General features: G+C 60.2%; 335 protein-coding genes, 1 tRNA gene, 1 other RNA gene and 15 pseudogenes (1 of these 352 running past the window's edge). 189 read left to right on the forward strand and 163 right to left on the reverse strand.

Features of this window, described 5'->3' with window-relative positions:
• Both pyk and C5L13_RS10550 read left to right on the forward strand, forming a co-directional pair.
• Window positions 1-1,251: the 3' portion of a pyruvate kinase gene (pyk, locus tag C5L13_RS10545; protein WP_105383259.1), read on the forward strand. Its footprint begins 189 nt before the window's first position; 1,251 of the gene's 1,440 nt are visible here — the last part of the coding sequence; its start codon lies off the left edge, out of view; its stop codon occupies window positions 1,249-1,251.
• Between the two features lie 265 nt (window positions 1,252-1,516).
• On the forward strand, window positions 1,517-1,963 hold the full coding sequence (locus tag C5L13_RS10550; protein WP_105383260.1) for a hypothetical protein: 447 nt from the start codon (window positions 1,517-1,519) through the stop codon (window positions 1,961-1,963).
• 102 nt (window positions 1,964-2,065) lie between these two features.
• On the opposite strand, the gene C5L13_RS10555 is transcribed toward C5L13_RS10550, so the two are convergent.
• The 7 genes from C5L13_RS10555 to C5L13_RS10585 all read right to left on the reverse strand — a co-directional run bounded on the left by C5L13_RS10555 (window position 2,066) and on the right by C5L13_RS10585 (window position 6,612).
• Complete coding sequence (locus C5L13_RS10555) at window positions 2,066-2,752, reverse strand: universal stress protein (protein ID WP_105383261.1); 687 nt, start codon at window positions 2,750-2,752, stop codon at window positions 2,066-2,068.
• A 74-nt stretch (window positions 2,753-2,826) separates the two neighbouring features.
• Window positions 2,827-3,867, reverse strand: a complete 1,041-nt coding sequence (locus tag C5L13_RS10560; protein WP_105383262.1) for an alpha/beta fold hydrolase — start codon at window positions 3,865-3,867, stop codon at window positions 2,827-2,829.
• A gap of 14 nt (window positions 3,868-3,881) precedes the next feature.
• Window positions 3,882-4,481: a tetratricopeptide repeat protein gene (locus C5L13_RS10565; RefSeq protein ID WP_105383263.1), complete on the reverse strand. Its 600-nt coding sequence runs from the start codon at window positions 4,479-4,481 to the stop codon at window positions 3,882-3,884.
• 99 nt (window positions 4,482-4,580) lie between these two features.
• Window positions 4,581-4,706, reverse strand: a complete 126-nt coding sequence (ykgO, locus tag C5L13_RS10570; RefSeq protein ID WP_006726873.1) for a type B 50S ribosomal protein L36 — start codon at window positions 4,704-4,706, stop codon at window positions 4,581-4,583.
• A gap of 126 nt (window positions 4,707-4,832) precedes the next feature.
• Complete coding sequence (locus tag C5L13_RS10575) at window positions 4,833-5,903, reverse strand: 5-(carboxyamino)imidazole ribonucleotide synthase (RefSeq protein WP_105383264.1); 1,071 nt, start codon at window positions 5,901-5,903, stop codon at window positions 4,833-4,835.
• Window positions 5,900-6,397, reverse strand: coding sequence for a 5-(carboxyamino)imidazole ribonucleotide mutase (gene purE, locus C5L13_RS10580; protein WP_105374512.1), 498 nt, complete (start codon window positions 6,395-6,397; stop codon window positions 5,900-5,902). Before purE ends, C5L13_RS10575 begins: the two co-directional genes overlap by 4 nt.
• Window positions 6,398-6,408: 11 nt before the next feature.
• Window positions 6,409-6,612 (reverse strand): YdcH family protein, encoded by a 204-nt coding sequence (locus C5L13_RS10585; RefSeq protein ID WP_105374511.1) that lies wholly within the window; start codon window positions 6,610-6,612, stop codon window positions 6,409-6,411.
• Window positions 6,613-6,847: 235 nt separating this feature from the next.
• On the opposite strand from C5L13_RS10585, the gene C5L13_RS10590 reads away from it, so the two are divergent.
• Window positions 6,848-7,024 (forward strand): YdcH family protein, encoded by a 177-nt coding sequence (locus C5L13_RS10590; protein ID WP_105383555.1) that lies wholly within the window; start codon window positions 6,848-6,850, stop codon window positions 7,022-7,024.
• A 118-nt stretch (window positions 7,025-7,142) separates the two neighbouring features.
• On the opposite strand, the gene C5L13_RS10595 is transcribed toward C5L13_RS10590, so the two are convergent.
• Both C5L13_RS10595 and C5L13_RS10600 read right to left on the reverse strand, forming a co-directional pair.
• A complete protein-coding gene (locus tag C5L13_RS10595) occupies window positions 7,143-7,403 on the reverse strand; it encodes an ArsR/SmtB family transcription factor (protein ID WP_105374509.1) in 261 nt (86 codons plus the stop codon).
• A 94-nt stretch (window positions 7,404-7,497) separates the two neighbouring features.
• Window positions 7,498-8,268, reverse strand: a complete 771-nt coding sequence (locus C5L13_RS10600) for a sulfite exporter TauE/SafE family protein (RefSeq protein WP_105383265.1) — start codon at window positions 8,266-8,268, stop codon at window positions 7,498-7,500.
• A 114-nt stretch (window positions 8,269-8,382) separates the two neighbouring features.
• Here C5L13_RS10600 and C5L13_RS10605 point away from each other — a divergent pair, with 114 nt between their 5' ends.
• Window positions 8,383-9,036 carry a thiamine phosphate synthase gene (locus C5L13_RS10605; RefSeq protein ID WP_105383266.1) on the forward strand — a complete coding sequence of 218 codons (654 nt, stop codon included), beginning with the start codon at window positions 8,383-8,385 and terminating at the stop codon, window positions 9,034-9,036.
• A gap of 9 nt (window positions 9,037-9,045) precedes the next feature.
• Window positions 9,046-10,176, forward strand: a complete 1,131-nt coding sequence (locus C5L13_RS10610; RefSeq protein ID WP_170117245.1) for a tetratricopeptide repeat protein — start codon at window positions 9,046-9,048, stop codon at window positions 10,174-10,176.
• Window positions 10,177-10,345: 169 nt separating this feature from the next.
• Here C5L13_RS10610 and C5L13_RS10615 read toward each other — a convergent pair whose 3' ends face one another.
• On the reverse strand, window positions 10,346-10,702 hold the full coding sequence (locus C5L13_RS10615; RefSeq protein ID WP_170117246.1) for an antibiotic biosynthesis monooxygenase: 357 nt from the start codon (window positions 10,700-10,702) through the stop codon (window positions 10,346-10,348).
• Window positions 10,703-10,828: 126 nt separating this feature from the next.
• Here C5L13_RS10615 and C5L13_RS10620 point away from each other — a divergent pair, with 126 nt between their 5' ends.
• From C5L13_RS10620 to C5L13_RS10640, 5 genes are all read left to right on the forward strand, one after another.
• Window positions 10,829-11,716, forward strand: a complete 888-nt coding sequence (locus tag C5L13_RS10620) for a LysR family transcriptional regulator (RefSeq protein ID WP_105383268.1) — start codon at window positions 10,829-10,831, stop codon at window positions 11,714-11,716.
• Between the two features lie 210 nt (window positions 11,717-11,926).
• Window positions 11,927-12,727: an inositol monophosphatase family protein gene (locus tag C5L13_RS10625; protein ID WP_105383269.1), complete on the forward strand. Its 801-nt coding sequence runs from the start codon at window positions 11,927-11,929 to the stop codon at window positions 12,725-12,727.
• Window positions 12,728-12,967: 240 nt separating this feature from the next.
• Window positions 12,968-14,011: a flagellar motor protein MotA gene (locus C5L13_RS10630; RefSeq protein WP_105383270.1), complete on the forward strand. Its 1,044-nt coding sequence runs from the start codon at window positions 12,968-12,970 to the stop codon at window positions 14,009-14,011.
• 3 nt (window positions 14,012-14,014) lie between these two features.
• The gene (locus C5L13_RS10635; protein ID WP_105383271.1) at window positions 14,015-15,046 is read left to right on the forward strand and encodes a peptidoglycan -binding protein; all 1,032 of its coding nucleotides are present in this window, start codon (window positions 14,015-14,017) and stop codon (window positions 15,044-15,046) included.
• A gap of 2 nt (window positions 15,047-15,048) precedes the next feature.
• The gene (locus C5L13_RS10640; protein ID WP_105383272.1) at window positions 15,049-15,267 is read left to right on the forward strand and encodes a hypothetical protein; all 219 of its coding nucleotides are present in this window, start codon (window positions 15,049-15,051) and stop codon (window positions 15,265-15,267) included.
• Between the two features lie 53 nt (window positions 15,268-15,320).
• On the opposite strand, the gene C5L13_RS10645 is transcribed toward C5L13_RS10640, so the two are convergent.
• Together C5L13_RS10645 and C5L13_RS10650 are read right to left on the reverse strand one after the other, a co-directional pair.
• Window positions 15,321-15,575: a DUF982 domain-containing protein gene (locus C5L13_RS10645; RefSeq protein ID WP_105383273.1), complete on the reverse strand. Its 255-nt coding sequence runs from the start codon at window positions 15,573-15,575 to the stop codon at window positions 15,321-15,323.
• Window positions 15,576-15,597: 22 nt separating this feature from the next.
• Window positions 15,598-17,490: an ABC transporter transmembrane domain-containing protein gene (locus C5L13_RS10650; protein WP_342588167.1), complete on the reverse strand. Its 1,893-nt coding sequence runs from the start codon at window positions 17,488-17,490 to the stop codon at window positions 15,598-15,600.
• Window positions 17,491-17,593: 103 nt separating this feature from the next.
• On the opposite strand from C5L13_RS10650, the gene rpmE reads away from it, so the two are divergent.
• From rpmE to C5L13_RS10665, 3 genes are all read left to right on the forward strand, one after another.
• Window positions 17,594-17,815, forward strand: coding sequence for a 50S ribosomal protein L31 (gene rpmE, locus C5L13_RS10655; protein WP_105374499.1), 222 nt, complete (start codon window positions 17,594-17,596; stop codon window positions 17,813-17,815).
• A 156-nt stretch (window positions 17,816-17,971) separates the two neighbouring features.
• Window positions 17,972-18,226, forward strand: a complete 255-nt coding sequence (locus C5L13_RS10660; RefSeq protein ID WP_105383275.1) for a type II toxin-antitoxin system prevent-host-death family antitoxin — start codon at window positions 17,972-17,974, stop codon at window positions 18,224-18,226.
• A gap of 9 nt (window positions 18,227-18,235) precedes the next feature.
• Window positions 18,236-18,661: a hypothetical protein gene (locus C5L13_RS10665; RefSeq protein WP_105383276.1), complete on the forward strand. Its 426-nt coding sequence runs from the start codon at window positions 18,236-18,238 to the stop codon at window positions 18,659-18,661.
• Between the two features lie 64 nt (window positions 18,662-18,725).
• On the opposite strand, the gene rcdA is transcribed toward C5L13_RS10665, so the two are convergent.
• The 3 genes from rcdA to C5L13_RS10680 all read right to left on the reverse strand — a co-directional run bounded on the left by rcdA (window position 18,726) and on the right by C5L13_RS10680 (window position 21,160).
• Window positions 18,726-19,238 (reverse strand): protease adaptor protein RcdA, encoded by a 513-nt coding sequence (gene rcdA / locus C5L13_RS10670; protein WP_105383277.1) that lies wholly within the window; start codon window positions 19,236-19,238, stop codon window positions 18,726-18,728.
• 453 nt (window positions 19,239-19,691) lie between these two features.
• The gene (locus tag C5L13_RS10675) at window positions 19,692-19,883 is read right to left on the reverse strand and encodes a DUF1192 domain-containing protein (RefSeq protein ID WP_105383278.1); all 192 of its coding nucleotides are present in this window, start codon (window positions 19,881-19,883) and stop codon (window positions 19,692-19,694) included.
• The gene (locus C5L13_RS10680) at window positions 19,880-21,160 is read right to left on the reverse strand and encodes an MFS transporter (protein WP_105383279.1); all 1,281 of its coding nucleotides are present in this window, start codon (window positions 21,158-21,160) and stop codon (window positions 19,880-19,882) included. The genes C5L13_RS10675 and C5L13_RS10680 overlap by 4 nt, the downstream gene beginning before the upstream one ends.
• A gap of 195 nt (window positions 21,161-21,355) precedes the next feature.
• Between C5L13_RS10680 and C5L13_RS28950 the strand changes: the two genes are divergently transcribed.
• A complete protein-coding gene (locus C5L13_RS28950) occupies window positions 21,356-21,517 on the forward strand; it encodes a hypothetical protein (RefSeq protein ID WP_170117247.1) in 162 nt (53 codons plus the stop codon).
• Here C5L13_RS28950 and C5L13_RS10690 read toward each other — a convergent pair whose 3' ends face one another.
• From C5L13_RS10690 to tkt, 10 genes are all read right to left on the reverse strand, one after another.
• Window positions 21,518-22,435, reverse strand: coding sequence for a PhzF family phenazine biosynthesis protein (locus C5L13_RS10690; protein ID WP_105383281.1), 918 nt, complete (start codon window positions 22,433-22,435; stop codon window positions 21,518-21,520). It abuts the gene before it with no gap.
• Window positions 22,436-22,539: 104 nt separating this feature from the next.
• Window positions 22,540-22,986, reverse strand: coding sequence for a hypothetical protein (locus C5L13_RS10695; protein WP_105383282.1), 447 nt, complete (start codon window positions 22,984-22,986; stop codon window positions 22,540-22,542).
• Between the two features lie 207 nt (window positions 22,987-23,193).
• Window positions 23,194-24,084 (reverse strand): fructose bisphosphate aldolase, encoded by an 891-nt coding sequence (locus C5L13_RS10700; RefSeq protein ID WP_105383283.1) that lies wholly within the window; start codon window positions 24,082-24,084, stop codon window positions 23,194-23,196.
• 220 nt (window positions 24,085-24,304) lie between these two features.
• The gene (locus tag C5L13_RS10705; protein ID WP_105383557.1) at window positions 24,305-25,507 is read right to left on the reverse strand and encodes a phosphoglycerate kinase; all 1,203 of its coding nucleotides are present in this window, start codon (window positions 25,505-25,507) and stop codon (window positions 24,305-24,307) included.
• Window positions 25,508-25,634: 127 nt separating this feature from the next.
• The gene (locus tag C5L13_RS10710; RefSeq protein WP_105383284.1) at window positions 25,635-27,458 is read right to left on the reverse strand and encodes a potassium/proton antiporter; all 1,824 of its coding nucleotides are present in this window, start codon (window positions 27,456-27,458) and stop codon (window positions 25,635-25,637) included.
• 915 nt (window positions 27,459-28,373) lie between these two features.
• On the reverse strand, window positions 28,374-29,318 hold the full coding sequence (locus tag C5L13_RS10715) for a hypothetical protein (RefSeq protein ID WP_245571233.1): 945 nt from the start codon (window positions 29,316-29,318) through the stop codon (window positions 28,374-28,376).
• A 19-nt stretch (window positions 29,319-29,337) separates the two neighbouring features.
• Complete coding sequence (locus C5L13_RS10720) at window positions 29,338-29,691, reverse strand: hypothetical protein (RefSeq protein ID WP_105383286.1); 354 nt, start codon at window positions 29,689-29,691, stop codon at window positions 29,338-29,340.
• Window positions 29,691-30,464, reverse strand: a complete 774-nt coding sequence (locus C5L13_RS10725) for a dCTP deaminase domain-containing protein (protein ID WP_105383287.1) — start codon at window positions 30,462-30,464, stop codon at window positions 29,691-29,693. The genes C5L13_RS10720 and C5L13_RS10725 overlap by 1 nt, the downstream gene beginning before the upstream one ends.
• A 550-nt stretch (window positions 30,465-31,014) precedes the next feature.
• Complete coding sequence (gap, locus tag C5L13_RS10730) at window positions 31,015-32,025, reverse strand: type I glyceraldehyde-3-phosphate dehydrogenase (RefSeq protein ID WP_105383288.1); 1,011 nt, start codon at window positions 32,023-32,025, stop codon at window positions 31,015-31,017.
• A gap of 63 nt (window positions 32,026-32,088) precedes the next feature.
• Window positions 32,089-34,071, reverse strand: a complete 1,983-nt coding sequence (tkt, locus tag C5L13_RS10735; RefSeq protein ID WP_105383289.1) for a transketolase — start codon at window positions 34,069-34,071, stop codon at window positions 32,089-32,091.
• Between the two features lie 320 nt (window positions 34,072-34,391).
• Here tkt and C5L13_RS10740 point away from each other — a divergent pair, with 320 nt between their 5' ends.
• The 6 genes from C5L13_RS10740 to C5L13_RS10765 all read left to right on the forward strand — a co-directional run bounded on the left by C5L13_RS10740 (window position 34,392) and on the right by C5L13_RS10765 (window position 38,310).
• The gene (locus tag C5L13_RS10740; protein ID WP_105383290.1) at window positions 34,392-34,664 is read left to right on the forward strand and encodes a DUF4164 domain-containing protein; all 273 of its coding nucleotides are present in this window, start codon (window positions 34,392-34,394) and stop codon (window positions 34,662-34,664) included.
• A gap of 23 nt (window positions 34,665-34,687) precedes the next feature.
• Window positions 34,688-35,065, forward strand: a complete 378-nt coding sequence (locus C5L13_RS10745; protein ID WP_105383291.1) for a cell division protein ZapA — start codon at window positions 34,688-34,690, stop codon at window positions 35,063-35,065.
• Between the two features lie 62 nt (window positions 35,066-35,127).
• Window positions 35,128-35,286: non-coding RNA, 6S RNA (gene ssrS, locus C5L13_RS10750), on the forward strand.
• Between the two features lie 311 nt (window positions 35,287-35,597).
• The gene (locus C5L13_RS10755; RefSeq protein WP_105383292.1) at window positions 35,598-36,884 is read left to right on the forward strand and encodes a hemolysin family protein; all 1,287 of its coding nucleotides are present in this window, start codon (window positions 35,598-35,600) and stop codon (window positions 36,882-36,884) included.
• On the forward strand, window positions 36,884-37,459 hold the full coding sequence (locus C5L13_RS10760; RefSeq protein ID WP_105383293.1) for a 5-formyltetrahydrofolate cyclo-ligase: 576 nt from the start codon (window positions 36,884-36,886) through the stop codon (window positions 37,457-37,459). Before C5L13_RS10755 ends, C5L13_RS10760 begins: the two co-directional genes overlap by 1 nt.
• Before the next feature lie 26 nt (window positions 37,460-37,485).
• Window positions 37,486-38,310 (forward strand): TIGR00282 family metallophosphoesterase, encoded by an 825-nt coding sequence (locus tag C5L13_RS10765; RefSeq protein ID WP_105383294.1) that lies wholly within the window; start codon window positions 37,486-37,488, stop codon window positions 38,308-38,310.
• Between the two features lie 39 nt (window positions 38,311-38,349).
• On the opposite strand, the gene C5L13_RS10770 is transcribed toward C5L13_RS10765, so the two are convergent.
• Together C5L13_RS10770 and C5L13_RS10775 are read right to left on the reverse strand one after the other, a co-directional pair.
• Complete coding sequence (locus C5L13_RS10770; protein WP_105383295.1) at window positions 38,350-39,276, reverse strand: manganese catalase family protein; 927 nt, start codon at window positions 39,274-39,276, stop codon at window positions 38,350-38,352.
• A 120-nt stretch (window positions 39,277-39,396) separates the two neighbouring features.
• Complete coding sequence (locus C5L13_RS10775) at window positions 39,397-40,128, reverse strand: dienelactone hydrolase family protein (RefSeq protein WP_105383296.1); 732 nt, start codon at window positions 40,126-40,128, stop codon at window positions 39,397-39,399.
• Window positions 40,129-40,328: 200 nt separating this feature from the next.
• Between C5L13_RS10775 and C5L13_RS10780 the strand changes: the two genes are divergently transcribed.
• The gene (locus C5L13_RS10780) at window positions 40,329-41,177 is read left to right on the forward strand and encodes an MBL fold metallo-hydrolase (protein WP_105383297.1); all 849 of its coding nucleotides are present in this window, start codon (window positions 40,329-40,331) and stop codon (window positions 41,175-41,177) included.
• A 24-nt stretch (window positions 41,178-41,201) separates the two neighbouring features.
• On the opposite strand, the gene C5L13_RS10785 is transcribed toward C5L13_RS10780, so the two are convergent.
• Complete coding sequence (locus C5L13_RS10785; RefSeq protein WP_105383298.1) at window positions 41,202-41,714, reverse strand: pyridoxamine 5'-phosphate oxidase family protein; 513 nt, start codon at window positions 41,712-41,714, stop codon at window positions 41,202-41,204.
• A gap of 169 nt (window positions 41,715-41,883) precedes the next feature.
• On the opposite strand from C5L13_RS10785, the gene C5L13_RS10790 reads away from it, so the two are divergent.
• The gene (locus tag C5L13_RS10790) at window positions 41,884-42,630 is read left to right on the forward strand and encodes a YebC/PmpR family DNA-binding transcriptional regulator (RefSeq protein WP_105383299.1); all 747 of its coding nucleotides are present in this window, start codon (window positions 41,884-41,886) and stop codon (window positions 42,628-42,630) included.
• A 55-nt stretch (window positions 42,631-42,685) separates the two neighbouring features.
• Here the strand turns inward: C5L13_RS10790 and C5L13_RS10795 are convergent, their stop codons facing one another.
• The gene (locus C5L13_RS10795; protein WP_105383300.1) at window positions 42,686-43,687 is read right to left on the reverse strand and encodes an LLM class flavin-dependent oxidoreductase; all 1,002 of its coding nucleotides are present in this window, start codon (window positions 43,685-43,687) and stop codon (window positions 42,686-42,688) included.
• Between the two features lie 129 nt (window positions 43,688-43,816).
• The gene (locus C5L13_RS10800; protein WP_105383301.1) at window positions 43,817-44,677 is read right to left on the reverse strand and encodes a methyl-accepting chemotaxis protein; all 861 of its coding nucleotides are present in this window, start codon (window positions 44,675-44,677) and stop codon (window positions 43,817-43,819) included.
• 195 nt (window positions 44,678-44,872) lie between these two features.
• On the opposite strand from C5L13_RS10800, the gene ruvC reads away from it, so the two are divergent.
• The 11 genes from ruvC (at window position 44,873) to C5L13_RS10850 (ending at window position 50,522) form a co-directional block, all read left to right on the forward strand.
• Window positions 44,873-45,382 (forward strand): crossover junction endodeoxyribonuclease RuvC, encoded by a 510-nt coding sequence (gene ruvC, locus C5L13_RS10805; RefSeq protein ID WP_105383302.1) that lies wholly within the window; start codon window positions 44,873-44,875, stop codon window positions 45,380-45,382.
• Between the two features lie 56 nt (window positions 45,383-45,438).
• Complete coding sequence (locus tag C5L13_RS10810; protein WP_105383303.1) at window positions 45,439-45,699, forward strand: AbrB/MazE/SpoVT family DNA-binding domain-containing protein; 261 nt, start codon at window positions 45,439-45,441, stop codon at window positions 45,697-45,699.
• Window positions 45,677-46,096: a type II toxin-antitoxin system VapC family toxin gene (locus C5L13_RS10815; RefSeq protein ID WP_105383304.1), complete on the forward strand. Its 420-nt coding sequence runs from the start codon at window positions 45,677-45,679 to the stop codon at window positions 46,094-46,096. The genes C5L13_RS10810 and C5L13_RS10815 overlap by 23 nt, the downstream gene beginning before the upstream one ends.
• Window positions 46,097-46,108: 12 nt before the next feature.
• Window positions 46,109-46,726 (forward strand): Holliday junction branch migration protein RuvA, encoded by a 618-nt coding sequence (gene ruvA / locus C5L13_RS10820; protein WP_105383305.1) that lies wholly within the window; start codon window positions 46,109-46,111, stop codon window positions 46,724-46,726.
• Window positions 46,727-46,799: 73 nt separating this feature from the next.
• Window positions 46,800-47,084 (forward strand): AbrB/MazE/SpoVT family DNA-binding domain-containing protein, encoded by a 285-nt coding sequence (locus C5L13_RS10825; RefSeq protein ID WP_105383306.1) that lies wholly within the window; start codon window positions 46,800-46,802, stop codon window positions 47,082-47,084.
• Window positions 47,081-47,485: a PIN domain-containing protein gene (locus C5L13_RS10830; RefSeq protein ID WP_105383307.1), complete on the forward strand. Its 405-nt coding sequence runs from the start codon at window positions 47,081-47,083 to the stop codon at window positions 47,483-47,485. The genes C5L13_RS10825 and C5L13_RS10830 overlap by 4 nt, the downstream gene beginning before the upstream one ends.
• Complete coding sequence (ruvB, locus tag C5L13_RS10835; RefSeq protein WP_105383308.1) at window positions 47,482-48,522, forward strand: Holliday junction branch migration DNA helicase RuvB; 1,041 nt, start codon at window positions 47,482-47,484, stop codon at window positions 48,520-48,522. Before C5L13_RS10830 ends, ruvB begins: the two co-directional genes overlap by 4 nt.
• Window positions 48,523-49,419: a metallophosphoesterase gene (locus C5L13_RS10840; RefSeq protein ID WP_105383309.1), complete on the forward strand. Its 897-nt coding sequence runs from the start codon at window positions 48,523-48,525 to the stop codon at window positions 49,417-49,419.
• Window positions 49,420-49,424: 5 nt separating this feature from the next.
• Entirely contained in the window at window positions 49,425-49,940 is a 516-nt protein-coding gene (locus C5L13_RS10845; protein WP_105383310.1) for an NUDIX hydrolase, read from the forward strand.
• Between the two features lie 56 nt (window positions 49,941-49,996).
• Window positions 49,997-50,143 carry a hypothetical protein gene (locus C5L13_RS28730; RefSeq protein WP_158693432.1) on the forward strand — a complete coding sequence of 49 codons (147 nt, stop codon included), beginning with the start codon at window positions 49,997-49,999 and terminating at the stop codon, window positions 50,141-50,143.
• On the forward strand, window positions 50,136-50,522 hold the full coding sequence (locus C5L13_RS10850) for a hypothetical protein (protein WP_105383311.1): 387 nt from the start codon (window positions 50,136-50,138) through the stop codon (window positions 50,520-50,522). Before C5L13_RS28730 ends, C5L13_RS10850 begins: the two co-directional genes overlap by 8 nt.
• Here the strand turns inward: C5L13_RS10850 and C5L13_RS10855 are convergent.
• Genes C5L13_RS10855 through C5L13_RS10865 form a run of 3 tightly spaced genes read right to left on the reverse strand, consistent with a single transcriptional unit; the run spans window position 50,485 to window position 53,439 of the window.
• Entirely contained in the window at window positions 50,485-51,372 is an 888-nt protein-coding gene (locus tag C5L13_RS10855) for an NAD-dependent epimerase/dehydratase family protein (RefSeq protein ID WP_105383312.1), read from the reverse strand. The two genes, C5L13_RS10850 and C5L13_RS10855, sit on opposite strands and share 38 nt — an antisense overlap.
• Complete coding sequence (locus C5L13_RS10860; protein ID WP_105383313.1) at window positions 51,369-52,181, reverse strand: glycosyltransferase; 813 nt, start codon at window positions 52,179-52,181, stop codon at window positions 51,369-51,371. Before C5L13_RS10860 ends, C5L13_RS10855 begins: the two co-directional genes overlap by 4 nt.
• Before the next feature lie 37 nt (window positions 52,182-52,218).
• Entirely contained in the window at window positions 52,219-53,439 is a 1,221-nt protein-coding gene (locus C5L13_RS10865) for an NAD-dependent epimerase/dehydratase family protein (RefSeq protein ID WP_105383314.1), read from the reverse strand.
• A gap of 135 nt (window positions 53,440-53,574) precedes the next feature.
• On the opposite strand from C5L13_RS10865, the gene ybgC reads away from it, so the two are divergent.
• Window positions 53,575-54,030: a tol-pal system-associated acyl-CoA thioesterase gene (ybgC, locus tag C5L13_RS10870; protein ID WP_105383315.1), complete on the forward strand. Its 456-nt coding sequence runs from the start codon at window positions 53,575-53,577 to the stop codon at window positions 54,028-54,030.
• Window positions 54,031-54,056: 26 nt separating this feature from the next.
• On the opposite strand, the gene C5L13_RS10875 is transcribed toward ybgC, so the two are convergent.
• On the reverse strand, window positions 54,057-54,731 hold the full coding sequence (locus C5L13_RS10875) for a lysozyme inhibitor LprI family protein (RefSeq protein ID WP_158693433.1): 675 nt from the start codon (window positions 54,729-54,731) through the stop codon (window positions 54,057-54,059).
• Window positions 54,732-55,090: 359 nt separating this feature from the next.
• Here C5L13_RS10875 and tolQ point away from each other — a divergent pair, with 359 nt between their 5' ends.
• The 9 genes from tolQ (at window position 55,091) to glmM (ending at window position 65,855) form a co-directional block, all read left to right on the forward strand.
• Window positions 55,091-55,810, forward strand: coding sequence for a protein TolQ (tolQ, locus tag C5L13_RS10880; RefSeq protein WP_105383317.1), 720 nt, complete (start codon window positions 55,091-55,093; stop codon window positions 55,808-55,810).
• Window positions 55,811-55,837: 27 nt separating this feature from the next.
• Entirely contained in the window at window positions 55,838-56,293 is a 456-nt protein-coding gene (tolR, locus tag C5L13_RS10885) for a protein TolR (protein ID WP_105374783.1), read from the forward strand.
• Between the two features lie 10 nt (window positions 56,294-56,303).
• Window positions 56,304-57,473: an energy transducer TonB gene (locus C5L13_RS10890; RefSeq protein WP_105383318.1), complete on the forward strand. Its 1,170-nt coding sequence runs from the start codon at window positions 56,304-56,306 to the stop codon at window positions 57,471-57,473.
• A gap of 14 nt (window positions 57,474-57,487) precedes the next feature.
• The gene (gene tolB, locus C5L13_RS10895; RefSeq protein WP_105383319.1) at window positions 57,488-58,795 is read left to right on the forward strand and encodes a Tol-Pal system beta propeller repeat protein TolB; all 1,308 of its coding nucleotides are present in this window, start codon (window positions 57,488-57,490) and stop codon (window positions 58,793-58,795) included.
• 175 nt (window positions 58,796-58,970) lie between these two features.
• Entirely contained in the window at window positions 58,971-59,504 is a 534-nt protein-coding gene (pal, locus tag C5L13_RS10900; protein WP_105383320.1) for a peptidoglycan-associated lipoprotein Pal, read from the forward strand.
• A 176-nt stretch (window positions 59,505-59,680) separates the two neighbouring features.
• Window positions 59,681-60,724 carry a tol-pal system protein YbgF gene (gene ybgF, locus C5L13_RS10905; protein ID WP_105383321.1) on the forward strand — a complete coding sequence of 348 codons (1,044 nt, stop codon included), beginning with the start codon at window positions 59,681-59,683 and terminating at the stop codon, window positions 60,722-60,724.
• An 11-nt stretch (window positions 60,725-60,735) separates the two neighbouring features.
• Window positions 60,736-62,121, forward strand: coding sequence for a tRNA lysidine(34) synthetase TilS (gene tilS, locus C5L13_RS10910; RefSeq protein WP_158693434.1), 1,386 nt, complete (start codon window positions 60,736-60,738; stop codon window positions 62,119-62,121).
• A gap of 104 nt (window positions 62,122-62,225) precedes the next feature.
• Window positions 62,226-64,160 (forward strand): ATP-dependent zinc metalloprotease FtsH, encoded by a 1,935-nt coding sequence (ftsH, locus tag C5L13_RS10915; protein WP_105383323.1) that lies wholly within the window; start codon window positions 62,226-62,228, stop codon window positions 64,158-64,160.
• Between the two features lie 342 nt (window positions 64,161-64,502).
• Window positions 64,503-65,855: a phosphoglucosamine mutase gene (gene glmM, locus C5L13_RS10920; RefSeq protein ID WP_105383324.1), complete on the forward strand. Its 1,353-nt coding sequence runs from the start codon at window positions 64,503-64,505 to the stop codon at window positions 65,853-65,855.
• A gap of 66 nt (window positions 65,856-65,921) precedes the next feature.
• Here the strand turns inward: glmM and C5L13_RS28955 are convergent, their stop codons facing one another.
• Window positions 65,922-66,080: a hypothetical protein gene (locus tag C5L13_RS28955; RefSeq protein WP_170117248.1), complete on the reverse strand. Its 159-nt coding sequence runs from the start codon at window positions 66,078-66,080 to the stop codon at window positions 65,922-65,924.
• Window positions 66,081-66,251: 171 nt separating this feature from the next.
• Between C5L13_RS28955 and C5L13_RS10925 the strand changes: the two genes are divergently transcribed.
• Window positions 66,252-66,665, forward strand: a complete 414-nt coding sequence (locus C5L13_RS10925; protein ID WP_105383325.1) for a cyclodeaminase/cyclohydrolase family protein — start codon at window positions 66,252-66,254, stop codon at window positions 66,663-66,665.
• Window positions 66,666-66,845: 180 nt separating this feature from the next.
• Here the strand turns inward: C5L13_RS10925 and C5L13_RS10930 are convergent.
• Window positions 66,846-68,420, reverse strand: a pseudogene (locus C5L13_RS10930) (HAMP domain-containing methyl-accepting chemotaxis protein); the annotation flags it as partial.
• 353 nt (window positions 68,421-68,773) lie between these two features.
• Here C5L13_RS10930 and C5L13_RS10935 point away from each other — a divergent pair.
• The 5 genes from C5L13_RS10935 to C5L13_RS10955 all read left to right on the forward strand — a co-directional run bounded on the left by C5L13_RS10935 (window position 68,774) and on the right by C5L13_RS10955 (window position 75,242).
• On the forward strand, window positions 68,774-69,598 hold the full coding sequence (locus C5L13_RS10935; RefSeq protein WP_105383326.1) for an outer membrane protein: 825 nt from the start codon (window positions 68,774-68,776) through the stop codon (window positions 69,596-69,598).
• 149 nt (window positions 69,599-69,747) lie between these two features.
• Window positions 69,748-70,941 (forward strand): GNAT family N-acetyltransferase, encoded by a 1,194-nt coding sequence (locus tag C5L13_RS10940; protein WP_158693435.1) that lies wholly within the window; start codon window positions 69,748-69,750, stop codon window positions 70,939-70,941.
• A 150-nt stretch (window positions 70,942-71,091) separates the two neighbouring features.
• Complete coding sequence (locus tag C5L13_RS10945; protein ID WP_105383328.1) at window positions 71,092-72,270, forward strand: phosphoserine transaminase; 1,179 nt, start codon at window positions 71,092-71,094, stop codon at window positions 72,268-72,270.
• Between the two features lie 81 nt (window positions 72,271-72,351).
• Window positions 72,352-73,947, forward strand: a complete 1,596-nt coding sequence (gene serA, locus C5L13_RS10950) for a phosphoglycerate dehydrogenase (protein ID WP_105383329.1) — start codon at window positions 72,352-72,354, stop codon at window positions 73,945-73,947.
• Window positions 73,948-74,210: 263 nt separating this feature from the next.
• Window positions 74,211-75,242, forward strand: coding sequence for a Tim44 domain-containing protein (locus C5L13_RS10955; protein WP_105383330.1), 1,032 nt, complete (start codon window positions 74,211-74,213; stop codon window positions 75,240-75,242).
• Here the strand turns inward: C5L13_RS10955 and C5L13_RS10960 are convergent.
• Entirely contained in the window at window positions 75,239-75,658 is a 420-nt protein-coding gene (locus tag C5L13_RS10960; RefSeq protein WP_105383331.1) for a DUF1810 domain-containing protein, read from the reverse strand. The genes C5L13_RS10955 and C5L13_RS10960 overlap by 4 nt on opposite strands.
• 114 nt (window positions 75,659-75,772) lie before the next feature.
• On the opposite strand from C5L13_RS10960, the gene C5L13_RS10965 reads away from it, so the two are divergent.
• From C5L13_RS10965 to C5L13_RS10980, 4 genes are all read left to right on the forward strand, one after another.
• Complete coding sequence (locus C5L13_RS10965) at window positions 75,773-76,894, forward strand: mechanosensitive ion channel family protein (protein ID WP_105383332.1); 1,122 nt, start codon at window positions 75,773-75,775, stop codon at window positions 76,892-76,894.
• Window positions 76,895-77,266: 372 nt separating this feature from the next.
• Entirely contained in the window at window positions 77,267-77,497 is a 231-nt protein-coding gene (locus C5L13_RS10970) for a hypothetical protein (RefSeq protein WP_105383333.1), read from the forward strand.
• A 208-nt stretch (window positions 77,498-77,705) separates the two neighbouring features.
• On the forward strand, window positions 77,706-78,902 hold the full coding sequence (mnmA, locus tag C5L13_RS10975; RefSeq protein ID WP_105383334.1) for a tRNA 2-thiouridine(34) synthase MnmA: 1,197 nt from the start codon (window positions 77,706-77,708) through the stop codon (window positions 78,900-78,902).
• A 135-nt stretch (window positions 78,903-79,037) separates the two neighbouring features.
• Window positions 79,038-79,114, forward strand: a tRNA-Met gene (locus C5L13_RS10980).
• A 4-nt stretch (window positions 79,115-79,118) separates the two neighbouring features.
• Here the strand turns inward: C5L13_RS10980 and C5L13_RS10985 are convergent.
• Window positions 79,119-80,477: an amidase gene (locus C5L13_RS10985; RefSeq protein WP_105383335.1), complete on the reverse strand. Its 1,359-nt coding sequence runs from the start codon at window positions 80,475-80,477 to the stop codon at window positions 79,119-79,121.
• A gap of 164 nt (window positions 80,478-80,641) precedes the next feature.
• Here C5L13_RS10985 and C5L13_RS10990 point away from each other — a divergent pair, with 164 nt between their 5' ends.
• On the forward strand, window positions 80,642-80,929 hold the full coding sequence (locus tag C5L13_RS10990) for a membrane lipoprotein lipid attachment site-containing protein (RefSeq protein ID WP_105383336.1): 288 nt from the start codon (window positions 80,642-80,644) through the stop codon (window positions 80,927-80,929).
• 6 nt (window positions 80,930-80,935) lie between these two features.
• Here the strand turns inward: C5L13_RS10990 and C5L13_RS10995 are convergent, their stop codons facing one another.
• Window positions 80,936-81,790 (reverse strand): glycerophosphodiester phosphodiesterase, encoded by an 855-nt coding sequence (locus C5L13_RS10995; RefSeq protein WP_105383337.1) that lies wholly within the window; start codon window positions 81,788-81,790, stop codon window positions 80,936-80,938.
• A gap of 232 nt (window positions 81,791-82,022) precedes the next feature.
• Here C5L13_RS10995 and C5L13_RS11000 point away from each other — a divergent pair, with 232 nt between their 5' ends.
• From C5L13_RS11000 to C5L13_RS11010, 3 genes are all read left to right on the forward strand, one after another.
• Window positions 82,023-82,445, forward strand: coding sequence for a DUF983 domain-containing protein (locus C5L13_RS11000; protein WP_105383338.1), 423 nt, complete (start codon window positions 82,023-82,025; stop codon window positions 82,443-82,445).
• A gap of 96 nt (window positions 82,446-82,541) precedes the next feature.
• Complete coding sequence (locus tag C5L13_RS11005; RefSeq protein WP_105383339.1) at window positions 82,542-82,790, forward strand: hypothetical protein; 249 nt, start codon at window positions 82,542-82,544, stop codon at window positions 82,788-82,790.
• A gap of 132 nt (window positions 82,791-82,922) precedes the next feature.
• Window positions 82,923-83,780 (forward strand): SDR family oxidoreductase, encoded by an 858-nt coding sequence (locus C5L13_RS11010; protein ID WP_105383340.1) that lies wholly within the window; start codon window positions 82,923-82,925, stop codon window positions 83,778-83,780.
• A gap of 58 nt (window positions 83,781-83,838) precedes the next feature.
• On the opposite strand, the gene C5L13_RS11015 is transcribed toward C5L13_RS11010, so the two are convergent.
• The 4 genes from C5L13_RS11015 to treZ all read right to left on the reverse strand — a co-directional run bounded on the left by C5L13_RS11015 (window position 83,839) and on the right by treZ (window position 90,235).
• Window positions 83,839-84,123 (reverse strand): hypothetical protein, encoded by a 285-nt coding sequence (locus tag C5L13_RS11015; protein ID WP_105383341.1) that lies wholly within the window; start codon window positions 84,121-84,123, stop codon window positions 83,839-83,841.
• Complete coding sequence (locus C5L13_RS11020; RefSeq protein ID WP_105383342.1) at window positions 84,120-85,457, reverse strand: NAD(P)/FAD-dependent oxidoreductase; 1,338 nt, start codon at window positions 85,455-85,457, stop codon at window positions 84,120-84,122. The genes C5L13_RS11015 and C5L13_RS11020 overlap by 4 nt, the downstream gene beginning before the upstream one ends.
• A gap of 426 nt (window positions 85,458-85,883) precedes the next feature.
• Window positions 85,884-88,427 carry a malto-oligosyltrehalose synthase gene (gene treY, locus C5L13_RS11025; RefSeq protein WP_105383343.1) on the reverse strand — a complete coding sequence of 848 codons (2,544 nt, stop codon included), beginning with the start codon at window positions 88,425-88,427 and terminating at the stop codon, window positions 85,884-85,886.
• Window positions 88,424-90,235: a malto-oligosyltrehalose trehalohydrolase gene (gene treZ, locus C5L13_RS11030; RefSeq protein ID WP_105383344.1), complete on the reverse strand. Its 1,812-nt coding sequence runs from the start codon at window positions 90,233-90,235 to the stop codon at window positions 88,424-88,426. The genes treY and treZ overlap by 4 nt, the downstream gene beginning before the upstream one ends.
• 187 nt (window positions 90,236-90,422) lie before the next feature.
• Between treZ and C5L13_RS11035 the strand changes: the two genes are divergently transcribed.
• From C5L13_RS11035 to lpdA, 6 genes are all read left to right on the forward strand, one after another.
• On the forward strand, window positions 90,423-91,553 hold the full coding sequence (locus tag C5L13_RS11035; RefSeq protein WP_105383345.1) for an acyl-CoA dehydrogenase family protein: 1,131 nt from the start codon (window positions 90,423-90,425) through the stop codon (window positions 91,551-91,553).
• A 12-nt stretch (window positions 91,554-91,565) separates the two neighbouring features.
• The gene (locus C5L13_RS11040) at window positions 91,566-92,333 is read left to right on the forward strand and encodes an SDR family NAD(P)-dependent oxidoreductase (protein ID WP_105383346.1); all 768 of its coding nucleotides are present in this window, start codon (window positions 91,566-91,568) and stop codon (window positions 92,331-92,333) included.
• Between the two features lie 35 nt (window positions 92,334-92,368).
• On the forward strand, window positions 92,369-93,619 hold the full coding sequence (locus C5L13_RS11045) for a 3-methyl-2-oxobutanoate dehydrogenase (2-methylpropanoyl-transferring) subunit alpha (RefSeq protein WP_205836832.1): 1,251 nt from the start codon (window positions 92,369-92,371) through the stop codon (window positions 93,617-93,619).
• 203 nt (window positions 93,620-93,822) lie between these two features.
• Entirely contained in the window at window positions 93,823-94,836 is a 1,014-nt protein-coding gene (locus tag C5L13_RS11050) for an alpha-ketoacid dehydrogenase subunit beta (RefSeq protein ID WP_105383347.1), read from the forward strand.
• 1 nt (window position 94,837) lies between these two features.
• Window positions 94,838-96,139, forward strand: a complete 1,302-nt coding sequence (locus C5L13_RS11055) for a dihydrolipoamide acetyltransferase family protein (protein WP_105383348.1) — start codon at window positions 94,838-94,840, stop codon at window positions 96,137-96,139.
• 115 nt (window positions 96,140-96,254) lie between these two features.
• Complete coding sequence (lpdA, locus tag C5L13_RS11060) at window positions 96,255-97,652, forward strand: dihydrolipoyl dehydrogenase (RefSeq protein ID WP_105383349.1); 1,398 nt, start codon at window positions 96,255-96,257, stop codon at window positions 97,650-97,652.
• Between the two features lie 7 nt (window positions 97,653-97,659).
• Here lpdA and C5L13_RS11065 read toward each other — a convergent pair whose 3' ends face one another.
• From C5L13_RS11065 to C5L13_RS11075, 3 genes are all read right to left on the reverse strand, one after another.
• Window positions 97,660-98,346, reverse strand: a complete 687-nt coding sequence (locus tag C5L13_RS11065) for a metallophosphoesterase family protein (RefSeq protein WP_105383559.1) — start codon at window positions 98,344-98,346, stop codon at window positions 97,660-97,662.
• 77 nt (window positions 98,347-98,423) lie between these two features.
• Window positions 98,424-99,218, reverse strand: coding sequence for a nucleotidyltransferase family protein (locus C5L13_RS11070; protein ID WP_245571234.1), 795 nt, complete (start codon window positions 99,216-99,218; stop codon window positions 98,424-98,426).
• Window positions 99,219-99,378: 160 nt separating this feature from the next.
• A complete protein-coding gene (locus C5L13_RS11075) occupies window positions 99,379-99,636 on the reverse strand; it encodes a hypothetical protein (RefSeq protein WP_105383351.1) in 258 nt (85 codons plus the stop codon).
• A gap of 145 nt (window positions 99,637-99,781) precedes the next feature.
• Here C5L13_RS11075 and C5L13_RS11080 point away from each other — a divergent pair, with 145 nt between their 5' ends.
• A complete protein-coding gene (locus C5L13_RS11080; RefSeq protein WP_105383352.1) occupies window positions 99,782-99,970 on the forward strand; it encodes a DUF3008 family protein in 189 nt (62 codons plus the stop codon).
• 90 nt (window positions 99,971-100,060) lie between these two features.
• Window positions 100,061-100,291 (forward strand): hypothetical protein, encoded by a 231-nt coding sequence (locus C5L13_RS11085; protein ID WP_105373036.1) that lies wholly within the window; start codon window positions 100,061-100,063, stop codon window positions 100,289-100,291.
• A 173-nt stretch (window positions 100,292-100,464) separates the two neighbouring features.
• Here the strand turns inward: C5L13_RS11085 and hutX are convergent, their stop codons facing one another.
• Both hutX and C5L13_RS11095 read right to left on the reverse strand, forming a co-directional pair.
• Window positions 100,465-100,989, reverse strand: a complete 525-nt coding sequence (hutX, locus tag C5L13_RS11090; RefSeq protein WP_105383353.1) for a heme utilization cystosolic carrier protein HutX — start codon at window positions 100,987-100,989, stop codon at window positions 100,465-100,467.
• 9 nt (window positions 100,990-100,998) lie between these two features.
• Window positions 100,999-101,343, reverse strand: coding sequence for an antibiotic biosynthesis monooxygenase family protein (locus tag C5L13_RS11095; protein WP_105383354.1), 345 nt, complete (start codon window positions 101,341-101,343; stop codon window positions 100,999-101,001).
• A 163-nt stretch (window positions 101,344-101,506) separates the two neighbouring features.
• Here C5L13_RS11095 and C5L13_RS11100 point away from each other — a divergent pair, with 163 nt between their 5' ends.
• Genes C5L13_RS11100 through C5L13_RS11110 form a run of 3 tightly spaced genes read left to right on the forward strand, consistent with a single transcriptional unit; the run spans window position 101,507 to window position 104,258 of the window.
• Window positions 101,507-102,391 (forward strand): heme/hemin ABC transporter substrate-binding protein, encoded by an 885-nt coding sequence (locus C5L13_RS11100; protein ID WP_105383355.1) that lies wholly within the window; start codon window positions 101,507-101,509, stop codon window positions 102,389-102,391.
• Window positions 102,391-103,479: a FecCD family ABC transporter permease gene (locus tag C5L13_RS11105; protein WP_105383356.1), complete on the forward strand. Its 1,089-nt coding sequence runs from the start codon at window positions 102,391-102,393 to the stop codon at window positions 103,477-103,479. Before C5L13_RS11100 ends, C5L13_RS11105 begins: the two co-directional genes overlap by 1 nt.
• Window positions 103,476-104,258, forward strand: coding sequence for a heme ABC transporter ATP-binding protein (locus C5L13_RS11110; RefSeq protein WP_105383357.1), 783 nt, complete (start codon window positions 103,476-103,478; stop codon window positions 104,256-104,258). The genes C5L13_RS11105 and C5L13_RS11110 overlap by 4 nt, the downstream gene beginning before the upstream one ends.
• A 1-nt stretch (window position 104,259) precedes the next feature.
• Here C5L13_RS11110 and C5L13_RS11115 read toward each other — a convergent pair whose 3' ends face one another.
• Window positions 104,260-104,616, reverse strand: a complete 357-nt coding sequence (locus tag C5L13_RS11115) for a YbaN family protein (protein WP_105383358.1) — start codon at window positions 104,614-104,616, stop codon at window positions 104,260-104,262.
• 137 nt (window positions 104,617-104,753) lie between these two features.
• On the opposite strand from C5L13_RS11115, the gene galE reads away from it, so the two are divergent.
• The 4 genes from galE to C5L13_RS11135 all read left to right on the forward strand — a co-directional run bounded on the left by galE (window position 104,754) and on the right by C5L13_RS11135 (window position 108,157).
• Window positions 104,754-105,743: a UDP-glucose 4-epimerase GalE gene (gene galE / locus C5L13_RS11120; protein WP_105383560.1), complete on the forward strand. Its 990-nt coding sequence runs from the start codon at window positions 104,754-104,756 to the stop codon at window positions 105,741-105,743.
• Between the two features lie 10 nt (window positions 105,744-105,753).
• Window positions 105,754-106,461 (forward strand): uracil-DNA glycosylase, encoded by a 708-nt coding sequence (gene ung, locus C5L13_RS11125; RefSeq protein WP_105383359.1) that lies wholly within the window; start codon window positions 105,754-105,756, stop codon window positions 106,459-106,461.
• A gap of 126 nt (window positions 106,462-106,587) precedes the next feature.
• Window positions 106,588-107,517 carry a VOC family protein gene (locus tag C5L13_RS11130; RefSeq protein WP_105383360.1) on the forward strand — a complete coding sequence of 310 codons (930 nt, stop codon included), beginning with the start codon at window positions 106,588-106,590 and terminating at the stop codon, window positions 107,515-107,517.
• A gap of 25 nt (window positions 107,518-107,542) precedes the next feature.
• Window positions 107,543-108,157 (forward strand): alpha/beta hydrolase, encoded by a 615-nt coding sequence (locus tag C5L13_RS11135; RefSeq protein WP_105383361.1) that lies wholly within the window; start codon window positions 107,543-107,545, stop codon window positions 108,155-108,157.
• A 74-nt stretch (window positions 108,158-108,231) separates the two neighbouring features.
• On the opposite strand, the gene C5L13_RS11140 is transcribed toward C5L13_RS11135, so the two are convergent.
• On the reverse strand, window positions 108,232-109,140 hold the full coding sequence (locus C5L13_RS11140) for a DUF4344 domain-containing metallopeptidase (protein ID WP_105383362.1): 909 nt from the start codon (window positions 109,138-109,140) through the stop codon (window positions 108,232-108,234).
• 241 nt (window positions 109,141-109,381) lie between these two features.
• On the opposite strand from C5L13_RS11140, the gene C5L13_RS11145 reads away from it, so the two are divergent.
• Window positions 109,382-110,809 (forward strand): aldehyde dehydrogenase family protein, encoded by a 1,428-nt coding sequence (locus tag C5L13_RS11145; RefSeq protein WP_105383363.1) that lies wholly within the window; start codon window positions 109,382-109,384, stop codon window positions 110,807-110,809.
• A 45-nt stretch (window positions 110,810-110,854) separates the two neighbouring features.
• Here the strand turns inward: C5L13_RS11145 and C5L13_RS11150 are convergent, their stop codons facing one another.
• The gene (locus C5L13_RS11150; RefSeq protein WP_158693436.1) at window positions 110,855-111,895 is read right to left on the reverse strand and encodes a phytanoyl-CoA dioxygenase family protein; all 1,041 of its coding nucleotides are present in this window, start codon (window positions 111,893-111,895) and stop codon (window positions 110,855-110,857) included.
• A 169-nt stretch (window positions 111,896-112,064) separates the two neighbouring features.
• On the opposite strand from C5L13_RS11150, the gene C5L13_RS11155 reads away from it, so the two are divergent.
• Window positions 112,065-112,454: a RidA family protein gene (locus tag C5L13_RS11155; protein ID WP_105383365.1), complete on the forward strand. Its 390-nt coding sequence runs from the start codon at window positions 112,065-112,067 to the stop codon at window positions 112,452-112,454.
• Here C5L13_RS11155 and C5L13_RS11160 read toward each other — a convergent pair.
• Window positions 112,451-113,026 (reverse strand): transglycosylase SLT domain-containing protein, encoded by a 576-nt coding sequence (locus C5L13_RS11160; protein WP_105383366.1) that lies wholly within the window; start codon window positions 113,024-113,026, stop codon window positions 112,451-112,453. The genes C5L13_RS11155 and C5L13_RS11160 overlap by 4 nt on opposite strands.
• Before the next feature lie 54 nt (window positions 113,027-113,080).
• Window positions 113,081-114,274 carry a low temperature requirement protein A gene (locus tag C5L13_RS11165; protein ID WP_105383367.1) on the reverse strand — a complete coding sequence of 398 codons (1,194 nt, stop codon included), beginning with the start codon at window positions 114,272-114,274 and terminating at the stop codon, window positions 113,081-113,083.
• Between the two features lie 277 nt (window positions 114,275-114,551).
• Here C5L13_RS11165 and C5L13_RS11170 point away from each other — a divergent pair, with 277 nt between their 5' ends.
• Window positions 114,552-115,835, forward strand: a complete 1,284-nt coding sequence (locus C5L13_RS11170) for a DUF3422 domain-containing protein (protein WP_105383368.1) — start codon at window positions 114,552-114,554, stop codon at window positions 115,833-115,835.
• On the opposite strand, the gene C5L13_RS11175 is transcribed toward C5L13_RS11170, so the two are convergent.
• The 6 genes from C5L13_RS11175 to C5L13_RS11200 form a co-directional block, all read right to left on the reverse strand.
• Window positions 115,832-116,413, reverse strand: a complete 582-nt coding sequence (locus tag C5L13_RS11175; RefSeq protein ID WP_105383369.1) for an NAD(P)H-dependent oxidoreductase — start codon at window positions 116,411-116,413, stop codon at window positions 115,832-115,834. The genes C5L13_RS11170 and C5L13_RS11175 overlap by 4 nt on opposite strands.
• Window positions 116,413-117,819 carry an FAD-binding oxidoreductase gene (locus tag C5L13_RS11180; protein WP_105383370.1) on the reverse strand — a complete coding sequence of 469 codons (1,407 nt, stop codon included), beginning with the start codon at window positions 117,817-117,819 and terminating at the stop codon, window positions 116,413-116,415. Before C5L13_RS11180 ends, C5L13_RS11175 begins: the two co-directional genes overlap by 1 nt.
• A gap of 1 nt (window position 117,820) precedes the next feature.
• The gene (locus tag C5L13_RS11185; RefSeq protein WP_105383371.1) at window positions 117,821-119,134 is read right to left on the reverse strand and encodes a cytosine deaminase; all 1,314 of its coding nucleotides are present in this window, start codon (window positions 119,132-119,134) and stop codon (window positions 117,821-117,823) included.
• Complete coding sequence (locus C5L13_RS11190; protein WP_105383372.1) at window positions 119,134-119,970, reverse strand: ABC transporter permease; 837 nt, start codon at window positions 119,968-119,970, stop codon at window positions 119,134-119,136. Before C5L13_RS11190 ends, C5L13_RS11185 begins: the two co-directional genes overlap by 1 nt.
• Entirely contained in the window at window positions 119,970-120,794 is an 825-nt protein-coding gene (locus tag C5L13_RS11195; RefSeq protein WP_105383373.1) for an ABC transporter ATP-binding protein, read from the reverse strand. The genes C5L13_RS11190 and C5L13_RS11195 overlap by 1 nt, the downstream gene beginning before the upstream one ends.
• A 248-nt stretch (window positions 120,795-121,042) precedes the next feature.
• Window positions 121,043-122,059: an ABC transporter substrate-binding protein gene (locus C5L13_RS11200; protein ID WP_105383374.1), complete on the reverse strand. Its 1,017-nt coding sequence runs from the start codon at window positions 122,057-122,059 to the stop codon at window positions 121,043-121,045.
• A 187-nt stretch (window positions 122,060-122,246) separates the two neighbouring features.
• Here C5L13_RS11200 and C5L13_RS11205 point away from each other — a divergent pair, with 187 nt between their 5' ends.
• A complete protein-coding gene (locus tag C5L13_RS11205) occupies window positions 122,247-123,224 on the forward strand; it encodes a LysR family transcriptional regulator (protein WP_105383561.1) in 978 nt (325 codons plus the stop codon).
• Here the strand turns inward: C5L13_RS11205 and C5L13_RS11210 are convergent.
• On the reverse strand, window positions 123,212-124,009 hold the full coding sequence (locus C5L13_RS11210) for a creatininase family protein (protein ID WP_105383375.1): 798 nt from the start codon (window positions 124,007-124,009) through the stop codon (window positions 123,212-123,214). The genes C5L13_RS11205 and C5L13_RS11210 overlap by 13 nt on opposite strands.
• Before the next feature lie 252 nt (window positions 124,010-124,261).
• Between C5L13_RS11210 and C5L13_RS11215 the strand changes: the two genes are divergently transcribed.
• Both C5L13_RS11215 and C5L13_RS11220 read left to right on the forward strand, forming a co-directional pair.
• Window positions 124,262-124,810: a transglutaminase-like cysteine peptidase gene (locus C5L13_RS11215; RefSeq protein ID WP_105383376.1), complete on the forward strand. Its 549-nt coding sequence runs from the start codon at window positions 124,262-124,264 to the stop codon at window positions 124,808-124,810.
• A gap of 357 nt (window positions 124,811-125,167) precedes the next feature.
• Window positions 125,168-127,351: a methyl-accepting chemotaxis protein gene (locus tag C5L13_RS11220; RefSeq protein WP_245571216.1), complete on the forward strand. Its 2,184-nt coding sequence runs from the start codon at window positions 125,168-125,170 to the stop codon at window positions 127,349-127,351.
• Window positions 127,352-127,469: 118 nt separating this feature from the next.
• On the opposite strand, the gene C5L13_RS11225 is transcribed toward C5L13_RS11220, so the two are convergent.
• Window positions 127,470-128,360, reverse strand: a complete 891-nt coding sequence (locus C5L13_RS11225) for a DMT family transporter (protein WP_105383377.1) — start codon at window positions 128,358-128,360, stop codon at window positions 127,470-127,472.
• Window positions 128,361-128,644: 284 nt separating this feature from the next.
• Between C5L13_RS11225 and C5L13_RS11230 the strand changes: the two genes are divergently transcribed.
• A complete protein-coding gene (locus tag C5L13_RS11230; RefSeq protein ID WP_105383378.1) occupies window positions 128,645-129,943 on the forward strand; it encodes an adenylosuccinate synthase in 1,299 nt (432 codons plus the stop codon).
• A 59-nt stretch (window positions 129,944-130,002) separates the two neighbouring features.
• Window positions 130,003-132,543, forward strand: a complete 2,541-nt coding sequence (locus C5L13_RS11235) for a hypothetical protein (RefSeq protein ID WP_105383379.1) — start codon at window positions 130,003-130,005, stop codon at window positions 132,541-132,543.
• A 58-nt stretch (window positions 132,544-132,601) separates the two neighbouring features.
• On the opposite strand, the gene C5L13_RS11240 is transcribed toward C5L13_RS11235, so the two are convergent.
• From C5L13_RS11240 to C5L13_RS11265, 7 genes are all read right to left on the reverse strand, one after another.
• Entirely contained in the window at window positions 132,602-133,000 is a 399-nt protein-coding gene (locus C5L13_RS11240) for an ACT domain-containing protein (protein WP_105383380.1), read from the reverse strand.
• A gap of 91 nt (window positions 133,001-133,091) precedes the next feature.
• A complete protein-coding gene (rpoH, locus tag C5L13_RS11245; protein ID WP_105383381.1) occupies window positions 133,092-133,994 on the reverse strand; it encodes an RNA polymerase sigma factor RpoH in 903 nt (300 codons plus the stop codon).
• 207 nt (window positions 133,995-134,201) lie between these two features.
• On the reverse strand, window positions 134,202-134,987 hold the full coding sequence (locus C5L13_RS11250; protein WP_105383382.1) for a class I SAM-dependent methyltransferase: 786 nt from the start codon (window positions 134,985-134,987) through the stop codon (window positions 134,202-134,204).
• 226 nt (window positions 134,988-135,213) lie between these two features.
• A complete protein-coding gene (locus tag C5L13_RS29255) occupies window positions 135,214-135,525 on the reverse strand; it encodes a DUF1127 domain-containing protein (protein WP_245571217.1) in 312 nt (103 codons plus the stop codon).
• 78 nt (window positions 135,526-135,603) lie between these two features.
• A complete protein-coding gene (locus C5L13_RS28960) occupies window positions 135,604-135,765 on the reverse strand; it encodes a hypothetical protein (RefSeq protein ID WP_165924114.1) in 162 nt (53 codons plus the stop codon).
• A 97-nt stretch (window positions 135,766-135,862) separates the two neighbouring features.
• On the reverse strand, window positions 135,863-136,696 hold the full coding sequence (locus C5L13_RS11260) for a helix-turn-helix domain-containing protein (RefSeq protein ID WP_105383383.1): 834 nt from the start codon (window positions 136,694-136,696) through the stop codon (window positions 135,863-135,865).
• A gap of 87 nt (window positions 136,697-136,783) precedes the next feature.
• A complete protein-coding gene (locus C5L13_RS11265) occupies window positions 136,784-137,491 on the reverse strand; it encodes a helix-turn-helix transcriptional regulator (RefSeq protein WP_105383384.1) in 708 nt (235 codons plus the stop codon).
• A 107-nt stretch (window positions 137,492-137,598) separates the two neighbouring features.
• On the opposite strand from C5L13_RS11265, the gene C5L13_RS11270 reads away from it, so the two are divergent.
• Entirely contained in the window at window positions 137,599-138,480 is an 882-nt protein-coding gene (locus C5L13_RS11270; protein WP_105383385.1) for a DMT family transporter, read from the forward strand.
• A 6-nt stretch (window positions 138,481-138,486) separates the two neighbouring features.
• On the opposite strand, the gene C5L13_RS11275 is transcribed toward C5L13_RS11270, so the two are convergent.
• Complete coding sequence (locus C5L13_RS11275; protein WP_105383386.1) at window positions 138,487-139,512, reverse strand: RluA family pseudouridine synthase; 1,026 nt, start codon at window positions 139,510-139,512, stop codon at window positions 138,487-138,489.
• Window positions 139,513-139,551: 39 nt separating this feature from the next.
• On the opposite strand from C5L13_RS11275, the gene C5L13_RS11280 reads away from it, so the two are divergent.
• Both C5L13_RS11280 and C5L13_RS11285 read left to right on the forward strand, forming a co-directional pair.
• A complete protein-coding gene (locus C5L13_RS11280; RefSeq protein ID WP_105383387.1) occupies window positions 139,552-139,938 on the forward strand; it encodes a hypothetical protein in 387 nt (128 codons plus the stop codon).
• On the forward strand, window positions 139,938-140,759 hold the full coding sequence (locus C5L13_RS11285; protein WP_105383388.1) for a TrmH family RNA methyltransferase: 822 nt from the start codon (window positions 139,938-139,940) through the stop codon (window positions 140,757-140,759). The genes C5L13_RS11280 and C5L13_RS11285 overlap by 1 nt, the downstream gene beginning before the upstream one ends.
• Before the next feature lie 15 nt (window positions 140,760-140,774).
• On the opposite strand, the gene C5L13_RS11290 is transcribed toward C5L13_RS11285, so the two are convergent.
• Window positions 140,775-141,986 (reverse strand): coiled-coil domain-containing protein, encoded by a 1,212-nt coding sequence (locus tag C5L13_RS11290; RefSeq protein ID WP_105383389.1) that lies wholly within the window; start codon window positions 141,984-141,986, stop codon window positions 140,775-140,777.
• 155 nt (window positions 141,987-142,141) lie between these two features.
• The gene (locus tag C5L13_RS11295) at window positions 142,142-142,732 is read right to left on the reverse strand and encodes a DUF1134 domain-containing protein (RefSeq protein ID WP_105383564.1); all 591 of its coding nucleotides are present in this window, start codon (window positions 142,730-142,732) and stop codon (window positions 142,142-142,144) included.
• 195 nt (window positions 142,733-142,927) lie between these two features.
• Here C5L13_RS11295 and chpT point away from each other — a divergent pair, with 195 nt between their 5' ends.
• Both chpT and C5L13_RS11305 read left to right on the forward strand, forming a co-directional pair.
• Window positions 142,928-143,575, forward strand: a complete 648-nt coding sequence (gene chpT / locus C5L13_RS11300) for a histidine phosphotransferase ChpT (protein WP_105383390.1) — start codon at window positions 142,928-142,930, stop codon at window positions 143,573-143,575.
• A 106-nt stretch (window positions 143,576-143,681) separates the two neighbouring features.
• Window positions 143,682-144,044 (forward strand): response regulator, encoded by a 363-nt coding sequence (locus C5L13_RS11305; protein ID WP_105383391.1) that lies wholly within the window; start codon window positions 143,682-143,684, stop codon window positions 144,042-144,044.
• 126 nt (window positions 144,045-144,170) lie between these two features.
• On the opposite strand, the gene ctrA is transcribed toward C5L13_RS11305, so the two are convergent.
• Window positions 144,171-144,872: a response regulator transcription factor CtrA gene (gene ctrA, locus C5L13_RS11310; protein WP_105383392.1), complete on the reverse strand. Its 702-nt coding sequence runs from the start codon at window positions 144,870-144,872 to the stop codon at window positions 144,171-144,173.
• A gap of 425 nt (window positions 144,873-145,297) precedes the next feature.
• Here ctrA and C5L13_RS11315 point away from each other — a divergent pair, with 425 nt between their 5' ends.
• A complete protein-coding gene (locus C5L13_RS11315) occupies window positions 145,298-145,648 on the forward strand; it encodes a flagellar export protein FliJ (protein WP_105372996.1) in 351 nt (116 codons plus the stop codon).
• 101 nt (window positions 145,649-145,749) lie between these two features.
• Here C5L13_RS11315 and C5L13_RS11320 read toward each other — a convergent pair whose 3' ends face one another.
• On the reverse strand, window positions 145,750-146,028 hold the full coding sequence (locus C5L13_RS11320; RefSeq protein ID WP_105383393.1) for a GNAT family N-acetyltransferase: 279 nt from the start codon (window positions 146,026-146,028) through the stop codon (window positions 145,750-145,752).
• Between the two features lie 108 nt (window positions 146,029-146,136).
• On the opposite strand from C5L13_RS11320, the gene C5L13_RS11325 reads away from it, so the two are divergent.
• Window positions 146,137-146,604, forward strand: coding sequence for a paraquat-inducible protein A (locus C5L13_RS11325; protein WP_105383394.1), 468 nt, complete (start codon window positions 146,137-146,139; stop codon window positions 146,602-146,604).
• Between the two features lie 62 nt (window positions 146,605-146,666).
• Here C5L13_RS11325 and sciP read toward each other — a convergent pair whose 3' ends face one another.
• The 3 genes from sciP to C5L13_RS11340 form a co-directional block, all read right to left on the reverse strand.
• The gene (sciP, locus tag C5L13_RS11330) at window positions 146,667-146,942 is read right to left on the reverse strand and encodes a CtrA inhibitor SciP (protein WP_062455190.1); all 276 of its coding nucleotides are present in this window, start codon (window positions 146,940-146,942) and stop codon (window positions 146,667-146,669) included.
• A 208-nt stretch (window positions 146,943-147,150) separates the two neighbouring features.
• Entirely contained in the window at window positions 147,151-147,891 is a 741-nt protein-coding gene (locus C5L13_RS11335; protein ID WP_105383395.1) for a sugar transferase, read from the reverse strand.
• Between the two features lie 122 nt (window positions 147,892-148,013).
• Window positions 148,014-149,042 (reverse strand): DUF2793 domain-containing protein, encoded by a 1,029-nt coding sequence (locus tag C5L13_RS11340; RefSeq protein WP_105383565.1) that lies wholly within the window; start codon window positions 149,040-149,042, stop codon window positions 148,014-148,016.
• A gap of 250 nt (window positions 149,043-149,292) precedes the next feature.
• Between C5L13_RS11340 and C5L13_RS11345 the strand changes: the two genes are divergently transcribed.
• The 11 genes from C5L13_RS11345 (at window position 149,293) to C5L13_RS11400 (ending at window position 160,936) form a co-directional block, all read left to right on the forward strand.
• Complete coding sequence (locus C5L13_RS11345) at window positions 149,293-150,543, forward strand: sarcosine oxidase subunit beta family protein (protein ID WP_105383566.1); 1,251 nt, start codon at window positions 149,293-149,295, stop codon at window positions 150,541-150,543.
• Between the two features lie 8 nt (window positions 150,544-150,551).
• A complete protein-coding gene (locus C5L13_RS11350) occupies window positions 150,552-150,833 on the forward strand; it encodes a sarcosine oxidase subunit delta (protein WP_105383396.1) in 282 nt (93 codons plus the stop codon).
• Window positions 150,830-153,787, forward strand: a complete 2,958-nt coding sequence (locus C5L13_RS11355; RefSeq protein WP_105383397.1) for a sarcosine oxidase subunit alpha family protein — start codon at window positions 150,830-150,832, stop codon at window positions 153,785-153,787. The genes C5L13_RS11350 and C5L13_RS11355 overlap by 4 nt, the downstream gene beginning before the upstream one ends.
• A 9-nt stretch (window positions 153,788-153,796) precedes the next feature.
• A complete protein-coding gene (locus tag C5L13_RS11360; protein ID WP_105383398.1) occupies window positions 153,797-154,345 on the forward strand; it encodes a sarcosine oxidase subunit gamma in 549 nt (182 codons plus the stop codon).
• Window positions 154,346-154,640: 295 nt separating this feature from the next.
• The gene (locus C5L13_RS11365) at window positions 154,641-155,543 is read left to right on the forward strand and encodes a branched-chain amino acid ABC transporter permease (RefSeq protein WP_105383399.1); all 903 of its coding nucleotides are present in this window, start codon (window positions 154,641-154,643) and stop codon (window positions 155,541-155,543) included.
• A gap of 1 nt (window position 155,544) precedes the next feature.
• The gene (gene livM, locus C5L13_RS11370; protein ID WP_105383400.1) at window positions 155,545-156,933 is read left to right on the forward strand and encodes a high-affinity branched-chain amino acid ABC transporter permease LivM; all 1,389 of its coding nucleotides are present in this window, start codon (window positions 155,545-155,547) and stop codon (window positions 156,931-156,933) included.
• The gene (locus C5L13_RS11375) at window positions 156,933-157,802 is read left to right on the forward strand and encodes an ABC transporter ATP-binding protein (RefSeq protein ID WP_105383401.1); all 870 of its coding nucleotides are present in this window, start codon (window positions 156,933-156,935) and stop codon (window positions 157,800-157,802) included. The genes livM and C5L13_RS11375 overlap by 1 nt, the downstream gene beginning before the upstream one ends.
• Window positions 157,802-158,530, forward strand: a complete 729-nt coding sequence (locus C5L13_RS11380) for an ABC transporter ATP-binding protein (RefSeq protein ID WP_105383402.1) — start codon at window positions 157,802-157,804, stop codon at window positions 158,528-158,530. The genes C5L13_RS11375 and C5L13_RS11380 overlap by 1 nt, the downstream gene beginning before the upstream one ends.
• A 39-nt stretch (window positions 158,531-158,569) precedes the next feature.
• Window positions 158,570-158,923: a DUF6867 family protein gene (locus C5L13_RS11385; RefSeq protein WP_105383403.1), complete on the forward strand. Its 354-nt coding sequence runs from the start codon at window positions 158,570-158,572 to the stop codon at window positions 158,921-158,923.
• Between the two features lie 139 nt (window positions 158,924-159,062).
• Window positions 159,063-160,190 carry a branched-chain amino acid ABC transporter substrate-binding protein gene (locus C5L13_RS11390; protein ID WP_105383404.1) on the forward strand — a complete coding sequence of 376 codons (1,128 nt, stop codon included), beginning with the start codon at window positions 159,063-159,065 and terminating at the stop codon, window positions 160,188-160,190.
• A 452-nt stretch (window positions 160,191-160,642) separates the two neighbouring features.
• Window positions 160,643-160,936: a hypothetical protein gene (locus C5L13_RS11400; protein WP_105383406.1), complete on the forward strand. Its 294-nt coding sequence runs from the start codon at window positions 160,643-160,645 to the stop codon at window positions 160,934-160,936.
• A 77-nt stretch (window positions 160,937-161,013) separates the two neighbouring features.
• Here C5L13_RS11400 and C5L13_RS11405 read toward each other — a convergent pair whose 3' ends face one another.
• Entirely contained in the window at window positions 161,014-161,949 is a 936-nt protein-coding gene (locus C5L13_RS11405; RefSeq protein ID WP_105383407.1) for a response regulator transcription factor, read from the reverse strand.
• The gene (locus C5L13_RS11410) at window positions 161,942-165,328 is read right to left on the reverse strand and encodes a hybrid sensor histidine kinase/response regulator (RefSeq protein ID WP_105383408.1); all 3,387 of its coding nucleotides are present in this window, start codon (window positions 165,326-165,328) and stop codon (window positions 161,942-161,944) included. The genes C5L13_RS11405 and C5L13_RS11410 overlap by 8 nt, the downstream gene beginning before the upstream one ends.
• 334 nt (window positions 165,329-165,662) lie before the next feature.
• Between C5L13_RS11410 and C5L13_RS11415 the strand changes: the two genes are divergently transcribed.
• A complete protein-coding gene (locus C5L13_RS11415) occupies window positions 165,663-166,490 on the forward strand; it encodes an aspartyl/asparaginyl beta-hydroxylase domain-containing protein (RefSeq protein WP_245571218.1) in 828 nt (275 codons plus the stop codon).
• 55 nt (window positions 166,491-166,545) lie between these two features.
• Here C5L13_RS11415 and C5L13_RS11420 read toward each other — a convergent pair whose 3' ends face one another.
• Both C5L13_RS11420 and C5L13_RS11425 read right to left on the reverse strand, forming a co-directional pair.
• Window positions 166,546-167,142, reverse strand: a complete 597-nt coding sequence (locus C5L13_RS11420) for a LysE family translocator (protein ID WP_105383409.1) — start codon at window positions 167,140-167,142, stop codon at window positions 166,546-166,548.
• Between the two features lie 69 nt (window positions 167,143-167,211).
• Window positions 167,212-167,655 carry a DUF488 domain-containing protein gene (locus C5L13_RS11425; RefSeq protein ID WP_105383410.1) on the reverse strand — a complete coding sequence of 148 codons (444 nt, stop codon included), beginning with the start codon at window positions 167,653-167,655 and terminating at the stop codon, window positions 167,212-167,214.
• A gap of 89 nt (window positions 167,656-167,744) precedes the next feature.
• On the opposite strand from C5L13_RS11425, the gene C5L13_RS11430 reads away from it, so the two are divergent.
• On the forward strand, window positions 167,745-168,707 hold the full coding sequence (locus C5L13_RS11430; protein ID WP_105383568.1) for a GlxA family transcriptional regulator: 963 nt from the start codon (window positions 167,745-167,747) through the stop codon (window positions 168,705-168,707).
• A gap of 7 nt (window positions 168,708-168,714) precedes the next feature.
• Here the strand turns inward: C5L13_RS11430 and C5L13_RS11435 are convergent, their stop codons facing one another.
• From C5L13_RS11435 to C5L13_RS11450, 4 genes are all read right to left on the reverse strand, one after another.
• Complete coding sequence (locus tag C5L13_RS11435; RefSeq protein WP_105383411.1) at window positions 168,715-170,376, reverse strand: alpha-amylase family protein; 1,662 nt, start codon at window positions 170,374-170,376, stop codon at window positions 168,715-168,717.
• A gap of 134 nt (window positions 170,377-170,510) precedes the next feature.
• A complete protein-coding gene (locus C5L13_RS11440; protein ID WP_105383412.1) occupies window positions 170,511-171,167 on the reverse strand; it encodes a phytochelatin synthase family protein in 657 nt (218 codons plus the stop codon).
• Window positions 171,168-171,276: 109 nt separating this feature from the next.
• Complete coding sequence (locus C5L13_RS11445) at window positions 171,277-171,585, reverse strand: putative quinol monooxygenase (RefSeq protein ID WP_105383413.1); 309 nt, start codon at window positions 171,583-171,585, stop codon at window positions 171,277-171,279.
• 166 nt (window positions 171,586-171,751) lie between these two features.
• A complete protein-coding gene (locus C5L13_RS11450) occupies window positions 171,752-172,234 on the reverse strand; it encodes an ABC transporter permease family protein (RefSeq protein ID WP_105383414.1) in 483 nt (160 codons plus the stop codon).
• A 283-nt stretch (window positions 172,235-172,517) separates the two neighbouring features.
• Between C5L13_RS11450 and urtA the strand changes: the two genes are divergently transcribed.
• The 16 genes from urtA to ureG all read left to right on the forward strand — a co-directional run bounded on the left by urtA (window position 172,518) and on the right by ureG (window position 186,061).
• On the forward strand, window positions 172,518-173,807 hold the full coding sequence (urtA, locus tag C5L13_RS11455; RefSeq protein WP_105383415.1) for an urea ABC transporter substrate-binding protein: 1,290 nt from the start codon (window positions 172,518-172,520) through the stop codon (window positions 173,805-173,807).
• Window positions 173,808-173,976: 169 nt separating this feature from the next.
• A complete protein-coding gene (gene urtB, locus C5L13_RS11460; RefSeq protein ID WP_105383416.1) occupies window positions 173,977-175,590 on the forward strand; it encodes an urea ABC transporter permease subunit UrtB in 1,614 nt (537 codons plus the stop codon).
• Window positions 175,587-176,756, forward strand: a complete 1,170-nt coding sequence (gene urtC, locus C5L13_RS11465; RefSeq protein WP_105383417.1) for an urea ABC transporter permease subunit UrtC — start codon at window positions 175,587-175,589, stop codon at window positions 176,754-176,756. Before urtB ends, urtC begins: the two co-directional genes overlap by 4 nt.
• 15 nt (window positions 176,757-176,771) lie before the next feature.
• Window positions 176,772-177,533 carry an urea ABC transporter ATP-binding protein UrtD gene (urtD, locus tag C5L13_RS11470; RefSeq protein ID WP_105383569.1) on the forward strand — a complete coding sequence of 254 codons (762 nt, stop codon included), beginning with the start codon at window positions 176,772-176,774 and terminating at the stop codon, window positions 177,531-177,533.
• A gap of 68 nt (window positions 177,534-177,601) precedes the next feature.
• A complete protein-coding gene (gene urtE, locus C5L13_RS11475) occupies window positions 177,602-178,297 on the forward strand; it encodes an urea ABC transporter ATP-binding subunit UrtE (protein ID WP_105383418.1) in 696 nt (231 codons plus the stop codon).
• A gap of 176 nt (window positions 178,298-178,473) precedes the next feature.
• Window positions 178,474-179,667 carry an alpha/beta hydrolase family esterase gene (locus C5L13_RS11480; RefSeq protein WP_105383419.1) on the forward strand — a complete coding sequence of 398 codons (1,194 nt, stop codon included), beginning with the start codon at window positions 178,474-178,476 and terminating at the stop codon, window positions 179,665-179,667.
• On the forward strand, window positions 179,604-180,449 hold the full coding sequence (locus C5L13_RS11485; protein WP_105383420.1) for an urease accessory protein UreD: 846 nt from the start codon (window positions 179,604-179,606) through the stop codon (window positions 180,447-180,449). The genes C5L13_RS11480 and C5L13_RS11485 overlap by 64 nt, the downstream gene beginning before the upstream one ends.
• A 19-nt stretch (window positions 180,450-180,468) precedes the next feature.
• A complete protein-coding gene (locus C5L13_RS11490) occupies window positions 180,469-180,771 on the forward strand; it encodes an urease subunit gamma (RefSeq protein ID WP_105383421.1) in 303 nt (100 codons plus the stop codon).
• A gap of 11 nt (window positions 180,772-180,782) precedes the next feature.
• A complete protein-coding gene (locus tag C5L13_RS11495; protein ID WP_105383422.1) occupies window positions 180,783-181,034 on the forward strand; it encodes a DUF1272 domain-containing protein in 252 nt (83 codons plus the stop codon).
• 11 nt (window positions 181,035-181,045) lie between these two features.
• Window positions 181,046-181,351, forward strand: a complete 306-nt coding sequence (locus C5L13_RS11500; RefSeq protein ID WP_105383423.1) for an urease subunit beta — start codon at window positions 181,046-181,048, stop codon at window positions 181,349-181,351.
• A complete protein-coding gene (locus tag C5L13_RS11505; RefSeq protein ID WP_245571219.1) occupies window positions 181,348-181,755 on the forward strand; it encodes a lysozyme inhibitor LprI family protein in 408 nt (135 codons plus the stop codon). The genes C5L13_RS11500 and C5L13_RS11505 overlap by 4 nt, the downstream gene beginning before the upstream one ends.
• Before the next feature lie 61 nt (window positions 181,756-181,816).
• A complete protein-coding gene (gene ureC, locus C5L13_RS11510) occupies window positions 181,817-183,526 on the forward strand; it encodes an urease subunit alpha (RefSeq protein ID WP_105383424.1) in 1,710 nt (569 codons plus the stop codon).
• Between the two features lie 25 nt (window positions 183,527-183,551).
• The gene (locus C5L13_RS11515) at window positions 183,552-184,223 is read left to right on the forward strand and encodes a TIGR02117 family protein (RefSeq protein WP_105383425.1); all 672 of its coding nucleotides are present in this window, start codon (window positions 183,552-183,554) and stop codon (window positions 184,221-184,223) included.
• Between the two features lie 12 nt (window positions 184,224-184,235).
• Window positions 184,236-184,730: an urease accessory protein UreE gene (gene ureE, locus C5L13_RS11520; protein ID WP_105383426.1), complete on the forward strand. Its 495-nt coding sequence runs from the start codon at window positions 184,236-184,238 to the stop codon at window positions 184,728-184,730.
• A 6-nt stretch (window positions 184,731-184,736) separates the two neighbouring features.
• Window positions 184,737-185,408, forward strand: coding sequence for an urease accessory protein UreF (locus C5L13_RS11525; protein ID WP_105383427.1), 672 nt, complete (start codon window positions 184,737-184,739; stop codon window positions 185,406-185,408).
• 41 nt (window positions 185,409-185,449) lie between these two features.
• Entirely contained in the window at window positions 185,450-186,061 is a 612-nt protein-coding gene (gene ureG, locus C5L13_RS11530; RefSeq protein WP_105383428.1) for an urease accessory protein UreG, read from the forward strand.
• 125 nt (window positions 186,062-186,186) lie between these two features.
• Here ureG and C5L13_RS11535 read toward each other — a convergent pair whose 3' ends face one another.
• From C5L13_RS11535 to C5L13_RS11570, 7 genes are all read right to left on the reverse strand, one after another.
• On the reverse strand, window positions 186,187-186,894 hold the full coding sequence (locus tag C5L13_RS11535; RefSeq protein WP_170117255.1) for a Crp/Fnr family transcriptional regulator: 708 nt from the start codon (window positions 186,892-186,894) through the stop codon (window positions 186,187-186,189).
• A 171-nt stretch (window positions 186,895-187,065) separates the two neighbouring features.
• Window positions 187,066-190,404, reverse strand: a complete 3,339-nt coding sequence (locus tag C5L13_RS11540; protein ID WP_105383430.1) for an efflux RND transporter permease subunit — start codon at window positions 190,402-190,404, stop codon at window positions 187,066-187,068.
• A gap of 14 nt (window positions 190,405-190,418) precedes the next feature.
• Window positions 190,419-191,612 (reverse strand): efflux RND transporter periplasmic adaptor subunit, encoded by a 1,194-nt coding sequence (locus tag C5L13_RS11545; RefSeq protein ID WP_105383431.1) that lies wholly within the window; start codon window positions 191,610-191,612, stop codon window positions 190,419-190,421.
• Between the two features lie 296 nt (window positions 191,613-191,908).
• A complete protein-coding gene (locus C5L13_RS11550) occupies window positions 191,909-192,874 on the reverse strand; it encodes an ABC transporter substrate-binding protein (protein WP_105383432.1) in 966 nt (321 codons plus the stop codon).
• A 54-nt stretch (window positions 192,875-192,928) separates the two neighbouring features.
• Window positions 192,929-194,056, reverse strand: a complete 1,128-nt coding sequence (locus C5L13_RS11555) for an ABC transporter permease (RefSeq protein ID WP_105383433.1) — start codon at window positions 194,054-194,056, stop codon at window positions 192,929-192,931.
• A complete protein-coding gene (locus tag C5L13_RS11560; protein WP_105383434.1) occupies window positions 194,053-194,937 on the reverse strand; it encodes an ABC transporter permease in 885 nt (294 codons plus the stop codon). The genes C5L13_RS11555 and C5L13_RS11560 overlap by 4 nt, the downstream gene beginning before the upstream one ends.
• Before the next feature lie 237 nt (window positions 194,938-195,174).
• A complete protein-coding gene (locus tag C5L13_RS11570) occupies window positions 195,175-195,966 on the reverse strand; it encodes an ABC transporter ATP-binding protein (RefSeq protein WP_105383435.1) in 792 nt (263 codons plus the stop codon).
• A 127-nt stretch (window positions 195,967-196,093) separates the two neighbouring features.
• Between C5L13_RS11570 and C5L13_RS11575 the strand changes: the two genes are divergently transcribed.
• Entirely contained in the window at window positions 196,094-196,507 is a 414-nt protein-coding gene (locus C5L13_RS11575) for a cupin domain-containing protein (protein WP_105383436.1), read from the forward strand.
• A 296-nt stretch (window positions 196,508-196,803) separates the two neighbouring features.
• Here C5L13_RS11575 and hydA read toward each other — a convergent pair whose 3' ends face one another.
• Genes hydA through C5L13_RS11595 form a run of 4 tightly spaced genes read right to left on the reverse strand, consistent with a single transcriptional unit; the run spans window position 196,804 to window position 200,130 of the window.
• A complete protein-coding gene (gene hydA / locus C5L13_RS11580; RefSeq protein WP_105383437.1) occupies window positions 196,804-198,258 on the reverse strand; it encodes a dihydropyrimidinase in 1,455 nt (484 codons plus the stop codon).
• On the reverse strand, window positions 198,255-198,632 hold the full coding sequence (locus C5L13_RS11585) for a type II toxin-antitoxin system PemK/MazF family toxin (protein ID WP_105383438.1): 378 nt from the start codon (window positions 198,630-198,632) through the stop codon (window positions 198,255-198,257). The genes hydA and C5L13_RS11585 overlap by 4 nt, the downstream gene beginning before the upstream one ends.
• The gene (locus tag C5L13_RS11590; protein ID WP_105383571.1) at window positions 198,629-198,841 is read right to left on the reverse strand and encodes an antitoxin MazE-like protein; all 213 of its coding nucleotides are present in this window, start codon (window positions 198,839-198,841) and stop codon (window positions 198,629-198,631) included. Before C5L13_RS11590 ends, C5L13_RS11585 begins: the two co-directional genes overlap by 4 nt.
• Before the next feature lie 35 nt (window positions 198,842-198,876).
• Entirely contained in the window at window positions 198,877-200,130 is a 1,254-nt protein-coding gene (locus C5L13_RS11595; protein WP_105383572.1) for a Zn-dependent hydrolase, read from the reverse strand.
• Window positions 200,131-200,369: 239 nt separating this feature from the next.
• Here C5L13_RS11595 and C5L13_RS11600 point away from each other — a divergent pair, with 239 nt between their 5' ends.
• Window positions 200,370-201,014, forward strand: coding sequence for a TetR family transcriptional regulator C-terminal domain-containing protein (locus tag C5L13_RS11600; protein ID WP_105383439.1), 645 nt, complete (start codon window positions 200,370-200,372; stop codon window positions 201,012-201,014).
• A gap of 75 nt (window positions 201,015-201,089) precedes the next feature.
• Here C5L13_RS11600 and C5L13_RS11605 read toward each other — a convergent pair whose 3' ends face one another.
• Window positions 201,090-202,130 (reverse strand): glutamine synthetase beta-grasp domain-containing protein, encoded by a 1,041-nt coding sequence (locus C5L13_RS11605; RefSeq protein ID WP_105383440.1) that lies wholly within the window; start codon window positions 202,128-202,130, stop codon window positions 201,090-201,092.
• Window positions 202,131-202,575: 445 nt separating this feature from the next.
• Here C5L13_RS11605 and C5L13_RS11610 point away from each other — a divergent pair, with 445 nt between their 5' ends.
• Entirely contained in the window at window positions 202,576-202,770 is a 195-nt protein-coding gene (locus C5L13_RS11610) for a DUF2735 domain-containing protein (RefSeq protein ID WP_105383441.1), read from the forward strand.
• Window positions 202,771-202,827: 57 nt separating this feature from the next.
• Here the strand turns inward: C5L13_RS11610 and C5L13_RS11615 are convergent, their stop codons facing one another.
• The gene (locus tag C5L13_RS11615; protein WP_105383442.1) at window positions 202,828-203,865 is read right to left on the reverse strand and encodes a YeiH family protein; all 1,038 of its coding nucleotides are present in this window, start codon (window positions 203,863-203,865) and stop codon (window positions 202,828-202,830) included.
• A gap of 113 nt (window positions 203,866-203,978) precedes the next feature.
• On the opposite strand from C5L13_RS11615, the gene C5L13_RS11620 reads away from it, so the two are divergent.
• The 4 genes from C5L13_RS11620 to C5L13_RS11635 all read left to right on the forward strand — a co-directional run bounded on the left by C5L13_RS11620 (window position 203,979) and on the right by C5L13_RS11635 (window position 205,984).
• Entirely contained in the window at window positions 203,979-204,878 is a 900-nt protein-coding gene (locus tag C5L13_RS11620; RefSeq protein ID WP_105383573.1) for a LysR family transcriptional regulator, read from the forward strand.
• Between the two features lie 87 nt (window positions 204,879-204,965).
• Complete coding sequence (locus tag C5L13_RS11625; protein WP_105383443.1) at window positions 204,966-205,145, forward strand: hypothetical protein; 180 nt, start codon at window positions 204,966-204,968, stop codon at window positions 205,143-205,145.
• 73 nt (window positions 205,146-205,218) lie between these two features.
• A complete protein-coding gene (locus tag C5L13_RS11630) occupies window positions 205,219-205,608 on the forward strand; it encodes a group II truncated hemoglobin (protein WP_105383444.1) in 390 nt (129 codons plus the stop codon).
• A 4-nt stretch (window positions 205,609-205,612) separates the two neighbouring features.
• Window positions 205,613-205,984, forward strand: coding sequence for a DUF423 domain-containing protein (locus C5L13_RS11635; RefSeq protein WP_105383445.1), 372 nt, complete (start codon window positions 205,613-205,615; stop codon window positions 205,982-205,984).
• On the opposite strand, the gene C5L13_RS11640 is transcribed toward C5L13_RS11635, so the two are convergent.
• Entirely contained in the window at window positions 205,981-206,202 is a 222-nt protein-coding gene (locus tag C5L13_RS11640; protein WP_105383446.1) for a hypothetical protein, read from the reverse strand. The genes C5L13_RS11635 and C5L13_RS11640 overlap by 4 nt on opposite strands.
• Window positions 206,183-206,593 (reverse strand): DUF2325 domain-containing protein, encoded by a 411-nt coding sequence (locus tag C5L13_RS11645; protein WP_105383447.1) that lies wholly within the window; start codon window positions 206,591-206,593, stop codon window positions 206,183-206,185. Before C5L13_RS11645 ends, C5L13_RS11640 begins: the two co-directional genes overlap by 20 nt.
• Window positions 206,594-206,822: 229 nt before the next feature.
• Here C5L13_RS11645 and C5L13_RS11650 point away from each other — a divergent pair, with 229 nt between their 5' ends.
• On the forward strand, window positions 206,823-208,184 hold the full coding sequence (locus tag C5L13_RS11650) for an NAD(P)-dependent oxidoreductase (RefSeq protein WP_105383448.1): 1,362 nt from the start codon (window positions 206,823-206,825) through the stop codon (window positions 208,182-208,184).
• A gap of 13 nt (window positions 208,185-208,197) precedes the next feature.
• Window positions 208,198-209,511 carry an NAD-dependent dihydropyrimidine dehydrogenase subunit PreA gene (gene preA, locus C5L13_RS11655; protein ID WP_105383449.1) on the forward strand — a complete coding sequence of 438 codons (1,314 nt, stop codon included), beginning with the start codon at window positions 208,198-208,200 and terminating at the stop codon, window positions 209,509-209,511.
• A 56-nt stretch (window positions 209,512-209,567) separates the two neighbouring features.
• Here preA and C5L13_RS28965 read toward each other — a convergent pair whose 3' ends face one another.
• Together C5L13_RS28965 and C5L13_RS11660 are read right to left on the reverse strand one after the other, a co-directional pair.
• A complete protein-coding gene (locus tag C5L13_RS28965) occupies window positions 209,568-209,738 on the reverse strand; it encodes a hypothetical protein (RefSeq protein ID WP_170117249.1) in 171 nt (56 codons plus the stop codon).
• Complete coding sequence (locus tag C5L13_RS11660) at window positions 209,735-210,247, reverse strand: low affinity iron permease family protein (protein ID WP_105383450.1); 513 nt, start codon at window positions 210,245-210,247, stop codon at window positions 209,735-209,737. Before C5L13_RS11660 ends, C5L13_RS28965 begins: the two co-directional genes overlap by 4 nt.
• Window positions 210,248-210,514: 267 nt before the next feature.
• Between C5L13_RS11660 and C5L13_RS11665 the strand changes: the two genes are divergently transcribed.
• Window positions 210,515-212,398 carry a diguanylate cyclase gene (locus C5L13_RS11665; protein ID WP_158693437.1) on the forward strand — a complete coding sequence of 628 codons (1,884 nt, stop codon included), beginning with the start codon at window positions 210,515-210,517 and terminating at the stop codon, window positions 212,396-212,398.
• A 293-nt stretch (window positions 212,399-212,691) separates the two neighbouring features.
• Window positions 212,692-213,675 (forward strand): sensor histidine kinase, encoded by a 984-nt coding sequence (locus tag C5L13_RS11670; RefSeq protein ID WP_158693438.1) that lies wholly within the window; start codon window positions 212,692-212,694, stop codon window positions 213,673-213,675.
• A 170-nt stretch (window positions 213,676-213,845) separates the two neighbouring features.
• Here the strand turns inward: C5L13_RS11670 and C5L13_RS11675 are convergent, their stop codons facing one another.
• From C5L13_RS11675 to C5L13_RS11685, 3 genes are read right to left on the reverse strand one after another with little or no spacing between them, the layout of a single operon-like run.
• Window positions 213,846-214,655 (reverse strand): galactosyl transferase, encoded by an 810-nt coding sequence (locus tag C5L13_RS11675; RefSeq protein WP_105383453.1) that lies wholly within the window; start codon window positions 214,653-214,655, stop codon window positions 213,846-213,848.
• A gap of 31 nt (window positions 214,656-214,686) precedes the next feature.
• Entirely contained in the window at window positions 214,687-215,685 is a 999-nt protein-coding gene (locus C5L13_RS11680) for a polysaccharide pyruvyl transferase family protein (protein WP_105383454.1), read from the reverse strand.
• 41 nt (window positions 215,686-215,726) lie between these two features.
• Window positions 215,727-217,208 (reverse strand): lipopolysaccharide biosynthesis protein, encoded by a 1,482-nt coding sequence (locus tag C5L13_RS11685; RefSeq protein ID WP_105383574.1) that lies wholly within the window; start codon window positions 217,206-217,208, stop codon window positions 215,727-215,729.
• Window positions 217,209-217,700: 492 nt separating this feature from the next.
• Here C5L13_RS11685 and C5L13_RS11690 point away from each other — a divergent pair, with 492 nt between their 5' ends.
• Genes C5L13_RS11690 through C5L13_RS11700 form a run of 3 tightly spaced genes read left to right on the forward strand, consistent with a single transcriptional unit; the run spans window position 217,701 to window position 218,717 of the window.
• Window positions 217,701-218,024, forward strand: coding sequence for a hypothetical protein (locus C5L13_RS11690; protein WP_245571221.1), 324 nt, complete (start codon window positions 217,701-217,703; stop codon window positions 218,022-218,024).
• Window positions 218,025-218,082: 58 nt separating this feature from the next.
• Complete coding sequence (locus C5L13_RS29550; RefSeq protein ID WP_342588168.1) at window positions 218,083-218,442, forward strand: AAA family ATPase; 360 nt, start codon at window positions 218,083-218,085, stop codon at window positions 218,440-218,442.
• The gene (locus C5L13_RS11700; protein WP_407070422.1) at window positions 218,343-218,717 is read left to right on the forward strand and encodes a winged helix-turn-helix transcriptional regulator; all 375 of its coding nucleotides are present in this window, start codon (window positions 218,343-218,345) and stop codon (window positions 218,715-218,717) included. Before C5L13_RS29550 ends, C5L13_RS11700 begins: the two co-directional genes overlap by 100 nt.
• A 35-nt stretch (window positions 218,718-218,752) precedes the next feature.
• Here C5L13_RS11700 and C5L13_RS11705 read toward each other — a convergent pair whose 3' ends face one another.
• Window positions 218,753-220,168 carry an MATE family efflux transporter gene (locus C5L13_RS11705; RefSeq protein WP_105383457.1) on the reverse strand — a complete coding sequence of 472 codons (1,416 nt, stop codon included), beginning with the start codon at window positions 220,166-220,168 and terminating at the stop codon, window positions 218,753-218,755.
• Between the two features lie 227 nt (window positions 220,169-220,395).
• Here C5L13_RS11705 and C5L13_RS11710 point away from each other — a divergent pair, with 227 nt between their 5' ends.
• Entirely contained in the window at window positions 220,396-220,899 is a 504-nt protein-coding gene (locus C5L13_RS11710) for a MarR family winged helix-turn-helix transcriptional regulator (RefSeq protein ID WP_105383458.1), read from the forward strand.
• Window positions 220,900-221,286: 387 nt separating this feature from the next.
• Here the strand turns inward: C5L13_RS11710 and fabF are convergent, their stop codons facing one another.
• Both fabF and C5L13_RS11725 read right to left on the reverse strand, forming a co-directional pair.
• Window positions 221,287-222,552: a beta-ketoacyl-ACP synthase II gene (gene fabF / locus C5L13_RS11720; protein WP_105383459.1), complete on the reverse strand. Its 1,266-nt coding sequence runs from the start codon at window positions 222,550-222,552 to the stop codon at window positions 221,287-221,289.
• Between the two features lie 165 nt (window positions 222,553-222,717).
• Window positions 222,718-223,326: a TetR/AcrR family transcriptional regulator gene (locus tag C5L13_RS11725; protein ID WP_105383460.1), complete on the reverse strand. Its 609-nt coding sequence runs from the start codon at window positions 223,324-223,326 to the stop codon at window positions 222,718-222,720.
• 98 nt (window positions 223,327-223,424) lie between these two features.
• Between C5L13_RS11725 and C5L13_RS11730 the strand changes: the two genes are divergently transcribed.
• The 5 genes from C5L13_RS11730 (at window position 223,425) to C5L13_RS11750 (ending at window position 230,970) form a co-directional block, all read left to right on the forward strand.
• Entirely contained in the window at window positions 223,425-224,540 is a 1,116-nt protein-coding gene (locus tag C5L13_RS11730; protein WP_105383461.1) for an efflux RND transporter periplasmic adaptor subunit, read from the forward strand.
• On the forward strand, window positions 224,537-227,647 hold the full coding sequence (locus C5L13_RS11735; protein WP_105383462.1) for an efflux RND transporter permease subunit: 3,111 nt from the start codon (window positions 224,537-224,539) through the stop codon (window positions 227,645-227,647). Before C5L13_RS11730 ends, C5L13_RS11735 begins: the two co-directional genes overlap by 4 nt.
• Before the next feature lie 78 nt (window positions 227,648-227,725).
• Window positions 227,726-228,409, forward strand: coding sequence for a TetR/AcrR family transcriptional regulator (locus C5L13_RS11740; protein WP_342588169.1), 684 nt, complete (start codon window positions 227,726-227,728; stop codon window positions 228,407-228,409).
• A 103-nt stretch (window positions 228,410-228,512) separates the two neighbouring features.
• Window positions 228,513-229,334: an oxidoreductase gene (locus tag C5L13_RS11745; RefSeq protein ID WP_105383463.1), complete on the forward strand. Its 822-nt coding sequence runs from the start codon at window positions 228,513-228,515 to the stop codon at window positions 229,332-229,334.
• Window positions 229,335-229,707: 373 nt separating this feature from the next.
• Window positions 229,708-230,970 (forward strand): tyrosine-type recombinase/integrase, encoded by a 1,263-nt coding sequence (locus tag C5L13_RS11750; protein WP_245571223.1) that lies wholly within the window; start codon window positions 229,708-229,710, stop codon window positions 230,968-230,970.
• On the opposite strand, the gene C5L13_RS11755 is transcribed toward C5L13_RS11750, so the two are convergent.
• Together C5L13_RS11755 and C5L13_RS11760 are read right to left on the reverse strand one after the other, a co-directional pair.
• Window positions 230,967-231,218, reverse strand: a complete 252-nt coding sequence (locus C5L13_RS11755; RefSeq protein ID WP_105383465.1) for a hypothetical protein — start codon at window positions 231,216-231,218, stop codon at window positions 230,967-230,969. The two genes, C5L13_RS11750 and C5L13_RS11755, sit on opposite strands and share 4 nt — an antisense overlap.
• 550 nt (window positions 231,219-231,768) lie before the next feature.
• Window positions 231,769-231,969: a cold-shock protein gene (locus C5L13_RS11760; RefSeq protein ID WP_105383466.1), complete on the reverse strand. Its 201-nt coding sequence runs from the start codon at window positions 231,967-231,969 to the stop codon at window positions 231,769-231,771.
• Window positions 231,970-232,174: 205 nt separating this feature from the next.
• On the opposite strand from C5L13_RS11760, the gene C5L13_RS11765 reads away from it, so the two are divergent.
• The 4 genes from C5L13_RS11765 (at window position 232,175) to C5L13_RS29605 (ending at window position 235,377) form a co-directional block, all read left to right on the forward strand.
• Complete coding sequence (locus C5L13_RS11765) at window positions 232,175-232,414, forward strand: DUF2934 domain-containing protein (RefSeq protein ID WP_245571224.1); 240 nt, start codon at window positions 232,175-232,177, stop codon at window positions 232,412-232,414.
• A gap of 74 nt (window positions 232,415-232,488) precedes the next feature.
• On the forward strand, window positions 232,489-232,968 hold the full coding sequence (locus C5L13_RS11770) for an NUDIX hydrolase (protein ID WP_105383576.1): 480 nt from the start codon (window positions 232,489-232,491) through the stop codon (window positions 232,966-232,968).
• On the forward strand, window positions 232,965-233,966 hold the full coding sequence (locus tag C5L13_RS11775; RefSeq protein ID WP_105383468.1) for an extracellular catalytic domain type 1 short-chain-length polyhydroxyalkanoate depolymerase: 1,002 nt from the start codon (window positions 232,965-232,967) through the stop codon (window positions 233,964-233,966). Before C5L13_RS11770 ends, C5L13_RS11775 begins: the two co-directional genes overlap by 4 nt.
• A 1,279-nt stretch (window positions 233,967-235,245) precedes the next feature.
• On the forward strand, window positions 235,246-235,377 hold the full coding sequence (locus C5L13_RS29605; protein ID WP_105383577.1) for a DUF982 domain-containing protein: 132 nt from the start codon (window positions 235,246-235,248) through the stop codon (window positions 235,375-235,377).
• Window positions 235,378-236,043: 666 nt separating this feature from the next.
• On the opposite strand, the pseudogene C5L13_RS11795 reads toward C5L13_RS29605, so the two are convergent.
• Window positions 236,044-236,323, reverse strand: a pseudogene (locus C5L13_RS11795) (HU family DNA-binding protein).
• Between the two features lie 414 nt (window positions 236,324-236,737).
• Here C5L13_RS11795 and C5L13_RS11800 point away from each other — a divergent pair.
• From C5L13_RS11800 to C5L13_RS11810, 3 genes are read left to right on the forward strand one after another with little or no spacing between them, the layout of a single operon-like run.
• Complete coding sequence (locus tag C5L13_RS11800) at window positions 236,738-237,394, forward strand: ABC transporter ATP-binding protein (protein ID WP_105383471.1); 657 nt, start codon at window positions 236,738-236,740, stop codon at window positions 237,392-237,394.
• Window positions 237,394-239,805, forward strand: a complete 2,412-nt coding sequence (locus C5L13_RS11805) for an ABC transporter permease (protein WP_105383472.1) — start codon at window positions 237,394-237,396, stop codon at window positions 239,803-239,805. Before C5L13_RS11800 ends, C5L13_RS11805 begins: the two co-directional genes overlap by 1 nt.
• The gene (locus C5L13_RS11810) at window positions 239,795-240,868 is read left to right on the forward strand and encodes a lipocalin-like domain-containing protein (RefSeq protein WP_105383473.1); all 1,074 of its coding nucleotides are present in this window, start codon (window positions 239,795-239,797) and stop codon (window positions 240,866-240,868) included. The genes C5L13_RS11805 and C5L13_RS11810 overlap by 11 nt, the downstream gene beginning before the upstream one ends.
• 142 nt (window positions 240,869-241,010) lie before the next feature.
• Here C5L13_RS11810 and C5L13_RS11815 read toward each other — a convergent pair whose 3' ends face one another.
• Window positions 241,011-241,964 carry a LysR family transcriptional regulator gene (locus C5L13_RS11815; protein ID WP_105383474.1) on the reverse strand — a complete coding sequence of 318 codons (954 nt, stop codon included), beginning with the start codon at window positions 241,962-241,964 and terminating at the stop codon, window positions 241,011-241,013.
• A 93-nt stretch (window positions 241,965-242,057) separates the two neighbouring features.
• Here C5L13_RS11815 and C5L13_RS11820 point away from each other — a divergent pair, with 93 nt between their 5' ends.
• Window positions 242,058-243,017, forward strand: coding sequence for an MBL fold metallo-hydrolase (locus C5L13_RS11820; protein ID WP_105383475.1), 960 nt, complete (start codon window positions 242,058-242,060; stop codon window positions 243,015-243,017).
• Between the two features lie 291 nt (window positions 243,018-243,308).
• Here the strand turns inward: C5L13_RS11820 and C5L13_RS29260 are convergent.
• The 4 genes and pseudogenes from C5L13_RS29260 to C5L13_RS11840 all read right to left on the reverse strand — a co-directional run.
• Window positions 243,309-243,559, reverse strand: a pseudogene (locus tag C5L13_RS29260) (LysR substrate-binding domain-containing protein); the annotation flags it as partial.
• Window positions 243,560-243,996: 437 nt separating this feature from the next.
• Window positions 243,997-244,170 (reverse strand): hypothetical protein, encoded by a 174-nt coding sequence (locus C5L13_RS28970; RefSeq protein ID WP_170117250.1) that lies wholly within the window; start codon window positions 244,168-244,170, stop codon window positions 243,997-243,999.
• 27 nt (window positions 244,171-244,197) lie between these two features.
• Window positions 244,198-244,464: a DUF1488 family protein gene (locus C5L13_RS11835; protein WP_105383477.1), complete on the reverse strand. Its 267-nt coding sequence runs from the start codon at window positions 244,462-244,464 to the stop codon at window positions 244,198-244,200.
• A complete protein-coding gene (locus C5L13_RS11840) occupies window positions 244,464-244,751 on the reverse strand; it encodes a hypothetical protein (protein WP_105383478.1) in 288 nt (95 codons plus the stop codon). The genes C5L13_RS11835 and C5L13_RS11840 overlap by 1 nt, the downstream gene beginning before the upstream one ends.
• Before the next feature lie 575 nt (window positions 244,752-245,326).
• Here C5L13_RS11840 and C5L13_RS11845 point away from each other — a divergent pair.
• Genes C5L13_RS11845 through C5L13_RS11855 form a run of 3 tightly spaced genes read left to right on the forward strand, consistent with a single transcriptional unit; the run spans window position 245,327 to window position 249,896 of the window.
• Complete coding sequence (locus C5L13_RS11845) at window positions 245,327-246,286, forward strand: class I mannose-6-phosphate isomerase (RefSeq protein ID WP_105383479.1); 960 nt, start codon at window positions 245,327-245,329, stop codon at window positions 246,284-246,286.
• On the forward strand, window positions 246,283-248,568 hold the full coding sequence (locus tag C5L13_RS11850) for a glycosyltransferase family 4 protein (RefSeq protein WP_105383480.1): 2,286 nt from the start codon (window positions 246,283-246,285) through the stop codon (window positions 248,566-248,568). The genes C5L13_RS11845 and C5L13_RS11850 overlap by 4 nt, the downstream gene beginning before the upstream one ends.
• 29 nt (window positions 248,569-248,597) lie before the next feature.
• On the forward strand, window positions 248,598-249,896 hold the full coding sequence (locus C5L13_RS11855; protein WP_105383481.1) for a glycoside hydrolase family 130 protein: 1,299 nt from the start codon (window positions 248,598-248,600) through the stop codon (window positions 249,894-249,896).
• Window positions 249,897-250,049: 153 nt separating this feature from the next.
• Here C5L13_RS11855 and C5L13_RS28975 read toward each other — a convergent pair whose 3' ends face one another.
• The 4 genes from C5L13_RS28975 to C5L13_RS11870 all read right to left on the reverse strand — a co-directional run bounded on the left by C5L13_RS28975 (window position 250,050) and on the right by C5L13_RS11870 (window position 252,755).
• Window positions 250,050-250,217, reverse strand: coding sequence for a hypothetical protein (locus tag C5L13_RS28975; protein WP_170117251.1), 168 nt, complete (start codon window positions 250,215-250,217; stop codon window positions 250,050-250,052).
• A 74-nt stretch (window positions 250,218-250,291) separates the two neighbouring features.
• Window positions 250,292-250,684 (reverse strand): hypothetical protein, encoded by a 393-nt coding sequence (locus C5L13_RS11860; protein ID WP_105383482.1) that lies wholly within the window; start codon window positions 250,682-250,684, stop codon window positions 250,292-250,294.
• Between the two features lie 75 nt (window positions 250,685-250,759).
• On the reverse strand, window positions 250,760-252,388 hold the full coding sequence (groL, locus tag C5L13_RS11865; RefSeq protein WP_105383483.1) for a chaperonin GroEL: 1,629 nt from the start codon (window positions 252,386-252,388) through the stop codon (window positions 250,760-250,762).
• Between the two features lie 49 nt (window positions 252,389-252,437).
• Window positions 252,438-252,755 (reverse strand): co-chaperone GroES, encoded by a 318-nt coding sequence (locus C5L13_RS11870; protein WP_105383484.1) that lies wholly within the window; start codon window positions 252,753-252,755, stop codon window positions 252,438-252,440.
• An 813-nt stretch (window positions 252,756-253,568) separates the two neighbouring features.
• On the opposite strand from C5L13_RS11870, the gene C5L13_RS11875 reads away from it, so the two are divergent.
• Entirely contained in the window at window positions 253,569-253,766 is a 198-nt protein-coding gene (locus C5L13_RS11875) for a hypothetical protein (protein WP_105383485.1), read from the forward strand.
• A 349-nt stretch (window positions 253,767-254,115) separates the two neighbouring features.
• On the opposite strand, the gene C5L13_RS29265 is transcribed toward C5L13_RS11875, so the two are convergent.
• Together C5L13_RS29265 and C5L13_RS11885 are read right to left on the reverse strand one after the other, a co-directional pair.
• Window positions 254,116-254,388, reverse strand: coding sequence for a hypothetical protein (locus tag C5L13_RS29265; RefSeq protein WP_245571225.1), 273 nt, complete (start codon window positions 254,386-254,388; stop codon window positions 254,116-254,118).
• Window positions 254,389-254,479: 91 nt separating this feature from the next.
• A complete protein-coding gene (locus C5L13_RS11885) occupies window positions 254,480-254,806 on the reverse strand; it encodes a hypothetical protein (RefSeq protein WP_105383486.1) in 327 nt (108 codons plus the stop codon).
• Between the two features lie 564 nt (window positions 254,807-255,370).
• Between C5L13_RS11885 and C5L13_RS11890 the strand changes: the two are divergent.
• Window positions 255,371-256,594, forward strand: a pseudogene (locus C5L13_RS11890) (ATP-binding protein).
• A 438-nt stretch (window positions 256,595-257,032) separates the two neighbouring features.
• On the opposite strand, the gene C5L13_RS11895 reads toward C5L13_RS11890, so the two are convergent.
• From C5L13_RS11895 to C5L13_RS11910, 4 genes are all read right to left on the reverse strand, one after another.
• Window positions 257,033-257,773: an SDR family NAD(P)-dependent oxidoreductase gene (locus tag C5L13_RS11895; protein WP_105383579.1), complete on the reverse strand. Its 741-nt coding sequence runs from the start codon at window positions 257,771-257,773 to the stop codon at window positions 257,033-257,035.
• A gap of 359 nt (window positions 257,774-258,132) precedes the next feature.
• Complete coding sequence (locus C5L13_RS11900) at window positions 258,133-259,386, reverse strand: DUF5996 family protein (protein ID WP_105383487.1); 1,254 nt, start codon at window positions 259,384-259,386, stop codon at window positions 258,133-258,135.
• A 99-nt stretch (window positions 259,387-259,485) separates the two neighbouring features.
• A complete protein-coding gene (locus C5L13_RS11905) occupies window positions 259,486-260,421 on the reverse strand; it encodes a pirin family protein (protein WP_105383488.1) in 936 nt (311 codons plus the stop codon).
• A 174-nt stretch (window positions 260,422-260,595) separates the two neighbouring features.
• Window positions 260,596-261,489 carry a LysR family transcriptional regulator gene (locus C5L13_RS11910; RefSeq protein WP_105383489.1) on the reverse strand — a complete coding sequence of 298 codons (894 nt, stop codon included), beginning with the start codon at window positions 261,487-261,489 and terminating at the stop codon, window positions 260,596-260,598.
• Window positions 261,490-261,643: 154 nt separating this feature from the next.
• On the opposite strand from C5L13_RS11910, the gene C5L13_RS11915 reads away from it, so the two are divergent.
• Window positions 261,644-262,288, forward strand: coding sequence for a hydrolase (locus tag C5L13_RS11915; protein ID WP_105383490.1), 645 nt, complete (start codon window positions 261,644-261,646; stop codon window positions 262,286-262,288).
• 135 nt (window positions 262,289-262,423) lie between these two features.
• On the opposite strand, the gene C5L13_RS11920 is transcribed toward C5L13_RS11915, so the two are convergent.
• From C5L13_RS11920 to C5L13_RS11950, 7 genes are all read right to left on the reverse strand, one after another.
• A complete protein-coding gene (locus C5L13_RS11920) occupies window positions 262,424-262,753 on the reverse strand; it encodes a cupredoxin domain-containing protein (RefSeq protein WP_105383491.1) in 330 nt (109 codons plus the stop codon).
• Entirely contained in the window at window positions 262,750-263,271 is a 522-nt protein-coding gene (locus tag C5L13_RS11925) for a DUF4142 domain-containing protein (RefSeq protein ID WP_105383492.1), read from the reverse strand. Before C5L13_RS11925 ends, C5L13_RS11920 begins: the two co-directional genes overlap by 4 nt.
• 53 nt (window positions 263,272-263,324) lie before the next feature.
• A complete protein-coding gene (locus tag C5L13_RS11930) occupies window positions 263,325-264,044 on the reverse strand; it encodes an RNA polymerase sigma factor (protein WP_105383493.1) in 720 nt (239 codons plus the stop codon).
• 111 nt (window positions 264,045-264,155) lie between these two features.
• On the reverse strand, window positions 264,156-264,752 hold the full coding sequence (locus C5L13_RS11935; protein ID WP_342588170.1) for a PTS sugar transporter subunit IIA: 597 nt from the start codon (window positions 264,750-264,752) through the stop codon (window positions 264,156-264,158).
• Window positions 264,753-264,927: 175 nt separating this feature from the next.
• Window positions 264,928-265,500 (reverse strand): NADPH-dependent FMN reductase, encoded by a 573-nt coding sequence (locus C5L13_RS11940; protein ID WP_105383495.1) that lies wholly within the window; start codon window positions 265,498-265,500, stop codon window positions 264,928-264,930.
• A gap of 132 nt (window positions 265,501-265,632) precedes the next feature.
• A complete protein-coding gene (locus tag C5L13_RS11945; RefSeq protein WP_105383580.1) occupies window positions 265,633-266,934 on the reverse strand; it encodes a PQQ-dependent sugar dehydrogenase in 1,302 nt (433 codons plus the stop codon).
• Between the two features lie 4 nt (window positions 266,935-266,938).
• Window positions 266,939-267,364, reverse strand: coding sequence for a DUF2231 domain-containing protein (locus C5L13_RS11950; RefSeq protein WP_105383496.1), 426 nt, complete (start codon window positions 267,362-267,364; stop codon window positions 266,939-266,941).
• A gap of 233 nt (window positions 267,365-267,597) precedes the next feature.
• On the opposite strand from C5L13_RS11950, the gene C5L13_RS11955 reads away from it, so the two are divergent.
• Together C5L13_RS11955 and C5L13_RS11960 are read left to right on the forward strand one after the other, a co-directional pair.
• The gene (locus tag C5L13_RS11955) at window positions 267,598-267,903 is read left to right on the forward strand and encodes a helix-turn-helix domain-containing protein (protein ID WP_105383497.1); all 306 of its coding nucleotides are present in this window, start codon (window positions 267,598-267,600) and stop codon (window positions 267,901-267,903) included.
• Window positions 267,904-268,533: 630 nt separating this feature from the next.
• Window positions 268,534-269,433, forward strand: coding sequence for a universal stress protein (locus C5L13_RS11960; protein ID WP_105383498.1), 900 nt, complete (start codon window positions 268,534-268,536; stop codon window positions 269,431-269,433).
• 106 nt (window positions 269,434-269,539) lie between these two features.
• Here the strand turns inward: C5L13_RS11960 and mnhG are convergent, their stop codons facing one another.
• The 6 genes from mnhG to C5L13_RS11990 are packed head-to-tail and all read right to left on the reverse strand — an operon-like array spanning window position 269,540 to window position 275,503.
• The gene (gene mnhG, locus C5L13_RS11965) at window positions 269,540-269,899 is read right to left on the reverse strand and encodes a monovalent cation/H(+) antiporter subunit G (protein ID WP_170117257.1); all 360 of its coding nucleotides are present in this window, start codon (window positions 269,897-269,899) and stop codon (window positions 269,540-269,542) included.
• On the reverse strand, window positions 269,899-270,180 hold the full coding sequence (locus tag C5L13_RS11970; RefSeq protein WP_105383500.1) for a K+/H+ antiporter subunit F: 282 nt from the start codon (window positions 270,178-270,180) through the stop codon (window positions 269,899-269,901). Before C5L13_RS11970 ends, mnhG begins: the two co-directional genes overlap by 1 nt.
• On the reverse strand, window positions 270,177-270,653 hold the full coding sequence (locus tag C5L13_RS11975) for a Na+/H+ antiporter subunit E (RefSeq protein WP_105383501.1): 477 nt from the start codon (window positions 270,651-270,653) through the stop codon (window positions 270,177-270,179). The genes C5L13_RS11970 and C5L13_RS11975 overlap by 4 nt, the downstream gene beginning before the upstream one ends.
• A 1-nt stretch (window position 270,654) precedes the next feature.
• Entirely contained in the window at window positions 270,655-272,277 is a 1,623-nt protein-coding gene (locus tag C5L13_RS11980; protein ID WP_105383502.1) for a monovalent cation/H+ antiporter subunit D, read from the reverse strand.
• A complete protein-coding gene (locus tag C5L13_RS11985) occupies window positions 272,274-272,612 on the reverse strand; it encodes a Na+/H+ antiporter subunit C (protein WP_105383503.1) in 339 nt (112 codons plus the stop codon). Before C5L13_RS11985 ends, C5L13_RS11980 begins: the two co-directional genes overlap by 4 nt.
• Window positions 272,612-275,503 carry a monovalent cation/H+ antiporter subunit A gene (locus tag C5L13_RS11990; protein WP_105383504.1) on the reverse strand — a complete coding sequence of 964 codons (2,892 nt, stop codon included), beginning with the start codon at window positions 275,501-275,503 and terminating at the stop codon, window positions 272,612-272,614. Before C5L13_RS11990 ends, C5L13_RS11985 begins: the two co-directional genes overlap by 1 nt.
• Window positions 275,504-275,655: 152 nt before the next feature.
• On the opposite strand from C5L13_RS11990, the gene C5L13_RS11995 reads away from it, so the two are divergent.
• On the forward strand, window positions 275,656-275,922 hold the full coding sequence (locus C5L13_RS11995; protein ID WP_105383505.1) for a helix-turn-helix domain-containing protein: 267 nt from the start codon (window positions 275,656-275,658) through the stop codon (window positions 275,920-275,922).
• 476 nt (window positions 275,923-276,398) lie between these two features.
• Here the strand turns inward: C5L13_RS11995 and C5L13_RS12000 are convergent, their stop codons facing one another.
• Together C5L13_RS12000 and rnk are read right to left on the reverse strand one after the other, a co-directional pair.
• A complete protein-coding gene (locus tag C5L13_RS12000) occupies window positions 276,399-276,797 on the reverse strand; it encodes a helix-turn-helix transcriptional regulator (protein WP_342588171.1) in 399 nt (132 codons plus the stop codon).
• A gap of 458 nt (window positions 276,798-277,255) precedes the next feature.
• Window positions 277,256-277,675, reverse strand: coding sequence for a nucleoside diphosphate kinase regulator (gene rnk / locus C5L13_RS12005; RefSeq protein WP_407070419.1), 420 nt, complete (start codon window positions 277,673-277,675; stop codon window positions 277,256-277,258).
• 704 nt (window positions 277,676-278,379) lie between these two features.
• On the opposite strand from rnk, the gene C5L13_RS12010 reads away from it, so the two are divergent.
• The 4 genes from C5L13_RS12010 (at window position 278,380) to C5L13_RS12030 (ending at window position 281,029) form a co-directional block, all read left to right on the forward strand.
• Entirely contained in the window at window positions 278,380-278,802 is a 423-nt protein-coding gene (locus C5L13_RS12010) for a GreA/GreB family elongation factor (RefSeq protein WP_105383507.1), read from the forward strand.
• 174 nt (window positions 278,803-278,976) lie between these two features.
• Window positions 278,977-279,495 carry a hypothetical protein gene (locus C5L13_RS12015; RefSeq protein ID WP_105383508.1) on the forward strand — a complete coding sequence of 173 codons (519 nt, stop codon included), beginning with the start codon at window positions 278,977-278,979 and terminating at the stop codon, window positions 279,493-279,495.
• A gap of 339 nt (window positions 279,496-279,834) precedes the next feature.
• Entirely contained in the window at window positions 279,835-280,356 is a 522-nt protein-coding gene (locus tag C5L13_RS12025; protein WP_105383510.1) for a transcription elongation factor GreAB, read from the forward strand.
• Between the two features lie 160 nt (window positions 280,357-280,516).
• A complete protein-coding gene (locus C5L13_RS12030) occupies window positions 280,517-281,029 on the forward strand; it encodes a ferritin-like domain-containing protein (RefSeq protein ID WP_105383511.1) in 513 nt (170 codons plus the stop codon).
• Window positions 281,030-281,084: 55 nt separating this feature from the next.
• On the opposite strand, the pseudogene C5L13_RS12035 reads toward C5L13_RS12030, so the two are convergent.
• A pseudogene (locus C5L13_RS12035) lies at window positions 281,085-281,416 on the reverse strand (nucleotidyltransferase domain-containing protein); the annotation flags it as partial.
• Window positions 281,417-281,589: 173 nt separating this feature from the next.
• Between C5L13_RS12035 and C5L13_RS12040 the strand changes: the two are divergent.
• Window positions 281,590-281,743: pseudogene (locus C5L13_RS12040) on the forward strand (GMC oxidoreductase); the annotation flags it as partial.
• Between the two features lie 154 nt (window positions 281,744-281,897).
• Here the strand turns inward: C5L13_RS12040 and C5L13_RS12045 are convergent.
• The 5 genes and pseudogenes from C5L13_RS12045 to C5L13_RS12065 all read right to left on the reverse strand — a co-directional run.
• Window positions 281,898-282,929, reverse strand: coding sequence for an ABC transporter permease (locus C5L13_RS12045; protein ID WP_105383512.1), 1,032 nt, complete (start codon window positions 282,927-282,929; stop codon window positions 281,898-281,900).
• A 10-nt stretch (window positions 282,930-282,939) separates the two neighbouring features.
• Entirely contained in the window at window positions 282,940-284,454 is a 1,515-nt protein-coding gene (locus C5L13_RS12050; RefSeq protein ID WP_105383513.1) for a sugar ABC transporter ATP-binding protein, read from the reverse strand.
• Between the two features lie 125 nt (window positions 284,455-284,579).
• Window positions 284,580-285,497 (reverse strand): sugar-binding protein, encoded by a 918-nt coding sequence (locus tag C5L13_RS12055; RefSeq protein ID WP_105383582.1) that lies wholly within the window; start codon window positions 285,495-285,497, stop codon window positions 284,580-284,582.
• A gap of 763 nt (window positions 285,498-286,260) precedes the next feature.
• Window positions 286,261-287,334 (reverse strand): LacI family DNA-binding transcriptional regulator, encoded by a 1,074-nt coding sequence (locus tag C5L13_RS12060; RefSeq protein WP_245571226.1) that lies wholly within the window; start codon window positions 287,332-287,334, stop codon window positions 286,261-286,263.
• A 193-nt stretch (window positions 287,335-287,527) separates the two neighbouring features.
• Window positions 287,528-287,659: pseudogene (locus C5L13_RS12065) on the reverse strand (BCCT family transporter); the annotation flags it as partial.
• Window positions 287,660-288,458: 799 nt separating this feature from the next.
• On the opposite strand from C5L13_RS12065, the gene C5L13_RS12070 reads away from it, so the two are divergent.
• The 3 genes from C5L13_RS12070 (at window position 288,459) to C5L13_RS28735 (ending at window position 291,598) form a co-directional block, all read left to right on the forward strand.
• On the forward strand, window positions 288,459-290,282 hold the full coding sequence (locus C5L13_RS12070) for a HAMP domain-containing methyl-accepting chemotaxis protein (protein ID WP_105383515.1): 1,824 nt from the start codon (window positions 288,459-288,461) through the stop codon (window positions 290,280-290,282).
• A 743-nt stretch (window positions 290,283-291,025) separates the two neighbouring features.
• Window positions 291,026-291,301, forward strand: coding sequence for a DUF6894 family protein (locus C5L13_RS12080; protein WP_105383517.1), 276 nt, complete (start codon window positions 291,026-291,028; stop codon window positions 291,299-291,301).
• Between the two features lie 132 nt (window positions 291,302-291,433).
• Window positions 291,434-291,598 (forward strand): hypothetical protein, encoded by a 165-nt coding sequence (locus C5L13_RS28735; protein ID WP_158693439.1) that lies wholly within the window; start codon window positions 291,434-291,436, stop codon window positions 291,596-291,598.
• Window positions 291,599-291,873: 275 nt separating this feature from the next.
• Here the strand turns inward: C5L13_RS28735 and C5L13_RS12090 are convergent, their stop codons facing one another.
• On the reverse strand, window positions 291,874-292,917 hold the full coding sequence (locus C5L13_RS12090; protein ID WP_105383519.1) for a saccharopine dehydrogenase family protein: 1,044 nt from the start codon (window positions 292,915-292,917) through the stop codon (window positions 291,874-291,876).
• A 101-nt stretch (window positions 292,918-293,018) separates the two neighbouring features.
• On the opposite strand from C5L13_RS12090, the gene C5L13_RS12095 reads away from it, so the two are divergent.
• The gene (locus C5L13_RS12095; RefSeq protein ID WP_105383520.1) at window positions 293,019-293,615 is read left to right on the forward strand and encodes a TetR/AcrR family transcriptional regulator; all 597 of its coding nucleotides are present in this window, start codon (window positions 293,019-293,021) and stop codon (window positions 293,613-293,615) included.
• A 462-nt stretch (window positions 293,616-294,077) separates the two neighbouring features.
• Here the strand turns inward: C5L13_RS12095 and aztD are convergent, their stop codons facing one another.
• Both aztD and C5L13_RS12105 read right to left on the reverse strand, forming a co-directional pair.
• The gene (aztD, locus tag C5L13_RS12100) at window positions 294,078-295,313 is read right to left on the reverse strand and encodes a zinc metallochaperone AztD (RefSeq protein WP_105383583.1); all 1,236 of its coding nucleotides are present in this window, start codon (window positions 295,311-295,313) and stop codon (window positions 294,078-294,080) included.
• Between the two features lie 51 nt (window positions 295,314-295,364).
• Window positions 295,365-296,291: pseudogene (locus tag C5L13_RS12105) on the reverse strand (CobW family GTP-binding protein); the annotation flags it as partial.
• Window positions 296,292-297,106: 815 nt separating this feature from the next.
• Here C5L13_RS12105 and C5L13_RS12110 point away from each other — a divergent pair.
• Window positions 297,107-297,636, forward strand: a pseudogene (locus tag C5L13_RS12110) (DUF4142 domain-containing protein).
• 165 nt (window positions 297,637-297,801) lie between these two features.
• Here C5L13_RS12110 and C5L13_RS12115 read toward each other — a convergent pair.
• Together C5L13_RS12115 and C5L13_RS12120 are read right to left on the reverse strand one after the other, a co-directional pair.
• Window positions 297,802-299,895 carry an ATP-binding protein gene (locus C5L13_RS12115; RefSeq protein WP_105383521.1) on the reverse strand — a complete coding sequence of 698 codons (2,094 nt, stop codon included), beginning with the start codon at window positions 299,893-299,895 and terminating at the stop codon, window positions 297,802-297,804.
• Window positions 299,892-300,632 carry a response regulator gene (locus C5L13_RS12120; protein WP_105383522.1) on the reverse strand — a complete coding sequence of 247 codons (741 nt, stop codon included), beginning with the start codon at window positions 300,630-300,632 and terminating at the stop codon, window positions 299,892-299,894. Before C5L13_RS12120 ends, C5L13_RS12115 begins: the two co-directional genes overlap by 4 nt.
• A gap of 251 nt (window positions 300,633-300,883) precedes the next feature.
• On the opposite strand from C5L13_RS12120, the gene C5L13_RS12130 reads away from it, so the two are divergent.
• The 6 genes from C5L13_RS12130 to C5L13_RS12155 all read left to right on the forward strand — a co-directional run bounded on the left by C5L13_RS12130 (window position 300,884) and on the right by C5L13_RS12155 (window position 308,098).
• Window positions 300,884-301,876: an ABC transporter substrate-binding protein gene (locus C5L13_RS12130; protein ID WP_105383524.1), complete on the forward strand. Its 993-nt coding sequence runs from the start codon at window positions 300,884-300,886 to the stop codon at window positions 301,874-301,876.
• Window positions 301,877-301,992: 116 nt separating this feature from the next.
• On the forward strand, window positions 301,993-303,018 hold the full coding sequence (locus C5L13_RS12135; RefSeq protein ID WP_105383525.1) for an ABC transporter substrate-binding protein: 1,026 nt from the start codon (window positions 301,993-301,995) through the stop codon (window positions 303,016-303,018).
• Between the two features lie 67 nt (window positions 303,019-303,085).
• Complete coding sequence (locus tag C5L13_RS12140; protein WP_105383526.1) at window positions 303,086-305,308, forward strand: ABC transporter permease; 2,223 nt, start codon at window positions 303,086-303,088, stop codon at window positions 305,306-305,308.
• Window positions 305,305-306,366, forward strand: coding sequence for an ABC transporter ATP-binding protein (locus C5L13_RS12145; RefSeq protein WP_105383527.1), 1,062 nt, complete (start codon window positions 305,305-305,307; stop codon window positions 306,364-306,366). Before C5L13_RS12140 ends, C5L13_RS12145 begins: the two co-directional genes overlap by 4 nt.
• A gap of 121 nt (window positions 306,367-306,487) precedes the next feature.
• Window positions 306,488-307,129: an HAD family hydrolase gene (locus C5L13_RS12150; protein ID WP_105383528.1), complete on the forward strand. Its 642-nt coding sequence runs from the start codon at window positions 306,488-306,490 to the stop codon at window positions 307,127-307,129.
• 171 nt (window positions 307,130-307,300) lie between these two features.
• A complete protein-coding gene (locus C5L13_RS12155) occupies window positions 307,301-308,098 on the forward strand; it encodes an inositol monophosphatase family protein (RefSeq protein ID WP_105383529.1) in 798 nt (265 codons plus the stop codon).
• A gap of 318 nt (window positions 308,099-308,416) precedes the next feature.
• Here the strand turns inward: C5L13_RS12155 and C5L13_RS12160 are convergent, their stop codons facing one another.
• Together C5L13_RS12160 and C5L13_RS12165 are read right to left on the reverse strand one after the other, a co-directional pair.
• Window positions 308,417-309,040 carry a hypothetical protein gene (locus C5L13_RS12160; protein ID WP_105383530.1) on the reverse strand — a complete coding sequence of 208 codons (624 nt, stop codon included), beginning with the start codon at window positions 309,038-309,040 and terminating at the stop codon, window positions 308,417-308,419.
• 3 nt (window positions 309,041-309,043) lie between these two features.
• Window positions 309,044-310,204, reverse strand: coding sequence for a gluconeogenesis factor YvcK family protein (locus C5L13_RS12165; RefSeq protein ID WP_245571227.1), 1,161 nt, complete (start codon window positions 310,202-310,204; stop codon window positions 309,044-309,046).
• 43 nt (window positions 310,205-310,247) lie between these two features.
• On the opposite strand from C5L13_RS12165, the gene C5L13_RS29475 reads away from it, so the two are divergent.
• Window positions 310,248-310,382: a hypothetical protein gene (locus C5L13_RS29475; RefSeq protein WP_280952612.1), complete on the forward strand. Its 135-nt coding sequence runs from the start codon at window positions 310,248-310,250 to the stop codon at window positions 310,380-310,382.
• A gap of 217 nt (window positions 310,383-310,599) precedes the next feature.
• On the opposite strand, the pseudogene C5L13_RS12170 reads toward C5L13_RS29475, so the two are convergent.
• A pseudogene (locus C5L13_RS12170) lies at window positions 310,600-310,857 on the reverse strand (inorganic phosphate transporter); the annotation flags it as partial.
• Between C5L13_RS12170 and C5L13_RS12175 the strand changes: the two are divergent.
• The 3 genes and pseudogenes from C5L13_RS12175 to C5L13_RS12180 form a co-directional block, all read left to right on the forward strand.
• Window positions 310,858-311,286: pseudogene (locus tag C5L13_RS12175) on the forward strand (TRAP transporter large permease subunit); the annotation flags it as partial.
• Window positions 311,287-311,942: 656 nt separating this feature from the next.
• Window positions 311,943-312,212: a DUF6719 family protein gene (locus tag C5L13_RS29610; RefSeq protein ID WP_407070420.1), complete on the forward strand. Its 270-nt coding sequence runs from the start codon at window positions 311,943-311,945 to the stop codon at window positions 312,210-312,212.
• 400 nt (window positions 312,213-312,612) lie between these two features.
• Window positions 312,613-313,428, forward strand: a complete 816-nt coding sequence (locus C5L13_RS12180; protein WP_245571229.1) for a Crp/Fnr family transcriptional regulator — start codon at window positions 312,613-312,615, stop codon at window positions 313,426-313,428.
• 17 nt (window positions 313,429-313,445) lie between these two features.
• On the opposite strand, the gene C5L13_RS12185 is transcribed toward C5L13_RS12180, so the two are convergent.
• The 4 genes from C5L13_RS12185 to C5L13_RS12200 form a co-directional block, all read right to left on the reverse strand.
• A complete protein-coding gene (locus C5L13_RS12185) occupies window positions 313,446-313,676 on the reverse strand; it encodes a DUF6894 family protein (RefSeq protein ID WP_105383531.1) in 231 nt (76 codons plus the stop codon).
• A 169-nt stretch (window positions 313,677-313,845) separates the two neighbouring features.
• Window positions 313,846-314,346: a sigma-70 family RNA polymerase sigma factor gene (locus C5L13_RS12190; protein WP_105383532.1), complete on the reverse strand. Its 501-nt coding sequence runs from the start codon at window positions 314,344-314,346 to the stop codon at window positions 313,846-313,848.
• The gene (locus C5L13_RS12195; RefSeq protein WP_105383533.1) at window positions 314,304-314,615 is read right to left on the reverse strand and encodes a hypothetical protein; all 312 of its coding nucleotides are present in this window, start codon (window positions 314,613-314,615) and stop codon (window positions 314,304-314,306) included. Before C5L13_RS12195 ends, C5L13_RS12190 begins: the two co-directional genes overlap by 43 nt.
• A gap of 72 nt (window positions 314,616-314,687) precedes the next feature.
• On the reverse strand, window positions 314,688-315,038 hold the full coding sequence (locus C5L13_RS12200) for a hypothetical protein (protein ID WP_105383534.1): 351 nt from the start codon (window positions 315,036-315,038) through the stop codon (window positions 314,688-314,690).
• 727 nt (window positions 315,039-315,765) lie between these two features.
• Between C5L13_RS12200 and C5L13_RS28985 the strand changes: the two genes are divergently transcribed.
• The 4 genes from C5L13_RS28985 (at window position 315,766) to C5L13_RS12215 (ending at window position 318,623) form a co-directional block, all read left to right on the forward strand.
• Window positions 315,766-315,933 carry a hypothetical protein gene (locus tag C5L13_RS28985; protein WP_170117253.1) on the forward strand — a complete coding sequence of 56 codons (168 nt, stop codon included), beginning with the start codon at window positions 315,766-315,768 and terminating at the stop codon, window positions 315,931-315,933.
• Window positions 315,934-316,392: 459 nt separating this feature from the next.
• Entirely contained in the window at window positions 316,393-316,542 is a 150-nt protein-coding gene (locus C5L13_RS28740; protein ID WP_158693440.1) for a hypothetical protein, read from the forward strand.
• A gap of 1,047 nt (window positions 316,543-317,589) precedes the next feature.
• Complete coding sequence (locus C5L13_RS12210; protein ID WP_105383536.1) at window positions 317,590-318,063, forward strand: Hsp20 family protein; 474 nt, start codon at window positions 317,590-317,592, stop codon at window positions 318,061-318,063.
• Between the two features lie 263 nt (window positions 318,064-318,326).
• Window positions 318,327-318,623 carry a DUF982 domain-containing protein gene (locus C5L13_RS12215; protein WP_105383537.1) on the forward strand — a complete coding sequence of 99 codons (297 nt, stop codon included), beginning with the start codon at window positions 318,327-318,329 and terminating at the stop codon, window positions 318,621-318,623.
• A 317-nt stretch (window positions 318,624-318,940) separates the two neighbouring features.
• Here C5L13_RS12215 and C5L13_RS12225 read toward each other — a convergent pair whose 3' ends face one another.
• Window positions 318,941-319,285: a response regulator gene (locus tag C5L13_RS12225; RefSeq protein ID WP_245571231.1), complete on the reverse strand. Its 345-nt coding sequence runs from the start codon at window positions 319,283-319,285 to the stop codon at window positions 318,941-318,943.
• A gap of 104 nt (window positions 319,286-319,389) precedes the next feature.
• The gene (locus tag C5L13_RS12230) at window positions 319,390-320,808 is read right to left on the reverse strand and encodes a sensor histidine kinase (protein ID WP_105383540.1); all 1,419 of its coding nucleotides are present in this window, start codon (window positions 320,806-320,808) and stop codon (window positions 319,390-319,392) included.
• A 292-nt stretch (window positions 320,809-321,100) separates the two neighbouring features.
• On the opposite strand from C5L13_RS12230, the gene C5L13_RS12235 reads away from it, so the two are divergent.
• The 5 genes and pseudogenes from C5L13_RS12235 to C5L13_RS12260 form a co-directional block, all read left to right on the forward strand.
• Window positions 321,101-321,460, forward strand: coding sequence for a response regulator (locus C5L13_RS12235; RefSeq protein ID WP_105383586.1), 360 nt, complete (start codon window positions 321,101-321,103; stop codon window positions 321,458-321,460).
• An 83-nt stretch (window positions 321,461-321,543) separates the two neighbouring features.
• Window positions 321,544-322,617, forward strand: coding sequence for a sensor histidine kinase (locus C5L13_RS12240; protein WP_105383541.1), 1,074 nt, complete (start codon window positions 321,544-321,546; stop codon window positions 322,615-322,617).
• Window positions 322,618-322,840: 223 nt separating this feature from the next.
• Complete coding sequence (locus C5L13_RS12245; protein WP_105383542.1) at window positions 322,841-323,095, forward strand: type II toxin-antitoxin system Phd/YefM family antitoxin; 255 nt, start codon at window positions 322,841-322,843, stop codon at window positions 323,093-323,095.
• Window positions 323,092-323,514 (forward strand): type II toxin-antitoxin system VapC family toxin, encoded by a 423-nt coding sequence (locus C5L13_RS12250; protein ID WP_105383543.1) that lies wholly within the window; start codon window positions 323,092-323,094, stop codon window positions 323,512-323,514. Before C5L13_RS12245 ends, C5L13_RS12250 begins: the two co-directional genes overlap by 4 nt.
• A gap of 452 nt (window positions 323,515-323,966) precedes the next feature.
• A pseudogene (locus C5L13_RS12260) lies at window positions 323,967-324,498 on the forward strand (hypothetical protein); the annotation flags it as partial.
• Window positions 324,499-324,589: 91 nt separating this feature from the next.
• On the opposite strand, the gene C5L13_RS12265 reads toward C5L13_RS12260, so the two are convergent.
• The gene (locus C5L13_RS12265) at window positions 324,590-325,480 is read right to left on the reverse strand and encodes a LysR family transcriptional regulator (protein WP_105383545.1); all 891 of its coding nucleotides are present in this window, start codon (window positions 325,478-325,480) and stop codon (window positions 324,590-324,592) included.
• Window positions 325,481-325,584: 104 nt separating this feature from the next.
• Here C5L13_RS12265 and C5L13_RS12270 point away from each other — a divergent pair, with 104 nt between their 5' ends.
• The 4 genes and pseudogenes from C5L13_RS12270 to C5L13_RS29270 all read left to right on the forward strand — a co-directional run bounded on the left by C5L13_RS12270 (window position 325,585) and on the right by C5L13_RS29270 (window position 327,361).
• Complete coding sequence (locus C5L13_RS12270) at window positions 325,585-326,454, forward strand: SDR family oxidoreductase (protein ID WP_105383546.1); 870 nt, start codon at window positions 325,585-325,587, stop codon at window positions 326,452-326,454.
• Window positions 326,455-326,489: 35 nt separating this feature from the next.
• Window positions 326,490-326,858 (forward strand): annotated as a pseudogene (locus C5L13_RS12275) (AtaL-like protein); the annotation flags it as partial.
• Between the two features lie 20 nt (window positions 326,859-326,878).
• A pseudogene (locus tag C5L13_RS29615) lies at window positions 326,879-327,127 on the forward strand (glycosyltransferase family 61 protein); the annotation flags it as partial.
• Window positions 327,128-327,202: 75 nt separating this feature from the next.
• Window positions 327,203-327,361, forward strand: coding sequence for a hypothetical protein (locus C5L13_RS29270; protein WP_245571232.1), 159 nt, complete (start codon window positions 327,203-327,205; stop codon window positions 327,359-327,361).
• A gap of 422 nt (window positions 327,362-327,783) precedes the next feature.
• On the opposite strand, the gene C5L13_RS12285 is transcribed toward C5L13_RS29270, so the two are convergent.
• Window positions 327,784-329,358, reverse strand: a complete 1,575-nt coding sequence (locus C5L13_RS12285) for a sensor histidine kinase (RefSeq protein WP_105383547.1) — start codon at window positions 329,356-329,358, stop codon at window positions 327,784-327,786.
• A gap of 162 nt (window positions 329,359-329,520) precedes the next feature.
• Between C5L13_RS12285 and C5L13_RS12290 the strand changes: the two genes are divergently transcribed.
• The 3 genes and pseudogenes from C5L13_RS12290 (at window position 329,521) to C5L13_RS12295 (ending at window position 332,821) form a co-directional block, all read left to right on the forward strand.
• On the forward strand, window positions 329,521-330,021 hold the full coding sequence (locus C5L13_RS12290; RefSeq protein WP_105383548.1) for a YciE/YciF ferroxidase family protein: 501 nt from the start codon (window positions 329,521-329,523) through the stop codon (window positions 330,019-330,021).
• Window positions 330,022-330,186: 165 nt separating this feature from the next.
• Window positions 330,187-330,379: pseudogene (locus C5L13_RS29555) on the forward strand (L-lactate permease); the annotation flags it as partial.
• A gap of 357 nt (window positions 330,380-330,736) precedes the next feature.
• Window positions 330,737-332,821 carry an ATP-binding protein gene (locus C5L13_RS12295; RefSeq protein ID WP_105383549.1) on the forward strand — a complete coding sequence of 695 codons (2,085 nt, stop codon included), beginning with the start codon at window positions 330,737-330,739 and terminating at the stop codon, window positions 332,819-332,821.
• Between the two features lie 324 nt (window positions 332,822-333,145).
• Here the strand turns inward: C5L13_RS12295 and C5L13_RS12300 are convergent, their stop codons facing one another.
• Window positions 333,146-333,886: a hypothetical protein gene (locus C5L13_RS12300; protein WP_105383550.1), complete on the reverse strand. Its 741-nt coding sequence runs from the start codon at window positions 333,884-333,886 to the stop codon at window positions 333,146-333,148.
• Between the last annotated feature and the right edge of the window lie 596 nt (window positions 333,887-334,482).

A 334,482-nucleotide genomic window follows, 5' to 3' on the forward strand; every position in this document is an offset into this window, starting at 1 on the left:
ATCGGCATTCTCTGCGACCTGCAGGGCCCGAAGCTCCGGGTGGGCAAGTTCGCGGCCGGCAAGGTGACGCTCAAGGTCGGCCAGACCTTCACGCTCGACAATCGCGAGGAGCCGGGTGACGAAAACCGTGTTTTCCTGCCGCATCCGGAAATCCTCGAAGCCGTGAAGCCCGGTCACCGTCTCCTGATCGACGACGGCAAGCTGGCTCTGAGGGCGGAAAAGGCGGACGGCAAGAGCATCGTCTGCACCGTGATCGCCGGCACAAGCATTTCCGACAAGAAGGGGGTCAGCCTGCCCGACACGCTGCTCGGCGTCGGCGCACTGACCGACAAGGACCGGGTCGATCTCGACGCAGCGCTTGCGACCGGTGAGGTCGACTGGGTGGCGCTCTCGTTCGTGCAACGTCCCGACGACCTTGCCGAAGTGCGCAAGATCGCCCGCGGCCGTGTCGGCGTCATGTCGAAGATCGAGAAGCCGCAGGCCATCGAGCGCATAGACGAGATCATCGAGCTCTCCGACGCCCTGATGGTCGCCCGCGGCGATCTCGGCGTGGAAATGCCGATCGAATCGGTGCCGGGCATCCAGAAGCAGCTGACCCGCGCTTGTCGGCGTGCCGGCAAGCCGGTCGTCGTGGCGACCCAGATGCTGGAATCAATGATTTCCTCGCCGGTGCCGACCCGCGCGGAGGTCTCGGACGTGTCGATCGCCGTGTTCGAAGGCGCCGATGCGGTCATGCTGTCTGCTGAATCGGCGTCGGGCCAGTATCCGGTGGAAGCCGTCTCCATGATGGCATCGATCGCCACGACCGTCGAACAGGACCCGCTTTATCCGAGCATCATCTATTCGCAGCGCGCCACACCGGAGGCGACCGGCGCCGACGCCATATCGCTGGCGGCCCGCCAGATCGCAGAAACCTTGCGTCTTTCGGCGATCGTCACTTACACGTCATCGGGAACGACAGGCCTGCGCGCCTCGCGCGAGCGGCCGCAGGTGCCGATCATCGCACTGTCTCCGATCATCCAGACGGCACGCCGGCTTTCCATCTGCTGGGGCACGCATTGCGTCGTCACCCACGACGCGACCGATCTCGACGACATGGTCAATCGCGCCTGCCGCATCGTTGTGTCGGAAGGCTTCGGCAAGCCGGGCGACCGGGTCATCATTTCGGCTGGTGTTCCGCTCGGCACGCCCGGCGCGACCAACATGCTGCGGATCGCCTATATCGGCTCGGACGGCCAGACCGGTATCTGAGGCCGCAGCTCCCGGACGAATGAAGGCCGCCGGAGCGATCCGGCGCCCGACTGAGATGGTGAATCAAAGCAGATATTGAGGCCGAGCCGCTTGCAAATCAGACGTTGCAAGCGGCTTTCTGGCCAGAAATATCCTGCACACTCAGAAGCCGAAGAATGCCATTTGCGACGCCGCAAACTCGGTCGCAAAATCATCGCTTTAAGTTGGACTTTTGCGATTATCAGCGCTCGGAGGATCATTGGTGCGAATATTATACCAAGGCGAGATGTTCGCTGACTACTTCCAGCTATATCTGCGCGATGAGGCTCATTCCGAATTGCCGGATGATTACACCGATGAGAGCCTTGCGCGCCGCCTCATGGCCGGACCCAACGGGATCATCGTCCATACCGCGCGCAATATGACCGTACCCGTGCGTGTCGAATGGCATGACCAGCGCCCTGTCTCCGATCTCGAGACCTTTCAACATATAGTCGAGGCAGGATTCAGTTGCCTTACGGGTCAACTCGTGCTCGCCGGCATGACTGACGACGAAACTACGTCACCTCGCCTTGCTGCGAAAGCAGGCCCCTTGGGGGTGCGCGTAAGCTTATCGGGTCTCGACACTTTGAGCGAAGACGGGCTTGACGGGGAGGATCAGTATCTTGTGCAGCTTTGGCCGGAATCGGAGCCTTTAGCTATACGCGTGCTGAAAGCATGGCAGGCAACATAGAGCTGTCGTAAATTTCTGATCTCGCACGTCGTAAAGGTTCGCATTGAATGCGGTATGGTCAGATTGTGATGCTGATCGTCGGCATGGCGGAGACGGTGCTGGTCAGCGCGTTGACGGAGGCGTCAAGGCTTTGGGTGCCGGAAACGGTGGCGGCGCTGTTTTCTTCGCGCAGCTTGCGGGCGGCTTCTTCCAGCAGCGCCTTGATCTGGCGCGCGACGCTGCTGAATTCCATCGCCGTCTTGATGTCGTCCGGGGATAGCCTGGCGTGTCTCGCGGCGTTTCGCCCATCTCGTCGAGATAGGCCTGCTCGGCGCGGGAGACGGATCTCGGATCCTGCACCGACTCACCGCCGGACGAGGATTGCTGGTTCCGATCCAGGACGGGATCGGCTGTCTCTGCTCCGGACGGAGTACTGGCGGGAACGGATGACGTGAACCCGCTGCCGCCGGTCAAAGCCTCGGTGAATTCGCGGGCAGCGCCCGCAACGATCACGCCGAGTTGGGCCGCCTGCCTGGCAATCACCTCAGGGTCGAGACCCCAGCGACGCATGAATTCGAGCTGCTGCTTGGCATCCTCGAGCTTTCGTTTGGCGCGGGCCTTTGCCTGTTCTTCCGCCTCCTCCGTCGCCTTCGTCAGCGACGTCAGGCCATGGACGAGCGGATCGTAGAACTCTTCCTTGCGGCTGGCTGGGTCGGACGATGCCTTCCCTGCGGCCTCTTTCGAGGTCGGCGCGTCATCCGGCTTCGCAGGCCGCGTCGGATAGTCTCTGCCAAAGCTGCCGATCTCCATCGCACCTCTCCGATTCCGTCTGGCCGGAGGTTGGGACGGGCACCTTGCTTCGGGCTGGCGTCGACAAGCCGGGCTCACGTCTTCTCGATCGAGAGATCCATTTCCAACGGCGCTTCCTGGACTTGAGGCGCGATGCGCGCTTCCGCCAGGTGGGCGGCAGCCTGCAGGTCGCGCGGGAAGCCTGCGAGCTTCTCGATCGCGGCGAGGGCGACATCCGTCGCCACGTAGTCGGGCTTGTGGCCGAGATGGCGGATCCAGACGAGTTCCGAACCCTTGATGTCGCGCGCCAAGCCACGCGAGTGGATCTCCTCCGCAACGATCGCGTCCGTGTCGCCGGTGATGATGACCGTCGGCGCAACGATTTCGCCGTAACGTTGCGAGATGCGTGTCACATAGGCGTTCAGATTGGCGACATCGATTGCATTGCTGCGGAAGTTTCGAGGCCGCAGGACAAGGGCCGGCGCGCCGTCGTCGAGGTAGGTCTCCGGCCGGGGATTGGGATAGAACACCGACCGGGTCGCGGTTTCCATCAATGCCAGTCCCGCCGGTAGCGCCAGGAGATGGCTGAACAAACGACCGAGAACGGGTCTCGCGGTGAGTTTGTAATACCAGTCGATGCTGCCCGGCCAGGGATGGGTTGCCGGCGCCAGCAAAAGCAGGCCGGCGGTCTTTTCGGGATGGAACAGCGCAAAGCTTGCGGCAATCGCCCCGCCGAACGAATGGCCGGCGATGATCGCGCTCTGGATGCCGCGCTTTTCCATCAGCCTGGCGATCGCGTCCGCCTGGCCGTCGGGAAAGTCGTTTTCCGAGCCGCCACGTTCGGAATAACCATGTCCGGGACGGTCGACGAAGAGCATCTCCGCCCGGCCTTCCAGGGCTTTTCCAAAGGCGATTTCCTGATCGCGGAGATTGCCGCTGGCGCCATGGATGAAGACGACGGCCGGCAGATCGGCGCTGGGTGGCCGGGGTACATGCAGCGAATTCATACGAAAGCCGCCGACGTCGATCAGTTCGCCGGTGTTCGGGAATTCGGCCTCGATCGCTTTCGCCTTCCAGGCGGTGAAACCGAAAGCGGAAGCGACGATGCCGATGAGAGCGAGGAGCGGGATCAGCATGGGGGAAGGGGGACTCAGGTCCGGTTGCCGGCGATCTTTTCGGAAAGCTTCGTCACCGCTTCCTGCGCCTCTCGATCTGCCGGGTAGATGGCGAGATAGTCTTCCCATGCCTTCAGGGCCAGTTCGTCCTTGTCGGCTTCCATGAGAATACCGGCCATGCCGGCGAGGGCTCCGAAATGACGGGGCTCGCGCTTCAGCACCTCGGCGATGTCGGCCATCGCCTTGCGGGCGTTGCCCATGGTGTAGTGCAGGGTGGCGCGCCTGTTCCAGACTTCCGGATAGGCCGGGTCGAGCAGTGTCACCTGGTCCAGGAAATCGAGGGCCGCGGCGTTGCGCTTCTCCTTGATCGCAGTTGCCGACCACTGCATCAGCAGGTTGACCGTGGCACTGCCCGAATCGCTCATGTCCGAGGCGATCTGGCTCGCGATCCCGCGTGCCTTATCCGGGTCGCGTTCGCGCCTCAGCGCATCAAAGAGAGGGTCGAGGGGATTGGCCGGTTTTGCCGCCGAGGCGGGCACAGTCGGCGGCGTGGTTGGCGCAGGCGTCTGCGCAATCGCAGACGAGGCGATGAGGGCCGAGGCCAGAATCAGGGGCTTCAAACGAAAATAGCGCATGCGGATAAGGTAATCCGCATGCGCCGAAGGTCAAACCCGATTTGTCGGTCTGTCGACAATTTGATCGGCCGGCATGGCGCCAAAGCCGAAAAAATCGTATCAGCCCTGACGAGCCTTGAAGCGCGGGTTCTGCTTGTTGATGATGTAAATGCGGCCCTTGCGGCGAACCAGACGGTTATCGCGGTGACGAGCCTTCAGCGCCTTGAGCGAGTTCTTGATCTTCATTGTACTGATCCAGCAGTCTGTGGGCCGTTAAGCCGCTTGTCCTTATCAATCAAAAGCGCGCCGCCTTTTTCTTGGAGGGGCACGCTCTCAAGTTGGCCGTGCAGATAACCCGAGCCTTAACTCATGTCAACCTTGTGACGGCGATTTAAGCGCCGTTACATGGCCCATTTTGCGGCCTGGACGCGATTCCGTCTTGCCGTAGAGGTGCACGAACACGTCCTTTTTCGCCAGCCAGGCGGGGAGGTCGAGAATGTCGTCGCCGATCAGGTTGGTCATCACGCAGTCCGAATGGCGGTGCGGATTGCCGAGGGGCAGGCCGGCAACGGCGCGGATATGCTGCTCGAACTGTGAGACAATGCAGGCCACTTCCGTCCAGTGGCCGGAATTGTGGACGCGCGGCGCGACCTCGTTGGCGATCAGCGTGCCATCGGGCAGAACAAAGAACTCCATGCCGATGACGCCGACGTAATCAAGCGCGGCGAGCAGCTTTTCGGCCGATTCGCGAGCGATCTTCGCTGTGGCTTCAGATATCCGGGCGGGTAGGGTGGAGGTGTGCAGGATGCCGTTGCGGTGGACGTTCTCCGCCGGATCGTAGCACGCCACGCTGCCGTCGCCGGAGCGGGCGGCGATGATCGACACTTCGCGCTCGAAGGGAACGAAGCTTTCGAGAATCAGCGGCACGCCTCCCAGCGCCTCAAAAGCTCCGGTCGGGACGTCTTCAGGCGAACGGAAGACGCGCTGGCCCTTGCCGTCATAACCGAGGCGGCGGGTCTTCAGCACGCCCTTGCCGCCGAAATCCGCCAAGGCCGTTTCGAGATCCGCCTGACTGTCGACGGCATGGAACCTGGCGGTTTCGATACCGCAGCCATTGAGGAAGCGTTTTTCTGTGAGGCGGTCCTGTGCGACTTCGAGCGCCTTTGCCGGCGGATGCACGGGCACGGAGCGCTGGAGTGCCTCGGCGGCCGAAACCGGCACGTTTTCGAACTCGTATGTCACGACGTCGCAACGGCTGGCGAGCTCGGCCAGCGCAGCGGGGTCGTCGTAAGCCGCGGTGATCTGAGCATTCGCGACCTGGGCGGCGGGACAATCTTCCTGCGGCTCCAGAATGATGGTGCAGAAGTTCAGCCGGGCTGCGGCCATGGCAAGCATGCGGCCGAGCTGTCCGCCGCCGATGATGCCGATCGTGCGGTCGGTCATGGAGCCTCGTCTATCGGGTAGTCTGCGACGGCGGTCGACTGGCGGGCGCGCCATTCGTCCAGCCGGTCGGCAATGTCGGCGTCGTTGAGGGCAAGGACGGCGGCGGCGAGCAGCGCGGCGTTGATGGCGCCGGCCCTGCCGATCGCAAGCGTCCCGACCGGGATGCCGGCCGGCATCTGGACGATCGACAGCAGGCTGTCCTGGCCGGAAAGAGCCTTCGATTGCACCGGCACGCCGAAGACAGGCAGCGGCGTCATCGCGGCCGTCATGCCGGGCAGATGGGCGGCGCCGCCGGCGCCGGCGATGATGACCTGGAACCCTTCCGCGCGGGCGCCCTTGGCGAATGCCATCATCCGTTCGGGCGTGCGGTGCGCGGAAATGATGCGCGCCTCGTAGCCGATGTCCAGCGCGTCCAGGGTGTCGGCGGCATTTTTCATGGTTTCCCAGTCGGACTGGCTGCCCATGATGATGGCGACAGCAGGTCTTTCAGCCATGTCGGAAGCCCTCAAGCGATGATGTCGGGAATGATCTGATCTTCGAGCTGGCTCATCTTGTCCTTCAGCGCCAGCTTCTTCTTCTTCATGCGCTGGATCCTCAGCGCATCGCAGCCGACCTCGATCATGGCGTTGATGGCTGCGTCATAATCCTCGTGCTCCTGACGAAGTTTTGCGAGCGCCAGCCGGATATCCGCCTGTTCCTGATCAGCCATATTACGGTCCCCATTCTCCATGCCCGGCTATTCTTGAGCGGTTGCCGGCAATGTCCGCAAGCCTCTACCATCAAACCACGTTAACTGGAAGTTAGCCGATGCCACGAATTTGCCCACGAGAAACCACGATTTCTCCTTCGACAAACCAGACTGATCGTGTCACACTTCCGTCGCAAACCTGAAGCCTCGGCAGAAGGGAATGTCGGGGCAGGTGACCAAGGAAGGAACATGCCACATGACCGTCCAGGCTCATATCGCATCGCTTGAAAAGAAGCACGGTGCTCTCGAAGAGGAACTCCAGTCCATTCTGGCATCTCCCTCTGCAGACGACCGGGAAATTGCCGAACTCAAGCGCCGCAAGCTGCGTCTCAAAGACGAGATGCAGCGCCTTAAGGCCTCTACGCGTCACTAATTCTCTAAAGGAGAAAACCCGCCGCAGCCTCAGGTTCATCATCAGTACGAGGCAATACTAAAAGCGGCACCAAACCCAATCCAGAAATATGAAATGAAGTTCTGGTCGTGGTACGAGATCACGACCAGAACTGATCGAGCCAAAGGTTGAGCCTGTCGAAGCCCTTGCTGTTGACGGCATAAATCCGTCGCGTGCCTTCCGCGGTTACCGTCACAAGATTACTTTCAAGCAAAGCTTTCAGATGCTGCGACACCGCCGGCCGGCTTATCGGCAGGCCCTGGGCGAGTTCGTTGACGGTTCTCGGCGAACGCCGCAATTCCTCCAGCAGATAACGCCGGTTGGGATCAGCTATGGCTGCGAAGGGATCAACTGTCGTCATGGCGCAAACTTACGGTAATCCCGCGGTAACGGCAAGATTTATTGTGCGCTGCAGCAAGGTCGGCAGTTTTATTTCCGCTATCCGGGAATGCTCTTCAGAGCGACAGCCCGTCCCAGAGCAGCTTCAGCCCTGCGAGAAAGGCGAGGCCGTAGGTCATGGGGTAGAAGAGTTCGGCCTTCAGATGCTTGACGATCGTCGCACCCAATACGGTCGCTATCAGCGCCACCGGCAGGAGCGTCGCCGAGATCGTCAGGTTCTCCCGATCCAGAGCGCCGAGGAAAAAATAGGGAATCACCTTCACCGCGTTGACGATCGCGAAAAACCGGATGCTGGCACCGGTATAGGATTTGGGGTCCAGCCGCATCGGCAGGACATAGATCTGAAACGGCGGACCGCCCGCATGGGCGACGAAGCTTGCGTAGCCGGAAAGTGCTCCCCAGAAGGTGGCGGCCCCAGAGCGATGCGGAAGGGGGGCGGCTGGTTCTTTTGAACGCGGGCCGTAGACCTGCCAGAAATACCGGGCGGTAAAAAGAATGGTGGCGATGGCGATCACGAGGCGCAATGCGTGGTCTGAAACATAGGCCGACGTCGCCCAGCCGAGCGCAATGCCGACGATGCCGCCCGGCAGGATCATCAGAAGCGTCTTCCGGTCGTCGTGATTGCGCCAGGACCACAGCGCGACGATATCCATGAGGATCAGGATCGGCAGGAAGATCGCCGCCGCCTTGACCGGATCGACGGCCATGGACATGAGAGGCACGCCCATCAGGCCGATCGCACCACCGATTCCCCCTTTCGAAAGGCCGACGAGCAAAACGGCGGGCACCGCAAAGGTGAAAAAGGTCAGGCTGAGGGTGTCGGGCATGAAGCTTTCGGAGGAGGAGAGGCGGTTGATCCTTCAATCGGTCCGGTCTATCGAATTTGCAGACAGAAAACGAGTGCGGATTTCACTGAGCGGAATCCGCGAACAGGATTTGAGATGACCCAACCGGAAGACCGCTGCCGCCTCGTGCTGATCGTGCCTGACAGCGATGACGCCGCTGGACAGGCGCACCAGCTTGAAGACGCGCTTGCGGGAGGGGATGTCGCCTCGGTGATCATTCCTCAATACGGTCTTGACGATCAGGCCTTCCAGAAGCGCGCCGAGCTTATGGTGCCGATCGTTCAGGCCGCGGGAGCGGCGGCGCTGATTGCCGGCGACAGCCGCGTGGCGGGTCGCGTCAAGGCGGACGGATTGCATATGAACGGCCCATTGGCGGAGCTCGATGAAGCGATCGAGAAGTTCGTACCCAAGATGATCGTCGGTACGGGCGGGGCTGCCGACCGCCACCTGGCGCTCGAAATCGGCGAGCGTCGTCCCGATTATATCTTTTTCGGCAAGCTCGACGGCGACATCAAGCCGGAGGCGCATCCGAAGAACCTCGCTCTTGCCGAGTGGTGGGCCTCCATGGTCGAGATACCCTGCATCGTCATGGGCGGCAGCGATTCTTCGTCCGCCCTTGCGGTTGCCGAGACCGGCGCGGAGTTCGTGGCGCTGCGTTTGGCGGTCTTTTCGTCCGAAAAGACGGCAAAAGCGGTTGTCGCCGAGGTCAACGCAATCCTGGACGAAAAAGCGCCACGGTTTGAGGCTTGATGCTCCGCCATGGCGTCGAACCGATTTTTCCGCGTGATTCTGACTGGGCTGCTTGCGAGCGTCGTCGCATCGGCGGCGCTGACCGATTTGGCTCTGGCGCAGGATACGAGGGCCGTGACCCGGCCGATCGATCCCGGCACCCAGCAGATGAAGAAGGATCGGGTGGAGACACAGCCGGTCCCGGATGCATCGAAAGACTCGGAGCCCGAGGGCCAGGCCGACAGCATCGTTCCCTCCGGCGGCGTCGAACTCTACCAGCGCATGGGGGCGATCCTGCCACCCGCGCCGCCCGAAAAGTCCTATGCCGGTCCGATCGATGAGGCATACGGCGCCTATCAACGCGGCCTTTATGCGACCGCGCTCGACAGGGCGCTGACGCGGGCGGGAGCCGGCGATGCGGCGGCGCAGACGCTCGTCGCGGAAATGATGACCAAGGGCTTTGGCCTGAAGCGCGACGCCAAGACTGCGGCATTCTGGTACAAAAAGGCGGCGGAAGGCGGCGATCCGGCCGCCATGTTCCAATACGCGCTGCTCCTCATGAGCGGACGCGATGTTCCTCGCGACAAGAAACAGGCCGACGACTTCATGCGCAAGGCCGCCGAGGCCGGAAATTCCTCGGCGCAGTTCAATTGGGCGCAGATCCTCGTTTCCGACAGCCCCGGTGAAAAAGGCCTGCATCTGGCGCTGCCGTTCTACGAGAAGGCAGCGGCACAGGGGGTGGCGGACGCCCAATATGCCGTCGCGCAGCTTTATGTGGCGCTCAAGGACGTGCCGGAGCAGAAGAAGGCGAGGGCCCGTCAATGGATGGAGCGCGCCGCAAAGGCCGGTTTCGACACCGCCCAGCTCGACATGGGGATCTGGCTGGTGAATGGCGTGGCCGGCGAGCGCGACTACGAAAAAGGCTTCGAGTGGCTGCGGATCGCCGCCCATCGCGGCAATGTCGCGGCTCAGAACAAGCTGGCGCATCTCTACATCAACGCGCTCGGCACACGACCCAATCCCGTCGAAGCCGCAAAATGGTACGTCCTTTCGCGCCGGGCCGGAATGCAGGATCCGGAACTCGAAGATTTCTATCTCGGGATCAATGAAGAGACGCAGAAGCAGGCGATAGAAGCCGCCAACAGGTTCAGGCGAGGGTGAGGAGCGGTTCGGCAGGGCAGCCTTAGTCGAGCAACGGTCGTGGGGATCGGCGGTCGCAGTCGCGCTGGGAGCGCCTTGAGTCGAGATCTTGACGAAGCCCGCAGGTGCAAGCCCGATCAACACCGACAGAGGAAGACATTCCCCTGTCGGTTGCCGTCAGTGATATCGGTCAAACCGCCGTTGCGCGTCGCGGCAGAACCAGATCGCCGACCGTGTAGGTATGGAATTCGCTTTTAGAGACCGCGTCGAGCCGGCGGAACTTCTCGACAAATGCCGGGTCTGCGAAGAATTCGTCGACATTTCCAGCACCCTGGATCGCTTCGACGTTTACGACCGTCTGACCGTCGGTGCTCTTCGCCAGGCTGCTCCATAAAAATCCTTCCTTCCGTTCGGCGACGTAGTGCACGACGTCTTGAATGATCTCGAATGCTTCCTCTTGTTTTCCCGGATGGACGTGGATGACGTTGACAATAAAGGTTGTTGGAGCGGGAGAGCCCGCGAAGGCGGCAATGAGTTTCGTTTCCATGAGTGTCTCCATCTAAAGCTCGGACCGTTGCGGCCGCAGCGACATCTGGATATCGGGATCAAAATAGCGGATAAACGGGCCGCTATTCGCGACACATCGGTCAAAAATTCCTCAATAGGATGATCTTTGGACAAGCTCGGAACACTCGGCATTTTCATTCAGGTGGCGGAGGTTGGGAGCTTTGTGGCGGCTGGCCATCGCCTGGGCCTCTCGGGTTCGGCTGTCGGCAAGGCGATCGCCCGGCTCGAGGACGAGCTGTGCGTTCGGTTGTTCAATCGCTCCACCCGCAGCATGGCTCTCACGGAAGAGGGTAGGTTCTTCCTCGAGGCGTGCTGGCGCATCCAATCGGAATACGAGTCAGCTCAATCAAGGCTGTCGAATTCGCAGGCGATTCCGCGCGGACAGCTTCGTGTGAGTCTTCCGCTGGCCGGCATGCTCCTGATGCCAACAATATCGGCATTCATGTGGACATATCCGGAAATCAATCTCGACCTCGACTTTTCCGATCGCCTGGTGGACGTCATTGAAGAAGGATTTGATGCGGTCATCCGCACAGGCGACGTGAGGGACACCCGGCTGATGAGCCGAAAGCTCGGTACGTTCAGGCACAGGATCGTTGCCGCGCCGGACTACCTGATCGCCCATGGCCACCCGAAAGTACCGGAAGACCTTCTCCAGCATCGTTGCCTTCACCATCGCTTCGCCAATTCGGGGAAGCTCGAACCGTGGCCACTGGTTCGCAAGGAACACGAGACCAAACTCGACCTGCCTGTGACGACGGTGGCGAGCACCTTGGAGCCTCTCATATACCTTGCAGAGCGATCCTTTGGGATTGCGTGTCTTCCTGCATTTGCCGTGGCCTCCGAGGTCGCGCAAGGCAAACTGGTTTCGCTGCTTGAGGATCATCTGGCGGACAGCGGGACGTTTCGCGTCCTCTGGCCGACGAACAGATACCTTTCTCCCAAGGTTCGAGCCTTTGTCGACTACATGGCCTCGAATCTCTTCGCGGGATGATTGCGTGGCATGCGTTCCTGCCGCTGTTGAGCGTCAGGTTTCCGCGCATACTTGCTGCCAGTCCACGGGTGCGGCTCGGTCGAAATGCGGCTTCGAGCCCGCATGACTTGAATTTCCCCCCGTTTTGTGGTCTTGAAGCCGCCCATCAAGAAAAACTGAAAAATATCGTCCCGCAGATGCAATCCGGGACTGCGTCCAAGGATTTCCCGCATGGCCCGCTCCGCCCTTCTCAACGTCATGGTTCAGGCTGCCCTCAAGGCAGGCAAGTCGCTCTCCAGAGATTTCGGCGAAGTGCAGAACCTGCAGGTTTCGGTAAAGGGGCCGAGCGACTTCGTGTCTCAGGCCGACCTCAAGGCGGAAAAGATCGTGCGCGACGAGCTGATGAAGGCGCGTCCCACCTACGGCTTCCTCGGTGAGGAAAGCGAAGAGGTGACGGGCACGGACGGCGCCCATCGCTGGATCGTCGATCCCCTCGACGGCACTACAAACTTTCTGCACGGCATTCCGCAATTTGCCGTCTCGATCGCGCTCGAACGCAATGGCGAAGTCGTTGCAGGCGTCATCTTCAATCCGGCGACCGACGAGCTGTTCACTGCCGAAAAGGGCGGCGGCGCCTTCATGAACGACCGCCGCATCCGGGTCGCCGCCCGCCGCGTGCTTTCCGACTGCGTGATCGGCTGCGGCGTGCCGCATCTTGGCCGCGGCAACCACGGAAAGTTCCTCATCGAACTTCGCCATGTCATGGGAGAAGTCGCAGGCGTCCGCCGCATGGGTGCCGCCGCGCTCGACCTTGCCTATGTCGCGGCCGGTCGTCTCGACGGCTTCTGGGAAACCGACCTTTCCGCCTGGGACATGGCGGCCGGCATCGTGCTGATCCGCGAGGCAGGCGGTTTTACCAGCGATATGAAGGGCACCACCGATATCTTCGGCAGCGGCAACATCGTCGCCGGCAACGAACTCATCCAGAAGGCGCTGCTCGAAGTCGCCAACCGGCCCGTGCCGACCCGCTGAACGTAACCCGGAGCCAGCCTGCCGGCGCTGCGGACAGTCGATAGCTGACTGTTTTTCCGCAGCCTCCGCACTTCAATTCGTCGCAATTTTGAACTACAGCATATCGCGTGAAAGAGGGATTCACGCGATATGCTGTAGACTCTTGTTTTACGCATGTCCTTGTCCCGAAACCGCTTTGCACTTGTGGGGGACATGCCGTAGCCTCCGACGCGCAAGAGTATCGGAGGCTGAAGGCGTATCATGGCGAATGCGAAAGTGGACGATCTGGACGAGTCTGAAGCGCGCGGCGGCTACCCCTACAAACTTTCAAATCCGGCGTCATTCCTGTGGACGATGCTGATCTTCCTGATCATCGTCGGGTTCGTCGCATCCATTCTCTATCGCCAGGCCGCGCATGCCTTCCAGACCAATCCGGGCCTCAACGGGTTGATTCTCGGCGTCCTGCTGATCGGCATCATTCTCGTCTTCAACCAGGTGATCGGCCTGATGCCGGAAGTGCGCTGGTTCAATTCCTTCCGCGCCGCCGGCAGCGCCGACAAGGTCGGCCGCGAGCCGAAGCTGCTTGCGCCGATGCGAACCCTGATCGGCGGCCGCCGCAAGATGGCGCTGTCGACCACCGCCTTTCGCTCGATCCTCGATTCGATCGGCACCCGCCTCGACGAATCACGCGACACTTCCCGCTACCTCATCGGTCTGCTGGTTTTCCTCGGTCTGCTCGGCACCTTCTGGGGGCTCATCGAGACGATCGGCTCGATCAGCAATGTCATCGGCGCGCTGGACCCCAATTCAGGCGATTCGAATGACGTGCTTGCAGCCATCAAGAGCGGTCTCGCTCAGCCGCTCGCCGGCATGGGCACGGCATTTTCCTCCTCGCTGCTCGGCCTCTCTGGCTCGCTGATCCTCGGCTTCCTCGACCTGCAGGCGGGCCGCGCCCAGAACCGTTTCTATACCGAACTTGAAAACTGGCTCTCTTCGGTGACCGACCTGGGTTCCGATCTGCCTGTGGTGGCGGAGGCCATCGCTCACGGTTCCTCCGACGAAATCCGGGCATTGACCGAACAGCTCAAGGCTCTCGCCGCCGCCCAATCCAGGACACCGGACGGTCCCCATGCCGACCGGTCGCTTTCCGCGATGGCCAATCTTGCCGAAGGCATCCAGGGGCTCGTCAAGAACATGCGCAACGAACAGCAGATGCTGCGCGACTGGATCGAAGCCCAGCAAGAGGAAGCCAAGGCGCTCCGCCGCACGCTCGACCGGCTTTACGACAAGGTCGGGGGGAAGTAGCCGATGGCGCTCGCGAAGAACCGCCGCCGGGATCGGTCCGTCGACTTCTGGCCTGGCTTCGTGGACGCTCTTTCCACGCTGCTCCTTGCCATCATGTTCCTGCTGACCGTCTTCGTACTGGCGCAGTTCCTTTTGAGCCGCGAGATCACCGGCCGCGATGAGGTGCTGAACCGTCTGAACAGTCAGATCGCCGAGCTGACCGAACTCCTGGCGCTCGAAAAGGGCAACAGCCAGGATTTCGAGGACCAGCTTGCAAGCCTGCAATCCTCGCTTTCGGCTTCGGAAAGCGAACGGTCGCGGCTGCAGCAATTGCTGAGTCAGGGCGCCGGCAGCAGCGCAGCGGCCAATGCGCGCGTCGGCGAACTGACCAGCCAACTCAACCAGGAACAGCAGCTGAGCGCCCGCGCGGCGAGCCAGGTAGAGCTTCTGAACCAGCAGATCGCAGCGCTGCGCGCCCAGATCGCCGCCATCGAACAGGCGCTGCAGGCCTCGGAAGCGAAGGATTCGTCGTCCCAGGCGCAGATCGCCGATCTCGGCCGGCGCCTGAACGTGGCGCTGGCGCAGCGGGTGCAGGAACTGAACCGCTACCGCTCGGATTTCTTCGGACGGCTTCGCGAAATCCTCTCCGATCGCGAGAACATCCGCATCGTCGGCGACCGCTTCGTTTTCCAGTCCGAAGTCCTCTTCCCGGTGGGCGGCAGCGACCTCGACGATGCCGGCCGCGCCGAGATGGACAAGCTCGCCACGGCGCTTCTCGATCTCGCCAAGGAAATTCCGGCGGAGATCAACTGGGTGCTGCGGGTGGACGGCCATACGGATAATTCGCCGCTTTCCGGCATCGGCCGGTATCGCGACAACTGGGAGCTTTCTTCCGCCCGCGCTACCTCGGTGGTGAAATATCTCATTTCCAAAGGCGTGCCGTCGAACCGCCTGGTGGCTGCGGGCTTCGGCGAATTCCAGCCGATCGCGCAGGGCGACACGCCCGACGTCAAGTCCCAGAACCGCCGCATCGAGCTGAAGCTCACCGAGCGATAGCGATGGCTGAAGACAAGCGGGATATGAACGCCCTGGCAAAGGCCGTCGCCGAAAGCCCGAAGCGCGACAACAGCGCCTATCACAAGGCGATGGCGGAGGCTCGCGAAGCCTTCGCGAAGGCAGAAATCGAGTTGGGCGGTCCGGTCGAGGTGCGCACGAAGAGCAAGATGAAGCGCAACGGCGATTATGTCGTGAAATGGACCTTCACCCGCGTGACGTGAGCGGATGGCGCGCTGTCACCAGACAGCGGATCTCCAGGCGGCGGCCATCTGGTTCAGCCCCGGATGAAGACACCCGCTTCCTTGGCGGCTTCCACAAAAGCATGCCTTGCGTCTTCGGGTTTACGTTTGCCGGCATCCACCGCGGCGCAGACAGCGAGGGCTCGATCCAGCGCCGTGCCATCTTCCATGGGCCAGTCTTCGATCATCGCCCAGGCAGCCGCCTGCGTGGTTTCGATGACGGTTTCAACGGGCGGCTCTCCGATCGACACGACGACCGGGTTTTTCCAGAGAGAGTTGGTGGTTGTCATTATCGTCCTCTGAGCGCCGGCATCAGAGCGCCGTCGCGCTCTGTCTTTCGATATCGTGGAACTGCAACCGGGCGAGCTTGGCATAGAGCCCGCCTTGGGCAACCAGGCTCTGGTGCGTGCCTTCCTCGACGACGCGGCCATTTTCCATGACCAGGATGCGGTCGGCTTTCAGCACGGTCGCCAGCCGATGGGCGATGACGAGTGTCGTGCGGTTCTGCATCAACCCGTCGAGCGCTTTCTGTACCAGCGTTTCGCTTTCCGCATCGAGCGCCGAGGTTGCTTCGTCGAGTAGCAGGACGGGTGCGTCCTTGAGGATGGCTCGGGCAATGGCGATGCGCTGTCTTTGACCGCCGGAAAGCGTGATGCCGCGCTCGCCGGCGAGCGTATCGTAGCCCTGGTCGAGCCTCGAAATGAATTCGTCCGCCTGGGCGGCGATGGCCGCGGCGCGGACAGCCTCCCTGCTTGCATCCGGTGCGCCAAAGGCAATGTTGTCGTGGATAGAGGCTGCAAAGATCGTCACGTCCTGCGGCACGATCGCAAGCCGGGATCTGAGATCCGCCAGCCTCGCCAGCCTCAGATCGACGCCGTCTAGCTTCACGGTTCCGCTGGAGGGATCATAAAATCGCATCAGCAGCGAGAAGATCGTGCTCTTGCCGGCTCCCGAGGGACCGACGATCGCGACCGTTTCGCCAGGCCTGACGTGGAACGACAGGGAATTGAGCGTGATGGCGCTGACGCGGGCGGGATAGGCGAAAGATACCGCGTCGAATGCCACGTCGCCGCGCGACGGCGAGGGGAGAGCGACAGGGGTTTTCGGGTCGCGGATGTCAGGGACCTCGTGCAGCAATTCGGTGAGCCGTTCGGCCGCCCCGCCGGCGGCGGAAAGCTCGCCCCAGACTTCGGAAAGCTGCCCGAGCGAACTCGCCGCGATGACTGAATAGAGGACGAACTGGCCGAGCGTCCCGGCGGTCATCGTGCCGGAGAGAACGCTCTGGGCGCCGTACCAAAGGACGCCGACGACACTGCCGAAGACGAGCAGGATGCCGAAGCCGGTGAGCAGCGCGCGCGCCTTGATGGCGGTCCGGGCCGCATGATAGGCGCTTTCTACGGCTTTGCCGTAGCGGTTCGCCGCCGTCGCTTCGCTTCCGAAGGCCTGCACGGTGCGGGTCGCGCCGATCGTCTCGGCGGCAAAGGCCGAGGTTTCGGCAAGCGTATCCTGGGCGGCGCGGGAACGGCGTCTGACCGAGCGGCCGAAGCCGACCAGCGGGAAGACGATGAGCGGGATTGCACCGAGCACCAGGGCGGAAAGCCTGGGGCTCGTATAGATCATCATCGCCATCGCGCCGAGACAGAGGATGGTGTTGCGAAGCGCCTGCGAGGCGGCGGAACCGAAGGCGGACTTGATCTGAGTCGTATCAGCGGTCAGGCGCGAGACGATCTCGCCGGACTGATTGACGTCGTAGAAGGCGGGGGACAGGCGGGTGATATGCGAGAAGACCTCGCGGCGAAGATCTGCCACCACCCGTTCGCCGATGGTGATGACGTAGTAGTAGCGCATGGCGCTCGCAATCGCGAGAAGGGCGGCCAGCGCCATCAGCATGCCGAAATAGTTGTTGATGAAGCTGCCGTCGGAAAAGGCAAAGCCGTGGTCGACCATGCGCCTTACGGCGAGCGGCAGTGCCAGCGTCGTCGCGGCGGCGAGGACAAGGAAGAACGTTGCTGCCGCGACCATCGGCCGGTAACGTGCCAGATAGGGAACGAGCCTTGCGAGCGGTCTGAGTGCCTTGCCTCTCTGAGGGCTTTCGCTGGGCTGGTTTTCGCGGGCTTCGGCCAATTTTTCCCTCGGATGTCGGGGCGCTTTTCGAAATGCGCGGGTACTTGTGCTTCGGGCGACCTTCCTGTATAGGCTCCGCATCGAATTGGGAAGCCGTGACCGGACCGGTCTGCGGCTTCATTTATTAAAGAGGGTTCTCGCTCGCAATTGCGACATATGGACCTCGCAGAGCAGGATTATCGACATGAAGGCTGACATTCATCCCGCATACCACATGATCAAGGTTGTCATGACCGATGGCACCGAGTACGAAACCCGCTCGACCTGGGGTTCGGAAGGTGCGACCATGAACCTTGAAATCGACCCCAAGTCGCACCCGGCCTGGACGGGCGGCAACCAGCAGCTCATGGACCGCGGCGGCCGCGTTTCCAAGTTCAACAAGCGCTTCGGCGGCCTCGGCCTCTAAGCTGCTTTTCGAGCGATCCGATAAGAAGCCTGGCGAAAGCCGGGCTTTTTTGTTTTGGGGCGGGAGGCGAGATCGGAAATACCAGTAAGCGTCCAAAGTTGCCCTCCTGCAGATTATACGTATAATTCGGGTAAACCACTAATCAGGATGGTTCGAATGCCAAGGGTCGGCTCCCTGGAGTTCCAGCGCAACTTCGGTGAATATCAGCATCAGGCGCAGCGTGAGCCTGTCGAAATAACCCGACATGGGCGGCGAGAATTCGTCTTGATGTCGGCCGATCAGTACGACTGGCTGAAGGCGGCAGCGCAGCGGTCGCATCGCACCGCCGATGCGCCGGACATTGTCATCGATGCGGTGGAGCAGGCCGAGATGTCTGCCGAGCATGCGGCGCTGGACGAACTCCTGAAGTGAGGGTGCAAAGTGGCGCTTCCCGATCCGAAGCCGGGTCTCGTCATCCGCTATGACTATGTGTGGACCCATGAGGCAACCGCCGGACAGAATCAGGGCAAGGATCGCCCCACATGCCTTGTAGCTGCCACTGACAAAACCGCCCGTCCTCGCTACGTGGTGCTACTGCCTATCACGCATACGCCGCCCTCCGGCGACACCGTCGGAATAGAGATTCCCCTGAAAGTGAAACAAGCGATCGGTCTGGACGACGAACCGAGTTGGGTCATTGTCTCGGAGCATAATGTCGACGAATGGCCGAATGCAGGGCTGTCACCAGTGCCGGGCAAGCCTGGCGAATTCAGCTACGGCTTCATTCCGCCGACCCTGTTTGCCAAGGTCAGGGGGACGTTTCTGGATCTGGCAAAGGCCAAAAAGAGCACATCGGTCCGTCGATAATCACAAAGAAAGAGGGCCGGACAATGTCCCGGCCTTAACTTCCATAAATCTCGGGAGAGCGTGTTCAGTTGCCGAAAGCGGTGCGCAGCAGATTGAGCTGGGCGCGAACGCTGTTTTCGTTGTCCGGGAGGACTGCGGCGTCGGATGCGCGGTAGATCTCGCGGTCGAGAAGCGCAATGCGGTTCTGCAGCCGCAGCGACCGTTCCACCAGATCGCGAAAACCTTCCGGCAGGTCGAGCCAGCCGGGAGCGTTACGATCGACGTTGAAGCCGTCGAGGCGCACCTTGCTCTTTTCCGACATGACCTGGTCGCGGCTCATTTCACCGTTGTTGACGGCGCGCTGCAGGAGCAGCCAGGAAGCCATCTGCATCAGGCGGGTGGTGAGCCGCATGGACTCGGCGGCGTAGAGGACCGATGCCATGCGCGGCAGGACCTTGGACGCAGCCCGGCCCGTACCGTCGAGGTAGCTTGCGGTCTCCTCGACCAACGCCATGCCTTCCGTGTAGAGCGCCTTGAACTGCGACGACGTTGCGGCGCGGCCGGCGAAACTGACGGTGTTCAATCCCTGTTCGGACATCGAATTCATCCTGCTAACGCAATCACACTCAGGCAATGGCAACGGCGGATAAAAGTTCCCCTGCCGTTCTGTCTGCTTGAAGATCGTACTTATAATGGAAATCCGCAAGCCGTTTCTTAAGGAAAGGTTAATACCCACAGGAAGTGGTAAACGCAGGCCCGGTTCCTGAAATGGGACGTATTTCGGCCGGCGAATACAGCATTTCGGGGAGGAAGGCTACGGCTTTTTGTGCCGGCGCTCGCGGTGTAGACCAGCGAGGAAGGATCGGCAGGAAAAAGAAGAGCCGCGGAAAGGCGGCTCTCAAGGTAAAACAGGGAGAAATCAGACCATTCGCCGAACGGTGAAACTGTCTGAGTCCGGGAGGCCCGGACGGTCTTCATATTCGTCGTTAATGATTAATATCCCGTTAAAAGGACGCTGGAAATACTTTCCGTCTTTGAGATATATTTGGTTTCATGACCGGAAAAGACCATCGGCGGCACGGCGTCCAGCCGCCTTGCTCTCCTTCTCGGCCTCCAGGCGGGTAATCTCCTGCCGCAACAGGCCGATGCGTGAGTCGAGCTCGTCGACGGAGAGCATCGAAAGGTCGGCGCCGATCTCATGCGCCGTCGGCTTCTTCTGGCGATCGTCATCGAGAAAGCTCATGGTGCCTCCTTCTTGAGGTTGCTGTCTGCGCCGGTCTCCGCCTGGGCACGCGGATCAAGCGACAGGCTTTCCGGTGTGGCAAGCGGCGCCGTCGAGGCAGCGGCGGTTGTATAGGCCTCGCGGTCGCCGCTCGGCACAGCGGCACGCTGGCGGCTGCGGACGATCGCATAGGCGGTCACCAGAATATGCGCTCCGGCCGTCACCGCAAAGAGGGCATGTGGGCCTGCCCAGCTCATCACGGGGCCTCCAAGCGTCGGGCCGATGATCGTGCCGATGCCGAAGAGCAGCAACAGCCCGCCCGATACCTTCACGAAGTCTTCGGGCGCGGCGAAGTCGTTCGCATGGGCGACGGCGATCGGATAAAGCGCGTTGGCCGCTGCACCATAGATCGCCACCAGCACGACGATGCCGTAGACATCGGTCGGACGGATGACGGCAATTGCCAGGCCGGCGAGCGCCGCCGCAGCCGAAAGACCTGCCAGCACGTAGCGGCGGTCCATGTTGTCGGAGAGGCGGCCCGCAGGGAACTGCATGATCGCACCGGCAAAGATGGTGATGCTGACCATGGCGGCCACCGCGCCGTTATCCAGCCCGGCCCGGGTGCCGAAGACGGCGCCGAGCGTACCGTAGGCGCCGTTCGCAATGCCGATCAGAAGAATGCCGACACAGGCGATCGGTGAAGTCCGGAAAAGGCCCGGAAGATCCAGCCGTGCCCGTTTCAGGGGCTGCGGGGAGGCGGCCTTCGAGAGCGTCGTCGGCAAGGCGGCCACGCAGTAGAGGATGCCGCAGACCATGAAGAGCGCCTGTGTCGACACGTCGCCGAACGGCACCATCAGCTGTCCGCCCACCACGCCGAAGAGCGTGATGGAGATGTAGAAGGAAAAGATCGTGCCGCGGCTTTCGGTGGTCGCGCGTTCGTTCAGCCAGCTTTCGATGATCATCGAGGTGCCGGCGGTCGAGAAGCCGGTGATGGCCCGCAGGACCAGCCAGGTGTTCTGGTCGACGAGAAGGCCGGTCAGCAGCACGTTCAGGCAGATCAGCGAAAGGAACCCGGAAAAGGCACGCACATGGCCGATGCGGCGCACGACGTTCGGTGCGACGAAACAGCCGATGACGAAGCCGGAAGCCCAGGTGGTGCCGAGCAGGCCGAGCACCTCGTTCGAATAACCTTCCGCAGAGCCCCGCACCGGCAGGAGAAGGCCCTGAAGACCGTTGCCGAGAAAGAGGAAAAGCGTACCAAAAAGGAGGGCGAGGACTGGGAGGAGATTTCGTCTCATCGTGGTACTGTCAGCTCTTTTCGCGAATGCGATCGATAATGGAATCGGGGGCGTGCAAGCATGGTTGCGCGCCGATGAACCGGGCGTTAACGAAGGCGGAAGCGGATTTGCGGATGCCCCCGAATCTGTTCACGGGTATCTGTGGTGGAGCGCAAAAATGTCCAGCCTATGGCGGCGGCGGAAACGAAGGCAGGAATGACAAAGGCGATTGCCGTCCTGCTGATTCTCACCATGTTGATCCAGATCATCAAGCCGCTCGGGCTGCCCGGGCTCAGGCGCCGGGGCGATTTCTGGAAGCTCGCCATCATCGCCTTCGCCGCCTGGGCGGCGGCGCTGCTGCTGCGCGATTTTACCTGATCAGCAGTCGATCGAGCCGCGCATGACGGACACGCAGCGCCCGGTGACGCGAACATCGGTGACAGTGCCGGCGGTCTTCACCACATCGAGTTCAATCAGGCTGCGGCGACCCATTTCGACACCCTGCTCAATCGTGATGTGCGTTTCGGCCTCGGAGCCGGGCGCGCGGGTGACAAGGAAGGCGGAAAGGGCTGCAGAGGCGCTGCCGGTCGCCGGATCTTCCGTGATGTCGTCGAGCGGGGCAAACATGCGCGCCCGGAGATGCCATGGATCCTCGGCGCTGCGGACATAGAGGAAGAGCGAGAAATCGCCCGTCGATCTCGGATGCCTGGCGGCGGCTTCGTGAAATGCCGAAACGTTCGGGCGGGCGGCGGCAAGCGCCTCGAGATTTTCGAGTTCGGCGATGGCGAAGGGCAGGCCCACCGAAGCGACAACCGGCGCGTGGCTCGATGTGCGGATACTGTCAGCGTCAATCGAAGCGCAGTCGGCGATCAGTTCCGGAGCGATCTCTTCGGCGATCTCTAACGGTTGCGGCGCACGGATCGTGGCCCCGGTCACGGCATCGGCCTCCCGGAGAAGGGTGATCTCAACCAGCCCGGCGATTTCCTCGAAGCGAAGCGTATCGCCGACCGGTTTGCCGAAGACGTCTTTCTGGCGGCCGAGCACGAAGGCGGTGCCGACATTCGGGTGGCCTGCAAACGGGATTTCCATCGTCGGCGTGAAGATGCGGACACGGGCGCTGTTTTGAGGATTTTCCGGCGGCAGCACGAAGGTGCTCTCCGCATAACCGAACTCGGTGGCGATCTGCTGCATCTGCCGGTCGGTCAACCCGCGCGCGTCGGGAACGACGGCAAGCGGATTGCCGACAAAACGCTTTTCGGTGAAGACATCGACGGTAACAAAATCGGCGGTCGGCATGGCGCTCTCATCTGCAGCAGGGACGTGCCGATCTAAATCCTTCCCGATGCTCCGATCCAGCCAATGTTTTTGATCCTTGTATCAGCAAATGCAATGCGGCCCGCCTAGGCAAGGCCATGTTCCCTCATCGCCTTGTCTTCGTCGCCGGTGACGTAGGCGAAAATCCTGGCATCACCATCCGCGACGGTGACGAAGTAGAAATTGGTGAAGCAGATGCGGCCGTTTTCGCCTGCCTTGTTGACGTAGACGAATTCCCAGCCCACCTCCGCCAGGGCGTGCAGATCATTGAGCGGCGTGACACGCAGACCGGTCAGCAGCATCTCTTTGCCACCCACCTCGCGGTAGTGCGCAAACCCTTGGGGAATAACCTCGCGGAACTTCTCGTCATTGGCTCCGCCCATCACACCCTGCGGGGCTGAACCGACGAAATAAGGGGCGAAGAAAGCCGCCACCCTGCCGACATCCACCGAGGCCGGATCCGCGAGAGCCTCGTTGCTGATCCTGCCGTAGTCGTTGAAAAGGTCACGTACCTTTGCTTCCAGTTCCGTCATGGCTCGATCTCCTGCCCGCAAGAAACGTGGTGGCGGCGGTTCGGTTCATCAAGACTTGCTGGCGCATATGCAAAACAAAAGACCGCTCCGTTGCCGGAGCGGCCCCTTTCCTCCCTTGAAAAGGCGCGTCCTTACGCTGCCTTTTCCAGATCCTTCTTCCAGCCTCCCCTGGCGGCGAGACTTCGATCATCAGGATCGCATCAGGACTTATTGAACGCTTGCGGTGTAGATCTGATCGATGGTTTTGGCCAGACTCGTGTCGAATTCCGCGTCACTCATGGTAACACGCAGGTTTTCCGCCAGGGCGCGCGAGAAACTCGCGATCATGCCATGGTTATGGCTGAGCTTCTCGCAGGCATCCGCGGTGCTGTAGCCGCCGGAAAGGGCGACGACGCGAACGACCGACTTGTGGGCGATCAGAGGGGCGTAGAAATCGTCGACCGTCGGGATCGTCAATTTGAGCATGACGGTTTCGCCCGCGGGAAGCTTGTCGAGCTGCTGCGCGATCTCGTCTCGAAGAATGACTTCAGCCTGTTCCTTCGTCGGGCTCTTGATGGAAACTTCCGGCTCGATGATGGGCATGAGGCCCTGGCCGATGATCTGGCGCGCCACCTCGAACTGCTGTTGCACGACGGCAGCAATCCCGGCCTTGTCGGCATGGCCGATCACCGAGCGCATCTTGGTTCCGAAAATTCCCTTTTCGCGGCCGCGGATCAGGAGGGCGTCCAGATCGGGCATCGGCTTCATCGTCTGAACGCCGTTTTCCTCGGCGTTGAGGCCCTTGTCGACTTTGAGAAAGGGCACGACGCCACGTTTTTCCCAGAGATAGGACGGAACAGCCTGACCATCGACGTCGCCGTCCATGGTCCGCTCGAACAGGATAGCGCCGATGACCTTGTCGCCCGAAAAGGCTGGCGCGCTCATGATGCGGACGCGCATGGCATGTATCAGGCGGAACATCTCCTCGTCACCCTGATAGTCGGACTCGGAGACGCCATAAAGACGCAACGCTCCAGGTGTTGAACCACCGCTTTGGTCCAGCGCCGCGATAAATCCGGGCGCAGAACTCATCTTGTTCAACATCTTCGCGTCCACCATACTACACTCCTGTCCCTAAAGTTGGCGCTAAAGCGCTCATATCTCTCTAAGCTGCCATCCGCGGATAACAGAAGTTTTTTTAAAGTGAAATCCTAGCCTAACATATTGAAACGATTGAAATGGTTTCAATCGTTTAAAATATCTAAATTTTTTTAAACCGGTTAACTTTGGAGCGCGCCGCCCTATATCGGCGCGCTTCCTGCTTTTCATAATGCGCCAATCAGGCTGTTCTGGAAAGGACGGAAACGCCCGGTAGTTCCTTGCCTTCCATCCATTCCAGGAAAGCGCCGCCTGCGGTCGAGACATACGAGAAGTCGTCCGCCGCGCCGGCATGATTGAGCGCTGCCACGGTATCGCCGCCACCGGCGACCGAGGTCAGCCTGCCGGCCCTGGTCTCTGCGGCGGCGTGTTGCGCGGCGGAGACGGTGGCCTTGTCGAAGGGTTCGATCTCGAAAGCGCCGAGCGGACCGTTCCAGACGAGTGTCGAGGCTTTGGAAATCCAGTAGTTGACGGCCGCCACCGACTTCGGCCCGACGTCGAGCACCATCGCATCCGCAGGGATCGCTTCGATATCCACGACCTCGTTGGCCGCACCCGCCTTGAACTCGCGCGCAACGACGCCGTCGACAGGAAGGACGATCGCGCAATTAGCCGCCTCGGCTGTCTTCATGATTTCCCTGGCCGTCTCGGCAAGATCATGTTCGCACAGAGATTTGCCGACATTGATGCCCTTGGCGGCGATAAAGGTGTTGGCCATGCCGCCCCCGATGACCAGCGCATCGACCTTCTTCACGAGGTTCTGAAGGAGGTCGATCTTGGTGGAGACTTTTGCGCCGCCGACGATCGCGACCACCGGGCGGGCGGGATTGCCGAGGCCCTTTTCCAGCGCCTCGAGCTCTTCCTGCATCGTGCGGCCGGCATAGGCGGGGAGGTGATGGGCGAGGCCTTCGGTCGAGGCATGCGCGCGGTGGGCGGCGGAGAAGGCGTCGTTGACGAAGATGTCGCCGTTCTTGGCCAGCGCTTCGGTGAAGCCGGGGTCGTTCTTTTCCTCGCCCTTGTGGAAGCGGGTGTTTTCGAGAAGCAGGATGTCGCCGTTCGCCATCTTGGCAACGGCCTGTTCGGCTTCCGGGCCGATGCTATCGGCGGCGAAGAGGATCTTCTTGCCGAGGACGGCATTGACGGCCGAAACGATCAACGACAGCGACATCTCGGCGACCGGCTCACCCTTCGGGCGGCCGAAATGGGCGAGCAGGATGACTTTGGCACCCTTGCCGGAAAGTTCCAGGATTGTCGGTGCGACGCGTTCGATCCGGGTCGCATCGGTTACCTTGCCATCGGCGACGGGCACGTTGAGGTCGACGCGCACGAGCACGCGCTTGCCTGCGATATCGGAAAGGTCGTCGAGAGTTTTAAAGGCCGGCATGAGCTGATCCATCTGCTTGGGAAAGTCGCAGCGGACCATACTATGCTTGACTGGTGACGCAAGCGGTTGATCGGCCGGACGCGCATTCCGCGCATCCCGGCCCCGGCCATCGTGCGGCGGCTCGAGCCTAGCCCTTTTTCTCCGGCACCGGCCTGCCGCGGTATTTGCGCAGCAGATCGCGGATCCGGTGGGCGATCTCGCGCATGTTGATGAAGATCGGCAGGTTGGTCGCAGGCTCGACCGGCTCAAGCGAAATCCCGATGCTTTTGACATGCTCGTGTTCATCGAGGTCGCGGACGATCAGCACGATGGAGCCGAAGCGGATGCGGTCGGCGTAATCCGCCCGGCCGCCGAGGCGTGTGGTGACGAGGTCGCCGACGGTCATGTTCTGCTCGTTGGCGGAGAGCAGGCCCGGGCCATAGGCGGCATCGAGTTCCTTGGCCGGGCGCGCCGGCGAGATCGCGAAGGCGCCGAAGAATTCCGCATCGTCCTCGTCGACCGGTACCTGGCTCGCAAAGATGCGGTCGAGCAGTTTCGAATAGGCTGGCGAGATGAAGAGATAGACCTGATCGCCTTCCCTCAGGCGGCCCGCATATTGATAACGCATGCTGCGGCCGTCGCGGATGACGAGCGAAGGCATCGCCCAGCGGGGAATGCGCTCGCCGCCGAGGATAGGGCTGTCCTTCATGACGCGATAGGAGATCAGTTCGTGATGGGCCGTGCCCGGCAGGTCGAGCTCGATCTTGTCGATGGCGCCCATGCGGGGCGGAATGATGAGGCCGAGCTTCTGGGCGACGGGCTTGATCGTCCAGCCCTGCAGCAGCAGAGACACCAGCACGATGATGAATGTGGTGTTGAAGAAGACCGTGCCGTTCTCGACGCCGCTCAGGATCGGCATGATGGCGAGGAGGATCGAAACGGCGCCGCGCAGGCCGACCCAGGCGACGAAGCCGGTCTCCTGCTGGGTGAAGTCGTAAGGAAGCAGGCTCAGCCAGACGGCGATCGGCCGGGCAATGAAAATCAGGAAAAGGGCAAGGCCGATTGCCGGCAGCAGGATCGCCGGAAATTGCGACGGCGTGGCGAGCAGGCCGAGCACCAGGAACATGATGATCTGCGCAAGCCAGGTCAGCCCCTCGTTGAAGCGGACGATCTGCGGCTTGGCGAACATCTTCCGGTTGCCCGAATAGATGCCGGCGACGTAGACCGCCAGAAAGCCGCTGCCGCCCATGGCGCCGGTAAAGGCGAAGACGAGGAGCGCGAGCGTCAGCACGAAGATCGGCGCAAGGCCGCGATCGGAGGTGAAGCGGTTCAGAACCCAGACGATCATCATGCCGCCGAGCAGGCCGAAGAGCACGCCAAGCCCCATTTCCTCGATGAACAGCAGCAGGAAATGCGCGTTCAGCCCGGAAAAGCCCTGGCCGGTGGCGACCAGTTCCGCCAGCGCCACCGTCAGGAAGATCGCCATCGGATCGTTGGTGCCGGATTCCACTTCCAGCGTCGAGCGCACCTTGTCGCGGATGTTGATGCCGCTGACGCGCAGCAGGAAAAAGACGGCGGCTGCGTCGGTCGAGGCGACGATCGCCCCGAGCAGCAGGCCTTCGAGCCACGTGAAGCCGAGGAGCGGGACCGCGGCGATCGCGACGATCCCGGATGTCAGCACGACGCCTGCCGAGGCGAGCGTCAAGGCCGGCGCCGCAGCGATGCGGAATGAGTGGACGGGCGTCATGAAGCCGGAATCGAAGAGCACGATCGCAAGGGCGAGCGATCCCAGCATGAAGGTGAAGGAGTAGTTTTCGAAATTGATGCCGAGCCCATCCACCCCGGCGAGCAGACCGATCGACAGAAACACAAGCAGAAGCGGTGCGCCGAAGCGGAAGGCGAGAAGGCTCGAGAGGGCGGCCACCAGCACCAGAACCGTGCCGACCAGCAGGATGATGTAGAACGCCTCCACCTATACGGTCCCTTCCTTTGCACCTCGCCCGTCACACGATCCTCGCCCGCAGTCCCGGAACCGGAACTGTGCCGCGCCGCGATGCGGCCCTGCAGAATGAGGCAGATCCCGGCCGAAGGCCAGGCGAATCGATAGAACGTATTGAATAGGCGGGAACAATTCCGGCAAGAGAAGGGCAGGGACGGAAAAAAGACGGACTCGTGCCTCGGTGCCGATGGCTTTTCACTTTTCTACCCGGCGACTCGTCCCAAAACCGTTTGGGGACGCTGGAGTGTCGGAGAGCCCACACGAATGCGGAACCTCATTGGAATTGTATAGTGTGGCTCCGCATTCGCGTGGCCTTCGGCGTCTTTTCGGGACTTCCGGTCCCTACAGGTGATCACCTCGCCTCGCTGCGTGGCTTCGTTCGCGATTTCCTTTCGGGAAACCCTGCCACTTGGACGGCTCAACCGAACCCGGCCCGGCGGCCAGGGGGAGGCTTGATAGGAGAGCCCGTCTTGCGACGGACGCTCCATGGCTTTCACCTCTTCCACCGTTCCCGCACGTTACGGTTCCGATGAAAGCGCCGGCTTCCGCCTGCCCGCGAACGTCTCGCGAAACACTCCGGCGACGGAAGCGGGGAGATTTTAGGCATGGGTGGAGGGGGCGGGGAAAGGTGAGGATGAAAAAATCTGGTGGCGCTTCGGCCGAAGCAGAAATAGAGATGCGATTTTCTGCGGGGGAACTTTGCGCCTCCATCCCGGCCAAAGCCCGCATCCTTGCCATCGGCCAGAAGCGGACTTGTGGTGGATCGGCGAGACGGCAACTTGCGTGCCAGGTTCTGCACTTCCGGTCGATGCGGCGAGCGCCCAATCTGACCTAGCAGGCTTCGTCTTGAACGAAGCGCTGCAGCGCGTTAGCGGTTCGAGGCTTCGCCTAACGCGGTGTCCACTGCCCACATGTGAGGTGAGCTTCGCCTCTAGAGTAATAATGACACTTGTTGTGACTTAAACAACCGCGTTCGGTTTCCCGCAGGAATTTGGGGTTGGCAATAATATCTCGGCAAAAGCCGGGATGCATATTAGGAGGCAGATCGTTCCAGCCGTTCATCTGGACACGACCCGAGAAGATGAACTTTCTATTCGGGTTTCTGATAGCAACTTCTCGGCTCTCTGAAATCCTTGCTTCAATAAATTCCGGCCTGGCGGGATAGATCAACCGCTTATCCACATTGTAAAAACCTGAAGACAAATCTACGAAACTAAACGGAAGAGTCGCAATCTCGTCTTGAAAACCGACGGTTCCAATTTTGTCGAAGTCATTATCTCCAGTTTTTAAGGACATGCGTATGGAACTCTCCACTCCTTCCATATTCAACCACTCCGCGAGCAATTTTAGCTCATTGATAACATGATCAGCTAGAGGATTTATGCGACGGTCGATCAGAAGGCTGAGGAGATACCCATGAGCAGCATGAAGTTGGATATGACGAAATCCATGTTTGACTGCCATCGCAGCACCTGCACGGAAAGACTCAATAACTTTTTCTATGCCCTGCAGACCCATGCTTGCAGTTAGCTCTCGCCCTTCTGCGATTACTGTGTTGGGCGCTAACGTCACAAACTTCCTAGAGCCGGTGTATCCTGCCCAAGTTGTCGCAAGTTGAATGCCGGGACTTGCTCCGCCGTCACTGATCCCCTTTGCAAGCTCAGCCCAAATAGAATCCCCAGTGATCATAGGCGTCGATGCGTTGCTCCCATGTCCGTTGGGTACAACAACGTTGCCAACTATTGAGCAATATAGCTCAGGAGAACTTCGGCTTTCGTAAAATTCCAAAAATCGGTGATCAGGGCGCCCGTCAGTTACGAAACCAGTATTCACTGCAGCAAAAAAAATAAGCCTACTGTTCAAGGTATTGGTACCGCTCTCGGTTAATCTTCATCTTCCGAACAATCTCGTTCTCTAAATCTCCATTAAGGACTGAGATCAAGCGGAAGACATAGATCGACACGTCCGCAAGCTCAGACCGAAGTTGCGGCGTCGCATCGTCAAGGCTTGGCCCCTTGTAGCCAGGAGTTGAAACTGCAAGGCCCACCTTCTTCAAGCCGTCAGCAAATTCACCGACCTCACTAATTAGACCTACTAGGTCCCGCATGAGCTGATCGTGCCGCTCTATGTCGCCAGCGAATTTGACAGGGAAGCCGCGACGTTCGTCAGCGTCGATCTGGGATTTAATAAGTTCGGAAAGTTGCATCACTTGTTCCTTCTGAAGATACTAATAAAGATCGTTACGAGCCCTATGAGCCCACTCGCCAACAGATTTCCCACGATGCCCCAAAACTGATCAAGGACCTTTCCCTCTACAAGGAAAATGAAAATGGCATTCATTGCTATCGCAAGGAAAACTGCTGCCAAAGTTAAGATTATGGTTAGCTCTAGGCGTTCGATCGCCGTACGTGTTGCTGACGGTAGAAGAGCCAAGGCCTCTTGTTTCTCAGAGTTCACGCGTTTGTCGCCGCTAACGTCAGCGTAATCTTTTTGAAGGTGAGCTTTTATGGGCCAAATGCCAGCTTGAAATCCATGCTGACCCTTATAGGGGCGCTCTGCATCTCCGGAGAGTTGCGTAAAATCTGCCTTTGCTATCGGCTCCCCTTGCGGAAGAAGAATGTATTTGTCGCTGATGTTTTGGGTCACGATTCCTAGGTTGCCGGCAAAGCCGGGGTCTGCGTAGGTGGAAACGGGACTTAGACCAATGCTGAACAACGCACCCTTACTGACAACTCGAACCAGCAGATTTTGAGGAACCGTAAGCTCCTCTGCAGTGATCAGGACCACTCGGTGACCAGGCTTGATTAGCACTTGCTCGCCCTTCGCCAGCTCAAAGCGTTTCCCACCCTCGCTTAGGTCGTAATAGACGCTGCCCATCCGCAATTCGTAGCATGCCCCTGCAATGCCTTTGGCGTCGAAATTGGTGATAAGTCGGCTATTCTTAATTGCATTGAAGATGTCTCGGTCGTTAAGTGTCATTTCCCCAACCTGTAGTTCGGATGTCTATATTCGGTTGCATATTACCGTTTATAACTAGGAAGTAGTGTAGAAAGGAGCTGGAGAAGATCGTATACAATGAAAGTTGCCGCAGCGAATGCACTGACGGGTCGTCGGTTCGCTCCCTTCGACGAGCTTACGTCATTGTAACCGACGATGGCCTGGCTACGGCCGCCTTGCGTCATTAGGGGGCGGACGTTTCGGAGCTGGCCTTCTGCGAAAGAACGGCTGAGATCGGGTCGCGGAGCGGTCCGTTGAGGAGCCATTGCTAGACGGCAACCAACTGATCATCGACGCCAAAAGCGGACTGTCAAGAAGCGGCCCCAAATCGGTCACCGCTCTACGCACAGCGAATGTCTCCTATTGGCGCAAAGCTGCCATGAGTGCTTCACGGCTGGTAGCGTTTGTTCTCGACGTGCTTCTATCGAAGCCAGCACCGTCCTTCCGGCATCCCCGCAAACAAAAACCCCCTCCCTTGCGGGAGGAGGTCCATATCCTGCCGATGCCGCCTAAAGGGCAGCCTCTCTAGTCCTCAGATCAGCTTCGCGAATGCCACCGCCGTGTCCGACATGCGGTTCGAGAAGCCCCATTCGTTGTCGTACCAGGAGAGGATGCGGACGAAGTTGCCTTCGAGCACCTTGGTCTGGTCGATCGCGAAGATCGAGGAATGGCTGTCGTGGTTGAAGTCGCGCGAAACGAGCGGTTCTTCGGTATAGCCGAGAATGCCCTTCAGGGCGCCGTTGGAGGCGGCCTTGATCGCCTCGTTGATTTCGGCGACCGAGGTTGCCTTCTTGGCGACGAACTTGAAGTCGACGACCGAGACGTTCGGGGTCGGAACGCGGATCGAGGTGCCGTCGAGCTTGCCCTTGAGGTGCGGCAGGACGAGGCCGACGGCCTTGGCGGCGCCCGTCGAGGTCGGGATCATCGACAGTGCGGCGGCACGGGCGCGGTAAAGATCCTTGTGCATCGTGTCGAGCGTCGGCTGGTCGCCGGTATAGGAGTGGATCGTGGTCATGAAGCCATGATCGATGCCGACCACGTCGTCGAGGACCTTGACCACCGGAACCAGGCAGTTCGTGGTGCAGGACGCATTGGAGATGACCAGGTGTTCCCGGGTCAGCTGGTCATGGTTGACGCCGAAGACGACCGTCAGGTCGGAGTTTTCGCCCGGAGCCGAGATGATGACGCGCTTGGCGCCGGCAGTCAGGTGCAGGGCGGCCTTGTCGCGGGCGGTGAAGATGCCCGTGCATTCGAGCGCGATATCGACGCCGAGTTCCTTGTGCGGCAGGGTTGCCGGATCCTTGACGGCGGTGACCTTGATCGGCTTGCCGCCGCCGACCGTGATCGTGTCACCCTCAACCTTCACGTCGGCGGGAAACTTGCCGTGGATCGAATCGTAACGCAGCAGGTGGGCGTTGGTCTCAACCGGGCCGAGATCGTTGATGGCCACGACTTCGATGTCGGTACGGCCCGATTCCACGATGGCGCGCAGAACGTTGCGGCCGATGCGGCCGAACCCGTTGATGGCAACCTTGACAGTCATTTTACATACTCCCGCTTTTGGCTTGTCTTCGCTTTTGGCTTGTCTTCGAATGAATGGTTTGGCTCAGGCGAGCTCTTTCTCGGCCGCAACGACAACCGCTTCCGCGGTGATGCCGAAGTGCTTGTAGAGATCCTTGGCCGGGCCGGAAGCACCGAACGACTTCATGCCGATAAAGGTACCCTTCGGACCGATGAAATGGTCCCAACCTTCGCGCACCGCCGCCTCGACGGCGATCTTGACCGGCGAATTGCCGATGATCGCCCGCTGATAGTCTTCCGACTGGTCGAGGAAGAGTTCGACGCAGGGCACGGAAACGACACGGGTGGAGATGCCCCTGCCGTCCAGGAGAGCCTGTGCCTTGAGGGCGATTTCCACTTCCGAACCGGACGCGAAGATCGTCACCTTGGCATCGGCAGACGAGACGAGTTCGTAAGCGCCCTGGGCGCAGAGGTTCTTCTCTTCGTAGACCTTGCGGGCCGGGGCGAGGTTCTGGCGGGTGAGCGCGAGGCCCGACGGGCGGTGCTTTTCCTTGAGCGCCAGCTGCCAGCACTCGGCCGTCTCGGTTTCGTCGGCCGGGCGGAAGAGGAGGAGGTTCGGAATGGCGCGCAGGGCGGCCAGATGTTCGACCGGCTGGTGGGTCGGTCCGTCTTCGCCGACGCCGATCGAGTCATGCGTCCAGACATGCACGACGCGGATGCCCATCAGTGCCGCGAGGCGGACGGAGGGGCGGCAATAATCGGAAAAGATCAGGAAGCCGCCCGAATAGGGGATCAGGCCGCCGTGCAGGGCAATGCCGTTCATTGCTGCGGCGGTCGCATGTTCGCGGATACCCCAGTGCATGTAGCGGCCGGAGAAGTCGGCGGGCGTGATCGCCTTCATCTGGCTCGTCTTGGTGTTGTTCGACGGCGTCAGGTCGGCAGAGCCGCCGAGCGTTTCCGGAACCAGACCGTTGATGATTTCGAGCGCATCCTCGGAGGCCTTGCGGGTCGCGACCGTCGGGTTGTTTTCGGCGATCTTCTTCTTGAAGGCGTCGATGGCGCTGTCGAAATTGCCAGGCAGGTCACCGGCGAAACGGCGGACGAACTCAGCCTTCTTTTCAGACTGGGTCTGGGCAAGGCGGTCTTCCCATTCCTTGCGCGTCTTGGTGGAGCGGAGGCCCGCAAGCCGCCATGCATCGAGCACGTCGGCGGGTACGACAAAGGCTTCGGCTTCCCAATCCAGCGCCTTGCGGGTGGCGGCGATTTCTTCGGCGCCGAGCGGGGAGCCGTGAACCTTGTGGGTGCCGGCCTTGTTCGGCGCGCCGAAGCCGATGATGGTCTTGGCGGCGATGAAGGTCGGGCGGTCGGACTTCTGTGCGGCTTCGATCGCGGATGCGATCTGGTCGGTGTCGTGGCCGTCGATTTCGATCGTGTTCCAGTGAGCCGCCTTGAAGCGCATGACCTGGTCGGTGGAATCCGACAGGCTGACCGGTCCGTCGATCGTGATGTTGTTGTTGTCCCAGAAGAGAACGAGCTTGTTGAGCTTCAGGTGGCCGGCCAGCGCGATCGCTTCCTGGCTGATGCCTTCCATCAGGCAGCCGTCGCCGCAGAGCGCATAGGTGAAGTGGCTCTGCAGGTCGGAGCCGAATTCCAGCTCGAGCTTCTTTTCGGCGATTGCCATGCCGACGGCATTGCCGATGCCCTGGCCGAGCGGGCCGGTGGTCGTTTCGATGCCTGAGGCATGGCCGTATTCCGGATGGCCGGCGGTCTTCGAGCCGAGCTGGCGGAACTGCTTGATGTCCTCGATCGTCATGTCCTCGTAACCCGTCAGGTAGAGGAGCGCGTAGAGAAGCATCGAGCCATGGCCGGCGGACAGCACGAAACGGTCGCGATCCGGCCACAACGGGTTCTTCGGATCAAATTTGAGATAGCGGGTAAAGAGCACGGTCGCGATGTCGGCAGCGCCCATCGGCAGGCCGGGATGGCCGGAATTGGCCTTCTCCACAGCATCCATGGCAAGGAATCGGATCGCATTCGCCATCCGGTTATGTTTGTCGCGAGAAATCATGGCTTATCCGCTTTTTACGGGTGTCGATCACGGCCCCGGTATGGACCGTCTGAGAGCGGGTGATCCTTAGCAGGTGCAACGCGCAAGTCAACAAAAGCGGGGCCTGAACTGAGGCGGAATGGGCAAGTTTCCCCGATGCGGCCTCTGCATCGCACTGTCGCAACTTTGACCAAGGGCTCCATCGGCGATCCACAGTTAGGACATGTTCGGCGCGCTTGGATTGATTGACCGGCTCGCGGACGGTGAATAGTCTGCTGAGCTTGTTGGAGAGGTGAACTGTTTCGATTCGGTCCACCTTGCGTATCGACGGAAGGCGTTTCATGCCGGGGGAAAAAACGATCGAAACGGTGATTTCGGAGCTCAAGGCTGCCATCGGCGGCCTGGAGAGCGCCGTCGATGCCCGCATCGAGCGCCAGCGGGAGGCCCAGGACGTCGAAGGCGAAGTTCGCCGCGTCCATGCGGATCGCGCGCGTCTGGCCCAGGAGCTCGACCAGTCGCAATTTCGAGCCAACCGCCTTGAAGAGGTCAATCGCGAAGTCTCCCGGCGTCTGGTGACGGCGATGGAAACCATCCGCGCCGTTCTGGATCGCTGACGCCAGAGAACAGAGGGAAGCCCATGGCCCAGGTAACGGTAACGATCGACGGCAAGGCCTATCGGATGGCCTGCGAAGAGGGGCAGGAAGACCACCTGACCGATCTCGCCGAGCGCTTCGACCGCTATGTCGGGCATCTCAAGAGCCAGTTCGGCGAAATCGGCGATCTCAGGATCACCGTCATGGCCGGAATCATGATCATGGACGAATTGTCCGAGACCTCCCGCCGTATCGCCGCCCTCGAAACGGAGGTCGCGTCGCTCAAGACGAACAGTGACGGCGTTCTGGAAAACCAGCGGCAAAACGAACAGGTCGTCGTCTCGGCGCTCGGCGAGCTCGCCATGCGGCTCGAAGGTCTTACCGCCAAGCTGAACGGGCGAGCACCGGCCGCAGTCAATTGAGATTCGGCAAAAAGCGCTACGACGCCACTGGCGCGGAATGAAGTCAGCCCTTATATTGCGGCTGCGATCTGCGCCTCTCGACAGGAACCACAATCCCTGGGGCCATACTCGATCCAAAGGGAGCTGTCCCTGACCAGGCCCGTGGGCTTGGACACACGGCGCCCACCTACGTTTGTAGGCGCCCAGGATCGTAAATCTCCATCGGCTGCCGCGGATCGCACTCTCTCCGCCTCAAGGCTCTCTCCTCGGTTTTTCGGGCTCCTGCCGAGCTGATTTCGGCTTGGGCCGGAGCGGTAAGCCGGCGCCGATCCTGCTGATTTTGTTCCAGCCATTGCAAAGGGCCGAACCGGACCCTATGATTTCCCGGTGCAAGCGAAGGTGCATAGCTCCGAGAACCGGGCTCCGGTTTTCCGATCTGTGCGCGAAACTTTGCCAATGCGGCGCTCCGGCGCCATCATTCTGGTGAGGCCGTTTTTCGAAGCGGCTTTTTTGTTTCGCGTACAGGAATAGTGTCCTAGCTGAAGAGCCCCGTTTGTTAACCGAAATCCTCATCGTCATTGCACTCACCGTTCTCAACGGTGTTCTGGCAATGTCGGAACTTGCCGTCGTTTCCTCCCGCCCGGTGCGCCTCAGGGTCATGGCCGAAGCGGGTAACCGGGGAGCGGCGAAGGCGATCGAGCTTGCCGAAGATCCGGGCCGTTTTCTTTCCACCGTCCAGATCGGCATCACCCTGGTCGGCGTCCTTTCCGGCGCCTTTTCCGGCGCCACGCTCGGCGCACGCTTCACCGTGTGGCTGCAAACCCAGGGACTGTCAGCAAATCTGGCCGGCTGGCTGGGCGTGGGTACCGTAGTCGTCGCCATCACCTATCTCTCGCTGATCGTCGGTGAGCTGGTGCCGAAGCAGATCGCGTTGCGTTCCCCGGAAACCGTTGCCGCACGCGCCGCGCCGGCCATGATGCTGCTTTCGAAGATCGGCGCGCCGCTCGTCTGGTTTCTCGACGTATCCGGCCGCCTGTTGCTGAGCCTGCTCGGCCAGAGGGGTGAATCCAGCGACCGCGTGACCGACGAGGAAATCCGCACCGTGCTCGCGGAAGCCCAGAGCGCCGGCGTGATCGAGACGGAGGAATCCGCCATGATCTCCGGCGTCATGCGGCTTGCGGACCGCACCGCCCGCGGTCTCATGACCCCGCGCCGCGAGGTCGAAGTGATCGATATCGAGGATGACCTCAACGAGATCCGCGCCCAGCTCCGTGCCACCCCCCGCTCACGTCTGCCGGTGCGCAACGGCAGTTCCGACGAAATTCTCGGCGTCCTCTTCGTCAAGGATCTCTACGCGTTCATGGCCGGAGACAAACAGTTCGACGTGAACGCGATCATGCGCGACGCCCCGGTCGTCTCCGACCTCACGGGAGCGCTCGACGTCATCCAGGCGTTGAGGCGGGCGCCCGCGCATATGGCGCTCGTCTATGACGAGTATGGCCATTTCGAAGGCATCATCACCTCCGGCGACATTCTTGAAGCGATCACCGGCGTCTTCCAGGAGGACGAGAAGGAGGAACCACCGATCGTGGTGCGCGACGACGGCTCGTTCCTGATTGCCGGCTGGATGCCGGTCGACGAATTCGCCGATCAGATGGGCCTGCCCATCGGCGACGATCCCGGCTACGAGACCGTTGCCGGTTTTGTGCTCGACGAGTTGAAGCATCTGCCGGAACTGGGCGAAAGCTTCACCACGCATGGCTGGATCTTCGAAGTGATAGATCTTGACGGCCGCCGCATCGACAAGCTGCTCGTCCGCCGGGCGCTGGAAAAGGCGTGATGTCGGGCGGCCGAATGAAAGCGCTGCTGCGCGGCGAACGGCTGGCGGCCCGGGATGCCGTGCCGCCGGAGGAACGCATCGAAAAGAGCCTTTCGATTGCCTCCCACGGAGCGGCCGCCATTTTTCCCGAGCCAGGCGCCATGGTATCCGGGTTTCTACCCATCCGGTCAGAGGTCGATCTCCGGCCCCTGATGGCGCTTTTGAGGGATCGCGGCGCCCGGCTGTGCGTGCCGGTCATCCTCGACAAACAGACGATCGTGTTCCGCGAACTCGTCAAGGGCGCCGAGTTGGTCGCCGGAACGTTCGGCACTTTCGGGCCGGGCCCGGAGGCAGAGGTGCTCGATCCCGACATCATGCTGGTGCCGCTCTCCGCGTTCGACGCGGTTGGCCACCGGATCGGCTACGGCGGCGGCTATTACGACCGGGCAATCCACCGGCTGCAGCAAAAAGGTCTGGACCCGAAGCTGATCGGCGTTGCCTTGGACTGCCAGGAAGTGGCATCTGTTCCCGCTGAACCTCACGATATCAGACTTCACGCGATCCTGACGGAAAGCGGCTACCGGCCTTTCGAATAGTCAGGCCAGACAGAGATTGGACAAGAATGCGCCTTTTGTTTCTCGGTGACATGGTGGGCAAGACCGGCCGTACGGCGGTCTGGGAAAAGCTGCCCGGCCTCGTCTCCGACCTGAAGCTCGATTTCGTCATCGTCAACGGCGAAAATGCCGCCGGCGGTTTCGGCATCACCGAAGATATCTTCCTCGAGACGATCAATGCCGGCGCCGACGTGGTGACGACCGGCAACCATGTCTGGGACCAGAAGGACGCGGTCGGTTTCGCGGGCCGGCACGACCAGTTTCTCCGGCCCGCCAACTATCCGGCCGGCACGCCGGGCAGGGGCTCCGGCCTCTATTACGGCCGGAACGGTGCGCGGGTGCTGGTCGCCAACATCATGGGCCGCGTCTTCATGCATCCGGAACTGGACGACCCGTTCAAGAGCGCCGAGGTCATCCTTGCGGCCTGCCCATTGAAGGAACAGGCGGATGCGATCGTCTTCGATTTCCATGCGGAGGCGACCAGCGAAAAACAGTGCTTCGGGCATTTCGTCGATGGCCGCGCCAGCCTCGTGGTCGGCACGCATACGCATGTGCCAACGGCCGACTGCCAGATCCTGAACGGTGGCACGGGCTACATGTCGGATGCCGGCATGTGCGGCGATTACGACTCCTCGCTTGGCATGGACAAGGAGGAACCGCTCAACCGCTTCATCTCGAAGATGCCGAAAGGCCGGTTCGAGGCGGCGACCGGGCCTGCCACCATCTGTGGCCTCGGCATCGAGATTTCCGATTCCACCGGTCTTGCCGAAAAGATCGCGCCGCTCCGGATCGGCCCGAGGCTGGCCGAAACCATTCCGCCGTTCTGGAATTGAGAAATTGGCTGGAAGCACAATGCTTCCAGCCAGACTTCTCTAGCGGGATTTCTGGTAGAGTTTCTGGGCGATCTCGAACATTTCCTCCGGAGCATAGTCGGGAGTGAAGGCCGAAGGCACGCCGACAAGCTGCTGGATCTTTCCTCCTTCAGGCATCCCATCAATCACTTCGAGTTCGCCTGGCGGGTCGGTGGGCAAGGTCACTTCGCCGTTCCCCCATATGCCGGCCATTTCCTTGTAGTCGTTGGGGCTGAAAGTGTAGAGGCGGCGATGCGAGCCCTCGTCGAGATATTTCTGGCTCTCCGGAATTTTGCTCAGCGGAATATTCGGTGTGGGCAGAAATTTTTCGATCTCGACACCCGTGATCTTCTTCAGCGCAAGCGCGTAGGCGTGTGCATGAACAGATCCTCGCACCAGAAGATAACCGCAGACCTCCCGACCGGTCGGATCAGAAAGCGTCTCGTAGACGCGGAGCTTGTGGAGACGCGCGCCGCATTCCAGATGGAAGTTGTGCAGCAGGTCCAAAACGACGTTGCCGGTCGTCGTGATGAAGTCGTTGTTCCAAGAAACGCCGTTGCTGTTGACCGGCATCGCGCCGCCGCCTCCGGAGAGAAAAGCCGCAGCCAGGCGGATATCCTTCATATCCTCAAAGGGGGCTCCGGAGATATCTCCGCCGTCACCGGCATCGCCATCCGGGATGTCGGGGCCGTTGTTCAACATCGCTACGCCGTTGCTTACGAGCTCGACGTGACCGAGTTCCTCGGCCGTTATGGCCGCGACGAGGCTGTAAAAGGGCCGGAGCTTTTCCTTGGAACGGAAATTGAAGCTTTGGAACATATAGTTCCCGAGCGTTGACATCTCGCCGTACTTGCCTCCCAGCAGCTCCTGCAGGGCTGCGGCTGCATTGGGATCGGCGCGCTTGGGTGCCGGGAGTGCGGCTTGCAGTTGGTCTACTCGCATAAACATCGGGACGTTCCTCTGATTGAAGTCCGACCCCAACAATGCTGACAACCTAAAGTTCCGCCTGGAGATCCGGCGGAACTGTGCTTTCGGCAAAACGCGAGATCCTGCCGGCGTCTTTGCGGCCTAAAGTGCTTCTTCAAACAGTGTCAGCAGGCGCTTGAAGTGCCGCTCGGAGCCTGCCTGGTCATAAACGCTGTGATCCGGCACGGTCCAGCCGTGTGCCATGCCGACGTAATTTTCGATCGCATGATCGACACCGCCGATGCGGAGCGCTTCGGCCAGACGAGCCGATTGTTCCGGTGGGAAACTGTTGTCGACACCCGCCACGCCCACATAGACGCGCGCCTTGATCTTGTCGGCGAGCCGATGCGGGCTGTCTTCCGCGTCGCTTGCGAGATTGCCGCCGTGGAAGCTCGCGGCGGCCTTGATGCGGTCGGGATAGCGGGCGGCGGCGGTGAGCGCGCGGGCGCCCCCCATGCAGTAGCCGACCGCGCCGATCGCCCCCGTCGCGCCTTCCCGGGTGAGCGTGTCGATAAAGGTCTCGCTATCCCGGGCGGTCAGTTCCTGGGGGATAGCCTGCATCATCGACCGGATCTTCGTCTTGGACTCCTCCTCGCTGAAGGCGGTCTTCGGGTTGAACGGACCATAGGAGCCCGACCGATAATAGAGATCGGGCACGAGCACCGCGTAGCCCGCATCGGCAATCCGCTGCCCCATATCGTAGAGGGCCTCGCGCGGCCCGAAGGCATCCATATAGAGGATGACGCCCTTGTCGGTCCGGGTGCCGCTGTCGGCCCTGATGACGGTGGCCTTGGCGATGCCATCGGCGGTCCTGATCTCAATGCCATGCTTCATGAGAGGCTCCTTTCAACAGGTTGCAGTTCAGCCGCCGGGCGAGCTGCATCGGGGCAGTCCAGCTTGTCATTAATCAATTCCGGGGGCTTCACCAATGACAGAATTGTGAGGGGGTGCGGGACAGTTCGATCTGGACCGGCCTTGAGCATTGCCGCATCTTTCGCGCGGGAATGAGCAGGAACGCAGTTCTTGGGAGTGGCATGATGCTACGGGCTCTCGCATTCGGTCTGGCCGGTTTCTTCCTTTCGGCCCTAGCCGCGCCGGCGCAGGATGGCGGACTACCCGTCAGCCAGTGCCAGGCGATAGCTCAGAAACTCCCTGGCGTCATGTTCGCGAGCTTCAAACCGCCGGGCCCGCAATTCGCCCAGGCGCAGAAGAACCTTGCCCTTGCGGAAAGGGAGGAGGTGAATATCACCTTCGTCGGCCATTCCACCTATTTCATCGAAACTCCTGAAGGCATAGGCATCGCGACGGATTATAGCGGCGTCTATCAGCCGTCGCGGCTACCGGATGTGGTAACGATGAACAAGGCGCATTCCACTCACTACTCGCTCCAGCCGGACCCGAAGATCCCGCATGTCCTGCATGGCTGGAGCGACGTTCCGGGCGAGAAGGCCGAGCATCGGCTGATGGTGGGAGATGCCTATATCCGCAATGTCGTTTCGGACATCCGCTCCTGGGGAGGCGGCGTCGAGGAAAACGCCAATTCGATCTTCATCTTTGAAATCTCCGGCCTCTGCATCGGTCATCTCGGCCATCTGCATTTCGAACTCACCGAGGCGCAATATACCGAGATCGGCAGACTGGATATCCTGATGGTGCCGGTGGACGGCGGTCTGACCATGGGGGCGGACAGCATGAGCCGTGTCGTGCAGCGGCTGCGCTCGTCGCTGATCCTGCCGATGCATCGGTGGGGGCCGCCGCTCGACAATTTCCTCGCCATGTTCGATGGCCGCTTCGACATCGCCTATGCCAAGGAGCAGACCATCAAGGTTTCGATGCGCAGCCTGCCGAAAAAGCCGACCATCCTGGTGCCGCAGGGGCTTTGAGCCCCTGCCTGTGCATCCAGTCTGCTAGTGGAACTGCGGGAAGGCGAGATGCTGCTTGACGCCGACCTCCGGCGTCTTCTCGTCCTGGAGATTGGCCTTGGCGATCTCCCAGCCGAATTTCAGCGAACTGTCGGTGGACGCCCAGATTTCTGCATCCTCGACCCGCAGGGCCAGCATGGTCAGCATCGGATCGTCCTTGCCGTTCTCATACCAGGCCGCAGTCACGGCGCTCCAGTACTCATCGATCTTGGCGGGGTCCTTGCGGATTTCCAGGGGGCCGGTGAGGCAGGCGTGGTAATCGTGATCCTTGCCGACGACGCAGAAATGCGCCTTGGAGCCTGCGCGGATCGCCCGCGCCAGATGCGTGTCGGTCTTGGTGAAGAACCAGATCGTGTTGGTCTTTCGGTCGACATTCGGCGCCATCGGCTGGAAATGCATGTGGGAGCCTTCGATACCGAGCATGCCGGCATGGATATTGCTGATCTCGTCCCAGAGCTGACGTTCCGGCGCTTCGCGGGCTTCAGTAAGGCTAGCCATCGAGTGTCTCCTTGTTGTTTGCCAAGGTGACAAAACGACAAGCTTTTGCCTTTGTTCCGGCATTCCGCTCCTCGAAAAGCCTCCCGATCCACCGCAAAATGCCTTGAACGGCCAAGGCTTCGAAATTATAAGGCGCCATTCCAAACAAGCTAAAAGTGTCAGGGGTGCCATGGCTGGCCATTCACAGTTCAAAAACATCATGCACCGCAAGGGCAAGCAGGACTCGATCCGCTCGAAGATGTTCTCCAAGCTTGCCCGCGAAATCACGGTTGCGGCCAAGGCAGGTCTGCCCGACCCGGCGATGAATGCGGCGTTGCGTCTGGCGATCCAGAACGCCAAGGCGCAATCGATGCCGAAGGACAATATCGACCGCGCCATCAAGAAGGCGTCCGGTGCGGATGCGGAAAACTACGATTCCGTCCGCTACGAGGGTTACGGTCCCGGCGGTACGGCGGTCATAGTCGAGGCGCTGACCGACAACCGCAACCGCACGGCCTCCAACGTCCGCTCGATCTTCACCAAGGCCGGCGGCGCGCTCGGCGAAACCGGCTCGGTTTCCTTCTCCTTCGACCATGTGGGCGAGATCACCTACAAGGCGAGTGTCGGCGACGCTGACAAGGTGATGGAAGCGGCGATCGAAGCCGGCGCCGACGACGTGACCTCCGACGAGGACGGCCACACGATCATCTGCGCCTTCGAAAGCCTCGGCGAAGTGTCGAAGGCGCTGGAAGCCACGCTCGGCGAGGCCGAGACCGTCAAGGCGATCTGGAAGCCGCAGAACACGATCGAAGTCGACCAGGAAAAGGCGGAATCGCTCCTGAAGCTGATCGACAACCTGGACGACGACGACGACGTGCAGAACGTCTATTCGAATTTCGAGGTTTCCGACGAGGTCATGGCCAAGCTCTCGGCTTGAGATTCCTCCTGACGATATTTGGAAGCGGGCCGGCTCGACCGGCCCGTTCTGTTTTTCAGGCTTTCACCTTCTCCATCATCGGCAGGCTCGCGAACAGCTCAACCGAGCGGAGCCGCGCGTCGACGTCGTGGATCGGCATGGAGATGATCAGCTCGTCCGCCTGGGTTTCTTTGAGGAAGTCCTTGAGTTTTGCTTCGATGGTCGGCACCGAACCGACGGCGGCATAGCGCAGTGTGTGCTCGACACTCATCTTCTCCATGGGGGTCCAGAAGCCCTCCATGCTGTCGACCGGCTTTGGAAAGCGGGTGCGGACGTTCTTGCGCAGGTTTACGAACTGCTGCTGCGAGGATGTGAAGAGCCGCTCAGCCTCGTCGTCCGTTTCCGCCGCCACCCCCATGACGCCGACCATCACATAGGGTTTTTCGTGCTCGATCGAGGGCTGGAACCGCTCGCGATAGATGGCAATCGCATCCAGCAGCATGTCCGGCGCGAAATGGGAGGCAAAGGCATAGGGCAGGCCGAGGGCGGCGGCGAGATGGGCGCTGTAGAGGCTTGAACCCAGCAGCCAGATCGGGACATGCGCATCCATGCCGGGGACGGCCAGCAATGCCTGGTCCTTCTCGGGCGCGCCAAACAGCCGCTGCAGTTCGAGGATGTCGTGCGGAAAGTTCTCGGCGCCGGCGTCGAGATTGCGGCGAAGGGCGCTTGCAGTGCGCATGTCGGTACCCGGCGCCCGGCCGAGGCCGAGATCGACGCGACCGGGGAGCAGGGCCTCCAGCGTTCCGAACTGTTCGGCGATGACGAGCGGCGAGTGGTTGGGCAGCATGATGCCCCCCGAGCCGACACGGATCGTTTTGGTTGCCGCGCCGACATGCGAAATCACCAGAGAGGTGGCGGCGCTTGCAATGCCCGGCATGCCGTGATGCTCGGCAAGCCAGACCCGCTTGTAGCCTTGCTCCTCCGCTTTGATCGCCAGGCGGCGAGACTGATCGAGCGCGTCGCGCACGGAATAACCGTCACCAATCGGTGAAAGATCGAGAATGGAAAAGGGAATCATCTGCACGTCCTGGGAGGCGGGATAAGCGACAAGATATTCGACTTATCTAGGCAGCCCGGTGCAGGAATACGACCCCCGGCAATCGAAAACGAAAGCAAGAAAAAGGGCCGCGTCGGCGGCCCCCGGGAATCACGACTTGACGAGCCTCAGATGAAGGCCTCGCGGACCAGGGCCGTGCGGGCCTGAACCATGCGGATCGGGATCGTGCGGCGGCTCGACGATGACCGTGACCCGGGCAAAGCGGCTCGCCTTCTGATCGATCTCGGCAATCTGCCGGTCGACGCGGTCAAGCGTCAGGGTTGTCATGTCCGCCTTCAGGCTCACGCTGCGCCGAGACTTTGCGATCTCGTTCAGGTCGTCGTAGATCGAGGATCCGGTTTCAACCTGCCCTTGCGCCGTCTCCGACAGCGTGCCGAGATGGTCGGTCAGGGCGTCCAGATAAAGACAAAGAGCGTCCAGTTCCCGGCCGACCTGCTGCGTCGCCGAAGACAGCGCTTCATGGCGCTCGGTGGCTATCTGGCCGGCTTGGTCTTCGCCCATTTCAGCGATGAGCTTCAGTGCGGTTTCGACTGCTTCCCTGGGTCTGCCAATGTCGAGCTGGGCATTCTGGGCGATTGCCGCTGCGTGTTGGGCGCGAGTCTTCTGTTCACGAAGACGCTGGGTCAGGGTGCCGACGGCTGCGACCGTCTTGGACAGCTGGTGGGCGTGTTCCGTATCGGTTTCGGCGGCCTGCTTGGCCGCCCTTCGCAGCGTATCGGACTCCTCACGCAGAAGGCGGGCATTGCCGACGACCGAATCCATGGTGCCGTTGAGGGCATTCAGGCCGCGATTGAAATCCCGGCGCATTCCTTCCCATTGAGCGGGGAAAAGGGTGTCCAGCGTTGTGCTCAGGTCCCCGGCGGCAAACCGTCTCAGGCCGCTGTCCAACGCGTTGACGACGACGCGCATCTGCTGCAATTCCAATTCATTCCGATCTCGATCCCGTATCATTCGGGCGGCTCCTTATGCTTCGGCCCCCCTTTCTGACTAAGCAACGCGGTGAAAGAAAGTCGGTTGCCCAATTTGGGGCGGTTCTGCCCAAAAGCTTTTCGATATGGTTAACGACGATGGGGGTATCGAGCGCGAGCACCGTCGGACCCGTTGGCCCACATGGCGCCTTCTGCGGCAAGGCGGTAGTGTGGTTGAATGACACAAGCGATTCGCATCATCGGCATCGATCCGGGCCTTCGCCGCACCGGCTGGGGCATTATCGAGACTCTGGGAAACAGCCTGCGTTTCGTCGCTTCCGGCACCGTCACTTCGGACGGGGATATGGACCTTGCCTCCCGCCTCTGCCAACTCCATGATGGTCTGGCTGAAGTGGTGCATGCCTACAAGCCGGATGAGGCCGCCGTCGAGCAGACCTTCGTCAACAAGGATGCGGTGGCGACGCTGAAACTCGGGCAGGCGAGGGGTGTCGTCATGCTGGTGCCGGCACGGGCCGGTTTGCCGGTCGCCGAATATGCGCCGAACGCGGTCAAGAAATCCGTCATCGGTGTTGGACATGGCGAAAAGCAGCAGATCCACATGATGCTGAAGATCCTGATGCCCAAGGCCGAATTCAAGGGCAACGACGCCGCCGACGCGCTGGCGATCGCCATCTGCCATGCCCATAACCGCGGCGGTCACCGCATGCGCGCCGCTCTTGCCGGTTAAGTTTGTTCTTGACTTGTTCCCGTCTGCCCCATAAGTAATACCTGAGAGGTATTACCATGCGCGTTACCGAAAAAGGCCAGGTCACAATCCCCAAGAATGTCCGAGACCGGCTGAATATCGGCCCGGGTTCGGAGGTGGATTTCGTCATGTCCGACGAGGGTGTGATGTTGGTGAAGACGGGGGCCGGCCGCGACGAGTTCGAAAGCTTTGAGGAATGGGCAAAAAGCGTCGAAGGCAAGCTTGATACCGGCGGAATGACCACCGACGAATATATGGAATGGCTTCGGGGACCGCGTGATGACCTCGACCGTCGTTGACACGAACATACTGATCGACGTGCTCGGCCCGGCTACACCTTTAAGGATATGGTCGCTCTCCGCCCTTAAGCGCTGCCTTGATGAAGGGGATCTCATCCTCTGCCCGATCATATGGTCCGAGCTTTCAGCCTCGCCGCTGACCGAGCTGGAAATCAATCTGGCCTTCGGCTGGCTCGATCTGAAGCGGGAGCCGCTTTCCTATGAAGCCGCCTATCAGGCGGGGAAGGCTCATTTCGCCTATCGCAAGGCGGGTGGGCTGCGGGAGCGTACGCTTCCCGACTTTCTGATCGGCGCCCATGCGGCCGTTCGATCGCACCGCTTGCTGACACGCGACCCCGCCCGCTACCGCGCCTATTTCCCCGGGCTCGACATCATCTCTCCCGAAACCCATCCCTGACGGACTTCTTTCATGATCGGCAAGCTCAAAGGCACCATCGACGAAATCGGCGACGACTACGTGCTCGTCGATGTGCATGGTGTCTGTTATGAAGTCTTCTGTTCCTCGCGCGTGTTGTCGAAGATGGGATCGGTGGGCGAGGCAATCGTGCTGTTCATAGAGACCTATGTTCGCGAGGACCAGTTCAAGCTGTTCGGCTTTCTGACGGCGCTGGAGCGGGAGTGGTTCAACCTCCTGCAGAGCGTGCAGGGTGTCGGCGCCAAGGTGGCGCTTGCCGTTCTGTCGGTCTTGACGCCTTCCGAGCTCGCCAACGCGATCGCGCTGCAGGACAAGACCTCCGTTTCGCGCGCGCCGGGTGTAGGCCCCAAGGTGGCGATGCGCATCGTTACGGAGTTGAAGAACAAGGCTCCCGCCTTTGCCGGGGAGGCTTCCGCCACTATCGGGCTCAAGCAGGAGATCGGCGAGGGCGTGGCTTCCGCCCCGGTTGCCGACGCGGTTTCGGCGCTCACCAATCTCGGTTATTCGCGGGATCAGGCCGCGAATGCGGTCGCCGCGGCTCTCAAGAACGGCGGCGAAGGGGCCGACAGCGCCAAGCTCATCCGGCTGGGACTGAAGGAACTGGCGCGATGATCGGCGGTTTGTGGAGATTTCGGAAATCTGCTATATTTTCTGCCAAATCTAATTTTGTTGGAGAATTTCAGAAATGCGGTGGGAAGTGACGCTTTCGCCAAAAGGGCAGGTGACGATCCCGAAAGAGATGCGCGAGGCTTTGAACCTTCAACCCGGCGATCAGCTGATCTACTCGGTGGTGGACGGCGACGTGGTGTTGACGCCCAAAAACGTCAACTTCAATGATCTCGCCGGTTTGTTGGGCAAGCCTCCCAAAGGAAGCGCCACGTTGGACGAAATCGATGAGACGGTTTTGAGGGCCGGTGGCGCAAATGCGGTCGATACCGAAGATGACGGCAAAGAGGAAGCCGCAGAATGACGGTTTTCGGACTTGATACCAACGTCGTCCTTCGGCTTTTCGTGGATGACGATCCGAGGCAGCGAGCGGCAGCTCTCAAGTTCGGGGAAGGGCTTGGGCGCGATTATTTCGCCTTCATCACTCTCTTCGGATTACTGGAGCTTGATTGGGCGCTTCGCTCGCAATACGGGTTCAACAGGAAACACGTCGCGCTTGCCATAGACAGGCTGCTTCATACGCGGGGCCTGGTCGTCGAGAACCATACGCTTGTCGTGAAGGCACTGAGGCTTGTCGAAAAGAGCAATGCGGACCTTGCGGATGCCATGATTGCCAGTCGTTCTCTGGAAGAGGGCTGCCAGTCCACAAAGACTTTTGACGTGAAAGCAACCCGTAAGATCCCCGGAATGGAACTTCTCGCATGAGTGAACCTGCCCGCCTGATAACGCCGGAGAAGCGGGGCGAAGACCTGGATACGACGCTGCGTCCGCAGTCGCTGGACGAGTTCACCGGCCAGGCGGAGGCGCGCGCCAACCTGAAGGTGTTCATCGAGGCGGCCAAGAACCGCGGTGAGGCGCTCGATCACGTTCTCTTTGTCGGACCTCCCGGTCTCGGCAAGACGACGCTCGCCCAGATCATGGCGAAAGAGCTCGGTGTGAACTTCCGCTCCACATCGGGACCGGTCATCGCCAAGGCAGGTGACCTTGCGGCTCTGCTGACCAATCTCGAAGACCGCGACGTGCTCTTCATCGACGAAATCCATCGACTGAACCCGGCGGTCGAGGAAATCCTCTATCCGGCCATGGAAGACTTCCAGCTCGACCTGATCATCGGCGAAGGACCGGCCGCACGCTCGGTAAAGATCGACCTGTCGAAATTCACGCTGGTTGCCGCCACCACCCGTCTCGGCCTCCTGACGACGCCGCTCCGCGACCGCTTCGGCATTCCGGTGCGGCTCGCCTTCTATACGGTCGAGGAACTGGAACTGATCGTCAGGCGCGGCGCCCGGCTGATGAGCCTGCCGATGACCGATGACGGCGCCCGGGAGATCGCCCGACGTGCCCGCGGTACGCCACGCATCGCCGGCCGGCTGCTTCGCCGCGTGCGCGATTTCGCGGAAGTGGCGAAGGCCGAGGCCGTGACCAGGGAGATCGCCGACGAGGCGCTGACGCGTCTTCTGGTCGACAATATGGGGCTGGACCAGCTCGACAAGCGCTACCTGAACATGATCGCGGTGAATTTCGGCGGCGGCCCGGTCGGCATCGAGACGATCGCTGCGGGACTTTTCGAGCCCCGCGACGCGATCGAGGACATCATCGAGCCCTATATGATCCAGCAGGGTTTTATCCAGCGCACGCCCCGCGGCCGCGTTTTGACCGCAACCGCGTGGAAACATCTGGGGCTCCAGCCGCCGAAGGATCTCGAAGCGGCGCAGTTCAGGATGAATCTCGAGGATGATTGAGTGATCACCCGCCGCGGGCTCTTCAAGACGCTTGGCACCAGCCTCGCAGCTACGGTGGCGCTTGCCGGCTATGCGGTGGCGGAACCGTTGTTCCGCCTGAGGATTGCCCGCTATGCGCTCACGCCGCCCGGATGGACGCCCGGCCTGAAACTGCGGGTCGTTGCCCTGGCGGATTTCCACGCGTGCCAGCCGTGGATGACTGCCGACCGGATCGCCTCGATCTGCCGGCAGGCGAATGCGCTTCAGCCGGACGTGATCCTGTTGCTTGGTGATTATGTCTCTGGCATGCGCCTCGTGCTGGATCAGGTGAAACCCGAGCTGTGGGCCAAGGCGCTATCGACCTTGCAGGCGCCGCTCGGGGTCCATGCCGTGCTTGGCAACCACGACTGGTGGGAGGATCCGGAAGTCCAGGCGAATGGCGACGGCATTCCCTTCGCTCGGCGGGCGTTGGAAGAAGCAGGTATTCCCGTCTACAGCAATCGCTCGGTGCGGCTCGAAAAAGACGGCAAAGCTTTCTGGCTGGCGGGCCTCGAGGATCAGATCGGCATTCTGCCGAACCGGAAGATCGGCCGCTGGGGACATGGCAAGCATGATCTTGCCGCCACGCTCGCGCAGGTGAGCGACGATGCGCCGGTCATCCTCATGGCGCACGAGCCGGATATTTTCCCGAAAGTGCCCGATCGCGTTACGCTCACCCTTTGCGGTCACACCCATGGGGGTCAGGTGCGGTTGTTCGGCTACGCGCCGGTCGTGCCGTCGCGGTTTGGCGATCGTTATGTTTACGGCCATGTGCAGGAAGGCCGCCGCAACATCATTATCTCCGGCGGGCTTGGCTGTTCCGGACTGCCGATCCGTTTCGGCGCCCCGCCGGAAATCGTCGCCATCGAGCTGGGGTAACCCGCATGGCGGAGCGAACCCTCATCCGCATCAAGACCGATGCCAGCCAGGCTTTCCAGATGCGCATCGCCGGGCTCGGCTTTCGCGACGGGCATGTGCTGGTGCATCGGGCGGTGCACGAAGCCTTCTGGACATTTCCCGGCGGCCGGGCGGAGATCGGCGAGACCTCGCAGGAGACCCTGAAGCGCGAGATGATCGAGGAACTCGGCGTCGAGGTGAGGGTCGGCCGCCTGCTCTGGTCGGTCGAGAACTTCTTCCACTACGAAGATCGCGACTGGCATGAATTCGGGCTCTATTACCTGATGGATCTGCCGGCGCAGTTTCCGTTCCACCCGACCGACATCGTTCATCGGGTCGCTGACGGACATGAGCTGGAATTCAAATGGGTGCCGGCGACCACGGCAGCACTCAGGGCGCTCGACATACCGCCCTATTTCATTGCCGAAGAGATCGAGACACTGCCGGAAAGCCCGCGCCATCTTGTCTGGCGCGACGGCGATCTCGACAATATCCGGTCCTGACCCTTGGAACATCTTTGCACGACACTCCGTTCTCCTGCGCAAGAAGGGAGAACGCCATGGAGAACATCCGGACCGGAAACGGACTCGAATGGAATGACGGCCGCGCCAGGGTCGATAAGAGAGAACCTGTCTTCTTCATTGAGGGGGAGGCCGGCGGTCACTTTGTGAGAAACCAGCCGGAGCTAAAGAAGAGCCATGGCTGAGCAGCATATCGACCATACGCCGCCTGCCGAAGTGGCTGCGGCCGCACAAAAGGGGCTGGAGTTGCGGGCAAAGTTCCGCCGCGGCGGAACGACAGTCGGCATCGCCCGAGCCCGGGACCTGAAGAACCGCAGAGCGCTTTCCGACAAGACGGTGAAAAAGATGGTGAGCTATTTCCATCGTCACAAGGTGGACAAGCGGGCGGAGAATTTCGGAAACGACGAGAGCCCGTCGACCGGTTATATCGCCTGGTTGCTCTGGGGCGGCGATGCGGGCCAGAGATGGGCCGAAGAGCACAAGAAGGCGATCGAAAACGCCAAGGAGAACGCAAAGATGCGGCGTTTCACCCGATCGCACCAGGAGAATGTGCAAAATCCCTGACGGTTTGCCGCAGGAGCTCGATGCCGCCCGGCTTCCAGCCCAGTGCCTGTATCTTCGTGGTCGACATGGCGTTCACCGCGCTACGGTCGGCCGGCGCTGGTAGCGGATGCGGACAGTGGGACAGGCAGCCGAGGATTTCGCGCGTATCGGTCAGCACGTCGGAAACGTTGAAGACCTGGCCGTCGATGATGCCTGCCTCGGTTTCCAGCATCAGGCGAACCGCGGTGGCCACATCGCCGCCGTGAACCTCCGTCCCAGCACGAGCCGCGACGGGGCGGCCGGCGAGATAATCCGCCATCAGCGCGTCCCATTTGTTCGGCTGCAGATTGCCGTATACGCCCGTCAGCCGGAGGCTGGCGGTGGTCAAGCCCGGTTGCGATAACGCTGCGAGCGCCCGTTCGCCGTCGAGCTTCATTTCACCATAGAGACTGTCGGGCCGCAGCACGAGGCTTTCAGTGATCTCCGTGCCGGATGGCAGGCCGTCATAAACGGCACGGCTGGAGAGAAAGACCGCCCGCCGCGTTCCGGCTCGCCGCGCCGTTTCGAAAAGCTTGACGCTGCCGTCGAGGTTCAGCCGGCGGAAGCGGGCGGGGTCGTCACCTTCTCCGCCGCGATACTTCCCCGGAATATGATCAAACGCCGCGTGGACGAAGAAATAGGCGTCATCGAAGGCTTCGATCTGGTCGGCGTCAGGCTCCAAAGAAAGCGGCACGAAGCCGACCGGCCTTGAGAAAACGCCCGGCGCGGGTGGCATACGGCCGCCGACAATCACCTTGTATCCGGCGCAAAGCAGTCCCTCGACGATATAGCGGCCTACCAGGCCCGTCCCACCCGAGACCAGGACTTTCATGCCCGTTCTCCGGGCTTCGGCCACAAGCCGAGATCCGGCAGGTCGCGGTCTTCATAAAAGGCGTGCCAGAGGTCGATCAGTGGTCGCAACCGGTCGGCTTTCGGGTGATCCTTCTCCCAAGGCTTTTCATATTGATAGTGGAGCACGGCGATACTCTCCCAATCCCACAGCGCCGGCATGTTGAACCACACATATTGCAGCGTGTTCATGAAGACCGGCAGGCCGTGCCAGTCGGGGAAAAATGCCTCCAAGAACGTCTGGTCGGTGCGGCGCCAGAAGGCGTCCGGCTGGTCGAGCGCGGCCAGCATTTTGACAAATGTCTCCGTCGAAGGCTTTGCGACGAAGACGCCGGAGTTCAGTCGGTGGAAGTCGGCGAGGCTCTCGTAGACATTCGGAGCAGCGGAAAATTCCGGATAGGCGAACAGTTTGTCGATGGGTTTCAGCACCAATGCGTCCGCATCGATGAAGACCACCTTGTCATATTCGACGAGCTGCCAGAGCCGGAGCTTGCAGAAATTGTCGAGCGGCGTGTGGAAGTCCGGCTTGCGGCCCTTGGTGAAAGGGGCTGTTCCGTGCAGCCTGTTTCTGCCGTGCTGCTCGTTAAAGGCGTCCGAGAGCGGCAGGTGATCGGTTTGGATAAGACGGCAGCCGAGAGTTTCGAGCGGCGCAAGCGCGTCCTGCGAAACACCGTCGGTGTGCAGCACGGCGATGTCCGCCACCGTGCCCGTCCGCCGGATCGAGCGGGCGAGCGCCACGGCGCCCATGGCGTAATCGGCATTGGTTACAAGCGTGACGAAAGCGTTATTCATAGGTTTCGCGCTCTTCACACCCTCGGCATTTTCAACATCACGAGACCGATTTCAGCCGCTTGCCTTCCGGGTCGTGCTCGACCTTGATCGCGATATCCTTGGTCCAGGCGGAAACGGCCGGAACGCGAGTCCTGTCAACACGATAGGCGTATTTCTTCGCAACATCGACGATCTCGCCCAACAGCCCTTCGCCGAGCGTCGTCGGCTCGAGCCCGAGGCCCAGGAATTTCTCGTTCTTGACGATCAGGTCGTTTTCCGGCGCTTCCTTGCGCGGGTTCGGCAGCCAGGCGATCTTCGAACCGGTCATTTTCGCGATCATTTCCGCCAGATCACGGACCCTATGGGTCTCCGTCATCTGGTTGAATATCTCGACGCGGCTACCGCGGACAGGCGGGTTCTTCAGTGCAATTTCGATGCAGCGGACCGAATCCTGAATGTGGATGAAGGCGCGCGTCTGGCCGCCGGTACCGTGGACGGTGAGGGGATAACCGATCGCCGCCTGGATGAGAAAACGATTCAAGACAGTCCCGTAATCCCCGTCATAATCGAATCTATTGATCAATTGGGTGTGGCGGCGGGTCTGCTCGGTATGGGTGCCCCAGACGATACCCTGATGCAGGTCGGTGATCCTGAGGCCGTCGTTCTTCGCGTAGAACTGGAAGAGGAGTTGATCCAGGCACTTGGTCATGTGGTAGATCGAGCCGGGATTGGCGGGGTAGAGGATTTCCTGTGAGACCGCCCGCCCGTCCGCCGTCTCGATGCCGACCGGGAGATATCCTTCCGGGATCGCGGCGCCGACCGTCGAATAGCCGTAGACGCCCATGGTGCCGAGATGCACCAGATGCGCATCGAGGTCGAGTTCGACCAGCGCATTCAGAAGATTATGGGTGGCGTTGACGTTGTTGTTGACGGTGTAGTTCTTGTGGCGGTCGCTCTTCATCGAATAGGGCGCGGCGCGCTGCTCGGCGAAATGGACGATGGCGTCCGGCCGATGTTTTCCCAGCCATCCCTTCAGAAGTTCGTAGTCCCTGGCGAGATCGATCAGATGGAAGTGGATGCGCCGGCCGGTTTCGGCATGCCAGATGCGGGTGCGCTCCTGGATGGAATCCATCGGGGTCAGCGACTGGACGCCGAGTTCGGTATCGATCCAGCGGCGGGAGAGGTTGTCGAGGATATGGATCTCGTGACCGGCATCGGACAGGTGGAGCGATGTCGGCCAGCCGACGAAACCGTCGCCGCCCAGGACTGCTATCTTCATGATGGAGTCTCCGCTGGTTTTTGGAACATTTCCTGATAGGGAGGAAGTGTGACAGGACTTAGTTCGGTCCCTAGAAACTGGAACGGTGTCCCACGCTCATCCAGTGGTGGAACAGGAATTTTCCAAGGCAAGCTTATGCAGGAACACAATTTTTTGTTATCGGGCGAATTGATCGAAGGTGGCCATCGGCTTCTCCAGCGCGTCTATTACGAGGACACCGACTTTTCCGGTCTCGTCTATCATGCCCGCTACCTGCACTTCCTGGAGCGCGGCCGCACCGACTATCTGCGCTGCCTCGGCTGCGAGCAGAGCGCGCTTCTCTCTGCCGATGAAGAGGGCCTCGTCTTTGTCGTCCACCGGATGGAGATCGACTTCAAGCAACCGGCCCGCATGGATGATATCCTGACCATCCAGACGGTGACGGAAAAGGCGGGCGGCGCCAAGATGGTGCTCAACCAGGAGATCAGACGCGGCGAGACGCTGCTGATCGCCGCCAAGGTCGTGATCGCCGTCATCAACAAGCACGGACGTCCGCGCCGGCTGCCGGAAGCGATCGCGGAGAAGTTTCTGGGGCATCCGGTCGGCCAATAAAGATCGGGCTGGTCCCGAAATGGCGCCTATCGCCCGCCGCACATATGCTGCGAATCGCCCATCGCCCAACTCTGGCCGGTGCGGGTGTTGGTGGTGAAATATCCCCGGCCGCGATCGTCACCCGGCGGGCAGCGATGCGGTAGGGAGATCAGGCACATCGTCACCCCGTCGCCGGGCTTCGAGGCAATCAGCGCCTCCTCGCGACCATAGGAAACCTGATAACCGTCATTGGCGAATTCGATACCGGTCCCGCTATCGTAGTCCTCGGGCAGCGGCGGGTCGTTGTCGCCGATACGGGGATGGACGGAGGTGACCTTGGTTTCGACGCACTGGCCGATCTTTGCCGGCAATGTGGGAGAGGCCTTCGCTCGTCCGCCCGCAATCGTGTTGGCGGTGATGTCTTGCGGAAGATCCTCCAGGTCACCGAGCGTCTCGATGACGGCGACATAGGTTGCGAGGACGCAGGCGCGATTCGCGCCGCAGGTTTTTCTGTCGGCGAGAAAGTCGCGTGACGTCTCAAGCGTCAGGTCCGGGTCACGTTCTTTCGCCTTGGCGTGGATCTCGGCGAGCCGCGTATCGAGCGATGAGAGGAGCGGATCCTTGCAGACGGTCCGCTCGTCGGGCGCAAGGCCGCCCTTGTTGCATGCGAAAGAAGCGGGGTGGACCGATGTCGCCATCAGTACGAACAAGATTATCGTCAATGCGCGCCACATGCTGTGCCTGCCGCTCCGGTTTCAAAGTTTCGCGGCACCACAAGTACAAAAATCCGATTTGTTTTCCATCAGATTTCAGGTGCGCTGCAAGTGAATTCCCAAGGAGACCGCGGTCGCGACTGTAACGCATTCTTAACGATAATGATGTCTTACTGGCTTGTGAGGAATTTGTGCAACGCACGCCTTCCTTTGACCAAAATTGAAAGCGAGAAGCCAAGCTGGAAACTCAGGGTATCTTGGGGTTAAGGCAGGCGCACCCGGCGATCAACGACATTCTCGCGAGAGCGCGCTTTTGAACCCGCCCGGTCCTTACAAGCCGGGCGTTTGGATTCGGGGATAGTAGGTAGATGGAACACGAAGTTTTGGCGGCAGCGGCGAGCGACGTCAGCCTCTGGTCGCTGTTCATGCAGGCCGGTCTGGTCGTCAAGCTGGTCATGATCGGTCTGATCGGTGCGTCGGTCTGGACCTGGGCGATCGTCATCGACAAATACGTGAGCTTTGGCAAGGCCAAGCGCCAGTTCGATCAGTTCGAACAGGTCTTCTGGTCCGGCCAGTCGCTCGAAGAACTTTATCGTACACTTTCGGAGCGTCAGAACAACGGGCTTGCCGCCATCTTCGTCGCCGCCATGCGGGAATGGAAGAAGAGCTTCGAGCGCGGCGCGCGCTCGCCGATCGGTCTGCAGATGCGTATCGACCGGGCTATGGACGTGACCATGGCGCGGGAAGCTGAAACCTATGAAGCCCGTCTCGGCTCGCTGGCGACGATCGGTTCGGCCGGTCCGTTCATCGGCCTCTTCGGTACGGTCGTCGGCATCATGACGTCGTTCCAGGCGATCGCCGGTTCGAAGTCCACCAATCTTGCGGTCGTGGCGCCCGGTATCGCCGAGGCACTGCTTGCTACCGCGATCGGCCTCGTCGCCGCTATCCCGGCGGTCATCGCCTACAACAAGTTCACCGCCGATGCCGGCAAGCTCTCTGCTCGCATGGAAGGTTTCGCCGACGAGTTCTCGGCCATCCTGTCGCGCCAGATCGACGAGAAGCTGCAGCCGCGTCAGGCGGCGCAGTAAACGGTTGAAGCCAAGGAGTAATCTCTCATGGGTATGTCGGCCGGAGGAGCAAAGGCATCGGGTGGCGGGCGTCGCAGGCGCGGCGGCCGTCGCGGCGGCGCCATCAGCGAAATCAACGTAACGCCGCTTGTCGACGTCATGCTCGTGCTGCTCATCATCTTCATGGTGGCGGCGCCGATGATGACGGTCGGCGTGCCGATCGACCTGCCTGAAACGCAGGCAAAGGCCATGAATGCGGATACCCAGCCGATCACCGTATCGGTCAATCCGCAAGGCGAAATCTACCTGCAGGAAACGCCGATCGCCATCGACGAGATCGTGCCGAAGCTGCAGGCAATCGCCACCACCGGATATAACGAGCGCATCTATGTGCGCGGCGATACCACCGCCGCTTACGGCGTCGTCATGAAGGTGATGGCCCGCATTTCTGCAGCAGGCTACAAGAACCTCGGTCTTGTGACCCTGCAGGAACAGGAGAAGTGATCGCGGCGCCATGAAGGGTAGTCTCGGCACATCGCTGATCCTGCATACGCTGGTGCTCGGTGCTGCACTGGTGTCGCTGAGCGCGCCCGCCTCCTTCGAGGTGGCCGACGTCGAAGCTTTGCCGGTCGACATCATCCCGGTCGAATCCATCACCCAGATGCAGCAGGGCGACAAGAAGGCGCCCATGTCTGAAAAGCCTTCTCCCAAGGAAACCAAGAATCAGAAGGTCGTGGAAAACGCCGAGAATGCCGGCGAGAACGACCTTGACCTGAAGACGCCTCCGACGCCGGCCAAGAAGCCGACGCCGACCGAGGCCGCCGCAGCGCCGAAGCCGGTCGAACGGCCGATGCCGACACCGACGCCCGAGCAGAACGACGTCAAGGACATCGTTCCGGAAGAGACCGCGCCGAAGCCGACCGAGATGGCCGCGCTGCCGCAGCCGAAGCCGGAGATCGCGCCGACACCGCCAAAGCCCGAGCCGACGCCTCCGCCGAAACCCGAACCGACGCCGGCACCCGCCGAAGCGAAATCGGAGGACATCCCGCTTCCGGATGCCGTGCCGCTGCCGGCCGCCAAGCCGAAGCCGGAGCCGCCGAAAGAAGAGGCCAAGCCCGTCGAGAAGCCGGTTGAAAAGCCCGTCGAGAAGAAGCCGGAAACGGCAAAGCCGACGGAAACCGCCAAGGCTGCCGAGAAGCCGACGGACAAGAAGGAAGGCAAGAAGCAGGAGACCGCCAAGTCTTCGTCTTCGAAAGCGAGCGACTTCAACGCCGACGAGATCGCTTCGCTGCTCAACAAGCAGGAAGCATCCGGCGGCGGCGCCAAGCGCTCATCCTCGCCGGCATCGACAGGAAGCACCAAGCCGTCGACCGGCGCCAAACTCAGCCAGAGTGAAATGGACGCGCTGCGCGGCCAGATCCAGAAGAACTGGTCGGTCATCGCCGGTATCGAGGGTGCCGACGGCGTTCTCATCCGCGTCACCATGAAGCTCGATCAGACGGGCGAAATCGTCGGGGAACCGGAGGTGGAAGCCTCTGGCGGCTCGGACAACGCACGCCGCACGCTTCAGGCGAGCGCTCTCCGGGCAGTTCGCAGGTCCGCTCCGTTCAAGAACCTGCCCGCCGACAAATACGACGCCTGGAGCGAAGTTGTCGTCAACTTCGATCCGAGCGAATTGCTTTGAAAGGCTTTAGTATCATGATGAAACGTTCTTTCATCCGCCTCGTGCTTGCGCTTGCCGGCATGGCCATGATGTTCGCCGCGCCCGCACAGGCTCGTGTGGAGATCAACATCAACAAGGGCAATGTCGAGCCGCTGCCGATTGCGGTGACGGACTTCCTGTCGAACAACGAACTGGGGCCGCAGATTTCCCAGGTCATTGCAGCCGACCTTCAGCGTTCCGGCCTTTTTGCGCCGATCAACAAGAGCGCTTTCATCGAGAAGATTTCCGATCCGAACCGCTCGCCGCGTTTCGAAGACTGGAAAGTCATCAACGCCCAGGCGCTGGTGACCGGCCGTATCACCCGCGAAGGGGACGGACGTCTGCGCGCCGAGTTCCGCCTCTGGGACACGTTTGCCGGCCAGCAGATGACCGGCCAGCAATTCTTCACCCAGCCGGAGAACTGGCGCCGCGTCGCACACATCATCGCCGATGCGATCTACAAGCAGATCACCGGCGAGAACGGTTATTTCGACACCCGCGTCGTCTTCGTCTCTGAAAGCGGACCGAAGAACGCCCGCCAGCGCCAGCTTGCGATCATGGACCAGGACGGCTTCAACGTCCGCATGCTCACCAATTCGAAGGACATCGTGCTGACGCCGCGCTTCTCGCCGAGCCGTCAGGAAATCACCTACATGTCCTTCGAAGGTAACCAGCCGCGCGTCTATCTGCTGCAGCTGGAGACGGGGCAGCGCGAGGTCGTGGGCAATTTCCCCGGCATGACCTTCTCTCCGCGCTTCTCTCCTGATGGCCAGAAGGTGATCATGAGCCTTCAGCAGGAAGGCAATTCCAACATCTACACGATGGACCTGCGGTCTCGTACCACGACGCGGCTGACCTCTACCCAGGCGATCGACACGTCGCCGTCCTATGCGCCCGATGGTGCGCGGATCGCCTTCGAGAGTGACCGCGGCGGAAGGCCGCAGATCTATGTCATGAATTCCGACGGCTCCGGCCAGACGCGCGTTTCCTTCGGCGACGGTTCCTATTCGACGCCGGTCTGGTCGCCGCGCGGAGATCTGATCGCCTTCACGAAGCAGTCGGGCGGCAAGTTCTCGATCGGCGTCATGAAGCCTGACGGGTCGGGCGAACGCATCCTGACGAGCGGCTTCCATAACGAAGGGCCGACCTGGGCGCCGAACGGACGTGTGCTGATGTTCTTCCGCCAGAATGCCGGTGCCGGCGGCCCGCAGCTCTATTCGATCGACCTGACCGGTTACAACGAACAGCAGGTCAAGACCCCGTCCTACGCATCCGACCCTGCTTGGTCACCGCTTCTCGAATAGCGGCAGTTAACAGGAAAGAGGCGGCTTTCCGCCTCTTTCCCGCCCTATTCTGTTGAGAAAGGGCCAATTAAGGGACACCGGAATATTTCGTTAACCATAAGTGTTTCATCATGGTTAACCGAGCCCGGTTAGAGTCTGGCAACTCTGATAATTAGTGATCAAGGAGAGACCGGCCATGAGCCGCATTGAAATTTCGGCGATGAGCCGCATGCAGACCCTCGCTCGCAACCCCGCCGTCATCGCTCTGACGCTCGCGCTTGCTCTTGCCGGCTGCGCCAACAAGAAGAACCTGCCGAACAGCGCCGGCGAGCTCGGCCTTGGCGGAGCTGGCGCGGCAACGCCCGGTTCGAGCCAGGATTTCACCGTCAATGTCGGCGACCGCATCTTCTTCGACACCGACTCGACCTCGATCCGTGCCGACGCCCAGCAGACCCTCGACCGTCAGGCCCAGTGGCTGCAGCGTTATCCGAACTACGCGATCACCGTCGAAGGCCATGCCGACGAACGCGGCACCCGCGAATACAACCTTGCCCTCGGCGCACGTCGTGCTGCCGCCACCAAGGAATATCTCGCCTCCCGCGGCGTACCGGCGAATCGCATGAAGACGATCTCCTTCGGCAAGGAACGCCCGGTCGCCGTCTGCGACGACATCTCCTGCTGGTCGCAAAACCGTCGTGCAGTGACGGTTCTCGGCGGCGCCGGTATGTGATCTGAGCCACAGCTCAAGAATAAAAGGCGGTCTTCGGGCCGCCTTTTTGTTTTTTCCATAGTTTGGCCCTGATTTCCGGGATTTTTGACTGCGGGCTTGGTTGCTTTTTGGCGGCAGTTGGAAAAATCTCCCCCTCGCGCCAAATCGGCGCACACTAAAGAGCAGGACGAACACTCATGAAGAAACTTGTCTTGGCAGCGATGCTGGGGCTTATGGCAACAAGCGGTTCGGCTGGCGCCTTCTCGCTGCCGAAACTCTTCCAGGGCAGCAGTCAGTCTGCTGCAGAACAGCCGCGAGCGGATAATCCGCCGGTTGTTCTTGCACAGGCCAATGAAGCGGTCCGTATTCAGCAACTCCAGGAAGAAGTCCGGCAACTGAACGGCCGGATCGAGGAAATGAGTTTTCAGCTGCTGCAGATGCAGGAGCAACTGCGCAAGACGCAGGAAGACAACGAGTTCCGTTTCCAGGACCTGGAAAAGAAGAAGAGAAGCGAAGCTGATACCACGGCCGGGGGACCGGCCGTGGCGTCCAATCGTGCTCCGCCGACACAAGCCGCTCCCGCTCCTCCCGCTCAATCCTCGGATGACGTGGCCCGCATCATCGGATCGCCTTCCGACGGCGATATCGGCCAGCAGCAGGGGGGCGACGGTCGGACGGCGCCGCCGCCCACGACGCTCGGCTCCATCGACTTTGACCAGAACGGCAATCCACGCGCTGCGACCCGCAACGACCGCAGCAATGCGGCAGGGCTTCCGGGCGTCGATCCCGGCCCCGCGCCGCCCGGCAAAACCGCCACCCCAGGCAGGGCCGACCCGCAGCAGACCGCATCGCTCGGCAACGAGAACGATGCCTATCAGATCGCCTACAATCACGTGCTGTCCGGCGACTACACGCTCGCGGAAAAGGAATTTTCGGCCTATATCCAGGCTTATCCCAAGGGTGGGCGCATCGCCGATGCGAATTTCTGGCTCGGCGAGGCCCAGTATTCGCAGGAAAAATACAACGAAGCGGCAAAGACGTTCCTGAATGCCCACCAGAGCTACGGGAAGTCGGCGAAGGCGCCTGAAATGCTGCTGAAGCTCGGCATGTCGCTCGCCGCCCTCGACAACACCGAAACCGCCTGTGCAACGCTGCGCGAAGTGCCGAAGCGCTATCCGAGCGCATCCAAGGCGGTGCTCGCCAAGGTCGGCAGCGAACAGAAGCGGCTGCGCTGCAGCTGACGGCGCCCTCCGTGGCTGCCGCAGCCCTCATCCTGTCGCCGGACGACGCGGTCCAACGCCTTTATCGCGACCTTGTCCGACCGGCTCGGCTTCTCGTCGCCGTTTCCGGCGGCAGCGATTCGACCGGCCTCCTCGTCAGCCTTTCGAAAGCAGCCCGGGAAGATGCCGGCATTTCCCTTTTTGCCGCGACCGTCGACCACGCCCTCCGGCCCGAATCTGCCGATGAGGCAAAGGCGGTGGCGGCCCTTTGTGCGGATCTCGGAATCCCGCATCTCAGTCGGCGCTGGGAGGGCGCCAAACCCGCTACCGGAATTTCGGCCGCCGCGCGTGAGGCGCGTTACCGCCTCTTGACGGAGGTCGCGGATGAGGTGAACGCCACTGCCATCCTCACCGGTCACACGCTCGACGACCAGGCCGAGACGGTGGCGATGCGGGCTTCCCGCAGCGAGGCCGAGCACAGGCCGGGCCTTGCCGGCATGGCGGAAGCGGTGCTTCTCGATCGACGGCGCTGGCTCATTCGTCCCTTCCTCAGGACCCGCCGGGCCGACATTCGCGCATGGCTTGCGTCGCAGGGTCAGGGGTGGATCGAAGATCCCAGCAATCTCGATTCCCATTACGAGCGGGTGAGGGTACGCGGAAAGCTGACGGGGCAGGGATCTCTCGATCCGGGCCAATGGTTGCGGGCGGTGGAGCGGCGAACCAGCTTGTCGGATGCCGCCGCCATCTTCCTGCGCGACCATGTGACGATCCGGCATGGGGTGCTTGCCCGGCTCGCGACGGAAGGCTTGAAGGCCGGGGCGGCTTCGCGCCGACACGCGCTCTCCGTGCTCGCCGCGGTGTTGGGGGGCAGAACACACGCACTCGGCGCCGACAGCCTGGAGCGGGTCATTGCCTTTGTCGAGAGCGGGCAGCCGGGGCGGGCGACGGCCGGCAGGGTCATCTTCGATCTTCGCCGGGACGGACTTTATCTCGTTCGCGAAAACCGCGGCATGCTGCCGCTGCATATTGCGCCGGGTGAGAGTGATACGTGGGACGGGCGCTACCGAATCGGCAACCGAAGCCCTGGCGAGATCATTGTCGGCCCGACCGCACCGGACCGGGAGGAGGCATGTGCCTTGTTTCCCGACGTGCCGCCTGCCATCGCCATGCGGGCCGTCTCGGTGATGCCGCATATCGAAGCGGGCGTGCCTTTCCCCCTCGTCGAAAGAAACGGGGGGATCGCAGCCAGTTTGTCCGAAAAGACATCTGCAGGTGGCATAGATGTCGAGCCGGTGCTTGCACCCTTTGACCGTTTTTTGCCGCAGTTTGATCTTAATCTCGCGAGTGAAATTGCGGTTTTGCTCGGATGCGACGTTTTTCCCCTGCTGCCAGTTAAGGATTCTGCGCGGAAAAGCTAGGTGGCGGCTCCAGTTCGCCTTGGCAAGGACTTCCCGCAACCCTATGTTATGCGGCAAGCAAGGCGGCCGCCTTAGAAGTGGGCCGTCACAGTCCGGGGAGTTCAATGAACCCAAACATTCGCAATATCGCCCTCTGGGTCATCATAGCCCTCCTGCTGGTCGCATTGTTCAGCATGTTCCAGACGGCACCGACACAAACCAACTCGCGTGAGGTTCCCTATTCGCAGTTTCTGCGGGATGTGGATTCGGGGCGAGTGCGGGATGTCGTCGTTACGGGAAACCGGGTGATGGGCACCTACACGGAAAGCGGCTCGGGGTTTCAGACCTATTCGCCAGTCATCGATGATTCGTTGATGGAGAAGCTGCAGGCCAAGAACGTCACCATCGTGGCCCGCCCGGAAACGGACGGGTCTTCCGGTTTCTTGAGCTATATCGGCACGCTTTTGCCGATGCTTCTGATTCTGGGCGTCTGGCTGTTCTTCATGCGGCAGATGCAGGGCGGCTCGCGCGGAGCGATGGGCTTTGGCAAGTCCAAGGCCAAGCTCCTGACAGAGGCGCATGGGCGCGTGACCTTTGAAGACGTCGCCGGCGTGGACGAAGCCAAGCAGGATCTCGAGGAAATCGTCGAATTCCTGCGCGATCCGCAGAAATTCCAGCGGCTTGGCGGCCGTATTCCCCGCGGTGTGCTGCTGGTCGGTCCGCCCGGTACCGGTAAGACACTGCTCGCCCGCGCCATTGCAGGCGAAGCAAACGTGCCCTTCTTCACCATTTCCGGTTCGGATTTCGTCGAAATGTTCGTCGGCGTCGGTGCAAGCCGCGTCCGTGACATGTTCGAACAGGCCAAGAAGAACGCGCCCTGCATTATCTTCATCGACGAAATCGATGCGGTCGGTCGTCATCGCGGCGCCGGCCTGGGCGGCGGCAATGACGAGCGCGAGCAGACGCTCAACCAGTTGCTCGTCGAGATGGACGGCTTCGAAGCCAACGAAGGCATCATCCTGATCGCTGCGACCAACCGCCCGGACGTGCTTGACCCGGCACTCCTGCGTCCCGGCCGCTTCGACCGTCAGGTCGTCGTGCCGAACCCGGACATCATCGGCCGCGAGCGCATTTTGAAGGTGCATGCCCGCAACGTACCGCTTGCTCCGAATGTAGACCTCAAGGTTCTTGCCCGCGGTACGCCCGGTTTCTCCGGTGCCGACCTCATGAACCTCGTCAACGAAGCAGCCCTGATGGCGGCGCGCCGCAACAAGCGCCTCGTCACCATGAGCGAGTTCGAAGACGCCAAGGACAAGATCATGATGGGCGCAGAGCGCCGATCCTCGGCCATGACCGAGGCGGAGAAGAAGCTCACCGCTTATCACGAGGCTGGCCACGCGATCACCGCACTCAACGTGCCGGTCGCGGATCCGCTCCACAAGGCGACGATCATTCCGCGCGGCCGTGCGCTCGGCATGGTTATGCAGCTTCCGGAGGGCGACCGCTACTCGATGAGCTACAAGTGGATGGTGTCGCGTCTGGTCATCATGATGGGCGGACGCGTTGCCGAGGAGCTGACCTTCGGCAAGGAGAACATCACCTCCGGCGCGTCCTCAGACATCGAACAGGCGACTAAGCTTGCTCGCGCGATGGTCACGCAGTGGGGCTTCTCCGATGTGCTCGGTCAGGTCGCCTATGGCGAAAACCAGCAGGAGGTCTTCCTCGGCCATTCCGTCTCGCAGACGAGAAACGTATCGGAATCGACCGCGCAGAAGATCGATACGGAAGTTCGCCGCCTGATCGACGAGGCCTATACGGAGGCACGCCGAATCCTGACGGAAAAGCACGACGAGTTCGTGACGCTCGCGGAAGGTCTCCTCGAATACGAGACGATGTCCGGCGAGGAGATCAAGGCGCTGCTCAAGGGGCACAAACCTTCGCGTGATCTTGGTGACGATGCGCCGCCGGCTCGTGGCTCGGCGGTACCCGCCACCGGCTCCAAGAAGGATGAGCCGAAGGGTGGAGAGCCGGAAAGCGGGCTTGAACCTCAGCCCCATTGAATGCAAAGTCTTCGGACAGAAGAAGCCGCTGTGGGTAGCTCCGCAGCGGCTTTTGTTTTGCCGGCGATGCGGCGAATAACCCCTTAGTAACGGGATATATGCGATTTTGACGCTAATTTATGTGCTTGCGCCCGGGAACTGTGGCATGAGCCAATTGATGAAGGCCGGGCTGGCCCTCAACAGACCCCGAGGGCGGGATCCCGCTACAGCGATGCGCATCATTTCCGACGCGCAAAGGATGCTGTAAGATTTTGGATTTGCGCATAGTCCCTTCCTCTAGATCGAGTTTGAAGGGCCGTGCGGCAGACCGCGCCACGCAAGGCGCGACGACAAGGAGCTTATATGACACGCCGCTATTTTGGCACTGATGGCATTCGCGGGCAGTCCAACATCTTTCCGATGACGCCGGATCTGGCGATGCGCGTCGGTATTGCTGTCGGCACGATCTTTCGCAACGGCAACCACCGCCACCGCGTGGTGATCGGCAAGGATACGCGTCTTTCCGGCTACATGCTGGAAAACGCGCTGGTGGCGGGTTTTACCGCTGCCGGTCTGGACGTCTTCCTGCTCGGCCCGATCCCGACGCCGGCAGTCGCCATGCTTACCCGTTCGCTGCGTGCCGATGTGGGTGTCATGATTTCCGCCTCGCACAATCCTTACCAGGACAACGGGATCAAGCTGTTCGGCCCGGATGGCTACAAGCTTTCCGACGAGCTGGAGATACGTATCGAGGACCTGCTTGACAGCGACCTGCACGCCCAGCTTGCCAAATCCGCGGATATCGGCCGGGCCAAGCGCGTCGAGGGTGATATCTACCGCTATATCGAACATGCCAAACGCACGCTGCCCCGCGACGTCACGCTGCATGGGCTGAGAGTGGCGATCGATTGCGCCAACGGCGCGGCCTACAAGGTGGCTCCGCTCGCACTCTGGGAACTCGGGGCCGAGGTGGTCACGATCGGTAACGAGCCGAACGGCACGAACATCAACCTCGACTGCGGTTCAACGAGCCCGGAGGCGCTTCAGAAGAAGGTGCATGAGGTGCGCGCCGATATCGGCATCGCACTCGACGGCGACGCCGACCGGGTCATCATCGTCGACGAGTGCGGCGAGATCGTCGACGGCGACCAGCTTATGGCGGTGATCGGCGAAAGCTGGGCGGAGGAGGAGAAGCTTAGGGGAGGCGGCATCGTCGCAACCGTCATGTCCAATCTCGGTCTCGAGCGCTTCCTAAAGGGCAAGGGCCTCGAGCTTGCCCGCACCAAGGTCGGCGACCGCTACGTGGTCGAGCATATGCGCCACAACGATTTCAACGTGGGCGGCGAGCAATCCGGCCACATCGTCCTGTCGGACTTCGGCACCACCGGCGACGGGCTTGTTGCCGCTCTTCAAATTCTCGCGCGTGTAAAACGTCTCGGCCGGCCGGTGAGCGAGGTCTGCCGCCGGTTCGAGCCCGTGCCGCAGCTTCTGAAAAATGTCCGCTTCCAGGGCGGCAAGCCGCTGGAGGATATCATCGTGCGTCAGGCCATCGCCGATGCCGAAGCCGAGCTTGCCTCAAAGGGCCGCCTGGTCATCCGTCCTTCCGGAACCGAACCGCTGATCCGCGTGATGGCGGAAGGCGACGACCGGGCGCAGATCGAACGGGTCGTGGAAGGTCTCGTCGGCGTCATCGCCAACGCCCGCACCGTCGCCTGAGGTTCACAGTTCCGCTTGAAAAGCCGGCAGCGATGCCGGCTTTTTTGTTTCGCTGAATGGGTTGTTTCAGGGACGCGCCTGGCCCGTCAGCGAGAAATAGGCGAAGGCTGCGATGAAGAACGCGGCAACCCCGAGGCCGATAAGCACGCGCTTCAGCCATGGCGGCGTCTGCCGCGGCGGCTTCGGTTTGGGCGGGCGCTGGAACTTGATGATATTGTCGGACATGCCTGCGTACTTAGAGCATCCGGTATCAATTTGCACCTACTTCTCTCTGTCCAGGTGAGGACAGACGACTCCTTTTTCCGTGCGTGCGAACCGCCGGAATTTCTGCTGGCGGAAGCGGAACAGGGTCAGCGGAAAGGCGTTGAAAGCGGGCGCAACACGGACGCACGACCCATGGAAATGTTCAACCAGCGCCTTTCGGCTATCCTCCAGGTAATGGGCAGACGCTCTCCGCCGCTCGGCGGTGGAGCCGCCTCGCTCTTATCGGGTTTGATCGGCCTGTCGCTCATACGCATGGCCGCGGAAATAACCCGGCCTGAGAGTAATGCCGCCATCTCCCGTGCCGTCAGTCGACTGGACGAGCTTGCGCGTCTCCTCAAGGAATCGGCAAAGGCGGATGTCGACGTCTTCAATGAATACGTAGCCGCGCTGAAGCTGCCTCGTGATGAGCCGGAGGAGATGTCGAAGCGCGAGGAAGTATTGGCGGAAGCAGGCCTCCGCGCGGCGGAGACGCCCCTTTCATCTGCCTTCCTATTGGCCAAGGCCCCTAGAAGCGGCAGCCGATATCTCCGGGGAAATCAGGCATGACGTGCTGAGCGATCTTTACGCGGGAGCGGCACTTCTGAACGGTGCCTTTCTGGGCGCTCTTGCCACGGCGGACCTAAATCTGAAAGCCGACCGCCTTGCCGATGCCCGCGAAGATCTGATCGTCGAGCGCGAGGCAGTGCTGAGCCAACGCAATGCGGCTATGGAAAGAATAACAAGAAAAGCGGCGGAAGATGGTCCGACGAGCGCCACGCCGCTGCGTACATGGTCGTTCGAGGTATGAATCAGTTCCTTGATCTCCTTGGCGGCCTTGGCCGAGCGCTGGGCAAGTTCGCGCACTTCCTGCGCAACCACGGCAAAACCTTTGCCGGCTTCGCCGGCGCGCGCTGCCTCCACACCGGCGTTCAACGCAAGAAGGTTGGTTTGGAAGGCGATTTCGTCGATGACGCCGATGATGTTGCCGATCTCGACCGCAGACGAATCGATCTTGCCCATGGCGTCTACCGCATCGCGGACAACCCGCCCGGAATGCTCCGCGTTTTCCTTGGTCTTGCGCACGAGGTTGCCGGCCTCCTGTGCGCGGCTGCTGGAATCGGCGACCGTCGTGGTGATCTCTTCAAGAGCCGCAGCCGTCTCTTCGACCGACGCCGCCTGCTGCTCCGTGCGCTTGGCAAGGTCATCGGATGCCGAGCGGATTTCCTGAGCGCCGGCAGCGATCGCACTCGCGTTTTCTGCAACCTTCTGCATGGCTTCCCGGAGCCGAACGACTGCTCCGTTGAAGTCGATCCGCAATGGGTCGAGCGAGGGGATGAATGGCGCCTCAATCTGGCGGGTCAGGTCGCCGCTCGCAAGCGACTGGAGAGCGTCGGCAAGCTGTTGGACGGCGTGGTCCGTTTGCTTTGAAAGCGAGCTTCGCTCGGCGGCATCCTGTTCAAGCCTCTCACGCTCTTCCACGGCGCGCCTCGTCTCGATATCCGCATCGCGTTCCGCGCGGGCCGATATGGCACTCCGCAACGCTGCCACGGCACGTGCCAGCAAGCCGATTTCATCGCCGCGAGCCTCGAGCCGCTGGTCGCCTTGGAACTTGCCGTCAGCCATGGCCTTCAACGACTCCTGAAGCTCGGAAAGCGGTCCTGTAATCGATCGGGCGGTAAATACGGCTGCAACGATCGAAAGAACCGTGGCTATACCCAAGGCGACCAACGCCAGGCTTTCAAAGCCGCCGACCGCGTCGCGGACCTCGCCGCCGATAGACTTGCTCGATGCTTCCTGAAAGTCGATGAATTTGTTGATGGCTCCGAGCCAGGCGACGAAAAGTGGCCGGGCCTGCTCCAGCAGGATCTTGCGCGCACCCTCGCCATCTCCCTTTTCCTGCAGAGAAATGATCTGGGCGACCAGCGGATTGGTCTTTGCCTGAATAGCGGCGATCTCGGACAGGATAGTCTTTTCCTGCTCCGTCGCGCCTGCGGGCGAGGCGACCATTTCCGCCATCTTCTTTTCGTTTTCGGCGTAGGAGGCTGCCAGCTTCTCGATTAGCGCCTCCGCCTCCTTGCGTTCTGCCGGCGATGTGACGAGCGTCACATCTCTGATCGCGATCGCCCGGTCATGCACGCTGCCGCGATAATTGATCGCATAGCGCTGCTTGACGCTGTTGATATCATTGATCGTGCCAAGGTTTCTGTCGATCGTTTCGACCTGTAGGATCGAATACAAGGTCAGGCAGATCATCATGAGGAGAATGAAGCCAAACCCGACCGCCAGACGGGGGGCAATGCCGAATGCTTTCAACTTGATCATCGCGGGTGTTTCCTTGGCATGGCGCCTTTGCGCCGGGGCTCGTGTCTCGTTTCGACTATTCTTCGAAGGTGGTCTCAACTGCCCTTCAAGACTATGCGATAGTTAGCACTTCAGTGTTTAGTACCTGTTAATCATTAAATCTGCGTAAAGTATAAACAGCGGGGCCAATTGCGGGGCTGCCGACGGGCGCCGTCGTCATAAGCATCTGTCGCAATACCGCGTGTTATGGGAAATGCGCGGTAAACGGGCATGGTTAAGTGAGACTTAACCTTTCTCCTCCATTATCGATCGCAATCAACCCGTTGGCTGCGCGCTTGCCTGCCACACGCGATATGAGCTTTGGAGATGAAGCCATGAAGAAAACCCTGGCCAGTATGTTTGCGCTGGTGCTGACGGTGAGCGCAGCCCAATCGGCAGATGTTTATCAACCGCAGCCCGAACCGATCCTCGACGCGCCGGAAGTCGCCGTCCAGGAGGCGAGCGGCTGGTATCTGCGTGGCGATGTAGGCTACTCCTTCAACGACATGCGCGGTGCGGAATATTTCCAGGGCTCCAATAGCACGCTGGTGGATTTCGACAGGGCGTCGCTCAAGGACAGCTTCCTGCTCGGCGGCGGTGTCGGTTACCAGATCAACAACTACCTGCGTACGGACGTCACCTTCGACTATCTGAGTTCGGCCGACTTCCGGGGCTCGACGACGGGTCTTTGCGGTGGCGTGACCTGTACCTCGAGCGACAAGTCCTACATGCATGCCTACTCGCTGATGGCGAACGTCTATGTCGACTTGGGCACCTACGGCTACTTCACGCCCTATGTCGGCGGCGGTATCGGGGGCACCTATGTCAAGTGGGGCAAGCTGCGCAACACCATCTGCGACGATCCGGCGGCGCCGGGCTGCTACACCACCGACCACGAAGGCAAGAAGAGCTGGCGCTTTAGCTATGCCCTTATGGCCGGCGCTTCCATCGACATCACCTGCAACCTCAAGGCGGACGTCGGCTATCGCTACCGCCATATCGTCGGCGGCGACATGTTCGGCTACAACCTCGGCGGTGGCCCCGGCCAGGACAAGGGCTTCGACATGCACGAAGCGCGTGTCGGTGCTCGCTACGTTTTCAGCGGCTGCGACACTCCGGTCGCCTACGAGCCGCCGCCGGAGCCGATCGTCTACAAGTAGGTTACCGACGTATTCAAGCGAAAGCCGCCTTCGAGGCGGCTTTCTGCATTCATGGCTAAAGTTTTCCGGATTAACGATATATCCGCTTTCGATTTCAAAATTCGCGGCTGAGTTGCTATCAAGCGCCCAATGTGACGATGGGTTTGCTCATGGTGCCGGCATTCAAGATCTCCGTCTTCGACAAGCTCGATGATCTTTCGCTTGATTGGCCGCGTGATGCGACTGCCGAAGGCGCACATTTTCACGTATTCCAGACCGTCACCTTCCTGAAGGCATGGCTTGCCAGCTTCGGCCGCTCCGGGCAGCGCAGCCTGCATTTCGTCGAGGTGCGGGAAGAGGGCGGTCGTCCGCTGCTCTTCGTCCCGCTTTGCATCGCCCGTCGCAAAGGAGCGAGAGTTCTCGAATTCATCGATGCGGACGCGGCCGACTACAATGCGCCGATACTTTTCGGGACGTCGATCTCCTGGACTAGGGAGCTTGCGGAGCGCCTTTGGCGCGAAATCGCCCGCCAGTTGCCACCGTTCGATGTCCTCATGTTCAGCAAGATGCCGGCGGATATCGACGGTCTTGCCAATCCCTTGAGCCTCATCGGCGACCAGCCGAACGAGATTTCCTGTCACGCCAACGATCTGCGGCGGCCCTGGGCGGAGATAGAGGCGGCGTTCCCGCAGCGAAAGACGCTCGCCCGCAAGATGCGTAACCTGGAGAAAATCGCGCCGCTCGAATTCCGGATCGCCACCGATAGCGAGGAACGCCGGGAGGCGACCGCCGCATTCCTGCGCCAGAAGCAGTGGCGTTTCGAACAGACCCGCGTGCCGGGATTCGATGTCGATGTGGACAAGCACGATTTCTTTCGCAAGGGCACCGATATCTTCGCGCGGGAGCAGATGCTGAAACTCTTCTCCCTCAGATCCGGCGATACGATTATCGCGACGATCTGGGGGCTGACGGCCGGCAGGCGATACTATGCAATCATGCTGTCCTTCGAGGCAGGGGAATGGGCAAAATTCTCTCCCGGCAGCGCGCTCTATTACCGCACGCTAGAATGGCTTCACGCCAACGGTTACGAGTGGCTGGATCTCGGTATCGGCGACGAGACCTGGAAGATCGAAAGCTGCGAGACGACGTTTCCCCTGACGGCCAAACAGGCAGCCATCACGTTCCAGGGGCAGATCTATCTGATGCGGCAGGGCCTCGTTGCGGCTCTTCGTTCGACGGCACTGTGGCAGTCGCTCCGGCCGCTCAAATGGGTGATCCGGCGCCGGCTGCGGCAGGCCATGATGACGATATCAGGGTATGGAGCCGTGTCGGAACTTCTTTTGCCAATGATGGCAATCGCTTGAGCGAAAAAGCGCCGTAAAGCACGTCGGGTCTGCGGCAAAAATTTGTCTTTGCGCGACGCAATCCTCTTGACTGTAAAGGCAGAGAAGAATACCCACGGCGGCGGGACACCTCTCCCCAACGAGAGGCCATCTATCTGGAAGGATAGCACAATGGCGGATACCGCAAAGCCGGACGTACGTCCGAACAATACCCATTTTTCTTCTGGCCCTTGCTCGAAGCGCCCCGGTTGGACGCTCGAAGCGCTTTCCGATGCCCCGCTTGGTCGCTCGCACCGGGCCAAGGTCGGCAAGGCAAAGCTGAAGCAGGCCATCGACCTCACCCGTGAAATTCTAAATGTGCCGGCGGATTACCGCATCGGCATCGTGCCGGCCTCCGATACCGGCGCTGTCGAAATGGCGCTCTGGTCGCTGCTCGGCGAGCGCGGTGTCGACATGCTGTCCTGGGAAAGCTTCGGTGCCGGCTGGGTCACCGATGTCGTCAAGCAGCTGAAGCTCAAGGACGTGCGCAAGATCGAAGCGGGCTACGGCCTGCTTCCAGACCTTTCCACGGTCGATTTCGACCGCGACGTGGTCTTTACCTGGAACGGCACGACGTCTGGCGTTCGCGTTCCGAACGCTGATTTCATTCCGGCCGACCGCAAGGGCCTGACGATCTGCGACGCCACCTCCGCGGCGTTTGCGCAGGATATGGACTTTGCCAAACTCGACGTCGTCACCTTCTCCTGGCAGAAGGTTCTGGGCGGCGAAGGCGGCCACGGCATGCTCATCCTCAGCCCCCGCGCCGTCGAACGCCTGCAGAGCTACGTTCCTGCCTGGCCGCTGCCGAAAATCTTCCGCCTGACCTCGGGCGGCAAGCTGATCGAAGGCATCTTCGTCGGCGAGACGATCAACACGCCGTCGATGCTCTGCGTCGAGGACTATATCGATGCGCTCAACTGGGCGAAGTCGGTCGGTGGCCTGAAGGCGCTGATGGCGCGTGCCGATGCGAACGCCAAGGTGATCTTCGATTTCGTCGCCGCCAATGACTGGATCGAGAACCTCGCCGTCGATCCGGCGACGCGGTCCAATACCTCGGTCTGCCTGAAGATCGTCGATCCGGCCGTGACTGCGCTCGACGCCGATGCCCAGGCCGCTTTCGCCAAGGGGGTCGTCTCGATCCTTGAGAAGGAAGGTGTTGCGCTGGATATCGGTGCCTATCGCGATGCACCGTCTGGTCTTCGCATCTGGGCCGGTGCCACGATCGACGAAGCCGACATGAAGGGTCTGATGCCCTGGCTTTCCTACGCCTTCAATACCCAGAAGGCCGCGCTCGCCAAGGCTGCCGCCTGATCGCCGCATACCGGCTCCGCTCCAGGAGCGGGGCCTTTTCCAGAATCCAAGACAGAACCCCTTTTTAGGAGCCCGTGACCAATGGCACCTCGCGTTCTCGTATCCGACGAACTCTCGGAAACCGCCGTCCAGATCTTCCGTGATCGCGGCGTCGAAGTCGATTTCCAGCCGAAACTCGGCAAGGACAAGGAAAAGCTCGCCGAGATCATCGGCAATTATGACGGCCTTGCCATCCGTTCCGCCACCAAGGCAACGGAAAAGCTGATCGCTGCCGCGACCAATCTCAAGGTCATCGGCCGCGCCGGCATCGGTGTCGACAATGTCGATATCCCGGCAGCCTCGCGCCGCGGCATCATCGTGATGAATACGCCCTTCGGCAACTCGATCACCACGGCCGAGCATGCCATCGCGCTGATGTTTGCGGTCGCCCGCCAGCTTCCGCAGGCCGATGCCTCGACCCAGGCCGGCAAGTGGGAAAAGTCGAAGTTCATGGGCGTCGAGATCACCGGCAAGGTGCTCGGCGTCATCGGCGCCGGCAATATCGGCGGTATCGTCTGCAAGAAGGCCATCGGTCTCGGCATGCACGTCCTCGCCTACGACCCCTTCCTCTCGGTAGAGCGCGCCCAGGAAATGGGCGTCGAGAAGGTGGAACTGGACGATCTTCTAGCGCGCGCCGATTTTATCACGCTGCATGTGCCGATGACCGACAAGACCCGCGGCATCCTCGGCAAGGAGAACCTCGCCAAGACCAAGCCCGGCGTTCGCATCATCAACTGCGCACGCGGCGGACTGGTCGATGAGGCCGCACTTGCCGAAGCGATCAAGTCCGGCCATGTCGCCGGCGCCGGCTTCGACGTGTTCGAAGTCGAGCCTGCGACCGAGAGCCCGCTCTTTGGCCTCGAAAACGTCGTCTGCACGCCGCATCTCGGCGCGTCCACGACGGAAGCCCAGGAAAACGTTGCGCTGCAGGTCGCCGAGCAGATGTCGGACTATCTCGTCAAGGGCGCCGTCTCGAACGCCATCAACATGCCGTCGATCACGGCGGAGGAGGCTCCGATCCTGAAGCCCTTCATCCGTCTCGCAGATGTGCTGGGTGCTTTCGTCGGCCAGGTCACTGAGAGCCCGATCAAGGAAATCGAGATCCTCTATGACGGCGTGACCGCCGGCATGAACACCAAGGCGCTGACCAGCGCACTGCTCGCCGGCCTCATCCGCAACCAGGTCGCCGACGTCAACATGGTTTCGGCACCGATCATGATCAAGGAAAAGGGGATCATCCTTTCCGAGGTCAAGCGCGACAAGACGGGCGTCTATGACGGCTTCATCAAGCTGACCGTCACCACCGAAAACCAGACCCGCTCGGTTGCCGGCACGGTGTTCTCTGACGGCAAGCCGCGCTTCATCCAGATCAAGGGCATCAACATGGACGCCGATGTCGGCGCCAACATGATCTACATCGCCAACACCGACGTTCCCGGCATGATCGGCTTCATGGGCACGACGCTCGGCAATGCGGGCGTCAACATCGCCAACTTCCAGCTCGGCCGTGACAAACAGGGCGGCGATGCGATCGCGCTGCTCTATGTCGACGGCCCGGTTGCGGCGGATGTGCTCGCCAAGCTGACCGCCAATCCGGCGATCCGCCAGGCTAAGCCGCTGGTGTTTAACGTCGACTGACCTCAGTCCTTTGCCTGAGATCGGTTCTCAAGGAATAGAGGCCCGGCCCGAGAAATCGGTCGGGCCTTTTCTTTTTCTACGCTCCCGGAACCGCGATCATTCGCATCAAACCTTCTCAAGGTTGTAATTTTGGAACTTGGCTCCCCTATTGAAGTTGGTTATCTACTTCGACGGGAAAAATTGGTGGTGCCACTAAAATCGGATACTGCCCATCGCTATATAGACCGGGAATGCCGTAACCCTGCGGCCATGAGGAGAAAATGATGTTATCCAAGCTTCGGCGTTTCCAGAAACTGTTCGCGATCCTTGCGGTCGGCATGGCGGTTTCGCTGACCGCCGTCGATATGGCCGAGGCGCGCCGCGCCGGCGGTGGCGGGTTCGGCAGCCGCGGCACGCGCACCTACTCGGCGCCCGCGACGACCAACACGGCCCCCGCTGCGCCGACCGGCATCAACCGCTCGATGACCCCCAACACGCAGCAGAACGCCACGACCCCGCAGAGCGGCTTCGGCCAGCAGGCAGCACAGCAGCCGCGCCGCGGCCTGTTCGGCGGCATGGCCGGCGGCCTGCTCGGCGGTCTCGCCCTCGGCGGCCTCCTGGGCATGATGATGGGCACGGGCTTCGGCGGCATGGCCGGCTTCTTCGGCATGTTGCTGCAGATCGCGCTGATCGCCGGTCTCGCCATGCTGGCCTTCCGTTTCTTCGGTCGCCGTCAGCAGCAACCTGCAGGCCCGGCCGGTAATTACGGCCAACAGCGCAATGCCTATGAGCCACCGCAGCAGAACAACGCGTCGGGCTTCCAGATTCCGAAGATCGGGTCTCTTGGCGGCGGTGCCGCCGCCGGCGGCTATGCTGCAGCTCCGCGTCAGGCAGGTCCTGAGACCGACGAGATCGGCATCACCAACCGCGACCTCGACCAGTTCGAGAAGCTGCTGACGCAAGTGCAGTCCGCCTACGCCGCCGAGGATTACGCCAAGCTGCGCAACCTCACGACGCCGGAGGCGATGTCCTATCTTGCAGAAGAGCTCGGTGAGAATGCCACCAACGGGCTGAAGAACGAGGTGCAGGATGTCAAGCTGCTGCAGGGCGACCTTGCCGAAGCCTGGCGCGAGAACGGCCAGGACTATGCGACTGTCGCGATGCGCTATTCCAGCGTCGACTTCATGCGGGATCGCAATACCGGCGCAGTTGCCGAGGGCGACCCCGGCAAGGTGACCGAGACTGTCGAAGTCTGGACCTTCGTGCGCAAGCCCGCCAACGACTGGAAACTTTCCGCGATCCAGGCTGCCGCTTAACGCTGCAGAAGCGCGAGCGTCTTGTCATCGCGCTGACCATGATAGAACTGTGCAAGGGCTCGCTCGAAAGGCGAGCCCTTTTTGCTGACCGTGTCGAACAGCGTCATCGAGCTTTTGAACTTCATGTCGTCAGGGGAGCCGAGGATGGCATGCGCGGAAAGGTCCTTGTGAAGCAGCATCGCCTCGGTGCATTCGATCAGCCGCGCACCGAGCAGCGGGTGATCGAGATAGGCCGCAGCCTCCGCCTTCGAACCGATCGCGAAACGTTGTGACATGATCGAGAAGCCAAGGCCCGCGACCTGGGGGAATATGTACCACATCCAATGGGAGCGTTTCTGGCCATGCCGCAGTTCGTCCAGCACCTGAGCATAGACGGGCGCCTGCGCATCGACGAAGCGCATGAGATCGAACTGCATTCATCTTCTCCGCCCGGTTTCGTGGTTTATCCACCCAACGCCATGAAGAGCCTTAAACGTGATATTTTTGGGGCCGGCCTTTCCTGTGCTGCATTGCACACTAGGTGAGGGCGCATGGAACGCTTCATTCAGGAATTCCGGAATGACACGGCATGGCTGCCGAACGGGTTCGTCAGCATCGGTGTACTCGCCGTCGCCTTTCTGTTTGGTCTCGCCATTCAACGTTTCGGCTTCCGCTTCCTGACGCGCCTGGTCGAGAGCAAGGATCTTTTCTGGCGGTCACTGGTGGCCCGCACGCGGCGGCCGATGCGGCTTGCGATCCTGACCTGGACACTGTCCTTCGGTGCGGCGGTCGCCCCCTTGAGCGCTGATCAATCAACCTTCCTGCGGCACGTTCTGTTGCTCTGCTTCATCACCGTCGTCGGATGGATGGCAAAGATCGCCCTGCATGTCTGGATGATCGTCTACCTTCGCCGCTTCAAGCTCGATGCCGAAGACAATCTGCTGGCCCGCGCGCATGTCACCCAATCGCGGATCGCCGAGCGTATTGCCGGCTCGATGATCGTGGCAATCACCATCGCAGCCATGCTGATGACCTTTCCGACCGTGCAGCAATACGGTGTCAGCCTGCTCGCCTCGGCGGGCGTCGCCGGTATCGTGCTTGGTCTTGCGCTGCAGCCGGTGCTGAAGAACATTCTTGCCGGCATCCAGCTCGCTATCACCCAGCCGATCCGCATAGACGACGCGCTGATCGTCGAAGGCGAGTGGGGAAATGTCGAGGAGATCACGTCGACCTACGTGGTCATCAAGCTCTGGGACTGGCGGCGGATGATCCTGCCGCTCAGCTACTTCATCGAGCGGCCGTTCCAGAACTGGACGCGCGAGGGGGCGGCCCTGATTGGTACCGTGATGATCTATCTCGATTATTCGGTTCCCGTTTCGGCCATTCGCCGCAAGGCGGAGGAAATCGCGGCAGCGTCAAACCTGTGGGACAGGGGGGTGGTGGCGGTACAGATCACGGATTTCAGGGAAAACGTCATGGAGATCCGCATTCTCATTTCGGCCTCCAATGCACCGAAGACTTTTGACCTCCGCTGCGAGATGCGGGAGAAGATGATCGACTTCATCCAGAAGGAATATCCCGCAAGTCTGCCGCGTGTCCGGGCGGAAACGCTTGCCAATTCAAACGGCGCTATTGCCGGCGAGGCCATGCGGCAGCCGTCGCTGCAGTCCTGAGTTGTCCAATAAAATACCTTAGGTCGCTGGATTACTTAAATTTTTTAGTTAATTCGAAATGAAGCATGTGCCAATAATTTGATTCGTTACAGATGGCTCCCCAAGAGAGCCCGAACTTGAGACGCAGCCATGGAACAGGTCGAGAATCTAATGCCGCTTATTCTCTTCTTTTGCGTGATCTATGGCTTTTTCCGCTGGGTCGTCCACGACATGAATCGTTCTTCCGATCGGTAACAGGAGGCGGCATACTTCCAGCGCCCGCAGCTTGCAAAAGTGTCCTGCATTGCTGCACTGCGTTAACCTTTATTTTAGCATTATCTTGCGTAGCGCGTGTGGTGTGCGATGCTCTCCTGAGGATGGGAGACCAGGTACATGACCGAAAGACATCCCACGCAAGATGAACTTTATGATCCGCTGGCCATCAACCGCTTCAAGGTTGAGGCAGCGATGCTCGAGCTTATAGATCAGCTGCAGCGGCAAGGGCTTGATAAGTTGGAGATTGCGCTGGCGCTTGCCGATGCTGCCGAAGATTATGTTATGCGTCTTGCGAGCAAGACACCCGACGATCTGGAAGACGATATCCGGCCGCACGGATACCAATAAGAAGAAACCTCCCGGTCCTCTCGGCTCGACCAGGGGGTAAGGCCGAGATCAATGGCCCGTTTCCCTTGATGCCCATACTCCTTGCGCCGGAGCGCAATCCTTTCTATATCCCCAAGAATTGCCTGACGCGCGGCCGATCCCGCGCCGGGCCGGATATTCCGCCCTTTGGCTTTGGCATCGGCGGCTTGAGAGACCGAGAGAGTTACCCGTGAATACGCTGGATTTTGACAAGAGGCCGGAAGACACACGCGTTGTCGTTGCCATGTCGGGCGGCGTGGATTCCTCCGTCGTCGCCGGGCTGCTCAAACGCCAGGGCTATGATGTGCTCGGCATCACGCTGCAACTTTACGATCATGGCGCGGCGGTGCACCGGGCCGGCTCCTGCTGCGCCGGCCAGGATATCGACGATGCGCGACGCGTTTCCGAAACGCTCGGCATTCCGCACTACGTGCTCGATTACGAAAAGCGGTTCCGGGAAACGGTGATCAATCCATTTGCGGAAGCCTATGCCATGGGCGAAACGCCGATACCCTGCGTCGCCTGCAATCAGACGGTCAAATTCGCCGATCTCCTGGCGACAGCCAGGGAGCTCGGCGCGGATGCGCTGGCCACCGGCCATTACATCCGCTCGCGGCACAATCCGACGCCCGACAATCCGAACCGGCGTGCGCTGTTCCGTCCGGTCGACAGCGATCGCGACCAGAGCTGGTTCCTGTTTGCAACCACCCAGGAGCAGATCGACTATCTGCGCTTCCCGCTCGGCGGCATGTCGAAGGCGGAGGTGAGGGCACTTGCCGAAGACATGGGGCTCGTCGTCGCCAAGAAGGCGGACAGCCAGGATATCTGTTTCGTGCCCCAGGGCAGGTATGCCGACATCATCAGCAAGGTGAAGCCGAATGCCGCGCTGGCAGGCGAGATCGTCCATATCGACGGACGCGTACTCGGCCGACACGAAGGCATCGTGCATTATACGATCGGCCAGCGCAAAGGCCTCGGGGTGGCGACGGGCGAACCGCTGTATGTCGTCTATCTCGATGCCCGCTCCCGGCGCGTGATCGTCGGGCCGAAGGAAGCGCTCGACACGCACCGCGTCTACCTGCGTGACGTCAACTGGATCGGCGACAATTCGCTCGAAGCCGACGCCAGGGATGGTTTTGCCTGCTTCGCCAAGGTTCGCTCGACGCGCCCGCCGACGCCGGCCGTGGTCCATTGCGATGACCGAGGCGTCTATGTCGACCTCGCCGTCGGAGAGGCGGGCGTGGCGCCCGGCCAGGCCTGCGTGCTCTATTCGGCCGAAGGGCCTGATGCGCGGGTTTATGGCGGCGGCTTCATCGATCGCTCGGAGCGTGCCGCGGATGCGGAAGCCTCGCTGAAGGCGTTGCTTTCGGCGCCTGTGGCGGCCTGATCGGGCAACTTTCGGCGGCGCGGAAAATAGCCGCCTGATTTGCCAAAAGGCTGCTTGACACTTTGGTGACGGGGGTCTTATAAGCCGCACGACCGAAGCGGACCGGGCTCTTGCAGAGCTTTCCGCAGACCCTGTGGCGGGGTAGCTCAGTTGGTGAGAGCGCAGGATTCATAACCCTGAGGTCGGCGGTTCAATTCCGCCCCCCGCTACCACTTCCTATCCCCTGATGATTTCCTCGTATGCCATGGCCGCCTGAAGCAGGGCGTCGTCGCGATTGGCATTGGCCGAGAGCAGGAAGCCGACCGGCATGTCGGCATCACCAGTCCCGCAGGGGATTGAAACGCCGCACCAGTCGAGGAAGTTGCCGAGCATGGTATTGCGCAGCGTCTTGCCGTTCGCGGCGAAGAAGGCCTCATCGTCCGCGAGATCGGCGATCTTCGGCGCCACATGGGCGACCGAAGGCATTGCGATGAAACGGTTGCCAATCAGCGCTTCCGTCTCGGCGATCAGCCGCGTTCGGGTCTCCAGGGTGGCGAGATAGTCGGGCAGGGTTATCTTTTCGCCGAGCCTGGCACGGACCACGACCCGCTGGTCCATATCGGCGGCTTCCGGCCCTGCCAATCTTTCCTGATGAAGCCCGAAAGCCTCCGCGGTGACCAGGGCACCTCGCGTGGACATCAGCCGCAGGATTTCCCCAAAGGCCGGGACGGCGATACGGGTCACGGTGCAGCCTGCCTTCTCCAGCCGCTGGATTGCCGCTTCAAAGGCCGCGGCCACACCCGGCTCGGCACCGTCGAAGACAATATTGATAGGAACGACGATATCGAGCGGCACTGCCGGCTGTCTCGCGATCTGCGAGGCGGCAAGTCCGCGCATCGCCGCGTCTATCCAGACAGCATCCTGCACCGTGCGGCAGAGGGGCCCAAGCGAATCGAGGCTTTTCGCCAGCGGATAGACGCCGTCCATGAGGTGGCGGCCGCGGGTCGCCTTGTAGCCGACCACGCCGTTCAGGGCGGAGGGAATACGAATAGAGCCGCCGGTATCGGTGCCCATCGCGACCGGCACGAGACCCGCAGCCACCGCAACGCCCGCGCCGGACGAAGAACCACCCGGAACCCGCGGCGCATCCTTGCTGCGCGGATTATGCGGCGTGCCGTAATGCGGATTGATGCCGATGCCGGAAAAGGCGAACTCGCTCATGTTGGTGCGGCCAATCGCGATCATGCCAGCACGCTTGAGGAGATCGACCACGGCAGCATCCTTGGTGGCCGCTTCGGCTGCCTTCAGCACCTTGGAGCCGGCGGTCGTCGGCAGGCCCTCGATGTCGAACAGATCCTTCCAGGCGATCGGGATGCCGTCGAGGAGGCCGAGCGAACGGCCCTCCTTGAGGCGCTTAGAGGACGCTTTGGCTTCGGCCAGAGCACGGTCCTTGAGAACTGTGACAAAAACCGCCTTATCGGAATAGGCTTCTATACCGGCGAGGACCGTTTTGGTCACCTCGACCGGGTCGACGGCGCCCGTCTGTATAAGTGCGGACAGTTCGGCGATCGACATCGCTCCAAAGGACTTCGTCACGGCAACTATTCCCCTCTTTCCACTCCTGGCGGTTCACAGGTTTAGCGGATATTTTCGCGATGGACAGGAGATTTGTTGCGCCGCAACGGCGCAAGGGAACTTCAGGTGGCTAAATGCAGTTCAGCGAGTCCCCGCTTGAGCGGGAACAGTCGGAGGATCTTCCCATGAAGAACATCATAGCCATTGCCGGTCTTGCCGTTGTGCTGGCCGGCTGCAGCACGGCAACGGGCAGTCTCAATACCGGTGCCGGGATCGAGCCCATTCCCGGCAGCATCACCTATGGCGGCCAGCCGCGCACCCGGTTGACAAAGGCTCCTGTCGGCAGCGTGGTGCCGCATACGTTCCGCAATTCCTTCGGTCAGCGGGTGGACGAGGAATATATCATCCAGCCGGACCGCAGCCTAAAACTGGTCAGCCGCCGGGTCTATCGCGGGCCGTTCTGGGATGATTGACGGAGATCAACCGGCGATCTTTGCCCAGGCGCGCTCGGTGGCAGGCGCCTCATCGGTCGTGATCTGGTCCGGTTTCAAAGCCATCAGCGCGCTGAAGGCTTGAGCCTCTGTCTCATCGAATCCTTGATCCGGGTTCTTGAGGTTGAAGGTCCAGGCATCGACCAGTTTGCCGGCGTCATGGCAGAGCGCGATCAGGTCAAGACCGTCGCCTGCCGCCTGCAGCACGAGTTCCCAGGCGAGATAAACGGTGTCCGGCTCGGTCGGTCCGACGAGATCGGAGCGAAGGTCCGCTTCGACCGCCTTAAGGCCCTGATGCCGGTAGATTTCGACGAGCTTGTCGGTGGGATCGATGCCGCGCTTGAGGTTCGGCAGCCTTTCCTTCACCGCAATGATGAGGTCGAGATCGGCGCCGCTGACGATGATCGAGGAGCCGGCACCGGCAAAATGGCGGGCGAGATGGTCGAGGCCTGCGCTGCCGATCACCGCGAGTTCGTCCTTCATGTCGAATTGCAGCAGCGCATCCGGGTGGGCGGTTTCGAGCATCGCCGCCAGATTCTCGCTGAGGATCGGGGGATTGCCGCCGTCTATCATCCGCAGACATCTGATCTCCTGCGCAGAAGCTTCGCGCACGAGTCCGCGCCCGTCCGTCTCACCCTCCAGTTCCCTGTCATGCAGCACGACGAAGCCGCCGTCGGCGCGGACCCTGAGGTCTAGTTCGGTCGAGGCGCCCAGCCGGAACCCATCCGCCATGACACCGGCGGAAAACAGCGGATCGCTCATGCTGCGGCGCAGACGATGCCATTTGAGGCGGGTGAAATGGCCGCGATAGGCGATGCTCAGGCCTGAATATTCGGATGTCATGCTGATCCGCAAAGGTGAGAGGACGACTCGAGAGAGCCAAGATATGCTCTACGCGTCCCCTGCCATAGATCGATGACAGAATTCTGAACAATGTCCGCGATCGAGGGATACCGCGCGAGTGCCGCCACGGGCGGCAGATTGACGCGCGACAGGGGAACATGTTGCGAGGAGGATAGGTTTGGCAGTAATCCCCGCAGAATATTGTCGACATACCTCACGAAAGGCAGATGTCATGGCTTATGAAGGGAACTGGGCGCCTCTTTCCCCGTACAGCACCGGGATACGCGGCCGCTGCCCGCGCTGTGGCCAGGGGCATCTCTTCAACGGCTTTCTGACGTTGAAGCCGAGCTGCGAGGTCTGCGGCCTCGACTACTCTTTCGCCGATCCTGCCGATGGTCCGGCATTCTTCGTCATCTGCTTCGCCTGCGTGCCGAGCGTGGCGCTGGCGGTGTGGATCGAGATCATGTTCCAGCCGGCGTTCTGGGTGCATCTGCTGATCTCGCTGCCGGTACTGGTGCTCACCTGCGTGTTGCCGCTCAGGCCGCTCAAGGGCTGGCTGGTCAACAGCCAGTATTTCTACAAGGCGGAGCAGGGGAGGATCGACAGAGGCTCGAGCGGAACGGAGGCAGACGATCGACAAAAGGGCAGCAGCTGACCTCAGGCTGCGGCCAGGGTTCTGAATGGGCCGATCGAATTCTGGAACAATTTTCTCCTGAAGCCATTCGAGAGGTTACTATTCAAGGAGACCGCCATGACTGACACCGCCGAAATCGAAATGGAAGTTCACCGGCGATCACTGGCCGTCGAAGGGGCCATGCTCGTTCTGATCGACGGTCTCGCTGCGCGCGGCACGATCTCTGCTGACGAGGCGGAGGACATGTTGCGGATATTGTCGAAGAGTTCCGATTTCTCTGCCGCCCGCGCCTCGAGCTCGCTCAGGATCGTCAATCAGCTGAAGCGTTTGCGCCGGGGAGACGGCGCGGCAACCCCCGGAGCCTGAGGCGTGAATTGCAGGAAGGTGCGTTTCGGCGCGCCTTTTTCTTTTTCGGCAATGCCTTGCTCTAAAGTGGAACATCCCGCTGTGAGGCTAGTTGGAAGATAAAACTTTCCAACGAAAAACACGGAGCCTTCCATGCCCCAGTATCCCACACCGCCTTTTCCCGAGCAGCAGCAGCCAATGCCCGGCTTTACCGGCCGCATGGATCCGGTGCCGGATCATGGTGAGCTGTCTTATCGCGGTTCGGGACGGTTGGCAGGCAAGAAGGCCGTCATCACCGGCGGCGACAGCGGCATAGGCCGGGCCGTCGCCATCGCCTTTGCGCGCGAAGGAGCCGATCTGCTGATCTCGTATCTCGATGAGGACGAGGACGCGAAGGACACCAAGCGACTGGTGGAAGAGGCGGGCCGCAAGGCCGTGCTCGTGCCCGGAGACATCCAGACCTCGGCCCATTGCCGTGCCATTATCGACAAGGCCGTCGGCGAACTCGGCGGCATCGACATCCTCGTCAACAATGCGGCACATCAGGCGACCTTTTCCTCGATTGAGGACATTTCCGACGAGGAGTGGGAGTTGACGTTCAAGGTCAACATCCATGCCATGTTCTATCTTACCAAGGCGGCCGTCCCGCATATGAAGCCGGGCAGCTCGATCATCAACACGGCGTCCATCAATTCAGACAGCCCGAACCCCACGCTGCTCGCCTACGCGACCACCAAGGGTGCGATCCAGAATTTCACCGCCGGTCTGGCCCAGCTTTTGGCCGAGAAGGGTATCCGGGCCAATGCGGTTGCGCCCGGTCCGATCTGGACGCCGCTCATTCCGTCGACGATGACGGAAGACAAGGTGAAGGAATTCGGCAAGCAGGTTCCGATGAAACGTCCGGGGCAGCCGGCGGAACTTGCGACCACCTATGTGATGCTGGCGGACCCGCTCTCCAGCTACGTCTCCGGCAGCACGATCGCGGTCACCGGCGGCAAGCCGATGATCTAACCTGCTCTCCTCCCCTCGAGAACAACGGCGGCATGCGCGCATGCCGCCGTTCCGCTTTTCAGGTCCTTCGCCCGATTTCCCTGGCCAGGTCATCAAAACAGAAGGCCTTGCCTTCTTCATGCGCTTCGTTCGCCAGAAGCAGAAGGCGGATCGGAAAGGCGACCGCCTTCTGGTGGGAGCTCGAAACGTTGAGCGGCTTGTCGTCGGCCAAAACCGCCCGCTCCGTCGCTTGGAGGACATCTTGCAGTTCGGCGTTCGACACGATCCCCTTGTCGACGAGAAGCCGGTTGACAGCGGCAAGTGCGAGATAGAGGCCTTCGAGTTGCGGGTTTGCTGTGTTCATGTCTCTGTCCTTTGCGTGGAAGACGGGACGAAGGAGGCTGCATTTTCATCGATCAGTCGGGCTCCGCGCTGGCGGGTCAGGTAGCGCCAGATCCACTGGATGCTGACGAGCAACCGCTTTTCGAAATTGACCAGCAGATAAACGTGCACCAGCGCCCATAGCAGCCAGGCAAACCAGCCCTTGAGCGTCCATCTGCCGAAATCGAAGATCGCCGAATTTCGTCCGACGACGGCCGTATTGCCGCGGTTGCGGAAGCGGAACGGGTCGGCAGGTTTGCCCTCAAGCAACCCGGTCCTGATCGCCTTGCCGAGATATTCTCCCTGCTGCTTGGCGACCTGGGCGAGTGCGGGCAGCGGCTTGCCGTCCTCGGCAAGCCCGAGGGCGGTGTCGCCGATAGCATAGACATCCGGAAAACCGGTGACGGAAAGATCAGGGCCGACGGGAATGCGTCCGCCCGCCTTGCCCTCGATGCCAAGCCATCTGCCGGCGGGAGATGCCTTGACGCCTGCTCCCCAGATGACGCAGCCGGTGCGGATGCGCATGGAGCCCGCCACCACCTCGTCCTTGCTGATCGCCTCCACCGTTACGCCGGTCATCACCTCTACGCCCATCTTCTCCAGCGCTTGCCGCGCGTAAGCGGTAAGGTTGTCCGGAAAGGCCGCCAGTATCTTGGGTCCGGCCTCTACGAGGATGACCCTCATGTGGTCGGGCTCCAGTTTGCGAAAATCACGTGTGATCATGAAGCGCCCGAGTTCCGCAATCGCGCCCGCCATCTCGACACCGGTTGGCCCGCCGCCGATGATGACGCTTGTCAGCAGCGCCTTTTTCTCTTCCGGATCCTGCGAGAGTTCCGCCTTCTCGAAAGCCAGCAGCAGACGCTGGCGGATAAGCCGTGCTTCGTGGATCGTCTTTAGTCCCGGGGCCCAGGCCCGCCAGTCTTCGTGGCCGAAATAGTTGTATTCCGACCCGGTGGCGATCACCAGCTGGTCATAGGGAACCGAGGAGCCGTAATCGAGATTCACGCGTTTGGCGGCGGTATCGACGCCGACGACCTCCGCCAGCATGACCTTGATATTGCGGTAGCGTCCCAGGGTGCGGCGGATCGGTTCTGAAATGTCCGCCGGCGATAGGGCGGCGGTGGCGACCTGGTAAAGCAGCGGCTGGAACAGGTTGTGGTTGCGTCGATCGATGACGGTGACATCGACTTCCGTATTGCCGAGTTCACGGGCTGCCGCGAGGCCGCCGAAACCGGCCCCGACGATGACGACCCTGGGCGCCGTGCGAGACGGGCTCGCGCCATCCCTATTCTCGTTTCCGGAGCTCTTCTCGTCCATTTCCCCACCCGTTGGGCGGAGCTGGCAGCCCCGCGCGACGCTCGTTCAACACCCGGAGCAGGCGTTTGTTCCAAGCCTGAATACCGGAACCTTTTTACGCCCGCGCCGTTCAAATCCACAACAACAAAAGGAGAATGCCATGAACAGCATCGTTTGGTTGGTCGGCGCCGTGGTGATTGTGATCGCGGTTTTGAACCTCGTCGGATTTGCTTGATTTGACTTGATTAATTCGATCTGGAGGCTTCGCCTCCGAGCAGCAACCTGAACAGGAGATCGTCATGAACAGCATTGTTTGGCTCGTTGGAGCCGTCGTCATCGTTCTTGCCATCTTGTCCTTTATCGGTATCGGCTGAGAGGCAAGGATCGAGGGAAAATGAATGGAGGCGCCAGGTCCCACGGGGGCCGGTGCCTGTTTTGTTGGTGACGTCATTCCGCCAGCAGAAGGCCGAACGGATGTTCGGCGAAAGCCCAGTTGACCGCGATCCGTGCCTTCGGATCGATCCTCTTGCCGCTGCAGATATCGCGATAGCGACGGTTGGCCAGCCTTTCCGGAAGGGCGATTTCCGTCTCTGCCCATCGCTCGGAACCAGGATCCGTCAAATCCGTATGAAGCGCATTGAAAACGAGCCTCGGGGCGATCACCACGAGCGCATCGTCGGCCTCGGCGCGGGCGAAGGCGAGAATGTTCTCCGCCCGCTTGCCGGTCACGTCAAGCGGCAGATATTCGCCCTTGCGAAACAGCGTCGGGGCTTCCTGGCGAAGATGCAGGAGGGCCGCGATGATATGCTGTTTCAGCTTTCCGCTCTGCCATTCCTCCTCTTCGTCCGAGGCGAGCGTACCCTTTTCCGAGAGCCGTTCCTGCAGGGACTTGAAATCCGGTTCCCGCCGGTTGTCCGGATCCACCAGGCTAAGGTCCAGCCCCTCGCTGCCCTGGTAGATGTCGGGCACTCCGGGAGCGGTGAGTTTGACAATCGTCTGAGTGATGCCGTTCACCAAGCCCGCCCGAATGAAAGGGCGAAGCGTATGGGCGAAGTCGGTCAGGAAAGCCTGGTTGTCGGGCGACAGCAGCCTGCGGGCATAGGCGATCACGGCATCTTCATAGGCCTGATTGGTATGGCCCCAGTTGGTCCGAAGCTTTGCTTCGCGCAGCGCCTTTTCGACATAGCCGACGAAACGCTTCTCCAGCATTTCCAGGCCTTGGCGATCTTCCGGGTGCAGGTCCACCGGCCAGGCGCCGGCAAGCGCCTGATAGAGCATCCATTCGACGGCGGGTTCGGGCGCTGGGCCGTCGTGTAGTGCACCGACAGCCGCCTTGTTCGCGTCGCGCCAGCGGCCAACCGCTTCTGCCCACAATTCCGGCGCCTCAATAAGAGTGTAGAGGCGGGCACGAGCGTCCTCCCCGCGCTTGGTATCATGAGTGGAGGAACCGGAGAGGGCATCCGGCTGCCGCTCGAGGCGGGTCTGCATCTGCTGATGGAACCGGTCGAGCGAAAAGACGCGGGGGAGCGGTTCGCTGCCGACCTCGTTCAGCGCCAGAAGCATATGGTGGCGGAAGAAGAGCGTATCTTCCACAGACTTCGCCATCAGCGGACCGGTCAACTGCTGGAACCGGGTCCGAAAGAGGGAGGCCGGACCGGCGGCCGATTGTTCTACGTCGCCGATCAGGATGCGCTCGAGGAAGGAGAGCGCCTCGCTGTCGGGCGCTGTCGGGTTGTTGCGTACCTTGTCGAGAACTTCGGAGAGCCGCTGCCGGCCTTCCGGCGGCATTCCCTCGCGGGTGCCGTAGGTACGATAGACGGGGAAGGCGACCAATAGTTCGCGCAGCGCGGCTTTGACCGAGGCTTCAGAAAGCGACGGCTCCCGGTCCCCTGCCTGGCTGATCTGCATGGCGAGCTTCAAGAGGCTGGCCACTTCACCCGCAAAGTTGTTGTCCGCCATCAGGAGCTTGGCGGCGCGCAGTTCGGCCTCCATGTCGGCAGGTTTGCCGGTCACTCTCTGATAGGCACCGTGCAGGATATCGAGCTTGCCGGCATCGACCAGCACATCGCTGACGGCCGCGATGAACTCGTAGCCGGTCGTGCCGGAAATCGGCCAATCGGCCGGGATGTGTTCGCCTTCGCCGAGGATCTTTTCGACGACGATGTAGCAGTCGGGGCCGGTTTCGTGGCGCAGCCGTTCGAGATATCCCTTGGGATCGGCAAGCCCGTCGACGTGATCGATGCGCAGGCCGTCGACCTTGCCGCTGTGGACGAGTTCGAGGATCAGCCGGTGGGTGTCGTCGAAGACCCTGCCGTCCTCCACACGGACGCCGGCAAGGCCGGTGATTTCGAAGAAGCGCCGGTAGGAAAGGTCGTTCGCCGCGTTTCGCCAGGACATCAGCCGATAGGGCTGCTCGTCATGCAGTCTGGCGATTTCGCCCTTGTCGGTGATCGACAGGGTTTTCGCTTCCCGGCCGTGGTAGCTTGCCGGATCCAGGGGGTAGAAGGTCTCGAAATAGGCGAATGCCGGCTTGCCCGTCTGCGGGTCGGATTTCACCGAGATCTCGCCGGCTTCCAGCACCTTCTCGAAGGTGTCGCCAAGGAAGGGCAGCGTCAGGCGACGGCTCCAATCGATATCGAAATGGCCGGCGTAGCGGCTTTTTTCGCCGTTCTCCACCACGTCCCGCCACCAGGGATTTTCCAGCGAAGCGGCCATATGGTTCGGCACGATATCGAGGAGAAGACCGAGGCCTTCCGCTTTGAGCGCCCTGACCATCCTTTCGAAACCCTCACGGCCGCCGATCGACGGGTCGATGTCGTTGGCATCGGTGACGTCATAGCCATGCGTCGATCCGGTCGTCGCGGTGAAGATCGGCGACGCATAAAGATGGCTTACCCCAAGGCGCTTCAGATAGGGCACCAGTGCTGCGGCACGGTCGAAGGTCATGCCGTTGCGGAACTGGATGCGATAGGTTGCAAGCGGTACGTTCATCCAGCCTCTCCCGCGGGTTCGACGCTGACCAGCACCGAGTTTGGCGGCAGGCGCTTTCCCGCTTCGGGCCAGGCGAAGATCGCCTTGCCCGGCTGTTCCGGCAGGTCTTGAGCCTTTTCGCCGATGTTGAGAGCCAAAGAGAGGGTGCCTTTCGGGAAGCTCCAGGAAACGGCGAGAAAGCCCTTGTCCGTCTTGACCACCTTGCCGCTGCGGCCGCCTGCCGATCCAAGCAGCGGCACGATATGACGCCTGCGAAGCTCCAGCAGTTCCTTCGTCAGCGCCAGCCAGTTGCGGCCGTCGCCCATTTCAAGCTTCTTCCAGTCCAGCTTGCAGACGTCGAAGGTCTTTTCGGCATTGGGATCGGGCACCGTATCGCCCTCATGGCCGGCATGGCCCTCGAATTCCCTGCGTCGGCCTTCGCGCACGATCTTCGCCAGATCGCCGTGGAAGTCCGTGAAGAACAGGAACGGATTGGTCTCGCCATATTCCTCGCCCATGAAAAGAAGCGGGATATGGGGCGAAAGCAGCAGCGTCGCGAGCAGTACCTTCGTTCTGTCGGGACGGGCGAGCGAAATCAGCCTTTCGCCATGTGCCCGGTTGCCCACCTGGTCATGGTTCTGGATGAAGTCCACGAAAGCGACAGGTGGCTGGTCGATGCTTTTGACGCCGCGCTTCCTGCCGTTCTGCGGCGAGACTTCGCCCTGATAGGCAAAACCTTCCGTGAGCACCCGGGCGACCAGCTTTTCCGGGTCTTTGGCGAAATCCTTGTAATAGGCATGGGTCTCGCCGGTCGCAAAGACATGGGCGGCGTTGTGAAAATCGTCGTTCCATTCGCCGGTGAAGAGCGGCGCATTGCCGTCCTCGTCACGCGGATGTAGGAAAATGACGTTGCGCGAATCCTCCGTCGTCAGATGGATCGGCCGCTCACCGATCTCGGCACGGATGCGTTCGGCGACTTCGATAAGGACATGCTTTTCCGACGGGTCCTCGATCTGGTCGATTGCGTCGAAGCGCAGGCCGTCGAGGTTGAATTCCTCCAGCCAATACAGGGCGTTTTCCACGATGTACCGGCGCGCTGGCTCGACGTCATAGGCGATTGCCGCGCCCCAGGGCGTCTTTTTTTCCTCATGGAAGAAAGGCGGGGCAAGCAGTGGCAGATAGTTTCCTTCAGGCCCGAAGTGATTGAGGACGATGTCCAGCACGACCGAAAGGCCATGACCGTGCGCCGCATCGATGAAGGCCTTGAAATCCTCCGGCGGGCCATAGGCCGCGTGCGGCGCATAGAGCAGTGCACCGTCATAACCCCAGCCGCGGTTGCCGCCGAAATGGGCAACCGGCATGACCTCGACCATGGTGACGCCAAGCTCGACCAGATAGGGCAGTTTTTCGATCGCGGAGCGAAAGGTGCCTTCCTTGGTGAAGGTGCCGATATGGAGTTCGTAGACCACCGTCTCCTCCCAGGGGCGGCCCTTCCAGTCGGTGTTCTGCCAGGCGTAACTGGTCGGATCGATGACCAGCGAGGCGCCGTTGACATCGTCCTTCTGACCGCGTGACGCCGGATCGGGGACCGTCGTGCCGTCGGCGAGGACATAGCTATATTCCACACCCGGCGCGACGCCCGTTGCAAGCAGTTCAAACCAGCCGTCATCGGTGCGGGTCATTTCGGTATCGTCGTCATCCAGCCGAAGCGCCACAGTCTCCTGGCCCGGCGCCCAGAGGCGGAAACGTACCTCGCCGGCGGCGACATATTCGGCCCCCCAAGTCTTAGGGAAAGCCCGGAATTCGGCAGCGGCATTGACGTCCGGCATTATTGATCAGCCCCTCATTGAAAGAGACCGCCAAACGGTCGAAGGGCTCGCAAGTTCCATCTTCCTACCGTCGCGCAATAAAATTGCTGAAATGAGCAACAAATAACAAGTTCGCGGGAGTGGCCCGCTGGCAATTCCGGCTCTAGATTAAAGGAAATGCAGACGGTTTCGAGGAGGAGATCTTTGCATGCTGACCGATGAGGAGGAGCTCATCCGTTCGACGGCCGCGGAGTTTTCCCGCGAGGTGCTGAAGCCCGGTGCGGCGGCGCGCGAGAAAGCGCACGCGATCGAGCCCGAGGTGCTGCAGCAGCTTGGCGAACTGGGTTTTCTTGGCATGCGCACGAGCGAGGAGTGGGGCGGCGTCGGCTGTTCCTACGTCGCCTATGCGAGCGCCCTGATGGAAATCGCCGCCGGCGACGGGGCGGTCTCGACGCTCGTCAGCGTCCACAATTCGCCCGTCTGTTCGTTGCTCGACGCCCATGCCTCCGGCGAGCAGAAGGACAAGTTCCTGCGGCCGCTCGCGGAGGGCCGGCATATCGGCGCTTTCGCACTGACGGAAGCCGACACCGGTTCCGACGCGGCGGCAATCCGAACCCGGGCGACGAAGGACGGCAGCGACTACATTATCAACGGCTCGAAGATGTTCATCACGTCCGGCAAGATCGCCGGCACCGTCATCATCTTCGCCGTCACAGACCCTTCCGCCGGCAAACGCGGCATTTCGGCTTTCGTCACGTCCACGGATGTCCCGGGCTTCTCGATTTCCAAGGTCGAGGACAAGCTCGGCCAGAAGGCCTCCGACACGGCGGCGCTGATGTTCGACAACCTGCGCATTCCCGAGAGCCAGCGGATCGGTGCGGAAGGGGCCGGGCTCAAGATTGCGCTCTCCGGCCTGGAAGCTGGACGCATCGGCATCGCCGCCCAATGCGTCGGCATGGCCCAAGCGGCCTTCGACGTGGCGCTCACCTATGCCAAGGAGCGAAAGACCTTCGGAAAGCTGCTGCTCGAGCATCAGGCGATCGCCTTCCGCCTTGCGGAAGCAAGGACCCAGATAGAAGCGGCACGTCAGCTCGTGCTGCATGCGGCGCGGCTGAAGGATCGCGGCGAACCCTGTCTGGACGAGGCCTGCATGGCGAAGCTCTTCGCTTCTGAAATGGCCGAGAAGGTATGCTCCGAGGCGATCCAGACGCTCGGGGGCTATGGCTATATCTCGGATTTCCCGGTTGAGCGCATCTATCGCGATGTCCGCGTCTGCCAGATCTACGAAGGCACGTCCGACATCCAGAAGATCATCATCGCCCGCGGTCTGGCGAACTGAGGAGAGGTGAGGATGCGGATCGAAGGCAGCAATTTTCTGGTAACCGGTGCGGCCTCGGGCCTCGGACTTGCGACAGCTAAAATGCTCGTCGAAGCAGGCGGTTGCGTCGCTTTGCTCGATCTCGATGAGACGAGCGGCCAGGCGAGGGCGAGCGAGCTTGGCAGGGGCACGATCTTCGTCAAAACCGACGTGCGCAGCGGCGAAGCTGTCGAAAACGCGGTGGCGGAAGCAGAGGCAGCGAATGGGCCGATCCGTGGTGCCGTCTGCTGTGCCGGCGTGGCGCCTTCGGAAAAGGTGCTGGGCAGGGAGCGCGTGCATGCGCTGGAGAACTTTACCCGTGCTCTGGAGATAAATACGATCGGCACGTTCAACGTGATCCGGCTGGCGGCGCAGGCGATCGCGAAGACCCCACCGAACGAGGAGGGCGAGCGCGGCGTGCTGGTCGCCACCGCTTCGGTCGCGGCTTATGACGGGCAGATCGGGCAGGCGGCCTATTCCGCCTCCAAGGCGGCGGTCGCCGGCATGACGCTGCCGATTGCCCGTGAGCTTGCCCGCGACGGCATCCGCATGATGACGATCGCGCCCGGCATATTCGAAACGCCGATGATGGCGGGCTTTTCCGATGAGGTCCGCGCCTCGCTCGGCAAATCGGTGCCGTTTCCGCCGCGGCTCGGCAGACCTTCGGAATATGCGCGGCTGGTGCGCGACATCATCGAAAATCCGATGCTCAACGGCGAAGTCATCCGTCTCGACGGAGCGCTTCGCATGGCGCCGCGCTGAACGGATAACAGTCGATTCTTTGGGAGGAGAAGCGAATGACGGATGACATGAAGTTCGGCCTGCCGGGCAAGTTAAGCCTCCATGTGCCGGAGCCGGAGGTGCGGCCGGGAGGCAAGCCGGATTTCTCCAACGTGACCATTCCGAAGGCGGGCTCCGTGCGTCGGCCGGAGGTGGACGTCGATCCCGAAACGATCCGTGATCTCGCCTTTTCCATCATCCGTGTCCTGAACCGGGAAGGCGAGGCCGTCGGCCCCTGGGCCGGAACGCTGACCAATGAGGAGTTGATGGAGGGGCTGAAGCACATGATGCTGCTCCGCACCTTTGACAGCCGGATGCTGATGGCCCAGCGGCAGGGCAAGACGTCCTTCTACATGCAGCATCTGGGCGAAGAGGCGGTCTCCTGCGCCTTTCGCCGGGCGCTGCAGCCGGGCGACATGAATTTCCCGACCTATCGCCAGGCAGGCCTTTTGATCGCCGGCGGCTATCCGATGGTCGAGATGATGAACCAGATCTATTCCAACGACGCCGATCCCCTGAAGGGCCGGCAGTTGCCGATCATGTATTCGGCAAAGGACTACGGATTCTTCACGATCTCAGGCAATCTTGCCACCCAATATGTACAGGCGGTCGGCTGGGCGATGGCGTCCGCCATCAAGAACGATACGAAGATCGCAGCCGGCTGGATCGGCGACGGTTCGACGGCGGAATCGGATTTCCATTCCGCGCTGGTCTTCGCTTCCACCTATCGGGCGCCGGTCATCCTCAACGTTGTCAACAATCAATGGGCGATTTCGACGTTCCAGGGCGTGGCTCGCGGCGGTTCCGGCACCTTTGCGGCTCGGGGCCTCGGTTACGGCCTGCCATCGCTGCGCGTCGACGGCAATGATTACCTTGCCGTGCATGCGGTCGCCAAATGGGCGGCGGAGAGGGCGCGCCGAAACATTGGTCCGACGTTGATCGAATATGTCACCTATCGTGTCGGTGCGCATTCCACCTCCGACGATCCCTCCGCCTATCGTCCCAAGGAGGAGTCGGAGGCCTGGCCGCTCGGCGATCCGGTCATCCGGCTGAAGAACCATCTGATCCGTGTCGGCGCCTGGAGCGAGGAGCGGCACAAGCAGATGGAAGCGGAAATCCGCGACACGGTCGTTGCGGCGCAGAAGGAAGCCGAGCGTCACGGCACGCTGCATTCCGGCGGCCGGCCTTCGATGCGCGATATGTTCGAGGGCGTCTATGCGGAAATGCCACCGCATCTGAAGCGGCAGCGCCAGCAGGCGGGGGTGTGATTCATGAGACTTATCGTTCTTGAAAGACCCCTCCCCAACCCCTCCCCACAGGGGGGAGGGGCTAACTTGGCCGCTCACTCCGTAGATTGGGATCGAGGCGTCGCCGCGAGTCTTCTCCCCCCTTGTGGGGGAGATGGCCGGCAGGTCAGAAGGGGTCTTGCCTCCTCCGATCTGGGTGCCCACTTCTCCGCGGAGGCCCGCCCATGGCTCGGATGACGATGATCGAGGCAATCCGCAGCGCCATCGACGTGTCGATGGAGCGCGACGACAATGTGGTCGTGTTCGGCGAGGATGTCGGCTACTTCGGGGGCGTTTTTCGGTGCACGCAGGGGCTCCAGCAGAAGTACGGCAAGACACGCTGTTTCGATGCGCCGATCAATGAATCCGGCATCGTCGGCACGGCGATCGGCATGGCGGCCTACGGGTTGAAACCCTGCATCGAGATCCAGTTCGCGGATTACATGTATCCGGCCTACGACCAGCTCACCCAGGAGGCGGCGCGGCTGCGCTACCGCTCCAACGGCGAATTCACCTGCGGAATGGTGGTGCGGATGCCGACCGGCGGCGGCATATTCGGCGGCCAAACCCACAGCCAGAGCCCGGAGGCCTTATTTACCCATGTCTGCGGCCTGCAGGTGGTGGTGCCCTCCAATCCCTATGATGCCAAGGGCCTGCTGATCTCCTCCATCGAGAATCCGGATCCGGTGATCTTTCTGGAGCCAAAGCGTCTCTACAACGGCCCGTTCGACGGCCATCACGATCGGCCGGTGACCTCGTGGGCGGGCCATCCGCTGGGCGAGGTGCCGGCGGAACACTATTCCGTGCCGCTCGGCAAGGCGGTCGTCCGGCGGAAGGGCTCGGCGGTTACCATCCTCGCCTACGGCACCATGGTGCATGTGGCGGAAGCAACGGCGGAAGAGACCGGCATCGATGCGGAGATCATCGATTTGCGTACGCTGATGCCGCTCGATCTCGAAACCATCGTGGAATCGGTGAAGAAGACCGGCCGCTGCATGGTGGTGCATGAGGCGACGCTGACCTCCGGTTTCGGCGGGGAACTGGCGGCGCTGGTGCAGGAGCATTGTTTCTACCACCTCGAAGCGCCGGTCGTGCGCGTCGCCGGCTGGGATACGCCTTATCCGCATGCGCAGGAGTGGGACTATTTCCCGGGGCCGGCCCGCGTCGGCCAGGCGCTGCGCGAAATGATGGAGGCCTGAGATGGGCGAGCGCATCATAAAATTGCCGGATGTCGGCGAAGGGGTGGCGGAAGCCGAGCTTGTGGAATGGCATGTCAATGTTGGCGACCTGGTGCGTGAGGATATGGTGCTCGCCGCCGTGATGACCGGCAAGGCGACCGTCGAGATTCCGTCTCCCGTCGAAGGCGAGGTGACCTGGCGGCACGGCGAGGTGGGAGATGTGATCGCCACGGGAACCGTTATCCTCAAGATCAGGACAGCCGGCGAAGAGGGCGAGGAGGAACCGGAGGCGGAGATCCCCGCAACCCAGCCCGAGCCGCTTTCGATGGAGCCGAAACAGGAGCCAGCGGCGGAAAAGCCCAAGCCGGCTCTGCAGATTGCCCCGCTCGAACGGGTTGCAGTCGGGGCGCCGAAGACGGCAGCCGCCGCTCACGGGGCTCCGCGCGCCGAAGGCGAGAAGCCGCTTGGATCTCCTGCCGTCCGTCTGCGCGCGAGGGAGGCAGGTATCGATCTGCGTCAGGTCTCGGGAACCGGTCCGGCAGGGCGCATCACCCATGAGGATCTCGACACCTATCTCAGCCGCGAGAGCGGTCCGGGCATCGCTGCCGGCCTGCATCCGAACAAGAGCGTCCAGGAAATCAAGGTCGTCGGCCTGCGCCGCCGCATCGCGGAGAAGATGGCGCTCGCAAAATCCCGCATTCCCCACATCACCTATGTGGAGGAAGTGGACATGACGGCGCTCGAAGAACTGCGCGCCCGCATGAATGCAAGCCTGAAACCAGGCAAACCGAAGCTCACCATTTTGCCGTTCCTGATGCGGGCCATAGTGAAGGCAGTCGCCGAGCAACCGGGGATCAACGCCCATTTCGACGATGAGGCCGGCTTCATCCGCCAGTTCGGCGGCGTGCATATCGGAATTGCGGCACAGACCCCAGCCGGGCTTGTGGTGCCGGTCGTCAAGCATGCCGAGGCACGCGACATCTTCGACTGCGCCCGCGAGATGGCACGGTTGAGCGATGCGGCGAGGAACGGTACGGCGCAGCGGGAGGAGCTGACGGGCTCGACCATCACGATCAGTTCGCTCGGCGCCATGGGCGGCATCGTCTCGACGCCGGTCATCAACCATCCGGAAGTGGCGATCGTCGGCGTCAACAAGCTCGCCATCCGCCCACATTGGGACGGGACGCAATTCGTGCCGCGCAAGATGATGAACCTGTCTTCCAGTTTCGATCATCGAGTGGTCGACGGCTGGGATGCGGCAACCTTCGTGCAGCGGCTGAAGGCGCTTCTGGAAACGCCAGCGCTGATATTCGTCAGCGAATAGGCCCGAAAATCGGTTCCGATTTTCGGAAAGCACTATTCGCAGATTCTAGCTTTAGAGCGTCCTTTGTGCATCTGGAGGATGCACGGCGCTCTATGAGTGAGGTGAGAAAAGAACAATGAAGGAAATCACCTGCAAGCTTCTCGTCATCGGTGCCGGTCCGGGTGGCTATGTCTCAGCCATTCGGGCCGGCCAACTGGGGATCGATACCGTCATCGTCGAGATGGCGAAGCCGGGCGGCACCTGCCTCAATATAGGCTGCATCCCTTCCAAGGCGCTGATCCACGCGGCCGACGATTTTCATAGGACAGCGGCCATGGCCGCAGGCAGGAATGCCATGGGCATCAGGGCAGAGAATCTCGCCATCGACTTCGGAAGGACAATGGCCTGGAAGGACGGCATCACCGGCCGGCTGACCATGGGTGTTGCCGGGCTTCTAAAAAAGGCGGGCGTGAAGATGGTCGTCGGCCGGGCGAGGTTTCGCGACGGCAAGACGGTGGAGGTGGAGACCGAGACCGGCCAGCAGGTGATCCGTGCCGAAAACGTGGTTATCGCAACAGGCTCGGCACCGGTCGAGCTGCCGATGCTGCCGTTCGGCGGCAAGATCATCTCTTCGACCGGCGCCCTATCGTTGGCGCAGGTGCCTGAAAGGCTCGCCGTGGTGGGCGCCGGTTATATCGGCCTCGAACTCGGCATCGCCTTCGCCAAGCTAGGCTCGAAGGTGACGATCGTCGAAGCGCTCGACCGCATCCTGCCGCTTTACGACACCCAGCTTACCCAACCGGTTGCGAAGCGGCTGTCGGCGCTGGGTGTCGAGGTATTGCTGGGCACCAAGGTGAAGGGCATGTCCTCGAACGGCGAAACCCTGCTCGCCGACGCGGCCGACGGCGAGGAAAGACGGGTCGCCGCCGACAAGGTGCTCGTGACGGTGGGCCGCAAGCCGGTGACCGAGGGCTGGGGACGCGAGGAACTGGAACTCGACATGGACGGCAGGTACCTCAGGATAGACGACCAGTGTCGCACCTCCATGCGCGGGATTTACGCGATCGGCGACGTGACGGGCGAGCCTATGTTGGCGCATCGGGCCATGGCCCAGGGCGAGATGGTGGCGGAAATCGTTTCGGGCAAGCGACGGAGCTGGGACAGGCGTGCCATCCCCGCGGTCTGCTTTACCGATCCGGAAATCGTCTCGGTGGGGCTGTCGCCGGATGAGGCCAGGGCGGCGGGCCGCGAGGTGAAGATCGGCCAGTTTCCCTTTTCAGCCAACGGCCGGGCGATGACGCTGTCGTCGGAGGAAGGCTTCGTACGCGTGGTGGCGCGTGCCGACAATCATCTGGTGCTCGGCATCCAGGGGGTGGGTGCCGGGATTTCCGAGCTGTCTGCCGCTTTTTCCATCGCGGTCGAAATGGGCGCGCGACTGGAAGATATTGCCGGCACCATCCATGCGCATCCTACCCAGTCGGAGGCGTTTGCCGAGGCGGCATTGAAGACGCTGGGGCATGCGCTGCATGTATGAGCATGCCTCACAACTCCAGCAACGCGTACGGTTTCCCCGTCGGCTTCTCGATGTGTGATGCGACGTTATAGACCGGGGCACCACCTGGCGTCTTGCCTTCATAAGTGCCGCGATGCGCGTGGCCGTGGACGACGGCTTTGACCGGGAAGCGGTCGATGGTTTCTGCAAGACGTGAAGAGCCGAGGAAAGGATAGATTTCCTCCGGTTCTCCCGCGACGGTCTCCCGGATCGGCGCATAATGGAGAATGACCATGGCCCGCTCGGAACGCACTTGGCGGAGAGCGTTTTCGAGCCGCATCGTCTCTTCCACGCTTTCAGAGACCATGGCCTTGATTGCGGGTTCTCCGAAAGACCCGAGCATATGCCGGCCGAACCCGCCGGCAAAGCCCTTCACGCCTGCAAAACCGACGCCGTTGATCTCGACCGCCTGCCCCTCCAGAAGATGGACGCCGGCATCTTTCAGGATATGCGTGATTTCTTCCACGCAGCCGCATTCATAGTCGTGATTGCCGAGCACGCCGACGATTGGAATCGAGCAGGAACGCAGGTCGGCGGCAAGGATTTCCGCCTCCTTGACCTTGCCGAGATCGGTCAGGTCGCCGGTCAGGACGAGGATATCGGCGGCCTGGGAAATCTCGGTGAAAAGTTCCTTGTAGGAGACAGTACTGTTCTCCCGTACATGCAAGTCGCCCATGGCGGCGATTTTTGCCTTGCCGTTCGCCTTTTTCGCATCCGTTGTCGCGGTGTCGTTTTTGGCGTTGGTGGTCTTTGTCACGCTGGTCCTCCTTGGGCCATTTCCTCTTTCACGCCTTCACGCAATTCGCCTTCGCCGCCCACGTCCGCGAAACCCCATTCCTTTACGTCGATCTCGAAATCCACCCGGCTGAACATGCGGCCACGGCAGATCTTCATCTGCGGCAGCGGCAGTTCCCGCTGAGCCTTCAGCCGGTCGAGCAGCTCGTCGAGCAGCCAGTCCGGCACCTTGTCCCGCTCGGTCGGGTAGATCCAGCGGAAGTTCAGGAGGTGGATAAGCAACACTTCCCAATGGACTTCCATGTGGTTCAGAAGCCGCTGCCAGTCGATCTGATCGTGCGCCCGCAGGATGACGTGGACGATATCCCCGCCATCATATCTGTGGCGGAGCTGCACGAAACATTTCGACCAGACGAGCTCGGTCGGTGCGATGATGCGGACCTTATGGCCGTTCATCTCGATCTGCCGGGCGTTCTCGAACCAGGTGTCGCCGATCGGCATGGTGCCGTTCGAACCGGCGAAGATCACGTCGAAAAAGTGCCGCCCTTTCTTGACCTTGCCGAGCCAGCGATCGTCTTCCACCTCGATCTCGTAGCCCTTTTCCTTGAAATGGGCGAGGATGCGGGCGTAGTCACCCGCCCGGCAGAAAATATCGAGATCCTTGGTCGGGCGCGAAATGCCGGTATAGGCGCTGACCGCGAAAGTGCCGGCCAGAAGGAACGGGATGTGGCAATTGACCAGATCCTCCAGAGCCTCGGCGACAAAGGATTCCGAATCGGCATCCGCCAGGGTCGGCGAAGCTTTCACTTCCATGTCCGGCTCGTTCTTCAGCGCGTCCTTTCCCGATCTCGGGGCCAGGGTCAGCGCGGCATTGGCTTCGGCATTCATCAAAGCTCTCCCAATCTCGGCTCGCGCAGGGGAACACTCAGGTATGCCTGTAGGTTCCGCCTCGACCCTTTCCGGATCAGGAAGGTCAGCGTTCCGGGTTGTCGGCGTTCGCCATCGGGCTGGCCCGGCCATCCGGCTGGTCGGTGTCCTCGCGCTGGTCGCGGTCTTCAAGATCGGCTTCGACCAGATAGGTATCGCCGCCGCCAAGCCTCGATGCTTCCTTGATCGCTTCCTGATTGCTCATATCCATCTGTGCGTCGAGCGCGTCGTCCGCTCTTTCCCGTCCATCCTGTTCGAAACGGGAGGGATCGCCGTCGGTTGGGGTCTTGCGGTTGTCGTTCATGATTATCCCTTTCTGAGATCTTGCACCGCAGATGCGCGGCAGCTCATCAGGACAACCCGTCAATGGACCACATGTTCCGCCCCGAAATCTGGAACCAAAGCGGTGCCGGCATGTTGTTTTCCAGAGTGAAACCGAGGAGGCAGACATGCCTGCAAAATCGAAAGCACAACAGAAGGCCGCCGGTGCGGCGCTTGCCGCCAAGCGTGGCGACATCAAGAAAAGCGAACTCAAGGGCGCTTCGAAGAGCATGGAGAAATCCATGAGCGAAAAAGAACTCGACAAGATGGCTTCCACGAAGCGCAAGGGAAAGCCGGAGCACGTCGCACACCATTGAGGTTCGCCCTCAGGACTTCCAGTTGATATCGGAACTTCCCGCAAAGGCGGACGTTTTCGCAGCGCTCGTCTTTTCGTGAGGAGGAAGACCATGCCGCCTGAAGAACTGGATGCAACATTGACCGCTCTGCCGCTTCGGATCGGGGTCTATGTCCCCGATGATCTCATGGAGGACTGGTTCGCGCCGGGCACCGGCATGAAGCCGGTGAGCGAGCAGGCCCTGAAGGCCGCCGAAGCGTATGGCCGGCGGTTCGAATGCGAATTCAAGTATTATCCCGAAAGGATGGAGGGGGTTTTCTGGAAATGGGTACCGGCGCTCTGAGCCGGCTCAGGGTGGCTCGCCGCGCCATCCAACGTCGCTTTTCCTCGGCGCGTGCGAGGCAAGCGAGCGGTCCGCCAGTAGCGCGGCGGCCCATCCTGCAATGACAATCACCGCGGCCGGTTCCGCGGGATTGACGACCGGAGCGAATTCTTTTTCCGCCCCGATCGCTAAGGTTATATCGCTGCGTAGCGGTCCCGCAGCGCCTCGAATTTTTGAAGCTGTTCGGTGATCAGTTCCCGGTTCTCGTCGCGGCGGACGAAGACCTTGAACATGGCCGAACCGTCCTGGTTCATGAACCAGACCGAGCACGAGCGACGGCCGTGGAAGGCACGGTCGACGAAGGTCACCGACGCGCAATTGTCCTTCTTGATGTGACCGCCGATCGGGCTGTCGCCGTGAATGTTGAACCAGCCATGGCCCTCGGAACCGACGGGCAGGCTTCCCTCCGCCTCCAATACGATATCGTCGGTATGGACGATGAAGAGGACTTCTCCCCAGCCGGTCATTTCGGACCAGACGTCGAGAAAATGCTCCTTGCCGGCGATGATGGCGGGACCTATCGGGAGGATTTCCAGGATTTCGGCGGGAGTGACCTCCGCGTTCGCCGCGATCGCCTCGACGACGCCATCGGGCTTTTCGGCAAGGGCGGCGATAGCTCGGTCGCGGCGGTCCGTCTTGATTTCAGAAACGGCGTTCATCTGCTGACCTCAGGCTGCGTCGGCGCGAACGCCGTTGCGGTCTTCATGAATGATGACCTCGAAGCCTTCGAAATGCGGTCCGGAAAGGTATTCGACCTTGCCCCGGTTCTCGCCGGCCTTGGCGTGCGCCGCACGGAACTGTTCCGACTTCGTCCATTCCTGAAAATGCTCGAAGCTCTCCCACACGGTGTGGGACGCATAGAGGGTGTGATCCTCGGCCTTCGGGCCTTTCAGCATGTGGAATTCGATATAACCAGGCAGTTCCGCGAGACGTCCCTGGCGGCTGCGCCAGACGGTCTCGAAAGCCTCTTCATAACCCGACACGACGCGGAAGCGGTTCATCGCGATATACATTAATCGTCCCTCACAAAAAGTTTCATTTTCGGCTCAAGATATCTGCGGCCGGCGCTCTTGAAAAGCCGAAAAAACTTGCGTAGTCAACTCAAGTTATTGCCGTAGGGTATGCGGACAAGAGGCATATTGCGCCTCGGCTTGGGCAAGAAAGGGGCAGAATATCATGGGATCTTCCTTCACCTTCGGCAGGCTGTTCGCAGCCGTTGTTTTCGGTGCGACGCTCGCTACGGGAAGCGCGATGGCGGCCGACAAAGGCAATCCCGAAGCCAAGCGCATTGTCTCGATCGGCGGCACGATCACGGAGATCCTCTACGCACTCGGCGCGCAGGACCGCATCGTGGCGCGGGATTCCACCAGCTTCTATCCCGATGCGGCAAACGCCAAGCCGGATGTCGGCTATATGCGACAACTTTCGGCGGAAGGCATTCTCGGCCAGAAGCCGGACCTGATCCTGATGGAAGAGGGGTCCGGGCCGCCGCCGGTGCTGGAAATCCTGAAAGCCAGCGAAGTGCCGATGGTCGTGGTTGCCACGCCGCCGAAGGCCGACAAGATCGGCCAGAAGATCCGCGATGTGGGGGCTGCCGTCGGGCTTGCGGAAAAGGCGGAGACGCTCGCCGTCAAAACTGAACAGGATCTCAAGGCGCTCGCCGAAGACGTCGCGAAAATCCCGGGGGCTAAGAAGAAGGTTCTCTTCGTACTGTCGCTTTCCAACAATCGCGTGATGGCAGGTGGAGCGGATACGGAGGCCGGCGCGGTGATCGAGATGGCCGGCGGTATCAATGCTGCGCCGACGATCAACGGCTACAAGCCGCTCGCGGACGAGGCCGTGATCGGCGCTCAGCCGGATGTCATCCTCTCCATGGCGCGCGGCAGCCACCACCTGACGCCCGAACAGGTCTTCGCCATTCCGTCCATGCAGACGACGCCCGCTGCCGCCAACAAGGCGCTGATCTCCATGGACGGCCTTCTGCTGCTGGGCTTCGGACCGCGCACACCCGAGGCCGTCCGGTCGCTCGCCGAGCAGATCTATCCCGGAGCGATCAACTGATGACGAAGTCGCTGGCGATGCCTCTCGGCGCGGCCCCGGATGGCGACCGGACCCAGCAGGGCGTCCTGGTCCTGATCCTGCTCGGGGCGATGCTTGTCGTCGCCTGCGTGATTTCCCTCGGCGTGGGGCCGACCGGCGTCGGCCTGCGCGACCTTTGGATTTACGCTACGGGCAATGGCGACAGCCTTTCGACGCAGGAAAGGGTGATCCTCGAAGCGGTGCGACTGCCGCGCACGGCGCTTGGGCTTCTTGTCGGGGCGGGGCTTGCGGTCTCCGGCGCGATGATGCAGGGCCTTTTCCGCAACCCTCTTGCCGATCCCGGCATCGTCGGCGTCACCTCCGGGGCAGGCCTTGCGGCCGTCGCGGCAATCGTGCTGGGCAATACGGTACTGGCGCCGGTCTCCATGCTGCTCGGGAACCAATTCCTGCCGCTGATGGCCTTCTTCGGCGGGCTCTTCAACACCTTGATGCTCTATCTCATCGCCACCCGCGACGGCCGGACCTCCACGACGACGCTGGTCCTTTCGGGCATTGCGATCGGCGCGCTTTCTGCCGCCATTATGGGCCTCATGATCGTCATGGCGGACGACCGGCAGCTTCGCGACATCACCTTCTGGAGCCTCGGCTCGCTCGGCGGCGCCACCTTCGGGCGGGTATTCTCCATCCTCCCGTTCACCGCCGCCGTACTCGTGATCATTCCCTTCGTGGCGCGTGGGCTTGATGCCCTTGTCCTTGGGGACGCCGCCGCCTTCCATATGGGCATTCCGGTGCAACGGCTGAAGCGGATCATCATCGTCGCGGTCGCTGCTGCCTGCGGCTCGACCGTGGCGGTCGCCGGCTCGATCGGTTTCGTCGGCATCGTCGTGCCGCATCTCCTGCGGCTGACCATGGGGCCATCACACCGTTTCCTGCTGCCGGGTTCGGCGATCGGGGGCGGAGCATTGCTTCTGATTGCAGACAGCGTTGCGCGAACCGTTGCCGCACCGGCGGAATTGCCGATCGGCGTGATCACGGCGCTCTTCGGCGCTCCGGTCTTTCTCTTCCTGCTGCTCGGCAAGAACGGCCTCCATATGCGGGACATGCCATGATCTCCGCCGAACATATCACCGTGGCGCGGTCCGGCCGCAAGCTGCTCGACAATGTCGCGATCGATCTAAGGCCGGGCCGGTTCACGGTCGTCATCGGGCCGAACGGTGCAGGCAAATCGACGCTGATGAAGGTGCTTTCCGGCGAGATGAAGCCAGATACAGGTTTCGTCTCCTATTACGGAACCGGCATAGATCTCTGCCAGCCGGCCGATCTGGCAAAACGCCGGGCCGTCCTGCCGCAGGCGACACAGCTCGCCTTTCCCTTTACCGCGCTGGAGATCGTCCGCATGGGGGCGGTGGCGCAAGGCACACTCAACCCGACGGAACAGGCGCGCCAGGCCCTTTCCCGGGTGGGATTGCGCGGTTTCGAAAGTCGGCCCTATCCGTCGCTGTCGGGCGGCGAGCAGCAGCGCGTCCAGTTCGCCCGCGCTCTCGCCCAGGTGCCGCAACCGGTTGCGGACGGCGTGCCGCGGGCGCTTTTCCTCGACGAGCCGACCGCGAGCCTCGATCTCGGCCATCAGATTTCCGTGCTGGAAATCGCCCGCGATTTTGCCTCTGCCGGCGGCATCGTGCTCGCTATCCTGCACGACCTCAACCTGGCGGCCGAATTCGCCGATCAACTGGTGGTCCTGAACCATGGCCGGGTTGTCGCTGAAGGTCCGTGCCAGGAAACGGTCAATGACGGGATTATTGCGAGCGTCTACGGGATCGCGGGCGCTGTCGGACGCTTGCCGGCTGCCGCTATTCCCTACGTCCTGCCGCAATCGCGGCATCGTTGACCTACGCGTTCGGACGGGTGACCACGAAGATCGCCGGCGCGATCATCAGTGCCGCAACCAGAGCCGCCCGAGAGTAAGGCGGTGAGGTGCCGAACCAGAAGATCGCGTAGCTGGCGCTCATCATCACCACCGCGGCGATCTTGGCTTTGCGTGGAATGGCGCCCCTTTCCCGCCAGTCCCTGAGGGGCGGCCCGAATTTCGGATGGTCGAGCATCCACGCTTCAAGCCGCGGCGACGAGCGAGCGAAACAGGCGACCGCTAGCAACAGGAAGGGGGTCGTGGGCAGGACCGGCAGGAACGCGCCAATCACTCCGAGCGCGACGAACAGCCAACCGAGACTAAGAAACAGGAGACGCATGAAGAGCCTTTAAAAATCCTGAGTAGGATAGATAAGTTCAAAGCTCGCGTCATCCAATATCGCAGGTCGGGTTCACCCTTCCCATTTGGGCAGCGCCCGTTATAGTGCCGCCGACTTCAACAACCGAGAGGGACATGATGTCGAAGAAGAAGGTGCTCGTCGTCGGTGGAGCCGGCTATATCGGTTCGCATACGTGTCTGGTGCTGGCGGAACGGGGGTACGAGCCGATCGTCTTCGACAACCTCTCCAACGGCCATGCGGAATTCGTGCGCTGGGGTACCCTCGAAGAGGGTGATATCCGCGATCGCGCACGGCTGGACGAGGTTTTCGCCAAGCACAAGCCGGATGCCGTCCTGCATTTTGCGGCGCTGATCGAAGTGGGTGAATCGGTCAAGAATCCCGTCGGCTTCTACGATAACAACGTCATCGGTGCATTGACCCTGATGTCTGCCGCCATGGATGCCGGTGTCGGAGCCTTCGTTTTCTCCTCCACCTGCGCCACCTACGGTCTTCCGGACCGGGTGCCGATGGACGAGACGCACAAGCAGGCGCCGATCAACCCCTATGGCCGCACCAAGTTCATCATCGAACAGGCGCTCAAGGACTATGGTCAGTACAAGGGCCTGAAATCGGTGATGCTGCGCTATTTCAACGCAGCCGGCGCCGATTTCGAAGGCCGCATCGGCGAATGGCACACGCCGGAGACGCATGCCATTCCGCTGGCGATCGAGGCCGCACTCGGCCGCCGCCAGGGTTTCAAGGTCTTCGGCGACGACTACGACACCCGCGACGGCACCTGCGTGCGGGACTATATCCACGTGCTCGATCTGGCGGATGCGCATGTACGGGCGGTCGACTACCTGCTGGCTGGCGGCGACACCGTTGAGCTGAACCTCGGCACCGGCACCGGAACGACCGTCAAGGAATTGCTGGCCGCGATTTCCGAGGTTTCCGGCAAACCTTTCCCCGTGGAATATGTCGGGCGTCGCGAAGGCGATTCCACATCGCTGGTCGCCAATAACGACAAGGCGCGGGCGGTGCTCGGCTGGGAGCCGAAATTCAGCCTGAACGACATCATCCGCTCCGCCTGGGACTGGCATTCGCGCTCGAACCATCTGGTCGTTTGAGGACGGGGTCATGGCGGAGGGCGAAGTCAGGCTCGAGGAAAGCTGGAAGCGGGCGCTCGGACCGGAGTTTTCCAATCCGTACATGAGCGAGCTGAGGCGCTTTCTCCTTTCCGAGAAGGAGTCCGGCAAGCGCATCTTTCCGAAAGGCGGCGAATATTTCCGCGCGCTCGACCTCACGCCGCTCGATCGGGTGAAGGTCGTTATTCTTGGGCAGGATCCCTATCACGGGCATGGACAGGCGCACGGACTGTGTTTCAGCGTCCGCCCCGGCGTCCGCATTCCTCCTTCGCTCGTCAACATCTACAAGGAAATCCAGACCGATCTCGGCATTCCTCCGGTCGGCCACGGCTTTCTCGAGCATTGGGCGAACCAGGGCGTGCTGCTTTTGAACAGCGTTTTGACTGTGGAAGAGGGCAGGGCGGCCGCGCATCAGGGCCGTGGCTGGGAGCGCTTTACCGACGCCGTCATCCGCGCCGTCAACGAGGAGTGCGACGGCGTGGTCTTCATGCTCTGGGGCTCCTATGCGCAGAAGAAGGCGGCATTCGTCGATACAAGGAAACATCTCGTTCTGAAGGCGCCACATCCGTCGCCGCTTTCGGCTCATAACGGCTTTTTCGGCTGCCGTCATTTTTCGAAAGCCAATGATTTCCTCGCGTCGCGCGGCAAGCAGCCAATCGACTGGCAATTGCCATCGGCCGCGCCTCCTGTGAACAATTAATCATTTGTCGTCTTCGAATAGTGAACAATGCGTTCTGACGCGTTCATCTATCCAACCGGCGTTCGATGAACCAAATATTGCCCCAGAACAACGGGCCGCCAGGGCGGTCCCAGAAAGGGGTTTAAAATGCTCGACCAGATCAAGGGCCTCCACCACGTCACATCGATGGCTGCGAGCGCCAGCACCAACAACAAGTTCTTCACGGACACCCTCGGCCTGCGCCGGGTCAAGAAGACCGTCAATTTCGACGCGCCTGATGTCTACCATCTCTATTATGGCGACGAAGTCGGTACCCCCGGCTCTGTCATGACCTACTTCCCGTTCCCGCATATCGCCCGCGGCCGTCCCGGCACCGGCGAAGTGGGTACGACGCTCTTCTCCGTCCCGCAGGGCTCGTTCGGTTACTGGACGGATCGGCTGACGAAGGCAGGCGCCGAAGGGATCAAGACGGACAATGCCTTCGGTGACAACCGACTGCATTTCGCCGGTCCCGATGGTGACGGGTTTGCGCTTGTCGAAGTCAAGGACGATCCGCGCGCTCCCTGGACCGGCAACGGCGTCGGTGAGGCGGAGGCAATCCGCGGCTTCCATTCGGCTTCGATGCGTCTGCGTGACGACGGTGCCACCGCCGAACTCCTGAAGTTCATGGGTTACAGCCAAATCGACGCCAGGGACGGCGTGACCCGCTTCGGAGTCCCGGGCGGTAATGGTGCCGACTTCATCGACGTCGAAACCATGCCGAACATCAGCGGGGCACGGCTTGGCGCCGGTTCGGTCCATCACATCGCCTTTGCGGTCGAAAACCGCGAAAAGCAGCTCGAAGTACGCAAGGCGCTGATGGATACCGGCTATCAGGTCACGCCGGTCATCGACCGCGATTACTTCTGGGCGATCTATTTCCGCACGCCGGGTGGCGTGCTGTTCGAAATCGCCACCAATGAACCGGGTTTCGACCGGGACGAGGACACGGCACATCTCGGTGAAGCGCTGAAGCTGCCTGCGCAGCATGCGCATCTGAGAAGCGCGCTGGAACAACATCTGGAGCCGCTGGTCTAGCAGGTTCCGGGTAAGGAGAAACAAGATGAGTTATGACAGCTATGTGCACCGGGCGAGGCCCGGTGCGCCGGGATCGCCGATCCTGTTCGTCTTCCATGGCACCGGTGGTGACGAAAACCAGTTCTTCGATTTCGGCGGGCGGCTTCTGCCCAACGCCACGGTGATCTCGCCGCGTGGCGACATTTCCGAACATGGCGCGGCGCGCTTCTTCCGGCGCAAGGCGGAAGGCGTCTACGATTGCGAGGATCTGGCCCGGGCGACCGAGCGGATGGGTGAGTTCGTGGCTGCCAACCGCGACCGATACGAGTCATCCACCGTCTTGGGGCTCGGGTTCTCGAATGGCGCGAATATTCTCGCCAACATCATGATCGAGAAACCCGGCCTGTTCGATGCGGGTGTGCTGATGCATCCTTTGATCCCGTTCCAGCCGAAGGACAGGAAGATCAAGGAGACGGCGCATGTGCTGATCACCGCGGGCCAGAACGATCCGATCTGCCCCGTGCCGCAAAGCGTCGAGCTTGCCGACTATTTCAAGCGGCAGGGCGATGAGGTGACGCTCCAGTGGCATGTCGGCGGCCATGAGATCCGGCCGAACGAGATCGAAGCGGCCAAGAAGTTCTTCGCTCCATACGGAGCCTGAACGCTGAAAAAAAGATTGCCCGGTCTGCAGCCCGCGATGGCGCAAACCGGGCACTCGTATTGCCTCCCGAGACCCTACTGACGAGCGGTGGCCTTGCCGAACACAAACTTCAGCCCAGGCTTTGTCTCTTCCTGTTTTTCTTCTTCGCCGCTCTCGGCATTTTCCTTGAAATACCTGGCGATCGCCTGCGCATGCCACTGCATCAGCTCGTAGCAGTAGGTCACTTCGCGGTTGCCCGCCGACCAATAGGCGTTGGGTTCTCCGCATTCGGCTGCCGTCAGCTTGATGCCGTCATCGAGTTTGTAGAGGCCGGAGACGAGTTCCTGCAGGATCTCGAGAACCTGGGCTTCCTTCACCAGGTCCGCATAGTCCTTGAGGTCGTTGTTCTTCGCGGGCTTGTAGGTGATCGTGAATTTGCTCTTCTGGTCATCGCTCCGCACGTGCGGCTTCAATACGCCGAACCAGCTTGCATGAGCCTTCTGGTATTCATTGACGCATTCTTGCCGACGGCCGGCCGGCAGCTCGAGATCGTCTGCGGATTCGGTGAATTTCTCGGCATCCTTACCGACCATCAGACAGACCATGTTGAAGGCGCGCTGGCGGTCGAGGCCGTGCGCGTCCCAGAGAATCTGTTCGTGCTCCGCCGCTTCGCTCGCTTCGGCGGACAATGTCCATCCGTCGACGGAATCGATCAAAGCTGTCGTGAAGACGTCCGCACCCGCTTCCAGAAGCAGAAGGGTGGAGAGCGTATCCACCGCGTCCTCCTCGCGGCCAAGGACCGGCAGGTCGAATTCGGAGACCAGCATGTGTCCGGCCTCGTGGAAGAGGAAGAACAGCGCGTTGCCGAAGGCGAACTCGACCGTGTCGCCGATCTGCTCATCCGTCAGGCCCTTGAGGTCGTCCTCCAGGGTTTCAGCACCCACATTCGGCGCCGACAGAGCCAGGAGGCCTGCCAAGGCAATTTGAAGAAGACTGCGTCGCATAGGCCCTCGTTATATTGCTGAAAGTTGTCTCGATCTGTAACAGCTATGGTTTAAGTCTCGATGAATTCGTATTGTTGTCGAAGTATTACCGGCTTGACGAAAAGTATCAGCTACGGCCTGAAACCCGCTTGATCGGGTTGGGGAGGCGCAGGCAGCGGCCGATGTCGCTTTGCGGGCTTGCGGGTCAAAAAATCATCGCCGATAGTGGCTCACCATATCCGTTTTGATCCGGAGAGCTTCCATGAGCAACCACCTGAAATTCTTCATCGACGGGATCTGGGTGACGCCGGAAATTCCTGTTGCGCTGGATGTCGTCGATCCCTCCACGGAAGAGGCCTATACGCGGATCGCTTTGGGCTCGAAGGCGGACGTGGACAAGGCGGTCGCTGCTGCCAAGGCGGCGTTTCCCGCTTTTTCGCAATGGTCGAAGGCAGAGCGGCTGGCGCTCCTGAAGCGCATCCTGGCCGAATACGAAAAGCGATATGAAGATATCGCGCGGGCGGTCTCCCAGGAGATGGGGGCGCCGCTCGCCTTTGCCCACGATGCGCAGGCTGCGGCCGGCAAGGGGCATCTCGCGGCCACGATCGAGGCACTCGAAAACTACGAATTCACCGCGGCGCGCGGCTCGACCATGATCGTCAGGGAGCCGATCGGCGTCTGCGCGCTGATCACACCGTGGAACTGGCCGCTCAACCAGATCACCTGCAAGGTCGGCCCGGCCATCGCCGCCGGCTGCACCATGGTGCTGAAACCTTCCGAGATCGCGCCGATCAGCGGCATCATCTTCGCCGAGGTGATGGAAGCCGCAGGCACGCCGAAGGGCGTGTTCAACCTCGTCAACGGCACCGGGCCTGATGTCGGTCAGGTCATGGCCGGCCATCCTGATGTCGATATGGTTTCCTTCACCGGTTCGACGCGGGCCGGCATCATCGTCGCCAAGACCGCCGCCGACACGGTGAAGCGCGTGGCGCAGGAACTCGGCGGCAAGTCGCCCAATATCATCCTTCCCGATGCGGAGTTCGAAAAGGCCGTTGCGGACGGCGTTACCGCCTGTTTCGGCAATTCGGGCCAGTCCTGCGATGCGCCGACGCGGATGCTGGTACCCACTGAGCGTCATGACCAGGCGCTGCAGATCGCCAAGGTCGCGGCGGAAAAGCTGAAGACCGGCGATCCGCGTGCCGATGGGATCGATCTCGGCCCCGTCGTCAGCCAGACGCAATACGACAAGATCCAGCGGCTGATCGAGGCAGGAATCAAGGAAGGCGCAACACTCGTTACCGGCGGGCCGGGTCGGCCGGAGGGCCTCAACCGCGGCTACTATATCCGCCCGACCGTGTTCGGTCATGTCACCAATGACATGACGATCGCCCGCGAAGAAATCTTCGGGCCGGTTCTGTCGATCCTTCCCTACGAAAGCGAAGACCAGGCGGTCGAGATCGCCAACGATACGCCTTACGGGCTGGCGGCCTATGTCCAGTCCGGAGATATCGGGCATGCCCGCAAGGTGGCGGCGCGGCTGCGGGCCGGTTCGGTCTTCGTCAACTATCCGGATTGGGATCTGTCCGCGCCCTTCGGCGGCTACAAGCAGTCCGGCAACGGCCGCGAATATGCCGACTGGGGCATCCACGACTTTCTGGAGGTCAAGGGCATCGTCGGCTACGGCGTTTAGCTTGGCAGAGCGTCCGCAGACGGGCCGTTTGCGGTGCGGGGCCGATCAAATATGGGGTTCGGAATAGGCGGTGCAGGCTCCGACATCCCTCCAGGTCGGAACCCTGCCGTCGCGCTTGGCTTTTCTGTCGGATAGCGCCAGATGGATATCCAGCCGGCGGTCGCGGAGGCCGGGAACCAGCGCGGTCGCCGAGAGCGGCAGAGGCGCGAAGGGATTGCCGCGGTGATAGGCATGCAATTCCACCCGAACCGTATGCCGATGGCTGACAGCGCGTGAATGGAAAGCGTACGTATCGGCCACGACTAGGGTATTTGCGGACACCACGACCTTCCGTGGCGTAAAATCGCCCAACGTCGATAATTCTTCGGGAGTGACGCGGAACGACCCCTCGGCATGGTGAGTGCGGCCGTCTGCACTCGCCATGAGGCTCTGCCGGTATTCCCATTCCAGTCGCTTTTCGGTCAGCTTGTGACTGCCGGGGACGAAGACGAAAGGTCCGTCGTCCGGTCCGACGTCATCGAGAAAAAGCCAGGCCTTGGAGCTCGAATGGAAGGTATCCGCATGCAGGGCGGTTTGGGGGTCCGCCTCCTGGATTGCGGGTTCTGCGATCACGGTCTGGATGAAATACACCGGATCCCCCCCGATGCCTCCGACATAGCGGACGAGGCCTGCAATCGAGGGATCTTGGCTGAACCGCGCCAGATCCGGCAGTTTCTCCAGCGCATTCGGGTTGATGGGGGTCATCCGCGTAACGGTCTGTCCCTGACGCATTTCGCGAGCCGGCAAGGGTTGGTTCTTGAGGTAGTCGCGTATCCGCTGGAATACGTCCGCCGGCAGGGCATTTTCGCGGACCACAAATCCGTCCCGCTGGAATGCTTCCCGTTCTGCCGCACTCACGGAGATGCCGAGCAGGCGCCGGCGATAGGCTGCCATATTCGCCGCAAGGCGGACGCGCTCGCGATGGAGGCCCAGTTCGTTGAGACGCGGATTGCCGATCACCGGATTCTTGCGGAAGGACTTTTCGCTTCCGAAGACGCGAAGAGCAAAGCCTGGATAACGCCACCATTGATCGATAGTTCGCGGCATGAACCTACTCCCCATTTTTCGGTCAGAAGATAGAAGCAGAAACCACGGCGAAGCAAGAGGGGCTGGAGACGGTCGACACGATCACGTATCGACGCCTTGAACACACGCCCGAATGCCAGTCTACTGGCGCCGATTCCACACATGTCTGAAACAGAAAGAGGTTGTTGCCATGAAGCGTGTTTTCAACCCGCCGGTCGTCCGCAAGCCTTTCGGCGCCTATAATCACGGCCTGCTGGTGCCGCCCGGCGCAAGCCTGCTCGTCACCTCAGGTCAGCTCGGAATCTCGCCTGATGACAAGATCCCGCCTGATGTCACGCGGCAGGCCGACCTCTGCTTCCAGGCGATCGGCGCAATCCTCGAAGAGGCGGGCATGACCTATGCGGACGTCATCCGCATATCGGGCTTCGTTACCAGCCGCGAGGATTTCCCCGCCTATATGGTAGTGCGCGACCGCTACACGCTCGACCCAAAGCCTGTCTCGACGCTGATCGTCGTCGGCGGCTTTACCCGCGCGGAGTTCCTGGTCGAAGTGGAAGTGACGGCCGCGAAGGTGTTTTAATAGCCGCAGCGCCTCAGCTGGGCTTCGTATTTCGCGGCCATGCCGGCGGATTTCTGCGCCGCCTGCCGCGTGCCTGAGGAGAACTGGCCGCGTTCGTAACCCGCCTGGCCGGAATAGTAGGCGAGATAGAGATTGTAGCTGTCGTTCAACTGAATGCCGTTCTTCACATGGCTCTGGTTGTGGTACCAGCCGACGAAATGAACGGCGTCGGTGAAGTCCGAGCGGCTGGCGCTCCAGCGGCCGGTATCCTTCTTGTAGCTCAGCCAAGTGCCGTCGAGCGCCTGCGCATAGCCGTAGGCAGAGGAGGGGCGCGTCCATGGGATGAAGCCGAGCAGCTTCGTGCGCGGCGGACGGGCATTGGCCTTGAAGCCTGATTCCACGTAGATCGTCGCCATCAGGATCGGCACGGGCACGCCGAATTCCCGTTCCGCCTTTTTGGCGTCGCGCGCCCAGTTGTTGAAGAGCCCATCGCGCTGCTCGAAGATTGCGCAGGCATCGGTGATCCGGCTCGGCGCGGAGGCACAGGCAGTCAGGGTTAGCGCCATGAGGGCGATGAAAAACGCAATACGCATCGCTTAATCACTCGGTTCTGAGAGATTAATAACCGGTAAAATTTAAGGAAAAGTTTAGTGAGCCACGGATGGTGCGGGCACCGAGCGGGTGGCGAGCCAGTTGCGGACGATCACGCCGAGCGCTGCGGTTGCCGCGATCCCTTCGAGACCGAACCCGACTGCCGGTGCGGCCAAGCCGAGCAGACCGAAAACGAGGAGGGCATAACGCCCGGCACCGGCGCAGGCAAAGCGGTCGCGCACGAACCAGAGGCTTGCGAAATAGATCGCCACCGGAATTGCCACGGCATAGTCGCCGACGATAAGCGGAAGCTCGGAATGGTGGGTGATGATGTCGACCAGCACGGCAAAGCCGGCGCCGACCGCCGCGCCGGACATGAAAATGAAGAAATGCCCATACCCCCATTGCAGTGCGCGGGTGAGTTTGTGGCTGCCGAGATGTTCCTGCCGGGCGAAATAGGCCCACCAGAGCGCGAAAACGATGACCAGCGCCGAAAGCGCGGTGTGCACCAGCATGAGGTTGAATTCGCCCGCGAACTGGCGGAGCGCGATGGAGCCGGCAAGCAGGGTCTCGCCGAGCACGATGATGTTCAGCAGTCCATAACGTTCCATGATGTGATGGCGGTGCCAGGGCGTGTTCTTGGTGAGCGGTTCTGCAATGGCGGGAACCGCGAGTTCGAGCAGGGCGCCCAGGACCCAGAGGGCGTAACCGAAGCCGGTCGACAGCAGCTGCGTCGCCAGGAAGATCAGCCAGTAGATCTGCACGAGGAAGATACCCACGGCATAAGCGACGTTCGTCCTGCGGCGGGCGGGATCATGGTAGGCGGCGCGCAGCCAGAGCAACACCATGGCGAGACGCATGACGACATAGCCCAGAACGACCATGGTAAGATCCGGCGACGCTGAGAAAAGGATCTGGATGCCGGCCGCCATGGTCAGCGATCCGCCCATCAGGATCATCGTCAGGAGTCGGTAGACGACGTCGTCATTGTCGTAGGCCGACGAAAACCAGGTGAAATTCATCCAGGCCCACCAGATGCAGAAAAATGCGATCAGATAGATAACGATACCTTGGCTTGCGTGGTTTTCGGCGATGGCGTGGTGCAGCCCGGCGGCGGCGGACGCAATGGCGATGACCGACACCAGATCGAAAAGCAGTTCCAGGGGCGTCGCGGCGCGGTGATGTTCGTCGGGGTCGCGCGGGAGAAGAGGGCGCAGGATGGTATCTTTCAAGGAATATGCGTTGCTCATCTTGCCCCCTCAACCGAAGAATCCCGATTTCTGTTTTCTGAAGGCAGATCCCTCCGATGGCAAGGAAGAACCTCCCGCCGACAAGATGAATCGAAGGCCGGGGTCACCTTGCAAGGGATACGGAATTTCATGACAGCGATTCATGAGCCTGAGAGGCGGATGATATCCATCCAGCACAATCCGCTTTCTTTGTCTTGCTGCGTCAAACAGTCGCTTCGTGCTAGGGCGGGCATTTGATAAGAGCTAATTTAGCCAGTGGCGCCCATCGGGAGAGTGCATGACGAAACGCAGCTTTTCGTTTCCAGCCGCCGACATCCGTGCGCGTGCGCTCGGCGAGGTCCATTCGCGTCCCTATACGCTCGTCTCGCTGCCCCGGGTGATCTTCCAGCTTGCCTTTCTGACGGAAGCAAATTTTGCTGCCGACCAGGCGATCCTGGCGGAAATGTCGCTGGGGCAGGGGGTGGCGCCGCCAGCCGCAGACAGCAGCCATCACACGATGAACTGGGGCAATGGGACGCTGCGCTGGGAGAAGCACACCGAATTTTCAACCTATTTCTGGGATGCGCCGGCCCCGGCCCTGTTTGGCGGCGAGATTCCGATCAACCCGTTTGGCGCGAGCTTCAAGGCTCCGGGTCCGTTCATCTCGGGCGTCAGGATTGAAATCCGACCCGCAAACGACGACCTGAGCCAGGTCATTTCCAGTTTCGATCCGACCAGCCTCTGTCGGAGCATAGTCGCCGACGGCCAGGCGACGGTCGTGACCGATTTCCGCCAGGATGGCGACGGGCTCACCAAATTTCTTATCCTCGACAACGGAATGACCGATGGCGGGCGTGGCGCTCTGGTGCAGCGTATCCTCGACATCGAGACCTATCGAACACTGGCGATGATGGGCTTGCCGCTTGCGCTGACGCTGTCGCCCGAAATCCGCCGGATCGAAAACGGCTTTACGACCGTGACCCAGCACATGAAGCAACGCGCCCGTCAGGAAGCGGACGCTATGCTGACGGAGATCACACACCTGGCGGCCGAGCTCGAAGCCAATGCGGCGCTCAGCCTCTATCGGTTCGGAGCGAGCCGCGCTTATTACAATATCGTTCTCGAACGCGTCGCGATGCTGGCTGAAAAACCGCTGTCGGGGAACGAGTCCCTCGGTTCGTTCCTGCAGCGGCGTCTTGCTCCGGCAATGCGGACCTGCCAGTCGGTCGAAGAGCGGCAGGCAAACCTGTCGCGCAAGCTGGCACGCGCAACCGCGCTTTTGAGAAGCTGGATCGACGTCGATCTGCAGAAGTTCAATACCAAGCTTCTCGATTCGATGAACCAGCGCGCCCATCTGCAGCTTCGCCTGCAGCAGACGGTCGAAGGCCTCTCGGTCGCCGCCATTTCCTACTACGTGATCGGGCTCGTGGGCTACCTCGCGAAATTCGCCCACAATATCGGGGTCGAGGTGGCCCCGGAGACGCTGACGGGTGCCGCCGTTCCGGTCGTGGTGATCGCGGTCTGGCTGCTGGTGAGGCGTATCCGCAAAAGCCACAAGGACGACGTCCGGCCGACCCCTTAAAATCGCTCCATCTCGCGCTTCACCTTGGCGAGGAATGCGGCTCGGGTTTCCGCCGTGCAGTTGTTCATGTCGTAGTGAGCGAGGAAAGTCACCCGGCGTGCCGGATTGGTGGTGACCCGAAGCACGCGAGTGGCGATCTTTTTCGGCGGATTACCCGCCATGAAGGCCCGCCAGCGGGTGGCGCCGTAGGTCAAGACCACGCCGACCTTGCGAATATTGGTGAGCTTGCGGGTGAGCACGCCGTCCGCTAGGTCGAAAGTCACGCCCGGCAGCCAGACGCGGTCGAAATAGCCCTTCAGGATGGCAGGCCAGCCGAAGTTCCAGATCGGAGTGACGATCACCAGCGCTTCTGCGGCCTGCAACCGTTCCACATAGGAACGTACCGGCTCGATATTGCCCGGCACGTCGTGATAGCCGATCCGCTCTTCGCGCGAGAGGATCGGATTGAAGTTCTCGGCATAGAGATTGCAGTCGTCCACATCGTGTCCGGCCCTCTGAAGGCTTTCGCGCGTCGCGGCATGCAAGGCTGCGCCATAGCTCGATTCGACGGGATGGGAGTGAAGAAGCAGGATCTTCATCAGCCCTCCGCGACGGCAAGGCCGGGGAAGAGGTAGTTCTTGCCCGCCGAGAAATCGAAGTCGGGGTTTTCCCAGGCGATCATCTTGCCGGGGTTCAGGAGGCCCTTCGGATCGGTCTCCTTCTTGAAGGCGAGCTGCACCACGTCCGTCTGCTTCATGCCGCCTTCCTCGAGCGTGTAGCGATGCGGGTTGAAGATCGGGCAGCCGTTGTCCTGGTGGATCTTGATGATCTCTTCCAGCCGCTCGCGGGTCGTGTAGCGCACGAGCGGCAGGCCGGAGCACTGCATGCGGCCGTCGAACTTGATGAATTCCAGATGCCCCGGCACTTCGTCGCCAAAGATCTTCACCATTTTCTCGACCTTGGCAACATGGTCGGGCCCCGGATACTGGACCTGCAGATAGGTGAAGTTCGGATCGACCTTCAGCGCGCGCAGCGTCGTGTGGTTCCAGGCAAGCTCGTAGGCATGCGGGATGCCTTTCATGCTCTCGACCTTGTCGGAGCGGAAAAGGATTTCGCCCTTCTGGCGTTCGGTGAAGGCGGTGAAGGCATCCATGGAATGCGGTGCCACCATCAGCACGCAGATCGACTGGCCGCGATGCCGGATGAAGGGCTTGTGGCGCGGAAAGAAGTCGTAGGGAATCGGTGCTGCGATCGGGGCGATTTCCTTCACAAGGATGCCGTTCTTGTGGGCGATCTGGTCGCCGAACCGGACCGCATCCATGAAGTCGTCATAACCGACCAGCACGTCCACCCAGTCATAGGCCGGGGCAAGCGGCATTTCGACCTCGACGATGATGCCGTTGGTGCCGTAGGCATGGGTGACCTTCTGGAGATCCCAGGCGGTGAGGTCGAGGACGCGCGGCTCGGCTTCCATGGTGACGACGCGCAACCTCAGAATATTGCCGAGATCGCGCAGGCCGCCCCAGTGGATCGAGCCGACGCCGCCTGAGCCGCCGGCGATGAAACCGCCGATCGTCGCGGTCTGGGCGGTGGAGGGGTGGAAGCGCAGTTCCTGGCCGGAATGAGCCTTGGTCTGGCGGTCGAGCTCGGCGATCACGATGCCGGGCTCTGCGATAACGCGGCCCGGATGGATCTCTTTCACCTTGTTCATGTTGATGAGGTTCAAGACGATGCCGCCGGAGAGCGGCATGGCCTGGCCGTAATTGCCGGTGCCGGCACCGCGCGGGGTGATCGGCACGCCATGCGCATAGGCGACCTTCAAGGCGCGGATCACCTCTTCTTCACTCTTCGGCGAGACGACGAGATCGGCGGTGACGGTGTCGAGCTCCTCTTTCAGGATCGGCGAATACCAGTAGAAATCGCGGCTCTTCTGGCGCACCAGCGCCGGATTGTCCTCCACCGCGATGCCTTCGAGCTCTTTCTTGATCTGTGCGTAGTCTGCCATCTTATCTTTCCAGAAGCGGGTCCAGGTCACGGTAGTCCGGCAGGCGACGGTCGATGCCCATGCCATTCCGCATCACGATGCGGTCGGCCTGCGGACGGGAAAGGAATTCACTCCAGCGCCTTGCGCTGAAGAGCACGAGATCGGCGGGAGCGCCTTCGGCGATCACGCCGATATCCGGCCGGCCGAGGATTTCCGCTGGCGTCGAGGTGACGACGTGGGCGGATGTGTCGAGCGGATGGTCGAGATGCAGGATGCGCACCGCCTCACGGAACACTTCGACCGGATCCATGTCGCCATAGGCGTAGAAGGGATCGCGGGTGTTGTCGGAGGAGACGGCCGTTCTCACACCGGCGGCAGCGAGTTCGTGGAAAAGCGTGGCGCCGCGCCAGCGGGGCGTGCGGCCCGCGTGGCGGTCCTGCAGATACATGTTGCACATCGGCAGCGAAACGACCGAGATGCCGGCCTCGGCGACCTTGTCGATGACGCGCTTGGCAGTCTCGTCGTCCTGACGCGCCAGCGAACAGCAATGGCCGACGGTGACCGCGCCCTCGAAGCGGTTGCGATGTTTGGCGTCGGCGATCGCTTCCAGCGTCAGAACCTGCTTGTCTTCCGTCTCGTCCACATGCAGATCGATATCGAGGCGGTTGTCGCTGGCGGCTCGGAACAGCCGGTCGAGGATGTATTCGAAGTCGGGGAGAATGCGTGTCGCGCCGCCAAGCAGCCCGCCATAACGCTTCGTCGTCGCGACGATGCCGTTGAAAACCGCCTCGTCGGACACGCATTCCAGCGGCAGGAGAGCGACTGCCTGCAACGCGATCCTGTCCTTCCACTCCTCGCGAAGTTCCGCAAACAGCGGGAAGGAAATATCCGGCTGCGGGGGGATCGAATCGAGATGAGTACGGATCAGCTTCGTGCCATAGGCATAGGCGCTTTTCAGCGAAAACTCGAAGCGCGCGCGGATATCCTCGGCCGACCAGTTGGCGATGCGGTCTTCGCGCACATTCATCAGCGCGCCTTCGAACGTGCCGTCCGGGTTCGGCCTGCGGTCCCAGAAATGGCCCTTGTCGAGATGGGTATGCATGTCGACAAAGCAGGGCCAAACCATGCCGCCGCGCATGTCCACCGTCACAAGATCGGCGGGTGCGGTGGCGGCCGGAAGGATCCTTTCGATCTTGCCTTCGGAGACGATCAGGTCCGCTGCGATCAGGCCTTCCTTCGCCGGCGCGGCAAAACCTTTGACGAGCACCGCCGGCAGGGTGGCGTTGACGAGTGCAAAACGGCGGGCATCGGGAAGCGTCGTGAATTGGGCCGGCATCAGTTTTCTCTCTTGAGGCTGCTTTCATGCCAGCGGTGCAGGAAGGCCCAGGCGATGAAGGAGGTGATCATGAAGATCACCACGCCCAGCACCGACAACAGGATCAGCGCCGCAAAAAGACGCGGGATGTTGAGCCGATATTGGGACTCCAGCAGGCGGAAGGCGAGGCCGGAACCGGCACCCGCAGAGCCCGCCGCAAATTCCGCCACGACGGCTGCAATCAGCGCCAGTCCGCCGCCGATCCTCAGACCCGTCATGAAATAGGGGAGCGAGGAGGGAAGCTTGAGATAGAGCAGCGTCTGCCAGCGCGACGCGCCGTAGAGATCGAAGAGGTTGAGCAGGTTGTGGTCGACGCTCTTCAGTCCCTGCACCATGTTCGACAGGATCGGGAAGAAGGCCACAAGGAAGGCGCAGATCAGAAGTGCGACCTGGGTCGTCGGCGCGTAGATCAGGATCAGTGGCGCGATGGCCACGATCGGCGTCACCTGCAGGATGACCGTGATCGGATAGAAAGCCGTCTCGATCCATTTCGACTGCACGAGGAAGATGGCGATGCCGACGCCGCCGATCAGCGCCAGCGCCAGCGCCTGCAGGGTGATCTGTGTCGTGACCCACAGCGCAGGCCAGAGCGTTCCCCAGTCGTTGTAGAGAGAGTTCGCCACCGCCAGCGGCCCCGGCAGGATGTATTGCGGTATGCCGTTGACGGTGATGATGACCTGCCAGAGCAGGATCAGGCCGACCACCACGCAAATCGGGATCAGCGTGCGCAGCAGCGTCTCGCGATTGCGGGTAAAAAGGCTCGGCTTCGCAGACATGAGGATCGGGTCGGTCGCCATCAGTGTTCCTCCCCGCCGATCGCTTCCAGGAGCATATTGGAGACCTTTTCGCAGGCTTGCCGGTATTCTTCCGACGTGCGGTAATGCGCGTCGCGCGACATGCTGGTCACCAGCGGAAAGTCCGCATGGACCCGGCCCGGCCGCGCCTTCATCACCACGATGCGGTTGGAAAGATAGGCCGATTCGAAGACGGAATGGGTGACGAAGATCACCGTGATGCCGGTCTCGCGCCAGAGCCTCAACACATCGTCATTGAGCTTCTGGCGGGTGATTTCGTCCAATGCCGCGAAGGGCTCGTCCATCAAGAGCAGCTTCGGCTTGGTGACCAGCGCGCGGGCGATCGAGACGCGCATCTTCATGCCGCCGGAAAGCTCGCGGGGATAGGCGTCGGCGAAATCCTGAAGACCGACGGTCGCAAGCGTCTTCATGATCTCGTCGCCGGCAGCGGCTTTCGAAAAGCCGCGCAGCTTCAGCGGCAGGTGGACATTGCCGAACACCGTCTGCCACGGCATCAGCGTCGGTTCCTGGAAGACGAAGGAAATGTCGCCTTCCGGCAGGCCTTTGGAATTGATGCGGGAACTCGGCCAGTCGATGGTGCCGGACGAGACGTCGCCGAGCCCGGCGATGATCCTGAGCGCCGTCGACTTGCCGCAGCCGGACGGGCCGAGCAGGCTGACGAACTCGCCGCCTTCGACGCTCAGCGACATATCGGAAAGTGCCAGCGTTCCGCTCGAGAACATCTTCGAGACGTTGCGCATGACGACCAGCGGGCGTTTGCGCATGTCTCCGGGAGCAGGCATCAATGGGGCTTGGGACGTGATCATGCTTCACTCGATCAGAAGGGCGGCATTTGCCGCTTCACCCTTCCCTGGAGGGGGAGGCTATCGTGTATGGGTGCCCGGCGGTGCGTCAGGTTAAAGTCCCTCCCCTTGTGGGGAGGGGTTGGGGAGGGATCTTTTGCACCGGAAGACCCCTCCCGCCTGCCGGCCACCTACCGGGGACGGGTCGCTTGCCCCGTCCCGTCCTCCGGACACCCACAAGGGGGAGGGTTAAGTTTGCCGCTCCGTCTACTCTACTTCTTCAGCGCCATGCCGACGCCCTTGCAGACGAACTTTGTCGAATAGGCCTTCTTGTAGTCGAGATCGGCGGGCTGGACGCCGATCGCCACCATCGAGTCGAAGAACTTCTTGTAGCGTTCGTCGGTAATGCAGCCGATGCCCTTCGTCTCGGCATCGCCGGAGACCACGATCCCGTATTCCTTCATCTTGGCGATGGAATAGGTGATCTGGCCATCCGTCATTTCCGGATTGTCCTTCTTGATCAGATCGTTGGCGGCTTTGTTGTTGCCGTAGAGATAGTTGTACCATCCCTCGATCGAGGCATCCACGAAACGCTGCACGACCTCGGGCTTCTTGTCGAGCATCGGCTGCGTCGTGGTGATCATCGTCGAATAGGGGCCATAACCGGCGTCGGCGATGAGGAATACCTTGGGCGCCCAGCCGGCCTGTTTCTCGATCTCATAGGGCTCGGAGGTCAGATAGCCCTGCTGTGCAGACTTCTTGTCGGCGATGAAGGGAGCCGGGTTGAAGGTATAGGGCTTGAACTGGTCGTCGCGGAAACCCTTGAAGTTCTTCTTCATCCACTCGAAGTAGGTGACGTAACCTTCCTTGCCCATGAAGATCGTGTCGAGCTTGGCGAGGTCCTCGAACTTGTCGACGCCAGCGTCCGGATGGGCGAGCAGAACCTGCGGGTCCTTCTGGAAGATCGAGGCGACGCTGATCAGCGGAATGCCCTGCTTGACGGCATCCATGTCGCCAAGCGGGCCGCCCATGTAAAAATCGACCTTGCCCGCAATCAGAAGCGCGCGGTTGGCGGCGTTCGGACCGCCCTGTACGATCTTCACTTTTAGGCCATGCTTCTCGTAAGTGCCATCGGCGACGGCCTGATAGAAGCCTCCATGCTCTGCCTGGGCCAGCCAGTTGGTGCCATAGGATACTTCATCGAGCGCCGCTGCCGGGGCTGCTGCGAGCAGCGTCGCAGAGAGGCCAAGCGCCGCCAGAAAACTCTTCATTGTCAATGCATTGGACATGTTGTCTCGTTCCCCTGTTAAACCCTGCGGCATCGTGAGAGCATTTCTTTTACAGCATTTGTACGGTTGCCTTGCTCTTTGAAAAGCATCAAAATTCGTCCACATTGATGCCTTTCCGGCATCGGTTGAAAAATGATCTGCCAAATTGTGCGGCATGATCAAAAATGATGCAATGATGGTGGTGCAAATGCTGCATTCGCGAAAGCTGCTCTATATCGACGAGATTGCCCGCTGCGGATCGATCCGCAAGGCCGCAACCCGCCTAAACGTCGCGTCATCGGCCATCAACCGGCAGATCCTGGCGTTGGAAGAGGAGCTGGGGGTGCCGATTTTCGAGCGCATGCCGCGCGGCCTGAAACTCACCGCTGCCGGAGAATTGTGCATCGAGCACATCCGTGAGGTGTTGAAGACCTATGAGCGGATGGAATCGCGCATCCGGGGCCTCAAGATGCCGCAGGCCGGCAAAGTGGCGCTGGTGGCAACGGTCGGACTTGCGGCGGGGCCGCTGCCGGACATCATTGCGCGTTTCGTCGCCCAGCATCCGCGTGTGCGCATACACTTGAGGAACGACGGCCCTTCGAACACCATTCAGCCGGTGGTAAACGGCGAGGTCGACATCGGCATCGGTTTCAATATCCCCGCGACACCCGGCATCCGGACGCTCGCCAATTTCGACATTCCGATCGGTGTCGTCATGCCGCCGGGACACAGGCTGGCGGGCGAGGGCGCAGTCGATCTGGCCGACGTGGTGCAGGAACCGCTGGTGCTTTCGCAGCAGGGCACGAGCCTGCGCAACGTCATCAATCTGGCGCTTTCGCCGTTCTCAATGCCGGTCGAGCCGATCGTTGAAACCAATGCCTCCGAGATGCTGAAGCAACTCGTCAAGGCGGGCACCGGATTGACGCTCCTCAATCCGCTCGACGTGCTTCAGGAATGCCGGCGGGGCGAACTGGTTTTCCGGCCGCTCGCCAATCCGCATGCACGTCATCAGCCGATGAAGCTCTTCGCCCGCTCCCGCGCCACGCTCGATACCGCAACCAGCCTGTTTGTCGAGTTTCTGCTGTCGGAGCTTTCGGGCCTCGTGGGCGAACTGCAGGCGAAGGGGCACGTGCCGCCCCAGCCCCAGGCGAGGGATGCTCAGCGGGACCAGGATCAGCGCGAGTAAAGATTGTCGAGCGAATAAGCTTCGAAGTCGCGCAGCATCCCGATGAAGCCCGCGACCTGATGGCGGCAGATCAATGCGCCCTTTTCCGCCGTGCCCTTCGATGCATCGCCTACCACGCCGTTCGGATTCAGGTCATGGGCCAGCCAGGCGAGCGCGTGGGGTGGCGTCGGCTGGATGAATTTTGACTGGGACTTCATCCATTCCGCCTTGGAAACGAAATTCTGAGCCTTGTCCATCCGCACCAGGTCCGGGCGGAAATGCAGCATCAGCGAGGTTTCCACTTCGCCGCCATGAATGCCGAATTTCTGTTCATGCTCGCTGATCAGGGCTTCCGGGTTGCCGAAGCGGCCCCACTGCGTTCCGATTACCGCCATCTGGTAGCGGACGCGCAATTCGCGGCCGACAATGCTCATGATATCGACATTGCCGCCATGGGAATTGACGATGACCAGCTTCCTCACGCCGGCTTCCGCCACCTTGGCACCGATTGCCGTCCACATCGGAATGAGCAGTTCCGCGCCGAAGGAGAGGGTGCCAGGGCCATAAACGTGTTCGTTCGCCTTGCCGATTTCCTGGGTCGGCAGGACGAGGAAGTCGAGTTCCTCCGGCCGCTGCGCCTTCAGTTCGGCAAGCATGCCGTTGGCGATCACCACGTCGGTGGCGATCGGAAGATGCGGGCCATGCTGCTCCGTCGATGCTATCGGCAGGATGGCGATGGTTTTTTCGGGCGAGAGTTGCGCGAAATCGAGCGTGTTGAGTTCGTTCCAGTAAAACGGCTTGCCCATGCTGCCCCTGCCTTTCTCGATGTTGAGACAGGGTTAGGAGATCGGGCACGTCTCGAAAAGCATCAATTTCCGTCCGGCGTGTTGCCTTTTTGCGCGCAGGTTAGGAGGTGGGCTGTGCCATGGCGGGAAAAAAGCGGATTTCAATAAAATTGCATCTTTCTGCTTAAGCGCGCCGAAAACCCTGCCGCGTATGGTTGTGCCATCAAGAGACAAGACGGCGAACAAGCCGATCGACAAACAGGGTGCAGCACAATGATCAAGAAGCTCATTATTTCCGCGGTCGTTCTGACGGCCCTCATTGCCGGCAAGGAAGCCAATGCCGCCGGCGCCGGCGGTTTTGCCAGGGCGCTGTCTTCCGCGCCTGCCGTTCAAGTCCAGGTCGCCGAAAACAGGGCGATCGAAAGCCAGAAGCCAATCGAGGACGAAGTGTTGACGCTGACCTTCGAAAAGCGCAGCGAACTGCTGCGGGTCAACTCCGCGGTCAACGGCACGGTCACCGATCTCGACAGCTATTTCGACAGCGTTGCCGGCGGCCCGGTGCTCGAACCGAGCAGCTGCTTCGATTGCGCCGACCTCAAGCGTCAGCACCTGATTTCGCTCGGCTGGTCGCCGAAGGCCATGCGGATTGCCTATGCCGTCGGCTCCGAGGGTCGCGTGGAACGCGTATTGGCGATTTCGACCGACCGCGGCGACGTGATCCTCGGCAACGACAGCCCGATGATCGACCTTTCGGGCAGCCAGGCCGCGCAGCCTGCCATGCAGCGCCAACCGCTCCCCGCCGTTTCTCACTACGACATCTGATCTCGGCGGAACCGGCCACCCGACTGCCCCGTCCTTTTCCATTGCCCGTCTCCCTCTATGCGGAGGCGGGTTTTTCCATTCGGCGATGGCATGCCGCAAGCTCCGGAAACGGTTTTACTACCTTCGGGAGCGCCTTGTATTTAATTCAATATTTAAAGTTTTATGCGAGGCTGGCTCATCTTTCCCATCCAAGTCCGGAAAGCCGTCGGCTGGTCCAGCATTTCTCCGAAATTGCTGATGCACGAGCAAACCCCAGCGGGCGGATATTTCAATTAAGGAGTGATGCAGGTGCGAATTTCAATCAAGCATACCTTGATACTGGCCTTTGTTGTTTTAAGCCTGGGCATATTGGGTCTCATGAGCAGAATGCTCTCTCAGGAGATCGACCGATACCAGAATTCCACCCGGCTCTCGGAACTGGCACAGCTCGACGAAGCGCTTTTCGACGCGCTGATCGGGTTGCGCGGCGAGCGCGGCGGCATATCCTCGGCCATCAAGCTGGAGCCTGCCGAGGTCGGATCCAGCCGCAAGAACATGGATACCGGTCGGGAGTCCATGGATAAAGCCTTCTCTGCGGTGAAGACCCTGACCGCGGAAATCGAACCGGCGGCCCTTCGCAATGCAATCTCTCCCGTACTCAACGCCTACACGCAGTGGGCGGGTTATCGGGCGAATGTCGACACGGCGCTTACGCAGGCCGTCAAGGACCGCGATCCCGCCCTCGGCAAAGCCGTGCTCGGACTTGCCGATACGATGCTGGCCGATCTCGAAAAGGCCGCCAATCAGGTCGAGGCCACCATCAATGCGCGCGGGCCGGGAATGATCATGTTCACCCAGCTGCGCTCCCTTGCCTGGACGGCTCGCACGCAGCTCGGCGGCGCCAACTCCACCTTCGTCAGTGCGCTCATCGCCAAGCAGCCGCTCCCGGCGGAAAAGCTTACGGAAATCGCCGTTCAGGATGCCCGCGTGGCAACCGCTTGGGATGTGATCACCCAGCTTTCCAGCGCGGAGACCACTCCGGAGAAGATCAAGACGCTCTATCGGACCGCGCAAACGACCTATTTCGGCGGACCTTATGCCGAGCAGCGCAATGGCGCCCTCAAGGCGTTTCAAGCCGGCAACGCCTTTGATATGGCGGTCGACGACTGGCGCAAGCCCGCCGCGCCCGCGCAAGCCTCGATCGCAGATATCGCTTCGGCCTCGCTTGACGAGATGACGAGGCTGACGGCGGAGGAGGTTGCTTCCGCGACGCGGTCCATCACCATCTATAGTGTCGCAACCGTCCTCGCTTTTGGGCTTTCCCTTCTCGGCATCTATACGGTCATCGTGCGGATCGCCAATCCGATCGGCCGCTTGACGGGCGTGATGCGCACACTCGCCGGCGGCGATCTTTCCGTCGAAATTCCCGGCGCTGCCCGCACGGACGAGATCGGCGACATGGCGCGTGCGGTGGAAATCTTCCGCGAGGCGGCGCAGCAGAACCGTCAGCTCGAAGCGGATGCCGAACACTCCCGCAAGGCTGCCGAGGCCGAACGCATCGAATTCCAACGCAGAGCCGAGGCCGAAGCCGAGGAGCGGCTGACCCAGGCCACCTCCGAACTCGCCTATGGCCTGCAGCGCCTTGCTGCCGGCGATCTGCTCTGCGAGATCGACAGGGAATTCTCCGAGCAATTCGAATCGCTCCGCCATGACTTCAACAGTTCCGTCCGCCAGTTGCGGACTGCGCTCGAAGGCGTGAACCGGACCGCTCAAAGCGTTCGCAGCGGCAGCGACGAAATCTCGACCGCTTCCGACCAGCTTTCGAAGCGGACGGAACAGCAGGCGGCCTCGCTGGAGGAGACGGCGGCTGCGCTGGAAGAAGTCACCACCAATGTGAAGCAGACCTCCGAAAGGGCGAGCGAAGCACGGGAAATCGTCCGCGATGCGAGCTCCCGCGCGCAAAGCTCCAGCACGGTCGTTTCCAACGCCGTCAACGCGATGCAGAAGATCGAGATGGCATCGAACCAGATCAGCCAGATCATCGGCGTCATCGACGAGATCGCCTTCCAGACCAACCTGCTTGCCCTCAATGCAGGCGTGGAAGCCGCTCGCGCAGGCGAGGCGGGTAAGGGATTTGCGGTGGTTGCCCAGGAAGTCCGCGAACTGGCGCAGCGCTCGGCCCAGGCCGCCAAGGAGATCAAGACGCTGATCGGTAATTCCGAAGCAGCCGTCAACCAGGGTGTCGTTCTCGTCAACGATACCGGCAACGGCCTCAGGGAGATTGCCCAGCTTGTCGCGGCGGTCAACCAGCATATGGAGGCTATTGCTATCGCCGCGAGCGAACAGGCATCCGGTCTCTCGGAAATCAATACGTCCGTGAACCACATGGACCAGATGACCCAGCAGAATGCCGCCATGGTCGAGGAAATGAATGCAGCCGGCGCTTCTCTGGCGCAGGAAAGCAGCCGCCTTTCCGAACTGCTGGCGCGCTTCGAAGTGAGCGGGAAGAACGTGCGCGATCAGCGGTCGTTCGCCCCCTCAAGGCTGGCGATGGCCGGCTGAGGACGTAGCTCCGATCGGTGATCCCGCCATACGCCTTCGATAGCGGGATTTCATCGGTCCCGATTTCCGAACCGCCGGCTCTTTTGCAAAGGGCCGGCGGTTTCATTTTTAGCAGGATTTATCGGTCCAGATGGGGTTTTCCCCATTCGGCGATCGCGATGCCGCCGAGCGCCAGCGCCAGTGCGACGATATGGAAGGCCTGCAGGGCTTCCCCGAGAATGGCGACCGAGAGCAGCGTCCCGAAGACCGGAACGAGATTGATGAACAGGCCCGCGCGATTGGCGCCGATCTTCTGAACGCCGACGATATAGAGAACCTGCGCGATCAGCGAGGCGAAGATACCGGTATAGAGCACGATCACCCAGCCCCGGGTATCGGGCCAGATCAGCCGGTCGTTGGAGTATTCCCAGAATACGAGTGGCGTCGTGAAGATGAGCGCGAAGAGGGCGGGGAACGCCATCAGGGTGCGCCAATTGACTTGCGGCCGCCATCTGAGCGCAACGGTGTAGATCGCATAGGCCATGACCGCGATCATCATGATCGCGTCGCCGAAATTGACGGTAAGGGTCACGAGAGTGCCGAGATCTCCGTGGACGGCAGTAATCACGCCCCCTATCAGGGTGAGGGTGAAGCCGAGGATCTGTGCCCAGGAAACCTTCATGCGGAACAGCAGGAAGTTGATGACGAAGATCAGCATCGGGATGACCGCCTGCTCGACCGTCACGTTGATCGCCGTCGTGTAGTTGACCGCGGTATAGAGCGCGGCGTTGAAAACGACATAGCCTACGACGCCCAGGAAGACGAGAATCGGCAGGTTCTTCTTGACGATCGGCCAGTCCTTCACGAGCTGCGGCACCGAGATCGCGAAAATGATTGCGACGGCGGCGAACCAGCGACAGAAGGTCAGCATCATCGGACTGACATGGCCGACGGCGAGCTTGCCCGCCACCGCATTGCCGCCCCAGCACAAGGTGGCGATGACGAGGGAAAGATAGGCCTTTTTATGCAAAACAATTCTCCGGCTCCGGCCACAGGGCGCCGGTATCAACAGTCGGGGCGGGGAATAACGCGCCGCTCGGGCATTTGTCACGTAAAAACCGTGGCTGCGTCACAAACAGGTCGCTTTCCTTCGGCCAAGGCATTATAGATGCGCGCGTTTGCACTGTTCTCGGATAATTGCGCCCGGGAACGGAGCCTAAATCTAAGTGGTGCATCGACCCGTAGGTCAAAAACGATCTACGGTGGGTGCGCGTATGGTCGCGTGGGGCTTTGCCCGCAGCACAGGAAGCAGAGATGACGAACGTAGTCGTGGTTGGTTCGCAATGGGGTGACGAGGGCAAGGGCAAGATTGTCGACTGGCTTTCCGAACGCGCCGATATCGTCGTGCGCTTCCAGGGCGGTCACAATGCCGGCCATACGCTCGTCATCGATGGCGTCAGTTACAAGCTCTCGCTCCTACCTTCCGGGATCGTGCGCGGCGGCAAGATTTCGGTGATCGGCAACGGCGTCGTTCTCGACCCGCATGCGCTGGTCGCCGAGATCGACAAGCTTGCCGGGCAGGGCGTGAAGGTCACGCCGGAAAATCTCCGCATCGCCGACAATGCGACGCTCATTCTTTCCGTGCACCGCGAACTCGATGGCCTGCGCGAGGATGCCGCTTCCAATAGCGGCACCAAGATCGGCACTACCCGCCGCGGCATCGGCCCTGCCTATGAGGACAAGGTCGGCCGCCGCGCGATCCGCGTCATGGACCTCGCCGACATGGAGACGCTGCCGGGCAAAGTCGACCGCATTCTCACCCACCACAACGCGCTTCGCCGCGGCCTGGGGGAAAAGGAGGTCTCGCACGAGGCGATCATGCAGGAACTCACCTCGGTCGCCGAGCGTGTGCTGCCTTTCCGTGAAACGGTCTGGGAACTGCTCGACAAGGAACGCCGCAAGGGTGCCCGTATCCTTTTCGAGGGTGCTCAAGGATCGCTGCTCGATATCGATCACGGCACTTATCCCTTCGTGACCTCGTCGAATACCGTCGCCGGCCAGGCTTCGGCTGGCTCCGGCATGGGGCCGGGTGCGCTCGGCTACATCCTCGGCATCACCAAGGCCTATACGACGCGTGTCGGCGAAGGCCCGTTCCCGACCGAGCTCAAGGATGAGATCGGTCAATTTCTTGGGGAAAAAGGCCATGAATTTGGAACGGTTACGGGCCGCAAACGCCGCTGCGGCTGGTTCGATGCCGCGCTCGTGCGCCAGTCGGTCGCGACCAACGGCATCACCGGAATTGCGCTGACGAAGCTCGACGTGCTCGACGGCCTGGACGAATTGAAGATCTGCGTCGGCTACAAGCTGGACGGCGTTCAGATCGATCATCTCCCGGCAAGCCAAGGCGCGCAGGCTCGCGTCGAGCCGGTTTACGTCACGCTGGAAGGCTGGAAGGAATCGACCGTCGGCGCCCGTAAATGGGCGGACCTCCCGGCCCAAGCCATCAAGTATGTCCGCCAAGTGGAGGAATTGATCGGCGCCCCCGTCGCGCTACTTTCCACCAGTCCTGAGCGGGAGGACACCATACTTGTGACCGACCCGTTTGAAGATTAAAGTCAAAAATTGGTTACCATTCGGCTGATCTTCGGATTGGCGATCATGAGAAAGTGCTGATGGCTGATTTTGTTGCGGTTATCCGCCGCGCTGTTGATGGACTGGCGAGCAATACGCCGGAGATGCGCGCGAAGGTGTATGATAAGGCTCGTGGCGCCGTGCAGCGGCAGCTCGAGAACATGAAGCCGCGTCCACCGGAAGACATGCTGCGCCGGCAGATGGAGAAGCTCGAGGCGGCGATCGTCGACGTCGAGAGCGAGCATGCCGAAGCGCTGGCGCCGGTCGTCGACGACGCAGCGACGGAGCATCCAACCGAAGAAGCCATTTCCGAATCGGCCGCCGCCGAGCCGGCGGCCGAGATCGCCGAAGAGCCTGCTGCGCAGATTGCCGAGCATCCCGACGTGGAGCCGGCGTCTGCCGAACAATCTGCGCAAGAGCCGCAGGTCGCCGCCGAAGAGGCTCGCGAACCTGAGATTGCATCGGCGCCGGCCGAATATGAATCGGCTCCGGTTTTCCGCGAAGACGACTATCAGGCACCCGAAGCGGTTATCGCCGAAGAGGAGCGCGCTCCGGCCGAGACAGAACAGCAGGTGGTGGAGGAGGCGGCGCCGGTTGCCGAGCAGCCTGCCTACCATGAAGAACAGGAGATCGCGGCTGCTCCGGCTGACGAGCCGCAGGCCGTTCACCAGTACGGCGATTGGCGCGACGACATGCCACCGGAAGGGGCTCCCTCGGCTCCGACGGTTTTCGACTATGACGAGCCGGCGACGGAGACCGTACAGCCCGCCGTCTGGCCTGACGAGCCGCCTCCGCTGGAGGCTGTGCCCTTGTCGGAACCGGTGCCCGCAGAGCCCGTCGCGGCAGATGCGGCCGAGGACGATTTTCCGTATCCGACGCGGGGCGAGGAGGATCAGCGCCTCAACGAGCCCGAACTTGTGCAGGAATGGGTCGGCGAGCGGCATCCTCTGGAAACGGAGCAGGTGGCGGAAGAACCCCTGAAGGCCGAAGAAGAAACCCTGAAGGCGGAAGAAGATTGGGGATGGGCGCCATCCCAACCGGAGCCAGCTGCAAGTGCTGCCCCGAATGTCGCTGCCGTATGGAACGAAGTTCCCGAACTCGTGTTGGCCGACCCTGCCGGTCACGAAGTGACGGGGACACCGGTCGAGGCGCATTTCGACACGGAAACCCATGTCTCGGCTGATACGGTCAGGATGCCGTCAGTCTCCGACCTGCCTTTGCCTGAGGCGGCGGTTGCAGCGGCAGCCAAGGACCCGATCGCAGACTATCTCGAGCCGCAGCCGAAGGCGGCAGAGAAAGCCCCGGAGAGCGATCCCTGGGCCGATCTGGAAGAACTGATCGGCTTCAACAAGGATGCTCCGCTCCCGGGCGGCACGTCGCGCAGCAGCACCTTGCACAGCGAGGCGGATGCAGACGATCTGATGCCGGCGCCGGCGCGGCCCTACCGGGTGACCCCGGTGCGCAAACGCAACTATGCGGGCATCATCCTTGCGATCATCGGTCTCGCTCTCGTCGGCGCCGGCGGTTACGCAATCTGGCTGAACCGCGATTCGCTGAACGACATGGTGGACGGCCTGTTCCAGTCGGGCGTGCCGACGACGCAGACCGCCGAGCAGGCGCCTGCTCCCGCACCTGCGACCCCGGCGCCGAGCCAGACACCTGCGACGCCGCCCCCGGCGGCGCAGAACAATGCCCCAGCCCGGACCGCTCCCACGACACCCGCTCCCGCGGACGGATCCTCCACCGCGACGAAATTCACACAGCGTCTGATGGCCGATGGCAGCGAGGTCGACGAGGGGCCGGGCGGCACGGGCGGCCTTGCGCAGAATGCGGAGGGTCAATCGGTCGCTCAACTCAACGCGCCGCCGGCCGCACAGGCAGCAATGCCAGATGCCGCAGCACCGGCAGGTACTGCACCTGCAGCACCCGCCCCGGGAGCCGCCCCAACAGAGACCCCGCAGGCAACGCCGAACCAGGGTGCCACCGCACCTGCGGCCAATCCGTCCGATGCTCCAGCGCTCGCCGGGGAAAAGATGTTCCTCTACGAGGAGCGGATCGGCCAGACGGCGCCGACGGCGATCGAAGGTGCGGTCTCGTGGTCACTGCAGCGCGAGCCGGGGGTAAACGGTCGTCCGGAGCCGGTCATCCAGGGGCGGATCAACATCCCAGGCCGCGGCCTGACTGCGCTCGTCACCGTCAAACGCAATGCGGATCCGTCGCTGCCGGCCAGCCATCTCGTGGAGATCGTCTTCGCGGTGCCGCCGGATTTTGAAGGCGGCGCGATCGACAGCGTGCAGCGCATCGCCATGAAGCAGACGGAACAGGATCGCGGCAATGCACTGATCGCGGTGCCGGCGAAGATCACCGACGACTTCCACATGATCGCGCTCAACGATTTCCCGGATGCCCGCACCACCAATCTGGAGCTTTTGCGCAGCCGCAACTGGATCGACATTCCCGTCGCCTATCGTAACGGCCGCCGGGCGCTTTTCACTCTCCAGAAGGGGCCGGAAGGCGAGCGGATCTTCGCCGAAGCGATCCGGGAATGGGCCACACTCGGGGCGCCCGCGACCGGGCAGTAAGAGATTTCGGCTCACAACGAAAAAGGTCCGGCGAAGAAGCCGGGCCTTTTTTTGATTGCTACTCAGCCTTCACTTGGGCCAAGGAGTGGCCGGCCAGGCGAAGGACTTCGTGCGCGCGCATTCTGTCCTCCGATTTGATCAGCAGGTGGTCGCCGTCAAAGGTGGACACGACGAAGATACCAATGCCGTTTTCCGATAGCGGGCGGATCACCGAAAGCACGATACCGGTCTCACCGAAGGCAAATGGACCCACGAACTTATAGGAGATCCAGCCACTGTCCCGCTTGACTTTGGCAGGCGCGCGCTCCTCCAGGCAAACAATCGAAAGCTCGTCTTCGGTGCGGCTAATGCTCACGAAACCTTCGCCGTCCGCCCAGGCAGGAATTGCATCCCCGGATGCAAGGCGGCAGATTGCGTAGCTGCCGACAAGTTCCTTGAGGGGGATCGTGAGCGCCATCTTTGATATCTCCTGTGGCTCCGCGCGGAATGCCAGATACAGAAAAGGGCCGCGTCGGCAGCCCTTTTCCTAAGCTATCATCAGGTCGGAGTTAAGCGTCGACCACGCGCAGAGCGTTTGCCTGGGCAAGCGCTTCCTTCTGGACGGCCTCCTGCACCTTCTCGAAGGCGCGCACCTCGATCTGGCGCACGCGTTCGCGGCTGATGTCGAACTCGGACGACAGCTCTTCCAGTGTCACCGGCTCGTCGGCGAGGCGGCGAGCTTCGAAGATGCGGCGTTCGCGTTCGTTCAATACACTCAAGGCCTTGGAGAGCATCCGGCGGCGCGTATCGAGTTCGTCCTGCTCGATCAGCACTTCTTCCTGGCTGTCGCGGTCATCCACCAGCCAATCCTGCCATTGCCCCGCTTCGCCTTCGCTGGCGCGGATCGGCGCATTCAGCGAGGCGTCGCCGGACAGGCGGCGGTTCATGGAAACCACTTCCTCCTCGGACACATTCAGCTTGGTGGCGATTTCGGCCACCTGGTCCGGCTTCAGATCACCTTCGTCGATCGCCTGGATCCGCCCCTTGAGCCGGCGCAGGTTGAAGAAAAGGCGTTTCTGGTTGGCGGTGGTGCCCATCTTCACGAGCGACCAGGAGCGCAGGATATATTCCTGGATCGAAGCCTTGATCCACCACATGGCGTAGGTTGCCAGGCGGAAGCCGCGTTCCGGATCGAACTTCTTGACGGCCTGCATGAGGCCGACATTGCCCTCGGAAACGACTTCGCCGATCGGCAGGCCATAACCGCGATAGCCCATGGCAATCTTTGCGACGAGGCGCAGGTGGCTCGTCACGAGCTTGTGGGCCGCAGTACGGTCGCCATGTTCGGCGTAGCGTTTCGCAAGCATGTATTCCTGCTGGGGCTCCAGCATGGGAAACTTGCGGATTTCATCGAGATAACGGTTGAGACCGGCTTCGCCGGCGGTAATTGAAGGCAGAGTATTGCGGGCCATAAAGCACCCCTTTCCGATCGTTGTCGGCTCCCTCTTACGTGTGGCAATCTTACGTGCGCTAATGCATGCTGAAGGCGAGCCAAAGTCGTGCGGATCATTTCCGACCCCGCACCGACCCAAGTAACAAATAAGTACGGCGGAACCGTGGTTCAAGTCGTCACGGCGGCGTTATATCATTACAATATGGTAATGTCGCGCGGGGTCTTCTCAGCGGTATACGCGTTCGGAAAACTTCCGCATTCCGGAGCGTATCATCAGTTCATACACCATCCGCCGGCTCATGGGATTGTGCAGTCTTGCCACCTTCGAGCCGAGGAATTCCGTCTCCACATGGCGGAAGGCGAGCAGGTCCGACGCCTCGGTGATCGCATTGTAGTAGAAGTCGTGGAACTGGCTGCGGCACACATAGGTCTTGTATTTGGTCATGCAGAAGGTCGAGAACGCGCTCTTCTGTTGCCGCAGGAAGTCGGCGACGCCGACCGTCACCTCCGGCCAGGCCGGATTGAACGTGTCGTCGAAGGCAATGACGCCGTGGTCGGCGAGCGTATCCATCGCAAGCGTGCTGTCGGCGGCGACGTGGTCGAGCATGTGGCCGCCATCGATGCTGAAGAAACGCGGCCGGCCGATTTTGGCGATGATTTCTTCCGCCTGCAACCCGGTGCTGTCCCCCTTGATGATCAGGTCCTCGTCGACCGGGATGCCGAGCCGCCGCCCGTTTTCGATGAAGCGGCGGTATTGCGTGGCCGAGCCGTCCGCTGCCTGGCCGATGTCGAAAAGATCGATCCCGAGAACCTTGTCGCCCTCGTCGCTGATCTTCTTCAGCAGAAAATAGGAACGCCCGTAAAACACGCCGATTTCAGCGATCCCTCCCTCCATCCCTTGCTGCTTCTGGGCCTGCAAAAGCGAGAGGAAGACCAGCGCATCCGGCGGGTCGATATATCCCTCGACTGTCTGAAGGTCGTGGAAAATGAACTTCCGGAGGCTTGAGTTCATGTCTTACGCGTTCCTCGGCTTGTAGTTATCGAACCGGCATATGAGTTCGCGTGATGAACAACCTCGCGCCAAGGTTGAACTTCGTCCGGCGATATTTTGCATTGCAACAAGTAAGGTAAATGGAGGCAAAAATTTGACGACGATCTAACCCATTTGATCTATGCGAAATGCTCGTTTCCAGCCGAAACTATATTCGGAGATGTTTTGATCCAATTTTTCTCCCTCCTCACGGACCTTTTCGCTCCAGTCGATGCGAGTGGCCACGGCAATATCGGCTATAGTCGCCATAGGCCTGGCTTCTCGAAAGGCCGACGTCCTTCAGCTGATCATCTGTCAACTCCAGAAGCGCCATCCGGTTTCGGTGCTCACGAAACTTTCTGACGACCAGCAGGATTAGCCGCAGAAGCATCAGCCCGATTCGACGGGTCAGGACGTTGCCCGTGTCTTCCGCAGGTTCGTCATCGTCACGATGCAGCCGAAAGACAAAGTCGCATCGCTCCGGCATGCGGTCGAAGACCGCCCGTTTCTCGTTTTTCATTGTGGTGTCTCCTCCATTTGCCTGCCGGTCTTCGGCAGGATGCGAGGCGGCCTGTTCGTCCGCCTCGCGGTCGACCGGCTATTTGGCGCCGGCCTGCGCGGTACGCGCTGCCGCTTCGGCCTCACGCAGGGCCTCGGCACATTCCTCGCAGCAGACTTCGACCGTCTTGCCGCCGATCTTCACGGCAATTCGGGTTGAATCGAGTTCGCAATCGCAGGCGGCGCAGGTATTCTCTTTCATGGTGTCATCTCCCGATGTTTGCTGTTTACCGGAGAATGAAACCATGTCGGCCGGGTGGCCGCTGTCAGAATCTTTAGCGACTTTCGGAAGGCACGCTCTAACGCAGTCCTGCAAAGCGCTGGAATTCGGCCGGCGTGCGGCCGTAGGCCTGACGGAAGGTGGACGAGAAATGACTGTGGCTCGAGAAGCCCAGTTCCAGCCCGAGCTGGGTCAAGTCGTCATAGCTGCCGAGCAGATCGAGCGCACGGGCAAGCCGGAGGCGAAGCTGGTAACGATAGAGCGGCGTACCCTCGACCTGCTGGAAGACCTGGGTCAGATAAACGGGTGAGACGCCGGCTTCCCTGGCTATCTCGGCAAGCGTCCAGCGGCGGGTAAGATCTGCGGAAAGGGCGAGCTTGGCGCGATCCACGAGCTTCTGCCGGCCGGCGCTTGCGGTCGCCGCACGTGCGGTTCGCTCACCCACTGCCCGGCGCACCAGCGTCAGGCCCAGCGTTTCCGCCTCCAGCGTCTCGGCGGTGCCGCGAAGCAGGCTGTGGCGCAGCAGCGCCACGAGCGCCTGGGCGCGGGCGTCGGTCCTGAGGCGCTGCCTGTTGAAGACGAAGCGGGAGCCTTTCGGATTCCGGTGCTCCTTTGGCACCAGCTCCTCCAGCAGCGGTTCTGGAACGTCCATGCTGAGGCAGGCATCGCCGCCTTCGACGGGATGGCTGATCTGGTAGCCCTCGTCGCGGTTGAAGAAAAGCACCTGATTGGCTTCCGCGACCGTGTCGTCGCGACCGACATGGCGCATGAACACGCCACGGTAGGGGAAGACGAGGCTCGTCGCATGCGAGCATTCCTCGCCGCTGCGGTGCCGGCACTCGCCATTGCAGATGACGTCACGCACCGCGATCAGGTCGGTGTCGAGCAGCTTTTTGACGGCGAACTGGCTCATGGGCCTCTCATCTGTTGCGGGGCAATATACGCCTCGCCGGCCGCGACAGCCACCCGTTTCAGGAGACCTGCGGAGGCTGCTGCGGTCTCACGGCGAGTTTTCTCCATCCTCGTAGTAAAAGAGATCATGCGAGCTGCGCCACATCCTGCGCAACGCCGCACTTTGCCCCCTGAACTCGGCGTCGAGTGTTTCGCAATTGGCGATGCGATCGTGGCGGAAGTGGCGAAAATCCTGGCGCAATTCGCAAAATCCGGCGAGCAGGACGCCGTCGATATAGTAGACGATGGCAAGAGGGCAGACGATCCGCTGCGTCTCATGGCCCGTCGCGTCGCGATAATGGAAGCTTAGCTTTCGTTCTTCACGGATGGCACGGCGCAGCAGCCGCATATCGACCGTGGGATCCGGTATCGCGTGCCAGGAGGAGACCAGAAGATGGGTCTCGCCGATCGGCGGCTGGGAAGATGGCAGGACGTCGCTGATCTTGGCCATGGCGGTGGTGCCCGCTTCTTCCAGGCTGCGATCGCCGGTCCGCCCGATGAGCGACAGGCCGACGATTATCGCTTCCATTTCCTCCGGAGTGAACATCAGGGGAGGGAGGTCGAAGCCGCTGCGCATTACATAACCTATGCCGGCCGCACCCTCGATCGGCACACGCGTCGCCTGCAGCGCTGCAATGTCCCGGTAGACCGTCCGTTTTGTCACCTCCAGGCGGGAGGCAATCGCTTCGGCCGTCAGCGGCGAGCGGGATGCGCGCAACATCTGGATGATCTCGAACATGCGGCTCGAACGCGCCATCATTGCTCTCCGGTGTAATCCCGGTCGATTGAACACTGCTGACAGGCTGCTGTCAGCACCAATCTGATAGTTCCTGCTTCGATCGCGCGCAGCCTTCGGGACAGCCAATGAAATTCTCGCCATATGTCGCCGGCCTCACCATCGTTCTCTTTTCCACCGTCGCCCTCAGCACGGCGGGACTGATGGCGCGACTGGTATCGCTGGACAGTGCGACGATCCTCGTCTGGCGCGGTCTTGCGGGCGGAGCGGCCCTTTTCCTCTTCTTCCTGATCACCTCGCGGAGGCGCAAGCTTCACGAACTTGCTCGTCTGGGCTGGCCTGGGGTGGCGATTTCCGTTATCTCCGCGGTCGGCATGGTTCTCTTCATCGCGGCGCTGCTGCAGACAAGCGTTGCGCATGTCTCGATCATTTTCGCGACATGCCCGTTCGTCTCGGCCGGCCTCGGTTTCCTCCTTCTCGGCGAACGGCCGGGACGGAGCGCGCTGGCGGCCAATGTGGTGGCCGTGGGCGGGGTTGCCGTGATGGTTGGTACCGGAGAGGCCGGCAGCCTTTTTGGGGATCTCCTGGCTCTGGGAATGACGGTTTGCGTGGCCTTGATGACCGTGCTGATGCGCCGCTATCCCGACCAGCCGGTTCTTCCCTCCGCCGGGCTCGCAGCCTTCCTCAGTGCCCTTGCGGCGTTGCCATTTGCCTCACCCCTTTCAGCCTCGCTGGAGGATGTCGCGATCGTTGCCTTCTTCGGCATTTTGGGTTTCGCGCTGGGTATCGGCCTGCTGCTCCATGGCGCGCGTCTTTTGCCACCCGTCGAGACGGCGCTTATCGGTGCGTTGGATGCGCCGCTCGCACCTCTCTGGGTCTGGCTGTTTCTCGGTGAGAGCCTGGACGAGGCAACCGTGATCGGAGGCAGCGTCGTCATGGCCGCTGTCCTCTTCCACGTGCTTTGGGATCTGCGCCGGCGACATGCGGTTGCCGAAGCCAACGTTTATTAGCTGGGGTTAGGTGCGGAGAGCCTCGACCAGTTCTTGCAGATCCTCCGGCATGGGCGCCTCGAATTCCATCACCTCGCCGGTGCGGGGATGTTCGAACACGAGCAGATAAGCGTGCAAGGCCTGGCGCGGAAAACGGTTGACGACGTTTTTGGTGGTCTCCGGCAGAAGGTTCGCCTTGGTCCTGAACCCCGCCGAATAATCCGGATCGCCGATCAGCGGGTTGCCGACATGCGCCATGTGAACGCGGATCTGATGGGTGCGGCCGGTTTCCAGCCGGCATTCGATCAGGGACGCAAGCGCCGTGGCGTCCGGCTTTTCGTGGAAGCGCTCGATCACCTCGTAGTGGGTGACGGCTTCGCGGGCGTCGTCGCTGTCCTCGCGCTTCACGGCCCGCTTGGTGCGATCGGCACCAGAGCGGCCGAGCGGAGCGTCAATCGTGCCCCGCAGCGTGCCGGGGCGGCCCCAGACGACGGCCTGATAGGCCCGCTCCAGAGGCCCCGAGCGGCCATGGTCGGCGAACTGGTCGGCGAGATGGCGGTGGGCAATGTCGTTCTTGGCGACCACCATCACCCCGCTGGTATCCTTGTCGAGGCGATGGACGATGCCGGGGCGGCGGACGCCGCCGATGCCGGAGAGGCTGTCGCCGCAGTGATGGATCAGCGCATTGACGAGGGTGCCGGTCCAGTTGCCGGCGCCGGGATGCACGACGAGACCGGCGGGCTTGGCGATGACGATCAGATCGTCATCCTCGTAGAGCACTTCGAGCGGAATGTCCTCGCCCTTGGGTTCGGGATCTTCGGGCTCCGGAAGCGTGATTTCCACGGTGTCTCCCATGGTGATCTTCTTCTTAGGTTCGGTCACCGGTTTGCCGTTCAGAAGCACGGCGCCCTGTTCGATCAGCGCCTTGATCCGGCTTCGTGAAAACTCGCCTTCCAGGACGGCGGTCAACCAGGCGTCCAGCCGCCCTTCAGCCTCATCTCCGGCAGTGAGGACTTTCCTCGGGCGCTCTATCTCGTTAAAGGGATCGTTCATTTCATCTTTCCGGTAGCAATCCGACGCAAAGGATCCCCCATGCCCCAACCCGATATCGAGGAAAAGGAAGAGCCGCTTGATCCGGCAATGGAGAGAATCCGCCGGAAGATGGTGCTTCTGCAACTCGTTTCGGGCGGGATCTTGTTCGTCTGCTTTATGGCCGTCCTTGCAGCGGTTGTCTACAAGGTAGCGCAGCGGCCGGATACGCCCGAGCCGGCAACCTCGGCAGGCGGCTTTGCCGTACCCGCAGGCCAGCCGCTTGCTGCGACGGCCGCGCTGCCGGCGGGCTTCGACATTCAGTCGGTATCGCTGTCCGGCGGCCAGATCCTGTTCTACGGCCTTCTTGCCGGTGACCGGAAGATATTCATCTTCGATCTCGCCGCCGGCCGTATCGTTGCTGATGTGGCGGTCGGTATTCCCCGATAATGACGCCCATCCGAATCGGCCATGCGGACGACCCGCGGATCGCCGAATTCCGGTTTATCCGCGACCGCGACCTGACGGGACGGGAAGGGCGGTTCATTGCCGAGGGCACGGTAGTGCTGAGGATGCTCGCTGCCGCCCACCGCAAGGCCGGAGCGTTCGTTGCCGAGAAGATCCTGCTGCTCGAAAACCGCGTGGCGGGGCTTGCCGATATTCTTTCCGCTTTTCCCGAGGACGTTCCGGTCTATGTCGCCTCCGGGGCGGTGCTGGATGAGATTGCCGGCTTCCACATGCATCGCGGCGTGCTGGCGCTCGGCAGGCGGCGGCGCGAAATCACCCTCGCCGAATTGATGACCGCCCTGCCGGAAAAGGCGCTGGTGGTCGCGGCATTCGGCATTTCCAACCACGATAACATCGGCTCCATCTTCCGGAATGCCGCCGCTTTCGGTGCGGATGCGGTGCTCCTCGATGAAAGCTGCTGCGATCCGCTCTACCGCAAGGCACTCAGGGTCTCCGTCGGCTCCGTGCTCTCGGTGCCCTATGCCCGCAGCGGCACCATGCCCGACATCCTGACGGCCCTCATGGAGAACGGCTGCGACGTGTGGGGGCTTTCGCCGGCTGGCGCCGTGGAAATGCGCGAGGTTCCCGCTTCAGACCGCATGGCGCTGATTACCGGCACGGAAGGCGAGGGCCTGCCTGTGGACGTGCTCTCCCGCATCCATACCGCAAGGATTGCCCAGGCGCCGGGCCTCGACAGTCTGAACGCGGCGACGGCGACCGGCATCGCGCTCTACGAGATCGCCATGGCTCAAGGCCGGCTATAGGTGTTTTGGCCGCGGCTACTCGGCGGCGTCCCTGGCGGCGGCCAGTTTCTTCTTCGATTTTGCAGCCAGGCTCTCCCTGTTGCCATTGGTGGACTTGCCGGAGAGGATCTTGTGGATGGGCGAGGAGGAGCCCTCGCTCAGGGCCGTCAGCGCCACCATATCGGCGGCGATCGACGCAAGCTCTTCGCGAATGGCTTGATCGCTGCCGCCCTTGTCGCTCTGCAGACGTTCAGACAGGGCCGTGGCGTGGTTGCGCACATCGTCGGCCATGTCCGCGATCAGCGGGTTTGCATCCGCCTCCTGCGCGACCAGGGACTGGCCCGGTATCGGCGCGTGGGGGAGTTCGCGCAGAATGACGTCCTGCGCCGTTATCTTCTTCTTGGGCGTGGGCGCTTTCATCTCTGACCCGGCCAAGGCTGCATCGCGAAGCGCCCGGCTCGCGCCGCGCGCCTCCGCATTCACGGCTTTCAGTTTTTCCCGCAGGCGGCTGATTTCGGCCAGCCGCCGTTCCAGTGCATTTTCCTTGTCGGCGCGGTCGGCAATTTCGCGTGCCAATTTTTCCTCCAGCCGCTGGACACGATGCTCTTCCTGGCCCAGCCGGTTTTCGGCGTCCTTGGCCCGGGCCGTCTGGGCATTGAGATCGTTGCGTAGCGTATCCCGTTCCTCTCGCAATGCCGTGATCCGGAATTTGAGGTTCTCCACCTCCGTATCCCGGGTCGACAGGTCGATGCGGAAATTGTCGGCTTCGGCGATTTTCAGCAACTGGCGCTGCTGAAGATTGTCGATTTCCAGATCCTTGGCAGCGATTTTCTCTTCTGCCGCCTCCAGTACCGCCTTCAATTGCTGGATATAGCTGTCTTCCCGGCGAAGACGGGAACGCGCCTCGGCGGCCTCGACGTCCATGTTTTCGATCTGGACGCGCAGTTCTATCGCCTCGCCCTGCAGACGTTTCACCTCTTCGGAAAAGGTGTCGTTTCGAAGTTGCAGAGAAATCGCCTTCTCCCGTTCATGCACCAGCTCCTGCTGGGTGCGAGCGTTTTCGGCCGCATAGACCGCGCGTGCCATGTCGCGCTGGGCGCGCACTTCCTGCGGGCTGATCGGCAATGTCGCCTTGATGCGGTTTTCCGTATAGCGCACGATCCGACCATGGATCGCCGGCGCGACGAGCATTGCGAGAAGTGCGGCGCTCAGAAAACCCAAGCCGAACAGGAGAGCAAATTCGATCACGACGAGGCCGTTTCGCAGGCTGGACGGGAATGAGGATGTTTAAGCATGCGCGGATGCAACCGGCAAGCACCCTCGGGACGATTGCCCGGTCGATTGATCGCTCTGGTCAATTCCATGAAGGCCCCTCCGATATCCAGAGGGGAGAATGCCCGGGCTCAGAATGGGTTCCAGGTGGGCGCGCGGGTAAGCTTCAAATATCCGACATTGATGCCGAGACGAGCGCCAAGCCCGGTGCGGATCGGCACCAGGATCACGTTGTTGTTGCGCAGAACGGTCATGCCGACGCCCGCGACCACGAAGGCTGATCCGGAAACGCCGCCGAAGCGAGCGTAGAGCGCGTCCACCGAGGGGAGGTCGTAGACGAGCATCATTGCGCGCGTACCCTGTCCGCCATAGTCGATGCCGAGCGAAGGGCCCTGCCAGAAGGCCGGGTGCTGGCCGGCATTCTTCGTGTAGAGTTCGCCTTCTCCGTAGGTCAGGCCGGCGATGAAGGCGCCCGAACCTTCCTGGCCCAGGATATAACCATTCGGGAGGCCGTATTTCTGGAAGGCGTTTTCGACCACTTTTGCGAGGCCGCCGCTGGCGGAGCCGAAGAAGCCATGACCGGCGTCGACGATCTCCTGCGCCGTATACTGGTTCGAACCCTGCTGGGCGGACGCCGCGCCGGCTGAGAAGAGTACGGCTGCGGTCATCGCAAACAGCGTCGCGGCAAACTTTGCGAAGGCGGAGGATGTGCGGATGCGCATAGTCAGATCCATCGATTGTATCGTCCGGGAACGGGCCTTTTACATCATGCTTAAGGCCCGGCTATTTTGGAGGCATGGTCTTAATAATCGGTTTACCAAATATGGTGTCATTATGGCCGCCATCATCGCACCATCTCCGCGCAACCTTGGCGTGGCAGAGCAACCTCGGCGCAGATCGCAAATCAGGAGACTCCCATGCCGAAGAATCCGAATCTCACCCTCAGTGGGCCAGATCTTGCGGCGCTCCTGTGCAGCCGCGTTTGTCACGACGTCATCTCGCCGGTAGGCGCCATCAACAACGGTCTCGAATTGCTGGACGAGGGCGCCGGCGATAGCGACGCGCTCGATCTCATCCGCACCTCGGCCGTCAATGCGTCCGTCCGTCTCAAGTTCGCCCGCCTGGCCTTCGGCGCCTCCGGTTCCGTGGGAGCTTCGATCGATACGGGCGAGGCGGAGAAGGCGGCAAAGGATTTCGCCATCGCGGAAAAGAAGACCGAGGTCTCCTGGAATGGTCCGAGAGCGATCATTGCCAAGAACAAGGTCAAGCTGCTCCTCAACCTTTTCCTCGTCGCCTATGCAGGCATTCCGCGCGGCGGTTCGGTGGACGTCACGCTGGAAAACCCGGAATACGACGCCAAGTTCATCATCACGATAAAGGGCCGCATGATGCGCGTGCCGGCAAAGTTCGTGGAGATCGCCAACGGTACGCTGGAAGAGCCGGTGGACGCCCATACGGTCCAGCCCTACTACACGGTCCTGCTTGCCGAAGAATGCGGCATGGATCTGAAGCATGTGGTGTCGGAAGACAAGATCGTCTTCATCGCCGAAACCGTGGCAGCCTGAAACGATACCTGGAAAATCATTGTTCCAGGTAACCATTCGTTAGCGCCGTGTTCGTAATGATAGTTGCTTACAGCCACAGCGCGGCTGCAGCATCAAGGGAAGCACGATGCAGCGTTTGATGATTGCTGATGGGTCGGACGTCGTCCGCAAGGTTGGCATACGGATTCTTTCGGAATTGGGTTTTCTCGTCGCCGAGGCCGGCAGCGCCCGTGAAGCCATCACGCGCTGCCAAACCGAATTGCCGAATTTCCTGATCGTCGACGCGACACTAGACGATGCGCTGGGTTTGATTGCCACCGTCAGGGCGATGCCGAACGGAAAGAGCGTGCGCATCTTCTACTGCGTCATCGAAGCGGATCTGAAGAGGATGATGGCCGGCAAGCGTGCCGGCGCGGACGACTTCCTCCTGAAGCCCTTCGATCGCAAGATACTGACGTCGGTCTTCTCCGGCTTCGCTCAGGCCGCCTGATCCCCCAACCTGCCTTACACCGGTCGTCCCACCTTTTTGCGGGCGATTCTATTCGTTCATGCCGCGGGCAACAAAAAGCCCGCCGGACGGGCCGGCGGGCTTTTTAAAAAGGGGAAGGTCAGTCTATCAGGCGGTTTCGGCGTATTCGTTGCTATCAGGCTCGCGCAGCACATAGCCGCGGCCCCAGACGGTTTCGATGTAGTTGGCGCCGCCGGCGGCATTGGCGAGCTTCTTGCGCAGCTTGCAGATGAAGACGTCGATGATCTTCAGTTCCGGCTCGTCCATGCCGCCGTAAAGGTGGTTCAGGAACATTTCCTTGGTGAGGGTGGTACCCTTGCGGAGCGAAAGCAGCTCCAGCATCTGGTATTCCTTACCCGTCAGGTGGACACGCTGGCCGCCGACTTCGACGGTCTTGGCGTCGAGGTTCACGATCAGTTCGCCGGTGACGATGATCGACTGGGCGTGGCCCTTCGAGCGGCGGACGATGGCGTGGATGCGAGCGACCAGTTCGTCCTTGTGGAACGGCTTGGTCATGTAGTCGTCGGCGCCGAAGCCCAGCCCGCGGACCTTGTCCTCGATGCCGGCCATGCCGGACAGGATCAGGATCGGGGTCTTGACCTTGGAAAGCCTCAAAGTGCGGAGCACTTCGTAACCCGACATGTCGGGGAGGTTCAGGTCGAGAAGGATGATGTCGTAGTCGTAGAGCTTGCCGAGATCGACACCCTCTTCACCGAGATCGGTGGTGTATACATTGAAGCTTTCTGATTTAAGCATCAGCTCGATGCTCTGGGCAGTCGCGCTGTCATCTTCGATGAGTAGAACCCGCATATTTTTCCCCTTTACCGCCGCGTAAGGTACCTGATTGCCCCCTTACTCGTTACGGATCCAGACTGAGCCTGATTTGGAAGCTGCCACTAAATGGTTAACAAATTATGATTCCCTATGGCAAGGTACATCAATTCGTTAAGCAAAATTAGTAGCAGCCTGTTTTCCCTTACGGATTGGCCATCACCAAAGTTGAATCAGCGGATGAGGAAATTCCGCTAAGTGATTCATACGACTCTCACATCGTCGCGGCCAAATCAGGCCTTGGCATTTACCGACCCTTAAACGATCGGGATTATCATTAATGATGCCCGTAAACGAAAGGTTAACGCGGCGGCGAATTTATTAACGCCGCGGAAATTTTTTGGTCCGGAGTGTAACAGAGCGGATACACGGGCCTGGGTCTCGCTATCCACGGAGTATTGCGTATGAAGTCGCGTGACAGTCTGGTTCGCCTGAAAGGATTTCAGGTCAACGAAAAACGTCGCCAGCTGCAGCAGTTGCAGATGATGATGGCCGAATTCGAGCGGATGTCTAAAGAGCTCGAGCATCAGATCACAGTCGAGGAGAAAAAATCCGGGATCGCCGACCCGAATCACTTCGCCTATCCAACCTTCGCGAAGGCCGCCCGCCAGCGGGCAGACAATCTTCAGGTTTCGATTCGCGAGTTGAAGGTCCAGCAGGAGGCTGCCGAACTGGCGCTCGAGGAGGCGGAAGCCGAACTCGCCAAGGCCTCGGCGCTTGAAGAGCGTGACGGCGGGATGCGCGCCCGGGCCTGATCAGCCGGGCGTCCCATTGCGGAACTTAATACGGGGCGGCGCCTTGGCGCCTGCGCCCCATTTCCGTTTGTGAGTGTCTTGTGAAACAGCCCCGCGGGGACCTATCGCAGGATGTCCTGCCAATCCGGGTGGCGCTCCACCTGGCTCTTGAAAAACGGGCAGAGCGGAATGATTTTCCATCCGCCCTTGCGTGCCTCTTCAACGGCATGCAGCGCCAGGGCTTGGCCGACGCCCTTGCCTCGCAATTCGTCGGGTACACCGGTGTGATCGATGATGATCAGTTCGGGAGAGGCACGGGAATAGCTCATTTCGGCGTAGTGACCCTCGAGTTCGGCGATGTAACGTCCGCCTGACCGTGCTTCCTCATGTGCGATATTCATGCTGGACTCCGTTTTTTCCTGCTAGTGCATGATGTAATACGGAGGAGATGAGAGGGAAACAGCGGTTCGCGTCCCAAAGGGGAGACGCACCGTCAACCGGAGCATGGGATGATTTGGCTGCGGTTGCTTCTTCTTGTCCTGGCGGCGAGCTTTCTGGCGCTCGGCCTTTTCCTGCCGATCATCCGTTTCGACAAGCTCTACTTCTTCAGCGAAGCACCTTCGCTGATCGACCTGGTGACGGCGCTTTTTCGGGAAGGGGATATCGCTCTTTTTCTGGTGGTCGGTTTGTTTTCGATCGTTTTCCCGATCGTCAAGCTGATCGGCCTTGCGGTTCAGCTTTCGGGCCGGGCGGGGGAGGCCGGGCTTTTCCGCCGCGCGATGCCGCATCTCTCCAAGTGGTCTATGATGGATGTGATGCTGGTGGCGATCGTCGTGTTCGCGGCGAAAAGCAGTGGTGTGGCAACGGCGGTTTCTCAACCCGGCCTTTGGTTCTACGCGGCTTCCGCCGTCATTGCCGGGCTGCTGCCCTCGATGGCAGGAACCGGCAAAAATAGCGCCCCGCATCGCACAAACTGAAAAGTGCCGTTGCATCTCTTGCAGCGGCACCCTGTTTTTCGGCGCGGAAAAGCGAATTCGCGCTAGTGGCGGTATTGCTGGATGCGTGTCGTCCGCAGGCCGGCCAAGCCGTGATCATTGATGGAAGCCTGCCAGGACAAAAATTCCTCGACAGTCAGGGTGTAACGTTCGCAGGCTTCTTCCAAGCTCAACAGGCCACCGCGAACTGCCGCGACAACCTCAGCCTTGCGGCGGATCACCCAGCGGCGCGTATTGGCCGGCGGAAGGTCCGCAATCGTAAGGGGGCTGCCATCGGGGCCGATGACATATTTCACTCGGGGACGGATCATTTCGGTCATTGGACTCTCTACACAACACAAGACCACGTCGGAGAGCCTAGCGCCCCAGTTTTAACATTTGACTAAACAACCCAGCGCATTTGTTCCTAGACGCCAAAAGGTCATCCTGACGTGCATTTGCCGGCTCGGTTGGATCTGCCGGATTGCCGAAAAGGAACGGATACCGTGTGCTTCATCGATCCCTTTGCGGGCGAAAAAGCAAATAAAATCAAAATCCTTTGCCGCCGCGGATCTCGGCGAGGATGGTGCCGAAGATGATGCGCAGGTCGAGCAGCAGCGAAAAATTATCGATGTAATGAAGATCGCAGGCGATGCGGGCGCGGGCTTTTCCCGAGCGGTCCGTGGGTCCGCGAAGGCCGCGCATCTGTGCCAAACCGGTCATGCCGGGCTTGACCAGATGACGGCGGTGGTAGGCCGGAACCAGTTCCTCGTAGGGAATGCCGGCCGCCAACATGCCGACTGCGTGGCAGCGTGGACCGACCAGCGACATATCGCCTTTCAGGACGTTGAGGAGCTGCGGCAGCTCATCGATATTGGTCTTGCGGATGACCGCGCCGATCCGGGTGATGCGGGGATCGTCCCTGACCGTCTGGGCAACGCCCGTCGCGTCGCCGAGATCGGTGCGCATCGAACGGAACTTGTAGACGTTGATCCTGCGCCGGTCCTTGCCCCAGCGGACCTGGGTGAAAAGCGCCGGACCCGGGCTGTCAAGCCGGATCAGGAGCGCCACCACCAGCATGAGCGGCAGAAGCGTGATGAGGGCTGTCAGCGAGACGGCAATGTCGAGCCCGCGCTTGACTGCCAATTGGGATCGCAGGCCGGCATTCTGTCCATCAGGGGGCGAGGAAAGCGCAATGTCCGCCGCCCGCCGCCCCACATCGCGGTCATTCACCGCCACGTAGGCAGTCTCCTCATGCAGATCAGAAACGCTCAACCCCGTCACCCGCATACTAAACCCCTGCAGCCCCCTGCCGGTTACTGATGTTCCCTAATATTACACCTTCCTGCGCGAGTCATCAGCCAAGTTAAGATCTGGTTAATGATGAATAGAATCTTTACCGCATTGCGGTATTAAAGCATTATCAAAAATAACTCAGTTTTTCCGGGTCCGAGCTCAAGTTGTGCCGTCCCGGCATGCCCGAGAGTGATATAATCGCCTGCCGAGAGGAAAAAAATTCCACAGGCAGACTGCATTTGTGCTCCGCCGGCCACACCAGCAATGAAAATAAGCGTCTGCGAACCGTTGAGCATCAGACTGGTCGTATGGCCTGACGATGTCAGCACGGCGATGTTAACTGAGAGCAGGTAAAGGCCTGCGGCAGGCACCTGGACACGATTGCCGCCGCCGGATGTTGACGCGCCGAGTGCCATGCCGCCCTGGGCCAGCGCCAAAGTCGTAAATCCGCTCTGTTGCCCGGCAGAGGGAGAGAAGCTGGTGCCGGTACGGTGGGCACGGGCAGCAGGCTGGTTTGGCCGCGCGACGTGCCCGGCGGCCGAAATGACGAGGCCGGTATTCCAGGTGATGCCGTCGCTGACCTTCACCGAGAAACCGTCATTGCCGGCAAGACCCATTTCGGCGCGGCCGACCCAATTGGTCTGGAAGAGCAGAGAGGCGGTATCGGCCGCCGCCGCCTTGTTGATCTTGATCTGATGGCCGGAGCCCGCGTGGTTGAACAGGCTTGCCGGGGAGGAGATGGCGAGCCGGTTCGTATTGTCCGGGACCGCGCCGACGCCGAGTTGCTCCAGACTGCCGCTTGTCGGCAGGGGAATGTCCTGCCAATTGGTGTCGGTGAAGACCTTCAGCCTCGAGATCGATGCGAACCATGCACGCCATCCGGTTTTCGGTTGGGAGAAAGCCCAGTAACCATCCTGCCAGGATGCGATCTGCGTCTGCCTGCCGATCCAGGCGCCGGTTGGTGCGGCGGCGACAAGATAGCAGTCCCCTTCTGTCGGGGAACCGGGCGGCACCGCCTGTTCCGCGGCGATCGTCAGATGCACAAGCGCGTCCAGTTTCAGCAGCGCTTCATTGTGGGTGACGTGTTTCTGCGCCTGCGAAGGCAGGATGAAGGGCATTTCCAGGTTCGCGGTCGTATCGGCCATGGTCTTCTCCGTTTTTCGGTCGGAACGGAGTCTAAGCCTTGGAGGAAGGCCGGGGAGGCGGATTGGCGCAAGGTCTTGATAAGGCTCGATCTCGATTGCGGGTTTTGCCCGCCGGACGCGCGGCCGTGCCTGAAAAGCAACGGTCGCCGTGCCGATCGGTATCATTGATATGCAACTCTCGAATGTCCCCGTTGCGCTTGTTCCTTCTCACGAATATGCGAATGTTGGGCCGCAATCGACGGGACGACTCATGCGTTATTCGGCATTATCGATCTTGAAGCAGGCGCTTTCGGGCAACCGGCTGTGGCAGCCGGCCTGGCGGGAGCCGCAGCCGAAACCGCATTATGACGTGATCATCGTCGGCGGCGGCGGGCACGGCCTTTCGACCGCCTACAATCTCGCCAAGGAATTCGGCATCACCAATGTCGCCGTCATCGAGAAGGGCTATATCGGCTCGGGGAATGTCGGGCGCAACACGACGATCATCCGCTCGAATTATCTGCTCGAAGGCAACAACCCGTTCTACGAATTCTCGCTGAAGCTCTGGGAAGGGCTGGAACGGGATTTCAACTACAATGCGATGGTCTCGCAACGCGGCATCGTCAACCTTTTCCATTCCGACGGGCAGCGCGACGACTATGCCCGTCGCGGCAACGGCATGCGCATGCACGGCGTCGATGCGGAACTGCTCGATCGGGAGCAGGTGCGCAAGATGATGCCCTATCTCAACTTCGATCACGCGCGCTTTCCGATCCTCGGCGGCCTCTACCAGAAGCGCGCCGGCACGGTGCGGCATGACGCCGTCGCGTGGGGTTATGCGCGCGGTGCCGACCAGAGGGGCGTCGATATCATCCAGCACTGCGAGGTGACCGGCATCCGCCGCGAAAACGGCCTCGTCGTCGGCGTTGAAACAACGAAAGGCTTTATCGGCTGCAACAGGTTGGCGCTGGCGGCGGCCGGCAACACGACGACGGTCGGGCGCATGGCCGATCTCGATCTGCCGATCGAGACCCATGTGCTGCAGGCCTTCGTGTCGGAGGGGCTGAAGCCGGTGATCGATCACGTCATCACCTATGGCGCCGGACACTTCTATATATCGCAGTCGGACAAGGGCGGGCTGGTCTTCGGTGCCGAGATCGATTTTTACTCCTCCTATGCGCAGCGCGGCAACCTGCAGACCGTCGAGCACACGATGGAGGAGGGGGTGTCGCTGATCCCCGGTCTGTCGCGCGCCAAGGTGCTCCGCAGCTGGGGCGGCGTGATGGACATGTCGATGGACGGTTCGCCGATCATCGACCGTACGCCTATCGACAATCTCTACCTCAACTGCGGTTGGTGTTACGGCGGCTTCAAGGCGACGCCGGCCTCCGGTTTCTGTTTCGCACACCTGATTGCCAAGAACGAGACCCACCATGTCTCGCGCTTCATGCGGCTCGACCGGTTCGAGCGTGGCTATATGATCGACGAGGCCGGCAAAGGCCCGCAACCGAACCTTCACTGAGACATCCCATGGCAAGCCTGATCACCTGCCCGCATTGCGGCACCAGACCCAAGGAAGAATTTTCGATCCGGGGTGCGGCCGCGCCAAAGCGCCCGTCGCCGGCGGCAAAAGACGAGGTCTGGCACCGCTATGTCTATATCCGCGACAATCCGAAGGGCCGCATTCTGGAATACTGGCACCATGTGGCCGGCTGCCGGAGATGGCTGGTGGTCGATCGCGACAACTTCACCCATGAGGTTTTCGGCGTGATGGATGCGAGTGATTTCGAGCGGGCGAGGGTCGTGGAATGACCTCCTACCGTCTCGGTTTGGGTGGTGAGATCAACCGCGCCCAATCGCTCTCCTTCACGTTCGATGGCCGAGCCTTCAAGGGCTTGGAGGGCGATACGCTGGCCTCCGCGCTGCTTGCGAACGATCAGATGCTGATGGCCCGCAGTTTCAAGTACCATCGTCCGCGCGGGGTGGTCACGGCGGGATCGGCTGAGCCCAATGCATTGATGACCATCGGGACCGGTGTTCGCAGCGAGCCCAATGTCCGCGCCACCGTCGCGGAACTCTACAACGGCCTCGTCGCGACAAGCCAGAACCGCTGGCCGTCGCTGAAACACGATGTCGCGTCGATCAACGATTGCTTGTCGCCGTTTCTCGGTGCCGGCTTCTACTACAAGACCTTCATGTGGCCGGCGCTCTTTTGGGAAAAGCTCTACGAGCCGCTGATCCGCCGCGCCGCCGGGCTCGGCAGGATCGTGATGCAGGCGGATCCGGACCGCTACGAAAAAAGCTGGGCGCATTGCGATCTGCTCGTGATCGGGGCAGGGCCTGCCGGACTGATGGCGGCACTTGCCGCCGGCCGTGCCGGTGCGCGCGTCATCCTGGCGGACGAGGGGTTCAGGTTCGGCGGATCGCTGCTGTCGGAAAACGCCGTGATCGGCGGGATGCGAGCACCGGATTTCGCCGCGGGCGTTGTCGAGGAGCTGGCCACGCTGCCGAATGTCACGCTGATGCCGCGGACGACGGTTTTCGGCTGGTATGACGACATGGTGTTCGGCGCCGTGGAGCGGGTGCAGAAACACCTGGCCTCGCCCTCGCCGGATTTGCCCGCCGAGCGGCTCTGGCGCATTGTGGCGAAGCGCGCGATCCTTGCGTCGGGCGCCGAGGAGCGACCGCTGGTCTTCGGCGGCAACGACAAGCCCGGCGTGATGACGGCCGGCGCCGTTCGAACTTATCTCAACCGGTATGGGGTTGCCGTGGGCGGCAAGGTGGCTGTCTTCACCAACGGCGGTTCGGGCTATCGCACAGCCGCCGACCTTGTCGGAAGCGGCGTGGATGTTACCGCCATCATCGATACTCGGGCGCAATCCTCAGACCCTGTGCCTCAGAGCGTGCGCGTCATCCGCGGCGGATCGGTGATCGCGACCAGCGGCAGGCACCGGATCGACGGGCTGATCTTCGAACGCTCCGGCTTTGAGGAAGTGATCGGTTGCGATGCGCTGGCGATGTCGGGGGGCTGGTCGCCGATCGTGCATCTGATGTGCCAGCGGGGTGCCAAGCCCGTCTGGTCGGAGGATAGGCAGGCATTTCTGGCGCCGGATGTCGGAGCCGCCTTTGTGGCTGCCGGATCCGCTTCCGGCCATTCGTCGCTCGGCGATTGCCTCAAGGACGGCGCGGCCAAGGCGCATGCCGCACTCGAAGCATTGGGCAGGCTGGTCGGGCATCTTGACGTGCCTGAGGTCGAGGGTGAATACGATTCCTCCTTTGCGCCGCTCTGGTATGTTCCGGGCGCGAAGGACAAGGCCTTCGTGGATTTCCAGAACGACGTGCATGTCGCTGATCTCGGGCTGGCCCAGCGCGAAGGCTTCGGCCATATCGAGCACACAAAGCGCTATACGACCGCCGGCATGGCGACCGACCAGGGCAAGCTCGGCAATGTCAACACGGCCGGCATCGTCGCCGGCATGCGCGGCGTGTCGCCTGCCGAGATCGGCACCACCACCTTCCGGCCTTTCTATGCGCCGGTTTCCTTCGGCGCCCTGGCCGGCACCGCCCGTGCCGAACACGCGGCCCCCGTCCGCACGTCGCCGCTGCATGGCTGGGCGAAGAAAAATGGCGCCACATTCGTGGAATCCGGTCTCTGGGACCGCTCCGCCTGGTTTACGCGAGAAGGCGAAAAGACCTGGCGCGAGAGCGTCGACCGCGAGGTGCTGAACGTCCGGGAAAATGCCGGCCTCTGCGATATCTCTACGCTCGGCAAGATCGAGATTTTCGGGAGAGGTGCTGCCGAGTTCCTTGACCGCGTCTATTCGAACAGCTTCCTGAAGTTGCCGGTCGGCAAGGCGCGCTATGGTCTGATGCTGCGCGAAGACGGCGTGGTTTTCGACGACGGCACCACCAGCCGGCTTTCCGATCATCACCATGTCATGACCACCACGACTGCCTATGCGGCCGAGGTCCTTTCCCATCTCGAATTTGCCGCGCAGACCTTCTGGCCGGAACTCGATGTGCGCTTCGTTTCCTCCACCAATCAGTGGGCGCAGATGTCGGTCGCGGGCCCCAAGGCGCGCATCGTCATGAGCCGTATCGTCCAGGACGATATTTCCGATGCCGCTTTTCCTTTCCTCGCGGCCGGCGAGGTGACGCTGCGTGGCGGTTTGCGGGCGCGGCTGTTCCGCATCTCCTTCTCGGGTGAACTGGCGTATGAGCTGGCCGTGCCAGCGGGCTACGGCGAGGCAGTTGCCGACGCCATCATGGAAGCCGGTCGCGAAGAAGGCGTCTGTGCCTATGGCGTCGAGGCAATGAACGTGCTGCGGATCGAGAAGGGGCATGTCACGCACGCTGAGCTCGAAGGCCGCACGACCGCCGACGATGTCGGGCTCGGGCGGCTGATGGCGATGCAGAAGCCGGATTTTATCGGCAAGCGCCTTTCCACCCGTTTCGGGCTGACGGCAGCCGACCGGCTGCAGCTCGTCGGGCTGAAGCCGGTGGAGGCGGAGAAGGAGATCAAAGCAGGGGCGCATCTCTTGAAGGAGCAGGCAAAACCCTCGCTCGCCAACGATCAGGGTTTCGTCTCTTCCGCCTGCTTTTCTCCGACGCTCGGCCATTTCGTCGCGCTCGCCATGCTGAAATCCGGCCGGGAGCGGTTCGGCGAGCGGATCATGGTCTGGGACGGACTGCGAGGCGCCGAGGTTCTGGCGGAAGTCTGTCCGCCGGTCTTCATCGATCCGCAAAACGCCAAACTGCATCTCTGAGGGCCGCCGATGCCGATCAACCTTCTCCACCGGCACGTGCTCGAAGACCATATCTCCGGTTTCGAGACCAACGCCAACCCGAACCATCTGAGCGTCATTCGCCGGCCAGTGATTTTCTCCGTGCTTGCCCATGCCGGGTACGAGGCGGCCGTAGCTGAAGCCTTGCGCAAGGCGGACGATATCGCATCGCGCTACTGCAATCCCTCCGAATTTCTGGCCGTCTCACAGACGGCGGGGGCGGGCAGCGTGGCCGAATTTCTGACAGCTATTCCCGGAGCGTCGTTCGTCGACCAGAGCGACGGATTTGTCCTGATGGCGATTTCCGGGCCGAGCGTCCGATCGATCCTTTCCAAATGCCTGGCCGTGGATCTGCATCCGGATACATTCGGCGAGGGACATTCAGCGGCGATGATGTGCTGCCATGTGGCGGCGAACGTCGCCCGCACCGGTCCCAACGCCTTCGAGCTGCTCGTCCCGCGCTCCTTTGCCGGCTCGGTATTCGACGAACTTATGGAGGCAGGCAGGGCGCATGCGCTGACGCGGGGCTTCGCAGACTGAAACCCCTGACCGGAAGAAGCGAATTCCGACCTTAAGGTTAATGCTGTCGCGACGTTAAATTGCTGAAAATGCCGTTGCGTGGCTAATTTTTTGACAGAACCTGCCGGTTTTTTGGAATTTTTGATCTTTGCTTCGCCAGATTGTTGAGAAGTGCCGCGTTTTTGGCCGATTGACGGCTTTTTGTCTTCACATTTCATGCGAAACCGGTATGGAATGCGGTCAAGAACGTAAGAACCCGCAAGGGGCGTAATACAAGAGATGCGGCCGTCCGAAGATCGCATCCGGGGGAAAGTATATGGAGTATTTTATCCAGCAGCTCATAAACGGGCTGACTCTTGGATCTATCTATGGCCTTGTGGCAATCGGCTATACGATGGTTTATGGCATCATCGGCATGATCAACTTCGCCCATGGCGACATTTTCATGCTCGGTGGCTTTGCTGCCCTCATCGTCTTCCTGATCCTCACTTCCTTCTTCGCCGGCATTCCGGTGGCGTTGCTTCTGCTGCTGATGCTCGTCGTCGGCATGCTGATGACGGGGTTGTGGAACTGGACGATCGAGCGGGTCGCCTACCGGCCGCTGCGCGGTTCGTTCCGGCTTGCGCCGCTGATCACGGCGATCGGCATGTCGATCGTTCTGTCGAACTTCATCCAGGTGACGCAGGGGCCGCGCAATAAGCCGATCCCGCCGCTGGTGACCGACGTTTTCCAGATCGGCGGTATCACGATCTCGCTGAAGCAGATCCTCATCGTCATCATCACGGCGGTGCTGCTGTTCGCCTTCTGGTACATCGTCAACAAGACCCCGCTCGGGCGAGCGCAACGGGCGACCGAACAGGACCGCAAGATGGCGGCGCTACTCGGCGTCGACGTCGACCGGACGATCTCGATCACCTTCATCATGGGTGCGGCGCTCGCGGCCGTCGCCGGTGCCATGTACCTGATGTATTATGGTGTCGCCTCGTTCAACGACGGCTTCATCCCGGGCGTCAAGGCGTTCACCGCGGCAGTTCTCGGCGGTATCGGGTCATTGCCCGGCGCGGTTCTCGGCGGGCTGCTGATCGGCCTCATCGAATCGCTGTGGTCGGCCTATTTCTCCATCGCCTACAAAGATGTCGCCACGTTTGCGATCCTCGCTTTCGTGCTGATCTTCAAGCCGACCGGCATTCTCGGCCGGCCGGAAGTGGAGAAGGTGTAACATGACAGCTTCCACCGAAACCGGTCATCCGAACGTGCTTGCCAAGGCCGTGCGGGAAGGCGTGTTCGCGGGCGTCGTCGCCTTCCTCATGTTCCTGCTGTTCGTCGGCATCGAGACCTATCAGGACATCAATAATGCGCTGGTATGGCGTACGCGCTGGGGGCTTCTGGCCATCTTCGTGCTGGTCGCCGCGGTCAGCCGTTTCCTCAGCGTCGGCTTCATCAAGCCGCATATCGATCGGCGCAAGCTCGCCAAGGCGAAGAGCGGCGTTCTCGAAATCTCCGAGCAGAAGAGCTTCTTCCACCGGCATTTCCTGAAGATCGCGCTGGTCTTTCTGCTGGTCTATCCCTTCCTGTCGCTGCTGATCGTCGGCAAGCAGGGATCGCTGAAATATGTCGACAACTTCGGCATCCAGATCCTCATCTACGTGATGCTCGCCTGGGGCCTGAATATCGTCGTCGGCCTCGCCGGCCTGCTCGATCTCGGGTATGTCGCCTTCTATGCGGTCGGCGCCTATTCCTACGCGCTGCTATCCTCCTATTTCGGCTTTTCCTTCTGGCTGCTGCTACCGATGTCGGGCATTCTGGCCGCGCTGTGGGGCATCATCCTCGGGTTCCCGGTGCTGCGGTTGAGGGGCGACTATCTCGCCATCGTGACGCTCGCCTTCGGGGAAATCATTCGCCTGGTGCTGATCAACTGGACGGATGTGACCAAGGGAACCTTCGGTATCTCGGGCATTGCCAAGGCGTCGTTCTTCGGCATCTGGTCCTTCGATGCCGGCACGACGAACAATTTCGTCAAGGCGTGGGGCCTGTCGGCATCCTCGGTCTACTACAAGGTCTTCCTGTTCTATGTGATCCTGGCGCTCTGCATGCTGACCGCCTATGTCACCATCCGGCTTCGGCGCATGCCGATCGGCCGGGCCTGGGAGGCGTTGCGTGAGGACGAGATCGCCTGCCGCTCGCTCGGCATCAATACCGTCACCACCAAGCTGACCGCCTTTGCGACCGGCGCGATGTTCGGCGGCTTCGCAGGCTCGTTCTTCGCCACCCGCCAGGGCTTCGTGTCGCCGGAAAGCTTCGTCTTCCTGGAATCGGCCGTCATTCTGGCGATCGTCGTTCTCGGCGGCATGGGTTCGCTCACCGGTATCGCGATCGCCGCGGTGGTGATGGTGGGCGGCACCGAGGTGTTGCGCGAAATGTCCTTCCTCAAGGTCGTGTTCGGGCCTGACTTTACGCCTGAACTCTATCGCATGCTGCTGTTCGGCCTGGCGATGATCATCGTCATGCTGTTCAAGCCGCGCGGCTTCGTCGGATCGCGAGAACCGACCGCCTTCCTCAAGGAGCGCAGAGCCGTCTCAGGAAGCTTTACCAAGGAGGGTCACGGCTGATGGCTCTCGGAACGACGACGACTATGACGAACGATACGATCCTCAAGGTTGAGCACCTGTCGATGAAGTTCGGCGGCCTGATGGCCATCAACGATCTGTCGCTGGAGGCACGGCGCGGCGAGATCACCGCGCTGATCGGCCCCAACGGCGCCGGCAAGACCACGGTGTTCAACTGCATCACCGGCTTCTACAAGCCGACCATGGGCATGCTGACGCTGCAGCGCAAGGACGGCAAGGAGTACCTGCTGGAACGCCTGCGCGACTTCGAGATCACCAAGCTGGCCGGCGTTGCCCGTACCTTCCAGAACATTCGACTGTTCTCTGGTCTGACGGTTCTCGAAAACCTGCTCGTCGCGCAGCACAACGCGCTGATGAAGGCGTCGGGCTATACGATCCTCGGTCTGCTCGGCCTACCGGCTTATCGAAAGGCCGTCGACGCCTCGATCGAGAAGGCGAAATACTGGCTCGACAAGGCCGATCTGACCGATCGCGCCGATGACCCCGCCGGGGATCTCCCCTACGGCGCCCAGCGGCGCCTGGAAATCGCGCGCGCGATGTGCACCAATCCGGAACTGCTGTGCCTCGACGAACCGGCGGCCGGCCTCAACCCCCGCGAATCGGCAGCCCTCAACGCGCTGCTGCATATGATCCGGGGCGAGGGCGTGTCGATCCTGCTGATCGAGCACGACATGTCGGTGGTCATGGAGATTTCCGACCACGTGGTGGTGCTCGAATACGGCCAGAAGATCTCCGACGGTTCGCCGGACCATGTGAAGAACGACCCACGAGTGATCGCCGCTTATCTCGGCGTCGAGGATGACGAGGTGGAAGAAGTGATTGCGGAAGAACTCGATGGGGGCACGCGCTGATGGCGGCTGAGTCCCTTCTGAAAGTCCAGGCTGTCGAAACCTATTACGGCAATATCCGCGCGCTTGCAGGCGTCGATGTCGACGTCAACAAGGGCGAGATCGTCAGCCTGATCGGCGCCAACGGCGCCGGCAAATCGACGCTGATGATGACGATCTGCGGTAGCCCGCAGGCTCGCAGCGGACAGGTCATCTTCGACGGCGAGGATATTACCCGCCTGCCGACGCACCTGATCGCGCGCCGCCGCATCGCCCAGTCTCCAGAGGGCCGGCGCATCTTTCCGCGCATGACCGTCTACGAGAACCTCCAGATGGGGGCCGGCCTCGACAACCTCAAATATTTCAACGAGGACGTCGAGAAGATCTTCACGCTCTTCCCGCGCCTCAAGGAACGCCAGATGCAGCGTGGCGGTACGCTTTCGGGCGGCGAACAGCAGATGTTGTCGATCGGACGTGCGCTGATGGCACGGCCGAAGCTGCTCCTGCTCGACGAGCCGTCGCTCGGCCTGGCGCCGCTGATCGTCAAGGGCATTTTCGAGGCGATCAAGAAGCTGAACCAGGAGGAGGGACTGACCGTCTTCCTCGTCGAGCAGAACGCGTTCGCGGCGCTCAAACTCTCCGACCGTGCCTATGTGATGGTCAACGGCAAGGTGACGATGAGCGGTTCCGGCAAGGAGCTTCTCGCCAATCCGGAAGTGCGCGCCGCTTATCTCGAAGGTGGACGGCATTGATCGCAAGGGTTGTGATTTCGACGGCCGGAGGAATTTAAGATGCAGGGACTGTTTTTCGAAAGCGATACCGGAGTGCGGTACCTCTTGCGTTTCCTCGTGCTGGTCATCGGCTTCTGGACCGCCTGGAGGGCGGGGAAGGCTGCGGCCGAGGGCTGGAACAACTATCTGACGGTGTTGGTCTATACGCTACTGCTCGGCGTGGTGATGCGTTTTCTGCATTTCGCGCTGTTCCAGGGGCCGTTTATCAGCGCCTTCTACTACATCCTCGACGTGGTCATCCTGCTGGTCTTTTCGAGTGCCGGATTTCGCATTCGCCGGACGCGACAGATGGTGCAGAATTACTATTGGCTCTACGAGCCGACTTCGGCTTTCTCCTGGAAGAAGAAAGATTGACAGCCGCACTTTTCTGTCCTCAGATTAGTTCGGGTTGAAGCAATAAGTAACCTAGAGTGGAACAATTCCGGCGCAGTGATGGTGGGTATTGCGCCCGGTTTCGAAAAACCAGCTCACCTAAAAAATTGGGAGTAACTCGATGAAGAAGTCTCTTCTTTCTGCGGTTGCGCTGACGGCCATGGTCGCCTTCAGCGGTAGCGCATGGGCCGACATCATTATTGGCGTCGGCGGTCCGCTCACGGGCCCGAACGCCGCCTTCGGTGCGCAGCTCCAGAAGGGTGCCGAACAGGCAGCAGCCGACATCAATGCGGCCGGCGGCATCAAGGGCGAAAAGATCAAGATCGTCCTCGGCGACGACGTGTCGGACCCGAAGCAGGGCATTTCGGTTGCCAACAAGTTTGCTTCTGACGGCGTGAAGTACGTGGTCGGCCACTTCAACTCGGGTGTATCCATCCCGGCTTCCAAGGAAGTCTATGCCGAAAACGGCATGCTGGAAATCACCCCGGCTGCAACCAACCCGGTCTTCACCGAGCGTGGCCTGTGGAACGTCTTCCGTACCTGCGGCCGTGACGACCAGCAGGGCGGCGTTGCCGGCGCTTACCTCGCCGACAAATTCAAGACTGCCAAGATCGCCATCATCGACGACAAGACGCCTTACGGCCAGGGCCTTGCCGAAGAAACCAAGAAGGCGATGAACGCCAAGGGCGTCAAGGAAGTCGTCCGCGAAGGCGTCAATGTCGGCGACAAGGACTTCTCGGCCCTCATCTCCAAGATGAAGGAAGCCGGCGTTTCGATCATCTACTGGGGCGGCCTCCACACCGAAGCCGGCCTGATCATCCGCCAGGCCAAGGACCAGGGCCTGAAGGCAACGCTCGTTTCGGGTGACGGTATCGTCTCGAACGAACTCGCCTCCATCGCCGGCGACGCCGTCGAAGGCACGCTGAACACCTTCGGCCCGGATCCGACGCTGCGCCCGGAAAACAAGGACCTGGTTGCCAAGTTCAAGGCTGCCGGCTTCAATCCGGAAGCCTACACGCTGTACTCCTACGCTGCCGTTCAGGTCATCGCTGAAGGCATCAAGGCGACCGGTTCGGCCGACGACGCTGAAGCCGTTGCCAAGACGCTGCACGAAAAGGGTCCGTTCAAGACCGTTCTCGGCGATATGGCCTTCGACGCCAAGGGCGACCCGAAGCTTCCCGGCTACGTCATGTATGAGTGGAAGAAGGGTCCGGACGGCAAGTACAGCTACTTCCCGCAGGGCAGCTAGCTGTTATCGGCCAAGCCGTATTATAGAAGGAGCCCGGCCAAAAGCCGGGCTTCTTTGCGTTTTGGAGCACTTATAGGCGGCACGCCGGGGTTCCACTAAACCGACAGGTGAGTTCCGGACTTGGAAATCTCCATTATTTGATCTAGGGTCAGGACCTGTCAAATTCATCCAATCTGTCGGCTGCATGGAATTGGATGGAAGGACACAAGTGCAAGGCTTTTACGCCTTCTAGAGCATTTAAGCCTTGTCGAGCATTGTTTCTGATCAGGTGGCCCATGCAGCCTAACCCGAGGGCGAGACGGGTTTCGTGCCGGGACTGCGTCTGGAAAATTTGAAGATGTGGGAGCATTTCCGGCATCTTCCCCCTAGCCAGGCACAAAATCCGTCTCGCAGATTGGATGAATTTAACAGGTCCCGACCCCAGGTAGTCCAAGTCCAGGAGAGGTAATGTTATGGATCTAAGTGCCATTATTGCCCAGATCATCGGCGGTGCCGTTGGCGGGACCGCAGGTGGGAAAATTCTGAAGGATGCCGATCTCGGTCAGATCGGAAATATGATAACCGGCGCGGTCGGAGGAGTTGGCGGTGGTTCAATCCTAGGCTCGCTTCTTGGAGGCGGCGGCGCGGCGGCCGGAGGCGTTGATTTTGCAGCGCTCGCCGGTCAACTCGTCGGCGGCGGTATTTCCGGGCTTGTTGTTCAGATCGTCGTAGGTCTGGTCATTAACAAGTTTTTTAAAAAAGCCTGACTGCAGCAAAGCGTCTGTCGCCGCCATGCAAAGGAGCTTGCTTGTGGCTCGAAACGGTTCGCCGGATCGTTTCTCGGCTACGTTGACCGTTCCTCACCATGCAGTGCATGTGCCGCCTTGACCGCCGCCGACGCACGGTTCTCGACACCGAGCTTCACATAGATCTGTTCCAGATGCTTGTTCACGGTGCGGGACGAAAGACCGAGAATATCGCCGATATCCCGGTTCGACTTGCCCTTGGCGATCCACAGCAGCACTTCCGATTCCCGCTGGGTCAACGGGAAGTGCCGGCGCAGCACCTCGTCGTCGGGGCGCTTGTTGGTGGCTGTCAGACGGAAGAGATGTTCGTCGGCGCCGATCGCGCCTAGGAAGGAGAAGTGCAGGCTCGCCTGGCTATCCTCGGTCAATGAAAAGGCGGCCTCCCGCGCAAAGCCCGGCCTGTCGCGCTCGGCCATCCAGGCGCTGATCCGCTGGGCGACGATGTCGAGCCCGTCGTCGCTGCCGGTCGCGGCATTGATCAGCCGCGTCGCCTGCGGCGTCGACCAGTGGATCGCGCCATTGGCCTTGACGGCGAGCAGGTGCCGGCCGGCGGCATCGAGCGCCACGCGGGCGCTCTGGGCTGAACGGGCATTGGAGAGATGCACGCGAATACGGGCGCGCAGCTCGTCGATGTTGATCGGCTTCGTCAGATAATCCACGCCGCCGGAATCGAGCGCATTGACCACATGCTCGGTCTCCGTCAGCCCGGTCATGAAAATGACGGGCACCTGCGCCACCGCGCCGTTGATCTTGAGCCTGCGGCAGGTCTCGAAACCGTCCATGCCCGGCATCACCGCATCGAGCAGGATGAGGTCCGGCGTAATGCGCTCGACAATGTTCAGCGCTGCCTGACCGGATGTGGCGATCAGCACCGAGAAGCCCGACTTTTCCAGCGCCTCCGTGAGGAAGCCGAGCGCTTCGGGGCTGTCGTCCACCAGAAGAACGATGTCGCGCGGCAGGGCAGTCTCAGCCATCACTCGTCCTTTCTGGCTCGATACGGGTCAGGAAATTCATGTAGCCGGCAAGATCGAAGGCCTGCACATAGGTACCGAGTTCTTCCGTGAAGGGCTTGTGTTCCTCCTGTTTGGCGAGATCGGCGAGCTTTGCTTCGATACCGCGGACGTAGCCGATTTCGCCCAGCCGCAAAAGGTCCTCGACGTGGCTCGTCCCCGGACTTTTGATCGGCTTCCTGGGGCTCACGGGAACAGCAACCGGAGCATCGCTCTCATAGACCCAGACGAGGCCGAGATGGGCGGCGAGCTTGTCTGCGAGGCGGCGGATATCGACGGGCTTGGCAATCGCGTCATTGTGGCCTTCGTCGCCGGAGCTTGCGCCGGAACTGTCGCCGATATTGGCCGAGAGCATGACGATCGGAGTCGTCTGGCCGATCTCGCGGAGCCGCCCGACGAGCTGCCAGCCGCTCATGCCCGGCATGGAGATGTCGACCAGGAAGAGGTCGGGCGTCACGCCCTCGATCAGCGTCAGGCAATCCGGCCCGCTATTGGCCGTCAGCACCACGAAATCCATCGGCACGAGCAGTTCGCGCATCAGGTCGCGATGGTCCTCGTTGTCGTCGACGACCATGATGGTGCGTCGCGGGCCGGTATAGGAAACGATCTTCTTTTCGGCGGCGGGCGCCGTGTTGGGCCGCTCGACCGCCGACAGCATCAGCCGCACCTTGAAGATCGATCCTTCCCCCTTGGTGCTGGCGACGGCGATCTCGCCGCCCAACGTGTTGGTGAGGAGCTGGGTGATGGTGAGGCCGAGGCCGAGCCCCGGCATGGGGCGGATGCTTTCGGCCTCGCCGCGCTGGAAGGGCTCGTAGATGCGGGAGAGATCCTTTTCGGCAATGCCGCGGCCGGTATCGGAAACGGTAAAGGTCGCGACCTGGCTGCGGTAGGCGACCTCGAATCTCACCTTGCCTTCGTCGGTGAACTTGATCGCATTGGAAAGCAGGTTGACGAGGATCTGCCTCAGCCGCTTTTCGTCGGTGCGCACATATTGCGGCAGGGACCGCGCGCGCTCGTGCTCGAATTCCAGGCCCTTGGCCTGTGCCTGCAGCCCGAACATCTCGACGATCTGATCCAGAAAATCCTGGATATTGATCTCGTTGGAATAGACCTGCAGCCGGCCGGCCTCGATCTTGGATATATCCAGAAGGCCATCGATCAGGCCGGAAAGATGGTCGGCGGAGCGCTTGATGACCTTGATCGCCGATTGCCGGGGCGGGGGGATGGTTTCGTCCCGCTCGAGGATCTGGGCATACCCCAGCACGGCGTTGAGCGGCGTGCGCAATTCGTGGGAGAGGCCGACGACATAGCGGCTCTTGGCGCGGTTGGCGGCCTCGGCCGTTTCCTTTGCGTCCTGCAGTGCCGCGTCCGTCTTCTTGTGGGCGGCGATTTCCTTCAGGAGCAGCGTATTCTGGCGGGAGGACTCCTCCTCGGCCACCACCCGGCTGTCATGGGCGAGCACGTAGAACCAGGAGACGATGCCGGCAATGATGGCGAAAACGAAGAAGACGATCATCACCGTTCCATAGATGACTTCGGCATTGGCGGGTGCGGCCCGGCCCACCTGATGGGCGATCATCCCGAGAAGCGCACCGATCGCGGAGACCGACAAAACCGCTGTCGTCGCATAACGCCCGAGGCGGGTGGTGAGACGGGCGATGACGCTTTCCGGCAGGACCGTGCGGGCGACGGTGCCGACCTGGGTATTGAGCCGGGCGCGCGGCTTGCACATGTCGTGGCAGCGGCTGTCGAGCGAACAGCAGAGCGAGCAGATCGGTGCCGCATAGGCCGGACACCAGGCCATGTCCTCGTGCTCGAACGGATGCTCGCATATGGAGCAGGTGATCGAGCCCAGGGTTTTCCAGCTCTGGCGCGGTTTTCTCGCGAGGTAGAATTTGCCGCGGGTGGCGAAGGCGATTGCCGGAGAGATGACGAATGCGATGAGCGTTACATAGGTGGCGAGGGAGGCCATCAACGCGCCGAACAGGCCGAAATGGGCGGCCAGCGCCACGCCGGCGGAACCGAACATCGCGCCGAGGCCGACGGGATTGACGTCATAGAGATGGGCGCGCTTGAACTCGATGCCGGGAGGTGCCAGGCCAAGCGGCTTGTTGATGAAGAGATCCGCCGAAATGGTGCAGAGCCAGGCCATGGCGATGATCGAGAAGACGCCGAGGGTGGCTTCCAGCAACCGGTAGATGCCGAGCTCCATCAGCAGCAACGCGATCAGCACGTTGAAGACAAGCCAGACGACGCGGCCCGGATGGCTGTGGGTCAGCCGCGAGAAGAAGTTCGACCACGCAAGCGAGCCCGCATAGGCGTTCATCACGTTGATCTTGAGCTGCGAGACAACCACGAAGGCCGCCATCAGAAGCAGCGCCGCCGTTTCGTTCGGGATCATGTAACCGAAGGCCGCGAGATACATATGCGCGGGATCGGCAGCCTCGCTGATCGGCACGCCCGTCGAGAGCGTCAGGACGGCCAGGAAGGAACCCGCCAGAAGTTTAGGCACCCCGACGACCACCCAGCCGGAGCCGGCAAGAAATACAGCGAGCCGATGGCGCCATTTTCGCACGCCTTCCGAGGGCAGGAAGCGGAGGAAGTCGACCTGCTCGCCGATCTGCGGCATCAGCGCGAGGATGACGGCCGAGGCCGCTCCGAACTCGAGGAGGTCGAAGGGCGCTGCGCCACCAACCTCGGCATTTGAATGATTGATGCCCGCAAAGGCGCGCCAGAGGTCGAACTTTTCCCAGTCGAGGAAGGCGATGAAGACGAAAGGCAGGACGTTCAGCACGATCCAGAAGGGTTGGGTCACCAGCTGAAAACGGGAGATCAGCTGCACGCCGTAGATGACCAGCGGGATTACTACCGCGGCGCTGATCATATAGCCGATCCAGGGCGGGATGCCGAAGGCGAGATCGAGCGCCCCGGTCATGATCGAGGCTTCGATCGCAAACAGCATGAATGTGAAACTCGCATAGATCAGCGAGGTGATCGTCGAACCGATATAACCAAAACTTGCGCCGCGGGTCAGAAGGTCGATGTCCACTCCGTGGCGGATCGCATAGCGGCTGATCGGCAGGCCGATGAGGAGCATGGCAATCGCGGCTGCGACGATCGCAAAGAAGGCGTTCGTGGTGCCGTAGGAAAGGGTGATGGCTCCGCCGATCGCTTCCAGCGCCAGAAAGGAAATCGCCCCGATTGCCGTTTGCGAAATACGGCTGGAGGAAAAGCGGCGGGCGCTTTTGGCGGTAAACCGCAGCGCGTAGTCTTCCAGCGTCTGGTTGGCGACCCAACGATTGTATTCCCGCCGGACCGGGATGATGCGTTGCCGCGCTGCCATGCCTAATTTCTAGCACCTTGAGAGAGAAGACTGTCTATTAGGCACTTTCGGCTGTGGCGCAATGTTTTGCAAGTACGCTTTCGCAGTTGCGAAGCATAGTTTCGGCTTCGACTGGCCGGCTCGGACGGGTGAGACATCGTTCGTTCAGGGCTGGCCGACCGGAACCTTCTGCCGCAGCCGTAGCAATAATGTTCCACGCCGCCACAACTGCGACACAGACGCTTGCAAGCTGGAACATGACATCCCATGTCAAGAAACGCTAACCCAGGCGGAAAAGGTATGGCGGCAAGTGCCTTTAACGCTTCACATCAACCATATTGTCAGGCGCATTTCCGTGAAACCGTCATCCCCCACCATCCCTGAACCAGAACAGAGTTTCGGCACCACCGGCATCGCGCCGATGGAGCGTCCGAGCCCGGTCACCCGTTTCTTCATGTCGATCGTCGCCTGGGCGGAGCGATTGAACTTCAGATATGCGAAACTCGGCAATCCGCCGGTTTATGACAATGCTACATTTCCCTGGGCGGCAGAGATCGAAAAGGCAGCGCCGGCGATCCGCGCCGAGCTTGACCGGATCCTCGTCCGCAAGGACGAGTTGCCGACCTTTCAGGACATTTCCACCGACGTGAAGACGATCTCCACCGACAGAGGCTGGAAGACGTTCTTCCTGCTCGGCTTCGGCGTCAAATCCGAGCAGAACATCCAGGCCTGCCCCGAAACCTGGAAGGCGATGCAGAAGATCCCGGGCCTCACGACCGTGATGTTCTCGATCTTCGAGCCGGGCAAGCACCTGCCGCCTCATCGCGGCCCCTACAATGGCGTCCTGCGGCTGCATCTCGGCCTGATCGTGCCGGAACCGCGCGACAAGCTTGCGATCCGCGTCAAGGATCAGATCTGCCATTGGGAAGAGGGCAAGGCCCTGATCTTCGACGACGCCTATGAACACGAGGCCTGGAACCATACGGACAAGACGCGGGTGGTGCTCTTCGTGGACTTTGTGAAGCCGTTGAGATTCCCGGCGCGGCTGGTGAACTGGCTGCTGATGCACATGGCGATCTTCACGCCCTTCATCAAGGAAGGCCTGGATAACCACAAGGAATGGGAAAAGAAGTTCTACGCCCAGGCCGAAGCCTGGCGCAATCGCCCCGAGGTGAAGGAATGACCGGAGCCGTGTGAACGTCAGGTGGTGCCGCATCCAGCCTGTGCGGCGCCACTGTCTAGCGCATCAGCGGCCAAAGCGTAGCGACGAGCAGCAGTCCCATCGCGATGTTGAACCATTTGAGTTTGGCAGGATCGGACAGGAAGCGCCGCAGCATCACACCGAAGCCCGCCCAGATCGACACCGCCGGCAGGTTGACGATGGCGATGACGAGCGTGATCAGCATCACCGACAGGAACGGGTTGTCCACATTCGCATAGGCCGCCATGGCGGTCAGCGACGCGATCCAGGCCTTCGGGTTCACCCATTGGAAGGCGGCGGATTCCAGAAAGGTCAGCGGCCGGGCGGCATCAGTATCGCCGTTCGCGACGGTCCGCGACATCCCGATCCGCCAGGCGAGATAAAGCAGGTAAGTACCGCCCGCAATCTTCAGCGCCAGGCCGAGCGGCGGATAAGTGATGATCATGGTTCCAAGCCCGAAACCGACCGCCAGCAATACCGACGAAAAGCCGATGGTGATGCCGAGGATCTGTGGTACCGTTCGCCAGAAGCCGAAATTCGTGCCGGAGGCGAGCAGCATGAAATTGCTGGGTCCCGGCGTCACCGAGCCGACAAGCGAAAAAAGTCCGATCGCGAGCATGGTCTCGTAGGTCATTGCAAAATGCTCCTTCGTGGGGAGGCGGGCTCCCGGCGCGCTCAAAAATGTAGCTGCGAATGGTTGGGTTCAGAGGTGCCGGACGCTCAGCCTGCCGCCCCATTTGCCGTTCAGGTAGTCGCAGACGAGCCGTCGGTGGCAGTGATGCGGCTTATCCTCCGAACAGAGGAGGCAGGAGCCGTCGAATTCATCCGGCTTCAAGTGACTTTCCACTTTACGTTCCGCCATCAAGTTGATGAAATCATTCTGGAAGATGTTCCAGCCACCCTTCTTTTTCTTGAAGGCGGTCATGATCTCCTCGGTCGGCGCGAGCTGGGGCTGGTGTATGTAGGCCGCGCCGCAGACCGTCTTCAGGAAAAAGGCGAGGTCATCGGACTTGGCAAAGCCTGCGAGTTGCGAGGTGTTGTGAAGCCGCACGTCGATCATTCTTTTCACCCCTGCGGACTTGATCCGGCCGAAGAAATCCTCGGCCGTCGTCTTGGTGAAACCGATCGTGGTGACGTCGATGCTCATGCCGGTATCCTCGTTCCTCTGCGTCATCATGGCGGAATGCGGTAGCACCTGCTATTGTCAATATTGACATTTTGGATATGGATCTTGCCATGAAGCTGCAGGTGCTCGCGCTGGACGGTGTTTTCGACACGGGGCTTTCCGCGATCCTCGACGTCTTTACGACCGCCAACGAACTCGCCGCGATGCTGTCGCTGAACGCGCCGCCGTTCGAACTCTCCGTCGTCGGCATGCGGAAGAAGGTTCTGACCGCGCAGGGTTTCTCCGTGCCGCTTTCCGGTGGGGTCCGTCCGGCCGAAGGCGGATGGCTCGTTGTGCCCGCGCTCGGTTACAAGGTGCCGGATCTGCTGCTGCCCGCGCTGGAGCGGCCGGACGTTCGGGATGCCATCGTGGCGCTCCGGCAGGCGAGGGGCGGTGGCGCGAACATCGCCGCTGCCTGCATCGGTACTTTCGTGCTTGCCGAATCCGGGTTGCTGGACGGACAGAAGGCGACGACCACCTGGTGGCTTGCGCCGCTCTTTCGCCAGCGTTACCCCGCCGTGGGGCTCGAAGACGGAAGCATGCTTGTGAAATCCGGTCCGCTCGTCACGGCAGGTGCCGCGCTCGGTCATCTCGACATGGCGCTCTGGCTGGTGCGGCAGGCGAGCCCCGAGCTTGCGGGTCTCGTCGCGCGCTATCTGATCGTCGACAGCCGGCCGGCGCAATCGGCCTATGTCATTTCCGACCATCTGGCGCATGCCGATCCCTTGGTGGAAAAATTCGAGCGCTGGGCTCGCGGCCGCCTATCCGAGGGGTTCTCGCTCGACCATGCGGCCGATGCCGTCGGTGCCAGCAAGCGCACGCTCGCCCGGCGCCTGGGGCAGGTGCTCGGCAAAACCCCGCTCTCCTATTTTCAGGACCTGCGTGTCGAACGCGCCGTGCATCTCCTGAAAACCAGCGGCAAGACCCCGGACGAGATCGCTCCGCTGGTGGGTTACGCTGACGGCGTAACGCTTCGGGCGCTGCTGCGCCAAAAGCTCGGCCGCGGGGTGCGGGAACTGCGGATGGTCGAGTGACCGCGCGTTAAATCTCCTCCCGCTTCAGCAGATAGTCCAGCCCGCCCAACCGGAACCAGCGGTAGTCATAGGCTTCGAGCAGAAGACGGTGGCGACCGTTCTTGCCGGCCCGGCTGTTGCCACCATCGGCGATGTCGATCAGCAGATGCCCTTCCTCACCGACGCCGGCATCGAAGTTAACTTCTGCAGGCCTCGACAGCAGGTTGTGCACGGTCAGAACCGAATTGTTGCGCCAGTCGAAACGCAGGGCCAGCACGCCGTCGTCGCCGGTATCCACTACCGTGCATTCGCCCCAGCCGATTTCCGGCGTCTCCTTGCGCATGCGGATCAGCCGCTCGGTCCAATTGAGCATGGACTCGGCTTCTCGCTTTTGATCGGCGACGTTGACGTAGGAATATCCGAAAGGGCCATCATTGATGACAGGCAATATCGGTTTGTCGCTTTTGGTGAAGCCGCCATGCGGTTCGGGGGACCATTGCATGGGCGTGCGGGCGCAGTTGCGCTCGGGCAGGCTGAGGTCGTCTCCCATGCCGATCTCATCGCCGTAGCGAATGACCGGCGTGGCGGGAAGGGAGAACATCAGACTATAGGCGAGTTCAAGCCGGCGGCGGTCGCCCTCCAGCATCGGTGCCAGCCGCCGCCTGATGCCGCGATGATAAAGCTGCATGTCCTTGTCAGGCCCGAATTCCTCGAAGACTTTTTCCCGCTGCGTTTCCGTCAGCCGGCCCAGATCAAGTTCGTCATGGTTGCGCAGGAAGATGCCCCATTGCGCGGTGGAAGGCTTTTCACGCGTCGCGTCCAGCGCCTTTGCGAGCGGTCGGGTGTCGGAACTCGCCATGGCGTAAAAGAGCGCCTGGTTGACATGGAAGTTGAACATCATCTGCATTCGGTCGCTGTCGTGGCCGAAATACTGGAGATTGGTCTTCGGCACGACATTCGCTTCCGCCAGGAAAATCGAATCCCCGAGCCGCCATTGAAGGAATTCGCGGAAGCCGCGCAGCATTTCGTATTGCGGCCGCGGCCGCTTCACCTCCGCTCCCTTCTGGGCGATCACGAAGGGGACGGCATCCACCCGGAAGCCGGAGACACCCAACTGGATCCAGAAGCCCATGATCTTGAGGATCTCCGCCTGCACCATCGGATTGGACGTGTTGAGGTCCGGCTGGAAATGGTAGAAGCGGTGGAAATAATACTGTTTGGCTTTCTCGTCGTAGGTCCAGGTCGATTCCTGCACGCCGGGAAAGACCATGCCCTCATCGGCGTTGGCCGGCTTTTTGTCCGACCAGATGTACCAGTCGCGGTATGGGGAGTCCGGATTGCTTCGTGCCTCCTTGAACCAGGGATGCTGGTCCGACGTGTGGTTGACGACGAGGTCGATCAGCACCCGGATGCCGCGCTGCTTGGCGCCGTGAGTGAATTCGACGAAGTCGCCGAGCGTGCCGTAGCGGGGATCGACGTTATAGTAATCGGAGACGTCGTAACCGTCGTCGAGCCCGGGCGAGGTCTGGAACGGCATCAGCCAAATCGCGTTGACGCCGAGGCCGGAAAGGTAGTCGAGGCGCCGTTCCAACCCCTCGAAATCGCCGACCCCGTCGCCATTGGCGTCCATGAAGGTCTCCACGGACAGGCAGTAGATGACGGCGTTCTTGTACCAGAGGTCGTTGATCACGGGCGAGCTCCTCGAATAGCTGGTTCGGGGAGGGCAATCGCTCAATGGCGGAATTGTTCCCGGCGTAGGACCAATGCCGCCTGACGTGGGCACTCTTGCCCGCTTCATTTCAACCGAACGGAGATCTCACGCTTCTACTCGATCAGAAGTAAGCCCCGCTTGCTGTCTCCATCAAATGTATTCATCGCGGAGAACAGACGGTCCGTCTCCACCAGCCAGGGCCTATAGTTCTCGTTGACATCGAGAACGAACACCATGTCCTCGGCCTCAAGATATCCTCCGATCGGGGAATGATGACCGGCGCCTGCGCCGAAGATTTTCTCTCGTGTGAAGTTGACGATGTAGCGGCGGCCGGGATCGTTCGCGCGCTTCATATGCTGCCGGAACTCATCGACCGTCAGGTCGCGGAGAATCGCGACCTTCCGTTCGGTTTTCGTCTGAGCAAGCCCGGCGAGCTCATCCAGCGTCAGGCCCATGATGCAGTAGCCCGTCCAGCACATGCCGGTTCCGTCCAGAACCTCGGCTTCCGTCGTCTCTTCTTCACCGACCGAACGGAAAGCGTTGGCGACGCTCGCCGGCCCACAGCGGGATCCGTTCGTCTGCCAGGTGATTCCGGTGCCGAAGGCCGCCGCCACCGGCAGTTTCCAGGCTGCCTCGATGAGTTCGGGAACACGGATGACTGAAGATTGGATCGCTTCCGGCGAGACCTTGGTCTGCCCGGCGACGAAGGCCACGGCGCCGACCAGCAAACCGGTAACGGCAATCATGCCAAGAAACAGCGCGCGCTTCATTTCGATGCCCTCGAAGCACAGGGTGGACCCGGACAATGAACCTGAAGACGGTCGACATCAATCCATCCATACGGCGGATGAGGATCGCGAACTCGTGCTGTGAGCGCAATCACCCTGCGTGGTCTGAACGAAGTGGCTTCCAGATCGAAATGTCGCGAGGCCCGGCGAGGAGATCGGGAAGGGCCGTGTGCCAGGCCTCGCGATAGGGGCGCTGCAGTTGCACGTTCAATACGTCCTGATGATCCTCCCATGTCTCGTAGAGCATCATGCGGTTTTCGTTTTCGGGATCGGCATGCAGCGCCGCCTGGTGAAACATCGGCTCGTGCCGCATGGCGTCCAGCACGTCGTTGAGCAGCCTCATGAAGCGCTCGCGCTCGTTCGGGAGGATATCGAAACGGATGACATAGGTGACGGGCATGGCTGATCCTTTTGCACTACAAAGCTCTCCATTGGATTAGATGCCGCCGGCCGGCGGGTCGATTACCTCGGAGGTCATAAATGGGGTGCACCGTCTTCCGCCCCGCAGCGGGCATTAAAGAGAAGGAGGAAGGCGACCGCGATTTGGGACCTCGCTTGTCGCTTGCTCATTGGCCGGACTTGGAGAATTTTTCTGCTTCTGCCTGCTGAATGTAAACTGCACCGCGATCGCCAGCAAAAGCTTCATCGTCGACAATCGCCAGGATATGATATCGCGTAACGCGTGGAGCAGCGCCCATTACTGTGATTTGGCCGACGGGATTGAAAAGCGTAATAACCTCGTTCGGATGTAGAGAAAGCTGCTGTGCAAGCTTCGCACTGATCATCACACCGCTACCGTTTTTGAATTCGATAGCAGCATTATTTGCGACTGAGCCCGAAAGAACTTTGAGGCGGGAGAAATATTCGGTCTCGATGCCGCAGATCAAAACGCCGATGCTTTCGTTTTTGGTCGAAGCAAGGGCTTCCCTTTCAATGATCGGAGCCACTGCTCCTTCGCTGTGTGCGATTTCACCACCGAAAGAAAAGTGCAGCAGGCCAAGTGTAACGAGAAAAAAGCAGCCATCGTGGCGAAATCGATTGAGTATCATAGGGGCCCCGTCCGGACATAGAATATCGGCGGGTATCTATGACGTATACTTTCCTTGTCCAGAAGGTGAGGCAGCCGCGCGCGGCAATGACCGCTCTGGCGTAAAACTGCCACGCCTTTTATAGCCGTACTGCCTGCCTGCCTTCCTACGTTCCCATTCTTCCCGGTTCTCCCCCTCCGGTACGTCATTCGACGTATACGGTTTTGCGATGCAGCACCCGATAGTCGCTTAAGCAACGGTTAAAGTTTTCGTTGCGGACGAACGAGAAGAGGGGTTCGAACCAATGACTTTCAAAGCAAAGTTTGCTGGCGCATTGCTCGCCACCGTCATGTCGACGACGGCGCTTTCCGGCGCCTTCGCCGCAGACGACACCATCAAGATCGGTGTTCTGCACTCGCTTTCGGGCACCATGGCCATCTCTGAGACCACCCTCAAGGATGTCATGCTGATGCTCGTCGAGGAGCAGAACAAGAAGGGCGGCGTACTCGGCAAGAAGCTGGAAGCCGTCGTGGTCGACCCGGCTTCCGATTGGCCGCTGTTTGCCGAAAAGGCTCGCCAGCTGATCTCCCAGGACAAGGTCGCTGCCGTTTTCGGCTGCTGGACTTCGTCTTCGCGCAAGTCGGTGCTGCCGGTCTTCGAGGAGCTGAACTCGATCCTCTTCTACCCGGTCCAATACGAGGGTGAAGAATCCTCCCGCAACATCTTCTATACGGGCGCTGCGCCGAACCAGCAGGCCATTCCGGCCGTCGACTACCTGGCCGAAAGCGAAGGCGTGCAGCGCTGGGTTCTGGCCGGCACCGACTATGTCTATCCGCAGACGACCAACAAGATCCTCAAGGCCTACCTGATGTCGAAGGGCGTTGCCGAATCCGACATCATGGTCAACTACACGCCGTTCGGTCATTCCGACTGGCAGACGATCGTCTCGGACATCAAGAAGTTCGGCTCCGCCGGCAAGAAGACCGCCGTCGTCTCTACCATCAACGGCGACGCCAACGTTCCCTTCTACAAGGAGCTCGGCAACCAGGGCATCAAGGCCGAAGACATCCCGGTCGTGGCCTTCTCCGTCGGTGAAGAAGAACTTGCAGGTCTCGACACCAAGCCGCTCGTCGGCCATCTCGCCGCCTGGAACTACTTCCAGTCCGTCGATGCCGAGGTCAATGCCGATTTCATCAAGGAATGGAAGACCTTCACCAAGAACGACAAGCGCGTCACCAACGACCCGATGGAAGCTGCCTATATCGGCTTCAATGCCTGGGTAAAGGCCGTCGAAGCCGCCGGCACCACCGATACCGACAAGGTTCTGGATTCGATCATCGGCGTTTCCGTTCCGAACCTTTCGGGCGGCACATCCACCGTCATGCCGAACCATCACATCACCAAGCCGGTGTTGATCGGCGAAATCCAGGCGGACGGCCAGTTCGAAATCGTCCAGGAAACACCTGCCGTCGTCGGTGACGAATGGTCCGATTACCTGCCGGACTCCAAGAACCTGATCTCCGATTGGCGCAAGCCGATGTCCTGCGGCAACTTCAACGTTGCTTCCGGCAAGTGCGGCGGCAAGGGTAGCTGATCCTGGTGGGTGAAACCTGAGGGGCTGGGGGTTGGGCCCCCGGTCAGACCCTCTCCCCGCCCTGAACGAGGTCGGGGAGAGGGAATTGCGGCGTCGCCGCCAGTCGTTCTTCCGGTCTCAGGGTTTCAGACGAGGGGGGACGTTCCGGCCGGCGGACAGGGGCGAAATCATGACCTTGAAATCTCTTCTCCAGGCTTTTCTTGCCTGTCTGATCCTTTCCTTCGCCGCGCCGTCTTTCGCGCAGAGCGATCCCAAACCTTTGATCGATGCATTGGCCAAGGCCGATTTCAACGAAGCCGAAAAACTGCTCGGCCAGATCGCTGCGAGCGGCGACGCCCGCGTCGTACCGGCGCTCAACGCCTTTGCCGAAGGCGATCTTTATTTCCGCAAATCCGACAATCTCGTCTTCATCGCCAAGACCGCTGGTTCCGGTTTCGAGCTGATCGATCCGCTGACGGGCGCTTCCGCCGGGCAGGCGGCCAAGAACGCCGTCACCAAGATCAAGGTCAACAACAATCTGCGCCGGGTCATCCGCTCGGCCATGGGCGGCCTCACGCTTCTGAGCGCGGATCGGGCCGTGCGGCTGCAGGCTGCCGATGCCGTGCTGCGCTCGCCGAGCCCGGAAAACCTCGATCTGGTCGAAGCCGCGCTCGCCAAGGAGACGGACAAGGAAGTGAAGGCACGCATGGAGGAAGCACGAGCCGTTTCGGTTCTGTCCTCCGACCGCTCCATCGACGAAAAGCGTGGCGCCATTGAAACCATCAAAAATCTCGGAGGCCGCAATTCGCTCGGCATCCTGAATTCCGTTTCCGGCTCGATCGACGCCGGCCTCAAGGGGGATCTCGATGCCGCCATCGCTGCGATAGAGAGCGAACAGCAACTCTGGGATATGGCACAGAACGTCTGGTATGGTCTGTCGCTCGGCTCCGTCCTGCTGCTCGCCGCAATCGGCCTCGCGATCACCTTCGGCGTCATGGGCATCATCAACATGGCGCATGGCGAAATGGTCATGCTCGGCGCCTATTCGACCTTCGTGGTGCAGGACGTGATCCGTGACAACGCGCCAAACCTGTTCGACTGGTCGCTGGCGATAGCGCTGCCCGTCGCCTTCCTCGTCACCGGCGCCGTCGGCCTGGTGATCGAGCGCGGCGTCATTCGCTTCCTATACGGTCGCCCGCTCGAAACCCTGCTCGCCACCTGGGGCGTCTCGCTCATCCTGCAGCAGACGATCCGCTCGATCTTCGGGCCGACGAACCAGGAAGTCGGCAACCCGTCCTGGATGTCCGGTTCGTTCCCGGTGGGCGGCATGACGATCACCTGGAACCGCATGTGGATCATCCTTTTCTCCATGTCGATCTTCGTGGCGCTGCTGGTGCTGCTGAAGAAATCTGCTTTCGGTCTCAACATGCGCGCCGTCACCCAGAACCGTCGCATGGCGTCCTCGATGGGCATCAAGACGCCCTGGGTCGATGCCTTCACCTTCGCGCTCGGTTCCGGCATTGCCGGCATTGCGGGCGTGGCGCTCAGTCAAATCGATAACGTCTCGCCCAACCTCGGCCAGAGCTACATCATCGACAGCTTCATGGTGGTGGTCTTCGGCGGCGTTGGCAATCTCTGGGGCACGCTCGTCGGCGCGCTCTCGCTCGGCGTGCTCAACAAGTTCCTCGAACCTTCGGTCGGTGCCGTGCTCGGCAAGATCCTGGTGCTCGTCCTCATCATCCTCTTCATCCAGAAACGTCCGCGCGGCCTCTTCGCGCTCAAGGGAAGGGCGGTGGAAGCATGATTTCCGGCTTTGTTTTCCGCGCTCTCGAAGGCAAGATCGTCGTCGCCATCGCCATTCTGCTTGTCATCGCGATCCTCGTTCCGGCCCTCAATCTTCTGACACCGCCGGACAGCGCGCTGCATATCCCGACCTATGCCGTGTCTCTGTTCGGCAAATATCTCTGCTATGCGCTGCTCGCGCTCGCGCTCGATCTCGTCTGGGGTTATTGCGGCATCCTCTCGCTCGGCCACGGCGCCTTCTTCGCACTCGGCGGTTATGCGATGGGCATGTATCTGATGCGCCAGATCGGCTCGCGCGGGGTGTACGGGAACCCTGTCCTGCCTGATTTCATGGTGTTCCTGAACTGGAAGGAACTGCCTTGGTTCTGGCATGGTTTCGACTGGTTCGTTTTCGCCATGGCGATGGTGCTGGTCGTGCCCGGCCTGCTTGCCTTCATCTTCGGCTGGTTCGCCTTCCGCAGCCGGGTGAACGGCGTTTATCTCTCGATCATCACCCAGGCGATGACCTACGCGCTACTGCTCGCTTTTTTCCGAAACGACATGGGTTTCGGCGGCAATAACGGCCTGACCGACTTCAAGGATATCCTGGGCTTCCCGGTCCAGGCGGACGGCACGCGTGCGGTTCTCTTCGCCATGTCGGCGATCATGCTGGCGTTCTGCCTCCTCATCGCATCGGCGATCGTTCGTTCGAAGTTCGGCAAGGTGCTGGTCGGCGTACGTGATGCCGAAAGCCGGGTCCGTTTTCTCGGTTTCCGGGTGGAAAACATCAAGCTCTTCACGTTCGTCGTCTCGGCGATGATGGCGGGAATTGCCGGCGCGCTTTTCGTGCCGCAGGTCGGCATCATCAATCCGGGCGAATTCGCACCGGCCAATTCCATCGAAGTGGTCGTCTGGACGGCGGTCGGCGGCCGCGGCACGCTGATCGGCCCGATCATCGGCGCGGTGCTGGTCAATGCCGGAAAGAGCTTCTTCACCGGCGCCTTTCCGGAAATCTGGCTCTATGCGCTCGGCGGCCTCTTCATCGCCGTCACGCTCTTCCTGCCGAAGGGCATCGTCGGCACGGTCCAGCATGGCTTGAAGGCTCGCAAGGCCATGAAGGCTGCGGTGGAGGCCGAAAAAGGCAGGGATGAGGCGGCACCGGTCGCGCAGGCCCAGGCGGCGGAATAGGCGAGGAGGCGGATGATGAACACGATTTCCGAAACAAGACAAAAGAGCCTGCTCTATCTCGAAAACGTCTCCGTCTCCTTCGACGGCTTCAAGGCGCTGAATTCGCTTTCCTTCGTGGTCGAGCCCGGAGAACTGCGCGCCATTATCGGCCCGAACGGCGCAGGCAAGACGACGATGATGGACATCATCACGGGCAAGACGAGGCCGGACACCGGTACGGTGCTGTTCGAGGATGCGATCGACCTGACGAAAAAGGACGAGGCCGATATCGCCCAGCTCGGCATCGGCCGGAAATTCCAGAAGCCGACGGTCTTCGAAAGCCATACCATCTGGGACAATCTGGAACTGGCGCTCAACCGCGACCGCAGCGTCTTTGCAACGCTGTTTTACACGCTCTCGCCGGAAGACGAGGCTCGCATCGAGGAAATCCTCTCGACCATCCGCCTCAGCCACCGCAAGGACGAGCTTGCTGCCAACCTTTCGCATGGTCAGAAGCAGTGGCTGGAGATCGGCATGCTGCTCGCCCAGGAGCCGAAGCTGCTTCTGGTCGATGAGCCGGTCGCCGGCATGACCGATGCGGAGACCGCCGAGACGGCGGAACTCCTGAAGGAAATCGCCAAAACGCGTTCCGTCGTCGTGGTGGAACACGACATGGGCTTCATCCGCGAACTCGGCGTCAAAGTGACGTGTCTGGCGGAAGGCTCGGTGCTCGCCGAAGGCTCGATCGATTTCGTCTCGAACGATCCGAAGGTGATCGAGAACTATCTGGGGCGGTGAGTGACTATGATGAGCGTTGCGCCACTGGCAGGTAACGCCTACCGCCATCGCGTCAAGGGAGATGCCACATGCTGACGGTCAACAATATCAATCTTCACTACGGCGCGGCGCAGGCGTTGCGTGGCGTCTCGATCTCAGCCGAGATGGGCAAGATCACCTGCGTGCTGGGGCGCAACGGCGTGGGGAAGAGTTCTCTTCTCCGCGCCGTTACCGGCCAGCACGCCGTCAGTGCCGGCACGATCAGCTTCCACAACGAGGTGCTGAACGGGCTGCCTCCCTATGCCCGCGCCAAGCACGGCATCGGCTATGTGCCGCAGGGACGCGAAATCTTCCCGCTGCTCACCGTGCAGGAAAACCTGGAAAGCGGCTATGCACCGCTTTCCCGGAAAGACAGATCCATTCCAGACGAGATCTTTTCGTTGTTTCCTGTCTTGAAAACCATGCTCGGGCGGCGCGGCGGCGACCTTTCGGGCGGTCAGCAGCAGCAGCTGGCGATCGGCCGCGCCATGGTCACCCGTCCGAAGATCCTGGTGCTCGACGAACCGACCGAAGGCATCCAGCCTTCGATCATCAAGGATATCGGCCGTGCGATCCGCTATCTCCGCGACTCGACCGGCATGGCCATTCTGCTTGTGGAACAGTATCTCGACTTCTGCCGCGAGCTTGCCGATCAGGTTTACATCATGGATCGTGGCGAAATTGTGCATCAGGGCGCCGCCGAGACATTGGATACGGCAGAAGCGAGGCGGCACCTGACTGTGTAGTCCTAGTATTTCCATGGTGAATGTTTGTATCGGGCCGCAGCACTTCGTGCGTTTCGTTGTCAGCTCATATGTGTTACCTAGGCGGCGTAGAGAGCGTTCCATGTAAGCTTGGAACACTCTGAGGCGGACCCTTGCACATTGTTGACAACCACTCCTGCACCCATGATGAGGCGCTGATGGATTTTGCTCGCGTTGCCGGTACCTTTTCCAACACCGCTCTTACGCGCGCGATCGCGGTAGGGGCTTTTTTCTTGGCTGCCAGCGGCGCCTATGCCGGCTGCGGCGAACCCATGGAGCCGGGGCGCCACTCGGTTAGCATAGAGAGCGAAGGGGTCGCGCGTTCGGCCGTCTACTTCATTCCGTCTTCCTATACGGGCAAAGAGAAGGTTCCGGTCGTTTTCGATTTCCATGGTAGCCACAGCAATCCCGAAGGTCAGCTGAACAGAAGCTCATGGGACAAGGTCGCCGAAAAGAGCGGCTTCATCGTCATGGCGCTGCAGGGCAGCCTGGCCGGCAGTTCTGCCGGCACCTATGCCTGGAACGTGCCCTATGTGACCACCCAGCCCGGCGGTCTTGACGAGATCGCCTATATCGAGCGGGCGGTGGAGACCATGAAGGAAACCCTCTGCGTCGATCCGGCCCGTATCTACGCTTCCGGCTATTCCGGCGGCGGCCGCATGCTTTCGGCCTATCTCTGCGCCGGCAATGACGACTTCGCCGCTGCAGGCTTCGTGCATTCGCTGCGTGCCGGCCGGCCGGTCGAAATTGACGGCAAGTGGGGTCCTGATGCAGAGAACTGCTCGCCAGCCAGGCCGATCTCCATCATGGCCTTCGCGGGTGAGAAGGATGATGCCAACCCCTATGCCGGCGGCGGCAAGGCCTATTGGCAATACGGGTTCAAGACTGCAATCCAGCGCTGGAGCGAACTCGACGGCTGCAAGGGTAACGGCGACCCCAAGAAGGTCGAGGGCGTGACCTTCAGCCTCTACGGCACCTGCAAGAACGGCGCCCGCATAGCATCCTACGTCTTTTCCGACGGCACACATGCCTGGCCCAAACCGGCACCCGCAACGGAGGCGGTCATGGCTGCCGCCAAGGATGGTGCCGCAAGCGTGACCAAGGTCGCGACGGTTGCTGACGCCAAACCCGCCTTCGACGCGAATATTGATCCGGCATCGCGGATGTGGGAGTTTTTCGGCAAGGCCGACAGCACCGATGTGATCGCCACCGCCGCACCCGCGAAGGGCAAGTCTGGCACGGGCGTTGCATCGGATTGCGCGACCGACACCGATCTTCAGGGGACGACGTGCAGCAGCAGCCAGCCGATCAATATGCGCCGCAACGGGCAAGGGGTGCAGGACGCCTTGTAACCAAGGTCTTCGGCGGCCGCACGAGGCTTGCCGAATTCTACCAGGAAGGCTGCGCAAAAATTCGCCTTCCGGAAACATTTTCGCCTGAAATGGAGGCGATTCTCATCAATACGTCAGGGGGACTGACCGGCGGCGACGTGATCGAATGGTCCGTCGCCGCCGCTGATTCCACCAGGCTTTCGATCACCACCCAGGCGAACGAAAAGATCTACAAGGCCGCCGCAGACACGGCGTCCGTTTCCACCCACATCACCGTCGGCAAGGACGCCTCCGTCCACTGGCTTCCCCAGGAAACCATTCTGTTCGACCGAGCCTCGCTGACGCGCCGGCTTGACGTCGATCTTTCCGAAACCTCCGAATTTCTGGCGGTTGAAGCTGTCCTGCTCGGGCGCAAGGCAATGGGCGAAGCCGTTGCACAGGGCTTCCTTCGCGACCGCTGGCGGGTGCGTCGCTCCGGCAGGCTTATTCATGCCGAAGAGCTGCGGTTCGACGGCGAGATCGAGCGGATGACGCAATCGGCAGGAGTTCTCTCAGGCCAGGTTGCCTTCGCGACCCTGTTTTATACCGGGCCGCTTGCCGAGGTACTTTTCCCCAAACTCCGTGCCTGCCTTGACCATACTTCCGGTGGCGCGAGCCTGTGGACCGGCGGAGCCAGCCATTGGAACGGCAAGCTGATTGCGCGGCTGGTGGCGCCGACCGGTTTTGACTTGAGAAAAATCCTGACACCGGCAATTTCCGTATTGCGTAACGGCGCGCCAGTGCCGAAAGTCTGGAACATCTGATTTTTATTGCGGGATTCCCATGAACCTGACGCCCAGAGAAAAAGACAAGCTGCTGATATCAATGGCGGCGATCGTCGCCCGCCGCCGGCTCGAGCGCGGCGTCAAGTTGAACTATCCGGAAGCAATTGCGCTGATCACCGATTTCGTCGTCGAAGGGGCGCGCGACGGCCGCTCCGTTGCCGATCTGATGGAAGCCGGGGCGCATGTCGTCACTCGCGATCAGGTGATGGAGGGAATTGCGGAAATGATCCACGACGTGCAGGTGGAGGCGACCTTTCCGGATGGCACCAAGCTCGTCACCGTGCACGAACCGATCCGCTGAGGAGGCGGCCCATGCTGGAACTGCGCCCCAATTGCGAGTGCTGCGACAAGGATCTGCCGCCCGAGAGCCGGGAGGCGATGATCTGCACCTTCGAATGTACATTCTGCGTCGATTGCGCGACAGATGTGCTTGCCGACACCTGCCCGAATTGCGGCGGCGAACTGGTGCGCCGTCCCGTGCGCCCGGTGGCGAAGCTGGAAAAATATCCCGCATCCACCAAACGCGTTTTGAAGGCCGAGGGCTGCGCGCCCAAGGCGGCTTGAGGGAGAGATTCATGATTCCGGGCGAAGTCATTGCCGCAGCAGGCGAAATCGAACTGAATTCCGGCGCGCCGACGGTGACCGTGGAGGTTTCCAATACCGGCGACCGGCCGGTGCAGGTGGGCAGCCACTACCATTTTTTCGAGACCAACAACGGCCTTTCCTTCGACCGCGAGAAAACCCGCGGCATGCGGCTCGATATCCCGGCTGGCACGGCGGTTCGTTTCGAGCCCGGGCAGACCCGGCAGGTGACGCTGATCCCGCTTTCGGGCAAGCGAGAAGTCTACGGTTTCCAGCAAAAGATCATGGGTGCATTGTGAAGTTTATTATTGCTACTGCCCTTTTGGCGCTTTCCGCTTTGCCTGCGCTTGCCCAGGAGCCGAAGCCCGATTGCAAGAACCCCATCACGCAGATGGAAATGACTTACTGCGAAGAGCAGGAGTTCGGTGCCGCCGACCGGATACTCAATGCTGAGTATCAGAAGGCCCGCAAGGTCATGAAAAAATGGGATGCGGGCGCCGAGGTCGGCTCCAAAGGAGCCGAGGATGCGCTCGTCAAGGCGCAGCGCGCCTGGGTCGCCTATCGCGACGCCCAATGCGCATCCTATGGCTACCAGGCGCACGGGGGCACGATGGAACCGCAGCTCATCTACGGCTGCCAGGCAGACCTGACCCGCAAACGCACGGCCGAATTGAAACAGCTCACCGAGATCATGGGGAATTGATATCCCGCATCGGCCAGAACGGCCGTTGACCGATTGCCCCAACTTACGAGGTAGACCGAAAATGCCCCACAAGATGTCCCGTGCCGCCTATGCCTCGATGTTCGGTCCGACCGTAGGGGACAGGGTGCGGCTTGCCGATACCGAACTCTTCATCGAGGTGGAGAAGGATTTCACCATCTATGGCGAAGAGGTGAAATTCGGCGGCGGCAAGGTCATCCGTGACGGCATGGGGCAGAGCCAGGCCACGCGCGCCGAAGGGGCGGTCGATACGGTCATCACCAATGCGCTGATCGTCGATCATTCGGGCATCTACAAGGCTGACGTGGGTTTGAAGGACGGCCGCATCCATGCGATCGGCAAGGCCGGCAATCCGGATACCCAGCCGGGTGTGACCATCATCGTCGGTCCTTCGACCGAAGCGATCGCCGGCGAAGGCAAGATCCTGACCGCCGGCGGCATGGACGCGCATATCCATTTCATCTGCCCGCAGCAGATCGAGGAAGCGCTGATGTCAGGTGTCACCTGCATGCTCGGTGGCGGCTCCGGTCCGGCGCATGGCACGCTCGCCACCACCTGCACCGGCGCCTGGCATATCGAGCGGATGATCGAGAGCTTCGATGCCTTCCCGATGAACCTTGCGCTCGCCGGCAAGGGCAATGCCTCGCTTCCCGCACCGCTCGAAGAAATGATTCTAGCCGGCGCCTCGTCGCTGAAGCTGCACGAGGACTGGGGGACGACACCGGCCGCGATCGACAATTGCCTCACAGTCGCCGATGCCTTCGACGTGCAGGTGATGATCCATACCGACACGCTGAACGAGAGCGGTTTCGTGGAGGATACGGTTGCCGCGATCAGGGGGCGCACCATCCATGCCTTCCACACGGAAGGGGCGGGCGGTGGACACGCGCCTGACATCATCAAGGTCTGCGGCAATCCGAACGTCATCCCGTCGTCCACCAATCCGACCCGGCCCTATACGGTCAATACGCTCGCCGAACATCTCGACATGCTGATGGTCTGCCACCATCTGTCGCCGTCGATCCCCGAAGACATCGCCTTTGCTGAAAGCCGCATCCGCAAGGAAACGATCGCCGCCGAAGACATCCTGCACGATATCGGCGCCTTCTCGATCATCTCCTCCGACAGCCAGGCGATGGGCCGCGTTGGCGAGGTGGCGATCCGCACCTGGCAGACGGCCGACAAGATGAAACGCCAGCGCGGCCAACTGGCCCAGGAAACCGGGGACAACGACAATTTCCGCGTCAAGCGCTACATCGCCAAATATACGATCAACCCGGCTATCGCCCATGGCGTTTCCCATGAAATCGGCTCGGTGGAAGTCGGCAAGCGGGCCGATCTCGTGCTCTGGAGCCCGGCCTTCTTCGGCGTGAAGCCGGAAATGGTGCTGCTCGGCGGATCGATCGCGGCAGCACCCATGGGGGACCCGAACGCTTCGATCCCGACGCCGCAGCCGATGCACTATCGGCCGATGTTCGCCGCCTACGGAAAGCTCCGGACCAACTCCTCGGTCACCTTTGTTTCCCAAGCCTCGCTGGATGCCGGTCTTTCCCAGCGCCTCGGTGTCGCCAAAAAGCTACTGGCGGTGAAGAATGTCCGCGGCAGCATTTCAAAGGCGTCGATGATCCACAATTCGGCAACGCCGTATGTAGAGGTCGATCCGGAAACTTACGAAGTTCGTGCCGACGGCGAGCTTTTGACCTGCCAGCCGGCGACCGTGCTGCCGATGGCACAGCGTTATTTCCTGTTCTAAGGCTCGTGCGCTGCGGAGATCAGGGATGACAAAGGTTTTGCGCCGGCTTCTCGCCGCGATCCTGATCATCGTGCTTGCGGTAGCTGCCGGGACCTTCATTCCGCGGCCGCTGATCGCTCCGGCGCGTTCGGAAGATGCGGGGGCACAAATACGTATCCTCGTGCTTTCCAACCCCATTCACACCGATATCGCAATCCCGCTTTCCGACAATAACCGGGCTACCTTCGCATTTCTCAGTGGGGCGGGAATTCCCGTTGCTGACCCCGGTGCGCAATGGCTGGTGATCGGCTGGGGCGGGCGTGCCTTTTATCTGGAAACGCCGACCTGGGCGGACCTGAAGCCGCTGCCGGTATTCCGCGCGTTGACTATCGACAGTTCGGTCCTGCACGTCGATATCGCGAGCGGCATAGATGAGGGCCATACGGCGGTCTCGGCCTTCGATCTCGATCCACAAGAGTTCCGGCGCCTTTCGGACTTCATCCAGGCAAGTTTCGTGCGAGTGGCGGGTGAGGTTGCCGCTGTACCCGGCGCGGGTTATGGAGATTACGACCAGTTCTTTGAGGCGCGTGGTTATTTCAACGCTGTCGTCGGCTGCAACACCTGGACGGCGGCGGCGCTGCGAGCAGCCGGATTGCGCACCGGACTCTGGAATCCGTTGCCGCAGACGCTTACCCTCTCACTCGAACTGTTCAATTGACCGGAGTATCGCATGCAGCACATCCATTCCTACCGTCCCGCCGGCGAGGTCACCGATCCGCCGGTCGATATCGTCACGCTGCCGCATGATCTGCGGCATCTCCGACGCAAGCTTCTGCATCTGTCGAATGGCGACATGGTGATGCTGGATCTCAAGGAAGCGGTGCTCTTCCACCACGGCGATCGGCTGGTGCTCGACAGCGGCGATACGGTCGAGGTGCGTGCGGCGCCGGAGAAGCTATTTGAGGTGAAGGGGCGCGATGCGGTTCATCTGATCGAGCTCGCCTGGCACCTCGGCAACCGGCATCTGTCGGCGCAAATCGAGGAAGGGCGTATCCTGATCCTGCGCGATCATGTCATCCGCGCCATGCTGGAAGGGCTCGGCGCCACGGTGACGGACGTCGAGGAAGGCTTCCAGCCGGCCCGCGGCGCCTATCATTCGCATGGGGGGCATTCGCACGGCAGCCACGCGCATGGACATGGTGGCCATGACCATCATCATGATTGAGCGTGCATGAGCCAGGCCCTCGATACGCAGGCTCTCCTGAGATTGATGGCCTGGCTGTCTCCCGCTTTCCCGATCGGCGGCTTTGCCTATTCCGGCGGACTGGAGCGCGCAGTCTTTGACGGGCTGCTCAAGGATGCCGCAGGCCTTGAGGAGTGGATATCGACGCTGGTCCGGCATGGCAGCCTCTGGAACGATGCGCTTCTGTTTTCCGAAGCCTGGCGGCAGGTGGAGAACGGGGCGGAGTTGAGAGAGGTCGCAGAGCTCGGGCTTGCGCTCGCCGGTTCGGCCGAGCGGTTCATGGAAACGCTGTCGCTGGGGAAAGCGTTCATTGTCGCGGCCTCCGCCTGGCCTGATCCCGTGCTGGAGCGCCTGCCGCGCGAGGTGCCTTTTCCCGTCGCGGTCGGCGCGGTCTCGGCAGCGCATGGCATTCCGACGGATAAGGCGCTGGCGGCCTATCTGCATGCCACCGTCTCTCAATCGGTTTCGGCAGCGATCCGGCTCGGGGTCTGCGGGCAGTCGGAAGGGGTGAAGGTTCTGGCCTCTCTCGAAGGGTTGCTGGGAGAGATTTCGCAGCGCGCAGCGCAGGCCACGCTCGATGATCTGGGCGGCGCGGCGGTGCAGGCGGAAATTGCCTCGCTCCGGCACGAAACACAAAATTCGCGGCTTTTCCGCTCGTGAGGGCGGCCTTAAGCTGCCTGGGACTTATGAAAGGAACTCACATGAAATCGGCGAACGGCCCCTTGCGCGTCGGCATCGGCGGGCCTGTCGGCTCCGGCAAGACAGCTTTGACGGAAAAGCTCTGCAAGGCGATGCGGGACAATTATTCCGTCGCGGTGGTCACCAACGATATCTATACGAAGGAAGACGCCGAAGCGCTGGTACGCTGCCAAGCTCTCTCATCGGACCGCATTGTCGGCGTCGAAACTGGCGGTTGCCCGCATACCGCTATCCGCGAGGACGCGACGATCAACCTTCAGGCGATTGCGGATCTCAACGAGCGCATTCCCGACCTCGACATTGTCTTCATTGAGTCCGGCGGCGACAATCTTGCGGCGACCTTCTCGCCCGATCTGGCCGATATCACCATCTATGTGATCTCCACCTGCCAGGGCGAGGAAATTCCCCGCAAGGGCGGCCCGGCCATCACCCGCTCCGACCTGCTCGTCATCAACAAGAAGGATCTGGCCCCCTATGTTGGCGTCGATCTCGATGTGATGGACCGGGACGCCCATCGCATGCGCGAGGCGAAACCGCATCTCTTCACCGATCTGAAACGCGGTGAGGGGGTCGACTACGTCGTCCGGTTCCTGAAGGAGCAAGGCGGGCTCTAAGCACAGCCTTGAAAAAGTTATGGCCGGGGCTCCTCGAAAGCCACCGGCCTGCTGCATGTCGCCGCCGCCCGCGTGCGACATGCTTTCAGAGGGTGCCGGCCCCGCCAAGCCGGACGTCCCTCACGTCAACCTTGATGAACGTTCATTTCCCGAAGCGCCTGTACATCGCCCACCTGGATCACCCGGCCGCGCACGGTGACGCCCGTCTTCCGCAAGGCGGAGAAAGCGCGTGAAAGGGCTTCCGGCGCCAGGCCCAGCATGCCCGCCAGCAGGCTCTTCTGGAAGGGCAGTCGAATGGAGGCCGGGCCTCCGTCCACAGGACAGCGCGTCAGGATATAATTCGCCACCCGTTGCGGCGCCGTATGCAGCCTGTCGTTCGCAACGCATTCCATGGCCGTCAGAAGATGATGGGACAGGGAGATCATCACCGCCTTGGCGACATCGCTTTCCTGTTCGGCGAGTTCCCGTACGGCCTGTGCATCGAAGCGTGCAAGCGTCGCAGCTTCCGCGGTCTGCGCTTGAAACGGATATTTCCTGTCGCCATAAAGGAGGCACTCGGCGAAGGTGTCGCCCGGTACGCAGATGCGGATATCCGCTTCGCGTCCTTCCCGGTTCAGCCGGTAGAGCCTGACATAGCCGCTCAGGACGCAGTAGAAGGCGTCCGCATCTTCTCCCTCGCGGAAGACGGACTTGCGTGCCGGCAGGCTCAGTATCGTCATGCTGCCGAACATCCGCCCGAGCGAATTGCCGCTCAAGCCGCTCAGGAACGGCGTCCTCATCAGCACCGCCCGGTCCCGGCTGTTGAGCTTGATGCTGGTGTTTATGATTTCCATCGCCTGTTCCATGACGTCGGCCGCTACCTCACGATGACGCCAAGATAACAGTTTCATGAAAGCGGTTTTTGACGCCGATCAAATATGCGCGTTTTTCCGGCCATTTTCTTTTCAACTAAAAACGCCGGACCCAAGGCCCGGCGTTTTTGAGACAGGATTGGCGAATGCCGCTTATTCAGCGGCCATCGGAGGCAGGCGCAGCACTTTGTTGCCGCCCTGCGCGCCAGGTGCCGCGCGGTCGTCGTTGGCGCCGGTCTGGCGCTCCATCTGGTTGAGGCGCTCTTCCAGCGAAGCAATCGACTGTGCATTCCTACGTGCTTCCTGCGTGAGTTCTTCCGACGAAAGGCCCAGTTCCTCGACCTCTTTCTTGCCGACGAACCGGCCGAAGAGCTTGCCGAGCAGGCGGGAGATATCGTCCATGATCAGGAAGAAGGACGGTACGACCACCAGCGAGAGCACCGTCGAAACGATGATGCCGCCGATCACCGCGATCGCCATCGGCGCACGGAACGAGCCGCCCTCGCCGATCCCGAGCGCGGAAGGCAGCATGCCTGCCGACATGGCGATCGAGGTCATGATGATCGGGCGGGCGCGCTTGCGGCCGGCCTCGACCATGGCGTGAACCCGCTCCATCCCGTGGCGGCGCATTTCGATCGCGAAATCCACAAGGAGGATGGCGTTTTTCGTGACGATGCCCATCAGCATCAGGATGCCGATCAGGACCGGCATGGACATGGCATTCTGCGTCAGGATCAGCGCGACCGCCACGCCGCCGATGGCAAGCGGCAGCGAGAACAGGATGGTGAACGGCTGGATCACATCCTTGAAGAGGAGAATCAGCACCACCAGCACCAGCATCAGGCCAAGCAGCATCGCATTGCCGAAGCTTTGCGTCATTTCGGCCTGGATCTTGGCGTCGCCGCTTTCCGCAAGCCGCACGGTCGGCGGAAGCTTGGTTTCGTCGACGATCCGTTTGAACTCGGCACTTGCCGTATCGAGCGCGGTCCCGAAGGGCACGTCAGAACCGATCGAGACGACGCGGCTGCGGTCGTTGCGCTTGATCGAGCTCGGGCCCTCCGAATAATCGATATCGGCGACACTATAGAGGGGCACGCTCTGGCCGCTCGCGGTCTTGATCTTCAGCGCGCGGATCGCGGCCAGATCCCGGCGGACATCGAGCGAGGCCTGCACGCGGATCGGGATCTGCCGGTCATCGAGCGAGATTTTCGCAAGATTTGCATCGACATCGCCGATCGTCGCGACACGGACGGTTTCCGAAATCTGCTGCGGCGTGATGCCGAGCCGCGAAGCTTCGTCCATGCGCGGCCGGATCTGCAGTTCCGGACGGGGCAGGGCGCCTTCCGAGCTGACATTGGCAAGGATCGGCGAAGCGCGCAGGCGCGATTCGAGCAGGCTGACAGCGTCGTTCAGGTCCGCCTCGTTGGTGGAGAGGAAGTTGAACGAGAGATCGCGCTCGGCCCGGTCGTTGAGCTTGGCGACGCGAACATCCGGAATGGATTGCAGCCTGGCGAGGATCTCCTTCTCGATCTCCCATTGCGGCTGGATGCGGCCCTTCACCTCCATCTTCGGCAGATAATTGCCGAGGATCGGGATCGAGCCGAGACCCTTGTTCACAAGGGTCTTGACCAGCGAATGCTCGATATTGCCGAGGATGACGCGCACGGTGGCCCGGCGCAGTTCGAGGTCACCCTTGGGCGAGGCGCCGCCCAGAACGAAGACGCTTTCGACGCCATCGATATCGCGGATCGCCTCATAGATCTGGGTGGTCGTCGCGTCGGTCTCGTCAAGTGTGGCGTTCGGCGGCAGTTCCACCGAAAGCACGACGCGCGAGGCGTCTTCCGGCGGTATGAAGCTGCCGGGAACCTGGGCGAGCAGCATCACCGAGCCGGCCAGGAAGGCGATCGCTGCAAGCAGCGTCGTATAGCGCCAGTACCATTTGCGGGTCGTGCCGCTGATGAGGCGCGTATAGGCCTTCATCAGACGGCTGTCGTTGTCGTGATGGTCGTCCATCGCGTCTTCGGCGCGCATGAAATAGGCGGCCATCAGCGGCGTGACGAGGCGTGCCACCATCAGGGAGAAAAAGACGGAGAAGGCGACGGTCAGGCCGAACTGGATGAAGTATTGTCCCGGAATGCCCGGCATGAAGGACACGGGCACGAAGACCGCGATGATCGTGAAGCTGGTCGCGATAACCGCGAGACCAATTTCGTCGGCAGCTTCGAGCGCCGCTCGATAAGGCGTCTTGCCCATCTTGATATGGCGGGCGATGTTCTCGATCTCGACGATCGCATCGTCCACCAGAATACCGGTCGCGAGCGTCAGCGCCAGGAAGCTCACGAGGTTCAGCGAGAACCCCATGAGGTCCATGATCCAGAAGGTCGGGATCGCCGACAGCGGCAATGCCACGGCGGCGATCAGGGTCGCACGCCAGTTGCGCAGGAAGAGTAGCACCACGATGACGGCGAGGATCGCACCTTCGATGAGGGTGTGGAGAGCCGCCTCATAGTTGCCGTAGGTGTAGTAGACGGCGTCATCGACCATCTCGATGGCCACATCCGGATTGGCCTTGCGCACCTCGTTAAGGCTTTCCGCGACCGTTTCCGCAACAGAAACCTCGCTTGCTCCCTTGGCGCGGAAGACGGCGAAAGTGACGGATGGCGTTCCCTTGAAGCGGCCGAAGGATTTCGGCTCTTCATAGGTGTCGGTGATCGTGCCGAGCTGCGACAGCTTCACGAAACGTCCGTTGGAAAGCGAAATGGACGTGTCGGAAAGCTGAGCCACATCACGGGCGTCGCCGAGCGTGCGGATGGTCTGCTCGTTGCCGGCCACCTGTCCGCGGCCGGAGCCGAGGTCCACGTTGGTGCCGCGAAGCTGCTGGTTTACGTCCGCTGCAGTGATGCCATAGGCATCGAGCTTGGCTGCATTCAGCGACACGCGGATTTCACGGTCAGCACCGCCGTAACGGTCGATGCGGCCGATGCCCGGCTGGCCCTGCAGCGAGCGCTTCACCGTGTCGTCCACGAACCACGACAGCTCTTCGAGCGTCATGTTGGGCGAGGATACGGCAAAGGTCTGGATGGCTTGGCCTTCGACGTCGATCTTCGAAACGACAGGCTCCTCGATGCCGGCCGGCAGATCGCTGCGGATCTTGTCGATGGCGTCCTTGGTGTCCTGAACCGCTTCTTCGGTGGGTTTTTCGATGCGGAACATCACCACCGTCTGGGACTGGCCGTCCGTCACGGTGGACTGGATTTCGTCGATGCCGCTGATCGACGCGACGGCGTCCTCGATCTCCTTGGTCACCTGCATCTCCAGTTCGGCAGGCGAAGCGCCGCTCTGGGTGACGCTGATCGAGACGACCGGAACGTCGATGTTCGGGAAACGGGTGATCGGCAGGGTGAAGAACGACTGGAACCCGAGATAGAGCAACAGCGCGAAGCCGAGCAGCGGCGCGATCGGGTTACGGATCGACCAGGCGGAAAAGTTCATGAGTCAACCTCAGCTCAGTTCGCAACAGCGCCGGGCTCGGCGGGGACCGGGGCGATCTTGTCGCCATCCCGCACGAAAGCACCAGCCTTGGCAACAACCAGATCACCGGCTTCAAGGCCGCTGACCACCTGAACGAAACCGCCATCCTGGATGCCGGTTTCAATCTTCACCTGTTTGACCACATTGTCCTGGACCTTGCGGGCACTCGAACCATCGCGTCCGGTAATGACGGCAGACAGCGGGAGCGCCAGCGCGCTGGTCTCGGTAACGACGATCTCCGCGCTGGCATACATGCCGGCGCGGGCGCCGCTTTCGTCGTCGATGACGATATGGACCGCTCCAAGCCTTGTCGTCGCGTCGACTGTCGGGGAGACGAGGCGCACCTTGCCCTCGATCTTCGTCTTGCCGCCGGCAACGGAGACGAGCGCCTTCTGTCCGACCTTGACCTTCTGGATATCCGTTTCGGAGAGATCCGCCACGAGTTCGATCGCGCCATCCCGGATGATCGTGAACAGCGGTTCGCCGGTGCCGCTGGCGATCGCGCCGACTTTGGCGCTGCGCGCCGAAACCACGCCGGACACAGGCGCCTTGACGCCGGTCCGGGCGAGCTTCAGATCGATATCCTCGATCTGGGCTTCCACGACCTTGATGTCGGAATCACCCACTGCCACGGATTGTTTGGCAGCGTTCAGCTGCGCCTGCCGAACTTCGACGAGCGCTTCTGCCTGCTCGACCTGGGAAACCGTGCTGGTGCCGCTCTGGCTCAGCCGCTTGGTGCGGTCGCGCTGGCGGGTGGCGTCAGCCAGATTGGCTTCGGCTTCGATCACCTGCGCCTTGTATTGGGCAAGGCCTGCCTCGGCCTTCGCCTTGTTGGCTTCAAGCTGGCTCTTTTCAAGGAGCAGCGCGTCTTCGTTCAGCGTCGCCAGCACGCTATCGGCCTTCACCTCGTCGCCGATATCGGCGCCAAGCGTCTTGATCGACAGTCCTTCGACCAGCGGCTGAACATAGACTTCCTGGACGGGCTTGATCGTGCCGGTTGCGATGATCCGGTCGACAAGCGGCTTGGTTACCGTCTCGGTCACTACGATGGAGGGCAGCTTCGGCTGCGCGGCGGCTGCCGGCGGAGCCTCCTGCGACAGGGCGGAGCTCGCGGCAAGCGAGAGGAGGAGCGCCGAAATGCCGGCAGACTTCGAGAACTTGCGAAACATGCGTTTACGTCCGACCTGGATTTAAAGGGGCAAATATTTCGCTGGGTACCTCCCCGGTCTCGCCGCGCCCCCTCTGCGCGCGATATCCCGGATCAAGGTGGTAACCGCAAAAAGCGGTTACAAGACCGACAGCGAAAGATTCATCAGGACTGAACTTTTACGTGTTTGCGCCGCACAAATCAATCCATGCCCGTTATGGAATGGATGAGTTTTGGTTATGGTTTACGTCAAAAAAATTTCAGAGAACGCACGAACCTTATGCCGTGCGTTCTCTTTAAGTGAACGGCAGGCGATTTTTATTTCAGCGCTGCCGCGGTGATCTCTGTCGTATAAGCGCCTTCAGGCTTCTTGCTGATGATCTTCTGGTCCAGCAGCGCCTTCACCGTGCGGTCATAGGTTGCCATGTCCAGCTTGCCGTTGCCGATCAGCTTGGCGACTTCCCCCATCATGCGTTTCTGGTGGTTCTCATCCTGACCGCCATTGTCCATGACGATTTCGGCGGCTTCCGCAGGGTTTTCAAGCGCGTATTTCCAGCCCTTCATGGAGGCCCGGACGAACTTGACCATGTTTTCCTTGAACTTCGGGTCCTTGAGCTTGGTCTCGGTGACGTAGAGACCGTCTTCGAGCAGGTCGTTGCCCATGGCGGTATAGTTGAAGACGACCAGGTCTTCCGGCTTGAAGCCGGCATCGATCGCCTGCCAGTATTCGTTATAGGTCATCACCGAAATGCAGTTCGCCTGCTTCTGGACGAGCGGCTGCACGTCGAAGCTCTGTTTCAGAACCGTTACGCCGTCCTTGCTGCCGTCGGTCTTCAGGCCGAGCTTGTTCATCCAGGCGAAGAAGGGATATTCGTTGCCGAAGAACCAGACGCCGAGGGTCTGGCCCTTGAAATCGGCTTCGGTCTTGACCGGACCGTCCTTCGGGCAGATCAGCTGCAGGCCGGATTTCTGGAAGGGCTGCGCGATGTTGACCAACGGGACGCCCTTTTCGCGGGCGACGAGTGCTCCGCCCATCCAGTCGACGATGACGTCGGCGCCGCCGCCGGCGATCACCTGTTCCGGCGCGATGTCCGGGCCGCCCGGCTTGATCGTCACGTCAAGGCCTTCCTCCTCGTAGAAGCCCTTTTCCTTGGCGACGAAATAGCCGCCGAACTGGCCCTGCGCCACCCATTTCAGCTGCAGGGTCACCTTGTCGGCGGCGATCGCCTGGGCTGCGGCAAGCGACATGGCGCCCGCCATCAATGCCATCATGATCTTTTTCATTGTCGTTTCCCTCTGTGTTTGCCGACCCCGTTGGCCCGAGCCGGATATCAGCGTCTAGCCACCACGGTTAGACGGATGCCAGAATGTCGTCGCCCTCTCGACAAGCGCCACGACGCCATAAAAAACCGAACCGATGAGCGCTGCAACAGCGATTTCGGCCCAGACCATATCGACATTCATGCGGCCGATCTCGGTTGAGATACGGAAGCCCATGCCGACGATCGGTGTGCCGAAGAACTCGGCGACGATCGCGCCGATCAGCGCCAGCGTCGAGTTGATCTTCAGCGCGTTGAAGATGAAGGGCATGGCGGCCGGCAGCCGCAGCTTGATCAGCGTCTGCCAATAGTCGGATGCGTAGGAGCGCATCAGGTCCCGCTCCATGCTGCCTGCCGTAGCAAGCCCCGCCACGGTGTTCACCAGCATCGGGAAGAAGGTCATGATGATGACCACCGCCGCCTTGGACTGCCAGTCGAAACCGAACCACATGACCATGATCGGCGCGACGCCGATGATCGGCAGCGCCGAGACCATGTTGCCGATCGGGATGAGGCCGCGGCGCAGGAAGGCGAAGCGGTCGGCGAGGATCGCGACGGCGAAACCCGATGCGCAGCCGACCACATAACCGAACAGGACGGCCTTGAAGATGGTCTGCTGGACATCTGCCCAGAGCGTTGCGACGGAGCCCGCAATCCTTGCACCGATCGCGGAGGGCGGCGGAAGCAGGATGAAGGGGATTCCGGCTCCTCGGGTGATGGCCTCCCAGATGATCAGGATCCAGACGCCGAAGATCGCCGGGATCAGCAGGCGCAGGAAGGAGCGGGCGGCGGAAGACCGGGGCTCGATCTGCGCGAGTTCGGAAACCGTGCCCCAGGCGAGGAGCCAGCTCGCGGCGATCATCAGGAAAAAAGAGGCCGACATCTGCCCCTCATTTCCATCCAGCCCCGAAAGCAGCATGCCGGCTGAAATATGCGCTCCGATGAAGAGAACACCGGCGCGCACTGCATGCCCTCGATCCTCAAGCGTCAGGATGACGTTGAGTGCTGCGGCAAGGAGTAGGAGGGCAATCGTCATGCCTTGTATGGGAACCGGTGCGCCGGGCAGGGTGAGGGGCAGCCACGCGGCCGAAATCGCCGTCAGGGTGCTCGCAAGCAGCGGCTGCCAATTGCGCTTCAACCGCCTCATGCCGGCCTCCCGCCCATGGAGCGATCAACGATCCTGGCGACGATCCCCACGATCGTGACCAGGAGGGCCGCAAGCACGGAACCCGCGATCAGCGCTGCCCAGATATCGATGGTCTGGCTGTAATAGGCACCGGCCAAAAGCTTGGAGCCGATGCCGGCGACCGCGCCGGTCGGCAATTCACCGACGATCGCACCCACCAGGCTTGCGGCGATCGCCACCTTCATGGAGGTGAAGAGGAAGGGGATCGATGCCGGCACACGCAGCTTCCAGAAGGTCTGCGCGGCGCTGGCATTATAGGTCCGCATGAGGTCGAGCTGTATCAGTTCCGGCGAGCGCAGGCCCTTCACCATGCCGACGGCCACGGGGAAGAAGGAGAGGTAGGTGGAGATCAGCGCCTTGGGGAGCAGGCCGGTGATGTTGACCGCCGCGAGCACGACGATCACCATCGGGGCGATCGCCAGGATCGGAATGGTCTGCGAGGCGATGATCCAGGGCATCAGGCTGCGGTCGAGCGCCTTCAGATGCACGATACCGACGGCGATCAGGATGCCGAGCAGCGTGCCCATGGTAAAGCCGGCGACCGTCGAGGATAGCGTTACCCAGGCATGGTAGACGAGGCTGCGGTTGGACGTGACGCGGCGCAGGAAGGTGTTCTCGAAAAGGTTCTGCGCCACCTGATGCGGTGCCGGCAGCACCGGCTTCGGCTGGGCCATCGTCTTGCCGATGAATTCCATTGTTGTCGAAGTGACATTGCCGCGCCGATCGAGATCGCGCTGGAACGGCGCATTCATGAAATAGGCGGCGACGTACCAGACTGCGACGATGAGGATGAGGATGGTGAGGACGGGGACAATGCGTTGCGTGAGGGAGTCGGGTTTCATGCGAGTACCCTTGAGTATCGCGGAGAAGAAACACCCCCCTCTGTCATGCCGGACATCTCCCCCACAGGGGGGGAGATCGGCAAGACGAACCGGCTTCCCGAAACATTCAGCTCATAGATTACAGGCGCTGCAATCTCTTTTCCGGATTGAGGGTGAAGCAGTGCCGTTGTCCGATCTCCCCCCTTGTGGGGGAGATGTCCGGCAGGACAGAGGGGGGTATACCCACGCAACAAGGCATTATTCCTCATAACTATGCCCCGCTCTCAAGCCTTCGCGCACCCTATGCGCGATCTCCAGGAATTCCGGCGTCTCGCGGATTTCGAGCGGTCTTTCCTTGGGCAAAGTGGATTCGATGACGTCGGTCACCCGGCCGGGGCGGGGCGACATGACGACGATCCTCGTCGACAGATAGACGGCTTCCGGAATGGAGTGGGTCACGAAACAGATGGTCTTTTCGGTTCGCGCCCAGAGCTTCAGAAGCTGTGCGTTGAGGTGGTCGCGGACGATCTCGTCCAGCGCGCCGAATGGCTCGTCCATCAGCAGAAGATCGGCATCGAAGGCGAGCGCGCGGGCGATCGAGGCGCGCTGCTGCATTCCCCCGGAAAGCTGCCAGGGATATTTCTTGCCGAAGCCCGACAGGTTGACGAGATCGAGCGTGCGCTCGATACGCTTTGCGCGTTCGGCTGCCGAATGCCCCATGATCTCCAATGGCAGGGCGACGTTCTTTTCGATCGTCCGCCAGGGATAAAGGGCCGGCGCCTGGAAGACGTAACCGTAAGAACGGGATTTGCGCGCCTCCTCGGGCGTCATGCCGTTGACGGTGATTTCGCCGTCGGTGTTTTTTTCGAGATCGGCGATGACGCGCAGAAAGGTGGTCTTGCCGCAGCCGGACGGCCCGATGAAGGAGACGAAATCGCCCTTCCTGACCTCCAGATCGACATTCGAGAGCGCATGCACCGGACCGTCACCGGTCTGAAAGGTCAGACCAAGCTTTCTGGCGGATACGACGGAGGGAGGGGTCACTGACATTGGAGATAAGGTCCATGCTGGATATCGTCTGGAAGGCCGGGCGTATTCCGGGATGGAGGCCTATCACCAAAAGCCACCGGATCATGGTAGGTTGCAAAACAATCCTGCGCTCCGGAGGAAAATGGCCATGGATACCGTCTCAAAATCCACCTGCCGCATTGTGAAACCCGCCGCCACCTATGACGGAAAGCAGGGGCTCAGCTATTTTCAGGGCATCGCCGCCGAGACCGTCGGCTCCGAGGGCATTTGCATGCATCTGCTCACCATTCCGCCGGGCGTGAGGGCGAAGGCACATCTGCACGAATCGCACGAAACGGCGATCTACATGCTCTCCGGTTCGGCGCATACCTGGTACGGAGACCGGCTGGAGAACCATGTCGTGCTGCATGCGGGCGAACTGATGTACATCCCGGCCGGCGTGCCCCACCTGCCGGCCAATCTTTCCAGCACGCCCTGCACGGCGATCATCGCCCGCACCGATCCCAAAGAGCAGGAAAGCGTCGTGCTTCTGCCGGAGCTGGATGGGTTGGTGCCGGCTTGATTGCGGTCGGGGGAGGGTTAACGCTTCACCCCCCTTTGTCTCGCCGGCGTTCAAGGCTGCAATCGATTCACGGGATCGTCTGCTCGGCTTCGCCGGTCGCCTCTCACCCTCCTCAAGCGGGAAGATCGGCAAGAGGCTCCGGTTTTCCGAGACATCAGCGGATTTCAAAACCGTTGCGGCAGTTTGACAGTCGTATCCTGAGCAGGTCCTTGTCGCTATCCGATCTCCCGCCTTGAGGGGGAGATGTCCGGCGGGACAGAGGGGGGTATTCTGGTCCAGCGGCGTCCCCTTCACCGTCACACCCCGCTCGCCGGAATGCCTGACCGTTCCACCTTGCGTGGCGCGGTGAGTTCCTTCCAGGTGGACAAAGCCTTGTTGACCGCCTGGAACGGTTCGCGCTTGACGAACTGGCCATGCCCTTCCTGGGTCTTGACTGTAGCCTCCTCGATGGCGACCACGCCGCGCGTCAGTGTATAGCGCGGCAAACCCGTGACCTGTTTGCCCTCGAAGACGTTGTAGTCGATCGCCGATTGCTGGTTTCCGGCCGAAATCGTCTTGGAGCGCTTGGGGTCCCAGACGACGATATCCGCATCGGCGCCGGGAAGGATCGCGCCCTTTCTCGGATAGATGTTGAGGATCTTGGCGATGTTGGTGGAGGTGACGGCCACGAACTCGTTCATGGTGATGCGGCCGGTCGCCACGCCATAGGTCCAGAGCATCGGCATACGATCCTCGAGCCCGCCGGTGCCGTTCGGGATTTTCCGGAAGTCGCCGGCGCCGGTCCGCTTCTGGTCGGTGGTGAAGGCGCAATGGTCGGTCGCCACCACCTGCAGCGAGCCGGCGGCAAGACCGGCCCAAAGCGAATCCTGATGCTGCTTGTTGCGGAAGGGCGGGCTCATCACACGGCGGGCGGCATGATCCCAGTCCTTGTTGAAATATTCGCTCTCGTCGAGCGTCAGGTGCTGGATCAGCGGCTCGCCGTAAACGCGCATGCCGTTCTGGCGCGCCCGCCGGATCGCCTCATGCGCCTGTTCGCAGGAGGTGTGCACCACATAGAGCGGCACGCCCGCCATGTCGGCGATGATGATGGCGCGGTTGGTCGCTTCACCCTCGACGGAGGCGGGGCGGGAATAGGCGTGCGCCTCGGGGCCGTTATTGCCTTCATCCATCAGCTTCTGCTGCATGGCGGCAACCACGTCGCCGTTTTCCGCGTGAACGAGGGGTAGCGCACCGAGTTCGGCGCAACGCTGGAAGGAGGCGAACATCTCGTCGTCGTTCACCATCAGCGCGCCCTTGTAGGCCATGAAGTGCTTGAACGTATTGATGCCGTGGTGAAGCACGACGGCCTTCATCTCGTTGAAGACCTGCTCACCCCACCAGGTGACCGACATATGGAAGGAATAATCGCAATTGGCGCGGGTCGCCTTGTTGTCCCAGCGCTTCAGCGCATCGAGAAGCGACTGGCCGGGCTCGGGCAGACAGAAGTCGACCACCATGGTCGTGCCGCCGGAAAGGGCTGCACGCGTGCCGCTCTCGAAATCGTCGGAGGAATAGGTGCCCATGAACGGCATTTCCAGATGCACATGCGGATCGATGCCGCCCGGCATGACGTAGCAGCCCGCCGCATCCAGCACCTCGTCGCCGGAGAGGTTCGGCCCGATCTCGAAGATCTTGCCAGCGTCGATCTTCACGTCCGCCCTGTAGGTCAGGTCGGCGGTGACGATGGTTCCACCCTTGATGACTGTGGTCATGGTTGTTCCCCTGATTGAACCCTGGTTATGGGCAGCACGGACTGCCGCAAACCGGTGATGGCGATGACGGCGGTCTCAAGTCGTTGCATTTCGTCATCATTCAGATGACCGATGATCTGGCGTATTGCAGACTTCCGCAGATGGGTCATTTTGTCGACCATGATCTGGGACGTCGTTTGCAGCCCATTGTCCCTTGAGGGGGCGATCGTCGGCCGAAAAATTGGAGAGTCGGCGAGAAACGTCGTAAGCGGGCATAACAGAAGAGTGACGTGATCTTCGATGAATTCTTCGGCATGGAGAATGACCGCCGGCCTCGGCTTGCCCAGGTCGCCTTGGAATGCCGCCGTTACCACATCGCCCCGCCTGAACTTCACGGCTTATCCCAGTCCTCTGCGGCATTTTCATCGACAAGCTCCGTAATGCCAGCCTGCTGATCGGCTTGCACGGCGGCGCGTGCTTGCCTCGCGGCCTCCCTGAGATAGGCTTCGCTCGTCGTGTCCGGTATCCATATCTCAATCGGCCGATAGCCTTGGCGGATAAGTTCGGCCCGTTCTTCCGGGGATATTTCTCTGGGTCTTCCCATGGCCGTTCCTTTCACGACGGTTTTCAATCGCAATGCTACTCCACGATCTCCGCCGTCTCCAGCACGGCGTGGAACAGAACGTCGGCGCCGGCGGCGGCCCATTCCTTGGAAATGTCTTCTGCCTCGTTATGCGAGAGGCCGCCGACACAGGGGCACATGATCATCGTCGCGGGTGCAACCTTGGATGCCCAGCAGGCATCGTGTCCGGCGCCGGAAATGATGTTCATGTGGCTGTAGCCCAGCTTTTCCGCCGCCTCACGGACGCGTCCCACGAGCACCGGGTCGAAGGTTACCGGATCGAAATGACCGACAGCCTCGACGGAACAGCCGACGCCGAGCTTTTCGCAGATCTTCGCCGCCTCGGCCTCGATCTTTGCCCGCATGCGGTCGAGCTTTTCCTGGCTCGGCGTGCGAATGTCGATGGTGAAGACCACTTTGCCCGGCAGGACGTTGCGCGAGTTCGGCGAGAAGAAGACCTGGCCGACGCCGCCGACGGCACCCGGCTGCTCGCTCATCGCCACGTCCTGCACCATTTCGAAGATGCGGCTCATGGCGAGCCCCGCGTTGACGCGCATATTCATCGGCGTCGAGCCGGTATGGGCTTCCCGGCCGGTCAGCGTGAATTCCAGCCACCAGAGGCCCTGACAGTGGGTGACGACGCCGATTTGCTTGTTCTCGGCCTCCAGGATCGGCCCCTGCTCGATGTGGTATTCGAAATAGGCGTGCATCTTTCTGGTGCCGACCTCTTCGTCGCCCGCCCAGCCGATGCGCTTCAATTCCTCGCCGAAGGTTTTGCCTTCCGGATCCTTGCGGGAATAGGCGTAATCGATCGAATGTGCGCCGGCGAAGACGCCGGAAGCCAGCATGGCGGGCGCGAAGCGTGCGCCTTCCTCGTTGGTCCAGTTGGTGACGACGATCGGATGTTTCGTCCTGATGTCCAGGTCGTTCATGGTGCGCACCACTTCGAGTGCGCCGAGGACGCCGAGCACGCCGTCATATTTGCCGCCGGTCGGCTGGGTGTCGAGGTGAGAGCCGACATAGACGGGCAGGGCCCCGGGATCGGTGCCGGCGCGGGTGGCGAACATCGTGCCCATTTGGTCGACGCCGAGTGTCAGCCCGGCTTCATCGCACCACGTCTTGAAGAGACTGCGGCCTTCCTTGTCGGCGTCCGTCAGGGTCTGGCGATTGTTGCCGCCGGCAATCCCGGGACCGATCTTCGCCATCTCCATCAGCATGTCCCAGAGACGGTCGCCGTTGATGCGCAAGTTCTCGCCTGGTGCTGCCACCATCACATTGTCCTCACCTGTTTCACACGTCCTCTTTGCAGCGGACGGCATGTTTTTTCGTTCCCGCGGTCCTTCGTGCGCATTGCGTTCGAAGATCGGCATTGCCTTTGTTTTGCTTGTCGCCGATAATTTGACCGATTGGTAAAACATTACAATTTCCGCAGCATCACTCAAGCCGAAAATCAGCAAAAAGCCAGAGAAATCGTGATCGGCGAAGCGAAGCGGACAAGGGAGGGGAAGGGATGGCCATTCCGAGGGCTGCAAAGACGCAGCGGCGCACGCGCATCCAGGAGGAGAAGGAGGAACGTATCCTCGAAGCGGCGCTCGACGTCTTTTCTTCCAGTGGTTTCCGTGGCTCGACCATCGACCAGATCGCCGAGGCGGCGGGCATGTCGAAACCGAACCTCCTCTATTATTTTCGCACCAAGGAGGCGATCCACCGCCAGCTCATCGACCGGGTGCTGTTCACCTGGCTGGAGCCGCTGCGCGCATTCGACGCCGAGGGCAATCCCGAAGCGGAAATCCGCTCCTATATCCGCCGAAAACTCGAGATGGCTCGCGATTTCCCCCGCGAGAGCCGGCTCTTCGCCAATGAAATCCTGCAGGGTGCGCCGCATATCGAGGACGAGCTGAAGGGGCCACTCAAGGAACTCGTAGACGAGAAGGCGGAGGTCATCCGCGCCTGGGCGCGGGCCGGCAAGATTGCCGGATGCGATCCCTATCACCTGATCTTCTCGATCTGGGCGACGACGCAGCATTATGCGGATTTCGACGTCCAGGTTCGCGCGGTGCTGAGTCAGGAATCGGCGGGCGATAGGCGTTTCGAGGACGCTGCCCGGTTTCTGGAACAGCTCTACATGGATGGATTGCGGATCCGGGCCGGCTGACGGTCGGACATCTTTCCGCAGAACGCAAAAAAACGCCGGCCTGGGGCCGGCGTTTCAGTCTTGGGGGGTATGCGATCAGGCGGCAGCCGAAGCGAAGCCTGAGGTCGGAACTTCCGAGATCGTCTTCAGAACCTGCGAAGCGATCTGGTAGGGGTCGCCCTGGGAATTCGGACGGCGATCTTCCAGATAGCCCTTGTAGTCGTTCTTGACGAAGGAATGCGGAACGCGGATCGAAGCACCGCGGTCGGCAACGCCGTAGGAGAACTTGTTCCACGGAGCGGTTTCGTGCTTGCCGGTCAGGCGCTTGTCGTTATCAGGGCCGTAAACGTTGATGTGGTCCATCAGGTTCTTGTCGAACTGGGCCATCAGCGCTTCGAAATAGGCCTTGCCGCCGACTTCGCGCATGAACTTGGTCGAGAAGTTGCAATGCATGCCCGAGCCGTTCCAGTCGGTGTCGCCGAGCGGCTTGCAGTGATACTCGATGTCGATGCCGTATTTTTCCGTCAGGCGCTGCAACAGGTAGCGAGCCATCCAGATCTGGTCGGCGGCCTTTTTGGAGCCTTTGCCAAAAATCTGGAATTCCCACTGGCCCTTGGCCACTTCGGCATTGATGCCTTCGTGGTTGATGCCGGCGGCGAGGCAGAGGTCGAGATGTTCTTCAACGATCTCGCGGGCAATCGAACCGACGTTCGAATAACCGACGCCGGTGTAGTACGGGCCCTGCGGAGCCGGGTAGCCCTGCTCGGGGAAGCCGAGCGGACGGCCGTTCTCGTAGAAGAAATATTCCTGCTCGAAGCCGAACCACGCGTCCTCGTCGTCGAGGATGGTTGCGCGGCTGTTCGACGGATGCGGGGTGACGCCATCGGGCATCATGACTTCGCACATCACGAGCACGCCGTTGGTGCGGGCCGGGTCCGGGTAAATGGCGACGGGCTTCAGCACGCAATCGGAGCTGCGGCCTTCGGCCTGCATGGTCGACGAACCGTCAAAGCCCCAGAGCGGAAGCTGCTCGAGCGTCGGGAAGCTGTCGAATTCCTTGATCTGCGTCTTGCCACGCAGGTTCGGGGTCGGGGTGTAACCGTCGAGCCAGATGTACTCGAGCTTATACTTCGTCATTTTTTATCTCTCAGGCCGTGGTGTTCATGGTTGAGCAATCCTGAGGAAACGGCTTCTTTACGAACCGCGCCTCCGGGATGACAAGGAGAGTGCATATCCCGTGCCAGTTTGCAGGCTGGGTGTCATTTTTTGTTAAAAAAGTGTGAATGCACGCCGAGCCGGAGCGTCCGGCTGAACGCTTTCGTGCCGTAAATAAGTGCGTGCTCATGAAAATGGCGGTTTTTCCGCTTCGCCCATGCCCGGAGTCTGGAACTGCAAGCGATGAAAGGCGTTTGCCTGCCTGGCGCTCGAAAGAGCAGATTTAACTCTGGCGAAAACTGCTTGGCTAAATTAGCGCCTAGCGCTTGAGAGTGAAGTGATATAAAATCGTGCAACAAGCACAAAAAATGTGCAAATTTGTGCCTGCGTGTGTTTATATGCACTATTAGGTTTAGGAGACGATAGGATGACCACTGACATCCATCGTGAGACGGCCAGGATCTACCAATTTCCCATCCGCCCCCGGCGGCGGCTCGAAAGTGGCGCGACGGTGCCTTCAGATCTGGAAATCGTCGTCAGCGTCGTCGATACCTGCTGGTATCACGACGAAGCGGTAAAGGATGCTGCGCCGAAAAATGGCGAGCGCCCTAAACCCTGCTGAATTCCCGCAGAGACGCTCTTCCTTCTTTTGGCGGAGCCTTGCCGTTCTCTGACGGCCTCAAAAACCAAACAGTTTGAGCATCGCATAACCGAAGACTGCGATGAACAGCCATCCGAAGGCGCCGAGAGCAAGGGGGCGCCAGCCTTCCGCCTTCAGTTTTCCGATATCGGTATGAAGCCCCATGGCCGCGAGTGCCATGGAGAGAAGAAACGCCGTCACCGTCGAGAGCAGCTGGTTGATGTCGGCGGGGATGGGGACGGTACTGTTGAGCAGCATCATGCCGACAAACCCCAGCACGAACCACGGCATCGGCGCGGATGCCTTCGTGGCGCCATCCGAACCGGAACGCATGGCGAGCGCCAGCGTCATGATCAGCGGCGCCAGCATGACGACGCGGGCCAGCTTCGAGATCGTGCCGAACTGGCCTGCCACGTCGCCGCCCTGAAAGGCGGCCGCCACCACCTGTGCCACTTCATGGATGGTCGCGCCCGTCCAGAGGCCGTAGCCGCGGGCATCGAGGCCAAGAGCGGCGGCCAGAAACGGATAGCCAAGCATCGACAGCGACCCGAACAATGTCACGCAGGCGACCGCGTAGGCCACGTGTTCCTGTTTTCCGCGTATCACGGTGTTGGCCGCGATGACTGCGGAGGCGCCGCAGACCGAGGTGCCGGCGGCAATCAGATCCGTCAGCGAGCGGTCTACGCCCATGGCCCGGCCGGCAATGCGGATTGCGCCGAAAGTTGCGACCAGTGTCAATGCGATCATGCAGAGGCCCGCTGTCCCGAGCGAGAGAATCTGCGCCGCCGTCACCTGCAGACCCAGCAGGACGATGCCGACGCGGAGGATTCGCCTGAGGCAGAAGTTGATGCCGGCTTCCGTCGTTGCCGGAACCGTGATGACGTTGCGGATCAGCATGCCGAAGACGATCGAGAGGATGAGCGGGCTCAGCGTCATCCATCCCGTCAGATTGCGGATGGCAATCGCGGTCGCGGCGATCGCTGCCGTGAGAACAAGGCCCGGAAGGACGGGAGCGACAGAGAAAAAGCCCAACGAAATGGAAGAGCGCTGTTCTGCTGTCGGCTGGATCGGCTTCATGAATTTTCCAAAGTGTGAAACTGCTATGGAAAATCATTCTCCATCTTGGAGAAACACAAATCCAATTGATAACTATTGTGATATCGTTCGCTGAAATCGAATGGTTGGATGGAATGACGCTCGAACAGCTCAGAATATTTCTTGAAGTGGCGTCCCGCGAACATGTCACGCGGGCGGCGGAGGCGTTGAGCCTCACCCAATCCGCTGTCAGTGCGGCGGTCTCCGCGCTGGAGGCGCGGCATTCCGTGATCCTGTTCAATCGTGTCGGGCGCCGCATCGAACTCACGGAGGCCGGGCGACTCTTCGTGCCGGAGGCCCGCGCGGTGCTGGAGCGAGCGCGCACGGCCGAGCACATGCTTGCCGATCTCGCGGGCTCGGCTTCAGGCGTGCTGCGTGTTCATGCCAGCCAGACGGTGGCCAGCTACTGGCTGCCGGCGCGACTCGTCAGTTATCACGAGCGCTTCCCCCGCGTCGACGTGCAGTTGACCGTCGGCAATACCCAGAGCGCTGCGGAAGCCGTGCTCGCCGGTACGGCCGAGCTGGCGGTGGTGGAAGGCGAAGTCTTCCTGTCAGGCCTCAAGCGTCGCAAGGTGGCGGAGGACCGGCTGGTACTCGTCGTCGGCCGCCGCCATTCCTGGGCGGACGGGCGGAAAATACGCTCGAGCGATTTTCTCGAGACCAACTGGATCATGCGCGAAAAAGGGTCTGGCACGCGTTCGGCTTTCGAGGCATTGCTCATCAATCTCGGCATCGAGCCGCAGTCCCTGTCCGTCGTGCTCGAACTCCCGTCGAACGAAGCAGCCATGGCCGCAGTGGAGGCGGGCCTTGCGGCGACGGTGGTTTCGAGCCGCGCGGCGCAACCTCATTCTTCTTCGGGCCGATTGCATGTCGCCGATTTTTCCATGCCGGTACGGCAGTTTTCTGCGCTCCATCACGCGGAGCGGCACGCGACGCGCGCCTTGCGCGCGATGCTCGAAGTTCTGGGCGAACCCATCGACGAAGGAAGCATATGAGCCCTCCAGCGGCTGGAGAGCGATCGCCGGAACTCCTTTCTCCCGCCGAACGTTTTGCCTGACGAGATGAAACTCGAGGGACCGTATATGGCTGAAGATAAAAAAGCCCAGGAAGCGGTGGAGCATATCGGTAAGCCGGGAGAAGCTGCGAAGCACCCGCCAGCCGGACCGCATGCCAAGCCGCACCTTACCGACAACGAGAAGACGCCGGGCACCGGTTCCCTGCCGGATCCCGAGGCGACGGAAACCGACGCTGGACCGGACTAGGTGCGACGCCGTGCCCCTTGCCTGGGTGAAGGGACGCCATTAACACCATGACGCGGCAAATAGGGCGGCGGGCATGGCAGGTGAAACAATCACACTCTATGAAGCGATCGGCGGAGACGCGACGGTGCGTGCACTGGTAAGGCGCTTCTACGAGCTGATGGACACGCTGCCCGAGGCAGCGCGCTGTCGGGCCGTGCATCCGCCGAGCCTTGAAGGCAGCGAGGCAAAACTCTACGACTACCTCACCGGTTACCTCGGTGGCCCTCCCGTCTATGTGGAGAAATACGGCCATCCGCGGCTGCGCTCACGCCATTTCGGGGCCGCCATCGGTCCCGAGGAGCGCGACGAATGGATCCTCTGTTTCCGCCGGGCCATGGAGGAGACCATCGAGAACCCGAAACTGCGCGAGATTATCTGGACGCCGGTCGAGCGGCTCGCATTCCACATGCAGAACAAGGAATAGCCGGATGGAAAAGCTCGACAATCTGCGCCCGCTGATACTTTTGATAAGCGGTGCGATGGGTGCCTGCGGCGTGGCCCTGGCGGCGGCGGCGAGCCACGGCGGCGATACGGCCTTCCTTGGTTCGGCTTCGACCATGTGCCTTGCCCATGCGCCCGTATTGCTCGCGCTTTATCTCGGCCACAGGTTCTTCCGGACGGCCACGCTTGCCGCAGTCGTGCTTGGTCTCGGCACGATCGTCTTTGCCGGCGATCTCGTCTTCCGGCATTTCATCGGCGACCGGCTTTTTCCTTTTGCGGCACCGACAGGCGGCACGATGATGATGCTCGGCTGGCTGATCGTTGCAGCAGGCGCGTTTTTCAGAAACCGGCAGACTTAACGTTTGAACGCAAGCACCTTGCCTGTCTCGTCATCAGGAACGTCGGAGGTCGGGGATTTGGAGCCTGCGGGAAAGGCAACGACATTTGTCATGTCCGCAGCCGCTTCCGCGCGGGCGGAAAGCAGCGCGTAAAGCTCAGGCACCAGACCGTCGCCATTTTGTTCGGCAAGCTTGTGCAGGCCGATAAACAGGCTCACGTCACGACGTTCTTCGTTCATTATTGCGTTCCTTCATGGTCTGGAGCGCCCGCTCCAGACTCGATTTTGATCCGTTGCGCAGGGGCACGAAGGTGACGCCGAACTTCTTGCAGCCGGTCTTCACCCTCAGACACGCATCGTGGCTGATACAGTCGATGGGGCAGAAGACGCAGTCCACCGAGGGCAGCACCGTGTCGATGCGCGAAACTGCTTCACGCAAACCCCCGTCGTGATGGATTAGTTCCGCGCCGAAATCGCTGGCGATCTCGCGAAGATGCGCCACCTGGCAATCGCGGCCGCCCACATAGAGGAAACTGCGGACATCGATCGCGCCGTTGCTGGTGGCGGCTGATGCTTTGGATGCCTTCCCGGCATCGTTATTGCCGTTCTTGCGCTTCTGCTTCTTTGCCATGACGCTCCCCGTTTGGCCGAGTCTGTTCCGGCGGAACCCCCTCGATGGCGCGCACCATAATAAAGTTGATTTTCAGAGTAAAGATTAAAGTTGACTTAGATAATCATGATATCGAATTGCCTGGTATTGGCATGAACTCGGGAAAAATTTACCGTTTGATAAATTTTTATGCTGGTGGTACCTTTTGCCCAATAGTTGTCCATGAATCCGATAAAAGAGGGAACATAAGATGGATCGACTGGGAAACGGTATTGAGGCTGGCCGCCTCACGCCGGCGGAATACGAGTCTAATTTCGCCGATCTCCACCCGCGTCTCGACAGCCACGAGGCGCTGGTCGCTTCCGACCGTTGTTATTTCTGTTACGACGCGCCGTGCATGACGGCCTGTCCCACCTCCATCGATATCCCGCTGTTCATCCGGCAGATATCGACAGGCAATCCGATCGGATCGGCCAAGACGATTTTCGACCAGAATATCCTGGGCGGCATGTGCGCCCGCGTCTGTCCCACCGAAACGCTCTGCGAGCAGGTCTGTGTGCGTAACACGGCCGAGGACCGTCCCGTGGAGATCGGCAGGCTGCAGCGCTATGCGACAGACATCGCCATGGAGCAGGGGCGGCAGTTCTACAGCCGGGAAGCATCCAGCGGAAAGACGGTCGCGATCGTCGGAGCAGGGCCGGCAGGACTTGCGGCCGCCCACCGGCTTGCCATGCACGGACATTCGGTCGTGATGCTTGAAGCGCGCGAGAAGGCGGGCGGGCTCAACGAATATGGTATCGCCACCTACAAGGCGGTCGACGACTTCGCCCAGCGCGAAGTTGATTACGTCACCGCGATCGGCGGTATCGAGACCAGGAACGGCGTGGCGCTCGGCCGCGATTTCTCGCTCTCGGATCTGACCGCGGGCTATGATGCCGTCTTCCTCGCCATGGGGCTTGCCGGCGTCAACGGGCTCGGCATCGAGGGCGAGGAACTCGAGGGCGTCGAGGACGCCGTCGATTTCATAGCGGCGCTCCGCCAGGCAGACGACAAGGCCACCGTTCCGATCGGCCGGCGGGTCGTCGTCCTCGGCGGCGGTATGACCGCGATCGATGCGGCGATCCAGTCAAAGCTGCTCGGTGCCGAGGAGGTGACGATCTGCTATCGCCGCGGCAAGGAGAACATGAACGCTTCCGCCTATGAGCAGGATCTCGCGACCGCCAACGGCGTCATCATCCGTCACTGGCTGGCGCCCAAGGCAATCCTCGGCAAGGACGGCAAGGTGGCCGGCATCGAGGTGGAATATACCGCGATGCGCGACGGCAAGCTCGTCGGCACCGGGGAGACCGGCGTCATCGCCGCCGATCAGATCATGAAAGCGATCGGCCAGAGCTTCCTGGCCTCCGGTCTCGGGGCGCTTCAGATCGAAAGGGGCAAGATCTCGACCGATATCGAAGGCCGGACTTCGGTGGAGGGCGTCTGGGCCGGCGGCGACTGTATCGGCCTGCGCGAGGATCTCACCGTTTCGGCAGTCGCGCAGGGGCGCGACGCGGCAGAAAGCATCAACCGCGTCCTGGCCGCCGGTGCGCGGCCGGCGATCGCCGTCGCCTGAGGGAGATCGAACCATGGCTGATATCCGCAACAATTTCGTCGGCATCAAATCCCCGAACCCGTTCTGGCTGGCCTCGGCGCCGCCGACCGACAAGGCCTACAATGTCGAGCGCGCCTTCAAGGCCGGCTGGGGTGGCGTGGTCTGGAAGACGCTCGGCGAGGAGGGACCTCCGGTCGTCAACGTCAACGGCCCGCGCTATGGCGCGATCTGGGGCGCCGACCGAAGGCTGCTCGGTCTCAACAATATCGAGCTCATCACCGACCGCGACCTCTACACCAACCTGCGCGAGATGAAGCAGGTGAAGATGAACTGGCCGGACCGGGCGCTCATCGCCTCGATCATGGTGCCTTGCGAGGAAAACGCCTGGAAGGCGATCCTGCCGCTCGTCGAAGAAACAGGCGCCGATGGCATCGAGCTCAATTTCGGCTGTCCGCACGGCATGTCGGAGCGCGGCATGGGTTCGGCGGTCGGCCAGGTGCCGGAATACATCGAAATGGTCGTGCGCTGGTGCAAGCAATACACCCGCATGCCTGTCATCACCAAGCTGACGCCGAATATCACCGATATCCGCAAGCCCGCGCGCGCGGCACGAGCCGGCGGCACCGATGCCGTCTCGCTGATCAATACGATCAACTCGATCACCGGGGTCAATCTCGATACCTTCTCGCCGGAGCCCTCGATCGACGGCCGCGGCAGCCATGGCGGTTATTGCGGCCCGGCGGTCAAGCCGATCGCGCTCAACATGGTGGCCGAGATCGCCCGCGATCCGGAAACCTACGGACTGCCGATTTCCGGCATCGGCGGCGTCACGACCTGGCGCGACGCGGCGGAGTTCCTCGTCCTCGGAGCCGGCAACGTACAAGTCTGCACCGCAGCCATGACCTACGGCTTCAAGATCGTCCAGGAGATGATCACCGGGCTCTCCGACTGGATGGACTCCAAGGGCCACCGGTCGCTGGATGACATTACCGGCCGTGCCGTCCCGAACGTCTCCGATTGGCAGTATCTGAACCTCAACTATGTGTCCAAGGCGCATATCGACCAAGACGCCTGCATCAAGTGCGGCCGCTGTCACATCGCCTGCGAGGATACCTCGCACCAGGCGATCACCAACGTGGTCAACGGTATCAGGCATTTCGAGGTGATCGAGGAGGAATGCGTCGGCTGCAATCTCTGCGTCAATGTCTGTCCGGTCCAGAACTGCATCACGATGGAGCCGCTTGCCGCCGGCGATCTCGACAAACGCACCGGCAAGGTGGTCGAGCCGACCTATGCCAACTGGACGACCCACCCAAACAATCCGATGTCGCGTCAGGCTGCGGAATAGGGTTTCGATCAAGGAAAGGGCGGCGCGAGCCGCCTTTTTCGCATCCGCTTGCCGCCTCAGCCGGCGCTGATACCGGCATAGATCACGATGGTCAGGTAAAGCAGCAACGCCGCGATCGCCACGCCGGCGATGAAGAGGACAAGACCGCGGCCAGCGCGGGCCTTCGTTAGTTTCTGCCCGTGGCTATCGGCTGATGGCGCCAGACCGGGTTCGTCCTCGGGTCTCATTCTGCTGCGCTCCGCTTCTCAGGGCGCTGAACATCCACGTCCTCACCAGGTACCTCGGGTACCGAAGATCTTATGCCGTCTGGCGAAAGCGACGGGCGAGTGCCGGTCTGTCCTTCTTCAATGTCGTCTGCATGATCATCGAGGACTTTGGCCTGTTCCTCGAGGCGGTCGCTCAATTTTCTCAGTTCGCGCTCGTCGAGCTTTTCTATGCCGACGAATTTGTTGGCTGCCTGGCTGGTCAGAATGAGTTCGTCGAGTTTCGCCTGAACTGCTCGGCCATCGCGGTTTTGCGAATTTTGCAGAACAAACACCATCACGAAGGTGACGATCGTCGTGGCGGTGTTGACGACGAGTTGCCATGTCTCAGAAAATCCGAAGACAGGCCCGGTCAGCGCCCAGATGACGATGAGCATTACCGCCAGGACGAAAGCGATGGGTTTGCCGGACCATTCGGCAACGGCAGTCGAGAATCTGTCGAATATGTTGTTGTGTCCGTTTGACGAGGACATTTTTTCAAGGTCCGGATGTTCGCTGAAGCTGAGGTTTCCGATACTAGAAAGCCGAAAAGCGCGCTGAAGGTTCCATCGGGCCGTTGGAATCGCGGGAACTGCGCCGTTGAAATTCGTCGAAGACCTTGAAGGTGTTAGACATCGCTACACCTACTGTTTTTTGCCGGTGATTTCCCGGACTAGCAGAAGTTACGTTATTTAGCTCTTTGTAATGTATTTCTGGAAATGTTCGAGAGCGGCTCTGGAGTAGTTTCTATGAAGGCCTTGATGATCCGGTCCACGAAGACGACACCCGTCGCCGTCTTGTTCGGATTTCTGGCCTTTTCCGCGTTGCTCGGCTGGACGGAATATTCAAATTGGAGAGCCGAGGTCGGACGGGCCGAAATGAGCCTGGAACAGACCGCGGAGGCAATTGCCCAACACGCGGACGATGTCATCGAAACCTCGCGGCTACCTCTTGCCAGCCTGATCTCGGAGATCACCGATGAAGAGGGCCATCCTCACATGGCGCAAAAGATCGCGTCGCTCATCACGCGCCAGATGAAGGCGTCCCCGACGCTGGACACACTTTCCTTTATCGATGCGGAAGGCCGTATGATCGCGACCTCGGCCCCTCGGCCGCCGGCGGGCGCGCTCTATACGGACCGGGAATATTTCCAGTTCCACAAGGCCAAGCCTTTCCCGCTGCCGGTTCTCGGCAAGCCGATCAAGAGCCGCCTTTCGGGCGATTGGGTCTGGCCGATTTCACAGAAGGTCCTCCGGGAGGACGGTTCGTTCGGGGGCGTCGTCGTCTCCACCATTCGCGTCAAGCATTTCATCAACTTCTTCCGGAATTTCCCGGTAGGGAACGACGGGTCGTTCCTGATCGCGCGTGGCGACGGCATGGTTCTCGCCCGCGGCCCGATGGCGGAAAGCCTGTTGGGCACCAACATTGCCGCGCACGAACTCTTTTCGCGATACCTGAAGGCGGGAACGGCCGGAGCCTATCATTACCGGTCGCCGGTGGACCGGCAGCTGCGGATAGGAGGCTTCTATCAGAGCGACCGAACCGGCATCGTCGTACTCGCCGCGGCCTCGAAGCGACAGATTTTGGTTGCGTGGATGGAGGAGGCCAGGATCCGTTGGATCTATGCTTCCGTATTGATGGCCGTTTCGGTCCTCGCCGCATCGCATTGGCGCCAGCAGCTCAAGCGGCGTGAGGAAAGCGAGGCCCAGCTTGCGGCGCGTGAGGCCGAATTCAGATTGCTTGCGGAGTCTTCGAGCGACGTGATTTCCCGCTTCGATGAGAACGGTATCCGGGAATATGTCTCTCCATCCTCGGCCGCGATCCTCGGCATCGAGCCCGACAGATTGATCGGAAAAAGCGTCTATGCCGGCATGACGGAAGAAGCCGAGGCGACCGTCCGCGAGGCTGCAGCGCGGCTGCAAATCGGATCGACCCATGAGAAATTCCTCATCAAGCATGTGAAGCCGAGCGGCGAGGAGGTCTGGCTCGAGACGGCCCTGAGCAAATTGCCGGAGCAAAACAAGGCGAGCGCGACGCGGGTCGTGGCGATCACTCGCGACGTCACGACGCACAAGGTCATGCATGACCAGCTGGATCAGCTTGCCAGCACCGACGATCTGACGAAGCTCGCCAACCGGCGCTCCTTCAACGTGCGATTCGAGGAGATGATGAAGCGTGCCCGTCGCAGCAGGACGCCGTTGTCTCTTCTGATGATCGATGCCGACCGTTTCAAGCTGTTGAACGACATTTACGGTCATGCGGTTGGCGACGAATGCCTCACACAGATCGCCGCCGTCGTCAGGAGTTGTGTTAAACGTCCCGGCGACATCGCTGCCCGATACGGCGGCGAGGAGATGGCGGTGCTTTTGACCGATGCGGATGTCGGTGGAGCCTGGACGGTGGCTGAAAGAATCCGCGTGCAGGTGAGCGCGCTGGAATTGCCGCATACGGCAAATTTGCCGTTCGGCCACGTCACGGTCAGCGTTGGCGCTGCCACCCTGCCGCCGGAGGCGCCGGGCGACATCACCGCTCAGGCCCTGTTCACACAGGCCGATGCGGCGCTTTATCGCGCGAAGGAAGCGGGGCGCAATCAGGTCGTCAGCGCGAACCGGACCTGGTACCAGATCGCGAAGTCAGCGACGTGAGTTGCATTGGGGCAAGGGGATTGCTTTGGGGAACCTGTCCGCGGATCGGCACGGCGCGTGCATCGACTGTGTCGGGCATGTGCATCGACTGTATCGAATGGCGACAAAATGTCTCTATCCGGTGCGCAGGCGCCATGGAAGCGTTCACTGAATAGCGCGCGCTTGCTGCTGATCTTGTGGATCAGGGGATGCGCGGTCTAGAACTTCCGGCTATGCTGCGTCAGCATTGTCTGACGATGATTTGCTCGGGACAGGGATTATCGTCGCAGATGCGGCCGGCAGAGGGGAATTTGATGGAGCGTAAGCGAGTCTGGGCTGGCGGAGAGTTTTGGAAGCGTCTCCTGCCGGATGAGCCCCCATCATGGAAACGCGGGCTGGTCGTCGCTATTGCATGCCTTCTCGGCGGTTTCGCCATACGCACCTTCCTTTCGATATGGCTGACTGGCGCGCCGTTCCTGACGTTCTATCCGCTGATCGTGGTGTCGGCGGCGTGGGGAGGTCCTTGGGCCGGGGCCCTGGTGATCGTTTCGGCCGCCGCTTTCGCTCTGGCAGGCGCTACCACGGGTGGTGCCTGGGCGGGCACGATGGCGGCGACGGTCATGTTCGTCGTGTTCGGCGGCTTGATGGTCACCATCATCCACGCGCTTCAGCAGGCTATTCAGGCTCAGCAGGCGGCCGAAAGGGAAGCGGAAATCATGGCGCGCGAAATGCGCCATCGCGTTTCGAACATCATGCAGCTCGTGCTGTCCATCGCACAGCTGACATGGCGCAATACCAAGGAGCCGGAACGCTTCATGCCGCTGTTTGAAGGTCGGCTATCGGCGCTCTCGCAGTCGCATCGCATTTCTTCGGGCAGCGCCGGCGCACCGCCCGATCTGCACGCGCTTCTTCGCGTCCTGCTCTCACCCTATGGCCCGGAACGGTTCCGGTTTTCAGGGCCGAGCGTTCAGTTGCAGGAAGCCATCACGCCGCGCATCGGTTTGATCATCCACGAGCTCGCCACCAATGCCGCCAAATACGGCGCCCTTTCGGTACCGGAGGGAATTGTCAGCGTGGAATGGCGGATGTTGCCCCAACTCGTCGAGATCCACTGGACCGAAAGCAACGGCCCTTCGGTCACTCAGCCGGAGCGCCAGGGATTCGGCAGCAAGCTCATTCCCGCTGCTCTTTCGGGAGGAATGGGGGAGGTGGAGACGGTCTTTGCGCCCGAAGGCGTTCGTAGCTGTCTGCGGATACACTACGACGAGGCACCATCCGAAGCCCGACTTTCTGCTTGAAGCGGACGGGCGAGAGCTGATCTCGCCCGAATGCGTCGGAGAGGCTGGAGACGGCAAGCGTCGCCTGCCGCTCTCCTGTTCAGGCACGAAACCCGTGTTCCAGTCGACCGCCATTTGGCACGCACCCTGAAATGCGAAGCTGCATTTCAGGGGCGCGGACGGCCATTGACCTATTTCGAGAGCCCGAAGAACTCTCTCTTGTGTTCAGCCGACAGAAGCCGCAACCGCGACAGGTTCCTGAGGGTATTGACCGGCCGCTTGAGAGCGCCCCTGTTCAGGAAATACATGTCGATGAGGCTGGGCGCCTTGCTGTGCGATCCCTTGTGAGCGACGCGGTAGACGGCGCCCGGAAATGGTAGCGAGCTCAGTGGCGTCCCGCGTTCGGCCAAAGCCGGTGCTATGCGGACATGGCTGCCGAGCATATCCTTGATCCACTCGAGCGAAGCCTCCTCCGCGCTTGGCGGCAGTCCGTACAGATCGGAGCGAATGATCAGCGATGTCCCGCAATAGTGGCTGAACTGGTCGCGGCCCAGCAGGAGACTGCCGCCATCGTCCCAGATATAGCCCTTGTCGATCGTCCAGCCGTTCTCGTTCTGGTGCTTTGAAACATACTCGACGATACGAGAGCTTACGAAATCGTCATCATCGACGATCATGAAGAAGCGGCTTTCACGCGCATCGAGCATGCCCGCAAGCACTCGCCGGCCCTTGTCGGCACGGAAGGAGTCGAGAAAATCCGCCTCGGTCGCGTTACCTCGATCATGGATGTCGTTCGGCGGAAAATCCACCCACGTCACCGAGAACTTATCCGGCAGCACCGGAAGATCGGCGCCTCTGTTGGCGACAATTATTCCTCGCCAGTCACGGCTGGTCTGATTGGCGATCGAGGCAACGGTCTGCGTGAGGTTTTTCTTCAGCAGGCCCCAGTCGCGGGCGTTTTTCTGATGCCTCACAGGGATGATGAACGTTACAACACTCATGACGGCCTCCGGTCCTTGTCTCTGGGCTGGGTCACGCTGCAATACCTGCCTGTTCCCGTGCCCATCGGATGCCGTCGTCGAGCGACGTTGCCTTGTAGGAGAGATCCGTGCCTCCTGAAAAAGCATTCATGAAACGCCGGATCTTTCCGTAATTGTTGTCGAGCACGGCATGGCGTCGCCCGATCAGCAGCGAGCAGATATGCACATGCAGGCGGTCTGTGACGATGGCCTTGCCGCGGGAAATCTGCCGGATACCGCGCTGGAAGCGGTTGTTGGCCGCCGCATCCAGTTTACGCAGCCGAATTTCGGAGGGGCTGAGATGCAGCAATGCTGATGCAGCACCAAGTGCCTTTGCAACGCGAACCTTGGAACGGTTCTCGGTAATCCAGTCTTCCTTCGGGATATCGGGATAGGCGGAGAAATCAACCGTTCCAACCTGCTCCTTGTCCTCACGGAGCATCGCAAGGACAGGGAATTGTGGCGCTTCGGGCTCTATGCTGCCGATGCAGAAGGCCATATCCGGGCACAGATACACCTGGCAGTCGAAATTTTCCTTGGCGAACTGAAACGATTCCTCGTCGCGCACCAGGAGCACGAAATTCCCATGCTTGCCGATCGCCCGCTTGCTTTGCTCCAGCCGCTCCGGAGACTTGTAGTGAATCGACTGCGGAAACTGGACGATCTGCCGGTGGGGAAACAGCTCCATGACGCGCTCCCGGAAATCCTGATGGAACACCCATACGTCGCCGAAATTGCCGCCTCCGTGAATGAAGATCGGACCATTGGGGGCCGCGCTCGTGAGTTCGTCCGGTGAAAAATCGTCCGTCGTGCAGACATAGGCGGGCCGCTTTGCGTAGCGATCCCGCAGATAGGCCATCTCTCCCAGCCAGATCGCGGAATCCCCGCAATTCTTGATGTCGGGAAAGTCCAGTATCGCCAAAGGTTCATCAGGCTTGACGAATTGCTTCAGGCAATCGTGAGTTCTGTCCTGCAGTCTGGTGATGAGTTCGGATTGCTGTGCGCCGGGCATCGTGCCTCTCTTTCGAAAGTTGTAATGAAACAAGCCTCTGATCAGGCGTGACTGACTTTGGAGATCACCTTGGAGGCGATTCTTCTTATTTCGGTCTCAGGACCGTTTGGACGGTCCATGACCAGCCAAAGAACGATACTGGAGGCGCAATAGAGAAGGCCTCCAAGGCAGATGAGGATGGCGAGCTGCAGAGCCAGCGCCATCGGCGCGGTCTCGACCCCCATATGCCGGTGAGCAAGCAAGACGCCGGCGGCCATGACGGCCGAGCTCGCGAGCGCCCTGAAATTCGCCCATAGTTGTGCCGCGACCGAAACATTGATGAAGCGCTTCACGATGATCATGTTGACGAAAGCGCTGAAGAGACCGGTGAGCACCCGGCTCACGATCAGCCCCGGAAGGCCCCAGAACACCAGGCCGATGGTAATCACCGGGACCCGCACGAGAAGCATCTGCGTATCGCGGATAAACAGGGTGCGGGTATGTCCGAGCGCCATGCCGAGCGGCTGGTTGAGAGAGCCCAGCGTCTGCAACGCGTAGACCGACGAGAGCGCCTGGATGATGAAGATCACCGGAAGCCACTTTTCGCCGAGCACGAGCCTGACGAGGGGATCTGCAACGACCGCCATACCGATGCCGGCAGGCAAGGCAACGGCCGTCAGGAGCGCCTGCGCCCGCTGATAGGCCGCCGCCAGACGATAGGGATCGTGGCGGACATTGGCGAATCCGGGATAGATGGTCGCGGTCAGCGGTGCCGTCGCCTCACGCGTCGGCGTCATCGCAAGCTGGCCGCCGAGCGAATAATAGCCGAGCGCGGAGCCGTTCAGCAGCTTGCCGATGAGCAGGTAGTCGAACCGCCAGTTGAGCGTGTTGACGATCTGTCCGGCTGTGATCCACACGGAGAACGAAAAGAACTCCCGCATATGGGAAAAGGTTATGCGGGGACGGAACGGCATGACCAGATAAGAGGTCAAAACGTTCGTCGCCTGCATCACCAACGTGCCTACTACAAGCGCCCAATAGCTGTGATAGATGACAGCTATGGCGACGGTCGCGACAAATCCGGCGACTTTCTGAGCGACGTTCAATACGAACTCCTGCCAGAAAATCAGCTCCCGCTGGAGCATGATCCTGCGCGGATTGGCAAGGCCGTTGATCAGGAGGCTGAGACTGAGCGCGAGGAGAACGCCGAACAGACGCGGTTCCTCGTAGAGGACGGATGCCGGATAGGCGAATGCGGCGAAGAGAAGGCACAATATCAGGCCGCGCGTCGCAGCCAATGTCCATGCCGCGCTGAAATGGGATTCTCCCGGATCTTCATGCCGGATGAGCGCTTCGCCGAGCGAAAGCTCGGTCACCGTCGTGATGATGGCGAGCATGGTTGTCGCAAGCGCCACCACGCCAAAATCCGAGGGCAGAAGATACCAGGCCAGGATAATGGTGCTGAGCGTCGACAATCCATTGACGATGACCCTCGAAAGGGTGACCCAGAGACTTCCCGTCACCAACCGGTCAGCAATGCTCATGGCCGGCCCCCTCGATGCAATGTCGGGCATAGGTCATTCCATAGCCACCCTTTTTCGCGCAGGTTTTTGGCTCCTTTTCGAGCCGCGGGCTGACACGGCTACGCGAGGCGGCCGCAATCAGTCGATGTCGCTTGTACGATGCGCAAGCTCTTCCTGGTGAACCGCGTCCAGAAGACACGGGTTGCCTGTTGGGCACTACGGTCATTGAGCCCCCTATCTACAATCTCCTCCCTGATGGAATTTGCCACGGCTTGCGTGACTGACGACGATCGCCCCCTCCGACGGGTGATATAGTGGAGCCAAAAGCCAAGGCTAGAGGTCCGTCATCAACTCCTTGGCTGCGAATAATGTTGGTTTTGTGGAGCACGGTGGGCAAGTGCGGACGTCGTGTGGCGAGGTCGGGCGCGAAAGCCGGCAACCACCGCGCGCCCTGTTGCTGTGTCGGGTTCGTGGGGTCATGTCTCTCCGAGCCTTCCGATTTCAGAAAATCAATTGCGCACCGAACAAGATGACTGGAAACTGCCATGTTATTGTGACGTCGCTATCTCTAAGGCCGCCTCGGAATGGCGTTCGGCTGCGGCCTATTTGCACCGGAGTTTCAAAATGGCAGTCGTTCAGGAAGAACCTTCGATCGCGGTCCCCTCGCATCCCGAGGAAATCAAGTCGATTTTTGAGCTGCGTGTGGGGAAAAACATCACCTTGCAAGGCAGCGCCAGAATAACACCCATTGGCGTCATCAGCACCGGAATCGCAGTCGCCGCCATGGCGCTTGCCCTCGGTTATCTTGCCTCGTCAATGCGGCGGCGCGGGAGGTAGGTAGTAGGCGCTAGCCGAGCCTGTCGGCTGCGGGGAAGAAAATGGTGCCCCAGCGTGGATGAAACTAATACCTACGCTTCCAACCTGGGCACTCTGGTATTTCAGCCGTCGTTTCGCATCAGCTTCCGAGAGTATCCGGAGCCTGCCGAACCACTCGGACCGTTCGCTCGACTGCACCGCGGCGGTCCTGCAAAAAAAGAAGCGCTCTCAGATATCCGTCTCGAAGACATGGAGGGTTACGGCGAAGCCAAGGAGTGGGGCCTTGAACTGGCGCGCGGGGACGATCTCTTGGGAGGATGTCGACAAGGGAGTGCTGCTATCCGGTCCGCCGGGGACGGGGAAAACAATGTTCGCCCGCGCTCTCGCGGCCTCACCAGAGATGCCCTGCGCGTGCTCGAAGGGAAGTGGAAGATCGTGATCATCTGCCAACTCTTCGGGGCCAAAGTCCCGCTCCGATTTTCCCAGCTGGAGAAGCGGGTTGAAGGCGTAAACCAGAAGATGCTTATCCAGCAACTGAAAGAACTGGAGAAAGACGGCATCGTCACGAGGACGGTTTACCCCCAGGTTCCGCCAAGGGTCGAGTATGCGCTGAGTGAGATGGGAATCGCACTGGGTCCATCCATGGCGGAACTGATTGACTGGGCCTTTATGCGACGTGACCAGCGTAACGGGACGCCGCAGGACCCCGCCTGAGCGGCTCGATCGTATCGCGTTTGGACGATGATCCATTACCGCGTGGCGCGATCATCCGGTTCCCGTTCCTGGAAGAACATCCGGCGAGGAAGAACGGCCGCCGCTGTGAGGACACCGTAGGCGAGGGCTCCGAGCGCCACCATCTGGAACAGGGTGCCGAGGCTTACACCAAACCAGAGAACTGCCGACCACCCCACAAAGGCGGCGATGATCATTCTCACGGTTCCGGCAAGTACGGGAAGAAGCACGCGCTTCGCCCCTTGGCTGGCGAAATAGAGTGCCAATCCTAGTCCAATCGCCCCGTAGGCGGGTGCCACGGTTCGCAGATAGAGAGAGCCCATTTCCTGCACAGTTTGGTCGGTCGTGAAAAGGCCCATCCAGATGTCCGGAAAGAGCGCGGCGGCGAGGCCGATGATCTGTGTGATTCCAAATGCAATACCGGCGCCAACCCATGCGACCCGGCGCGCGCGCTCGATCCGACTGGCGCCGATGTTGATGCCGACCATGGTGACGATAGCTGTTCCAAGGCCGAAGATGATAGGGATCTGAAGGTAGTCAAGGCGCGAAGCAATACCAAATCCGGCGATCGCGTCAGCGCCAAAGTGGCCAACGGCAGCGGTGACGAAGGTGACCGTGAGATTGACCTGAGCCGTACCGACCGCAGAAGGGAGGCCGACCCCCAGTATTTCCCTGAACAGTCGGCTCTGCAGCGGAACAATTCTGAGTTTCAGCGGGCTTCGTGACGACCGCAGGTAAAGTGCAAGCACAAGCGCCGCGAGCAGATAATATATGAACACTGCAGCGCCGCCGCCAGCCACACCGAGCTGCGGAAAAGGCCCCCAGCCGAAGATCAGAGGCGGCGACAATGCGAACAGGATTCCGGCTCCCGAAATGATCACAAGGGCCGGGACGTTTACGTTCCCGGCACCGCGGAGGGCCGCTGACAGCAGCGCCGTGATCCAGATGGGGATAGAGCCTGCGAACACGATCCCCGAGTAGGTGAGGGCTGCCGTAAGGGTCGCTCCTGTCCCGCCCATCGACTGGTAGAGGATCGGTCCAAAAAGGAATGCAGCGACCGAGAAGATGGCTCCGAATGCGATGGCGAGAATGATCGAATGCCAGACAAGTCCATTGGCATCGGCGTGGCGATTGGCTCCCAAGGCACGTGCGATGGCCGAGGAAACGCCCCCGCCAATGCCGCCGTTCGACATCATCTGCATCAGCATGAGCACCGGGAAGACGAGGGTAGCGCCTGCCAGTGCCTCCGTGCCGAGGAAACTGATGAAGTAGGTCTCGGCGACCCCGACAAGTGTCTGAACCACAAGGACGACAACGGTGGGCAATGCCAGCCGGAGCAGCGCAGGTGTGATCGGGCCATCCAGAACTCCCGGAGGGGCCGTCCGCGAGGCTTTCAGGGCGGATGCATCCGTCGGCTGGGACGCGTCGGTCATTGGTAGTCCTTATGGCGGTTCGCGGCTTCGATGTGAGACTTCCAGCAACTCATGATGCCGTTATCGCGGATATCTCGAGCGAGCTCTTCCCCGGCATTGGCGCGTGTGAGGCGAGACCGGAGTTTGGTGTCCCTTGACGATAGATTTCGTTTAACATCTAAATCATACATAGAGGTTATACGCAATCTAAAAAATCATGGTTCAGACGCTTGCCCGGGGCCGAATAAATGTCCAAACCCACATCATCCGGTCGGGAATCGATCAGAGACGAAGCCACCAACAGCCCGGTTGCCGAAAACCTTTGTTTTGTTCTTCAACGGACGTACCGCGCCATCTCTCGGCGGGCCGACACGACGTTGCGTGCGGCAGGACTGACTGCGGAGCAGAGCTTGCTGCTTGCCGCAATTGCCGAGGCAGGCTCCCCACGAGCCGCTGATCTCTCCCAGGTTCTCGGCCTCAATCCCTCTACGATTGCTACTAACCTCAAGCCCCTGGTAAGACGGAACTGGGTGACTGTGCGGGTGGATGTTGGTGACCGCAGAGCAAGGAGACTTTTCCTTACCGGCGACGGGAGCGAGCGGCTCAAGATGGCACTCAAACATCTTCAGGAATTCGAAGAGGCATTGGCAATGCAGATGGGCGGGGACACGCAATATTCGTTGCGTTTGCCATACGCTCGGCCAACTGACCTCAGCATGCCTTTGATACGTTGGCCGTCCAACCCAGGATAGTCATCGGTCTCACCCATCACTTATGCGCCCGTCTTCAAGCGGGAACCCTTCGCGGGGAGAGCCTTGCAGCTCGGCCGCAACGGTTTCAACCTGGATAGTCGCTTCTCCAGCCCGACCATATAATCCCCGTGCAAGTCATCGATGCCTGAGAGTGCCTGTTCCCACAGTCGCCATTTTTCTCGAAACTTCTTCAGCATCCGGAGCTGTCCTCGCGTTCGATCATGTTTCAATAGATGCCAGCCGATGCGGCCTTATCTGGGATGGTCACCGGATCACCGAGACCTCGGCCAAATCGAGCCCCTTACAGGATCCGAACCGCCATTTCCTCTTCGAATGGGCCACTCGGAAAAGGTCGCAGCCAGAGAAGGATGGGTCGCCAGCGCTTCCTTATGTCCAGCGCCTGAACAAAGCGCTGGCATTGACCCCGCCGAAGCCGAAGCCATTGGATATCGCGTATTCCATCTCTAAGCGTCGCGCGTCGTTTGCAACGAAATCAATTCCTTCGGCTTCCGGGTCCGGCGCGTTCAGGTTCAGCGTAGGCGGTGCGATCTGGTTTCTAAGCGCCAGAATCGTGAAGATGGCTTCCAGCCCTCCGGCGGCGCCGAGAAGGTGTCCTGTCGCCGATTTCGTGCCGCTGACAGCGATTGTTCTGTCGGAACCGAAAACACTCTTGATGGCCCTGATTTCACCGAGATCTCCTACGGGCGTGGAGGTGGCGTGTGCGTTCAAGTGGCCAATTTCCCTCCGGGCTACTCCCGCCTGCGCGATGGCTATCTCCATGGCTCGGCGCGCCCCATTTCCGTCTTCGGGACCGGACGTAACGTGATGGGCGTCGGCTGTCGTGCCGTATCCAACGAGTTCGGCAAGTGGAGCAGCGCCGCGGGCAAGCGCATGGCTCAGGGATTCAATCACCAGGATTCCGGCTCCTTCGCCCATAACGAAGCCGTCACGTTTCGCATCGAAAGGGCGCGATGCCTGGCCCGGTGTTTCGTTGAAGCCGGTGGAAAGAGATCGGGCTGCTGCAAAACCACCGAGACTGACGATGTTCATGCAGGCTTCCGTTCCGCCGCAGATGGCAATGTCTGCTTCGTTCGACCGGATCAGCCTGGCGGCATCGCCGATTGCCTGAACACCGGCTGCGCATGCTGTGACCGGCGCGCCGAGGGGGCCCTTGAAACCGAAGCGGATCGAAACCTGACCCGCTGCGAGGTTGACGAGAAACGACGGCACGGTGAAGGGCGAAAGACGACGGACACCGCGTTGGTCGACCGTGCGGACCGCCTCGGTGATTGCCGGAAAGCCGCCGATGCCCGAAGCAATGATCGTCGCGGTTCGCAGTCGGTCACCGTTCGAAACCGGCTTCCAGTTCGCCTGGGCAAGCGCCTCTTCGGCGGCCGCCAGTGCGAAGATGATGAAGCGGTCCACCTTGCGCTGATCCTTCGGAGCCATGACTGTATCCGGATCGAAACCGCCTTCCGGGTCTTCGGCGACAGAGGGCACCACTCCACCTATTTTTGACGGGAGATCTCCGACGACATCGTCGCCCAACCGACGGATGCCACTCTTACCCGCGAGAAGACGCGACCAGGAGACATCGACGTTCGATCCAAGGGGGCTGATCGCTCCCATTCCTGTAACAACGATACGACGCATTGCTTTTCCGCCTGTTTTCTCATGAAATTGGCATGGCCAGAAGTGCCGGCGGCGCTGTAGCCGAGGGTTCTCACGCATGCAGTTTGCGAGGGATCGAAGCGCGCTATTCGCCCACACACTCGGGTGGTTGGATTACCGGGCGACTGGGAACCGCCGCCAGATGATCTAATCCGGTGAAGTGACCACCTTAGGCGCACCTTCGCCACGCGCGATGCGCCGGACTTCGCCCGCGGCTGCGTCAAGGATGCCTTGCGACAGCGTCTCGTCCGTCATAATCCGTGAAAGTGTGACTGCGCCCACCATGAGAGACAGTATCGCCATCGCCTTGCCGCTGGGATTCGAGCTGTTGGCATCGTCCATCAGCTCATCCAGAACTTCGAAGTGAGCGCGGATACCATCCTCGAATGGTCGCCGGACCTCCTCGCTTTGCCGCGCCGCATCTGCTCCCAGCGCGACCAAAGGGCAACCGTCGGCCTTTTCGCCGAGATGTCCCGGTGAGAGGTAGAACTCCATGACTGCTTCGAGGGGATCGGAGCTGTCCGCAGCGGCTGTCGACCATCTGCTGGTAGCGCTTTCCATCGCGCGCCTCGATGCCAGTGCAGCAAGGTCGTCCTTAGACGAAAACTGCTTGTAGAAGCCGCCCTGCGTCAGGCCCGCACCCTTCATCAGATCCTTCAGGCCAATCCCGTCAAAGCCATGCTCTCGAAACAGTCGGCTGGCCACGTTGATCACGGTTTCCCGATTTGCCTCGGCCTGTGCGCGGCTCACTCTCATGTTGATCTCCAATTAGATTTCAGTTGACATCTATATCGCAAATAGAGTTAGATCGCAATCTAATTTATGCAGATGGCTCGTCAAGAAGAGAAATTCAAATGAAACGCAAACATGTCGTGGCCTCTGTGGGCCTTGTGGCAGCAGCGGTTGCCGCCGCTACCCTCTTCCTCGTTACTGAGACCACCGAAGGGAAGGCCGAAACCGCCGACCCAAGGACGGCGCCGCCATTGGTCATGGTGGCAAACGCAAAGAATTCTGAAACGGCGGAGCGCTCATTCACCGGAACTGTCGCTTCACGCGTACAGAGCAACCTCGGGTTCCGGGTTCCCGGCAAGATCATCGAGCGGATGGTCGATGTGGGTCAGCAGGTGAAACAGGGCCAAGCCCTGTTGCGCATCGACGAATCCGATCTCCAGCTCGCGCTGACAGCCAAGCGCAACACGGTCATCGCAGCGCGTGCTGTCCTGATTCAGGCGCAAGCCGATGAGAAGCGCTATGCGGCGCTGGTGAAAAACGGATTGGCTGCTACTCCCCAGCGTTATGAACAGGCGAAGGCGGCCCTAGACACGGCTTCGGCACAGTTTGCCGCGGCCGAAGCTGACGCTAAGATCGCAGAAAACGAGGCTACCTATACCGTACTTCTTGCAGACTCGGACGGAACTGTCGTCGATACTCTTGGTGAGCCGGGACAGGTTGTGGCTGCGGACCAGACGGTCGTTCAACTCGCGCAGGCTGGGCCGCGTGAAGCTGTTGTTTGGCTACCTGAGGCTTTGCGTCCCGACATCGGATCCGAAGTGGAGGCCAGTGTCTATGGCGGCGAAGGTCTAAGCGGGAAAGCCCGCTTACGACAGATCTCCGATGCTGCCGATCCGCAAACCCGTACTTACGAGGCGCGCTATGTTCTCGATGGCGCCGCCGCCTCCGCCCCGCTCGGCTCGACGGTGACGATCAAAATCTTGGACGCTGACAGGCAGGCGGAGGTCGCTGTTCCGGTAGGTGCTATCCTGGACGACGGTATCCGGACGGGCGTGTGGGTTCTAAACGGCGCCGCTTCAACGGTGAACTTCGCTCCCATAGCCATCAAACGGATCGGAGACGAGACGGCGTTCGTCACCGGAATTGGCATCGGTGAGCAGGTTGTCGCTCTGGGCGCCCATCTGCTGGAAGATGGTGCGGCTGTCCGGACCTCGGTGCAGGAAAAGGTGAAAAAATGAGCTTCAATCTTTCCGCCATCGCGGTTCGCGAGCGCGCCGTCACTCTGTTCTTCATCGTTCTGTTGGCCGCTGCGGGAGTTTACGCTTTCGTCAAGCTAGGACGTGCCGAGGATCCCTCCTTCACGATCAAGACGCTGACGGTCACGTCAGTTTGGCCGGGCGCCACTGCACGTGAAATGCAGGATCTTGTCGCCGAGCCACTTGAGAAGCGTATCCAGGAACTCACATGGTACGACCGTGTCGAAACAACGACGCGGCCAGGCTATGCCTTCCTCACGGTCACGCTCAAGGACAATACGCCGGCGTCCGCAGTCGAAGAGGAATTCTACCAGGCGCGCAAGAAGCTTGGCGATGAGGCTCGAAATCTCCCGCCTGGCGTCATTGGCCCTTTCGTCAATGATGAATATTCCGATGTGAGCTTTGCGCTCTACGCGCTCAAGGCCAAGGGAATGCCGATGCGCGACCTCGTTCGGCAGGCGGAAGTGATCCGTCAGGATCTCCTGCATGTTCCGGGCGTCAAGAAGATCAATATCCTCGGGGAGCGGCCTGAACAGATCTTTGTCGAATTTTCCTATGCCAAGCTCGCGACACTTGGAGTATCGGCCCAGGATATCGCCGCGGCTTTGCAAAGACAGAATACAGTCACGCCCGCCGGCTCGATCGACACGCGTGGGCCACAGGTTTTTATCCGTTTCGACGGAGCCTATAACAGTGTGCAGGCGATTGCCGATACGCCGATCGTTGCGGCCGGACGAACCCTGAAGCTCTCCGATCTAGCGGATGTGCGGCGCGGGTATGAGGATCCGGCGACCTACATCATCCGCCATGAGGGCGAGCCGACAATTATGCTGGGCGCAGTGATGCAACAGGGCTGGAATGGTCTTGAGCTCGGAGCGGCGCTTGAAGCACGATCTGCTGCGATCGCGCAGACATTGCCGCTGGGCATGACGCTTTCCAAGGTCAGCGATCAGGCCGTCAATATCGACGAGGCGGTCGGCGAGTTCATGCTCAAGTTCGCGATGGCGCTCGGTGTCGTGCTGTTCGTCAGTCTGGTCGCCCTCGGCTGGCGCGTCGGTATTGTCGTGGCACTCGCAGTGCCGCTGACGCTTGCTGTCGTCTTCCTCATCATGCTGGAGACCGGACGGTTCTTCGATCGCATCACGCTCGGCGCCCTGATCCTTGCGCTTGGCCTTCTCGTCGACGACGCCATCATCGCCATCGAGGTCATGGTGGTGAAGATGGAGGAGGGCATGGATCGGATCAAGGCGGCCGCCTATGCCTGGAGCCATACCGCGGCACCTATGCTGTCTGGTACACTTGTCACGATCATCGGATTGATGCCCGTTGGCTTCGCGAAATCAACGGCGGGTGAATACGCAGGCAATATTTTCTGGGTCGTGGGTTTTGCCTTGATCGTTTCCTGGATCGTCGCCGTGACCTTTACGCCCTACCTGGGCGTGAAGATGCTGCCGAACATCAAGCCGGTCGAGGGCGGTCATCACGCTCTCTATAATACGCCGAACTACCGTCGCCTGCGCTCCGTCATCGAGTTCGCTGTTCGCCACAAATTCATGGTGTGTGCCGTAGTCGGCATCACGATGGCTGTTTCGGTCGTCGGTATGGGGGGCGTAAAACAGCAGTTCTTTCCGACTTCGGATCGCCCTGAGGTGCTGGTCGAGGTACGGATGCAAGAGGGCACAAGCATCGAGGCCACGACGGCAGCAGTGAAGAAAGTCGAAGACTGGCTGCAAGCCCAACCCGAGACGAACATCGTCACCGCGTATGTGGGGCAGGGCGCGCCCCGCTTCTTCTTTGCCATGGCGCCGGAGTTGCCCGACCCCTCGTTTGCCAAGGTCGTTGTGCTCACGCCCGATGCCCATGCACGCGAAGAATTGAAACACCGCCTTCGGGCCGCCATATCGGACGGCCTTGTTCCTGAGGCATCCGTGCGCGTGACCCAGCTTGTGTTCGGGCCATACACGCCGTTCCCGGTTGAGTTCCGGATCACGGGACCCGATCAGGATGAGCTCTACAAAATTTCCGGGCAGGCTCTGGCGATCATGAAGGCGGTTCCAGATGTCCGGCAGGCAAACAGGGACTGGGGCAACCGGACCCCTGTTCTAAGGTTCGTCCCGGATCAGGAACGACTTAATCTCATCGGTCTTTCTCCCGCCGAGGCTGCGCAGCAGATGCAGTTGCTGCTGAGCGGCATCCCGGTGACGCAGGTGCGCGACAACATCCGGAACGTGCCCGTCGTTGCCCGAAGTGCTGGAGAAAACCGCCTGGATCCATCAAGGCTTGCCGACTTTTCCCTGATGAGCAGGAACGGCCGTCAGGTGCCCCTTGACCAGATCGGGCATTCCGAGATCCGGTTCGAGGAACCGATCCTGAAACGTCGCGATCGGATGCCGGTGGTCACGATCAGATCCGACATCAACGAGGCGACGCAGCCCCCGGAGGTCTCGCAGCAGGTCATGAAGGCCCTCCAGCCGCTGATCGCATCACTCCCCGTCGGATACCGCATCGAGATGGGTGGGAACATCGAGGAGTCCTTGAAGGCCAATGTTGCATTGGTTCAGGTCTTCCCATTGATGATCGCCGCCACGTTGATCGTCATCATCCTGCAGGTTCGCAGTCTGTCGACGATGACAATGGTGATGCTTACCGCCCCCCTTGGCCTTGCCGGAGTGGTCCCGACCTTGCTCCTGTTCAACCAGCCGTTCGGTTTCAACGCCATTCTCGGGTTGATCGGATTGGCGGGTATCCTCATGCGCAACACGCTGATTCTGACAGAGCAGATCAAGGAAAACCAGGCGGCCGGCCTCGATGATTATCATGCCGTCATCGAAGCCACAGTCCAGAGAACGAGACCCGTGATTTTGACGGCGCTTGCAGCCGTCCTAGCGTTCATCCCCCTGACCCATTCGGTCTTCTGGGGATCGATGGCCTATACCCTGATCGGGGGCACGGCCGCGGGCACCGTTATGATCCTGCTCTTCCTTCCGGCTCTGTATGCGGTGTGGTTCCGGATCAAGCCCCCGAAGGAAAGTGGTCTTCGGGAAGTGACTTACGCACACGAACCTCCAAGGGCGATTGCGGCGGAGTAGTCGGCTCGTGATCAATACGTCCCATCCATTTTTCAGCGGCGAATCTCAATTTCACAAGAGGTCGTGGAGACTAGGAACATGGTGAAAATCGCGGAAGCCCTGGAGTGCGGTCGAGCCATTGAAAAAGAAAGCTTGAGTGGATGTGACATGGGTTTTCCGACACCTACAGAGATCGACGTCAGTCTCTTCCGCGAGCGAATACTGGATGTGGCGGAAGAGCACTTTCGCCGCATTGGACACCAAAAAACGTCGGTGGACGACATAGCAGTCCACCTCGGGGTGAGCCGCGCGAACATCTATCGCTTTTTTCCTTCGAGGGCGGCGATCAACAAGTCGGTCTGTGGCCGTTTCCTTAACCGAACAATCCTGTTTGGGGGATCGATCGCAGATGTGCCAGGGCCAGCCCGTACCAAGCTTGTAGCCCTCTTGCACGCCCTCCATCGCGAAAGAAGGCGCACTTTTATGCAACAGAAGCCGATCCACGATCTGATCACCGCCGCAACGAACGAGAACTGGGCTGTCAACCGAGCACACAACGAACAGCTAGTGGGACTGACCGAAACGATCGTGAGCGAGGGTATTGAAGCAGGCGAGTTTGGCGTCAAGGACTCCGCGCAGGCCGCGCGCGATGTCGTGAGATCCTTCATGCCATTCTACCATCCCGTTCTCATAGAGCAGGGTGCCCGAAGCGGTGAAGATACAGAGGCTGGCCTTTTAGCTCAGACCAACTTCATCGCCGCAGCGCTCAGCACATCAGCCTAGGATTCCCGCGGCGGCAGTTTCCAAATTCCAACAGACTCTGATCCCGCATTTTCAAATGAATTCATTCGTCTCGCGACCCAACCAGCTAACTCCAGGAGCATTTATGTCAAATCGAAAAGTTGTCGTGATTACGGGAGCATCATCGGGAATTGGTGAAGCGTCGGCCCGTCTTCTGTCGCAGAATGGATTCCAGGTCTTCGGGGGTGCTCGCGACCTCAGCCGCGCGCCTGCGATACCCGGTGTCCGCTTCGGAACTGTAGACGTCACCGATGAAACTTCAGTCTCCCAATTCATTGAATGGGTACTGTCCGAAGCCGGCAGGATAGATGTGCTCGTTAACAATGCGGGCGTATCGCTTGTAGGCCCCATCGAAAATACATCGACTCCTGAAGCTCAATCGGTGTTCGACACCAATCTTTTTGGGCCTTTGCGCATGATTCGCGCGGCACTGCCTTCGATGCGTGCCGCGCGAAGCGGGATCATCATCAACATGAGTTCCGTGCTCGGCTTTCTGCCCGCACCATTTATGGGCATCTACGCGAGCAGCAAGCACGCGCTTGAAGGCTTGTCGGAATCCCTGGATCATGAAATCCGAGAGTACAACGTGCGCGTCGTCCTCATCGAGCCAACGTTCACAAACACCAACCTTGACGTCAACGCAAAGCACACTAGTGCCCCCCTCGGAGTCTATGCGGCTCAGGCCATGGCAACCACCAAAACGATCGAGGCACAGATAAAGGCGGCACCGTCTCGTGAGATCGTTGCCAACCAGATCCTGGCAGCAATCAACGGCCCCTACCGTATGAGGCAACCGGCTGGCGGGCAGGCAAAATTGCTGAGCAGGCTGCGCAGGTTTATGCCGGCACTGGCGGTTGATAGCAGTCTACGGAAAACATTCGGCTTCAACAGGCGGCCTCAGTCCTAGATGTGGGCGAACTTCCCCACAAGTCGGTGCGTAGCCTGTGGCGATGGATCCGATCTCACCGAATTGCTGGTTATTCGTCAATAGGACCTGCTACCAAGACACGGGTGCCGGTCCATCAGTAACTAATCCGGTCTTATGTTTAGCTCTAAAAGAAAATGGCGCACCCGACAGGATTCGAACCTGTGACCTTTGGAATCGGAAAACAGGTCTAACCGATTTCCCGGTGCTTCCTCTTGTTAGATTGAATTGTATTTCGTAAGATAAATCAATAAGAAAGTGCTTACCGAGATTCCAACGGTTTGGACTAAATTTACCCGAATTTGCTTCCTGCTGCTTCCTATATGCTTCCTGTAAATGGTGAGGTGCCCCAGTGGTGAAGCTGACGAAGAGAATAATCGACGGCCTCCAGGCACGCGACAAAGACTACTTTGAATGGGATGATGAGCTGCCTGGTTTTGGCGTTCGCATCTGGCCAACCGGTAGGAAAACCTACCTAGCTCAGTACCGAGCCGGTAAGCAGACAAGGCGCTTCAAAATCGGCGTCCATGGCCCGCTGACCGTCGAGGAAGCCAGGAAGGAGGCCAAGGTCGTCTTGGGTGATGTCGCACGTGGCGACGATCCTCAATTGGATCGTGCCACTCGCCGCAAATCTCTAGCGGTCAAAGAGCTATGTGAAGCCTATCTCGACGCGGCGGACAAGGGGCTCGTTTTCGGCAAGCGCGGCAAGCCTAAAAAGGCATCCACCCTTTATGTCGACCGCGGCCGGATCAATCGGCATATCATCCCGTTGATCGGTACCAAGTTGGTAAGGGACCTGACTACCGCCGACGCGGTGAAGATGATGCGGGATATCACCACCGGCAAGACGGCGGTGGACGAGAAGACCGACAAGGTGAGGGGAAGGGCGATTGTGCTCGGCGGCCCTGGTACGGCTTCGCAGGCTGTGACACTCCTAAGCGCCGTGCTGACCTATGCCGTTTCAGAAGGCATTATCGAGCATAATCCAGCACGCGGCATCAAGAGGCCGGCAGTTGGAAAGAGAACGCGGCGCCTCGATGCAAAAGAGTACCGTGCCCTCGGAAAGGCGCTGGAAACTGCTGATGATGAGACTTGGCAAGGTGTCGTGGGGACAACGCTGTTTCTGCTGACAGGTTTCCGCCTGAGTGAAATTGCCGGCTTGAAATGGATTGAGGTCGATGAGACTGGGAGCTGTTTTCGTCTCGATGACTCGAAGGAAGACGCATCAATCCGGCCGGTGGGGAAGCCCGTTTTTGAGGTCCTGTCTAAGGTGAGCAAACAGGGGAAAAACCCGTACGTGCTTCCAGGCCCTAGGGATGCAGATGGACACTACACTTCACTGGATGCGGCCATCGGTCGCCTGACGAAGAAGGCACGTCTAAGCGGCGTCACGTCGCATACCCTTCGGCACTCTTATGCCAGCGTGGCTGGCGACCTGGGCTTTACGGAGATCACGATCTCCGCGCTGCTCGGGCATGCGGCCGGCAATGTGACGCAGCGATATGTTCATCATCTGGATAGTGTTCTTATTGCTGCCGCCGACAAGGTTTCTGGCGAGGTTTACCGAATGATGACGACGGACTTGGTCGAAGCGGAGAAACAGCCAAGGCGGGCTTAACCTGAGCGTCTTTCCGACGTTGAACGGACGGACTTGGAAAGCCGTTCGTTTGCCCAGCCGTCCAGATCCTGAACATGGTAAAGCGGGATGCGGCCGCTGTATTGCATCGGCGGGCCGCCGCCGACCGTTGCCATTTTGGCGAGCGTCGAGACTGCAATGTCGATGCCATGCTTCGCAGCAAGGTAGGCCGGCACATCTACCCGGCGAAGGCGAGGACGAGATGCGTCGCCGGTTGAGATCAACTTCATGGCCCCAGCTCTCCGCGTTTCCATAGGCAGAGCGGGCGGCCCTTTTCCGTTTCGCTGTCATGCAATCCTCGGTTTCGGGCGAACCGCCGCTCATCGGAAAACTGAGCCGAAAGGTCGCCGATGTGAATGCGAAATTGGGGGTAAGTGAGCGCTCTCCAGGGCCGCATGCCGTCTTTCGTCGCACGGCCTCGTAGTTGCCGCGGATCGTGCGATGAAAATAGAGAGCATTGGAGTACAAATACTTGAATTTCGCGGTGGCGGTCCGGTTGGGTCGCAGCATCATCAACTTGGCAAGGACGCTTTTAGTGCGTTGTGGCGAAAGCCGATTTCGTCAGTCGCTGAGTTTCCTAACTAGATTTCTATGGCGGCCTCTGTTTCTAACCGATTTTCGATGCAAAGCACATGGTTTCGATGAGGCTCATGACCATCGTTAATCGATTTTCGATATGATTGATCTCATATAAGCATTTTTCGATACAGGTAATTGATTTCCGATGTTCTCAGATGGCATATCGTTCCACCGCGGGTGTGAGTGGACGGAGCTTGCCCTTCAGGCAGGATTGACATTTTCCGCTTTCGACTTGCCCGTCTTGCGGTCCTGTCCCAACTCGTAGCTCACCTTCTGTCCATCTTGCAGCGAGCCGCCACTGACTGCGGAGATGTGCACGAACACATCCGCGCCGCCGTTATCTGGGGTGATGAAGCCGAAACCCTTATCCTGATTGAAAAACTTGACCGTACCTGTTGCCATTTAACTCTCGCTCCCTCGCGCCGTCGGAAGATGTTCACGCGGCCCTGCGAAGCAATGTGGAGCGGTGATGGATTAAGACCAGAGGCTCGCCGCACTACAGGTGCGCAACGGCGGCTTGAGTTGCTCGTGGGAGTTGCCAGTTTCGGCCGATGAGGAACTTTGCCGCTTCAGCAGAAGTTATTGTGGATCAGATAGAGGATTGACGATGGACAAAGAACAGGAACGGCGCGAGCGCGCCTACAGGATCTGGGAAGCCGAAGGTCGCCCCGAGGGTCTTGACCAGGATCATTGGCGGCGAGCTGAAGAAAAGCATGAGGCGACCGATCGGGAGGGCGCCGATGTCACCCATGCCAACCAGCAGGCTTCCGATACCTTCAACGACGCCAGAAACAGGCCTGGATCACCGACCGACGTTCGGCCGCCATCGACGGTGAGCCCGGATTGAGTTCCGAAGAGCCGCCGGATCGCTGAGCCACGGCGGTTTGCGAGATGAGGAAACCTTTCGCCAGAAGCGATTTGATGAAAGGAAAGAAGAAAAACATAACAGCCAGGATATCGAGCGATAGTCAGTCGTCTCCGATCAGCACCGGCCAGGACGTCCAGCAAGCGGCCGCAATCTGTTATCGCTGTAATGGCAACGGAAAGCTTCAGGTTCTTCTGGTCGTGAGCGGCCGGAACGGACGATGGGGAGTGCCAAAAGGCCATCTCGATCCCGGCGAGTCGAGCCATGCTGCCGCACAGCGGGAATCCTACGAGGAGGCAGGTGTGTTGGGCCCCGTCGAACCTGACATGTTCGGCACGTTCGCCTATGAAAAAGACAGCTCGCCCAACCGCTACCATGTGGTCGTACAACTTTTGGAAGAGTCAGAAATCGCTACCAGGTTTCCAGAGAAGGCCACCCGCAAGCAGAGATGGCATCCTCAAGAGGCAGCAATCCGGGCAGCGGCTCAGCCGGGGCTGCGGATGCTACTGTCGAAACTTCAGACGAGAGCCCTATGAGGTTCGGCTTCTCGCGACCGCTTTCCAGCGCTTTGAGGACCCAGAAGAAGATCTCCAAACTATTTGAATCGGTGATGCCAGCACCGCGACGCAAGCCTGTTCGACCTGCCAAACTCCTGCTTGAAACAACCGCAGCCTTTGGGAGCAACCCAGGAAGGCTAGTGATGAAGTCGTTCGCACCGACCAAGCTGCCGAAGGATCCGCCGCTCGTGGTCGTGCTTCATGGATGCGGCCAGACGCCAGAAAGTCTGGATGCCGCGAGCGGTTTTTCCCGCTTCGCGAAGGAGAAGGGCTTTGTTCTCCTTTATCCGCAGCAGGTGAGGAGCAATAACTCGCATAGATGCTTTAACTGGTTTCGTCCGAGCGCCGTTGCTCGCGATCGTGGCGAACTGTTCTCCATCAAGCAGATGATAGAGAAGATCTGCAAACGGTACCGGATCGACCGCGGACGGATCTACATCGTTGGGCTTTCGGCCGGCGGCGCGATGACGGCGGCGCTTGTCGCCAACTACCCCGCGATGTTTGCAGGGGCTGCGATCGTGGCCGGCATGCCGTTTGGATCCGCACGCGATGCGATGTCTGCTCTTCAGGCAATGAAATCAGGGGCCCACACGCCGCCGGCCGGATGGGGAAGCCTGGTGACCGCTGTATCATCGCAACGGGTGTCATGGCCTCCCATCAGCATATGGCAGGGAAAGGACGACAAGGTCGTCAATCCCCGGAACGCCGCGGCGAACGTTGCCCAGTGGTTGGAAGCCGGCAGCATCGACCGAAGCGCTGGGCGGATCGATAAAAAGCCCTGGGGCGAAATGCACAGCTGGAAAGGCGCCGGCCTTTCTCGTGTGACGCTCTATTCGATGAACGGCGTGGCGCATGGCCTTCCGGTTAAGCCGCGCAATGATAGCGCCGGAAGGAGTTCGGAGGATCCTTTCGTTCTTCCTGCTGCAATCTCGGCACCCCTCGAGCTCATGCGGTCCTGGGGCCTGCGACGACTTTGAAGAGAGACCTCGATCGGGCACTGGAAAAGGCCCATCGCGAGAGTAGGGGCGGGATGATAGTTCAACACAAAGTGTCAGATAGATTTGATCGGGAAACACGCCCTCCGCCACAACCACTCCGGCGATGGCTTGCTGCGTTCATCGATACTGCTCGAAAAAACCCGGCATAAAAGTCAACGGCGGCTAGCACTGCCCCAGGACTGGGGAGGGATCATTCGACCATGAACAAAAGCACGTGATTGGTGGGCGATCTAGATCATCAGATAGGATGCATTGAGACAGCCAGACAAAGCATTATCATTTCCTAATGTTCGACGCATGGGAGGTAATAATGAGCAGACTGAAGGACATTTACATATTAAAACCACAGCGCTGTTTTGTAACGCTTTCAGGTCAGGTTCTAAACCTTTACGTCACCGAAACGAGCAAGGTCGCCGTAGCAGACGAAGGCTACGGCCCCAAAAACACAATTCGGAAGAAACCAGAGCTCCGGCTCTTCCATCATACGGTGTAGGCAAGCCAGACCGTCTTTTGCAGCTCGGTTCAGCCTTGGCGCATCGACAAGGGCCGCGGAATCGGACGGCTAAGGAGCTTGGACGGAGCGAGTTGCCGCCCGGTTATCATGAAGGCTTTGAACGTACCGCTCAACGGATCGTTCATTTGCTGTACAGGTCTGTTGGCGACAATGGCATCCCTCAACCGCATAACCTCTCTGACGTTTGACTGGTGGGTGGAAAGTGCTGGATGTTCGTTGCAAAGAGGCTTTCATCGAATATATCTCAAGGGAATATGGTGGCTCCCCACTGGATCTTGAGGAGGCGCTGTTGCTGGCGTTCGCGCAAGGCACCGAAACCGCCAGGCACCGAGGAGATGCTACCTCCTGTCCCTACAGTGCAGTTTCTGACCCAGAGCGATTTCTAGCCTGGGTGGAAGGTTTCGAGTGCTGCTCTGTTATCCCTTTGGTAAACAGGACACCGGCCCAATAGACGGGGCAGGGTGGGGGGAAACGTCAGTGCTGCGTTTCGTCTCAGCCTTGCATTCGGCGCGGAGGTCGTGTCCGGGCGTGCTCAACCCACGGCCTCATCCCTAATAACCTCACCGCGCTCCGCGGCGAAGATGCGTACTTCTGGCCGCTTCAGCTGTTCCATCACCCGATGAAGTACCTGCAACTTCGCGTTTTCACATTAGCTTTTTGAGTTCTTAACGGAGAGGCCCGTGATGGCAGGTCATGTTTGGGACGAGCCGGCGGTTGTCGGCGATCATCTAATTTTTACACCGCATCAGGCACAATCGCACCAAAGATCAACGTTCTGCGGCTGAAAGCGCCCTTACGGCCGCCATGGATGGACGAGTTTCCCCCGACGTTGCCCGCGAAACATTCCTGGCAGCGGTGCGTCTCGCCCAGAATTAATTTCCTATGCTACTTCTCGAAAAGCGTAGGTCGCGGAATGTGTCGCTGCGAGTGCCGAGTCACGGCATTCCTACCTCGAAAGACGTAACAGGGAGCGGATTCCCGAATCGCTCGTTCCACGCCATCCTGGGCCGATGAGCACCATTTCTCGACCCCTTGTCTCCGCTGATCATCCCGACCGTTACGCCCACTGTCAGGAAAGCCTTAGAGACGAGTTTCAAAGTGTTCTCGATCGCGCAGTGGCAGCAGACTGGAGTGAACAAGAGGTGGCGTCCGCGATCGTTGAGTTGGCGGAAAACCACCTGCTCGCGACAGCCTCCAGAACGGAAACTAGGATAGTCATCGACATCATCCGCCGTATCACATAAGGCACCGTCCCGTTAGACTACGCCCATGCTCCCCTTAGGGCAGGCCGCCCCACGTCGTCAGCCGGCCGCAATGACGAATCTGCGTCCAAATTGGCACGCAGGAATACACAAAACTCCAGCACGTGGCTCTCACGGCAAGAGCTTGTCCTAGGCAGAACCGGAAGCAAACGGATCTACTACCAGCAACAGCTGAGTGTAGCAGGAGCACGGTTCAAGCGTTCGAAGATTGCTTTGCCGGGTCTGTGACTTCCTTGCTGCCGTGCGGTCAGTTCCACGGGCTGCGCGGGAGCCCTTTATCTCACTTGTTGAGCGCATCCTTTAGCGCCTTAGCTGGGACGAAGGCCAATTTCTTCGCGGCGGGAACCTTGATCGTCGCGCCAGTCGCCGGATTGCGGGCTTCGCGCTCTGCCGTGTCTTTGACCTTAAATTTTCCGAAGCCGGGCAGGGACGTTTCATTGCCGGCAATAGCAGCCTCAATGATCGAGGCAATGACAGCCTCAACAATCGTCTTGCCTTGGGCCTTAGTCAGACCATGGTCAGTGGCGATCTTATCAGCAATTTCATTTGGTAGTGGTCATTGTTGTACTCCGCATCATTATCGATGCGAATCTGACAGCTGATCCAGGCGCTGTCATTGGCGCACTGCAGAAAGCGTGGTCCAGTTGGGGGGATTTCCACAGCTTCCGTGCGCTTTTAACGTTTCAACGCTCTATCTGGGCTCACTCTTTTCTTGCCCAAGGAGCCGCCCCACTCAGGGAGACCTTTAGAGGAGGGCCAACGCGGGGGTTGGGCAGGTTTTTCGTACGGCTACCCTGCTCCGCCAATGGTCGGTGGCCGCCTCCTTCAACTTGCTGCAAATTCCGAATTGGCGTGAGGTGAGTTCAGGCACGCGTGGCTAAGCTTCGCTGGACGTGATAGCCCGCCGGCATGGCTTACAAATCCGGCGGCAAAGCTTACATACCCTTGAGTTCTCACTTATCGATCCGGGTCCAATGTTGCTCTCCCTACGCAATGTCAGCAAATCCTATACTACCGCTGAGGGTCGCCTCGAAATCTTGAAGAGCATCGATTTCGATCTCGATGCCGGAGAGAGCGTGGCGCTGACCGGTGAGTCCGGCAGTGGCAAGAGCACCTTGCTACACCTCGCGGGCGGGCTCGATCACCCCGACACCGGGCAGATCCTGTCCGTCGGCCGGGACATTGCCGCACTCGAGGATCAGGGGAGGGCAGAATACCGCCGGACGGCGGTCGGGCTGGTCTTCCAGCAGTTCAACCTCATTCCGTCGCTCGACATCGGCGCCAACATATCCTTTCACGCAAGACTTGCCGGCCGACATGATCCCGGATGGGAGCGAGAACTCGTGCAGCGGCTGGGGATCGAGCCGCTTCTCGCCCGATATCCCGACCAGCTTTCCGGCGGTCAGCAGCAGAGAGTGGCTATCGGCAGGACGCTTGCGGCGCGGCCGCCGCTGGTTCTGGCCGACGAGCCGACAGGCAATCTCGATGAAGTGACCGGGGACGCCGTCCTCGACATCATGCTGTCTTTGACCAGGAGCGCCGGTGCCGCTCTGCTGATGGTGACGCATTCTTCCCGGCTGGCGCAGAGGCTCGATCGACGGGTTCACCTGCATGGCGGAAAGATCGCCTGATGTTCTGGACCGCCGCGACGGCTCTTCTTTCCCATTGGCGCTGCCGGCCCATCCAGTTTGCGACCCTCGTGTTTGGGCTTTCGCTGGCGACGGCACTGTGGTCCGGCGTCCAGGCGATCAATGCCGAGGCGCGGGCGAGCTATGCGCGGGCCGCTTCTGTGCTCGATCAAAACGCGTTGACGCAACTCGTGCCGCGCGACGGCAATTCCATCCCGCAAGCCACGTTCGCTAATTTGCGGAGAGCGGGCTGGAATATTTCGCCCGTCATCGAGGGCGATCATCGTTTCGGAAACGTTCGCGTGCGGCTGATCGGTATCGACCCTCTGACGACGCCGGGGAAGGTGGGGGGCTTTGAGCCCGACGGATCGAACGATCTTGCCGCTTTCGTGTCGCAGCCGGGCGTCTTGATCGTCTCGCAAGCCACAGCCCTGAAACTCAGTAGCCACACGGATATGCAGATCAAGATCGCGCCGGACATTCCGGACGGCGCCGCCTTCACCGATATCGGCATGGCTGAGCGCATCCTCGAAAGGCGCGGTGAACTGAGCCGGCTCGTTGTTGCGCCGGATCAGCGGCCGGATCTGCCCGCGCTCGACAGGCTCGCCCCCGAGATCGCTATCAAACCGCCGGGCGACCGGCCCGATGTCGCACAACTCACCGACAGCTTTCACCTCAACCTGACGGCATTCGGTTTCCTTGCCTTCGCCGTCGGCCTGTTCATCGTCTACGCGACGATCGGCCTTGCTTTCGAGCAGCGGCGGGCGACGTTCCGGACTTTGCGTTCGCTCGGCGTTTCCCTTTCCTCGCTGACCCTCCTGCTGATGACGGAGCTACTGGTGCTCGCCTTCCTTGCTGGACTCGTCGGCGTCATGATTGGTTATTTCGTCGCCTCGCTGTTATTGCCGGGTGTCGCCGCCACCCTACAGGGTCTTTATGGCGCAAGCGTTCCGGGCACGCTCACTATCCGGCCTGAATGGTGGGCAACGGGGCTTGTGGTTGCAATTGCCGGAACCATAGGTTCGTCGGCTCAAAGCCTTTGGCAGGTCCGTCGCATGCCGCTCTTGACCGCTGCGCAACCGCGCGCCTGGGCACGGGCGAGGGCGGTCGGCATCCGCCTGCAGTTATTGGGTGGACTGGTTCTCTTGATCACGTCGGCCATTTTGGCGGTGTTCGGACATGGGCTGTCGACGGGCTTCGCGGTGCTCGGCTGCCTGCTGCTTGGCGCGGCGCTGATGTTGCCAGGGGTGTTGTCCGCTTTCCTGGCGCTGCTGCAGAGGCAGTCGTCGCATGCGCTGGTAACCTGGTTTTGGGCCGATACGCGGCAGCAACTGCCGGGGCTTAGCCTTGCCCTCATGGCCTTGCTGCTGGCGCTTGCGGCCAATATCGGGGTCGGCACGATGGTCTCCAGCTTCCGCTTGACATTCATCGGCTGGCTCGACCAGCGGCTGGCTGCCGAGCTTTACCTGACAGCGCGGGACGAAAACGAAGCGTCACGGCTGCGGGCATGGCTACCAGCGCATTCGACGTCGGTACTTCCGATCTGGAGCGTTGAAGGCGACGTGCTCGGCGACCGGCTGCAGATTTTTGGCGCGGCGGCAAATGACTCGACCTATCGGGAAAACTGGCCGCTTCTGTTGGGCACCGCCGATGTCTGGGACCGCGTCGCCGCAGGACAGGGTGCGCTCGTCAACGAACAGCTCTGGCGAGGAAAGAAGCTGTCAATCGGCAACGAGCTAGCCTTGCCGGGCGGATGGAGCGTTCCGGTCGTCGGGATCTATTCCGACTATGGTAATCCGAGGGGACAGGTGATCGTCGGCATCGACGCGTTGGCGGCGCATTATCCGAACGTTCCGAAACTCAGATATGGCGTGCGTATTGCGCCGGCGGACGCCCCGGCACTGAAGGAGCGGATGACATCCGAATTCGGACTTCCGGCCGAAAACGTCATCGACCAGGCCTCGCTGAAGCGGCAATCCCGTGCCGTATTCGATCAGACCTTTGCCGTGACCGGCGCCCTCAACGTTTTTACGCTCGGCGTTGCAGGTTTTGCGATGTTCTCCAGCTTGCTGACCCTGTCAGGCGTCCGACTCCCACAGCTAGCGCCCGTCTGGGCGATGGGGATCACGCGACGCGATCTCGCTCTGCTTGAAATGCTGCGTACTTTGGCGCTGTGGCTCGCAACCTTCGTTGTCGCGGTTCCTGTGGGCCTGGGGCTTGCCTGGGTGCTGCTGTCGATTGTCAATGTCGAGGCATTCGGCTGGCGCCTGCCGATGCGGATCTTTCCGACGGATTGGCTCGTGCTCGGATTGGTGGCGCTTGCCGCGGCGATTGTGTCCGTCGTCATCCCACTCAGGCGCCTGGCGACGATTGGGCCATCGGATCTACTGAGGGTGTTCGCCAATGAACGGTAGACGAACTCTGGCTGTTCTTATATCGGCAGCGTTGGCCATGGCGTTGCCGGCAGTCGCCATCCCGCAGGGGTTTGCCGGTTTGGGAAGCACGGCCGACGGTTTCGCGGTTCCTCATCCCGGGGTGCCGCTGCTGTTTCCCGCCGATCATGGTGCCCATCCCGATTTCCGGATCGAATGGTGGTACGTCACGGCAAACCTTCAAGGCGAAGACGGCGCGCAATATGGCGTGCAATGGACGCTGTTCCGTTCGGCACTTGCCCCAGGAAACCAGAGCGGCTGGTCCAACCCGCAAATCTGGATGGGCCATGCAGCTGTCACCACAAAAGGCCGGCACTTCGTTGCCGAGAAGCTCGCCCGCGGCGGTGTCGGCCAGTCCGGGGTAGAGGCCCAGCCGTTTTCCGCCTGGATCGACGACTGGGAAATGAAGGGTCTGCCGAACCCGGGCGCCGACCCATTGGACAGCGTCAGCCTGCACGCAACCGGAAAGGATTTCGGCTATGCGCTCGACCTTTCGGCAAAAGGGCCTCTCGTGCTGCAGGGCGATCAGGGTTATTCGGTGAAGTCGGCCGAAGGGCAGGCGAGCTACTATTATTCGCAGCCATTTTACGACGTCTCAGGCTCTCTCGACATTGCCGGAAAGACGGTTCGCGTGACGGGCAAGGCATGGCTAGATCGGGAATGGTCCTCGCAGCCTCTGGCCAAGGACCAGACTGGATGGGAGTGGTTTTCTCTGCATCTGGATACCGGCGAAAAGGTCATGGCGTTTCGGCTTCGCGACAGCCGCGGTGGCTATACGTCCGCGAACTGGATCTCGGCCGATGGCAAACCGATGCCCCTGCCGCCGGGATCGTTGGAAGTTACGCCCGTTCGCTCGGCGCGGATCGGGGACAGGGATGTTCCTGTGGCATGGCGGGTGCGCATCCCCCTGCGGGGATTGGACGTGACGACCGATCCGCTGAATGACCACGCATGGATGGCGACCACCACGCCCTATTGGGAAGGGCCTGTGACTTTCACGGGAAGCAGTGCAGGGCGAGGTTACCTCGAAATGACGGGGTATTGACGGTCGACCTTCAAATGCAATCGGGTGCCATTTCGAAGTCCTCACATCGCTGCTTTGCAATACGCGGCAACGGAGTGGTTGACCACCTGTGTTCGCACCGGTTCGTATCCCCTCGAGGCGTGGCCTCCAAATACGCCGCACGTTACGCTGCAATATCCGCGACGTTGCTCCCGTTCGTCCTCAGCATCGCGTCTCGGATTTGCTGCCGCAACCATGCACAGCCAAGATCGCTGTCCATCGGAAGCGGCCAGACCATTGCCACGGGTGGAAAAGAAAGCGCCAGCGGCACCGGGCTGACCTCGAGCCCCAACAGCGGCCCATAACGGGCCGCGATGCGCGATGATACGGTGGCAATCACCGCAGACGAACGAGCCGTCGCCAATATCGACATGAAATCGGGTGCTGCCGCCACCACTTCCAGTTCTGCACCCGCATGCTCCAGAGCATCCTTGACGCAGCCATGCAGGCTGTCGGTCTGGGAGATCACAGCGTGTTGTGCGGCCATATAGGCATCAAGGCCTACCGGATTGGAGAGCGTCAGCAATTGCGGATTGAAACAGCACAATACGCTGGACTGATACAGCGGTTCGCAGTGGTGCCGTGAGTCGGGCAGATAACTGCACCCCACAGACAGATCGATGACGCCCGCATCGAGCATCGCGTCGACCTCCTGCGCATCACCACCGCGAGCCAGAATACGGATGCCCGGCGCGATATCCCGCAGACGCGCCGTCAGATCGGGAAGCAGTAGTAGTTCCACTTCGCTGGAAAGTCCCAGCCGGAACGTGCGTTGCTCGGTGGCCGGATCGAATGCGTCCGCCGTCAACACGGCCGCCTGCGCCTGCCGCAAGGCCTGCCGCACGGGACCAGACAAGTTGAGGGCACGTGCCGTGGGCTTCATCACCTGTCCTACACGGATGAAAAGCTCATCCTGAAACAGCGTGCGCAGGGTGGATATATTGTGGCTCATGGCGGGTTGCTGGATTTTCAACCGCTGCGCCGCACGGGTCACGCTCATCTCTTCCATCATTGCGTCGAAGGCAACGAGAAGATTGAGGTCGAACGAACGGAGATTGAAGTGATCGATGACTTGCATGAATGATATCGATTTGATTGCTGACCGGGACATCCTTAGCTGATGGGCTGGAACTTGCAAGCCGTTCCAAACCATTACCGAAGGAGTAAACCCATGCCATCCCGTCGTTCCATTCTCAAAACTGCTTTGAGCGGCCTGATCGCTGCACCCTTCGTCGCACCGTCGATCGCCTTCGCCAAGGCACCCTATGCCGTTGTTCAGGCGCCGGCTTTCTACCGGCTGAAAATCGGCTCCATAGAGGTCACGGCCCTGTCGGACGGCACTGTAGCTCTGCCGCTGGCCAAGCTTTACACCAACACCAGCGAACAACATGCGCAGAGCGGGTTGAACGATGCCTTTTTGCCGGAAATGGTACCAACGTCCGTCAACGCCTTCCTCGTCAACACCGGGGAAAGACTGGTACTGATCGACGCAGGCACCGGTGCCTATCTAGGACCATCGCTCGGCAAACTCGTGTCCAACATTGAGGCGTCCGGCTACAATACGGATGACATCGATGATGTCGTCCTCACCCATATCCACACCGATCATTCCGGCGGGTTGATGAGCAATAGCAAGCGCACCTTCCCGAACGCCACGTTGAGGGTCAATGAGCGGGAGGCCAAATTCTGGCTGAGTGCGGCAAACGCCAAGGCGGCGACCGGCCTCGTCAAGCAGCATTTTGGCGAGGCGGATCAGTGCGTGACGCCATACGTTGAAGCCGGAAAATTCGGAACCTTCGCGGATAACGCGGCGCCCGTTCCAGGTCTTGGCTCCATTCTTTACGCGGGACATACGCCGGGTCACAGCGCCATCACGCTGGAAAGCGAAGGCCAGAAGATCGTATTCTGGGGCGACATCACCCATGGTGATATTCTGCAATTCGATGAGCCCGGCGTCGCAATCGAATTCGATATCGACCAGAAGGCGGCCGTGGCTGCACGCGACATTGCGTTCAAGCGGGCGGCGGAAGACAAATATCTGGTGGCAGGCGCGCATATCGCCTTTCCGGGCATCGGCCATGTGCGTAAAGACAGCACGAACTACGACTGGCTGCCGGTCAACTACGCTTAAGGCCGGGCGACCGGCGATCGTCCAGTGAACGGGCGGATCAGGCAACCGGCCGAAGAAGCTTCACAATAGCCTCTTCTTCTGCAGTGACGAATGTCGTTCCGCCACGGTTCCTGCCGATCTCACCTTTCAGACGAGCGTGCCCATCCTCACCAATAGGCGCCACCCGCACCTGGTCCGGGTCCACCGGACCAGGGAAGGGCCGGGCGTTGGCGTCCAATCCGACGTACAAAACCCAGCGAACTCCAGCCACTGACGGCTATAGCTGGTTCAGTCTGAGAGATGGACGGCAGCGATACAGCGATGATGCACCAGTCCCGAGGATGGCGGGGCGTTCCGTGGACCTCGAAGTATCCCGGCGTAACGACCACTACTTGTCTCTCTTCTTTGGTCAGGGCACCGCGACCATATCCTGCTCGATCACCTCACCCAGCCGACCCCCGCATCGAAGCCGGGGGCGACGATGTCGAATATGTCGTCGGTCACCGTGGCGTCGATCGTGATGCCGGGATGGGCTGGGCGAAGGAGGCGATCAGCGGGCGGGAATGTGCCCGTTTGAGCGGCTCCTGGCAGTTAATTTGAGACCGGCCGCCCACGTTCCGCACTGACTAATCCCGACGTTGTCCTATTCGCGTGAGGGGGCGGCTTTGTCGGCCGAGCGCCGAGGCTCGAAATAGCCGGTCGTGGTTCGAGTCCGTTCAAAAGCCGTATGACCGCCTCAGATAGTTAACCGCCAACGGTGTTGAAACCACCGCTGGCCGCCCATTAGGAAGCACTGAAACGGCGCGAATTTAGCTGAACAAGGGGCGGCCGGAAGCTCTTTCCAAGATTGAACTCGCTGGATGGGTTTATCTGAGGGTTTGGCCGTCAAATGGACGAAGGCTGATCTTAACTTGATTTGGCTTGATATGTCTTGGCGCGACCAATCCGATGCTCTAGTGGCTGGCCGCCGGACAGCGCCGCCGGATACGACCCGTCATCGCTACCTGCCGGCGTTTTTGAGCAGATCGATCTCCTTGGCGATCGGTCCGAGCAACTTCCGCAGGCGATTTTCTTCCCTTTTATCGAGGCGAAATCGCTGCGCAAACTCACTAACATACCAGACCTTGTCTTTTCCGGGTCGGCCTATCTGGTGCGAAGGGATCGGATACTGCATGCCGGGATCCTTTTATATAAGAGGCATTCACTTGAAGTGTCCGAGATCCAGGATGATTGTGCTGTTGCGAGCTGCAGAGTAAGCCGTCATCGCGACTTTTTGAATTCGAGGCCGCAGCGCATCGAAGGAAGCAAGATAATCACCGGCGCTCGCAGTTCGTTGGGACAATTCACCGGCCAGCACGTCGGCGGATACGAAAAAACGGACCTCGAACATGCCGTCATGCCCGAGAAAACGAACGCGTCGATGTACTTCGTCATAACTGCGCGCGAGATTGGGGAAGGAAAGGGCCATTATCGGCCCCCTTCATCCTGCCATCGATCTAACGCTTTGCCTTTTGGCAATCTGCCAATTCGAAGATCGTTTTTGAGCTCTTCGCGCTGGCCCTCCAGGGCGTGCAATAACGCCTCCTTCGTCCTGTTTCCGTTTCGGAACTCCGAATTTAGGAAGAGTGAGGCCATGTGTTTCGCGTCGGAACCGGCTTCGGCTTCGACACCTCTGAAACCTGCAGTTCTCAGGACATCCCTGATCATCGCAACATCAACGGGATCGATGTATTCAAATGATGGATTGGAAGACATATCGTCCTCCTTTGTTGGGGCAAGGGTCACGCCCTCAAAGGCAGCGCCCGTGAAAAGAGCTGCTATCGATGATATATATCGTATACAGGGCCTTCAATTACAAGTCGAGTTGGAGGAATTACAGGACCTTTGGCACCCTGCGCGAGAAAAAGTACACGTTCCGGCGCGGAATTATCCGAGGTTGTCCAGAGGCATCCAGAATGGCCGGTCATGTCCCCGAAAAATCCCGCATTCAAAAAAGGTGGTCGAGCGGTGAGCCCATCTTGCCGGACTTTCCTGACGCTGAATGTAGATTCCGATTAATAATCGGCAGTTTAGCGGTTAGTTCAATTACTATAACTTGCAAATTTTCAAAACAGGCACATATTCTTAGGTGAATGGTGAACTAAATTCGCGTGAAAGTGCGGTTTCTCTGATTGTATCGTTATAATTATTGAGAAATTCCTGCTGAATCCACCAAATTCAACCGCGGAAAGCTTTCTATTTACTTAGACCTTAAGGCGGTGACGCCTCGAAGGAATGCTACTCCGATCTCAGGTCACTCCGATCTTAGCGGTAAGATCCAGGAGGCCTCCATGACATTCGAGCACGCAAACGTGCGGACATCCTCCAAACCGTGGGGCAGCCACGATCTAGGACCCTGGAACCGCAGCGGCAACCGCGAAGCCGCAATCGGTGAACTCAAGTTTGATCGTGCCGAGACACAGGCGCCTGATCCGACCTTGCTTCTCAAACTGCTCTTCACGAAGCAGAAACTGTCGATCCAGGTTCATCCTGATGATGCCTTCGCGCAAACGATGGGGATGGCCAACGGCAAAACCGAGGCATGGTATGTGCTGTCTGCAGAAGACGGCGCCCAGGTCGCCATCGGATTGAAGCAGACGCTGACCCTGTCGGAGTTGCGAAGCGCGATCGCTGACGGATCGATCGCCGATCTTGTCAAATGGCAGGCCGCGGAAGTTGGCGATGTGTTTTTCATTCCAGCGGGAACCATCCACGCCATCGGCGCCGGTCTCGTGATTGCCGAAATCCAGCAGAGAAGCGACACGACATTCCGCCTCTTCGACCACGGGCGATCGCGCGAACTCCATATAGACCAGGCGGTGGCCGTGGCCGATCTGGAGCCGGCGAAAACGGATAGGATGCCCATGCATCTGACCGTCGAGCGAATGAAACTTGTATCCTGCGCTTTTTTCGTCCTGGAGCGGATTGATCTTCCGCCGGACGCAAACTGGGAATTGCAGGCGCAGCACGAAACCTGGGGCTTGGTCACCGCCGGGAGCGCAACCATAGGTTCGATGAACGCCGGTGTCGGAGATGCATTCTTTGCCGAAGCGGACCGAGCCGTCATCAATGTCGGGCGCCATGGACTGACGGTCCTGCTGGCCTATGCCGACAGCGCACCTCAGCCCGGACTGTTGCGCGATCTCGACGATCGTAAATCCGACCTTGCGATCCACAATTTAACGCAGGCGGGTCTTTATGACGAAAACCCGTCCAGCTTACCGTTCCGCTCGATGGAGGGGCGCCCATGACCGATCTCAAGAATATTGCGTTCATTGGCAACTCGCTCCCTCGTCGTTGTGGTATTGCGACCTTCACGACCGACCTGCAGCAGGCCGTTTCTAAATCACCTGCCGGTGTGGAGACCGCGATCGTCGCGATGACGGATCACGGTCATGCCTACGATTACCCAGCCAGCGTCTGGCTTCAGATCCCCGACGAAAGTCCGCAGGATTATATCCGTGCTGCGGAAGCTCTGAATGCCGGCGGGTTCGATGTCGTCTGCCTTCAGCATGAGTTCGGCATTTTCGGCGGCGAGGCCGGCAGCCATATTCTCGCGCTGCTTTCGCGGCTGGAGATGCCGATCGTGACCACGCTGCACACCGTGCTCGCACTGCCCAGTCCGGCTCAACGTCGCGTCCTCACGCAGATCATCGACACATCTGCGAAAGTCGTGGTGATGGCGGAAAAGGGCCGGGCACTGTTGCGCGAGGTCTATGGCGTTCCAGTCGAGAAAATCGAGGTGATCCCCCATGGAGTTCCGGACATCGCCTTCTGTGAACCCGACCTGGCAAAGACGAAGCTCGGGTTCGAGGATCGGTCCGTCATCCTGACGTTCGGGCTGCTGTCGCCCAACAAGGGAATCGAGATCATGATCGACGCGATGCCGCTGATCTTGAAGAGCCAGCCCGACGCCGTCTATGTGGTGCTGGGCGCGACCCATCCCAATCTCGTCCGCAACGAGGGGGAAGCATATCGTGAAAGCCTGGTTGCCCGCGCGCTGGATCTCAGGATTGAGAACCACGTGGTCTTCCTCGATCAGTTCGTCGACCAGGCGACGCTCCTGGACTTCATTTCCATGTGCGACGTCTATGCAACCCCCTATTTGAACGAGGCGCAGATGACGTCGGGCACGCTGGCCTATAGTTTTGGCCTGGGGAAGGCGGTCGTCTCTACGCCCTATTGGCACGCGCGCGAACTTCTGGCGGATGGACGCGGGATCCTCGTTCCTTTCAGCGATGCGGAGACGATCGGCAGGGAGATCGCGACTTTGCTTACCGACGATGTCCGGCGCAATGCCATGCGCTTGTGGGCCTATGCGAGCAGCCGGCCTATGACATGGCAGAGAACAGCCGAGCGCTATCTCTCGCTGTTCGGGGAGGCGACCCTGCGCAGACCTCGCCCCAATGTACTCGTACCGGCTAGTAACACCGTGGTGCGTAGGCTGCCTGCCTCTCCCGAACCGCAGCTCGCCTATCTTCTGTCGATGTGTGACGACACCGGGCTGTTTCAGCATGCCGTCCACTCGGTGCCCGACCGCTCGCATGGTTATTGTGTCGACGACAACGCGCGAGCGCTACTTCTGGCGGTCGCGCTCAACACACCGGGCGAGAAGCTCCTGCCGGAACCGTTGACGGCGCGCTTCGCGTCCTTCGTGCAGCACGCCTGGAATCCCGACGAAAAGCATTTCCGCAATTTCATGGGGTTCGATCGTCGCTGGCTTGAAGACAGAGGCTCCGAAGACAGCCATGGCCGAACGCTATGGGCCTTGGGAGAATGTGCCCGTAGTGATGTCAATCCCTCCCGGAGACGATGGGCGACCGGCTTGTTTGCCGAAGCCCTGCCGACGGCCGAAGGGTTTCTCTCGCCGCGCGCCTGGGCCTTTACGCTTCTCGGGCTGGATGGCTATTGCGCGATACGCGGGGACGACATCTTCGCCAAACACCTGCGGCTGCTGTTCGCGGACCGTCTGATGGATCTGCTCACCCGCGTGGAGACGGAGGACTGGACCTGGTTTGAGGAAGGTCTCTCCTATGACAATGCGCGCCTGCCCCAGGCACTGATCTTGACCGGGCTTGCCAGTGAAAGGCCTGCATATGTCGCCGCCGGGTTGAAAACCCTACGTTGGCTCATGATCTTGCAGACGGCCCCCCTCGGCCATTTCAGGCCGATTGGAACGGACGGTTTCCTCGACAGGCGGATGCCGCCGAAAGGATTTGACCAGCAGCCCGTCGAAGCCGCAGCCACCATCTCGGCCTGCCTTGCCGCGTGGCGGGCCGACCACGGCAGCGAATGGAAAGACGACGCAGCCCGCGCATTTGCCTGGTTCCTAGGCAGCAACGATCTGTCGCTGCCGCTCGTCGATCTCGACACGGGCAGCTGCAGAGACGGGCTGCACCGCACGCGGGTTAACGAGAACAGAGGCGGTGAATCCGTCGTCTCCTATCTGCTGGGGCTGGTGGAGGTTCGCAAGCTCGCGCGCATAAGCGGCCATCCCGCAACATTCGTTCCGCTTCACGCCCTGAGTGCGTGAAGTTCAATCCAGATAAAATCGAGATTACTTTGTCACAAGCCACTTTTCTGAACCGCCAGGCCCTTTTCCTACGTCCCGATCCCACACGCGTCGTCGTGCGCCCGTTCAAGCCCGCGACTGAGCCGCGGGACCTCAATCCGACGGACAAGACGCGAGCGAACCACATCGTCGATCGGGTTTTGACGCTCGACCACCAAACGGCGGAAAGCCTGCTCGCCGATGTCCTGGAAAATTTCGAAGGCCGCCACCGGAACCTGCTTGCGACGTTTGAAAATCGGGCGAGCGACATGGAGGAGGCATTCTCACCTCACGTCGAGTTCACCAAGGTGCAACGTCAGCTCGTCGGCGCCTATTTTCTGCATGAATATTCCTTCGAGGCATCGGCGTTGTTCAACCCAAGCATCGTCGTCCATCCAGATCAGTCCGGAGTCCTCCAGGGCAGCCGGCGGTTCATCCTCAGCCTGCGCGCCGTGGGCGAAGGGCATGTGTCCTCGCTGACATTTCGAACCGGATTGATCGCGGAGGATGGAAGCGTGGAAATAGAGCCGACCGCGCGGCTTGCCTCCACTCCGACAGTGCTCACGCGGATATCGGACCCGCTCGGCGAGCCCGTCGAGCTGAGCTTCAGCGCCCGGCAGCATATCAGCGAGCGGGTGATCTTTCCGATCACGCCGGCGCAGTCGAACGGCATCGAAGATGCGCGTTTCGTGGCATTCGAGGAAGGTGGGCAGAGGACGTTCTACGCGACCTATACGGCCTATAGCGGCAAGGGCATCCGCTCCGAGTTGCTGGAGACCAGCGACTTCATATCCTTCCGGATGACCCCGCTTGGTGGGTCGGCGGCAAGAAACAAGGGTATGGCACTGTTTCCCCGCAAAATTGATGGCCGCTATGCGATGATCGGACGACAGGACAACGAGAACCTTTATCTCATCTATTCCGACGACCTTTATTCTTGGGATGGAGGGGAACTGATCCTGCAGCCCAAATTTCCGTGGGAATTCGTTCAGATGGGAAACTGCGGCTCACCGATCGAGCTCGACGAAGGATGGCTGTTGCTGACCCATGGCGTCGGCGCAGTCCGCAAATATGCGATTGGCGCAGCGCTGCTCGATAAAAAGGACCCGTCCAAGGTCCTCGCCCGCTCGAGCGAACCACTGGTGCGGCCGGAGCCCTCGGAGCGGGAAGGGTATGTGCCGAACGTCGTCTACACCTGCGGCGCCATGCGCCACAACGACCAGATCGTGCTGCCATACGCGGTATGCGACACCTTCTCGAATTTTTCGACGATCAAGATTGCAGATCTTCTGCGAACGCTCGACGGCTGAGCTATTTCGCTTCTGCCGCTGCGGTGAACAATACCCGCTCGCAGCTTTTTGCTTTTCGAAGATCCCGGACCCTGCGTGATGCCGCCCCCGGGATCGCCTGTGCGTGGATAACGCCTGCCATCTATCAACATCCGAGACAGATGCAGGATGATCTCAGATAAGGCGGTCGTCTTTCTTCGCTGACAGCGCGTGGCGACGCGTGCGGTCTGCTGTCGATTTCTTATGTCCTTCTGCCGCGGCCTCGCGGATTTGATCGAAGCGGTTGTTCTCGGCCTCCTTCGGCGCGGGTTCAGATGCTGCCTGCTTTTCGAAACGGATCACGCGTCATTCTCCTGCTGTGACAGATAAGGGAGCGCCCCGATGGGGCGCCGGAGCGAGCGTTGAAGAGCACGGCTTCAGGCGGAGAGCGCGGTGCTGCAGCCTTCGGCGATGTTGCTGTCGATAGACGTTTGTCCTGGCATGGTTGCCCAGCCACCGGCTTCGATGAACTGGCGCTTCTTGTAGGTGTCCGTGAGAGCCTTGAATTCCGTCAGCTTTGCGGCGGCATCCGGCGCAGTCCTGAACCGGTCAACGCATATAGCTGACGCAAGTTGTCTGCTTGCCGTCTCGCCCGCAGTCGTCGCCGCCTTGAGGGAGGTGCCGCCCGTTACCCAGCCGCCCCAGTTGAATCCGACCACGATCGTGGCGACTGCCGTCACGACGCAGGCCCAGACGAAGACGGTCTTGGATGGCTGATAGCTGTCGAAACGCTGGAATATCGATGTCTTGCTGCTGCTCTGCATGGCCATGGGAATATCCTTTTATGGATGTTGAGGATCCGCTCCCGGTCGCGCCGGCCGAGCGGTTCAGGCACTGCTCTGCTCTCAGTATCCCATCCCGGCCACGCCGCCGTTGCCGGCTGCAGGTTCCTTCACGGGCACGTCGGCAATCATTGCCTCAGCGGTGATCAGAAGTGCTGCGATCGAACCGGCATCCTGCAAGGCGGTCCGAACCACCTTGGCGGGATCAACGATGCCGGCCTCGATCATATCGACATAGGTTTCCGTCTGCGCGTCAAAACCCTGATTGGGGTTCGTGCTGTCAGCCAGTTTTCCAATGACGATCGAGCCTTCGGCGCCGGCATTGTCGGCGATCTGCCGGATCGGGGCTTCGAGAGCCCTGAGCACGATCGAAATCCCCGCCGTCACGTCGGCATTCTCCCTCGTCAGGCCCGTCAGAGCCGATTTTGCGCGCAGCAAGGCGACGCCACCGCCTGGAACGATCCCTTCTTCGACCGCCGCGCGGGTGGCATTGAGGGCGTCGTCGATCCGGTCCTTCTTTTCCTTGACTTCAAGCTCGGTCGAGCCGCCGACACGGATCACCGCGACCCCGCCGGAGAGTTTCGCCAGTCGTTCCTGCAGCTTTTCTTTGTCGTAGTCGGAGGTCGTATCTTCGATCTGTGCCTTGATCTGGCCAATACGCGCAGCGATCTGAGATTTTTCGCCAGCGCCATCGATGATCGTGGTCGTATCCTTCTCGATCAGCACGCGCTTGGTGCGGCCGAGCATGTCGAGCGTGACATTTTCCAGCTTGATCCCGAGATCCTCGGAGATCATCTGGCCGGCCGTCAGAACGGCAATGTCGTCCAGCATGGCCTTGCGGCGATCGCCGAAGCCCGGAGCCTTGACCGCCGCGACTTTCAGGCCGCCACGCAACTTGTTGACAACCAATGTCGCCAGCGCCTCGCCTTCGACATCCTCGGAGATGATCAAAAGCGGCTTGCCGCTCTGTACCACGGCTTCCAGGATAGGCAGCAATGCCTGAAGGTTGCCGAGCTTCTTTTCGTGGATGAGGATATAGGGATCCTCCAGCTCTACGCGCATCTTCTCCGTATTGGTCACGAAATAGGGCGAAAGATAACCGCGGTCGAACTGCATGCCCTCGACGACATCGAGTTCGGTCTCGGCCGTCTTAGCCTCCTCGACCGTGATGACGCCCTCATTGCCCACCTTGTCCATCGCGTGGGCGATCATCTCGCCCACGGTCGCATCGCCATTGGCGGCGATCGTGCCGACCTGCGCGATTTCGCTCGATGAGCTGACCTTTGTGGCGCGCGCCTTGATCTCTTCCAGCACCGCCGCAACCGCAAGGTCGATGCCGCGCTTCAAGTCCATGGGGTTCATGCCGGCGGCGACCAGCTTGGCGCCTTCGCGGAAGATGGAGGCCGCAAGCACCGTTGCGGTCGTGGTGCCGTCGCCGGCAAGGTCGTTGGTCTTGGATGCCACTTCGCGCACCATCTGCGCGCCCATGTTCTCGAACTTGTCGGCAAGCTCGATTTCCTTGGCGACCGAGACGCCGTCCTTGGTGATACGCGGCGCGCCAAAGGACCTGTCGATGACGACATTGCGGCCCTTGGGGCCGAGCGTTACCTTGACGGCATTGTTGAGCAGTTCGACACCGCGAAGCAGCCGGTCGCGAGCGTCGGTGGAGAAGATGATTTCTTTGGCAGACATGGTCTGTGGTCCAGTTCGGTCTTGAGATACGGGCACGGAATTCGGCGGATCAGGCAGCCTGGTCGGCGGTTGCCTCGGTCTTCTCGACGATGCCCATGATGTCGGTTTCCTTCATAATTAGAAGGTCTTCACCATCGATCTTGACCTCGGTCCCGGACCATTTGCCGAACAGTATCAGGTCGCCGGTCTTCACATCGAGCGGCATCAACCGCCCGTTTTCGTCGCGCAGGCCCGGACCGACGGCAATCACTTCGCCTTCTTGCGGCTTTTCCTTGGCGGTATCGGGAATGATGATCCCGCCCGCGGATTTGAGTTCGCCTTCGGCGCGTCGGATGACGACGCGGTCGTGGAGGGGACGGAATGTCATGAGAAATCTTTCTGCTGGCGGCGCATAGGGCGGCTGCAATCTCTTTATAGCCTCTCTGGCACTCGATTGATAGGATTGCCAAGAAAATATTATTTATGGGAAAGATAGTATGTGTTGATCCATAATCATCGGGACAGAAATTGGAACGCGCCGAAATAATTGTTCATATTAAGCATTGTCTTGTCGCGGTGAATTCTTGAGATAAGGCGGTTCAAGAATTCAAGCCCGCGCAGAGCCTGAATTTGGTCGTAGAATTGATCCCAAGGACGGTCTACGACATCTTCATGTGCAAGCCAGCAATGCTCTCAACTTTTTGCTTGGTGAACCTGTCGGAAAATCGGCCAATATGTACTGCACGGTATTAGCGCAACAGATGTCGCGCAAGAGATCGGCTGGGGGTTCCCCTTATGATAGAGCGCACTTGGTCCTTTTACCCGTTGGAGCTATTGACGCCCAAACCGACAGGTGACCCTATGAATGTCCAACGGACTGTTTGGAGGCCCAGGCGGGAAAAACGTCTGGGCCTTCTCTTTGCAACTGAGAGATGCCGAAGATAGTGAGCCGCTTCCGCTGGCCCTAATCAACGCCAATGATCCGTAGCCGATCCTGGTGGCGACCGGCGGACTCCAACGCCCTGCTGTAGTCGGCTATGATTTCCAAAGTACCTCTCCCGTGTTTCCCACCTAAGGGCACTTACGCCTAAAGCGGTGGAGCTGTGAGCAACGCGGACTTATCCCGCGATAGGTGCTAGGATGTTCGCGATTGATGAACGCACGGACCATTCCGGTCGTTGCCATCCTTCAGGAGGATCGTATGACCCACGAAACAATGAGGTATGCCGTTCGTCAGGAACTTGATCGCAGCTGGACAGTCTTCGATGTCTTTACGGGACAGCCCGCGAAACCTTCGACTTGGGCACTGGTAGACCTTTCACAAGGTCAGGCCGGCATGTACTGCACTATTGTTAATGCAAAAGATACAAACCGCCGTCACGGCATTATCCAAGAATGATTTGGTGACCACCCGATGATGGGGCGGGTGGAAGCTACTTCCTACGCTATTCGACCGCAACTTCTTTTGCCGTTGCTGGTTCGGTTGGTGTTGGCTCGGAGGTTCTGACGCATAGCTACTTCTTCCTCCTGAATTTCCTGCACGACTAGGTAGTCGGTTTGGAAGGCTTCAGGCTCCCCATCTGGAGGCTGCGAAGAACGGAAGGCGAGGGGCGACCTCCCGTTGTTCCTTTTCGTCCAATGGCTCGATATGAGTTTTCCAGAACTCCTTCCGATGGCTCGTTCTCCCGAGCTATGGTGCTCACCGTGTTATCGTCAACCTTTGCCAGTTGGGATCCCCCAAGACGCAATTACTCCATCGCTGCTTTATGCGACGAAGTTTCCGTCTCGTCGGCGCCCAGTTGATGCTCGACCTCATCCTGTGATTGGCCAAGGACTTGAAGCAGTGCCGCGTGTTCGGGTTTACCTGCTCGTTCCTTCAGGAAATCGGCGAGGGCCGTCCGGGTCTGATGCCCTCCCGATGGTTCGTTTGCCGTGTGCAGGACGACTGTCTCTCCCTCGCTCATTTCCAAAGACCAACGGTCGCCATTCGTGCTCACGGAAAATCCCTTAATCTCGCTCATGTTGATTCCTTCCATTGCAGCCACGGGCGCCGAAAGCGGGCCTGACTGTTCTAGCGGTTAAAGAGGGGCCAATTTTTCGTTGGAGAACGGTTCAACAATCCTCACGCGGGAACATGCCCGTGGCAGTCGCAACCTCGGTCCGCATCGCATCCAGGGACCCTCGCAAAACGCGGATCTCGGCACTTAATGCGGGAGCCGCGTCCTGCTCCTCCCAGTAAAGAAGGGTATTGTGCCAGCCGGTCGTCGTTTCGATCAGGCCACGCACGCGTTGCATCGTTCGCTCGTCGACCCGGATCGCCGCGCGCTCCGCGTTTTGGGCAAGCTCCACGAGGTCGTTCGCTTCAACCCCCCAGATCGGTAGGGCTATACGAAGCTTGAGTATCTGGGCGTTGATATCGTCACTCTGAGTTTTTTCCATAGTGATGATATGGAGCGGGGCTACCCGCCTTCAATGATGTCGCAAAATTAAAGGTTGAATTTGACGCAAGATCTCTATTCTGAGTTTATCGATCTTTTGCTTGCTGAGCTTTGGTTAGCGCGCGATTGGCACCGCGCTTTGAACGAACCTTCCTTTCAAAAACGTCGCTAGCATCATCCGCGTTGCCTCGGCTGCGCGGTTGATCAATCATGCTTTGAACGAGTTTATCGTGACCACAGGCACAGTAAAATGGTTCAAGAGCTTGGCTTCCTTCCAGTTGTCAAAAGCTGGTCGGCTTGGCGGTGTGATGGAAAGATGCACAGTTTTGTTTTCGCTTCGCTCCGGATACCCCCTACGCTGAGCATCAGCTAAGCCAGTTCCGGTGCCAATGAGCGAAGGTTCAGCAGTGCCTGCGTGACCCCACACCTCCCTCTATGCCGCAATCTGGCGTCCAACTAGTTTGGTTATGTTTTCAATCAGTCGCCATACGGATTTCAGCTAGACATTCCTTGACTTTCAATCGGTCACCCTCATAGTTTCAACCGGTTATCAAAGAATGAAGCTATGCCGCTGTATCCAAGGCTCGTTGAGCAACGCGTTGCCGACGCCATGTCAGACACGCGAGTCGTGCTGATCGTGGGTCCCCGACAATCCGGAAAGACAACTTTGGCGAAGAAGATGGCCAACGAGGGGATGGAGTATTACACGCTGGACAATGCGACGACGCTCAGTGCCGCGCGACGGGATCCAGTTGGCTTTGTAAGAGGAATGGATCGCGCCATTCTCGATGAAATTCAGCGCGCTCCCGAGCTGTTGTTGGCGATCAAGGAAAGCGTGGATACCGACGAGCGTCCAGGGCGCTTCCTCCTGACAGGTTCAGCCAATCTCATGACGCTGCCACGCGTCGCAGACTCGCTCGCAGGGCGTATGGAGGTCGTCCGATTGCTGCCGCTCGCTCAAAGCGAGATCAGAACGGCCGGTGGAAGCTTTTTGGTCGACGCCTTCCGAAACGAAGCTAAACCCGGACAACCAATCGTCGGTGACGACCTAGTGGCTGCAGTTCTGGCAGGTGGATATCCGGAGGCATTGGCTCGCAAAACCTTGAACCGCAGACAGGACTGGTATGGGGATTATATCCGAGCGATCATTCAACGCGACGTTCGCGATGTAGCGCAAATCGAGCAGATCGCGCAGATGCCGCGCCTACTACGCATTCTGGCGGAACATTCGGGACAACTCGTGAACTAATCCGGAATCGGCGCCGCCATCGGGATGAACCACGTCATCACGCAAAAATACGTTGCCATATTCGAAAGCCTCTTCCTCGCCAGAACGATCCAGCCCTGGTTTTCCAACAAACTGAAACGCCTGACCAAGACGCCGAAATTACATTTCCTCGATTCTGGTCTTCTCGCCTCCCTTCGCGACCTCTCTCTCGAGAGACTCCGGGGTGACAGGGGGCCGTCCGGAGCGTTGCTGGAAACTTTCGTTTTCGGCGAGATTCTTAAACTCGCCAGCAGCGAACATACCCGCTTTGAGTTTTCACACTTTCGCGACAAGCAGCAGAACGAAGTCGATATCGTCATCGAAGTCAGAAGAGGGAGGGTTGTCGGTATCGAGATAAAAGCGGCAGCATCCGTCTCGACTTCCGATTTTTCCGGATTGCGAATGTTGGCCGAAGCATGTGGAGAGCGGTTCGTTTCAGGCATGGTCCTGTACGACCACGACAAGGTGGTCCCGTTCGGGGAGCGCATGCACGCCGTGCCAATTTCGGCATTGTGGCGTTAGCGCGTAGGAATTTAGCTTCAGTCTCCAGCCTCGAGCATTCTTGAAACTTCGCCCGCTAAAAAATGGACCTCCCGTTTCATTCCCGTCGACTGCAAGCAAGATGTAGAATGACGGGGTCGCAGGTTCTACTCCCATCAAGGCGAACATCGCCCACCTTCGCAATGGCACCCCGATCACAGATGGAAGATTCGCTCCCTGAACGTCGGCTTTGCGCCCTCAACTTGGACGATCAGACAAACTTTCCTTTCGCCGGTAATCCGACGTTAGGGTCTCCAGAACGAAGACCGCGCCCCTTTGCGCGCGTCCATGGCGATGGCCCGGCCGCGCCGGGCCTCAATACGACGAGCAGGGCCGGTTTGGCACATGCAGTTCTCGACGACGCTGTGCCCGATGCAACTTGCAGCAGGCGATTGGCCTGCTGGCGAACGTTGAGTAGGTTCAGGCGATTGCGCCCCCGTCGGCGGTCAAGATGGCGCCCGTAATCACGCTCGCGGCGGGACTTGCCAGAAAGACCACTGCGTTCGCGACTTCGCGCGGCTCGGCGTAGCGTCCCAGCGACGTCAGGCTTCGCTGCAAATCGGCAGCCTCCCCATCCGCCGGATTTGCATCCGTGTTGGTCGCCCCGGGCTGAACAAGGTTCACGGTAATACCCTTCGGGCCGAGTTCGCGCGAAAGACCGCGTGTGAAAGAGGTAAGTGCCGCCTTGGACATCGCATAAGCCGTTATGCCTGGGAACGGGACCCGCTCCGCCAACGCCGAACCGATCGTGATGATGCGTCCTCCTTCGGTGAGATGCGGGATCACCGCTTTCGCAAACAGCACCGGCGCTCGCACGTTGACATCCATCACGGCCTGATAGTCATTCACGTCGATGTCGGCGATCGTTCCAAAGTGGCCGATAGCCGCGCTGTTGACGAGAATGTCGAGGCCACCGAGCGCCGAGACAGCTTGGCTCACAGAGCGCACGATGGCTTCCGGGGCGGCGCTGTCGGCTTGGATGGCGACTGCGCGACGGCCTGTGCTCTCGATGGATTTGGCCACCGCTTCAGCTTTTTTGGCCGAGCGCTGGTACGTGAACGCGACGTCAGCACCGTTCTCTGCCAGCGCTAATGCGATTGCGGCTCCGATGCCCCGCGAAGCTCCAGTAACCAATGCGCGCTTCCCATTCAGATCAATCATATGTTTGTCCTCTTTTGTCATTGTCGGTTCAGGCGCCCACGCGATTCGCGTGAGACGCGGCAGGCGGTCAAAGGCCTGATCGAGAATTTGGTGTTTGGGATCTGTTTCTTTCAGTGTCGAGAAATGCCGAGCTGTGTTGCGAAAGGGGGAACGCAGGCCGATGGCTTCCCAAACCGAACAACGCGACCACCTTCCGGAGTGATGCGCGGTCCGATGCCACTGACCAGTCCACGCCGGGCATTTTGCGAACGGCAATGCCGGTTTCGGCTTACGCTTTCCTCGGTCGCGGCCACCAACCTCGCCAACGCCGAACACAGTCGTCGCCGTGATGTTGGATGTTCCGGCAGACAGCCACGCTCCTATGACCGACGAAGCACGTCCTGCCATTCCGGATGACGAGCGATTTGAGCTTTTGCGAATGGACATAGCGGCATGATGGTGATCCCGTCGCTGCGGGCATCCTCGACCGCCTGTCTCACCAGTCGCTCACCAACCTTGCGGCCACGCAAGCCCGCAGGAACTTCCGTGTGATCGATGATGATCAATCCTTCGCCGGCCCGGCTATAGGTCATCTCTGCCTCGACGCCGTCGATGATCAGTCGATAACGCCCTTTCGATCCCCCATCCTCCCGCTCCACCGCTTCGTCACCGGCTGAAGGCGCATCCATCGCAAGCGCCGCGTCCGGGCGGCGAACCTTACGAGGCTGTCCATGCGCACATTCCAGAAGATCGCGGTCCCAGTCACCCAGCTCGGCGGCAGCCTCGTAGGCCGAGACGAGGAAAGCCATCAGGGTTTCGTCGGGATCGGCCGCTGACTGCACGGCATCGTAGGGAAGGATGAACTCAGACAGACTGTCGTGCCAGAATGCGGCGTCGGGCCGGGCCATTGCTGCCCGGTAACCGTTCGGCGCCGGATAGGCGTAGGCGTAAAAGGCAGGATAGTCGATGCCACCGCCGCCCGGCCAGAAGCCCGCCGACGAAACCTCGCGGTCATAGGCCTCCTGAGCCACGTCGTCCGGCAAGGCGGGAATACCGCCGGGGTGGAGCGGCGCGCGCCGTCCTGAAAACCGGGTGACGGCCAAGTCGAGAGCGCCCCAGAACAGATGAACAGGACTGGATTTGCCGAGGAAGGAGGTGCGGAACCGATTGAAGACCTTGTCGACCGCGATCAGCGCCTGATGGAAGCGATGAACGGCGTCGCGGTCGTAGGGCCGGTCGCGATGATCTTCGGCAAAGGGTACCGGGTTGGGGACCTCGTTGGGTTGTCCGTTGAAGGTCGGCGTCCCGCCGAGCTTCGAAATTAAGTCCGCGAAACTGGCGTGGAACACCGCGACGGTCATCGGCTCGAGTGCGAACGACGCCTTGCTCCCGTTGCCGCAGGTGCCCACGACCCTGTGCTCTCGAAGATCGAACAAGATCTCGATGCCTGGGCCGTCGGGGACCGGCGAGGATGCCAGCCCGTTCGGCGTGACATAGAAGGTCGCGTTCCACGAATGGTTCAGCCACGGCGTATGCGCTAGCCGGTATTTGCCGGCGACCTGCAAGTAGAGGTGCAGAGCTGAACAACTCTCACGCCAGCTGAGGTAGTCAAGGTGAGGCCACTTGTTGCTCATTTGGCTTTTTTCTCCATCCGGAATCTGCTCTGTACGGGAGCGATTCCTGTGGCCCAGGTCGCTTGAATTGCGACCGCCCGATCATTCCATCGTTTTCACTCAGTCCGGCAGCGGAATGTACTCATTCCGGTCGCCGACTGGCAAATCGAAGCGGCCCTTGCCCCAGTTTCCGGCGCGCCATTCGGCCTTGGCCTCTTCGATGCGCTCCTTGGATGAGGCGACGAAGTTCCACCAGATGTAACGGGGGCCTGAAAAGGTCGCGCCGCCGAGGATCATTAGCCGCGCGCCTCGGTCGCCGGCGGCGACAGTGATCTTGTCGCCGGGCCGGAAGACCATCATCCGAGTTTCCTCGTATTCCTGCCCGGCGATCGAAATGGAGCCGTCGACGATGTAGATGCCTCTGTCCTCGTGATCGTCCGGCATCGGCAATCGACATCCCGCTTCCAATGTCACATCGGCATAAAACGTCTCGGACAGCATCCTCGCGGGCGCGTTCTTGCCGTAGGCGTTACCGAGGATAAGCCGCACCGAGACGCCGCTATCCTCGATCATCGGAAGCGATCCTTTGCCATAGTGCTCAAACAATGGCGCCATGTCCTCTTGCGCATCGGGCAGCGCTAGCCAGGTCTGGATACCGAACAGGCTGTTCGGACCGCTCCGGGCCGTCGCCGACGTGCGCTCCGAATGCGTCACGCCGCGCCCGGCGACCATCCAGTTCAATTCGCCCGGGCGGATGATCTGGTCGGCACCTGTGCTGTCCCGATGATGGAAGTCACCGCGAAACAGGTAGGTGACGGTGCCCAGACCTGTATGCGGATGCGGCCGGACGTCAACGCCTTGTCCAGTCAGGAACTCGGCAGGTCCGGCCTGGTCGAAGAAGATAAATGGGCCGACCATCTGCCGCTTCGGCGCCGGTAAGGCGCGATGGACTTCGAAGTCACCCAGGTCGCGGGATCGCGGAATGATGAGTGTCTCGATCCCGTCGATGTCCACCTCATCGGCGGAGCCGGGTTCGATTGCCGGGTTCCAACTCATGCACGCGATCCTCTCCTAGCTTCCGGAATGCTGAAACTGACGCGCGACGGCCCGTCGAGCTAGCCCCACGACACGTCAAGCTGTGTCGCAGGAAGTGGAACGTGCGGGCCATGTCGCCGAAGTAGTGCCAACGTCCAGCGAAGGTCATAGACCAGGCTTCGTACCGTTCGTGTCCTAGGGGTCGAGACCCCAAATATCTGGATTCAGTTTGAAATGCTCAGTCAGCATCTCGGTTAGCACTGACACTTTCCGCGCGGGATACTGGCCCGGCGGACGGACGACATACGCACCTGCTGCCGGTACCGGATAGCGTGTCATGATCGGAACGAGCGCGCCGGAGGCCACATAGTCATGTATGATGCAATCGGGGAGCCAGGCGATGCCGAGGCCTGCCGCCGCCGCGGCCGCAAGTGCCATAGCGTTGTCGGCCTTGAACCTGCCCTGCGGCTGAACCGTGACAATCCTGCTGCCATCCATGAATTGCCAGGTTTCTGTTCCCTGCATGAGGGCCTGATGGGTAACAAGGTCGTCTGGCGTCTCAGGTGAACCGTGCGCCTCGATATAGGCCGGGCTTGCGACAAGCTTGCCATGGAACGGCCCGACGCGCTTCGCGATCAAATTGGAATCCTGAAGGTAGCCAGCCCGGATCGCGCAATCGAAACCTTCGGCGATGAGATCGACGAAACGATCACTGTAGTAGGTATGGATGTGGAGCTTTGGGTGCTGGCGCGCCATTTCAGCAAGCACGGGGGCGAAGTGGGTCGGGCCGAAAGTAAGCGGCATGGCAACCCGCAGGCGGCCGCGGAGATCACCGCTCGGAAGGATCGCTTCTCTGGCGGCGTCGATCTCGGCGGTGGCCCGGGCCGAATGGTCCCTGAACGTGATTCCCGCTTCCGTGAGTGCGGCGCCCCGCGTCGTCCGCGCAAGGAGTTGGACGCCAAGCTCGGCTTCAATCCGAAAGAGACGCCGGCTGACGATCGATTTGGAGACGCCGAGCCGGCGAGCGGCCGCCGATACGCCTCCTGCATCGGCCACTGCCACGAATGTCTGCAGATCTTCGATGTCCATTCCAGCGTTCCCCGCTCCGCGACACAGCTTGCCTGACTTTGACACTATTGCACCATCAGGCGGAACGGTAAATTGCATTCTGCCAACGTCTCCCGCGGACGTGTGCCTCTCTTGAACCCATCGCCATCCATGGCGGCAGAGAAAGGAAGTCTTGATGACCCTCCGTAACGGCCTCGATTCTCTTCTTCGTCCCGAAGATTCAGTCCTCGTTCTGATCGACCATCAGCCCTACCAGCTCGCAAATCTCAACAGCCATGATCCGCACATGGTGGTCAACAACACGACCGCGCTGGCGAAGCTAGCAAAAGCCTTCAATGTTCCGACCATTCTCACGAGCGTGATCGCGGCGCGCGGTGGTCATCTCTTTAAGCAAATCACCGACGTATTTCCGGACCAGGAAGTCATCGATCGCACCTGGGTGAACACTTGGCAGGACGAGACCGTGGTGAACGTCGTCAAGGCGACCGGCCGCAAGCAGCTGATCATCGCCGGCCTGTGGACCGAGGTTTGCGTCGCAATGCCTGTGATCCAGGCCGCCGGTGAAGGCTGGGACGTGAGCGTGATCACCGACGCGTCGGGCGGGATTTCGAAGGAGTCTCACGAAGTTGCCATCCAGCGAATGATCGCAGCCGGCGCGAACGTGATGACCGCGATGGCGCTGGCCGGCGAATGGCAACGCGATTGGGCACGTACCCAGCATGTCGAGGCGCTGACCGAGATTCTCATCCAGCACTTCGGCGGCAGCGGCATCGCGTATCTTTGGGAGCAGCAGCTTCTCAACACGCCAGTGGCTGGCTGATCCCCGCCGGCGCGGCGAGCATTTCGGTGAGGGCCGGAATCGATCCGGTTGTCGGGGTCAAAGCCCCCGGATTCCAGGCTGTCGAAGGACGAGGCGGTCGTAGCTGCCGGATGCCAAGCCGGACAGCTACGCTGACTAGACCAACACCGTTATCTTCCCCTTCATATTGGGATGAAATCGACAGTAGTAGTCGACGCTGTCGCCGGCAGCCGCCACATGCGTCGCCACTTCTTTTGGGGGGATAAGGACCTCCCAGCTGCTTTTTACCGTCGCAGTGTGGGCGAAGGCATCCTTGTTGGTCCACTCGATGATTTGGCCGGCCTTTACCTCGATATCGGCCGGCAGGAAGGCCAGTTTTTCGATTACCACATGGACCGTGCCGTCATGGGCGCGGGTTGGGGAGTTGCCCGCGAGCAAGGTGGCGCCTGCCGCGAGAAGCTGCCTGCGGTTAAGGAGAGCCGTCATTTCAGGTCAGCCGCGACATGCTCCGCATGCTGCTGGTGCCCCTGAAAGAGCTTTAGGCCGGTTTCCAGCAAGCGCTTCAGGTCACCATTCTCAGCAGATGGGATCAGCAGAGTTGCAAGCGCGTCATTGACTTGCTTGTGGTAAGCGATTTCACTCGCGATATAAGCCTTATCGAAGGTGACGCCGTCTAGCTTGGCAAGTTCCGCGCGTTTCTCGTCAGCCGCGTCGGTAAGCGCTTGGCTGGTGGTGTTATTCTCCGGAGTGACGTTCAGCTTCTTAGCGAGTTTCAGAGCCATTTCGTTGACGGTGGTGTGGTCTTTCTGCATAGATTCCGCAAACGCCTTGACGGCAGGGTTTTGAGTTTTCGAAAGTGCAAGTTTGGCCGCTTCCACGTCGATGACGCCGGCGCTGTAGGCTATATGGGCGATCTGCGGATCAGTCGGTTTGTCAGCTGCACTTGCAACCTGAGCGGCAAGAGAGAGGCAGGTTGCGCCGAGCACGGCAATAACGGTTTTCATCGGGTTCTCCTCGGCGCCGGATCGACCGCACGCCTGTTACTGTTGACGCAGGATTAGATGCCAGTCTCCCGTCCGGGTTCCCGCGATTCCGCTCGTTGGAGCATTGCTATGACGGTTTCCGTCAGCCGCTCGCAGCGCGCGCCGGCAAAGGGGAAGGCGTTCATCAACACAGGACCAATCTGTGCTTCGAGCCGGGTGCGGATGAGCTTTCGGGCGCGGTGGAGTCGCGTCTTCACCGTGGCCGGTGGTAGCGCCAATGCTGCGGCCGTCTCTTCGACGCTCAGACCCTCAATAACCCGGGCGACGAAGACCAGGCGGAAGGTTTCAGGAAGCGCGTCGGTCGCCTCCTCGACAAGGTCAAGAAGCTGTCGCTGTGCGATGACTCGCTCCGGATCAGCGCTGGAAGAGCCAAGCGGGAAAGGCACGATTTCAGCCTCCGCCGGCGCTATTATAAAGGCGGCACGTTTCAGCCGCTTCTGCGCCCGCAGACGCATCAAAGCAGCGTTGAGCGCGATGCGCGACAGCCATGTCGATAATCCGGCTTCTCCCTGAAATGTGTCGAGGCTGGCAAAGGCCCGCAAATACGTCTCTTGCAACACGTCCTCGGCATCTGCATTGTTCCGGACTACGGCTCGCACGAGCCGATAAAGACGTTGTTTATTGGACCGGATGATATTCCGGATGGCGTCCGTCTCGCCGCCGGTTGCCCGGCGAACGAGGCTTGCTTCCTCTTCGGCGACGACGGGACGGAGATTATTTCGCAAAGCTGACATCAGCATCCTCCTTTCGATATCCGTTGATGCCGGCTCCACCAAAAGGTTCCCGCCTTTCCCTCTGTCGCCGCGGGATCAATCAAGTTGCTTCGCCCCTACCGCCGTCCTTTGCTACAGACCAGAATCCGCCCTGCGGCCGACAGGTGACAGTCCTAAGTCCGGCTTGACAAACACAGGACTTGGGGAAGGGGGCCGGCGCGGGTCGCAGCCGAGCATAAACCTCACCTCGTCGGCCGACTGAGCCTGCCGGAGCCCTTCTCGAATCCAGGGTGCCCGAAGTGTCCTGCACACTTTTGAAAGAGCTGGAAGGAACGAGAAACCGGCACCTCGTGGCCAGAGCAGCGTGTAAACGAGATCGACGGCATCGTCGTCCGGCCCGTCAAAATCTATGGGCGGTTCCAAGCGGGAAAATGACGCCAAGGGTGATGGAATATCGAGCAAGGCGTGCGGGATAGCAATGCCCCGCCCGACACCTGTCGAGCCGGAACACTCACGTCGCAAAAGAGCGTGGAGGAGTGTCTTCTGGTCGAGTTTGGATCGCGGCGCCATTTTAATGGCGATTTTCGATAGAGCGGAGTGCTTGCCCTTTGTCCTTAGGTCAAGCCAAATGGCTCCTGCCGGAGGAATTTCGGAGATCATCATGGCCTCCATGCGGACAAACGCGGTCGCGAGCCAAGGCTCGGTCGCTGTCTTTGCCCGACATGTCATTTGAATGGGCCGAAATACTACCGGCCCCGGACGCAACGGCTGTCGTGCGTCCGGGCTAAGCGCCTGCTTTGAGGCGCTGAGGCTCTCTTCGGAGATAGAGCGTCGGAAGTTTCATCATAATATAGAAATAGTGACGACTTGACCGAAATCAAGCTGCTCCGGCCTGCTGATGATTTCAGGTGGAACGAGGATAAACAGTAAGCACTCGCCGAATAAAGTCGCGGAATTCGAGCATGTAGTCACGGAGAAACTCTGCCGTCCCCTCGACACTTACATCACCATTGTCCGAGATCAGATCCGGCTTGAACTGGATATATGCCTCAACCGCATTCATCATGGGCGAGTTGCAGAAGCTGAGAATGCTCTTTAGATGCTGCTGCCCAACAGCCGTACCGATTGCTCCCGGAGAGGTTCCGATGATCGCGGAAGGTTTTCTCGTGAAGGCGTTCTGTCCGTACGGCCGGCTCGCCCAGTCAATGGCATTCTTCAATCCGCCAGGGATGGAGCGGTTGTATTCCGGCGTGACGAATAGGACGGCGTCCACATCGGCGATTGCGGCTTTGAAATCTTTGGCGATTTGTGGGTAGTTACTGTCATAGTCATAGCTGTATAGCGGAAGATCGCCAAAGGGTATCTCACGCATCTGCAGTTCCGCCGGCGCAAGCCGGACGAGAGCTTTGGCCAGCTTTCGGTTGATGGAGTTTTTCGCAAGGCTTCCCACGAAGTAACCGACAGTAAATTCCGACATTTGGTCCTCCTACTGGCTGTCAACGCAAGGGTTTATCTAAAAGCGATTCGCGGGGAGCGAGCCGCACAGAACGCAGTGGGCTGCGTAACCAAGACTGCAACAGACGTAGGCCCGTCCTAGACCGACCTCCGCTCACCGTAAGGAAGAGAGGTTCTGCCGATTAGGCGTGATCCGCCACACGGTGTTTGCCATATCGTCGGCAACTATAACCGCCCCCCGAGGGTCCACGGTCACACCCACCGGTCGACCGCGCGCCTTGCCGTCTTCCGTCAGGAAGCCGGTGGCAAAATCCATTGGCTCGCCGGCGGGCTTACCGTCGCGAAACGGAACGAAGATCACCTTGTACCCGACAGGTGGAGTGCGGTTCCAGCTTCCGTGTTCACCGATAAATACTCCGTCGGAGAATTCGGGGCCCATTGCAGGGGTAGAAAACGCAAGGCCGAGCGCTGCTACGTGCGATCCGAGGCTGTAGTCGGGAACGAGGGCAGATGCTACCTTCTCCGGGTCTTGGGGCTGGGCGCGCGGGTCGATATTCTGTCCCCAGTAACTGTAGGGCCACCCATAGAAGCCATTTTCCTTCACCGACGTAAGATAGTCGGGGACGAGGTTCGGACCAATCTCGTCGCGCTCGTTTACCGCAGCCCAGAGCTGCTCGGTGCCAGGCTGAATGGCGAGGGCGGTCGGGTTGCGAAGGCCAGTGGCATACGACCGATGCGCTCCAGATCGCGCCTCAACCTGCCACACTACGGCACGATCGACCTCTGCATCCATCCCGCGCTCGGTAATGTTGCTGTTCGATCCAATCCCGACAAAGAGGAAGCGGCCGTCGGCGCTGGCAGTCATTGCCTTGGTCCAGTGGTGATTGATCGCCGAGGGAAGATCGGTGACTTTGACCGGAGGCGCGCCCGCCTGTATTTGTCCGCCTGCATAATCGAAGCGGACTAGCGCGTCCTGGTTTGCCACGTAGATGACGCCGTTGACAAAAGCCAAGCCGTACGGTGCATTCAGTTCGTTGGCGAAGATGCGACGCACTTCGTAGGTACCGTCACCGTCCATGTCGCGTAGCAGCGTCAAGCGGTTGCCGCCGCTGACGTCTGTCTTGCCGAGGCCTTTAATGTAATTCGCGATGAGGTCCTTTGGTCGCAATGAAGGCGCGCCGCCGCCGGAACCTTCGGCTACAAGAATGTCGCCATTAGGGAGGACCAGGGTTTGGCGCGGTACGGCAAGATCCGTGGCGATCGGCTTGATCTCGTAGCCAGGTGGCACCGTTGGAAGCTCGCCGTCCCACGCCGCCGGCAGGGCTATTTTCATGTCAGGTAGGAGCCCACGCTGAGGTGCCGGCAAATCCGGACTGGCCCCGTATTGCAATGCCTGAGGATCCTTGCTGCAGCTTGCCAAAAGTCCTGTGCAGGTAACGACGAGAAAGATCCGCATCACATCACCTGCGAGCGCGAGTTCGTGCGTGGCCTGTCAACGTCGCGACAAGTGCGAGCGCGGCGGTAACAATGGAAAGATACAAGCCTGCCGGCATCGTGGCCCAGGCATCCTTGGCGTGAACCAGGGCGTTGACGAAGCCAAGTATCCACATAACAAGCAGCAAGACGAAGTAGACCGACAGTTTCAGCGCCCGGGTGGCACGATAGCGGATCATGTCAGCCAGTGCCCACACTAGGGCGAAGGCGCTCCCCAACAATGCTCCCGCGATCAGCCAGGAGGAGAAGTTTGCCCATTGAACCTGGTATGTCTGAAAGTAGGTCAGGTCGCTCGCAAGCGCTCCAAGGAAGAGAGGGAATGAAAAGGCGAGCAAGACAGCGTGGAGGGGATGGAGCGGTGGAGCATATGATCGGGTGGATCTGACGGTCATGTCTCTCAACCTCGCACGCGTCTGTTCGCGATTGATCACATGGATTGTAGGGCGGTGCGGCGAATAATCCAGTGAGCAGGAAAGGTAAGCAATTGTGACAGCCCCGGAGCAAACATAGCCAAATCTTGCGCGCGATGTGTCGCAAGGCACCAACAAAGGAGTAGGGGACTCGGAACCATTTATGAAACCGGATATGGTGCCTCGCTCACAGGATGAAGGGACTGGAGGTATCAATGATCACCCCCGCTCAATGTCGCGCCGCGCGGGCACTCGTCGAGATATCGAGGGAGACCCTTGCGAAGCTGTCGGACATCGACGTCTCCGTTGTTGAGGCTTTTGAACACCGAGTGGAGAAACCCGATCCGACAACCATCACGAGGATTCAAGCGACCCTCGAGATGGCCGGAGCAGTGTTCCTCGATGAAAGCAAAGACGGCGGAGGGGTGGGTGTGCGTCTCAAGTTCGACGGTGCTTCGACGAGAAGGATTTCCATTCTCGAAGGCGAAGGTGGGATCGTCGGCTCGGATGATGTCCCCTGAGCAAAGGCCAGGTGTTCTCTGCACCGACGAAGGCTGCGCACATGATCAAGGGCATTGCGCCGCGGCGAGGTCCGGGAGCTTCGCGCTGGCGCTCGCTCATTTCATCTTCACGCCGCCTTCCCTTGAGAGACGCACCGTCGCCGGTGTAGGTTGGGCCTCTCAGATAGGATAGCCTTGGGCGGCGCATTGCACTTCCTCCGCTGGAGCCAATAGACCACCGGAGCGGCGTTTTTTACGGCTGGTTCGAATATAATATGCGGGTAGGCTGCCTGCTACGGCACCCCGTATTCTCGGATTTCGCGCGTGGCGCGCTCGACTTGACTTAGTGGTGCTCGCGGGCGAGGATGTGGGCACTATGAAGATCAGCGACACATTCCCTCACTCTTCCTTCCGGATCTGCTCTCTCGCAGAGCACTAGACCCGGACCCGGTTTGTCGCTCCCGGGTCCTGGGTGCTATCAACTAGCTCTGCTGTTGTGTGCGACGGATCGCGAAGTCGTAAGTTACATCCTGGAATTCCAGTTGATCTGCGATCTCGCGGAAAACGTGGCCTGCGGAGGCGCACGCCTGCCGCTGACGCGTCGGACCTCTAGGAATAGGCCGCCGTGTCTCAGATCATAGGAATGGAAACATGTTGAACCTTTCACGGGACATGGGGAGCGAAGCCATCGTTCACCGACCTCCCCGGCATATTGTGCTTGCCACCGATTTTACGGCACGATGTGATCGTGCTCAGGACCGGGCGGTGCAACTTGCACTCGAATGGAATGCCAGTCTCACCGCCGTCCATGCGATCGACGATGTCCGCCTGATGGCAGACTCGCGATCCCGCTTTGCTTATCGGCGTGCTGCGCGTCGAAACATGGCTCGCCTGCGGGAAGAGTTCGCGGGGATCGAGGGCCTCCGCTCGTCCGTTCATGTCGAAAAAGGTTTACCGGCAACGGTCGTTCAGACATTGGCCACGAGAGAGCGTGCGGATCTGATCGTCACCGGCCTCACAGGGAGCAAGATCCCCTGCGCGCTGCCATTTGACAACACTGTGAGCGCCTTGGCGCGGTTGTCCCCTGTTCCGGTGCTTGTGGTAAAGAAAAGGGTCATGGACACCGGTGCGCGAATGCTGCTGGCCTCTGACCTTACCGCGTCATCCAGACCTGCACTGCAGGTCGCCCTTCATTGGTTCTCGGACGCGCAGCACGGGTTGTTCCACGCGTTTGACCCGCCTTATAGAATGTGGGCGGACGAGAAGGCGGATTACGTTCGACAGGCCGAAACGTTCGCCATCGACGAATGCGCTCGATTCATAACCGAGACTATTGGCGCGCGCGTGCCCGATAGGTTCGAGATCAACGTCAAATGTGGCGACGTGGTGGAAGCTCTGCAATTGTTAGTTGATGAGGGAGACGTCGATCTTGTCATCACCGGAACTCATGCGCGCTCAGGAATGATGAACATGCTGCTTGGCAGCGTGGCATCTCGGATAATGAATGAGATCCGAAGCGATGTGCTGGTGGTGCCAAGCAGCCTCCGTTGATCCCGCCCGTACTCCGTGCTACCGCCGGTCGGTTCCCGTCGTCCGGCGCGCGAGCGTCGAGCAAGAGCGGTTGCGGCGACCTCGCGTCGCCGCACCAGCATCCAAACTACAGTTTGACAGGACCGGTTCGCCGCGGCACCTTGGGATTGTTTTCGAACCTGTCGCGATGGAGCGCCGCCCGGGCAAGCAGCATGAACGTCACGGGAGTGGTGACAGTGATGAACACTCCGATCAGCACTTCGTGGGCTACCAGGCGACCGCCAGCCACGCTGAAGAACAGGATCGAAGCACACATGATGCCGCCCGTTCCCCAACTCGTAGCAAGCGTAGGCGCGTGGATACGTTCGTAGAATGTCGGCAGACGTAAGAAACCGATCGCTCCGATTAGGGCTAATGCGGCCCCAGCAAGTACGAAAAACGCGACAACCACTGCCATCCATACGGGGATATCTGCGGCGGAATAGATCACTCGATCACCTCCCCGCGCATTAGGAACTTTGCCAAGGAAACACTGGAAACGAAGCCAATCAATCCGATGACCAAAGCGGCCTCGAAATAGACAGTCTTGCCGGTGCCAATGCCGAAAGTGACAAGCAGCAGCATTGAGTTCACGTAGAGCGCATCGAGTCCGACAATCCGATCCTGGGCGCGGGGACCATAGAACATGCGCACTGACGAAATCGCCATCGCTGTCGTCAACATCAGTTGGGCGACGCTGACGGCGGTGAATAAGATGATCGCGCTCATGAGAAAATCTCCAGCAACAGCTTTTCGTAACGATTCTTAAGAAGATCGCGCCACTCGTCATCATCGACGAGATCAAGCACATGCAGGAGCACAGAGCTGTTGCGCGAGTCGTATTCCAACCAGGCAGAGCCTGGAGTCCCCGTCACGATGATAGACAGGATTGCCAGAGCAGTAGGATCCCTCAGTTCAAGTGGAACATTGATAAATGCGGATCGATGCTCCTTGGCTCGCCCCTGTAGAATGACGCGGCTGACGGCAATGTTGGAGCGGATGATATCCAGCATCACCACGCCGAAAAGTTTCGGCAGGAGGTACCATCTGCGCAGCTTCGGCTTGTCCGGTCGCAAGGCCGCCATCGCCCAGCTCGAGCAGACCGCGACCATGCCACCAAGCAGCACGTGCCCGAGTGTGAAGCGGTTGAGCAGGAGCCACATCACCAGCAAGAAGACCGTCAAGAGCGGGTAAGGCAACATGTCACTCTCCCGGAGCTGCAGTGTGGTCTCGCCGCGATTTTTGGGGAGCCACGCCTTGGACAGCCTTGATGTAGATACCTGGATCGACAATCGAGCGCACGGCTGCATCAGCGTAGGCAAGTGCTGGCCCGGCTTTGACAGTTAACGTAGCAGTTATGGTCAGGAGCAGCATTATCGGGACGATCTCCATGACCAGGACTCGCGGCACAGTTCCCTCGATCGAGCTCCAGAACGCGCGGATCCCGGCGCGCGTCAGCGCAATGAGCGTGGCTAAGCCACCGAGGATGACCAGGGTGACGAATATCAGCGCGCCTCCGGTCGGCGACGATCCAACTGACCCGGTGCCGATCAACGCGGACAGCATGACGAACTTGGCGACGAAGCCTGACAGGGGGGGAAGGCCAGACAGAAGGATCGCGCAGGAAGCAAAACAGATACCTAACACCGCAAGTGTTGCGGGCATTGTGGTTCCCTGACCCTCTTCGGGCACCTCGTTGTCTGCATCGCCGTAGAGTTCCATTGTCACCGCCAGAACTGAAGCCCCGGCATCCTGGCCTCTTTCGACCAGCTCAACCAGCATGAAGAACGCCCCCAGTGTCAGGGTAGAACTGAGAAGGTAGAGAAGTGCTCCCGAGGTCGCAGCTTCATCATGCAATCCGGTGATTGCCAAAAGGGTGCCCGACGAGACAAGCACCGAATAGGCACCAATTCGCCCTAATGCCTGCGACGCCAAAACACCTATCGTTCCGAAGGCCAATGTAGCCAGGCCGCCATAGAGGAGCACGCCGGAGCCAAATCCAGCCGACGGTCCTTCGGCAAAGAGCAGCAACGTTAGGCGGATGATGATGTAGATGCCCACCTTGCTCATCAACGTGAGAATTGCAGCCACCGGGGCTGCAGCCACACTGTAGGCGCTCGGAAGCCAGAAGCAGAGGGGCCACATCCCGGCCTTGACAAGAAAGGCGACGCCAAGCACCGCGGCCCCGGCTTCCATCAGTAGGCGTCGGTCGGGCTCGATCGTTGGGAGACGTTCTGCAAGGTCGGCCATGTTCAGCGTCCCGGTCGTCCCGTAGATGAGGCTGACACCGATCAGAAACAGAAGGGCGGCGGCGAGGTTAATTGCGATGTAGTGCATGCCGGCCTTGACCCGAAGTGGGCCGGAGCCATGCAGGATCAGTCCATAGGACGCCGCCAGCATCACCTCGAAAAAGACGAACAAGTTGAACAGATCACCTGTCAGGAAGGCGCCGTTCAGACCCATCAATAGAAACTGATAAAGACTGTGGAAATGTGCGCCGGCGGAGTGCCAGCGTGCCAGTGCAAACGACAGGACCGGGACTGCGAGGAGTGCCGTCAGGACCACCATGAGGGCAGATAAGCGATCAAGCACGAGAACGATGCCGAAGGGCGCAGCCCAGTTGCCGACCAAATAGACGGCTCCAAATCTGCTTTCTCCCGATGCCGCCATCAGCAGGAGGGAGACCGCGCCCAGAGCTATGGTCGCCGCCAGACTGACCATCGCCTTCACGGATCGTTGTCGGTCAGGAATGAACAGAAGGCCAGCACCGGCAATGAGGGGGATCAGGATCGGGAGAACGATGAGGTGCTGCGGCCATGCGATCATCTGGGGTCGCTCCTTCCGTCGACATGGTCGCTACCGGTGAGCCCACGGGAAGCAAGCAGGACCACGAGGAACAAAGCGGTTGTCGCAAAACCTATGACGATCGCCGTGAGCACAAGCGCTTGTGGAACGGGATCGGCCAGCAATGCAACCGACGCACCTTCCGTGAGGAGGGGAGGCTCGTCCGACTTGACACCTCCCACACCGAAGATGAACAGGTTGACGGCATAAGACAAAAGAGAGAGCCCGACGATCACCTGATAGGTTCTCGGACGAAGGAGCAGCCAGACGCCGCAGGCTGTCATGAAGCCGATCGCTGCAGACAGTACGAGTTCCATCAAGGCGCTCCTTCTTTAGCTTCGTCCATGGCCCGAATTCGATTGATCCGGATGGACTGATGAGCGAGTGCCACGAGAATGAGAACGGTGGAGCCCACGACCAGGAGGAACACGCCAAGATCGAAGATCATCGCCGTAGCCGCCGGCACCTTTCCGATCAAGGGGAGGTCCAGATAGCGGGAATGTGAGGTCAGGAACGGATATCCGAACAGCCACGCTCCGATGCCTGTCCCTCCTGCTGTGATTAGGCCAGACGCCATCCAACGCAGGGGTAGCACACGGATACGGTCCTCGGCCCAGCGTGTGCCCCCTGCCAGGTATTGCAGCAGAAATGCGATCGACATCGTCAAGCCTGCAGAGAAACCGCCGCCTGGCAGGTCGTGGCCGCGGATGAAGATATAGACCGCCAACGTAATGACCACCGGAAACAGCCATTGCATGATGACCGAGGGTACCAACAGATAGTCGCGCACTGTGTCACCGGCGTCACGATCTGGCTGTTGCTCGTCGAAAAGCGCTTGGACCTGTTGCTGTTCGGGCGCAGCCAGGCTGTCGGGGGCGGGACGGAAGCGGCGCAGGAGGGCGTATACGGTGAGGGCAACAATGCCGAGAACGGTAATCTCTCCAAGGGTGTCGAAGCCCCGGAAGTCGACGAGGATCACATTCACAACGTTGCGGCCGCCGCCCTGTGTATAGGCATTGTTTAGAAAGAAGTTGGCGATCGTATCCGGTACGGTCATCGTCATCACAGCGTAGGAGATGAAGGCCATCCCGACACCACAGGCGGCGGCAAGCACGAAGTCGCGGAATCGTCGGAACCGCGCACGAAAAGTCATCTCGTCCTTAAGGTCCCCGACGCGTTTCGGCAGCCATCGCAGGCCGAGAAGAATCAGGACAGTAGTCACGATTTCGACCAGCAACTGGGTCAGGGCGAGATCCGGCGCGGAAAGCCATAGAAAGGTAATGCAAACGATCAGTCCGACGCCACCCAGCATGACGAGCGCTGCCAAGCGGTGGTATTTAGCGAGATAGGCCGTTCCGATCGCCAAGCAGCAGCCGATTGTCCAGATTCCGAGAAAAGCGGCATCGAGGTCGGAGGGAGATAGCATCCGCGACTGAAATCCCGCGAGGTAGAGCGGCAAAAAAGCGGCTAGGAAGCCGAGGAATGTAATCCATCTAAGCTGTGGTTGCAGGCTCCGTGTCCCAAGTCGGCTCTCCAGGCTTCTCGCCCAGCGCCATGATAAGGTCACGAGAACTCGTTCGAAGATCCGTTGGCCGGCCAAGTGCCGAAACACGGGCGTGCCTTCGCAGCGCGAAAAATATGACCGAAAGCCCACATAGATTGCGCATCCAGTTGTCATCGCGACCAGGCTCATGAGCAGCGGGACGTTGAAACCGTGCCAGACCGAGAGGCTGTATTGCGGCGTGGACTGGCCGAGGACACTGACGGCAGCAGCGTGCAGGAAAGGGCCGATGGTGAAGTTCGGAAATATACCGACAACCAAACAGGCGATGACCAGGAAATCTATTGGAAAACGCATCCAATGGGGCGGCTCCTGGGGAGCCTGGTTGGGAAGACCCATGGGCGGCGGCCCAAAGAACACTGAGTGAATGAACCTGAGTGAATAGGCGACACTGAAGGCACTTGCGATCACGGCCAGATAGGGTGTCGCCGTATCCAGCCATGAATTGGCATGCGTCTCGACGGCCTCCGCGAAGAACATCTCCTTGGAGAGGAAGCCATTCAGGAGCGGGACGCCCGCCATGGCGGCGCTGGCGACCATGGCAAGCCGACCGGTGATTGGCAGATATCGCAACAATCCACTGAGCCGGCGCATGTCCCTTGTACCGGTCTCGTGATCGATGATCCCTGCCGCCATGAACAGAGAGGCCTTGAAGGTGGCGTGGTTGACCATATGGAAGATCGCCGCAACCGTGGCAACCGGACTTCCCAAGCTCAGGAGCGTGGTGATCAGCCCAAGATGGCTGATCGTGGAAAATGCCAACAGGCCCTTCAGGTCCTGCTGGAACATAGCAAAATAGGACCCGAGAAGAAGGGTTGATACGCCTGCGAGGCCGACAAGCATAAACCATTCATAGGTTCCAGAAAGCGCTGGCGAGAGGCGTGCCAGAAGGAACACGCCTGCCTTGACCATTGTCGCGGAATGAAGATAGGCCGAAACAGGCGTGGGAGCTGCCATCGCGTTCGGCAGCCAGAAATGAAACGGGAACTGCGCGCTCTTTGTAAATGCGCCGAGCAGAATCAAGATCAGGCAGGTCAGATAGAGCGGATGAGCCGTGATCGCTTCTGCCGATGAGAGGATAACATCGAGATCATAGCTGCCTGCGATGTTTCCGAGGATCACCAACCCGACCAGCAAGCAAAAGCCACCGGTTGCGGTTACGGTCAGAGCCATGCGGGCGCCATCGCGGGCTGCCGGGTTCTGATTCCAGTAGCTGATCAACAGGAACGACGTAAGGCTTGTAAGTTCCCAGAAGACGGAGAGCAGGATGACGTTGCCGGAAAAAACGATCCCCAACATCGATCCCATGAATGCCAGGAGAAAGGAGAAGAACCGAGGTACGGGGCCCTCTTCGGACATGTAGTAGCGCGCGTACAGCACAACCAGGACCCCGATGATCCCAACCAACATTGCGAACAACCAAGCGAAACCATCTACCCGAAGGTTCAGGTTGACGCCTAGCTGGGGCAGCCACTCGATCTCGAACCGGACAACGCCTCCGTTGGCGACAGATGGATAAAGAGCGGCTGTCATGAGCACGACAGTTGCAGCCACGAAGCCAGCAATCGAGGCAGGCAGGAGCCTGGAGTTGGTGCGAAGCAAAAATGCCGTCAGCAAACTTCCAACAAACGGCAGGATCACTACCATTAGGGGTATGGTTGACGCGGTATTTATCCCAATTGCTACTTCTCCTGATCTCTCCAGGCACCGATCTAAACTGCTGTAAGCCTTCCGAATCTCTTCGGGGTGCTTTCAAGGCCCTGGGTTGAGTTTCGCCCATTATGGGATATATCAGTGATATGGGTCGTGCCACAGAAGAAGTCAGCCTCACCCCGGCATTATGTCGCGCCGCTCGCGGGTTGCTCGATTGGACCCAGGAGGATCTGGCCGCGCGCTCGTTAGTCTCCCGCAGCACCATCCGGGACTTCGAGGGGGAGCGCCACGGACTGCATCGCGCGACCGAGGCGCAGCTACTCATGGCCCTCACACAAGGAGGCGTTATGTTCCTTAACGTTCAGGGCTGCGGTACGGGGCTCTGTAGCGCGAGCGGTGCGTCGTCCGGATAGCCGAACCCATGTTTGCCGACCTAGTGTCTAAGCGCCCTGGGTCCGTCTCTATAAGGCGTGCGACTTGCCTGGCCGGCGGCAGTCGCGATGATCGCGCAACCTGTGCGGTTTATTAGAGCTTTGATCTTGACCCCTCCAGAGGGCGGCTCGCCCCTTTGCGGAGGGAACCGCTTCAACAAGTCCCCGCCACGCCCATTCAGGGAGAGCCTGTAGCCCGCAGCCGCGGCCAGAACCAGACCAGCCCTCGGATCGACTATCCCTAAGCCGGGTCTGACGATGACAGGACCTCCAATGAGACCTCCGACGGTGGCGAAGATCCGTTGTCCAGACCGACTCTCCTTCACGAATTTCCAGACGAAGAACGCCGCCGAGAATGGACACCAAGGCGAGCGGCAAGGAGAACGATACCTATGTCCCGAAATATTGCGCCGTGAAGTGCACCACATTCCGAAGGATGTGCAGCCTGACGTTAATGGTTAGAAAAGAGTCTTGAGAAGCATAGCCTCTGAAAGTGGCTCGGGGCATTCGAAAGCCCAGATGCCGAGGCCGATGCCCGGAAGATGCATCAACACAAGCCCCTCCTTTTCGAACGCCGAACAGATCTGGAAGGCAGTTTGCCGGGGGATGGCGCGCTTGCCGCCCTCGAAGTCCCGTATCGTTGACCGGGATATAGCCGAACGGTCGGCCAACTCCTCTTGAGTCCACGCCAGCGCCCCACGGGCGGCACGGCACAGTGCAGGAGAGAGCGCCGGAAGACCAGTCAAGGTCGGGTCGTCACGACGACCGTCGTCCGCAGCCGCCGCACCATCTAACGGGGCATCGGCGACGGAGCCCTTCAACGCTGGAAGATCGCGCATGTTATCTGAGCGCTCCATTCCGGTCCTCCTTTATCGACGATAGGGTAGATGGGAGGGTAGGAGAGATTGCTCCCGCCGTTTGGGTGGCAGGCGGGTGAGCGCACCAGGGGCATCGCGTGGCTGCGCGTGGCAACCTGCGGAAACAATCACGACAACAATATCTGTTGCTGACGGGCATCATATCCAAGCTCCTCTGCCGGATGGGTCCGGTGAACAAGACCTACTTTTGAAAAGATCGTGTTTTGCCCAGAGCGTGGAAGAGCTACTGCTGTCCACCGCCCCGGGTGGAGACATGTGCTTGAGTTTTGCTACCCAATGCGGATATCAGCTCTGCCTGGTTCATGACGTGTAGATAGGTCCTCTGATATCTGGGACAAGCGCCGGAGACATTCCGCCGCACTCGGCGGCTTTCGCTGATACGAGGCGAGCACAGTCTCTGCTTCGAGAGAGTGACTGGGGCGATGTCCCTGTGGTCGTCAGGCTGCGCGAGAAGGCGTGAAGGCTTCGACGCAGGTGACCGTCAGCCTGTGAACGTGCCCGTCTCGGCCGCTCCAGTTGATGGACTGCCCAGGCGAGAGCCCGAGAAGGGCTACTCCGATGGGTGTCATCACGCTCACCATTGATTGCTCGATGTCAGCGTCGCCAGGATAGCAAAGTGTAACGGTCCGGGTCTGCCCGCTTTCCGTCTCGTAGGAGACGGTGGATCCAATTCCGACGACTTCCCCCGGAAAATCAACGTCGACCACGACCGACGCCCGTTCGAGTTCGCTAAGCAACTCGTCGGCGACGTCGAGGTCGCGACCGGGCGCCGCCAGGGCAAGGGACGTGAGACGCGAGTGCTCCGTTTGGCGCACGATGATTGACGGCTTGGTGCCTTGGGTTGAGTCCATTTCCATTTTTCATGCCTCTTCGCGCAGCCTTGAGCCACGCTGGGTCGGAGTTATGCCGTGGTGATTGAGTCGCGCGGAACCAGCGTTGACGGTATGACGATCCCAGGGTTCAGGTGCGCGACAACGGCGAAAGACCCTGGGCTAGTGTTCTGCGATAGAACACTCTCCGCGGAGACGACAGGAATGGAAATTCGCAATCTTCGTCATGGTATTTAAATGATGCCATGTCCGAAGAGGAAGTCAAGCCGCACACAAGAAGCCCTCAATCAAACCGTCAACCACGACCGGCCGCCGAGACGGCCGACGAATACGGAACCCATGCGACCATGTCCTGGGAGCCAATACCAATATGGGGCTTTGTCCGCGTCGCTGAAGCGACGGACGCCCTTGGCGGGATCTCATTGGAGCTAGGGAAAGGAACATTCGTATCGGGTGCGGCGGCGCGCCACACCTGGTGCACCCGGCCGGATGGCTTGACTTTTAAGTCCCCGATGGCAATCTTATGGCCATGTTGACAAATCGCGACATACTCCCGATCGCAGCCTTCCGGGTCTGCCCGATCGCAGGATCGTAACCCGGATCCGGCCTCGTCGCCTGCCGGATCCTGGGTGAATGCGGTCAGCACGATGGCTGACGGCGCGACAATCCTTTCCAGAACAGGGATTGCATTGCATGGCACCGCCATGCTTGTACCGGAGGTATCGCGAGCAATGTCAAACAATATTTCCTCTTCGCAGCATCAGATATCCGTTATCGGAGCATCGGATTACTCGTCGCTCATCGACTTAGCCTATGCTGCCTTGACAAAGGACTTCGATGTCGCAGCCGAGCTGGTCGACAAGCTCGAGAAGAGCATTGTCGTGCCCGATGGACAATCTCCGCACGATGCAGCCCGGATTGGTTCCACCGTTACCTTCGATGCCGAAGGCGCATCCCGCCGCGCCATAACTCTCGTCTATCCGGATGAGATCGATGTCGAGGCGGCACGGATATCCGTGCTGACTCCCATCGGAGTTGCGCTGCTCGGCCTTCGTCAGGGACAGTGCAGCCAATGGTTCTCGCGAGACGGTCAGCGCAATGAACTGATTGTGGTTCGCGTTGTCGACAGACAATTTGCCGACCTCCCGCTTTAGTCCTCGTCGGACATCAGCATCATCGTCTTGAGGACAGCAATGATATTGCGCAACCGCAGACACAGAAAACACCGGGGAGGTTGCCTCACCGCAGGCCCGTAGCCCTGTGTCGCCCATCGTGGTCGGCACAGGCGTTCCTGTCGAACCAGCATGGACATCCATAGGAGACCTACGATGACTACGGCCCTCCCGCCGCTTACACTTTTCGACGAGGACACCGCTGTCTTGCGCCGTCTGCTCGACGACACCACTCTGCTTGATCGTGCGAAAGCTTTGATCCGGGAGAAACTTGCAAGGGCTCGCCCGGTGGACGCCGCGAACCTTCCTGGAAACGTCGCGACGATCAACAGCCGCGTCACCTTTCAAGTCGGAAACGACGTGCCGACAACGGCGTATCTGGTGGACACCGGGCAGCCCATCAGGCTGTTTCAGGAGATCGTCCCGCTGCGCAGCCTGGTGGGCCTTGCCATTCTAGGTCTCCAGGAGGGCGAGGTCGCAATCCTTGAGGCTCATCAAAATTCGAACGCGACTCTTTCGCTCAAACGAGTCCTTCACCAGCCGCAGCGGGAACTCAGGGCGATCTTTGGAGCCGCGCCCTCGGCAACGTCTATGGGAGCGGCACGCCGCGCCGGCCCGTCGAATGATTTCGAGCAAACGCGGTTTCTCTCTTCTCAGAGCGAGGCAGTGCGATGACATATCCTTCCTTCTCGAACAATCCTTCCGGCGACGCGATATATGTTCAGCTCCACTACGACCACCTGAGCGGGACCGCACACGCGTGGTCGACCGTTTTCGACGGGGTGCTGCCCTCGCGCTGCTATCCAACTCGGGAGGCTGCAGCCGATGCGGCTCGCACGGTGATCGCGACGATCATTTCAAAGGATGACGCCACTGCGCCGCGGCGAGACATTCGTATTTGGCTACGCTGACGCGGCTCTACGTCATCGGGCCGCCCAACAACCAACTAAGCAGGCTGGCGAGTGTGACCGGCCTGTTTTCTACCCCGAAGAGATATGTGCTGGAGAATGAACCATGTCCAGGGAAGTATTTTGCCAACTGACCGCAGGAGATGCCAATGTGCTGATGTCCATGCTCGAACAGGCCGACCAACCCGCCCCGTTTTCGGTTTTGCTTCGGGAGAAGCTCAGTCATTCGAACGTGTACTTTCGCGAAGATATCCCCGCGAACGTGGTCACGATCGACACCCAGGTCGTTTACACCGTCAACGGGTCGAGCGTTGGACCACATGTTCTCGTCCGAAACGCTGACGGGGGGCTTCCCAGCTTCGCTCTCTCGGTTCATTCGATGCGCGGCCTGGCGCTGCTGGGCTTGGCGGTCGGAGAAAAGGTCGAAATCTCGGCAAGGGATGGACGATCTGAGATGCTTTCTGTCGAGCGTGTCCTGTTTCAACCCGAGGCGGAGGCGCGGTTGAAGCAGACGAGGCAACGAACGGCCGAACCGGTCGACCAGGCTCCGCAGGTCGTCAGTTTCCGGCCGCGACCCAGGAAAGCCGTCGTGTCATGTGACGATGACCCTGGTCCAAGTGCTGCGTGATCGTGGGGAAAATAGTTGGACTATGTTCCGGGACTGTGTGTTGCAGAGCTTCATCCGGCGGACGGTGCAGGCAAGCGCTCAGCGCCAAAAGCGACCTTCCAAAGGGCAAGGAACTTTTTTGCTCGCGCTTGGTTTCAGCCACCACCAAAGGAGACCAACGATGACAGAGAACGAGACCCGCGAAATCTTCGTGACCGGATTGAAGAACGCCCACGCCATGGAGAACCAGGCTCTCTCCATCATGAAGCCGCAGGTAAAGCGGATCGAGAACTATCCCGACGTCGCCGCGAGGCTCGAGCAGCACATTCGCGAGACCGAGGGACAGATTGCACGACTGGAGGAAATCCTCTCGAGCCTCGCGGAAGATCACTCCTCACTGAAAGACATGGCACTCTCTGCGGTTGGGACCATGGCTGCTCTCGGCCATTCTGTCGCAGGTGACGAAATCCTCAAAAACAGTTTCGCCAACTTCGCCTTCGAGAACTTCGAGATCGCAGCTTACAACTCCCTTATCACTGTCGCCGAACTTGGCGGCTTTGCTGGATCGGTCCCGGTCCTTCAAGCCAACCTCGACGAGGAGATCGGGATGGCAAAATGGCTCGAGATCAATCTGCGCCAGACAACGATCAAGTTCGCCAACCTCAAGGAAGCCGGTCAGGCGGCGAAGATCTGAGGCCATTCAGTGAGTGGCGGAAAAGACGGATGACGTCCCGGAAGCAGCTCGGGATCACGGCGATGCTGGCCGGCGGTTCGATCGACTTGTCACGGATCAGCCGGTCGGCGGCCTTGTGCCAATAATCCGCAAATCGCAGAGCCTGCGGTCATTGACGATGATCAACAGGTCAAAGTCGGACCGGTAGCCCTTCATGGTGAAGGGTTCGTCGACCCAGCCGCCCTTGGCATAGGGGCCGAACAGGATGATCTTCAGGATCCGGCCGCGCTTCTTGAATTCGGCCGTCCCCTCTTTCAGCGCGTCCTCGAATTCCTCGTGCAGGATTTCCAAGCCCCGGCCAATCTCTCGCTGCTTGCGAGGCGGCATATGATCGATCGACGATTTCATGCGCTATCGGCAGGCCAAACACCCGGCACCCTCTACTCGCACATTTTGGGGGAGTTTTCACGAAGAGCACCCAGTCATCAAGTGCACGCAAATTCTCGACGCTGGAATTTCCGTCTATATCAGATCCGTCAAGGTCATTGTGATGGTAAATGGCGATGGTGAGGAAGGTCGGTGTGGCCGTGGTGGATACAAACCTGCGTGTGCACGGCCTAGAGAAATTGCGTGTTGTCGATGCGTCTATCATGCCGAAATATCATCTCGGGTAACACCAATTCCCCCGTCATCATGATCGCAGAAAAGGCCTCAGATGCCATTCTCGGGCGGTAGTCCATCTTGGCGCGGGCTACGGCGCCAACTCGGAGCATACTGCCGACCTTGGCAGAGGCGACGCAAGGGAACGACCGATTGCCCTTCTCATATCCAAGATGGAGTAGCGTCATTCAAAGGCGCGGAATGAGCCCTCCTTCAATGGGAGCCACGGTCAATCCGGACAAATGATTTCTGCTGCCTGCTCCTGTCGAGGCGCTGCCTCTTTTCGATTCAGTACACCGAGCGCGATCATGGCTCTCCTCTTTGCCCGGTAGCGGTTGAATTGCTGATCCGCCAGAACCCCGGTCAGGATTACCGCTCCCATCACCGCGAAGTTGAGCGAAGAAGGTATGCCAAGAAGATTGACCAGGTTCTGCAACTCCTGAAGCAAGACTGCGCCTAATACGACGCCGATGATTGAACCTTCTCCACCACGCAATGAGAAGCCCCCGAGGACGGCCGCAGCGATCGCGTAGAGTTCGTAGAAATTGCCATGGGACGACGGTTGCACCGATCTGGTGAACATAGCGAAGTAAACTGCGGCGACCGCGGTCAGCACAGCGCAGATAACATAGGCAGCGGTGATGACGAAACCGGTACGGATGCCGGAGTAGCGTGCCGCATCCTCATTCTTGCCCACGGCCTGCAAATGCCGGCCAAAGACAGAGCGGTGAAGCACGAACCAACAGACGGTTCCCACGATAATCATGGCATAGAAGGAGTGAGGAACACCAAAAGAGCGACCAATCGTCAGCCATTCAAGCGCCGGATAATTCGCCCCGAAAGGGAAGCCGGCAGTGGCTTCGCCCGTATATCCCCGCGCGGCGCCGCGATAAATCAGCAAACCACATAGGGTCACCACGAAGGGTTGCATCCGGAGTTTGGTGATTAACAGGCCATGGGCAAGCCCCAAGAGCGTCCCGACCAGGATGACGACGAGGATCGCCGCCGGCCATGGGACGCCGTATTTTCCGACCATGTCGACAAATAAGACGCCGAGCAACGCAATCATCGATCCCACCGACAGGTCGATCCCTCCGGTCATGATCACGAAGCCCTGCCCGATTGCAAAGAGACCGAATAGGCCGATCAAATTGGCGGTATTCCCTAGATTGATAGGCGATAGGAACAGCGGATTTCTGAGGTACACTACTGCTCCAACAACTATAATCAGGACTGCCAAGCCGAAATCTTTTTTCTGCATCGGCTTTTTCCTAATTTGCCCCAACGGCGAGCTTGAGCACATTGTGTTCGGACAACTCCGATCGCGACAACGATCCAGCAATTTCCCCTTCCCTCAGCACAACGACGCGGTCTGACACGCCGATCACTTCTTCCATGTCACTGGAAATCATCATGACCCCGACACCTGCATCCGCCAACGCGCGCATCAGTTTGTAGATCTCTACCTTCGAGGCCACGTCGATGCCACGGGTAGGCTCGTCGAAAATGATTAGCCTTGGCCGCATGGAAAGCCATTTCCCCAGCACAACCTTTTGTTGATTGCCGCCGGAAAGCTCGGCGGTTTTGCGCATGACATCATTCGTCCTGATGTCGAGTTTTACTCGCTGATCCTCGGCGCGCGCCTTCATCAGACTCTGCGAAACGACCCCATGACGGGACACCGCGTAGAGGTCAGCAAGACATACATTCTCGCAGATAGCTGTTTCCAACACGAGGCCTGCTCGTTTGCGATCCTCTGGCACGAGATAGACGCCGGCTTCGATGGCTGCCCGCGGCGAAGCCGCCCTCAACGGCCTGCCCGCCAGCATAACCTTGCCCTCGAGAATGGCGTCAATACCGAAAATGGCTTCCGCCAACTCCGTTCTCCCAGCGCCGACCAATCCGGCGACGCCCAGAATTTCACCGGAATGGAGATCGAACTCCACCAAGGCTCTGGGCTTCGCGCGAGTTCTGACACCCCTTAGAGACAGGATCGCTTCACCGACGGGGCGAGCAGGCGGCGCATATAGCGAATTGAGGTCGCGGCCGATCATCATACGGATCATGGCGTCATGATGTATGTCCGACGTGCCGAGCTCACCGGCTGCCCTGCCGTCGCGCAGGGCGAAGACACGGTCGGCACATTCCTCGATCTCGCTCAGGCGATGCGATATATAGATGACTGCGATGCCCTCGGCTTTAAGGCTTGCCACGACACTCATCAGTGTTTTCGTTTCCGACAAAGTGAGCGACGACGTTGGTTCATCCATGATGATGATCCGCGCCTTGATGGAGAGTGCCTTGGCGATCTCAAGCAATTGACATTCCGCCAATGACAGAGCAGCGACCGGCGTGTCGGCCTCGAACGTAGCGCCGACCCGCCTCAGAAGCGGTTTGGCTGCGGCATGCATCGCCTTTACATCCATCAGTCCGAGGAAACCCGCGCGAATTTCGCGGCCTAGGAACATGTTGGCGGCCACATCGAGATTGTCGAATACGTTGAGTTCCTGATGGACGAACGCGATGCCCGCGGACTGGGATTCAGTCACCGAAAATCCGTCATACCGCACATTATCGATAATGATATGACCCGAGTTGGGCTGGACAACGCCTCCCAGAATTTTCATCAGCGTGGATTTGCCGGCGCCATTTTCTCCGATTAGGGCCAGCACCTCACCGGCCAGGATCGTCATGGACACATTGCAAAGTGCCACCACGCCGGTATAGGCCTTGGAAATGTTCTCGAGCACCAATAAGGGGCGCGTCCGATCCTCTTTAGTCGTCATCAGTCATGGCCATCTGATTTTGCGGCAACGGCAATGCTTCGGCCCGTTGAGTGGGTATTCAAAATACTAGGGAAGCGGGCCGAGTGGCGGCCCGAGCCTAATGCGGCCGCGCTGAGCGGGGGAGTTTACCCGCCAATGCGCTCTTTGAGTTCCTTTTCGAAAGCATCGACATTGGACGTGTTGATGACTTTGGTCGGAACAATGATGAGGCCATCCGCTGGCACACCCGACTTGTCGCCTTCAAGATATTTCGCCATCAGCTTCATGCCTTGATAACCCCACTGGTAGGGGTCTTGCACGACGGTTCCGGCGAAGCTGCCTTGGCGGACAGCACCGAGGGTGATCGGGTCCTCATCGAAGGCGATGACCTTGATCGCGCCGAGCTTGCCGGCCGCCTGAAGCGCCTCGTAAATCTTGGGCGGGTTGTAGGAGTAAAATCCAACCATGCAAGATATGTCTGGATTGGCCGCGAGCACATCATCGACGTTTGAGCGGGCACGTGCGAAATCCACGTCGTCGCCCCGCACATCAACAAGCTCGATCCCCGATCCTTCCACGGCCTTGCGGAAACCGGCGATGCGCTCGACGGCGTTATCGGCCCCCAGGAAGCCGACAAAACCCATGCATTTTCCACCCTTCGGCATCGCGGCGACGGCAACCTCGCCGGCCTGCACGCCCGCTAAGGTGTTGGAGGAGCCCAGATAGGCGATGCGCTTGCTACCGGGCGCGTCGCTGTCGGTGGTGAAAAGCGGTACCTGTGCTGCAATGCGATTGAAAGCATCGATGGAATTCTTCGGGTCGGCAGAAGATATCATGATTGCGTCGGTACCGGCGGCGACAAGGTCGTCCATCAGGGCATTCTGCAGGGCAGCAGTGCCTTGAGCCGGATAACGGAATTGCAGTTCGTAGCCTGGCAGTTCTGCCTGGGCCTTCTTGACCCCGGCTTCGGCGAGCTTCCAGAAGTCCGAAGCGGCATTAACGACAAAAGCCAATTGGGGCTTATCTTGGGCCACAGCAGGGCCGGCCAGACCGGAAACTACCATGGCGACAGAGACGGCAAGATTCAGGTTCACTAGTTTTCCTCCCATTTCAAGAGCATGGCAACGCCATGCGTCTTGGCGTTACTGAATGCCCGGCAGCAATCTCGGCCGCAGGGCGATACGTATCCGTTGCTTTGGGCGCCCGCCCGGGCGATCGAACTAGATCGCCCCAGCGCCGGCGTCGGATATTGGTTTCCACGCATGACCTATCCCGGGTACCAACAAGACGCGGGTCGTCGGACGCCCGGGTATAGGCCCAAGCACTTTGTATTAGGCGTTTGAGATCTACGGCCGGAAACCAACCCAGCAGCATCCGTGCCTTGCTATTGTCAAACCAGTTGCTGTGAAACGGCGTCGAGATCTCCACGCTCGGCAGCCCATGCGAAGCGTTCAGTTGCGTCGCGACATCGGCATAATCCACAGGGCTAATATTAGGGATCTGTCGTGTCGGTGTTATGATCAAGAACGTGCTAATAACAGCACTTAATTACCGGAGCCGTCAAGCAAGAATTTTAGCAACGCGGCGGCCAGAAACCGGGTCAGGTGAAGCTGCGTTTGCTTTTTCGTTTGGCGCCGAGCCGACCCAAGCCGGCAATTGAAGCCGCAAGTCAAGCCGAAGGGGTTTGTAAGCGCGGTGAGGCTCGGTGGCCGGAGTAGCCGTCAAGCCGGTCATTGAACAAGGTATCTCATGTGAGCAAGCGGAAGAGATTATCTGTTTAATGGGTCTTGAGGTATAACGGGGCCATGTGGGGGCGCCGTCAAACGATCACTCCGCCGCCACATTGGCTTTGGCATTGCGGAGGCCCCGGTTGGCGGTGGATTCTCGAGCGATCAGCTCGCACTCAACCTTGATGCGGCTTGGAGTTGTGTGCAGACCGCCGGCGGCATCAATAAGCAGTTCCGTAGCCGTCCGCCCCATTTCGTACAATGGCAGAATGAGGGTTGATAGGGGAGGGTGCGTGTACTGCGCGATATCGCGATCGTCAAAGCCGATAACCGCCACGTCGTCCGGTATCGTGACGCCCAATTGCTTGAGCGCGTCGAAACAGCCGATCGCCATCATGTCGTTGGCGCAGAAGATGGCATCAGGTGGATTGTCCAATGCCATCAGCTCCAACGTCATTTCATACCCCGCCGATGGCTCCCAATTACCTGGACGAACCAGAGCAGGATCGAAGACGATATCGTTGCTGGCCAAGGCCTGCTTGTAGCCTTTGAGGCGGTCTCGCGCTGCGTCGACCCCCTGTTGGCCATTGATGAAACCGATCCGCCGACGTCCCGACAGCAGCAAATGTTCAGTCGCAGTGCGGCCGCCCAGGAGATCGCCGGGCAGAACGGAATAGTGCTTGCGATGCTCGTCATAGCAATTCACCAGGACGATACGATGGTCGGCAAGGGCTGCAGGAATTTGAACGAGCCTGGTCAGGATCGTACCGTAGATCAGGCCGAGGATGGGCAACTTGCTGACGCCGGCGACGATATTAGTCTCAACATCGGCATCGCCATGACTAACGGCCATCAGCATGTTGAGGCCATATTCGAGGGCCTTGTCGCGAGCGCCTTCGAACGCCAATGACATCCAGGGATCGGTCGAGGTTTCATCCGCAACGAAAATTATCGTGGACTGCCCGCCCGGGGCTGTCTTGGTTCCACGACGCACAAAGCGATAACCAAGCGCCTGTGCGGCTTCCAAAACGCGGCCGCGAGTCGCTTCGGCTAGTCTCGCACCTTTCGTACCACTGAGGACGAGTGAGACGGTGGCTTGTGAGACGCCTGCCGCTGCAGCAACATCCATCATCGTTGGACGCCCCACACTCACCTGCCTCTTGGATTTCGACATCAGTCAGTAATTTCCCCTGGAAATGGACATCTGCCACGCCGTCGTCGAAAATTCAACGGCCTAGATCCGAACAGCCGCGGTCTAGCCACTTCAGACACCTTATATGATAATATCAAATCAACGTAGCCTTTGATTTTGCAAATATTGATCAATGATATTAGCAGATATCTCTGTTTCGCTCCGATGTGACGAAAGTGACGGCACTCGGGATCAGCAGCACGCCGATAACAAACTCGCGAATCGTGCGGCCGCGTGAGATGCGGGCGATGAACACGCCGACGAACGGCGCCCAGGACACCCACCAGGCCCAGTAATAGATGGTCCAGTTGGCCGGTTCAAATGCCGATCAGACAAAGCATTGGCCACGGACTCTAGTGCTTCGACGGAAGGGAAGGATACGAATGCCCGAAGCAGCACCACCCAGACAAGTCCGGACAACAACACCAATACAGCGAGCGGTGCACAGCAGCGCAAGTCCAGCGAGACAGATGCGGCCTCGGTTGACCGGCCCTCAAACGCGGTCACGGGCAGCATCAATATTTCCACGGAACAGAAGACCGAAATTCGAAACGTCATCGTGGAGAATAAGGTCGAGCCGATCAGGCCGAGTTCAGCGTTTCGGTCGGCGCGGCAGTCCCGAAAACAATCGAACTGCATCCGCTTCCACCCAGGGCTGTGGAGATCCTGCCGGCCTTATCGTTCGTACCGTGATTTCGTGCTTGCCAATAATCGCATCGTCATCGTTGAACCGGATATCCACGAAAGTGCCGCTGGCCGGGAAGGGCAGCGGCAGCCTCGTTGCGCCCCTTTGAGAACACGTCGTCTTCTAATGTATATCTCGATCCCGCTAAGAACTGACCATCCATGAGCAACGTGAACAAAGCTACCGCATAGGCGCCAAGACGGCGAGCCAGCGGATACCTAGTGATTTTCATGCGTTGTCGTCCTTATCGTCGAATTCGGAACCAGACAGGGCACCGCTCTCTCAAGGAGACGGCCAGCCGTGCTCTACGTGCGATTTGGGATAACCTTAAAATCTTTTTAATCCGACGAGGCTAAATTTAGCACCACCTTATGAAGGTTCGGCCCGACGATCCGTCGGCCACACAGCTGGAGATGATCGCATGCGCAAGCCGAAGGTGAAAACGTCGCTCGTTGTCATCAATCTGATGTTTGGATTGATCTTCCTCGCGTTCGCGCTGTTCTCCCTGGCCAGCATGCACAAGATTCACGACGACACGACTGCAATTGCGGACAAATGGCTTCCCAGTGTTTCGAAGGTGAGAACGATCCGCTTTGAGCTTGAACAGCTCAAATTTGCCTATGCAAATCACATCATGTCAATCAGCGACGAGGCGATTGCCACAGCAGAGCTGAGTGTTTCGGGTCATCTAGCCGAACTGACCAACGCTGTTTCCCACTATCGGCCGCTTGTATCGTCGACCAGCGAGGCTGACCTCCTGCAACGAATTGAGAAGCACCTGGCAGACTATCAGAAGTCGGCTGTCCCGATGCTCGAGAAGTCGCGTCTGAATCAAAACGAGGACGCCAAACGCATCTTCTATAGCGACATGGAACCCCTTGTCCACGACGCGGAAAAGCTGGTTGATCAACTGCTTGGCATCAAGGTCGCGGGTTCGGAAGCCTCCCATGCAAGCAGCGAAGCAACCTATTCGACGGTTCTCCAAGTTACCTGGATAGTGATTGTCTTGGTCCTCTCGATTGTGGTAGCGGCCGTGTGTTACGTAGCCTGGCAGATCTCGCGTCCGATCGGAACGATCACAGAGGCGATGGCGAAGCTTGCCGCGGGGGATACCCAATCGCAGATACCCTATTCAAATCGGCACGACGAGATTGGCACCATGGCTGGGGCTGTTGAAGTTTTCCGCCAGACGGCACTGGCCAAGATCAGCGCCGATCGGCAAGCGGAGACCGATCGGTCCCTTGCGGAATCTGAACGACAGATCCGTGAGCAGAGTGATCAGGCCCGAGCGGAGGTGATGGCCCAAGTCACCACCAGGCTGGCGGCGGGGCTGAAGCAACTTGCTCAAGGAGACCTTACCACAGAGATTAAAGATCCCTTTGATCCAGATTTCGAGGCACTGCGTAGCGATTTCAACGCTACGGTCCACCAGCTTTCCCAAACGCTCGCGAAGGTGGCAGGATCCACGGTCAACATTGATAGCGGATCGGCCGAGATCGCCAACAGCGCAAACGATCTTGCAAGGCGGACCGAGCAGCAGGCCTCGGCTCTTGAGGAAACTGCAGCGGCGCTCGATCAAGTCACGGCGAATGTCACATCTGCTTCAAGACGGGCCGACGAAGCACGACAGGTCGCGGCTGATGCGAATACCAGCGCTACAGCCTCCGGCGAAATTGTTGACGAGGCAGTTCAGGCGATGAGCCGAATCAAGGACTCGTCCAACCAAATTTCCAGCATCATCGGTGTGATCGATGAGATCGCTTTTCAGACCAATCTGCTTGCCCTTAATGCCGGTGTCGAGGCGGCCCGGGCTGGTGAGGCCGGCAAGGGCTTTGCAGTTGTGGCACAGGAGGTCCGAGAGCTTGCCCAACGCTCTGCGCAGGCGGCAAAAGAAATCAAGGCACTCATTCAAACATCTACGGGAGAAGTGGCGTCGGGCGTTGATCTGGTTTCCAAGACTGGCGAATCGCTCAAAAATATTGTGCGGTTGATCGTTGTAATGAACCAACATGTAGAGGCCATCGCGGTCTCCGCGCGTGAGCAGTCACTAGGCCTGTCGGAAATCAACACGGCCGTCAACAGCCTGGACCAAACGACGCAGCAAAACGCTGCCATGGTCGAAGAGACCAGCGCCGCTTCAGTATCCCTTGCCGACGAATGTGCTGCGCTACGTCAGTTGATTAGCCAATTTACCATCCCAGGCACTGCGCGCAATACCCCATACGACCTGCGGAAAATTGCTTAGCATGCGGAGAATCAATCCGCTGGCACGCCGGAAGCTGGTCGAAGCGGGCGGTGAAGATCACAGTAGAATGGTATTCACCAACATATAACGTCGCTCTTTGCCGACACCTTTCAATCCGTCTGGTCGGAGGTTGGTTTCAGTTGCCAGCCTTATGGCAACCCAATCAGTCCCTATTCGTTTGTAGGGTCTTTATGCGGGCTGGGCGTCCGGATCGCCCGGTTGACGTTGTGCGTGGAGGACGTGATTGCTTGAGATGCAGGCAGTTAGCCGTGAAGGCGCGGAGCGACGCGCGGAACACATGAGCTGGCTGGTGCCGATACCCAGTCCATTGGCCACGGCACCCGGAAGAGACCAACCCACCTAGCGGTTCTCGGCCCATCAGACCTTTGGCCGTATGGTGTACGACTGTTCCACGCGCTACCATTTAAAAATGCTCCGGAACCACGATCCTATTGCCGTCGCCATGGAACCTGAAGACCTGCAGTTGCTTCAGCGGGTCGTCCAAAAGATCTGCGACGGACGCGGCATCATCAAGGACAGCGGGCGAGCGACCGACATTGCAGCTGATGTGATCGGTCTGTTTCAGCGTGGGGTTCGGTGTGAGGCCCAGTTCCTTACGATGCTTGCAGCTGACACGGCCCCCTAATGCCGAACATCTGTTGCTCGACCGCCCGCTAGGCATTTGATCTGAAACATTTTCCTGCCCCTCAGAGTTTGGAGCCCAATCAAGGAAGGCCCACGTTGTGGCAAGGTACTACTTTCACCTGAGGGAAGGTGAGGTCCTGATTGAAGATCTGGATGGGGTCGAGGTGGCAAATCTCGAGGCGGCTAAATCAGAGGCTCGCGAAGCCATGCGGGAAAATATCGCAGAGCATTTGACCGCCGGCCGGCAGCTGACGTTCACGAGCATCGAGATCCGCGATGAACTGGGCCAGGCCCTGGCGAAAATTTCAGTTCTCGATGCCCTCACCGGAGTGGTCCCGTTTGACATACTTGAGGATGCCTGGCGGACCACTTGAACAGCTCTGCCTCGACGAGCTAGTGGAATTAGGTCAATCATCTTTCAAAATGAACCAGCCGCTCTATCTCCAGCGCGAATGCTCGATAGACATGTTCAACTCACGTCCGAAATTGAACCCAGCGAGCTGGGTATGCTGCAGCGCGTCTTCGATCAGATACTGAACCGTCGCGCGATTGCCCAAGAGACGGAAGCCGCGTCGCGCATTGCCGCCGATCTGATCTCGCTGTTTCAACACGGTATCCGCGACGAGCGACAACTACTGGCTATGCTTTCAGGGACGAAGAACTTCCCTTGATGGCAATAGCGATCGGTCCCTTTGGCTAGGGTTCCGTCTCCTTGGCACCCGACACAGCGCACCTAATGGCCAGGCTTCGCCGCTGGGGTCGTCGAGCCATCCTTTCGCATTCGGTGTCTACGTCTGGGTGCCGCTCCGTCGGTGTGAATCAAGAAGGCGTCAAGACCTGTGACGCGTCTTGTGTGTTTTGCAAGCTCCGGTTTCTCGAATGAGCGGTGAGAAAGGTCCCACACCGTTGTGAGGAACCTTCTGGTCTTAGATCAAGCGGTCCCGAGCTACATTTCCAATGTCTCGATCGACAGATGCGGGTCAAGCGCGCGCAGGAAGCTAGCGGCATCGAAAATCGCGGCCGGCGGCTTTGCACCGGTATCGCGGATGTCGCCCGACACGATGCGCTGGACCGCTTCACAGATGATCGGTGCGGTGACGGCATAGATGTCTTGGCCCTGCGCGATGATCCGGCGACGCAGACCTCCTCGCATGACGATCACCTCCACGGCGAAGCGCTGCGCCGAACGTCCGGTTTCGTCGATAGGTTGCGGCGTGGGCATGGACGGATCGCGTACATCCCGTAGTGCGGTCGTGTTGAGAAAGGTGTGTAGTTCCTTCGTCCGAACGTGACGGGCAATCAGCGGTACTTCCGAGAAGGGAAGCTCGACGAAGGTCTGCCGACCGAACGGGGCAGGTAGGACGGATACCTTTTCTGCAGGTGGCTGATGCACCGGCTCCATCTGCCCGCCGCTGACGGCAAGGCGCTTCGCAGTATTCTTTTCCCCGGTGATGCGCGTGCCCTTTGTTGGAAGCCAGCTGTCGAGCGCGACGTGGATTTCGATGGCGTCGGCGTGATCCCACTCACCCATGACGGTCGAAACGAGCAGATCGGCCAGGCCGCCGTAAAAACCCATGGCAGGGATGACGACGACGCCTGCGTCGCGGGCTGAGGTCTCGTGGCGCTCGAACATCGCCTGCACGCTCGGCTGCTCGGCCGTCACGTCCAGATAGTGGATGCCCGCCCGCAAGGCGGCGCGCACCACAGGGTCGGCCGTGTCCATGAACGGCCCAGCGCAGTTGATGACCGCCGCCGCCCCGGCGAGTGCCCGGTCCAGCGCCGCGTCGTCTTCCACCGCGGCCTCACGGCAGTCGATACCGCGCTCGGAAAAGCCCGCCTCGGCCAGCCGCCTGCTACTGCGACCGATCGCAATCGGCTTGAGCCCGCGCCGCAACAGTTCGGCGACGACAAACTGGCCAGTGTGGCCGTTGGCGCCTATGACTGCTACGGGATGTAGTGTCCCGGTGGTATCGGCTTGGCTAATGGTCATCGCTCTCTCCTTCGATACAGACCTGTCTGTAGCATATAAAACATACAGGTCTGTAGCGTGTCAATCGCTTTCCTGCTACAAAGGGAGATTGGAGGTCAGACATGGCAAAGCACATAACGAACGCTCCCACCCCCGGTACCAACGACGTGAGGGAGAGAATTCTAGAGACAGCATCGGAGCTTTTTTATCGACGTGGCGTGCGCGCTGTCGGCGTCGATCTGGTGGTGGAAAAATCCGGTGTCGCGAAAACCAGCCTCTACCGCCATTTCGGCACGAAGGACGACCTGATCGCCGCCTTTCTCAAGCGAGAGGACCTGGATTTTTGGAGCACTTGGGACCGGGTGAGAGAACAGCATCCGGACGATGCCTCGGCCGAGCTCGATGCGCATTTCGAGTGGATCGGCGAGAGGGTCGGACGGGACAACTATCGGGGTTGCCCGCAGATCAACACGGTGGCCGAGTTTCCAGAGAGCGATCACCCTGCCCGCAAGGTCGCAGAGGCCCACATGCGCGAGCTGCGGCGACGGCTGAAGACCATAGCTGAGGGCCTGGCGGTTGCTGCACCTCACCGGCTTGCCGGTCAACTCGCGGTCCTGATCAACGGCGCGTTCGTCAGCATGCAGCTCTTTGAACCCGGCGAGGCTACCAGCTTGCTCCGCGACGCCGCCCATGCGCTGATCGTCGCAAGCCGCAGCTGATTGGACCAACGGCCGTCAAATGGAGAATGGTGACTGCGCTCACCTATCTCATTGACATGCGTCAGATCAAACTCTTGGAGTACGTGCGGCAGGGGCTGAGAAGGCGGACGATTTGATCCGGAGCTCTGTGGGAAATATGCTGTAGTGCTTCTCGCAAATCAGGGACCGCTCGTCACCGGAAAAGAATTTCCTCTGCCGTCTATGCAGCGGAAGAGCTGGAAGAGACAGCAAAACTGCCTGTCATCCTGCGCGGCCGCCAACGCCGATGTTGTCAGACGAGAACGTGGCGCAGCTTAAGGCCGTGTTATGATGGAGGTGTTCCCCGTGGCCTGTTCGGGAATAGGAGCGGCCACCCTAAAGGCTGGGTTCTATATTTTTGCAACATCAAGCCTATCTCCGGACAGTGCCGTTTGAGGGGCTGCCCGGAACTGCGTTGCAGTTCCGGGCCATAGCTTCATCGTATCAGTGGGAAGCGCCCGAACCGCCGACGGCAACAATCGAGAAGGGCTGACCTTCGACCGCGATGGTGCGTGTCTCTTTCAGCGTGTCTGCGTCGACAACCCGTACAAGCGAGTGGCGGGGATCGGTGACGGCGACCTGGCCATCGGCGACAGCAAGGCGCGGGCGCGGATCGCGCCAATGGCCATTCTTGCTGTAAGGCTCCGTGACCCTGGCCTTGTTGACGATTTCTCCCTTGACGACATCGAGAACATGCAGGTCGCCGTCTTCCGTCAGGACGTAGGCGTTGCGCGGTTCTGCCGGATCGAGCTGGAAATCCACGCGGCGCGTCGGCAGCTCGATCAGTTTGTAGGGTTGTTCGGCATCCGCGTCGATCAAAACCAGCTTATCATCCCCATAATTGCCGAGGAAGAATTGCATCGCCTTGCCGCCGAGGAGTGTGCCGGTGTAGGCCTTCGGGAAGTCGGCGGGATAAGGCAGCATCGTGAGCTTGGGCCCATCAAGTCCGCCCGGGCGAGCAACAAGAACGCCTTCCTTGCAGCCGAAGGCAACCAGGCGGGCCGAGGTCGCCTCACCATGAAGGTCGGTGCATTTGGCCATCTCGCCAACCTGCTCGCCCTTCTCGTCCAAGACGCGAACACCGATCCGCGGGGGCAGTCCATCTGGTTTCGTTTCGATGTCCGTGTTCGGGACCGAGACGAGCACGTAGCGGCCCATCGTCACCGCCACGCCGTGATGAGGCCTGATTGTATCGACAATCCGCTTCTCAATTTTTCCGTCGAGGATGTCGGCTTCATCGACGATTTCTGCCTTGTCGGCGCGATCGTAGAACAGGACGACATGGTCATCATGCGGGACGACATGGCCCGGGCGTTTGCCCTCAAGCGCCACAGGCAAAAGCGCGGGGTCGGAAACTTCGAGATCGCGATGTTCGCCATGATCCGAAAAATTGATGCCGGTTTTGATCGTGTGAATGACATCCGCTTCTGTCTGGGCCGCAAACACCGTCTGACCGGAGGCACTCGCCGTCAGTGAGGCATATCCATTGACGTCATAGCGGCCAAGCTCCTTTCCGTCCTCGAAATCGATGGCCCGCACGATTGGATTTGTATGGTCGGCGACGAATAGCCGCCAGGCCTCCTTGGTTTCGTGATCCTCGGCGAATGCGCCTGACGCGGCGAAGACCAGGCTCGCTGCCACGGCAGCCAGCAAGCGGTTTCGGGTGAGAGACAGTCTCATCGGGTTCCTTCCTTCATTTTGTGATTTATTGTGCGCGGCGGGCTGTTTAACCGCGCGGCATTTGGCAAAGCCGTCGCTGATGACGTCCTTGGGGAGATCGCGACCGATGAAGACCAGCGGGGTTACCCGGTCTTCATCATCCTTCCAAGGCCGCTGGTGATCACCTCCCAGCAGCATGTGCACGGCCTGGACGACGAAGCGGTTGTCGTCGCCGGCAAACGAGATGATCTCCTTCATCCGCAGCATATCCATGCCGAAGGCCTGCACCGTCGTCAGCAGCCAGTTCAGGAACTTGCCTGGATCCATAGGTTGCCGCTCGACGAGCGAGAAGCTAGTGAGATGGGCGTCATGCTGGTGATCGTGTTCCTCATCGAGGAAATCAGGCTCGACTTCCAAAATGCGGTTGAGGTCGAACGCCTTGCGGTCCAGAAGGCTTGCTATATCGACATCGCAACGGGACGATCTGATTATGCTGGCGGTGGAATTGATCGGAATGCGCTGCTCGACGGCGGCGGTGTTATCGTCACTGACGAGATCGGTCTTGTTGAGAACGATCGTATCGGCGAAGGCGAGCTGTTCCTGTGCCTCATGGGCGCGGTCGATCTCGCCGAGAAGATGCGTGGCGTCGACGACGGTGATGATCGAATCCAAGCGGGTTTTTGACGGCGCCGGATCAGCCAGACCTGTCGTCTCGATGAGGATGCCGTCGAGGCGGCCCGGGCTGCGCATCCGTCCTTCGATGATGCGAATCAGGTCGCCTCGCACCATGCAGGAGATGCAGCCGTCGTTCATCTCGAACACATCCTCGTCCGACTCGACGATCAGGTCGTTGTCGATGCCGACTTCACCGAACTCGTTGACGATTACGGCGAACTTCTTGCCGTGCGGCTCCGTCAGAATGCGGTTGAGAAACGTGTTATTGCCGGCGCCGAGATTACCCGTCAACACTGTGACGCGGGGAGGCTCGATCTGAGACATGGTTCCTCCTCAACGATCCTTATGAGGCAGCGGGTGCAAGCGGTTCGGCTGATGCAAACGTTATTACGTTACGTTTTCGATAATAAACGTAATAACATTACCCGTGCACTTGCTGTCAATCCCCGTGTGCGCGACGAAGTTTCAAGAAATGATGTATGGGAGAGCGGTCCGTCGGTTGGCCGGCCAGATCCATCTCACCGTGGTCCCATGGAACTGGACGGCAATCCGGCGCCTGCGCTTGACGCAGTGACAGCGGTTTTCGGATGATGAAACCCAGCTTTTGCGTATCGCATCATGAGCTTCAGTTCTCGCTCTTTGACCAATGCCGGCCCGTTTGATCAGCAAAGTCCTCGGGGTATGGGACTCTTTCTTGATCTCCCTATTCCACACTTCATCGAAGCCCGTATTATGGCGGGGCGTGCATGAGCGAAGGCAAAAAACCGAGCGGACAACAAGCGTAGTGGACAATTGTATGGCCGGTGGAACCCCATTGGGGCGATCGGCAGTCGAACGTCCAGATCGCAAGGTCCCGTGGTTGATCCCGCAATGAAAAATGCCTCATCGGCCGTCATTGCGATGCCCGACCACCGCAGACTTGCGTCAAGAAGCGATTTCAAGCTCGTGCGCTATAGGATATCCGTCCTGTACGATGAGAATCCGCTGCGGTCGTCCGCCTCCCAACCGGTATCTCGCCGGTCTTCGCACTCGCTAGCTGCTTTCTTCAAGCGTTTTGTCGATACTTGGTTTCAGCCCGATGATGAACTGGAACCTGTAGACCTGTCGTTTGTTTTCCGCAGGCATAGGAGGCTAACCAAATGAAAAATATTTCACTCGCTGCCGCACTGATCACGATTTCAAGTGCCGCGTTCGCCCAATCCGCGGCGGAAAAACAGGCGTGAACTCGGTTTTGGGCGTTGCTCCCAAGACAGAGGATTTCGTAGCGAAGGCATCTGCGAGCGACATGTTCGAAATAGAAACCAGCAAGCTTGCTCTGCAAAAGGGTGATGACGTCGCGAAGAAATTCGCCCAACAGATGATCACAGATCACGAAAAGGCAAGCGCGGAACTGAAGGGTCTGGTGTCAAATGGTAAGGTGCAGGGATCCGCGGTAACCGGGCTCACTGGCGATCATAAGGAAAAGTTGGACGAGTTGGCAAAACTCGAAGGCGCCGAGTTCACTGCAGAATACTTCGATGAACAGGTCGACGTTCATGAGGATGCAGTCGACCTGTTCAAGCGCTATGCCGAAGAAGGCGACAACGCCGACCTGAAGGCATGGGCAGGCAAATTGCTTCCCGCCCTCGAACGCCACCACAAGATGGCGAAGGACCTCGATAAGGACTGACACCTACGGCTACGGGTTCGAGACTTCGCTGGATTGCTGACCAGCGGATCAGGTCTGACCACGACGGCGTCCTGGGGGAAGGCCGCATCAACTCTTATTCCTTTCCAAGGCTTCATCTCGACCCCGGACAATGTTGAAGGCAATGGCTCAAGGGACCGTTGGATCTCACGCTGGAAACAAAAGTTCAACGACCGTTCCCTTGCCCGGCAGCGACGCGATGCGTGCGTCCCCGCCGCTTTGGCGCACGAAGCCATAGACCACAGCCAGGCCAAGACCAGCTCCGCCTTCCGAGCCGCGGGTGGTAAAGTAGGGCTCGAAGGCCTTGTCGATGGCCTCCGATGTCATCCCGACGCCATCGTCCGTCACGCTGAGGCTGACGCCGGCCTCGCTACGGGAACAGCGGATGAGAATTGTTCCACCCGCTGGCATGGCCGCGGCGGCGTTGAGGCAGAGATTGAGAATTGATTGCTCAAAGAGTGCCGCATCGATAAGGACAGTCGGCAAGTCCTCCGCTATCTCGAGAGTAAGCCGGCATTTTTCCCCGATGGCGATCTCCAGCACGTCCGCCATGCCGCGCAGCACTGCGCCAATCTCCACCGCGCCCGGATTGATCGGCTGCTGGCTGCCGATGGAAAGCATACTTCCGGCAAGCGACCTGCCTCGGTCCGCGGCCTTACGGATGCGGGTGATGTGCCGTTTTTGCCGGTCATTGAAGCCGGTTTCGCGCTCCAGCAGGCCAAGGCTGCCGGTGATGATGCCGATCATGTTACCGACCTCGTGGCTAACCTGGTGGGTCATGCGCATGATGCCGTCGAGGCGCTGGACCTTTGCTGCCTCAGCTTCCTGCCGGTCCATGTCCGTAATATCGCGCGCCAGAAGGACGATGCCGCCATCCGGTTGGCGCGACAGCGACACTTCCGTCACCTTGCCGGCCTGGGAGCGGTGGCGTAACACGGATCGGTCGTGGAGCAGGCCGACATCGTTCTCGGCTGGCAGAAGCGCCGGATCGATCTCTTGCAGGTGCGCAACGAAACTTCGGAGCGGCAGTTTCCGTGCCGAACCAGACCGGCCCACCAGCTCGATGACGCGTCGGTTCATCGTGATAGGACGGCCGCGCGGATCAAACAGCGCGATGCCCTCGTTCATGCTGCGGAATGTGGAACGGATGGTGCGAGCGGCGGCCTCGGCGGTGCGCCGCAGCCGCGTGACGCGCTCGACGCTCTCCCGGAACGCACGGAAGGCTTCAAGCAGACGAACCAGCTCTGTTTCCGTGCCGTTGTAGCTGGGGGTCTCGACATCCTTGCGTCCTTCCGCCAGAGCATTCATGCCGGTCGATAGTGCGACGATGCCGCGCGAAACACGCATGACGGAGCGGATGGAGAAGATCGCCATGACAAGCACAAGAAGCGAGGCAAAAGCGACGATGACAAGCAGGCGGCTCAGAGCATCCGAAGTCGAGACCAGATCTTCGTTAAGGCCCCGGGCAACAGCCTCGCTCTGGGTCTCGGTCGCATGCGAGAGATCGCGGGAGACGGAATGGAGGCGTGCTACTGCGGCGCGAATGGAAAACATTTCGAGCAGGTAGCGGGTTTGCGCATCAAAGACGCTCTCATAGGGCATCAGCTCGCTGGGGGAAATCCGCGCGTCCGGTGCTGCGCGTTCAAGGCGTGGCGACGTTTCGGCGACATAACGGCGGCGCAACTCGCCAAGTTGAAAAAGACTATCTGAGTTCGAAGCCGACTGCACGATGTCGTTGAGCTGCCGGCGGAAATCAGGGTCTGCGATGCGGCTGCCGGTGGCAATCTCCCCGAGCGCGGCCGCAGCCTCCGCCTTGTGCTGCTGGGCAGCTTCCGCATCGCCAGCCAGTGTCATCGTCTGGGTGCGGATCGTCTCCAGCAGCTCGACGATCCCGGTGCCGGCAAACCCTTTCACGGTCGCCTCATTGATTTTCGGCTGCATGGTGAGAAGCAGCGCATCAACTTGGGCAACGACCGACCTGCTTTCGCTGGAGACCCTGTAGGGCGAGGTGGCGTTCATCAGGAAGGGTGCACTCGACACCAGGTCGGAGACCTGCCGCGAGACGAGTGACGCCTTTGCGAGACTGGAAAACGCCTGGAGGCCATAAGCTGCCATCTCCTCCCGGGCCTGCTGGAGGCCGTAGACCGTGACGGTGGCCAAGCTGAAGACCAGCACGCAGATGAAGGCGATGGCGAAGGGCAGCCGGAAGGCGATCGAGGAGAGAAACGGGCGGCTGATCACGGTGATAGCTCACCACCGTCGGTACTCAGGACATAGCCCTTGCTGCGGCGCGTCTGGATGTGTCTTGGAAAGTCCGGATTGCGCTCGATCTTTCGGCGAAGGCGCAGCACGAGCACGTCGACATTCCGATCTATAAAGCGCTCGCTCTCGGCGCCCAGCCTGTCGAGGATATGGGCGCGGCTGACGGGCAAGTTCGGTGTTTCGGCAAGGATTTCGAGTAGGGCGAACTCGGCACTGGTCAGGGACTTGGCAGGATCACTAACGCAGACGGCGCGTCGGTTTTTAAGATCGATTGACCAGTCGCCGAGCCTGAGTGCCGCCGGTTCGTGTTTGCGGTCGCTTTCCACCTCCGGCTTCAGGGACGGGATCGTGCGGCGCAGCACCGCCTTGATGCGCGCCGTCAGTTCGATGGGCTCGAAGGGTTTGACGACATAGTCGTCTGCCGCAGTCTCCAGACCAAGCACCCGGTCCGCGGCACTGCCGGCTGCCGTCACCATGACGATGCCGATATTGGTCTGCGCGCGAAGGCGCTGCGCGAAGGTGCGGCCGGAGGCACCCGGTAGATTGTGGTCGACCAGCACCAGATGCACGGTCTCCCGGCTGATCACGCCTGCGGCCTCCTCTGCCGATGGCGCGGTCAGTGGCGTCCAGCCCTCCGCCTCGACCAGGTCGGAGATGAGCTCTGCCATATCCGGATCGTCCTCCACGATCAGGATCCTTATCCTCTCATTCAACATAGGCACGTCCTCCCGAGCCCATCATAGGCAGGGTGGCCCAATCTTCAAAGCGGGCTCGCGTTATGCCGATTGTCACATTTGTAACCTTTGTCATTTTTGCGATACCGATCCTGCCCGCCGCTGTAAGAACGGTAACCATTCTGAGGATTGCGGCAGGCGCAAGATGTGACATCCTGACGGTGGAGATTGGGACGTTCGCCGTTCCAAAAGGGAGGAGTATCGTGAGAGGTATCAGCGCTTTCAGCGCCGGCATGGTTTTCTGGTTATGCAGCGTCTCGGCCGGCATGACCGCTCCGTCGCTAACCGTACTGTGCGGTGTCGATGAGGCGTGGTGCGCCAAGATGAAGACGACCTATGAGACGTTAACCGGCCTGGAAATTTCGATGACTCGAAAGAGCACCGGTGACATTCTCAACCAAATCCGCGCCGAGAAGGCAGCCCCGACCGTCGACGTCTGGTGGGGCGGCACCGGCGACACGCATTTGCAGGCGGGTTCGGAAAACCTCCTGGAAACGTATCAGCCGGCGCATGAGCGCGACATGCTGCCCTGGGCGCAGAATTTTTTCGCCATGTCCGGTAGCCGCTCAGCTGGCATCTATGCCGGTGCGCTCGGCTTTGCCTACAACGCCGACCTGCTGCGTGAGCTGAAGCTCCCGGCGCCGACCTGCTGGAAGGACCTGACGGACATTGCCTATCGCGGCCGTATTCAGAGCGCCAATCCGAAGTCGTCGGGGACCGCGTTTACGACGCTCGCGACGCTCGTGCAGCTTTTCGGTGAGAACGAGGCTTTCCGCTTCCTGGCGGCGCTCAACCGCAATATCGATCACTACACGGCGGCAGGTTCGGCACCGGTCAAGGCAGCGGCGCGGGGTGAAACCCTGATCGGCATTTCGTTCATGCATGATGCCGTAACGCAAAAACAGGCGGGCTCGCCCCTCGTCATTGTCGCGCCCTGCGAGGGTACGGGCTACGAGATCGGGGCCGTCAGCATCGTCAAGGGTGCGCAGCATCCAAAAGAGGCGAAGCGTTTTGTCGACTTCGCCCTGAGCCCCGAAGGGCAGGGCACGGGTGCCGCCTCGGGCCAGAACCAGGTGCCGTCGAACGCCAAATCGACCTTGCCGCTCGCGGCACCCGACATCTCGCTGATCAAGATGGTTGACTATGACTTCGCAACTTTTGGCTCGCCGGAAGAGCGAAGCCGACTGCTCGAACAGTTCGATGCAGTAATCACCGCGACGAACTGACGGCCAATAGCAATCTCAATTCGAAATGGAGAACGCGCCGCTTCCAAGCAGGCCGAAGGCCATGCCGTGTCTCGTTCGTGCCAGAAATTCAAGCCAGGCAACAGGAGGATGCCCTAATGAAACAGACCCTTTCCCTCATGCTCTTCGCCGGTACGGCGCTTGCGGCTCTCCCGGCGCATGCGGCCGGCGACCTCAATCTCATTTGTTCGGCCGATGTCGTCATCTGCGAGCAAATGAAGGGCGATTTTGAAAAAGCCCACAGCGACATCAAGGTGAACATGGTGCGCCTGTCTTCCGGTGAGACCTACGCCAAGGTTCGCGCGGAAGCGCGCAATCCGAAGACGGACATCTGGTGGGCGGGCACGGGCGACCCGCATCTGCAGGCCGCCTCTGAGGACCTGACGCTCGAATACAAGTCGCCGAAGCTCGATGAGCTTAACGATTGGGCGAAGAAGCAGGCCGAAAGCTCCGGCTACAAGACGGTCGGCGTCTATGCCGGCGCGCTCGGCTGGGGCTACAACACGGAAATCTTCAAGTCGAAGGGCTACAAGGAGCCGGCCTGCTGGGCCGACCTCCTCGCTGCCGAACTGAAGGGCGAAATCCAGATCGCCAACCCGAATTCGTCCGGTACCGCCTATACGGCTCTAGCCTCTCTCGTGCAGATCATGGGCGAGGACCAGGCTTTCGACTACCTGAAGAAGCTCAACGACAACATTTCACAATACACCAAGTCCGGTTCTGCCCCGGTCAAGGCCGCCGCCCGGGGGGAAACGGCGCTCGGTATCGTCTTCGTGCATGATGCGGTCGCGCAGACGGCGGAAGGTTTCCCAGTCAAGTCGGTCACGCCCTGCGAAGGTACGGGCTACGAGATCGGTTCCATGTCGATTATCAAGGGTGCACGCAACCTCGACAATGCGAAGATCTGGTACGACTGGGCGCTGACCTCGGAGGTCCAGTCGCGCATGAAGGATGCAAAGTCCTTTCAGCTTCCGTCCAACAAGGCCGCTCAAATTCCTAAGGAGGCTCCGCGCTTCGAGAACATCAAACTGATCGACTACGACTTCAAAACCTATGGCGACCCGGCAAAACGCAAGGCACTGCTGGAACGCTGGGATCGCGAAATCGGCGCCGCAGCGAACTGATGTCCTGAACGGCGGCGCCTGTCTCCCCGGCGCCGCCTCCTCACACTTAAAGACAGCGAGGTCAGCCATGAGACATGGCAATCGCAGGCTGGACGTGGTCCTGATCCTGGGCGCGGTCGCATTGACCCTATTGCCCTGGTATCGGATCGAGAACGGCTTCTTCGGACTCGGTTGGCTGGCCGGTTTCCCCCTTTCCACGGAGGCCGCGCCGGGCCTGGTGCAGATTTTCGCGCATGGCCGGCTGTGGCTTGCCGGTGCGCTCGTGCTGCTTCTCCTGGCGGTCGCGGTTCGCGGCATAGCGGACCCGATGCGTCGCGGCGCCGTGCTCGCTTCGACCGGTGCGCTTGGCGTTCTCTTCCTGTCGCTCCAGGGACTTGCCGTCAGCTTCGACGGCTGGACATGGGCTATCAGCCAAACCCTGTTCGGCCCGCTTTCCGATGGCCAACCGTCGATGGGCGCGGGCGCCGTACTTTCAGCTGTCTCCTTCGTACTACTCTTTGCCTTCGGTCTTGCCGAGAGGGGCGTGATGAAGGGGGACGCCTTCGTCGTCAGTGCGATCTCGCTGCTTGTCTTCCTCGTCGCCGTCTTCGTTTTCTACCCGATCGGCAGCATGTTCGTCGGTTCGGTGCAGGATTTCGACGGCTCGTTCAATGCGGATAACTTCATCCGCAACATGCAGGATCCGAGCATCTGGAGCCTCAACTGCGTGATCGGCGCCGGTCGCTGCGGCGTCGCCTGGCGCACGCTGTGGCTTGCCATCATGACCGGCCTCGGCTCGACCCTGCTCGGCCTTGCCTTCGCGCTCGTCGCCACACGCACGCGCTTTCCCTTCAAGAAGGGCCTGCGGTTGCTGACGATCCTGCCGATCATCACGCCGCCCTTCGTCATAGGCCTTGCACTGACCCTGCTCTTCGGCCGCGCCGGCGTCGTCACCCAGGGACTTTCCGACCTGTTCGGCATCGAGCCTGGCCGCTGGCTTTACGGCCTCTCCGGCATCTGGATCGCGCAGGTGCTGTCCTTCACGCCGATCTCCTTCCTCGTGCTGATCGGCGTCGTCGAAGGCGTCAGCCCGTCGATGGAGGAGGCGTCCACGACGCTGCGGGCCGACCGTTGGCGCACCTTCTGGCGCGTGTCGCTACCGCTGATGAAGCCTGGCCTTGCCAATGCCTTCCTCATCGGCTTCATCGAAAGCATGGCCGACTTCGGCAATCCACTGGTACTCGGCGGCAGCCATGGCGTGCTCTCGACAGAAATCTTCTTCGCCGTCGTCGGTTCACAGAACGATCCCTCGCGTGCTGCCGTACTCGCCATGGTGCTGCTCGCCTTCACGCTCTCCGCCTTCCTTTCCCAGCGCGTCTGGCTGTCGGGCAAGAACTTTGCCACCGTCACCGGCAAGGGCGATAGCGGATCGCATATCGCCCTGCCGCGCGGGCTGTCGATCGGCGTCCACGCCGTCGTCATCCCGTGGATCCTCTTCACGCTCGTCATCTACGGCATGATCCTGATCGGCGGCTTCGTGAAGACCTGGGGCCTCGACAATTCACTCACTCTCGACCACTACGCAAAGGCCTTCTCGATAAGCTTCGACAACGGGATCGCCTGGACGGGTGTTGCCTGGAACTCGTTCTGGACGACGATCGAGATCGCCCTGATATCCGCGCCTCTGACGGCCGTCGTCGGTCTGCTGACGGCCTACATTATCGTGCGTCAAAAGTTTGCTGGCAAAAATGCCTTCGAGTTCGCCTTGATGATGAGTTTTGCCATTCCCGGTACGGTCATCGGCGTCAGCTACATCATGGCCTTCAATCTGCCGCCGCTGGAAATGACCGGCTCTGCTCTGATCTTGATTGCCTGCTTCGTCTTCCGCAACATGCCCGTCGGCGTGCGTGGCGGTATCGCGGCGATGAGCCAGCTGGACAAGAGCCTGGACGAGGCCTCACTGACGCTCAGGGCAAACAGCTTCCGGACGATCCGCAAGGTCATCCTGCCGCTCTTGCGTCCCGCCATCACTGCCGCGCTCGTCTATTCCTTCGTGCGCGCCATTACCTCAATCAGCGCCGTCATCTTCCTCGTCAGTGCCGAATACAACATGGCGACCTCCTACATCGTCGGCCTCGTCGAAAACGGCGAATACGGCGTGGCGATCGCCTATTCTTCTATGCTGATCGTCGTGATGATCACCGTCATCGCCGGCTTCCAACTTCTCGTGGGCGAACGCCGATTGAGGCGCGAAAACCGCGTCGCCGGCCTCGCCACCTCCGCTTCCTCTCGTCAGGAGAAAATCGCATGATCAACCAGAAAGCAGGTTCCGTTGTCTTCCAGAATGTCCGCAAGACCTTCGGCGCCTTCACCGCCATTCCCGACCTCTCGCTCACCATCGAGCCCGGCACGCTCGTCACCCTGCTTGGACCGTCAGGCTGCGGCAAGACAACGACGCTGCGGATGCTGGCCGGTCTCGAACATCCGACAGAGGGGAAAATCTTGATCGGCGGCAAGGACGTAACCATGCTGCCGGCAAACGAGCGCGACGTTTCGATGGTGTTTCAGTCCTACGCGCTCTTTCCACATATGACTTCACTTGAAAACGTCGCCTACGGTCTCGAATCGTCCGGTCTGTCGCGCAAGGATGCGCGGAGGAGGGCAGAGGAGGGATTGGCACTGGTTGGCCTGGCGGGCATGGGTCAACGTCTGCCGGCCGAGCTCTCCGGCGGCCAGCAGCAGCGCGTCGCGGTGGCTCGTGCGCTTGTGCTGGAGCCTCAGGTTCTGTTGCTCGACGAACCCCTTTCAAATCTCGATGCCCGCCTGCGTCGCCGGGTGCGCACGGAAATCCGCGAACTCCAGCAGCGTCTCGGCTTCACTGCAGTCTATGTCACGCATGATCAGGATGAGGCGCTCGCCGTCTCCGACCGAATTATCGTCATGAAGGATGGCCAGATTGCCCAGTCCGGAGCCCCGCGTGAACTCTATGAGGCGCCCGCGTCCTCTTTCATCGCCGATTTCATGGGCGAAGCCAATGTCATCCCGTGCGACGTGGTCGGCATTGATGGTGCCGAGGCCGAGATCCGCATCGGCGGTTTCCGGCATCGCGTGCCAGCGGGCCGGGCGAAGCCAGGCGCAGCAAGCCTCGCCGTCCGTCCCGGGGCTGTTTCACTGTCCGAGGGGCGCGGGGAAGGACTCGCCGGCCGCATCCTCCATTCGGCCTATCTCGGAGATCACGTCGAATACGAGGTGGAAACGGAGGTCGGCACGCTCTTCATCGTCGACCACGCCGTCGACCGCATCCTGCCCGCCGCGTCCGATGCCACCCTCGGCTTTCGCAGCCGCGGCATCGCCCTTATCAGCGCGTGAGAGCCTCTGGATCACGCTCGGGATGCAAGCGTTGGATACGGCCCCAAAATTCGCCAGATCGGTTTTTCCTGCATGGAACTCATGCGTTAAGCCGATGTCGCGCTCGCCCAAAGGAGTAAATATGATTGACATTCTCTCGCTCGAAAATGATTTCGAGGCTGTGATTTTTGATTGCGACGGCACACTTGTGCACACTCCGCCTCTTTATGCGGACGCATGGGCAGCCGGTTTTTCGCTTTCCGGCAAACGGATGAACCGAGCCTGGTATTTGGAACGGGCAGGGATGTCCGAAGGGGTTCTCATGGACGCCTTTGAGCGAGAGTTCGACATTGTGCTCGATCGCCAATCCGTCATTGCCACCATGCGATCGCACTTCCTACAGGATTTACACAATGTGCGCGAGGTCCCTGCAGTTGCTGCAACCGTTCGCCGGTTGGCCGGCCTGCTTCCCATGGCTGTTGCATCCGGCGGTTCGCGGGAAATCGTTACGGAGACGTTACAAGTAGTGGGTCTGCGCAAGTATTTTGGCCATGTGGTCACGATCGACGACGTGGCAAATCCAAAGCCGGCGCCAGACCTGTTCCTGCATGCGGCCGTTTTGTTGGGAATAAGACCGGGCGGGTGTGTCGTCTTCGAAGATAGCGAACAAGGTCTTGAAGCAGCTCAACGGGCAGGTATGAGCGTCATTGATGTGAACCGTCTCAATGTCAGTGAGCAGCAATCGGAGCTGACAATATGCGACAGCGTGCAGGTGGATGCCTGAGCAGTCGTCCCGGTGCCAGCGCTCCGTTCCCTGAAGAGTTTTGATGCGCGCTGCCGGTCGGCAACGATTTTTCCAGGTCAAGCCTGCCTGCCGCCATGCCAGCCTTGCGAGGTTGGAGGCACGGACCACTTAAAACAGCCAACGAGAAGAACTATTGCAAGGAGTACGAGCATGAGGTCGCAAGAGACTGAAATTGATGCACGTTTCGCTCTCGCCAAAGCGATTGCACGTGAGGCAGGCGCCATGGCGCTTGAGTATTTCAACCGGCGCGACACGCTGGTGATCGAGACCAAGCGGGATTTGCAGGATGTCGTGTCCATTGCCGACCGCAACGTGGAGTCATTCATAAGACAGCGCGTCGCAGAGGCCTTTGAGGCTGACGGATTTCTCGGCGAGGAATACGGTTATCAGGAAGGGCAGTCGGGATTGACATGGGTGGTCGATCCGATTGACGGGACGGCCGCCTTCGTCAATGGCATGCCGACATGGTGCGTGTCGATTGCCGTTCTGCATCGTGGTACGCCAGTAATCGGCGTTATCCACGTTCCATGCGATGATGAACTCTACGCAGCCGCAGCGGGCGTGGGCGCTACCCTGAACGGCAAGACGCTCAGCCTCGATCCGTCGCGGACTTTGCAAAATGGCATGACCGGCATCGGCTGCAACACCTATGTCACCCCGGAACGGGTAGGCGCGATTATCTGTGCCTTGCTTGGCAAAGGTGGGAATTTCATCCGCAATGGCTCCGGTGCCCTGATGCTGGCCTATGTGGCCGCAGGTCGCCTCGTTGGATACTACGAGCCTTATATGCGTGCTTGGGACTGCATGGCCGGCTACTGCCTCGTCAAGGAGGCCGGTGGAGATCATCTCCCTTTCCCGGCTGAGGGTGAAGCTTTGCTGCAGGGCCATCCAGTGCTGGCCAGCAATAAGACCGCCTATGTCGATCTGTTTGCAATCCATGCCGATTAAAATCCCCAGGCCGTCCACCGCAGGTCATGGTTCGTTTCCCATCAAGGCATCAAAAGGTGTCAATGAAGATGTCTTGACCATGCCCGGATCGTCGCACCGGCACAGTCCAAGCCACGGCGGCTATAGTAGGGCATGACATCGCGTTTCTGGCAGCAGCGACCCCGTCGCAGCCGAGTTTTTAAGATTGCCACCTACCGCTTCACGTTGTGGCGCAGTCGGGCGGCCGGGGCTTAAGCTAGGCGGCCCGGTGCCGATGCGGTGTGCATTCGCGCACCACTGGCCTTCTCCAGCTCCGTCGAGTGCGGGCACATCGGCGGATTACGAGAGCTTCGGGTGGAAGAACGTCTGCGGACGCAAAGGGGCCTGTGCAAAATCACCAAACGCCTGGATGACCATTCCAGCCGGAATTTCGAGGTGGCGAGCTACTCCGCATCCCTTCAGCACGCCGCCCCGTTTATCAGGGTCAGGTTCACGGTGAGATCCTCCGGCTCCAAGCTTGCAGTGCTGGACGCTAATCGGACCAAGGACTTGCGCCCCATGACCAATCTCAGCCTTAACGGCAACCGACCCGCCGCCATTGAGCCGCACCTCGTCGCCAATGGTAACAAGGTCTGCATTCCCTGAAGCCAGAATGGTAAAGCCTCCCGCGTGCCCCAGTTCAGCCCGGCATCCAATCTCGATCGATCCCTCATTCGCCTCAATGCGTAGGCCGCTGTGGAGAACGGTTTGAGAACCGATGGTGAGGCTGCCTCGTGGACCGACCGAGATGGTCACGTTCGGCCAGATCAACAGGCTCTCCGAGAGCTGAGCACGTTTGGACACCAACGTGGAGAAGGGGTCCATGATGGTGATGCCCTGCTGCGACAATAAAACGGTCTCTTCAACAGAGAGGAAACCTTGCCCGACGCGCATCTCGTTTATGAGAGATAGGTATTCAAACATCGCTTATGTTTCCCGTCGCGATGCCAGGGCCAGAATCTGATCGGCAACCAGATCCCCATCGTGCTGCCCCCGGGCCCACGCGTCCTCGAACTCGCCATTGATGAGGATGTAGCCTCCGCTTTGAGACGGGGAGTGCGCCACAAGGTACGGATAATTACCCACAGCTTTCTCAAAGGGCAGCAATATCCGATTGGCGAGAACCTGCAGCGAAGGAGCGGTTCGAGATGAGCTGACACGCTGCCACTGGCCGACAAATTGAGTTACGATTTCGTTCAGCGTCATGCCCATCGTCTCTCGGCACTGCAAGATGTTGCCTATCATCAGCACCGGACATTGAGCACGCTCCGCCGCGTCGACAATTTCGCCAACAAGAAGGTGAGGCAGGATACTGGTGTAGAAGCTTCCCGGGCCAAAGGCGATCAGGTCGGCGGTCTGAATGGCTTCAATAACAGCCTTGTTGGCTGATGGCTGATCACCATTCTCGTTCGTAAGTCGGATCTCATCGATGCCAATCATTGCATCTGCTTCGGATAATTTGGTGACGACGTCCTGCGGCGAACGCTGTTCTCCGTTCTTAAGGGTGCACGACAATACGAGATCATTATCAAGCGAAGAAGGCCAAACATTCCCATCGATGCCGCAAAGCTTGCGGAACACGAAGATTGCGGTGTTAATGTCGCCGTTGTGAGCGATGCACGCGCCTGTGAGAATGAAATTGCCTATGCTGCCGTTCCTGTAGTCGAAGTCATCGCCCACCGCCGAAGCAAACGTCCGCAGATAGTTTAGGATCGCGCCGCGCAGGCCGGGCTCCATGCGCTCCAATAGAAGATGGCGTCCTTCGGCATAGAACTGAAATTCTTGTCTGGCTTCTTTCAGCGCATGGGACGCTGAAATGCGGGTGTTGAAAATCCTGACGACATCGCCGGAGCAGCGCTCGCCGTGAGCCATGGTCATCAGGGCCTGCCTGACGTCCCCCACTGACAGGACGCCGAGCTTCGCCCTGATGAGTTTCGAGCTGCCACCGCTGTCCCAGGCAGGGACGATCCGGGTCAGGTGGACCCTTCTCTTGGAAAGCGCGATGTTGATTGCGCGGCACGCGGTGCCACCGGAAAACAAGACAATGCGCGGCACGGCTCTCAGGTCCTTTGGCTTCTCATCAGACACTCATAGCCCTGCCTTCAGCTCGTACCAAGGATGTAAACGCAGAATGTATATTGATGCAGCAGGGGGAGCGGGGGCCGAGACTTTCCTCGTCAGCGTCGATTATGATCAGGACATCATAGCTGCCTTCGTCAGGGATGACCGACAAAATCCGGCTATCGCCCTTGGTATTGCCCGGTAACAAGGAAGATCCGACAACCTCACGCGACGACCTCATTGACATTGCAAGGTCTCCCGTTCACCGGGAGGGTGGGAGCGATACGGGGGGAGGGAGCCCGCGCGGTCAATGCTGATCGGCAGGCACTTCCGGTCCTAAAACTTCTGCAGACCCTCGCCCCCTCGCCGACGGTTCTCGGCCGGCACAGCGCTTCTTCAGCCGCGGACGTCACGGGATTGGGTCATGAAAACAGGCTCACCAATCCAAAAGAAATCGCGGATATCGCTGCCGCTGCCGGCATCGTGATGATCCATGCAATCAGAATGTTTCCGGCAAGACCCCACCGAACCGCTGATACACGACGTGCTGCGCCGACACCAATAATCGCACCCGTAATGGTGTGCGTCGTGGAGACAGGAATCCCAAGCCATGTCGCACCAAACAGGGTGAGAGCGCCACCCGTCTCCGCGCAGAAGCCTTGCATCGGGTTGAGTCGGGTATCATGCTGGTGATCATGGGCAGCGCGGCCGTGGGCTGGGTGCTGACCTTCGACCAGGCGCCGCAGCAGATGGCCGACTGGGTCGCCGCCAACATTTCGAGCCCGATCGTCATCATCCTGATGATGAACATCCTCATGCTCATCGTCGGCATGCCGCTCGATATGCCGCCGGCCATCCTGCTGCTTGGACCAATCTTCGTGCCGCTTGCCGACGCGATCGGACTGGATCGGGTCCAGCTCGGGCTGATGATGGTGATCAATCTCGGTATCGGACTCTACACGCCACCGATCGGCACGACGCTCTTCATCTCGTCGTCGATCGCAAAATCACCACTCGGCGAGACGACCCGGGAGCTCTGGCCCTTCTTCGCCATGGCAATGGCCCTGCTGCTTGCAGTGAGCTTCATACCGGCGCTCACGCTCTATTGAGGACCATGCCCCATGACCGAGGAGCAGAACATCGTCTCAGTCCGTTCCCTCACCGATTGTGCTTTCAGACTGCGCCTCATTGAAGATGATGCAGTTCAGCTTCAATTTTGCTGTCCGCTACGTCCGGGGCCGCCACAGGAAAAGCTGATTGGCTCGGTTAACGGCATGTGGCGCAGACGGTATTCCTCACCGCGCATGGGATACCACACACGGAAAACTTAGTTCGCCCATCGACGGGCCTTTTGGAACTCAACATCGCCTCGATCAATATCGTTTGGTCTGTCTTCATAGGAGTTGTGGTCTTGGTGCTTACACGTCGTGTGACATCATCCAAACTATTAGCTTGAACATGAAGGCGGTGATCACCATTAATGAACGCCTGATATTGAGTGTTACCCCCACGCTCAACATCCCCGACGGGGCCGGTCTTCCCAAACACCCGGCCCCGTTTTTTCGTCCGTTCGCGTTACCTCCTTTGTCGTAATAGGAGGCGCTTCGGCGCGGGAGTAGAATAGAACCATCCTAAATTCTGCTAAGAAAAGTCAGTTTTAGGATCGAGGTCCGCGCGAAGAGGGGGTGGCGCGGACCTTTCGCGTTTCAGCGCAACGCGCACCTTCTGATGGGCAATATCAGGTGCTGGCGGAGAGTTTTCCTGTATGTCACACTTCACTATCGCGCTTTCATCAGCTGTGATTCTGCTGGCATCCATTATTCCTGATGGAGCACATGCACAGAGGCGCCGTGTTTTCGATAAACCGACCATTTCTTCAGTTCCGGACGGAACCAGCGTTTTCTACGACGATGGCAAATGCCCTAAGGGCCAAATCGCGCGGTTCCACAAACGACTCCGTCGTGAGGAACTGACCCGCCAATGCGTGCCTCGAAGAGGCAAAGGACAAGGCGGTCAAGGCAGCCGCAGAGGCTAGCCGTCTTTCTGTCTAGGGTGATGGTACTGCGCCCTAAAGTCGGCCCCTTGCGATTTCCCTCACCACCGTCGCAATGCCGTGAGCATATGACCATAGACAGCGGCCCATCATCCGAAAATTTGGCCAGTCCTGTAAACGGGACAGACGCGCCTCGCAGCAAGCGCCAAGGCATCGATCATATGTGCATAGGTGAAGCTGCACCGACATACTGCGTGCCGTATCCGAGGCGGCGGTATGACAAAGGCAACCTTGCCGCCTCCCGACGTGGTCTTGTTGATCAAGCTCTGCATGTTGGTGGGGAGAGTCGCGATGCTGTTGTCAGCGCCTCCCTGTCTACCGTCGTTGGTCCCCAAGCTTACCAAGATGATATCCGGCGTAAAGCTGGTGATCGCCGGGAAGGATGGCGCTCATCATTGGGAACCAGCGTTCGGAATTGTCGTTTTCCGCGACAATAGCTCAATGGGCAGCCAGGAGGCTCAAGATGCCAAACGCTTTTATCCGGAAGCTCGACGGATTCGAGCGATTGCATCCCGACGACCGCGACTGGCTTCTATCTATCTCCAGTCATGCCAAGGATGTAGGGGCGGACCAGGACTTGCTGCGGGAGGGCGACAATCCGGAGAATGTACACCTGATCCTCAGTGGGTTCGCCATGCGCTACAAGATGACAGCGAACGGCCGCAGGCAAATATTCGCCTACCTGATCCCCGGGGATTTCTGCGACCTCCACGTCGCTCTCCTCGACAAGATGGATCACAGCATCGGGACGCTCTGTCCGTGCCAGGTGGTTCAGCTACCGCGGAGAGTTATCGTCGAGATGACCGAGCGGCGGCCTTCCCTTGTGCGAGCGGTGTGGATGTGCTCGTTGGTGGACGGAGCAACACTGAGGGAATGGCTCCTCAACATTGGCCAGCGGTCGGCTCCACATCGGATTTCGCATCTCTTCTGCGAGCTGCACGAAAGAATGAAGGCTGTGGGCCTGACCGAGGACGGTTCATTCGAACTGCCCCTGACGCAATCGGAACTCGGTGACACGATGGGGTTATCGATCGTTCACGTAAACCGAAGTCTCAAGGAGCTACGCGATGCGGGGCTTGTCAGCCTCAGGAACGAGCGGATCGCCATCCCGGATATACACCGACTGAGGGAATATTCCGACTTCGATTCAAGTTACCTGCACCTGCGTTGGCCGGTAGCGGCCAATAACTCGGGATAACCGAGCACCTGAGCCGCCTAAATCCCATGCCGGTCAACGGAAAAATTAACACCAAATACGATGTTGCTGTCGGCATCTGTCACGACCATCCGCCAAGCTTCTCCCGTCCACTCTTGCTTTCCATCGCTGAGCATTTGACCTGCCGCACGGATGGCTTCGGCCCGGACCTTGTCCATATCAGCCAACTCCACTCCGACGTCGTCGAGATTGGTCTTGCCATTTAAGACGTGAAAGAAATACCGTTTCATGCGCACGTTCCCTGCAGTCGGCGGGAGCGCATTGTCTCTCTGTCAAGGGTGGGCCGCAAAGGATGCCCTCGATGCGTTGATTAGACACGATATGTCCTGGAAGCACCACCACATAGGTTAAGGCCCAGAATATAAGCGGGAGCATTCATCATTATGATCGCCCCTATCGTTAATTCAGACCACCCATCTGCTGGGTGAGCGCCAGGCGCAAGCGGTTGACCCGGCTCTTCACGGTGCCGATCGGACAGCCGCAGCGACGTGCTGCAATCTCGTAGGATTCGCCTTCGATCAGCACGATATTGAAGGCCTCGCGAAAGTCCGGCGAGAGCCTGAGGACTGCAGCTTCGAACTCGCGCATCGTCAGTGCCCACTCCTGAGCGGGTTGCACAGATGCCCGCAACGAGATGCAGTCATCTGGTCCGGCGATCTCTCGGCGGCTCCGATGATATCCGGTGCAGAAGGTGTTGCGCAGGATCGTAAACAACCAGGAACGCAACCGCGTCCCCGGTTGGAATTTATCGAGGTTCGCAAGGCCGCGTACGAGCGTCTCCTGGACGAGGTCGTCCACTTCGTTTGGGTCGCGCACAAATCGGGTTGCGAAATTTCGCAGGTCGGGAATGATCCTGATCATCTCCGCTCGGACGGCGTCACCTGCTTCGGCGCTTGGCATGACATCTCCTTGGATGTTGGTTCGCGAACTTCGACATGCAAGTTCTGAGCTAGCGGATTGGCTCGGCGGGCGACCTCGGCCGTCACCTGCGCCAGCTTCGTCTCGTCGACCAGACCCATCTGGTAGAAATGCAAGGCGATCCTCGCCACTTCCTCGGGGTCGAGGTCGGTGCATCCCGTCTTGGCCATCGCGTCCCGATGCGCGAGCGACATGACGGCGAGGTCATCGGGAAAAAGGATATGCGGGAAAAAATCGCGATGGGTTTCCACGTGCGCTCCTCCTGGTAGGCAATGCGACCACACAGACCGTACGCTTCCCAAAAGGGCGCTCCACCTCATATGTTAATGTGTCGCGGAATCTTCGGGGGAGAGGAGCGCCCTGAGGATGGCATTGATCGCTTCAAGCGACGCCGATAGCTCGAACCCGCCATATCCGGGCCGGACCGCCGATGACGTGGCGAACCTCGAAGGGATTGAGGCCTCGTCGAGCGCGTCGGTCAGCTCGATGAGCGTCGCGGTGTCGAAGTCGAGGTCTATGACAGCACCATCGGCATGCTCTTTTGGCGTGGTCACCCACTCGGCCAGCGAGCCGAACGGTCCAATAAGTTCAACTCCGGCCTGATGCCAGGCAACGCGGACCTCCGCGGCCAGGAAGGCCGAGGGCCCGAAGATGAGGATTCTGATCTTACGCACCGCTCCCTCGCCATGACTACAGATCGGTTACTGGAGAGTAAGCCGCTCAGCCGAAGGACGATACCAACCGGGCCGAATGTGGAGGCTTCCTGGCGTCATCCCGACCGACTTTTCCACAAATCAGTGATTGGCGGCGAGGCACGAACCAGATGAAGAGGCGTGAGTTCCTTGACCATCCGCTCTGGAGACCCGCGTCGACGTGCGGCGCGCGGTGGCCCGTTTCCTGACCGGGATAGCGATGGAGAGTTCGCCGCGAGCGACCGGCGAGGGGTGATGACCCGTCAAAGTCCGCGCCGCCGAGGAACACTCGATATCGGCGGAACTCTGCATTTGAATGCGAATCGCTGGACCAGCCGCAACAGACCAAGGCTGCTGGACGATAGAAGCGCGCGCACTTTATCCCGCGCTCCGCGAGGAGAGATCCAGGTTCAGGTTCTGAGCGGCTGCCGTGGTCGCCCCGCTCGATTTGTTGCCCAATCGCTATCGCGATTGAGGATGCCGCGACGGGCTAATGACCACCACCTGTCGCGCGCTCCTGAAGAATTGGAAGGATTAAAGACACACTCGGGCGCTCGTTTGTCATCATCGGAGCTCCCTCGACACTTGGCTTATCAACGCGCAGAATCCGAGGATCGGTCGCCAGCCCCTTATGCACATCAATTCCTCGATCTTGTTGTCGGCAATTTGCGCCCCTATCTCATCTCCACCACAGCGAAGGAGCGACGAGATGACGGAACTTGTAGCCGATTTTCTGTTCGACGCGGCGGTCGAAATCATCCCTCCGGAAGACCAGGAAAAAAGAGAGGACACCCGCATCTGTTTATGCTGTCAGCGTGCGGCTAGGCGGATGGACGACGACGGATGCGGCATCTGCGACGAATGCCTGGCTGGCTGACTTCGACTACGCCGCGTTGCCTGCTTCACCATCCGCAGGTGGCTTCCAAGGGCGCGGCCGAAGGCGGAAACGTCTCAAAGGTGACCCGGGTATCTCTATCATCATGCGTGAACTACGCCCGGTGGACGAGAGATCAAACATACGGTTCCGGAGGTACCCGAACCCACCCCTCGAGCACGCATCGCACCGTCCTCAAGGTGCCCTGCTGTATCGACCCGTTGCGAAAGCAACATCGCACATTAATCTTCTCGCTAGGGTGCTCACACCTATTCTTTCTACACCTGACTTGCAGGCTCGAAGAGCCCGGGACGATTTTAGGGTTCCTTCGCATCCACCGAACGCAATCCGGTCCGCGATAGCCGATGCTGATTTCATATCCAACCCAGCAGCACGGGGGGAACTCGACGACCTTCGCGCAGTTAGGCATATGCCGCATTATGCGGCGGAGGAGTAACGCGAATGCAAAACACGCCGAAGCCTGGTCAACAGAACGACCAGAAGTCAAACCAGCAGGACGATCAGACCAAACGTCCAATGGAAAGCCGCCCCGATGATAAAAAAGGTGGCGCTGGTTCCGACGATAGCAGGAAAGGTTCCGACCGGACCTAGCTAACGCCCTCCGGCTGGGTCAACCCAGCCGGTTTTACTGCCTCCCGCCATGCTCACCCGGATCCGTAAATCGCGGGCCATTCGCAGTGTTCGGAATATCCCTCCCCAAGGTGAAATTGTTCTGAGTACCAGCTACCCCTTTGGGAGCGGTTGTTGGACCTGCCCAAAGGCGTATGTTGGTAAAACAAGCCGAGTAGCGAAGACCCTCGGCTGATGAAGCCCGCGGCTGGGGAAACTGGCGCGGGCTTTGTCACGCCTGCTCCGCCCAGGTGCGATAGAGCCGGAACTTTTCCACGGCGAGCGGGTGTGAGCCCACGAAGCGGGTTGTCGCCACCGGTTCTTGCCTCGCGTCTCGCTTGATGATGTTGATAGAAAGGTTCGCACTCCGGCGAGCCTTTCTTTTCCGAACTACAGGACCTGCATGCCGGATCGAAATCATGGCTTCAACTCGTCTCGTCGCGTTGGCGCCTCAATAACCGTGGCGACGACGGCAGGCGCTTTGATAGCACTCAAAATATGGTTTGACGCCAGGAAATCAGACGTGATCCGTACTCTTCAACGTCCTAGATCCGCCCGCTTGTTTGCCGACATCATTCAAGCATTCCTCGGGTTCAGGAACCGACGTGCGAACCTATTGCCTTCATTTGGTCGACGCGAGGTTCTCTTGCCGGAACATCTGCTTGTCCATGGTCGTTCAGGCTCGCCAAGAGACGAAAGCTCGTGGCAGACGAGCACCAAACAACGCACCAGTCGCCCGAAATCTGGCGACCTTCGAAAGGCGGAGAAGGTTGACTTCGATCGCACTCATCTCGTCTCCAAAAGCCTCCTGACCACTCAGAAATGACGATGATAAGACCTGTTTTATTCAAAGATAACAATCGATAAGAGATTCAACACAGGATACCCGATTTTTTTTCGAACCGCCTCTTGAACGACCAAATACGAAAAACCAAATCGATGCTGTCGGTCGCCGAGCAGGGACCGATTATACGGAGACGCAGGTTTCCGAGGCGTCTCCTTCCAACTCGCTTTACGGAGGTTTTGGTCATGAGAACCGATTTTGACTTCGCTCCCCTCTACCGGTCCAGCATCGGCTTCGACCGGGTCTTCAACCTTCTCAACAATGCGCAGCGTCTCCACGCCATCGACACCTGGCCGCCCTATGACATCGTCAAGACGGGTGAGGACGATTACCAGATCACCATGGCAGTGGCAGGCTACGGCGACGGTGATCTCGACATTACGCAGGAGCGGAATGTTCTTGTCGTAAAAGGCGGTAAGTCCGAAGAGTTGCGAGGGGAATACCTACATCGTGGTATCGCTGGACGCGGCTTCGAACGCCGATTTGAACTTGCCGATCACGTCAAGGTCGACGCCGCTTCGCTCAAGAATGGTCTTCTCAGCATCTCCCTGAAACGGGAAATCCCTGAGGCGATGAAGCCGCGCAAGATCACGATCGGTGGGGATTTACCTCAGATGGCTGCGCCACTCCAGATCGAACCCGAGAGACAAGTCGCGTGAATTGACCGATGCGCACGATTAAGAAGCCATTTGTGGTCGAAGTGAAGCGTCGTCGTCGGATCAAGCCAGTTGAGGACAGACGTGGCTGGCTTGTCCGCGCCGCTCCGCTTAAAACCAAAATAGGACCGCTGGGGTCCCCTCAGCCGACGTGATGAATGGGACGGAGGCGAAGAGGCTCGCCTTCGACCTTCCGACGTTTATGGAGCCGAAGACAAGGCTGGCTCTCACGGATAGACAATCGGGAACAACAGAAAGGAGTCCAAATGATAGCCGATCGTTTCACGTCGCCCGTAACGATCTTCGTTGGGCTTGGCTTCCCCCTGCCGATCTACTCGGTCATGGAAGCTTACAGATATCTCGCCGACTGTCCCCACAACGCGAGGGACAAGTGGCATACGTTAGCCAAAAACGCTTGCGCAGCGGCCATCCGTGGTGAAGTCGAGCCCGATACCGCGCGTGGCCTTTTCGCGGCCTTTGCAGAGCGACATCAGCTGCTCGCGCCGGAGACCTTCAGTACGAGTCTCAGCCCTGGATGCCAGCAGGTCATTGCCTCATCTTGAGGGCGTGACAGCGTACGGGGCCTCGAGCCTGCTGTCCCCCACGCGGGTCCCGCGACGTCACCGCTCCATCCAGGAGGGCAGCTCGCGGGCCGGCCATCCTGATCTCAACGCGGGGCATGGCCATCCAGAGCACACCATGAAGGCCGTGCCGCGCGCGACGGAACGACCGGGCGAGGACTGAATACAAGCCGTCGACAGCAGAGATCGATGGCCAGAGCATGGAAGTGCTGATCTCCAGCCAGGAGATTGCTTTCTCGCCTTTGGAGAGGATCGCGTTGCTGAACCGCGAGCCGCGACAAATTCTCGACATCATGCGCTCACGAACCGAGATGCTGTCTAACCAGATTGATCAAGGCTTCAGCGGAATACGGTTTCTGCAGCCATCCGATCGGCGATGCTGCCGCGGCTCTTTCGCGGGTTCGCGCATCTGCATGGGCGGATGCAAAAATCGAGCGGACACCAAGCGTCGTGTACAACTCTATAGCCGCTTGAACTCCATCTGTGCGATCGCCCAGTCGAATGTCCATGATCGCAAGGTCGGGACTGTTTGATCCCGCAAGGGAAACTGCCTCATCGGCGGTCACTGCGATGCCGACGACTACAAGACCTGCATCTAGGAGGCGATTTTCAAGCTCGAGCGCTATAAGATATTCGTCCTCCACGATGAGAATCCGCGCCGGTCGTCCACCCCCGCCTACCCGGTTTGCTTTCTCGTTAGCTCCGGGATTGGACCCAGTCGGGGTATTCGCGGGTGGCCCGAACGAGGTCATAAATCAAGGCTGCTTTCCGTTCGAGATTGAGCGGTGAAACGGACGGCGCAATGCGCCCCAGGCCCCGGAGCAGCCGTAAACGAGCCTCGCAGCTGCCGGACCAGCCCAGAGACGAGGCCGGTTCCGGACGAACGCCGGCCCGTGACCTTGAGATCGAAACCAGGACCGTTGTCGCGGACCGTCAACACGAAGTCTCCATCCAAGCGGCTGAGCGAGACCCAGATTTCGCAATTGCCTGCCTCGTCACAGCCATGCTTCACCGCATTCGTGACAAGCTCGTTAAGGATGAGCGCGAGAGGCATTGTCACGTCGTTCCCTAAATGTCCGGCCTCGACGTCGATATGCAGCGTGACGTTTTGCGAAAACGCTTGTCTTGCACTGTCGCACACGGCGTTGACAAAGTTGCGCGCATCAACCTCCGTGCGATCATGCTCGCTATAGAGAGCCTGCTGTGCGGCAGCCATTGCTCCAACCCGCTGAGCCGCATCACCCAAAACAGCGCGCGCCTCGGCGCTGTTGCTTTCGCGCTCCGCTGAACGGAGCAAGGCATGGAGCATCATCATGTTGTTTTTGACGCGATGGTTGAGCTCGTCTAGGAAGACCCGCTGATTGTTCTCGGCCAATTTGCGGTCGCTGATGTCCACCAACATGTTCACCGCTCCCACGACGTCTCCGTCTTCACTCCGCATAGGAGTGGGGAAGGGGAGGAATGGAAAGAGCGAGCCGTCGGGCCGTTGTGCCATGGCTTCCACACCTCGCACAGGGCGATTTTCCTTAAGAGCGATCGCCATCGGACATTCGTTATGCGGCAGCGGTTGCCCATCTGCGGTGAACAGCCGAAACGTCACGCACCATTCATCCTGGCCAATGATTGGCTCCCTACCGGCCAGCTCGGCGGCCGCACGGTTGAAATAGGTGATCTTTCCCTGTGCGTCCGTTGTGTATACGGCAGCAGGAAGTGCTTCGAGAACTTGACGTAACTCTTCGTCTTTCCGCGTCAGCTGACGCCTTGTCTCGACGATTTCGGTTACATCACTCGTGAAGCAACGGGTGTTGATAAATTCGCCATTGCAAAACTGGCCACTGGAGGTGATCTCGACATGCCTGATGGAGCCGTTTTTCGCCCGCATTCGGGCTGGAAATCGGATTAGCTTTTCCCCGGCGCCGAGGCGGATAAGGATCTCGTTTATCGTATCCGCATCTTCGTGAAACGCCGTAATCGGCCGACCAATGTACTCATGGGGAGCATAGCCAAGCAGATCAAGTTCTGCTTGATTGGCGTGCAGGATGGTACCGTCGGCACCGACTAGATGCAGGGCAAAGGCCCCATTTTCGAAAAAGTCTTCGTAATCGTCGTAGAAAACCTCGGTGCCAGAGACAGCCGGACCGCCACTCACCAACTCAACCTTACCCATGCGGTCTTCTCGCCCCCTCAATCGATTCCAGTTTAACACCCTCAAACACGCCAAATGTATTTTAGTTCCGACCTACAAGGTCAGGTCTCCCCGCGAAATGCGTCAAATGTCGGAGTCTTGCCCGGACGGCAGCCTAAAATTTCACGACCAGACGGTGGCAACTTCCCCGGATAGACAGCCATTTTAACCGAGGCCTTTTGCTACCAAGAGTACACTGGCCACCGATCGAACAGGAACATGTTGCGGAGCCAGTGAGTTTGCTCGCGTGACGCAGATCAGATCGGTGCAGCCTATGCCGCAGACGACCGTATTGGTGATCGAGGACGAGCCATTGATACGCATGGCCGTGGCGGACGATTTGCGCGAGGCAGGCTTCAACGCTTTGGAAGCTGCCAACGCTTACGATGCTCTCCGCATCCTTTCTACTGAAGCCTCGATCGATGCGATATTCACTGATATCGATCTACACGGAGAACTTGACGGGTTGAGCCTTGCCTGGATCGTCAACGAGCGGTGGCCACCCATCCGGATCATTATAACCTCTGGTAAGCGGTGGCTAGAGCGAGATCGGATGCCAGACGGTTCGGTGTTCTTCCCAAAACCCTATGCTCACCAGACGATCATCAATGCCCTGACGCGGTTGATGTCGTAACTCCTAGCTCAATTCATTAAAATATCTATCGGTTCCTTTTGATGCCGTGATAGGTTTCCCCCTCATAGTAGCGCGGAACGCCCATGACGAATCCTGAAGATCCGATGCCGCCCCACAGAGCCGTTTCCGATCTACCGCATCTCGCGGAAGCGCTCGATGACAACCGATTTCGGCAGTTTCTCGATCATGTCCCCTTCGCGGTCGCTGTCTCCGAACTCGGCGAGAGGGAGGCGCTCGTTTATGGGAATATAGAATTCGAGCGGCTGACCGGCGTTTCCGCTGAAGAGTTGCAAGGCCAATCCTGGTCAATCCTTCCGGCTACCCCTTCTCTCGGAGATGGCGCTGAGCTCGCGGTCGCGCTACTCGAAAATGAAGAGTATCTCGGTCCTTTCGCCGTCACTGCGGGTACGGAAAAACGGATCGTCGACGCGTGGTCCAACACGATCGTCGATGATGCCGGCAATCCGCTATTCCGACTGCTAGCGATGTCCGCCCGGGAAAGTTCCGACCATACGGGAGCCCTGACTGAGGCGCTTGCGGAAAAGGATGTTCTGCTGAAAGAGCTTCAGCATCGGGTCAAGAACAACCTGCAGATGATCACCGCGTTGATCCGAATGGAAGCGCGAAACGCTCAGCGTCTGGAGGAAAGTGAGCGCTTCAACAGGCTGGCGGGACGGATCGAGGCCCTGTCGATCCTCTATCGCTCACTCTACACTGGTAGCGAGGCCGAGACCGTCGATCTCGGGATCTATGTTAGTCAGATCGCTTCTTCTGTGATGGCGGCCCATGCGATCGAGGGTATTCGCCTGGATATGAAGGTCGACACCTGGCCAGTTTCGGTCAATGTCGCGATGCCGGTCGGCCTGGTTGTCAATGAACTGATGACCAATGCCCTGAAATATGCTTTCGCCGGCCGCGATGGCGGTGAGGTCAAGGTACGCTGCACCGTTGATGACGAGGGATGCAGGGTCCTCGTCGCCGACGATGGGGTCGGACTTTCCGACAAGGCCGATTGGCCTCGACGAGGCAAGCTCAGCGCCATGATAGTGCAATCGGTCAAACAGAATGCGGGAGCAGAAATCGAGGTGGAGACGGATCCGGGTAAAGGGATGGCAGTGACAATTGCCTTCTGGCGGCGGAACGCGACTGACACCTGACAAGGTATTCTTATCCCCCTCTGCCATGCGACCAGTGCACGAGTGCCGCGGACGGGACGGCGACTTGAACAAGATGCACCTCCCGGACTTTCCTGGAAGCGCCGGCTTCCTCAGCGCGGAAGAAGCCCCCGCTCCGAAAGGTCACCTATCTCCGAGGTTGGCAATCTTGCCTCCCACTAGATGATGCTATATATGTAGGTATGTTCCTACAATGGGGCGTTGCATGAGCATTACCCGCCTGTCCAGCCGAGAGTTGAACCACGACGTCAGCAGGGCGAAGAAGGCTGCCGAAAAAGGCCCCGTAGTTATCACAGATCGCGGGAGGCCGTCGCATGTATTGATGACCTACAGTGAATTCGAACGCCTGACCGGCAAGACTCGCAATCTTGTCTTGGCTCTTTCAGAGCCTGGTTTGTCAGATATCGATCTCGATCCACCTCGAGTCGAAATTGCGCCTCGCCGGATCGACCTATCGTGAAGTATTTGCTGGATACAAACGTCGTATCCGAGCTGCGCAAAGTCGGGGACGGTAAAGCCGATGCGAATGTCACGAGGTGGGTCGGTGCGCAAGCTTCCGACGACTTATTCATTTCCGCGATTACTATTTTGGAACTTGAGCGCGGAATATTAAGCATCCAACGTCGCGATGCTGCGCAGGGTTCTCGCTTACGGGGCTGGATGGATAGTCGGGTTCGCCCTGAATTTGCGGAGCGAGTTCTCCCAATCGATGATGCGGTCGCTACGCGTTGCGCCCACTTACATATTCCAGACCGCCGCAACGAGGCTGATGCCTTGATAGCAGCCACTGCGCTGGTTCACGGTCTTCCGGTGGTCACGCGCAATGTTCAGGATTTTGATGGTACAGGCGTGATCTTGGTCGACCCTTGGCGAGATTGAACCGGGGCGGGCGTTGGGGATGCCTTCGCGCAACTCCTTGGGCACATAAAGCGTTTGCTAGAAGTGTACTGTGCGCAAGGAACGCGACTTCGACACATATGGAAACATCATCCAAGTCCGCGACCTCGGAAGAACCGACGTCTCCGGCGATGAAACCAGGACCGAATTCTACTACGCGCCTAACACGTCGAGCTATCTCGTATCAGCACCTTATGGGAGGAAGATCATCATTATGGCGACGAGCGCCGTCCTCAGTTGGGGCGGTTATCCTGGCCCGCATCGCGGACCTACCTGCTTCTCGCCTCCCGGAACTGCTGCCATGGGGATGGAAGCGCCGTCGCCAGGCAGAAGTCTCGCCTCATCAGCAGGCTGCCTGAAACCACATCCCTGCGTCATAGTTCAACTCCCCATCGTGCGCGCGCCTCTCCCCCGCGTGCCTGGTCGGATGCTTACTCTGGACCGTGCCCTACCGCTCTTTCAAAAATCTCCGGCAGCGCTGGCCGGCGACCGGGGCGGCCTCCGGGCGCAATGAGCCGGAAGCCAGGCGGGCGCGGCGCGAGGCGATCAAGGAGACCGAGGAAGAGGAAGCGTCAAAAGCGAGGACAAGGGAGCGCCGGCGGAAGCGATACCCATCCCTGCCACTGATAGGCCGCCTTTGGTGCGCGCGGTCGGCACGCATGTCGGGATCGTCTTCGTCATCGGCACCGAGGGCGAACTGGCGGATCGAGCGACGGTGAGTGCCTTTTACTTTCCAACCGCAGATGGCGACGAATATGTCTGGGCTTCCTGGCGACCGGGCTCACTGGAGGAGCTGATGACAAGCTGGCCGGCACGAACCCCATCGGATCAAGGCGAACTCGACGCGGCTGGTGGATACCTGATCTGGCGGAGTTGCGGCTTGCGCGACGTGATGCCAAATCCAGGCGGCGAGCCGAAGAGCGTAAAAACAGCCTCTCCGGTGGGAGAATAGGAGACAGCCCTTGAAGAATTTCGAAGCGCGGCCTCCGGAGAGGTATACCGGCAGGGAAGCCATTTTCCGGAGTGCGCGAAAATCTCGGCTGGCAAAGCGTGGCCATCACCTGCCGATATAGGCAGCCAGTTCGTCCGGCGTTCCATTTGGAAAAGCCTGTTTTAGAAAGTCCAGGAACGCAGAGACGCGCGCGCTGAGCAGTCGCCGAGAGGGGTAGAGGGTCCAGAGAGTGACCTCGGGGCCATCGATTTCCCCCCAATTGACCAGCGTGCCGTCCGCCAGGTCGTGGCTCACCAGCGAAATGGGAAGACGTCCTGCGCCGACACCGGCGCGCACCGCATCGCGGATTGTGATAAGCGTCGACAAGGTGAGCACGGGTTCGATCTTGATCGTCGACCGGCCGGCGGCTGTCTTCACCTGCCATGTTTGCGCTTCGCTTGCGCCACGCGCAACGCCTGGAGCGGCGCGGCCGCCGGTCGGGCAGGGAAGGTCGGGGCTTGCCACCACCACCAGCCGGTCGCGCAGAAACGCCCGTCCGACGAGGCTTTCGTCGGGATCTGGATTAACCCGGATGACCAGATCGTAGCCTTCCTCGATCATATCGACGGACCGGTCCTCACTCGTTACCTCAAGCCTCACCTCCGGATATTTGAGGGCAAAGCCGGCGGCGATCCTGCCCATGGCGGTCTGGGAAAAATGTATAGGTGCGCTGATCCGCAATCTTCCCTTGGGTTTCTGACCGCCAGAGGCAATCGTCGCAGCCGTCTCGTCCAGTTCGGCGAGCAAAGCCCCCGTCCGCTCGAACAGCGCCCGTCCTTCTTCGGTGAGCTTCAGGTTGCGCGAACCCCGTTCAAACAGCCGCAGAGCGAGGCTGCTTTCCAGCTCGGCGACGCGCCGCGACAATGTCGCCTTCGGCCGGCCGGTGGCCCTGGCCGCTTTGCCGAGGCCGCCATGGCGGGCAACGAGATTGAAATCGGCAAGTGCAAGAAGGTCCATGAGTGTTCCACCAGTGAGACGGCGTGTCTATAATCGCTGCCTTTCGGACTGTTAGTGAACCACACATATTCGACGTGTCAAGCAACCCGACACGGAGAAAAACCATGACCATTCTCGTCACCGGCGCCACAGGCAATATCGGCCGCCAAGTCGTTGAACACCTCGTCAAGCGCGGCGCCGATGTCCGTGCTCTTGTCCGCGATCCGTCGAAAGCGGATTTTCCGGCTGGCGTCAGCGTCGTTCAGGGCGACTTCCTCGATATCGGCTCGTTGCGCCACGCCATGTCTGACGTATCGACACTGTTCCTTCTGAACGCCGTGGTGCCGGACGAATTCACCCAGGCTTTGGTTGCGTTGAACGTCGCCCGATCGGCCGGCATCGAGCGGATCGTCTACCTCTCGGTGATCCACGCCGACGTCTATGTGAACGTGCCGCATTTCGCCGGCAAGTTCGGTGTCGAGCGGATGATAGAGCAGATGGGTTTCAAGGCGACGATCCTGCGCCCGGCCTACTTCATCCAGAACGATCTGATGGTCAAAGACGTCATAACCGGCTACGGCGCCTATCCGATGCCGATCGGCGACAAGGGTCTCGCCATGATTGACGTGCGTGATATCGCCGAGATCGCCGCCCTTGAGCTGCTGCGCCGCGAACGGTCCGCGGAGCCGCTGGCGCTCGACCGGATCAACCTCGTCGGTCCGGAAACGCTGACTGGGGCTGGTATCGTCGCCATCTGGTCAGACGCGCTCGCCCGCCCGATCCACTATGGCGGCGACAATACCGAGGGCTTCGAGCAGAATCTCAAGCAGTTCATGCCTGCCTGGATGGCCTACGACATGCGCCTGATGGGTGAGCGCTTCCTGACCGACGGGATGCTGCCTGAGACCGGCGACGTCGAGCGTCTGACAAAGCTGCTCGGACGCCCGCTGCGCTCCTATTCCGCCTTCGCCTCGGAAATTGTCGCTTCCGCCTGACGCAGGCAACAGCGATTTCAAAAAGGACGATCACCATGATCTATTCGACCGCCACAGTTCCGGTGAATCCGGAAGGCGAAACCCCTTTGACGCGCGCCCAGGCCTGGCAGGGTCTGGAACGCAAGGCGCGCGACGCCCGGCTCTTTCTTCCCGCCGGTCTCTGCACTCGCTGCGATGTCGTGGAGGAAAGCCCAACCCATTTCGTGCGCGAGGCGACGATTGCCGGGTTGGATCTGCGCGAGATCATTACCCTGGAACCGCAAGGCAAGGTCACCTTCTTTCAGGCCACAGGCCCACGCGAGGGAGCGATCGTCAACGAGCTCTTCGAGGATCAGCTGCAACTGCGCTTCTACTGCTACATCGGGCTGCGCGGCAAACAGCCAAACGGCCGCAGATCGTCGGCGATGTCCACTTCGACGATCTGATCTTTTTCCGCGATGGAGGCCACAACGAGAACAAGAGAAAGCGGTCGAATGGGATTCGGCGGCGCCTCGCTCCCTCGTATTACCCACCTCCTCATCCCGGGGTTTTTCTGCTACGAGGCCGGGCCGGTACTCCGAGAATTCTTTTAAACGAGGACATACTGGCGGAGAAGCTGGCGGCGAGCAGAGGCTTTCGTATTCTGGATCCACTTAAGTCGTCGGTGGAGGAACTCGTGGCTGCCTGCTGTTCGGCTCGCGTGGTGGCGGGGATCGAAGGAAGCCAGCTCGTGCATGGGTTAATGACTATGCCTTTGGACTCCACCTTGATGGTAATACAACCGCCCGACAGCGTGGTCTCGGTCCTGAAGACGACAACGGACCGCCAGGGACAAAACTTCGCCTTCGTGGTCGGGGAGGGCGATCAGAACAGCTTCGTGGCGGACGTTAACGACATTGAGCGGACGCTGGATTTGCTCCCGAATTGACTCAACGTCACCTTCCATGTGCGGCATGTCCCGTGATGGCCGGAGAACTCTGACCGGTGGAAAAACCTATTCTCTAAAGGGTGCCGGCAGATCTCGGGCCAAACTCGCAGCGGTCGGTAGTGGATGCCGTCTTGGTTCTTGATCCATGAGCGGAGCCATACTTGGTCGCCGCTGCTGGGCTGCTACTCATTCCAAGAATGTACCAAATCTCGCGCTCCACTGCACAAGTCGAGCGAGGGCGTCGCGTTTTGCAACGAATTCCTGTCGGGACGTCACGTACGGTCTTGCTGCGCGGCTCCATCATGAGGCCGCAGGTGAAACGGCACCGATATTGCCGCGCAGCTCGAGCCGTCGCTGAAACAGGTGACGCCCGAACTTTATCCGTCGACACAAGCCACCTGAACCGAGGCGGGAATGATATGCTACCACAGCGCGGTGTCGCTTCCGGAGCTTATATCCGTCTGGATCGGCTCAACGATTTCCATCTCAGCCGTGAAGACCGTGCCGTTTTTCCGCTCGTAGATAAAGTCGCCGCGCAGCTGGCCCATTACACCGCGGATCAATCTCGTTCCCATTCCGGTTGTGGCCATCGCCGTGTCGAACCCGACGCCGTCGTCCGAGACGACAAGGCACGCGCGATTGCTAGACAAAGGCTTCAATGAAATCGCAATCACGCCGCTATGGCCCGAAGGGAATGCGTATTTGAGAGCGTTGGTGACGACCTCGTTTGCGAGAAGCGCAAGCGGAGTTGCGTGGTCGGCCGACACCGCTATGTCGTCGATGTCATAACTGACGCTCACGCGGTCGCCGCAGGCAACGAGAAGGGTGTCCACGACGGCAGGGATCAGGTCCCGGGCGGATACGTTTTTGAACTGGTCCCGGCTGTAGATCTGCTCGTGCACGGCGATCATTGCAGAAATCCGGTCCAGGAGAGACTGCTGGATTTCCTTTGGAAGCTGTTGCGTTCTGATCAGTCCCTGCACGGATTGGAAGTTGTTTTTCACCCGGTGGTGGATTTCCCGCATGAGAAGCTGGTTTTCCTCGAGTGCTTCAGCCAGCCTGGCTGATTTAGCCGCGTCTCTTGCCAGCAGATGCCTGATCCATGTTCCGGCGGCGAACGACCCGATTGTGGCGAGAGACAGGACGGCGGCCGCGATAAAGAGGTCGCTCCAGAACCGTGCCAGCCCGACGCCGGCGTCGGCCGAACCAATTGCCACGAATTCTGTACCTTCGACTGTCGTGTACGCCACCACGCGACGGACCCCGTCGGCGGGCGAGGTGGCGTTGTAGATGCCTGACGGTGCTTTCGGCAGAAGTTCGGTGAAGAGTACATATCCGCTCATGTCGACAGGTCCTGCAGGGACGGGGTAGCGTGCGACGAGCTGACCGTCACGACGGATGATTCCGACTGTGGAACCCGGCCCAAGATCAGCCGTCTTCCAAACGTCCTCAAGCAGCTTGCCCTGGAACGATACCACCGCCGCTCCGGCGAACTGTCCGTTGCGGTTCAATTGACGGCTGAACACGAATATCTGTTCCCCCGTCAGCCGGCTTACGAGAAGGCTTGAGACATAGGTTCTAGCGCCCTTCGCAAGAGCGGAGAAATAGTCACGATCCGTTATGTTGACCGGCTTTATCGCCGGGTCCGTCGAAAACAATGTGTCTCCATTGCGATCCACCACGTAAGCCTGAACCTCACCCGGCAGGTTTGCGACGGAGGCATTGATGTCCCGCACTGCTTCTGTGGCTACACCGATATCGGGCCCCAACGCATCGTCGATTCGCTGAAGAGCCTGCCAGGCCAACGCATTGATCCAAGAGGCATTCGTCGCGACGATCTTCGAGGCGGCAGTCGCCCGCTCCCCCGACCGCCGAACGGATGACGAGTAGCTTTCGTTGAGCCAGAGCCCCAAGAGCACGAGAAGGGCGGTGAACATCACTGCGATCACCGTCGTGGCCGCCGTGGCAACTTTCTGTCCACCCCACCTGAAAGCCATTGAAGTCCCTTGCGCCTGCGACCCTCCATCTTATCAGTAACGGATGCCTGGATCCCTGTCACCGGACCCGCCGGTCTCGTGGAACGAATAGGGCGGCTTTGTGTTGAGTCCCTCGTGGCCTCGAGTGCCACGCCTTACAACCCATGGACGGTAGGAGACATCATGTCAACGAAGACCCTCGAAGACCTCTTTATCGACGGCGTGAAGGACATCTACTATGCCGAGCGTAAGATCGTCGCGGCACTGAAGAAGATGATCCGCGGCGCGCAGTCTCAAGACCTCAGATCCGCTTTCGAAACCCATCTGCAGGAAACCGAAGGACAGATCGAGCGCCTTGCGCAGGTCTTCGAACTGCTCGGGAAGCCAGCGCGTGGAAAGACCTGCCCGGCCATCGACGGCATTGTCGAAGAAGGTCAGGAGATTATGGAAGAATTCAAGGATTCGCCAGCTTTGGACGCCGGTCTTCTCGCCGCCGCGCAGGCTGTCGAACACTATGAGATCGCCCGGTACGGTACGCTCCGCAACTGGGCGCGCGAGCTCCAAAAGGAAGACATCGCGCAGCTTCTCGAAGCCACATTGGCAGAAGAGGAAAAGACCGACCAACTGCTGACGCAGCTTGCCGACGCCAAGGTCAACAAGAAGGGCAAGACAAAAGCCGCGTAAAAACTTTATCGGGGCGACGCGGAGTGCCCCCGGAAGCCTCAGACCTGCAGCCAGACCATCTGCGGCTGGTGGGAGGCGCGGATAATTGTCCGACGGAAGTGGTTCGTCATCGTCTACGGGAGGCGACCGTCGGGCGTATGTTCCGTCCACCGGCATCTGATGATCGCCGCCATGCTGATGGGCCTTGGGTTCGCGCCGCTGCCCGCAATCGGCCTGTCACCGATGGCGATCACCGCTCCGGTCGCGTTTGGTGCCTGGATATTCCGGCGGTTGCACTTTCAGCCCTTACGGGCATCAGTGGCAGCTATGGGGCATGCTCAGCCCGCAGCTGTCATTCTTTTCGATCATCTGGCCTTTTCGTTAGCAATTCCGCAGCGCGACGAAAAGAGCTATGCATCTTGGTGCGTCGAAGCTGTCAGTTCATTATTCGCGTCTGGGCTAGAGAAACTGATACAGATAAAACGTAGGTCGTTGGTCCGATCTCTTCGAGGCGCCCGCCTAGATCGGGCGATCCACAGGATACGAGATGCTGATCGCCCCAACAGCTCGACGCATGTCGTCAAAGACTCGAGAACTACGATCCTCCAGCCTTTACGGTTAAGGCTGGCGGTCACAAGCTCCGGTCGGGTGTTGATCTCTCGATGGAGCGAACCAAGTTCATGCTAGACAGGCTGGCTGGTATATCACAACGAGACTTAGCTGAGTGGCGGGTGGGATGACAACGAACGTATTTGGGCGAATTCGGTGGGGTGGGATTCGTCCAGCCCTGCTTCTGCTTCTAAGTGCTGTCATCCCTATCATCGTTGTGGCCGGAGCTGCAGGCTACTACTTCATTCAGAAGGAGAAGTCGGCTCTAGATGAATCAATGCTTGCACAGGCTCAGCGGTCGTCCGTTGCAATCGCGAAGGAACTTGAGACGCAGGTCCAACTCCTGACGATTCTATCGGAATCGCCGCGCCTGGATCCGCCGCTGAATACGTCCCAGTTTGCGAGGATTGCGGAGAGGCTGAGGCTGCGGGTTCCAACCTGGGATCGATTGAGGATCACTGACAGAGAAGGGAGTATCGTCCTCACCGTTCCGGAGGATGCCTCTAGACCGAAGGTTCCATTGGTAGACACCGCCAGTCACCAGCAGTTGATGGAAAAGGCCCAACCGACTATCGGAAATGTCATGCGGGGGCCTGGAGGCGCAGTTGCATTTCCGGTCCGGGTTCCCGTGATCAGGAAGGAGAGGACGGTCTACGGGCTGACGGCCGTGATCCGGCCCCAGGCCGTGACCGACGTGCTTCATTCCACCGGCCTGCCCTCTTCGTGGGTAGGGTGGATCACTGACCGCGACGGCAAGCTCGTAGCTGCTAGCAGGGACGCCCCCTCTCTGGTTGGTGGCGACGCCGTGAAATTCGCCGTCTCGCATGTGTCGATCGCGGAACCTCATCTCGGCGCTCTTGCGTCGGGACAGGAAATTCGAATTCGCACAGCCACCGTCGCCGACACTGGATGGACGGTTAATATCGCTATGCCCTTGTCGAAGTTCCACGAGCTCTCCCTCCGCGGTTACCAGATCCTGGGAGCCGCCATTTCAATCAGCCTCCTGTTGTCGGGTGTTGCCACCCTTGTATTTCTCCGGGAGCAGGAGAGCCGGCGGCGCGAGGACGCCGCACTCGCCAGCTGGCAGCGTATGGACGCGCTCGGCAAGCTTACCGGCGGTGTTGCCCACGATTTCAACAACCTCCTCATGGTCTTCCAGTCCGGCGTCGAGAGCATGTTACGCAGACGTGAAGACGAGAAGCGTGTCCGCCAGGTCGCGGATATGATGCTGGAGGCGGTGGGTCGCGGCAAGGCGATGACGCAGCGCCTCCTCTCCCTCTCGCGCCGATCGAACCGAGATGCGAGTATCATCTTCCTCCAACAGAGAGCGGAGCCGTTGAGAGAGCTGCTCAAGAAGGCAGTTCAGGATGGTGTGGAGCTCGAGGTGGATTTCCCTCCAAACCTCTGGCCGGTAACTGTTGACGCTCAGGGAGTGGATGCGGCTTTGATCAACCTGGTCACAAACGCCCGTGAAGCCATGACCTCAGGAGGGAGGGTCTCGGTGCGAGCGAGGAACGTCGACGATTTGGCTTTTGAGATCAGGAAACTCAGCGGACCAGGTATCGCCATCGTCGTGTCCGACGATGGGCCGGGCATCAGGCAGGAGCATCTTCCGAGAGTGTTTGAGCCCTTCTTCACGACCAAGGGCGACACCGCCACGGGGCTGGGACTTACCCAAGTCTACAGCCTTGCCGATCGCTCGGACGGCTATGTTGCTGTTTCCAGCGTGGAAAGTCGGGGTTCCGCTTTCACGATCTACCTCCCGAGAGCAAGCGGGCCGGTGCCTGAGGTTGCGCAGGAGCCGGCTCCGGAAGTTCTACCACGAAAGGTGCTGGTCGTTGATGATACCCCTTCGTCCCTTTCCGTTGCAAGACTTGCTCTGCAGGACGAGGGGATCGAGGTAGTCGCATGTTCGGGCGGACGGGAGGCCTTGTCGATCCTTAACGACCATCAGGATATTGAGCTGGTGCTCAGCGACGTCATGATGCCCGATATAGGCGGTATCGAGCTATCGGAGATCGTGCGCAAGCGCCATCCGAGCTTGGGATTCGTCCTCATGACCGGGTATAGCGAGGCGATAGAGAAGGGGCAGAACGTGGACGTGCCGGTGGTGGTGAAACCCTTCACCAAGATTGAGCTCCGAGAGGCACTGAGCCGAGGAATGACCGCAGTAGGGCGGGCAGGGGCAAATATCGTTATCCTTCGCCGCTAGCTCCGTCGACCTCGTCGGCCAGTAAGAGGAAAGTCCCCTTGTCGAAACCTCTTTCGATCCCGGGTTGTGTTCTCAAGGTTTCTGGCCGACTGCGTTCTGTTGTCCTGAAACTGGGAAATACAATGGAGGCGGCCGGTGTCCTGGGTTCCAATCCCTTCAAGGCGAAAAAGATACCACCGTAGTTGTCGTCGCTCGTCTGTAGCTGTCTCAAACAGGTGCGTCACGCATCCATAACGCCGCTCGACATCGCTGCCTCATTCATCGCAACAAGCACGCGCCATCATCGTGGCAAGTTTTCTTCAATCCTACAGTCGGCATAGAAGCTCATTTGATTGCCGTTTTCTTTCGTGATCTATGCGCCTGATGGGCAACGTAAAATAGCAGCGCGAGGCTTGCGTTGAACTCGAACATTTCTTCCACTGCCGAGAGCATCTTGGATTCTGTGGCAACGTCGATCACTTGTGCAAGGCCAATGAAGCCCACGTGCAGGAAGATCAGGAAGTGGTCGGCCAACCAGGATTGCCTTTCGTCAATTTCGCGCCCCAACTGGCTCAGTGCAAACATCATCATGCCGATGGATGCGGCCAGCAGTAGTCCCACCCAAACCCAGGCCAGGGCGGGATGGATGTCGCGCAGCAGGCGATAAGCCAAAATCAGCAGATCGTGGAAGCCGTCCAGTTCGCCGCCTCCATAAAGGGCCGGAGGATGAAAGCCGACAAGGCGGGAACCGAAGCTGGTTTCATCCATCAACTCGGCGAAACCAATCAAACCCGCCACCAGAAGCGGAAGGTGCAGGCCTTTCCATGTGGCGGATGCCACCGCGGCACCAATCACGGCGGAGGCAAGGCAAGCGACACTCGCCATTTCGATAATGCCGTCTTCCTGCAGCAGCAGGGGCCGCGCACCCGGCACAAGAACCGCAGCCAGAGCTGCGGTAAGCGTGCAAACCGCTATGGAAGCCAGCGCGACAATTGCCCACCGGGCTCTCGATTGAACGAAGAGAGGCGGAAAAGCTGTAGCGACGCCCCCGGTTTCCACACTGTTCTCCTGTCGGATGACGGCCATGTGCGCTCCTTAGTCTGTCACGGAACTGTCACATATCGTCCATTTTCGGCCAAGAAAGGGCAAAGGAAAGGACATTCGCGCGCAGCTGCACGAACAATCTGCACCTCGGGTTCGACAGAGATCAGCGGCAGCGAAAGAGGGCGGAGCGACGGATAACACAACTGATGTTGAACACACGCTGTCTGCTGAGCATCAGCGCAAAGCTAAGGGGCACGCTGCATCAGGATTGCGCTATCACGCTGCATTCGCTCGTAGACATTCCAATGACTGCCTCACCCGGGCAAGCAGCTCTTCAAGCTCCCCTTCGTCGAAGCGAGCAAAGGCGAAACCGCAGCCGCTTGCAAATGTGAAGGTGAGGAAGCGCTTTTCGTGAAGTTCGGTGATGGAAGGTTCTTGAACTTCTCCAGATGAAGCTGTGCATGAGCAGTTTTTCAGATCGTAGCCGACGATCTGGCTTTTTGGCGCGAGGTATTTTTTCGAGCACTAGTTGAAATAGTTTCACGATTGGATCAGTCTTCGATGAAGACGGAGGGCCTTTCGTAATGGACCAGAAGAAGCCGAACCCCATTGACGTTTATGTCGGGAGCCGCATCCGA

Origin of the sequence: Neorhizobium alkalisoli, assembly GCF_002968635.1 — a bacterium.
GTDB lineage: Bacteria > Pseudomonadota > Alphaproteobacteria > Rhizobiales > Rhizobiaceae > Neorhizobium > Neorhizobium alkalisoli.

What these genes read in the sequence shown, in the direction of transcription:
- C5L13_RS11335 (WP_105383395.1), bottom strand. Translation starts at nt 147,891, where the DNA reads ATGCGGGTGACGGGGTTGAGCGTTTCTGATCTGCATGAGGAGACTGCC.
- C5L13_RS29255 (WP_245571217.1), bottom strand. Translation starts at nt 135,525, where the DNA reads ATGAAAAACGAGAAACGGGCGGTCTTCGACCGCATGCCGGAGCGATGC.
- C5L13_RS10785 (WP_105383298.1), bottom strand. Translation starts at nt 41,714, where the DNA reads ATGGCTAGCCTTACTGAAGCCCGCGAAGCGCCGGAACGTCAGCTCTGG.
- C5L13_RS10780 (WP_105383297.1), top strand. Translation starts at nt 40,329, where the DNA reads ATGATGCTACGGGCTCTCGCATTCGGTCTGGCCGGTTTCTTCCTTTCG.
- C5L13_RS11975 (WP_105383501.1), bottom strand. Translation starts at nt 270,653, where the DNA reads ATGTTGCCTTACCCGCTCTTGACGGTCTTCTTGCTGGTGATGTGGCTC.
- C5L13_RS11185 (WP_105383371.1), bottom strand. Translation starts at nt 119,134, where the DNA reads ATGCCGGCCCAATTCACGACGCTTCCCGATGCCCGCCGTTTTGCACTC.
- C5L13_RS11900 (WP_105383487.1), bottom strand. Translation starts at nt 259,386, where the DNA reads ATGAGCAACAAGTGGCCTCACCTTGACTACCTCAGCTGGCGTGAGAGT.
- C5L13_RS11265 (WP_105383384.1), bottom strand. Translation starts at nt 137,491, where the DNA reads ATGGCGCGTTCGAGCCGCATGTTCGAGATCATCCAGATGTTGCGCGCA.
- C5L13_RS11800 (WP_105383471.1), top strand. Translation starts at nt 236,738, where the DNA reads ATGTTGCTCTCCCTACGCAATGTCAGCAAATCCTATACTACCGCTGAG.
- C5L13_RS10810 (WP_105383303.1), top strand. Translation starts at nt 45,439, where the DNA reads ATGCGCGTTACCGAAAAAGGCCAGGTCACAATCCCCAAGAATGTCCGA.
- C5L13_RS11450 (WP_105383414.1), bottom strand. Translation starts at nt 172,234, where the DNA reads ATGATACTCAATCGATTTCGCCACGATGGCTGCTTTTTTCTCGTTACA.
- C5L13_RS12210 (WP_105383536.1), top strand. Translation starts at nt 317,590, where the DNA reads ATGAGAACCGATTTTGACTTCGCTCCCCTCTACCGGTCCAGCATCGGC.
- C5L13_RS11220 (WP_245571216.1), top strand. Translation starts at nt 125,168, where the DNA reads ATGAGCAGAATGCTCTCTCAGGAGATCGACCGATACCAGAATTCCACC.
- C5L13_RS12130 (WP_105383524.1), top strand. Translation starts at nt 300,884, where the DNA reads ATGGTTTTCTGGTTATGCAGCGTCTCGGCCGGCATGACCGCTCCGTCG.
- C5L13_RS11770 (WP_105383576.1), top strand. Translation starts at nt 232,489, where the DNA reads ATGAAAGGAAAGAAGAAAAACATAACAGCCAGGATATCGAGCGATAGT.
- C5L13_RS10600 (WP_105383265.1), bottom strand. Translation starts at nt 8,268, where the DNA reads ATGCCCGACACCCTCAGCCTGACCTTTTTCACCTTTGCGGTGCCCGCC.
- C5L13_RS11365 (WP_105383399.1), top strand. Translation starts at nt 154,641, where the DNA reads ATGGAGTATTTTATCCAGCAGCTCATAAACGGGCTGACTCTTGGATCT.
- C5L13_RS10760 (WP_105383293.1), top strand. Translation starts at nt 36,884, where the DNA reads ATGTCGGGCGGCCGAATGAAAGCGCTGCTGCGCGGCGAACGGCTGGCG.
- C5L13_RS11545 (WP_105383431.1), bottom strand. Translation starts at nt 191,612, where the DNA reads ATGTTTCGCAAGTTCTCGAAGTCTGCCGGCATTTCGGCGCTCCTCCTC.
- C5L13_RS12245 (WP_105383542.1), top strand. Translation starts at nt 322,841, where the DNA reads ATGAGCATTACCCGCCTGTCCAGCCGAGAGTTGAACCACGACGTCAGC.
- serA (WP_105383329.1), top strand. Translation starts at nt 72,352, where the DNA reads ATGGCACCTCGCGTTCTCGTATCCGACGAACTCTCGGAAACCGCCGTC.
- C5L13_RS10555 (WP_105383261.1), bottom strand. Translation starts at nt 2,752, where the DNA reads ATGGAGATCGGCAGCTTTGGCAGAGACTATCCGACGCGGCCTGCGAAG.
- C5L13_RS11665 (WP_158693437.1), top strand. Translation starts at nt 210,515, where the DNA reads ATGATCCGGTCCACGAAGACGACACCCGTCGCCGTCTTGTTCGGATTT.
- C5L13_RS11360 (WP_105383398.1), top strand. Translation starts at nt 153,797, where the DNA reads ATGCCGATCAACCTTCTCCACCGGCACGTGCTCGAAGACCATATCTCC.
- C5L13_RS11345 (WP_105383566.1), top strand. Translation starts at nt 149,293, where the DNA reads ATGCGTTATTCGGCATTATCGATCTTGAAGCAGGCGCTTTCGGGCAAC.
- C5L13_RS11260 (WP_105383383.1), bottom strand. Translation starts at nt 136,696, where the DNA reads ATGAGCCAGTTCGCCGTCAAAAAGCTGCTCGACACCGACCTGATCGCG.
- C5L13_RS11495 (WP_105383422.1), top strand. Translation starts at nt 180,783, where the DNA reads ATGCTGGAACTGCGCCCCAATTGCGAGTGCTGCGACAAGGATCTGCCG.
- C5L13_RS11500 (WP_105383423.1), top strand. Translation starts at nt 181,046, where the DNA reads ATGATTCCGGGCGAAGTCATTGCCGCAGCAGGCGAAATCGAACTGAAT.
- C5L13_RS11195 (WP_105383373.1), bottom strand. Translation starts at nt 120,794, where the DNA reads ATGATCACGTCCCAAGCCCCATTGATGCCTGCTCCCGGAGACATGCGC.
- C5L13_RS10970 (WP_105383333.1), top strand. Translation starts at nt 77,267, where the DNA reads ATGACCGAAAGACATCCCACGCAAGATGAACTTTATGATCCGCTGGCC.
- C5L13_RS10705 (WP_105383557.1), bottom strand. Translation starts at nt 25,507, where the DNA reads ATGCCGGCCTTTAAAACTCTCGACGACCTTTCCGATATCGCAGGCAAG.
- C5L13_RS10830 (WP_105383307.1), top strand. Translation starts at nt 47,081, where the DNA reads ATGACGGTTTTCGGACTTGATACCAACGTCGTCCTTCGGCTTTTCGTG.
- C5L13_RS12140 (WP_105383526.1), top strand. Translation starts at nt 303,086, where the DNA reads ATGAGACATGGCAATCGCAGGCTGGACGTGGTCCTGATCCTGGGCGCG.
- C5L13_RS10565 (WP_105383263.1), bottom strand. Translation starts at nt 4,481, where the DNA reads ATGCGCTATTTTCGTTTGAAGCCCCTGATTCTGGCCTCGGCCCTCATC.
- C5L13_RS10935 (WP_105383326.1), top strand. Translation starts at nt 68,774, where the DNA reads ATGAAGAAAACCCTGGCCAGTATGTTTGCGCTGGTGCTGACGGTGAGC.
- C5L13_RS10955 (WP_105383330.1), top strand. Translation starts at nt 74,211, where the DNA reads ATGTTATCCAAGCTTCGGCGTTTCCAGAAACTGTTCGCGATCCTTGCG.
- sciP (WP_062455190.1), bottom strand. Translation starts at nt 146,942, where the DNA reads ATGACCGAAATGATCCGTCCCCGAGTGAAATATGTCATCGGCCCCGAT.
- C5L13_RS11515 (WP_105383425.1), top strand. Translation starts at nt 183,552, where the DNA reads ATGACAAAGGTTTTGCGCCGGCTTCTCGCCGCGATCCTGATCATCGTG.
- C5L13_RS10790 (WP_105383299.1), top strand. Translation starts at nt 41,884, where the DNA reads ATGGCTGGCCATTCACAGTTCAAAAACATCATGCACCGCAAGGGCAAG.
- C5L13_RS10605 (WP_105383266.1), top strand. Translation starts at nt 8,383, where the DNA reads ATGACCCAACCGGAAGACCGCTGCCGCCTCGTGCTGATCGTGCCTGAC.
- C5L13_RS11940 (WP_105383495.1), bottom strand. Translation starts at nt 265,500, where the DNA reads ATGTCGGAATTTACTGTCGGTTACTTCGTGGGAAGCCTTGCGAAAAAC.
- rpoH (WP_105383381.1), bottom strand. Translation starts at nt 133,994, where the DNA reads ATGGCCCGCAATACTCTGCCTTCAATTACCGCCGGCGAAGCCGGTCTC.
- tkt (WP_105383289.1), bottom strand. Translation starts at nt 34,071, where the DNA reads ATGATTTCTCGCGACAAACATAACCGGATGGCGAATGCGATCCGATTC.
- C5L13_RS11295 (WP_105383564.1), bottom strand. Translation starts at nt 142,732, where the DNA reads ATGCGCATCCGCACATCCTCCGCCTTCGCAAAGTTTGCCGCGACGCTG.
- C5L13_RS12155 (WP_105383529.1), top strand. Translation starts at nt 307,301, where the DNA reads ATGAGGTCGCAAGAGACTGAAATTGATGCACGTTTCGCTCTCGCCAAA.
- C5L13_RS11685 (WP_105383574.1), bottom strand. Translation starts at nt 217,208, where the DNA reads ATGAGCATTGCTGACCGGTTGGTGACGGGAAGTCTCTGGGTCACCCTT.
- C5L13_RS10990 (WP_105383336.1), top strand. Translation starts at nt 80,642, where the DNA reads ATGAAGAACATCATAGCCATTGCCGGTCTTGCCGTTGTGCTGGCCGGC.
- C5L13_RS12185 (WP_105383531.1), bottom strand. Translation starts at nt 313,676, where the DNA reads ATGAAACGGTATTTCTTTCACGTCTTAAATGGCAAGACCAATCTCGAC.
- C5L13_RS10775 (WP_105383296.1), bottom strand. Translation starts at nt 40,128, where the DNA reads ATGAAGCATGGCATTGAGATCAGGACCGCCGATGGCATCGCCAAGGCC.
- C5L13_RS11650 (WP_105383448.1), top strand. Translation starts at nt 206,823, where the DNA reads ATGGATCGACTGGGAAACGGTATTGAGGCTGGCCGCCTCACGCCGGCG.
- C5L13_RS11955 (WP_105383497.1), top strand. Translation starts at nt 267,598, where the DNA reads ATGATCACCCCCGCTCAATGTCGCGCCGCGCGGGCACTCGTCGAGATA.
- C5L13_RS11430 (WP_105383568.1), top strand. Translation starts at nt 167,745, where the DNA reads ATGAAGCTGCAGGTGCTCGCGCTGGACGGTGTTTTCGACACGGGGCTT.
- C5L13_RS10590 (WP_105383555.1), top strand. Translation starts at nt 6,848, where the DNA reads ATGACCGTCCAGGCTCATATCGCATCGCTTGAAAAGAAGCACGGTGCT.
- C5L13_RS11285 (WP_105383388.1), top strand. Translation starts at nt 139,938, where the DNA reads ATGACGCCCATCCGAATCGGCCATGCGGACGACCCGCGGATCGCCGAA.
- C5L13_RS28735 (WP_158693439.1), top strand. Translation starts at nt 291,434, where the DNA reads ATGCTGCAGCGCGTCTTCGATCAGATACTGAACCGTCGCGCGATTGCC.
- C5L13_RS10795 (WP_105383300.1), bottom strand. Translation starts at nt 43,687, where the DNA reads ATGATTCCCTTTTCCATTCTCGATCTTTCACCGATTGGTGACGGTTAT.
- C5L13_RS11055 (WP_105383348.1), top strand. Translation starts at nt 94,838, where the DNA reads ATGGGCGAGCGCATCATAAAATTGCCGGATGTCGGCGAAGGGGTGGCG.
- C5L13_RS11230 (WP_105383378.1), top strand. Translation starts at nt 128,645, where the DNA reads ATGACGAACGTAGTCGTGGTTGGTTCGCAATGGGGTGACGAGGGCAAG.
- C5L13_RS11850 (WP_105383480.1), top strand. Translation starts at nt 246,283, where the DNA reads ATGACCGATCTCAAGAATATTGCGTTCATTGGCAACTCGCTCCCTCGT.
- C5L13_RS11480 (WP_105383419.1), top strand. Translation starts at nt 178,474, where the DNA reads ATGGATTTTGCTCGCGTTGCCGGTACCTTTTCCAACACCGCTCTTACG.
- hutX (WP_105383353.1), bottom strand. Translation starts at nt 100,989, where the DNA reads ATGAACGCCGTTTCTGAAATCAAGACGGACCGCCGCGACCGAGCTATC.
- lpdA (WP_105383349.1), top strand. Translation starts at nt 96,255, where the DNA reads ATGAAGGAAATCACCTGCAAGCTTCTCGTCATCGGTGCCGGTCCGGGT.
- C5L13_RS12025 (WP_105383510.1), top strand. Translation starts at nt 279,835, where the DNA reads ATGTCCAGGGAAGTATTTTGCCAACTGACCGCAGGAGATGCCAATGTG.
- C5L13_RS11085 (WP_105373036.1), top strand. Translation starts at nt 100,061, where the DNA reads ATGCCGCCTGAAGAACTGGATGCAACATTGACCGCTCTGCCGCTTCGG.
- C5L13_RS11210 (WP_105383375.1), bottom strand. Translation starts at nt 124,009, where the DNA reads ATGGGCAAGCCGTTTTACTGGAACGAACTCAACACGCTCGATTTCGCG.
- C5L13_RS11380 (WP_105383402.1), top strand. Translation starts at nt 157,802, where the DNA reads ATGGCGGCTGAGTCCCTTCTGAAAGTCCAGGCTGTCGAAACCTATTAC.
- C5L13_RS10965 (WP_105383332.1), top strand. Translation starts at nt 75,773, where the DNA reads ATGGAACGCTTCATTCAGGAATTCCGGAATGACACGGCATGGCTGCCG.
- C5L13_RS11740 (WP_342588169.1), top strand. Translation starts at nt 227,726, where the DNA reads ATGGTGAAAATCGCGGAAGCCCTGGAGTGCGGTCGAGCCATTGAAAAA.
- C5L13_RS11280 (WP_105383387.1), top strand. Translation starts at nt 139,552, where the DNA reads ATGCCCCAACCCGATATCGAGGAAAAGGAAGAGCCGCTTGATCCGGCA.
- C5L13_RS11810 (WP_105383473.1), top strand. Translation starts at nt 239,795, where the DNA reads ATGAACGGTAGACGAACTCTGGCTGTTCTTATATCGGCAGCGTTGGCC.
- C5L13_RS11630 (WP_105383444.1), top strand. Translation starts at nt 205,219, where the DNA reads ATGGCAGGTGAAACAATCACACTCTATGAAGCGATCGGCGGAGACGCG.
- C5L13_RS11235 (WP_105383379.1), top strand. Translation starts at nt 130,003, where the DNA reads ATGGCTGATTTTGTTGCGGTTATCCGCCGCGCTGTTGATGGACTGGCG.
- C5L13_RS11640 (WP_105383446.1), bottom strand. Translation starts at nt 206,202, where the DNA reads ATGAACGAAGAACGTCGTGACGTGAGCCTGTTTATCGGCCTGCACAAG.
- C5L13_RS28985 (WP_170117253.1), top strand. Translation starts at nt 315,766, where the DNA reads ATGACGGAACTTGTAGCCGATTTTCTGTTCGACGCGGCGGTCGAAATC.
- C5L13_RS11095 (WP_105383354.1), bottom strand. Translation starts at nt 101,343, where the DNA reads ATGTATATCGCGATGAACCGCTTCCGCGTCGTGTCGGGTTATGAAGAG.
- C5L13_RS10825 (WP_105383306.1), top strand. Translation starts at nt 46,800, where the DNA reads ATGCGGTGGGAAGTGACGCTTTCGCCAAAAGGGCAGGTGACGATCCCG.
- C5L13_RS10700 (WP_105383283.1), bottom strand. Translation starts at nt 24,084, where the DNA reads ATGGTGGACGCGAAGATGTTGAACAAGATGAGTTCTGCGCCCGGATTT.
- ruvA (WP_105383305.1), top strand. Translation starts at nt 46,109, where the DNA reads ATGATCGGCAAGCTCAAAGGCACCATCGACGAAATCGGCGACGACTAC.
- C5L13_RS11400 (WP_105383406.1), top strand. Translation starts at nt 160,643, where the DNA reads ATGGATCTAAGTGCCATTATTGCCCAGATCATCGGCGGTGCCGTTGGC.
- C5L13_RS11760 (WP_105383466.1), bottom strand. Translation starts at nt 231,969, where the DNA reads ATGGCAACAGGTACGGTCAAGTTTTTCAATCAGGATAAGGGTTTCGGC.
- C5L13_RS11820 (WP_105383475.1), top strand. Translation starts at nt 242,058, where the DNA reads ATGCCATCCCGTCGTTCCATTCTCAAAACTGCTTTGAGCGGCCTGATC.
- C5L13_RS11160 (WP_105383366.1), bottom strand. Translation starts at nt 113,026, where the DNA reads ATGCGTATTGCGTTTTTCATCGCCCTCATGGCGCTAACCCTGACTGCC.
- C5L13_RS11190 (WP_105383372.1), bottom strand. Translation starts at nt 119,970, where the DNA reads ATGGCGACCGACCCGATCCTCATGTCTGCGAAGCCGAGCCTTTTTACC.
- C5L13_RS11170 (WP_105383368.1), top strand. Translation starts at nt 114,552, where the DNA reads ATGACGAAACGCAGCTTTTCGTTTCCAGCCGCCGACATCCGTGCGCGT.
- C5L13_RS11200 (WP_105383374.1), bottom strand. Translation starts at nt 122,059, where the DNA reads ATGTCCAATGCATTGACAATGAAGAGTTTTCTGGCGGCGCTTGGCCTC.
- C5L13_RS11570 (WP_105383435.1), bottom strand. Translation starts at nt 195,966, where the DNA reads ATGTCAGTGACCCCTCCCTCCGTCGTATCCGCCAGAAAGCTTGGTCTG.
- C5L13_RS10725 (WP_105383287.1), bottom strand. Translation starts at nt 30,464, where the DNA reads ATGACACTTAACGACCGAGACATCTTCAATGCAATTAAGAATAGCCGA.
- C5L13_RS11490 (WP_105383421.1), top strand. Translation starts at nt 180,469, where the DNA reads ATGAACCTGACGCCCAGAGAAAAAGACAAGCTGCTGATATCAATGGCG.
- C5L13_RS28965 (WP_170117249.1), bottom strand. Translation starts at nt 209,738, where the DNA reads ATGAGACCCGAGGACGAACCCGGTCTGGCGCCATCAGCCGATAGCCAC.
- C5L13_RS11705 (WP_105383457.1), bottom strand. Translation starts at nt 220,168, where the DNA reads ATGACCGACGCGTCCCAGCCGACGGATGCATCCGCCCTGAAAGCCTCG.
- C5L13_RS11555 (WP_105383433.1), bottom strand. Translation starts at nt 194,056, where the DNA reads ATGAGGCGGTTGAAGCGCAATTGGCAGCCGCTGCTTGCGAGCACCCTG.
- C5L13_RS11620 (WP_105383573.1), top strand. Translation starts at nt 203,979, where the DNA reads ATGACGCTCGAACAGCTCAGAATATTTCTTGAAGTGGCGTCCCGCGAA.
- C5L13_RS11600 (WP_105383439.1), top strand. Translation starts at nt 200,370, where the DNA reads ATGGCCATTCCGAGGGCTGCAAAGACGCAGCGGCGCACGCGCATCCAG.
- C5L13_RS11130 (WP_105383360.1), top strand. Translation starts at nt 106,588, where the DNA reads ATGCTCGACCAGATCAAGGGCCTCCACCACGTCACATCGATGGCTGCG.
- C5L13_RS11590 (WP_105383571.1), bottom strand. Translation starts at nt 198,841, where the DNA reads ATGGGAAGACCCAGAGAAATATCCCCGGAAGAACGGGCCGAACTTATC.
- C5L13_RS11875 (WP_105383485.1), top strand. Translation starts at nt 253,569, where the DNA reads ATGACCCACGAAACAATGAGGTATGCCGTTCGTCAGGAACTTGATCGC.
- C5L13_RS11945 (WP_105383580.1), bottom strand. Translation starts at nt 266,934, where the DNA reads ATGCGGATCTTTCTCGTCGTTACCTGCACAGGACTTTTGGCAAGCTGC.
- C5L13_RS11905 (WP_105383488.1), bottom strand. Translation starts at nt 260,421, where the DNA reads ATGAGTTGGAACCCGGCAATCGAACCCGGCTCCGCCGATGAGGTGGAC.
- C5L13_RS10660 (WP_105383275.1), top strand. Translation starts at nt 17,972, where the DNA reads ATGCCAAGGGTCGGCTCCCTGGAGTTCCAGCGCAACTTCGGTGAATAT.
- C5L13_RS10845 (WP_105383310.1), top strand. Translation starts at nt 49,425, where the DNA reads ATGGCGGAGCGAACCCTCATCCGCATCAAGACCGATGCCAGCCAGGCT.
- C5L13_RS11155 (WP_105383365.1), top strand. Translation starts at nt 112,065, where the DNA reads ATGAAGCGTGTTTTCAACCCGCCGGTCGTCCGCAAGCCTTTCGGCGCC.
- C5L13_RS11635 (WP_105383445.1), top strand. Translation starts at nt 205,613, where the DNA reads ATGGAAAAGCTCGACAATCTGCGCCCGCTGATACTTTTGATAAGCGGT.
- ybgC (WP_105383315.1), top strand. Translation starts at nt 53,575, where the DNA reads ATGCAGGAACACAATTTTTTGTTATCGGGCGAATTGATCGAAGGTGGC.
- chpT (WP_105383390.1), top strand. Translation starts at nt 142,928, where the DNA reads ATGCCGAAGAATCCGAATCTCACCCTCAGTGGGCCAGATCTTGCGGCG.
- C5L13_RS11340 (WP_105383565.1), bottom strand. Translation starts at nt 149,042, where the DNA reads ATGGCCGATACGACCGCGAACCTGGAAATGCCCTTCATCCTGCCTTCG.
- C5L13_RS11165 (WP_105383367.1), bottom strand. Translation starts at nt 114,274, where the DNA reads ATGAGCAACGCATATTCCTTGAAAGATACCATCCTGCGCCCTCTTCTC.
- C5L13_RS11140 (WP_105383362.1), bottom strand. Translation starts at nt 109,140, where the DNA reads ATGCGACGCAGTCTTCTTCAAATTGCCTTGGCAGGCCTCCTGGCTCTG.
- C5L13_RS29265 (WP_245571225.1), bottom strand. Translation starts at nt 254,388, where the DNA reads ATGAGCGAGATTAAGGGATTTTCCGTGAGCACGAATGGCGACCGTTGG.
- glmM (WP_105383324.1), top strand. Translation starts at nt 64,503, where the DNA reads ATGACACGCCGCTATTTTGGCACTGATGGCATTCGCGGGCAGTCCAAC.
- C5L13_RS12295 (WP_105383549.1), top strand. Translation starts at nt 330,737, where the DNA reads ATGACAACGAACGTATTTGGGCGAATTCGGTGGGGTGGGATTCGTCCA.
- C5L13_RS11550 (WP_105383432.1), bottom strand. Translation starts at nt 192,874, where the DNA reads ATGAAAAAGATCATGATGGCATTGATGGCGGGCGCCATGTCGCTTGCC.
- C5L13_RS10585 (WP_105374511.1), bottom strand. Translation starts at nt 6,612, where the DNA reads ATGGCTGATCAGGAACAGGCGGATATCCGGCTGGCGCTCGCAAAACTT.
- C5L13_RS28955 (WP_170117248.1), bottom strand. Translation starts at nt 66,080, where the DNA reads ATGTCCGACAATATCATCAAGTTCCAGCGCCCGCCCAAACCGAAGCCG.
- C5L13_RS11075 (WP_105383351.1), bottom strand. Translation starts at nt 99,636, where the DNA reads ATGAACGACAACCGCAAGACCCCAACCGACGGCGATCCCTCCCGTTTC.
- urtA (WP_105383415.1), top strand. Translation starts at nt 172,518, where the DNA reads ATGACTTTCAAAGCAAAGTTTGCTGGCGCATTGCTCGCCACCGTCATG.
- C5L13_RS11115 (WP_105383358.1), bottom strand. Translation starts at nt 104,616, where the DNA reads ATGCGTCTCCTGTTTCTTAGTCTCGGTTGGCTGTTCGTCGCGCTCGGA.
- rnk (WP_407070419.1), bottom strand. Translation starts at nt 277,675, where the DNA reads ATGGAAATGGACTCAACCCAAGGCACCAAGCCGTCAATCATCGTGCGC.
- C5L13_RS11445 (WP_105383413.1), bottom strand. Translation starts at nt 171,585, where the DNA reads ATGCCCGTCACCTATGTCATCCGTTTCGATATCCTCCCGAACGAGCGC.
- C5L13_RS12120 (WP_105383522.1), bottom strand. Translation starts at nt 300,632, where the DNA reads ATGTTGAATGAGAGGATAAGGATCCTGATCGTGGAGGACGATCCGGAT.
- C5L13_RS11710 (WP_105383458.1), top strand. Translation starts at nt 220,396, where the DNA reads ATGTCCAAACCCACATCATCCGGTCGGGAATCGATCAGAGACGAAGCC.
- gap (WP_105383288.1), bottom strand. Translation starts at nt 32,025, where the DNA reads ATGACTGTCAAGGTTGCCATCAACGGGTTCGGCCGCATCGGCCGCAAC.
- C5L13_RS12300 (WP_105383550.1), bottom strand. Translation starts at nt 333,886, where the DNA reads ATGGCCGTCATCCGACAGGAGAACAGTGTGGAAACCGGGGGCGTCGCT.
- treZ (WP_105383344.1), bottom strand. Translation starts at nt 90,235, where the DNA reads ATGCCGGACGTCAATGCCGCTGCCGAATTCCGGGCTTTCCCTAAGACT.
- C5L13_RS10890 (WP_105383318.1), top strand. Translation starts at nt 56,304, where the DNA reads ATGAAGGGTAGTCTCGGCACATCGCTGATCCTGCATACGCTGGTGCTC.
- C5L13_RS11425 (WP_105383410.1), bottom strand. Translation starts at nt 167,655, where the DNA reads ATGAGCATCGACGTCACCACGATCGGTTTCACCAAGACGACGGCCGAG.
- C5L13_RS11645 (WP_105383447.1), bottom strand. Translation starts at nt 206,593, where the DNA reads ATGGCAAAGAAGCAGAAGCGCAAGAACGGCAATAACGATGCCGGGAAG.
- C5L13_RS12150 (WP_105383528.1), top strand. Translation starts at nt 306,488, where the DNA reads ATGATTGACATTCTCTCGCTCGAAAATGATTTCGAGGCTGTGATTTTT.
- C5L13_RS11240 (WP_105383380.1), bottom strand. Translation starts at nt 133,000, where the DNA reads ATGGCGCTCACGATCCCCCTCAAGGAACTTGTCGGCAGCTACGCAATC.
- C5L13_RS11420 (WP_105383409.1), bottom strand. Translation starts at nt 167,142, where the DNA reads ATGACCTACGAGACCATGCTCGCGATCGGACTTTTTTCGCTTGTCGGC.
- C5L13_RS10635 (WP_105383271.1), top strand. Translation starts at nt 14,015, where the DNA reads ATGGCGCTCGCGAAGAACCGCCGCCGGGATCGGTCCGTCGACTTCTGG.
- C5L13_RS12240 (WP_105383541.1), top strand. Translation starts at nt 321,544, where the DNA reads ATGACGAATCCTGAAGATCCGATGCCGCCCCACAGAGCCGTTTCCGAT.
- ctrA (WP_105383392.1), bottom strand. Translation starts at nt 144,872, where the DNA reads ATGCGGGTTCTACTCATCGAAGATGACAGCGCGACTGCCCAGAGCATC.
- C5L13_RS11350 (WP_105383396.1), top strand. Translation starts at nt 150,552, where the DNA reads ATGGCAAGCCTGATCACCTGCCCGCATTGCGGCACCAGACCCAAGGAA.
- C5L13_RS11625 (WP_105383443.1), top strand. Translation starts at nt 204,966, where the DNA reads ATGGCTGAAGATAAAAAAGCCCAGGAAGCGGTGGAGCATATCGGTAAG.
- C5L13_RS11815 (WP_105383474.1), bottom strand. Translation starts at nt 241,964, where the DNA reads ATGCAAGTCATCGATCACTTCAATCTCCGTTCGTTCGACCTCAATCTT.
- C5L13_RS11410 (WP_105383408.1), bottom strand. Translation starts at nt 165,328, where the DNA reads ATGGCAGCGCGGCAACGCATCATCCCGGTCCGGCGGGAATACAATCGT.
- C5L13_RS11915 (WP_105383490.1), top strand. Translation starts at nt 261,644, where the DNA reads ATGACCCTCCGTAACGGCCTCGATTCTCTTCTTCGTCCCGAAGATTCA.
- C5L13_RS11660 (WP_105383450.1), bottom strand. Translation starts at nt 210,247, where the DNA reads ATGTCCTCGTCAAACGGACACAACAACATATTCGACAGATTCTCGACT.
- C5L13_RS11885 (WP_105383486.1), bottom strand. Translation starts at nt 254,806, where the DNA reads ATGGAAAAAACTCAGAGTGACGATATCAACGCCCAGATACTCAAGCTT.
- C5L13_RS11270 (WP_105383385.1), top strand. Translation starts at nt 137,599, where the DNA reads ATGAAATTCTCGCCATATGTCGCCGGCCTCACCATCGTTCTCTTTTCC.
- C5L13_RS10855 (WP_105383312.1), bottom strand. Translation starts at nt 51,372, where the DNA reads ATGAAAGTCCTGGTCTCGGGTGGGACGGGCCTGGTAGGCCGCTATATC.
- C5L13_RS10640 (WP_105383272.1), top strand. Translation starts at nt 15,049, where the DNA reads ATGGCTGAAGACAAGCGGGATATGAACGCCCTGGCAAAGGCCGTCGCC.
- ruvB (WP_105383308.1), top strand. Translation starts at nt 47,482, where the DNA reads ATGAGTGAACCTGCCCGCCTGATAACGCCGGAGAAGCGGGGCGAAGAC.
- pal (WP_105383320.1), top strand. Translation starts at nt 58,971, where the DNA reads ATGAGCCGCATTGAAATTTCGGCGATGAGCCGCATGCAGACCCTCGCT.
- C5L13_RS12290 (WP_105383548.1), top strand. Translation starts at nt 329,521, where the DNA reads ATGTCAACGAAGACCCTCGAAGACCTCTTTATCGACGGCGTGAAGGAC.
- C5L13_RS12285 (WP_105383547.1), bottom strand. Translation starts at nt 329,358, where the DNA reads ATGGCTTTCAGGTGGGGTGGACAGAAAGTTGCCACGGCGGCCACGACG.
- C5L13_RS10960 (WP_105383331.1), bottom strand. Translation starts at nt 75,658, where the DNA reads ATGCAGTTCGATCTCATGCGCTTCGTCGATGCGCAGGCGCCCGTCTAT.
- C5L13_RS11175 (WP_105383369.1), bottom strand. Translation starts at nt 116,413, where the DNA reads ATGAAGATCCTGCTTCTTCACTCCCATCCCGTCGAATCGAGCTATGGC.
- C5L13_RS11775 (WP_105383468.1), top strand. Translation starts at nt 232,965, where the DNA reads ATGAGGTTCGGCTTCTCGCGACCGCTTTCCAGCGCTTTGAGGACCCAG.
- fabF (WP_105383459.1), bottom strand. Translation starts at nt 222,552, where the DNA reads ATGCGTCGTATCGTTGTTACAGGAATGGGAGCGATCAGCCCCCTTGGA.
- C5L13_RS11205 (WP_105383561.1), top strand. Translation starts at nt 122,247, where the DNA reads ATGCTGCATTCGCGAAAGCTGCTCTATATCGACGAGATTGCCCGCTGC.
- C5L13_RS11745 (WP_105383463.1), top strand. Translation starts at nt 228,513, where the DNA reads ATGTCAAATCGAAAAGTTGTCGTGATTACGGGAGCATCATCGGGAATT.
- C5L13_RS11605 (WP_105383440.1), bottom strand. Translation starts at nt 202,130, where the DNA reads ATGACGAAGTATAAGCTCGAGTACATCTGGCTCGACGGTTACACCCCG.
- aztD (WP_105383583.1), bottom strand. Translation starts at nt 295,313, where the DNA reads ATGAGACTGTCTCTCACCCGAAACCGCTTGCTGGCTGCCGTGGCAGCG.
- C5L13_RS10625 (WP_105383269.1), top strand. Translation starts at nt 11,927, where the DNA reads ATGGCCCGCTCCGCCCTTCTCAACGTCATGGTTCAGGCTGCCCTCAAG.
- C5L13_RS11595 (WP_105383572.1), bottom strand. Translation starts at nt 200,130, where the DNA reads ATGGTGGCAGCACCAGGCGAGAACTTGCGCATCAACGGCGACCGTCTC.
- C5L13_RS11145 (WP_105383363.1), top strand. Translation starts at nt 109,382, where the DNA reads ATGAGCAACCACCTGAAATTCTTCATCGACGGGATCTGGGTGACGCCG.
- C5L13_RS11870 (WP_105383484.1), bottom strand. Translation starts at nt 252,755, where the DNA reads ATGACATTCCGTCCCCTCCACGACCGCGTCGTCATCCGACGCGCCGAA.
- C5L13_RS11000 (WP_105383338.1), top strand. Translation starts at nt 82,023, where the DNA reads ATGGCTTATGAAGGGAACTGGGCGCCTCTTTCCCCGTACAGCACCGGG.
- C5L13_RS12000 (WP_342588171.1), bottom strand. Translation starts at nt 276,797, where the DNA reads ATGGAGCGCTCAGATAACATGCGCGATCTTCCAGCGTTGAAGGGCTCC.
- C5L13_RS11970 (WP_105383500.1), bottom strand. Translation starts at nt 270,180, where the DNA reads ATGAGCGCGATCATCTTATTCACCGCCGTCAGCGTCGCCCAACTGATG.
- C5L13_RS10610 (WP_170117245.1), top strand. Translation starts at nt 9,046, where the DNA reads ATGGCGTCGAACCGATTTTTCCGCGTGATTCTGACTGGGCTGCTTGCG.
- C5L13_RS11980 (WP_105383502.1), bottom strand. Translation starts at nt 272,277, where the DNA reads ATGATCGCATGGCCGCAGCACCTCATCGTTCTCCCGATCCTGATCCCC.
- C5L13_RS10690 (WP_105383281.1), bottom strand. Translation starts at nt 22,435, where the DNA reads ATGCCGACCGCCGATTTTGTTACCGTCGATGTCTTCACCGAAAAGCGT.
- C5L13_RS11735 (WP_105383462.1), top strand. Translation starts at nt 224,537, where the DNA reads ATGAGCTTCAATCTTTCCGCCATCGCGGTTCGCGAGCGCGCCGTCACT.
- ung (WP_105383359.1), top strand. Translation starts at nt 105,754, where the DNA reads ATGGCGGAGGGCGAAGTCAGGCTCGAGGAAAGCTGGAAGCGGGCGCTC.
- C5L13_RS11680 (WP_105383454.1), bottom strand. Translation starts at nt 215,685, where the DNA reads ATGCCCGGCGCACAGCAATCCGAACTCATCACCAGACTGCAGGACAGA.
- C5L13_RS11405 (WP_105383407.1), bottom strand. Translation starts at nt 161,949, where the DNA reads ATGGCTGAGACTGCCCTGCCGCGCGACATCGTTCTTCTGGTGGACGAC.
- C5L13_RS12230 (WP_105383540.1), bottom strand. Translation starts at nt 320,808, where the DNA reads ATGGGTAAGGTTGAGTTGGTGAGTGGCGGTCCGGCTGTCTCTGGCACC.
- C5L13_RS11045 (WP_205836832.1), top strand. Translation starts at nt 92,369, where the DNA reads ATGACGGATGACATGAAGTTCGGCCTGCCGGGCAAGTTAAGCCTCCAT.
- purE (WP_105374512.1), bottom strand. Translation starts at nt 6,397, where the DNA reads ATGGCTGAAAGACCTGCTGTCGCCATCATCATGGGCAGCCAGTCCGAC.
- rpmE (WP_105374499.1), top strand. Translation starts at nt 17,594, where the DNA reads ATGAAGGCTGACATTCATCCCGCATACCACATGATCAAGGTTGTCATG.
- galE (WP_105383560.1), top strand. Translation starts at nt 104,754, where the DNA reads ATGTCGAAGAAGAAGGTGCTCGTCGTCGGTGGAGCCGGCTATATCGGT.
- ureC (WP_105383424.1), top strand. Translation starts at nt 181,817, where the DNA reads ATGCCCCACAAGATGTCCCGTGCCGCCTATGCCTCGATGTTCGGTCCG.
- C5L13_RS28740 (WP_158693440.1), top strand. Translation starts at nt 316,393, where the DNA reads ATGCAAAACACGCCGAAGCCTGGTCAACAGAACGACCAGAAGTCAAAC.
- C5L13_RS11385 (WP_105383403.1), top strand. Translation starts at nt 158,570, where the DNA reads ATGCAGGGACTGTTTTTCGAAAGCGATACCGGAGTGCGGTACCTCTTG.
- C5L13_RS11805 (WP_105383472.1), top strand. Translation starts at nt 237,394, where the DNA reads ATGTTCTGGACCGCCGCGACGGCTCTTCTTTCCCATTGGCGCTGCCGG.
- C5L13_RS11960 (WP_105383498.1), top strand. Translation starts at nt 268,534, where the DNA reads ATGTTGAACCTTTCACGGGACATGGGGAGCGAAGCCATCGTTCACCGA.
- C5L13_RS12070 (WP_105383515.1), top strand. Translation starts at nt 288,459, where the DNA reads ATGCGCAAGCCGAAGGTGAAAACGTCGCTCGTTGTCATCAATCTGATG.
- C5L13_RS12050 (WP_105383513.1), bottom strand. Translation starts at nt 284,454, where the DNA reads ATGACGACTAAAGAGGATCGGACGCGCCCCTTATTGGTGCTCGAGAAC.
- C5L13_RS10680 (WP_105383279.1), bottom strand. Translation starts at nt 21,160, where the DNA reads ATGAGACGAAATCTCCTCCCAGTCCTCGCCCTCCTTTTTGGTACGCTT.
- urtE (WP_105383418.1), top strand. Translation starts at nt 177,602, where the DNA reads ATGCTGACGGTCAACAATATCAATCTTCACTACGGCGCGGCGCAGGCG.
- C5L13_RS11670 (WP_158693438.1), top strand. Translation starts at nt 212,692, where the DNA reads ATGGAGCGTAAGCGAGTCTGGGCTGGCGGAGAGTTTTGGAAGCGTCTC.
- C5L13_RS11005 (WP_105383339.1), top strand. Translation starts at nt 82,542, where the DNA reads ATGACTGACACCGCCGAAATCGAAATGGAAGTTCACCGGCGATCACTG.
- C5L13_RS11390 (WP_105383404.1), top strand. Translation starts at nt 159,063, where the DNA reads ATGAAGAAGTCTCTTCTTTCTGCGGTTGCGCTGACGGCCATGGTCGCC.
- C5L13_RS11835 (WP_105383477.1), bottom strand. Translation starts at nt 244,464, where the DNA reads ATGGCCCTTTCCTTCCCCAATCTCGCGCGCAGTTATGACGAAGTACAT.
- C5L13_RS11100 (WP_105383355.1), top strand. Translation starts at nt 101,507, where the DNA reads ATGGGATCTTCCTTCACCTTCGGCAGGCTGTTCGCAGCCGTTGTTTTC.
- C5L13_RS11010 (WP_105383340.1), top strand. Translation starts at nt 82,923, where the DNA reads ATGCCCCAGTATCCCACACCGCCTTTTCCCGAGCAGCAGCAGCCAATG.
- tolR (WP_105374783.1), top strand. Translation starts at nt 55,838, where the DNA reads ATGGGTATGTCGGCCGGAGGAGCAAAGGCATCGGGTGGCGGGCGTCGC.
- C5L13_RS11275 (WP_105383386.1), bottom strand. Translation starts at nt 139,512, where the DNA reads ATGAACGATCCCTTTAACGAGATAGAGCGCCCGAGGAAAGTCCTCACT.
- C5L13_RS11985 (WP_105383503.1), bottom strand. Translation starts at nt 272,612, where the DNA reads ATGGAACTCGTACTGTCTGCAGCGATCGGCTTCATGACAGCCTGCGGC.
- C5L13_RS12045 (WP_105383512.1), bottom strand. Translation starts at nt 282,929, where the DNA reads ATGCAGAAAAAAGATTTCGGCTTGGCAGTCCTGATTATAGTTGTTGGA.
- C5L13_RS11110 (WP_105383357.1), top strand. Translation starts at nt 103,476, where the DNA reads ATGATCTCCGCCGAACATATCACCGTGGCGCGGTCCGGCCGCAAGCTG.
- C5L13_RS11440 (WP_105383412.1), bottom strand. Translation starts at nt 171,167, where the DNA reads ATGAAGCGCGCGCTGTTTCTTGGCATGATTGCCGTTACCGGTTTGCTG.
- C5L13_RS12215 (WP_105383537.1), top strand. Translation starts at nt 318,327, where the DNA reads ATGATAGCCGATCGTTTCACGTCGCCCGTAACGATCTTCGTTGGGCTT.
- C5L13_RS10765 (WP_105383294.1), top strand. Translation starts at nt 37,486, where the DNA reads ATGCGCCTTTTGTTTCTCGGTGACATGGTGGGCAAGACCGGCCGTACG.
- C5L13_RS11375 (WP_105383401.1), top strand. Translation starts at nt 156,933, where the DNA reads ATGGCTCTCGGAACGACGACGACTATGACGAACGATACGATCCTCAAG.
- C5L13_RS12030 (WP_105383511.1), top strand. Translation starts at nt 280,517, where the DNA reads ATGACAGAGAACGAGACCCGCGAAATCTTCGTGACCGGATTGAAGAAC.
- C5L13_RS11035 (WP_105383345.1), top strand. Translation starts at nt 90,423, where the DNA reads ATGCTGACCGATGAGGAGGAGCTCATCCGTTCGACGGCCGCGGAGTTT.
- C5L13_RS11755 (WP_105383465.1), bottom strand. Translation starts at nt 231,218, where the DNA reads ATGAAGTTGATCTCAACCGGCGACGCATCTCGTCCTCGCCTTCGCCGG.
- C5L13_RS29610 (WP_407070420.1), top strand. Translation starts at nt 311,943, where the DNA reads ATGTCACACTTCACTATCGCGCTTTCATCAGCTGTGATTCTGCTGGCA.
- C5L13_RS11765 (WP_245571224.1), top strand. Translation starts at nt 232,175, where the DNA reads ATGGACAAAGAACAGGAACGGCGCGAGCGCGCCTACAGGATCTGGGAA.
- C5L13_RS11070 (WP_245571234.1), bottom strand. Translation starts at nt 99,218, where the DNA reads ATGGAAGTGAAAGCTTCGCCGACCCTGGCGGATGCCGATTCGGAATCC.
- C5L13_RS10575 (WP_105383264.1), bottom strand. Translation starts at nt 5,903, where the DNA reads ATGACCGACCGCACGATCGGCATCATCGGCGGCGGACAGCTCGGCCGC.
- ftsH (WP_105383323.1), top strand. Translation starts at nt 62,226, where the DNA reads ATGAACCCAAACATTCGCAATATCGCCCTCTGGGTCATCATAGCCCTC.
- urtD (WP_105383569.1), top strand. Translation starts at nt 176,772, where the DNA reads ATGAACACGATTTCCGAAACAAGACAAAAGAGCCTGCTCTATCTCGAA.
- C5L13_RS28950 (WP_170117247.1), top strand. Translation starts at nt 21,356, where the DNA reads ATGACAAAGGCGATTGCCGTCCTGCTGATTCTCACCATGTTGATCCAG.
- livM (WP_105383400.1), top strand. Translation starts at nt 155,545, where the DNA reads ATGACAGCTTCCACCGAAACCGGTCATCCGAACGTGCTTGCCAAGGCC.
- C5L13_RS11080 (WP_105383352.1), top strand. Translation starts at nt 99,782, where the DNA reads ATGCCTGCAAAATCGAAAGCACAACAGAAGGCCGCCGGTGCGGCGCTT.
- C5L13_RS11315 (WP_105372996.1), top strand. Translation starts at nt 145,298, where the DNA reads ATGAAGTCGCGTGACAGTCTGGTTCGCCTGAAAGGATTTCAGGTCAAC.
- hydA (WP_105383437.1), bottom strand. Translation starts at nt 198,258, where the DNA reads ATGACCACAGTCATCAAGGGTGGAACCATCGTCACCGCCGACCTGACC.
- C5L13_RS10740 (WP_105383290.1), top strand. Translation starts at nt 34,392, where the DNA reads ATGCCGGGGGAAAAAACGATCGAAACGGTGATTTCGGAGCTCAAGGCT.
- C5L13_RS11920 (WP_105383491.1), bottom strand. Translation starts at nt 262,753, where the DNA reads ATGACGGCTCTCCTTAACCGCAGGCAGCTTCTCGCGGCAGGCGCCACC.
- ybgF (WP_105383321.1), top strand. Translation starts at nt 59,681, where the DNA reads ATGAAGAAACTTGTCTTGGCAGCGATGCTGGGGCTTATGGCAACAAGC.
- C5L13_RS10595 (WP_105374509.1), bottom strand. Translation starts at nt 7,403, where the DNA reads ATGACGACAGTTGATCCCTTCGCAGCCATAGCTGATCCCAACCGGCGT.
- C5L13_RS10940 (WP_158693435.1), top strand. Translation starts at nt 69,748, where the DNA reads ATGGTGCCGGCATTCAAGATCTCCGTCTTCGACAAGCTCGATGATCTT.
- C5L13_RS11925 (WP_105383492.1), bottom strand. Translation starts at nt 263,271, where the DNA reads ATGAAAACCGTTATTGCCGTGCTCGGCGCAACCTGCCTCTCTCTTGCC.
- C5L13_RS11935 (WP_342588170.1), bottom strand. Translation starts at nt 264,752, where the DNA reads ATGACATGTCGGGCAAAGACAGCGACCGAGCCTTGGCTCGCGACCGCG.
- C5L13_RS11575 (WP_105383436.1), top strand. Translation starts at nt 196,094, where the DNA reads ATGGATACCGTCTCAAAATCCACCTGCCGCATTGTGAAACCCGCCGCC.
- C5L13_RS11065 (WP_105383559.1), bottom strand. Translation starts at nt 98,346, where the DNA reads ATGGGCGACTTGCATGTACGGGAGAACAGTACTGTCTCCTACAAGGAA.
- urtB (WP_105383416.1), top strand. Translation starts at nt 173,977, where the DNA reads ATGACCTTGAAATCTCTTCTCCAGGCTTTTCTTGCCTGTCTGATCCTT.
- C5L13_RS11725 (WP_105383460.1), bottom strand. Translation starts at nt 223,326, where the DNA reads ATGAGAGTGAGCCGCGCACAGGCCGAGGCAAATCGGGAAACCGTGATC.
- groL (WP_105383483.1), bottom strand. Translation starts at nt 252,388, where the DNA reads ATGTCTGCCAAAGAAATCATCTTCTCCACCGACGCTCGCGACCGGCTG.
- C5L13_RS11150 (WP_158693436.1), bottom strand. Translation starts at nt 111,895, where the DNA reads ATGCCGCGAACTATCGATCAATGGTGGCGTTATCCAGGCTTTGCTCTT.
- C5L13_RS12180 (WP_245571229.1), top strand. Translation starts at nt 312,613, where the DNA reads ATGGCGCTCATCATTGGGAACCAGCGTTCGGAATTGTCGTTTTCCGCG.
- ureE (WP_105383426.1), top strand. Translation starts at nt 184,236, where the DNA reads ATGCAGCACATCCATTCCTACCGTCCCGCCGGCGAGGTCACCGATCCG.
- C5L13_RS12265 (WP_105383545.1), bottom strand. Translation starts at nt 325,480, where the DNA reads ATGGACCTTCTTGCACTTGCCGATTTCAATCTCGTTGCCCGCCATGGC.
- C5L13_RS11355 (WP_105383397.1), top strand. Translation starts at nt 150,830, where the DNA reads ATGACCTCCTACCGTCTCGGTTTGGGTGGTGAGATCAACCGCGCCCAA.
- C5L13_RS11930 (WP_105383493.1), bottom strand. Translation starts at nt 264,044, where the DNA reads ATGTCAGCTTTGCGAAATAATCTCCGTCCCGTCGTCGCCGAAGAGGAA.
- C5L13_RS11990 (WP_105383504.1), bottom strand. Translation starts at nt 275,503, where the DNA reads ATGGTAGTGATCCTGCCGTTTGTTGGAAGTTTGCTGACGGCATTTTTG.
- C5L13_RS11845 (WP_105383479.1), top strand. Translation starts at nt 245,327, where the DNA reads ATGACATTCGAGCACGCAAACGTGCGGACATCCTCCAAACCGTGGGGC.
- C5L13_RS11215 (WP_105383376.1), top strand. Translation starts at nt 124,262, where the DNA reads ATGATCAAGAAGCTCATTATTTCCGCGGTCGTTCTGACGGCCCTCATT.
- C5L13_RS10925 (WP_105383325.1), top strand. Translation starts at nt 66,252, where the DNA reads ATGGAAATGTTCAACCAGCGCCTTTCGGCTATCCTCCAGGTAATGGGC.
- C5L13_RS11610 (WP_105383441.1), top strand. Translation starts at nt 202,576, where the DNA reads ATGACCACTGACATCCATCGTGAGACGGCCAGGATCTACCAATTTCCC.
- C5L13_RS11910 (WP_105383489.1), bottom strand. Translation starts at nt 261,489, where the DNA reads ATGGACATCGAAGATCTGCAGACATTCGTGGCAGTGGCCGATGCAGGA.
- C5L13_RS10995 (WP_105383337.1), bottom strand. Translation starts at nt 81,790, where the DNA reads ATGACATCCGAATATTCAGGCCTGAGCATCGCCTATCGCGGCCATTTC.
- C5L13_RS10720 (WP_105383286.1), bottom strand. Translation starts at nt 29,691, where the DNA reads ATGCAACTTTCCGAACTTATTAAATCCCAGATCGACGCTGACGAACGT.
- C5L13_RS11015 (WP_105383341.1), bottom strand. Translation starts at nt 84,123, where the DNA reads ATGAACACAGCAAACCCGCAACTCGAAGGCCTCTATCTCGCACTTGCC.
- C5L13_RS12055 (WP_105383582.1), bottom strand. Translation starts at nt 285,497, where the DNA reads ATGGTAGTTTCCGGTCTGGCCGGCCCTGCTGTGGCCCAAGATAAGCCC.
- C5L13_RS12015 (WP_105383508.1), top strand. Translation starts at nt 278,977, where the DNA reads ATGACTACGGCCCTCCCGCCGCTTACACTTTTCGACGAGGACACCGCT.
- C5L13_RS11040 (WP_105383346.1), top strand. Translation starts at nt 91,566, where the DNA reads ATGCGGATCGAAGGCAGCAATTTTCTGGTAACCGGTGCGGCCTCGGGC.
- C5L13_RS28960 (WP_165924114.1), bottom strand. Translation starts at nt 135,765, where the DNA reads ATGAAAGAGAATACCTGCGCCGCCTGCGATTGCGAACTCGATTCAACC.
- C5L13_RS11105 (WP_105383356.1), top strand. Translation starts at nt 102,391, where the DNA reads ATGACGAAGTCGCTGGCGATGCCTCTCGGCGCGGCCCCGGATGGCGAC.
- C5L13_RS11320 (WP_105383393.1), bottom strand. Translation starts at nt 146,028, where the DNA reads ATGAATATCGCACATGAGGAAGCACGGTCAGGCGGACGTTACATCGCC.
- C5L13_RS12190 (WP_105383532.1), bottom strand. Translation starts at nt 314,346, where the DNA reads ATGCCAAGCGCCGAAGCAGGTGACGCCGTCCGAGCGGAGATGATCAGG.
- ruvC (WP_105383302.1), top strand. Translation starts at nt 44,873, where the DNA reads ATGACACAAGCGATTCGCATCATCGGCATCGATCCGGGCCTTCGCCGC.
- C5L13_RS12270 (WP_105383546.1), top strand. Translation starts at nt 325,585, where the DNA reads ATGACCATTCTCGTCACCGGCGCCACAGGCAATATCGGCCGCCAAGTC.
- C5L13_RS11540 (WP_105383430.1), bottom strand. Translation starts at nt 190,404, where the DNA reads ATGAACTTTTCCGCCTGGTCGATCCGTAACCCGATCGCGCCGCTGCTC.
- C5L13_RS12010 (WP_105383507.1), top strand. Translation starts at nt 278,380, where the DNA reads ATGTCAAACAATATTTCCTCTTCGCAGCATCAGATATCCGTTATCGGA.
- preA (WP_105383449.1), top strand. Translation starts at nt 208,198, where the DNA reads ATGGCTGATATCCGCAACAATTTCGTCGGCATCAAATCCCCGAACCCG.
- C5L13_RS11180 (WP_105383370.1), bottom strand. Translation starts at nt 117,819, where the DNA reads ATGGCAGACTACGCACAGATCAAGAAAGAGCTCGAAGGCATCGCGGTG.
- C5L13_RS10745 (WP_105383291.1), top strand. Translation starts at nt 34,688, where the DNA reads ATGGCCCAGGTAACGGTAACGATCGACGGCAAGGCCTATCGGATGGCC.
- C5L13_RS10800 (WP_105383301.1), bottom strand. Translation starts at nt 44,677, where the DNA reads ATGATACGGGATCGAGATCGGAATGAATTGGAATTGCAGCAGATGCGC.
- C5L13_RS11325 (WP_105383394.1), top strand. Translation starts at nt 146,137, where the DNA reads ATGATTTGGCTGCGGTTGCTTCTTCTTGTCCTGGCGGCGAGCTTTCTG.
- C5L13_RS11615 (WP_105383442.1), bottom strand. Translation starts at nt 203,865, where the DNA reads ATGAAGCCGATCCAGCCGACAGCAGAACAGCGCTCTTCCATTTCGTTG.
- C5L13_RS11995 (WP_105383505.1), top strand. Translation starts at nt 275,656, where the DNA reads ATGGGTCGTGCCACAGAAGAAGTCAGCCTCACCCCGGCATTATGTCGC.
- C5L13_RS12090 (WP_105383519.1), bottom strand. Translation starts at nt 292,917, where the DNA reads ATGACCATTAGCCAAGCCGATACCACCGGGACACTACATCCCGTAGCA.
- C5L13_RS11135 (WP_105383361.1), top strand. Translation starts at nt 107,543, where the DNA reads ATGAGTTATGACAGCTATGTGCACCGGGCGAGGCCCGGTGCGCCGGGA.
- ureG (WP_105383428.1), top strand. Translation starts at nt 185,450, where the DNA reads ATGAAATCGGCGAACGGCCCCTTGCGCGTCGGCATCGGCGGGCCTGTC.
- C5L13_RS10615 (WP_170117246.1), bottom strand. Translation starts at nt 10,702, where the DNA reads ATGGAAACGAAACTCATTGCCGCCTTCGCGGGCTCTCCCGCTCCAACA.
- rcdA (WP_105383277.1), bottom strand. Translation starts at nt 19,238, where the DNA reads ATGTCCGAACAGGGATTGAACACCGTCAGTTTCGCCGGCCGCGCCGCA.
- urtC (WP_105383417.1), top strand. Translation starts at nt 175,587, where the DNA reads ATGATTTCCGGCTTTGTTTTCCGCGCTCTCGAAGGCAAGATCGTCGTC.
- C5L13_RS11675 (WP_105383453.1), bottom strand. Translation starts at nt 214,655, where the DNA reads ATGAGTGTTGTAACGTTCATCATCCCTGTGAGGCATCAGAAAAACGCC.
- C5L13_RS29550 (WP_342588168.1), top strand. Translation starts at nt 218,083, where the DNA reads ATGAAACTAATACCTACGCTTCCAACCTGGGCACTCTGGTATTTCAGC.
- C5L13_RS10695 (WP_105383282.1), bottom strand. Translation starts at nt 22,986, where the DNA reads ATGACGGAACTGGAAGCAAAGGTACGTGACCTTTTCAACGACTACGGC.
- ykgO (WP_006726873.1), bottom strand. Translation starts at nt 4,706, where the DNA reads ATGAAGATCAAGAACTCGCTCAAGGCGCTGAAGGCTCGTCACCGCGAT.
- C5L13_RS10865 (WP_105383314.1), bottom strand. Translation starts at nt 53,439, where the DNA reads ATGAAGATAGCAGTCCTGGGCGGCGACGGTTTCGTCGGCTGGCCGACA.
- C5L13_RS12060 (WP_245571226.1), bottom strand. Translation starts at nt 287,334, where the DNA reads ATGTCGAAATCCAAGAGGCAGGTGAGTGTGGGGCGTCCAACGATGATG.
- C5L13_RS11050 (WP_105383347.1), top strand. Translation starts at nt 93,823, where the DNA reads ATGGCTCGGATGACGATGATCGAGGCAATCCGCAGCGCCATCGACGTG.
- tolQ (WP_105383317.1), top strand. Translation starts at nt 55,091, where the DNA reads ATGGAACACGAAGTTTTGGCGGCAGCGGCGAGCGACGTCAGCCTCTGG.
- C5L13_RS12160 (WP_105383530.1), bottom strand. Translation starts at nt 309,040, where the DNA reads ATGTTTGAATACCTATCTCTCATAAACGAGATGCGCGTCGGGCAAGGT.
- C5L13_RS11535 (WP_170117255.1), bottom strand. Translation starts at nt 186,894, where the DNA reads ATGGAAATCATAAACACCAGCATCAAGCTCAACAGCCGGGACCGGGCG.
- C5L13_RS11860 (WP_105383482.1), bottom strand. Translation starts at nt 250,684, where the DNA reads ATGGCCATGCAGAGCAGCAGCAAGACATCGATATTCCAGCGTTTCGAC.
- C5L13_RS12235 (WP_105383586.1), top strand. Translation starts at nt 321,101, where the DNA reads ATGCCGCAGACGACCGTATTGGTGATCGAGGACGAGCCATTGATACGC.
- C5L13_RS10770 (WP_105383295.1), bottom strand. Translation starts at nt 39,276, where the DNA reads ATGTTTATGCGAGTAGACCAACTGCAAGCCGCACTCCCGGCACCCAAG.
- C5L13_RS28970 (WP_170117250.1), bottom strand. Translation starts at nt 244,170, where the DNA reads ATGCAGTATCCGATCCCTTCGCACCAGATAGGCCGACCCGGAAAAGAC.
- C5L13_RS11840 (WP_105383478.1), bottom strand. Translation starts at nt 244,751, where the DNA reads ATGTCTTCCAATCCATCATTTGAATACATCGATCCCGTTGATGTTGCG.
- C5L13_RS10560 (WP_105383262.1), bottom strand. Translation starts at nt 3,867, where the DNA reads ATGCTGATCCCGCTCCTCGCTCTCATCGGCATCGTCGCTTCCGCTTTC.
- C5L13_RS10675 (WP_105383278.1), bottom strand. Translation starts at nt 19,883, where the DNA reads ATGAGCTTTCTCGATGACGATCGCCAGAAGAAGCCGACGGCGCATGAG.
- treY (WP_105383343.1), bottom strand. Translation starts at nt 88,427, where the DNA reads ATGAACGTACCGCTTGCAACCTATCGCATCCAGTTCCGCAACGGCATG.
- C5L13_RS11020 (WP_105383342.1), bottom strand. Translation starts at nt 85,457, where the DNA reads ATGGACGAGAAGAGCTCCGGAAACGAGAATAGGGATGGCGCGAGCCCG.
- C5L13_RS10630 (WP_105383270.1), top strand. Translation starts at nt 12,968, where the DNA reads ATGGCGAATGCGAAAGTGGACGATCTGGACGAGTCTGAAGCGCGCGGC.
- C5L13_RS10645 (WP_105383273.1), bottom strand. Translation starts at nt 15,575, where the DNA reads ATGACAACCACCAACTCTCTCTGGAAAAACCCGGTCGTCGTGTCGATC.
- C5L13_RS10860 (WP_105383313.1), bottom strand. Translation starts at nt 52,181, where the DNA reads ATGAATAACGCTTTCGTCACGCTTGTAACCAATGCCGATTACGCCATG.
- C5L13_RS11305 (WP_105383391.1), top strand. Translation starts at nt 143,682, where the DNA reads ATGCAGCGTTTGATGATTGCTGATGGGTCGGACGTCGTCCGCAAGGTT.
- C5L13_RS11950 (WP_105383496.1), bottom strand. Translation starts at nt 267,364, where the DNA reads ATGACCGTCAGATCCACCCGATCATATGCTCCACCGCTCCATCCCCTC.
- C5L13_RS10550 (WP_105383260.1), top strand. Translation starts at nt 1,517, where the DNA reads ATGTTCGCTGACTACTTCCAGCTATATCTGCGCGATGAGGCTCATTCC.
- C5L13_RS11730 (WP_105383461.1), top strand. Translation starts at nt 223,425, where the DNA reads ATGAAACGCAAACATGTCGTGGCCTCTGTGGGCCTTGTGGCAGCAGCG.
- C5L13_RS29270 (WP_245571232.1), top strand. Translation starts at nt 327,203, where the DNA reads ATGGTAATACAACCGCCCGACAGCGTGGTCTCGGTCCTGAAGACGACA.
- C5L13_RS28730 (WP_158693432.1), top strand. Translation starts at nt 49,997, where the DNA reads ATGGAGAACATCCGGACCGGAAACGGACTCGAATGGAATGACGGCCGC.
- C5L13_RS11525 (WP_105383427.1), top strand. Translation starts at nt 184,737, where the DNA reads ATGAGCCAGGCCCTCGATACGCAGGCTCTCCTGAGATTGATGGCCTGG.
- C5L13_RS12135 (WP_105383525.1), top strand. Translation starts at nt 301,993, where the DNA reads ATGAAACAGACCCTTTCCCTCATGCTCTTCGCCGGTACGGCGCTTGCG.
- C5L13_RS10650 (WP_342588167.1), bottom strand. Translation starts at nt 17,490, where the DNA reads ATGCGGAGCCTATACAGGAAGGTCGCCCGAAGCACAAGTACCCGCGCA.
- C5L13_RS10850 (WP_105383311.1), top strand. Translation starts at nt 50,136, where the DNA reads ATGGCTGAGCAGCATATCGACCATACGCCGCCTGCCGAAGTGGCTGCG.
- C5L13_RS11560 (WP_105383434.1), bottom strand. Translation starts at nt 194,937, where the DNA reads ATGAAACCCGACTCCCTCACGCAACGCATTGTCCCCGTCCTCACCATC.
- C5L13_RS29475 (WP_280952612.1), top strand. Translation starts at nt 310,248, where the DNA reads ATGTATATTGATGCAGCAGGGGGAGCGGGGGCCGAGACTTTCCTCGTC.
- C5L13_RS12145 (WP_105383527.1), top strand. Translation starts at nt 305,305, where the DNA reads ATGATCAACCAGAAAGCAGGTTCCGTTGTCTTCCAGAATGTCCGCAAG.
- C5L13_RS12095 (WP_105383520.1), top strand. Translation starts at nt 293,019, where the DNA reads ATGGCAAAGCACATAACGAACGCTCCCACCCCCGGTACCAACGACGTG.
- C5L13_RS10945 (WP_105383328.1), top strand. Translation starts at nt 71,092, where the DNA reads ATGGCGGATACCGCAAAGCCGGACGTACGTCCGAACAATACCCATTTT.
- C5L13_RS11250 (WP_105383382.1), bottom strand. Translation starts at nt 134,987, where the DNA reads ATGAACTCAAGCCTCCGGAAGTTCATTTTCCACGACCTTCAGACAGTC.
- C5L13_RS11895 (WP_105383579.1), bottom strand. Translation starts at nt 257,773, where the DNA reads ATGATTGATCTGAATGGGAAGCGCGCATTGGTTACTGGAGCTTCGCGG.
- tolB (WP_105383319.1), top strand. Translation starts at nt 57,488, where the DNA reads ATGATGAAACGTTCTTTCATCCGCCTCGTGCTTGCGCTTGCCGGCATG.